At 66.6% G+C, this 453,902-nt stretch carries 420 protein-coding genes, 20 tRNA genes, 1 other RNA gene and 3 pseudogenes (2 of these 444 running past the window's edge); 205 read left to right on the top strand and 239 right to left on the bottom strand.

Annotation, left to right across the window (positions count from 1 at the left end; all coding sequences use genetic code 11):
• Positions 1-42, bottom strand: the 5' portion of a protein-coding gene (cyoB, locus tag ACUZUJ_RS06005) for a cytochrome o ubiquinol oxidase subunit I (RefSeq protein ID WP_014036395.1). Its footprint begins 1,956 nt before the window's first position; only the first 42 of its 1,998 coding nucleotides appear in the window; the start codon lies at positions 40-42; its stop codon lies beyond the left edge, outside the window.
• A gap of 2 nt (positions 43-44) precedes the next feature.
• Entirely contained in the window at positions 45-1,085 is a 1,041-nt protein-coding gene (gene cyoA / locus ACUZUJ_RS06000; protein ID WP_049446433.1) for a ubiquinol oxidase subunit II, read from the bottom strand.
• 352 nt (positions 1,086-1,437) lie between these two features.
• On the opposite strand from cyoA, the gene ACUZUJ_RS05995 reads away from it, so the two are divergent.
• Both ACUZUJ_RS05995 and ACUZUJ_RS05990 read left to right on the top strand, forming a co-directional pair.
• Complete coding sequence (locus ACUZUJ_RS05995) at positions 1,438-2,073, top strand: GyrI-like domain-containing protein (RefSeq protein WP_101765132.1); 636 nt, start codon at positions 1,438-1,440, stop codon at positions 2,071-2,073.
• A gap of 13 nt (positions 2,074-2,086) precedes the next feature.
• Positions 2,087-2,422: a hypothetical protein gene (locus ACUZUJ_RS05990; RefSeq protein ID WP_049446437.1), complete on the top strand. Its 336-nt coding sequence runs from the start codon at positions 2,087-2,089 to the stop codon at positions 2,420-2,422.
• A gap of 118 nt (positions 2,423-2,540) precedes the next feature.
• Here the strand turns inward: ACUZUJ_RS05990 and ACUZUJ_RS05985 are convergent, their stop codons facing one another.
• From ACUZUJ_RS05985 to ACUZUJ_RS05970, 4 genes are all read right to left on the bottom strand, one after another.
• On the bottom strand, positions 2,541-3,068 hold the full coding sequence (locus tag ACUZUJ_RS05985) for a hypothetical protein (RefSeq protein WP_458220116.1): 528 nt from the start codon (positions 3,066-3,068) through the stop codon (positions 2,541-2,543).
• A 101-nt stretch (positions 3,069-3,169) separates the two neighbouring features.
• Positions 3,170-3,245, bottom strand: a tRNA-Thr gene (locus ACUZUJ_RS05980).
• A gap of 50 nt (positions 3,246-3,295) precedes the next feature.
• On the bottom strand, positions 3,296-4,300 hold the full coding sequence (locus tag ACUZUJ_RS05975) for a 2-hydroxyacid dehydrogenase (RefSeq protein ID WP_458220117.1): 1,005 nt from the start codon (positions 4,298-4,300) through the stop codon (positions 3,296-3,298).
• A gap of 97 nt (positions 4,301-4,397) precedes the next feature.
• The gene (locus tag ACUZUJ_RS05970) at positions 4,398-7,271 is read right to left on the bottom strand and encodes an autotransporter domain-containing protein (protein ID WP_458220118.1); all 2,874 of its coding nucleotides are present in this window, start codon (positions 7,269-7,271) and stop codon (positions 4,398-4,400) included.
• Between the two features lie 232 nt (positions 7,272-7,503).
• Between ACUZUJ_RS05970 and ACUZUJ_RS05965 the strand changes: the two genes are divergently transcribed.
• From ACUZUJ_RS05965 to ACUZUJ_RS05945, 5 genes are read left to right on the top strand one after another with little or no spacing between them, the layout of a single operon-like run.
• Positions 7,504-8,037 (top strand): RNA polymerase sigma factor, encoded by a 534-nt coding sequence (locus tag ACUZUJ_RS05965; protein WP_014036388.1) that lies wholly within the window; start codon positions 7,504-7,506, stop codon positions 8,035-8,037.
• On the top strand, positions 8,034-9,002 hold the full coding sequence (locus ACUZUJ_RS05960; protein WP_101765126.1) for a FecR family protein: 969 nt from the start codon (positions 8,034-8,036) through the stop codon (positions 9,000-9,002). Before ACUZUJ_RS05965 ends, ACUZUJ_RS05960 begins: the two co-directional genes overlap by 4 nt.
• 14 nt (positions 9,003-9,016) lie before the next feature.
• Complete coding sequence (locus tag ACUZUJ_RS05955; protein ID WP_458220124.1) at positions 9,017-11,812, top strand: TonB-dependent receptor plug domain-containing protein; 2,796 nt, start codon at positions 9,017-9,019, stop codon at positions 11,810-11,812.
• Positions 11,813-11,857: 45 nt separating this feature from the next.
• Positions 11,858-12,814 carry a hypothetical protein gene (locus tag ACUZUJ_RS05950; RefSeq protein ID WP_458220119.1) on the top strand — a complete coding sequence of 319 codons (957 nt, stop codon included), beginning with the start codon at positions 11,858-11,860 and terminating at the stop codon, positions 12,812-12,814.
• Positions 12,811-13,530 carry a hypothetical protein gene (locus ACUZUJ_RS05945; protein ID WP_458220120.1) on the top strand — a complete coding sequence of 240 codons (720 nt, stop codon included), beginning with the start codon at positions 12,811-12,813 and terminating at the stop codon, positions 13,528-13,530. Before ACUZUJ_RS05950 ends, ACUZUJ_RS05945 begins: the two co-directional genes overlap by 4 nt.
• Positions 13,531-13,614: 84 nt before the next feature.
• On the opposite strand, the gene ACUZUJ_RS05940 is transcribed toward ACUZUJ_RS05945, so the two are convergent.
• From ACUZUJ_RS05940 to murJ, 7 genes are all read right to left on the bottom strand, one after another.
• A complete protein-coding gene (locus ACUZUJ_RS05940) occupies positions 13,615-14,280 on the bottom strand; it encodes a lysoplasmalogenase (RefSeq protein WP_101765122.1) in 666 nt (221 codons plus the stop codon).
• Entirely contained in the window at positions 14,277-16,160 is a 1,884-nt protein-coding gene (locus tag ACUZUJ_RS05935; protein WP_458220121.1) for a M61 family metallopeptidase, read from the bottom strand. Before ACUZUJ_RS05935 ends, ACUZUJ_RS05940 begins: the two co-directional genes overlap by 4 nt.
• Positions 16,161-16,404: 244 nt before the next feature.
• The gene (gene ispH / locus ACUZUJ_RS05930; protein ID WP_101765120.1) at positions 16,405-17,355 is read right to left on the bottom strand and encodes a 4-hydroxy-3-methylbut-2-enyl diphosphate reductase; all 951 of its coding nucleotides are present in this window, start codon (positions 17,353-17,355) and stop codon (positions 16,405-16,407) included.
• 27 nt (positions 17,356-17,382) lie between these two features.
• Positions 17,383-17,907, bottom strand: a complete 525-nt coding sequence (lspA, locus tag ACUZUJ_RS05925; RefSeq protein ID WP_101765119.1) for a signal peptidase II — start codon at positions 17,905-17,907, stop codon at positions 17,383-17,385.
• On the bottom strand, positions 17,907-20,738 hold the full coding sequence (ileS, locus tag ACUZUJ_RS05920; protein ID WP_458220122.1) for an isoleucine--tRNA ligase: 2,832 nt from the start codon (positions 20,736-20,738) through the stop codon (positions 17,907-17,909). Before ileS ends, lspA begins: the two co-directional genes overlap by 1 nt.
• Positions 20,735-21,682, bottom strand: coding sequence for a bifunctional riboflavin kinase/FAD synthetase (locus tag ACUZUJ_RS05915; RefSeq protein ID WP_119007143.1), 948 nt, complete (start codon positions 21,680-21,682; stop codon positions 20,735-20,737). Before ACUZUJ_RS05915 ends, ileS begins: the two co-directional genes overlap by 4 nt.
• Positions 21,683-21,757: 75 nt before the next feature.
• A complete protein-coding gene (gene murJ, locus ACUZUJ_RS05910; protein WP_197587172.1) occupies positions 21,758-23,362 on the bottom strand; it encodes a murein biosynthesis integral membrane protein MurJ in 1,605 nt (534 codons plus the stop codon).
• Positions 23,363-23,479: 117 nt separating this feature from the next.
• Between murJ and rpsT the strand changes: the two genes are divergently transcribed.
• Positions 23,480-23,749, top strand: coding sequence for a 30S ribosomal protein S20 (gene rpsT / locus ACUZUJ_RS05905; protein ID WP_005408560.1), 270 nt, complete (start codon positions 23,480-23,482; stop codon positions 23,747-23,749).
• Positions 23,750-23,944: 195 nt separating this feature from the next.
• Here the strand turns inward: rpsT and cgtA are convergent, their stop codons facing one another.
• From cgtA to rplU, 3 genes are all read right to left on the bottom strand, one after another.
• On the bottom strand, positions 23,945-24,997 hold the full coding sequence (gene cgtA / locus ACUZUJ_RS05900; protein WP_006424789.1) for an Obg family GTPase CgtA: 1,053 nt from the start codon (positions 24,995-24,997) through the stop codon (positions 23,945-23,947).
• Positions 24,998-25,174: 177 nt separating this feature from the next.
• Positions 25,175-25,438, bottom strand: coding sequence for a 50S ribosomal protein L27 (rpmA, locus tag ACUZUJ_RS05895; RefSeq protein ID WP_005415704.1), 264 nt, complete (start codon positions 25,436-25,438; stop codon positions 25,175-25,177).
• Positions 25,439-25,456: 18 nt separating this feature from the next.
• A complete protein-coding gene (gene rplU, locus ACUZUJ_RS05890; protein WP_005408557.1) occupies positions 25,457-25,765 on the bottom strand; it encodes a 50S ribosomal protein L21 in 309 nt (102 codons plus the stop codon).
• A gap of 328 nt (positions 25,766-26,093) precedes the next feature.
• Between rplU and uvrA the strand changes: the two genes are divergently transcribed.
• The 3 genes from uvrA (at position 26,094) to ACUZUJ_RS05875 (ending at position 30,317) form a co-directional block, all read left to right on the top strand.
• Positions 26,094-29,087, top strand: coding sequence for an excinuclease ABC subunit UvrA (gene uvrA, locus ACUZUJ_RS05885; RefSeq protein WP_135966108.1), 2,994 nt, complete (start codon positions 26,094-26,096; stop codon positions 29,085-29,087).
• Positions 29,087-29,494 (top strand): acyl-CoA thioesterase, encoded by a 408-nt coding sequence (locus ACUZUJ_RS05880; protein WP_100439276.1) that lies wholly within the window; start codon positions 29,087-29,089, stop codon positions 29,492-29,494. Before uvrA ends, ACUZUJ_RS05880 begins: the two co-directional genes overlap by 1 nt.
• A gap of 97 nt (positions 29,495-29,591) precedes the next feature.
• The gene (locus ACUZUJ_RS05875) at positions 29,592-30,317 is read left to right on the top strand and encodes an enolase (RefSeq protein WP_458220915.1); all 726 of its coding nucleotides are present in this window, start codon (positions 29,592-29,594) and stop codon (positions 30,315-30,317) included.
• A gap of 72 nt (positions 30,318-30,389) precedes the next feature.
• Here ACUZUJ_RS05875 and ACUZUJ_RS05870 read toward each other — a convergent pair whose 3' ends face one another.
• Positions 30,390-30,836, bottom strand: a complete 447-nt coding sequence (locus ACUZUJ_RS05870) for a copper chaperone PCu(A)C (RefSeq protein WP_088025122.1) — start codon at positions 30,834-30,836, stop codon at positions 30,390-30,392.
• Between the two features lie 34 nt (positions 30,837-30,870).
• Between ACUZUJ_RS05870 and ACUZUJ_RS05865 the strand changes: the two genes are divergently transcribed.
• From ACUZUJ_RS05865 to ACUZUJ_RS05850, 4 genes are all read left to right on the top strand, one after another.
• On the top strand, positions 30,871-31,647 hold the full coding sequence (locus ACUZUJ_RS05865) for an enoyl-CoA hydratase/isomerase family protein (RefSeq protein ID WP_087921878.1): 777 nt from the start codon (positions 30,871-30,873) through the stop codon (positions 31,645-31,647).
• An 86-nt stretch (positions 31,648-31,733) separates the two neighbouring features.
• On the top strand, positions 31,734-32,654 hold the full coding sequence (gene tesB / locus ACUZUJ_RS05860; RefSeq protein WP_004148214.1) for an acyl-CoA thioesterase II: 921 nt from the start codon (positions 31,734-31,736) through the stop codon (positions 32,652-32,654).
• A 4-nt stretch (positions 32,655-32,658) separates the two neighbouring features.
• Positions 32,659-33,168 carry a pathogenicity-like protein gene (locus ACUZUJ_RS05855; RefSeq protein ID WP_458220914.1) on the top strand — a complete coding sequence of 170 codons (510 nt, stop codon included), beginning with the start codon at positions 32,659-32,661 and terminating at the stop codon, positions 33,166-33,168.
• A 138-nt stretch (positions 33,169-33,306) separates the two neighbouring features.
• The gene (locus tag ACUZUJ_RS05850; protein WP_119007148.1) at positions 33,307-34,524 is read left to right on the top strand and encodes an RNA polymerase sigma factor; all 1,218 of its coding nucleotides are present in this window, start codon (positions 33,307-33,309) and stop codon (positions 34,522-34,524) included.
• A 51-nt stretch (positions 34,525-34,575) separates the two neighbouring features.
• Here the strand turns inward: ACUZUJ_RS05850 and ACUZUJ_RS05845 are convergent, their stop codons facing one another.
• The gene (locus ACUZUJ_RS05845) at positions 34,576-35,136 is read right to left on the bottom strand and encodes an EF-hand domain-containing protein (protein WP_101765111.1); all 561 of its coding nucleotides are present in this window, start codon (positions 35,134-35,136) and stop codon (positions 34,576-34,578) included.
• 156 nt (positions 35,137-35,292) lie between these two features.
• On the opposite strand from ACUZUJ_RS05845, the gene ACUZUJ_RS05840 reads away from it, so the two are divergent.
• Positions 35,293-36,048, top strand: coding sequence for an arginyltransferase (locus ACUZUJ_RS05840; RefSeq protein WP_014036368.1), 756 nt, complete (start codon positions 35,293-35,295; stop codon positions 36,046-36,048).
• A gap of 38 nt (positions 36,049-36,086) precedes the next feature.
• The gene (locus tag ACUZUJ_RS05835) at positions 36,087-37,295 is read left to right on the top strand and encodes an endonuclease/exonuclease/phosphatase family protein (RefSeq protein WP_014036367.1); all 1,209 of its coding nucleotides are present in this window, start codon (positions 36,087-36,089) and stop codon (positions 37,293-37,295) included.
• 77 nt (positions 37,296-37,372) lie between these two features.
• Here ACUZUJ_RS05835 and purT read toward each other — a convergent pair whose 3' ends face one another.
• The gene (purT, locus tag ACUZUJ_RS05830; RefSeq protein WP_101765109.1) at positions 37,373-38,560 is read right to left on the bottom strand and encodes a formate-dependent phosphoribosylglycinamide formyltransferase; all 1,188 of its coding nucleotides are present in this window, start codon (positions 38,558-38,560) and stop codon (positions 37,373-37,375) included.
• 137 nt (positions 38,561-38,697) lie between these two features.
• Between purT and ACUZUJ_RS05825 the strand changes: the two genes are divergently transcribed.
• From ACUZUJ_RS05825 to ACUZUJ_RS05805, 5 genes are read left to right on the top strand one after another with little or no spacing between them, the layout of a single operon-like run.
• Complete coding sequence (locus ACUZUJ_RS05825; protein WP_049443739.1) at positions 38,698-39,579, top strand: SPFH domain-containing protein; 882 nt, start codon at positions 38,698-38,700, stop codon at positions 39,577-39,579.
• 45 nt (positions 39,580-39,624) lie between these two features.
• Positions 39,625-39,804, top strand: coding sequence for a type II toxin-antitoxin system antitoxin (locus ACUZUJ_RS05820; protein WP_005415691.1), 180 nt, complete (start codon positions 39,625-39,627; stop codon positions 39,802-39,804).
• The gene (locus ACUZUJ_RS05815; RefSeq protein ID WP_005415690.1) at positions 39,801-39,980 is read left to right on the top strand and encodes a DUF4177 domain-containing protein; all 180 of its coding nucleotides are present in this window, start codon (positions 39,801-39,803) and stop codon (positions 39,978-39,980) included. The genes ACUZUJ_RS05820 and ACUZUJ_RS05815 overlap by 4 nt, the downstream gene beginning before the upstream one ends.
• A gap of 3 nt (positions 39,981-39,983) precedes the next feature.
• The gene (locus ACUZUJ_RS05810) at positions 39,984-40,577 is read left to right on the top strand and encodes a PH domain-containing protein (protein ID WP_049443740.1); all 594 of its coding nucleotides are present in this window, start codon (positions 39,984-39,986) and stop codon (positions 40,575-40,577) included.
• A 9-nt stretch (positions 40,578-40,586) separates the two neighbouring features.
• A complete protein-coding gene (locus ACUZUJ_RS05805) occupies positions 40,587-41,396 on the top strand; it encodes a M15 family metallopeptidase (RefSeq protein WP_101765108.1) in 810 nt (269 codons plus the stop codon).
• Positions 41,397-41,907: 511 nt separating this feature from the next.
• On the opposite strand, the gene ACUZUJ_RS05800 is transcribed toward ACUZUJ_RS05805, so the two are convergent.
• The 4 genes from ACUZUJ_RS05800 to ACUZUJ_RS05785 all read right to left on the bottom strand — a co-directional run bounded on the left by ACUZUJ_RS05800 (position 41,908) and on the right by ACUZUJ_RS05785 (position 45,529).
• Entirely contained in the window at positions 41,908-42,279 is a 372-nt protein-coding gene (locus tag ACUZUJ_RS05800; protein WP_049443743.1) for a DUF423 domain-containing protein, read from the bottom strand.
• 104 nt (positions 42,280-42,383) lie between these two features.
• Positions 42,384-43,457: a polyketide cyclase gene (locus ACUZUJ_RS05795; RefSeq protein ID WP_014036359.1), complete on the bottom strand. Its 1,074-nt coding sequence runs from the start codon at positions 43,455-43,457 to the stop codon at positions 42,384-42,386.
• A 234-nt stretch (positions 43,458-43,691) separates the two neighbouring features.
• Entirely contained in the window at positions 43,692-44,333 is a 642-nt protein-coding gene (locus ACUZUJ_RS05790) for a response regulator (protein ID WP_006424175.1), read from the bottom strand.
• Positions 44,333-45,529, bottom strand: coding sequence for a sensor histidine kinase (locus ACUZUJ_RS05785; RefSeq protein ID WP_075675059.1), 1,197 nt, complete (start codon positions 45,527-45,529; stop codon positions 44,333-44,335). The genes ACUZUJ_RS05790 and ACUZUJ_RS05785 overlap by 1 nt, the downstream gene beginning before the upstream one ends.
• 150 nt (positions 45,530-45,679) lie before the next feature.
• Between ACUZUJ_RS05785 and ACUZUJ_RS05780 the strand changes: the two genes are divergently transcribed.
• The 5 genes from ACUZUJ_RS05780 to ACUZUJ_RS05760 are packed head-to-tail and all read left to right on the top strand — an operon-like array spanning position 45,680 to position 48,703.
• Complete coding sequence (locus tag ACUZUJ_RS05780) at positions 45,680-46,276, top strand: GNAT family N-acetyltransferase (RefSeq protein WP_014036357.1); 597 nt, start codon at positions 45,680-45,682, stop codon at positions 46,274-46,276.
• Positions 46,222-47,067, top strand: coding sequence for a septum site-determining protein MinC (minC, locus tag ACUZUJ_RS05775; protein ID WP_014036356.1), 846 nt, complete (start codon positions 46,222-46,224; stop codon positions 47,065-47,067). Before ACUZUJ_RS05780 ends, minC begins: the two co-directional genes overlap by 55 nt.
• Before the next feature lie 37 nt (positions 47,068-47,104).
• Positions 47,105-47,914, top strand: coding sequence for a septum site-determining protein MinD (gene minD, locus ACUZUJ_RS05770; protein WP_005415682.1), 810 nt, complete (start codon positions 47,105-47,107; stop codon positions 47,912-47,914).
• 2 nt (positions 47,915-47,916) lie between these two features.
• The gene (gene minE / locus ACUZUJ_RS05765) at positions 47,917-48,177 is read left to right on the top strand and encodes a cell division topological specificity factor MinE (protein ID WP_005408532.1); all 261 of its coding nucleotides are present in this window, start codon (positions 47,917-47,919) and stop codon (positions 48,175-48,177) included.
• 46 nt (positions 48,178-48,223) lie between these two features.
• Positions 48,224-48,703, top strand: coding sequence for a hypothetical protein (locus ACUZUJ_RS05760; protein ID WP_458220913.1), 480 nt, complete (start codon positions 48,224-48,226; stop codon positions 48,701-48,703).
• 87 nt (positions 48,704-48,790) lie between these two features.
• Here ACUZUJ_RS05760 and ACUZUJ_RS05755 read toward each other — a convergent pair whose 3' ends face one another.
• The 3 genes from ACUZUJ_RS05755 to ACUZUJ_RS05745 all read right to left on the bottom strand — a co-directional run bounded on the left by ACUZUJ_RS05755 (position 48,791) and on the right by ACUZUJ_RS05745 (position 54,457).
• Positions 48,791-50,035 (bottom strand): DUF819 family protein, encoded by a 1,245-nt coding sequence (locus tag ACUZUJ_RS05755; RefSeq protein WP_014036354.1) that lies wholly within the window; start codon positions 50,033-50,035, stop codon positions 48,791-48,793.
• Positions 50,036-50,166: 131 nt separating this feature from the next.
• Positions 50,167-52,245 carry a S9 family peptidase gene (locus ACUZUJ_RS05750; RefSeq protein WP_458220912.1) on the bottom strand — a complete coding sequence of 693 codons (2,079 nt, stop codon included), beginning with the start codon at positions 52,243-52,245 and terminating at the stop codon, positions 50,167-50,169.
• A gap of 247 nt (positions 52,246-52,492) precedes the next feature.
• On the bottom strand, positions 52,493-54,457 hold the full coding sequence (locus tag ACUZUJ_RS05745) for an OPT family oligopeptide transporter (protein ID WP_458220390.1): 1,965 nt from the start codon (positions 54,455-54,457) through the stop codon (positions 52,493-52,495).
• 200 nt (positions 54,458-54,657) lie between these two features.
• Between ACUZUJ_RS05745 and ACUZUJ_RS05740 the strand changes: the two genes are divergently transcribed.
• Together ACUZUJ_RS05740 and ACUZUJ_RS05735 are read left to right on the top strand one after the other, a co-directional pair.
• Entirely contained in the window at positions 54,658-55,806 is a 1,149-nt protein-coding gene (locus ACUZUJ_RS05740; protein WP_430345132.1) for an acetyltransferase domain-containing protein, read from the top strand.
• Between the two features lie 180 nt (positions 55,807-55,986).
• The gene (locus ACUZUJ_RS05735; RefSeq protein ID WP_458220389.1) at positions 55,987-57,741 is read left to right on the top strand and encodes a peptide MFS transporter; all 1,755 of its coding nucleotides are present in this window, start codon (positions 55,987-55,989) and stop codon (positions 57,739-57,741) included.
• Positions 57,742-57,797: 56 nt separating this feature from the next.
• On the opposite strand, the gene ACUZUJ_RS05730 is transcribed toward ACUZUJ_RS05735, so the two are convergent.
• A complete protein-coding gene (locus ACUZUJ_RS05730) occupies positions 57,798-59,786 on the bottom strand; it encodes an alpha/beta hydrolase family protein (RefSeq protein WP_510468071.1) in 1,989 nt (662 codons plus the stop codon).
• 163 nt (positions 59,787-59,949) lie between these two features.
• Positions 59,950-60,585, bottom strand: a complete 636-nt coding sequence (locus tag ACUZUJ_RS05725) for a LysE/ArgO family amino acid transporter (RefSeq protein WP_005415673.1) — start codon at positions 60,583-60,585, stop codon at positions 59,950-59,952.
• Between the two features lie 137 nt (positions 60,586-60,722).
• Here ACUZUJ_RS05725 and ACUZUJ_RS05720 point away from each other — a divergent pair, with 137 nt between their 5' ends.
• The 13 genes from ACUZUJ_RS05720 to ACUZUJ_RS05660 all read left to right on the top strand — a co-directional run bounded on the left by ACUZUJ_RS05720 (position 60,723) and on the right by ACUZUJ_RS05660 (position 75,158).
• Positions 60,723-61,628: a LysR family transcriptional regulator ArgP gene (locus tag ACUZUJ_RS05720; RefSeq protein ID WP_014036348.1), complete on the top strand. Its 906-nt coding sequence runs from the start codon at positions 60,723-60,725 to the stop codon at positions 61,626-61,628.
• Positions 61,629-61,814: 186 nt separating this feature from the next.
• A complete protein-coding gene (locus ACUZUJ_RS05715) occupies positions 61,815-62,261 on the top strand; it encodes a GNAT family N-acetyltransferase (RefSeq protein ID WP_458220387.1) in 447 nt (148 codons plus the stop codon).
• A gap of 182 nt (positions 62,262-62,443) precedes the next feature.
• Entirely contained in the window at positions 62,444-64,132 is a 1,689-nt protein-coding gene (gene mqo / locus ACUZUJ_RS05710) for a malate dehydrogenase (quinone) (RefSeq protein WP_458220386.1), read from the top strand.
• A 355-nt stretch (positions 64,133-64,487) separates the two neighbouring features.
• The gene (locus ACUZUJ_RS05705) at positions 64,488-66,680 is read left to right on the top strand and encodes a TonB-dependent siderophore receptor (protein ID WP_458220385.1); all 2,193 of its coding nucleotides are present in this window, start codon (positions 64,488-64,490) and stop codon (positions 66,678-66,680) included.
• A 189-nt stretch (positions 66,681-66,869) separates the two neighbouring features.
• On the top strand, positions 66,870-68,513 hold the full coding sequence (gene mdcA / locus ACUZUJ_RS05700; protein ID WP_458220384.1) for a malonate decarboxylase subunit alpha: 1,644 nt from the start codon (positions 66,870-66,872) through the stop codon (positions 68,511-68,513).
• Between the two features lie 10 nt (positions 68,514-68,523).
• A complete protein-coding gene (mdcC, locus tag ACUZUJ_RS05695) occupies positions 68,524-68,844 on the top strand; it encodes a malonate decarboxylase acyl carrier protein (RefSeq protein WP_458220383.1) in 321 nt (106 codons plus the stop codon).
• Entirely contained in the window at positions 68,841-69,749 is a 909-nt protein-coding gene (locus tag ACUZUJ_RS05690; RefSeq protein WP_458220382.1) for a biotin-independent malonate decarboxylase subunit beta, read from the top strand. The genes mdcC and ACUZUJ_RS05690 overlap by 4 nt, the downstream gene beginning before the upstream one ends.
• Positions 69,746-70,456, top strand: coding sequence for a biotin-independent malonate decarboxylase subunit gamma (gene mdcE, locus ACUZUJ_RS05685; RefSeq protein ID WP_458220381.1), 711 nt, complete (start codon positions 69,746-69,748; stop codon positions 70,454-70,456). Before ACUZUJ_RS05690 ends, mdcE begins: the two co-directional genes overlap by 4 nt.
• On the top strand, positions 70,449-71,090 hold the full coding sequence (gene mdcG, locus ACUZUJ_RS05680) for a malonate decarboxylase holo-[acyl-carrier-protein] synthase (RefSeq protein WP_458220380.1): 642 nt from the start codon (positions 70,449-70,451) through the stop codon (positions 71,088-71,090). Before mdcE ends, mdcG begins: the two co-directional genes overlap by 8 nt.
• The gene (gene mdcB / locus ACUZUJ_RS05675; RefSeq protein ID WP_458220379.1) at positions 71,087-71,944 is read left to right on the top strand and encodes a triphosphoribosyl-dephospho-CoA synthase MdcB; all 858 of its coding nucleotides are present in this window, start codon (positions 71,087-71,089) and stop codon (positions 71,942-71,944) included. Before mdcG ends, mdcB begins: the two co-directional genes overlap by 4 nt.
• Positions 71,941-72,861, top strand: coding sequence for a malonate decarboxylase subunit epsilon (gene mdcH, locus ACUZUJ_RS05670; RefSeq protein WP_458220378.1), 921 nt, complete (start codon positions 71,941-71,943; stop codon positions 72,859-72,861). Before mdcB ends, mdcH begins: the two co-directional genes overlap by 4 nt.
• A gap of 104 nt (positions 72,862-72,965) precedes the next feature.
• Positions 72,966-74,333, top strand: coding sequence for an SLC13 family permease (locus tag ACUZUJ_RS05665; RefSeq protein WP_135966079.1), 1,368 nt, complete (start codon positions 72,966-72,968; stop codon positions 74,331-74,333).
• Positions 74,334-74,438: 105 nt separating this feature from the next.
• Positions 74,439-75,158 (top strand): GntR family transcriptional regulator, encoded by a 720-nt coding sequence (locus ACUZUJ_RS05660; RefSeq protein WP_012510388.1) that lies wholly within the window; start codon positions 74,439-74,441, stop codon positions 75,156-75,158.
• Between the two features lie 110 nt (positions 75,159-75,268).
• Here ACUZUJ_RS05660 and ACUZUJ_RS05655 read toward each other — a convergent pair whose 3' ends face one another.
• Complete coding sequence (locus tag ACUZUJ_RS05655; RefSeq protein WP_458220377.1) at positions 75,269-75,586, bottom strand: hypothetical protein; 318 nt, start codon at positions 75,584-75,586, stop codon at positions 75,269-75,271.
• 150 nt (positions 75,587-75,736) lie between these two features.
• Here ACUZUJ_RS05655 and ACUZUJ_RS05650 point away from each other — a divergent pair, with 150 nt between their 5' ends.
• A complete protein-coding gene (locus ACUZUJ_RS05650) occupies positions 75,737-76,684 on the top strand; it encodes a nucleoside hydrolase (protein WP_458220376.1) in 948 nt (315 codons plus the stop codon).
• A 4-nt stretch (positions 76,685-76,688) separates the two neighbouring features.
• Here the strand turns inward: ACUZUJ_RS05650 and ACUZUJ_RS05645 are convergent, their stop codons facing one another.
• The 6 genes from ACUZUJ_RS05645 to ACUZUJ_RS05620 form a co-directional block, all read right to left on the bottom strand.
• On the bottom strand, positions 76,689-77,948 hold the full coding sequence (locus tag ACUZUJ_RS05645) for an MFS transporter (protein ID WP_458220375.1): 1,260 nt from the start codon (positions 77,946-77,948) through the stop codon (positions 76,689-76,691).
• 78 nt (positions 77,949-78,026) lie between these two features.
• Positions 78,027-79,040, bottom strand: coding sequence for a hypothetical protein (locus tag ACUZUJ_RS05640; RefSeq protein WP_458220374.1), 1,014 nt, complete (start codon positions 79,038-79,040; stop codon positions 78,027-78,029).
• Positions 79,041-79,148: 108 nt separating this feature from the next.
• Positions 79,149-80,462 carry a sensor histidine kinase gene (locus ACUZUJ_RS05635; protein WP_458220373.1) on the bottom strand — a complete coding sequence of 438 codons (1,314 nt, stop codon included), beginning with the start codon at positions 80,460-80,462 and terminating at the stop codon, positions 79,149-79,151.
• Complete coding sequence (locus tag ACUZUJ_RS05630; protein WP_049443785.1) at positions 80,459-81,199, bottom strand: response regulator; 741 nt, start codon at positions 81,197-81,199, stop codon at positions 80,459-80,461. Before ACUZUJ_RS05630 ends, ACUZUJ_RS05635 begins: the two co-directional genes overlap by 4 nt.
• A 58-nt stretch (positions 81,200-81,257) precedes the next feature.
• Positions 81,258-81,803, bottom strand: coding sequence for a redoxin family protein (locus ACUZUJ_RS05625; RefSeq protein WP_458220372.1), 546 nt, complete (start codon positions 81,801-81,803; stop codon positions 81,258-81,260).
• Between the two features lie 3 nt (positions 81,804-81,806).
• A complete protein-coding gene (locus tag ACUZUJ_RS05620) occupies positions 81,807-82,601 on the bottom strand; it encodes an alpha/beta fold hydrolase (RefSeq protein ID WP_458220371.1) in 795 nt (264 codons plus the stop codon).
• 342 nt (positions 82,602-82,943) lie between these two features.
• Here ACUZUJ_RS05620 and ACUZUJ_RS05615 point away from each other — a divergent pair, with 342 nt between their 5' ends.
• From ACUZUJ_RS05615 to ACUZUJ_RS05595, 5 genes are all read left to right on the top strand, one after another.
• A complete protein-coding gene (locus ACUZUJ_RS05615; RefSeq protein ID WP_101765096.1) occupies positions 82,944-83,588 on the top strand; it encodes an HvfX family Cu-binding RiPP maturation protein in 645 nt (214 codons plus the stop codon).
• Between the two features lie 100 nt (positions 83,589-83,688).
• On the top strand, positions 83,689-84,165 hold the full coding sequence (locus ACUZUJ_RS05610; protein ID WP_049443792.1) for an HvfA family oxazolone/thioamide-modified RiPP metallophore: 477 nt from the start codon (positions 83,689-83,691) through the stop codon (positions 84,163-84,165).
• Between the two features lie 56 nt (positions 84,166-84,221).
• Positions 84,222-85,067 carry an HvfB family MNIO-type RiPP peptide maturase gene (locus ACUZUJ_RS05605; RefSeq protein ID WP_101765095.1) on the top strand — a complete coding sequence of 282 codons (846 nt, stop codon included), beginning with the start codon at positions 84,222-84,224 and terminating at the stop codon, positions 85,065-85,067.
• A complete protein-coding gene (locus ACUZUJ_RS05600; RefSeq protein WP_049443797.1) occupies positions 85,060-85,845 on the top strand; it encodes an HvfC family RiPP maturation protein in 786 nt (261 codons plus the stop codon). Before ACUZUJ_RS05605 ends, ACUZUJ_RS05600 begins: the two co-directional genes overlap by 8 nt.
• A gap of 2 nt (positions 85,846-85,847) precedes the next feature.
• Positions 85,848-86,486 carry a hypothetical protein gene (locus ACUZUJ_RS05595; RefSeq protein ID WP_458220370.1) on the top strand — a complete coding sequence of 213 codons (639 nt, stop codon included), beginning with the start codon at positions 85,848-85,850 and terminating at the stop codon, positions 86,484-86,486.
• Positions 86,487-86,548: 62 nt separating this feature from the next.
• On the opposite strand, the gene ACUZUJ_RS05590 is transcribed toward ACUZUJ_RS05595, so the two are convergent.
• The 6 genes from ACUZUJ_RS05590 to ACUZUJ_RS05565 all read right to left on the bottom strand — a co-directional run bounded on the left by ACUZUJ_RS05590 (position 86,549) and on the right by ACUZUJ_RS05565 (position 91,374).
• Entirely contained in the window at positions 86,549-86,953 is a 405-nt protein-coding gene (locus ACUZUJ_RS05590; protein WP_101765093.1) for a hypothetical protein, read from the bottom strand.
• Between the two features lie 73 nt (positions 86,954-87,026).
• Entirely contained in the window at positions 87,027-88,163 is a 1,137-nt protein-coding gene (locus tag ACUZUJ_RS05585) for a metallophosphoesterase (protein WP_197622025.1), read from the bottom strand.
• Positions 88,164-88,297: 134 nt separating this feature from the next.
• The gene (locus ACUZUJ_RS05580) at positions 88,298-89,836 is read right to left on the bottom strand and encodes a TerC family protein (protein WP_458220369.1); all 1,539 of its coding nucleotides are present in this window, start codon (positions 89,834-89,836) and stop codon (positions 88,298-88,300) included.
• A 43-nt stretch (positions 89,837-89,879) separates the two neighbouring features.
• The gene (locus tag ACUZUJ_RS05575; protein ID WP_101765090.1) at positions 89,880-90,104 is read right to left on the bottom strand and encodes a helix-turn-helix domain-containing protein; all 225 of its coding nucleotides are present in this window, start codon (positions 90,102-90,104) and stop codon (positions 89,880-89,882) included.
• Between the two features lie 13 nt (positions 90,105-90,117).
• Positions 90,118-90,585: a DUF2975 domain-containing protein gene (locus tag ACUZUJ_RS05570; RefSeq protein ID WP_458220392.1), complete on the bottom strand. Its 468-nt coding sequence runs from the start codon at positions 90,583-90,585 to the stop codon at positions 90,118-90,120.
• Positions 90,586-90,792: 207 nt separating this feature from the next.
• On the bottom strand, positions 90,793-91,374 hold the full coding sequence (locus ACUZUJ_RS05565; protein WP_049443807.1) for an NMCC_0638 family (lipo)protein: 582 nt from the start codon (positions 91,372-91,374) through the stop codon (positions 90,793-90,795).
• 141 nt (positions 91,375-91,515) lie between these two features.
• Between ACUZUJ_RS05565 and ACUZUJ_RS05560 the strand changes: the two genes are divergently transcribed.
• Positions 91,516-91,827 (top strand): metalloregulator ArsR/SmtB family transcription factor, encoded by a 312-nt coding sequence (locus ACUZUJ_RS05560; RefSeq protein WP_006423919.1) that lies wholly within the window; start codon positions 91,516-91,518, stop codon positions 91,825-91,827.
• Between the two features lie 24 nt (positions 91,828-91,851).
• Positions 91,852-93,246, top strand: a complete 1,395-nt coding sequence (locus tag ACUZUJ_RS05555) for a DUF2867 domain-containing protein (RefSeq protein WP_049443810.1) — start codon at positions 91,852-91,854, stop codon at positions 93,244-93,246.
• Between the two features lie 36 nt (positions 93,247-93,282).
• Here the strand turns inward: ACUZUJ_RS05555 and ACUZUJ_RS05550 are convergent, their stop codons facing one another.
• On the bottom strand, positions 93,283-94,206 hold the full coding sequence (locus tag ACUZUJ_RS05550) for an alpha/beta hydrolase (protein WP_032127632.1): 924 nt from the start codon (positions 94,204-94,206) through the stop codon (positions 93,283-93,285).
• Positions 94,207-94,379: 173 nt separating this feature from the next.
• On the opposite strand from ACUZUJ_RS05550, the gene ACUZUJ_RS05545 reads away from it, so the two are divergent.
• The gene (locus ACUZUJ_RS05545; RefSeq protein ID WP_458220368.1) at positions 94,380-95,354 is read left to right on the top strand and encodes a LysR family transcriptional regulator; all 975 of its coding nucleotides are present in this window, start codon (positions 94,380-94,382) and stop codon (positions 95,352-95,354) included.
• A 3-nt stretch (positions 95,355-95,357) separates the two neighbouring features.
• Here ACUZUJ_RS05545 and ACUZUJ_RS05540 read toward each other — a convergent pair whose 3' ends face one another.
• The 6 genes from ACUZUJ_RS05540 to ACUZUJ_RS05515 all read right to left on the bottom strand — a co-directional run bounded on the left by ACUZUJ_RS05540 (position 95,358) and on the right by ACUZUJ_RS05515 (position 101,603).
• Positions 95,358-95,858: a GNAT family N-acetyltransferase gene (locus ACUZUJ_RS05540; RefSeq protein WP_101765088.1), complete on the bottom strand. Its 501-nt coding sequence runs from the start codon at positions 95,856-95,858 to the stop codon at positions 95,358-95,360.
• Positions 95,859-95,871: 13 nt separating this feature from the next.
• Positions 95,872-96,309 (bottom strand): hypothetical protein, encoded by a 438-nt coding sequence (locus tag ACUZUJ_RS05535; RefSeq protein WP_049443817.1) that lies wholly within the window; start codon positions 96,307-96,309, stop codon positions 95,872-95,874.
• 70 nt (positions 96,310-96,379) lie between these two features.
• Positions 96,380-98,122 (bottom strand): GGDEF domain-containing protein, encoded by a 1,743-nt coding sequence (locus ACUZUJ_RS05530; protein ID WP_049443818.1) that lies wholly within the window; start codon positions 98,120-98,122, stop codon positions 96,380-96,382.
• 162 nt (positions 98,123-98,284) lie between these two features.
• Positions 98,285-99,310, bottom strand: coding sequence for an AI-2E family transporter (locus ACUZUJ_RS05525; RefSeq protein WP_458220367.1), 1,026 nt, complete (start codon positions 99,308-99,310; stop codon positions 98,285-98,287).
• A 116-nt stretch (positions 99,311-99,426) separates the two neighbouring features.
• Positions 99,427-100,479 (bottom strand): sensor domain-containing diguanylate cyclase, encoded by a 1,053-nt coding sequence (locus tag ACUZUJ_RS05520; RefSeq protein ID WP_458220366.1) that lies wholly within the window; start codon positions 100,477-100,479, stop codon positions 99,427-99,429.
• A gap of 116 nt (positions 100,480-100,595) precedes the next feature.
• Entirely contained in the window at positions 100,596-101,603 is a 1,008-nt protein-coding gene (locus ACUZUJ_RS05515) for a LacI family DNA-binding transcriptional regulator (protein WP_430345106.1), read from the bottom strand.
• Between the two features lie 95 nt (positions 101,604-101,698).
• On the opposite strand from ACUZUJ_RS05515, the gene ACUZUJ_RS05510 reads away from it, so the two are divergent.
• From ACUZUJ_RS05510 to ACUZUJ_RS05490, 5 genes are read left to right on the top strand one after another with little or no spacing between them, the layout of a single operon-like run.
• A complete protein-coding gene (locus ACUZUJ_RS05510; protein WP_458220365.1) occupies positions 101,699-102,751 on the top strand; it encodes a sugar phosphate isomerase/epimerase family protein in 1,053 nt (350 codons plus the stop codon).
• 27 nt (positions 102,752-102,778) lie between these two features.
• Positions 102,779-103,996, top strand: coding sequence for a nucleoside permease (locus ACUZUJ_RS05505; protein ID WP_458220364.1), 1,218 nt, complete (start codon positions 102,779-102,781; stop codon positions 103,994-103,996).
• A 12-nt stretch (positions 103,997-104,008) separates the two neighbouring features.
• Positions 104,009-105,133: a Gfo/Idh/MocA family protein gene (locus tag ACUZUJ_RS05500; protein ID WP_101765081.1), complete on the top strand. Its 1,125-nt coding sequence runs from the start codon at positions 104,009-104,011 to the stop codon at positions 105,131-105,133.
• Between the two features lie 19 nt (positions 105,134-105,152).
• Complete coding sequence (locus tag ACUZUJ_RS05495) at positions 105,153-106,016, top strand: sugar phosphate isomerase/epimerase family protein (protein ID WP_049443832.1); 864 nt, start codon at positions 105,153-105,155, stop codon at positions 106,014-106,016.
• Positions 106,017-106,034: 18 nt separating this feature from the next.
• On the top strand, positions 106,035-106,331 hold the full coding sequence (locus tag ACUZUJ_RS05490) for a c-type cytochrome (protein ID WP_049398853.1): 297 nt from the start codon (positions 106,035-106,037) through the stop codon (positions 106,329-106,331).
• A 30-nt stretch (positions 106,332-106,361) separates the two neighbouring features.
• Here ACUZUJ_RS05490 and ACUZUJ_RS05485 read toward each other — a convergent pair whose 3' ends face one another.
• The 8 genes from ACUZUJ_RS05485 to ACUZUJ_RS05450 all read right to left on the bottom strand — a co-directional run bounded on the left by ACUZUJ_RS05485 (position 106,362) and on the right by ACUZUJ_RS05450 (position 118,011).
• Positions 106,362-107,105, bottom strand: coding sequence for a 3-keto-disaccharide hydrolase (locus tag ACUZUJ_RS05485; RefSeq protein WP_458220391.1), 744 nt, complete (start codon positions 107,103-107,105; stop codon positions 106,362-106,364).
• Between the two features lie 14 nt (positions 107,106-107,119).
• Positions 107,120-107,701 (bottom strand): gluconate 2-dehydrogenase subunit 3 family protein, encoded by a 582-nt coding sequence (locus tag ACUZUJ_RS05480; RefSeq protein WP_049443837.1) that lies wholly within the window; start codon positions 107,699-107,701, stop codon positions 107,120-107,122.
• The gene (locus ACUZUJ_RS05475) at positions 107,701-109,386 is read right to left on the bottom strand and encodes a GMC oxidoreductase (RefSeq protein WP_049443838.1); all 1,686 of its coding nucleotides are present in this window, start codon (positions 109,384-109,386) and stop codon (positions 107,701-107,703) included. Before ACUZUJ_RS05475 ends, ACUZUJ_RS05480 begins: the two co-directional genes overlap by 1 nt.
• Positions 109,387-109,413: 27 nt before the next feature.
• Positions 109,414-110,310: a hydroxypyruvate isomerase family protein gene (locus ACUZUJ_RS05470; protein ID WP_458220363.1), complete on the bottom strand. Its 897-nt coding sequence runs from the start codon at positions 110,308-110,310 to the stop codon at positions 109,414-109,416.
• Between the two features lie 433 nt (positions 110,311-110,743).
• The gene (locus ACUZUJ_RS05465) at positions 110,744-111,289 is read right to left on the bottom strand and encodes an Imm57 family immunity protein (RefSeq protein WP_119007169.1); all 546 of its coding nucleotides are present in this window, start codon (positions 111,287-111,289) and stop codon (positions 110,744-110,746) included.
• Between the two features lie 834 nt (positions 111,290-112,123).
• Entirely contained in the window at positions 112,124-112,378 is a 255-nt protein-coding gene (locus ACUZUJ_RS05460; protein ID WP_135966044.1) for a hypothetical protein, read from the bottom strand.
• 15 nt (positions 112,379-112,393) lie between these two features.
• The gene (locus tag ACUZUJ_RS05455) at positions 112,394-116,941 is read right to left on the bottom strand and encodes an RHS repeat-associated core domain-containing protein (RefSeq protein WP_458220362.1); all 4,548 of its coding nucleotides are present in this window, start codon (positions 116,939-116,941) and stop codon (positions 112,394-112,396) included.
• A 491-nt stretch (positions 116,942-117,432) separates the two neighbouring features.
• Positions 117,433-118,011 carry a single-stranded DNA-binding protein gene (locus ACUZUJ_RS05450; RefSeq protein ID WP_049430409.1) on the bottom strand — a complete coding sequence of 193 codons (579 nt, stop codon included), beginning with the start codon at positions 118,009-118,011 and terminating at the stop codon, positions 117,433-117,435.
• Positions 118,012-118,304: 293 nt separating this feature from the next.
• Here ACUZUJ_RS05450 and ACUZUJ_RS05445 point away from each other — a divergent pair, with 293 nt between their 5' ends.
• From ACUZUJ_RS05445 to ACUZUJ_RS05435, 3 genes are all read left to right on the top strand, one after another.
• Entirely contained in the window at positions 118,305-119,336 is a 1,032-nt protein-coding gene (locus tag ACUZUJ_RS05445; RefSeq protein WP_049404959.1) for a LacI family DNA-binding transcriptional regulator, read from the top strand.
• Between the two features lie 130 nt (positions 119,337-119,466).
• Positions 119,467-120,369 carry an ABC transporter ATP-binding protein gene (locus tag ACUZUJ_RS05440; protein WP_049443853.1) on the top strand — a complete coding sequence of 301 codons (903 nt, stop codon included), beginning with the start codon at positions 119,467-119,469 and terminating at the stop codon, positions 120,367-120,369.
• A gap of 12 nt (positions 120,370-120,381) precedes the next feature.
• Positions 120,382-123,966, top strand: coding sequence for an ABC transporter permease/M1 family aminopeptidase (locus ACUZUJ_RS05435; protein WP_049443855.1), 3,585 nt, complete (start codon positions 120,382-120,384; stop codon positions 123,964-123,966).
• A 115-nt stretch (positions 123,967-124,081) separates the two neighbouring features.
• Here ACUZUJ_RS05435 and ACUZUJ_RS05430 read toward each other — a convergent pair whose 3' ends face one another.
• The 7 genes from ACUZUJ_RS05430 to ACUZUJ_RS05400 form a co-directional block, all read right to left on the bottom strand.
• Complete coding sequence (locus ACUZUJ_RS05430) at positions 124,082-124,375, bottom strand: hypothetical protein (RefSeq protein WP_458220361.1); 294 nt, start codon at positions 124,373-124,375, stop codon at positions 124,082-124,084.
• Positions 124,372-124,839, bottom strand: a complete 468-nt coding sequence (locus tag ACUZUJ_RS05425) for a GNAT family N-acetyltransferase (RefSeq protein ID WP_458220360.1) — start codon at positions 124,837-124,839, stop codon at positions 124,372-124,374. Before ACUZUJ_RS05425 ends, ACUZUJ_RS05430 begins: the two co-directional genes overlap by 4 nt.
• 77 nt (positions 124,840-124,916) lie before the next feature.
• The gene (locus tag ACUZUJ_RS05420) at positions 124,917-126,428 is read right to left on the bottom strand and encodes an amidohydrolase family protein (RefSeq protein WP_458220359.1); all 1,512 of its coding nucleotides are present in this window, start codon (positions 126,426-126,428) and stop codon (positions 124,917-124,919) included.
• Positions 126,429-126,523: 95 nt separating this feature from the next.
• Positions 126,524-126,910, bottom strand: a complete 387-nt coding sequence (locus ACUZUJ_RS05415; RefSeq protein WP_458220358.1) for an SseB family protein — start codon at positions 126,908-126,910, stop codon at positions 126,524-126,526.
• Between the two features lie 122 nt (positions 126,911-127,032).
• Positions 127,033-128,748, bottom strand: coding sequence for an alpha-amylase family glycosyl hydrolase (locus tag ACUZUJ_RS05410; protein WP_458220357.1), 1,716 nt, complete (start codon positions 128,746-128,748; stop codon positions 127,033-127,035).
• Complete coding sequence (locus tag ACUZUJ_RS05405) at positions 128,748-130,235, bottom strand: MFS transporter (protein ID WP_432591194.1); 1,488 nt, start codon at positions 130,233-130,235, stop codon at positions 128,748-128,750. Before ACUZUJ_RS05405 ends, ACUZUJ_RS05410 begins: the two co-directional genes overlap by 1 nt.
• Positions 130,232-132,424, bottom strand: a complete 2,193-nt coding sequence (locus ACUZUJ_RS05400; protein ID WP_458220356.1) for a glucosidase family protein — start codon at positions 132,422-132,424, stop codon at positions 130,232-130,234. The genes ACUZUJ_RS05405 and ACUZUJ_RS05400 overlap by 4 nt, the downstream gene beginning before the upstream one ends.
• A 237-nt stretch (positions 132,425-132,661) precedes the next feature.
• On the opposite strand from ACUZUJ_RS05400, the gene ACUZUJ_RS05395 reads away from it, so the two are divergent.
• Positions 132,662-134,713, top strand: a complete 2,052-nt coding sequence (locus ACUZUJ_RS05395) for a glycoside hydrolase family 97 protein (protein ID WP_458220355.1) — start codon at positions 132,662-132,664, stop codon at positions 134,711-134,713.
• A gap of 251 nt (positions 134,714-134,964) precedes the next feature.
• Positions 134,965-137,721 carry a TonB-dependent receptor gene (locus ACUZUJ_RS05390; protein WP_458220354.1) on the top strand — a complete coding sequence of 919 codons (2,757 nt, stop codon included), beginning with the start codon at positions 134,965-134,967 and terminating at the stop codon, positions 137,719-137,721.
• 304 nt (positions 137,722-138,025) lie between these two features.
• Here ACUZUJ_RS05390 and ACUZUJ_RS05385 read toward each other — a convergent pair whose 3' ends face one another.
• Positions 138,026-139,639 carry an alpha-glucosidase family protein gene (locus tag ACUZUJ_RS05385; RefSeq protein WP_458220353.1) on the bottom strand — a complete coding sequence of 538 codons (1,614 nt, stop codon included), beginning with the start codon at positions 139,637-139,639 and terminating at the stop codon, positions 138,026-138,028.
• A 214-nt stretch (positions 139,640-139,853) separates the two neighbouring features.
• Between ACUZUJ_RS05385 and ACUZUJ_RS05380 the strand changes: the two genes are divergently transcribed.
• Positions 139,854-140,852, top strand: a complete 999-nt coding sequence (locus ACUZUJ_RS05380; protein ID WP_049443874.1) for a polyprenyl synthetase family protein — start codon at positions 139,854-139,856, stop codon at positions 140,850-140,852.
• Positions 140,853-140,948: 96 nt separating this feature from the next.
• On the opposite strand, the gene ACUZUJ_RS05375 is transcribed toward ACUZUJ_RS05380, so the two are convergent.
• Entirely contained in the window at positions 140,949-141,740 is a 792-nt protein-coding gene (locus ACUZUJ_RS05375) for a dienelactone hydrolase family protein (RefSeq protein WP_458220352.1), read from the bottom strand.
• Positions 141,741-141,871: 131 nt separating this feature from the next.
• On the opposite strand from ACUZUJ_RS05375, the gene ACUZUJ_RS05370 reads away from it, so the two are divergent.
• Complete coding sequence (locus ACUZUJ_RS05370) at positions 141,872-142,459, top strand: SMI1/KNR4 family protein (RefSeq protein WP_049443878.1); 588 nt, start codon at positions 141,872-141,874, stop codon at positions 142,457-142,459.
• A 60-nt stretch (positions 142,460-142,519) separates the two neighbouring features.
• Here ACUZUJ_RS05370 and murD read toward each other — a convergent pair whose 3' ends face one another.
• From murD to ACUZUJ_RS05355, 3 genes are all read right to left on the bottom strand, one after another.
• A complete protein-coding gene (gene murD / locus ACUZUJ_RS05365; RefSeq protein ID WP_119007182.1) occupies positions 142,520-143,929 on the bottom strand; it encodes a UDP-N-acetylmuramoyl-L-alanine--D-glutamate ligase in 1,410 nt (469 codons plus the stop codon).
• Positions 143,910-145,262 carry a UDP-N-acetyl-alpha-D-muramoyl-L-alanyl-L-glutamate epimerase gene (gene murL / locus ACUZUJ_RS05360; protein ID WP_049447216.1) on the bottom strand — a complete coding sequence of 451 codons (1,353 nt, stop codon included), beginning with the start codon at positions 145,260-145,262 and terminating at the stop codon, positions 143,910-143,912. The genes murD and murL overlap by 20 nt, the downstream gene beginning before the upstream one ends.
• Before the next feature lie 76 nt (positions 145,263-145,338).
• Positions 145,339-147,933, bottom strand: coding sequence for a bifunctional aspartate kinase/diaminopimelate decarboxylase (locus ACUZUJ_RS05355; RefSeq protein WP_049447218.1), 2,595 nt, complete (start codon positions 147,931-147,933; stop codon positions 145,339-145,341).
• Between the two features lie 75 nt (positions 147,934-148,008).
• Here ACUZUJ_RS05355 and ACUZUJ_RS05350 point away from each other — a divergent pair, with 75 nt between their 5' ends.
• A complete protein-coding gene (locus ACUZUJ_RS05350; RefSeq protein ID WP_049447220.1) occupies positions 148,009-148,881 on the top strand; it encodes a PhzF family protein in 873 nt (290 codons plus the stop codon).
• Between the two features lie 131 nt (positions 148,882-149,012).
• Positions 149,013-149,891: a PhzF family protein gene (locus ACUZUJ_RS05345; RefSeq protein WP_458220351.1), complete on the top strand. Its 879-nt coding sequence runs from the start codon at positions 149,013-149,015 to the stop codon at positions 149,889-149,891.
• Between the two features lie 182 nt (positions 149,892-150,073).
• Here the strand turns inward: ACUZUJ_RS05345 and ACUZUJ_RS05340 are convergent, their stop codons facing one another.
• Positions 150,074-150,505: an OsmC family protein gene (locus ACUZUJ_RS05340; protein ID WP_014646276.1), complete on the bottom strand. Its 432-nt coding sequence runs from the start codon at positions 150,503-150,505 to the stop codon at positions 150,074-150,076.
• 371 nt (positions 150,506-150,876) lie between these two features.
• On the opposite strand from ACUZUJ_RS05340, the gene ACUZUJ_RS05335 reads away from it, so the two are divergent.
• The 4 genes from ACUZUJ_RS05335 to ACUZUJ_RS05320 all read left to right on the top strand — a co-directional run bounded on the left by ACUZUJ_RS05335 (position 150,877) and on the right by ACUZUJ_RS05320 (position 153,113).
• Positions 150,877-151,275: an HU family DNA-binding protein gene (locus ACUZUJ_RS05335; RefSeq protein WP_010483539.1), complete on the top strand. Its 399-nt coding sequence runs from the start codon at positions 150,877-150,879 to the stop codon at positions 151,273-151,275.
• A 254-nt stretch (positions 151,276-151,529) separates the two neighbouring features.
• Complete coding sequence (locus tag ACUZUJ_RS05330; RefSeq protein ID WP_049447224.1) at positions 151,530-151,838, top strand: DUF3861 family protein; 309 nt, start codon at positions 151,530-151,532, stop codon at positions 151,836-151,838.
• Between the two features lie 56 nt (positions 151,839-151,894).
• Positions 151,895-152,434: a hypothetical protein gene (locus ACUZUJ_RS05325; RefSeq protein WP_049447226.1), complete on the top strand. Its 540-nt coding sequence runs from the start codon at positions 151,895-151,897 to the stop codon at positions 152,432-152,434.
• A gap of 82 nt (positions 152,435-152,516) precedes the next feature.
• Positions 152,517-153,113 (top strand): YceB family lipoprotein, encoded by a 597-nt coding sequence (locus ACUZUJ_RS05320; RefSeq protein WP_014036282.1) that lies wholly within the window; start codon positions 152,517-152,519, stop codon positions 153,111-153,113.
• Between the two features lie 38 nt (positions 153,114-153,151).
• Here the strand turns inward: ACUZUJ_RS05320 and ACUZUJ_RS05315 are convergent, their stop codons facing one another.
• Both ACUZUJ_RS05315 and ACUZUJ_RS05310 read right to left on the bottom strand, forming a co-directional pair.
• On the bottom strand, positions 153,152-153,694 hold the full coding sequence (locus ACUZUJ_RS05315) for a type 1 glutamine amidotransferase domain-containing protein (protein ID WP_014036281.1): 543 nt from the start codon (positions 153,692-153,694) through the stop codon (positions 153,152-153,154).
• Between the two features lie 130 nt (positions 153,695-153,824).
• The gene (locus ACUZUJ_RS05310; protein ID WP_049447248.1) at positions 153,825-154,292 is read right to left on the bottom strand and encodes an SET domain-containing protein; all 468 of its coding nucleotides are present in this window, start codon (positions 154,290-154,292) and stop codon (positions 153,825-153,827) included.
• A 209-nt stretch (positions 154,293-154,501) separates the two neighbouring features.
• Here ACUZUJ_RS05310 and ACUZUJ_RS05305 point away from each other — a divergent pair, with 209 nt between their 5' ends.
• From ACUZUJ_RS05305 to ACUZUJ_RS05285, 5 genes are all read left to right on the top strand, one after another.
• A complete protein-coding gene (locus ACUZUJ_RS05305; protein WP_005408436.1) occupies positions 154,502-154,957 on the top strand; it encodes an SUF system Fe-S cluster assembly regulator in 456 nt (151 codons plus the stop codon).
• Positions 154,958-154,974: 17 nt separating this feature from the next.
• Positions 154,975-156,450: a Fe-S cluster assembly protein SufB gene (gene sufB, locus ACUZUJ_RS05300; protein ID WP_049447231.1), complete on the top strand. Its 1,476-nt coding sequence runs from the start codon at positions 154,975-154,977 to the stop codon at positions 156,448-156,450.
• A gap of 74 nt (positions 156,451-156,524) precedes the next feature.
• Complete coding sequence (gene sufC, locus ACUZUJ_RS05295; RefSeq protein ID WP_032957818.1) at positions 156,525-157,289, top strand: Fe-S cluster assembly ATPase SufC; 765 nt, start codon at positions 156,525-156,527, stop codon at positions 157,287-157,289.
• Positions 157,289-158,551, top strand: coding sequence for a Fe-S cluster assembly protein SufD (gene sufD, locus ACUZUJ_RS05290; protein WP_458220350.1), 1,263 nt, complete (start codon positions 157,289-157,291; stop codon positions 158,549-158,551). Before sufC ends, sufD begins: the two co-directional genes overlap by 1 nt.
• The gene (locus ACUZUJ_RS05285; RefSeq protein ID WP_049447235.1) at positions 158,548-159,804 is read left to right on the top strand and encodes a cysteine desulfurase; all 1,257 of its coding nucleotides are present in this window, start codon (positions 158,548-158,550) and stop codon (positions 159,802-159,804) included. Before sufD ends, ACUZUJ_RS05285 begins: the two co-directional genes overlap by 4 nt.
• 54 nt (positions 159,805-159,858) lie before the next feature.
• Here ACUZUJ_RS05285 and ACUZUJ_RS05280 read toward each other — a convergent pair whose 3' ends face one another.
• A complete protein-coding gene (locus ACUZUJ_RS05280; RefSeq protein WP_049447236.1) occupies positions 159,859-160,311 on the bottom strand; it encodes a hypothetical protein in 453 nt (150 codons plus the stop codon).
• 107 nt (positions 160,312-160,418) lie between these two features.
• Between ACUZUJ_RS05280 and ACUZUJ_RS05275 the strand changes: the two genes are divergently transcribed.
• From ACUZUJ_RS05275 to ACUZUJ_RS05215, 13 genes are all read left to right on the top strand, one after another.
• Positions 160,419-160,958, top strand: a complete 540-nt coding sequence (locus ACUZUJ_RS05275; RefSeq protein WP_510468070.1) for a GNAT family N-acetyltransferase — start codon at positions 160,419-160,421, stop codon at positions 160,956-160,958.
• Positions 160,955-161,287: a non-heme iron oxygenase ferredoxin subunit gene (locus ACUZUJ_RS05270; protein ID WP_014036275.1), complete on the top strand. Its 333-nt coding sequence runs from the start codon at positions 160,955-160,957 to the stop codon at positions 161,285-161,287. The genes ACUZUJ_RS05275 and ACUZUJ_RS05270 overlap by 4 nt, the downstream gene beginning before the upstream one ends.
• Positions 161,288-161,493: 206 nt before the next feature.
• The gene (locus ACUZUJ_RS05265; RefSeq protein WP_119007185.1) at positions 161,494-161,898 is read left to right on the top strand and encodes a hypothetical protein; all 405 of its coding nucleotides are present in this window, start codon (positions 161,494-161,496) and stop codon (positions 161,896-161,898) included.
• A gap of 151 nt (positions 161,899-162,049) precedes the next feature.
• Positions 162,050-164,338: a TonB-dependent receptor gene (locus tag ACUZUJ_RS05260; protein ID WP_458220349.1), complete on the top strand. Its 2,289-nt coding sequence runs from the start codon at positions 162,050-162,052 to the stop codon at positions 164,336-164,338.
• Between the two features lie 68 nt (positions 164,339-164,406).
• Positions 164,407-165,126 (top strand): tetratricopeptide repeat protein, encoded by a 720-nt coding sequence (locus tag ACUZUJ_RS05255; RefSeq protein ID WP_049442940.1) that lies wholly within the window; start codon positions 164,407-164,409, stop codon positions 165,124-165,126.
• A gap of 10 nt (positions 165,127-165,136) precedes the next feature.
• Positions 165,137-165,814: a Fe2+-dependent dioxygenase gene (locus ACUZUJ_RS05250; RefSeq protein WP_049442941.1), complete on the top strand. Its 678-nt coding sequence runs from the start codon at positions 165,137-165,139 to the stop codon at positions 165,812-165,814.
• A gap of 163 nt (positions 165,815-165,977) precedes the next feature.
• Entirely contained in the window at positions 165,978-166,379 is a 402-nt protein-coding gene (locus ACUZUJ_RS05245) for a hypothetical protein (protein WP_014036270.1), read from the top strand.
• Positions 166,380-166,533: 154 nt separating this feature from the next.
• Entirely contained in the window at positions 166,534-168,954 is a 2,421-nt protein-coding gene (locus ACUZUJ_RS05240) for a TonB-dependent receptor domain-containing protein (RefSeq protein ID WP_510468069.1), read from the top strand.
• Between the two features lie 210 nt (positions 168,955-169,164).
• Complete coding sequence (locus tag ACUZUJ_RS05235) at positions 169,165-169,803, top strand: PepSY-associated TM helix domain-containing protein (protein ID WP_101765062.1); 639 nt, start codon at positions 169,165-169,167, stop codon at positions 169,801-169,803.
• A gap of 40 nt (positions 169,804-169,843) precedes the next feature.
• The gene (locus ACUZUJ_RS05230) at positions 169,844-170,362 is read left to right on the top strand and encodes a DUF2271 domain-containing protein (RefSeq protein WP_004147429.1); all 519 of its coding nucleotides are present in this window, start codon (positions 169,844-169,846) and stop codon (positions 170,360-170,362) included.
• A gap of 122 nt (positions 170,363-170,484) precedes the next feature.
• Positions 170,485-171,288, top strand: a complete 804-nt coding sequence (locus ACUZUJ_RS05225) for a DUF4198 domain-containing protein (RefSeq protein ID WP_014036267.1) — start codon at positions 170,485-170,487, stop codon at positions 171,286-171,288.
• Between the two features lie 52 nt (positions 171,289-171,340).
• On the top strand, positions 171,341-172,312 hold the full coding sequence (locus ACUZUJ_RS05220; protein ID WP_458220347.1) for an FAD:protein FMN transferase: 972 nt from the start codon (positions 171,341-171,343) through the stop codon (positions 172,310-172,312).
• Entirely contained in the window at positions 172,309-173,913 is a 1,605-nt protein-coding gene (locus tag ACUZUJ_RS05215) for a sulfite reductase subunit alpha (RefSeq protein ID WP_101765061.1), read from the top strand. Before ACUZUJ_RS05220 ends, ACUZUJ_RS05215 begins: the two co-directional genes overlap by 4 nt.
• A gap of 156 nt (positions 173,914-174,069) precedes the next feature.
• On the opposite strand, the gene ACUZUJ_RS05210 is transcribed toward ACUZUJ_RS05215, so the two are convergent.
• From ACUZUJ_RS05210 to ACUZUJ_RS05195, 4 genes are all read right to left on the bottom strand, one after another.
• Positions 174,070-174,675 (bottom strand): HutD/Ves family protein, encoded by a 606-nt coding sequence (locus ACUZUJ_RS05210; RefSeq protein ID WP_049442947.1) that lies wholly within the window; start codon positions 174,673-174,675, stop codon positions 174,070-174,072.
• Between the two features lie 34 nt (positions 174,676-174,709).
• Entirely contained in the window at positions 174,710-175,435 is a 726-nt protein-coding gene (locus tag ACUZUJ_RS05205) for a murein L,D-transpeptidase catalytic domain family protein (protein WP_049442948.1), read from the bottom strand.
• A gap of 17 nt (positions 175,436-175,452) precedes the next feature.
• Positions 175,453-176,538: a L,D-transpeptidase gene (locus ACUZUJ_RS05200; RefSeq protein ID WP_049442949.1), complete on the bottom strand. Its 1,086-nt coding sequence runs from the start codon at positions 176,536-176,538 to the stop codon at positions 175,453-175,455.
• Positions 176,539-176,889: 351 nt separating this feature from the next.
• On the bottom strand, positions 176,890-177,216 hold the full coding sequence (locus tag ACUZUJ_RS05195) for a ComEA family DNA-binding protein (RefSeq protein ID WP_014036262.1): 327 nt from the start codon (positions 177,214-177,216) through the stop codon (positions 176,890-176,892).
• 199 nt (positions 177,217-177,415) lie between these two features.
• Here ACUZUJ_RS05195 and ACUZUJ_RS05190 point away from each other — a divergent pair, with 199 nt between their 5' ends.
• From ACUZUJ_RS05190 to murU, 4 genes are all read left to right on the top strand, one after another.
• On the top strand, positions 177,416-178,909 hold the full coding sequence (locus ACUZUJ_RS05190; protein WP_101765060.1) for a M20 family metallopeptidase: 1,494 nt from the start codon (positions 177,416-177,418) through the stop codon (positions 178,907-178,909).
• Positions 178,910-178,978: 69 nt separating this feature from the next.
• On the top strand, positions 178,979-179,248 hold the full coding sequence (locus ACUZUJ_RS05185; protein WP_005415577.1) for a GlsB/YeaQ/YmgE family stress response membrane protein: 270 nt from the start codon (positions 178,979-178,981) through the stop codon (positions 179,246-179,248).
• Positions 179,249-179,312: 64 nt separating this feature from the next.
• Positions 179,313-180,338 carry an aminoglycoside phosphotransferase family protein gene (locus ACUZUJ_RS05180; protein ID WP_458220346.1) on the top strand — a complete coding sequence of 342 codons (1,026 nt, stop codon included), beginning with the start codon at positions 179,313-179,315 and terminating at the stop codon, positions 180,336-180,338.
• Positions 180,335-181,045, top strand: a complete 711-nt coding sequence (gene murU, locus ACUZUJ_RS05175; RefSeq protein ID WP_101765058.1) for an N-acetylmuramate alpha-1-phosphate uridylyltransferase MurU — start codon at positions 180,335-180,337, stop codon at positions 181,043-181,045. The genes ACUZUJ_RS05180 and murU overlap by 4 nt, the downstream gene beginning before the upstream one ends.
• A 506-nt stretch (positions 181,046-181,551) precedes the next feature.
• Here murU and hda read toward each other — a convergent pair.
• From hda to ACUZUJ_RS05160, 3 genes are read right to left on the bottom strand one after another with little or no spacing between them, the layout of a single operon-like run.
• A complete protein-coding gene (hda, locus tag ACUZUJ_RS05170; RefSeq protein WP_014036258.1) occupies positions 181,552-182,259 on the bottom strand; it encodes a DnaA regulatory inactivator Hda in 708 nt (235 codons plus the stop codon).
• Complete coding sequence (locus tag ACUZUJ_RS05165; RefSeq protein ID WP_101765057.1) at positions 182,259-183,428, bottom strand: AI-2E family transporter; 1,170 nt, start codon at positions 183,426-183,428, stop codon at positions 182,259-182,261. Before ACUZUJ_RS05165 ends, hda begins: the two co-directional genes overlap by 1 nt.
• Entirely contained in the window at positions 183,425-184,564 is a 1,140-nt protein-coding gene (locus ACUZUJ_RS05160) for a DUF2066 domain-containing protein (protein WP_101765056.1), read from the bottom strand. The genes ACUZUJ_RS05165 and ACUZUJ_RS05160 overlap by 4 nt, the downstream gene beginning before the upstream one ends.
• Positions 184,565-184,663: 99 nt before the next feature.
• On the opposite strand from ACUZUJ_RS05160, the gene purM reads away from it, so the two are divergent.
• The 7 genes from purM (at position 184,664) to ACUZUJ_RS05125 (ending at position 189,586) form a co-directional block, all read left to right on the top strand.
• Positions 184,664-185,722 (top strand): phosphoribosylformylglycinamidine cyclo-ligase, encoded by a 1,059-nt coding sequence (gene purM, locus ACUZUJ_RS05155; protein WP_049442955.1) that lies wholly within the window; start codon positions 184,664-184,666, stop codon positions 185,720-185,722.
• Between the two features lie 21 nt (positions 185,723-185,743).
• Positions 185,744-186,232 (top strand): hypothetical protein, encoded by a 489-nt coding sequence (locus tag ACUZUJ_RS05150; RefSeq protein WP_049442956.1) that lies wholly within the window; start codon positions 185,744-185,746, stop codon positions 186,230-186,232.
• A complete protein-coding gene (locus ACUZUJ_RS05145) occupies positions 186,229-186,651 on the top strand; it encodes a hypothetical protein (protein ID WP_101765055.1) in 423 nt (140 codons plus the stop codon). The genes ACUZUJ_RS05150 and ACUZUJ_RS05145 overlap by 4 nt, the downstream gene beginning before the upstream one ends.
• A gap of 41 nt (positions 186,652-186,692) precedes the next feature.
• The gene (locus tag ACUZUJ_RS05140; RefSeq protein WP_458220161.1) at positions 186,693-187,355 is read left to right on the top strand and encodes a DUF2238 domain-containing protein; all 663 of its coding nucleotides are present in this window, start codon (positions 186,693-186,695) and stop codon (positions 187,353-187,355) included.
• On the top strand, positions 187,352-188,011 hold the full coding sequence (gene purN, locus ACUZUJ_RS05135) for a phosphoribosylglycinamide formyltransferase (RefSeq protein ID WP_101765053.1): 660 nt from the start codon (positions 187,352-187,354) through the stop codon (positions 188,009-188,011). Before ACUZUJ_RS05140 ends, purN begins: the two co-directional genes overlap by 4 nt.
• Positions 188,012-188,078: 67 nt before the next feature.
• Positions 188,079-188,900 (top strand): DUF3108 domain-containing protein, encoded by an 822-nt coding sequence (locus ACUZUJ_RS05130; protein ID WP_049442960.1) that lies wholly within the window; start codon positions 188,079-188,081, stop codon positions 188,898-188,900.
• A gap of 2 nt (positions 188,901-188,902) precedes the next feature.
• On the top strand, positions 188,903-189,586 hold the full coding sequence (locus tag ACUZUJ_RS05125) for a DUF3108 domain-containing protein (RefSeq protein WP_014036249.1): 684 nt from the start codon (positions 188,903-188,905) through the stop codon (positions 189,584-189,586).
• Between the two features lie 115 nt (positions 189,587-189,701).
• Here ACUZUJ_RS05125 and ACUZUJ_RS05120 read toward each other — a convergent pair whose 3' ends face one another.
• Genes ACUZUJ_RS05120 through ACUZUJ_RS05110 form a run of 3 tightly spaced genes read right to left on the bottom strand, consistent with a single transcriptional unit; the run spans position 189,702 to position 191,551 of the window.
• Positions 189,702-190,031, bottom strand: coding sequence for a hypothetical protein (locus ACUZUJ_RS05120; RefSeq protein WP_014036248.1), 330 nt, complete (start codon positions 190,029-190,031; stop codon positions 189,702-189,704).
• Positions 190,028-191,299: a UDP-N-acetylglucosamine 1-carboxyvinyltransferase gene (murA, locus tag ACUZUJ_RS05115; RefSeq protein WP_014036247.1), complete on the bottom strand. Its 1,272-nt coding sequence runs from the start codon at positions 191,297-191,299 to the stop codon at positions 190,028-190,030. Before murA ends, ACUZUJ_RS05120 begins: the two co-directional genes overlap by 4 nt.
• A 21-nt stretch (positions 191,300-191,320) precedes the next feature.
• Complete coding sequence (locus tag ACUZUJ_RS05110; RefSeq protein WP_005408396.1) at positions 191,321-191,551, bottom strand: BolA family protein; 231 nt, start codon at positions 191,549-191,551, stop codon at positions 191,321-191,323.
• A gap of 54 nt (positions 191,552-191,605) precedes the next feature.
• Between ACUZUJ_RS05110 and ACUZUJ_RS05105 the strand changes: the two genes are divergently transcribed.
• The 16 genes from ACUZUJ_RS05105 to ACUZUJ_RS05030 all read left to right on the top strand — a co-directional run bounded on the left by ACUZUJ_RS05105 (position 191,606) and on the right by ACUZUJ_RS05030 (position 204,847).
• The gene (locus tag ACUZUJ_RS05105; protein WP_049442962.1) at positions 191,606-192,607 is read left to right on the top strand and encodes a KpsF/GutQ family sugar-phosphate isomerase; all 1,002 of its coding nucleotides are present in this window, start codon (positions 191,606-191,608) and stop codon (positions 192,605-192,607) included.
• A 66-nt stretch (positions 192,608-192,673) separates the two neighbouring features.
• Positions 192,674-193,222, top strand: coding sequence for a KdsC family phosphatase (locus ACUZUJ_RS05100; RefSeq protein ID WP_014036245.1), 549 nt, complete (start codon positions 192,674-192,676; stop codon positions 193,220-193,222).
• Positions 193,219-193,794: an LPS export ABC transporter periplasmic protein LptC gene (gene lptC, locus ACUZUJ_RS05095; protein WP_049442963.1), complete on the top strand. Its 576-nt coding sequence runs from the start codon at positions 193,219-193,221 to the stop codon at positions 193,792-193,794. The genes ACUZUJ_RS05100 and lptC overlap by 4 nt, the downstream gene beginning before the upstream one ends.
• Before the next feature lie 101 nt (positions 193,795-193,895).
• Positions 193,896-194,462 (top strand): lipopolysaccharide transport periplasmic protein LptA, encoded by a 567-nt coding sequence (gene lptA / locus ACUZUJ_RS05090; protein WP_075675157.1) that lies wholly within the window; start codon positions 193,896-193,898, stop codon positions 194,460-194,462.
• Entirely contained in the window at positions 194,462-195,181 is a 720-nt protein-coding gene (lptB, locus tag ACUZUJ_RS05085) for an LPS export ABC transporter ATP-binding protein (RefSeq protein WP_005415558.1), read from the top strand. Before lptA ends, lptB begins: the two co-directional genes overlap by 1 nt.
• Positions 195,182-195,221: 40 nt before the next feature.
• Positions 195,222-196,643 (top strand): RNA polymerase factor sigma-54, encoded by a 1,422-nt coding sequence (locus ACUZUJ_RS05080; protein ID WP_049443427.1) that lies wholly within the window; start codon positions 195,222-195,224, stop codon positions 196,641-196,643.
• Positions 196,644-196,701: 58 nt separating this feature from the next.
• Positions 196,702-197,019: a ribosome hibernation-promoting factor, HPF/YfiA family gene (hpf, locus tag ACUZUJ_RS05075; protein WP_005415556.1), complete on the top strand. Its 318-nt coding sequence runs from the start codon at positions 196,702-196,704 to the stop codon at positions 197,017-197,019.
• A gap of 21 nt (positions 197,020-197,040) precedes the next feature.
• Positions 197,041-197,493, top strand: a complete 453-nt coding sequence (locus ACUZUJ_RS05070; protein WP_032130191.1) for a PTS sugar transporter subunit IIA — start codon at positions 197,041-197,043, stop codon at positions 197,491-197,493.
• On the top strand, positions 197,490-198,440 hold the full coding sequence (gene hprK / locus ACUZUJ_RS05065; protein WP_005408388.1) for an HPr(Ser) kinase/phosphatase: 951 nt from the start codon (positions 197,490-197,492) through the stop codon (positions 198,438-198,440). The genes ACUZUJ_RS05070 and hprK overlap by 4 nt, the downstream gene beginning before the upstream one ends.
• Before the next feature lie 27 nt (positions 198,441-198,467).
• Positions 198,468-199,352 carry an RNase adapter RapZ gene (gene rapZ, locus ACUZUJ_RS05060; RefSeq protein WP_049443426.1) on the top strand — a complete coding sequence of 295 codons (885 nt, stop codon included), beginning with the start codon at positions 198,468-198,470 and terminating at the stop codon, positions 199,350-199,352.
• Between the two features lie 303 nt (positions 199,353-199,655).
• The gene (locus ACUZUJ_RS05055; protein ID WP_014036239.1) at positions 199,656-200,048 is read left to right on the top strand and encodes a PTS sugar transporter subunit IIA; all 393 of its coding nucleotides are present in this window, start codon (positions 199,656-199,658) and stop codon (positions 200,046-200,048) included.
• Positions 200,041-200,310, top strand: coding sequence for an HPr family phosphocarrier protein (locus ACUZUJ_RS05050; protein WP_014036238.1), 270 nt, complete (start codon positions 200,041-200,043; stop codon positions 200,308-200,310). The genes ACUZUJ_RS05055 and ACUZUJ_RS05050 overlap by 8 nt, the downstream gene beginning before the upstream one ends.
• 2 nt (positions 200,311-200,312) lie before the next feature.
• On the top strand, positions 200,313-202,082 hold the full coding sequence (gene ptsP / locus ACUZUJ_RS05045) for a phosphoenolpyruvate--protein phosphotransferase (protein ID WP_458220162.1): 1,770 nt from the start codon (positions 200,313-200,315) through the stop codon (positions 202,080-202,082).
• Between the two features lie 189 nt (positions 202,083-202,271).
• Positions 202,272-203,633: a magnesium transporter gene (gene mgtE, locus ACUZUJ_RS05040; RefSeq protein WP_008266103.1), complete on the top strand. Its 1,362-nt coding sequence runs from the start codon at positions 202,272-202,274 to the stop codon at positions 203,631-203,633.
• 60 nt (positions 203,634-203,693) lie between these two features.
• The gene (locus tag ACUZUJ_RS05035; protein WP_014036236.1) at positions 203,694-203,960 is read left to right on the top strand and encodes a hypothetical protein; all 267 of its coding nucleotides are present in this window, start codon (positions 203,694-203,696) and stop codon (positions 203,958-203,960) included.
• 71 nt (positions 203,961-204,031) lie between these two features.
• The gene (locus tag ACUZUJ_RS05030; RefSeq protein ID WP_049443424.1) at positions 204,032-204,847 is read left to right on the top strand and encodes a carboxylesterase family protein; all 816 of its coding nucleotides are present in this window, start codon (positions 204,032-204,034) and stop codon (positions 204,845-204,847) included.
• A 105-nt stretch (positions 204,848-204,952) separates the two neighbouring features.
• Here the strand turns inward: ACUZUJ_RS05030 and ACUZUJ_RS05025 are convergent, their stop codons facing one another.
• From ACUZUJ_RS05025 to ACUZUJ_RS05010, 4 genes are all read right to left on the bottom strand, one after another.
• Positions 204,953-205,444 carry an REP-associated tyrosine transposase gene (locus ACUZUJ_RS05025; protein ID WP_075675162.1) on the bottom strand — a complete coding sequence of 164 codons (492 nt, stop codon included), beginning with the start codon at positions 205,442-205,444 and terminating at the stop codon, positions 204,953-204,955.
• 315 nt (positions 205,445-205,759) lie between these two features.
• Positions 205,760-206,710, bottom strand: a complete 951-nt coding sequence (locus tag ACUZUJ_RS05020; RefSeq protein WP_119007197.1) for an aspartate carbamoyltransferase catalytic subunit — start codon at positions 206,708-206,710, stop codon at positions 205,760-205,762.
• A gap of 15 nt (positions 206,711-206,725) precedes the next feature.
• Positions 206,726-207,220, bottom strand: coding sequence for a Holliday junction resolvase RuvX (gene ruvX / locus ACUZUJ_RS05015; protein WP_049443421.1), 495 nt, complete (start codon positions 207,218-207,220; stop codon positions 206,726-206,728).
• The gene (locus ACUZUJ_RS05010; protein ID WP_014036231.1) at positions 207,213-207,779 is read right to left on the bottom strand and encodes a YqgE/AlgH family protein; all 567 of its coding nucleotides are present in this window, start codon (positions 207,777-207,779) and stop codon (positions 207,213-207,215) included. Before ACUZUJ_RS05010 ends, ruvX begins: the two co-directional genes overlap by 8 nt.
• Positions 207,780-207,870: 91 nt before the next feature.
• Between ACUZUJ_RS05010 and ACUZUJ_RS05005 the strand changes: the two genes are divergently transcribed.
• Together ACUZUJ_RS05005 and ACUZUJ_RS05000 are read left to right on the top strand one after the other, a co-directional pair.
• Positions 207,871-209,658 (top strand): DUF4153 domain-containing protein, encoded by a 1,788-nt coding sequence (locus ACUZUJ_RS05005; RefSeq protein ID WP_049443420.1) that lies wholly within the window; start codon positions 207,871-207,873, stop codon positions 209,656-209,658.
• Positions 209,655-210,200, top strand: a complete 546-nt coding sequence (locus ACUZUJ_RS05000) for a DNA-3-methyladenine glycosylase I (protein ID WP_049443419.1) — start codon at positions 209,655-209,657, stop codon at positions 210,198-210,200. The genes ACUZUJ_RS05005 and ACUZUJ_RS05000 overlap by 4 nt, the downstream gene beginning before the upstream one ends.
• 86 nt (positions 210,201-210,286) lie before the next feature.
• On the opposite strand, the gene ACUZUJ_RS04995 is transcribed toward ACUZUJ_RS05000, so the two are convergent.
• From ACUZUJ_RS04995 to ACUZUJ_RS04985, 3 genes are all read right to left on the bottom strand, one after another.
• Positions 210,287-210,994, bottom strand: a complete 708-nt coding sequence (locus ACUZUJ_RS04995) for a YitT family protein (protein WP_049443418.1) — start codon at positions 210,992-210,994, stop codon at positions 210,287-210,289.
• 93 nt (positions 210,995-211,087) lie between these two features.
• Complete coding sequence (locus ACUZUJ_RS04990) at positions 211,088-211,537, bottom strand: GNAT family N-acetyltransferase (protein WP_049443417.1); 450 nt, start codon at positions 211,535-211,537, stop codon at positions 211,088-211,090.
• A 96-nt stretch (positions 211,538-211,633) separates the two neighbouring features.
• A complete protein-coding gene (locus tag ACUZUJ_RS04985; RefSeq protein ID WP_049443416.1) occupies positions 211,634-211,846 on the bottom strand; it encodes a DUF4287 domain-containing protein in 213 nt (70 codons plus the stop codon).
• Positions 211,847-211,939: 93 nt separating this feature from the next.
• Here ACUZUJ_RS04985 and ACUZUJ_RS04980 point away from each other — a divergent pair, with 93 nt between their 5' ends.
• Positions 211,940-212,839, top strand: a complete 900-nt coding sequence (locus tag ACUZUJ_RS04980; RefSeq protein ID WP_101765046.1) for a LysR family transcriptional regulator — start codon at positions 211,940-211,942, stop codon at positions 212,837-212,839.
• Between the two features lie 44 nt (positions 212,840-212,883).
• On the opposite strand, the gene ACUZUJ_RS04975 is transcribed toward ACUZUJ_RS04980, so the two are convergent.
• From ACUZUJ_RS04975 to ACUZUJ_RS04960, 4 genes are all read right to left on the bottom strand, one after another.
• Complete coding sequence (locus ACUZUJ_RS04975) at positions 212,884-213,867, bottom strand: aldo/keto reductase (RefSeq protein WP_458220163.1); 984 nt, start codon at positions 213,865-213,867, stop codon at positions 212,884-212,886.
• Between the two features lie 110 nt (positions 213,868-213,977).
• Positions 213,978-214,655: a hypothetical protein gene (locus ACUZUJ_RS04970; protein ID WP_158297986.1), complete on the bottom strand. Its 678-nt coding sequence runs from the start codon at positions 214,653-214,655 to the stop codon at positions 213,978-213,980.
• A gap of 86 nt (positions 214,656-214,741) precedes the next feature.
• Complete coding sequence (locus tag ACUZUJ_RS04965) at positions 214,742-215,905, bottom strand: PilT/PilU family type 4a pilus ATPase (RefSeq protein ID WP_049400675.1); 1,164 nt, start codon at positions 215,903-215,905, stop codon at positions 214,742-214,744.
• A gap of 79 nt (positions 215,906-215,984) precedes the next feature.
• A complete protein-coding gene (locus ACUZUJ_RS04960) occupies positions 215,985-217,022 on the bottom strand; it encodes a type IV pilus twitching motility protein PilT (RefSeq protein WP_004147099.1) in 1,038 nt (345 codons plus the stop codon).
• Positions 217,023-217,109: 87 nt separating this feature from the next.
• On the opposite strand from ACUZUJ_RS04960, the gene ACUZUJ_RS04955 reads away from it, so the two are divergent.
• Both ACUZUJ_RS04955 and proC read left to right on the top strand, forming a co-directional pair.
• Positions 217,110-217,787, top strand: coding sequence for a YggS family pyridoxal phosphate-dependent enzyme (locus tag ACUZUJ_RS04955; protein ID WP_458220164.1), 678 nt, complete (start codon positions 217,110-217,112; stop codon positions 217,785-217,787).
• Between the two features lie 18 nt (positions 217,788-217,805).
• Positions 217,806-218,627, top strand: a complete 822-nt coding sequence (gene proC / locus ACUZUJ_RS04950; protein ID WP_049443411.1) for a pyrroline-5-carboxylate reductase — start codon at positions 217,806-217,808, stop codon at positions 218,625-218,627.
• 57 nt (positions 218,628-218,684) lie between these two features.
• On the opposite strand, the gene ACUZUJ_RS04945 is transcribed toward proC, so the two are convergent.
• Positions 218,685-219,560: a LysR family transcriptional regulator gene (locus ACUZUJ_RS04945; protein ID WP_049443410.1), complete on the bottom strand. Its 876-nt coding sequence runs from the start codon at positions 219,558-219,560 to the stop codon at positions 218,685-218,687.
• Between the two features lie 100 nt (positions 219,561-219,660).
• Between ACUZUJ_RS04945 and ACUZUJ_RS04940 the strand changes: the two genes are divergently transcribed.
• Positions 219,661-220,263 carry a short chain dehydrogenase gene (locus ACUZUJ_RS04940; RefSeq protein ID WP_049443409.1) on the top strand — a complete coding sequence of 201 codons (603 nt, stop codon included), beginning with the start codon at positions 219,661-219,663 and terminating at the stop codon, positions 220,261-220,263.
• Between the two features lie 66 nt (positions 220,264-220,329).
• Here the strand turns inward: ACUZUJ_RS04940 and soxR are convergent, their stop codons facing one another.
• Entirely contained in the window at positions 220,330-220,764 is a 435-nt protein-coding gene (gene soxR, locus ACUZUJ_RS04935) for a redox-sensitive transcriptional activator SoxR (protein WP_458220165.1), read from the bottom strand.
• Positions 220,765-220,793: 29 nt separating this feature from the next.
• Here soxR and ACUZUJ_RS04930 point away from each other — a divergent pair, with 29 nt between their 5' ends.
• Complete coding sequence (locus ACUZUJ_RS04930; protein ID WP_458220166.1) at positions 220,794-222,215, top strand: MFS transporter; 1,422 nt, start codon at positions 220,794-220,796, stop codon at positions 222,213-222,215.
• 86 nt (positions 222,216-222,301) lie between these two features.
• Here the strand turns inward: ACUZUJ_RS04930 and ACUZUJ_RS04925 are convergent, their stop codons facing one another.
• A complete protein-coding gene (locus tag ACUZUJ_RS04925) occupies positions 222,302-224,323 on the bottom strand; it encodes an esterase/lipase family protein (protein ID WP_101765044.1) in 2,022 nt (673 codons plus the stop codon).
• On the bottom strand, positions 224,323-225,297 hold the full coding sequence (locus tag ACUZUJ_RS04920; protein WP_430344822.1) for an Lnb N-terminal periplasmic domain-containing protein: 975 nt from the start codon (positions 225,295-225,297) through the stop codon (positions 224,323-224,325). The genes ACUZUJ_RS04925 and ACUZUJ_RS04920 overlap by 1 nt, the downstream gene beginning before the upstream one ends.
• 171 nt (positions 225,298-225,468) lie before the next feature.
• On the opposite strand from ACUZUJ_RS04920, the gene ACUZUJ_RS04915 reads away from it, so the two are divergent.
• Both ACUZUJ_RS04915 and ACUZUJ_RS04910 read left to right on the top strand, forming a co-directional pair.
• Positions 225,469-225,873: a GFA family protein gene (locus ACUZUJ_RS04915; protein WP_049443405.1), complete on the top strand. Its 405-nt coding sequence runs from the start codon at positions 225,469-225,471 to the stop codon at positions 225,871-225,873.
• A gap of 331 nt (positions 225,874-226,204) precedes the next feature.
• Entirely contained in the window at positions 226,205-228,292 is a 2,088-nt protein-coding gene (locus tag ACUZUJ_RS04910) for a TonB-dependent siderophore receptor (RefSeq protein WP_458220167.1), read from the top strand.
• Here ACUZUJ_RS04910 and ACUZUJ_RS04905 read toward each other — a convergent pair.
• A complete protein-coding gene (locus tag ACUZUJ_RS04905) occupies positions 228,276-229,793 on the bottom strand; it encodes an MFS transporter (protein ID WP_458220168.1) in 1,518 nt (505 codons plus the stop codon). The genes ACUZUJ_RS04910 and ACUZUJ_RS04905 overlap by 17 nt on opposite strands.
• 107 nt (positions 229,794-229,900) lie before the next feature.
• On the opposite strand from ACUZUJ_RS04905, the gene ACUZUJ_RS04900 reads away from it, so the two are divergent.
• On the top strand, positions 229,901-230,800 hold the full coding sequence (locus ACUZUJ_RS04900; protein WP_119007267.1) for a LysR family transcriptional regulator: 900 nt from the start codon (positions 229,901-229,903) through the stop codon (positions 230,798-230,800).
• A 13-nt stretch (positions 230,801-230,813) separates the two neighbouring features.
• On the opposite strand, the gene ACUZUJ_RS04895 is transcribed toward ACUZUJ_RS04900, so the two are convergent.
• The 3 genes from ACUZUJ_RS04895 to ACUZUJ_RS04885 all read right to left on the bottom strand — a co-directional run bounded on the left by ACUZUJ_RS04895 (position 230,814) and on the right by ACUZUJ_RS04885 (position 233,635).
• A complete protein-coding gene (locus ACUZUJ_RS04895; RefSeq protein ID WP_049443402.1) occupies positions 230,814-231,692 on the bottom strand; it encodes a LysR family transcriptional regulator in 879 nt (292 codons plus the stop codon).
• A 38-nt stretch (positions 231,693-231,730) separates the two neighbouring features.
• Positions 231,731-232,612, bottom strand: a complete 882-nt coding sequence (locus ACUZUJ_RS04890; protein WP_049443430.1) for an SDR family NAD(P)-dependent oxidoreductase — start codon at positions 232,610-232,612, stop codon at positions 231,731-231,733.
• A gap of 159 nt (positions 232,613-232,771) precedes the next feature.
• Positions 232,772-233,635: a DMT family transporter gene (locus ACUZUJ_RS04885; RefSeq protein WP_049443401.1), complete on the bottom strand. Its 864-nt coding sequence runs from the start codon at positions 233,633-233,635 to the stop codon at positions 232,772-232,774.
• Between the two features lie 132 nt (positions 233,636-233,767).
• Between ACUZUJ_RS04885 and ACUZUJ_RS04880 the strand changes: the two genes are divergently transcribed.
• Complete coding sequence (locus ACUZUJ_RS04880) at positions 233,768-235,147, top strand: aminotransferase-like domain-containing protein (protein WP_458220169.1); 1,380 nt, start codon at positions 233,768-233,770, stop codon at positions 235,145-235,147.
• A 98-nt stretch (positions 235,148-235,245) separates the two neighbouring features.
• Positions 235,246-235,920 carry a class I SAM-dependent methyltransferase gene (locus ACUZUJ_RS04875; RefSeq protein ID WP_049443399.1) on the top strand — a complete coding sequence of 225 codons (675 nt, stop codon included), beginning with the start codon at positions 235,246-235,248 and terminating at the stop codon, positions 235,918-235,920.
• A gap of 3 nt (positions 235,921-235,923) precedes the next feature.
• On the opposite strand, the pseudogene ACUZUJ_RS04870 reads toward ACUZUJ_RS04875, so the two are convergent.
• Positions 235,924-236,253: pseudogene (locus ACUZUJ_RS04870) on the bottom strand (pentapeptide repeat-containing protein); the annotation flags it as partial.
• Between the two features lie 174 nt (positions 236,254-236,427).
• On the opposite strand from ACUZUJ_RS04870, the gene ACUZUJ_RS04865 reads away from it, so the two are divergent.
• The gene (locus ACUZUJ_RS04865; RefSeq protein WP_049443398.1) at positions 236,428-237,204 is read left to right on the top strand and encodes a DeoR/GlpR family DNA-binding transcription regulator; all 777 of its coding nucleotides are present in this window, start codon (positions 236,428-236,430) and stop codon (positions 237,202-237,204) included.
• An 11-nt stretch (positions 237,205-237,215) separates the two neighbouring features.
• Entirely contained in the window at positions 237,216-238,349 is a 1,134-nt protein-coding gene (locus tag ACUZUJ_RS04860) for an MFS transporter (RefSeq protein WP_458220170.1), read from the top strand.
• Between the two features lie 9 nt (positions 238,350-238,358).
• Here ACUZUJ_RS04860 and ACUZUJ_RS04855 read toward each other — a convergent pair whose 3' ends face one another.
• The 3 genes from ACUZUJ_RS04855 to ACUZUJ_RS04845 all read right to left on the bottom strand — a co-directional run bounded on the left by ACUZUJ_RS04855 (position 238,359) and on the right by ACUZUJ_RS04845 (position 242,539).
• Positions 238,359-239,864 (bottom strand): PepSY domain-containing protein, encoded by a 1,506-nt coding sequence (locus ACUZUJ_RS04855; RefSeq protein WP_458220171.1) that lies wholly within the window; start codon positions 239,862-239,864, stop codon positions 238,359-238,361.
• 11 nt (positions 239,865-239,875) lie between these two features.
• Positions 239,876-242,014: a TonB-dependent receptor gene (locus ACUZUJ_RS04850; protein WP_458220172.1), complete on the bottom strand. Its 2,139-nt coding sequence runs from the start codon at positions 242,012-242,014 to the stop codon at positions 239,876-239,878.
• A 129-nt stretch (positions 242,015-242,143) separates the two neighbouring features.
• Complete coding sequence (locus tag ACUZUJ_RS04845; RefSeq protein WP_049443394.1) at positions 242,144-242,539, bottom strand: DUF2946 family protein; 396 nt, start codon at positions 242,537-242,539, stop codon at positions 242,144-242,146.
• Between the two features lie 241 nt (positions 242,540-242,780).
• On the opposite strand from ACUZUJ_RS04845, the gene ACUZUJ_RS04840 reads away from it, so the two are divergent.
• Positions 242,781-243,356 (top strand): hypothetical protein, encoded by a 576-nt coding sequence (locus ACUZUJ_RS04840; RefSeq protein ID WP_101765033.1) that lies wholly within the window; start codon positions 242,781-242,783, stop codon positions 243,354-243,356.
• Between the two features lie 46 nt (positions 243,357-243,402).
• On the opposite strand, the gene ACUZUJ_RS04835 is transcribed toward ACUZUJ_RS04840, so the two are convergent.
• On the bottom strand, positions 243,403-243,783 hold the full coding sequence (locus ACUZUJ_RS04835) for a tautomerase family protein (protein WP_101765032.1): 381 nt from the start codon (positions 243,781-243,783) through the stop codon (positions 243,403-243,405).
• A gap of 566 nt (positions 243,784-244,349) precedes the next feature.
• On the opposite strand from ACUZUJ_RS04835, the gene ACUZUJ_RS04830 reads away from it, so the two are divergent.
• The 3 genes from ACUZUJ_RS04830 to ACUZUJ_RS04820 all read left to right on the top strand — a co-directional run bounded on the left by ACUZUJ_RS04830 (position 244,350) and on the right by ACUZUJ_RS04820 (position 247,970).
• Complete coding sequence (locus ACUZUJ_RS04830) at positions 244,350-244,778, top strand: hypothetical protein (protein ID WP_458220173.1); 429 nt, start codon at positions 244,350-244,352, stop codon at positions 244,776-244,778.
• A gap of 199 nt (positions 244,779-244,977) precedes the next feature.
• Positions 244,978-246,024, top strand: a complete 1,047-nt coding sequence (locus ACUZUJ_RS04825; protein WP_458220174.1) for an RHS repeat-associated core domain-containing protein — start codon at positions 244,978-244,980, stop codon at positions 246,022-246,024.
• A 761-nt stretch (positions 246,025-246,785) separates the two neighbouring features.
• Positions 246,786-247,970, top strand: coding sequence for a site-specific integrase (locus tag ACUZUJ_RS04820; RefSeq protein WP_458220175.1), 1,185 nt, complete (start codon positions 246,786-246,788; stop codon positions 247,968-247,970).
• Positions 247,971-248,000: 30 nt separating this feature from the next.
• On the opposite strand, the gene ACUZUJ_RS04815 is transcribed toward ACUZUJ_RS04820, so the two are convergent.
• Positions 248,001-248,327: a hypothetical protein gene (locus tag ACUZUJ_RS04815; protein ID WP_510468090.1), complete on the bottom strand. Its 327-nt coding sequence runs from the start codon at positions 248,325-248,327 to the stop codon at positions 248,001-248,003.
• A gap of 9 nt (positions 248,328-248,336) precedes the next feature.
• Positions 248,337-248,420 (bottom strand): annotated as a pseudogene (locus ACUZUJ_RS04810) (hypothetical protein); the annotation flags it as partial.
• 113 nt (positions 248,421-248,533) lie between these two features.
• On the opposite strand from ACUZUJ_RS04810, the gene ACUZUJ_RS04805 reads away from it, so the two are divergent.
• The 9 genes from ACUZUJ_RS04805 (at position 248,534) to ACUZUJ_RS04765 (ending at position 255,887) form a co-directional block, all read left to right on the top strand.
• A complete protein-coding gene (locus ACUZUJ_RS04805; protein ID WP_262093197.1) occupies positions 248,534-248,743 on the top strand; it encodes a helix-turn-helix domain-containing protein in 210 nt (69 codons plus the stop codon).
• 103 nt (positions 248,744-248,846) lie between these two features.
• A complete protein-coding gene (locus ACUZUJ_RS04800) occupies positions 248,847-249,206 on the top strand; it encodes a S24 family peptidase (protein ID WP_458220177.1) in 360 nt (119 codons plus the stop codon).
• A 145-nt stretch (positions 249,207-249,351) separates the two neighbouring features.
• Complete coding sequence (locus ACUZUJ_RS04795) at positions 249,352-249,642, top strand: hypothetical protein (protein ID WP_197641265.1); 291 nt, start codon at positions 249,352-249,354, stop codon at positions 249,640-249,642.
• Positions 249,639-249,830, top strand: a complete 192-nt coding sequence (locus ACUZUJ_RS04790) for a hypothetical protein (protein WP_458220178.1) — start codon at positions 249,639-249,641, stop codon at positions 249,828-249,830. The genes ACUZUJ_RS04795 and ACUZUJ_RS04790 overlap by 4 nt, the downstream gene beginning before the upstream one ends.
• Before the next feature lie 4 nt (positions 249,831-249,834).
• Positions 249,835-250,146: a hypothetical protein gene (locus ACUZUJ_RS04785; RefSeq protein WP_458220179.1), complete on the top strand. Its 312-nt coding sequence runs from the start codon at positions 249,835-249,837 to the stop codon at positions 250,144-250,146.
• On the top strand, positions 250,139-250,642 hold the full coding sequence (locus ACUZUJ_RS04780; protein WP_458220180.1) for a hypothetical protein: 504 nt from the start codon (positions 250,139-250,141) through the stop codon (positions 250,640-250,642). Before ACUZUJ_RS04785 ends, ACUZUJ_RS04780 begins: the two co-directional genes overlap by 8 nt.
• 483 nt (positions 250,643-251,125) lie before the next feature.
• The gene (locus tag ACUZUJ_RS04775; protein WP_458220181.1) at positions 251,126-251,428 is read left to right on the top strand and encodes a hypothetical protein; all 303 of its coding nucleotides are present in this window, start codon (positions 251,126-251,128) and stop codon (positions 251,426-251,428) included.
• Positions 251,429-251,519: 91 nt separating this feature from the next.
• Positions 251,520-252,785 carry a phage major capsid protein gene (locus ACUZUJ_RS04770; protein WP_458220182.1) on the top strand — a complete coding sequence of 422 codons (1,266 nt, stop codon included), beginning with the start codon at positions 251,520-251,522 and terminating at the stop codon, positions 252,783-252,785.
• 318 nt (positions 252,786-253,103) lie between these two features.
• A complete protein-coding gene (locus ACUZUJ_RS04765) occupies positions 253,104-255,887 on the top strand; it encodes a phage tail tape measure protein (protein ID WP_458220183.1) in 2,784 nt (927 codons plus the stop codon).
• Positions 255,888-255,983: 96 nt separating this feature from the next.
• On the opposite strand, the gene ACUZUJ_RS04760 is transcribed toward ACUZUJ_RS04765, so the two are convergent.
• From ACUZUJ_RS04760 to ACUZUJ_RS04695, 14 genes are all read right to left on the bottom strand, one after another.
• Positions 255,984-256,058 (bottom strand) — tRNA-Val (locus ACUZUJ_RS04760).
• A 135-nt stretch (positions 256,059-256,193) separates the two neighbouring features.
• On the bottom strand, positions 256,194-256,547 hold the full coding sequence (locus ACUZUJ_RS04755; protein ID WP_005412452.1) for a PilZ domain-containing protein: 354 nt from the start codon (positions 256,545-256,547) through the stop codon (positions 256,194-256,196).
• Positions 256,544-257,500, bottom strand: a complete 957-nt coding sequence (locus ACUZUJ_RS04750) for a DNA polymerase III subunit delta' (protein WP_049443390.1) — start codon at positions 257,498-257,500, stop codon at positions 256,544-256,546. Before ACUZUJ_RS04750 ends, ACUZUJ_RS04755 begins: the two co-directional genes overlap by 4 nt.
• Positions 257,497-258,162: a dTMP kinase gene (gene tmk / locus ACUZUJ_RS04745; RefSeq protein WP_049443389.1), complete on the bottom strand. Its 666-nt coding sequence runs from the start codon at positions 258,160-258,162 to the stop codon at positions 257,497-257,499. Before tmk ends, ACUZUJ_RS04750 begins: the two co-directional genes overlap by 4 nt.
• On the bottom strand, positions 258,159-259,220 hold the full coding sequence (gene mltG / locus ACUZUJ_RS04740; RefSeq protein ID WP_049443388.1) for an endolytic transglycosylase MltG: 1,062 nt from the start codon (positions 259,218-259,220) through the stop codon (positions 258,159-258,161). Before mltG ends, tmk begins: the two co-directional genes overlap by 4 nt.
• A gap of 221 nt (positions 259,221-259,441) precedes the next feature.
• The gene (locus tag ACUZUJ_RS04735; RefSeq protein WP_458220184.1) at positions 259,442-260,806 is read right to left on the bottom strand and encodes an aminodeoxychorismate synthase component I; all 1,365 of its coding nucleotides are present in this window, start codon (positions 260,804-260,806) and stop codon (positions 259,442-259,444) included.
• 134 nt (positions 260,807-260,940) lie between these two features.
• On the bottom strand, positions 260,941-262,203 hold the full coding sequence (gene fabF / locus ACUZUJ_RS04730; RefSeq protein WP_458220185.1) for a beta-ketoacyl-ACP synthase II: 1,263 nt from the start codon (positions 262,201-262,203) through the stop codon (positions 260,941-260,943).
• Positions 262,204-262,346: 143 nt separating this feature from the next.
• Positions 262,347-262,586: an acyl carrier protein gene (gene acpP / locus ACUZUJ_RS04725; RefSeq protein WP_005415509.1), complete on the bottom strand. Its 240-nt coding sequence runs from the start codon at positions 262,584-262,586 to the stop codon at positions 262,347-262,349.
• A 152-nt stretch (positions 262,587-262,738) separates the two neighbouring features.
• On the bottom strand, positions 262,739-263,482 hold the full coding sequence (fabG, locus tag ACUZUJ_RS04720) for a 3-oxoacyl-ACP reductase FabG (RefSeq protein WP_049421577.1): 744 nt from the start codon (positions 263,480-263,482) through the stop codon (positions 262,739-262,741).
• An 81-nt stretch (positions 263,483-263,563) separates the two neighbouring features.
• On the bottom strand, positions 263,564-264,508 hold the full coding sequence (gene fabD / locus ACUZUJ_RS04715) for an ACP S-malonyltransferase (RefSeq protein ID WP_049443386.1): 945 nt from the start codon (positions 264,506-264,508) through the stop codon (positions 263,564-263,566).
• 160 nt (positions 264,509-264,668) lie between these two features.
• Positions 264,669-265,451 (bottom strand): BUD32 family EKC/KEOPS complex subunit, encoded by a 783-nt coding sequence (locus tag ACUZUJ_RS04710; protein WP_458220186.1) that lies wholly within the window; start codon positions 265,449-265,451, stop codon positions 264,669-264,671.
• Positions 265,452-265,528: 77 nt separating this feature from the next.
• Complete coding sequence (locus tag ACUZUJ_RS04705; protein WP_049443384.1) at positions 265,529-266,506, bottom strand: beta-ketoacyl-ACP synthase III; 978 nt, start codon at positions 266,504-266,506, stop codon at positions 265,529-265,531.
• 91 nt (positions 266,507-266,597) lie between these two features.
• Positions 266,598-266,792, bottom strand: a complete 195-nt coding sequence (gene rpmF, locus ACUZUJ_RS04700; RefSeq protein ID WP_004154640.1) for a 50S ribosomal protein L32 — start codon at positions 266,790-266,792, stop codon at positions 266,598-266,600.
• Positions 266,793-266,899: 107 nt separating this feature from the next.
• Positions 266,900-267,409, bottom strand: coding sequence for a YceD family protein (locus ACUZUJ_RS04695; protein ID WP_049404889.1), 510 nt, complete (start codon positions 267,407-267,409; stop codon positions 266,900-266,902).
• Positions 267,410-267,522: 113 nt separating this feature from the next.
• On the opposite strand from ACUZUJ_RS04695, the gene ACUZUJ_RS04690 reads away from it, so the two are divergent.
• Complete coding sequence (locus tag ACUZUJ_RS04690; RefSeq protein WP_049443383.1) at positions 267,523-268,092, top strand: Maf family protein; 570 nt, start codon at positions 267,523-267,525, stop codon at positions 268,090-268,092.
• A gap of 76 nt (positions 268,093-268,168) precedes the next feature.
• On the opposite strand, the gene ACUZUJ_RS04685 is transcribed toward ACUZUJ_RS04690, so the two are convergent.
• Complete coding sequence (locus ACUZUJ_RS04685) at positions 268,169-270,004, bottom strand: glycosyltransferase family 39 protein (protein ID WP_049443382.1); 1,836 nt, start codon at positions 270,002-270,004, stop codon at positions 268,169-268,171.
• Between the two features lie 42 nt (positions 270,005-270,046).
• On the opposite strand from ACUZUJ_RS04685, the gene ACUZUJ_RS04680 reads away from it, so the two are divergent.
• From ACUZUJ_RS04680 to ACUZUJ_RS04665, 4 genes are read left to right on the top strand one after another with little or no spacing between them, the layout of a single operon-like run.
• Positions 270,047-271,000 (top strand): AAA family ATPase, encoded by a 954-nt coding sequence (locus ACUZUJ_RS04680; protein ID WP_014036185.1) that lies wholly within the window; start codon positions 270,047-270,049, stop codon positions 270,998-271,000.
• A 23-nt stretch (positions 271,001-271,023) separates the two neighbouring features.
• Positions 271,024-271,947, top strand: coding sequence for a DUF58 domain-containing protein (locus ACUZUJ_RS04675; RefSeq protein WP_049443428.1), 924 nt, complete (start codon positions 271,024-271,026; stop codon positions 271,945-271,947).
• On the top strand, positions 271,940-273,889 hold the full coding sequence (locus ACUZUJ_RS04670; protein WP_101765027.1) for a transglutaminase TgpA family protein: 1,950 nt from the start codon (positions 271,940-271,942) through the stop codon (positions 273,887-273,889). The genes ACUZUJ_RS04675 and ACUZUJ_RS04670 overlap by 8 nt, the downstream gene beginning before the upstream one ends.
• On the top strand, positions 273,886-274,413 hold the full coding sequence (locus tag ACUZUJ_RS04665) for a Slp family lipoprotein (RefSeq protein ID WP_014036182.1): 528 nt from the start codon (positions 273,886-273,888) through the stop codon (positions 274,411-274,413). Before ACUZUJ_RS04670 ends, ACUZUJ_RS04665 begins: the two co-directional genes overlap by 4 nt.
• Before the next feature lie 102 nt (positions 274,414-274,515).
• On the opposite strand, the gene ACUZUJ_RS04660 is transcribed toward ACUZUJ_RS04665, so the two are convergent.
• The 4 genes from ACUZUJ_RS04660 to dnaX form a co-directional block, all read right to left on the bottom strand.
• Positions 274,516-274,875, bottom strand: a complete 360-nt coding sequence (locus tag ACUZUJ_RS04660; protein WP_014036181.1) for a histidine triad nucleotide-binding protein — start codon at positions 274,873-274,875, stop codon at positions 274,516-274,518.
• A 66-nt stretch (positions 274,876-274,941) separates the two neighbouring features.
• Entirely contained in the window at positions 274,942-275,541 is a 600-nt protein-coding gene (gene recR, locus ACUZUJ_RS04655) for a recombination mediator RecR (RefSeq protein WP_049443379.1), read from the bottom strand.
• Positions 275,542-275,652: 111 nt separating this feature from the next.
• Positions 275,653-275,973, bottom strand: coding sequence for a YbaB/EbfC family nucleoid-associated protein (locus ACUZUJ_RS04650; protein ID WP_004154630.1), 321 nt, complete (start codon positions 275,971-275,973; stop codon positions 275,653-275,655).
• Between the two features lie 6 nt (positions 275,974-275,979).
• Entirely contained in the window at positions 275,980-278,046 is a 2,067-nt protein-coding gene (dnaX, locus tag ACUZUJ_RS04645; protein WP_458220187.1) for a DNA polymerase III subunit gamma/tau, read from the bottom strand.
• 143 nt (positions 278,047-278,189) lie between these two features.
• On the opposite strand from dnaX, the gene ACUZUJ_RS04640 reads away from it, so the two are divergent.
• From ACUZUJ_RS04640 to ACUZUJ_RS04555, 18 genes and pseudogenes are all read left to right on the top strand, one after another.
• Positions 278,190-278,282: transfer RNA gene (locus ACUZUJ_RS04640), tRNA-Ser, on the top strand.
• A gap of 639 nt (positions 278,283-278,921) precedes the next feature.
• Positions 278,922-279,263: a hypothetical protein gene (locus ACUZUJ_RS04635; RefSeq protein ID WP_158297980.1), complete on the top strand. Its 342-nt coding sequence runs from the start codon at positions 278,922-278,924 to the stop codon at positions 279,261-279,263.
• A gap of 44 nt (positions 279,264-279,307) precedes the next feature.
• Positions 279,308-280,312 carry an OmpA family protein gene (locus tag ACUZUJ_RS04630; protein WP_510468068.1) on the top strand — a complete coding sequence of 335 codons (1,005 nt, stop codon included), beginning with the start codon at positions 279,308-279,310 and terminating at the stop codon, positions 280,310-280,312.
• Between the two features lie 537 nt (positions 280,313-280,849).
• Complete coding sequence (locus tag ACUZUJ_RS04625; RefSeq protein ID WP_014036176.1) at positions 280,850-281,122, top strand: hypothetical protein; 273 nt, start codon at positions 280,850-280,852, stop codon at positions 281,120-281,122.
• A 112-nt stretch (positions 281,123-281,234) separates the two neighbouring features.
• A pseudogene (locus tag ACUZUJ_RS04620) lies at positions 281,235-281,381 on the top strand (hypothetical protein); the annotation flags it as partial.
• A gap of 3 nt (positions 281,382-281,384) precedes the next feature.
• Positions 281,385-282,764, top strand: a complete 1,380-nt coding sequence (locus tag ACUZUJ_RS04615) for a hypothetical protein (RefSeq protein ID WP_233490837.1) — start codon at positions 281,385-281,387, stop codon at positions 282,762-282,764.
• Positions 282,761-283,546, top strand: coding sequence for a hypothetical protein (locus ACUZUJ_RS04610; protein WP_119007226.1), 786 nt, complete (start codon positions 282,761-282,763; stop codon positions 283,544-283,546). The genes ACUZUJ_RS04615 and ACUZUJ_RS04610 overlap by 4 nt, the downstream gene beginning before the upstream one ends.
• A gap of 15 nt (positions 283,547-283,561) precedes the next feature.
• The gene (locus tag ACUZUJ_RS04605) at positions 283,562-284,377 is read left to right on the top strand and encodes a TadE/TadG family type IV pilus assembly protein (protein ID WP_014036173.1); all 816 of its coding nucleotides are present in this window, start codon (positions 283,562-283,564) and stop codon (positions 284,375-284,377) included.
• Entirely contained in the window at positions 284,361-285,029 is a 669-nt protein-coding gene (locus tag ACUZUJ_RS04600) for a hypothetical protein (RefSeq protein WP_119007227.1), read from the top strand. The genes ACUZUJ_RS04605 and ACUZUJ_RS04600 overlap by 17 nt, the downstream gene beginning before the upstream one ends.
• A gap of 10 nt (positions 285,030-285,039) precedes the next feature.
• Complete coding sequence (locus ACUZUJ_RS04595; RefSeq protein WP_014646171.1) at positions 285,040-285,225, top strand: hypothetical protein; 186 nt, start codon at positions 285,040-285,042, stop codon at positions 285,223-285,225.
• Positions 285,222-286,016: a Flp pilus assembly protein CpaB gene (gene cpaB / locus ACUZUJ_RS04590; RefSeq protein ID WP_014036170.1), complete on the top strand. Its 795-nt coding sequence runs from the start codon at positions 285,222-285,224 to the stop codon at positions 286,014-286,016. Before ACUZUJ_RS04595 ends, cpaB begins: the two co-directional genes overlap by 4 nt.
• Complete coding sequence (locus ACUZUJ_RS04585) at positions 286,003-287,499, top strand: type II and III secretion system protein family protein (protein ID WP_049446648.1); 1,497 nt, start codon at positions 286,003-286,005, stop codon at positions 287,497-287,499. Before cpaB ends, ACUZUJ_RS04585 begins: the two co-directional genes overlap by 14 nt.
• Positions 287,500-287,512: 13 nt before the next feature.
• A complete protein-coding gene (locus tag ACUZUJ_RS04580) occupies positions 287,513-289,237 on the top strand; it encodes a TadA family conjugal transfer-associated ATPase (protein ID WP_458220188.1) in 1,725 nt (574 codons plus the stop codon).
• Complete coding sequence (locus ACUZUJ_RS04575) at positions 289,230-290,084, top strand: type II secretion system F family protein (protein ID WP_119007230.1); 855 nt, start codon at positions 289,230-289,232, stop codon at positions 290,082-290,084. Before ACUZUJ_RS04580 ends, ACUZUJ_RS04575 begins: the two co-directional genes overlap by 8 nt.
• Positions 290,081-290,971: a type II secretion system F family protein gene (locus tag ACUZUJ_RS04570; RefSeq protein ID WP_049446650.1), complete on the top strand. Its 891-nt coding sequence runs from the start codon at positions 290,081-290,083 to the stop codon at positions 290,969-290,971. Before ACUZUJ_RS04575 ends, ACUZUJ_RS04570 begins: the two co-directional genes overlap by 4 nt.
• Positions 290,972-290,981: 10 nt before the next feature.
• Positions 290,982-291,365 carry a DUF192 domain-containing protein gene (locus tag ACUZUJ_RS04565; RefSeq protein WP_458220189.1) on the top strand — a complete coding sequence of 128 codons (384 nt, stop codon included), beginning with the start codon at positions 290,982-290,984 and terminating at the stop codon, positions 291,363-291,365.
• The gene (locus tag ACUZUJ_RS04560) at positions 291,362-292,048 is read left to right on the top strand and encodes a TadE/TadG family type IV pilus assembly protein (RefSeq protein WP_458220190.1); all 687 of its coding nucleotides are present in this window, start codon (positions 291,362-291,364) and stop codon (positions 292,046-292,048) included. Before ACUZUJ_RS04565 ends, ACUZUJ_RS04560 begins: the two co-directional genes overlap by 4 nt.
• A 1-nt stretch (position 292,049) precedes the next feature.
• Positions 292,050-292,676, top strand: a complete 627-nt coding sequence (locus ACUZUJ_RS04555) for a hypothetical protein (protein ID WP_458220191.1) — start codon at positions 292,050-292,052, stop codon at positions 292,674-292,676.
• Positions 292,677-292,773: 97 nt separating this feature from the next.
• Here the strand turns inward: ACUZUJ_RS04555 and ACUZUJ_RS04550 are convergent, their stop codons facing one another.
• Together ACUZUJ_RS04550 and ACUZUJ_RS04545 are read right to left on the bottom strand one after the other, a co-directional pair.
• Entirely contained in the window at positions 292,774-303,654 is a 10,881-nt protein-coding gene (locus ACUZUJ_RS04550; protein ID WP_458220192.1) for an autotransporter-associated beta strand repeat-containing protein, read from the bottom strand.
• A 358-nt stretch (positions 303,655-304,012) separates the two neighbouring features.
• The gene (locus ACUZUJ_RS04545; protein WP_010483859.1) at positions 304,013-304,330 is read right to left on the bottom strand and encodes a DMT family transporter; all 318 of its coding nucleotides are present in this window, start codon (positions 304,328-304,330) and stop codon (positions 304,013-304,015) included.
• 300 nt (positions 304,331-304,630) lie between these two features.
• On the opposite strand from ACUZUJ_RS04545, the gene ffs reads away from it, so the two are divergent.
• An RNA gene (ffs, locus tag ACUZUJ_RS04540) (signal recognition particle sRNA small type) lies at positions 304,631-304,727 on the top strand.
• An 87-nt stretch (positions 304,728-304,814) separates the two neighbouring features.
• Here ffs and ACUZUJ_RS04535 read toward each other — a convergent pair.
• The 3 genes from ACUZUJ_RS04535 to ACUZUJ_RS04525 are packed head-to-tail and all read right to left on the bottom strand — an operon-like array spanning position 304,815 to position 306,717.
• A complete protein-coding gene (locus tag ACUZUJ_RS04535) occupies positions 304,815-305,204 on the bottom strand; it encodes a nuclear transport factor 2 family protein (RefSeq protein ID WP_049446659.1) in 390 nt (129 codons plus the stop codon).
• On the bottom strand, positions 305,201-305,968 hold the full coding sequence (locus ACUZUJ_RS04530) for an MBL fold metallo-hydrolase (RefSeq protein WP_049446661.1): 768 nt from the start codon (positions 305,966-305,968) through the stop codon (positions 305,201-305,203). Before ACUZUJ_RS04530 ends, ACUZUJ_RS04535 begins: the two co-directional genes overlap by 4 nt.
• Positions 305,968-306,717 carry a 3-deoxy-D-manno-octulosonic acid kinase gene (locus ACUZUJ_RS04525; RefSeq protein ID WP_049446664.1) on the bottom strand — a complete coding sequence of 250 codons (750 nt, stop codon included), beginning with the start codon at positions 306,715-306,717 and terminating at the stop codon, positions 305,968-305,970. Before ACUZUJ_RS04525 ends, ACUZUJ_RS04530 begins: the two co-directional genes overlap by 1 nt.
• A gap of 20 nt (positions 306,718-306,737) precedes the next feature.
• On the opposite strand from ACUZUJ_RS04525, the gene ACUZUJ_RS04520 reads away from it, so the two are divergent.
• On the top strand, positions 306,738-307,784 hold the full coding sequence (locus ACUZUJ_RS04520) for a glycosyltransferase family 9 protein (protein ID WP_049446665.1): 1,047 nt from the start codon (positions 306,738-306,740) through the stop codon (positions 307,782-307,784).
• A gap of 54 nt (positions 307,785-307,838) precedes the next feature.
• Here ACUZUJ_RS04520 and ACUZUJ_RS04515 read toward each other — a convergent pair whose 3' ends face one another.
• Together ACUZUJ_RS04515 and ACUZUJ_RS04510 are read right to left on the bottom strand one after the other, a co-directional pair.
• Positions 307,839-308,243: a DUF6165 family protein gene (locus ACUZUJ_RS04515; RefSeq protein WP_049446667.1), complete on the bottom strand. Its 405-nt coding sequence runs from the start codon at positions 308,241-308,243 to the stop codon at positions 307,839-307,841.
• A gap of 277 nt (positions 308,244-308,520) precedes the next feature.
• Positions 308,521-308,611 (bottom strand) — tRNA-Ser (locus ACUZUJ_RS04510).
• A 165-nt stretch (positions 308,612-308,776) separates the two neighbouring features.
• Here ACUZUJ_RS04510 and ACUZUJ_RS04505 point away from each other — a divergent pair.
• Entirely contained in the window at positions 308,777-309,481 is a 705-nt protein-coding gene (locus ACUZUJ_RS04505) for a PP2C family protein-serine/threonine phosphatase (protein WP_049446668.1), read from the top strand.
• Positions 309,482-309,591: 110 nt separating this feature from the next.
• Here ACUZUJ_RS04505 and dnaQ read toward each other — a convergent pair whose 3' ends face one another.
• Genes dnaQ through ACUZUJ_RS04490 form a run of 3 tightly spaced genes read right to left on the bottom strand, consistent with a single transcriptional unit; the run spans position 309,592 to position 311,437 of the window.
• Positions 309,592-310,323 (bottom strand): DNA polymerase III subunit epsilon, encoded by a 732-nt coding sequence (dnaQ, locus tag ACUZUJ_RS04500; protein WP_049446670.1) that lies wholly within the window; start codon positions 310,321-310,323, stop codon positions 309,592-309,594.
• A gap of 4 nt (positions 310,324-310,327) precedes the next feature.
• Positions 310,328-310,780, bottom strand: a complete 453-nt coding sequence (gene rnhA / locus ACUZUJ_RS04495; protein ID WP_014036151.1) for a ribonuclease HI — start codon at positions 310,778-310,780, stop codon at positions 310,328-310,330.
• Positions 310,781-310,792: 12 nt separating this feature from the next.
• Positions 310,793-311,437: a methyltransferase domain-containing protein gene (locus ACUZUJ_RS04490; protein WP_049446672.1), complete on the bottom strand. Its 645-nt coding sequence runs from the start codon at positions 311,435-311,437 to the stop codon at positions 310,793-310,795.
• A gap of 11 nt (positions 311,438-311,448) precedes the next feature.
• Here ACUZUJ_RS04490 and gloB point away from each other — a divergent pair, with 11 nt between their 5' ends.
• On the top strand, positions 311,449-312,213 hold the full coding sequence (gloB, locus tag ACUZUJ_RS04485) for a hydroxyacylglutathione hydrolase (protein ID WP_049446674.1): 765 nt from the start codon (positions 311,449-311,451) through the stop codon (positions 312,211-312,213).
• Positions 312,210-313,412, top strand: coding sequence for a lytic transglycosylase domain-containing protein (locus ACUZUJ_RS04480; RefSeq protein WP_101765001.1), 1,203 nt, complete (start codon positions 312,210-312,212; stop codon positions 313,410-313,412). The genes gloB and ACUZUJ_RS04480 overlap by 4 nt, the downstream gene beginning before the upstream one ends.
• Before the next feature lie 174 nt (positions 313,413-313,586).
• On the opposite strand, the gene ACUZUJ_RS04475 is transcribed toward ACUZUJ_RS04480, so the two are convergent.
• The 18 genes from ACUZUJ_RS04475 to ACUZUJ_RS04390 all read right to left on the bottom strand — a co-directional run bounded on the left by ACUZUJ_RS04475 (position 313,587) and on the right by ACUZUJ_RS04390 (position 324,987).
• Positions 313,587-315,542, bottom strand: a complete 1,956-nt coding sequence (locus tag ACUZUJ_RS04475) for a peptidyl-prolyl cis-trans isomerase (RefSeq protein WP_049446681.1) — start codon at positions 315,540-315,542, stop codon at positions 313,587-313,589.
• 183 nt (positions 315,543-315,725) lie between these two features.
• Positions 315,726-315,802, bottom strand: a tRNA-Asp gene (locus tag ACUZUJ_RS04470).
• Positions 315,803-315,908: 106 nt separating this feature from the next.
• Positions 315,909-315,985: transfer RNA gene (locus tag ACUZUJ_RS04465), tRNA-Asp, on the bottom strand.
• Positions 315,986-316,072: 87 nt separating this feature from the next.
• Positions 316,073-316,149: transfer RNA gene (locus ACUZUJ_RS04460), tRNA-Asp, on the bottom strand.
• Positions 316,150-316,232: 83 nt separating this feature from the next.
• Positions 316,233-316,309 (bottom strand) — tRNA-Asp (locus tag ACUZUJ_RS04455).
• Between the two features lie 26 nt (positions 316,310-316,335).
• Positions 316,336-316,410: transfer RNA gene (locus ACUZUJ_RS04450), tRNA-Val, on the bottom strand.
• An 11-nt stretch (positions 316,411-316,421) separates the two neighbouring features.
• Positions 316,422-316,694, bottom strand: coding sequence for a non-specific DNA-binding protein Hbs (gene hbs / locus ACUZUJ_RS04445; protein WP_004146343.1), 273 nt, complete (start codon positions 316,692-316,694; stop codon positions 316,422-316,424).
• A 219-nt stretch (positions 316,695-316,913) separates the two neighbouring features.
• Complete coding sequence (lon, locus tag ACUZUJ_RS04440) at positions 316,914-319,364, bottom strand: endopeptidase La (RefSeq protein ID WP_458220193.1); 2,451 nt, start codon at positions 319,362-319,364, stop codon at positions 316,914-316,916.
• A 142-nt stretch (positions 319,365-319,506) separates the two neighbouring features.
• Positions 319,507-320,796, bottom strand: a complete 1,290-nt coding sequence (clpX, locus tag ACUZUJ_RS04435; RefSeq protein ID WP_004154600.1) for an ATP-dependent Clp protease ATP-binding subunit ClpX — start codon at positions 320,794-320,796, stop codon at positions 319,507-319,509.
• Positions 320,797-320,922: 126 nt separating this feature from the next.
• Positions 320,923-321,549: an ATP-dependent Clp endopeptidase proteolytic subunit ClpP gene (clpP, locus tag ACUZUJ_RS04430; protein WP_004146318.1), complete on the bottom strand. Its 627-nt coding sequence runs from the start codon at positions 321,547-321,549 to the stop codon at positions 320,923-320,925.
• Between the two features lie 76 nt (positions 321,550-321,625).
• Positions 321,626-322,921 carry a trigger factor gene (gene tig, locus ACUZUJ_RS04425; RefSeq protein WP_014036145.1) on the bottom strand — a complete coding sequence of 432 codons (1,296 nt, stop codon included), beginning with the start codon at positions 322,919-322,921 and terminating at the stop codon, positions 321,626-321,628.
• Positions 322,922-323,110: 189 nt separating this feature from the next.
• Positions 323,111-323,195 (bottom strand) — tRNA-Leu (locus tag ACUZUJ_RS04420).
• A gap of 138 nt (positions 323,196-323,333) precedes the next feature.
• Positions 323,334-323,702 (bottom strand): hypothetical protein, encoded by a 369-nt coding sequence (locus ACUZUJ_RS04415; protein WP_458220194.1) that lies wholly within the window; start codon positions 323,700-323,702, stop codon positions 323,334-323,336.
• A 416-nt stretch (positions 323,703-324,118) separates the two neighbouring features.
• Positions 324,119-324,194: transfer RNA gene (locus ACUZUJ_RS04410), tRNA-Lys, on the bottom strand.
• A gap of 195 nt (positions 324,195-324,389) precedes the next feature.
• A tRNA-Lys gene (locus ACUZUJ_RS04405) sits at positions 324,390-324,465 on the bottom strand.
• Positions 324,466-324,544: 79 nt separating this feature from the next.
• Positions 324,545-324,621: transfer RNA gene (locus ACUZUJ_RS04400), tRNA-His, on the bottom strand.
• A gap of 173 nt (positions 324,622-324,794) precedes the next feature.
• Positions 324,795-324,871, bottom strand: a tRNA-Arg gene (locus tag ACUZUJ_RS04395).
• Between the two features lie 39 nt (positions 324,872-324,910).
• Positions 324,911-324,987: transfer RNA gene (locus tag ACUZUJ_RS04390), tRNA-Pro, on the bottom strand.
• A gap of 180 nt (positions 324,988-325,167) precedes the next feature.
• Here ACUZUJ_RS04390 and ACUZUJ_RS04385 point away from each other — a divergent pair.
• Both ACUZUJ_RS04385 and ACUZUJ_RS04380 read left to right on the top strand, forming a co-directional pair.
• Positions 325,168-325,926 carry a Bax inhibitor-1/YccA family protein gene (locus ACUZUJ_RS04385; protein WP_049446684.1) on the top strand — a complete coding sequence of 253 codons (759 nt, stop codon included), beginning with the start codon at positions 325,168-325,170 and terminating at the stop codon, positions 325,924-325,926.
• Positions 325,927-326,051: 125 nt separating this feature from the next.
• Entirely contained in the window at positions 326,052-326,672 is a 621-nt protein-coding gene (locus ACUZUJ_RS04380) for a flavin reductase family protein (protein ID WP_049446686.1), read from the top strand.
• Between the two features lie 11 nt (positions 326,673-326,683).
• Here the strand turns inward: ACUZUJ_RS04380 and ACUZUJ_RS04375 are convergent, their stop codons facing one another.
• From ACUZUJ_RS04375 to grxC, 6 genes are all read right to left on the bottom strand, one after another.
• Positions 326,684-327,436, bottom strand: a complete 753-nt coding sequence (locus ACUZUJ_RS04375) for a sulfite exporter TauE/SafE family protein (RefSeq protein ID WP_101764999.1) — start codon at positions 327,434-327,436, stop codon at positions 326,684-326,686.
• A 25-nt stretch (positions 327,437-327,461) separates the two neighbouring features.
• A complete protein-coding gene (locus ACUZUJ_RS04370; protein WP_049446690.1) occupies positions 327,462-328,370 on the bottom strand; it encodes a LysR family transcriptional regulator in 909 nt (302 codons plus the stop codon).
• Between the two features lie 53 nt (positions 328,371-328,423).
• The gene (locus ACUZUJ_RS04365; RefSeq protein ID WP_458220195.1) at positions 328,424-329,167 is read right to left on the bottom strand and encodes a cysteine hydrolase family protein; all 744 of its coding nucleotides are present in this window, start codon (positions 329,165-329,167) and stop codon (positions 328,424-328,426) included.
• Positions 329,168-329,412: 245 nt separating this feature from the next.
• Positions 329,413-330,417, bottom strand: coding sequence for an isocitrate dehydrogenase (locus ACUZUJ_RS04360; RefSeq protein WP_014036138.1), 1,005 nt, complete (start codon positions 330,415-330,417; stop codon positions 329,413-329,415).
• Positions 330,418-330,834: 417 nt separating this feature from the next.
• On the bottom strand, positions 330,835-331,227 hold the full coding sequence (locus ACUZUJ_RS04355; protein WP_032129080.1) for a carboxymuconolactone decarboxylase family protein: 393 nt from the start codon (positions 331,225-331,227) through the stop codon (positions 330,835-330,837).
• A complete protein-coding gene (gene grxC / locus ACUZUJ_RS04350; RefSeq protein ID WP_004154541.1) occupies positions 331,224-331,514 on the bottom strand; it encodes a glutaredoxin 3 in 291 nt (96 codons plus the stop codon). Before grxC ends, ACUZUJ_RS04355 begins: the two co-directional genes overlap by 4 nt.
• A gap of 142 nt (positions 331,515-331,656) precedes the next feature.
• Between grxC and ACUZUJ_RS04345 the strand changes: the two genes are divergently transcribed.
• From ACUZUJ_RS04345 to lpxH, 9 genes are all read left to right on the top strand, one after another.
• Positions 331,657-333,303 (top strand): M48 family metalloprotease, encoded by a 1,647-nt coding sequence (locus ACUZUJ_RS04345; protein WP_101764998.1) that lies wholly within the window; start codon positions 331,657-331,659, stop codon positions 333,301-333,303.
• A gap of 116 nt (positions 333,304-333,419) precedes the next feature.
• Positions 333,420-334,109: a phosphate regulon transcriptional regulator PhoB gene (gene phoB / locus ACUZUJ_RS04340; protein WP_005408258.1), complete on the top strand. Its 690-nt coding sequence runs from the start codon at positions 333,420-333,422 to the stop codon at positions 334,107-334,109.
• Positions 334,110-334,215: 106 nt separating this feature from the next.
• Positions 334,216-335,547, top strand: a complete 1,332-nt coding sequence (gene phoR / locus ACUZUJ_RS04335) for a phosphate regulon sensor histidine kinase PhoR (RefSeq protein WP_005415460.1) — start codon at positions 334,216-334,218, stop codon at positions 335,545-335,547.
• 4 nt (positions 335,548-335,551) lie between these two features.
• Positions 335,552-337,639 (top strand): polyphosphate kinase 1, encoded by a 2,088-nt coding sequence (gene ppk1 / locus ACUZUJ_RS04330; protein ID WP_049446701.1) that lies wholly within the window; start codon positions 335,552-335,554, stop codon positions 337,637-337,639.
• A gap of 323 nt (positions 337,640-337,962) precedes the next feature.
• Positions 337,963-339,489 carry an exopolyphosphatase gene (ppx, locus tag ACUZUJ_RS04325; RefSeq protein ID WP_049446703.1) on the top strand — a complete coding sequence of 509 codons (1,527 nt, stop codon included), beginning with the start codon at positions 337,963-337,965 and terminating at the stop codon, positions 339,487-339,489.
• Between the two features lie 317 nt (positions 339,490-339,806).
• A complete protein-coding gene (locus ACUZUJ_RS04320; protein ID WP_075675255.1) occupies positions 339,807-342,749 on the top strand; it encodes a TonB-dependent receptor domain-containing protein in 2,943 nt (980 codons plus the stop codon).
• 171 nt (positions 342,750-342,920) lie between these two features.
• Positions 342,921-344,066 carry a glycosyltransferase family 4 protein gene (locus tag ACUZUJ_RS04315; protein WP_458220815.1) on the top strand — a complete coding sequence of 382 codons (1,146 nt, stop codon included), beginning with the start codon at positions 342,921-342,923 and terminating at the stop codon, positions 344,064-344,066.
• On the top strand, positions 344,047-344,586 hold the full coding sequence (locus ACUZUJ_RS04310; RefSeq protein ID WP_087921662.1) for a phosphatase PAP2 family protein: 540 nt from the start codon (positions 344,047-344,049) through the stop codon (positions 344,584-344,586). The genes ACUZUJ_RS04315 and ACUZUJ_RS04310 overlap by 20 nt, the downstream gene beginning before the upstream one ends.
• Before the next feature lie 93 nt (positions 344,587-344,679).
• The gene (lpxH, locus tag ACUZUJ_RS04305; RefSeq protein ID WP_101764995.1) at positions 344,680-345,426 is read left to right on the top strand and encodes a UDP-2,3-diacylglucosamine diphosphatase; all 747 of its coding nucleotides are present in this window, start codon (positions 344,680-344,682) and stop codon (positions 345,424-345,426) included.
• Between the two features lie 87 nt (positions 345,427-345,513).
• On the opposite strand, the gene ACUZUJ_RS04300 is transcribed toward lpxH, so the two are convergent.
• Positions 345,514-346,767, bottom strand: a complete 1,254-nt coding sequence (locus ACUZUJ_RS04300) for a zinc-dependent metalloprotease (protein ID WP_458220814.1) — start codon at positions 346,765-346,767, stop codon at positions 345,514-345,516.
• Between the two features lie 225 nt (positions 346,768-346,992).
• Between ACUZUJ_RS04300 and ACUZUJ_RS04295 the strand changes: the two genes are divergently transcribed.
• Entirely contained in the window at positions 346,993-348,450 is a 1,458-nt protein-coding gene (locus ACUZUJ_RS04295; RefSeq protein WP_458220813.1) for a DUF2235 domain-containing protein, read from the top strand.
• A 67-nt stretch (positions 348,451-348,517) separates the two neighbouring features.
• Here ACUZUJ_RS04295 and ACUZUJ_RS04290 read toward each other — a convergent pair whose 3' ends face one another.
• From ACUZUJ_RS04290 to ACUZUJ_RS04260, 7 genes are all read right to left on the bottom strand, one after another.
• The gene (locus ACUZUJ_RS04290) at positions 348,518-349,342 is read right to left on the bottom strand and encodes a ferritin-like domain-containing protein (RefSeq protein ID WP_458220812.1); all 825 of its coding nucleotides are present in this window, start codon (positions 349,340-349,342) and stop codon (positions 348,518-348,520) included.
• A gap of 9 nt (positions 349,343-349,351) precedes the next feature.
• Positions 349,352-350,818, bottom strand: a complete 1,467-nt coding sequence (gene purF, locus ACUZUJ_RS04285; protein WP_005408246.1) for an amidophosphoribosyltransferase — start codon at positions 350,816-350,818, stop codon at positions 349,352-349,354.
• A gap of 30 nt (positions 350,819-350,848) precedes the next feature.
• Positions 350,849-351,628, bottom strand: coding sequence for a CvpA family protein (locus tag ACUZUJ_RS04280; protein ID WP_458220811.1), 780 nt, complete (start codon positions 351,626-351,628; stop codon positions 350,849-350,851).
• Between the two features lie 46 nt (positions 351,629-351,674).
• Positions 351,675-352,709, bottom strand: a complete 1,035-nt coding sequence (locus tag ACUZUJ_RS04275; RefSeq protein ID WP_197587013.1) for an SPOR domain-containing protein — start codon at positions 352,707-352,709, stop codon at positions 351,675-351,677.
• A gap of 80 nt (positions 352,710-352,789) precedes the next feature.
• On the bottom strand, positions 352,790-354,061 hold the full coding sequence (gene folC / locus ACUZUJ_RS04270; protein WP_458220810.1) for a bifunctional tetrahydrofolate synthase/dihydrofolate synthase: 1,272 nt from the start codon (positions 354,059-354,061) through the stop codon (positions 352,790-352,792).
• A 41-nt stretch (positions 354,062-354,102) separates the two neighbouring features.
• Positions 354,103-354,747, bottom strand: coding sequence for a histidine phosphatase family protein (locus ACUZUJ_RS04265; RefSeq protein ID WP_010483945.1), 645 nt, complete (start codon positions 354,745-354,747; stop codon positions 354,103-354,105).
• A 200-nt stretch (positions 354,748-354,947) separates the two neighbouring features.
• On the bottom strand, positions 354,948-357,110 hold the full coding sequence (locus tag ACUZUJ_RS04260; protein ID WP_101764989.1) for a S46 family peptidase: 2,163 nt from the start codon (positions 357,108-357,110) through the stop codon (positions 354,948-354,950).
• 432 nt (positions 357,111-357,542) lie between these two features.
• Between ACUZUJ_RS04260 and tdh the strand changes: the two genes are divergently transcribed.
• Positions 357,543-358,565: an L-threonine 3-dehydrogenase gene (gene tdh / locus ACUZUJ_RS04255; protein ID WP_032955954.1), complete on the top strand. Its 1,023-nt coding sequence runs from the start codon at positions 357,543-357,545 to the stop codon at positions 358,563-358,565.
• Between the two features lie 126 nt (positions 358,566-358,691).
• On the opposite strand, the gene ACUZUJ_RS04250 is transcribed toward tdh, so the two are convergent.
• Positions 358,692-359,387 (bottom strand): TorF family putative porin, encoded by a 696-nt coding sequence (locus ACUZUJ_RS04250; protein ID WP_458220809.1) that lies wholly within the window; start codon positions 359,385-359,387, stop codon positions 358,692-358,694.
• A gap of 201 nt (positions 359,388-359,588) precedes the next feature.
• Between ACUZUJ_RS04250 and kbl the strand changes: the two genes are divergently transcribed.
• Entirely contained in the window at positions 359,589-360,797 is a 1,209-nt protein-coding gene (gene kbl, locus ACUZUJ_RS04245; RefSeq protein ID WP_458220808.1) for a glycine C-acetyltransferase, read from the top strand.
• Between the two features lie 122 nt (positions 360,798-360,919).
• Here the strand turns inward: kbl and ACUZUJ_RS04240 are convergent, their stop codons facing one another.
• The 4 genes from ACUZUJ_RS04240 to ACUZUJ_RS04225 form a co-directional block, all read right to left on the bottom strand.
• Entirely contained in the window at positions 360,920-361,255 is a 336-nt protein-coding gene (locus tag ACUZUJ_RS04240) for a hypothetical protein (RefSeq protein ID WP_049446728.1), read from the bottom strand.
• A gap of 84 nt (positions 361,256-361,339) precedes the next feature.
• Positions 361,340-362,146: a pseudouridine synthase gene (locus tag ACUZUJ_RS04235; RefSeq protein ID WP_014036119.1), complete on the bottom strand. Its 807-nt coding sequence runs from the start codon at positions 362,144-362,146 to the stop codon at positions 361,340-361,342.
• Between the two features lie 20 nt (positions 362,147-362,166).
• Entirely contained in the window at positions 362,167-362,673 is a 507-nt protein-coding gene (locus tag ACUZUJ_RS04230; protein ID WP_458220807.1) for a hypothetical protein, read from the bottom strand.
• A gap of 218 nt (positions 362,674-362,891) precedes the next feature.
• Entirely contained in the window at positions 362,892-363,983 is a 1,092-nt protein-coding gene (locus tag ACUZUJ_RS04225; RefSeq protein ID WP_014036117.1) for an OmpA family protein, read from the bottom strand.
• A 357-nt stretch (positions 363,984-364,340) separates the two neighbouring features.
• Here ACUZUJ_RS04225 and ACUZUJ_RS04220 point away from each other — a divergent pair, with 357 nt between their 5' ends.
• From ACUZUJ_RS04220 to ACUZUJ_RS04200, 5 genes are all read left to right on the top strand, one after another.
• Complete coding sequence (locus ACUZUJ_RS04220; protein ID WP_049446735.1) at positions 364,341-365,360, top strand: zinc-binding alcohol dehydrogenase family protein; 1,020 nt, start codon at positions 364,341-364,343, stop codon at positions 365,358-365,360.
• A gap of 128 nt (positions 365,361-365,488) precedes the next feature.
• Entirely contained in the window at positions 365,489-366,118 is a 630-nt protein-coding gene (gene yczE, locus ACUZUJ_RS04215) for a membrane protein YczE (RefSeq protein WP_049446737.1), read from the top strand.
• A gap of 242 nt (positions 366,119-366,360) precedes the next feature.
• Positions 366,361-368,391 carry an FAD-dependent oxidoreductase gene (locus tag ACUZUJ_RS04210; protein WP_458220806.1) on the top strand — a complete coding sequence of 677 codons (2,031 nt, stop codon included), beginning with the start codon at positions 366,361-366,363 and terminating at the stop codon, positions 368,389-368,391.
• Positions 368,392-368,688: 297 nt separating this feature from the next.
• Positions 368,689-369,147 (top strand): cell wall hydrolase, encoded by a 459-nt coding sequence (locus ACUZUJ_RS04205; protein WP_004154513.1) that lies wholly within the window; start codon positions 368,689-368,691, stop codon positions 369,145-369,147.
• 85 nt (positions 369,148-369,232) lie between these two features.
• Entirely contained in the window at positions 369,233-369,844 is a 612-nt protein-coding gene (locus ACUZUJ_RS04200; protein WP_101764983.1) for a glutathione S-transferase N-terminal domain-containing protein, read from the top strand.
• 76 nt (positions 369,845-369,920) lie between these two features.
• Here ACUZUJ_RS04200 and ACUZUJ_RS04195 read toward each other — a convergent pair whose 3' ends face one another.
• From ACUZUJ_RS04195 to ACUZUJ_RS04170, 6 genes are all read right to left on the bottom strand, one after another.
• Positions 369,921-370,976, bottom strand: coding sequence for a suppressor of fused domain protein (locus ACUZUJ_RS04195; RefSeq protein ID WP_458220805.1), 1,056 nt, complete (start codon positions 370,974-370,976; stop codon positions 369,921-369,923).
• A gap of 46 nt (positions 370,977-371,022) precedes the next feature.
• Positions 371,023-371,526 carry a hypothetical protein gene (locus ACUZUJ_RS04190; protein ID WP_049446744.1) on the bottom strand — a complete coding sequence of 168 codons (504 nt, stop codon included), beginning with the start codon at positions 371,524-371,526 and terminating at the stop codon, positions 371,023-371,025.
• Between the two features lie 215 nt (positions 371,527-371,741).
• Positions 371,742-373,622: a propionate--CoA ligase gene (prpE, locus tag ACUZUJ_RS04185; protein ID WP_049446747.1), complete on the bottom strand. Its 1,881-nt coding sequence runs from the start codon at positions 373,620-373,622 to the stop codon at positions 371,742-371,744.
• Between the two features lie 810 nt (positions 373,623-374,432).
• The gene (locus tag ACUZUJ_RS04180) at positions 374,433-375,047 is read right to left on the bottom strand and encodes an RluA family pseudouridine synthase (protein WP_458220804.1); all 615 of its coding nucleotides are present in this window, start codon (positions 375,045-375,047) and stop codon (positions 374,433-374,435) included.
• A 123-nt stretch (positions 375,048-375,170) separates the two neighbouring features.
• Positions 375,171-376,157: a malate dehydrogenase gene (locus tag ACUZUJ_RS04175; RefSeq protein ID WP_004153634.1), complete on the bottom strand. Its 987-nt coding sequence runs from the start codon at positions 376,155-376,157 to the stop codon at positions 375,171-375,173.
• Between the two features lie 117 nt (positions 376,158-376,274).
• The gene (locus ACUZUJ_RS04170) at positions 376,275-376,766 is read right to left on the bottom strand and encodes a peptidylprolyl isomerase (RefSeq protein ID WP_004153629.1); all 492 of its coding nucleotides are present in this window, start codon (positions 376,764-376,766) and stop codon (positions 376,275-376,277) included.
• A 272-nt stretch (positions 376,767-377,038) separates the two neighbouring features.
• Here ACUZUJ_RS04170 and typA point away from each other — a divergent pair, with 272 nt between their 5' ends.
• Genes typA through ACUZUJ_RS04155 form a run of 3 tightly spaced genes read left to right on the top strand, consistent with a single transcriptional unit; the run spans position 377,039 to position 381,029 of the window.
• Positions 377,039-378,886, top strand: a complete 1,848-nt coding sequence (typA, locus tag ACUZUJ_RS04165; RefSeq protein ID WP_042358544.1) for a translational GTPase TypA — start codon at positions 377,039-377,041, stop codon at positions 378,884-378,886.
• A gap of 11 nt (positions 378,887-378,897) precedes the next feature.
• A complete protein-coding gene (locus ACUZUJ_RS04160; protein WP_005415426.1) occupies positions 378,898-379,365 on the top strand; it encodes a DUF2127 domain-containing protein in 468 nt (155 codons plus the stop codon).
• Positions 379,366-379,406: 41 nt separating this feature from the next.
• Positions 379,407-381,029: an amidase gene (locus ACUZUJ_RS04155; protein WP_101764980.1), complete on the top strand. Its 1,623-nt coding sequence runs from the start codon at positions 379,407-379,409 to the stop codon at positions 381,027-381,029.
• Between the two features lie 56 nt (positions 381,030-381,085).
• On the opposite strand, the gene ACUZUJ_RS04150 is transcribed toward ACUZUJ_RS04155, so the two are convergent.
• Together ACUZUJ_RS04150 and ACUZUJ_RS04145 are read right to left on the bottom strand one after the other, a co-directional pair.
• Positions 381,086-382,273: a mechanosensitive ion channel family protein gene (locus ACUZUJ_RS04150; RefSeq protein WP_233490836.1), complete on the bottom strand. Its 1,188-nt coding sequence runs from the start codon at positions 382,271-382,273 to the stop codon at positions 381,086-381,088.
• Between the two features lie 573 nt (positions 382,274-382,846).
• On the bottom strand, positions 382,847-384,238 hold the full coding sequence (locus tag ACUZUJ_RS04145) for a class II 3-deoxy-7-phosphoheptulonate synthase (protein ID WP_088024554.1): 1,392 nt from the start codon (positions 384,236-384,238) through the stop codon (positions 382,847-382,849).
• Between the two features lie 217 nt (positions 384,239-384,455).
• Here ACUZUJ_RS04145 and ACUZUJ_RS04140 point away from each other — a divergent pair, with 217 nt between their 5' ends.
• Positions 384,456-386,576: a TonB-dependent receptor gene (locus tag ACUZUJ_RS04140; protein WP_458220738.1), complete on the top strand. Its 2,121-nt coding sequence runs from the start codon at positions 384,456-384,458 to the stop codon at positions 386,574-386,576.
• 96 nt (positions 386,577-386,672) lie between these two features.
• Here ACUZUJ_RS04140 and ACUZUJ_RS04135 read toward each other — a convergent pair whose 3' ends face one another.
• The 47 genes from ACUZUJ_RS04135 to ACUZUJ_RS03905 all read right to left on the bottom strand — a co-directional run bounded on the left by ACUZUJ_RS04135 (position 386,673) and on the right by ACUZUJ_RS03905 (position 423,214).
• Positions 386,673-387,179 (bottom strand): disulfide bond formation protein B, encoded by a 507-nt coding sequence (locus ACUZUJ_RS04135; RefSeq protein ID WP_005415421.1) that lies wholly within the window; start codon positions 387,177-387,179, stop codon positions 386,673-386,675.
• A 186-nt stretch (positions 387,180-387,365) separates the two neighbouring features.
• Complete coding sequence (rplQ, locus tag ACUZUJ_RS04130) at positions 387,366-387,749, bottom strand: 50S ribosomal protein L17 (protein WP_005408217.1); 384 nt, start codon at positions 387,747-387,749, stop codon at positions 387,366-387,368.
• A gap of 191 nt (positions 387,750-387,940) precedes the next feature.
• The gene (locus ACUZUJ_RS04125; protein WP_005408216.1) at positions 387,941-388,939 is read right to left on the bottom strand and encodes a DNA-directed RNA polymerase subunit alpha; all 999 of its coding nucleotides are present in this window, start codon (positions 388,937-388,939) and stop codon (positions 387,941-387,943) included.
• A 56-nt stretch (positions 388,940-388,995) separates the two neighbouring features.
• Positions 388,996-389,625, bottom strand: a complete 630-nt coding sequence (gene rpsD, locus ACUZUJ_RS04120; protein WP_004145446.1) for a 30S ribosomal protein S4 — start codon at positions 389,623-389,625, stop codon at positions 388,996-388,998.
• 15 nt (positions 389,626-389,640) lie between these two features.
• Positions 389,641-390,030 (bottom strand): 30S ribosomal protein S11, encoded by a 390-nt coding sequence (gene rpsK / locus ACUZUJ_RS04115; protein ID WP_004145443.1) that lies wholly within the window; start codon positions 390,028-390,030, stop codon positions 389,641-389,643.
• Between the two features lie 11 nt (positions 390,031-390,041).
• A complete protein-coding gene (gene rpsM / locus ACUZUJ_RS04110) occupies positions 390,042-390,398 on the bottom strand; it encodes a 30S ribosomal protein S13 (protein ID WP_004154500.1) in 357 nt (118 codons plus the stop codon).
• 347 nt (positions 390,399-390,745) lie between these two features.
• A complete protein-coding gene (gene secY, locus ACUZUJ_RS04105) occupies positions 390,746-392,113 on the bottom strand; it encodes a preprotein translocase subunit SecY (protein ID WP_101764976.1) in 1,368 nt (455 codons plus the stop codon).
• 7 nt (positions 392,114-392,120) lie between these two features.
• Positions 392,121-392,564 carry a 50S ribosomal protein L15 gene (gene rplO, locus ACUZUJ_RS04100; protein ID WP_004154498.1) on the bottom strand — a complete coding sequence of 148 codons (444 nt, stop codon included), beginning with the start codon at positions 392,562-392,564 and terminating at the stop codon, positions 392,121-392,123.
• A 6-nt stretch (positions 392,565-392,570) separates the two neighbouring features.
• Entirely contained in the window at positions 392,571-392,762 is a 192-nt protein-coding gene (gene rpmD, locus ACUZUJ_RS04095; protein WP_005408214.1) for a 50S ribosomal protein L30, read from the bottom strand.
• Complete coding sequence (rpsE, locus tag ACUZUJ_RS04090) at positions 392,755-393,297, bottom strand: 30S ribosomal protein S5 (protein ID WP_005408213.1); 543 nt, start codon at positions 393,295-393,297, stop codon at positions 392,755-392,757. The genes rpmD and rpsE overlap by 8 nt, the downstream gene beginning before the upstream one ends.
• 161 nt (positions 393,298-393,458) lie before the next feature.
• Positions 393,459-393,812 carry a 50S ribosomal protein L18 gene (gene rplR, locus ACUZUJ_RS04085; RefSeq protein WP_005408212.1) on the bottom strand — a complete coding sequence of 118 codons (354 nt, stop codon included), beginning with the start codon at positions 393,810-393,812 and terminating at the stop codon, positions 393,459-393,461.
• A gap of 31 nt (positions 393,813-393,843) precedes the next feature.
• Positions 393,844-394,368: a 50S ribosomal protein L6 gene (rplF, locus tag ACUZUJ_RS04080; protein WP_049446764.1), complete on the bottom strand. Its 525-nt coding sequence runs from the start codon at positions 394,366-394,368 to the stop codon at positions 393,844-393,846.
• A gap of 18 nt (positions 394,369-394,386) precedes the next feature.
• A complete protein-coding gene (gene rpsH, locus ACUZUJ_RS04075) occupies positions 394,387-394,785 on the bottom strand; it encodes a 30S ribosomal protein S8 (RefSeq protein ID WP_005408210.1) in 399 nt (132 codons plus the stop codon).
• A gap of 259 nt (positions 394,786-395,044) precedes the next feature.
• Complete coding sequence (rpsN, locus tag ACUZUJ_RS04070) at positions 395,045-395,350, bottom strand: 30S ribosomal protein S14 (protein WP_005408209.1); 306 nt, start codon at positions 395,348-395,350, stop codon at positions 395,045-395,047.
• An 18-nt stretch (positions 395,351-395,368) separates the two neighbouring features.
• Entirely contained in the window at positions 395,369-395,911 is a 543-nt protein-coding gene (gene rplE / locus ACUZUJ_RS04065) for a 50S ribosomal protein L5 (protein WP_005415416.1), read from the bottom strand.
• An 11-nt stretch (positions 395,912-395,922) separates the two neighbouring features.
• Positions 395,923-396,240, bottom strand: a complete 318-nt coding sequence (gene rplX, locus ACUZUJ_RS04060; RefSeq protein ID WP_004154490.1) for a 50S ribosomal protein L24 — start codon at positions 396,238-396,240, stop codon at positions 395,923-395,925.
• 16 nt (positions 396,241-396,256) lie between these two features.
• A complete protein-coding gene (rplN, locus tag ACUZUJ_RS04055; RefSeq protein ID WP_010483978.1) occupies positions 396,257-396,625 on the bottom strand; it encodes a 50S ribosomal protein L14 in 369 nt (122 codons plus the stop codon).
• Positions 396,626-396,637: 12 nt separating this feature from the next.
• Positions 396,638-396,907, bottom strand: coding sequence for a 30S ribosomal protein S17 (gene rpsQ / locus ACUZUJ_RS04050; RefSeq protein WP_004154489.1), 270 nt, complete (start codon positions 396,905-396,907; stop codon positions 396,638-396,640).
• 11 nt (positions 396,908-396,918) lie between these two features.
• Entirely contained in the window at positions 396,919-397,104 is a 186-nt protein-coding gene (gene rpmC, locus ACUZUJ_RS04045) for a 50S ribosomal protein L29 (protein ID WP_004154487.1), read from the bottom strand.
• The gene (rplP, locus tag ACUZUJ_RS04040) at positions 397,104-397,517 is read right to left on the bottom strand and encodes a 50S ribosomal protein L16 (RefSeq protein ID WP_004154486.1); all 414 of its coding nucleotides are present in this window, start codon (positions 397,515-397,517) and stop codon (positions 397,104-397,106) included. The genes rpmC and rplP overlap by 1 nt, the downstream gene beginning before the upstream one ends.
• Positions 397,518-397,522: 5 nt before the next feature.
• The gene (rpsC, locus tag ACUZUJ_RS04035; RefSeq protein WP_004145350.1) at positions 397,523-398,257 is read right to left on the bottom strand and encodes a 30S ribosomal protein S3; all 735 of its coding nucleotides are present in this window, start codon (positions 398,255-398,257) and stop codon (positions 397,523-397,525) included.
• A gap of 18 nt (positions 398,258-398,275) precedes the next feature.
• Positions 398,276-398,611 carry a 50S ribosomal protein L22 gene (gene rplV / locus ACUZUJ_RS04030; protein ID WP_004145348.1) on the bottom strand — a complete coding sequence of 112 codons (336 nt, stop codon included), beginning with the start codon at positions 398,609-398,611 and terminating at the stop codon, positions 398,276-398,278.
• A 12-nt stretch (positions 398,612-398,623) separates the two neighbouring features.
• Positions 398,624-398,893, bottom strand: a complete 270-nt coding sequence (gene rpsS, locus ACUZUJ_RS04025; protein ID WP_005415413.1) for a 30S ribosomal protein S19 — start codon at positions 398,891-398,893, stop codon at positions 398,624-398,626.
• A 6-nt stretch (positions 398,894-398,899) separates the two neighbouring features.
• Positions 398,900-399,727 carry a 50S ribosomal protein L2 gene (rplB, locus tag ACUZUJ_RS04020; protein ID WP_004145339.1) on the bottom strand — a complete coding sequence of 276 codons (828 nt, stop codon included), beginning with the start codon at positions 399,725-399,727 and terminating at the stop codon, positions 398,900-398,902.
• Between the two features lie 10 nt (positions 399,728-399,737).
• Positions 399,738-400,037 carry a 50S ribosomal protein L23 gene (gene rplW / locus ACUZUJ_RS04015; protein ID WP_004145338.1) on the bottom strand — a complete coding sequence of 100 codons (300 nt, stop codon included), beginning with the start codon at positions 400,035-400,037 and terminating at the stop codon, positions 399,738-399,740.
• A complete protein-coding gene (gene rplD, locus ACUZUJ_RS04010) occupies positions 400,034-400,639 on the bottom strand; it encodes a 50S ribosomal protein L4 (protein WP_004145337.1) in 606 nt (201 codons plus the stop codon). Before rplD ends, rplW begins: the two co-directional genes overlap by 4 nt.
• Before the next feature lie 12 nt (positions 400,640-400,651).
• A complete protein-coding gene (gene rplC, locus ACUZUJ_RS04005; protein WP_004145336.1) occupies positions 400,652-401,302 on the bottom strand; it encodes a 50S ribosomal protein L3 in 651 nt (216 codons plus the stop codon).
• Positions 401,303-401,313: 11 nt separating this feature from the next.
• Positions 401,314-401,625, bottom strand: a complete 312-nt coding sequence (gene rpsJ / locus ACUZUJ_RS04000) for a 30S ribosomal protein S10 (RefSeq protein ID WP_005408208.1) — start codon at positions 401,623-401,625, stop codon at positions 401,314-401,316.
• Positions 401,626-401,957: 332 nt separating this feature from the next.
• Complete coding sequence (gene tuf, locus ACUZUJ_RS03995) at positions 401,958-403,148, bottom strand: elongation factor Tu (protein WP_014036096.1); 1,191 nt, start codon at positions 403,146-403,148, stop codon at positions 401,958-401,960.
• A 52-nt stretch (positions 403,149-403,200) separates the two neighbouring features.
• Positions 403,201-405,342, bottom strand: a complete 2,142-nt coding sequence (gene fusA / locus ACUZUJ_RS03990) for an elongation factor G (RefSeq protein ID WP_014036102.1) — start codon at positions 405,340-405,342, stop codon at positions 403,201-403,203.
• 141 nt (positions 405,343-405,483) lie between these two features.
• The gene (gene rpsG, locus ACUZUJ_RS03985) at positions 405,484-405,957 is read right to left on the bottom strand and encodes a 30S ribosomal protein S7 (protein WP_014036101.1); all 474 of its coding nucleotides are present in this window, start codon (positions 405,955-405,957) and stop codon (positions 405,484-405,486) included.
• A gap of 12 nt (positions 405,958-405,969) precedes the next feature.
• Positions 405,970-406,344, bottom strand: coding sequence for a 30S ribosomal protein S12 (gene rpsL / locus ACUZUJ_RS03980; protein WP_004145320.1), 375 nt, complete (start codon positions 406,342-406,344; stop codon positions 405,970-405,972).
• Positions 406,345-406,628: 284 nt separating this feature from the next.
• Positions 406,629-410,852, bottom strand: coding sequence for a DNA-directed RNA polymerase subunit beta' (gene rpoC, locus ACUZUJ_RS03975; RefSeq protein ID WP_049446767.1), 4,224 nt, complete (start codon positions 410,850-410,852; stop codon positions 406,629-406,631).
• An 89-nt stretch (positions 410,853-410,941) separates the two neighbouring features.
• Positions 410,942-415,096: a DNA-directed RNA polymerase subunit beta gene (gene rpoB, locus ACUZUJ_RS03970; RefSeq protein WP_049446770.1), complete on the bottom strand. Its 4,155-nt coding sequence runs from the start codon at positions 415,094-415,096 to the stop codon at positions 410,942-410,944.
• A gap of 329 nt (positions 415,097-415,425) precedes the next feature.
• Complete coding sequence (gene rplL / locus ACUZUJ_RS03965) at positions 415,426-415,794, bottom strand: 50S ribosomal protein L7/L12 (protein ID WP_014036098.1); 369 nt, start codon at positions 415,792-415,794, stop codon at positions 415,426-415,428.
• Between the two features lie 63 nt (positions 415,795-415,857).
• Positions 415,858-416,394, bottom strand: coding sequence for a 50S ribosomal protein L10 (gene rplJ, locus ACUZUJ_RS03960; RefSeq protein ID WP_005408203.1), 537 nt, complete (start codon positions 416,392-416,394; stop codon positions 415,858-415,860).
• Between the two features lie 386 nt (positions 416,395-416,780).
• Entirely contained in the window at positions 416,781-417,479 is a 699-nt protein-coding gene (gene rplA / locus ACUZUJ_RS03955) for a 50S ribosomal protein L1 (protein WP_004154350.1), read from the bottom strand.
• 4 nt (positions 417,480-417,483) lie between these two features.
• Positions 417,484-417,912, bottom strand: a complete 429-nt coding sequence (gene rplK / locus ACUZUJ_RS03950) for a 50S ribosomal protein L11 (protein WP_004145248.1) — start codon at positions 417,910-417,912, stop codon at positions 417,484-417,486.
• Positions 417,913-418,170: 258 nt separating this feature from the next.
• Complete coding sequence (gene nusG / locus ACUZUJ_RS03945) at positions 418,171-418,731, bottom strand: transcription termination/antitermination protein NusG (RefSeq protein WP_004154362.1); 561 nt, start codon at positions 418,729-418,731, stop codon at positions 418,171-418,173.
• Positions 418,732-418,741: 10 nt separating this feature from the next.
• On the bottom strand, positions 418,742-419,155 hold the full coding sequence (gene secE / locus ACUZUJ_RS03940) for a preprotein translocase subunit SecE (protein WP_458220737.1): 414 nt from the start codon (positions 419,153-419,155) through the stop codon (positions 418,742-418,744).
• 49 nt (positions 419,156-419,204) lie between these two features.
• Positions 419,205-419,280: transfer RNA gene (locus ACUZUJ_RS03935), tRNA-Trp, on the bottom strand.
• Between the two features lie 102 nt (positions 419,281-419,382).
• Complete coding sequence (gene tuf, locus ACUZUJ_RS03930; protein WP_014036096.1) at positions 419,383-420,573, bottom strand: elongation factor Tu; 1,191 nt, start codon at positions 420,571-420,573, stop codon at positions 419,383-419,385.
• 41 nt (positions 420,574-420,614) lie between these two features.
• Positions 420,615-420,690, bottom strand: a tRNA-Thr gene (locus ACUZUJ_RS03925).
• Between the two features lie 49 nt (positions 420,691-420,739).
• Positions 420,740-420,813: transfer RNA gene (locus ACUZUJ_RS03920), tRNA-Gly, on the bottom strand.
• A 24-nt stretch (positions 420,814-420,837) separates the two neighbouring features.
• Positions 420,838-420,923, bottom strand: a tRNA-Tyr gene (locus ACUZUJ_RS03915).
• 137 nt (positions 420,924-421,060) lie between these two features.
• Positions 421,061-422,077, bottom strand: a complete 1,017-nt coding sequence (locus tag ACUZUJ_RS03910; protein WP_101766377.1) for an isoaspartyl peptidase/L-asparaginase family protein — start codon at positions 422,075-422,077, stop codon at positions 421,061-421,063.
• A 117-nt stretch (positions 422,078-422,194) separates the two neighbouring features.
• Positions 422,195-423,214: a cyanophycinase gene (locus ACUZUJ_RS03905; RefSeq protein ID WP_014036094.1), complete on the bottom strand. Its 1,020-nt coding sequence runs from the start codon at positions 423,212-423,214 to the stop codon at positions 422,195-422,197.
• Between the two features lie 170 nt (positions 423,215-423,384).
• Between ACUZUJ_RS03905 and ACUZUJ_RS03900 the strand changes: the two genes are divergently transcribed.
• From ACUZUJ_RS03900 to ACUZUJ_RS03875, 6 genes are all read left to right on the top strand, one after another.
• Positions 423,385-426,123 carry a TonB-dependent receptor plug domain-containing protein gene (locus ACUZUJ_RS03900; RefSeq protein WP_458220736.1) on the top strand — a complete coding sequence of 913 codons (2,739 nt, stop codon included), beginning with the start codon at positions 423,385-423,387 and terminating at the stop codon, positions 426,121-426,123.
• Between the two features lie 163 nt (positions 426,124-426,286).
• The gene (locus ACUZUJ_RS03895) at positions 426,287-429,058 is read left to right on the top strand and encodes a response regulator (RefSeq protein WP_458220735.1); all 2,772 of its coding nucleotides are present in this window, start codon (positions 426,287-426,289) and stop codon (positions 429,056-429,058) included.
• Positions 429,055-430,275, top strand: a complete 1,221-nt coding sequence (locus ACUZUJ_RS03890; protein ID WP_101764971.1) for an EAL domain-containing response regulator — start codon at positions 429,055-429,057, stop codon at positions 430,273-430,275. Before ACUZUJ_RS03895 ends, ACUZUJ_RS03890 begins: the two co-directional genes overlap by 4 nt.
• Positions 430,276-430,399: 124 nt before the next feature.
• A complete protein-coding gene (locus ACUZUJ_RS03885) occupies positions 430,400-433,627 on the top strand; it encodes a hybrid sensor histidine kinase/response regulator (RefSeq protein ID WP_101764970.1) in 3,228 nt (1,075 codons plus the stop codon).
• Positions 433,624-434,265: a response regulator gene (locus ACUZUJ_RS03880; RefSeq protein WP_014036089.1), complete on the top strand. Its 642-nt coding sequence runs from the start codon at positions 433,624-433,626 to the stop codon at positions 434,263-434,265. The genes ACUZUJ_RS03885 and ACUZUJ_RS03880 overlap by 4 nt, the downstream gene beginning before the upstream one ends.
• A gap of 263 nt (positions 434,266-434,528) precedes the next feature.
• Positions 434,529-437,777 carry an autotransporter family protein gene (locus ACUZUJ_RS03875; RefSeq protein WP_458220734.1) on the top strand — a complete coding sequence of 1,083 codons (3,249 nt, stop codon included), beginning with the start codon at positions 434,529-434,531 and terminating at the stop codon, positions 437,775-437,777.
• A 481-nt stretch (positions 437,778-438,258) separates the two neighbouring features.
• Here the strand turns inward: ACUZUJ_RS03875 and ychF are convergent, their stop codons facing one another.
• The 8 genes from ychF to ACUZUJ_RS03835 form a co-directional block, all read right to left on the bottom strand.
• A complete protein-coding gene (gene ychF / locus ACUZUJ_RS03870; protein WP_014036087.1) occupies positions 438,259-439,350 on the bottom strand; it encodes a redox-regulated ATPase YchF in 1,092 nt (363 codons plus the stop codon).
• 117 nt (positions 439,351-439,467) lie between these two features.
• Positions 439,468-440,046 carry an aminoacyl-tRNA hydrolase gene (gene pth / locus ACUZUJ_RS03865; RefSeq protein ID WP_101764968.1) on the bottom strand — a complete coding sequence of 193 codons (579 nt, stop codon included), beginning with the start codon at positions 440,044-440,046 and terminating at the stop codon, positions 439,468-439,470.
• Between the two features lie 48 nt (positions 440,047-440,094).
• The gene (locus ACUZUJ_RS03860; RefSeq protein WP_014036085.1) at positions 440,095-440,712 is read right to left on the bottom strand and encodes a 50S ribosomal protein L25/general stress protein Ctc; all 618 of its coding nucleotides are present in this window, start codon (positions 440,710-440,712) and stop codon (positions 440,095-440,097) included.
• Positions 440,713-440,822: 110 nt separating this feature from the next.
• Positions 440,823-441,782 (bottom strand): ribose-phosphate diphosphokinase, encoded by a 960-nt coding sequence (locus tag ACUZUJ_RS03855; RefSeq protein WP_005415400.1) that lies wholly within the window; start codon positions 441,780-441,782, stop codon positions 440,823-440,825.
• Between the two features lie 139 nt (positions 441,783-441,921).
• Positions 441,922-441,998: transfer RNA gene (locus tag ACUZUJ_RS03850), tRNA-Gln, on the bottom strand.
• A 12-nt stretch (positions 441,999-442,010) separates the two neighbouring features.
• Positions 442,011-442,880 carry a 4-(cytidine 5'-diphospho)-2-C-methyl-D-erythritol kinase gene (gene ispE / locus ACUZUJ_RS03845; protein ID WP_101764967.1) on the bottom strand — a complete coding sequence of 290 codons (870 nt, stop codon included), beginning with the start codon at positions 442,878-442,880 and terminating at the stop codon, positions 442,011-442,013.
• Positions 442,877-443,536 (bottom strand): lipoprotein insertase outer membrane protein LolB, encoded by a 660-nt coding sequence (gene lolB, locus ACUZUJ_RS03840; protein WP_101764966.1) that lies wholly within the window; start codon positions 443,534-443,536, stop codon positions 442,877-442,879. The genes ispE and lolB overlap by 4 nt, the downstream gene beginning before the upstream one ends.
• Positions 443,533-445,218, bottom strand: a complete 1,686-nt coding sequence (locus tag ACUZUJ_RS03835) for a tetratricopeptide repeat protein (protein WP_182474427.1) — start codon at positions 445,216-445,218, stop codon at positions 443,533-443,535. The genes lolB and ACUZUJ_RS03835 overlap by 4 nt, the downstream gene beginning before the upstream one ends.
• Positions 445,219-445,281: 63 nt before the next feature.
• On the opposite strand from ACUZUJ_RS03835, the gene hemA reads away from it, so the two are divergent.
• The 4 genes from hemA to ppk2 are packed head-to-tail and all read left to right on the top strand — an operon-like array spanning position 445,282 to position 450,166.
• Positions 445,282-446,565, top strand: coding sequence for a glutamyl-tRNA reductase (gene hemA / locus ACUZUJ_RS03830; RefSeq protein ID WP_032130429.1), 1,284 nt, complete (start codon positions 445,282-445,284; stop codon positions 446,563-446,565).
• Positions 446,543-447,625, top strand: a complete 1,083-nt coding sequence (gene prfA / locus ACUZUJ_RS03825) for a peptide chain release factor 1 (RefSeq protein WP_510468067.1) — start codon at positions 446,543-446,545, stop codon at positions 447,623-447,625. The genes hemA and prfA overlap by 23 nt, the downstream gene beginning before the upstream one ends.
• Before the next feature lie 5 nt (positions 447,626-447,630).
• The gene (locus ACUZUJ_RS03820; RefSeq protein ID WP_458220733.1) at positions 447,631-449,337 is read left to right on the top strand and encodes an O-linked N-acetylglucosamine transferase, SPINDLY family protein; all 1,707 of its coding nucleotides are present in this window, start codon (positions 447,631-447,633) and stop codon (positions 449,335-449,337) included.
• Positions 449,338-449,383: 46 nt separating this feature from the next.
• Entirely contained in the window at positions 449,384-450,166 is a 783-nt protein-coding gene (gene ppk2, locus ACUZUJ_RS03815; protein WP_049445984.1) for a polyphosphate kinase 2, read from the top strand.
• Between the two features lie 527 nt (positions 450,167-450,693).
• Here ppk2 and ACUZUJ_RS03810 read toward each other — a convergent pair.
• Together ACUZUJ_RS03810 and ACUZUJ_RS03805 are read right to left on the bottom strand one after the other, a co-directional pair.
• The gene (locus ACUZUJ_RS03810) at positions 450,694-451,269 is read right to left on the bottom strand and encodes a TlpA family protein disulfide reductase (protein ID WP_458220905.1); all 576 of its coding nucleotides are present in this window, start codon (positions 451,267-451,269) and stop codon (positions 450,694-450,696) included.
• Positions 451,266-452,540: a YihY family inner membrane protein gene (locus ACUZUJ_RS03805; RefSeq protein WP_119007250.1), complete on the bottom strand. Its 1,275-nt coding sequence runs from the start codon at positions 452,538-452,540 to the stop codon at positions 451,266-451,268. The genes ACUZUJ_RS03810 and ACUZUJ_RS03805 overlap by 4 nt, the downstream gene beginning before the upstream one ends.
• A 77-nt stretch (positions 452,541-452,617) precedes the next feature.
• On the opposite strand from ACUZUJ_RS03805, the gene wrbA reads away from it, so the two are divergent.
• From wrbA to ACUZUJ_RS03790, 3 genes are all read left to right on the top strand, one after another.
• On the top strand, positions 452,618-453,211 hold the full coding sequence (gene wrbA, locus ACUZUJ_RS03800; RefSeq protein WP_012510135.1) for an NAD(P)H:quinone oxidoreductase: 594 nt from the start codon (positions 452,618-452,620) through the stop codon (positions 453,209-453,211).
• Positions 453,208-453,543 carry a DUF2069 domain-containing protein gene (locus ACUZUJ_RS03795; protein WP_458220906.1) on the top strand — a complete coding sequence of 112 codons (336 nt, stop codon included), beginning with the start codon at positions 453,208-453,210 and terminating at the stop codon, positions 453,541-453,543. Before wrbA ends, ACUZUJ_RS03795 begins: the two co-directional genes overlap by 4 nt.
• A gap of 79 nt (positions 453,544-453,622) precedes the next feature.
• Positions 453,623-453,902, top strand: partial view of an asparaginase domain-containing protein gene (locus ACUZUJ_RS03790; protein WP_010481766.1) — the 5' portion only. Its footprint extends 206 nt past the window's final position; 280 of the gene's 486 nt are visible here — the first part of the coding sequence; it begins with the start codon at positions 453,623-453,625; the stop codon falls past the right edge of the window.

Below are 453,902 nucleotides of genomic sequence, written 5' to 3'. Positions count from 1 at the left end.
CGGATCGTGGGGGATCGACTCAAGAGAGAGTTTTCCCAACATGTTCATTCTCCCGAACCCGCGTGGCCGGCATGGCCTGCGTGTTCGTGTTCGTTGGCATCCAGGTTTTCACCCGATTCCTTGGAATCATGCGCGTCACTGGGGGCATGGCCCTCGTGCGCTTCATGGCTGGCGGCATCGGCAGCGGCGGCACCAGCGTGCGAGTGCTTCATGCCGTAATGCTTGTTGTCGCCCATGTGCTTGGCGATGACCCAGTCGAACAGGCCTTCTTCGGTCTTGCCGAAGTAGGTGACCGGGTACCACTCGGCGTTGCGTGCTTCACCCAGCGCCTTGAACGAGGCCTTGTCCAGGGTCTGCTCGCCGGCGCGGACCTGGTCCAGCCACTGGCGGTATTCGGCATCGGTGACCGAGTAGGCGGTGAAGTGCATCTTGGCGAAGCCCGCGCCGCTGTAGTGCGAGGACATGCCCGGGAATTCACCGGTCTCGTTGGCGATCAGGTGGAGCTTGGTCTCCATCGCAGCCATCGAGTAGATCATGCTGCCCAGGTGCGGGATGAAGAAGGCATTCATCACCGAATCGGACGTGATCTTGAAGTTCAGCGGCGTGTTGACCGGGAACTTGATTTCGTTGACGACCGCCACCTTCTCTTCCGGATAGATGAACAGCCACTTCCAGTCCAGCGAGATCGCCTCGATGGTGACCGGCTTGACGTCCGAATCCAGCGGACGATACGGGTCCAGTGCGTGCGACGAGCGCCAGGTCAGGACCGCCAGAACCAGCACGATCATGCAGGGAATGGACCACACCACCACCTCGATCGCCGTCGAGTGGGACCACTTCGGCTCGTAGCGGGCCTTGGTGTTGGAGGCGCGATACTTCCACGCGAAGGTCAGGGTCATGATGATGACCGGGATGACGACCAGCAGCATGAGCACGGTGGCCGTGATCAGCAGGGTCTTCTCATCCTGGCCGATCTGGCCCTTCGGACTGAGGATGGCCACCGCATCGCAACCGGTGAGCATCACCAGCAACGACAGCAGCAGGCCCGGGCGCAACCAGCGCCCAAGGGTTTTCAACGGAATCATCGGTCGATCCAATTGCGAGGGAATGCCGTTCCCCGTCCTGCCTGTTCCGGCCAAAGCCGGTCCCACCGGTCCGGAAGACAGGCAGGGAGGTGGGGTCGAGTCAGCCTTTCAATTTTAGGCCGTCACCCACCATTTAAGAAAGGCATTGACAATGATCGAGCGCAGGAAAGGCCCGATTCTGGCTGCGACACGTTGTCGCACCGCGCAGGCGCGGCGGGCAGGACGCCCGGGGGCGGCATCCTAGCATCAGCTGCTGGCCGGCGGTCCGCCCTCGTTCGGCAAAGTCATCTGAACATGTTCAGGCGTGCGGGCGGGTGCCCGGCATGGGATGCTCGGCGCAGGAGGAAGACCCGTGGACAAGATCGACTTCAGGAAGCGCGACCGGGCGCTCTATCAACCGCCCGCCGGCAGGTTCGTACGGGTCGATGTACCGCCCCTGCCCTACGTGATGGTCGACGGCCACGGTGATCCGAACACGGCCCCCGCCTACCTGCAGGCCGTGCAGTGGCTGTACTCGGTGAGCTATGCACTGAAGTTCGCACTGAAGGCCATGGGCCAGGACTACGTGGTGCCACCGCTGGAAGCACTGTGGAGCGCCGAGGATCCGGCCAGCTTCGTCGCGCGGCGGAAGGATGAGTGGGCCTGGACCGTAATGATCCGCACACCCGAGGGCATCGCCCCTGCACAGTGGCAGGCCGCGATCAGCAAGGCGCGCACCAAGCTGGGAGAGGCTCCGCCCAGCCTTCGCCATGAAATCCTTGCCGAGGGGCCCAGCCTGCAGACCTTGCACGTGGGCGCCTACGACGACGAAGGCCCCACCCTGGCGCATCTGCATGACGAATTGATGCCCGCACTGGGATACACCTTTGCCGGCCCCCATCATGAGATCTACCTGAGCGACCCGCGCAGGACCGACGCCGCGCGGCTGAAAACCGTGCTGCGGCAGCCGGTGCGCCCGATTGAGCCTGATGAGGACTCCTGCACGTGACACAAGGAACGCCATGCGCCTGATCAGCCGACTGCTGCACTGGACCACCCTGCCCGCCGGGCGCCGCCTGATGGCCGTGCTGGGTGCTGCGCTGGTGATCGTGCTGGCCTGCAATCCGGCGCTGTCGCCGTTGCTGCCGGTGGTGGACGCGCTCGGGCTGGACGTGCTGGTGCTGTTGCTGGGTGCGCAGATGGTGGCGGTACTGCCTTGGATGCGGGAGCGGGCCGCGCGCGGGACCAGAGTGCTTGCACGCCTGCTGATCGGCGCATCGGCGGGAGCAGCAGGTGGGTATCTCCGGCAGCTCGGGGGGTGGCTAGCTCGGGGTGCAGTGATCGTTGGACGTGAATGAAGCTGTGTTTGCATCGGTGACGTTGCCGACCGACCTTTCCCTTCGGGCACAAACAGAAAGCCCCGGCAACGGCCAGGGCTTCCTGTTGATGTAACTGCTCGTCTTGCGTGGAGTGCGCCTAGAACGCGGTCGGACCGATTTGAATCACACCATCATGGGTCAATGCGAGACGGATCCTGGTTCTGCCACCCGCAGTGACCACGTGGGAAATTTCGCGCCTGTGCGCCGATTCATCCCCCCACGAACAGAGCCCTTTACCCGCGAAACTTGCGCTGACAATGCGATTCCCGGCAGGCACAGACAGCGAGACAGACTCGCCCCGCTGCAGATGGGCTGTCAGGGTGCCGTCGATATACAGTGCAAGTGGACACGCCCCACCAACCGCGCCGACGTCGCGCGTGACGATTACCTGCCCGGAAGCACTGTCCCCCATCCCATTGAAGGCGAAAATCCGCTCGGCAGGCACCGGCTGCGCCTGTTCGGAGCTGATCTGACGGGTCGCACAGCCGGCGAGAACGACGCACGCCATCAGGCTCACCACGATCTTCTTCATGACATCCCCTGTTGATTGAAACTGACTTGCCCCGTCCAGCGCCGCAAGCAATCCACATCGGCAATGGTAATGACCTCGACCGAGCAGGTACATGCCCGCAGTTCCATCAGACGTTTCCGCCGGCCTTGGGCCCGCGCCCGGCAGCACAATCCAAACAAAAAGCCCCGACCAAGGCCGGGGCTTTTCATTACAACTGGTGCCGGAAACAGGAGTCGAACCTGCGACCTACGCATTACGAATGCGCCGCTCTACCAACTGAGCTATTCCGGCGGAGCCCGCGATTTTACGGGCTGGGCGCCCCGGCGGTCAATCCACCCGGCTCAGCCCGCCTCCACCCGGTTCGCACACACCCGCCCCTCGGCGAAGTCCTGCAGGTTCCCCAGCGTGATCGACGAGATCTCCTGCAGCGCCTCCACGGTGAAGAAGCCCTGGTGGCCGGTCACCAGCACATTGGGGAAGGTCATCAGGCGCTGGAAGGCCTCGTCGTCGATGATCTCGCCCGAGAGGTCCTGGAAGAACAGTGCGCTTTCCTGCTCGTAGACATCGATGGCCAGATGGCCGAGCCGCCGCGACTTCAGCGCGCGGATCACCGCATGGGTATCCACCAGTGCGCCGCGCGAGGTGTTGACCAGCATCGCGCCGGTCTTCATCCGCGCCAGCGAGGCGTCGTTGATCAGGTGCTGGGTATCGGGCGTCAGCGGGCAATGCAGCGAGACGATGTCGGCGCGCGCCAGCAGTTCATCCAGGCCCACCCTGTCGCCCACGCCGGCGAAGGCTGGCGACAGATACGGGTCATGCCCCAGCACGGTGCAGCCCATGCCGTTGAAGATGCGCGCGGTGGCCAGCCCGATCTTGCCGGTGCCGACGATGCCGACCGTGCGCCCATGCAGGGTGCGTCCGAGCAGGCCATCGAGCATGAAGTTGCCCTCGCGCACGCGGTTGTAGGCGCGATGGGTCTGCCGGTTGAGCGTCATCACCAGCGCCAGCGCATGCTCGGCCACGGCTTCGGGGGAATAGGCCGGTACCCGTGCGACGAACAGGTCCAGCGCTTTCGCGGCTGCCAGGTCCACATTGTTGAAGCCGGCGCAGCGCAGCAGAACGGCGCGCACGCCCAACGCATGCAGGGCATGCAGAACCGGCGCGTCGAGACGGTCGTTGACGAACACGCAGACGGCGGCGCAGTCCTGCGCAAGCGCGGCGGTATGCACGTCCAGCGCGGCATCGAAGTACACGAACGCGAAGCCCTGCCCGGCCGCATCGCGCTGGTTGGCCTCGTCCAGGAAGCGACGATCGTAGGGGCGGGCACTGAAAACGGCGATCTGCATGGACGGGCCTGGCTGGAGTTCCCTGCCGACCATACCGCAGCACCTGCCCTGATGGGATGGCCCCGGCGATACGGATATCGCCGGGGCCGAGTACCACTTAGAACCGATAGCCCAGGCCCAGCATCACGCCGTTCTGGATCTGCCCGTCGCGGCGCTCACCCACGTAGTCGGCCATGATCGACAGGCGCTCGCTGGCGCGACTGGTCACGCCCACGTTCCAGGCCAGCACCTGCTCGCCCACGGCCTGGCTGCTGGCACCAAACACCAGGTCCGGGGCCGCAGCGAAACCAGTGCTGTAGCGCGCCTGTGAATCGCCCAGCTCCTTCTGCCAGACCACGCGGGCACGCGGGGTGATGCGCTCGCCGTTGTTGCCCTCGAAGGTCTTGAACAACTGCAGGCCGGCACCAACGCGGATGCTCTCCAGGCTGCCGCCACGCCCCACCAGCGCACCGGCGCCCTGCCCTTCGTTGAAACGGGTGGCCGAGGTCCGCGCGTAATCCACCACCGGCAACAGCGGCTGGATCACCAGTCCCTTGCCGGTGGTGAAGGAGAACGCATGTTCGACCCGCGCCGAGACCGCATCGTTGCTGTATCGGGCACGCAGCGGCTGCTGCAGGCCCTCGATGGCGGAGAGGTTGCGGCGGGTGTCATGGCGCAGATCGGTGTAGCGCACGGCCGCCGACAGGTAGCCACGCGAATAGGTCGCATCCATGTACCCGCCCACGTCCAGCGCGCGCACGTCACCACTGAAGCCGGAGCCGTCGCTGGCCTTGGTCGACATGTCGGCCGCGGCCACGCTGACACCCAGGGTGACGCGGTCATCGGCCAGACGGGTATCGGCACCGACCACGATGCCACCGATGTTGTGGCTCATGCCGGCCACGCCACCGTCGGCGTCGATGCGGCCATGGCTGGCGAAACCGCGCGCCCACAGGCCATGGCTGCGTCCCGTCGCACCGCCACCGCCAGTCACTTCGCCGGCCGGTTCGACCAGATGCATGGCCAGCTGGTTGAACAGGCTGCCATGGCGCATGCCCGGCTGCGTCGAGACCGACTGCGCCGCTTGGGAGGCCAGGCCATCGGCATCGCCGCCACTGCGCATCGCCGCCTGGTGCTGCTGCACCACGTTGCCGATGCTGCCCAGCAGTGCGTTGTCGGCCAGGCGCAGGCTGGCATGGGCATCACCGCGCAGGGCGCCGGCCTGCTGTGCGATCACATCGCGGTCGGTGAACTGCAGCGCGCCGAGCAGCGACTTCAGGCCGCTGTCCTGGCGATCCGATGCGGCTGCCAGCGCGCGCCCCAGTCCATCGCCGGAGGTGCCGTTGGCAAACAGCCCCAGCTGGTCGAAGCCCGGGTTGGCGGTCAGCCACAGGCCGTCGGCCGTCTGGTTGACGTTGAAGCTGAGCAGCGAATTGTGGCGCGGGCGGAACACTTCACCGCCGGTGATGCTGGCGCTGTAGCCGGTATCCCCCAGCCGCACGACATCCTGGAAGCCGCCCTGGTAGATCGGCCCTTCCACCAGGTCGCGGCGGTAGGCACTGGCATAGAAGCCCTGGGCCACGTTCAACGCCAGGTGTGCACCCTGCGCGATCACCAGCGCGCCCTCTTCGGCGCCGTCATCGTAGAAAGTGCCGACGCGCAGGCGGCCACTGCCGGTGCCACCGGCCTCGGTAACGTCGAACAGCAGCTGGCCGCCGGGCATGATGTTGACGTAGCCGTGGGTCACCAGATCACCGCCGCGCGGCATCAGCGTGCCGAACACGCGCAGGCGGTTGAAGCCGTCCTCGCGCCAGGAGGGGCCGCTGCCATCCAGCAGTGCATCGGTGTCGATGCCCACCGATGCGATATCACCATGACCGACCACGACGCTGCCCGGCATCACCCGCAGCTCAGGGGTGCGCAGCGCACCGCCCTCCAATGCGATGGTGCCGTTGTCGACCAGCATGAAATCGGCGCCGGTGGTTTCGGCGGTGCGCCAGGTGGCGCCATTGCTGACGCGGATCACGCCAGCGGAGTTGGCCAGGGTCGAGACATCCAGATCGGCCAGCCGCAGCTGGCCGCGCAGTTCGTCCTGGAGGTCGGGGTCGGCAAGCAGCTGCTGCAACGACTGCGCGCCGATGCCGTTCGCCCCGCGCGTGGAGAAGTTGTACAGGCTTACCGCGTAGTTGATGTAGGTGCTGGCCCAGTCGGTGTTCCAGCGCGCGAAATCGTCGTCGACGAAGGCCTGCAGCTGGCGCGCGGTGCGCAGGTAGCCCGGATTGATGTCGCCACTGACGTTGCTGGTGACGGCCAGGGTGTCGCCCGGATCGCGGTAGCCTGCCGTATTGATGATGTTGTTGCTGCGGATGTCCTGGCCCGGGAATGACTCCAGCTTGCTGCCGCTGCCATCCGGATCGAACGTGACCGACGTACCCGTCGTACGCGCCGGGTCGCGGAACACCAGCAGGCCGTTGGGCGCCACCACTTCGTACATGGCCTTGTGCAACAGGCCGGCATCCATGCCGCCGCCATAGTTGCCGGTGTAGATCTGGGTCATGCGCGGCGACGGTGCGTAGGTGATCCTGCCACCACTGCTGGCAGCATGGATCTGCACCGAATCGACCACCGGCAGGTCGCCGCCGAGATAACGGTTGACGCCGCCGGACTGCATGATCGAGCAGGACGAAATGCAGTGGCCGGACACGATGGTATCCAGGCCCTGGGTGCGGATCATCGCCTGCAGCCACTCACCGGCGATCAGCGCGCCACCGTTGGACGTGCGCAGCACGACTTCGCGGATCGGACGGCCTTCGGCCTGCGCCTTGGCCAGCAGTGCGGGCAGCGCCACCACATCGGCAACGGTTACGCCGCCGCTGAGGAAGACGCGATCGTCCTGCACGTGATAATTCATTGCCATGACGTCATCAACCGCCGCCATGGCGGTGATGCCCAGCAGCCCTGCCAGGGCCAGGCTCAACTTCGAATGCTTCATGTGTTCTCTCTCTCCACCCGCAACGCACGGGTCGAAAGTTCAACGTCCGGACGGTGCGCTCTCCCCCAGTGCAGCGGCGCCCGAAACATGAACGCATTCACAATGGAATCATGGGTCACGCACACTCTTCCCCATCCGGTCATCGTCGCGTAAAACTCGGAGACGTACCCGCCACCGACGTCCGAGGCCAGCCCTGTCCGCCCCCTCTCCTCTGATCCATCGCGCGCCGGACCTGTCCGCGCCGGCGGACGCGTTCATTGCGTTCGTGCGGGAGGAACGCGCGCCGTTGTGTGCGTTCCTGCGCACGCGCGGCGTTGGGCCGGAAGATGCAGAGGACATCGCGCAGGACTGCATGGAGCGGCTGATCCGCTATCGCGCGCACAGTGCCGACGAGCTGCGGCTGCTGCTGTATCGTATCGCCCGCAACCGCCTGGCAGACCGCGGCCGATCGTCGCAGTCGCGGCCGCATCTGTCCCTGGCCGAGCATGATGGCGGCAACGAGCCTTCCAGCACGTCGCCCGATCCATTGCGCCAGGCCGAGTCCGGGCAGATGCTGTCCCTGCTGCGGCAGGCCCTGTTCAAGCTGCCCGAGCGCGCGCGCGAGGTGTACCTGCTCAACCGGATCACCGGCATGAGCTATACGCAGATCGCGCGGCACTGTGGAATTACTGCCAAGACCGTGGAAAAACATATCGCCCGCGCCCTGCAGGGCCTGCGCCAGGAACTCGGATCGGATCCGCTGCACAACGACAGGGACAACGGATGAGTCACGCCAGGCCCAGGGAAGACACCCAGCTGTTCGAACGTGCCAGCACCTGGGTGGCGCGACTGGAAGCTGCGGACTGTACGCCGGCCGAGCGCGAGACGTTCGAGGACTGGCTGGCCGAAGACCCGGCGCATGTCTCGGCCTGGATCCAGGCCGAGACGCTGTTCCAGCAGGGCGAGGAACTGGCCGCCGACCCGTGGCTTCGCACTGCCGCGGCACGCGTGGCGCGGCCGGTGCGGCGCCGCTGGCTGCCGGCGCTGGCCGCTGCCGCAGGCGTCTGCCTGGCCGTCGGGATCGGCTGGATGGTGGCGGTCGACGGCAACCCTGCGCCGCTGCGTTATGCCAACGATTCCCACCAGCCCCGGCAACAGACGCTGGCCGATGGCAGCGTAGCGACGCTGGATGCCGGCACCACCCTGCACGCCCGTTTCGGTTGGCGCCACCGCAACCTGGTACTGGAGCGCGGGCGCGTGCAGCTGCAGGTTGCGCCGTCGGGCAAGGCGCTGCAGCTGCGCGCCGGCGACAGCACCATCCGCGACATCGGCACCACCTTCCAGGTGGAACGCCTGCACGACGGCCTGGTCGAAGTCGCGCTGCTGGAGGGCGCGGTCGAGGTCAGCAATGGCGGGACCCAGCACACCCTGGCACCCGGCCAGCAACTGCAGGTGCTGCCGTCGGGCCGCATCCAGCCCGGCCCGGCGCTGTCGTCCAATACCGCCGCTGAAGGCTGGCTGCAGGGACAGCTGGTGTTCGATGCCACGCCGCTGTCGATCGTGGTCGAACGCATGAACCGCTACGGCCGCACGCCGCTGGTGATCGCCGATCCGGAGATCGCCAACCTGGCGGTGAGTGGCACCTTCCGTGCCGGCGACGCGCAGGAACTGCTGTCGGCACTGGAACTGGGTTGGTCGGTGGCTGGCCAGACGCGACCGGATGGCGCGCTGGAACTGCGCCGCACGTACTGAGGAGGCCTGCGGTGATGGCAGTACCGGGCGCGCTGCAGGGGGGGCTGCTCCGCACCCTGTTCTGCCTCGCGCTGAGCATCCCCGCGCTGCCGTCTGCGGGTGCCGCCGAGCAGGCGGGCACCCTGGAGGTCGATGTTGGTTCGGGCCCGCTGGCACCGGCCCTGCAGCAATGGGCGCGACAGAGCGGCATTGCCCTGCTGTTCGATGCGCGTGAGCTGGATGGCCTGCGCACGGCCGGCACCCATGGCCACCGCGATGCGGCCGCGGCCCTGAAGGAACTGGTTGCCGGCATGCCGGTGAGCATCCTGCGTACGCCTGCTGGCGGATTCGTCGTCCGCCGCACCCACCCCGCGCCACCATCGCCGCCGTCGGGCGCGGCACGCGCCACGCCTGCAGCACCTGCGCCACACAAGACCGCAGACGCTCCACCGCAGGTGGAACTGGCGCCGATCCATGTTACCGGCAGCCGGCTGCCACGCACCTCCGTGCAGACCACGCTGCCGGTCACCATCATCGACCGCGATGACATCCTGCGCAGCGGCTACGGCAGCCTGTTCGACCTGCTGCGGCACTTGCCGGGCATGAACGGCCACCCGGCGATGAGTACCTCGCGCAGTGGCGATTCGCAGTACCTGCCGGTGGGTGCGGCCACCACCACCAGCCTGGACGGCATGGGCCCGCGTGCGACCTTGTTCCTGGTCAATGGCCGACGCCTGCCACGCTATCCCATGGTGTCGCTGGAACAGGGTGGGCTCACCGATCTTGGGGGCATCCCGCTCAGCTTCGTCGAACGCATCGAACTGGTGCGTGGCGGCGCATCGGCCATCTATGGTGCCGACGCGATGTCCGGCGTGGTCAACATCATCCTGCGCGACCAGGCCGACGGACCCGAAGCCATGCTGCAGACCGGCCTGAGCGGGCGCGGCGACGCAGGACAGTATCGCGTGCAGGCGGCCACCGGTGGCGTGCGCGAGGGAGGGGACCGCTGGTTCGCCGGCATCGACCTGCACCGCATCGACCACGTGGCCGGTGATCGCCGCCAATGGCATGCGGAAACCTCGCAGTACCTTATCGGCGCGTTCCGCGATGGACGCTACTGGCCGGCAAAGCGCTGCGAAGGGCCCCTGAAACGGCGCGATGGTGCCTGCTGGTTCGACAGCGCACGCCCGCGTTCGCTGCAACCGGCTTCGGACACCGCCTCGGCCTACCTGCGCTACCGGCATGAGCGCGGCGAAGGTCGCTATGCCTACGCCGAAGCGCGGGCCAGCCACAACCGGCAGCGCTTCGACCTTGGCCCGACCGCCGTTGCCATCGGCCTGTATGGGTTCACCTTCAACAGCGTGCTGCGCGAAGCCGGCAACGTGCGTCCGCATGTACGTGCCACCGACGCCGACGTCACCTTCGGCATCGGCCGTGACCAGGGCCGGCGCAGCTGGGATGCCGGCATCAGTGCACAACGCAGCGATGTCACCCTGTCCACGTCGGGCACCGTGCGCGCCGAACCACTGCTGCGTGCGGCGGAGACGCTGGACTTCCTGCCCGGCTTCACGTCGCTGCCGGCAGGCGCGGCCGAGCAGCTGTTCCCGTCGATCCGCAACCGTGGCCGCACTGAACAATGGCAGGGCTGGTGGGGCATGCAGCGCGAGTTGATGCCGTTGGCCGGCGGCCACGCACAGCTGGCCACCGGCATCGACCTGCGCCAGGAACGCTGGACCTCGCATCCCGACGCACTGCTGAGCCAGGGTGACCTGGCGCTGGGCCTGCCGCAGGAGCAGCGCCACCTGGCGCGCCGCAGTGGCGGCGCCTACGCCGAACTCGGCCTGCCCCTGGCGCACACGCTGCGCATGGACCTGGCAGCACGCTGGGACCGCGATGGCGACTACCAGGCCTTCTCACCCCGTGTGGGCCTGCGCTGGAGCCCCACGCCGCAGTGGTCATTCCTGCTTGCCAGCGGCCGCGGCTACCGTGCGCCCAGCCTGTTCGAGCAGCGGCGACCACCGGGCTACTTCGGCGCGATCGAACTGCCCGCCTCCAGCGCACTGCCCGACTGCGCGCAGAGCACCGGCAACGGACGCTGCAGCGTTACCGTGGACGTGGTGGAGAACGATGCGTTGAAGGCCGAGCGGTCGCTCAGTCATTCCCTGGCCGCCACCTGGACGCCGACCGACACGTTCTCGCTGTCACTCACCCACAACATCGTCGAACTGCGCAACGAGATCCTGGCCCTGCAACCGACCGACGCGGTGTGGAACCGCGGCACCTGGGAGCTGGACGAGGACGGCCACCTGAGCAGCCTGCGCCTGTCCTTCGACAACATCGGCCGCACCACCTCGCGCAACTGGGTACTGCGCGGGGAGTACCACATCGACACCGGCAGCACCGGCCAGTGGCTGTTCTCGCTCGATGCGCTGAAACAGCAGGAACTGCGCCGCGAACGTGGCCATGATGCAACGGTGGACCTGCGCGGCCATGTCACGCCGACGATGGCTGCCGTGCTCAACGTGCAGTGGCAGAACAGCAACTGGGACATCGCCCTGCGCGGCAACCAGGTGGGGCGCACGCGTGCCTGGCTGCCCGGTGCGGAATGCCCGGAGGAGCAGCGCGGGCAGAACCATTGCATGAACCCCCGGCAGCTGCGCTGGAACCTGCATCTCGCGCGACGCCTGGGGCCGCGCGTGGTCGCTGCGCTGGACGTGCACAACGTGCTCGACACGCAACCGGTGAACTATCTGCTCGGCAATGGCGGGCAGATGCCGGGGCTGGACGACCCACTCGGCCGCTACTTCCTGCTGACCCTGCAGATCCGCTGAGCGTAGTACCCTACGCGCCCTGTTCGATCGGTCCCCCACCACCCCATGAAGGCCTATCTCTGGTTCTGGGGCGCGTTCCTGCTGTTCTTCGCGTTGCCCTTCCCGTGCATTCTCTACTTCGGCACGTCGTGGCCGGTGCAGCTGGCCGACCGCAGCGCACCCTGGCTGGCACTGCTGTTGCTCGCCCTGTCGCTGGCCCTGTGGCTGGCGTTGCTGCTCGCCTTCCTGCACTACCTGCTGCTGGGCCCACCGCGCGCCCTGCATCGGGTGCGCTCGATCCTGGCCGACGGTGAGCTGCGTGATGCCCTGATCGAACAGGCCGGGCAGACCAGCGCGCATGTGCGTGGCTTCGCACAGTGGAAGCTGCAGTTGCGCTTCCAGAACCTGTCCGGCACACCGATCAGCGAACAGATGCTGGTGGTCGACAGCAAGCCACAGCTGCAACGCTTCATTGCCGGCAAGCGCATCGAGGCACGCGTGAGCCGTGCGCCGGGCGAGTTCCCCAACGTGGTGCTGGAGGGCGCCGAGCCCGAACTGGATGTCGGCAGCCTCTGGCGTCGCGGCATCGGCGCGGCCATCTGCATCGTCGCGGTTGCCAGTGCCTACGTGTTCGCCTACCGCCTGCAGAGCGAAGGCCTGGGCTGGACCTTCCTGTCGTTCGGCCATCCGCTGCTGGTGTGTCCGCTGGTGTTGTGCGGCTATGCGCTGGGCCTGCGCCTGCTGGGTCGCCTGCTGCAGGCCGATGCCCGCGGTGACGCGCTGAAGTATCGCGGCATCGGCGTGGAGGCGAAGGTGCTGAAGCTGCGCCAGACCGGCACCTACCTCAACGAACAGCCGCAGGTGGAGTTCCAGCTGGAGTACATCGACCGCGAAGGCAGCGTGCAACAGGTGAGCGTGCGCCGTTTCATCCCACTGATCGAGCTGGCCAACCTTCCGCGCGAGCAGGTCACGCTGCTGTACGACCCGGAAGATCGCGGCAACGTGCGCCTGGAGGGGATATGAAGCAGCCACCCTCGACCCGGCTGGTGTTCTCCGTGGTACTGCTGGTGCTGGCCGGCGTTGCGATCTCAGGGGGGGCGCTGCAGACGCTGGGCGAAACGCTGGGCCATTCGGTGCAGGCCGATCGGTTGCCGCCATTCGTTTCGTCGCAGGCGCTGCGCGAACAGCCCGCATCGCTTGCGCCCGGCGTTACCGTGGCTGCCGGACCGCAGCCTGCGCCGATTCCCGCGCGCAGCAATCGCCTGTTCGATGCCGACCATCTGCTGGCGGCTCGCCAGGCACTCGAAGAACTGCCGGCACTGGCCGGGCATCGATTGACGGTGTTCCACAGCATCCACTTCTACGATGACGGCCGCATCAACCTGGACCTGGTCGATCCGCAGCACCCCTCGCGCGTGGACAGCTACCACTTCGAACGCGGGCAGTGGCGCAGGGGCGACCCGGTCGATCCGCAACGCTTCGCCCCCACCATCACCCTGCGCCGCAGCAGCACAGCGCTGGCCAACATCGATTTCGAGGCGGTGCCACGGGTCGCCCAGGCGCTGCAGGCACAGCGCAACGCGTTGATGGGCACACCGGGTGAAGTCGGCCACGTCTATGTGATCGTGCGCAAGGGCGGCACTCTGGTCTGGCTGCCGGACGAAGTCGCCGGTGATCGCCAGTCCGCACGCCTCTCCTTCGACGCACAGGGTGCCCTGCGCAGCACAAGCCACCGATAGTCGACGCAAAAAGGGGACGGAGGGGATTAAGTCGTTTGTGCCTTGGTGCCGTCTGCGACTTAATCCCCTCCGTCCCCTTTTTTGCTATTTCACCGAGCGGGCGATGGCGTACTGCGCGCCGTAGTAGGTGGACAACACCAGCAGGCTGGCCAGCGGCAGGCCTCCTGCGAATCGATCCCAGGCCAGCAGTGAATCGCTGGCGACGAACAGCAGCGCACCGGCGGCAGCCCAGCGCGCGCTGCTGGCTTCAACGGTAGCGGGCTGTGGCCGGCGCCACTGGCGTGCCAGTGCCAGCACCGCCATCGAGGCCAGCACCACCACGTACGCCAGCACCGGAATACGCATCGGTGCAGGCAGGTGCGGCCACAGGCCAAGTACATTGAGTACAGCGAATGCGCCGAGCAGGACGCTGGCGGCGAGCAGGCCGCGCCCGGCACGCAGGCCATCGCGGAAGGCGACGATGTAGCAGAGGTGCGCCAGCAGGAACGCCACCAGCCCCGGTACGAACGCGTCCATCGGCAGCATCAGCGCGATGTCACCCACACACGACAGCAGCATGCCGGCCAGCACCGCGCGACGGTAGAACGGCTGCGCGGGATCACGCACCCGCCAGGCGATGGCGGCGATCAGCAGCGTGGTGGTCGGCTTGGCCAGCCAATGCAGCCAGCGCCCGTCACCGTGCAGGAACGCGCCGATGATGGCCAGGATCGCCATCAGCAGGATCAGACCATCGCGGGCGCGCGGCTTCATCGTGCCTTCCACAGATCCGCAAGGCGGTCAGGTTTGCCGGCGATGCGCTCCAGCACCGGATACTGCAGGCCACCGTGGTAGGCGATGCTCATCGTTTCGATGCGGTCGAACTGCTTCACCAGCAACACGATCGGTGCCTTGTCCTTTGCTGCGGCCGCCACTGCATCCTTCAGGCGCTGGCTGCTGTACTCGCGTCCGCCAACGGCAATCACCTTCATGCCCGGCGCCAGGCCGGCATTGAACGCCGGGCTGTCCCAGATCACATCGCCTACCACACCACTGTCGAGCACGGTCGCGCCCAGCGAATAGGCGAGCAGCACCGCCTTCGCGCGCTTTTCCTGCGCCTTGTAGGCGTCGTTCGGAGTATCGCGGTAGACCAGCTTCCAGCCGGCCAGTTCCAGGCCACCGATCAACGAACCATGGCCATCCAGGCGACCGCGCAGGAACGTCGCCCAGTCGTACGGCGCGATGCCGTTCAAGGTCGCGACCACGTCGTCGAAGGTGTAGGGATTGACGTCCCAGTCGCCGTTGCCGCCCCCGAAGAAGGCGCGCGCGAAATCATCCAGGCTGCGCCGGTTACCACTCAGTTCGCGCAGCTTGCCCTCCACTTCCAGCCACAGCATCTGGCCGCCGGAGTAGTAGTCCTCGCTCATCTGGTAGTTGCGGTAAGGCAGCGTGCGGCGCTGCGCGATGGTCGGGTCGTTGGTGGTGTCCTGCAGCGGGCGCCAGGCCAGTCCGGGGCGGCCACGATCATAGGTCGCGGCCACATTGGCCAGCATGTCGCGCGCCTGCGCGGTCGACCACAGGCCCGAACGCGCCGCCAGCACCTGTCCCCAGAACTGGGTCTGGCCTTCGTATACCCACAGCAGGCTGTCGCCCATCGGCGTGTTGAAGTTGGCGGTGGCGAGATCCGCGCCGCGACGGTACTTGCCGTTCCAGGAATGGGTGTACTCATGCGGCAGCAGGTCGCGCATCCACGCATTGCTGTCCCACTCGGTGAAGTACCCCGGGTCGGCGCTGTTCTCGCTGGAACGATGATGCTCCAGGCCGATGCCGCCGAGGCGGTCGGTCAACGCCAGCAGGAATTCATAGTGGTTGTAGTGACGCGCACCGTAGAGCTTGTCGGCCTGCTGCACCAGCGCACGATGCATGGAGATCTGTGCCTCGCTCGGCTTCAGCGACTTGGCCTCGTCGGCGAACACATTGAGGTGTACCGGCACCTTCGCGCCCGGATCGAGATCGATGCGCTGGTAGTGTTCGCCGGCAAACAACGGCGAATCGACCAGGTGGTCATAGGAGATCGGCTTGAACACCACGGTATCGCCATCGCGGCGCGCGGTCTCCAGCGCAGTGGCGAACGACCAGCCCTTGGGCAGGGTCACGCTGGCCTGCGCCTGCAGGTTGCGTGCATCCACCCCGGCCGGGTACAGCGAGTTGGCGTTCCACTGCAGGTTGAGCATCTCCGGGGTCATCACCACCCGGCCCTGGCTGCCGCCCTGCGAGGACAGGAAGTCGAAGTGCGCCACGATCTCGCTCACGCCCTCGGGCACGTCCACCTTGAACGCATAGACGTTGTACTGGTCACGCTGCCAGGCCAGCGGCTTGCCGTTGGCGGTCACGCGCAGGCCGGCCAGCTTGTCGATCGGGCCGGTGGGCGAATGGTTGCCGGGAATCCACTGCGGGTACAGCAGGGTCATCGGCCCGGGCTTGGCCGGTACGGTGGCAGTCACCTTGAAGATGCGCCGGGCCAGATCGCGCGCATCCACATCGATGCGCAGCAGGCCGGGAGCCGCCGCGGTCGCCGGTGGCGAGGTCTGCGCCAGTGCGGGCGTGACCGCCAGCGCGAACAGCAATGACATCGCCAGGGCTCGGGTCTTCATCGGGCAACTTCCAACAACGGAGAATCCTCCGATGCTAGGCCTGTGCGCTGCCCTGCCCCATGGCCAAAGGTCATGGGCGAGCGCCCATCCACCCATGCCCAAAAGCGTGCGAACCAAGGTTCGCACCCACCTTGTGCAGGTTCGCATCCACCAGAGCGGTTTCAGTAGATCCACGCCATGCGTGGATGGAATGCACCGAGAAGCAGTGCGGACCAAGGTCCGCACCCACCAGAGTCAGGCCCGGTCAGTCGACCAGGCGCAGACGCAGTTCCTTCGGCAGCGCGAACACCATCGATTCCGGTTCGCCGTCCAGCTCGCCGACGCCGGTCGCGCCCAGCTCGGCCAGACGCGCCAGCACGCCATCGACCAGCACCTGCGGTGCCGATGCACCGGCGGTCACGCCGATGTGCTGTTTGCCCTGCACCCACTGCGGGTCAATCTCGTGCGCGCCGTCAATCAGGTACGACTCCACGCCCTCACGACGGGCCAGCTCGCTCAAGCGGTTGGAGTTGGAGCTGTTCGGCGAGCCGACCACCAGCACCAGGTCACAGCGCTTGGCCAGGTCGCGCACGGCGTCCTGGCGGTTCTGCGTGGCGTAGCAGATGTCGTCGTTCTTCGGGCCCTGCATCGCCGGGAAACGCTCGCGCAGCGCATCGATGATGCCGCGCGTGTCGTCCACCGACAGCGTGGTCTGGGTGGTGTAGGCGAAGTTTTCCGGCTGGTTGATGTGCAGCGTGGCGACCTGCTCCACATCTTCGACCAGGTAGATCTGGCCGGTGCCGGCTTCGCGGTTCCACTGGCCCATGGTGCCTTCCACTTCCGGGTGGCCGGCATGGCCGATCAGCACCACGTCACGGCCGGCACGGCAGTGGCGGGCAACCTCGAAGTGGACCTTGGTCACCAGCGGACAGGTGGCGTCGAACACCTTCAGGCCACGGCGCTCGGCTTCCTGGCGCACGGCCTGGGACACGCCATGGGCGCTGAAGATGACCGTGTTGTTGTCCGGCACTTCGTCGAGTTCCTCGACGAAGATCGCACCGCGCTGCTTCAGGTCGTCGACCACGAAGCGGTTGTGCACCACTTCATGGCGGACGTAGATGGGCGCGCCCAGCGTTTCGATCGCGCGCTTGACGATCTCGATCGCACGATCGACACCGGCACAGAAACCACGCGGGTTGGCGAGCAGCACATCCATCAGTTCAATCTCCCGGCAGCGGCCGGCTTACGGTTTCGGGTTGGCATTATCCGCCTTTTTGGCGGACTTGCCGTCGAACAGGCCAAACAGGGCGATGCCGATGGCACCCGCCACGATGGCCGAGTCGGCGATGTTGAACGAGGGCCAGGTGTAGCTGCCCACGTACCACTGGATGAAATCGACCACGTGGCCGTGCACCTGGCGGTCGATCACGTTGCCGATCGCGCCGCCGATGATCAGTGCATACGGCACCGCGGCCTTCCAGTTGCCGCGGGCGGTACCGCGCAGCCACCAGGCCATCAGGCCGCTGATGGCGATCGCCAGCGCGGTGAAGAAGTACTTCTGCCAGCCACCGGCGTCGCTCAGGAAACTGAACGCCGCACCGGTGTTGTAGGTGCGGTACCAGTTCCAGAAGCCGTCGATGACCACCACCGGCTGGAATTCAGGCAGGCTCGACAGCACCCAGGCCTTGGACCACTGATCCAGGCCGATGATGGCGGCCGACAGCAGCAGCCAGACCAGGGCGTTCGGATGCGGACGTGCGGCGCTCATCAGAACCAGCTCCGCAGTTCGCCGGCGCCGGTGACGTTGCTCACGCAGCGGCCGCACAGTTCCGGATGGTCGGCGTTGCTGCCGACATCGGCGCGGTGGTGCCAGCAGCGCACGCACTTGGCCTTGGTGGTCGGCTGGGCGCTGACGAACACCTCGTCGGTGGTCGCCGGGCGCACCTGCACGTCGCCACTGATGAACAGGAAGCGCAGTTCATCGGCCAGCGGCTGCCAGCGCGCGGCCTGCTCTTCGCTGGCGGCGATGGTGATTTCCGCTTCCAGCGCGGCACCAATGGCGCCGTTGGCACGCATCGGCTCGAGCACCTTGGCGACCTGCTCGCGCACGGCCAGCAGCTGGTCGAAGTCGGCGGCGTTGAGCTGGGCATCGGCCGGCAGCGGCGCCAGGCCGTCGTACCAGGTGGTGAACAGCACGTGGCCGGCATGCTCGCCCGGCAGGTAACCCCACAGCTCGTCGGCGGTGAAGGTCAGGATCGGCGCCACCCAGCGGGTGAACGCTTCGGCGATGTGGTACATCGCGCTCTGTGCCGAACGGCGACCGTGCGAATCGGTCGGCATCGTGTACAGGCGGTCCTTGGTCACGTCCAGGTACAGCGAGCCCAGGTCCACGCTGCAGAAGTTCAGCAGCAGCTGCACGATCTCGGCCATGTTGTAGCCGTCGTAGGCCGCCTTGATCTTCTCCTGCAGCTCCCACGCGCGATGCACGATCCAGCGGTCCAGCGCGACCATCTGCTCGAGCGGTTGCAGGTGCTGGGCCGGATCGAAGCCGTCCAGGTTGCCGAGCAGGAAGCGCGCGGTGTTGCGCAGGCGACGGTAGGCGTCGGCGTTTCGCTTGAGGATCTCCTGCGACAGCGACATCTCGTTGCTGTAGTCGGCCGAGGCGATCCACAGGCGCAGGATGTCCGCGCCCAGCTTGTTCATGATGTCCTGCGGCTCGATGCCGTTGCCCAGCGACTTGGACATCTTGCGGCCGTGCTCGTCCACGGTGAAGCCGTGGGTCAGGCACTGCTTGTATGGCGCGCGCTTGTCGATCGCCACGCCGGTCAGCAGCGAGGACTGGAACCAGCCGCGGTGCTGGTCGGAACCTTCCAGGTACAGGTCGGCCGGCTTGCCGAAGCCTCGCGCGGCGAGCACGCCTTCATGGGTCACGCCCGAATCGAACCAGACGTCGAGGATGTCGGTGACCTTCTCGTAGTCGGCCGCTTCGGCGCCCAGCAGTTCGGCGGCATCCAGCGAGTACCACACGTCGATGCCCTCGGCTTCGACGCGGTCGGCGACCTGCTGCATCAGCTCCACCGAGCGCGGGTGGATCTCGCCGGTCTGGCGGTGGGTGAACAGTGCGATCGGTACGCCCCAGGTGCGCTGGCGCGAGATCGTCCAGTCCGGGCGACCGTCGACCATGCTCTGGATGCGCGCCTTGCCCCAGGTCGGGAACCAGCCGACGGTGTCGATGGCGGCCAGCGCATCGTTGCGCAGGTTGGCCTTGTCCATCGAGATGAACCACTGCGGGGTGGCGCGGAACACCACCGGCGTCTTGTGGCGCCAGCAGTGCGGGTAGCTGTGGCGGATCGGGTGGAAGGCCAGCAGCGAACCGTTGTCGCGCAGCACGCCGACGATGGCCTCCTGCGCCTTCCACAGGTGCTGGCCGGCCAGCACCACGTCACCGGCCGGCGGGGTCGATTCCAGGTACACGCCGCGCCCGTCGATCGGAGTCACCTGGCCGGCGTTGTACTTGTCCAGCAGGCCGTACTTCTGGCTGACCACGAAGTCTTCCTGGCCGTGGCCGGGCGCGGTGTGCACCGCACCGGTACCGTCCTCGTCGGACACATGGTCGCCATTGAGGACCAGGATCTCGCGCTCCGGGTAGAACGGGTGCGCCAGCAGCTGGTTCTCCAGCGCCGCGCCGGTGGTTTCACCGTGCAGCACCACTTCGTCCACGCCGTAGCGCTGCAGTGCGCGCTCGGCCAGGGCCGCGGCCAGCACCAGCCAGCGGCGCTTGCCGTTGTGCGCCGGGCCCTCGGCCAGTACGTAATTGATCTCTGCGCCCAGCGACACCGCCAGCGAGGCCGGCAGCGTCCACGGGGTGGTGGTCCAGATCGGCACGGCCACTTCAACGTCGGCCGGCACGCTCACGCCGAACGCCTGGCCGATGGCCTGCGCATCGCGCGCGGCGTAGGCCACGTCGATCGCCGGCGATTCCTTTTCCTGGTATTCGATCTCGGCCTCGGCCAGCGCCGAGCCACAGTCGAAGCACCAGTACACCGGCTTGGCGCCGCGGACCAGGTGGCCGTTGGCCACGACCTTGGCCAGCGCGCGGATCTCGTTGGCTTCGAAGTCGAAGCTCAGGGTCTTGTACGGGTTGTCCCAGTCACCGGTCACGCCCAGGCGCTTGAAGTCCATGCGCTGGATGTTGATCTGCTCTTCGGCGAACTCGCGGCACTTCTGGCGGAATTCGACGGCGTCGAGCTTGGTGCCGACCTTGCCCCACTTCTTCTCGACCGCGATCTCGATCGGCAGGCCATGGCAGTCCCAGCCCGGCACGTAGGGCGCATCGAAGCCGGCCAGGTAGCGCGACTTGACGATGATGTCCTTCAGGATCTTGTTGACCGCGTGGCCCAGGTGGATGCGGCCGTTGGCGTACGGCGGGCCGTCATGCAGCACGAACAGCGGGCGGCCGGCGGCGTTGTCGCGCAGCTGCTGGTAGAGCCCCTGCTCTTCCCACCGCGCCAGAATGCCCGGCTCGCGCTTGGGCAGATCGCCGCGCATCGGGAATTCGGTGGCTGGCAGGTTCAGGGTGGTCTTGTAGTCCTGGCTCACGCAGTGGCTCGCAATCTATGTTCGGAAAGGATGGCGCGCGCCTGTTCGGCGTCGCGGTGCATCTGGTCGGTCAGCGCCGCCAGATCATTGAATTTTTCTTCGTCGCGCAGCTTGGCGACGAACTCCACGTCGATGTGGCGCCCGTACAGGTCGCCCTGGAAATCGAACAGGTGGGCTTCCAGCAGCGGCTCCACGCCCTCCACCGTCGGCCGCGTACCGAAGCTGGACACCGAGGGCCACGGCTGGTCGAACACGCCGTGCACCCAGGTCGCGTAGATGCCCGACAGCGCCGGGGTCTTCGGGAAGCGCAGGTTGGCGGTGGGGAAGCCCAGCGTGCGGCCGAGCTGGCGCCCGCGCACCACCCGTCCGCTGATCGCGTACGGACGGCCGAGCAGGTCGCCGGCACGGGCGAAATCGCCCTCCTGCAGCAACTGGCGGATGCGGGTGCTGGAGATGCGCTCGCCATGCAGGTCCACCGCTTCGATCTCGCCCGCGGTGAAGCCGAGTTCGGCGCCCATCTTCTGCAGCAGGGACAGATCGCCGCGGCGGCGGTTGCCGAAGCAGAACTCCGGCCCGATCCACACTTCGCGGGCGCCCAGCCGGTGCACCAGCAACTGGCGCACGAAGGTCTCGGCCGGCATCGCCGCCATCGCCGCGTCGAAACGCAGCAGGCCGATCGCATCGACGCCCAGCTCGCGCAGGATCTCGACCTTGCTGCGCGCCAGGGTCAGCCGCGGCGGCGGCGTGCCCTGGGCGAAGAATTCACGCGGCAGCGGCTCGAATGCCACGGCCACTGCGGCCACGCCCAAGGCGCGCGCGCGGGCAACCGCGTGGCGGACCAGCGCACGATGGCCCAGGTGGAGGCCGTCGAATGCACCGATACAGACCACGCTTCCGTTGGGGAACAGCTCCCCGCCCTCGACGCTTCTGAACAGCCTGCTCATCAACTCTCGTTCCGGCCCGACCGGGGCCGCCGCTTCAATGGTGTAACCCTGAAGTATAGCCGCCACGGGCCGCGATCAATGCCCGCGCAGGTCGCGCGGGCGGAAGCCCATCGCCAGCATGGCCACCGCATAGGTCGCGCCACCGCCGCCGACCAGCAGCGCCAGGGCACCGATCCGCTCCCACACACTCATCGCCGAGAAGCCCGGCAGCCAGTGCAGCAGGGCCAGCAGCACGCCAACCATGGCCGCGCAGGCCAGCAGCAGGCGCACCAGATAGCCGCCCCAGCCCGGCCGGCGCTGGTAGACATCGGTCTTGCCCAGCCAGTACCAGAGCAGGCCCAGGTTCAGGTAACTGGACAGCGCACTGGCGATGCCCAGTGCCAGATGCAGGCCCGGCTGCTTGCCGATGGCCGCCATCACGCCCTGAGCCTTCAGCGCATCCGGCACCATCACCTGGTACAGCACGGCCAGCAGGATGAAGTTGAACACCATGTTGGCCACCAGCGCAGCCACACCGGCGCGCACCGGGGTCTTGGTGTCCTGGCGGGCATAGAAGGCCGGCAGCACCACTTTGAGCAGTGCGAACGCCGGCAGTCCGAAGCTGAGACCGTACACCGACAGCGCGGTCATGCGGGTATCAAAGGCGCTGAACTGGCCGTGCTGGAAGATGGTCGCGATCAGCGGCTCGGCCAGCAGCAGCAGGCCCAGCATGGCCGGCACCGAGATCAACAGGGTCATGCGCAGGCCCCAGTCCAGCGAGCGCGAGAAGCCCTCGCGGTCGGTACTGACGTGGTGGCGGGCCAGGGCCGGCAGGATCACCGTGCCCAGCGCCACGCCGAACACACCCAGCGGCAGCTCCAGGAAGCGGTCGGCCAGCGACAGCCACGACTGCGAGCCGTCGGTCAGCTTGGCCGCGATCACCGTATCCAGCAGCAGGTTGATCTGCGCCACCGACGAACCGAACAGGGTCGGCACCATCAGCGTCATCACCTTGCGCACGCCCGGATGGCTCCAGCCCCAGCGCGGCAGGGTCAGCAGGTTGATGCCCTTCAGCGAGGGCAGCTGGAACAGCAGCTGCAGGAGGCCGGCGGCGAGTACCGCCCAGCCCAGCGCCAGGATCTGCTTCTCTGGAGTGCCGCCCAGCCGCGGCGCCAGCCACAGCGCGCCGGCGATCATGCACAGGTTGAGGATGACCGGGGTCAGCGCCGGCATGGCAAAGCGCTGGAAGCTGTTGAGCGCGCCGCCGGCCAGTGCGGTCAGCGAGACGAACAGCAGGAACGGGAAGGTCAGGCGGAACAGGTCGACCAGCAGGCCCTGCTTGACCGGATCGGTATCAACACCGCTTGAGAAAACCGAGGCCAGCTGCGGCGCGAAGATCAGCGCCAACGCGGTGACCAGCATCAGCACCCCACCCAGGGTGCCGGCAGTGCGGGCCATCAGTTCGCGCAGCTCGGCGTGGCTGCGGGTTTCCTTCACTTCCGTGAACACCGGCACGAAAGCGGTGGCAAAAGACCCTTCGGCGAACAACCGGCGCAGGAAATTGGGTACCCTGAAGGCGACCCAGAAAGCATCAGTGATGGCGTTGGTGCCGAACGTGGTGGTCACCACGAAGTCCCGGACAAGTCCGAGAACGCGCGAGACCATGGTCATGCTGCTGAACGACAGCAGGCCCCGCAACAACTTGGGTGAACTCACTCAGCGTCCCTCTTGACAATCGACTTGACGTGCATTTCTTACGCCATCATACTAGCTAGCTTGCTGTTCCCATAACACCGATTTTTTCAGGAAACCACCACCGTGGCCAATATCAAGTCCGCCAAGAAGCGCGCCAAGCAGACCGTCGTGCGCAACGCGCGCAACGTGGCTCAGCGCTCGATGCTGCGCACCGCTGTCAAGAAAGTGATCAAGGCGCTGGACGCCAACGATGCCGCCGGCGCCGAAGCCGCCTTCGCCGTTGCCCAGCCGATCCTGGATCGCTTCAGCGCGCGTGGCCTGATCCACAAGAACAAGGCTGCTCGCCACAAGAGCCGCCTGAACGACCGCATCAAGGCCCTCAAGGCCGCCTGATCCGGCGTTGCCGCCCTGCCCTTCGGGGTTGGGCTGCAGACAAAAGCCCGGCCCCGGCCGGGTTTTTTGTTGCCTGCGATCCGGTAGTGCCGGCCGCTGGCCGGCAACCCCGAGGAATGCCGGCCAGCGGCCGGCACTACCGGAAAACAAAAAACCCGGCCGAAGCCGGGCTTTTCGCATGGAACCACAACAGCATCACTGCGCGTTGCGGGCTTCCAGCTCATCTTCCTTCTGGCGATCGAAGAAGGCCATGATCCGGCTCATGATCGGGAAGGTACCTTCGCGACCCAGCGCCGACACCAGGAACCACGGCTCCTTCCAGCCCAGCTCGGCGACGATCTGCTCGGCCGCCGCCTTGGCCTCGTCTTCGAACATCAGGTCGGCCTTGTTCAGCACCAGCCAGCGCGGCTTGTTCAGCAGCTCCGGATCGTGCTTTTCCAGCTCGCGCTCGATCGCACGCACCTGCTCGACTGGCGAAATGCCTTCCACGCCACCTTCCATCGGCGAGATGTCCACCAGGTGCAGCAGCAGGCGGGTGCGCTGCAGGTGGCGCAGGAACTGCGCACCAAGGCCGGCGCCGTCCGCCGCGCCTTCGATCAGGCCCGGAATGTCGGCGATCACGAAGCTGCGGTAGTTCTCCACCTTCACCACACCCAGGTTCGGGTACAGCGTGGTGAACGGGTAATCGGCCACCTTCGGCGTTGCCGCCGAAACGGCACGGATCAGGGTGCTCTTGCCGGCATTGGGGAAGCCCAGCAGGCCGACATCGGCCAGCAGCTTCAGCTCCAGCTTCAGCGTGCGCTCTTCGCCCGGCTCGCCCGGCAGCGCCTGGCGCGGCGAGCGGTTGGTCGAGCTCTTGAAGTGCATGTTGCCCAGGCCGCCACGGCCCCCCTTGGCCACCAGCAGACGGTCGTTGTGCTGGGTCAGGTCGCCGATGACTTCATCGGTGGCGACGTTGATGACCACGGTGCCGACCGGCACGGTGATGGTCAGGTCTTCACCACCCTTGCCATAGGCCTGGCGGCCCATGCCGTTCTCGCCGCGCTGCGCCTTGAAGATGCGGTCATGGCGGAAGTCGACCAGGGTGTTCAGGTTTTCGTCGGCGCGGATGTACACGCTGCCGCCCGCACCGCCGTCGCCGCCGTCCGGGCCGCCGAGCGGAATGAACTTCTCGCGACGGAAGCCAATGCAGCCGTTGCCGCCGTTGCCGGCGAACACTTCGATTTCTGCTTCGTCTACCAGTTTCATTGTTTCGATGCCTGCGATGGGCGTGGCCTGCCGGCCGCCGCCTTGAATGTTATGCCTGCCGATGGCCGGCAGCCCGGCCTGGCCGGTCTTGCGCCCACTCTAACGAAAAGCCCCGCCGAAGCGGGGCTCTTCATGCAGCACTCCCATGCCGGGGCACGGGTGCCGGCGATGCCTGGATCAGGCGTCGGCCGAGACGATGCTGACGGTGCGACGCTTCTTGGCGCCCTTGACCGAGAACTCCACCTTGCCGTCCACGAGGGCGAACAGGGTGTGGTCACGGCCCAGGCCAACGCCCGAACCCGGGTGGAACTGGGTGCCGCGCTGACGCACGATGATGTTGCCGGCTTCGATGGCCTGGCCGCCGAAGATCTTGACGCCCAGGTACTTCGGGTTGGAGTCGCGACCGTTGCGCGAGGAGCCTACGCCCTTTTTATGTGCCATGACTGCTTCTCCTGATGCTTAGCCGGCGATGCCGGTGATCTCGATTTCGGTGTAGTACTGACGGTGACCCTGACGCTTCATGTGGTGCTTGCGGCGACGGAACTTGATGATCCGGACCTTGTCAGCACGACCCTGGGACAGGACCTTGGCGGTGACGGCAGCGCCCTTCAGCGCATCGCCCAGCTTCACGCCGTCGCTGTCACCCAGCATCAGGATGTTGTCAAACTTGATCTCGCTGCCGACTTCGACTTCGAGCTTTTCAATGCGGAGCTTTTCGCCCTGCGCCACGCGGTATTGCTTACCGCCGGTGACCAGTACTGCGTACATGACCAGGCCTTCCTCTGTAGTTATTGTGGTCTGAGCTGCCGCCATCGAGGGCGGACAGGAGCGGGATTGTACGCAAATCAACCGGCGCGGGTCAAGTCAACCCCTGAACGGCCGGGGGGCCCCGCAAAGGGGGGCGCCGGGACGGGGCCAGATCCCATTCCACCCCGTGAAAAGGGATCTGACCCCTGCCTGACGGCCCGTCTCACAAGGTGAGACACGGGGCTGGCATTGTCGCCCATTGCCCCCATCTGGTCACCTCGGTAGGCTGACCGATTGCCGTTCCCTGCTGGCCCGGCACCCAGCCAACGCCCCCACAACCGGATCCCCCATGGCGATGGATTTCATCCGCATCCGCGGCGCGCGGACGCACAACCTGAAGAACCTCGACCTCGACCTGCCCCGCGACAAGCTGATCGTGATCACCGGCCTGTCCGGCTCGGGCAAGTCCTCGCTGGCGTTCGACACCATCTATGCAGAAGGCCAGCGCCGCTATGTCGAGTCGCTGTCGGCCTATGCGCGCCAGTTCCTGAGCGTGATGGAAAAGCCGGACCTGGACCACATCGAGGGCCTGTCCCCGGCGATCTCGATCGAGCAGAAATCGACCTCACACAACCCGCGCTCGACCGTCGGCACGATCACCGAGATCTACGACTACCTGCGCCTGCTGTACGCCCGCGTCGGCACCCCGCGCTGCCCGGACCACGGCTATCCGCTGGAAGCGCAGACGGTCAGCCAGATGGTCGACCAGGTACTGACCCTGGACCCGGAACAGCGCTACATGCTGCTGGCCCCGGTCATCCGCGACCGCAAGGGCGAGCACGCCCAGGTGTTCGACCAGCTGCGCGCGCAGGGTTTCGTGCGCGTGCGCGTGGACGGCGAGCTGCATGAAATCGACGCGGTGCCGCCGCTGGCACTGCGCCAGAAGCACACCATCGAAGCGGTGATCGACCGCTTCCGCCCGCGCGAGGACATCAAGCAGCGCTTGGCCGAGAGCTTCGAGACCGCGCTGAAACTCGGCGACGGCATGGCCTCGGTGCAGAGCCTGGACAAGGCCGAGACCGCGCCGACCCTGTTCTCCTCCAAGTACTCCTGCCCGGTCTGCGATTACTCGCTGCCGGAGCTGGAACCGCGCCTGTTCTCGTTCAACGCACCGATGGGCGCCTGCCCCGGCTGCGATGGCCTGGGCATGGCCGAATTCTTCGATCCGTCGCGCGTGGTGGTGCACCCCGAGCTGTCGCTGGCCGCCGGTGCGGTGCGCGGCTGGGATCGCCGCAATGCCTACTACTTCCAGCTGATCGCGTCGCTGGCCAAGCACTACAAGTTCGATGTCGACGCGACGTGGAACTCGCTGCCGCAGAACGTGCAGCAGGCCGTGCTGTACGGCAGTGGCGATGAAGCGATCACCTTCACCTACTTCACCGAAGCCGGTGGCCGCACCCAGCGCAAGCACCGCTTCGAAGGCATCATTCCCAACCTCGAGCGCCGCTACAAGGAAACCGAATCGCCGGCGGTGCGCGAAGAACTGTCCAAGTACATCAGCGAACAGCCGTGCCCGGAATGCCATGGCGCGCGCCTGAACAAGGCGGCACGCAACGTGTTCGTGGCCGACCGCCCGCTGCCGGACCTGGTGGTGCTGCCGATCGACGAGGCGCTGAAGTTCTTCAGCGAACTGAGCCTGCCGGGCTGGCGTGGCGAGATCGCCTCGAAGATCGTCAAGGAGATCGGTGAGCGCCTCGGCTTCCTGGTCGATGTGGGCCTGGATTACCTGACCCTGGAGCGCAAGGCCGACACCCTGTCCGGTGGCGAGGCACAGCGCATCCGCCTGGCCAGCCAGATCGGTGCCGGCCTGGTCGGCGTGATGTACGTGCTCGACGAGCCGTCGATCGGCCTGCACCAGCGCGACAACGAACGCCTGCTCGGCACCCTCACCCGCCTGCGCGACCTCGGCAACACGGTGATCGTGGTCGAGCATGACGAGGATGCGATCCGCCTGGCCGACTACGTGCTGGACATCGGCCCGGGCGCGGGCGTGCATGGCGGCGAGATCGTCGGCCAGGGCACCCTGCAGGACATCCTGGAGGCACCGCGTTCGCTGACCGGCCAGTACCTGTCGGGCAAGCGTGCGATCGAGATCCCCGCGCGCCGGCACAAGCCGAACCCGAAGATGACCCTGCACCTGCGCGGGGCCAGCGGCAACAACCTGAAGGGCGTGGACCTGGCGATTCCGTCGGGCCTGCTGACCTGCGTGACCGGTGTGTCCGGCTCCGGCAAGTCGACCCTGATCAACGACACCCTGTTCTCGCTGGCCGCCAACGAGATCAACGGTTCCTCGCACCCGATCGCCCCATACAAGGAGATCGATGGCCTGGACCTGTTCGACAAGGTGGTGGACATCGACCAGTCGCCGATCGGCCGCACTCCACGTTCGAACCCGGCCACCTACACCGGCCTGTTCACTCCCCTGCGCGAACTGTTCGCACAGGTGCCCGAAGCGCGTGCGCGCGGCTATTCGCCGGGCCGTTTCAGCTTCAACGTGCGCGGTGGCCGCTGCGAAGCCTGCCAGGGCGACGGCCTGATCAAGGTCGAGATGCACTTCCTGCCGGACGTGTACGTGCCGTGCGATGTCTGCCATGGCAAGCGCTACAACCGTGAAACGCTGGAGATCCTGTACAAGGGCTTCAACATCAACGACGTGCTGGAAATGACCGTCGAGGATGCACTGAAGCTGTTCGAGCCGGTGCCGTCGATCGCACGCAAGCTGGAAACGCTGGTCGACGTCGGCCTGAGCTACATCAAGCTGGGCCAGAGCGCGACCACGCTGTCCGGTGGTGAAGCACAGCGCGTGAAGCTGTCCAAGGAACTGTCGCGCCGCGATACCGGCCGTACCCTGTACATCCTCGACGAGCCGACCACCGGCCTGCACTTCCACGACATCGAAGCGCTGCTGGGCGTGCTGCACAAGCTGCGCGACGAAGGCAACACGGTGGTGGTGATCGAGCACAACCTGGACGTGATCAAGACCGCCGACTGGATCGTCGACCTGGGTCCGGAAGGCGGCCACCGCGGTGGCACCATCCTGGTCACCGGCACGCCGGAAGACGTGGCGGCCTGCCCGCAGTCGTACACCGGCCAGTTCCTGGCCCGCATGCTGCCGTCCACCAGCGCGCGCCCCGAGCAGCCGGCCGCCGTGGCCAACAAGCCCGATGCGCGTCCGCCGCGCAAGGTGAAGCCTGAAAAGCCTGCCAAGGTGGCGAAGAAGGCCGTGGCCGCCAAGAGCACCGGCAAGGCCAGCAAGAGCACGTCGAAGAAGAAGGACGCCTGATGAGCAGCGAACACAAGATCCTGGCCCGCATCCCGATCAGCGTGCGCTGGCGTGACATGGACAGCATGGGCCACGTCAACAACGCCAAGTACATTTCCTACCTGGAAGAAGCGCGCGTGCGCTGGATGCTGGGCGTGGACGGCGTGTCGATGACCGACCGCATCGCCCCGGTGGTGGCCGCGACCAACGTCAACTATCGGCTGCCGATCGTGTGGCCCAACGACATCCTGGTCGAGCTGTTCGTCGAGCGCCTGGGCAACAGCAGCGTGACCATCGGCCACCGCATCGTCGACCAGCAGGACGAGTCGAAGCTGTACTCGGATGGCAACGTAGTGGTGGTGTGGATGGATACGCAGACCGGCAAGAGCGCACCGCTGCCGGACGCGATCCGCAACGCCTCTACCTGACGCGCTCTGGTAGGTGCCGACCTTGGTCGGCACGCTTCGGCGGCAATGAGGCTGCCGGCCAGCCGCCGGCACTACCGATCCAATTCAAAGGACTGACATGATCCACCAGACTGAACTGAGCGACCTGCTGCCCGGCATGGTCCCCTTCCCCACCGACGTCTTTCCCGCCGACCAGGCTTGGCTCGGCCAGCACCTGCTGCCGCTGCTGAAGATCGACCTGGGTGTACTGCGCCCGGAACTGGCCGGCCAGGTGGCGACGATGCTGTGCCCGATCGAGCCCTACGACGGCTGCATCGGCGAGACCACCGGAGAACACCACAACGATTTCACCGGCACCAACTGGATCGCCTTCGAACTGACCGCCGGCAACGAGATGCGCTTCCTCGGCAACGAGGGCTATTTCATCGGCGACGCGGTGCAGGACAAGGACGCGCAGGAACACATCGCGCAGATGCGCGACAGCTACGCCAGGGCACGCGACTACCACGCCACGCATGGCCGCCTCGCCTGCTACTCGCGCTACGGCAAGGGTGAAGCCAGCGAGCGCGATTACCTGGATACGCTGGGTGGCCCGATCGGTTTCGGCAACTGGACCGAAACCGCAGAAATTCCCGCGGCCTTCGAACTGGGCTTTACCGAGGCTGCCGATGACCCCAATGCTGCGGACGATGCCGAAACGGTGATCATCACCCGCAATGGCAACAAGTTCTTCGCCGTGGCCGACGTAGCCGGCTACAACTGGTGCGCCACCGGCGCCGATGCGATCGTGATGCTGTACGAGCCGGAAAGCCGCACGGTGCTGTTCTCGTACGACTGGACGTAAGACCCCGTGGTCGTGCCGGCCGCTGGCCGGCATTTCCTGTGTTGCCAGCCAGCGGCCGGCACTACCCGATCGTCATTTCGCAGCCTTGCGCACGGTCAACGTCGCACTCGCTTCGCCGCCGCCTTCCAGCTGCAGCCGTAGCGGCACCACCTGCCCTTCCTTCAGCGCACCCTTGCCCTGCATCAACATCAGGTGCAGGCCGCCGGGCTTGAGCTCGGCACGTGCGCCCGGCGCCAGCGGCAGTCGCTCGATCGCGCGCATCCGGCTGACCCCATCCGTGATCGTGGTCTCGTGCAGCGACACATCGTCGAAGCTGCTGCTGGTCGCGCCGGTGATCGCCACTGCCTTGCTGCAGCCGTTGTGGATCACGCCGTAGCCGGCGGTCATCGGCATCGCCGGATTCGGCGGCAGCCGCGCCCAGCCCTGCTCCACCGTGACGCAGGCCGGTTCCGCCGCCGAGGCCGATGCTGCAGCCGCACACAGAACCCACAGTACGCCAACGAATGGTTTGGTTATCATCGCCCAGGTTCCTTCTTCGCAACGAGACCGCAGCATGACGACGCTCATCGAGGTGATCAACCATGGCCCCATCCGCGAACTGCGCCTGGCGCGGCCGCCGGTCAACGCACTGGACACCGAACTGTGCCGGCAGTTGATCCATGCCATCGAGCTGGCCATGGCCGAAGACGCGCACGGCATCGTGCTGTCGGGCAGCGAGCGCATCTTCACCGGCGGCATGGACGTGCCGCACCTGCTCTCGCATGGCGATGACAAGCACAAGCTGCTGGACACCTGGAACGCCTTCTTTGGCGCCGTGCGCACACTGGCCGAGAGCCGCATCCCGGTGGTCGCGGCGATCACCGGCCACGCCCCGGCCGGCGGCTGCGTGCTGGCGCTGTGCTGCGACTACCGGGTGATGGCGCGCAGCGCCGATCCGTCGCGGCCGTATGCCATCGGCCTGAACGAAGTCCAGGTGGGCCTGATCGCGCCGGAGGGCATCCAGCGCCTGCTGCGCCGTGCCGTGGGCGTGCACCGCGCCGGCGTCCTGCTGACCACCGGTTCGCTGGTGCCGGCCGAACAGGCGGTGCAGATCGGCCTGGTCGATGAACTGGCCGAGGGTGACCTGGTGGTCGCGCGTGCCGTGGCCTGGCTGCAAAACCTGCTCAAGCAGCCGCGGCAGCCGATGCTGCTGACCCGCGCGATTGCCCGTGCAGACCTGCACGTGGCGCTGCAGCCGGACCTGATCCAGCTCGACCGTTTCGTCGAGGCCTGGTTCGCCCCGGATGCGCAGAACGCCCTGCAGGCGCTGGTGGCGCGCCTCGGCAAATAGCGGCTCCCCCGCCCGGGGGCAGATCCCTTTCGCCAGGCGAAAGGGATCTGACCCCTGACCGGTATAATCGGGGCCTTCTCACTGCTGTGGCCGCCCCCTTGAACGACACGCCCGAACCCGTCGTCTCCGAGCTGATCGACCTGCTCACGCTGGAGCGGCTGGAGGACAACCTGTTCCGCGGGCAGAGCCGCGACATCGGCACCAAGTACGTGTTCGGCGGGCAGGTGCTGGGCCAGGCGCTGGCTGCGGCACAGGCCACGGTCGACAACGGCCGCCACGTGCACTCGCTGCACGCCTACTTCCTGCGCGCCGGCAACATCGACCACCCGATCGTCTACGACGTGGACCGCACCCGCGACGGCGGCAGCTTCTCGGTGCGCCGGGTCACCGCGATCCAGCACGGCAAGGTGATCTTCTTCTGCGCGGCCTCGTTCCAGCAGGCCGAAACCGGTGCCGAGCACCAGCACAAGATGCCCGAAGTGCCGCAGCCGGAAGACATCGAACCGAACCGGCCGCTGCCGGCCGAAGTCCTGGAACGCCTGCCTATCAAGGTGCAGCGCTGGCTGTCGCGCGGCGGCCCGTTCGAGTTCCGCCACGTCTACCCGCGCGACGAACTGAACCCGCCCAAGCGCCCGCCGTACCACCAGGTGTGGCTGCGTCTGAGCGAACCGGTCGGCGATGCGCCGGAGCTGCACCAGGCGCTGCTGGCCTACGCCTCCGACTTCCACCTGCTGGGCACGGCCACGTTCCCGCACGGCATCAGCTACTACCACCCGCACGTGCAGATGGCCTCGCTCGACCACGCGATCTGGTTCCACCGCCCGTTCCGTGCCGACGACTGGCTGCTGTACTCGCTGGACAGCCCCAGCGCGCAGGATTCGCGCGGCCTGGCCCGCGGCCAGTTCTTCACCCGCAATGGCGTGCTGGTGGCCAGCACCGCGCAGGAAGGCCTGATCCGCGTGGTTCCCGACCAGGCAGCGGCCGCCGCCGTACCGGCCAAGGATTGATCCCATGCGCCAGATCTTCAGCAGCCAGCGCGTGGAAACCGTCGAAGGCGTGGCCGAGCTCCTGCGCGGGCATGGCATCGACGTCAAGGTGACCAATGGGCGCTCGTACAAGACCCGTCGCCGCGGCCAGTTCAGCTATACCGACCTGGGCAACGCCAACGCCTACCCGGCGGTGTGGATCGTGCGCGCCGACGACCAGCCGCGCGCGCGCGAAATCCTGCGTGAGGCGCGCCTGCTCGACACCACCCGCCGCGACCATCCGACCGCCGAATTCGCCTTCCGCGACGCACCGGAACAGGGCAGCGGTGGCCGCAGCTGGGCCTGGCGCATTCGCATCGCCCTGCTGGTGGTGATCGCCGGCGTGGCGCTGGTGATCGGCCTGCGCCATCGCGGCGCACCGGCTCCGGCAGCTCCGGTCCCTGCCCCGCAGGCGCAACCGCAGCAGACGCAACCGGCTCCGCAGGCCGCACCGGAAGAGGAAGAAGTCCGGGTCCGCATCCAGCCCTCGAAATAATTCGCGGGTGAAAAAGGGGACGGAGGGAATTAAGTCGTTTGTGCCACAAACGACTTAATTCCCTCCGTCCCCTTTTTTCGGTCACAAACGGCGCGCGGCTCCGTCATGGGACACAATCCCAGCAGGAGAGCCGCCGCCATGACGACGTTCGCCGCATCGATCGACCAGACCCTGGAACGCGAACTGCCCGCCGCCGCCAGCGGTTGCCAGCATGCCTACGGCCGCATCGTGCTGGCCTGCCAGAACACGGTCACCGCCATCGCCCTGGCCATCACCCGCGACCGCCAGGCCAGCGAGGACATCGCCCAGGAGGCCTTCGTGAAGGGCTGGCAGCAGCTGCACCAGCTGCGCAGCTCGACCAGCTTCCTGCCCTGGCTGCGGCAGATCACCCGCAACCTGGCCCGCGACTGGCTGCGTGCACAACGTGGCCGGCCGCTGACCGGCGAAGCGGCCGAAGTGGCGATGGGCATGGCGGCCGACCCGGCCCCGGGCGCGGCCGACCGCCTGCAACGGGTGGAAGAAGAGATCGCCGCCGAGGACATCATTTCCGCACTCCCCGCCGACAGCCGCGAAGTGCTGTTGCTGTACTACCGCGAAGGCCAACGCTCGCAGCAGGTGGCCGACCTGCTCGGGCTCAGTGACGCCGCCGTGCGCAAGCGCCTGTCGCGTGCCCGCGCCCTGGTGCGCGACGGCCTGCTGCAGCGCTTCGGCGAATTCGCGCGCAGCAGCGCGCCGAGCGCCGCATTCGCCACCGCTGTGGTGTCGATGGTGCTGGTGGCCGCGCCCGGCACCGCCAGTGCCGCGATCCTGCTCGGCACCGGCGTCGGCATCGGCGGCAGCAAGCTTGGCCTCGGCGGTGCCAGCGCTGCCGGAGGCACTGCGATGGGCTCGCTGACTGCCACGCTGGGCCAGCTGCACGTGCTGCCGGCCGAAAGCTGGGGGGCGGTGATCGGTGGCGTGGTCGGTGGTGCGATCGGCAGCTATCTGGGCGGACGCTTCCTGATGTCGTACACCGAAACGGCGTCCGAGCGCGCCGATGTTCGCCGGTTCCTCTACCTCAACATCCTCACCGGCATGTTCTGGTGCCTGGCGATCCTGCTGGCTGTGATGCTGCAGGCGCCGGTCTGGGCACAGCTGGCGGTGCTGGCGGTCGGCCTGGGCGTGGTCAACTACCAGTGTCTGGTGCCGCTGCAGCGGGTAATGGCGCCGATGATCGCGCGTGATTCGGCGCGGCGCGGCCGCAGCGGGACCAACTGGAAATACGAGTCCATGTATGGCCGCACCGGCATCATCGCCATGAACCTGATGGTCATCGCGCTGGTGGTGTACTCACTGATGCGCAGCGGCCGCCTGTAACGGGCAACGCCGGCAGTGCGCCGGCGTTGTCATCAATCACTGCATTGAAACTCAGCGCTGCGGCTTCGGCGCGGCGCCATCGCGCGGACCGCCGTGGCGCGGGCCACCGTGCATCGGGCCCTTGGCCGCATCGAACTCGGCCTTGCTCAGCTGGCCATCCTTGTTGGTGTCGGCGGCAGCGAACCAGGCGTCACGGCGCTGCTTCATGCGCAGCTCGCGGTCGGCCTTGTCCAGGTAGCCGTCCTTGTTGAGATCGAGCGGGTCGAAGCGTGCGGCCAGGCGCGGGTCGGCCTTGGCTTCCTCGCGGCTGATGCGGCCATCCTTGTTGACGTCCAGCTTGGCCCAGCGCTCACCGCCGTGGCCACGGCGGCCATGCTGCCAGCGCGGCAGCTCATCGCGCGAGAGCTTGCCATCCTTGTTCTTGTCCAGCTCGTCGAACTTCGCGGCCAGGCGCGGGTTGGCAGCGGCCTCGCTGCGGTCGATCACGCCGTCGCCGTTGGTGTCCAGCTTGGCCGGGCGCTGCGCCGGCGTGGTCGGGGTGTCGGCCGCCAGCGCGATACCGGAAGCAGAGGTGCCGAGCAGCAGGGCCAGCAGCAGGGGGGTACGGATCATGAGGTCACTCCTGGGGATGGGAACAGCGTCGGGGTGATCACTTCACCCTCGGGGAACAACAACGCCCGGGCGCGACATCGGTTGACGCCACTGCCGGTTCCATTCATCCGGCGGACAGTCGCCGCCACTGCGACAGGCTGGGGCTATGCTGTGCCCATGGCGATACATGGCGACAGAGACGACGAACTGCGACTTTTCCAGACCGGCGAGCACCCCTGCGGGTACTGGTCGGACCGGGTGGCGCGCGACCTGGTGCTGGACCCGCACGATCGCCGCCTTGGCGGCCTGTACCCGCTGGCACTGAGCTGGGGCTTCCGCCGCAGCGGCGACCTGGTCTACCGGCCGCATTGCGCGCACTGCCAGGCCTGCGTGGCGGTGCGCATCCCGGTGGCGCGCTTCGCCCCGGACCGCAGCCAGCGCCGTTGTGCCGCCCGCAATGACGACCTGGAGGTGCGGATCACCGCCGCCACCGCCCGCGACGACCTGTTCGCGCTGTACCACCGCTATCTCACCCACCGCCACGCCAATGGCGGCATGGACGACCACGGCCCGCACGAGTTCGAGCAGTTCCTGATCGGCAGCTGGTCGCATACCCGTTTCATGGAGATGCGCCTGCCCGGCCACGACGGCCAGCCCAGCCAGCTGCTGGGGGTGGCGGTGACCGACGTCACCGAGCATGGCCTGTCGGCGGTCTACACCTTCTTCGACCCGGACCACGCCGCACGCGGGCTGGGCACCTTCGCGATCCTGCAGCAGATCGAATGGGCCCGCCGCGAGGGCCTGCCGCACGTGTATCTGGGCTACTGGATCCGCGGCCACCAGAAGATGGACTACAAGCGCCGCTTCCATCCGCTGGAGGCCTACGATGGCCGCCGCTGGCACGATTTCGACAAGGATCTGGACGGGCGCTGACAAACCGCTGACACCGGGCCGGGTGCACAATACGGCCCATGAACGCCAAACCCCTGATCCTCGCCCTGGCCCTGCTCTGCGGCGCCACCGCCCCCGCCTTCGCCACGTCCCCTGCGATGACCGAAAAGCCGTCCGGCGCGCTGCGCCTGGCCACCTACAACACCTCGCTGTACTCCGATGACGCCGGTGGCCTGATCAAGGAACTGGAAGGCGACAGCGAGCACGCACGCAAGATCGCCGCGGTGCTGCAGCAGGTGCGCCCGGACCTGGTGCTGCTGAATGAATTCGACTTCGACGATGCGCATCGCGCCGCCGACCTGTTCCAGAAGCGCTACCTGGACGTCGCCCAGCCCGGTGGCGGCAAGCCGCTGCACTTCGCCTACCGCTACCTGGCGCCGGTCAATACCGGCGTGCCCAGCGGCCTGGACCTGGACAACAACGGCGTGGTCGGCGGCGAAGGCCGCAGCCGCGGCAACGACGCCTGGGGCTACGGCCTGCACCCGGGCCAGTACGGCATGCTGGTGCTGTCGCGCTACCCGATCGATGAAGCCAAGGTGCGCAGCTTCCAGCTGCTGAAGTGGAGCGCGATGCCGGGGGCGATCCGTCCGGTCGACCCGCGCACCGGCAAGAGCTTCTACAACGACCACGTGTGGTCGCAGCTGCGGCTGTCGTCGAAGTCGCATTGGGACGTGCCGGTGAAGACCCCGGCCGGTGTGGTGCACGCGCTGGTCTCGCACCCGACCCCGCCGGTGTTCGACGGCCCGGAAAAGCGCAACGCGGCGCGCAACCACGACGAACTGCGCCTGTGGCAGGAATACCTGTCCAAGGGTGACAAGCCGTGGCTGTGCGACGACAAGGGCCAGTGCGGCGGCCTGGCGCAGGACGCGCGCTTCGTGATCCTCGGCGACCTCAACAACGACCCGGTCGACGGCGATGGCCGCCATGAGGCGATCGTCGAACTGATCGAGAACGCCCGCGTGCTGCGCTACCCCACCCCACGCAGCGTCGGTGGCGAGCAGACCAGCCTGGCCTATGCGGCCAAGGGCATCGAGCGCAAGGGCGCACCGTTCCACGCCACCGGCGATTTCGGCCCGAAGTCCGGCACCATGCGCCTGGACTACGTGCTGCCCTCGACCGGTTTCGAATACGTGGGCAGCGGCATCTTCTGGCCGGCCAATGAAAGCCCGGAAGCGAAGATCGCCGACGGCAGCGACCACCACCTGGTGTGGGTGGATGTGAAGCCGTAGCCCCACACAAAAAGGGGACGGAGGGGATTAAGTCGTTTGTGGAAAAGCGACTTAATCCCCTCCGTCCCCTTTTTGCTTTACGGGCGCAGTTCGACGCCGATGGCGTCGGCGGCGTCACGTGCGATCGAACGCGCTTCGTCGATGGTTTCCGCGCGCGCCAGGGTCACGCCGACGCGGCGGTGGCCATGCACGCTCGGCTTGCCGAACAGGCGCACGGCGGTGTCCGGCACCTGCAGGGCGGCGGCGACGCTATTGAAGTACGGCACGCCCTCACCGTGTGCCAGCAGCGCACACGAGGCAGACGGCCCGCTCTGGCGGATCACCGGGATCGGCAGGCCGAGGATGGCGCGCGCGTGCAGCGCGAACTCGCTCAGTTCCTGCGAGACCAGCGTCACCAGGCCGGTGTCGTGCGGGCGCGGTGACACTTCGCTGAACCACACCTCGTCGCCCTTCACGAACAGCTCGACGCCAAACAGGCCCCAGCCACCGAGGTCATCGGTGATCGCGCGCGAGATCTCTTCGGCACGCGCAAGTGCCGCGCTCGACATCGGCTGCGGCTGCCAGCTTTCGCGGTAATCGCCGTCCTTCTGCAGATGGCCGATCGGCGCGCAGAACGAGGTGCCACCGGCATGGCGCACGGTGAGCAGGGTGATCTCGTAATCGAAATCAATGAAGCCTTCGACGATGCAGCGACCGGCTCCGGCGCGGCCACCGGTCTGCGCGTACTCCCAGGCCGGGGCGATGTCCGCCTCGCTGCGCAGCGTGCTCTGGCCCTTGCCCGAGGACGACATCACCGGCTTGACCACGCACGGCAGGCCGATGGCGGCCACGGCGGCGCGGTACTCGGCTTCGGTATCGACGAAGCGATACGGCGAGGTCGGCAGGCCGAGGGTTTCGGCGGCCAGGCGGCGGATGCCCTCGCGGTCCATGGTCAGGCGGGCGGCGCGCGCGGTCGGGATCACCCGCAGGCCCTGCTCCTGCTCCAGCTGGACCAGGGTCTCGGTATGGATGGCCTCGATCTCCGGCACCACCAGGTGCGGCTGCTCCTGGGCGATCAGGGCACGCAGGGCCATCGCATCGAGCATGTCGATCACGTGCGAGCGGTGCGCGACCTGCATGGCCGGGGCATCGGCATAGCGGTCGGCGGCGATCACTTCCACACCCAGCCGCTGCAGCTCGATGGCCACCTCCTTGCCGAGTTCGCCCGAGCCCAGCAGCAGCACGCGGGTGGCGGAGGGGGACAACGGAGTTCCAAGCTTGGCCATGGCGGTTCCAGCAGCGATGTGAAGGCGGGTGGGCATTCTAGCTGGCCGACCGTCCCGGCCATGGCATCCGACGAACGGTAGTCGACAAGTGATATCACTTTGATATCTTCTCTCCGAACCCTCAAGGACGTACCGCCATGAAAGAGAAGTCGCTGTCTTCCCTCAACGGCCTCGGCACGCTGGCCGGCGCCCTGCTCGTCGCCCTCGCCGGCGCAGCCCTGTTCGTACTGGGCGTGGCAGCCAAGGCCAGCACCGGCTCGCCCAACCTGCTGCTGATGCTGCTGGGCGCCCTGCTGGTGGCGCTGGGCGTGTTCATCCTGGCCGGCCTGTACACCATCCAGCCCAACCAGGCGGCGGTACTGAGCCTGTTCGGCAAGTACGTGGGTACCGTGAAGGACAACGGCCTGCGCTGGAACAACCCCTTCTTTGCCAAGCGGCGGGTCAGCCAGCGCGTGCGCAACTTCGAGAGCGGCAAGCTGAAGGTCAACGAGCTGGACGGCAGCCCGATCGAGATCGCCGCGGTGATCGTCTGGCAGGTGGTCGATGCCTCCGAAGCGGTCTACAACGTGGACGACTACGAGAGCTTCGTGCACATCCAGTCCGAATCGGCGTTGCGCGCGATGGCCACCAGCTATCCGTACGACCAGCATGAGGATGGCCAGCTGGCCCTGCGCAGCCATGCCAGCGAGATCTCCCAGCACCTGAAGAACGAACTGGCCGAGCGCCTGGCCGATGCCGGCGTGCAGGTGATCGACGCGCGCATCAGCCACCTCGCCTACGCCGCCGAAATCGCCCAGGCGATGCTGCAGCGTCAGCAGGCCAACGCGGTGATCGCCGCACGCACGCGCATCGTGGCCGGTGCGGTCGGCATGGTCGAAATGGCCCTGGCCGAACTGCAGAAGAACGGCGTGGTGCAGCTGGACGAGGAACGCAAGGCGCACATGGTCAGCAACCTGTTGACCGTGCTGTGCTCGGACCGCGGCACCCAGCCGATCGTCAACGCCGGTTCGCTGTACTGAACCACCCTCGCAACGGGGCGCCCCACCGCCCCGCCAGGAGCTTGCATGAGTGAGAAGAAAGCCTACCCGCTGCGCATCAACGCCGACGTCCTGGCCGCCGCGCAGCGCTGGGCTGACGACGAGCTGCGCAGCCTCAACGCACAGATCGAATACGTGCTGCGCGACGCCCTGCGCAAGGCAGGACGCCTGCCGAAACCCACGCCATCTTCGGAGGACAAGGAATGAGCAAGCGCTGGAGCTACCAGACCATCGAGGTCAAGACGTCCATGATGGGCCTGCTCAAGGCCGAGGACATCCAGAGCGAACTGAGCCGCCAGGGCCAGCTGGGCTGGGAGCTGGTCAACATCATCATCCCCGCACCGATGCGCCCGGCGATGCTGGTATTCAAGAAGGAGGCCTGAGCCATGGGCGCCAGCGATCCGAAACAATACGAGGTGGCCGAGAGCTCGCCGTTGCGCGTGCTGTGGATCGTGCTGCCCCTGCTCGCCGCGTTCGTGGCCTGCCTGTATGCGCAGTTGTACAAGGCACCGGCGACGGCGCCCTGGATCGAAGTAACGCTGTCGCCGCCCTGGTTCCGGATGGGCGGCAGCGCCGCCTGGAGCCTGCTGGTGATTGCAGCGCTCGGCATCGGGCTGGGCGCGGCCTTCTTCCGCCGCCGGGTGGAGTTGGCCGACGACGTACTGGATGTGCGCTCGACGATGTACCGCCGCCGCGTTCCGGTGGCACAGCTGCGGCTGGACCAGACCGAGGTGGTCGACCTGCAGCGTGACCCCCGCTATGGCATCCGCTTCAAGACCAACGGCTATGCGATGCCGGGTTTCTATTCCGGCCACTTCCGCCTGCAGGGCGGCGGCAAGGGGTTTGCGCTGGTCACCGACCGAACGCGCGTTCTCGCCTTGCCGGTCAGCGATGGCAGCACGCTGCTGCTCAGCCTGGACCGGCCGCAGGTGCTGCTGGACGCACTGCGCAAGGTGGCCGCGCCGGCGCCACGGCAGTAAGCTGCGGCGATGCAACGACGCCCGCCCCTGCTGATCAATACCGAGGCCATCGAGCTGTGGCCGGCCCACCTGCTGCGTGCACGCAGCAACCTGGATGCACGCCTGCTGTCGCAGGCGCGTTGGGTACTGCGACGCAAGCGCGATGGCCGCTATCTGGCGGCCGTACTGCCGCACGGCGTGCATTCGATGGTGCCGCGCCTGCCGCGCGAGCCCGGGGTCGAGGACGCACTGGCGCTGCTCGACGCCACCGCTGCCCGCCCCTTCGGCGCTGCGCTGGAAGAACACTGGCTTCCGTTGGCCGGGCTGCAGCAGCGGCTACAGCAGCTTGGCCTGGATGTGCAGCGCTATGCCGATGACAGCGGCCTGCCCCTGGAACCGGAACCGTGCCTGCTGCACTTCGCTGGCCGCGACCGCTTCGCCCGCCCGCTATGGCTGCGCCGTGGTGCCGCACAGGGCTGGCGACGGATGCGCCTGCACGCCGCGCGGGATGGCATCGCACTGGATGCAATCTCCGGTTTCCGCAGCCATGCCTACCAGTTGGGCATCTTCGAACGGAAGCTTGCACGCGGGCTGAGCGTGACGGAGATCCTGAAGGTCAATGCCGCGCCGGGTTTCAGCGAACACCACAGCGGCCATGCACTGGACATCGGCACACCGGGCGATGCCCCGGCCGAAGAATCGTTCGAAGCCACAGACGCCTTCGCGTGGCTGCAGACCCATGCCAGCACGCACGGCTTCCATCTGAGCTACCCACGCGACAACCCGCACGGCATCGTCTACGAACCCTGGCACTGGTGCTGGAGACCGGCCAACGGCTGAGCCCCTCGTGGCGGCTGCACGGCGAAATTCATGGAGCTGTCCGGGCGGGTAGGCTGGGCAGGGGACGCCGTGAATCCGCCCCTGGAGGCTTAGCCGCGCCATCCATGGCGCGGATACCCCAGCCCAGCCCACCCGCCCGGCCTCTGACAGTTTCCGTGTGCGTCCGCCACGGAATGGAACAAGAGAGCAAAGACAAAAGCGGGTCGCTTCGCTCGAAGCCTCTATAACGGGTCAGCGCGCGGCTGTTGGGTCCGCCTTCAAGCGAGCCGAGCACCGCAGGTCCGGCGAGGGCGAAGAGGTGCTTGCGATTCTGTAGAGCCGAGCCATGCTCGGCTGCTCTCCGCACCGTCCCTCGACGGGCCGAGGAGCACAGGGTACCGATGCGCAGCATCGGCTCGCGGCCGGCGGCGCGTTTCTTTTGGTTACTTTTCTTTTCGCGCGAAAAGAAAAGTAACGCCCATGAACCATCACGATCGCATCGGTATGGATCGGAGCGACAGCCCTGCGACCCTCACCGCCTCAGCGCATTGATCGCCAGCAGCACCCAGCCGGCCATCATGCTGGTGCCACCGATCGGTGCCATCCGCGTCGGCCACTGCCACAGCGCCCCGCCCACCAGGCTGCCGGAAAACAGCAGCACGCCCAGCAGCAGCACGTACAGCGCCAGGTGCGCGATCGCCCCGTGCGCGCGCGGACCAAGCGCCACCAGTACCGCACCATGCGCGAACGCGTACAGCGCCGCCATGTTCAGATGCTGCTGCGCCAGCGGATCGGCCACGCCATGCGATGCATAGGCAGACAGGCCGATCGAGGCAGCGGCCAGCAGCGCGCCCAGGCAGGCCAACAGGGACGGCTTACGTGCACGACGTTCGAGATTGAACATGAGGGCTCCTTGCGCAGCGCCCCTTGCCGGGCGCCAGATCAAAAAAAACGCGCCGCAATGAGCGGCGCGTTTTCGTGTCCAACACTACATGGGTCAGCCGAGGCTTACTTGACGGCCCAGTAGATGTCGTAGGTCGCTTCCGGAGTGAACGACTTGTCGATGCCGTCCTTCCAGGTTTCGTACGGGCGGTCGATGACTTCGTTGCCCGAGGTCACGGCCCAGGCACGCAGGCCGTTGCGGGCCACGTCCAGACCCGCCATGTGGCCGGTGTAGGCCGCATGCGCCGAACGGTGCGGAGCAACGTGCACGTACTTGACCGGAGCGCCGCCGTCGATCTTGACGGTCAGCTCGTCGGCAGCAGCACCTTCAGCACCCTTCTTCTTCACCGGCTGGGCGATATCGAAGGCGTACTTCTCCTGACCGAAGTCGGTGGTGATGATGCGGAACGGACCGGCGGCTTCAAGGCCATTGGCCTCCATCACGCGCTTGATCCACTCCTGGTTGTCCTTGATGGACTTGGTGATGGTGTCCTGACCGCGATCGACGTTGCCGGCGTTGACGACCAGCAGGTTCTCGGCCGGCACTTCAACAATGGCAAGGTCGGTCAGCGGGGCTTCCGGCGTGCGGTAGTCGACGTTCGGAACGCTGGCGAGCATGTTGGCCATGCGCGACAGACCCATCTTGATGTCGTCGCCGATCTGGCGGCTGACATACAGGCCTGCGTAACGGCCGAACAGGTCGAAGCCGTACTTCACCGAGTAGTCCTGGGTGATCTTGACGTTGCGACCGCCCTTGCCGGTCGGCTCCAGGCTGAAGGTGGTGACCTTGTCGTGACCCTTGGTGGCGTCTTCGATGGCGATCACAACACGCTTGTTCTCTTCGGCTTCGGTGATCTTCCAGGAACCGGTGCCCAGGTCCTTGGAGGTGAAGTCGAGGGTGGCACCGGTACCGGAGGCCGGGCCGGACAGCTTCAGTTCAACGGCGGGATCGCGCAGTACCAGCGGGTTCCAGTCCTTGAAGCGGCGCAGGCTGCTGACCGTGTCGTACACGATCGTCATCTTGCGGTTGGTCTCGATGCTTTCGGTGATGTGACGCTCGCCCGGCAGACATACGCCAATGATGACGAACAGGCCAGCCACGATCCCCAAGGCGATCAGGAACTCGATAATACGGGTCATTCAGAGAGTCTCCGGGGCCGATCCCACGGCCGGGTTGATTGAAGCGAAGCGCCAATCCTAGCAGGCTTCGCGGGCATTGTTTATCGGGATTGGCGCACCGGTTTCCCTGCCGGCTGCGTATTTGTATGGACAAAGAATTCGAAGGGTAACGCATACCGCTACCCGGCAAGTAGGGGGCAACCTTGGCGGAAACCCCCGACCACCATCCAAGTTGTTGTACTTGAACGATTTTCCTCAGACCAGCTGGAGTTCGAACGCCTTCAGTACGGCGCGCGTACGGTCGCGCACGCCCAGCTTGGAAAGGATGTTGGACACATGGTTCTTGATGGTGCCTTCGGCCACGCCCAGCGAATTGGCGATCTCCTTGTTGGAGAAGCCACTGGCCATCAGCCGCAGGATCTCGGTCTCGCGGTCGGTCAGCGGGTCCGGGCGGTCCAGGCTGACGAACTCGTTGCGCATGTGCTCCAGGCCGGACAGCAGGCGCTGGGTCACCGCCGGCTGCACCAGCGAACCGCCGTCGGCCACGGTGCGGATGGCACCGACCAGCTGCGCCAGGGTGACATCCTTGAGCAGGTAGCCCTTGGCACCGGCCTTGAGCCCGGCCAACACCAGCTGGTCATCGTCGAAAGTGGTGAGGATGATGGTCGGCGGCAGCTGTTCCTGCCGCGACAGCACCTGCAGTGCCTCCAGACCGGACATCACCGGCATGCGCATGTCCATCAGCACCACGTCGGGGCGCACCTGCGGTATCAGCTCGACCGCCTGCCGGCCGTCGCCGGCCTCGGCCACCACCTCGATGCCGTCGTCGAGCGCCAGCAGGGAGCGGATTCCCTGCCGCACCAGGGTTTGGTCGTCGACCAGGCAGACGCGAATCATCAACGCACTCCTTCAGGAACCTTGGTAAGGGCCGCCACCAGCACCGTTGCCGGCACCGTCGCCCGCAGCCGGAAGCCTTCACCGGGACGGGTTTCGATCTGCAGCTGGCCACCACATTGTTGCAGGCGCTCGCGCATGCCGCGCAAGCCATTGCCCACATTGACCATATCCGCGCCGACGCCGTCGTCGCGGGCCTCCACCACCACCCGGTCGGGGGCTTCACGGTACACCTTGATCCACAGGTGGCGGGCGCCGGCGTGGCGCACCGCGTTGGTGATGATCTCCTGGGTACAGCGCAGCAGCACGTGGGCCCGCTGCGGGTCCTCCACGTTCAGCGGGTCCTCGATCTCCAGCTGGATGTCCAGCGAGGGCACGTTCTCCGTCAGCGGGCGCAGCGCCGCGGCCAGATCGATGGCACCGGTCTCGCGCAGCTGGCTGACCACCTCGCGCACATTGCCCAGCAGCAGCTTGGCCAACGCGTGCGAGCGCTTCACGTGATCCAGCGCCTGGCCCTCGGCCAGGTGGCCGGCGACCTCCAGGTTCAGGGTCAGCGCGGTCAGCTGGTGGCCCAGCAGGTCATGCAGCTCGCGCGAAATGCGGGTGCGCTCGTTGACCCGCGCGCTCTCGGCCAGCAGGGCACGGGTGGCCCGCAGTTCCGAATTGAGCCGGCGCTGCTCGTCGCGGGCCTCGGTCTGCTGCCGCGCGACCAGGCTGGTCACGAAGATGAACATGGAAAAGCCGCCGTACAGCAGCGACTGCATCACCGCTTCGAACAGCGGGAAGCGCAGCAGCATGTAGTAGACCGGCGCCACCGCCAGCTGGCTGACCAGCAGCCACAGCACCCCCAGCCGTACCGACAGCATCCACGGGATGACCCCGGCCGCCACCATCATCAGGATGCTGCCCAGGCCCGAGCCGCTGAGGAAGCTGACCCCCAGCGCCGACACCGTCAGCAACAGCAGCAGGCCGCGGTCCAGCCAGCTGGTGTGGCTGTCGCTGCGCAGGATGCGGGTCAACCAGTAGTAGGCGGTGCCGAAGGACAGATAGGCGACGAACAGCAGGATCGCCCAGCCGCCCATGTCACCGCGGCTGTGCAGGTTCTCGAACTGCGAGTACGCCAGGGGCAGGCCGACCATGACCCAGGTGAACAGGCCGGCCAGGCGGAGGACGCGGGTATGGCTGAGGACTCCCAACATGCCAGCACTCTACGGGCCGCGCCTGCGCACCGCACCCCACGGAAGTCATGCCTGCCCGGTCGCCTGTTCATGCCGCAGCCCACCCCGGGCATGCAATAATCGTGCGCAGGGTCCCTTGATGGACCAACCGCGTTACCCCACGGAGTCACAATGTCGATTGTCATCCGCGACGTGCGCGAGCACGAGCTCGATTCCGTCCTGGCTTTGAACAACAACGCTGGCCTGGCCATCCTTCCCCTGGATGCGGCCCGCCTGCGCCTGTTCTATGAAACCGCTGAGTATTTCCGCGTCGCCGAGCGCGACGGCAACCTGGCCGGCTTCCTGATCGGCTTCGGCAGCGACAGCCAGCACGACAGCAGCAATTTCGCCTGGTTCAAGCAGCAGCTGGACACCCCGTTCTTCTATATCGACCGCATCGTGGTCGCCAGCCGCCGTCGTGGCGGTGGCGTCGGCCGTGCGTTCTATGCCGACGCGCAGAGCTTCGCCGAGCTGCGCTACCCGCAGATGACCTGCGAAGTCTTCCTCGACCATGGCGCCGATGCCGCCCTGCTCTTCCACGGCAGCTTCGGCTTCCGCGAGCTGGGCCAGAACACCATGCCGCAGGTCGATGTGCGCGCCAGCATGCTGGCCAAGGAACTGTGCAGCTACCCCTGGGTCCAGGAGACCTACGGCGACAAGCTGCCGGATGTGGCATGGACACGCGCCCGGCAGCTGCCGGCGCAGGCACAGCGGCCGACGGGGACCTGAGCGTGGCGGTGAATTTCGATTACGAACAGGCCGGTGAACTGAAGATCGGCCAGGTGGGCATCGCCAACCTGCGCATCCGTACCCTTGATGTCGAGCGCCTCGTGCAGGAAATGCGCGAGCGCGTGACCCGCGCACCAAAGCTGTTCGGCCGCGCCGCGGTGATCCTCGACTTCGGCGGCCTGAGCCAGGTGCCGGACGTGGCCACCGCGCAGGCGCTGGTCGACGGCCTGCGCAGCGCGGGCGTGCTGCCGGTGGCACTGGCCTACGGCACCAGCGCGATCGACCTGCTCTCGCAGCAGCTTGGCCTGCCGCTGCTGGCCAAGTTCCGCGCGCAGTACGAACGTGCCGAGGCCGAGCCTGCCCCGCCGCCGCCCGCACCGGAGCCGCGCCGCGCGGCCCGTGCCGAACCGAAGCCGGCCCCGGCAACGCCGGTGGCCAAGGTGGCCGACGCCGCCGCACCGCAGCCGGGCCGCATGCAGCTGGGCAACGTGCGTTCGGGCCAGCAGCTGTACGCGGAAAACTGTGACCTGACCGTGATGGCCACCGTCGGCGCCGGCGCCGAAGTCATCGCCGATGGCAGCATCCATATCTACGGCACCCTGCGCGGCCGCGCGCTGGCAGGGGCCCAGGGCAACACCGCGGCACGCATCTTCTGCCGTGATTTCCATGCGGAACTGGTGGCCATTGCCGGCCACTACAAGGTACTGGACGATGTTCCGGACAACCTGCGCGGCAAGGCCGTCCAGGTGTGGCTGGAACAGGACCAGATCAAGATCGCTGCGCTGGACTGACGCAGCACCAAACTCATGCAGAACCAGGAGAAGTCCTTTGGCTGAAATCATCGTAGTCACCTCCGGCAAGGGCGGCGTCGGCAAGACCACTTCCAGCGCGAGCCTGGCCTGCGGCCTGGCGCGGCGCGGCAAGAAGGTGGCGGTGATCGACTTCGACGTCGGCCTGCGCAACCTCGACCTGATCATGGGCTGCGAACGCCGCGTGGTGTACGACTTCGTCAACGTCGTGCACGGCGAAGCGACCCTCAAGCAGGCCCTGATCAAGGACAAGCGTTTCGACAACCTGTACGTGCTGGCTGCATCGCAGACCCGCGACAAGGACGCGCTGACCCAGGAAGGCGTGGGCAAGGTCCTGAAGGACCTGGCTGCCGACGGCTTCGACTACATCATCTGCGACTCCCCGGCCGGCATCGAGAAGGGCGCCTTCCTGGCAATGTACTTCGCCGACCGCGCGGTGGTGGTGGTGAACCCGGAAGTGTCGTCGGTGCGCGACTCCGACCGCATCATCGGCCTGCTCGACTCGAAGACCCACAAGGCCGAGTCCGGCCAGGACGTGCCGGCCTTCCTGCTGCTGACCCGCTACACCCCGCTGCGCGTGGAAAGCGGCGAGATGCTGAGCATCGCCGACGTCGAGGAAGTGCTCGGCCTGAAGGCCATCGGCGTGATTCCGGAATCGGGCGACGTGCTCAACGCCTCCAACAAGGGCGAGCCGGTCATCCTGGATGTCGAATCCGCTGCCGGCCAGGCCTATGAAGACGCCGTCGCGCGCATCCTCGGCGAAGAACGCCCGATGCGCTTCACCAACGTCGAGAAGAAGGGCTTCTTCAGCAAGCTGTTCGGAGGGTAAGCATGGGCCTGTTTGATTTCCTCAAAGCGAAGAAGACCACCGCCGAAACCGCCAAGAACCGCCTGCAGATCATCATCGCGCAGGAACGCAGCCACCGCGGTGGCCCGGACTACCTGCCGCTGCTGCAGCGCGAGCTGCTGGAAGTGATCAAGAAGTACGTGAACATCGACGTCGATGCGGTGAAGGTCGACCTGGTGAAGGATGGCCAGCACGACGTGCTGGACATCTCCGTGGCGCTGCCTGAAGGCCCGGACAAACCCTGATCCCCTGCCCCGCCCGTGCCTGCATGGGCGGAGCTGCCTGACCCGCATGACCGATACGACAACCGCCGTGGACATCACCTGCGTGGGCGACATCGCCTTCGCCGATGCGCAGTGCCTGCTCGCCGCGCACGGCCTTCGGCTGCACCACGTGGCGGCCGGCGAACCGATTCCCGGCAGCTACTGGGGCGAGCCCGAGGCGGGCATCATCGCCAGCAACGTGTACGTGCGCGATGACACCCCGGTGCACTCGATGCTGCACGAAGCCTGCCACCTGATCGTGCTGCCGCCGGAGCGGCGTGCGCAGGTGCATACCGATGCCACCGACTCGGTGGCCGAGGAAGACGCGACCTGCTACCTGCAGATCGTGCTGGCCGGGCAGCTGCCCGGTGTCGGCAGCCAGCGGCTGATGGCCGACATGGATGCCTGGGGATATACGTATCGGCTGGGATCTACGAAGGCGTGGTTTGAAGAGGACGCCGAAGACGCGAAAGCGTGGCTGATCGAACGCGGGTTGCCGGTGGCGTAACGCATCGGTAGTGCCGGCCGCTGGCCGGCAACCTCCTGAACCTGTGAAGCATCGCCTGGTTGCCGGCCAGCGGCCGGCACTACCCGCTCATCCCTGCCCGGCCAGTGCGCGCAGGGTGATGCCGACGATGTAGGCCAGGTAGGTGCCGGTCGCATAGCCCATCGTGCCCAGCAGCACGCCCACCGGCGCCAGCGCCGGATGGAACGCGGCCGCCACCACCGGCGCCGAGGCCGGTCCACCGATGTTCGACTGCGAACCGATGGCGAAGTAGAAGAACGGCACCTTCAGCAGCTTGCCCAGGCACCACAGCAGCACGATGTGCACGGCAATCCAGATCAGGCCGAGCAGGAACAGCCACGGGCGGTCCAGCAGCGCCAGCAGATCCATCTGCATGCCGATGCAGGCGATCAGGAAGTACAGCAGCAGCGAGCCCAGCCGCGACGCGCCCGCGCCTTCCAGATTACGTGCGCGGGTGAAGCTCAGGCTCAGGCCCAGCGTGGTCGACAGCACCACCACCCACACGAACGGCGCGTCCAGGCTGAACTGCGACGCCCAGCTGACGTTGGCCTTGAACCAGGCCGCCAGCGGTGCGCCGATCGCGTGCGACAGGCCGACGCCACCGAAAGCCACCGCCACGATCAGCATCAGGTCGGTGAGGCTGGGAATGCGCTCATGTTCGGCCTGGAAGCGCGCGATGCGCTCCTTCAGCTCATCGATGGCCGACGTGTCGGCACCGCTGCGCGCGTCGATCTTCGCTGCGCGCCCGGCCAGGAAGATCAGCGCGGCCATCCACACGTAACCGACACCGACATCGACCACTGCGAACTGGCCGAAGGTGGTCGCGTTGACGTCGAACACTTCGCGCATCGCCAGCATGTTGGCACCGCCACCGATCCAGCTGCCCGCCAGCGCGGCCATGCCGGCCCAGGTATCACCGGCCACGGTGTCGGGATGGATCGCGCGCATCACCAGGAACGCCACTACCGCACCGAGCATGATGCTGGCCGAAGCGCCCAGGTACATCAGCACCAGCTTCGGGCCGAGCCGCAGGATGCCCTTGATGTCCACTGCCAGGGTCAGCAGGATCAGCGCCGCCGGCAGCAGGATATCGCGCGCGATCGGGTTGTAGAGCCTGGTGTTCTGGCCGTCGATCAGGCCGACGGTGTTGTAGATGCCGGGAATCAGGTAGCACAGCAACAGTGCGGGCACGAAGGTATAGAAGCGCTTCCATAGCCCCTGCTCGCGCGAGGCGGTCCAGAACACGGCGCCGAGCGTGGCGGCGATCAAACCGAAGACGACGATGTCGTTCTGGATCAGGGCGGTCGAGGGCATGCAGGCGCTCTGGGTGCGGGGTCGGATCCCTTTCGCCACGCGAAAGGGCTCTGACCCCGGGGGCGGTCAATGACGGGGTCGGAGCCCTTCCGCGTGGCGAAAGGGATCCGCCCCCTGGGCGCTGAACCGGCTTATTCGCCGATGTGCTGCTTCAGCCAGGCGTTGACGGTGTCATGCCACAGGATGCTGTTGTTCGGCTTCAGCACCCAGTGGTTTTCATCCGGGAAGTACAGGAACTTCGACTCGATGCCCTGGCGCTGGGCGGCGGTGAACGCGGCCAAGCCCTGCTCGACCGGAATGCGGAAGTCCTGCTGACCGTGGATGACCAGGATCGGCTTCTTCCAGTCCGCCACGTGGTTGACCGGGTTGAACTTCTCGTAGTTCGCGGCCTTCTGGTACGGCGTACCGCCCTGCTCCCACTCGGTGAACCACAGCTCTTCGGTGGCGTAGCCCATCATGCGCTGGTCGAACACGCCGTCATGGTTGACCAGGCACTTGAACGGGCTGTTCCAGTTGCCGGCAATCCAGTTGACCATGAAGCCGCCGTAGCTGGCACCCAGCGCACAGGCCTTGTCACCGTTGAGGAAGGAATACTTCTTCAGCGCCGCGTCCCAGCCCTTCTGCAGGTCTTCCAGCGGGCGGTCGCCCCAGTGCTGGCTGATCGCATCGGTGAAGGCCTGGCCATAGCCGGTGGAACCGTGGAAGTCGATCATCACCACGGCGTAGCCCTGGCCCGCATAGGTCTGCGGGTTCCAGCGGTAGCTCCAGCCATTGCCGAAGCTGCCCTGCGGGCCGCCATGGATCAGGAACGCGACCGGGTACGACTTGCCTTCCTGGTAGTTGTGCGGCTTGACCACGTAGCCGTGCACGGTGTCGTTGTTCCAGCCCTTGAACTCGAACTGTTCGTAGTCGCCGAAGCTGACATCCTTGAGCACCTCGCCGGCAGCCGGGGTCAGCGCGCGCAGTTCGCCGATGGCTTCGCCCGCGGCCGGCAGCAGGCCGACCAGCACCTGGTCGTTGCTCTTCAGGCTGTTGCGGGTGATCGCCACGCTGTTGCCAGCCACGTCGACCGAGGTCACGCTGCCGTCGCCGATCAGCTTGGTGGCCTTGCCGCTGGCCACGTCGATCTGGAACAGCGGGTGCTCGCCGAGGTCATCGGCGGTGGTGTAGATGCTGGCGCCATCCGCGGACAGGGTGATGCCGCCGGCCGAACGATCCCACTGCGGGGCGATCTCGCGGGTCTTGCCGCTGGCCAGGTCCATCGCCATCAGGCCGAAGCGGTCGGCCTCGAAGCCCGGGCGCTTCATCGCACGGTAGAACAGGGTCTTGCCGTCGGCGCTGAACACCGGGCCGGCATCCCAGGCCGGGTTGGCAGCGGTCAGGTTGACCGGCGCCTGCTTGCCGGCGGCGTCGAAGCGGTAGAGGTCGAAGTTGGTCGACCACGGCTCCTGCTTGCCGGCCACGCGGATGCTGGCCACCACGCTGGCGCCATCCGGCGACCACGCGAAATCATCATTGCCGCCGAACGGCTTGGACGGCGCATCACCATCGATGGTCGCGCTCAGCGCCGACGCGCCCTTGACCGCGCCGGCCTTGGCCGCCGGCAGCGGCGCCACGAACAGGGTGTTGCGGCGGCCATCGTTCCAGGTATCCCAGTGGCGCACGAACAGCGAATCGAAGACCTTGCCGCTGGCCTTGGCGCCGGCGACGTCCTTGAGCTTCTTCTCGGTGCAGGCCAGGTCCGAGGCGCAGGCCTGGAACACGCCGGCGCTGAACAGCACGCGGTCGTCCTGCGGTGACACGTGGTAGCTGTCCACGTCCACCGGGAAGTCGGTCAGCTGGCGCGGGGTGCCGCCGTTGATCGGCTGCGCGTACAGCTGCTGGCTGCCGTTCTTGGCACTGAGGAAATACACGGTCTGGCCATCGGCTGACAGCGACGCGGAATTGACGCTCCAGCCAGCCGGGGTGATCTGCTTCGGCGGGGCCGCATCACGCGTGCGCAGGTTGCGCGCGAACAGTGCGGTGGAGGCCTTCAGGTTGGCGTCCACGCTGCGCTTGGCGAACACCACGGTGCCGCCATCGGCGGTCAGTACCGGCGCGGAGACGCGGTCCATGGCCACCATGTCGCGGACTTCCAGGCCACGGGCAGCGGCGACGCTGGGCAGGGCGGCCAGCAGGCTCAGTGGCAGCAGGGCATGACGCAGTTTCATCGGGGTCTCCGCAGGACGGCAAAAAACCGATGGTAGGCCCGGGTGGCCGGGACTGCCAAGGCCATCGGTCATGGCCGGGGACGGGTCGATGCCTTCGCCAGAAAAGGCAAACCGCGCCGTAGCGCGGTTTGCGGTAGTGCCGGCCGCTGGCCGGCAATCTGTCTGGTTGCCGGCCAGCGGCCGGCACTACCCATCAAACCTGGGGTCAGAGCCCTTCCCTGCGGGAAGGGATCCGACCCCGCGGGTGTCACGCCACGGCGCGCTTGCCGGTGCGGTAGATCAGCCAGCCGACCACGAACAGCACGGCCAGGCCGATCCACTGTGCGCCCGGCAGGTGGAACGGCACGGCCAGCACGTCGGCGCGGCTGCTGACCACGATCGGAATCGCGATGGCGATGCCCATCAGTGCCTCGCCGGTGATCAGGCCGGCAGCAAACAGCACACCCGGCTTGTGCACGCGGTCGCGGCCTTCTTCGTCATCGGCGCGCACCTTGTGGAAGCGCTCGACGAGGTAGGCGATCAGGCCGCCGAGGAAGATCGGCACCATCAGTTCCAGCGGCAGGTAGATGCCGATGGCGGCGGCCAGCACCGGCACGCGGAAGCGGGCGTTGCGCGACTTCAGCCAGCTGTCGAACGCGATGATGGCGGCGCCGACCACGGCACCGATGCCGATGAAGGTCCACGGCAGCTCGCCACCGAACAGGCCCTTGGCCACCGAGGCCATCAGGTTGGCCTGCGGCGCGGCCAGCGCGTTCGGGTGCAGCTCGGACTTCACGCCGATGCCGTAGGCGGTGGCCAGCAGGTTCAGCACCGGCGCCATGATCAGTGCGCACGAGAACGCACCGATGCCCAGCATCAGCTGCTGCTTCCACGGGGTGGCACCGACGATGTAACCGGCCTTGAGGTCCTGCAGGTTGTCACCGCCGACCGCTGCGGCACAGCACACCACCGCGCCGATCATGATCGCGGCCACCGCGCCCAGCGGCGCGCCGAAGGCGCCGACCGGCTGCAGGCCATCCTTGCCCAGCAGCACGACCAGCACGGCCGAGGCGAACAGGATGGTGGAGATGGTGATGCCCGAAACCGGGTTGTTGGACGAGCCGATCAGGCCGGCCAGGTAGGCCGAGACCGAAACGAACAGGAAGCCGGCGACGATCATGATGAGGGTCATCGGGATCGACACGTGCCACTGGCCGACGATGGCCTGGTACAGGGCCAGCAGCGGCAGCACGAACACCACCAGGGCGACCAGCATCCACTTCATCGGCAGGTCGCGCTCGGTGTGCGCCAGCACCGGGCCGCCGCTCTTGCGGGCGGCGGCGAAGCCGCTCTTGACGCCGTTGAGCAGCGACTTGCGCAGCGAGATCAGGGTCCAGATGCCACCGATCAGCATTGCGCCGACACCCAGGTAGCGCATCTTCGCGCCCCAGATGGCGAACGCGGCCTCGGTGGAGGAAGCCGTGGCAACCGATGCGGCCAATGCCGGATCGGTGTTCATGAAGAACGCCTGGTAGATTGGAATGGCGATGTGCCAGGTCAGGATCGAGCCGGATACCACCACGATGCCGACGTTGAGGCCGACGATGTAGCCCACGCCGAGCAGTGCCGGCGACAGGTTGGTGCCGATGAAGGCGGTGACCTTGGAGCTGCCGACATAGGCCGAGGTGGCCCAGGCATCGGGAATCAGGCGCATGCCGCTTTCCGCAGCCAGCTTCACGAACGCACCGATCACCGCCGACAGGCCGAGGATCTTCAGGCCCGGGCCCGGATTCTCACCGGCCTTGAGCACTTCCGCCGCTGCCTTGCCTTCCGGGAACGGCAGCGGGTCTTCGACGATCATCGAACGGCGCAGCGGCACCGAGAACAGCACGCCCAGCAGGCCGCCGAGACCGGCGATGCCCAGCACCCACCAGTACTTGAAGTCCGGCCAGTAGCCCATGATCACCAGCGCGGGGATGGTGAAGATCACACCGGCGGCGATCGACGAACCGGCCGAGGCGCCGGTCTGCACGATGTTGTTTTCAAGGATGGAGCCACCGCCCAGCAGGCGCAGCACGCCCATGGAAATCACCGCGGCGGGAATGGCGGTGGCGATGGTCAGGCCTGCGAACAGACCGAGGTAGGCGTTTGCGGCCGACAGCACCACCGCCAGCACGATGGCCAGGGCCACTGCGCGGAAAGTGAGCTGCTTGGGCGCAGCGTCGTGGTTCATGGAAGCCCCTGCTGGCAAAAAATCCCTGCCACGCTAGCTGTCGGGGCAGATCAAGTCCAGCGTGCCAAAGGATGGGGGCACGTGCTGCAGTGCGATGGCGCCGCACGTGCGACCGCAGCAGGCTGATACGGCAAAGCCGGGTTGGGCATCGCGCAAATGATATGTTATATCCTTCTATCGACCCGTCGCAGTTGCAGTGCATGCCCCCTTCCCCCTCCCCCCGCCTGGCCTCCATCGACCAGCTGCGCGGCACCGTCATGCTGCTGATGCTGCTGGACCACGTGCGTGAGACCTTCTTCCTGCAGTACCAGGTGAGCGATCCGATGGATGCGTCCACGGTCTCTCCGGCGCTGTTCGCTTGCCGCCTGCTGGCGCATCTCTGCGCCCCGGTGTTTGTGCTGCTCACAGGCCTGTCGGCGTGGCTGTACGGCCAGCGCCAGGCAGACCCGCGCCGGGCCACCGCCGCCTTCCTGCTCAAGCGCGGCTTGTTCCTGGTGGTGCTGGAACTGACCCTGGTGAACTTCGCCTGGACCTTCCAGTTCCCGCCGGACACGATCTATCTGCAGGTGATCTGGGCTATCGGTCTCAGCATGATCGCGCTGGCCGGCCTGCTGTGGCTGCCGCGCCCGACCTTGCTGGTACTGGCAGTTGCGCTGGTGGCCGGCCACAACCTGCTCGATACCGTGCGGGTCGAGGGCAATGGCGCGCTGGCGGTACTGTGGAAGGTGCTGCACCAGCGCGACTGGATCGAAGCCGGGGCACTGCGATTGCGCACCTCCTACCCGGTGCTGCCGTGGATCGGGGTGATCGCACTGGGTTATCTGATGGGGCCGTGGTTCGCCCGCGAGCGCGCGCCGGAGCAGCGGCAGCGCTGGCTGTTGTGGGGAGGCGCCGGCGCGCTGGCCCTGTTCGCGCTGCTGCGGTTCGCCAACCAGTATGGGGATGCTCCCTGGACGTACCAGACCACTACGCTGCGCACGTGGTTGAGCATCTTCAACGTCACCAAGTATCCGCCGTCATTGCAGTTCCTGCTGTTGACCCTGGGCGTGGGACTGTTGCTGCTGCGCCTGTACGAGTGGCCGCCAGTGGCGCGTGCGCTGCGGCCGTTGGCCGACATTGGTGCAGCACCGATGTTCTTCTACCTGCTGCATCTGTATGTGCTGAAGGGGCTGTATCTGGGCGCGCTGGCGGTCTGGGGGCCGACCCACGGCGAGCTGTATGCGCTGGATTCGGTCAGCGGCCTGCTGCTGGTGGCCTGTGCACTGGCGGTGATGATGTACCCGCCGACGCGGGCGTTCGCGCGGTTCAAGGCGCGACGGCGTGATCTGGCGTGGTTGCGGTACCTGTAACCGACAACACCGGGACGGCCATCCACGCATGGCGTGGATCTACTACAAGTGCCTCTGGCATAGATCAGCGTTGCGTGGCATCCCGCAAAGCCTGTTCGCCGGTCATGGCCCGGCGCTCCCGGGCTGCCCGCCCCGGGCCAGGGGCCTATAATCGCGCCCTTTCCGCTGTCCCCGCCGTCGATGACCGTTGCCGCTACCGCTTCCGACGACTTCCTGGGCCACCCCAAGGGCGTCTATGTCTGCTTCTTCACCGAAATGTGGGAGCGCTTCTCCTTCTACGGCATGAAGGCGCTGCTGCTGCTGTACCTGACCAAGTACCACCTGTTCGGCGACAAGGCCGGCCTGGACCTGCTTGGCGCCTACGGCGGCCTGGTGTACTGCATCCCGGTGTTCGGCGGCATGCTGGCCGACCGCTGGCTGGGCATGCGGCGGGCGGTGCTGTTCGGCGGCATCCTGCTGGTGCTCGGGCACCTTGGCATGGCCTTCGAAGGTCACGCGGCGTACCGGGTGAACGGCGAAGTGGTGCGCGACACCTCGGCGCTGGCGGTGACCTACCTGTCGCTGGCCCTGATCATCATGGGCGTGGGCTTCCTGAAGCCGAACATCTCCACCATCGTCGGCAAGCTGTACGCCAAGGACGATCCGCGCCGCGATTCGGGCTTCTCGCTGTTCTACGCCGGCATCAACCTCGGCGCGCTGTTCTCGTCGCTGGTGTGTGGCTTCCTCGGCGAGGCGTATGGCTGGAAATACGGTTTCGGCGCGGCCGGCATCGGCATGCTGGCCGGCCTGGCAATGTTCCTGTGGGGCCAGAAGTACCTGCAGGGCCACGCCGAGCCGCCGCAACCGGCGGCGCTGAAGCAGAAGGTGCTGGGCCTGCCGCGCGAATGGCTCATCTATCTGTGCGCGGTGCTCGGCGTGTTGCCGGTGGCGTGGCTGATGTGGGCCGCCGGCAACGGCGCATTCGCGCTGGGCGGTGAAATCAGCCCGGCGCTGATGCTGATGCTGGTGGTGCTGGGCGGCGTGCTGGTCTGGTTCGCCTGGTTCACCGGCAGCAAGTGCACGCCGGTGCAGCGCCAGCAGATGATCGCGCTGATGGTGCTGATCTTCATGGCGCTGGTGTTCTTCACGATGTACGAGCAGTCGTACGGCTCGTGGGTGACCTTCACCGACCGCCTGCTGACCAAGGACATCGTGCCTGCGCTGGTGATCACCGGCGGTACCCCGCTGCCGTGGTCGATCATCTCGCTGCTGCTGGCACCGCTGGGCTTCGTGGTCAGCGCGCGCCTGTCCGAACGGCGCCCGGGTTCGGCCGCGCCGCGCACGTTCTTCGCCGCCATCGTCGTGCTGATGCTGGTGCTGCTGGTGCGCGACTGCCTGGTGATTCCGCAGACCGCCGGTTCGCTGACCTACCTCGGCGGCCTGTTCCTGGTGCTGCTGGCGCCGGCCTTCGCCGCACTCTGGACCTGGATGGACCGCCGCGGCTGGGAACCGGGCAAGCCTGTGAAGTCGGCCTGGGGCCTGGTGATCGGCGCGCTGTCGTTCGTGCCGCTGGCGCTGGCGGCGCAGCAGGTCGGCGCCACCGGCGAGATGGCCAGCGTGTGGTGGCTGGTGCTGGCCTACTTCCTGCTGGCCAGCGGCGAGATGTGCCTGTCGCCGGTCGGCCTGTCGGCGGTGACGCAGCTGGCCGTGCCGCGGGTGATGAGCCTGATGATGGGCACTTGGTTCCTGGCCACCGCATTCTCGGAAACGCTGGCCGCGCTGTTCGGCAAACTGGCTGCGATCGAGGTGCCGGAAGGCGAATCGCTGGACATGGTGGCCGCGGCCGGCGCCTATGCGCACCTGTTCTGGCTGCTGATGTGGATCGGCCTGGGCTGCGCGCTGGCTGCGTTCATCGCCGCGCCGCTGCTGAAGAAGATGATGCACGGGGTGAAGTAAACCCCGCGCATGCGGAATACCAGGGCGGCGGAAGGATCATCCGCCGCCCTGCCAGTTCAGGGCGCCTTGTCCTTGCCGGCCGCAGGTGCGGTCGTGGCGGTCTTGCCACCCAGGCTGCGCGCCAGGAACGCCAGCAGCTTGTCGTAGTACTCGCTGCGATGGGCCTCGGTATAGAAACCGTGGCCTTCGGTCTTGTAGTACAGGCTCTCCACCGGCGTGCCGGCACGCTTGAGCGCCGCTTCCATGCGCTCGGTGTGCTGGATCGGCGCGCGCTTGTCTTCGCCACCGGCCGCGAGGAACACCGGCACCTTGATCCGCTCGGCCAGGTTCACCGGCGACACCGCGCCCAGCTTGGCCGGATCCCCCAGCCATTCGCGCAGGTAGGTCACGCCTGAACCGCGGTCCTGGATGTCGCCACGGGTGTACATCATCGGCAGGTTGTAGACGCCGACATAGCCGGCCGCGCACTGGTACAACCCGGGCTCGCGGGCGGCCCCCATCATCGCCGAGTAGGCTCCGTAGCTGGCGCCATAGATGCAGATGCGACGGCCGTCGGCGATGCCTTCGCTGATCGCCCAGCGGGTGGCATCGGTGACGTCGTCCTGCATCGCCGCGCCCCACTGCTGCGCGCCGGCCTGGGTGTGGGCCCGGCCGTAGTTGCCCGAACCGCGGAAGTTGACCTGCAGCACGGCATAACCGGCGGCAGCCAGCATCTGCGTTTCGCGGTCGTACTGGCCGGAATCGAAGATGTCGAACGGGCCACCATGCGGCATTACCACCATCGGCAGGTTACGCCCGTCGCTGCCGGCCGGCAGGGTCAGGAAGCCATGCAGCGGCAGCCCGTCGCGGGCCTTCAGTGCAATCGGCTTCACGCTGGCGCTGCGGTCCACGTCGATCCAGTCGCTGCGGCTGATCAGGTGGTCAGCCTTGCGCGCCACCGTGTCGTACACGTAGAAATCGCCGGGATTGGTGCCCGACCAGGTTTCCACCAGCACGACACGGCCATCGCGGGTGCTGGAGGTGATGTAGACCGCGCCGCCGAAGGCCGCCTCCAGGCTGCGGTACAGCCGCGCATCGGCCGAACCTTCTTCGAAGAAGCGGGTGCGTGGCTTATCGCCTAGATACAGCGCGCCGACCGGCACATGGGTACCGGGCCGATGGATGATGCGGTACGGGTTGACCACCTCGTCGCGCAGCAGCGTGGCACGTTCGCCGGTCTGCGGATTCCAGCTGACGATCGCATCCGGCCCCTGGGTCTGCTCGACGTTGAGATAGGCCAGGTTGTCGTCGGCCGAGAAGCCGAGGGCGGTTTCGATGCGCTTGCTGACCGCCTCGTCGTTGATCAGCTTCCAGCTGTCACCGCTGCGGTCGCGGAAGTACAGCTTGTTGACGTTGTCGCTGCCCGAGCCGTGCACGAAGCGGACCTCGCCCGCGCCGTCGGTGGTGAACTCGCCGCGCCGTACCGGTGAGGACGCCACGCGCGAGCGACGACCACTGGTCACATCCATGCGATCGACGCGGGTGAACGGATCCTCGGCCAGCGGCCACACAGTGACCAGCACGTTGCGCTCGTCGCCCGGCAGGTCGTCGGCCAGGAAGGCGGCGACCGCCTCGACCTTCTTCGGCTGGATGCGGGTTCCCGGGCCGTTGCTCTCCACGCGGTAGCCCACCAGCAGTTCGCCACGGTTGCCGTTGGCGTCGATGGCATAGAGTTCGCCGGTGGGATTGGGCTGGTCGAGCGAACCCCACTTCTGGGCCAGGCCAATCAGCAGGCGCTCATTGCTGACCCAGTCGAATTCCTGCGCGTGGTTGCGGCTGGGTGGCCGGAAACTGCCGACCATCTGCTTGTCCTTCAACCGCAGCACGGCGATCGCGGTGGTGTCCTCCATCGGCACCGTTGCCGCCACGTATTCGCCCCCCGGCGAAATCTTGATGTCGGTGAAGGTCTCGCGACGCAGGTACTGCGTCAGGTCCACCGCCCCCACGCTGCCTGCGGCAACGCCCCCGATGACGGCCAGTGCGGCCGCCAGAATCGTCTTGTGCATCCTTCCCCTGCTCCTGTGGACACCTTGTCCTGGTGGCCGATTCTAGGCAGGGCCGTGCGTTTCCCGCCAGAGCCGGAAAAGACGACGGCACCGTTGCCGGTGCCGTCGTTGCCACTACCTTGGAGAGAGAGTCAGGACGTGGGTTCGGGGGGCGTGCGCCGGGTCAGTGGACCCCGCGCACCGCCAACATGAGGGCCAGGATGCTGAGGATCACGGCGATGGTGCCGTCGAGCACGCGCCAGGTGCTGGGCTTGGTGAACAGCGGCGCCAGCAGGCGCGCGCCGAGGCCCTGCGCCGTCAGCCACAGGCAGCTGGCAGTGACCACGCCAGCGGCGAAGGCCATGCGGGCGTTGCCGAAGTTCTCGGCGATGGAGCCGATCACCATCATGTCCAGCCAGAAGTGCGGATTGATCAGCGAGAAGCCGACCGCGGCCATCAGCACCGCGCGGCGGCTGCCGTCATCGCTGTCGGCCTCGCCCATGCCACCGCCACCGGCGATCGCACGGCGTGCCGACTTCATCGCATACCAGGCCAGGAACGCGACGCCGGTCCACAGCACGGCGGTGGTCAGCCACGGCAGCGCCGAAGTGAGCGTGCGCAGGCCGGCCACGCTGGCAAAGATGAAGATGGCATCGATGGCCGCACAGGTGGCGACCACCGGCACGATGTGCTTGCGCAGGATGCCCTGGCGCAGAATGAAGGCGCTCTGGGCCCCGACCACGGCGAACAGGCCGATGCCGGTGGCTGCACCAGAGAACCAGGCACCGAGGCCGGTGCTGGCGGAGATGACCGAGAACATGGGATTCACTGCCTTGTATTGCTGGGGGGACGGTGCCTCGCGAAGGCGGACAGCACCGGAACGAGCGCCATTGTCGCGCCGCAACATGAAAAAGACGAGCTAAACTTCCTAAACCAACATTAGCGGAACTTAATTCGATGCGTATCGACCATGCCCAGCTGCGCGCCCTGGCCGCAGTGATCCGCGAAGGCAGCTTCGACCGCGCCGCACACTCACTGAATGTCACGCCCTCGGCCATCTCGCAGCGGGTCAAGGCGCTGGAGGACCGGATCGGGCGCCTGCTGGTCAAGCGCGGCACCCCGGCCACCGCCACCGCCGAGGGCCAGCTGCTGGTGCAGCTGGCCGAGCAGACCGCCCTGCTCGAACACGATGCGCTGCACCGGATGGGCCTGGCCGACGAAGACCTGCCCCAGGCCAGCATCCCGGTGGCGGTGAACCACGACAGCCTGGAAACCTGGTTCCCGCAGGCCGCCGCGCAGTTCGCGCAGGGCACAGGCACCACGCTGGACCTGCGCGTGGAAGACCAGGACCACACCGTCGAACTGCTGCGCCAGGGCACGGTGCTGGGTGCGGTGACCACGCTGGACGAGCCGGTGCAGGGCTGCCAGATCCACGCGCTGGGCAGCATCCGTTACGCGGCGACCTGTACCCCCGAGTTCCGCGAGCGCCACTTCGCCAAGGGCGTGACCGCACAGGCGCTGGCGCAGGCACCGGTGCTGGTGTTCAACCGCAAGGACGAAATGCAGTCTCGCTTTGCCCGGCGCATGGCCGGCGACGACCTGCCCAGCACCGCGCCGACCTGGTGGATTCCCTCCACCCGCGCGTTCGTGCAGGCCAACCTGGGCGGCATGGGCTGGACCATGAATCCCCTGCCGCTGGTCAAGCGGCACCTGGACGCGGGCCGCCTGGTCTACGTACGCCAGCGCGCGTGGGAAGACGTGCCGCTGTACTGGCAGCACTGGAAGGGCGACGTGCAGACCATGGCCCTGCTGACCCGCGCGGTGCTGGATGCTTCCTCGGCACTGATCCGGCGCAAGCGCTGACGCATGGCGCAAAAAAGGGGACGGAGGGGATTAAGTCGTTCAAGGCCAATACGACATCCAAGGCAAATACGGCTTAATCCCCTCCGTCCCCTTTTTCGGGGTTCCATCGGATCTCCATCGAGCCTACACACCGGGTCCATGCGCGATGCGGATACTGGCGGGCCGACCATTACAAGGATGTCCGGCATGCCCGTGTACCTGCGCGATGCCCGCCCCGACGATGCCGCCGCCTGCATCGACCTGCGCGGGCGCACCCGCGAGAATGCCTTCAGTGCGGCGCAGCTGGCGGAACTGGGCATCACCGTGGACAGCTGGGCGGCCGGCATCGCCCATGGCGATTCGATCGGCCGCGTCGCCTGGGAGGGCGAGCGCATGGTCGGCTACTGCTTCGCCGACCGCGACAGCGGCGAGGTGCTGGTGCTGGCGCTGCTGCCGGAGTACGAGGGCCGCGGCATCGGCCGCCAGCTGCTGCAGGAAGTGGTCAGCCTGACCCGCGATGCTGGCCACCGGCGCCTGTTCCTGGCCTGCTCGGCCGACCCGCGTTCGCGCTCGCACGGCTTCTACCGCCGCCTGGGCTGGCGTCCGACCGGCGAGATCGATGAGGCCGGTGACGAGATCCTCGAGCTGGTCTGAGCCGGGCGTGGCCCGGCGCTTCGCGTGACCGTGCCGCGAAACGTCGGATGCTGCGTTGCATCAAAAACGGACCGGATCCGGTTAGAATCGCGGATGGATGCTGCAAGGCGTTGTTTCTTCACGCCCTTTCCCTGCCCCATGCGCATCCTGAACTCCTCCCCTCCGCCAACGATCCCGCCCCCATGAAGAAATTTGGCAAGGCCCTGCTCGCCCTGCTCGTGCTGCTGTTGCTGGCCGCCGCGCTGTTCCTGTACTGGCCGCTGACCCAGCGTTCGGTGCCCGCCGCCAGCAACGACAAGCCCGTCGATGTTGTGCTGGTCGGCGCCGGCATCATGAGCATCACCCTGGCCACCTACCTGCAGGAACTGCAGCCGGACTGGAACATCCAGGTCTACGAACGCCTCGACGGCGTCGCCGGCGAAAGCTCCGACGGCTGGAACAACGCCGGCACCGGCCATTCGGCGTTCGCCGAACTGAACTACACCCCGGAACTGCCCGACGGCAGTATCGAGACCAAGCGCGCGGTCGGCATCGCCGAATCGTTCGAGGTCTCGCGCCAGTTCTGGTCGCACCAGGTGAAGGAAGGCCGGCTGAGCCAGCCCAGCGACTTCATCAACCCGACCCCGCACATGAGCTTCGTCTGGGGCGATGACAACATCGCCTACCTGCACAAGCGCCAGCAGGCCCTGGTGAAGAACCCGCTGTTCTACGGCATGCAGTACTCCGAGGATCCGGCACAGATCAAGCAGTGGGCACCGCTGCTGATGGAAGGCCGTGACCCGAAGCAGAAGGTCGCCGCGACCTGGATGCCGCTCGGCACCGACGTCAACTTCGGTGTGATCACCCGCCAGCTGACCACCGGCCTGCAGCGCAGCCCGAACTTCAGCCTGCACCTCAACCATGAGGTGAGCGCGCTGCGGCAGAACGCCGACAAGAGCTGGAACGTGACGGTGAAGGACCTCAAGGCCGGCACCGAGACGACCACCCACACCCGCTTCGTGTTCATCGGTGCCGGTGGCGCCGCGCTGAAACTGCTGCAGATGTCGGGCATTCCGGAATCGAAGGACTACGCCGGTTTCCCGGTGGGCGGCCAGTTCCTCGCCTTCCAGGGCCAGGACGTGACCTCGCGCCATGGCGTGAAGGCCTACGGCATGGCCGAGACCGGCTCGCCGCCGATGTCGGTGCCGCACCTGGATGCGCGCAAGCTGGACGGCAAGCCGGTGGTCCTGTTCGGGCCGTTCGCGCTGTACAGCACCAAGTTCCTCAAGCACGGCTCGTGGTGGGACCTGTACTCCTCGGTCACCCACAACAACGTCGGCCCGATGCTGGAAGTGGGCAAGGACAACCTGGACCTGGTGCAGTACCTGATGGGCCAGGCACGCTTGAACGATGCCGACCGCCAGGCCGAACTGGTCAAGTACTTCCCCAATGCCAAGCCGGGCGACTGGAAGCTGGTCACCGCCGGCCAGCGCGTGCAGATCATCAAGCGTGATCCGCTGAAGGGCCCGGTGCTGCAGTTCGGTACCGAGATCGTGACCGACAAGGACCACACCATCGCCGCCCTGCTCGGCGCCTCGCCGGGTGCGTCGACCTCGCCGCCGATCATGCTGGACCTGATGGCCAAGGCCTTCCCGGACCAGATGAAGGCCGGCTGGGAAACCCGCCTGCGCGAGATCGTGCCGTCGTACGGGCGCAAGCTCAACGACAGCGCCGCGCTGGTGAACGAGATCCGCACGCTGACCAGCCAGACCCTGCACCTGCCGTACCTGGAGGTGCCGGTGGACGCCGATGCGGCGGCTCCTGCCCCGGCGGTAGTGCCGGCGCCGGCCAAGGAAAAGCGCAACGCCAACGAGGAACTGCAGGCGCTGTAAGCCCGCGCGTTCCCTTCGATGCAGACGGACGGCCACCTTCGGGTGGCCGTTCGTTTTTGTGCGCGGCGGGTCGGATCCCTCCCGCACGGGAGGGCTCTGACCTGCGCCTGGGCGCCGATGATGGGGTCAGAGCCCATTGCCTGCGGCAACGGGATCCGACCCCGGCCCGCCACCGCTCTGCGCCGGGAAGCCCCTGTACAATGACGCGAATTGTAATGTTGTTAAGAATTATTTACATTTGCATCCTGCGCAGTGACCGCGCCTCTCCCAGATGGACCTGACCGTACCCGAAGCCGCCGCCCCGGGTTCTGGACGACTGTCGCCGCCCTCCCCGCCTCCACGTTTCGAGCCCACCATGTCCCTGACCTTCCATACCCGCCTGCCCCGCCGCGCGCTGCTGCCGGCTGCCCTGCTTTCGTCGCTGGCGCTGCTGGCCACGCCCAGCGCGTTCGCTGCCGCCGATGGCGCGGCCGACGCCAAGACCCTGGACCGGGTGAGCGTGCGTGCCGAGCAGTCGGCGCCGCCGGCCAGTACCACGCGCCTGCCGATCACCCTGCAGGAAACCCCGCAGTCGGCCACCGCGATCAGCCTGCAGCGCCTGCAGGACGAATCACTGTTCAGCATCAACGATGTGATGCGCAACGTCACCGGCGTCAGCGTGTCCTTCTATGACACGCAGCGCCCGCTGTACTACGCGCGTGGCTTTGCCATCACCGACTTCCAGGTCGATGGCATTCCCACCTACAGCGGCTCCACCAACCAGGAGTACGACACCGCCTTCTACGACCGCATCGAAGTGATCCGAGGTGCCAACGGCCTGCTCAGCGGCGCCGGCGTGCCGTCGGCCACGGTCAACCTGCTGCGCAAGCGCCCGGGCAAGGAATTCGACGCGTCGTTCGCGGTCAGCGCCGGCAGCTGGGACTACCGCCGCATGGAGGCCGATGTAACCGCGCCACTGACCGATGACGGCCGCTTCCGCAGCCGCGTGGTCGCCGCCTACACCGACCGCGGGCTGTATTACGACCGCTACAAGGAAAACAAGATGGCCGGCATGGCGGTGCTGGAAGGCGATGTCACCGACAGCACCACGGTCACCGTCGGCTACCAGACCCAGGACAACAACCCGACCGGTTCGACCTGGGGCACCGTGGCGTTCTTCGACAACCAGGGCAACTTCGCCCATCTGGCGCGCTCGACCAACCTGTCGCCGAAGTGGAGCTACTGGAAGCGCGAGAGCAGCACCGCCTTCGCCAACCTGGAACAGCGTTTCGGCGACAACTGGCTGCTGAAGATCAACACCGCCTACACCCGCGGCAACGTGCAGAACGTGCGCCTGTACGGCACCGGCAACCCGGACCCGGTGACCGGCTCGGGCATCTACCTGCGTGCCGCCGCCGGTGATTCGAAGGACACCCGCCGCAATGTCGATGCCTACCTGACCGGCAGCTTCCCGCTGTTCGGCCGCGACCATGACCTCACCGTCGGCGCGCAATGGTCGGACCTGGAAGGCACCACCAACACCCTGGCACTGAACTTCCCGGGCGACTGGGCAACCTGCGGGCGTGAGCGCTGCTACTACATCCCCAACGTGTTCAACTGGAACGGCGACATCTCCGAGGTGACCTACACCCGCACCGGTGCGCGCCGCGTGGCCAGGACCACGCAGAGCGGCGTCTACCTGGCCACCCGCCTGCGCCTGGCAGATCCGCTGTCGCTGATTGCCGGTGCACGCCTGAGCCGCTGGGAAACGCTCAGCCGCTCGTACAACGCCGCAGGCGTCTACACCGGCACCAGCGGTGCCTACAAGGTGAGCGATGAAGTCACCCCGTACGTGGGCCTGGTCTACGAGATCACGCCGAACGTGTCGGCCTATGCCAGCTACACCGAGATCTTCAATCCGCAGAACTACAAGGACCGCAACGAGAACCTGCTGGCGCCGGTACAGGGCTCGAACCTGGAAGCGGGCATCAAGACGCAGTGGTTCAATGGCCGCCTGACGGCCAATGCGGCGGTGTTCGAAGCCAAGCAGGACAACTACGCGGTGCGCGACATGAGCGTGCCGGAAGGCACGCTGAGTGATGGCAGCTCGGCCTACATCGGCATCAACGGCACCAAGGCGCGCGGCTGGGAGATGGACGTCAACGGCGAGATCCTGCCGGGCTGGACGGTCAATGCCGGCTACACCCACGTCAAGGTGACCCGCGCCGCCACCGACCTGCTGTACGCCAATCCGCCCGAGGACCTGCTGCAACTCAACACCCAGCTGCAGCTGCGCGGCGCACTCAAGCGCCTGAGCATCGGCGGTGGCGTGCAGTGGCAGAGCAAGGTGCAGGGCTACAACATCGCCTACCCGCTGGGAGGCACGGTGACGGTGAACCAGCCGGCCTACTCACTGGTGCAGTTCAACGCCAACTACCGCATCAGCGACAACTGGACCGCGACCCTGAGCGTGCGCAACGCGCTGGACAAGACCTACTGGGCCAACCTGGACTACAACAACTTCGGCGAGCCGCGCTTCGTGTCGGCCAGCCTGCGCTGGAAGTTCTGAGCGACCCGCGACCCGGTGGGTGCCTGGTGGGTGCCGACCGTTGGTCGGCACGCCCTCCGCCACGACCCACGGTCGTGGCCTATCTGAATGGGCCCGCCTCCGCGCGGGCCCTTTCATTTGCTGCAGCGCGGGTTGCACAGCCATCATAATTATGCCGTAATTATTTCAACGCCAATCGGAAGCTGGTCGATGAACCCGAGCTGGGATACGTTGGAACGCAGCCGCCAGGCCCGCCTGCAGCGGGCCGCGCCGTGGGCCCGGGGCCGCGAGGTTGCTGCCAGCGACGTCGGCGAACTGCTGCATGCGCTGCTGGAACCCGGCGACAAGGTCTGCCTGGAGGGCAACAACCAGAAGCAGGCCGATTTCCTCGCCCAGGCCCTGGCCGCCCTCGACCCGGCGCGGGTGCATGACCTGCACATGGTGCAGTCGGTACTGTCGCTGCCCTCGCACCTGGACGTGTTCGAGCGCGGCATCGCCTCGAAACTGGACTTCTCGTTCTCCGGCCCGCAATCGGTGCGTCTGGCCAACCTGGTGGCCGAGGGCCGCATCCAGATCGGCGCCATCCACACCTACCTGGAGTTGTTCGGCCGCTATTTCATCGACCTGACCCCGCGCGTGGCCCTGGTCGCAGCACAGGCCGCAGATCGGCACGGCAACCTGTACACCGGGCCGAATACCGAAGACACCCCGGTGATCGTCGAGGCCACGGCGTTTGGTGGCGGCATCGTCATCGCCCAGGTCAACGAGATCGTCGACACTCTCCCCCGCGTCGATATTCCTGCGGACTGGGTCAACTTCGTGGTGCAGGCGCCGAAGCCGAACCACATCGAACCGCTGTTCACCCGCGACCCGGCGCAGATCTCCGAGATCCAGGTGCTGATGGCGATGATGGCGATCAAGGGCATCTACGCCGAGTACGGCGTGAACCGCCTCAATCATGGCATCGGCTTCGACACGGCCGCCATCGAACTGCTGCTGCCAACCTACGCCGAATCGCTCGGGCTGAAGGGAAAGATCTGCCAGCACTGGGCGCTCAATCCACACCCGGCACTGATTCCGGCGATCGAATCGGGCTTCGTCAAGTCGGTGCATTCGTTCGGTTCCGAACTGGGCATGGAGAAGTACATCGCCGCGCGCAGCGATGTGTTCTTCACCGGTGCCGATGGCTCGATGCGCTCCAACCGCGCGTTCTCGCAAACCGCCGGCCTGTATGCATGTGACATGTTCATCGGCTCCACCCTGCAGATCGACCTGCAGGGCAACAGTTCCACTGCCACCCGCGACCGCATCGCCGGCTTCGGCGGCGCACCGAACATGGGCTCGGATGCTCGCGGCCGCCGCCACGCCAGCGACGCCTGGATCAAGGCCGGCCAGCAGGCCGCGCGCCCCGGTGAGATGCCGCGTGGCCGCAAGCTGGTGGTGCAGATGGTGGAAACCTTCCGCGAGCACATGGCACCGGCCTTCGTCGAACGCCTGGATGCCTGGGAACTGGCCGAACGCGCGGACATGCCGCTGCCGCCGGTGATGATCTACGGCGACGACGTCAGCCATGTGCTGACCGAGGAAGGCATCGCCAACCTGCTGTTGTGCCGCAGCCCGGAAGAACGCGAACAGGCGATCCGCGGCGTGTCCGGCTATACCGCCGTGGGCCTGGGACGCGACCGCGCGATGGTGGAGAACCTGCGCGACCGCGGCGTCATCCGCCGCCCGGATGACCTGGGCATCTCCGTTCGCGATGCCAGCCGCGACCTGCTGGCGGCACGTTCGGTGAAGGACCTGGTGCGCTGGTCCGGCGGCCTGTACGACCCGCCCAAGCGCTTCCGCAACTGGTAAGGGGCTGAGCATGGAAACCCTCGACTATCGATTCGAAGGACGGACCCCGGTGCAGTTCCCGCGCGATGCGGTACTGGTCGGCGTACTGGCCTCGGGCAACCTGGAAATCCTGCTGGAACCGGCCGCACTGGACGGCGCGATGACGGTGCGCATCATCACCGCCGCGCGGGGCTTTGGCCGCGTCTGGGAAGCGGTGATCGGCGATTTCGCACAGCGCCATCCGCTGCGCGATGTACGCATCTCGATCAACGACGCCGGCGCCACCCCGGCGGTGGTCAGCCTACGCCTGGACCAGGCGGTGGAAACGCTGCTCGCGGGAGATGCACGATGAACCCGAAGCAGCGCCACAGCTACTACGAAGCCGATGCACGCGAGCGCATCGCCGGCCTGGCCGACGCCGGCTCGTTCCGTGAATTCCTCGGCCCGGCGCGGCGGATGATGAGCCCGCACCTGGCACAGCTCGACCAGCCCGCGGCGTTCGACGACGGTATCGTTGTCGGCGAAGCCACACTGCGCGGCCGACGCGTGCTGCTGGCCGCACAGCAGGGTGAATTCATGGGCGGCGGCGTGGGCGAGGTGCACGGCGCCAAGTTGACCGGGCTGCTGCACCGTGCAGCGGAAACCCGACCTGACGGTGTGCTGCTGCTGCTCGATACCGGCGGCGTGCGCCTGCACGAAGCCAACGCGGGATTGATTGCCATTTCCGAGATAATGCGCGCCACGCTGGACGCGCGCGCTGCAGGCGTGCCGGTGGTGGCGCTGATCGGCAGCGGCAACGGCGCATTCGGTGGCATGGGCATCGTCGCCCGCTGCTGCAGCACGGTGGTCATGTCCGAGGAAGGCCGGCTGTCACTGTCCGGGCCGGAAGTAATCGAGACCGTGCGTGGTGTGGAAGAGTTCGATTCCCGCGATCGCGCGCTGGTCTGGCGCGTAACGGGAGGCAAGCACCGCTACCTGATCGACCAGGCACAGGTGCTGGTGCCCGATGCCATCGAGGCCTTTGCACAAGCGGCATCCGATGCCCTGCAGCCGGACACCGCCAGCAGCGATGCCGATGTGGCATTGAGTGCCCTGCAGGCTCGCCATGCCGCACTGAAGGCGCGCGTGCAGGCGTGGGGCGGGTGCCGCGATGGTCTTGAGATCTGGTCGCTGCAGGGCATCACCGAACCCGAGCGCCTGCCGCTGCTGGACACCGACGATTTCCTCGCCGCCACCGCCGATCGGAGCCTGCCATGAGCCTTCCGCTGCACGCGCTGCTCGATGCCCTGTTCCCGCGTGGTCACGCCGTTGCCGTGGAGGACTCGGCACTGACCGGAACCGCCACCACCGACGACGGCGAGGTGACCGTGATCGGCACCGCCGACAAACTCGAGGTGGGCGTGGACCACGCACTGGCACTGGCCGACACCGTGCTGGCCAGCACCGCCGCGCATCCACAGCGTCCGATCGTGATGCTGGTCGACACCGCCGGCCAACGCCTGGCACGCCGTGATGAACTGCTCGGCATCAACGGTTACTTCGCGCACCTGGCGCAGACGCTGGATCTGGCACGCCGACGGGGTGCACGGCTGGTGACCCTGGTCTATGGCGAGTCGGTCAGCGGCGGCTTCCTGTCGTTCGGCTTGATGGCCGACCACATCCACGCCCTGCCCGACGCGCAGGTGCGGGTGATGGACCTGCGCGCGATGGCCCGGGTGACCAAGCAGCCGCTGGAGAAACTGCAGGCGCTGAGCCAGACCTCGCCGGTGTTCGCACCGGGCGTGGAGAACTACGTGGCGATGGGTGCGGTGGAATCGCTATGGGATGGCGATCTGGCCACGCACCTGCTTCAGGCGCTGCGCACGCCCGCCGAAGACGACCGCCGCGCCGCGCGGGGTGCTGAACGCGGTGGGCGCACACTATCCGCAAACGTGGCTGCAGCCGTGAGCCAGGGCGATGCCTGAGCGGCTGCCCCGCCACATGCTGGTCTGGCTGTCAGCGCACGCCGGCTGGCAGGCGGACACCTCTGCGCACGAGCCGCGCCTGGTCGACTGGTTTGCGCAGGGTCTGCCGGCCATCGTCGCCCGGCGCGCCGCCGACGATGCCGATCCGCGCCTGCGCCTCGGCGTACCGCTGCCGCCCACCGAGGGCAAACTGCGCCTGGCCCTGCGCGTGCCGGCACGCGATGTGCTGCGCACCGCGCCGCCACCGACACTTCAGACGGTGCTGGAAAGCGACCTTGTGCAGGATTGGCAGCGCCCCCTGCAGGCACTGCAGGACATCGCAGCGGCACGCGTATTCGGAGCGTTTGCCTGGCAGTACCTCACTGGACTGCACTATGTGCACGCGCGCTCGGACATCGATCTGCTGTGGCGGATCGACACCACCGCGCAGGCCGATGCCCTGGCTGCAGAGCTGCAGGCATGGGAAGCCGGATACGGTCGCCGGGTCGATGGCGAGCTGTGCCTGGCCGACGGCGCCGCCGTGAACTGGCGGGAGTACGCGGGACGCGGCCGCGAGATACTGGTCAAGCGCCCGGAAGGCGCCGCACTGGAACTGCGCGAGTCCGTGTTCGCCCCCGCCGGGGTGAGCGCATGAACGCCGTCGCGCAACCGATTGTCCGGCCGGCAGCGGCCGTGGACTGCGCGCGCCTGGGGCGCCTCGCCGTTGCCAGCCTGCATGCAGAACTGGCCCTGGCACCCAAACCGGGACTGGTCACACCGTTCGACCGCGGCAGCCATCACGACATGGATGCGGGCACGTTCCTGCGCAGCCTGTTCGCGCTGCGCCACTATTTCATCGCCGTGGCCCACCTCGGTGCAGCCGGGGCGGACTTCGATGCGCTGCGCCGGTGTGGCATCGCCGCCGAAGCGGCGATGCTGCGCGCGACCGCGGGCATCAACACCCATCGTGGCGCGGTCTTCAGCCTCGGCCTGCTGGTGGCGGCCGCCGCGGCCTGCCGCTCCCGCCTGGGCCATGCCGCCACCGGTGAGCAGGTCTGCCTGGAGGTACGTCGTTGGGCTGCGGATTTCGCACGGGCACCGCTGGATGCAGGCAGCCCGGGCCAGCGTGCGCGCGCTCTGCACAACGTGCCAGGCGTGCGCGAACAGGCCGCCGCCGGTTATCCGCTGTTGCGCGAGGTGGCGCTGCCCAGCCTGCGCCACGCGCTGGCCAGTGGCCTGCCACGCGAAGCCGCGATGTGCCACACGTTGATGCAGCTGGTCGCACACACCGACGACCTCAACCTGCTGCATCGCGGTGGTGCGGAAGGCCTGCGCTGGGCGCGGCAGCAGGCCCACCGCTTCCTGGCCGAAGGTGGTGCCTTCGCACACGATTGGCAGCCACGCCTGCAGCACATTGCCGATGCCTTCGTTGCGCGTCACCTGAGCCCCGGTGGCAGCGCCGACCTGCTTGCCTGCAGCCTGTTCCTGTTGCAGCAGGAGGGCACATGAGCCTTGCCCTGCTCTGCCCCGGACAGGGCGCGCAACATGCGGCGATGTTCGATCGCGTGCGCGACCTTGCCAGCGCGCGGCCGCTGCTCGATGCCACGGGCGAACTACTGGGCCGCGATGTATTCGCCGCCGCGGCGGCCGGCGACCGTTTCGACAATGTGCAGGCCCAGCCCTTGCTGTGCGCGGCCAGCCTGGCGCATTGGCAGGGCCTGCGCGACATCTTGCCAACACCGACGGTGATCGCGGGCTACAGCATCGGCGAGCTCGCCGCGCATGCCATCGCCGGCAGCTTCGATGCCACCACCTGCCTGGCCCTGTCCGCGCAGCGCGCGCGCCTGATGGATGCCGCAACCCCGGAAGATGCCGGGCTCCAGGCAGTCCTGGGACTGGACCGCACTGCCGCGCAGCGCTTGTGCGATGCGCATGGTGCCTTCATCGCGATCGCCAATGGCCACGACCACTTCATCGTAGGCGGCGCACGGCCGTCGCTGCACGCGTTGGCGCTAGACGCGCAGGCGTGCGGCGCGGAAATCCGTCCCTTGCCGGTCCATGTGCCCGCGCACACGCCGCTGCTGGCCAGCGCAGTGGCACCGTTTGCCGCCGCACTGGACGCTGCGCAGGTGCAGGCGCCGCGGCTGCCCCTGCTGGCCGGCGTCGATGCCCGCCCAGTGCGGGATCGCGCTGCAGTGGTGCACACGCTGTCGGCGCAGCTGGCACAGACCATCGAATGGGCGCAGGTGATGCGCCAGGCCTTCGAGCGTGGCGCGCGGGTGTTCCTGCAGCTGGGCCCGGGCAACGCCTTGGCGCGCATGGTCGCGCCGGCCTATCCGTGCTGCGAAGTACGCGCGGTGGAAGAGTTCCAGAGCCTTGAAGGCGCCGCGACCTGGGTCCGCAGTGCGCTGGATCGGCTGCAGTAACGGGTTCGAGCAGTACGTATCACGCAACACGCCGTACGTCGCCTTACCCCGGGATGGCGGGTCTCCATCCGCGCTGTACGTGAGTCACGTGTCTGGGAGGGCGCATGAGTCCACAAATCGCAACGATCATCGGTCTGGTGATCATGTTCATCGTCGCCACCGCCATGCCGATCAACATGGGAGCCGTCGCCTTCGCGCTGGCCTTCATCATCGGCGGGCTGTGGGTCGACATGGGGGGCAAGGAGGTCCTGGCCGGCTTTCCCGGCGATCTGTTCCTGACCCTGGTCGGCATCACCTATCTGTTCGCCATCGCGCAGAAGAACGGCACCATCGACCTGCTGGTGCACTGGGCGGTGAAAGCGGTGCGCGGCCATATCGTGGCCATTCCGTGGGTGATGTTCGTGATCACCGCGGTCCTCACCGCGTTCGGTGCGCTGGGCCCGGCGGCGGTTGCGATCATCGGCCCGGTCGCCCTGCGCTTTGCCAAGCAGTACAACATCAACCCGCTGATGATGGGATTGCTGGTCATCCATGGCGCGCAGGCGGGTGGCTTCTCGCCGATCAGCGTGTACGGCAGCATCACCAACGGCGTGGTGCAGAAGGCCGGGCTGGAAGTCACCGAGATGGCGGTGTTCCTGACCAGCCTGGGCTTCAACTTCATGATGGCGACGATCTGCTTCTTCGCCTTTGGTGGCATCGCGCTGCTGCGCCGCGGCTCGATCACCGCAGCAGGAACGCTCGGCACTGCCGAACTGGCGATGGCCGGTGGCCCGCAGGCGTCGTCGCGGCAATTCGCGATCGAAGGCCATGGCGCGCTGGTCGCAGCAGGCGGCGGCACGCTCAGCAATGATCCGGCGGCACTGGATGCGGTGAGCCTGACCCGCGAGCGGTTGTTCACCCTGATCGGCCTGCTGGGCCTGGGCGTGGCGGCGTTGATCTACAACCTCAACGTTGGCCTGGTCTCGATCACCGTGGCGGTAGCACTGGCGTTGTTGTCCCCGCAGAGCCAGAAGGGTGCGGTCGATGGCATCAGCTGGTCCACCGTGCTGCTGATCTGCGGCGTGGTGACCTACATCGGCGTGCTGGAACATGCCGGCGCGGTGGACTTCATCGGCAACGGTGTCTCCGACATCGGCATCCCGCTGCTCGGAGCGCTGCTGGTCTGCTACGTCGGCGGCATCGTTTCCGCATTCGCCTCATCGGCAGCGGTGCTGGGCGCGACGATTCCACTGGCGGTGCCGTTCCTGATGCAGGGCCACCTCAGCGCCGCCGGCGTGATCTGCGCGCTGGCGGTGTCATCCACCATCGTCGATGTCAGCCCGTTCTCGACCAATGGCGCACTGGTGGTGGCCTCGGCAGCGAAGGAAGAGCGCGAGACCCTGTTCCGCCGCTTCCTGGTCTACAGCGGCCTGGTGGTGGCGCTCGGACCGCTGCTGGCCTGGCTGGTGTTCGTGGTGCCAGGCTGGATGTAACCACCCGACGGTAGTGCCGGCCGCTGGCCGGCAATCTCATGACGCCATCCAGCGATCATGGGTTGCCGGCCAGCGGGCGGCACTACCTGGCGGTACACTTCCACCATGGCCATTGCCCCTGCCCCGCGGTCACCGAAGAAGCGCGCGCCCCTGTATGAAGAGGTGGCCGAACACGTGCGCGAGCGCATCTACGATTACCGGCTGCCGCCGGGCGAGTGGATCGACGAGCCCGCGCTGTGCGAAGAACTGGGCATCAGCCGCACACCGCTGCGCGAGGCGCTGAAGCTGCTGGCCGCCGAAGGCCTGGTGCAGATCGATGCCGGTCGTGGCAGCCGGGTCACCCGGTTGACGCTGGAAGACCTCAACCAGCTGTTCCCGGTGATGGCGATGCTGGAAGGCCGTTGCGCGCATGAGGCGGTGAAGCACATCGACGACGCTGGCGTGCAGCAGCTGGAAGACCTGCATGCAGCGATGGAAGCGGCGGCGGCCGAAGGCAACATCGCCGAGTACTACCGCAACAACTACCTGATCCACGAAACCGTGCAGCACTACGCGGGCAACCCGTGGCTGATCCGCATCACCCACGACCTGCACCGCATCCTGAAGATGCATCGTGGCCGCCAGCTGTTGACGCCGGGCCGCACCGCGCAGTCGCTGGCCGAACACCGCGAGCTGATGGAATGCTTCCGCCGCCGCGACGCGCAGGCTGCCGAACGCACCATGGAACGCCATCTGCTCAGCCAGGGCCAGGCACTGGCCGCCTATGTGGCGGCGGGCGGGCTGCTGAACGTACCAGCGCCGTTGCCGACCGAAGGCGGCGGCTGAGCGGGCTGTCGTCGCCTTTGTAGAGTCGAGCCATGCTCGACTGCTTTTCGATCAGGCATCGCGGCGTTGGAACGAAGGGCAGTCGAGCATGGCTCGACTCTACAGAGGCCTCAATCGCCGCAGCTGCCGCCGTCACCGCCACCACCATCACTGCTGCAGTCGGCGCTGTGGCTGTGATGGCTGTGGTTGTCACCGGAATAGCCACCTGAGCTGTCGTAGCTTGCGCCGCCCTCCCCACGGCTGCCGGAGCCATCGGCCGTGGCCACCACCATGCACAGGATCGCGCCGACCAGCGGCAGCAGCCAGACCAGCAGCAGCTGCACCACCCGGCCGCCCGCCGACAGACCGTCGCGCTGCGCGATCACCACGGTGGCCACCACGTTCAGGCCCAGCACCAGCAGGACCAGCACTACCGCGAGGATCAGCATAGGGAGGCTCCGTGCCTGGACGGGGGCATTATGGCCCGCCGCCCCGGCAATGGCCCTGCCTGTCATGAAGATGGGACAATGTAGGGCGCGCCGGCCTGCCCCGTGGCCGCCGGCGCCCCCCGCACCACACGGAAGAAGAAGAACAACAACATGCTGAAAGTCATTTTCGATACCGACCCGGGCGTCGACGACGCCCTGGCCCTGCTGTACCTGCACAAGCACGCCCAGATCGACCTGATCGGCGTCACCACCACCTTCGGCAATGCCTCGGTGGAGTCGACCACCCACAACGCGCTGTACCTGAAGCAGGCCTGGGGCTTTGCCGCCCCGGTCGCGCGCGGCGCCGAAGGCCCGCTGCAGCCGGAAGCCACCCCGGAAGCCTGGCCGGTGCACATCCACGGCCACAACGGGCTGGGCAACCACCCGGTGCCGGCCAGCCTGGACGTGGCTGCCGATGTGCGCCCGGCCCATCAGCTGATCATCGACCTGGTCCGCGCCCATCCGGGCGAAGTGACCCTGGTCGCGGTCGGCCGCATGACCAACCTGGCCCTGGCCCTGCAGCAGGCCCCGGACATCGCCGGCCTGGTGCGCGGCGTGGTGATCATGGGTGGCGCCTTCCACGTCAACGGCAACATCACCCCGGCCGCCGAGGCCAACATCTGGGGCGATGCAGAAGCGGCCGACGTGGTGTTCACCGCCACCTGGCCGGTCACCGCGATCGGCCTGGACGTGACCACCCGCGTGGAAATGGACCGTGACGGCCTGGACACGCTGGCTGCGATCGGCGGTGCCGATGCCGAGCTGGTGCGTGCGCTGTCGCAGGATTACGTGGACTTCTACCTGCAGGCCGGCCACAAGGGCATGGTCGTGCACGACTGCTGCGCCTGCATCGCGTTGACCCGCCCGGAACTGTTCCAGTTCGAGCGCGCCAGCGTGCGCGTGGCCACCGACGGCGTCGCCCGCGGCATGACCATTCCCAAGCCGGAAGGCCTGGCGTTCGGCCCCAGCGTGTGGGACGGCCACGTGGTGCAGTCGATTGCCATCGGCGTGGATGCGGCCGCAGTACTGGCCGACATCGAGCAGACCCTGAAGGTCTGACCCGTCAGCGCTTGGCCCTGCCCGGGACCGTCTCGGGCAGGGTCCACAGCACCGGCAGCACCAGCACCGCCACCAGCGCGATCATCGCGCCCGGCGCCGCCGCCCAGCCGCTGCGCTCCACCCACCATTGCGCCAGCCATGGCGTTGCCCCGCCGAAGAAGGCGGTGGCCATGGTCACCCCCAGTGCCAGCCCGCTGACCCGGCCCTCGCCCGGGAATTGTTCGGCCGTGGCCGGCGCAGCAACGGCACTTACCCCACCGGCCACGCAGGCCAGCAGTACCGCAGCCAGCGCGATGCCCAGCGGCGCCGCCTGTGCCATCCAGGCGAACAGGGACAGCGGCAACAGCGCTGCCAGCACCGTCAAGCCCAGCAGCATCGGCCGCCGCCCGACGCGGTCGGACAAGGCACCACACAGCGGCGTGATCGCGATGACCGCCACCGCCGCAATCGTCGACAGCCACAGTGCGTCACCCTCGTCATGACCCTGCGCATGCAGGAATGCCGGCACATAGGTGATGCCGACGTAATAAGTGATCGAGCCCAGCGCCGAGATCGCAAAGGTGCGTGCCACCGCCAGCGGGTGGTTACGCAGTACGTGGCGAAGCGGTGTAGCCGGAATGCTGCCTTCGCGGCGCTGCCGCTCGAACTCCGGCGATTCGTGCATGCCAGAGCGCGCGACTAGAATCACCAGTGCCAGTGCCGCACCGACGAAGAACGGAATACGCCAGCCCCAGCTGTCCAGCTGCGCGGTGGGCAGCAGCGCAACCGTAAGCGCCGAGATCGCCACCGCCAGCAGCGCGCCTACTTCACTGGCGGCCGAGGCCAGCGAGGTCACCAGGCCGCGTCGCCGCACCGGCGCGCTTTCCAGCAGGTACGCCACCACCCCGGTGTACTCGCCGCCCACCGAAAAGGCCATCACGCAGCGCAGTACCAGCAGCAGCACGCCCGCCGTAGTACCTGCCGTGGCCGCAGTCGGTAGCAGCGCAGTGGCCAGCATCGCCGCCGCCATCAAGGCCATCGATGCCAGCAGCATCCAGCGCCGGCCCAAGCGGTCGCCCAGGTGGCCGAAGCACAGCGCGCCCAGCGGGCGCATCAGGTAGGACACCGCGAAGCCGGCCAGGGTGACCAGCATCGCCTCTTTGCCGCCGCCGAAGAACACCCGCGACAACACCGTGGCGAAGTACAGGTACAGGGTGAAGTCGTACCATTCCACCACCGTGGACAGGCCCGCCACCCACATCGAGCGCTGCCGCGCTGCGGTCATTGCGTATTCGCCTTCAACAGCCTCGATCCCGGTTGCGCAGGTTCCGCGCAGCGTGGCATGGACGGGGTGAAATACCGGTCATCGGCTGTCCGCTGCCTGCATGTACTGGGTTTCATGGCCGGTGAAACGTTCGCCGTCAAAGCCGAAGCAGAAGCGCCCCTCCTCGAACACGCGGTAGACCAGCAATGCGCCATCGAGGCAGAACTGCGGCTGGTCCACGCTCGTTTCCAATGTCCCGTAGCCGGTGGTATCTCCGCCTTTCCCTGCTGACCCGGTGAAGGCATCGAACGGCAATGGCGTCGCCCTGCCCGTGCGGGTATCGACCAGCACCAGCGTGCGCTGGAAGTACTCGGGACGATCATCGACCTGCACCAGCAGATAGTGCTGGTTGAAATTGGGTTTCTGCTGCTGGAGGGCATCTTCGATGGCGGCGCGGTGCTGCGCATCGCAGAAATCGACCGGGCTGTAGCGGTAGCTGCAACCGTCGTGGTCGTAGGGCAGGTCCATGCCGGAATAGCGGATGCTTCCCTCGCTGTCCACGTCGTGGCCCAGTTCCGGGGTGCTGCACAGCAGCCACGAACGCTGCGTATCCTCCGGGTCGGCCAGCAGCTTCGGCTCGCGGCCCGCTTCGTAAGCCGCGCCCCCCGGGAAGTCCTGCCCCAGGTGCTGGCGGGCGATTGAACGCGCCTTCTCCAACGGCAAAGCAATCCTGGCCCCACGGAACGAGACGAACGTCATCGTCGGCAGGATCACCTCCTCCACCGGCAGCCCCTTCCACAGCCCCTGCACGCAGAACGTGGCGATCTCGTTCTCCTCGTCCTCCTTGCAGGGCTTTGGCGCGTTCGCAGCCAACCAGGGGTGGGCCGGATGCCCGGTCTGCTGATCGATGTACCAGCCATCCAGCGCGCAGGTCGGCAAGGCATCCAGCAGCGGGGAAAGATCGGTGGCGGCCGTTGGCGCGACAACCGGCGTGTCTGCATTGGGTGCCTCGGGCGGAAGCTCAGGCGTGCGCTGGCAGGCCGCCAGCAGCAGCGCGGCGATCAGCAGTGCAGCGTGGCGTGGGCGCCGGATTGAATGATGCGTTCCCTGCATTGCGTGGTGCTCCCTGGTTTCAACACTCGCTGCAGATGATCGCCGATCCCGGGGCGGTGCTGGAATGCCGTAGATCCACGCCATGCGTGGATGCTCTGACCGCGCCCGTTACCCCGGCAGCTGCAGCTCCGCCCGCAAGCCGCCGCCCTCGCGGTTGTGCAGCCGCAGTGAGCCGCCCAGCGACTGCGCAAGCTGCACCGCGATGGCCAGGCCCAGGCCGGTGCCGCCGGTATCGCGGTTGCGCGAGCTTTCCAGCCGATGGAACGGCGCCAGCACCGCCTGCAGCTGGTGCTCGGGAATGCCCGGGCCACGGTCGGAAATGCTGATCCATACCCTGCCGGCCTCATCGCGGCCCGCCCCGATCTCGGCGGCGCCGGCGTAGCGCACTGCGTTGTCGACCAGATTGCCGACCACCCGTCGCAGCGGCTGCGGCCAGGTCTGCACGATCAGTCCAGCGGGCGCAGCACCACTGACCGGCTTGCCCATGTCCTCGTAGTCGCCGACCACGCTGGCCAGGAACGCACCCAGGTCCATCGCCACTGGCGCGCCACTGGCGACGTGGCTGCTGCGCGCATAGGCCACGCCTTCACGCACCAGTTGCCCAAGGTGGTCGAGGTCGGCCAGCAGTCGCTGCTGGGTGCTGTCTTCAGGCAGGGTCTCCACCCGAAGCTTCATGCGCGTGATGGGGGTCTGCAGATCGTGCGAGATCGCTGCGAGGATCTGCAGGCGCTCGCTGACATGGCCACGAATGCGTGCCTGCAGCGCGTTGAGTGCAGCCGCCGCACCGCCTACTTCCGCAGGGCCATCTTCAGGCAGTGCCGGCCCGTCCTTGCCCGGCTGCAGCTGTTCCACCGCATGCGACAGCTGCTGCAGCGGGCGCATGGCCAGGCGCACCGCCAGCCATGCGCACACCAGCAACAGCGCCAGCTGCACCAGCAGCACGGCGGGCAGCCAGCGCGCCAGCGGCAGGCCCGACGGAGTGACTTCAATGGTCAACGGTGTGCCGTCATGCAGGCGCAGTTCCACCTCGAACCGCTCCGGCAGGCGAGCCACCTGGCGCGCCTGCAACGGATAGCGGTGCTGCAGGCTGTCGTCGATGATCGCCGTAACCTGGCGTGCACGATCGGTCTGCAGTCCCGGCCCGGCCGCAGCCGGGCGCAGCAGGTAACGGTAGGTGCGCCGCTCCAGCCGCGGCACCCAGGCATCGCGCTGGTCCGCGGGCAGGTGTTCCAGCAGCGCGACACTCACGGCCACGTCTTCATCGAGGTTGCGCAGCATCATGCTGCGGGTGGACTGGTAGCGTTCGAAGAACAGCAGACCGAAGGACAGGGCGTGGGCCAGCGCCAGTCCGCCCAGCAACAGCAGCAGCAGCCGCGCCGACAGCGTGCGCGGCCAACGTGGACGGCGTGCGGTGGTGTTCATTCGTCCGGCCCCAGCAACTGCACCGGCACGCTGAACACATAGCCTTCGCTGCGCACGGTCTTGATGTAGGTCGGCTCGCGTGCGTCGTCACCCAGGCGCTGCCGCACGCGGCTGACCAGCAGATCGATCGAGCGGTCGAACAGTTCGGCATCGCGGCCCTGGGTCAGGCTGAGCAGCTGGTCACGGCTGAGCACCCGATTGGCGTGATCGAGGAACACGCGCAACAGGCGGAACTCGGCACCACTGAGCGGATACGCGGTGTCCTGTGCATCCAGCAGATGGCGCGCGGTGGTATCCAGGCGCCAGGCACCGAAGGCCAGTTGGCGACCGGCTTCGCTCACCTGCAGGTTCGGCGGCAGCATCCGGGTGCGACGGATCACCGCATTGATGCGTGCCAGCAGTTCGCGGGAAGAGAACGGCTTGGTCACGTAGTCGTCGGCGCCCATTTCCAGGCCGATGATGCGGTCGGTCTCGTCGTCGCGTGCGGTCAGCAGCACCACCGGCACCGCACGATGCTTGCCGGCACGCAGGTTGCGGCACAGGCTCAGGCCGTCTTCGCCCGGCATCATCACGTCCAGCACCACCAGGTCCACCGCGTGGGTATCCATCAGTGCGCGCATGGCCCGGCCACCGTCGGCCTGGCTCACGCGCAGGCCGTTGCGTTGCAGGTAGTCGGCCAGCATCTGGCGGATCTCACTGTCATCGTCGACGACAAGGATGTGCGGTACAGGGTTCATTGCGTTCTCGATGAAGGCAGGGGGACAGCGCCGCGCGGCGCGGCCATGGTAGCGCGGCTCAGGGGGTGGCCAGCAGGCGCTGGATCTCGCTTTCGGTACGTGCGTAGTCGCCCTCACCGTAATGGCGGTAGACCACCCGCCCCTGCCGGTCGAGCAGGTACAGCGCGGGCCAGAAGCGGTTGCCCCAGGCGTTCCAGATCCGGTACTGGTTGTCCTGCACCACTGGCCAGGTGATATCCAACCGTGCGATGGCCCTGCGCACGTTGCCGGGCAGCCCTTCATAGGCGAACTCCGGCGTATGCACGCCGATCACCTTCAGGCCTTGCGATGCGTACCGTGCATGCCACTGGTGGACATACGGCGCCACGTTGAGGCAGTTGCTGCAGGTGTAGGTCCAGAACTCGACCAGCACCACCTGCCCCCGCAACTGCTTCAGTGTGAGCGGGGGGCTGTTGTGCCAGGGCCCGCCACCGTCGAACCCCGCCATCGGTGCTGCGTCGAGCGGCTGCGCGCCGGCATCCGCGCCGGGCCATGCCAGCGACAACGCCGCTCCACCCAACAGGCCCAGCAACAGCGGCAGTGCATACCCTCGCAGGGTGGCCATCGCTCAGCCCCCCTGCTCGGCCAGCGGCAGTTCGGCGGGCTTCACGCCTGCCGCTTCCAGGATGCTGTCGGCCACCTGCGCAGGATGCGAAAGCAGCGACACATGGCTGCTGCCGATCGATTGCAGCTGCGCGCCAATGCGCTTTGCGGTGGCGGCCTGCAGCTGCGGCGACAGCATGCGATCGTCACGGCTGAGCACGTACCAGCTCGGCTTGCTGCGCCACGCCGCAACGTTCACCACCTCGCCCAGCGCGCTGGCCTTCAGCGGGACCTGGGTGCTGTACAGCAGCGCAGCCGACTTCTTCATCACGTCCGGCGCGAAGTCCTGGGCGATCGCATCGGCCGGCAATGTCAGGTAGCCATCCCTCTCCTGCAGGCGGGCCAGGCCCGGACCGACCGGGAAACCTTCGCCTTGTTGCGCCGAAGACTGCCCTGCATCCGGTGCGAAGGCCGCCACGTACACCAGCGCCTGCACCTTCGGGTCATTGCCCGCCTCGGTGATGACCGTACCGCCCCAGCTGTGGCCGACCAGCACCACCTTGCCGGGTGCAGCGGCAATCGCACGACGGGTGGCGGCAACATCGTCGGCCAGTGAGGTGAGCGGATTCTGCACGGCCACCGCCGGCAGCTTCCAGTCATGCAGGGTACTGATGACCTTGCTCCAGCTGGAGCCATCGGCGAACGCGCCGTGCACCAGGATGACGGTGGGCGGTGCAGCGGTATCGGCCTGGCTGGCGAAGGCGGGGGCCGCGGCGCCGGCAAGGGCGAGAGTAGCGGCAAGCAACGAGGTACGGATCATGGGTGGCACTCCGGTGTTGGGAGTGGCCATTTCCGCCTGCCGGTGTATCACCGCTGTTTCTCCGCGGCCCAGAGTTGTACCGGACTGTAGGGCGCAGGCGGGTTTCTACAGTGGGATACATTCGGCCGCCGGGCCCGGCCGGGCGCTACCGGGTGGATATCGCTGCCCGCACGCGGGCGCGCAACGCCCCGATGTGCCTCGACACATCGTCTTTGTATCTGACTGTACGAAACCCCGGCCTCGGCCACAGTCGCTGACAAAACCCCGGGCAACGGCACACGTTGCCGATACCTGCGCCGCCTGAAATGGCCTCCATCGACCACTGGCCCGCAGGACACCACCATGATCAGCACCGCCTCTTCCGTGTATACCCCCCGCCTGGACGCCGTCGGCCGCTGGCTCTCGCCATTGGCGCTGCGCACCCTGCTGGCCTGGGAGTTCTTTGAATCCGGCCGCGAGAAGCTGGGCGGCCAGAACTGGTTCGCCGACCTGGAAGGCCGCTTCCCGTTCCCGTTCTCCACCCTGCCCGCGTCGTTGAACTGGCAGCTTGCCACCTGGCTGGAACTGGTGGGTGCGGTGATGCTGCTGCTCGGCCTGGCCACGCGCTCAGTGGCCTACGTCTTCTGGGTGTTGACCTTGGTCGCCATCGCCGCCGTGCACTGGCCCGACCAATGGAACGGCCTGGGCGAACTCTGGCAGGGCTATGCGATCACCGACCAGGGCTACGGCAACTTCAAGCTGCCGCTGCTGTTCCTGGCCATGCTGCTGCCACTGATCCTCAACGGCGGTGGCGCACTCAGCGTCGACCGTCTGCTGGCCGGCTCGCAGCACGCCCCCGTTGGCAATGACGGCTTGGGTTGGGGCGTCAGCCTGATCGCCCTGCTGCTGCCGGTTGCCTCGCTGCTGCCCGGCATCGGCTTCGGCGGCGCCCTGCTCGGCGGTGTGCTGCTGGTGGGTTACGTACTGCGCCGTCGCCGCAACGCCTGATCCGCTTCGCCCCTTCACCGCGCTTCTACCCTTCGTTTCCGTCGCTTTCAAGCGGCGTCCATCCCGCACGCCCCGCGTGCTTTCCCAAGGAGTCACCACCATGTCCGTCTCGACCAAGAACACCCCTTCCTCCCGCCTGCCGCGCATCGGTGCCATCGGCATCGCCCTGGCCGGTGGCCTGCTGCTGGCCGGCCAGGCCGCAGCGATCCAGCCACTGGCGATCAGTGCCGTGGCCATGAGCGCTGCCGCCGAAGGCAAGTGCGGTGAAGGCAAGTGCGGGGCCAACAAGACCGCCACCGGCAAGCCCGCCGGCAAGGCCAAGGTGGCCGAGGGCCAGTGTGGCGAAGGCAAGTGCGGCGACGCCTCGTTTGCCCGCACCGACCGCGACCACGATGGCCGGGTCTCGCGTGCCGAGTTCAACGCCGTGGCCGCCAAGCGTGCCGCCGAGTTCGACCGCATCGACACCGACCACGACGGCTACATCAGCGAGCAGGAAGCACACGACTACCTGCGCAGCGTCTACACCGCCAACGGCAAGCCGATGCCGAAGGGCCTGTTCTCCCGCGTCGCCGATTGATCGACGTTCAAGCGGCGCCGCCTCCGAGGCGGCGCCCTCTCCCTGGAGCATCCGTCATGACCCTGCCCCTGCCTTCCAATGCCGCCGGTCTTGGCCTGCGCCGTGGCCTGATCGACGAACTGCTGGCCATGCCGGCCGGTGCCATCGACTTCCTCGAAGTTTCGCCCGACAACTGGATCGGCGTCGGCGGTGCACACGGTGCAGCGCTGCGCAGGTTGAGCGAACGCCACCCCCTGACCTGCCATGGCCTGTCCCTGTCGCTGGGCGGTCCTGATCCACTGGACCGCACCCTGCTGGCCCAGACGCGCGCCTTCCTCGACCTGCACCAGGTGCAGCTGTACAGCGAACACCTGAGCTACTGCGCTGCCGGTGGCCACGTCTACGACCTGCTGCCGCTGCCGTTCACCGCCGAGGCCGTGCATCACGTCGCCGGCCGCATCGCCCAGGTGCAGGACATGCTGGGCCGACGCATCGCCGTGGAGAACATTTCCTACTACGCCGTTGCCGGTGCCGAAATGAGCGAGATCGATTTCATCAATGCCGTGCTCGCCGAGGCGGACTGCGACCTGCTGCTGGATGTCAACAACGTCTTCGTCAATGCCTGCAACAACGGCTACGACGCGTTCGAATTCCTGGCCCGCGTGCCGGCCCAGCGGGTCGCCTCGCTGCATGTGGCGGGCCACTTCGATGAAGACGATGGCTTCAAGATCGACACCCACGGTGCGCCGGTGAAAGGCGTGGTCTGGGCACTGTTGCGCGAGGCCTATGCGCGGGTGGGCGTGCGTCCCACCCTGCTCGAACGCGACTTCAACTTCCCGCCACTGGCCGAGTTGCTGGCCGAGGTCGCGCAGATCCGCCAGGCACAGGCCGAGGCACATTGGCCCGAGGTGGCCCATGGCTGAGTCGCTGGCCACCCTGCAACGGCGTTGGGCCGACCATGTGCGCGACCCATCAATGGCCGCGCCCGATGGCGTCGAGGCGCGCCGACTGGCGGTGTACCGCCGCCTGTGCATCGACAGCCTGGACACCTTGCTGGCTGGCACCCTGCCACGCCTGCAACACCAGTTGGGCACGCCGCGCTGGCGCGACACCGTGGAGCACTACTACGCCAGCCATACCTGCCGCACCCCGTTGTTCCCACAGATCGCTGGCGAATTCGCGGCCTGGCTGGCGATGCAGGACGCGCTGGCACTGCCGGCCTGGGCAGCGGAACTGGCGCACTACGAGAGCACGCAGCAGTCGCTGCACATTGAAGCGCGCGCCGCCGGGCGTTCGCTGCACCGCGTTCCGGTGGACAGTGATGTGCTGGCGGTCTCGCCGCTGGTGCGGGTGCTTGGCTACCAGTGGCCGGTCCATGTGGACGAGGTGCTGGAGCCGGTGCTGGATGCAGCTCCTGTGCTGCTGATGATGCGCCGCATGCCTGAATTCAGCCTGCAGGTCGAGGAACTGTCACCGCTGGCCTACGCGCTGCTTTCGGTCTTCGGTGACGACGGCGCGCCTGTGGATGAGGCACTGCAGGCGCTGTCCGAAACACATGACGTGGCACCGGACGCATTGCGTGCGGCCTGCATTCCCGTGCTGCGCGAACTCTGCACGGCCGGCGTTCTGGTTGCGTCGACCGATCCCGGAGAATGCCGGCCAGCGGCCGGCACTACCCCTTCTCCATTCTTCGAGGCCTGACCATGACTGTTTCCAACACGTCCTTCCTGAGCGGCTGGCGCCTGTTCGTAGCCATCGGCGTGGTCCTGATCGCGTTCGCGCTGGGCGCGTTCGCCCTGCATGCCGATGTGGCCGAGGGCAGCCGAGCTGCGATCCGGGTCACTGCACGCACATCGTTCCTGCTGTTCCTGGCGGCATTCACGGCATCCTCCTTCGCCACCCTGCTGCCCGGTCCGTTCACTCGTTTCCTCCTGCGCGAACGGCGCATCATCGGCCTGTCCTTCGCGTTCTCGCACCTGCTGCACGCAGTCGCCATCACCAGTTTCGGCATCCTCAACCCGGCGTTCTGGCCAGCACGCTCAGCGCTGGCCAACCTCCCGGGCACGGTGGGCTACCTCGCCATCCTGGCGCTGTCCATCACCTCGCACCGGGGGCTAGCCCGGCGCATGGGACCCATCGCCTGGCGTCGCCTGCACGTGACCGGCATGTGGATCATCGCAGCGGTGTTCACCTACTCGTACTTCAAGCGTGTGCCAGGCAACTTCTGGTATGCGGTGCCGTCGGCGCTGCTGTTCACCGCCTTCGTGGTGCGCTGGATCGCCAAGCAGGCGCAAGCGCTGCGTCGAGGTGCGCATGCGCGGCCTCCGCTGCGGGCGGCCTGACGGGCCGGGGTCAGATCCCTTTGCCAAAGGCGAAGGGATCTGACCTCATCATGCCGTCCCCATCAGCCGTCACGTGTGGCGCGATAGGCAGCGTAGGCGTCGAGGATCTTCTGCAGCCGCGCGCGCTGTTTGATCCCCATGGGGACCCGTTGCACGCGCTTCAGCAGCGTCTTCCACATGTATCCGGATCGGAAGAAATACGGCCGCACTTCGAGAAAGGTCAGCGCGACATCCAGCGTATCTGGATCGTGTTCGGCCAGCCGTTTCAACGCGTTGGCATAGCCTCCCGGAAACGCCAGCCGCTCGTAGTGCTGGTGGAACTCGGCACAGGCCGCAGCGTGCCGTTCCCGCTCCTCCGGCCCACGCCAGCGCGCACTGGCACTCTCGTGGATGGCCTGCTGCAGCCGGTTGATCTCGTCAGCATTGGCACGGATCAGGCGCTCCATCGGGGCGCGGGGATGGGCCATGGTTCCTTCCATGTGGTTTGTCGGGTGCCAGATCCCTTTCCCCCAGGGGAAAGGGATCTGACCCCGCCTAAGGTCACGGCGCGCGGCGCAATGTTACCAAGGTGATCTCCGACGGCACGCCGATGCGCGCCGGGAAACCGGCCCAGAGGCCCGCACCGTTGCCCACGTACAGCGTCATCCCATCCACGTCGTAGCGCCCGGACACAAAACCGCCATTGGCTCGCTTCACCAGCTGGTCCATGCCGATGATCTGCCCGCCGTGGGTATGCCCGGACAGCTGCAGCTTCACCCCACGCGCCGCCGCCTCCCGTGCATTGCGCGGGCGATGATCGAGCAGGATCACCGGCGCGGACGGATCGGTACCGGCCAGTGCAGCATCCAGATCCGGCAGCGGCAGGCCGTAGCGTGCGGCCACCGGATCGGTGACACCGGCGATGGTCAGCGCCGCATCGCCGCGCCGCACCTGCATGTGGCTGTTCTCCAGCACCTGCATGTGCAGCGCGCGGAACGCCTGCATCCACGCCTGGTACTGCGCGTAGTACTCGTGGTTGCCGGTGATGGCGACGACGCCGTCCGGCGCCCGCAGGTCCGCGAGTGGACGCGCGTCGTCACGGCGGGCCTCGACACTGCCGTCGATCAGGTCGCCGGTGATCACGATCAGGTCCGGCGTCAGTGCGTTGCTCTCATCCACCACCTTGCGCACCCAGTCGCCGGTGAGCAGGCGACTGGCATGGATGTCGGTCAGCTGCAGCACGCGATAGCCGTCGAACGCGGCCGGCAATCCGGCGATGCTCACCTCGATCTGCCGGGGCTTGGGCACCGCCATGCCCTGGCTGACACCATAGCCACTGACCAGCAGTGCCAGCACGCCGGCCACCGGTCGCAGACGGCGCGTGCGCATTGCGGCTACCGCGCGTGGCCAGCGCAACAGGCGCGACAGCAGCAGGCCGGCGTCCAGCACCAGCATCACCAGCGCCAGCAGCAACACCGCGGTGGAGCCGGTGGCCAGCGTGGCGATGGCCAGCTTGGGGATCTCGGGCGACGCCGTCGTACCCCAGAAGGTGGCGACGATGCGCAACTGCACGGCAACGGCCACCAGCAGCAGCGACAGCACGACCTTCAATGCGGCGGGCATGCGCAGCGGCCAGAACAGGCGCCAGGCCACATACAGGCCCATCAACAAACCGATCGTACTCAGCACTGCAACCATCCTGGAAAGAAAACGGGCCGGCCATGGTGACGGTTGCCGGCCGTGTTGTGTAGAGCCGGGCACGTGCCCGGCTGCTCAGGAAGCAGTCGAGCATGGCTCGACTCTACAGAACCCCAATCGCGCGGGGCTCGACTCTACAGATGGCCCAGGCGTTCCACCCGCAGGCGGGCAATGCGGCGCTTCTCCATCGCCAATACGGTGATGCGCACGCCGGCCACCTCCACCGCATCGCCAATGTCCGGCAGCCGACCCAGCTGCTCCAGCACCAGGCCGGAGATGGTCATGTAGTCGGCACTGCGCGGCAGCGATATGCCGGCCAGCCGCTGCAGGTCGTCCAGGGTCAGCGCACCGTCGGCCTCCCACTGCTCCTCACCCTGCGCGACCACGCCATAGCGCTCGTCCTGGGTATCGACCAGGTCGCCGGCAATCGCCGCCAGCAGGTCGTTGGCGGTCACCAGGCCTTCCACGCTGCCGTACTCGTCCACGGCCACCGCCAGCGGCACCGGATGCTGGCGGATCAGCTCCAGCGCCTGCAGCGCACTGGCACTGGACAGCACGTACTGCGGCTCACGCAGGTTGCCTTCCAGCTGTAGTGGCTTGCCCTGCAGCAGGTCGGCCAGCAGGTCGCGGCTCTGCACCACGCCACGCAGGCTGTCCAGGTCACCGTCGCCCACCAGCAGGCGGGTGTGCGGCGACGCCACCAGGCGGGCCACCACATCCTCCTGGCCCCGCGCCAGGTCGATCCACTGCACATCGGCACGCACGGTCATCACGCTCGACACCGGCCGATCGGCCAGGCCCAGCACGCTGCGGATCATCTCGTGCTCGGCCGGCTGCAGGCGTTCTTCGGCGTCCACCGGCTCGTCCACGCCTTCGTCGGCGTGGCCGTTGGCCGGGCGCGCGCCCAGCATGCGCAGCACGGCATCGGCGGTACGCTGGCGGAATGGCTGGCGGCGCTCGTTGCGCTCGCGATTGAAGCGCACCCACTGGTTGAACGCCTCGACCAGGATCGAGAAGGCGATCGCCGCGTACAGGTAGCCCTTCGGGATCTTGTAGCCCAGGCCTTCGGCCACCAGGCTGAAACCGATCATCAGCAGGAAGCCCAGGCACAGCACCACCACCGTGGGATGCTTGTTGACGAAGCGGGTCAGCGGCTTGCTGGCCACCAGCATCAGCGCCATCGCGATGGTCACCGCGGCGTACATCACGCCCAGGTTGTCGACCATGCCGACCGCGGTGATCACCGAGTCAAGCGAGAACACCGCGTCGAGCACCACGATCTGTGCCACCACCATCGCGAAGCTGGCATAGACCTTCTTGCCATCCTCGTGATGCTCGCGGCCTTCCAGCCGTTCGTGCAGCTCCATGGTGCCCTTGAACAGCAGGAACAGGCCGCCGCCCAGCAGGATCAGGTCACGCCCGGAGAAGCTGTGGCCGAACAAGGTGACCAGCGGCTCGGTCAGTTTCATGATCCAGGCCAGCGCCGCCAGCAGCACCAGCCGCATCAGCAGCGCCAGCGCCAGGCCGATCACCCGAGCGCGGTCGCGCTGGTGCGGCGGCAGCTTGTCGGCAAGGATCGCGATGAACACCAGGTTGTCGATGCCGAGAACGATCTCCAGCACGACCAGGGTTGCAAGGCCCATCCATATCGAGGGGTCAGCCAACCATTCCATTTCAGGTCCGTTTCGTCAGTAGGTAAGGGAAAAGAGCAATCATTCAGTCTGCGTCCTGCAGCTGCGCCGGGTCATGCCCGAGCAGGTCGCCGGGCGTGCACTGCAGCTCGCGGCAGATCGCATCCAGCGTGGAAAAGCGGATGGCGCGCGCCTTGCCGGTCTTCAGGATCGACAGGTTCGCCAGGGTGATGTCGATGCGCCCGGCCAGCTCGGACAGGGTCATGCCCCGTTCCTGCAGCATGCGGTCGAGGGTGATGACGATCGCCATCAGCGCGTGCCCATCAGATCAGACCATCCAGGTCATCGCGCATCGCTGCGCCCACGGCGAACACGCGTGCCAGCACGAACAGCATCAGCACTGCCACCAGCCCGGTGATCGACATGCCGCCGCCGACCTCCATCCAGGTGAAGTCCGGGCCCATCCATGCCGCATAGGCACCGATCAGGATCGACAGCAGCTCCATCGCCAGCATCAGCCACGCCATGCGTTGCAGGCGTTGTGCATTGGCGTGGGTGAACGGCCGCTCGCGCGCCGCCGACTTCAGCAGCCGCAGCAGATGGCGCAGGAACAGCAGGCACAGCATCAGCAGCGCGACGATCGCGCCCAGGCCCAGGCAGAAGTGCAGGAACAGGTCGTTGCCGTGCGCGGCGGCGGCATCGGCGTCGTGGACGCTGTCGAGCAGCCAGCGGCGGTCGTGAGCGACCAGTGGCACGGCCAGCAGTGCGGCCAGGATGCCCAGCCAGCACATCGCCCGGACGGCCTGTACGGCGGCCTGGGCCAGGGTGAACAAGCCTCGCGCGGGTCTGGCGCGGGCGGGACGAGCGGTCAAGCGGCCTCCGGCATTGGGGTGGCCTCGCCGCCCCGGGTGGATTTATCGATAAACGATATACCACATCCTGCGTGAAAGGCTGAATCGCGGGCATGGGTCACCGGCTGGGCTCCGGGCCCACAGGCGTTACCGGGTGGGTGCCGCAGGTTCCAGCATCGCTTCACCCGGCGTCACCGAAGCCATCGCCTGTACGCCGGCCTCGGCCGCCTGCCGCGTGACCAGCCGGAAGCGCGCCTGCAGCCTGGCCTGGCCGGGCGTGGCCCAGCCGTACTGGATCGCCACCTGGTCGGCCGACAACGGCCCACGGCCCGGCAGCGAGCGCGCCTGCAACGGCTTCGGCGCCGCCTGCACCAGCCGTGCGAAGCCCTTCTGCACCACCGCTGCATCGGCCTTCTCCGCATACACCGTGCAGGTTCCATCGTCGGCCCAGCTGACCGCATAGCGGCCGCTGGCCAACGGCACCATCCAGGCCACGCCTGCCTGCCCCTGCAGCAACGTTGCCGCCTCGGCCGGCTGCAGCGGTGCCAGCCCGTTGGTTTCCATCAACGACTGCAGGCGCGCCGGCGCACCGATGTGCTGCATGCAGGCGGTATCGAACAGCTCGCTGAAGGGATCCTGCGCCGGGGCCTTGGCCTTGGGAGTACGCGCGGGTTGCGCCACCGCCAGGGTGGGCAGCAGGGCCAGGATCAGCCAGAAGGCAGGGCGCATTGGAACTCCACGGTACGGAAAACAGCAGGGAGGATGGCAAAGCCCGGGCGCGGCGCGCAACGGGCGGCGCAACGGGCCATGGCTTGACAGCTGGCGCGGGGCGGAGGAGTATCAATTAACGAATTAGTTAATTAGCTAGCCATGGACCGTATCTTCGAAGCCCTCGCCTCCACCGCCCGCCGGCAGATCCTGGCCTATCTCAGCGCCGGCGAGCTCAGCGCGGGAGAGCTGGCCGGGCGCTTCGATTTCAGCAAGCCGGCGCTGTCCAGCCACCTGCGCATCCTTGAGGAAGCCGGCCTGATCGAACGCGAGAAGCGCGGCCAGTTCGTGTACTTCCGGCAGGTGCCCGACCGCCTGGCCAACACGTTGTTTTCCTGGGCGGCCGAAGTCTGTCCGGTCGGCGGCCCGCTGAAGCGCGAAGCACGCGCCCGCCGCAAGTCCCCTGCCCGCTGAACCACCCCGCCAAGGAGCATGACCATGCCTGGTTCGACCCGCGACCGCCGTTCGTTTCCAGGGGTGCAGCTTCCAGCGCTGGAGGGCGGCAGCCCCACCGAAGTCACCTTGATCGCGCAGCTCGGCATCGGTGCCGGTGATGCGCTGGTGACCGACGCCAGCCAGCGCCAGCGCCACCACCCGGCCTTCATCGATGCACTGGACGAGCCTTCCGCGCGCCTTGGCGGCATGCACCTGCAGCAGGGCGACGCCTCCTCGCTGTACAGCTTCACCGTCGGCGCCGGCGGCCATCCCTTCCATCGGCATGCCGGGCCGCGCATGTTCACCGCCATCGCCGGCAGCGCCGGCGCCGAACTGCGCTTTGCCACCGCGTCCGACGCGCAGCTGGCGCGCGATCCCGCTGCCTTCGCACGCACGCTGCGGCGCATCCGCATTCCACCAGACTGCCTGTTCACCGTGCGCTTCGGCGGCGGCACCTGGCACCAGTTCGCATCGAACCATCGCGCACATCCTGCGCTGTTCGCGTTGTCCTGCCACAGCAATGAGCTGGCCGGGGCGATGGATGAGCAGGCCCGTGCACAGGTTCAACGCAATGCCGCCGATATCCCCAGCCTGACCGAGGTATTGCCGGAAGCGCACTGGCCTTCGGCCGCAAGCCTCGCCGCCTCCCCCCTGCTGCAGTTGTCGCTGCAGGCCGCACCTCCCAGCCTGTGCGCCCACCTGTGCGCGCATACCCGCGCTCTGTTGGGCCCGCTGCGGAGGATTTCATTGCGGCGCTTGCGCGGCTTCGTCGAACGCGCCACGCCGGCCTATCCCGTCCACTCGCAGGCCGCCGCCAGCGATGGGCTGCTGCCCGCTGCACTGCCACACAGCCACTACCAGGACCAGACCACCCTGCGCCTGGACAGCACGCAGGTCACCCATCACGCCGCGTCGGCGCTGCTGGCCGATGTGCTGGAAGGCTTCCTGCGCAATCCACCTGCCGGCGTGGGCCACCTGATGGCGCTGCGCAACCGCCTGGTGGCGCCGTTGCGGTTGCGCACGTCGCCACTCGGCTGCCCGGTATCGTCGCTGCTGTCGACCGACCGCAGCCGCTTGTTCGCCGGCCGCTACCCGGTGCTGGACGCGCACATCGATGACGGGGACACCTGCGCCGAAGTGCTGCTCGGCGCCGATGATCGCCACCTGCGCTTCCGCAGCAGCGTGCGCGTGCAACGCTGTGCCGATGGCCACATCGAGATCAGCCTCGGCACACGCGTGCAGACCCGCAATGCGTTCGGCCGCCTGTACATGGCGCTGATCGATGCCGCGCACCGGCACTACGTCGCGCCGGCACTGCTGCGCCGCGCGGTCGAACATGCGCTGGCGCCGGAACTGGGCGATCTCGATGACTGGGCGGAATACTCCGCGTACAGATGATGCCGGCCCGTGGCCGGCACCACCTGCCAGGTCAGCTCACAGGTGCTGCTTGAAGAAGGGAACGACCGCTGACAGGGCCTCGCGCACCGGCTCCGGCTTGTCGTACAGGTCGTAATGCGACCAGCCTTCCACCACCTTCAACTGCTTGTGCTTCGACGCCGCACGACCATGGATCTCCAGGCCATCGCGGTAGGCGCCAAAGCCACCCGGCTTGTCACCGATCACCACCAGCAACGGTTGGGTCAGCAGGACTTCAGCCAGGTGGAAGGCATCCCAGCCCACCGCTGCACCGCGATGCGAGAACAACGCACTGACCACGCCGTTGGGCTGCGGCTCGCGCGTGCGGTAATAGTCCGTGGCCTCCAGCACGTCGATATCGGTGATGCCGGCGGCGCGCCCCTGTTCCACCGAAGGCGGCAGGAACAGGTCCACTCGGGCCTCGCCGCCGCGCATCTCGGCGGTGCGCTGGGCAGCGATGGCCTCCAGCGTGCCGATCGGATCGAAACCGCCAAAGCCCTCACGACTGAGCCGGCCGAAGTTGACACCGGTGATGCTGGTGACCGCCTTGATGCGTCGCTCGGTCATGGTGGCGTTGATCGCGTAGCCACCACCGCCACAGATGCCCAGTACGCCGATGCGTTCGGCGTCCACGTATGGCAGGGTGACCAGATGGTCGACCACGCGGCGTACATCCTCCACGCGCTGGGTCGGGTCTTCGACCCGCCGCGGCTCGCCGCCGCTGGCGCCCTGGAAGCTGGCGTCATAGGCGATCACCACGTAGCCCTCGCGAGCCAGGGCCTCACCGTAGATGTTGCCGGCGGTCTGCTCCTTGCAGCTGCCGATCGGATGCATGCTGATGATCGCGGGATAGACCCGGTTGCGGTCGAAGTCCGGCGGGAAATGCAGGTCGGCGGCGATCGGCCAGGCCATGTCCGGATTCTGGATGTTGATGGTTTCCATGCTGCGGCTCCTCGGTAGCGGCGGGAGGCGACGGGTGTCGCCGTTGCATGCACGATAGACCCGGGATTGGGACCGAAAAAGCGGCCAATCACAACCAAAGTAGTAAGCTGCAATTACCAAAGAGCGACAGCCTGTGCCGCCATCTTCTCCCGCCCTCCTGCCGACCGAGCCCCATGAGCGCCCCCAGCCCGATCAACCCGGCCCTGCTGCCCCAGCTGGCCTGGTTTGCCCACATCGCCCACCACCGCAGCTTCACCAAAGCGGCCGTTGAGATGGGGGTCTCGCGCCCGGCGTTGTCGCAGAGCCTGAAGACCCTGGAGAAACAGCTGGGGTTACGCCTGCTGCACCGGACCACCCGTGACATGTCGCTCACCGAGGAAGGCCAGCGCCTGTTCGACGCACTGCGGCCATCGCTGAGCACCATCGAAACCGCAGTACGCGACCTGCGCGCCAGCCATGACGCTCCGTCCGGCCTGCTGCGCATCAACACCGCGCGCCTGACTGCCAGGACGCTGATCGAACCGCATCTACCGGAGTTCTTCGCGCGCTACCCCGAGCTGCGCATCGAGCTGGTGATGGACGACGGCCTGTCCAGCATCGTTGCCGACGGCTGTGACGCCGGCATCCGCCTTGGCGAGCGGTTGGCCGAAGGCATGATCGCCGTGCCGGTCACGCCGATGCTGGAAATGGTGGTGGTCGCCTCGCCGGCCTACCTGGCCCGCCATGGCACGCCCACCACGCCCGCCGACCTGGCCGCCCACGAGTGCCTGGGCTACCGGCAGACCGGCAGCGGCGGGGTCTATGCCTGGGAATTCAGCACGCCGGGCCAGCCCGGTCACGACTTTGAAGTGGAACCGCGCGGACGCTATGTCACCAACGACGATGAGGGCATGATCCGCGCCGCGCTGCAGGGATTGGGCGTGATGCAGCATATCGATCTGTCACTGCAGCCGATGCTGGCCGATGGGCGCCTGGTCCGCCTGATGCCGGCGTGGTCGTCACCGTTCCCCGGCTTCTACCTGTACGTGCCTTCGCGCGAGCAGATGCCACCGCGCGTGCGCGCCCTGATGGAGTTCCTGATCGAGAAGCGCGAAGGCGTCGCCAAGGCGCTCGGCCGCACGGTACAGGCCCCGGCCACGGGCAGCTAGGCGTCAGCGCGGGTAGCGATACACCAGATCATCGGCATCACTGCGCACGGCGTGATCGTCCAGCACGCCGCCCAGCCGCTGTGCAACGGCCTGCGACGCCTGGTTGTCCGGTGCCATGTAGCTGACCAGGGTCGGCAGCTGCGCCACCACGAAGGCCCAGTCGCGCAGCGCGCCGGCCGCTTCGGTAGCGAAGCCCTTCCCTTCGTGGCCGTCATACAGCAGCCAGCCCAGTTCCTTTTCCGGGAACAGCGGGCCGTGGTTGATCCCGACCTGGCCGATGCAGGCACCGGTATCGGCACGCTCGATCATCAATGCACCATGACCGAACAGATGCCAGCTGGCCAGGTCGTGGCAGAACTGGCCCCACGCCGCCACCTCACCGAACGGCCCCCCCATGCCACGCGCGCGCGGCGACGCCAGGAACGCGGCATAGACGTTGAAGTCGTCCAGCTGCTGCGGGCGCAGCCGCAGGCGCGCGGTATGCAGGGTGGGAATCTCGAGCATGCCGGGCAGCGACTCAGTACACGGCCAGGTGACCGCAGCCACGACGCTGCGGCTGCCCTTCCATCGTCACCTGCACGCTGGCCAGGGTGTCCACACCTTCGGCATTGCGGCACGACTCGCGCTTGATCTCGACGATGGCCGGCTGCCTGCCAAGCTCGCCGTTGAGCACGATCAGCGAGCTGGGTGCGTCGGCCGGTTGGCCGGGATAGCGCAGCGTGCCCTTGTGGGTACGACCTTCGGCACTGAGGCTGGCATCGTGATTGCCCTGTCCAGTGGACGTGATCTCGATGCGCCACCCGGCGCCGCCACCGGTGAAGGCAGGCACCGGGCTCACGCCGGCAGCGATGGAGGGATGACGCGGTTCATCGGCAACGGTCTTCGGTGCAGGAGTCGCACAGCCGGCCAGCAGGCCAGTGAGCAGCACGGCGACGGCAATGGGTCGCATGGTCATGATGGGCTCCAGCAGCGGGCGGGCGTCCAGTCTAGGGGCCCCCACGTGCGCCGGTGATGAACGTCGTGCGTCAGCGCGCGATGCGACCACCGCCGGCCACGCGCACGCGATCGCGGCCCTGCGCCTTGGCCTGGTACATGGCCGCATCCGCAGCGCGCAGCAACGTGCGCCAGCCCAGCGCGTCGGTGCCGCCCTCGGCCACACCGAAGCTGGCGGTGACCCGCAGCACCTTGCCACCGACCAGGGCGATGTCCAGCCGCTGCAGCGCCACCCGCAGCGACTCGGCCAGCTGGCGGCCACCGGCCAGATCACCGTCGGCCAGCAACACGAGAAACTCCTCGCCACCATAGCGGGCAATGCTGTCGCTGCGGCGCAGGTGGCGCTGCAGCAGCTGCGCCACCTGCACCAGCACCTCGTCGCCGGCATCATGCCCGTGGCCATCGTTGATCGCCTTGAAGCGGTCCACGTCCAGCAGGATCACCACCGCGCTGTTGCCGCCGTCGGCATGACGTTGCTGCACCATCTCGTCCAGCGCGCGCCGGTTCAACAGCCCGGTCAGCTCATCGGTGCCGGCCAGCTGGCGCAGCTCGCTGGTCAACGCCGAGCGCTCGCGCGACTTCTCGCGCAGCACTTCGATGGCATCGAACAGGCGCTGCATCTCGGCCAGCGGATGGGTCACATGCTGCTCCGGGCCCGGCGCTTCCGAGGCGATCTGGATGACCTGCTTCTGCGCCTGCAGCAGCGGCCGCAGGATCTGAAGATGTGCGATGCGCAGCGCCACGCCCAGCACCACCAGCGTGCCCAGCACCGTCGCCACCAGCACCACCAGGCGCGTCGCTTCGCGGTTGCGGGTGCGCTCGAAACGGGCGATGGACACGCTCAGGTAGCCATCGCGCAGCGCTTCCAGCGACTGCAGGGTCGGCACGTAGCGCGTGGTGAACTCGGCGGCGGTCCACGGCGGTGGCACGCCGCGCCGGCCATCTTCGATCAACTGTTCGATCATCGGCAGCGATTCGCCGAAGAACTGCCGGCGTGCCATGTCCCAATGCCAGGACAGCGCCGGATCACTGCGGAACACCGCTTCATGGCTGCCCGCCAGCCGCCACAGCTCCAGCAGGCGGCCTTCGGTCTGCAATGCCGCCCGCACCTGTTCGTCGCGCCATGCCCCCGGTACCGCCACCGGTGCCATCACGTTCGAGGCCAGGCGGCCGCCATGCTCGCGCAGGTCGATCAGCACCTGGCCCTGCATCGCCGGAATCGCCGCTTCGCGGTCGGCGCTGACCAGCACGTTGATCTGCGCCGAGGTCAGCACGTGCAGGCGATCGACCACGGCGAACATGCTGCTGATCGCGCGCTCCACGTCCTCCACCCGGCGCGCGCCATGCGGCTGCGCCGCCACCCGGTCCACGGCGGCCCGCGCCGATTGCAGGCGGCGTTGCGCATCGGCCAGCAGCCCATGTTCGTCGACCACGCCCGGGTCGGCGTTGAACACGGTGTCCAGGCGTTGCAGGGCGGTATCGACCCGCTGGCGCGCGACCGCCAGCTGCGCTGCCAACCGGGCCTGTTCGGCCGCATCGGCGGTGTTGGACCCGAGCAGGCTGTTGGCGGGGCCGCGCTCGGCCGACACCAGGTTGGCCAGGTCGAAGGTCTGCCGCAGCTGGCGCAGGCTGACCAGGTTGTCCTCGGCGGCAGTGAAGCGCAGCGTGCCCTGCACCAGCGCGATGGCCATCAACGGCAGCGTACAGACTACGAACAGCCCGGCCAGGATCCAGACCCAGGTCCGCAATCCGATGGGCGACGCCTTGCGGGCCATGCACATTTCCCCTGTCGTGCAGAACACTGTAGCGGCCGCCTACACAGGCGCCAAGCCGCCACCGGACCAACCGTTGCCGTGGGTATACCGCGCCCGCCGCGAACGCACCGACAAGGCCGCGCGGACCGTGCAAACGGGGCGAATGCGTCATGCCCTGCCGCGTCAGATCCAGCGCTGGTCGACCAGTTCGCGCTTCACGTAGGCATAGAACACCGGCGCGGCGACCAGGCCCGGCAGGCCGAAGGCTGCCTCCATCACCAGCATGGCCAGCAGCAGCTCCCAGGCACGCGCCTGGATCTCGCCACCGACGATGCGCGCGTTGAGGAAGTACTCCAGCTTGTGGATCACGATCAGGTACAGCAGCGCCGCCACCGCCACGTAGAACGAGACCGACAGCGCAACGATGGTGATGATCGTGTTGGAGATGATGTTGCCCACCACCGGCAGCAGGCCGGCAAGGAAGGTGATCAGCACCAGGGTCTTGGACAGCGGCAGGTGCACGCCGAACAGCGGCAGCACGCCCAGCAGGAAAATCGCGGTGAACACCGTGTTGAGCAGCGAGATCTTCACCTGCGCGAACACCACCTGGCGGAACGCGGTGGCCAGGCGGCTGGTGCGCCCGATCAGCTCCTGCGCCAGCGGCCCCATCTTCGGCAGCGGCAGTTCGTCATACAGCGCGATCATCGCGCCCAGCACCATACCGATCAGTACGCGCACACCGACCTGCACCACCGAGGTACCGGCCACGCCCAGCTGGCGCTGATGCTCGGCGGCCCAGTCGTTCAGCGCCGTGCGCAGCGCCGGCATGTCTTCGGGAATATAGGGTTGCAGCAGCGCCGGCACCTGGTGGCGCGAGGTGTTGAGGATCTCCATCAGGCGCGCCAGCAGTGCATCCGGGCCGCCGGTCTCGTTGCGGAAGAACGAGGCCACGCCGATGCCGGCCAGTACCAGCCCGCTGATGATGATCGCCGACAGCACAATCACCGCGATCGCCCGCGCCCGTCCCGGCGGCAGCCTGCCCTCCACGGTGGCGGCCAGCACGTGCGTCAGCTGGAACACCAGCAGGCCGGACAGCAGGGTCACCACCAGGCCCAGCTTCAGCGCCAGCCACATGCCCAGCAACATCATCAGCCACGCCGCGATCCTTGGGATGGGGGGCTTGGGCTGGGCAACAAGGGCGTCTTGCATGGGAGCGCGTCCGGGCGGGGTGGCCCATGGTAGAGGATTGACCCGCCGATTCGGCGTGCAGGCTGAACGGGCGTTACGCTCTCATGCCGTGGCGGCCCTGCCGCCGCCCCATCGACTCACTCTCCGTAGCTGGCCGTGTTCTTGCCCTGCCGCTTGGCGTGGTACAGCGCGCGGTCGGCCAGTGCCAGCCAGTCCTCGACACTGCCCCCCCGCGGCGTCGCGGCAATGCCGATGCTGACGCTGAACTCCACGGCCGGCGTGATCTGGCGCGCGGCCTCGAGCAGATGCAGGCGCACCCGCTCGGCCACGTGCATCGCATCAACGGGCGCACAGTCCTGCAGCAGCACCACGAACTCATCGCCACCCAGCCGCGCCGGGGTATCACCGGGCCGCGCAAACGTGCGCAATGTTGCAGCGATATGCCGCAGTACCTCGTCGCCCGCGCGGTGGCCAAGCGAATCATTGATGCGTTTGAAGTCATCCACGTCGAGCATCAGCAGGCAGGCAAAACCGCCCTGCCCCTGCGCCCGGTCCAGTGCCTGCTGCGCACGCAGGATCAGGAAGCCGCGGTTGGCCAGCTCGACCAGCGGGTCCATCCGGCTCAGCCGTTGCAGCTGACGGTTCTGCGATTTGACCCGGCGCGCCAGCTGCCAGCTGAGAATGCTGAGACCGATGCCATACACGAACAGGAACGGCACGCTGAGCACGATCGTGCGCTGCGAGGAAACGGGTTGGTAAGGGAAGCCGAGCGCCCACCAGGTGATCGCGAAACCCAGCACCAGCGCCAGCGTGGCCCGCATCGCCAGGCGCACGCCACCGGCGGCGATCTTGTCGGCGACCAGCAGCGCGGCGAACAACGCGCTGGGGACCGCGCTCAGCGCCATGAAGGCGATCCAGCCGCCGCCGAAGAAGGAATCGGCGACCATGCAGCGGAACTGCACCTGTGCAGGCTGGCGGGCGCGCTGGGTCAGCACCAGCGCGAGTGCCGGCCACGCCAACGCATTGAGCAGCAGCAACACCCAGGCCCACAGGCCGTCCTGGCGTTCAAGAATGATCGAGGCGATGGGAATCGCGCCCAGGCCATTGCCGACGAAGCGCATCCAGCCGATGCGACGTGCCGCGCCGATGCCTTCGACCGCGACTTCCGTCGAGTCAGTCAAGAACGGCATTGCCGACCCCCTTGCGCGATCGCACGTTCCACCCCGGCCCCTGCCGAGCTGTCCATGCCGAGTCTGACAGCTCGGCGTCAATTCGGGATCAAGGACTCACGGCGGCGGCGCCGCCCTCACCCACGCCGGGGCGCAGCCGTCGAACCCCGCAGCATGAAGCTGAACTCCAGCGTCTGCTGCAGCGGCACGTCGACGTGTTCGATGATGGCGAGCAGCAGGTTGACCGCACGCTCGCCAATCTCCCGCATGGGCTGCCGGATGGTCGTCAATGGCGGCGTGAGGTAGCGGGAAGACGCCAGGTCATCAAAGCCGACGATGGACAGTTCGTCCGGCACGCGGATGCCCCGGTCCCGGCAGGCGGCCAGGGCACCCAACGCCATCTGGTCACTGAAGCAGAACACCGCGGTCGGTGCCGGCGTGCCATCCAACAGCGCCATGGCAGCCGCATGGCCGGATTCCACGGAAAAATCCCCCGGCACGATGCTCAGCTGGCGCAGGCGGCCACGCGCCTTGCCGGCTGCCCGCACCCCTTCCAGCCGTTGCTGGTGCAGGGGGTTGTCAGGCGGCCCGCCGACCACGGCGATCCGTTCGTGTCCCAGCCCGTACAGATGCTCCATCACCGCGCGTGCGGCGGCCGCGTTGTCGATGTGGACGCTGGGAATGCCCAGTGCAGGGTCGAACTCGCACCCGTTGACCACCGGCGCGGCGGCGCCGCGCTGCTCGACGATCTCGCGCGCCGTGGGTGGCAGGCGATGGCCGAGCACGATCATGCCGTCGGCCTCGTTGCGCCGGAGCATCTGCGCGTAGCGCTCCTCGCGGTCGGGTTGATGCTGGGTATCGCCCAGCAGGACCGCGTAGCCGACCGCCTGCGCGGCCTCCTCCGCGCCCTGCAGGATCTGCGCGAAGAACGGATTGGCGATGTCCGGGACGGTGACCAGGATCTTGCCGCTGCGCTGGGTCTTGAGCGTGCGGGCCACCGTGTTGGGCACGTAGCCGAGGGCGGCGGCGGCCTGCTCGATGCGTGCGCGGGTGGCGGGCAGGACCTTGTCCGGCCGGGAAAGCGCACGCGACACCGTGCCTGCGGAGACGCCGACGTGCTTTGCGATGTCGTAGATGGTGGCCATGGCGTTAGTTCTCCTGTCCGCTGTGCAGTGCACAACAGGTCCTGCGTGCGCCCCTGCTAGGATAATGCAATCGATTGCATCGAGGGCGAATCACGTTGAAGACGCTCAAGGGTCCAGCGCTGTTCCTGGCGCAGTTCATCGGCGACACAGCTCCTTTTGATCGGCTGGACACGCTGGCCGGATGGGCCGCGGGTCTGGGTTATTCTGGCGTACAAGTCCCCACCAGCGCGCCCCACCTGTTCGATCTGGCCGAGGCGGCGCGCAGCCAGGCGTACTGCGACGACATTGCCGGCATGCTGGCCAGGCACGGCCTGCAGATCACCGAACTGTCGACCCACCTGCAGGGGCAGCTGGTTGCCGTCCATCCCGCCTACGACAGCCTGTTCGACGGATTCGCGCCGCCGGACAAGCGCGGCGATCCGGCTGCCCGCCAGGCCTGGGCGGTGGAGCAGCTTCTGCTGGCCGCCAAAGCCAGCCAGCGCCTGGGGCTGACCGCGCATGCCACGTTCTCCGGCGCATTGGCCTGGCCCTACTTCTATCCCTGGCCGCAGCGCCCACCGGGACTGGTGGAGGAAGCCTTCGCCGAACTCGGCCGTCGCTGGCGTCCGATCCTCGATGCCTTCGACGCCTGCGGCGTCGACCTGTGCTTCGAGATCCACCCCGGCGAGGACCTGCACGATGGTGCGACCTTCGAGCGCTTCCTCGATGTGGTGGATCATCACCCCCGCGCCAAGATCCTGTACGACCCCAGCCACCTGCTGCTGCAGCAGATGGACTACCTGGGTTTCATCGACCGCTACCACGCGCGCATCGGCATCTTCCACGTCAAGGACGCGGAGTATCGCTCCAGCGCGAGCAGCGGCGTGTATGGCGGCTACCAGGACTGGATTGATCGTCCGGGCCGGTTCCGTTCGCTCGGTGATGGCCAGATCGACTTCAAGGCGATCTTCTCGAAGTTCGCGCAGTACGACTTCCCCGGCTGGGCGGTGCTGGAATGGGAGTGCTGCCTGAAGCACCCCGAGGACGGTGCGCGCGAAGGTGCTGCCTTCATCCGCGACCACCTCATCCGCGTGACCGAACGCGCCTTCGATGACTTCGCCGACAGCGGCACGGACGCCGCATCACTGCACCGCATGCTGGGAATCTGAGCCACGACCGCCCCGGGAGGGCAAGCCATGACGCACGCCATGTCGCGCCTGGGCGCGATGATGTTTCTGCAGTTCTTCATCTGGGGGGCATGGTTCGTGACCCTCGGAACCTACCTGGTGCAGGGCCCGCTGCAGGCCAGCGCGAGCCAGGTGGCGACGGCGTTCCTCAGCCAGTCCATCGGCGCCATCGTGGCGCCGTTCCTGGTCGGCCTGATCGCCGATCGCTACTTCGCCGCGCAACGAATCCTCGCGGTGCTGCACCTGGCCGGCGCGGTGCTGATGTGGCTGGCGTCCACCGCCACCAGCTTCAGCGTGTTCTCGGCCTGCGTGATGGGCTACATGCTGCTGTTCATGCCGACGCTGGCGCTGGCCAACAGCGTAGCCATGCGCCACATGCAGTCGCCCGAGAAACAGTTCCCGCTGGTACGCGTGGCCGGCAGCATCGGCTGGATCGTTGCAGGTGTGCTGATCGGCTGGCTGGGCTGGGAGCAGGCGCATCGGCTTGAACTGACCTTCCGCATGGCCGCGCTGGCATCGCTGGTGCTGGGCCTGTATGCGTTCACGCTGCCGCACACGCCGCCACTGGCCCGGCAGCGCGATGCCGGGCTGGGGCAGATCCTCGGGCTGGATTCGTTGCGGCTGCTGAAGTCGCGTGCCTACCTGGTGTTCTTCCTGGCGTCCATCGCCATCTGCATCCCGCTGTCGTTCTACTACAACTTCACCAATCCGTATCTCAACGACCTGGGCGTGCGCGGCGCCGCGGGCCTGCAGTCGCTGGGCCAGGTCTCCGAAGTGCTGCTGATGCTGGCCATGCCGTTCCTGTTCGTGCGGCTGGGGGTGAAGACGATGCTGGCGGTGGGCATGGCGGCCTGGGTCGTGCGCTATGTCCTGTTCGCCTTCGGCGATGCGGGCGGCGGCTTCTCGCTGCTGGTGATCGGCATCGTGCTGCACGGCATCTGCTACGACTTCTTCTTCGTCACCGGCCAGATCTACACCGATGCCCATGCCGGCCCCGCCGTGCGCAGCAGCGCGCAGGGCTTCATCACCCTGGCCACGTACGGCGTGGGCATGCTGATCGGCACCTTCCTGTCCGGCGCGGTGGTGGAGCACTTCACCACGGCCGCCGGACGCGACTGGCAGCAGATCTGGCTGTTCCCGGCCGCTGTCGCGCTGGTCGTGCTGATCGCCTTCCTGCTGCTGTTCCGCGACCGGCCCGCCGTGGCCGCCGCATCTTCCACACCCTGAGGATTCGAGCCGATGCCAACGCTTGGAATCGCCATCGTCGGCACCGGCATGATCGGCGCCGTGCACCGCCGCGCGGCCTTGCTCGCCGGTGCCGAGGTACGCGGCGTGGCCGCTTCGTCAGCGCAGCGCGCGCGTGAGATGGCGCAGTTGTGGAATGTTCCGCGCGCCTACCGGGACATCGAAGAGGTGATCGCCGATCCGCAGGTGCAGGTGGTGCACGTGTGCACGCCCAACCATCTGCACCGCGCGATGGCACAGGCCGCACTGGAAGCCGGCAAGCACGTCATCTGCGAGAAACCGCTGGCGACCACGCTGGACGATGCGCAGGCGCTGGCGGCGTTGGCCGCCTCGACCGGCTTGGTTGCCACGGTCCCCTTCGTCTATCGCTACCACCCGGTGGTGCGCGAGGCGCGCGCACGCATCGCCCAGGGCGATCTCGGGCCGCTGCACCTGATCCACGGCAGCTACCTGCAGGATTGGCTGCTGGACCCGGCCAGCAACAACTGGCGCGTGGACCCGGCGCTGGGCGGCACATCGCGCGTGTTCGCCGACATCGGCTCGCACTGGTGCGACCTGGTGGAATGGGTCAGCGGCGAGCGCTTCACCGAGGTCAGTGCGGCCTTCTCTACCGTGATCGCTGAGCGCAGCGCCGTCAGCGGGCAGAGCTTCAGCACGCCGGCGGCAGGCGGCGCAACGCAGGCGGTAACGAGCGAGGACGTGGCGGCGGCGATGTTCAGGACCGGCGCCGGCACATTGGCGTCGTTGACGGTCAGCCAGGTCTCGGCCGGACGCCACAACCGCCTCTGGTTCGAGATCGATGGTGCCAAGGCCAGCGTGGCCTTCAACCAGGAGGACGCCGAGCGCCTGTGGATCGGCCTGCCCGACCAGCGCGAGGAGATCTTCGTGCGCGGGCCGGGCGCCGGCAGTGCCGAACAACGCCGGCTGTCGGCGCTGCCAGCCGGCCACGCGCAGGGCTACGCCCAGTGCTTCGAAGCATTCGTCGCCGACACCTATCGCGCCATCGAGGGCGAGCGGCCGCAGGGGCTGCCCACCTTCGAGGACGGCGTGCGCTCGGCGCGGATCGTCGATCGTGTCATTGCATCGGCCAGGTCGCGCGCCTGGACTGCCATCGGTTGAAACCCGGGAGGATCTGTTGATGAAAGCCCTTGTCCATGGAACTGCAAGCCTCGTCCTGCTGCTCGCTGCCCTGCCCGCTTTCGCAGTCGAAGCCGCCAGCACACAGAAGCCGATCGCGGTGCAGATGTACAGCCTGCGCGATGCCGGCTCGCTCGAGCAGCAGTTGAAGATCGTCCACGACGCAGGCGTCCATGCGGTGGAGACGGTCGGCACGCAGAACACCAGCGCGGCCGAACTCAAGCAGCTGCTGGACCGGTATTCGATCAAGGCGATTTCATCGCACGTGCCGCTGGCCGAGCTGCGCAGCAACCTGGATGGCGTGGTGACCTTCAACCGGTCGATCGGCAACACGACGCTGGTGGTGCCGTACCTGGACAAGAAGGATCGCCCGAGCGATGCCGCCGGCTGGACCGCCCTGGGCCAGGAACTGGGCCGCATCGCGAAACAGGTGCGCGGCAAGGGCATGCGCCTGGCCTACCACAACCACGACTTCGAACTGGCCGACGTCGACGGCAGGACCGGACTGGAACTGCTGTTCGCCGCCGCCGGTCCCGACCTGCAGACCGAGCTGGACCTGGCCTGGGTCGCGCGCGCAGGCCTGGACCCGGCGGTGATGCTGGGAAAATTCCGCGGCCACGTATTCGCGGTGCACGCAAAGGACAACGCGCCCAAGGGCCAGGCCGAAGACGAAGGCGGATTCGCTGCGGTGGGCCAGGGCGTGCTGGACTGGAACGCGATCCTGCCTGCTGCGGCAGCCGCCGGCGTGCATTGGTACATCATCGAGCACGACCAGCCACGCGATCCGGCCAAGGTCATCCAGACCGGTGCGGACTATCTGCGTGAACACCTGACCACCAACGTGCCCGCCCGTGCGCGGCGCTGACGCATCAAGGAGCCCCACATGAAAATGATCCTGGCAATGGCGGTGGCGCTGGGCGGCATGAGCGTTGCGACAGCCGCCTGGTGCAAGGACGACCCGGCCGCAGGTGCGAAGCTCTACACCGCGAACTGCGTGGCCTGCCACGGCGCCGATCGTGCGGGCATGCCGGGCGCATTCCCGGCGCTCACCGATATCGGCAAACGCATGGCACCCGCGCAGATCAAGGAAAAGATCAGCAAGGGCGGCGGATTGATGCCGCCCTTCTCCCAACTGTCACAGCAGGAGATCGATGACATCGCCAGCTACCTGGCGAAGTAAGCGGCCGGCGATCACGCCGGCCGCATGCCCCTACAGTTCGCGCACCCAGATGTTGCGGTAGCTGACCCTGGCGTCATGTTCCTGCAGATAGAGCGGCGCGCACCCATGCGGCGAGTACGACGGCGCGCCGATGTACTCGGTCTTGCCCGCCAGCACCGTGTCGTCCTGCACCAGCACGCCGTTGTGCAGCACCGTGATGCGCGCGGGCGACACAAGCCCGCCGCCCTGCGAGAAACGTGGCGCCTTCCAGAGGATGTCGTAGGCCTGCCACTGTCCCGGTGCGCGCGAGGCGTTCACCAACGGCATGGCCTGCTTGTAGATCGAGCCCGCCTGGCCATTGGCATAGGTCGGGTTGTTGTAGCTGTCGAGCACCTGCAGCTCGTACAGCTCCTGCAGGAAGATGCCGCTGTTGCCGCGGTTCTGTCCGTCGAAGCCCTTCGTGCCGGTGGGCGTGCGCCACTCGACATGCAGCTGGACGTCGCAGAAGCGTTGCCTGGTGCGAATACCCTTGCTGCCGGGCACGACGGTCATGGCGCCATCGGCAACCTTCCAGGGCACGCGTCCGCCCTGCTCCGACTCCCACGCGGAGACATCCTTGCCATCGAACAGCACGATTGCATCGGACGGGGCCTTGCCCTGCGGCGTAGCCACGGTCGCGGGCACCGGCGTCCACACCTCGGTCTTCTTCGGATCGCGCGCGGCGTCGGCACCGTTCTGCGCGAACACGGGTGCAGCGGCCAGCACGGTGGCCGCGATCAGCACCGGCTTGATCATTCTGTTGCGCTCCATCAGCTGGTCCCCCACGCCGGCGTGCCGGGAACATAGGCGAGGTCGCCGTCGTAGCGCCCCGGCACGGCGACGTACTGCAGCACCCCGGTCGCGCCGACCTTCGAGGTGAAGAAGCCAAAGATGGCCAACTGCTTGAGCATCGTGAAGTAGTGCGGCATCGCCTCGCCCTCTTCAGGCGTACCGGTCTCGGTGACCTCGGCCGTGTGTGATTTTGCTTTTGCTTCCGCATCCAGCGTGCGCAGCAATTCGGTTCGGGCTTCCGGCGTGAGCGACACGAAGCGGCCGCCGGCGCGTCTGTCGATGTCGGCCAGCCCTGCGCGGAACGTCGACTGCTGCCGTGCGGTATAGCAGTCGCTGACGAAGGTCGCCATGAACAGGCCGGCGCCGGCATCCTTCGCCCCTGGCGTCCGGGTCCGCGGCAGGATGGTCTCGGCGATCTCGTCCAGCGTGCCGATATCGGCATCGGAAAACAGGGTCTTCACCGGTGCCGCAGCGGCGTTTCCCTGCGCGAGCGCAGGCAGGCCGACCATGGCCGCGCCGGTAGCGGCGACGATCATCTTCAGCAGTTCGCGGCGATCCATCAGAGGTTCCCCGCTTTCAGTTCGCGTACCGCGTGGTCGGCCGCGCGCGCGGTCAGCGCCATGTAGGTCAGCGAGGGATTCACGCAGGCGCTGGAGGTCATGCAGGCACCGTCGGTCACATAGACATTGGGGGCATCCCAGACCTGATTGTGCTGGTTCAGCACCGAGCTCTTCCGATCACGTCCCATGCGCGCGGTCCCCATTTCGTGGATGCCCTTGCCCGGGGCGTAATCGTTGTCGTGCATCTTCACGTCCTTGACGCCGGCCGCCTCCAGCATCTCGGCGGCATCGGCGGCCATGTCCTTGCGCATCGCCAGTTCGTTGGCGCGCATGGCAACGTCCATCGCCAGCACCGGCAGCCCCCACTTGTCCTTGCGGTCGCGGTCCAGGCGGATCGTGTTGTCGTGGTGCGGCAGCATTTCACCGAACCCGGTCATGCCGATGCGCCAGTCACCGGGCACGGTCAGCGCCTCCTTCAGATCGGCACCGATGTTCAGCTCGGCGATCTCGCGCGACCAGCCCGTGCGGCTGGCACCGCCCTGGTAGCCGAACCCGCGCAGGTAGCCGCGCCTGTCGGCCGCGACGTTGCGGAAACGCGGAATGTAGAAGCCGCAGGGACGACGACCGAAGTAGTACTTGTCTTCGTAGCCCTCGACCCGGCCGGAGGCGCCCGCTCCGAAATGATGGTCCATCACGTTGTGCCCGAGTTCGCCCGACGATGAGCCCAGCCCGCCCTCCCACACATCGGTGGCCGAGTTCATCAGTAGCCAGGTCGAGTTGAACGACGATGCGTTGAGGAAGATGACCTTGGCGGTGTACTGGTAGGTCTGCCCGGTCTCCGCGTCGATGACCTCCACCCCGCGCGCACGCTTGCGGTCCTTGTCGTAGAGCACTTCCTTGACGATCGAGAACGGCCGCAAGGTCAGGTTGCCGGTCCTCATCGCCGCTGGCAGCGTCGCCGCCTGGGTCGAGAAGTAGGCACCAAAAGGACAGCCCAGGATGCACTTGTTGCGATACTGGCAGTTGACGCGGCCCTGCTCGGGCATCGGCTTGGTGATGTTGGCGGTGCGCGAGTGGATCATGTGCCGGGTGCCGCCAAAGGCCTTCTTTATCCGCGCGGCCACATCCTTCTCGACAATGTTCAACGGGATCGGCGGCAGGAACTCACCATCCGGCAACACGTCCAGTCCTTCGCGCGTGCCGGCGATGCCGGCGAACCTTTCCACATGGTCGTACCACGGCGCGATGTCGGCGTAGCGGATCGGCCAGTCGGTGGCGATGCCATCCTTGAGGTTGGCCTCGAAGTCCAGGTCGGAGAAGCGATAGCTCTGCCGGCCCCACAACAATGAGCGACCACCGACGTGGTAGCCGCGGAACCAGTCGAAGCGCTTGGTCTCGATGTAGGGCGAGTCCTGTTCGTTGGCCCACATTCCTTCCAGGTTCTCGGCCAGGCCGTAGTCACGCATCAGCACCGGAAAGTCGGCCTTCATCGCCTGCGTTGGCCGGTTGCGGTGCGGGAAGTCCCACGCTTCCTTCATCGCATTGACGTAGTCCTTGACGTGCTCGATGTTGCGCCCGCGTTCCAGCATCAGGACCTTCAGGCCCTTTTCGGTCAGCTCCTTCGCCGCCCAACCGCCACTGATTCCCGAGCCAACAACAATGGCGTCGTAGTGATTATCTGCCATGGGTTTCTCACCTGGGTGGATATCGTTTCAGACGTCGCAGAGGCGGATCGCCTCGCGCAATGAGGCAACGGGATCGGGCGCTGCAGGCGTGAACTCCTGCGCCAGATACCCCTTGAAACCGGTATCGCGGATCGCGCGACAGATGGCCGGATAGTGGAGCTCCTGCTGGTCTCCGATCTCGTTCCGGCCGGGCACGCCTGCGGTGTGGTAATGCTTGAAGCAGGCGTGGTGTTTCCCAATGGTGGCGATGATGTCGCCCTCCATGATCTGCATGTGGTAGATGTCGTAGAGCAGGCCGAAGTTGTCCGAGCCGAGCCGCTGGCACAGCTCCACGCCCCAGGCCGAGTGGTCGCACAGGTAGTCGCGATGGTCGACCCTGGAGTTGAGCAGCTCCATCACCAGCACGACGCCGCGCTTCTCGGCATGCCCGAGGATGCGCTTGAGGCCCGCCTCGGCATTGGCCATGCCGTCATGGGGATCCATGCCGTTGCGGTTGCCGGAGAAGCAGATCAGGTTGCGGTAGCCGGCGTCAGCCACCAGGTCGATGTGCCGCGTGTAGCGCTCCACCAGCTGGTCGTGGAATTCGCGGCCGGCAAAGCCCTTGGTCAGGCCCAGCTCTGCGCCGTTGCACATCGAGCTGTACACGCCATTGGCCTTCAGCGTCGGCCAGTCTTCCGGGCCGACCAGATCGATGGCGGCAAAACCGATGCCCTTCACCGCCGCGCAGAGCTGGGCGACCGACAGCTGCGGGAAGGTCCAGCGGGCGACGGAATGCTTCAGGTTGCCCTTGAGCGGCGCATCGGCGGCGAATGCGGGGAGCACGCCTGCCGCCCCCAGGCCAATGCCGCCAGCAACCGCAAGGCGCAACGCATCGCGCCGCGTGAGCCCTATCGCCGGGACCGGTCTGATCGAATGGATGGACATCCACCTGCCGGCCTCCCAACCGGTATCAAACGCAACGATTCACAGCAATGCAATCGATTGCACCATAGGGGAGGAAATTGCCTGTTTGCAAGTCGCGGTGCACGAAAACTGATGCTGCGAAGCACAATGCCAACGACATCGCGCAGAAAGAAAAGCCCCGCATCGGCGGGGCTTCCTTTTCTAACCAAATCAGTGGCCTGAGATGAGATCTACAGGCTTTTTGCTCAAGCGAGCGAGCAAAGTCAGTAGAACTTCGATGCCCCGAGCCAAGGCATTGGCCCTATGCATCCGGGCGCACCCTGCCGCCAGGGCCCAGCACCGCCTCGGAGCCGGCGGATTGAAGAGCTGTATAGCTCGTGACGTCGAGCGACAGTAGTCAACCAAGCCAAGGCTTCGCGAATCACCTACGCATCAGCTCTTTCCGACGACCGACTCAGAAGCCGTCACATTCACCGCCTGCATTGGCTAGTCGGACAGCTTCACGCAGGGATCGCTGGATGTCCGCCACTGAGTTGCAGATATTCTCGGGCGCCACGTCGAACTTCGCGGCGCCGGCCCGACGTTTGAAAGCAGCAAATTCGGACATGCATTGCCCTGCCAGCTTCTTGGCATCCAGCTTCGGCGCAGCCTGAGCCACTGAATTTCCATGCGCGGCGAGGTAGCACTTGTAGTCCTCGGAAAGCGCTCCATCCATACGGAATCGCGACAGCTCAACCAAGTGCCGAGGAGCGGCAGCACTCCTGCTGCCCCCTATCAAGGCGAGACCAAGCTCAGCACCGTCTGCTCCTGCACAAGCATATGGCGTCTGAGAGCACAGCGACTTGCTCTCGGAACTTTTGTGCACCACCAGCGAGGCAAGAATAGAGTGTTCGGCCATCTCGATGTCCGCCGCGAGTCTTTCTGACAGCGGACGGGCGGACACGGAAGACCCAAGCAGGACGCAAAGGACGAGGCACGAAATTTGCGCAGTGGTATTCATCGGCTCACCAGAAACGTGGGGGAAGACGTGTAAACTGATCCATTACCTGCAGAGTACTCCCTGGCTCATCGTCGATTAGCTCATTGAGCCTTTTCAGATCGGCAGCGGTGCCAGTCACGCACCCCTCGGAACAGAAGTGCGGCCCAAGGGACGGACCAAAGGCGTTTGCACAGCTGTGTGACCTTATCAGGGATCTGCCAAATGTATTGGTTCCTGGAGCGGGCTCCAAGGCTCGGCCATTGGGCTTGCTTTGGTGAAGAACGGCGCAATTGGGCATAGGCCCGCAGAGACCGTGTCCGCAGGATCTGCGACAGCCCCGCGCCAGCTCGCTAGGCCTATACCCGTCCTTCGCACGCCGTCATCAAGACCCGCCGAGACCATGCACAGATCGATAGTCGAAACGGGCCGATGCTGATGATTGCTTCCGCGGCCAGCGATGGACTCGAGCAGACGTCTTCCCGTGTCGTTCTCCGTTCTCAAATCTGATTCGCTCAGGTGTGTCGCCAGTCATCTATCAACATCTCGCTGTAGGAGAAGGATGGATCACGGCGGGATTCTGCCAGAAACTGATGTTGCTAACGAAAAAGGCCCCCATCCATAAAGATGAGGGCCTCTATCAACACCAAAACCGTCGAGTAGGAATCAGAACGGTTGTGACTACCAAATGTGTAAACAAATCCTCGCTGGTCAGGCAAGGAAGGCGTTCTGTTCGATTGAGCTTGTTCGAACGTAAACATCTGCACTCGTCAGGTGCCCCCGTCAGTCAAGAGCATCGACACGGCCCGGCAGGCGCACGCGCCAAGGTTATCCCCGCGTTCATGCCATTCCTTTACTTCATCCAGGCCCAAGAACTTCGCCATCCTCATCATCCAAACCAAGGCAACGCCTGCCCTGAGGAGAATCAAAAACAATGTTCTCGCCTAAAAGCTTGAAGAAATCATCGAAGACAGCGTTGCCAGCCACACACGGCCCGGAGGGCAATTCCACCGAGGTATATAACTCTCGACGCCGGGGGAAAATCCTGTAAATCGATAGAACCCTGGTATCTTCATCTATCTCAACAAGGTGGGAATAAACTTCAGAATTCATGGACTTCCACCTAAATTAATTGTTCCACACATCAAATACGGGAACGTGCTCTCCTCGCAAGCAAGCCGCATATCGCTGTGCGGCGGAAGCGTAGCACCTTGCGGCTGCTTTTGAACTTCGGCGCTTCTTTATCGCTCTACACACTGCCGTCTCTTCTGCATACCTCTTGTCGCAGTGGTCATCTTCGTCGCTCTCCTCCGTAGAGCAAGCTTGCTTAAGCACAGCCAATGACATCTGCGACGTAGCGCTATTGGGGTTAAGCCAACCGTTGGGACCGAGCCCCATCATTTCTTGGAGCATCAAGACCTTCTTGATGGAGTCCAAGTTGATTTTCGGTCCAAAATCCCAATTGCCGTTCGGATTGCTGAGGTCGGCCCCATTGTACGCCCCAACGGCACCCGGGGCGCCCGTGACCACCGGGGGCGGGGGCAGTAAAGGAATTGCCAGCATCCCATCGGGGTCAACTGATGCGAGTGGGTTGCCCTTCACGTAGCCGTAGGTGCTGATTCCCCCCTGCAATCCGAGCGGGTCTGACGTCACGAAGCGGCCACTGGCGGGATCGTAGTCACGCTGAACGTTGTAGTGAAGGCCGCTCTCAGCGTCGTATCTCTGCCCAGGGAAGCGCATCGCGAACTCAAAAAGCGTGCCGTCCTGGTCCGGATCCTCGTTTGGTGCCGTCGCACCGAACGCTTCCCCCTTCAGATCCCAAGTCCAAACTGCGACGTCACGGGCTGGGTCAACGACAACGCGAGGGGTGCCCAGATGATCCGGCTGAACGTAGTAGAGCGCGCTACCCTTCAGCAATCCGACAGGCAGGTTGTCCAACCAGATCACCTGCTGACGCGCAATACCCGCCTGGTCGTATTCCCCCAGCCATTGCCCGCGCTCATCGTAGAGACTCAGTGCTGAGGCACCTCCGGCCTTACGGGCTATCTGCTGGCCAAGATCGTTGTAATGGTATTCCGCAGCAACCGTGCCGTTTCGCTTCACCGCACTCAAGCGCCCCATTGCGTTGTAAGCAAACTCGCGATCCACGCCCTGGATCGAAAGCGTGTTGCCGGCCGCATCGTAGGCACGCGACACGCCCGCAACGCTTTGCAGGCGATGACTGTCGGACGGATAGGCATAGGCCTGCTCAGCTCCATTGACCTTCGCAGACGTGCGATTGCCCGTGACGTCGTAGGAGTAACTGTCGATGATCGAGCCAGTGGCCGCATCCTTGAAGGCAGTCAATCGGCTCAAGGCGTCGTAGGTCAGCGATACGGACGTTGCCCCAGTCCCTCCGGAGGTGAGGCCGGTCAACTCGCCCACGGCACTGAACGAGAAGGCTGCATTCAGTGCTCCCGAGCCACTGCCGATCAACGCCGACGGACGGTAATCCTGGTCGACGTCTCGCGCCAACGTACGCCCGTTGCCGTAGGCCCAGCCCGCAGAGGGGCCGAAGGGATGGCGCTTTGCACTGGAAAGCAACACGACACGAGCAGCACCCGGTCGAGTCACACCGATCTCGGTGACCGTGCCGGCCGCATCTCGCTTGTAGTCCGCCACCGTTCCGTCAGGATAGGTGACAGAACGAAGTCGGCCAGCATTGGTGTAGGCATAGCTGACGCCCACGCTCTGCCCCGATGACGTCTGCACCTTGCGCGTCACATTGCCGGAGCGATCGTAGCAATACTGGGTTTTAGCGCCGTCATCCTGCATGGATGAGAGCCGCCCGGTTGCAAACGACTCATCAGGTGAGCAGATGGTCTCGACTTGGTCATACACGTATGACGCAACAATCGCTTCGTTCCCATAAACCTTGCGCACCACGCGCCCCAGGGCATCGTATGTGTAGCTGCTAGCCGTGCCATTGGCGTCAACCTGCTTCGCCGGCTGCCCTGCACTGTTGTAACTGGCAGTGGTTGCGCCCGTGTCAGGACTCTGGCGGTTCAACAGGTCGCCCAGCCCTGAATAGCCGTAAATGGTCGCCAGGCCTTTGGGATCGACCACCTTGGTGGTCCGGCCTTCGACGTCATACTCGTATCGCGTCTCGACCGCCATTCCGGAAACGTCCTGAAGCACCCTGCTGGGCCTTCCATAGGGATCGTAGTCAAACTGCGTCTTGCGCTTCAGGGCATCGGTGATGAGCTGGACGTTGTTCGCCAGGTCATAAGTAAAGTCGGTTGAATTCCCCGCTGCCGTCTTCTGGGAGACCAGTTGCCCCAGCTTGTTGTAAACGCGAGAGAGCGAACGCTTCAGTCCACCACCTGCGTCGAACACCTCCTCTTTGGTGCGATTGCCTGCCACATCGAGGGTGTAGCGAATGTTGTTCCCGGCCCCGTCATTGATCTGGACGAGACGGTGCGCATCATCGTAGGTGTAACTGAGGGATACTCCATCGGGGTCAACAATCGAGGCGACATTACCTGTCGCATCATAGGAAAGGGAGGTCACGCGATCGTTGGTAGACGCAGCTCCGTCCACGCTGTTCCGCTCGGTTATCGCAGTGAGCTTGCCTCGAGTGGAATAGCCGAAATCATGGATCGTGCCCGTCGCGTCCCGAAGACGCCTGACACGTCCATTTCGGTCGTAGGCCAGCCGTGTCGTCACTTGACCGAGAGCATTGGTCTCGGACTGAAGGTCACCAGCGCGGTGGCAGGAGCCCCCGAAAACGCCGCAACCCGACTCATCCGCGGTCAGGTAGTAGCTGTACCTGGTAACGTCCTGAACATCGGACCGCGGCCCGTCTTCGGAAAGGACAAGACCGACTTGCGGGCATTGGGTGGCATCCACCGCCGAGCAGTAGGCGGTGGTCCATTGACGAACCCCAGCGGGTGCATTGGTTGCAGTTCCGCACGCATACCCGACCACAGCCGAATTGGCAGGATCCACCTCGCACCGCGCGACCTCCAGGCCCAACGCGTTGTACTTCCATGAACTGCTGGAAACGGCCACGCCCGCAGAGTTCTTTACCACCCGGCTCAGGGGCAAACGCAGTGCGCTATCCCACGTGGTCGTGGTGGTGCGCTGCTGCGGGGTGTCGACGGCGTCAACCTGTTCGGCCAGCAGCCCGTCAGCCGTGTAAGTGGTCCTTGTAGTGATTCCCTTGAAGTCCGTGACCGACGCCGGGTAGCCGTTCACGTCATAGGTCATGGCCTTGTAGGGTTGGTTGCATTGGTCACCACAGGCGGCCGAACCACCCGCGGGCATCAGACGCCCCTTTCCTGTATCCACGAAGCCCAACTTGGAAGTGGCTCCGAGTGGTCCCTTGACGGTGACCGGCAGCGTTCCCTTCCAGGTGGAAGCGGCGTAGTCCAGGGTTGTGGTATCGACTCCGCCAGCGAATTCAGCGTGATAAGCGCGATGGGTGTAGTCGAATTTTATGGTCTCGTAACGGACGCCTTTCTCATCCACAATTCCTGTGAGGAAGGACGCCCCTGCGACAGTGGGACTGTTTGCTGTTTCGTTGTAGATGTAGCCCTTGCTTGTGGCGTCCGGATAGGTCACCGTTGCAAGCTGCCCGGCGGGGTTGTAGCCAAACGCTTGCGATACACCGTCCGGCAACATCATCGTGGTCAATCGCGATGAGGCATCATACTTAAAGCTCAGCGTGCGCCCGCTGGCGTCGCCAACGGTCAACAGGAGTCCAGCGACTGGCGCCACATCTGCCGGCGTGGTTTCGTCCGAATACTGCAAGGACAGAAGCTTCTTGCCAGCAGCGTCGTAGACTTCCTTCAGCAAGCCTGTCGCATCGTAGATTTCGGTTTGGCGATTCGCCGCCAACTGCAATGCATAGCCGGTGCCCGCCTCTCGATCGACGAGCACGTCTGCGACATCGGCGTCGACAGTCCAGCCGCTTGAGGTTCGAGTGAACCGCTCTGAACTGCCATCCGGCCGAATAGCACGGATGAACGTGTATTCTCCGGCGGCTCCAGTATTGGAAGCTAGCACCTCAAGTCGCCGATCAAACAGGTGGCGCCACTGAGGCCCCAAGGAAGAACCCGGAGCACGGGGAGAACTGTTGTAGAACCGCCGGAACATCAGGCCTGACGGAGATTGGAAGTCGGTTTCCTGCCGGTAAAAGTTGCCGGTAGACGTATTGATCGGATCGCCCTCAAACGGGCTCCCTGGGTCACGGGCATTGGCCTTTGAAGCACTGTCAGCAGCACCACGAGCCCCGGTTCCATCGGTTGCAGAGCCAAGCCCGGCTGAACAGCGTTTCTGACACCCTCCGAAATTCTTCTGGGGCTGTCCAATCAATATCTCGGAAGCAAAAACATTGTCACTTGCACTCCCGTTGACGTAGATCGTCGCCGCCCAGCCATCGTTGCCGTATCGCACGGTAACAACGGGCGGCTTGGTGCACTTAGGGTCCTGTTGGCAAGGGGCTTGGATCTTCCCGACCAGGAAGTTGACCGCAGCGCCGACGCTCTCAAACGAGCCAACCCCGCGGAACGACTGGACCTTGTAGGGAGGGCCGTAGTAGGTGGCTGCACTTGCAGTCGATGTACCGCCTAATGCTAGGCAGAAGGAGAGAATTGCGGCAGCCTTGTGGCTGCGCAGGGGCATTGCAAATGCCATTGGTACACACTCCATGTGAAAGACAACTGGCAAGTCCGGCCAAAGGATTCCATCCGACATCAGTCCTTAATGCACGGAACGAACATGTTCTCCCCCCAACCTTGCTGGGGATGGGCAAATCCTAGAGCAAGCTAATGACAGATTTTGTGCGACAAGACAAGCTTTGGAGAAGCACACCGCAATTGAGCATAGGCCCGCGGTAACCGTGTCCACAGGGTGTGCGACAGCCCCGCGCCAGCTCGTTAGGTTTATGCCTGTCCTTCGCACGCCGTATCAAGACCCGCCGAAGCCATACACCAGCGATGGGCTCGAGCAGACGGCTTTCCGGTGCCGCTCTCCATTCTGATTCGCTATGGTGTGTCACCAGTCATCCATCAACACCCTGCCGCAAGTAGAAGGTTAGATCACGGCTGGATTCTGCCTAACGAAAAAAAAGGCCCCCATCCATAAAGATGAGGGCCTCTATCAACACCAAAACCGTCGAGTAGGAATCAGAATGGAATATCGTCGTCAGCGAAGTCGTCCATCGGCGGAGCCTGCTGCGGCTGCGGACGCTGGTTGCCACCCTGGTTGCCGTAACCGCCGCCCTGGTTGCCGCCCTGATTGCCATAGCCGCCGCCCTGGCCACCGCGCTGGCCGCCGCCACCGCCGCCGTACTCCTGGCGCGGCGCCTGCTGGCGCTGCGGACGATCGCCGCCGTAGTTGCCACCACCGCCGCCACCGCCGCCGCCTTCACCGCGGCCGCCCAGCATCTGCATTTCATCGGCGATGATGTCGGTGGAGTACTTCTCCACGCCGTCCTGGCCGGTGTACTTGTCGTAGCGCAGGCTGCCTTCGACGTAGACCGAGCTGCCCTTGCGCAGGTACTCGCCGGCGATCTCGCCGAGCTTGCCGAAGAACACCACGCGGTGCCATTCGGTGCGCTCCTGCTGGTTGCCATCCTTGTCCTTGCGGACGCTGGTGGTGGCCAGGCTGATGCGGGTGATCGCCATGCCGCCCTGGGTGTACTTCACGTCCGGGTCGTTGCCGAGATTGCCGACCAGGATGACTTTGTTGATGCCGCGCGCCATAGGTACCTTCGTCCGTTGTCCAGGGGCAGACCGCCAGTGATAGCACAGCCCCGGCCGGGGGTGCAGTACGCTGGGCCGCCCCTGTTGAAATTTGGGGGAGTGCGAGAACGATGCATCTTAGCATTGCCGCCGCCATCCGCCCGGCCGGAAGACCCCGGCGGCACCGGAGGTTTGGGCTGATTTCCTTGTCCGGCAATGACTTACCCTCGCCTCGGCGGACATCGGGAAGGGCATCCGCGTCGACCCATGGCATCATGCCCGGGCACCTTCCACCCTGCCCCTTCCGCGTGCCCATGACCATCAAAGGCAAAGCCACCTCCCTGGACATCGCCCACCTGGCCGGGGTTTCCCAGCCGACCGTGTCGCGCGCCCTGCGTGGCAGCCCGATGGTCAACGCCGAGACCCGCGAGCGCATCCTGCGCATCGCCCGCGAGCTGAACTACAAGGTCGACAAGAACGCCTCCAGCCTGCGCCTGCGCAATGCCGGCACGCTGGCCCTGCTGTTCTTCGAGGACCCGACCAACGACGACTCGCTGATCAACCCGTTCTTCCATTCGATGCTGGGCTCGATCACCCGCGCCTGCGCCCTGCACGGGCAGGACCTGCTGGTCTCGTTCCAGCAGCTGTCCACCGACTGGCAGGCCGATTATGAGGACAGCAACAAGGCCGACGGCATCATCCTGCTCGGCTACGGTGACTACCACGAATCGCGCGACCGCCTGCAGCGGCTGGTCGAACAGGGCACACATTTCGTGCGCTGGGGCGCCGCCCTGCCCGGCCAGCCCGGCGTGTCGATCGGCAGCGACAACTTCCAGGGCGGGCACGACATCACCACCCACCTGCTGCAGCAGGGCTGCCGCCGCATCGCCTTCCTCGGCCATGCGTCCAGCCACTACCCCGAATTCCAGGAACGCTACCGCGGCCATGTGGCGGCCCTGCAGGAACACGGCCTGGCGGCGGAGCCGGCGCTGCAGCACGATGCGATCACCACTGAAGCCTCCGGCCAGGAGGCCTGCCAGGCGCTGCTGGCGCGCGGCGAACCGATCGATGCGATCTGCGCGGCCAGCGACCTGATTGCCATCGGCGCGATGCGCGCCCTGCGCGAGGCCGGCCGACGAGTGCCGCAGGACGTGGCAGTAACCGGCTTCGACGACATCCCGCTGGCGGCTTCGGTGTCCCCGGCGCTGACCACCGTGCAGCAGGACACCAAGCAGGCCGGCCAGCTGCTGGTGGAGCGCCTGCTGGCACTGATCGGGCGGCAGCCGGTGGACAGCCAGAGCATCCCGGTGAAGCTGGTGGTACGGGAATCGTCGCTGCGCGGGTAGGCACCCGCAGGGCCGGTGCGCCGGCCAACGCACGACGGCCGGATTCTCCCCCCATGACCAACGGCGGATGCGCACGGACGCCGATGCGCGGATAACGCGCAGACATCGCCCAGGGAAAGGTGTACGTCGCATGCTGAAGATCGATTCGCTGTCCAAGACGTACGCCAACGGCGTGCATGCCCTCAACAACGTCACCCTGGACATCCCGCGCGGCATGTTCGGCCTGCTCGGCCCGAACGGCGCCGGCAAGTCCTCGCTGATGCGCACGCTGTCGACCCTGCAGGAGGCCGACAGTGGCACGGCCACCCTCAGCATTCCGGGTGAGGCGTCGATCGACGTGCTGCGCGACAAGGACGCGGTGCGCCGTCGGCTGGGCTACCTGCCGCAGGACTTCGGCGTCTACCCGAAGGTCAGCGCGCTGGACCTGCTGGAGCATTTCGCGGTGCTGAAGGGCCTGACCCAGCGTGCGCAGCGCCGCGAGGTGGTCGATGGGCTGCTGCAGCAGGTGAACCTGTGGGACGCGCGCAAGCGCAAGCTCGGCACCTACTCCGGCGGCATGCGCCAGCGCTTCGGCATTGCCCAGGCACTGCTGGGTGACCCGCGGCTGGTGATCGTCGATGAACCCACCGCCGGCCTCGACCCGGAGGAACGCAACCGCTTCCTCAACCTGCTGGCGGCGATCGGCGAGAACGTGGCGGTGATCCTGTCGACCCACATCGTCGAGGACGTGACCGACCTGTGCCCGACGATGGCGATCATGAACAAGGGCCAGGTACTGCTCACCGGCCGTCCTGCCGAGGCCATCGACGCCCTGCAGCACCAGGTCTGGCGCAAGCAGGTCGATCCTTCGGAACTGGCCGACCATGAAGCACGCTACGTGGTGCTGTCGACCCGCCTGGTCGGTGGCCGCCCGGTGATCCACGTGCACAGCGCCAATGATCCCGGCGACGGCTTCGTGGCCGTGGCGCCCGACCTCGAGGACGTGTACTTCCAGCGCCTGCGTCTGCAGGCCCGTGCCCGCGCGGCAGCCTGAGCGGAGCACGCCATGATCCTCGACTTCTTCCGATTCGAGCTGCGCGAGCAGCTGCGTTCTCCACTGCTGTGGCTGCTGGCCGGGCTGTTCGCCCTGCTCGCCTTCGCCGCCGCCTCCAGCGACGCCGTGCAGATCGGTGGCGGCAGCGGCAACGTGCACGGCAACGCGCCCACCGTGATCGCGCAGATGCTGGGCATCTTCACCCTGCTCGGCATGCTGGTCACTGCGCTGTTCGTCAGCAATGCGCTGCTGCGTGACTTCGAACTCGGCACTGCCGAACTGATCTTCGCCAGCCCGGTGAAGCGCCGCGACTACCTGGCCGGGCGCATCGCCGCTGCCCTCGCCGCCGGCCTGCTGGTCTACGTTGTGATTGCGTTCGGCCTGTGGCTGGCGCCGTTCATGCCGTGGGTCGATCCCGAACGCATGGGGCCGATCAGCTGGCGAGGCTATGCATGGACGTTCGCGGTCATCATCATTCCCAACCTGTTGTTCACTACGGCATTGCTGTCACTGCTGGCGGCGCTGACCCGTTCGATCCTGTGGGTCTACATCGGCCTGGTGGCCTACCTCGTGCTGTATGGCGTAAGTGCAGCCCTGCTGCGCGACATCGACAACACGTGGATCGCCGTGCTGAGCGAGCCGCTGGGCATGCGTGCACTGAGCCGCACCATCCGCTACTGGTCCACCGCCGAGCGCAACAGTGGGATTCCCGCACTGACCGGCTATCTGCTGGCCAACCGCGTCCTCTGGCTGGGCGTGGCCGCCGCGTTGTTCGCCGCCACCTTCGCGCTGTTCCGTACCGAGCGCAGCGGCAGCGGCCGCCGTCGCTGGGGCCGCAGGCAGTCGCAGCCGGTTGCCGACGCCAGCGCCGCCCGCCCGACCCGCGCAACGCTGCCGCGCGTGGTACCGGCGTTCACCGCCACCACCGCGTGGCAGCAGTTCCTGCGCCAGGTGCGCTTCGATACGCGCGGTGTCCTGCGCAGCGTGCCGTTCATCGTGCTGCTGGTACTGGGCCTGACCAACTTCCTGCCCAGCGCACTGTTCCGGCAGACGCTGTACGGCACCCCGATCTGGCCGGTCACCTCGCAGATGATCATGGGCCTGCAGGGCGCCTTCAGCTGGCTGCTGGTGATCATCGTGCTGTTCTTCGCCGGCGAGCTGGTCTGGAAGGAACGCAGCGCGCGCATCAACGAAGTGACCGATGCGATGCCGGTGCCGAACTGGGTACCGCTGCTGGCCAAGTTCACCGCGCTGCTGGCGGTGATCATCTGCTTCCAGGCCGCCGGTGCACTGGCGGCGATGGGCGTGCAGCTGGCCAAGGGTTACACGCATCTTGAGCCGCTGCTGTACCTGCGCAGCCTGGCGCTGGATTCGGTGGTCTACATCCTGATGGGGGGCCTGGCGCTGGTGCTGCAGGTGCTCACCAACAACAAGTTCGTCGGCTACGCGCTGCTGATCGTGGTGATGATCGGCCAGGGCGTGCTCGGCCTGCTCGACTACACGCAGCACCTGTACAACTTCGGCAGCTGGCCCAACGCGCCCTATTCGGACATGAACGGCTACGGCCACTTCCTGCCGGGGCAGCTGGCGTTCCAGGGCTACTGGGCGCTGTTCCTGCTGGCGCTGATGTGCCTGGCCTCCGCATTCTGGGTACGCGGTGTCAGCCAGGGGCTGCGCCAGCGCCTGGCACTGGCCGGCCGTCGCCTGCGCGGCCCCACCGGTGCCTTCGCCGGGCTGGCGGCACTGGCCTTCATCGGCGTGGGTGGCTGGCTGTACTGGAGCACCAACATCCGCAACGAGTTCATCGCGCCCGACCGGCAGCTGGACCTGCAGGCCCGCTACGAACGCGAACTATCGAAGTACCGCGCCCTGCCGCAGCCGCGCGTCGTGGCGGTGGACAACCGCGTGGACCTGTTCCCGGAATCGCAGTCGATGGTGATCGACGCGAACTGGACGGTGCGCAACACGCATGCCGTGCCGATCCAGGACGTGCATCTCTCGATGGGCGACGACAAGCAGCTGGTCGCGGTTGACCTGGGTGGGCAAACCCTGTCGATGCATGACGCCGACCTTGGCTACCGTATCTACCGTCTGGCCACGCCACTGCAGCCGGGTGAAACCCGCAGCGTGCATTTCCGGGTGGTACAAAAGCCCAACGGCCTCACCGCCGGCCAGGCACCGAGCAACATCGTCGACAACGGCACCTTCTTCAACAGCCGCGTGCTGCCGTCCTTCGGCTACAACGAAGGTGCGGAGATCAGCGACCGCAACGAGCGTCGCAAGCGCGGCCTCGGCGAACCGCGGCGCATGCCCAAGCTGGAAGACGAAGCTGCACGTGCCAACACCTACATCTCCAACGATGCCGACTGGCTCGACTTCCGCACCACGGTCTGCACCGCGCCGGACCAGGTGGCGTTGGCGCCGGGCTACCTGCAGAAGGAGACCACGGTGAATGGCCGCCGCTGCTTCAGCTATGCCATGGACCGGCCGATGCTGAACTTCTATGCCTATCTGTCGGCACGCTGGGAGGTGCGCAGGGCGAAGTACAGGGACATCCCGATCGAGGTCTACTTCGACCCGGCGCACGGCTACAACGTGGACCGGATGATCGAAGCGGTGCAGAAGTCGCTGGCCTACTACGAGGCGAACTTCACCCCGTACCAGCACCGCCAGGTGCGCATCATCGAGTTTCCGGGCTATGCCCGCTTCGCGCAGTCGTTCGCCAACACCATTCCCTATTCCGAGGCCATCGGCTTCATCGCCGACCTGCGTGACCCGGACAAGGTGGACTACGTGTTCTACGTGACCGCGCACGAAATCGCGCACCAGTGGTGGGCGCACCAGGTGATCGGTGCCAACGTACAGGGCGCGACCATGCTGTCCGAGTCGCTGTCACAGTACTCGGCACTGATGGTCATGGAGCAGGAGTACGGTCGCCAGCACATGCGCCAGTTCCTCAAGCGCGAGCTGGACGGCTACCTCTCCGGCCGCGGTGGCGAAGCCATCGAGGAACAGCCGCTGGAACGCGTGGAGAACCAGCAGTACATCCACTACCAGAAGGGTTCGCTGGTGTTCTACCGGCTGCGCGAGGAAATCGGCGAGCAGGCGCTGAACCGTGCCTTGAAGCGCTTCCTGCAGGACAAGGGCTACCAGCAGCCGCCATACACCACCTCACGCGAGCTGCTGGGCTACATCCGTGCCGAGACCCCGGCTGACCGCCAGCAGCTGGTCACCGACCTGTTCGAGAAGATCAGCTTCTACGACAACCGGGTGATGGCCGCCAGCGCCCGCAAGCGCGATGACGGCCGCTACGACGTGACCCTGGACCTGCACGCCGCCAAGCAGTACGCCGATGGCAAGGGCAAGGAGAGCGACGCGAAGATGGATGACTGGGTCGAGGTCGGCGTGTTCGCCAACGGGCCGTCGGGCAAGGAGCGCGACCAGAAGGTGCTGTACCTGCAGCGCCATCACATCACCAGCGCCACGCCGAAGATCACGGTGACGGTGGATGAAAAGCCTGATGAAGCAGGCTTCGACCCGTACAACAAGCTGATCGACCGGGTGAGCGATGACAACCGGCGCAAGGTGACGATGTGAGGCAACGGGGCGCCGGCTGATGCGCCGGCGCTCCTTGCAACACGTGCGGGCTTGGCTCGGCCTTGCTGTAGTGCCGAGCCATGCTCGGCACATTGTCCACGACAGCCGCGAAGGTTCAGCGCACCGGGGACTTGGGCCCCAGCAACGCCAACAGCACATAGACCACGATCGAGGCGACGGTACCGAGCGCGGCCGGTAATCCGTAGGCCCACGCCGAACGGCCCTGCTGGCGCGCCCACTGGCCCAGATGCCAGGCTGCGCCCAGGTTGATCAGCCAGGCAATGGCGAACACCGGCCACAGCACCATGCCTACCGCACGCAGCACGGGCATGGACACCAGCGCGACGACGATGGCCGCGATCAGGAAGATCAGCGCGGAGCGGGAATGGCGGGGTGCGAGCGTGTTCATGCGGAAATCCTGCGCACCATCACCAGTACGCGATCGCTGCGGTTGTCAGCTTCCTGCAGCGGCGTCCAGCCCAGCCGGGCGTAAAGGCCACCATCCAGCGCTTCGGTCTGCAGGTACAGGTCGGAAACCCCCATCCGCGCCGCCTGCGCTGCCGCCTGTTCCACCAGCGTGCCAGCCAGCCCACGCCCGCGATGACTATCGGCCACGAACACGCTGCCCAGCCAATGTTCGTACTGTGGGAACGCCTGCATTTCCCGGCGCTTGAGCTGGACTGCGCCGACCACCTGCCCGCCGTCGAAGGCAGCGATGAGGTGCGGGAAACCCTCGGCATCCTGCGCCCGGTTGAGTCGTTGCAGCTCCTGTTCCAGCGACAGGCCGGCGTCCTGGCCCCATTCCGCGTGGTACCACTGCGCCAGTTGCAGGCGTTCCGGTGCGTCCACTGTCAGCTCACTGAATTCCACCATTGCCCGCTGTTCCACTCCGCTGCCACTCCCATCCACATGCGTTACGGCCCTGTCCGGATCAGCCCCACCAACCACCGTCATCGTGGCAGCCGCATGTACGCATGGGCGTTCTGCCAGAAGAAGCGCTCCCGGTGCTCCCGCCACTCCTCCTTTTCAAACAGCTTCAGGAACAGATCAAGGTAGCTACGGGCCGAGTTGACCATTGCCTGCATGTGCCAGTCGGAACCATAAGCGACCTTGCTCATGAACCCGTAATCCATCTGCGTATCCCGGGCGCGTCTCAGGTTCCGCTCGAAGTCCGACATGTCCCCGCCAAGCAGGCCTTCCAGATGCCCTATCTCGCAGTACACGTTGGGGTATCGGACACACAGGTCAACCACCTGCCACGCATAGTTGCCCTTCTTCCACTCGACCTCTTCGGCATCCCAGCCAGCCGAAACCGGCCTTTCCCTGGGAGCGCGCTGCCCGCCGGCGTGTCCCAGGCACAATCGCAGTTCTTTGCGGCTGCTCAGCACATCGGCCCAGTATTCCGGGTTCGCGAACGCTCCCTCCTTGCGCGGGGTCTGAAATCCCACCGGTGTGCAATGCGCGAAGATCGGCGTGTCATGCTCCAGGCAGAAGTCGTAGAACTCGTTGATCCGCCGGGCATGGACCGCGTCCCCATGGGGCTTGTAACCCATCGCCGGATAGAACTTGAAACCAATGAATCCATCCTTGAGTGCGGATTCAAGCAACCCTTTCCAGCCGCGCGGATTCGGATCATCGCGGCGCGGATCGAATGCGAAAAAGCCATGCAGCTCCGGGAACTTCTTCTGCAGTTTCACCATGTTCCCGGTGCGCTTGGACAGGTGATAGTTGGCCATTGGCCCGCCCGGGTACGCCAGCTCCATGTCCATCATCAGATGGGCGTACTCCATGGAGGGCAGGGACTCACCGTACGCCACCTGCAAGCGCTGGAAAATCGTTTCCTCTGAACCCAGCAGAGTGAAGAAGAACTCGGCGTAGTTGCCGATCGTACTCGTCGGATCACGCACCACCAGTGCCATGAAACGTTCCAGCGCGCGCTTTACGGTGCTGCGCGCCCAGTCGACCAGACCTGCCGGCGCCATCAATTCCTGCACGAGAGAATCGGTGGACGGCGCGGCGGCGGTGTCGGGCCCACCCGTTGCAGAAATGGCCTGCTCCAGCTCACGGAGAATCGCCATCAGGTCGGAGCCCCGCATGGCGTCTGCTTGCGGTGAGTCGGCGGTCAGCGCGGCCAGACCATCGGCATCCGGCAGCCCCGCCGCAATACCCACCTGGAACTCATGGCTGGCGACGTTGCAGATCGACGCAATGTAGTCGATCTGTTCGTGCCCGCCATGGTCATGAAGACTATGCAGGTGCAACTGCTGTAGCCGAGAGAACTCCGCCTGCTCGCCCGTTGTTTCCGTCAGCAGGTACAACAGCTTCGCCAGAGGTCGGGCCAAGGGACTTGACCACGCACCCATCGCGCCGGCGATGATGCTTTCCAGCGGCAGATGCCGCGCATTGAACAGATGGGTGTGCAGATCGACGACACGTACGGGCTTATCCTGCGCTGCTGCCATGGCGCTGCTCCTTGCGTCCTGTCGGTCCGCGGACTCTAGCAAACGCCCCGACCCCCGCAAGTGCATGCATCGGACACATTCGTCCGAAAGGACATTCAGCCCTGCGCGAAGTCCTTCAGGATCTCGCCAATGCCGCTGGGCGAGATCTCGAAGCCCAGCGTGGTGCCCGGGTTGATCACCACGCCATAGCCACCCGGCACGCGGCGCAGTACGTCCAGCATCAACCAGCGGATCTGGTGTTCGGCCTGCTGGCTGTAGATGCCCACCCGCGACGGATCGGTGAACACGGCCACGTGCAGGGTGCCCTGCTTGTCGAACAGCAGCGGGTCGAAGCCACTGCCATCGGGGGTCACCAGGCTGCCGGTCAGCAGCACCACGTCGGAGGCGACGAAGGCCTCCATGAAGGCGCGGATCGGCACCGCCCCGTCCATCGCCGCCTTCAGCAGGGTTTCAATCGGGGTCTGCGGGGCGAGGTCGGTCATGGCGGTACGGCAGGGCGTGAGGGGTGCCTATTGTGCCGGATGCGGCCGAACCCGGTAGTGCCGGCCGCTGGCCGGCATCTGCAGGTGCCGTGGATTCAAGGGGTGCCGGCCAGCGGCCGGCACTACCGTCCCAACCGCTGGTCCCGCGCCTTCTGGTCGGCCATCGCCTTGTCCAGCTCGACCTGCAGCGCCGGCTGCTGCACGGCGGCATCCAGCACGTAGACCCTCACTCCGTGCGCCGGCACTTCGGCCTTCAGCGAGCCGTCCACCCGCAACGAACCTCCCTCCAGCGCGTCGCGCCAGCGGCCGTTCTGAACGTAACGCGCCACGGTGAAGGTCCTCGCCTGCTCGCCCTTGTTCAGCAGCACCAGCGCGGTCTGCGCCACGTCACCCTGCTGCAGCACGCGGAAGAACACTGCCTCATCACCCTGCAGGCGCTCGTTCACCTGCAGGCCGCGCTGCAGCGCCGGGGTGGCTGCGCGCAGCCTAGCAATGCGCTGCAGCGGCGCGAAGATCGGGCTCTGCGGCGCAGCATCCACACGCGGCTGGCCGAAGTAGGCACGATTGCCGGCATGCTCGGCGCGACCACGCATGAAGCCGGTTTCCGAGCCGTAGTAGACCACCGGAATGCCGCGCGCAGTGAACAGCCAGTTGTGTGCATCGATGAAGCCACTGTCGCTGGCCTGCAGTCGTGGCATGTCGTGGTTGTCGTAGAAGCTCATCAGCTCATACGGGTTGGCATACGGCCCACCGCTCAGATGCAGCGGCTCGGCGAGGGTTTCAAAACCCTTGCCGGCGGTGCCGAAGGTCTGTTCCAGCGCGCCACGCAACGGGAAGTCGAGCACGCTGACGTTGGCGTTGGCCGGCCAGGTGTGCTCGGCGATGCGCGCGGCATCGTAGTCAAAGGCTTCGCCGAACATGAACATGCCCGGATGCTCGGCGCGGATGCGCTTGACGAAGGCATGCCACCACGGGTGCGGCAGCCAGCCGATGGTGTCGATGCGCAGCGCGTCCACGCCCTGCGCGGTCCACTGCAGATAGGCACCCACCAGGTAGTCCATCACCGCCGGATTGTCCTGGTTGAAGTCGGACAGCTCAGCCAGGTTGCCATCGAAGATCGAGCCGTCCTTGCTGTCGACCGGGCCGATGTTGTTGTAGAACGCGTGCAGCGGGTTGTGCTTCGGATCCAGTTGCTGCGGCGGCAGGTTCTGGTGGTCGGCAATCAGCGTTCCGTCCTTGTCGAATATCTGCCCGAACTGCGGCTGCCGCGTCGGCATGGTCCAGGCCGGCGAACCGTGGTTGCCGACGATGTCCAGCACCACCTTCAAGCCAGCACCGTGCAGGCCCTTGGTCAGCCCGGCGAAGTCCAGGTCCTTGCTGGGCAGGTGCTCATCAAGTTTGTAGAAGTTGATGCCCCAGTAGCCGTGGTAGCCGGTCTTGCCGCGATCGGTCAGCGTGCTGGTGCAGCTGATCGGCTTGCTGCCGGTGAACGCCTCGTCCGGGTTGTCGACGATGGGGGTAATCCACACCGCACCGAAGCCGAGGTTGCGGATGTACTGCGCATTGTCGAGCACACCGCGGAAGTCACCACCGAGATAGCCGATGTTGCCGTCCACCTTGTCCGGGCACGGCACCGGAATATCGAAGGTGCGATGCGTGCCGCCCTGGTCGCGATGGTCGTTGGACGGATCGCCGTTGACGAAGCGGTCGGTGACCACGAAGTACACCGCATCACTGGCAAACGGCTCGGTGGTGCCCACATAGTCCGGGCGCGGCGCGGCCGCCGCATGGCCGGCCAGCAGTACCAGGGAAACAGCAACAGACAGCGCACCACGCATCACACCACCTCCGGACGGGACGGAACCCACAGCACGCACAGGCCGGCGATGAACAGGCTGCAGCCGCCCAGCACCAGTACATGCATCGGCTGGCCACCCAGCAACGTACGCAGGGCGAAGCCGAGCGCACTGGCGGCGACCAGCTGCGGGATCACGATGAAGAAATTGAAGATGCCCATGTACACGCCCATCTTCGATGCCGGTACGCTGTCGGACAGCAGTGCATAGGGCAGCGAGAGAATGGACGCCCAGGCGAAGCCGACGCCGACCATCGACAGCAGCAGCCAGTGCGGGTCGCGGATGAACATCAGCGAGACCAGCCCGGCACCGCCCAGCCACAGGTTGACCAGGTGGCTCCAGCGCAGGCCGATCATGCGCACCATCAGTGGAATCAGCACCGCCGCCAACGCCGCGAAACCGTTGTAGGCGCCGAACAGCACGCCCACCCAGTTGGCACCCTCGTTGTAGGCCGCCGACTCCGGTTCGGTCGAACCGAAGTGGGCGCCGGCCACTGCGGCGGTGGTGTAGATCCACATCGCAAACAGCGCGAACCACGAGAAGAACTGCACCCACGCCAGGCGACGCATGGTGACCGGCATCGCGCGCAGGTCGCCGACGATGGCGGCCAGCATGTGCGTGGCCGGCAGCGTGCGTGCGAGCGCCAGCAGCAGGCCATAGCCGGCACACAGGCCGGCCAGCACGTACAGCATCCGGTCGCCCTGCCGCCAGGCGATCAGCAGCGCCAGCAGCACGCCCAGCCCCAGCCATACGGCGACCTGGGTCCAGGGTGCCGGACCGCTGATCGGCGCTGCTGCATGATGTGCCGATGGCTCGGCATCATCGAACCCGGCCAGCTCTGCCGGTGAATACTCGCGGGTGCTGACCACCGTCCAGGTGATCGCCGCCAGCAGCACCACCGCGCCGAAGTAGAACGCATAGCGCACGGTGTCCGGCACCTCACCGGCGGCGGCCGTATTGGCGACCCCGAAGTGGGCCAGGATGAACGGCAGGAAGCTGGCGACGATGGCGCCCACGCCGATGAAGAAGCTCTGCATCGCGTAGCCGGCTGGGCGCTGGCGCGGCGCCAGCTGGTCGCCGACGAAGGCGCGGAACGGCTCCATCGATACGTTGATCGAGGCGTCCAGCACCCACAGCGTGCCGGCGGCGATCCACAGCGTCGGCGAGTTCGGCATCACCAGCAGCGCCAGCGTGGTCAACACCGCTCCGATCATGAAGAACGGACGGCGGCGCCCCCAGCGCGTCCAGGTGCGGTCGGACAGGTAGCCGATCACCGGCTGCACCAGCAGGCCTGTCAGCGGCGCTGCAATCCACAGCCCGGGCACCGCATCGATGTCCGCGCCCAGCGTCTCGAAGATGCGGCTGGCATTGGCGTTCTGCAGGGCGAAGCCGAACTGGATGCCGAGGAAGCCGAAACACATGTTCCAGATCTGCCAGAACGACAGCTGCGGCTTGGCCGTGCGATTCATCGTGCGCCCTCTGCCGCAGCCACCGGCGCCACCGTCAGCGCCTGCACCTGGGCCTGGTTGAGCACGCCGTCGCGGCCGCCCTTGCCCCCGGTGTAGTGCGCGAAGTGTTGCAGCGCGCTCATGTTGAAGCCTTCCTCAAGCGCGACCGAACACCGGCCCTTGGCCACGGTGAACGTCGCCGAGGTCGAGTCCTGCACGGCCACGCTGTGCGGCAGCGTGACCGTCCGCCGCTGCTGGGGAATGCCCGGGCACTGCAGCACCAGCTGCTTCACCGCGGCGGTGACGCCCGTGTTGATCGGCCCGTTCGGATTGCGGTACTGCAGGCGCAGGCGCACCTGCCCGGCCCTGGCCGAGCTGAACTGCCAGCGCTGCGCGCCCTTCAGTGCCTGCTGCGGACCGACGCAGACCGTCGGGCTGTGCAGCGATTCCAATGCGCTGTCGCGCCGGGTAAGGCTGAGGCAATGCTGCAGGCCGTCGTCGCTGATGCGTGCCTCGCCATTGCGGGCGGTGAGCGCCCGACCGTCCTGCCACAGCACCTGGTCGGCAGCGACCGCGACGCTCCAGCCCCTGCCCTTGCGTCGCGCCTGCGGTGCGGCCGGCGTGGCCGGTGCGCGTGCATTGGCGTCAGCCGTCGTCGCTGCGCTGCGCGGCGCCGCGGCGGCGGGGACCAGCTGCACGGTGGTGGTGGCACCGCGCGTCTTCACCTTGCCCGCTACCAGCAATCCATCACCCAGCTGCTTCGGGCGCTCCAGCACGTAGCGCCTGCCCGCAGCGTCGAGGCGGATGCTGCGCTGGCTGCCGAACAGCTCCGGTACCAGCACCGCCGGCAACTTGGGCTGCACGCGGCCATCGTCCTGCACGCCGAACACGCCCTCGACCACCATCGACAGATAGCCGGCCACCGACCACAGCTGGCGTTCGGAGTTGACCACCGGGCCGCTCAGCGCGCCCTCGTCAACATGCACGGCCTGGCTGACCAGCTCGTAGTTTTCCATGTTGGAACCGGCCAGCGCGGCGCCCTGCATCAGCGAGCGGATCTCGGCGGCGATGCGCGGCGCATCGTCCAGCTGCCGCGCCGCACGCAGCGAGTAGGCGCTGACGAACGGCCAGATCGCACGGTTGTGGTAGATCGGCTGCTGCGCCTCCTGCGGCCAGACCACCGGGCTGCCGGCCGGCCCCATCGGGTAGGCAGCCAGTGCGCGGCGCGCGCGCTCGGGTGGCAGCACGTCGGCCAGAATTCCCAGCGACAGGCCAAGCAGATCGACCTTGGCGTACGGCACCGGGTGCGCGGCTTCGCCGATGTAGCTCATGTACTGGCCGATATCCTCGCGCCAGAAGCGTGCATCGATCTGCTTCGCCAACGCATCGGCCCACGCCTTGTAGTCGGCCGCACGGGCGTCGTCGTGCTGGCCGGCCAGCCGCTCGGCCAGGCGCAGTGCCTGGTAGTGCAGCACGTTGGTGGACAGTGCGTAGGAGTCACCGATGAAGCGCACGTCCTCGCGGGTCCAGTCCGGGTAGGTCTGCTCGCGCCAGTCCAGGAACGAGGTCTCGCCACGGTAAAGGCCCATCTGCGCGTCGAACACCATCGCGCGGTCCTGCGCCAATGTACCCTGCAGCGCCTGCCAGACCTGGTCGGCGAACGCGCGGTCATCCAGCAGGTGGCGTGCGGCGAGGAACCACACCACGCGGTCGCTGCTGATCGGCCAGCTGCCGCCGGAACCGGTGTCCTGAGCGACGAACAGGCCGGGCGTATGGCCATCGCGGGCCGCCGACAGCTTGAACTGCAGCGACTGCCGGGTGCGCTGCGGATCCAGCCGCGCCAGCGCCAGGTCGGCGGCGAAGCTGACATCGCGGGTCCACACGTAGGGCCAGCGCGCGCCGGTCTGGAAGCACTCGCACGGCACCGGCCGGCCTCCGTCGAACGCAGGATCGCGGATCGCATCCACGCGGTCCTGGTCCATCTCCTGCTGGGCCAGCGCGAACAGCGCATCGAACATCACGCTGCCGGTCTGGCTGCGCATCGGTGCGGCTGCGATCTGCACTGCGCCCTTCGGCGCATGCAGCACGAAGCTGCCCTTGGCAGCGGCTTCGGCGCGCGCATGACGGCCGTCGAATTGCAGGTCGGCCGCCTGCGCGGTCGATCCCAGCGCTGCCCCCAGGGCAGCGGTCAGGCAAATGATCTTCAGCATCGAAGCGGCGGACCGGCTTGCGCCCGTCGGCCTCCCTCCCTCTCTGCACGCGTTGTAGGTCCGCACCGTCGTTGCCGGCGGGCGGGCGCGGCCCCTCCCTCAAGGTGCCTTGGCCCCATGGTAGACGCGGGGCTGTCGGCTGCGTCCAGCTGCATACGTATTCATGGCGTTGCGCGGTAGCGCGCCTGCCGCGCTGGCTTATGGTCCGGGTCTGCCAACGGCGCCTTGGGAGGGGAAATGCCGATGTCATCCACTGCTGTACGCGCGGTGTTCGCGCATGTGCTCGGACTGGTCCTGCTGGGCCTGGCCACGCTGGCACAGGCCGCGCCACAGGTGGCCAGCGTCGAATCACCGGGCAAGGTGCTCACGGTCCGCCTGGTGCTGGACGGCGGCACTGCCCGCTATCGCGTCGAACGCTTCGGCGAAACCGTGGTGGAGGACTCGAAGCTCGGCTTCGCCCTGCGCGATGGCCGCCTGGACCGCGATTTCGCCCTGCTTGGGCAGCAGCGGCGCAGCGTCGATGACCGCTGGGAGCAGCCGTGGGGCGAACGCCGGCTCACCCGCAACCACTTCAACGAGCTGACCGTGCAGTTGGCCGAAACCACCGGCAGCAAGCGGCGGCTGGATGTGGTGTTCCGCGTCTACGACGATGGCGTTGGCTTCCGCTATGTGTTCCCCGAGCAGCGGAACCTGCACGAGGCGATCATCGATGACGAGCTGACCGAGTTCGCCATCGCACAGGATTCCACCGCCTGGTGGATTCCCGCCGGCGAACCGATCCACTACGAATACCTGTACCAGCGCACGCCACTGCGCGAAGTGCCGCTGGTGCATACGCCGATGACCCTGCGCAGCCGCGATGGCCTGCACGTGGCGATCCACGAGGCCGCGCTGGTGGACTATGCCGGCATGTGGCTGCGGCGAACCGAGGGCCAGCGCCTGCGCGCGCAGCTGTCGCCCTCCGCCGAAGGCTGGAAGGTGCGCCGTGCCCTGCCCTTTGCCACGCCCTGGCGCACGCTGCAGATCGCCGACCGCGCCGGAGGCCTGGTCGAATCGGACCTGATCCTCAACCTCAACGAGCCCAATGCGCTGGGCGATGTGAGCTGGGTGAAGCCGGCCAAGTACCTGGGCGTGTGGTGGTCGATGCACCTGGACAATGAGAGCTGGGCGACCGGCCCGAAGCACGCGGCCACCACTGCCAGGACGAAGAAGGTGATCGACTTCGCCGCCGCACACGGCTTCCGTGGCGTACTGGTGGAAGGCTGGAACCCGGGCTGGGATGGCAACTGGGTCGGCAACGGCTACGACTTCGACTTCACGCGCGCCACGCCGGACTTCGATATCGAAGCGCTGTCAGCGTATGGCCTGAAGAAGGGCGTGCATCTGATCGGCCACCACGAGACCGGCTGTGCCATCGAGCATTACGAGGACCAGCTGGGTGCCGCACTGGACCTGTATGCGCGGCTGGGCGTGGACCAGTTCAAGACCGGCTACGTCTGCGACGACGGCCAGGTCGACCGCCGCAATCCGGCCGGTGGCCCGCTGTGGCGCGAGTGGCACGACGGGCAATTCATGGCCCGCCACCACCTGAAGGTGGTGCAGGAGGCCGCGCGCCGGCACCTGTCGGTGAACCCGCATGAGCCGATCAAGGACACCGGCCTGCGCCGCACCTACCCCAACTGGATCTCGCGCGAAGGCGCGCGCGGCATGGAGTACAACGCCTGGGGCCAGCCGCCCAACCCACCGGAGCACGAGGTCAACCTGGTGTTCACCCGCATGCTGGCCGGGCCGATGGATTACACCCCCGGCATCCTCAGCCTCAAAGGCCGCCACGGCCAGGCCATTCCCAGCACGCTGGCACGGCAGCTGGCGCTGTACGTGGTGCTGTACAGCCCGATCCAGATGGCCGCCGACCTGCCCGAGCACTACCTGCAGCATCGCGAGGCGTTCCGCTTCATCGAGGACGTCGCGGTGGACTGGGAGCAGAGCCGCGTGCTTGATGGCGAAGTGGGTGACTACGTGACGATCGTGCGCCGCGACCGCAACAGCCGCGACTGGTTCCTCGGCAGCATCACCGACGAGCATGGCCGCGTGTTGCCGGTATCGCTGGGTTTCCTGGAACCGGGCGTGCGCTACCGCGCCGACATCTACCGCGATGGCGAGGGCGCGGATTTCCGTAGCAATCCGTTCGCGTTCATGCGCGAAACCCGCGAGGTGACCAGCGCCGATGCACTGACGCTGGTGCTGGCACCAGGCGGTGGGCAAGCCATTCGTTTCACACCACTTTGAATGCACCGGTAGTGCCGGCCGCTGGCCGGCAACCCGGTGATCGTGATTGCCGGCCGGCGGCCGGCACTACCGCACGAGGTACTTGAAAGCGATTACAACCCTGCAGACGCCATTGAATACGTATGCAGGGTGATTCCCGCGAAGAACGCGCTGCCTACCATAGCGGCGACGACAGCGGCCACCGCGTCGCACGTCCACGGTCACGCCGGGACGTTCACGAATCGATCTGCAACATTGCCTGGGAGGGGAAAATGTTGAACCACAAGCGCAGCGCGCTGAGCATCGCGCTGGCCGTTGTCCTGGCGCCGACGCTGGCGTCGGCACAGTCCACGCAGAACACCACCGCGCCGGCCGGCACCGCCACCACCAACCTGGATGCGGTGCAGGTCACCGGCATCCGCCGCGGCATCGAGAGCGCGATCGCGGTCAAGCAGGACGCCACCTCGGTGGTCGAAGCGATTTCTGCCGAAGACATCGGCAAGCTGCCAGACGTCAGCATTGCCGAATCCATCTCGCGCCTGCCCGGCCTGGCCGCCCAGCGCGTGGCGGGCCGTGCGCAGGTGATCAGCGTGCGCGGCCTGTCACCGGACTTCGCCACCACCCTGCTCAATGGCCGGGAAGTGGTCAGCACCGGCGACAACCGCGGCGTCGAGTTCGACCAGTACCCGTCCGAGCTGGTCAACGGCGTGACCGTGTACAAGACCCCGGACGCGGCGCTGGTCGGCCAGGGCCTGTCGGGCACCATCGACATGCAGACCTCACGCCCGCTCAGCTTCGGCGAGCGCGTGATCGCGGTCAGTGGCCGCTACCAGAAGAGTTCGCTGGGCCGCGCCGCCAACGTCGATCCGTACGGCAACCGCTTCAGCGCCAGCTACATCGACCAGTTCCTGGACAAGACCCTGGGCATCGCCATCGGCTACGCGCACAGCGACATGCCGATCCAGGAGAACCAGGTCGGCCTGTACGAGCCGTGGACCACCGAGCACACCGACAAGGGCAACCGTCCTGGCGTTGCCGCCGGCACCTACTTCTCCGATGGCATCAAGGCGCTGCGCCGCACCGGCAACAACAAGCGCGACGGCGTGATGGCCACCATCCAGTTCCGCCCGAACAACAGCTGGACCAGCACCTTCGATGCGTTCCACACCGAAGCCGAGCAGATCGACACCGCCAACCAGTTCGAGCTGAACCTCAGCAACTACAACGGCAACTACACCCCGGGCCTGCTGGTCAGCAACCCGCAGATCAACGCCAACGGCTCGTTCACCGGCGGTACCGCCAGCGGCGTGTATCCGCTGGTGCGCGGCATGTACAACAAGCGCAAGGACAAGATCGATGCGTTCGGCTGGAACAACGAGTTCAACTTCGGCGGCGTCAAGCTGGTCGCCGACCTGAACTACTCCAAGGCCACGCGCGATGAGCTGAACCTGGAAAACAACCTGCAGCTGACCCCGATGCCGCAGCTGGATACGATCGGCGTGACGATCCGCCAGGATGGGTTCTCGCAGATCAGCCCGGGGCTGAACTATTCCAACCCCGACGCCCTGTTCCTGACCAACACCATCTACGGTTCCGGCTACGGCAAGGTGCCGAAGGTGGAAGATCGCCTGAAGGGTGGCAAGCTGGCCGCCACCATCGCCCTGCCCGATGCCATCGCCTCGTGGGCGCCGGATATCGACATCGGTGTGAACTACGCCGACCGCCGCAAGGTAAAGACCCAGTCCGAAGGCAACATCCTGCTCGGCGCACAGGGCGACGCCAACATCGCCTCGGACCTGCAGTACCGCCCGGTCGACCTGGGCTTTGCCGGCCTGGGCACCATCCCGGCCTGGAACGTACCGGCCGCAGTGGGCCGCTACATGACCTTCAATCCGGTCGACAACCTGGACTACCTGATCCCCAAGTCGTGGACGGTCGAAGAGAAGATCACCACCGCCTGGGCGCGCCTGAACATCAACACCGACATCGGTGAAGTGGGCGTGCGCGGCAACATCGGCGTGCAGATGCAGCACACCGACCAGAGTTCGGATTCGCGCTACTGGGACAGCTCGCAGTCGGCCGGCAACAACGTGCAGCCGTATTCGAACGGCCGTACCTACAACGACTGGCTGCCGAGCTTGAACCTGGCCTTCATGTTCCCGCACCAGCAGACGCTGCGCTTCGCCGCCGCCAAGCAGGTCGCGCGCCCGCGCGTGGACCAGATGCGCGCCGGCCTGGAGTTCGGCGTGGACACCGGTACCGGCCGGCCGGGCGGCAGTGGCGGCAATCCGCTGCTGGACCCGTGGCGTGCCACCGCGCTGGACCTGTCCTATGAGAAGTACTTCGGCGAGAAGGCCTACGTGGCCGCCGCGATCTTCTACAAGGACCTGAAGAGCTACGTCTACACCCAGTCGGTCGACAACTACGACTTCACTTCACTGCTGGGCAGCTACGTGCCGCCGCCGGGCATGACGGCGCCGGTGCTGACCACCGGCACCTTCTCCGCGCCGCAAAACGGCAAGGGCGGCACGTTGAAGGGCCTGGAACTGACCGCATCGTTCCCGCTGGAGATGCTGACCGACAGCCTGCGTGGCTTCGGCGTGCAGGCCAGCGCGACCTTCAACAAGAGCGACATCACCATCCTGGATCCGGAGAGTGCCTCAAGCGTGGGTAGTGACCCGATCAGCCTGCCGGGCCTGTCCAAGCGCGTGTACAACTTCACCGCCTATTACGAGCGCAGTGGCTTCGAGGCACGCGTGAGCCAGCGCCGCCGTTCGGACTTCATCGGTGAGATCGGCAACTTCAACGGCAACCGCAGCCTGCGCTACGTCGTCGGCGAGAACGTGACCGATGCGCAGGTCAGCTACACCTTCAGCGACAGCAGCACCCTGCGTGGCCTGACCCTGCTGCTGCAGGGCAGCAACCTGACCAACGAGCCGTACCGCACCTACGCCGGCAGCAAGGACCGCCCGCTGGAGTACATCGAATGGGGCCGCACCTACATGCTGGGCGTGAACTACAAGTTCTGAGGTAGTGCCGGGCCCTGCCCGGCAACGCGGCCCCGGTAACGCCGGCCGCTGGCCGGCAACACGGACTCGGTAGTGCCGGCCGCTGGCCGGCAACACAAGGGGAGCAGGACCGGAAACCCGCTGCGCAGGCAGCGGGTTTTCTTTTGCACGAATGCCCATCCACGCATGGCGTGGATCTACCCTGCGCCGCCCCAACCCGTAGATCCACGCCATGCGTGGATGCCTTTCGCCGGAAGCCCACCCACAAAAAAGGGACGGGGCGCTTCGGCCCCGTCCCCGCAAGTACCGCCACCGGAGAAAACGGTCAGCTGCGTCGGGCGCAATACACCGCGCGCGGCGGCAGCTGGAGTTCATTGCCCTGCACCGTGCCCGCTTCCGGTCCCGGCACCGCCACCTGCTGCCAGTTGCCCGGCGGCAGCGGATGGCTCACCGCCTCGGCCGACAGGTTGAAGGCCAGCAGGAGGGTTTCATCTGCAAGCATACGCTCGAACAGCAGCACTGGCTCGGCGCTTTCGATGAATCTGATGCTGCCATGCAATAGGGCCGGCTGGGTACGCCGCCAGGCCAGGAAGGCCCGGAAAGCCGCCAGGACCGAAAGTGGATCGCGCTCCTGAACGGCCACGGCCGCAGCCCGGTGCTCGGCCGGGATCGGCAGCCACGGCTGGCCGGTGGTGAAGCCGGCCAGCGGCGCATCGGTCCACGGCAGCGGGGTACGGCAGCCGTCACGGCCCTTGAAGTTCGGCCAGAAGGTGATGCCATACGGGTCCTGCAGGGCCTCGAACGGTACCTCGGCCTCGGCCAGGCCCAGCTCTTCACCCTGGTACAGGCAGACCGAGCCGCGCAGCGAGCACAGCATCGCCACCAGCATCCGCGCCAGCCGCGGATCGGCCGGATGGCCGCCCCAGCGGCTGACCGCCCGCTCCACGTCGTGATTCGAAACTGCCCAGCACGGCCAGCCTTCGGTCATCGCCGCTTCCAGCCGCGAGACCGTATCGCGGATGTAGGCCGCGCTGTAGTCGTCCACCAGCAGCTCGAAGCTGTAGCCCATGTGCAGGCGGCCATCGCGGGTGTACTCGGCCGTGGTGGCCAGCGAGTCCTCCGAAGAGATCTCGCCCAGGCTGACCGCCCCCGGGTACTCGTCCAGCAGCGCGCGCAGGCGCTCCAGGAACGGCAGGTTCTCCGGCTGGGTGTTGTTGTAGTAGTGGTACTGGTAGGCGTACGGGTTGTCCGGGCTGAAGCCGCGCCCCACCCGCTTGTCGGCGGGCTTGGCCGGGTTGTCACGCAGCTGTGCGTCGTGGAAGCAGAAGTTGATCGCATCCAGGCGGAAGCCATCCACGCCGCGGTCCAGCCAGAAGCGCACGTTGTCCAGGGTCGCCTGCTGCACCTCCGGGTGATGGAAGTTCAGGTCCGGCTGGTCGACCAGGAAGTTGTGCAGGTAGTACTGCTCGCGGCGCGGCTCCCACTGCCAGGCGCAGCCGCCGAACAGCGACAACCAGTTGTTGGGCGGGGTGCCGTCCTCACGCGGGTCGGCCCAGACGTACCAGTCCGCCTTCGGGTTGCTGCGGTCCTGGCGGCTCTCGCGGAACCAGGCATGCTCGATCGAGGTATGGCTCAACACCTGGTCGATCATCACCTTCAGGCCCAGGCCGTGGGCCTTGGCCAGCAGGCGGTCGAAGTCGTCCAGGCTGCCGAACAGCGGGTCGACATCGCGGTAGTCCGCGATGTCATAGCCGAAGTCGGCCATCGGCGACTTGAAGAACGGCGAGATCCAGATCGCATCCACGCCCAGCGCGGCGATGTGGTCCAGCCGCTCGATGATGCCAGGCAGGTCACCCACTCCGTCGCCGTTGGCGTCGAGGTAGCTGCGCGGGTAGATCTGGTAGATGACGGCTCCGCGCCACCATGGATAGTGCGACATCGACAGCCCCCCTCCGGGCATGCGGGACCCGCCGGCAGCGGGCCGAAATCCTGATCCGGCAAGCTTAGCGGTGGCCTCCCGGGCATGGCGCAACCTGCATACGTATTCACGCAGGCGGCCGCGCCGGCCAGGGTGGAAATGCCGCTCGGCCCGGTTTGCGCCCGAATTCACGGCCAGCGCCTATAATCGGCGGTGAGCCTGAAAGCCTGATCGCATGACCATCACCGAAGACACCCGTCCCGCCCTGGGCCTGCCCCAGATCCAGTCGCTTGCCGCGGCCGACATGGCCGCCGTCGACGCCCTGATCCGGCGCCGGCTGTCCTCGGACGTCGTGCTGATCAACCAGATCGCCGACCACATCATTTCCGCCGGCGGCAAACGCCTGCGCCCGATGCTGGTGATGCTGGCCGGCCATGCGGTCGGCCAGGCCGGCCCGGACCACCACCAGCTGGCGGCGATCATCGAGTTCATCCACACCTCCACCCTGCTGCACGACGACGTGGTGGACGAATCCAGCCTGCGCCGTGGCCGCAGCACCGCCAACGCGCTGTGGGGTAACGCGCCCAGCGTGCTGGTGGGTGACTTCCTGTACTCGCGCAGCTTCCAGCTGATGGTCGAGCTGGAGCGCATGTCGGTGATGCAGATCCTGGCCGATGCCACCAACCGCATCGCCGAGGGTGAAGTGCTGCAGCTGCTGCACGTGCACAACCCGGATACCGACGAAGCCGCCTACCTGCGCGTGATCGAGCGCAAAACCGCGGTGCTGTTCGCTGCCGGTACCCGCCTGGGCGCGCTGGCAAGCGGCGTGGATGAAGCCACCCAGCAGGCCCTGTTCGACTACGGCATGCACCTGGGCTACGCGTTCCAGATCGCCGACGACGTGCTGGACTACTCGGCCAACGCCGAGGAACTGGGCAAGAACCTGGGCGACGACCTCGCCGAGGGCAAGGCCACGCTGCCGCTGATCCACGCGATGGCCCACTCCGACGACGCCACCCGCGAGCGCCTGCGCACCATCGTGCAGGACGGCGATGCCTCGGCGATGCCGGAAGTACTGGCCGCGATCCGCGCCACCGGCGGCCTGGAGTACAGCCGCGCGCGTGCCGAGGAATATGCCGAAGCCGCCGAGCGCGCGCTCGATGGCCTGGCCGACAACGACGCCGTGGCCGCCCTGCGCGGCCTGGCCCGCTACGCGGTGCAGCGCTCGCATTGACCGCATCCGGTAGTGCCGGCCGCTGGCCGGCATTCCCGATGACATCCGCAGCATCATGAGGTTGCCGGCCAGCGGCCGACACTACCGCTGCACGGATCAACGTTTCTCGAAACGCTCCTCGAAGAACTCATCCAGCGCCTTCCACGCGCGCTTGGCCGCGCGCTCGTTGTACTGGCAGCCGGGCGGGCTGTTGGCATCGTGCTCGGCGAAGCAGTGCACCGCGCCGCTGTAGTTGGTGAATTCCCAATCAACCTTGGCCGCGTTCATTTCCTTCTGGAAACCGGCGATGTCCTCGGCGGTCACGCTCTTGTCGTCGGCGCCGTTGAGCACCAGCACCGACGGGTGCGTGCCACCGGCCTGTGCCGGCAGCGGCGAACCCAGCCCGCCGTGCAGGCTGACCACACCGGCCAGCGGCGCACCGGCACGAGCCAGCTCCAGCACCGTGGTGCCGCCGAAGCAGAAGCCCACCGCACCGATCCGGCTGGCATCAAGCGGCGCCTTGCCGGCCTGCGCCTTGAGCACATTCACCGCTTCCAGCGCGCGGGCACGCAGCAGCGGCCGATCGTTGCGCAGCTTGCTGGCCACCAGCCCGGCCTCGGCATCGGTCTTCGGCCGCACGCCCTTGCCGTAGACATCGGCCACCAGCACCACATAGTCATCGCCGGCCAGCTGCTTGGCCTTCTCGACTGCCGATTCGTTCACGCCCTTCCAGTTCGGCACCATCACCAGGCCCGGGCGCTTGTCATGCCCGCCGTCGTCATAGACCAGCACACCACTGAAGGTCGTGCCCTGGTGCTTCCATTCCACCGGCTGCGTCTTCATCGCCGCCCACGCCGGCATTGCCGCCAGCCCCAGCATCACCACCACACCGCATCGCCAACGATTCATGCGTCTGCTCCGCAAAAAAGGGGACGGAGGGGATTAAGCCGTATTCGCCCCTCCCGCGTCGCATTCTGCATTGGCGACGTGACGCAGGTGTGGTTGGATACGACTTAATCCCCTCCGTCCCCTTTTTTTGCATGAATCTTGTTGATCGCTTCCTGTCTGGCCTTGTTCCGCGTCTGCCTGCCGATGATGCCGCCCAGTGGGCCTGGATCCAGGGCGCCAGCGCCGAAGACCTGCAGCGCCTGCGTGCGCAGTGGCCGCAGGTGCCGGACAGCCTGATGGAATTGTTGTCGCGCGTGGATGGCACCCATTTCCGCGAGTATCCCGGCGGTGAGGTCTGCGTGCTGATGCTGGGTTCAGATGTGGGCGATTACCCGTACTACCTGCGCTCGGTCGCGCAGATCTTCGAGGACCAGCAGCAGTGGGACGACAGCATTCGTTCCATCTACGAAGAGTGGCTGGATGACGAGCCGGACATTCTCGGCGCCGGCATCGACGCCGATCTGCCGATGAACCGCCGACTGTGTTTCTCGCACTGCATGAACAACGGCGGCACGTCGATGCTGTACCTGGATTTCGACCCGGCACCGGGCGGCACGGTCGGCCAGGTGGTGCGCTACCTGCACGATCCAGACAGCTACGTAGTCATCGCGCCCAGCTTCGATGCGTACCTGCAGCAGCTGATTGACGGCGACTACGCGTTCATCGACGAGGAACAGTAGATCCACGCCATGCGTGGATGAATTTCTCCGGAGGTTGCCGGCCAGCGGCCGGCACTACCTTCAAACGATACCCAGCCCGGGAATCGCGCTGATGCTGTCCGGGTCAAACCCGGCCAGCTCGGCGAAATGACGGCCACGCGCCACGTAGTCACGGTAAGCGCCGAAGCTCGGCGCACCCGGCGACAGCAGCACCACCCCGCCCTGCGCGCCCAACGCGGCACGTCCCAGCGCCATCGCTTCGGGCAGGTCAGCGGCTGCATGCAGGCCGAAGCGGCCGGCATCAGCCAGCGGCTGCAGCATCGCGTGGATGCGCGGGCCGTTGCTGCCCATGGTCACGATCTCCACCGGCGGCACATCGTGCGCCATGTGCTGCATGAAATCGGTCCAGTCCAGGCCACGGTCATGCCCCCCCACCAGCAGCGCGATGCGCTGGCCGGCGAAGCACTCCAGCGCGGCCAGGCTGGCATGCGGCGTGGTGCTGATCGAATCGTTGACGTAGGTCAGGCCATCGGCCACGCCGATGCGCTGCAGGCGGTTGGGCAGCGGACGGAAGTCCTGCACCGCCGGCGCAAGCGCCGCGGCATCCAGCCCCAGCGCTTCCAGCGCGGCCAGCACCGCGCACAGGTTGCCACGGTTGTGGCGGCCCGGCAGCGGCGTGTTGCGGGTATCAAACACGGCCTGCTCACCGCGATGCACGATGTCGCCGCGCATGTGCCAGCCCTGCGGCTGGTTGAACCAGACCACTTCGCTGTCGGGCAGCGACAGCGCGGCCAGGTGCGGATCGGCGGCGTTGAGCACGGCGATGCGCGGTGCGGCTTCAGTCACCAGCCGCAGCTTGTCCTCGATATAACGCTGCTCGCTGCCGTGCCAGTCCAGGTGCTCCGGGAACAGGTTCAGCACCACCGCCACCTGCGGATGGGCGCCACTGCGCGCCACTTCGCCAGTCTGGTAGCTGGACAGTTCCACCGCCCAGTACTCGGGCGCGGGCTGCGGATCCAGTACTTCCAGCAACGGCAGGCCGATGTTGCCGACCAGGCCGGTGCGGTGGCCGGCCGCACGCAGCAGGTGCGCGACCAGCGCGGTGGTGGTGCTCTTGCCCTTGGTGCCGGTCACGCACACGGTGTCGTGCACGATGCCATCGGCACCCGCATGCTCGGCAAACCACAGTGCGGTGCCACCGATGAAGGTGGTGCCCTGCCCCGCCGCCGCCAGCGCGACCGGCTGGTAGGGGCTGATGCCGGGCGATTTGATCACGACGTCGAACGCGGCCAGCGCTTCAGCGGAAGGCTCGCCACGCACGTCCAGCACGCCCTGTGTTTCCGCACGCGCGGCCTCCACTTCGGCCGCCGGGCAGAACAGGCTCAGCGGCAGCGTGGGCAGGCGCTCGCGCAGCACCGCAAACGCGGCGCGGCCCTCACGGCCCCAGCCCCACAGCGCGACGCGCTTTCCTTCAAGCTTCGAAATCTTCACGCACCCGTTCCCACAGCGCAGCCGGAACGCGGTGCTCGCCCTGCAGCTGCAGCAGCGGTGCCAGTTCCAGTTCGGCGGCATCCAGCTGCGGCTGGATCTCATTGCAGAAGCGCTTCACCAGCACGTCTTCCTTCCACTCCGGGCGCTGCGCCAGGGTCGCCATCGCCGCGCGCGATTCACGGCCTTCGCCCACGCACTCGAACGGCTTGTGGTCCTGGAACTCCAGCAGCGCGTCGAAGCCGCCGGCCTGCTCGGCATCGTCCAGCAGGTTGCGGCCGAAGATGCGCACCAGGCGCGTCTTGGGCATGAACGGGGCCAGCGCCAGGAACACGAAATGGCACTTCGGGCAGACGCCGCACCAGCGGTTCACAGGACGCTCGCCGAGGATGTGGAAGTTGCGGTTGCAGCTGGAGAAGTGCGCGTCGTAGAAATCGGTCTTGGCGAACTGGCGGGCCACCGCCAGCTCGGACATCGGGCGCAGCAGCGAGTAGTACTGCAGGTCCGCCGCCACGTGCGTCTGCACATGGCTGCCGAACGCCTGCTCGAACGCCCAGCCCTTGGACCACTGGTGGTTCACTTCGCCGGTGCCCGGAATCTGGCTGCCGTAACTGGCCGAACGCTCATTGGAGAACACCACCTGGTCCACGCCCTGCAGCAGCGCGGCCAGCACCATGATCGCCGAGTTCACCGCGGTGACCGGGATATGGCCGTTCCAGGCGCCCTGGCGGTTGAGCTCGAACAGTTCCGGCGCCAGCGCGCGACCCAGGTTCAGCGTCGGCAGGCCGGTACGCTCGGCACAGGCGCGGATCAGCTGTGAGCCACCGATCCAGGTCACCGTCTCGTCCACGCCGGCACGGCGCAGCGCTTCGATGCTGACCAGCGAATCCTTGCCGCCACCGATGGCCACCAGCGCGTGCGGCTGCAGGCCCAGCACCGGCGCCTGCACCGCGTCGCCCTGCACCGGCAGGCGGAAGCGCCCGCGCAGGTTCAGGCCGTTGCGGTACGCAAACTCACCCAGGCCGTTGAGGTAGACCGTCTCCACCAGCGCAGCGGTATCGGCATCGATGGCATAGCTGTCGATGCTGACCGTCTCCGGCACGCCCGCCTTGTAGTAGCTGACACCGGCGATCAGGTGCAGCAGCTGCAGCGCGCGCTGCACGGCGGCGCTACGCGCTTCGTCGAGCACGAACGGGGCGCCCGGCACGGTGATGGTTTCCACCATCTCCGGGCCGTCATCAAAGGCGTAAACCAGCCTGGCCACGCCGGTATCCGCGGCGAATTCGCAGCGGACGAAGCGGAAGCGGGAAACCTGGTGTTTGTCGAAAGCAGTCATGGTGTATCCGGTCAGGCACGGGCCCGCGCGATGGCGCGGGGCGTGTCGGTGGGCGGGTGCAGGGCGCGCGCGGTGGTCATTCGATCACGTCTTCGCGCGGCAGCATCCGCTGGTTGTAGGTATTGGCCATCGAATAGCCGTAGGCGCCGGCGTCGGCGATCAGCATCACATCGTCCGGCGCGGTCGACACCGGCAGCTTGCGGCGCTTGCCGAACACATCGCTGGATTCGCAGATCGGGCCGACCACGTCGAACGCGGCTTCGGCATAGCCGCCCTGGCGGCTGAGATTCTCGATGTCGTGCCAGGCGTCGTACAGGGCCGGCCGCATCAGTGCGTTCATGCCAGCATCCAGGCCAACACGGCGCACGCCATCCTTCTCCACCACTTGGGTGACATGGGTCAGCAGCACGCCGGACTCGGCCACCAGGTAGCGGCCCGGCTCGATCGCCAGCCGGAACGCCGGATGCAGCGCCTTGACCTCGGCCAGGCCCTCGGCCCAGGCGTCCAGGTCGAACGGCTCGTCTTCGTCGCTGTACGGAATCGGCAGGCCACCGCCAATATCGATGGTGTGCACGCTGCCGATGCGGCGGGCGAAGCCGGCCAGCTCATCGCACATCAGGCGCCAGTGCTGCGCGGTTTCCACGCCGCTGCCCAGGTGCGCATGCAGGCCGACCACGCGGCTGCCCAGATCGGTGGCCGCGCGCACGAACTCATCGACGCGGGCGATCGGCAGGCCGAACTTGGAGTCCTTGCCGCCGGTACGGACCTTGGCATGGTGGCCTTCGCCACGGCCCAGATCCACGCGCAGCCACAGCTCGCGGTTGCGGAACAGGTCCGGCCAACGCTGCAGTGCTTCGACATTGTCGACGGTAACGGTCACGCCCAGCGCGAACGCGGCTTCGTACTCGCTGCGCGGGCAGAAGCTGGGGGTGAACAGCACGCGCTTGGGCGACAGTTCCGGCAGGTGCTGGAACACATGCTTCAGCTCGCCGTGCGAGACGCACTCCAGGCCGAAGCCCTCGGCTTCCAGCAGCTGCAGGATGGCCGGGTGGCTGTTGGCCTTGATCGCGTAGTAACGCTGATCGATCGGCTTGATCGCTGCCAGCGCGCGGGCACGGGCGCGCACGGTCGGCAGGTGGTAGACGTAGCGCGGCGTACCGGCGTCGGCCAGCTGCAGCAGGTGCGCACGCTGGCCCCGCCACCACGGCGTGCCACGCGGGCGCACGGTGCCGGCGATCTCGCGCCAGCGCGGGCCGAACACTTCGGTTTCTTCCACCGGCATCGCACCGCTGTCGATCAGCTCGGCGTGCAGGATCGGCAGCAGGCCATCGGCATCGGCTTCGTCGATGACGAAGGTCAGGTTCAGGTCGTTGGACGACTGCGAGATCATGTGCACGCGCTCGCGGCCGAAGGTGGCCCACACGTCCGACAGCTTGTGCAGCAGCGAACGCATGCCACGGCCAACCAGGGTGATCGCCGCGCACGGCACGATCACCTTCACCTTGCAGATCTGCGACAGGTCGGCCGACAGCGCGGCCAGCACATCGGTGTTGACCAGGTTCTCGGACGGATCCAGCGACACGGTGACGTTGGTTTCGGCCGAACCGATCAGGTCGACCGACAGGCCATGCTTCTTGAACAGGTTGAACACATCGGCCAGGAAGCCGACCTGCTGCCACATGCCGATGCCTTCCATCGACACCAGCACGATGCCGTTGCGGCGGCTGATCGCCTTTACGCCCGGTACCGGTGCAGCACTGCCGTCGATGCTGGTGCCCGGCAGTTCCGGGCGCTCGGTATCGAGGATGGCCATCGGCACGCCGGCATCGCGGCACGGCTTGATCGAGCGCGGGTGCAGCACCTTGGCGCCGGTGGTGGCGATTTCCTGCGCCTCGTAATAGTCCAGGCGGGTCAGCAGGCGCGCGTCCGGCACATCCTTCGGGTTGGCACTGAACATGCCCGGCACGTCGGTCCAGATCTCCACGCGGCTGGCGCCGAGCAGCGCGCCGAAGTACGCCGCCGAGGTATCCGAGCCACCACGGCCGAGGATGGCGGTACCGCCATCGGCATGCCGCGAGATGAAACCCTGGGTGATCAGCAGGCGGGTCGGCTGCGCGCGGAAGCGCTGCATCCACTCCGCATCGGCACGCCACTGGCAGTTCACCGACAGGCGCTGCGACCAGTCGCTCTGGTTCGGCTGCGGCGGCATCGCGTCCAGCCACTGGCGGGCATCCATCCAGCCCATGTCCAGGCCCGAAGCGTGCAGATAGGCCGCGCCCAGCGTGGACGACAACAGCTCGCCCTGGCCCAGCACTTCGGCCTGCCACTGCAGCGGACGGGTGGCCGCACGCGGGTCGTCGAGCAGGCCCTGCAGCGCCGCCAGGCGCTCGGCCAGTACTTCGCGGCCCAGGCCCAGTTCGACCAGGAAGCCTTCATGGCGTTCGACCAGCGCGGCCACGCGATCACGGCTGTCCGGCGCGCCATCGGCGATCGCGGTCAGTTCGTTGGTGACCCCGGACAGCGCCGACACCACCACCAGCACGCGCGAGCCGGTCTCTTCCGCGCGTTTTTTCGCCAGCTTCCCGATCGTGTCCCAGCGGTGACGACGCGACACCGAAGTGCCGCCGAACTTCAGTACGATCCAACGATCGACAAGGGGGGAAGCTGACATGGATTGGCTATGTAGAATGTGGGGAAGCCGCCCCTGGGGGCGGAACCTTTGATTCTAAGCGCAATATCCCCGTAGATGGCCGTCCTTCGTTACCTGCAGCTCGATGTCTTCGCCCCCCGCCCCGGCACCGGCAATCCGCTGGGCGCCCTCTTGGATGCCGACGACCTCTCCGGCGAGCAGATGCAGGCCCTGGCCGCCTGGCTGAACCTGTCCGAGACGGTGTTCTTCCTGCGCTCCAGCGCGCCCGGCGCCGATTACCACATCCGCATTTTCACCCCGACCCGCGAGCTGGCCTTCGCCGGCCACCCCAGTGTCGGCGCGGCCTGGGCGGCGGTGAGCTGCGGCCTGGCCCAGCCTCGCGACGGCGCCCTGCTGCAGCAGTGCGCGGCGGGGTTGCTGCCGGTGCGGGTGAGCGGCCCAGCCGAGGCGCTGGAGATCCAGCTGGCCAGCCCAGCGGCGCGGCAACTGGACACAGCCGCGGACGGAGCGCCCGAAGCGCTGCTGGCCCTCGCCGCCAACGGGCACGTGCCCGAACTCTGGGACAACGGCGCACGCTGGTGGCTGCTGCCGATGCGCGACGCCGCCGCCGTGCGCAACCTGGCGCCGGACATGGCCGCGCTGGCCGACTGGAGCCTTGCCACCGATGCCACCGGCGTGGCCGTATTCGCCGACGAGGCCGGCAGCGACCACACGCGTGTGGTGCGCGCCTTCTGCCCCGCCGATGCGGCCAGCGTGCCGGAAGATCCGGTCACCGGCAGCGCCAATGCCCTGATCGGTGCCTGGCTGCGGCAGCGCAACGCCCTGCCCGGCCGCGAGGGCCACTACGTGGCCAGCCAGGGCCGCGAAGTCGGCCGCGATGGCCGCGTGCAGGTGCAGGTCGACGCGCAGGGCACGGTCTGGATCGGCGGCCAGGTGCAGCCGGTCATCGACGGCCACATCCGCTGGTAGCGCACGAAACAAAGGGGACGGAGGGAATTAAGTCGCTTATGGCACATGGGGCACAAGCGACCTAGTTCCCTCCGTCCCCTTTTTTGTGCCCCGCGCTACGCTATGCCGCCTGTTTACTGGAGTCCTGCCTGATGTCCACCCGCCGTTTCCTGCAGCTGGATGTGTTCTCCCCGCGCGCCGGCGCTGGCAATCCGCTGGCCGTGGTGCTTGATGCCGAAGGCCTGGACGATGCCAGCATGCAGGCCATTGCGCGCTGGACGCGCCTGCCCGAGACCACCTTCGTGTTCCCGCCGCAGGTCGCAGGCGCCAGCTACCGGCTGCGCATGTTCAGTCCGCAGAAGGAAGTTCCGTTCGCCGGCCATCCCAGCGTCGGTACCGCACATGCGGTGCTGCAGGCGGGCCTGGCCGCGCCGGTCGATGGCGTGCTGGTGCAGGATGGCATTGCAGGTGCGCTGCCGCTGCGCGTCAGCGGTGAGGGCGCGCAGCGGCGTATCGCCATCCGCACCCCGCGCGCGCAGCTGGCCGAGACCGTCGAGGCCACCGATCCTCGCCTGCAGGCCGTACTGAAGGGCTGGCCGCTGGGCTCGCTGCCGCCGTCACGCATGCAGGGCGGGCGCAGCTGGTGGGTGGTGCAGGTGGCCGATGAAGCGGCACTGCGCGCCCTGCACCCGGACTGGGACGCGGTCGCGGCTCTGGCCGAATCCACCGACAGCATGGGCGTGTTTGCCTACGCCTTCAGCGATGGCAGCGAGGGCTTCGATCTGGCGGTGCGCGCCTTTGTCGGCAATGGCCGCCGCTTCGAGGACGCCGCCTCCGGTGCTGCCAATGCGGTGCTGGCCGCATGGCTGGACCTGCGCGACGCCCTGCCCCGAGGCCGTGCACCGTTCGAAGTCAGCCAGGGCCGCGAAGTCGGCCACGACGCGCGCCTGACCCTGCGGGTCGATGAAGACGGCGAGGTCTGGTCGGGCGGCCAGGTGCAGACGGTGATCAGCGGCACCATCGATTGGTGATTGCTGCTGGAGGGTAGAGCCGAAGGCAGCGGCAGGAGCCGCTGCCAACGTCGCGCGCGACGGCCGAGGGGGGGCGGTCAGGAAGGCCGCGATAACGCTGGCTGGCTGCCACCTGGACACTGGCATCATGCGGTTGCCGGCCAGCGGCCGGCACTACCGTGACCATCCCGGCCCGCGATTTCTCAGCCCAGTTCGGCTTCCAGGCTGATCGGCACCGCGCTCAGCGCCTTGGAGACCGGGCAGTTCTGCTTGGCGTCATCGGCAATGGCACGGAACTGTGCGGCGTCGATGCCCGGCACCACGGCCTTCACCTTCAGCCGGATCTGCGACAGCTGCGGGCCGCCCTCCAGGGACAGATCGACCTTGGCCTCGGTATCCAGCGAGGTCGGGGTGAAGCCGGCCTCACCAAGCTTGGCCGACAGCGCCATGGTGAAACAGCCGGCGTGCGCGGCAGCGATCAGCTCCTCCGGATTGGTGCCTTTCTCGTCGCCGAAGCGGCTGTTGAATCCGTAGCGGGTCTTGTCCAGCAGCCCGCTCTGCGGCGTGCTCAACTGTCCCTTGCCCGACTTCAGATCGCCTTCCCAGTGCGCGGTGGCGTGTCGCGAGATTCCCATGTGCTGCTCCTGCGTGGCGGTGATGAAGGGTCACCCTCGCACGGGACGCGTTAGCCCTGCGTCGCTCCGCCGCATGCCGCGCGTCCGCCGGAAACCGGACAACTGGTCACTTCTTCGCCAGGCCGGCACGCATTTTCCCCTTGTTTTCAGTGGTTTCGCGCATTCCACCGATGGGCCGGCGCCGGCCATCGCGTGCGCTGCCACACCCCCTTTCCCCACTACCGGCCATGTACTGAATCGGCCTGGATATGAAAAAACATGCACTTTCCGCGCTTCGGGCTATTGGCGGCGCCCGAGAGTTGCCCTACATTGCGCTTGCCGACGGGGTTCGGCGCCGACCAAACAACCAACCGTTCACGGAACAGGAAACCATGGCAAAGACCGCTAAGAAGGCTGCCCCGAAGAAGGCAGTGAAGAAAGTCGCGACGAAGGCAGCCGCCAAGCCGGCCGCTCCGAAGCCGATCAAGGAAGTGCTGACCAAGTCCGGCCTGGTTGCACACATCGCTGAAGCCTCCGGCGTCATCGCCAAGGACGTCCGCGCTGTGCTGGCCTCGCTGGAAAGCGCCGTCGCCTCCTCGGTGCACAAGAAGGGCGCTGGCTCGTTCACCCTGCCGGGCCTGCTGAAGATCACCACCGTCAATGTGCCGGCCAAGCCGAAGCGCAAGGGCATCAACCCGTTCACCAAGGAAGAGCAGTGGTTCGCTGCCAAGCCGGCCACCACCAAGCTGAAGGTGCGTCCGCTGAAGAAGCTGAAGGACGCCGCGCTGTAAGCGCGCGCCCCAACGCGGATTCCGACGGGACGGCTCTGGCCGTCCCGTTTTTTTGTACGGACCACACCCCCGCAACACAGCGTTGCCGCAGCTCCGGATATCCCCGTACAGGCCCGCCGCCATTGGCTGCCGGCGCTCCGCAAAGGGCGCGGAACGTACCGGGTGGAACACTGCGTGCAGCGCCGGCCGTCGCCGCAGGCCGTGGCCTTGCCTATGGTGGGCACATCCTCCACAGCTACGGCGAGCACACCCTCATGGCCAGCCCCTCCACCCGCTACCGGATCTCGGTGACCCCGATTGAAAAGGACGGGCTGCAGTGCACCGGGCGCTGCACCATCGAACTGGAACACCGCGCCAGCCGCGACCTGATGCGCCTGCTGGAGGCGGCCCCGCGTACCGCCGGCATCAGTGGCGACGAGCGGGCGACCCTGGTGATCGCCGCCCAGCTGCTGCGCGACATCGTGCAGCGCCACGCCGAGACCGACGGCCACGCACTGGCCGCCATCGCCGTCCAGGTGCTGCCTGCACTGGACGCGCTGGAGCAGCTGCCCTCCTCCCGCTGACACCGGCGCAACCGCTACACTGCCGCCCTCCAGATTGCCTCGGGGAGGAGGCAGGCATGCGCAGGATCCTGTTCCTGATCGCACCACTGGTGCTGCTGGGCTGTTCGCGTCCGGCGGCACAGACGACTGAGGGTATCGCGGCAGCGTCCGCTCCCGTCGCCGCCACCGCAGCAGCGGACACCGGCACCGGCCCCGATCCCGCAGCACTGCAGGCGAGCGACGTGCCGCTGCTGTCCGCCGTCGCCGACGATGCCGAGCCACCCTCGACGATGCTCAACCGCTACGTGGCGGCACTGCTCAACCACGACCGCGCCGCCAGCGACGCCGCCTGGGCGATCCCGCCCGGCGACCCACGGCATGCCGACGACGCCGCGCTGCGGCAGCTGCAGGACCTGCGCACCCTGCGCCTGCACAGCGATACCCCGATCGCCCGCGACGAGCGGCAGCCACCGCAGCTGCTTGAGGTGCCGGTGCAGATCCGCGCAGTCACCGCCAACGGCACGTTCCGCTTCGGCGGCTGGTACCGCGTGCAGCCCAGCAGCAATGGCAGCGCCTGGCAGATCCAGTCGGCACAACTGCGTCCAACGCTGGACTGAACCGTTGCAGCGGCATGCACGCGCGATTCAGCCTGCGCGGCTACTCTTTGATCCATCCATTTGCTTCCCACCGGTCACCGCCATGCGCCTGCGTTCCCTGATGACCCGCCTCGCGGCCTCCACCGTGCTGATCGCCGCTGCGATCGGTGCACAGGCGGCTCCCTCCATCTCCGGCCGCGAACTGTCGGTGGGGGCCAGCGACGTGCAGCAGTACCTCGATGGCAGCTTCCCGCGCACCCAGGACGCCCTTGGCGGCCTGATCGCCCTGACCATGAGCCATCCGCAGCTGAGCCTTCCGGCCGGCGAACGCTTGAACCTGGGCATGGACGTCGCGCTGGCCACCGCCGGCGGCAACCCGGCCAGACTGGGCACGGTGAAGCTCAGCAGCGGCCTCCGCTACGACGCGCAGACCCAGGGCTTCCACCTGCAGCAGCCGAGCGTGGATGACTTCACCCCGGCCAACCAGGGCGGCCGCCTCGACTCACGCACCCGTGGCCTGCTCAACGCATGGCTGAGCGACTACGCCCAGCGCGAACCGATCTACAAGCTGGACCCGGCCGTGGCCGGGGTGCTCGGCGCCCTGCAGGTGCAGTCGGCACAGGTGAAGAACGGCAAGCTGGTGGTCACCTTCAACCAGAACCTGGGCAACCTGGTGCCGGCAGGCGTGCTGGGCAAATAAGGTAGTGCCGGCCGCTGGCCGGCACTATCGGCAGAACATCACGCGGCCAGTGCTTTGACCACCGCCTCACTGAAGGCTGGGATGTCGTCCGGCTTGCGGCTGGTAATCAGGTTGCCATCGACCACGACCTCGGTGTCGCGCCATTTGCCACCTGCGTTGGACAGATCCTGCTGCAGGGACGGCCAGGACGTGACCTCGCGTCCCTCAGCCAGGCCGCTGTTGATCAGCAGCCACGGGCCATGACAGATCGCCGCCACAGGCTTGCCGGCTTCATCCACTGAACGGATGAAGGCCAGTACGGCATCATCGGTGCGCAGCGTGTCCGGATTGATGACCCCTCCGGGTAGAACCACGGCATCGAAGCGTGCAGGATCCGCCTCATCCAACGGAATATCCACCGCGACGGCGTCGCCCCAGTTCTTCTCCTTCCAACCCTTGATCGTCGCTTCCTTTGCGGGCGAGACCACGCTGACGCGCGCCCCCTCCGCTTCCAGCAAACGCTTGGGCTCGGTCAGCTCGGACTGTTCGAAGCCGTGGGTGGCAAGGATGGCAATCTGCTTGCCCTTCAATCGCTCTGCCATGGATGCACTCCGGTTTGGGGGAGCCCACAGAATGGAAGCCCCCCCCTTGCGCGGCGGTGACCCTGTCGTGCACGGCAGGTGGAGAGCCTCCACGTAGTGCCGGCCAGCGGCCGGCACTACCCGCTGCGGGTCAGCGCTTGGGCTGCAGCATCGTGCCGGTGCACTTGGGCGAGCCGCAACGGCACTCCCAGATCTTCTTCAGCTTGGCCGTGTGGCGCTCGGCCAGGGTGATGCCGTAGTTGTAGGTCAGCTCCTCGCCGGCCTTGATATCGCGCAGTGCCTCGATGAACACCTTGTCGCCCCGGCTGTCGCCGTCCTCGTCTTCCTCGATCACCGCCTCGCAGTTCGGGTCGCAGCTGTGGTTGATCCAGCGCGCGTCGTTGCCCTTGTAGTTGGCATCGATCACCCAGTCATCGTTGAGGGTGAACAGGAAGGTATGGCCGCTTTCGACGTCGCCGCTGTCATCGGCATCGACATCGCCGTGGCTGCGCAGCAGGCCCTTGTACTGGATCACGCGCTCGCCCTGCTCGATCGGGGCCACGGCGAACACGCCGTTGCCATGGATGGCGGACTTGCGGGCTTGGATCTTCTTCGGCATCGGCACGGGCTGTTTGCAGCGGATGGAACGGGGATTCTCGCCCATTCCGGGTGATTGCGAAAATCATCCCGTTGGCGCAGCATTGCGCCCTGGCAACGGCCCCGGTGTGTCGTCCCGGCCCGGCCCCAGCGCCGGCTGAATGCCCGGGTTGGATGGCGGCGAATAAAAGCGTACAATTTCAGTCCGCTTTAAGAACCACTCGCATCCCCATGTTGCGCGTCACCAAACTCACCGATTACGCCACCGTCGTGCTGACCGTGCTCGCCGCCCGTCCGGGCGAAGTGCTGAGCGCGACAGAGCTGGCCGAATTCACCGGTCTGGAGCCGCCCACCGTCAGCAAGGTGCTCAAGCCGCTGGCCCAGGCCGGCCTGGTCGAAGGCCTGCGCGGCGTCCGTGGCGGCTACCGGCTGACCCGCCCGGCCATCGAGATCTCGCTGTTCGAAGTGGTCGAAGCGATGGAAGGGCCACTGGCCCTGACCGAATGCAGCCACGACCACCATCAGTGCGGCATGGCGCCCAAGTGCGGCGCGCGCAGCAGCTGGCGGCTGATCAACGACGTGGTCTCCGAGGCCCTGCGCGATGTCACCCTCGCCCAGATCCTGCCCCCTCTCCCCCTTGCCGATGACGAACAGCGCCGCACCATCGCTGTCGACGTCGTCTCCTGATCCGTAGGCAGCCCCCCATGGCCACCGAAACCATCGAAAACGTCGCCCACGACGACACCCCCAACCGCGAGATCCACGAGCAGCTCGGCCGCAAGTATTCGGCCGGCTTCATCACCGAGATCGAATCGGACTCCCTGCCGCCGGGCCTGGACGAGGACACCATCCGTGCCCTGTCGGCCAAGAAGGAAGAGCCGGAGTGGATGACGCAGTGGCGCCTGGATGCCTACCGCCACTTCCTGACCATGCCGATGCCCGACTGGGCCAAGCTGGAGATCGCCCCGATCGACCTGCAGGCGCTCAGCTACTACTCCGCGCCGAAGGGCCCGAAGTACGCCTCGCTGGATGACGTGCCGAAGGAACTGCTCGACACCTACGACAAGCTGGGCGTGCCGCTGCACGAGCGCGCCAAGCTGGCCGGCGTGGCGGTGGATGCGGTGTTCGACTCGGTGTCCGTGGGCACCACCTTCCGCAAGGAACTGGCCGAGAAGGGCGTGATCTTCTGCTCGATGTCCGAGGCCATCAAGGAACACCCGGAGCTGGTCCGCCAGTACCTGGGCACCGTGGTGCCGGTCGGCGACAACTACTTCGCCGCGCTCAACTCGGCGGTGTTCTCCGATGGCAGCTTCGTGTTCATTCCCAAGGGCGTGCGCTGCCCGATGGAACTGAGCACCTATTTCCGCATCAACGCCGGCCACACCGGCCAGTTCGAGCGCACCCTGATCGTGTGCGAGGACAAGGCCTACGTCTCCTACCTGGAAGGCTGCACCGCGCCGATGCGCGATGAGAACCAGCTGCACGCCGCGGTGGTCGAGCTGGTCGCGCTGGAAGATGCGGAGATCAAGTACTCCACGGTGCAGAACTGGTATCCGGGCGACGAGAACGGCGTCGGCGGCATCTACAACTTCGTCACCAAGCGTGCCGAATGCCGTGGCGCGCGCAGCAAGGTCACCTGGACCCAGGTCGAGACCGGCTCGGCGATCACCTGGAAGTACCCCTCCTGCGTGCTGCTGGGCGACGACTCGGTGGGTGAATTCCACTCCGTCGCGCTGACCCATCACCGCCAGCAGGCCGACACCGGCACCAAGATGATCCACGTCGGCAAGCGCACCAAGAGCAAGATCGTCAGCAAGGGCATCAGCGCCGGCCGCGGCCAGAACACCTACCGCGGCCTAGTCAAGGTCGACCGCAACGCCGACGGCGCGCGCAACTACACCCAGTGCGATTCGCTGCTGATCGGCAAGCAGTGCGGCGCGCACACCTTCCCCTACATCGAGGTGAAGAACCCGGGCGCCACCGTCGAGCACGAGGCAACCACCTCCAAGATCTCCGATGACCAGCTGTTCTACTGCCGCGCCCGTGGCATCAGCCAGGAAGACGCGGTGTCGCTGATCGTCGACGGCTTCTGCAAGCAGGTGTTCCGCGAACTGCCGATGGAGTTCGCGGTGGAAGCCAAGAAGCTGCTGGAAGTCTCGCTGGAAGGTTCGGTGGGCTGACCGCCCGCCCCTGCCCCTCGCAAACGCATTCTCTTTACCGGCGGGCCCCGGCCCGCCCCACGGAAACCCCCACCATGCTGAAGATCGAAAACCTCCACGCCCGCATCGGCGACAAGGAAATCCTCAAGGGCCTGTCGCTGGATGTGAAGCCCGGCCAGGTGCACGCCATCATGGGCCCGAACGGCGCCGGCAAGTCCACCCTGGGCAATGTCCTGGCCGGCCGCGACGGCTACGAAGTGACCGAAGGCAGCGTGCAGTTCGACGGCGTCGACCTGCTGGAGCAGGACCCGGAAGCGCGTGCCGCCGCCGGCCTGTTCCTGGCGTTCCAGTACCCGGTGGAGATCCCGGGCGTGAACAACACCTACTTCCTGCGCGCCGCGCTGAACGCCCAGCGCAAGGCACGCGGTGAGGAGGAACTCGATTCCATGCAGTTCCTCAAGCTGGTGCGCCAGAAGCTGGCCGTGCTGCACCTGAAGGACGAACTGCTGCACCGTGGCGTCAACGAAGGCTTCTCCGGTGGCGAGAAGAAGCGCAACGAGATCTTCCAGCTGGCCGTGCTGGAACCGAAGCTGGCGATCCTGGACGAGACCGACTCGGGCCTGGACATCGACGCACTGAAGAGCGTGGCCGACGGCGTCAACGCACTGCGCGGCGCCGACCGCTCGTTCCTGGTCATCACCCACTACCAGCGCCTGCTGGACTACATCAAGCCGGACGTGGTGCACGTGCTGGCCGATGGCCGCATCGTCAAGAGCGGCGGCCCGGAACTGGCGCTGGAGCTGGAAGCACACGGCTACGATTTCCTGAAGGACCGGGTCGTGCCCGAGGCGGCGGTCTGATGAGCGCCCTGCTTGATTCGATGGCCCAGGCCTTCTGCGGCAGCGATGCGCGCCGCGAAGTGCTGGATGCGGCCCTGCGCGACGGCCTGCCGGCCGCCCGCAACGAAGCCTGGAAGTACACCTCGCTGCGCCAGCTGGAACGCCGTTCGTTCGCCGCGGCACCGTTGCAGGGCCCGGCGCTGGACGCCGCGCTGCTGGAAGACATCCCGGCCCCGCGCCTGGTGTTCGTCAACGGCCGCCTGGATGCCGCGCTGAGCGACGTGCAGGCGCTGCCGGCCGGCGTGCAGCTGCAGCCGTTGTCGGCCGCACTGGCCGCCGGTGAAGACGCCGTGCGTTTCCTCGGCCGCCGCTACGAGCGCAGTGAAGAGGTCTTCGCCCGCCTCAACGCCGCACTGGCCGACGAAGGCGTGGTGCTGCGCGTGGACGAAGGCGTGCAGGTCGAAGCACCGCTGCAGCTGGTGTTCGCCAGCGTCGCCGGCGAGACCGACCTGGCCTGGCACCACCGCCACCTGATCGAACTGCGTGCCGGCGCCAGCCTCGGCGTGGTCGAGCACCGCTTCAGCGTGGGTGACTCCGCCCACCTGGACAACACCGTGCTGCATGCCCACGTCGCCCGTGATGCCATGCTCAAGCACGCCCGCGTGCAGGCCGGCAGCGCGCGCCAGACCAGCTTCCTGCGCACCGACGCGGTGCTGGCCCGCGACGCGCAGTACCACCGCGTCGACCTGGAACTGGGCGCCGCGCTCAGCCGCCATGAACTGAACGTGCGCCTGGAAGGCGACAACGCCCAGCTGACCGCCAACGGCGTGCTGCTCGGCAATGGCCGCCGCCACGTCGAAACCCGCCTGGGCATCGACCACATCGCACGCGATACGAGTTGCGAACTGCTGTGGCGCGGCGTTGCGGCCAACCGCAGCCGCGTGGTGTTCCATGGTGGCATCCAGATCCGCGAAGGCGCCGACGGCACCGACGCGAACCTGTCCAACAAGAACCTGCTGCTGTCGGCCGATGCCGAGATCGACACCCAGCCGACGCTGGTGATCGACGCCGATGAAGTGAAGGCCGCGCACGGTGCGACCGTCGGCCAGCTCGATGCCAATGCGCTGTTCTACCTGCGCTCGCGCGGCCTGCCGCAGGCCCAGGCGCAGGCACTGCTGAGCGCTGCGTTCTGCCATGAACCGCTGAAGATCCTGCCCGATGCGCTGCGTGCGCAACTGGCTCGCCGCCTGGACAAGGCCCTGGCCGAGGCGGGTGTGGCATGAACCTGTCCACGCCGCGCCCGATCGAAGAACGCACCGGCGCCCCCGACTGGGATCGCGTCCGCCTCGACTTCCCGCTGCTGATGCGTGAAGTGCACGGCAAGCCGCTGGTCTATTTCGACAACGCCAACACCGGCCAGAAGCCGGTGCAGGTGATCGGCGCGGTGGACGAGTTCTATCGTCGCTACAACGCCAACGTCAGCCGCGCGGTGCATGCACTGGGCAGCGAAGCCACCGATGCCTACGAAGGTGCGCGCAACAAGCTGGCGCACTTCCTCAACGTGCGCCCCGGCGACCTGGTGCTGTGCAGCGGTACCACCTTCGCCATCAACCTGGTGGCGTACTCATGGGCGCTGCCGCGACTGAAGGCCGGTGACGTGATCCTGATCACGCGCATGGAGCACCACGCCAACATCGTGCCGTGGCAGCTGGTCGCGCAGCGTACCGGCGCCACCATCCGCGTGGCCGAGATCACCCCCGATGGTGCGCTGGACCTGGATGCGCTGCGCGCGGCGATGACCCCGGAGGTCAAGCTGCTGGCGGTCACCCATGTCTCCAACGTGCTGGGCACGGTCAATCCGGTGCGCGAGATCTGCCGCGAAGCGCGCAAGCGCGGCATCATCACCGTGGTCGATGGCTCGCAGGCGGTACCGCACCGCAAGGTCGACGTGGCCGCGATCGGCTGCGATTTCTACGCCATCACCGGCCACAAGATGTGCGGGCCAACCGGTACCGGCGCACTGTGGGCCCGTCGCGAGCACCTGGACGCGATGCCGCCGTTCCTTGGTGGCGGCGAGATGATCAAGGAAGTCAGCTTCGACGGCACCGTGTTCAACGATGCCCCGCACAAGTTCGAAGCCGGCACCCCGAACATCGCCGGTTTCATCGGCCTGGGCGTGGCTGCCGACTACCTGCAGCAGCTTGGCCAGGAGAACGTGGAAGCGCGCGAAGCCGAACTGCTGGCGCACTTCACCGAAGAGCTGCGCCGCGTCGACGGCCTGCGCATCATCGGCGAAGCGCCGGAGAAGGCCGCCGTGGTCTCGTTCCTGATCGATGGCGCGCATGCCCATGACCTGGCGACCCTGCTCGACCTGGAAGGCGTGGCCGTGCGCTCGGGCCAGCACTGCGCGCACCCGCTGCTGCAGTACTTCGGCGTCGCCGCCACCTGCCGTGCCTCGCTGGCGTTCTACAACACGCACGCCGAGATCGAGCGCTTCATGACCGCGCTGGCCAAGGTACGCAAGCTGCTGGGGTAAGACTCCCAGCGCAGCCGGAAGCAACGGAAACGCCGCGGGAAACCGCGGCGTTTTTCATGGCGTCGGCAAGGGCTGGATCGAAGACACGCAGAGCGCCGCAGGCCATTGCCCAAGGTGCCCCTTGCCATAAGGGAAAGCGGGCCGGCCCGCCTCTACGATTCCGGTGAGTTCAACCGCCTGCTCCGACGGCAGCGCCATGATGGGAACTCCATTCACCCACACGCCCTCGGCCGCCCATGGATCCTGCACCGGCGGCCCCGGGTGCAGCGCGGACATTTCAAAGCTCTCAACGTAGGCCCCACGTACGCGCACGAGCCTCCCGTGATAGCGCCTCGGATCGGCCCGCAGCGCCTCCAGCGTGACCGGCAACGCACGGGACGCACTGAAACCCGGGCACCCCAGGCCGTTGGGCGCGATGCCGCCACCCTCCTCGCGCGCCGGCAGGCAAGCCAGAAGAGCCACAAGCAGGGCAGTTGCTGCCAGCGCGATTCCCTTCGATATGCCCACCCCTGCACTCCGCCTGGCATTTGATCAAGCGCGAGCATAGCGGTTGCTAGGACCGCCGAGGGCCCTCCCCCATTTGCGCCCGCCCCCGCCCCACCTAGAATGGGGCCATGACCACCCTTACCTTCCGCGCCGCCACGCCGGCCGACATCCCCGCCCTGATCGCCCTCGTCACCTCGGCCTACCGTGGCGACGCCAGCCGCGTCGGCTGGACCACCGAAGCCGACCTGCTGGATGGCGCCCGCATCGACGCCGAAGGCATCCAGGCCGACCTCGACCGCCCGCGCTCCACCATCCTGCTGGCCGAGCGCGAGGGCCAGCTGGTGGCCTGCGCCCACGTCGCCGATGTCGAGGGCAAGGGCTACTTCGGCATGTTCTCGGTCGACCCGGCCCAGCAGGGCGGCGGCGTCGGCAAGCAGATGATGGACGCCGCCGAAGCGCACGCCGCGCACGAATGGAAGGTGCCGGTGATGCAGATGACGGTGATCGACGTGCGCGACGAACTGATCGCCTTCTACGAGCGTCGTGGCTACCAGCGCACCGGCATCAAGAAGCCGTTCCCGTATGGCGACGAGCGCTTCGGCATTCCCAAGCGCGACAACCTGCGCTTCGAGGTCCTGGAAAAGCCATTGGCCGGAGCCGCCGCGTGAGCGAGGCCTGGACCTTTGTCTGTGCCGGCGCCGAACTGCTGCCCGGTGAAATGAAGAGCGTGTTCGACGAAGTGACCGGCACGCCGATCGTGGTGTTCAACCTCGACGGCGAGCTGTACGCGCTGGAAGACCAGTGCACACATGAGGAGTTCGAGCTGTCCTCGGGTGAGTTCAACACCGCCGAAGGCAGCGTGGAGTGCGTGCTGCACGGCGCGCGCTTCGACGTACGCGATGGCCGCGCCCTGTGCGCACCGGCCTATACCCCGGTGCCCAAGTTCCCGGTGAAGCGCGAGCACGACGCCGTCTGGACCCGCGACGACCGCGATTGAGGTCGCGCACGGCTTGCAGGAATCGCCCCAGGGCATCCCTGCCGAGGCGCATCTCGACCCATGGGGTGGATCTACCAGAGCGTCCTGAGCGGCGCCCCAGGGCCCTTCCGGGCCCTCCAGTTGGCCCGCCTGATTGCGCATATGCGAATCATTATCGTTGATGTTATCCTACGTAACATCTTCGTAACGATCCGGCCCCCTGCGCCATGGCTTCGCCCGCGCCCACCGCCACGTTGTGCCAGCTCGCCCGCCAGGGGTGGCCGCTGGCTGTGGCCGTGCTGCTGACGCTGCTGCTGGGCTGGTCGGCCCTGCACGAAGGACGCGGCCACGGGCCTGCCACCCACGGCTGGCAGGCACACGCCGAAGATCTTCACCAGGCGATGCCGTTGCCTGTCCCGCCGGCGGACGAATGCCCGCAGCACGCCGTACCGGCACCGGAGCCCCCGCTTGATGGCGAGGGCTCCTCGCCCTGCACCGGCATGGCCCCCGCGCGCGTCACCCTGGTCGCGCATATCCCGCTGTGGCGCTCCGACGCGCTGCGCTGGCAGCTGCGCGATCCCGCACTGCGGTTGAACCCCGGCCACGCACCGCCCGCACCGCACGCCAGCTGAGGCGCCCTGCGGCCGTTGCCGTGCGCCTGAAGTCGTCCGCCGCGTAGCCGAGCATCGGCTCGGCTCTACAGAAGAAGCCCCCTATGTGCCGTCGCGCTGCCTGCGCTTCGGCCCTCGCCCTTTCCCGATCCCAGCCACTACCACCCAAGCCATGACCCACATCACGTCCCGCAAGCGCGCCCCGCGCGTTTCCCTGCTCGCCACCGCCACACTGGCCGCCGGCTTCGCGCCGCTGGCCGCGCAGGCCGCCGACAGCGCCGCCTCCGGCAATAACAAGGCCACCGACCTGGACAAGGTGCAGGTGCGCGGCAGCTGGTTCAATCCGTCCTCGCCGAAGTTCACCGCTGAACTGCTGGACACCCCGAAGTCGGTGTCGATCGTCTCGGAGAAGCTGATCGCCGAAACCGGTGCGACCAACCTGCAGGATGCGCTGCGCATGGTGCCGGGCATCACCTTCGGTGCCGGCGAAGGCGGCAACCCAACCGGCGACCGCCCCTTCATCCGTGGCTTCGATTCGCAGAGCAACATCTTCGTCGACGGCCTGCGTGACGTCGGCTCGCAGACCCGCGAAATCTTCGACCTGGAGCAGGTGGAAGTGGTCAAGGGCCCGAGCTCGGCCTACGGTGGCCGTGATTCCGGTGGTGGCAGCCTGAACCTGGTGAGCAAGACGCCGAAGCTGAAGAACGAGACCAGCGCCAGCATGGGCATCGGCACCGACAGCTACGCGCGCGGCACCGTGGATGCCAACTACGTGCTGGGCGATGGCATCGCCGCCCGTCTGAACCTGATGAAGCACGAGTCGGACATCCCTGGCCGTGACGCTACCAATGTCAGCCGCTGGGGCATCGCACCGTCGATCGCGTTCGGCCTGAACGGCCCGGCGCAGCTGATCGCCAGCCACTACCACATGCAGAGCGATGACCTGCCGGACGCGGGTGGCTTCCCGTATGGCAACCCGAACGGTGCACCGGCCTCGAAGTGGGTCGACGGCCGCCCGATGGTGCCGGACCGCAACAACTACTACGGCCTGGTCGATCGTGACTTCCAGCGCACCCGTGCCGACATCAGCACCCTGGATGCCAGCTTCGACTTCGGCGGCCACAAGCTGCGGAACATCGCGCGCCTGGGCAACACCAGCAATGATTACCTGTGGACCCAGCCGGACGACAGCCAGGGCAACCCGAATAACTACGGCACCTTGTGGCGCCGTACCAACAGCCGCGCCGTCGACGTCAAGAGCTTCGCCGACCAGCTCGGCCTGACCGGTGCCTTCCAGACCGGCGCGCTCAAGCACAGCTACAGCGCTGGCGTGGAATACAGCGACGAGAAGATGACCCGCGGCAGCTACCTGATCGCCCCGGGCACCAGCAACCCGCTGACCGGCAACAGCAAGTGCCCGACCACGGGCGCGGCCACCGGCTACAACTGCACCGACTTCGCCAACCCGAACCCGCGTGATCCGTGGGCGGCCACTCATTCGGAGTACCGCAGCGACAAGGCACTGGACGTCGAGCAGCGCACCAAGACCAAGTCCGCCTATCTGTTCGACACCATCGAGCTCAATGCACAGTGGAGCTTCAACGTCGGCCTGCGCTACGACGACTACAGCACCACCCTGACCACTCCGGTGGCTGGCAAGGCACCGACCCGCGTGCGCAATGACAACGACTTCCTGAACTACCAGGCTGGCGTCGTCTTCAAGCCGCTGGAGAACGGCAGCATCTACCTGTCGTGGGGCACCTCCTCGACCCCGCCGGGCATGGACGGTGGCGACGGTTCGGACGGCCTGAGCGCCGCCGTGGCTGACCTCAAGCCGCAGGACACCAAGAACCTCGAACTGGGCACCAAGTGGGATCTGTTCGACAAGCGCCTGAACCTGACCGCCGCGATCTTCCACACGGTGATGAACAACGCACGCGTGACCGTCGACAACGGCACCAGCCAGAACGCCGGCAAGAAGGAAATCAACGGCTTCGAGCTGGGCTTCACCGGCCAGCTGACCGACGCCTGGAGCCTGTATGGCGGCTACACCTACCTGGACTCGGAACTGAAGGACAACGGCTTTGTGTGCGCCGTGTCCGGCCGCACCTGCCCGTCCAACGTCTACGTGCCGTCGCCGTACAACGGCAACGTGTTCCCGAACACCGCCAAGCACAGCGCCAACCTGTGGACCACCTACCGCTTCCCGATCGGCCTGACCATCGGCGCCGGTGCGTTCTACTCGGACAAGCAGTACGGTGATGTCGCCAACACCAAGTGGATCCCGAGCTACACCCGCTTCGACGCGATGGCCAGCTACGCGATCCAGGACAACATCAGCCTGCAGCTCAACGTGCAGAACCTGACCGACAAGACCTACTTCACCAAGGCCTATGCCTCGCACTACGCGAGCATCGCCCCGGGTCGCTCGGCCACCCTGGCACTGAACGTGAAGTTCTGATGTAACTTCGCTCCACCACGGCGGCAGGCTCTCCTGCCGCCGTTTTTGTTTCCGGCGATACTCACCCCATGGTTACCCGCACCCCCATCGACAGCGACGCCCTGGCCGAGCTGCTGCAGCACGATCCGCAGGCCGCGTTCGCACGCGTGCGCGACGCCGCGCAGGCTGGACAGGTCGATGCACAACTGCTGCTCGCGCAGATGCACATGGAAGGCAAAGGCACCGCGCAGGACGCCTCGGCCGCGCTGCTCTGGTACGAAACCGCCGCCAACAACGGCGCGCCGATGGCGATGAACATGCTCGGCCGCTGCCATGAGCTGGGCCACGGCACCGCGGCCAACCCGACGCTGGCGGCAGTGTGGTACCGGCGCGCCGCCGACACCGGGCTGGACTGGGGCCTGTACAACCTGGCCAACCTGCTGGCCACCGGCCGTGGCGTTCCGCAGGACCGCGCGCAGGCACTGGCCCTGTACACCCGCGCCGCGCACCTGGGCCACGCCAAATCGATGAACCTGCTGGCCCGCCACCTCGAAGACGGGCTGGATACCGCACCCGATCCGCAGGCGGCGCTCGCCTGGTACCAGCGCGCGGCCGAAGCCGGTGATTTCCGCGGCCAGGCCAACTACGCCTCGATCCTGCTGCAGGCCGGCCAGGTCGAGCAGGCCGTGCACTGGCTGCGGCTCGCACTGGCGCACGGCAGCCCGGCGTTCATGGCGCACATCGTGCCGGAACTGGCCGCGTCGCCGCATCCGCAGGTGCGCGCCCTGGTCGCACCGCCGTCCCTCTGAGGAGTTCCGCATGCTGCTGCACATCCCCGACATTCTCAGCGCCGACCAGGTGGCCGATTTCCGGCGCCGCCTCGACGCCGCCGACTGGACCGATGGCCGCGAAACCGTGGGCCATCTGGGCGCACAGGCCAAGCACAACCAGCAGCTGCCCGAGGCCTCGCCGCTGCGCCGCGAACTGGGCGAGATCATCCTCGTCGCGCTGGCCCGGCACCCGCTGTTCTTCAGCGCAGCGCTGCCGCTGAAGTACCTGCCGCCGCGCTTCAACCGCTACAGCGGGGGCGGCACCTATGGCTTCCACGTCGATGGTGCGGTGATGAACCTGGCCAACGGTGAGCAGCTGCGCTCGGACATCTCCTGCACCCTGTTCCTGTCCGCGCCCGAGGAGTACGAGGGCGGCGAGCTGGTCATCAGCGATACCTACGGCGAGCACGAGGTGAAGCTGCCGGCCGGCGACCTGATCGTGTATCCGTCCAGCAGCCTGCATCAGGTGCGGCCGGTCACCCGCGGTGCGCGCGTGGCCTCGTTCTTCTGGGTGCAGAGCATGATCCGCGACGACGTGCAGCGGCGCCTGCTGTGGGAAATGGATGGCTCGATCGAGCGCCTGCGGCAGACCGGCGGCGACGCCGAGGCGGTGCTGCAGCTGACCGGCGTGTACCACAACCTGCTGCGGCGCTGGAGCGAAGTCTGAGCCCCACCTGGCCGGCCTGCGATATTTTGGCAATCATTCTCATTTGCAACGGCTAACAGCTCTCATTACAATCACGCCCCGTTGATGCCGGCCGCTGCCGGCAGACCCTTGGGGACACCGATTGCTGCGCCCGCTTCGCCCTCGCCCACTCATCCATCGCAAGATGGGCACCGCCATGCGCGGCCAGCGTCCCGCGCTGGCCAGCCTGCTGGCGTGGGTGGCGATGCTGGCCTTGCTGCTGGGCACCCTGCCGCTGCTGCCACAGGCCCACGCCGGAATGGCCGTGCAGATGCCGCTGGAAGAGCGCGGTGGCGAAGCGCCGCTGCAGGAAGAGGCGCCAGCCAAGCTGCGCCGCTGCGCGTCCGCTCCGGTGAAGTCGGCCGAGAAGGCACGTCCGCCACTGCTGCTGGCCAGCCAATGGCTGCGCACTGAACTCGAACTCGTACCCGCCACGCCGGCCATGCCCGGCGTGCGCCCGGACTGGCCGCTGGCCGCTCCGGACACGCCCTGGGCCGATGCGCCCGGGCGTCGCCAGCAACGCGGCCAGGCGCCGCCGCTCGCCTGATCCACGGCCCGACGTGACCGCCTGCGCGGTCGCGCCCGCACGCCGCTGCCTGCTCCATCCCTGCCGCCCCTGACCGGGCCTTCCGGGCCTTCCGTGCCTGCCGCGCCCTTCGCGCACGGCGTCGCACCACCCTGCATCCTTCGAGGTAACTGCCATGGCCCAGCGCCATCGTGTCCGTTCGTCCCTGTCCCGCTCCCTGCTGACCAGCGCCGTGCTGGCGGCCATGACCGCCCCTGCCTTCGCCCACGGTGACGCTTCCGGCGCGCCACAGACGCTGGACAAGGTGGTGGTCACCGCCTCCGGCTTCGAACAGAAGGTGATCGACGCTCCGGCCAGCATCAGCGTGGTCAGCCGCGAGGAACTGAGCAAGCGCCCGTACACCAGCCTGGTCGACGCGCTGCGCGACGTCGAAGGCATCGATGTCGGCCTGGAAGCGACCGACAAGAACGGCCGCGCCACCGTCTCGATGCGCGGCCTGCCGTCCGAGTACACCCTGGTGCTGATCGACGGCCGCCGCCAGAGCAATGTCGGCCAGATCTATCCGAACAACTTCGGTGGCGGCCAGTTCGCCTACCTGCCGCCGCTGGATGCGATCGAACGCATCGAAGTGGTACGCGGGCCGATGTCCACGCTGTACGGCTCGGACGCGATGGGCGGCGTCATCAACATCATCACACGCCGCAACCAGGACAGCTGGCACGGCGCGCTGACCCAGGGCTTCACCGTGCAGCAGGACGACCAGTTCGGCGATGCACGCACCACCGACCTGTACCTCGGCGGTCCGTTGCTGAAGGATCGCCTCAGCCTGGCGGTACGCGGCAGCTACTACGACGCCAAGGCCTCCAATCCCGAATGGGATGCGCTGCCGCTGCCGGATGGCACCCTGTGGGAGCGCAGCATCGGCTTCGGTGGCGGCGGCAAGTCGGTCGCCAACACCAACTGGAACAGCGGCGTGCGGCTGGACTTCCGCATCAATGACGACCACGAACTGTGGCTGGACTACGACGTGTCGCGGCAGAAGTTCGACAACAGCGAAGGCCAGACCGGCACCCTCGACAGCCTGGCCAGCCTGTGGCGCGTCGGCAACGCCGTCATTCCCAACCCGAACGGCAACGGCACGCTCACCCGCCGCGTGGTGCAGCCGCGCGTGGGTTACACCGCCTACCAGCGCTACGAGCGCGACCAGTTGTCGCTGACCCATCAGGGCCGCTACAGCTTCGGCACCTGGCAGACCTCGCTGACCCACAGCAAGAGCAGCAACCTCGGCCGCTCGCTGCCGCTGACCCTGGACGAGCGCGCCAACCTGCAGACGCTGTGGAATGACGTCTGCCGCCGCACCGGTGCCGCCAACAACTGCGCGGCCGGCCGTGGCAATGCGCTTGCAGCCCTCAACCCGAGCGAGATGGCGCGCCTGCAGGCATTCCTGCCGCGTCCGCTGCGCACCATGGAGCTGGAAGGCTACGTGCTCGACACCATGCTCGACCTGGACTTCGGCGCGCACAAGCTGACCGTGGGTGGCCAGTACAACGACACTGACATGGTCGACGGTGTGTTCGGCATGGACGGCGCCGGCTACCGCAGCAACGTCAAGCAGAAGCACCGCATGTGGGCGCTGTTCGCCGAGGACAACTGGGCGCTGACCGACACCCTCACCGCCACCTTCGGCCTGCGCTACGACGACCACAACGTGTTCGGCAGCCATGTCAGCCCGCGCGGCTACCTGGTGTGGAACGCCAGCGACGCATGGACCTTCAAGGGTGGCGTCAGCACCGGCTACAAGACCCCGCGTCCGGACCAGCTGTTCCCGGGCATCACCGGCTTCGGTGGCCAGGGCGTGCTGCCGCTGGTGGGCTCGCCCAACCTGAAGCCGGAAACCAGCACCAACTACGAGCTGGCCGCCTACTACGAGGGTCAGCGCTGGGGCTTCAACGTCACCGGTTTCTTCAACAAGTTCGAGGACAAGATCGCCAGCGGCGGCACCTTCCCGAACTGCGAAGTGGCCCGCGCCGGCAGCGGCTACTGCGTGGACATCGGCCCGGGCTGGGCGGCACTGGGCTACAGCACCTTCACCCAGAGCGTGAACATCGACAAGGCCGAGACCCGTGGCGCCGAACTGGCCGCGCATGTCGACCTGCTCGACAGCCTGCAGCTGCGCGGCAACTACACCTGGACCAAGAGCGAGCAGACCAGCGGCGCGCAGAAGGGCCTGCCGATCAGCGGCACGATGCCGGCCAGGCACATGGCCAACGCCAGCCTCAACTGGCAGGTCAACGAAGCGGTCAGCCTGTCGCTGATCGGCGAAGGCCGCTACAACCGCTACCGCGACACGCTGCTGGACGCCAACGGCGCCAGCCACACCCGCTATTACGAGGACTACACCATCTTCCATCTCGGCGGCAGCTGGAAGGCCACGCCATGGCTGACGGTGAACGCGCGGGTCAACAACCTGTTCGACAAGGACTTCGTCTCGCAGTCGTGCCTGCTGATCAGCCAGAGCGAGTTCAACTGCGTGGACGACTATGCGACCAAGGACCAGCGCCGCAGCTACTGGATTTCGCTCAACGCGAAGTTCTGACCTCTGCGCACCGGCATTGCCCTGCCCCGGTGGGTGCCGACCTTGGTCGGCACCGCTTCATCCACGCATGGCGTGGATCTACTGATCAGTGATGGTGCCGGCAGCTGACCGCCGCCGGCACTCCCCTCCAGGGATACAGAACGATACGCAATTGCGAGCTATTCTCATCAATGATGTAATGGGCAGTCCCCGTCCGCCCCGAACCGTGCCGTGAGCCGTCCTGCCTCCTCCACCGTGCAGCAGCAACAGAACCGTGGCTTCTGGCTGCGGACGCTGCACCAGTGGCACTGGATCAGCTCGGCGGTGTGCCTGATCGGCATGCTGCTGTTCGCGGTGACCGGTCTGACCCTCAACCATGCGGCGAAGATCGAAGCCAAACCCCAGGTGCAGAACCAGCAGCTGGAACTGCCGGCCGAACTTCTCGGCCAGCTCGGCACGCGCGAAGACGGCAACGCACCGATCCCGCGCCCGGCCCGGCAATGGCTGGACACGCAGCTGGGCATCGCCATCGGTGGACGCCCGGCCGAGTGGTCGGCCGAAGAGATCTACCTGTCGCTGCCGCGCCCCGGCGGCGACGCCTGGCTGAGCATCGATCGCGAGACCGGCGCGGTGGAATACGAATCGACCTCGCGCGGCGTCGTGTCCTACCTCAATGACCTGCACAAGGGCCGCAATGCCGGCCCGGCGTGGGGCTGGTTCCTGGACCTGTTCGCCGTGGCCTGCCTGGTGTTCTGCATCACCGGCCTGTTCCTGCTGCACCTGCATGCGCGGCAGCGGCGCATGACCTGGCCGCTGGTCGGCCTCGGCCTGATGATTCCGCTGCTGATCGCCCTGCTGCTGATCCACTGACGTCCCCCATGAATTCCATCCGTTTCCCCGGAGCCGCCCCATGCGCGTCACCCTGACCATCGCCCTCAGCGGCCTGCTGGCCACCTCGCCGGCCTATGCCACCACCCTCGACATCAACGTCGAAGTGCCCAAGCTCAACGTGGCCGAGTACCACCGCCCGTACGTGGCAGTGTGGCTGGAAGGCGCCGACCAGAAGGTCGCGGCCAACCTGTCGGTCTGGTATCAGCAGACCAGCAACAGCGAAGGCCACGGCACCAAGTGGCTGCCCGACCTGCGCCAGTGGTGGCGCAAGAGCGGCCGCACCCTGCAGGTACCGGTGGACGGCGTGACCGGCCCGACCCGCCCGGCCGGCAAGCACGCGCTGTCGTTCAACGACAAGCAGCCGGCACTGAAGCAGCTGGCCCCGGGCAACTACACCCTGGTGGTCGAAGCGGTGCGCGAAGTCGGTGGCCGTGAACTGCTGAAGATCCCCTTCACCTGGCCGGCCACCGCCGCGCAGAACGGCAAGGCGCAGGGCGCCACCGAACTCGGCCAGGTCACCCTCGCCGTCAAACCGTAACTGCCTGAGCCGGGGTCGGATCCCTTCCGCAGGAAGGGCTCTGACCCCATCGCCCTATCCTTCGGGGTCAGAGCCCTTTCCGTTGGAAAGGGATCCGACCCCTTCCAACTGGAGTCTTCCGCATGAAGCGCACGCTCGTCCTCGCCGCCGCCCTGGCCGCTGCCCTTCCCTTCTCCGCCCTGGCCCACAAGGCCTGGCTGCTGCCCTCGCAGACCGTGATCGCCGGCAACGCGCCGTGGATCACCGTCGACGGTGCGGTCTCCAACGACCTGTTCTACTTCAACCACGTGCCGCTGCGCCTGGAGTCGGTGGTGATCACCGCCCCGGATGGCAGCACCGTACAGCCGCAGAACGCCGCCACCGGCAAGTACCGCAGCGTGTTCGACGTTGAGCTGAAGCAGCCCGGCACCTACCGCATTGCCTCGGTCAATGACGGGCTGTTCGCCACCTACGAGCAGAACGGCGAGCGCAAGCGCTGGCGCGGCAGCGTGGCTACCTTCGGTGAACTGCCGAAGGACGCGAAGAAGCTGGAAGTGAGCCAGTCGGTCGGCCGCGTGGAGACCTTCGTCACCAACGGCGCGCCGAACGATACCGCGCTGAAGCCGACCAACCGTGGCATCGAACTGGTCGCCGTCGGCCACCCGAATGACCTGTTCGCCGGCGAGGAAGCCACCTTCCGCGTGCTGGTCGATGGCAAGCCGACCGCCGGCCTGGAGTTCGAGATCGTGCGTGGCGCCACCCGCTACCGCAACGCGCAGGACGAGCTGAAGCTGACCAGCGACGCCAAGGGCGAGATCAAGGTGACCTGGCCGGAAGCCGGCATGTACTGGCTGGAAACCGGCACCGAGGACAACAAGACGTCGGTGAAGCAGGCCGCCAAGCGCCGCCTGAGCTACGTCGCCACGCTGGAAGTGCTGCCGCAGTAATGTGGACCGCGATGCCGGGCAATCCCCGGCATCGCCGCCGCAACGCATCACCATGACCGATTCCCTGCTCGACATCGCCCGCCTCGGTGGCACCACCATGGGCACCACCTGGAGTGTGTCGCTGGTCGCGTCGCGCCAGCGCGACCTACACCCGCTGCACGCTGGCATCCAGGCGCGGCTGGATGAGGTGGTCGCGCAGATGAGCACCTGGGAGCGCGGTTCGGATCTGAGCCGCTACAACCGCGCCGACGCCGGCCAATGGTGCGTGCTGCCCGCCGAAACGCGCCACGTCCTGGCCTGCGCACAGTCCATCGCTGCCGCCAGTGACGGCGCCTTCGATCCCACCGTCGGCCCGCTTGTGGCGCTATGGGGGTTCGGTGCACACGCAGGCGATCGCCACCTGCCCGATGCCAACACCCTGCAGGCCACCCGCGACCGATGCGGTTGGCAGCGCCTGCAGTGGCAGGACGATGCGCTGCTGCAACCGGGCGGGTTGGAACTGGATCTCTCTGCGATCGCCAAGGGCTTCGGCGTCGATCATGTCGCCGCTTGGCTGCGCGCGCAGGGCATCGCCGCGGCGCTGATCGAAGTTGGCGGCGAGCTGGCCGGCTACGGCCGCAAACCGGACGGCCAGCCGTGGCGCGTGCTGGTGGAATCCGCACCGGAAGAGGATGCGCACACCGATGCCCCGCCACGGGTGCTGGCGCTGGACGGCAAGGCGGTGGCCACTTCCGGCGATCGCTGGCACCAGTACCAGGCCGATGGCGAGGCCTACAGTCACAGCCTCGACCCGCGTAAAGGCAGACCGGTGCGGCAGGTCGCCGCGGCAGTAACCGTGGTAGCCGACGACGCCATGCACGCCGATGCCTGGGCCACCGCACTGACCGTGCTGGGTCGCGAACAGGGCATGGCGCTGGCCGAACGCGAAGGACTGGCCGCACGCTACCTGCAACGCGCAGCGGATGGCCCCCGCGAATTCCTCAGCAGCGCCTTCCAGCGCCTGCTCGACGGGCAGGACGCATGAGCACTCGGCCATCGCGCGCACTGCTCGGCAACGCACTTGTACTGATCGTACTGGCGCTGATCGCCTGGGCGCTGCTGCGACTTCACCTCGGCGAAGCCTGGTGGCAGGGCGCACCGCCGGCACGGCAATCGCAGATCGCCATCATCACCACCGCGCTGTACGCGCTGGCCTGCGCAGCACTGTGGTGGCGCAGTCGTCCGCGCGACGATGCCACAACCGGTGACACGCCCCCGATCCTGCTGGTCTGGTCCAGCCAGACCGGCTTTGCCCGCGAACTGGCCGAACGCAGTGCCGAGGCCCTGCGCGGTGCCGGCGTGCCGGTGCGTGTGCGCGGACTGCATGAGGTCGATGCCGCGTTGCTGGCCGACAGCCAGCGCGCGCTGTTCATTGCCAGCACCACCGGCGAAGGCGATCCGCCCGACCACGCCCTGCCGTTCCTGCGCGGGGTGATGGCCACGCCGCCTCCGCTGCAGCATCTGCAGTACGGCGTGCTCGCGCTGGGCGACCGCAGCTATGGCCACTTCTGCGGATTCGGCCACCAGCTGGACCAGTGGTTGCGCCAGCACGGTGCACATCCGCTGTTCGATGCGATCGAGGTCGACAATGCCGATCCGGCGGCGCTGCGACATTGGCAGCAGTTGCTGGGACAACTTGGCGGCGGCGCCACTGAACTGCCCGACTGGAGCCCGGCCGAGTATCAGCCGTGGACGCTGCTGCAACGCGAGCATCTGAATCCGGGCAGCCCCGGCGGCCCGGTGTACTGGTTGCGCCTGCAGCCACCGCCTGGCGTCGATGTGCAATGGCAGGCCGGCGACATCGCCGAGATCGGCCCGCAGCACCCACGCCACAGCGCGCGCGCCTGGCTCGATGCACAGGGCTTCGATGCAGACACCGTGCTGGATGACGGGCAGGCGCTGCTGGCCCGTATCGAGCGCTCGCATCTGCCCTCGCTGGTCCCTCCGGGTGATCTGCCCGCGTTGTTGGCAACCCTGCAACCGCTGCCCCATCGCGAGTATTCCATCGCATCGGTGATGGCCGACGGCGCGGTGGAATTGCTGCTGCGTCGCCAGCTGCGCACCGATGGCACACCCGGCATCGGCAGCGGTTGGCTGTGCGACCACGCCGCACTCGGCGAACCGGTGCAGCTGCGACTTCGCCGCAACGACAATTTCCATGGCGCGCCCGCCGATGTACCGCTGCTGCTGATCGGCAACGGCACCGGCATCGCCGGCCTGCGCGCGCACCTGCACGAACGTGCCCAGCGTGGCGCGCGTCGTACCTGGCTGCTGTTCGGCGAGCGCACCGCCGCGCACGACTTCCATTTCGGCGAAGAATTGCAGGCGATGCTGGCCAACGGCGCGCTGACGCGGCTGGATGCAGTGTTCAGCCGCGACGGCGGTACGCATCGCTATGTGCAGGACAGGCTGCTGGCCGAAGCGGCAACGCTGCGGCAGTGGGTCGATGAAGGCGCGGCGATCCTGGTCTGCGGCAGCCTGCAGGGCATGGCCCCGGCCGTGGATGCAGTGATCGAGCAGGTGCTGGGTACCGCAGGCAAGGAAGCGCTGCTGCTGGCCGGACGTTACCGGCGCGATGTGTATTGAACGAACCATCGGGGTCGGATCCCTTTCCGCAGGAAAGGGCTCTGACCCCAACCACAGCCGCACCATGACGGCGTGTCCAGGCATGATGGCAACCGCACAGCAGTAGATCCACGCCATGCGTGGATGGCGCCCCATGACGCCGGGCGTGGCCCGGCGCTACCCGGCGCTCGTTACCCGTATCGCCAGCAATTCGCCACCGCCCTGCAACGCATGACGCTGCCTCTCGCCCGCCGCCAACCACGCGGTGTCTCCCGCCTGCAGCGCCGGCAGGCCGCTGTCGGCACCGAACTCCGCCTGTCCGGCCAGCAGGTGCAGCGCCCACGCAACGCCCGGTTCGCAGAAGAAGAACATCGTGCCCACCAGCGGCCGGTGCAGCAGTTCGGCTTGCAGCAGGTCGCGCTTCCACATCAGGTTGAAGTCGTGGGTGGTGCCATCGACCAGTTCGCCGTGCAGCGCTTCCTCACCGGCAAAGCGCACCCGACCGTGCGGCGGCAGCACCTCGGCCACTCGGCCATCCTCGAAACGCAGGCGCACGCCATTGCCCTGCAGCAGCACCAGTTCGCGCTCCACGCCGGGGAAGGCGGAAAACGCAGCGTCCTGCTCGATCTCGGCCACCGACAGGCGCAGCGCCCAGTCATCACCCTGTGCAGGCAGGCGCAGGATCTCGCGGGTCCAGCCAAGTCCATTCCGCCAGCGTTCGCGGCGATAGTCCAGGCGGGAGATCACCTGGCTCGGAGTGTGCAGCAGGGAGTTGATGTTCATCGGCGCATTGCATCACGCCGCGCGCCGTCGTGCATCACCGCGTGGCGAGCGTGCCCTGGCTACCGCACTCGCCGCCCAGCAACTGCGAGTGCTTCAGCCAATCCTGATCGGGGTAGTAGGCAAACACCATCGTGCCGCCACGCAACGCATCGATCAGCGGCTTGGCCACCGACAGCCGCACCGCCGGGCAACCCAGGCTGCGGCCCAGCCGCCCCTGCAGCTGCGCGGTAGCCGGGTTCACGTACGGCGCACCGTGGATGACGATCGCGCGTTCGCGCGCGCGGTCGTTGAAGCCCGGCTCCAGGCCGGCCAGGCGCAGCGAATAGCCGTTGCCGCCCATGTAGGTCTCCTGCGCAGTGAACGCGCCGAGGCTGGACATGAAACTGCCATCGCGGTTGGAGAAGTGCTCGGTGCGGTTCTCGCCGCTGTTGCGGCCATGCGCCACCCATTCCTCGAACAGCAGACGCTGGTGGGCCAGGTCGAACACCCACAGGCGCGGCTCGGTGGACGGCCGCGAATAGTCGATCACGCTCAGGCGATCACCATTGATGCCCAGCTCCGGCCGCTGCAGCGCACAGCGCATGGCATGCGCCGCCAGCTGCAACACGTGGCGATCGGCCTTGGGCGCACTGCGCGACAACAAGGCAGCCAGATCATCGGCACTGGTGGCGAGGGCGGGCGTCTGTGCCAGCGCCGGGGCGCTGGCGGAGGTCGCCAGCAGGCCGAACGCGGCCAGCCGGCACAGGCGGGATGCAGTCATGGGCACAACGAGGGGACTCAGTTGCCCTTGAGGGTGGACCCTGGCGGCTCGGATTCCAAGACAGGCTGCATTCCGGATTCAGCCGGGCTTGGGCGGACCGCCGGCAGCGAGGTGACCAGCAGGGTCGTGCCCGGCACCAGCACCTGGTACAGCTGGCGGGCGAAATCGGCCGGCAGTGCCATCGGCAACGAGGGCGTGGCCAGCAGGTCCGGGGTGGCCTGGGCACGGTCCTGGCCCAGCAGCGGATAGGCCGTCCACTGGTGCAGGCGCTGGTTCACGTCCAACGGGCTGGGCGTATCGCTGTAGCCCTGCCCCATCACGAACAGCGTGGTGCCCTGGAATGCCGGCAGGGCGTCGGCCTTCAGCGGAGACTCGCCGATCATCACGCCATCGCGCAGCACATACAGGCGCTGGTCATGCAGGCTGACCAGGATGCCGACCTGCCCGGCCGGGGCTGCGCTGTCGTCCCACCAGGCCTGCGCCGGCGCCCCGCCCTCGGTCTCCGGCAGGGCCTGGCCACGTGCGTTGACCGGTGCCAGCACCGACGGATAGGCCAGGGTCATCGGCGAGCTCTTGGCATCGGCCACCACCACCGTATCGCCGCGCTGGGTTTCGCTGAACAGCTTCTGCGCGAACGCCTGCGGCAGGCGCACGCAGCCATGCGAGGCCGGGTGCCCGGGCAGGCTGCCGCCATGCAGGGCGATGCCGTCCCAGGTCAGCCGCTGCATGTAGGGCATCGGCGCGCTGTTGTAGAGATTGGACTTGTGGTCCTTGTCCTTCTGCAGGATGGTGAACACACCGGTCGGTGTCTCGTGCCCGGCCTTGCCCGAGCTGATCGTGGTCAGGCCGATGGCAATGCCGTTGCGGTAGACGTAGGCGCGCTGTTCATCGAGGCTGACCACCAGCACGATCGGTCCGGTCGGCGAGATTTCCGGATGCCACAGGTACTCGCCCGGCTTCAGGTCGGTCGGCCCGCGTACCTCCGCGGTGTTGCCAGCAGCGGCCGTCGGCTTGGCAGCCGCAGCCGGTGCAGCGGCGTGGGCCAGCAGCGGCAGGGCCAGCGCCAGGGCGAGCATCAGGGTCGTGGGGCGATGCGGAAGCATCCAGCGGTGTCCTTTCCATGCAGAGCGGCCACCGTACACCATCGGCCCGTAGTGGCCGCGGCAAAACCAGGCGCCGGAAATGAAACTGCCCGGCGACACAGCCATGTGTCGTACCGGGCAATCGTTACGTCCTTGTCGGCCTGCTGCCGCCCCCTCGCATCCTGCGCTGTGGGGGTAGCGTTGCATCCTGCACGCGGCCGCGTCTGTCCTGTTTGTATCTCAGCCCCTTCCACAGGTCTGTGATGCCACCATCCTGGTGATTGGTGCCGCGTCCTGCGGCGGTCGGTGGTCACGGCCTTCCTGTCCGTGTCCGGTGAACCAGCCTCCTGCCGGTTCCGACGATTCCTGCTGTCAGCGCCTGGGTACGGTCCGCACCGGTACCGATCCGGGTACCGGATCCGCCGGCAACAACCTGTTGCCTACGGTGATCCGCTGTCGATTCCGTTCGACGATCGCTTTCCCTATCCCCTTCACCTGCGTCAGGTCCTCGACGCGATGAAACGGGCCGTGTCTGCGCCGGTGCTCGACGATCGCCTCGGCCTTGGCGGCTCCGACCATCGTCAATCCCTGCTGCAGCGCCTGGGCATCGGCGCGGTTGATGTCGATCGGTTCGGCGGCATGCGCCCCAGCGATCCCCACTACCAGCACCAGTGCCCTCAACACGACAAACCAAGGCACGACGTGTATCTCCCTGTGATTCTGGCCGTCCCGACCGGCAATCCCGTCGGTAGGAACAGTGTCCGTCACCACATGTGCACAGCCTATCGGTTTCCCGGATTTCCGTAAGCCAGCCAAATACCCGACGTGATGTAGGAAAAACCCTACCCTCAGCACAGGCGTAGAATGCGCGGATCAGCCCATGCAACCGGAGTTTCAGATGGACAGCGCCAAGCTCGGCCAATTCGTCAATGACAAGTGGGACAGCGAAATCGTCCCGCAGTTGGTCGACTACATCCGCATTCCCAACAAGTCGCCGATGTTCGACGCCAATTGGGTGCAGAACGGCTACATGGAACAGGCGGTCACCCTGATGGAGAACTGGGCCAAGGCTCAGCAGCTGCCCGGCCTGAAGGTTGAAGTGGTGCGCCTGGAAGGCCGTACCCCGCTGATCTTCCTGGAAATTCCGGCCACCGGCGCCGAAACCGGCGACGACACCATCCTGCTCTATGGCCACCTCGACAAGCAGCCGGAAATGACCGGCTGGGACGACGATCTCGGCCCGTGGACCCCGGTTCTGCGCGGCGACAAGCTGTATGGCCGCGGCGGTGCGGACGACGGCTACGCCATCTTCGGCTCGCTGGCCGCGGTGCTGGCACTGCAGGCCCAGGGCCTGCCGCACGCCCGCTGCGTGGTGCTGATCGAAGCCTGTGAAGAGTCCGGCAGCTATGACCTGCCGGCCTACGTCGACCACCTGGCCGACCGCATCGGCAAGCCGTCGCTGGTGGTCTGCCTGGATTCGGGCTGCGCCAACTACGACCAGCTGTGGTGCACCACCTCGCTGCGCGGCCTGACCGGCGGCAACTTCACCGTGAAGGTGCTCAACGAAGGCGTGCACTCCGGCGATGCCTCCGGCGTGGTGCCGTCCAGCTTCCGCCTGCTGCGCCAGCTGCTGTCGCGCATCGAGGACCAGGACACCGGCCGCATCCTGATCGACGGCATGAACGTGGAGATCCCGGCCGAGCGCCAGGCGCAGGCCAAGCGTGCCGCCGAAGTGGTCGATACCGAGATCTTCGAGAAGTTCCCGATGGTCGACGGCCTGCGTCCGATGAACGAGGACCTGACCGAGCTGGTGCTCAACCGCACCTGGCGCCCGGCGCTGTCGGTTACCGGCGTGGGTGGCATGCCGGCGCTGGAATCGGCCGGCAACGTGCTGCGCCCGCAGACCTCGGTGAAGCTGTCGCTGCGCCTGCCGCCGACCGCCGATGGCAAGACCTGTGGCGAGCTGCTGAAGGAAGCGCTGCTGCGCGATCCGCCGAACGGCGCCCACGTCACCCTGGACCTGGAAAAGGCCTCCACCGGCTGGAACGCCCCGGCAATGGCGCCGTGGCTGACCCAGGCCATCGACGACGCCAGCCAGGCCTTCTTCGGCAAGCCGGCGATGTACATGGGCGAAGGTGGCTCGATCCCGTTCATGGGCATGCTGGGTGAGAAGTTTCCGGGCGCCCAGTTCATGATCACCGGCGTGCTCGGCCCGCATTCCAACGCGCACGGCCCGAACGAGTTCCTGCACATCCCGATGGGCAAGAAGGTCACCGCCTGCGTGTCCAAGGTGATCAGCGAGCACTACGCCGCCAGCCTGCGCGGCGAGACCAGCGGTTCGCCGGTGGCTGCCGACAGCGGCACCCGCCACGGCGACCACGGCTGCTGCTGATCCGGCACCCGTGACGGACGCAGCCTGGCCTTGCTAGGCTGCGTCCACACTCAAGCGGAATCCGCGCGCATGAATGGTCTGTTCGGCAGCAGCAGCTGGCTGTACATCCTGCTGGTTGGCTTCTTCGTCGGCCTGCTCGGGCGGTTCTTCATGCCCGGCAACAACCGCATGGGCTGCCTGCTGACCATCGTGCTGGGCATTCTCGGTGCCCTGCTGGCCGGCTGGTTCGGCCAGTACATGGGCTGGTACGCCCCTGGCGAACCGGCTGGTTTCCTCGGTGCAGTGGTGGGCGCGGTGGCCGTTCTTGCCGTCCTGCGCCTGTTCAGCGGCCGCCGCTGACGCCGCTCCCCCTTCCCTTCCTGTTGCCGACGTTGGCGCGCCCGGCGCGCCCGGATATGCCTGCATGACCGAACCCGCCTCTGATCCCCAGCGCAGCGCGCAGCGCCTGCAGTGGGCCCGTACCCAGCTCGACGATGCCGACGCGGTGGTCGAACGCGCCTCGGTCGATGCCGGCATGCGCAGCTACTGGCGCACCACCAGCACGCGTGGCAGCCACATCGTGATGGACGCTCCTCCGGGACTGGAAGATCCGCGGCCGTGGCTGCGCATGCGCCGCCTGCTGCACGACCACGGCCTGCGCGTGCCCACGCTGCTCGCCCAGGACCTGGAGGCCGGCTTCCTGCTGCTGGAAGATCTCGGCGGCCCGACCCTGGCGAAGATCCTCGACGAGCGCAACGCCGATGACTGGTTCGGCCGTTCGATCGAACAGCTGCTGCGCCTGCAGGCGATCCCGGTGCCGGCCGACTTCGGCCAGTTCGGCGAAGCGCTGCTGCAGCGTGATGCCGGCCTGTTCGACGAATGGTTCCTGCAGCGCCACCTGAACCTGGAGCTGGACTGTGGCGAGATTGAAGGCCTGCAGCTGGTGCACCGCCGGCTGATGGACAATGCGCTGGGCCAGGCCCAGCTGATGACCCACCGCGATTACATGCCGCGCAACCTGATGCCGGTCGACGACGGCCCCGCGGTGCTGGACTTCCAGGACCTGGTGCGTGGCCCGATCGCCTACGACGCGGTGAGCCTGTTCAAGGACGCCTTCCTGAGCTGGCCGCTGCAGCGCGTGGACGAGTGGCTGGCGCAGTACCACGAGCGCGCACGCAGCGCCGGCCTGCCGGTGCCCGACCGTGCCACCTTCCTGCGCGATGCCGACTGGATGGGCATCCAGCGCCACGTGAAGATTCTCGGCCTGTTCTGCCGCCTGCGCTACCGCGACAACAAGGGCCACTACCTGGACGACGCACCGCGCTTCATCACCTACCTGGATGAAGTGCTGCCGCGCTACCGCGAACTGGCGCCGTTGCAGCAGCTGCTGGACGACCGCATCAAGCCGGCGCTGGCCGAACTGTCCGCACCGATGCGCGTGGCCCGATGAAGGCGCTGGTCTTTGCCGCTGGCCTCGGCGAGCGCATGCGCCCGCTGACCCTGCACACGCCCAAGCCGCTGCTGGAAGTGGCCGGCAAGCCACTGATCGTCTGGCACCTGGAACGCCTCGCGGCGCTCGGCGTGCGCGAGGTCGTGGTCAACACCGCGTGGCTGGCCGAACAGTTTCCGGCGACGCTGGGCGATGGCAGCCGGTGGGGCCTGCATCTGCATTTCCTGTACGAAGGGCAAACCCCGCTGGAAACCGGTGGCGGCATCCTCAATGCACTGCCGGTGCTGGGCGACGCCCCGTTCCTGGTGGTGAACGGCGACATCTGGACCGATTTCGATTTCGCCACACTGCCGCGCGAGCCGCAGGGCCAGGCGCATCTGGTGCTGGTCGACAATCCCGCGCAGCACCCTGACGGTGACTACCGGCTGGACGCACAGGGCCTGCTGCACCACGACCGCACGGGGCCGTGCCTGACCTATGCCGGCATCGGCATGTATCGCCCTTCGATCGTGGCCGACTGGCGCGCGGTGATCGGTGATGCGCCGGGCAGCGAGCTGCTGCCGCCGAAGTTCTCGGTGGTGCCGCTGCAGAAGCATTTCATGGCGCAGGGGTTGATGACCGGGCAGCACCATCGTGGGCGTTGGACCGACGTCGGGACGGTGGATCGCCTGCGCGCGCTGGATGCGGAGTTGGCAGCGAACGGCTGAGCCCCTCGTGGCTGGTCGTTTTCAGAGCAGATGCCGTGCTTGGCCGGGCGGGGTGGGTTCGCGGGGGACGCCGTGAACCCATCCATGGGGGCTTGGCCGCGGCATCCATGCCGCGGACACCCCCGCGAACCCACCCCGCCCGGCCTCTGACAGTTTCCGTGGGCGTCCAGCCACGGAAAAGAAAAAAGAAAAGCAAAAGCGCGTCGCGTCGCGTCGCTGCGCTCGCTCTGGTGACGACCAACGGTCGTCACCCACCAAGCAAGACACGTGTCGACCAAGGTCGACACCCACCAACAGCCGCGGGAACCTGTCGAAGGCGGGGTGGCTCAGGTTGCGGGGCGTGAGCGCCATGGATGGCGCGACCGAGGCTACATGGACGTACTTGCGCCGTCCCCCGCAACCTGAGCCACCCCGCCATCCCACGGATAGCCCGCTTTTGACGTTGACGTTGCTTCGGCTTCGGCTTCGGCGGGTGCAGGGCGCAGCCCTGCAAACAAACCCCACCCTCAGTAACGCGGCCGGCCTTCTTCCAGCACCTGGCGCAGGAACGGCACGGTGATCCGCCGCTTCGCCGCCAGCGATTCGCGGTCCAGCCAGTCCAACAGGGTGATCAATCCACCCAGTTCGCGGCCGGTGTGCGACAGCAGCCACTCGATGGCCGCCTCGTCGATGGCGAGGCCGCGTCGCAGTGCACGCTCACGCAGCACCGCGGCCCGCCCTTCCTCATCCAGCGGCTGCAGCAGCACGCGCACGCACTGGCCCAGCCGCGAGCGCAGGTCCGGCAGCACCAGGCCCAGCTCGCCCGGTGCCTTCTGCGCGGTGTACAGCACGGTCACGCCCGCAGCGCGCGCACGGTTGTGGAAATCGAACAGCGCGATCTCGTCCTCGCGGTTGCCGGCAACCTCGTCCAGGCCGTCCAGCGCCACCAGTTCGCGCACTTCCAGCCCATCGAGCGCCGCGCGGACACGGCCGGCGGCGCTGGCCAGCGGCACGTAGGTCGGCAGGCGTCCGGCCTGCTCGGCGCTGGAGCACATCGCCAGCGCCTGGTGGGTCTTGCCGGTTCCCGCCGCACCTTCCAGGTAGACCCAGTCGTGGCTGGCGCCGACCGCGATCGCGCGCAGCTGCGCCAGCGCGCCATCCGGCGCGCCGATGAAGGTCTCCAGGCGCTGGTCCCGCGGGTAATGCAGGGCCAGCGGCAGTTGCGGCACACCCATCACTTCAGGTCGGAGCCCTTGTCGTCCGGAACGATGATATGGGGGGCGTCGACCACGCCATCAAGCACGATCGCCGGCTTCTCGCCCACGTACAGCTCGCTCTGGCGGTAGCGCTGGTGGGCATAGCGCAGCAGCACGTTGGTCACCGCCGCCACCGGCAGCGCCAGCAGCATGCCGAGGAAGCCGAACAGCTGGCCGCCGGCCATCACCGCGAAGATCACCGCCACCGGGTGCAGGCCAATCTTGTCGCCGACGATGCGCGGGGTCAGCACGTAGCTTTCCAGCAGCTGGCCCACGGTGAACACCACGCCGACCAGCAGCAGCAGCTTCAGGTCAAAGCCCTGCGCCTGCACCAGTGCGGCCACGATGGCCATCAGGATGCCGGTGGTCGCGCCCAGGTACGGGATGAAGCTGATCAGGCCGGCAATCAGGCCGATCAGCAGGCCCAGCTTGAGGCCGACCAGCGACAGGCCGCCGGCATAGATCACGCCCAGCGCCAGCATCACCAGGAACTGGCCGCGGATGAACGCCCCCAGCACTTCGTTGGACTCGCGTGCCAGCGCACTGATGGTGCCGATCTGGTTGCGCGGGATCACCGAGGCCACCCGCTCGACCAGCTTGTCCCAGTCACGCAGGAAGTAGAACGCCAGGATCGGCAGCAGCAGGATGTTGACCACCCAGGTCACCATCGCAAAGCCCGAACGCGAGACGTAGCCCATGAACGTGGTGGCGAAGCCGCCGGCCTGCTGCCAATGGCTGCGCACCCATTCGATCAGGCGGTCCGGATCCAGCCACTGCATCACTTCCAGGCCGGTCTTGTGCTCGAACCAGGGAATGCCGGTCTGCATAAGCCATGCCTGCGCCTGCGGCGCGACCGCGATCAGCGTGGTGATCTGGCGCTCGATCATCGGCACCAGCACCAGCAGCAGTGCCACGAGCACCAGCACCATCGCGGCGAACACCAGCACCACGCCGGTCATGCGCGAACGGCCGGTGGCCTCGATGCGGTCCACCAGCGGGTCACCCAGCCAGGCCAGCGCCAGTGCCAGCACGAACGGGGTCAGGATCGGCGCCAGCAGCCACACCACCCAGCCGATCAGGCCGGCGAACAGGATGTACTTCAGCCGGCGCAGGAACTGCGCGATTTCAGCTTCCGGGGTCAGGGTCATCGCAGGCGATACTCGTTGCTGACCGGCGCGGCCACCGGGGCACCGGTGCTGTCATCGATCGGGGTCGGCAGGGCCGGCAGCGGCGCGCTTGGCACCAGCACGCCGCTGTCGCCGAGCATGCGGTTGAAGCCGGCCAGGCCGGTGGTCATCTCCACGCTCAACTCCAGCTGGCCGGCCGAGGCGTGCAGCGGAGTGACATTGCGCACCACCGGCACCTCGCGCAGGCCGGCGGCCAGGCGCAGGTAGTCATCGGCGCTGTTGATGCCGATCACCACCAGGCGGTAGGTGCCGGCCTGGCCGGTGGCCACGCCGGCCTTGGCATAGCGCTTGACCAGCGCATCGGCGGCGCCATCGGCACCGGCGGCCATCGCGCGCATGGCGTTGGCGTCCTTGCTGGTCCACTTGTTCAGTTCGCGGCCGTTGTCGACGAACACCCAGTCCGCCTGCCAGCCACCATTGGCGCGGTACAGCTTGCCGATCAGCTGCATCGGCGGCGAGTAGCGCGAGGAAGCACGGGCCACGGCGGCACTGTCCTGGCGCCAGATGGCACCAGCCAGGGCCTGTTCGGCAGCACCGCCGCTGGGCAGGCCCAGCTTGTAACCCCGCTCGATGGCGCGGTTCAGCAGCGGGCGGGCGGCATTGGCCTGCTGCACGCTGACCAGGCGCGGGCCACTGCCGTCGTCGACGGCCAGCCACAGCACCGGCTTCGGTCGCGGCTGCGGCCACAACGGCAGGCCCAGCGCCGAGACCAGCGAATCGACGTCATCCTCGCGGAAGCGGGCCACCAGCAGGGTCCGGAAGCTCGGTGCGCCACTGGCGCCCACGCTCTGGTCCTGCTTGTAGTCGTAGCTGGCCACGTAGTCCTTGGCATTGCGCAGCGCCTGCACCACGCCGGGGCGTGACATCACGTTGCGGTCGCCGGACAGCTTGCCCAGCACCACGCTCAGGGCACGGGCCAAGGCGCCGTTGCGATCGGCTTCGGCCTGGCTGTTGACGGGCACTTCGGCCTCGTAGGCACCGGAGGCGGTGGCGACATCTCCCTCGGTGCGCAGGCCGCTCTGGGCCATCGTGGCCACCGGCAGGCTCAGTGCAAGGAGCAGGGTCAGAATCAGGCTGCGGCGCATCAGGACATCCATTGGCTCGACGAATCCGGGGGAATTGTTGCCCGAATACGGCCTTTGCGCCAATGCGGCCTGTTAAAATCGCTCGTTCAACCCCTGCCAGCGCCGACGCCCGTGACCAACACCCCGTCTTCCGCCCCCTCCCCCCTCACCTACCGTGACGCGGGTGTCGACATCGACGCCGGCAACGAGCTGGTCGAGCGGATCAAGCCCCTGGTCAAGCGCAGCTTCCGCCCGGAAGTGATGGGCGGCCTGGGCGGCTTCGGCGCCCTGTTCGACCTGTCCAACAAGTACCGCGAGCCGGTGCTGGTGTCGGGTACCGACGGCGTAGGCACCAAGCTGAAGCTGGCCCACCAGCTGAACCGCCACGATACGATCGGCATCGACCTGGTCGCGATGTGCGTGAACGACGTGCTGGTGCAGGGTGCCGAGCCGCTGTTCTTCCTGGACTACTTCGCCACCGGCAAGCTGGACATCGACACCGCCGCGGCGGTCGTGGGCGGCATCGCCAATGGCTGCACCGAGGCCGGTTGCGCGCTGATCGGCGGCGAAACCGCTGAAATGCCCGACATGTATGCCCCGGGCGAGTACGACCTGGCCGGCTTCACAGTCGCTGCGGTCGAGAAGAGCGAGCTGAAGGACGGCGCCAGCGTGGCCGCCGGCGACGTGCTGATCGGCATCGCCTCATCCGGCCCGCATTCCAATGGCTACTCGCTGGTGCGCCGCATCTACGACCGTGCCGGCCGCCCGGCCGACCTGGAGCTGGAAGGCGGCGTGAAGCTGGTCGACGCGCTGATGGCGCCGACCCGCCTGTACGTGAAGCCGATCCTGTCGCTGCTGAAGTCGCACGGCGAGGCCATCCACGGCATGGCCCACATCACCGGTGGCGGCCTGACCGAGAACATCATCCGCGTGGTGCCCGACGGCCTCGGCCTGGACATCCAGGCCTCGGCCTGGACCCTGCCGCCGGTGTTCCAGTGGCTGCAGAAGGAAGGCGCCGTGGCCGACAGCGAGATGTGGCGCACCTTCAACTGCGGCATCGGCTTCGTGCTGATCGTGGCGGCCGACCAGGTCGCCGCCGTGTCCGAGGCGGTCAAGGCACAGGGCCTGGAACACTGGACCATCGGCCAGGTGGTCACTGCTGAAGGCGCCGAACGCGTCCACATCGGCTGAACCCGGCCCCGAGGAGCCCGCATGGACGCAACGCCCCCCCTGCCCCCCGCCCCCGTGCCGCCGCCAACTGCGGCGGTACCGGCGTTCAGCAGCCAGGATGCTGACCATCTGCGCATGCTGTCGATTGCGCACTACGTGGTCGGTGGCCTGATCGCGCTGTTCTCGCTGATCTTCATCGTCCACATCGTGCTGGGCATCACCGCCCTCACCGGCAATCTGCCGATGAACTCCGGCGACCAGCCCTCGTCGCCGGCCGAACAGCGCCTGTTCGGCTGGATGTTCACCCTCATCGGCTGCGTCATCGTGTTCGGTGGCGTGACCCTGGGCGCGTTCGTCGCCTATGCCGGCCGCTGCCTGGCCCGCCGCCGCCGTTACCTGCTGTGCCTGATCATGGCCGGCCTGGCCTGCCTGTTCACGCCGATCGGTACCGTGCTGGGCGTGTTCAGCCTGATCACGCTGCTGCGCCCGCAGGTCAAGGCCGCGTTCGACACCGCTGGCACGGCGGCATGACGAGCCCGGGCGCACCTCCGCCGCTGCCGCAGCAGTCCCTGGCGCACCTGCAGCTGGCCAGCCACCTGCAGACGCTGAAGGTGCTGTTCTACGCGCTGGCGGTTTTCCACTGGGTGGCTGCGCTGGCCTTCCTCGGCTTCATCGGTCTGGTCGCCAGCTCGCGCGGGCTGGACGATGGCGCGGTACTTGCCACCGTGTACGGCGCCGTTTCAGTGCTGGCTGCCGTGCTGGGCTTCGTGCAGCTGCACACCGCGCGCCTGCTGTCGCGTCGCACCGGGCTGGCCTGGTGCCAGCGCGCGGCCTGGCTGGCGGTGCTGGCCGGCCCGCTGGGCATGGCCCTGACCGCCTACGCCTGGGTATTCCTGTCCAAGCCTGACATGGCCGCACTGTTCGACCGCGGCGACCATCTCAGCGTCTGAGCTTGCCGGCAGACGCCCCGCCCTTTCCTGATCGACTCCCCATGTCCGCGCCTGCCCTCCCCACGACCGCTTCGCCCACCGCCTTCCGTTTCTCGGGCCCCAAGAAGCTGGCCTTCGCCGCCGTACTGACGGTGTTCGCGATCAGCTGGGTCCACCCGCTGTGGCCCACCGAGCAGGCGCTGCACAGCACCCTGACCGTGATCGGGCTGGCTGCCCTGCTGTGGGTCGACCGCCGGGGTGGCTGGCTGGGCAACGGTGCCTTCATCGCGATCTGCGGCTTCATCGCCCTGCACTGCGTGGCCGCCCGCTGGTTGTACTCCAACGTGCCCTACGACGCATGGGCGCAGGCGCTGACCGGCTGGTCGCCGAATGCGGCGTTCGGCTGGCAGCGCAATCATTTCGACCGCCTCATCCACTTCCTGTTCGGCGTCTGCTTCACTCCGGCGCTGCTGCAACTGGCACACCACGCGTGGCCGGCGCTGCGCCGCGGCCAGGCCTTCAGCCTGGCGGTGATGACGGTGATGTGCGCCAGCCTGGTCTACGAGTGGTTCGAATGGGCCATCGCGCTCGCCCTGTCACCGGATGCCGCCGAAGCCTACAACGGGCAGCAGGGCGACATGTGGGACGCGCATGCCGACATGCTGATGGCCACCATGGGCAGCCTGCTGACCTGGCCGCGGATCCGCCGGAGTACCCAGCAATGACCGCGCCTACCCGCATTGCCGTGCTTGCCTCCGGCCGCGGCAGCAACCTGCAGGCCATCCTCGATGCCATCGCCGCGGGCCGCCTGCCCGCCGAGGTCGTCGGCGTGTTTTCCGACCGCCCGACCGCCGCCGCGCTGCAGCGGGTCTCCGCTGGCCTGCGCTGGGCACACGCACCGAAGGAATTCGTCGACCGCGCGGCCTACGAGCAGGCGCTGGGCGACGCACTGGCCGCGGTCGCACCGGACTGGATCATCTGCGCCGGTTACATGCGCATCCTCGGCGCAGACTTCGTGCAGCGCTTCGATGGCCGCCTGGTCAACATCCACCCGTCGCTGCTGCCGCTGCACAAAGGGCTGGACACGCACGCGCGGGCGCTGGACGCCGGCGATGCCGAGCACGGTGCCAGCGTGCACCTGGTCGTGCCCGAGCTGGACGCCGGCGCCGTGCTGGCCCAGGTGCGGGTGCCGGTGCTGCCCGGCGATGACGCGGACAGCCTGGCTGCACGCGTACTGGCGGTGGAGCACCCCCTGCTGATCGCCACCCTGCAGCTGTTGTGCACCGGCCGCCTGGCTGAACGGGAGGGCCAGCCGCAACTGGACGGTCACCCCCTGTTTAGCCCGCTGGCCCTAGATTCCGCCGGGAACCTGAACCGGTAACTCCCATGCACACGCCCCGCTGACTGCGGGGCTGGCATCCTGCCCCCTCCTGCGGTCCCTGTCCTCCATGAAGACCACGACCCTGCTGTCCACTTCACTGCTGTTGTCGCTGGCCGTGCTCCCCGGCGTGGGCTGGGGCCAGGTGCAAGCGCCTGCGGCCCCTGCGCAGCCGGCACCCGTTGTACAGCCGCCCGCGGAACCGGCCGTGCCGATGCCTCCGGCGCTGGCCTGGGAGCCGCCGCCGCTGCAGCCGTTCACCGCTACCTACCAGGCCTTCTACAAAAGCAAGGAGGCCGGCGATGCCAGCATGCAGGTCACCCACACCGGCGGCAGCCAGTGGCGGGTGGACATGCAGGTGGTCGGCCGCCGCGGCTTTGCCAGCGTGCTGGGCCTGAACATCGAACAGAGCACGGTGTTCGAGGAGCGCAACGGCGTCTATGCACCGCTCAGCCAGAGCACGGTGCGCAAGGGCCTGTTCCTCGGCAAGAAGGCGGTTGGCACCTACAACTGGCAGGCCGGCACCGCGCAGTGGACCGGCGACGTCAAGAAGGACCGTGCACAGCCGATTCCGCTGCAGCCGGGCGACCAGAGCGCCCTGCTGATCAATCTGGCGATCATGCGGGATGCCCGTCCGGGTGCCACCATGCACTACCGCTACGTGGACATGGGCAAGGTCCGCCAGCATGACTACCAGGCCGCGCCGCAGACCGAGAACGTCGAGGTCGGCGACCTGTCCTACAACGCGCTGCGGGTCTACCGGACCAACGGCGGCAACAACGAAACCATCCTCTGGATCGCCAACGGTGTCCCCACCCCGGTGCGCATCCTGCAACGCGAAGACGGCGAAGACCGCGTCGATCTGCGCCTGATCGAATACCAAGGAGTCTGAGCATGAGCACCCTGACCCGTCCCCTCACCTGGATCGCTGCAGCCGCGCTGTCGGTGGCCAGCCTGCCGGCCATGGCCCTGCAGCCGTTCAAGGCCGATTACCTGGCCAGCTACATGGGCATGCAGGCCAATGGCAGCATGACGCTGAGCAGCGAGGGAGCCAACAAGTGGCGCTACACGCTGCAGGTGAAGAACCAGCTGGCCGACCTGAGCCAGAGCACCGTGTTCGAAGAGGTGCGCGGCCAGCTGCGCCCGCTCAGCAGCCAGGACCGTTCGGCGCTGCTGGTGAAGAAGCGCAACGTGCAGGCCAACTACAACTGGACCAGCAACCAGGCCACCTGGACCGGCGACATCAAGCCGGACCGCGCCGGCCCGATCGCACTGAAGTCCGGTGACATGGATGCACTGCTGATCAACCTGGCGATCGCCCGCGACCTGGCCGCCGGCAAGCCGCTGACCTATCGCATGGTCGACGAAGGCCGCATCAAGAACATGACCTACCGCGTGATCGGCAAGGAATCGATCACCGTGGGCGGCAAGAGCTACGAAGCGACCAAGGTGTCGCGTGCCGACGGCAACAAGGAACTGATCGCCTGGATCGTGCCGGAATTCCCGGTGCCGGCGCGCATGCTGCAGCGGGAGAACGACCGCGATGCGCTGGACCTGACCATCAAGGCGATGAACTGACCGGAGATCCACGTCATACACGCATGGCGTGGATCTACTGGAAACCTGAAGTAGATCCACGCCATGCGTGGATGGGTGTACCCCAAAGAAAACGCCCGCTTCCGCGGGCGTTTTCTTATTTCTTCGCTTCAGCCGGCTTCTGTTCCTCGGCCGCCTTGAACTCGGTGCGGCAGTCCACGCGGATCTGCTCGCCGGTGCTGCGCCAGACGAAGGTGCGGCAATGGCGGTTGCCGTCCTGGCTGTCATTCACCGCAACGGCATAGAACGACTCGATGATCTCGTCACGCGAGACCGTGCCATCGCCGTTCCAGTCCATGTCCTTCTGCTCGATGCCCTGAGTGATGGCGATATTGGCGTACCAGGCATAGCCCAGCCACGCCAGCACGATCAGCACCAGCGCCAGCAGCGCCTTGCGACGCGGGCTGAACTTGCCGCGCAGGATCATGGCACGCGCCGGATGGTGGCGCCGAGCGAAGACAGCTTCTCTTCGATGTTCTCGTAGCCACGATCAAGGTGGTAGATGCGGTCGATGGTGGTCTCGCCGCTGGCCATCAGGCCGGCCAGGATCAGCGAGGCCGAGGCACGCAGGTCGGTGGCCATTACCGGCGCACCGCTCAGGTGTTCGCTGCCACGCACGATGGCCGTGTGGCCTTCGACCTGGATGTCCGCGCCCAGGCGCAGCAGTTCGTTGACGTGCATGAAACGGTTCTCGAAGATCGTTTCGTTGATCACGCCCACACCGTCGGCCACGCAGTTGAGCGCCATGAACTGCGCCTGCATGTCGGTCGGGAACGCCGGGTACGGCGCGGTGGTCAGGTTGACCGCCTTCGGCCGCTTGCCCTGCATGTCCAGGGTGATGGTGTCGTCGGTGGTCTCGATCTTCGCACCGGCTTCGACCAGCTTGGACAGCACCGCGTCCATGGTGTTCGGCCGCGCACGGTTGACCGTGACCTTGCCGCCGGTCATCGCCGCAGCCACCAGGAAGGTGCCGGTCTCGATGCGGTCGGGCAGCACTTCGTGGCGGCCACCGGACAGGCGCTCGACGCCTTCGATGACCAGGCGGGCAGTGCCCAGGCCTTCGATCTTCGCGCCCAGCGCGATCAGGCAATGCGCCAGATCGGTCACTTCCGGTTCCATCGCACAGTTGTCGAGGATGGTGGTGCCTTCAGCCAGCACCGCGCCCATCAGCACGTTCTCGGTGCCGGTGACGCTGACCATGTCGAAGGTGAAATGGCCGCCCTTCAGGCGCTTGGCGGTGGCCTTGATGAAGCCGTTCTCGACCACGATCTCGGCACCGAGCGCCTGCAGGCCCTTGATGTGCTGGTCGACCGGACGCGAACCGATCGCGCAGCCGCCGGGCAGCGACACTTCCGCCGCGCCGAAGCGGGCCAGCAGCGGGCCCAGCACCAGGATCGAGGCGCGCATGGTCTTGACCAGCTCGTATGGCGCCACGTGCTGGTTCACCGAACGCGGGTCGACCACGATCGCGCTGCCGCGCGACAGCGTGCCCTGGTCGATGGTGACCTTGGCGCCCAGCTCGCCCAGCAGCTTCACCGTGGTGACCACGTCGTGCAGGTGCGGCACGTTGGTGATCTCCACCGGCGCATCGGCCAGCAGGGTCGCGCAGAGAATGGGGAGAACGGCGTTCTTGGCGCCGGAGATGCTCACTTCACCGTGCAGCGCAGCGCCGCCGGTCACAACGATCTTGGCCATGTATTCGGGATCTTCTGCGGTTCAGCCGGCTTCGGCCGGGGTCACGGTTTTCAGCGCCAGCGCGTGGATCGCGCCGCCCATCAGGTCGCCCAGGGTGGCATAGACCATCCGGTGGCGGGCCAGCGGCATCTTGCCGGCAAAGGCCTCGCAGACCACGGTCGCTTCGAAATGCACGCCATCGTCGCCCTGCACGTCGGCGCGGGCGCCGGGCAGGCCGGTTTCGATCAGGTTGCGGATGGTGTCGGCGTCCAACGGGCTTTCCTAATAAAATGTGCCTCCATTCTACTTCCGCTGCGTGGCGTCCGCATGGCCGAATCCCTGTTGCCCCCCCGTTCCGTCGACCCTGCCAGCCTGGTCGCCAGTGGCCGCCGCGTCTTCGAGATCGAGCAGCAGGCCCTGGATGCCGTGGCCGACCGCCTTGGCGAGGCCTTCCAGCAGGCCTGCCAGGCGATCCTGGCCAGCCGCGGCCGGGTGGTCGCCACCGGCATGGGCAAGTCCGGGCATATCGCCCGCAAGATCGCCGCCACCCTGGCCTCGACCGGCACTCCGGCGTTCTACGTGCACCCGGGCGAAGCCGGCCATGGCGACCTGGGCATGATCACCGAGGACGACGTGGTGCTGGCCCTGTCCTATTCGGGCGAGTCGGACGAAGTGCTGATGCTGCTGCCGGTGCTCAAGCGCCAGGGCAACGTGCTGATTTCCATGACCGGCCGCCCGCAGTCCAGCCTGGCCACCGCCGCCGACATCCACCTGGACGTCAGCGTTCCGGCCGAGGCCTGCCCGCTGGCGCTGGCACCGACCTCCAGCACCACCGCCTCGCTGGCGATGGGCGATGCGCTGGCCGTGGCCCTGCTCGACGCACGCGGCTTCACCGCCGACGACTTCGCCCGTTCACACCCGGCCGGCAGCCTCGGCCGTCGCCTGCTGCTGCACATCACCGACGTCATGCACACCGGCGAGGACCTGCCCAGCGTGGGTGCCGACGCCAGCCTCAGCGAAGCGCTGATGGAGATGAGCCGCAAACGGCTGGGCATGACCGCCGTGGTGGATGCCGATGGCGTGCTGATCGGCCTGTTCACCGACGGCGACCTGCGCCGCGCGCTGGACAGTGCACTGGACGTGCGCACCGCGAAGATCGCCGATGTGATGACCCGCAACCCACGCACCATCGGTGCCGACCAGCTGGCGGTGGAGGCTGCCCGGCTGATGGAGACCCACAAGATCACCGGCCTGATCGTGATCGACGGCCAGGGCCGCGCGGTCGGCGCCCTGAACATTCATGACCTGTTGCGGGCCCGGGTGGTTTAACCGACAGTCCGTAGACCCCATTCAGTCTGTACTGCCCCACCCGAACCTACCGAGCCCGCCGCCCTGATGCCCTGGTCCCCCCTGCCCGCCTTCCCCGCCCACCTGCATGCCGCCGCGGCCCGCGTCCGCCTGGCCTGCTTCGACGTGGACGGCACCCTCACCGACGGTCGGCTGTACTACGACAAGGACGGCAACGAGAGCAAGGCGTACTTCGTGCAGGATGGCCTGGGCCTGAAACTGCTGCAGCAGCACGGCATCCACCCCGTGCTGATCACCGCGCGCAACAGCCAGTCCGCGCTCAGGCGCGGCGCCGACCTCGGCATCGACACCCAGATCGCCGTGGGCGACAAGCTGGCCAGCGTGCAGGCGCTGTGTGCGCAGCACGGCATCGGCCTGGAGCAGGTGGCCTTCATGGGCGACGACCTGCCGGACCTGGCGCCGCTGGGCGCGGTCGGCCTGGCGGTGGCGCCGGCCAACGCCCACCCGTGGATCGCCGAGCGCGTGCACTGGCAGACCCGCGCCGATGGCGGACGTGGCGCTGCCCGTGAGCTGTGCGACATCCTGCTGGCCGCCCAGGGCCACGTGGACGCGGTCCTGGCGAGGTTCGGCGCATGAGCCTGCCGACCGTGAACTGGCGCACCCTGCTCGGCATCGGACTGCTGCTGGCGGCCCTGCTCAGCAGCTGGGCGGCCCTGCGCAACCGCGACAAGGGTCCGGCCAGTGCCGGCCAGGAAGTCGGCGTGGACTACATCCTGCACGACTTCCAGATCGTCGCCCTGGATGAGCACGGCAAGGAATCGACCACCCTGCGCGCACCGTTGCTGGAGCGCCAGCGTGGCGACCAGACCATCAACATCGCCACGCCGCTGTTCGAGATGCCGGACAAGGATGGCAAGCACTGGACCCTGCGTGCCGAGACCGGCTGGCTCAGCGCCAAGGGCGACGAGATGAAGCTGCGCGGCAATGTCGCCGGCGACAGCCCGGCCGACCCGGGCGTGGTGCCGACCACCTTCCGCACCGACCACCTGGACGTGTTCCCCAAGGAGAACCGTGCCCGTACCGATGCACTGGTCACCATGACCCGCCCCGGCATGGAACAGTCCGGTGTTGGCTTCGAGGTGGATTCGAAGAACAACACGTATCATTTCCTCAGCCAGTCCAAGGGCCGTTACACGCCCCGTCGCTGATTCCGCCGCCCTCCTGCGACGTCCCCGGACAGGCGCAAGGCAGGCAGCCCACCCACCCGCCCCCGGTTTCCCGGGCGGCCCCACCGGTAGAACGGACCCCGATGAAGATTCCCTTTGCAGCCGTACTCGCGCTCGGCCTGCTTGTTCCCAGCGCCGCCTTTGCCAAGTCCACCGACCGCAACGAGAACATGAACATCGACTCCGGTGCCCAGTCGGGCGTGCTCACCGGCGATGGCAAGACCGTGCTGTCGCAGGGCGTGACCGTCACCCAGGGCTCGCTGGACATCCGCTCGTCCGAAGCCGAGATCTACCTGAAGGACGGCGAGGCGGTGCGTGCGGTGTTCACCGGCAAGCAGGCCACGATGAAGCAGCAGCTCGACGATGGCACCTGGATGGACGCGGTGGCTGATCGCATCGACTACGACATCAAGACCGAGATCATCACCCTGACCGGCAACTACAAGGTCACCAGCGCGCGCGGCACCAATGCCGGCCAGCGCATGGTCTACAACACCCGCAGCGGCGAGATGAACTCCGGTGGCGATGGCAGCCGCGTGCGCACCGTCATTCCGCCGAAGAACAAGAACCCGGCGGCACAACCGGCTGCCACGCCCAAGGCGGCGGCGCCGGCCAGCACGCCGGCCAAGCCGGCCGGGAGCAAGAAGTAATGCTCGTCGCCAAGGGCCTGCGCAAGCGCTACAAGCAGCGCGAAGTCGTCAAGGACTTCGGGCTGACCCTCGACGCCGGCGAAGTGGTCGGCCTGCTCGGCCCCAACGGCGCCGGCAAGACCACCTGCTTCTACATGATCGTCGGCCTGGTCGCCGCCGATGCCGGCAGCATCGTGCTCGACGGCAAGGACATCACCAGCGATCCGATGTACACCCGTGCCAAGCAGGGCGTGGGCTACCTGCCGCAGGAACCGTCGGTGTTCCGCAAGCTGACCGTGGCCGACAACCTCCGCCTGGTGCTGGAACTGCGCGAAGACCTGGATTCGGCTGGCCGCGAACGCGAATTGAACAGCCTGCTCGACGAACTGCAGCTGGGCCATGTTGCCGACCAGCTCGGCGCCAGCCTGTCCGGTGGCGAACGTCGTCGCTGCGAGATCGCCCGCGCACTGGCCGCACAGCCGCGCCTGATCCTGCTCGACGAACCGTTTGCCGGTGTCGACCCGATCTCGGTGGGTGAAATCCAGCGCATCGTCACCCATCTCAAGCAGCGTGGCATCGGCGTGTTGATCACCGACCACAACGTGCGCGAGACCTTGGGAATCTGCGACCGCGCGTATATCCTCGCCGAGGGCACCGTGCTGGCCCAGGGCTCGCCGGAGGCGATCCTGGACAACGCCGACGTACGTCGCGTCTACCTTGGGGATTCCTTCAAGCTGTGACCGCAGGCGCCGGGTCCCTTTCCTTCCGTTCGGCACAGGCATGAAGACTCGGCTGCAGACATCGTTGGGACAGCAGCTGGTGCTTACGCCCCAGCTGCAGCAGGCGATCAAGCTGCTGCAGATGTCCACGACCGAGCTGGAGCTTGAAATCGCCCAGGCCGTGGAGAGCAATCCGCTGCTGGACTGGGCCGACAGCAACGACAGCAGTGCCGCCAATGAGGGCAGCGACAGCACGGATGCCGACGCCCCCGCCGAACGCACCGACAACGGTGACGACTGGGGACCGGCCGAACTCGACTGGAGTGCCGCCGGCAGTGGCGGCAGCTTCGACGATGACGATGACACCGGCAGTGCCGCCGAGCGCGTGGCCGAAACCGAAACGCTGGCCGACCACCTGCTGTGGCAGCTGCACCTGTCGCATCTTTCCACGCATGACCGCAGCATCGGCGCGGCACTGATCGATGCCTTGGACGACGACGGCTACCTGCGCGAACCGCTGGCCACCATCGCCGAAACCCTGCTGCCGGCGGTCCATGCCGATGAGGATGAAATCCTCGCGGTGCTGCATCGCATCCAGCGTTTCGACCCGGTCGGCGTTGCCGCGCGCACGCTCGGCGAATGCCTGCAGCTGCAGCTGGACGTGCTGCCTGGCGACACGCCGGGGCTGGCGCTGGCGCGACAGATTGCCGCAGGCCCGCTGGAACGGCTGCCGCGCAGCGGCGTCGCCGGGCTGGCCCATGAACTGAAACAGCCCCTGGACGAGGTCGAGACGGCGGTCGCGCTGCTGCGCTCGCTGGACCCGCGTCCGGGCACGCAGATCGCGCCGCTTTCGCAGGACACCTACGTGGTGCCCGACGTCGTGGTGTGGCGACAGAACGGCATCTGGCGCGCGGCACTGGCCGGCCATGCCGGGCCGAAGGTGGTGATCCACCGCGGCTACGAACAGTTGATCCGCCGCTGTGGCGAGGCCGACGCCGGCTACCTGCGCGCCCAGCTGCAGGAGGCGCGCTGGCTGCTGAAGGGCCTGCAGCAGCGCGGCGAAACCCTGCTGCGGGTGGTGCGCAGCCTGATCCTGCAACAGGCCGGCTTCCTCGAATTCGGCGAGCAAGCGCTGCGCCCGCTGACCCTGCGCGAGATCGCCGCCGAGCTGGGCCTGCACGAATCCACGGTGTCGCGTGCGATCGCCCGCAAGCACGTGCGCACGCCGCGCGGCACCCTGCCGCTGCGCGCCTTCTTCGCCTCGGGCATCGATACCGAGGGCGGTGGCGAGGCATCCAGCACGGCCATCCAGGCGATGATCCGGCGCCTGATCGACGATGAGAACCCGCGCAAGCCGCTTTCTGACGCCAAGCTGGCTGACCTGCTCAAATCGTCGGGAATTCCAGTGGCGCGACGCACCGTGGCGAAGTATCGTGAAGCCATGAACATCTCCGCCTCGCACGAAAGGGTCAGAATCGCTTGACGCGCCGCCGCGCCCGGCGGAGAGGTTCATTGGCACATCCGAACACAGGAGAAACCCGATGCGCATCGAAACGTTTGGCAAAGACGTCGAAGTCACCCCGGCCCTGCAGTCCTATGTAGAGGAGAAGCTGGCCCGGATCGGAAAACACTTCGACCAGCACTGCGAAGCGCGGGTGACCCTCAAGCTGCAGAAGACCGAACACCACGTCGACGCCAGCCTCAACATTCCGGGGCAGACCCTGCACGCCGAGGCCGGCGGCCAGACCATGTATGCCGCGATCGACCTGCTTGCGGACAAGCTTGACCGCCTGGTCATCAAGCACAAGGAGAAAAAACAGCAGCACGCACCGCTGCCGGTGGGCGACAATGGTGGCTGATCGCCACCGTTCCCCGCAGACATGCCCCTGACTGACCTCCTGGCGGCCGTGCAGACCCAGCTCTGCACGGCCACCGACCGTGACAGCGTCCTGCAGGCCGCCGCCGGGTTGCTGGCCTGCCGCCAGGCCAACGCCGAACAGATCTATCTGAACCTGTGCCAGCGCGAAGCCCTGGGCAGCACCGCGATCGGCCACGGCATCGCCATCCCCCACGGCCGCGCGCCGACCCTGGACCGCCCCCGTGGCGCGCTGCTGCGTCTGGCGACCCCGGTCGACTTCGGCGGCGATGAGCCGGTGGACCTGGTGTTCGCGATGGCCGTCCCCGCCCACTACACCCACCAGCACCTGATGCTGCTGTCCGAGCTGGCAGAGCTGTTTTCCGCACCGGACATCCGCCAGGCCCTGCGCGAAGCCGGCGATGCCCGGGCGCTGCGCGAAGCGCTGGACATGACCCCACCTGCGAGTGCCGCATGAATACCAGCATCACCGCCCGTGAACTGTTCGAACAGCAGCGCGAGCGGCTGGGGCTGCGCTGGGCCGCCGGCAAATCCGGTGAGAAACGCGAGCTGGAGGCCGGCAACACGGTCTCGCGGCGTCCCTCGCTGGCCGGCTACCTCAATGCCATCTATCCCAACAAGGTGCAGATCCTGGGCACCGAGGAACTGTCCTGGCTGGATGCGCTGGAACCGCGCCAGCGTTGGGAAACCATCGAAAAGATCATGCAGTCGCACCCGCTGGCGCTGGTGCTGACCCGCAACCAGGCGTGCCCGGAAGACCTGCGCGCGGCCGCCGATGAATCCGGTACACCGCTGTGGCTGTCGCCCAAGCGCGGCCACGAACTGCTCAACCACCTGTCCTACCACCTGGCGCGTACGCTGGCGCCGCGGGTGATCCTGCATGGCGTGTTCATGGAGATCTACTCCATCGGCGTGCTGATCACCGGCGAGGCCGGATCGGGCAAGAGCGAGCTGGCGCTGGAACTGCTCAGCCGCGGCCATCGACTGGTGGCCGACGATGCCCCCGAATTCACCCAGATCGCGCCTGATGTACTCGACGGCACCTGCCCCGAACTGCTGCAGGACCTGCTGGAAGTGCGCGGCCTGGGCGTGCTGAACGTGCGCGAGATGTTCGGCGACACGGCTGTAAAGAAGAACAAGTACCTTCGGCTGATCGTCCACCTGACCAAGCCGATGACCGAACCCACCCCGCATGGCTACGAGCGCCTGACCGGCGACTCGGGCACGCGCCATGTGCTGGACCTGGACGTTCCGCTGATCACCCTGCCGGTGATGCCCGGCCGCAACCTGGCCGTGCTGACCGAGGCCGCGACCCGCCTGCACATCCTGCGCACCAAGGGGATCGACCCGGCGGCGATGTTCATCGCCCGCCACAGCAATCTGCTGGAACGGCGAACACCCTGATTCCCCTGCCCCTCGAAGAGCCTGTCCATGAGCACCGCAACCCCCACCGCCCCGACCCTGATCATCGTCAGCGGCCTGTCCGGCTCGGGTAAATCCGTCGCCCTCAAGACCTTCGAGGACCAGGACTACTACTGCTCGGACAACCTGCCGATCCACCTGTTGCCGGACTTCGTGCGCAGCCTGCTGGCCAACCACGACGGCAGCGCACCGCGCCGGCTGGCGGTAGGCATCGACGTGCGTGGCCAGTCCGACCTGAGCCAGCTGGGCAACTGGCGGCAGCTGGCCACCGATGCCGGCGTGGAAGTGAAGGTGCTGTTCTTCGAGGCCAGCGACGAAACGGTGCTCAAGCGCTACGCCGACACCCGTCGTCGCCATCCACTGAGCCAGCTGGGCCTGTCGTTGCCCGAAGCGATCGCCCGCGAGCGCGAGCTGACCGCGCCGCTGCGCCGTGAGGCCGACGCGGTGATCGATACCAGCAACCTCAACGTGCATCAGCTGCGGCGGCGGATCATCACCGAGTTCGCGATGGACCATGCCACCGGCCTGTCGCTGCTGTTCGAATCCTTCGCCTACAAGCGTGGTGTGCCCGCCGAGGCGGACTTCGTGTTCGACGCCCGCGTGCTGCCCAATCCGCACTGGGACCCGGACCTGCGCGCGCTCAGCGGCCGCGAGCCGGGCGTGCGCGACTACCTGGAAGCGCAGCCGGACGTGCAGCGCTACCTGACCCAGCTGATGGATTTCCTCGATACCTGGCTGCCGAAACTGGGCGATGGCACCCGCAGCTACGTGACCGTGGCATTCGGCTGCACCGGCGGCAAGCACCGTTCGGTGTTCCTGGCCGAGCGCATGGCCCGGCATGCCCGCGAGATGGGCTGGGAAGACGTGGCCACGTACCACCGCGAACAGGATTGAGGGGGTCTAGCCGGGCTGCGCCCGGCACCCGCCGGTAGTGCCGGCCGCTGGCCGGCAACAGCAACAGCAAAAGCGGCTTCCGTGGGATGGTGGTGCGGTGTGCTGTTGGTGGGTGTCGACCTTGGTCGACACAGTAGATCCACGCCATGCATGGATGAATCCCGGTCAGGCATCGAAAAACGCATGGGGTCGGATCCCTTTTCCAGGGGAAAAGGGCTCTGACCCCGGTAACGCTGAATACGGGACACAGTGCCCCTCATCTGCTGCTATCGCCGATTCACCTTGACCTGTTAACGTGCAGTAATGACCTGTGGCATTCTCCTCGTAACACATCCCGGGGTCGGGACCGCCCTGCTTGACGTGGCGACCCGGCTCCTGCGGCAATTGCCGCTGAAAACCGAAGCTTTCGAAGTACCGTTCGACGCAGACCTGGACGCCCTGCTCCCGCTCGCCTCGGCCGCCCTGCGGCGGGTCGACAGCGGTGAAGGCGTGCTGATCCTGACCGACCTGTACGGCGCCAGCCCCGCCAACCTTGCCGGGCAGCTGGCCCGGCTGGGGACCCCGGTTCGCCGGGTGTCGGCGCTGAGCCTGCCGATGTTGCTGCGGGTGATGAATTATCCGGAACAGGGACTGGATCAACTGCCCGCCACAGCCGCGGCGGGTACCCGTAATGGAGCGATAGTCGACGATGCTTGAACGAGAACTCACCGTCAGCAACCGCCTGGGCCTGCACGCCCGGGCCACCGCCAAGCTGGTGCAGACCCTGGCGCCGTTCCGCTGCAACGTGACCATGGCCGCCAAGGGCCGTGAGATCAACGCCAAGAGCATCATGGGCGTGATGCTGCTGGCCGCCGGCCAGGGCACCCCGGTCACCGTGCGCATCAACGGCGAAGATGAAGCCGCCGCGATGGACGCGGTGGTCGGCCTGTTCGAACGCCGCTTCGACGAGGACAGCTGAGCGTGCCACGCGCACGCGCCGGCCAGGTCCCTTCCGGCCAGCGGCCGGTACAACTGCTGGCCGGGCACGGCGCTGCCCGCGGCACGGCAATGGGCCGGGCCCGCGTACGCTTGCCGCATGCGCTGGAAGTCGCTGAACAACGTGTCGCAACCAGCCAGGTCGAGGCCGAACTGGCTCGCCTGCACCGGGCGGTGGATGCCGCACGCGTGGAAATGCACGAACTGCGGCAGCGCCTGCAGGGTGCATTGAACCAGGAGGTAGGCGAGTTCCTCGACCTGCATGCCCTGCTGCTGGATGACCCCGAGCTGCTGTTCGGGCTGGATGAGCTGATCCGCAGCGGCCCGTACAGCGCCGGCTATGCGCTGCGCCTGCAGCGTGACCGCCTGGCCAAGGTCTTCGATGGCATGGACGATGCCTACCTGAAGAGCCGCATGGACGACCTCGACCATGTGATCGGCCGTATCCACGCCTTCCTGCAACCCGAACGCACTCCGGTGATGAAGGGCCTGGCCGGCGAGATCCTGGTCTGCGACAACATCGCCCCGTCCGAACTGGCGCAGCTGCAGGCGCAGGGCGTGGTCGGCATCGTCACTGCCGCTGGCAGCGCGCTGTCGCACAGCGCGATCCTGGCCCGCAGCCTGCACCTGCCCCTGATCGTCAACGTGCCGCAGCTGCTCAGCCGCATCGCCGACGGCGACGTGCTGATCATCGACGGTGCCGACGGCAGCATCACCGCCAACCCACTGGCCGACAACCTGCGTGACTACCGCGCGCGCCTGAAGGAACACGCGCGCGAGCAGCGCGAGCTTGGCCGCCTGCGCAGCAAGCCCAGCCGTACCCGCGACCAGGTCGATATCGCCCTGCTGGCCAATGCCGAATCGCTGGAGGACGTCACCCAGGCGCATGCGCTGGGTGCGCAGGGGCTGGGCCTGTACCGCACCGAGTTCCTGTTCCTGCAGCGCAACGAACTGCCGGACGAAGAAGAACAGTTCCAGACCTACCGTGATGCCGCGTTGGGCATGAGCGGTCGGCCGGTGACCATCCGCACGCTCGACCTGGGTGCGGACAAGGCCGATCGCACCGGCCTGACCCTGAGCAACGAAGAGAACCCGGCACTGGGCCTGCGCGGCGTGCGCCTGTCGCTGGCACGGCCCAAGGTGGCCGACACCCAGCTGCGCGCGATCCTGCGCGCCTCGGCCTACGGCAAGCTGCGCGTGCTGGTGCCGATGGTCAGCACCCGCGAGGAACTGCTGGCGGTGCGCCGGCGCATGCTCAAGCTGAGCGAACAGCTGCGCAGCGAAGGCCACATGGTGTCCGAGCACGTGCCGCTGGGCGCGATGATCGAAGTCCCGGCGGCTGCACTGGCGCTGGAGAGTTTCATCGACCTGGTCGATTTCCTGTCGATCGGCACCAATGACCTGGTGCAGTACCTGCTGGCCGCCGACCGCAACAACGAGGCGCTGGGTGAGTTGTACTCACCGTTGCACCCGGCGGTGCTGCGGCTGTTGCAGATGGTGATCGAGACCGGCGCGCGCCACCGCATCCCGGTGGCGGTCTGCGGCGAGATGGCCGGTGATGCGCGGATGACCCCGCTGCTGCTGGCGCTGGGCCTGAGCGAGTTCAGCCTGCATCCCGGTACGTTGCTGGAGGTGCGCCGCGCAATCCGCGAAGCCGATCTGGGTGCGCTGCGCGCCCGTGCCCCGAAGTTGCTGGCCGCGCGCGACCGCCGCGCCATCGAACGCTGGCTGGCGCTGGTGGCGGATACGCCCTGACCCCACCCTGCTGATTCGCCGGGTATGCACGCGCGGGGTCAGATCCCTTTTCCTGTGGAAAATGGATCTGACCCCAGCCTCCCGTCGGGGTATGCGTTGCAACATCCCCTTGCGATAATGACGCGCTGAACACCCCTGTTGCCGCATCCTTGCCGGGATCGCGGCTTTTCTTATCCCGCGGGAGCTGCGATGGCTGAAGCTGTACGCCACGACAAGACTGCGCGCCAACTGCGGATGTTGTCCGATGCACTGGACAGCGGCCGGCTGGGCCCGGTACGTCGGCTGGTCAACACCCTGGCCCCGGCCGAGATCGGCAACCTGCTGGAATCGCTGCCGCCAGGCAAGCGCGAGGTGGTGTGGGGCCTGGTCGACCCGGAAGATGACGGCGAGGTGCTGGTCCACGTCGGCGAAGACGTGCGCGAGAGCCTGCTCGCGGACATGGACCCGGACGAGATCATCGCCGCGGTCGAAGACCTGGACATCGACGACCTGGCCGACCTGGTCGAAGACCTGCCGGATACGGTCATCGACGAGGTCCTCAAGTCGATGGACCGCGAGAACCGCGAGCGCCTGGAGCAGGTGCTGTCCTATCCCGAGGACAGCGCCGGCCGCCTGATGAACCCGGACGTGGTGACCGTGCGCGCCGACGTCAACGTCGACGTGGTGCTGCGTTACCTGCGCCTGCGCGGCGAACTGCCGGACCACACCGACCATCTGTTCGTGGTCAGCCGGCGCCACCAGTACCTCGGCCGGGTGTCGCTGGCGGCACTGGTGACCCACGAGGACACCACCCCGATCAACCGCCTGATCGACGACGAGCAGCCGGCCATCGATGTCGGCGAGAGCGACCAGGAGGTGGCCCGCCAGTTCTCCGACCATGACTGGATCTCCGCGCCAGTGGTGGACGACAACAACATCCTGATCGGCCGCATCACCATCGATGACGTGGTCGACATCATCCGTGGCCAGGCCGAACACCAGGCGCTGGGCGCCGCCGGTCTGGACGAGGACGAGGATCTGTTCAGCCCGGTCTGGCGCGCCATGCGCCGGCGCCTGATGTGGCTGTCGGTGAACCTGTGCACCGCCTTCCTGGCCTCCAGCGTGGTCGGCCACTTCGAAGGCACCATCGACAAGCTGGTGGCGCTGGCCGTGCTGATGCCGATCGTGGCAGGCCTGGGCGGCAATGCCGGCACCCAGGTGCTGGCGCTGATGGTGCGCGGCCTGGCACTGGGCCAGGTGGGCGCGTCCAACGCGCGCACGCTGCTGTGGAAGGAGGTGCGGGTCGCCTTGTTGAACGGCGTGATGCTCGGTTCGGTGCTGGGGCTGATCGTGCTGGCCTGGTTCCACTCGCCCGGGCTGTCGGCGGTGATCGCCATCGCGCTGACCTGCAACCTGCTGTTCGCCGCACTGGCCGGCGTGCTGGTGCCACTGACCCTGAAACGCTTCGGCTTCGACCCGGCGCTGGCCAGCGGCATCTTCCTGACCGCGGTGACCGACTCGATGGGCTTCTTCACCTTCCTCGGCCTGGCCACGCTGGTGCTGCTGCACTGAACCCTGCAGGGTCGGATCCCCGCCACGCGGGGCTCTGACCCGATCCCAACTGGAACACCCATGGCAACAACGATCGAAAACTACTTCCAGCCCGGCTGGCGCGACCAGCAGCACACCTGCCCGGCCTGCGAATGGAAGGGCAGCTCGCGCGCCATGGAGATGGAGCTGGACGAAGACGCCACCGAGTACGACTGCCCGGTATGCGAGAACCCGCTGCTGGTGGTGCTGCACCCGGACATCGCGCAGGTGCAGGCCGCCGCCGCCGACGGCAATGCCGAGGCGCAGGAGCAGCTGGACATCATCGCCAGCTTCCCACGACCGGAGTGACGCGGCGCATGATGCCGCGTTGACCTGCGGCGGACTAGGATGCAGCTGACCTCGCTGCCCCGGGAAACGCCATGCTCCGTTCGATTCCGCGCTGGCTGCCCTTGCTGGCGGTCCTGATGATGACCGGCTGTGCCTCGATGCCGGACAGCGCGCGCGGCCGCTTCGAGGGCCGCGCAGTGAAGGTGGACGGCGAGACCGCCTACTACCAGGTCTTCATTCCGGCGGGGGTGCGGGCGGGACAGCCGGCAGGCGCCGGCAACGGCAGCGGCGTCCCGGTGGTCCTGTTCCTGCATGGCTCGGGCGAACGCGGCGGCGACGGCATCAAGCAGACGTACTCGGGACTGGGGCCCTACCTGCGCGAGCATCCCGACTTCCCGGCGCTGGTGGTGTTCCCGCAGGCACCGCGCCATTCGGAATGGAGCGGCCGCAACAACCGCATGGCCGTGGCCGCACTGGACGCGACCATTGCCGAGTTCGGCGCCGACCCGGCGCGGCAGTACCTGACCGGCATGTCGATGGGCGGCTACGGCAGCTGGAACATTGCGCTGGATGACCCGCACCGCTTTGCCGCGATCGTGCCGGTATGCGGTGCCGTGTTCGCGCCGCGCGCCAAGCGGCCGACCCTGTTCGTCGAACAGGTGGCCCAGGAATCCGATCCGTACGCCGTGATCGCCAGGCGACTACGGCACACGCCGATCTGGATCTTCCACGGTGCCCTGGACGACGTGGTGCCGCCGGATGACGACCGCAGGCTGCACAGCGCATTCCAGGGCACCCACGCACGCGACGTGCGCTACACCGAGTACCCGGAAGGCAACCACAACGCCTGGGACGCCACCTACGCCGACCCGGCGATGTGGGCGTGGCTGTTCGCGCAGAAGCGCTGACCAAAGCTCCTGTCGGGAAACATCTGTTGGTGGGCATGGGAGCTGGTGGGTGCCGACCGTTGGTCGGCATGGGAGTTGGTGGTGGGTGCCGACCGTTGGTCGGCACTATCTCTCCGATCCAGGCTGTTCCTCTGCATTGAACTGCCCATCAATCTCCCATCGGCACCACGCATGCGGGTACTCCCCAAGACAGCTCGCCAAGTTCGCCCGGATCGGGTTGGCGACGATGTACATCGCGTGCCGGAACAGCGATTCATCGGAACGAATGGCGTGATCGTGATAGCTCGATTGCCAGAATCGCCCTGATCTACCCAGCATGCGGTTGGTCCGCAATGCACTGCTCGATTTGAAGCGTTGCATGACGTAGTCCAGCGAGAACGCGCGGAGCTCCACAAGCCAATGGACATGATCCGGCATGACCACATAGGCAAGCGAGTGCGTCAGACCGTCAGCATCAAGACGACGGATCACCTCCATCACCACCTGCGCCGCAGTGGCGTCGTCGAAGTAGTGTCGACGGCCCTGGGTGACGGTGGTCAGGATGTAGGATTGCCCGATCCGGGAATGGCGGCCAAGGCGTAGGCGTGCGCGATTCATCGGCACAAGCGTGTGCTTGCCAGCAGTCACCTTCTATCGGGCAACCACTCCGATGCAGGTAGGCCTGTAGCCAATCAATGGCTACGCTCGCCACTTCACTGGACTGATGGCTCTGTGCCGACCAACGGTCGGCACCTACCCAGGCAGTTCAAGGCGAATTCCCATTGTGCCGACCAACAGTCGGCGCCTACCCAGGCAGTTCAAGGCGAATTCCCATTGTGCCGACCAACGGTCGGCACCTACCCAGGCAGTTCAAGGCGAATTCCCATTGTGCCGACCAACGGTCGGCACCCACCCATGCCGTCAAGATTGCGATCAGCCCAGCAGGGTTTCCAGCACGGCCATGCGCACGGCGACGCCGTTGGCGACCTGGCGCAGCACCCACGACTGCGGGCCGTCGGCCACGTCGTCCGTCACTTCCACGCCACGGTTGATCGGACCCGGGTGCAGCACCGCGGCATCCTTGCCGGCGCGGGCCAGGCGTTCGTTGGTCAGTCCGTACTGCGCGTGGTACTGCTCCAGCGACGGCACCAGGCCTTCTTCCATGCGCTCGCGCTGCAGGCGCAGCATCATCAGCGCGTCGACGCCTTCCAGCATCGCGTCGAAATCATCGCCGACCACGCAGCCCTTCAGGGTCTCGTCGTCCGGCAGCAACGACTGCGGGCCGCACACGCGGATCTCGCCCACACCCAGCGTGCGCAGCGCATGCAGGTCGGTGCGGGCCACGCGCGAGTGCTTCACGTCGCCGACGATCACCACCTTCAGCTTCGAGAAATCCGGGCCCTTGGCCTGGCGCAGGGTCAGCATGTCCAGCAGGCCCTGGGTCGGGTGCGAGCTGCGGCCGTCGCCGGCGTTGATCAGTGCGGTGCCCTCACCCGCGGCGTCGGCCAGCGCGGCCACGGCGCCATCATCCGGGTGGCGCACCACGAAGCCGCGCACGCCCATTGCTTCCAGGTTGCGCAGCGTGTCGCAGGCGGTTTCGCCCTTGCGCGTGGACGAGGTCGAGGCATCGAAGTTCAGCACGTCGGCGCCCAGGCGCTGCGCGGCCAACTGGAACGAACTGCGGGTGCGCGTGGACGGTTCGAAGAACAGCGTGCACACCGCCGAACCGGCCAGCACCTGGCGCTTGTTGCCGACGCGACCGACCGCGGCATCGCGGATCTGCCCCGCCCGATCAAGCAGCTGCAGCAGGGTTTCGCGCGGCAGGCCCTCCAGGGTCAGCAGGTGGCGCAGGCGTCCGGAGGCATCGATTTGCTGGGCGGTCATGGCGGTGTCGGGCAGTCAGGGAATGGGGGTGGCGTCGTCCGGCGACGACAGCCAGCGGTCGATGATCACCGCCGCGGCCACGGCATCGAGGGCGGCCGCATCACGGCGGCGCTTGCGCCCTTCGGCGCGCTCGACAGCGAAGCGGCGTGCGGCCTCGACCGAGCTGGAACGCTCGTCGATCATCACCACTGGCAGTTTGAAACGTTCCCGCAGCTGGCGGGCGAAGCCCTGCGCGCGCTTGCGGTTGGGCTGGTCCTGGCCGTCCAGGGTCAGCGGGTCGCCGACCACCAGGCCATCGGGTTTCCATTCCTTGAGCAGGCGTTCGATCGCGGTCCAGTCCGGGCCGTTGCCGTGCACATCGACCACGGCCACCGCGCGCGCATGCGCAGCGAAGGCACTGCCGATGGCCACGCCGATACGCCGCGAGCCGACATCGAAACCCAGAACGGTGCCGTCACGGCGGATGGCCGGGGCAGCAGGATCCGGCGCGGGCATGATGGGCTCAGACATGGCCGCTGTAGTCGGTCAGCCGGAACAGGTCCACGCCGATGCGCGAGGCCGCACCCTGCCAGCGCTGCTCCAGCGGCAGCTGGAACACCAGTTCGGCATCGGCCGGCACAGTCAGCCAGCTGTTCTCGGACAGCTCGCTTTCCAGCTGCCCTGCACCCCAACCGGCACAGCCGAGGGTGACCACGGCATTGGCCGGGCCTTCGCCGCGCGCCATCGCTTCGAGGATGTCGCGCGAGGTGGTCAGGTACAGGCCTTCTCCCACGGTCAGGCTGGAATCCCACGCCCGCGCGTCGTCATGGATGACGAAGCCGCGCTCGGGATGCACCGGGCCGCCATTGAGCACCATGCGCGCCTGCAGGTCGCCATCACCGGTGGTGATGTCCATCTGTGCAAGCACTTCACCCAGCGTGTATTCGGAAGGCTGGTTGACCAGCACGCCCATTGCCCCGTTCTCGTCGTGCTGGCAGATCAGCGCGACGCTGCGGGCAAAGGTCGCGTCGAGCAGCGACGGCAGCGCGACGAGCAGGTGATCGGCAAGGGAGGTCGGCGTTACAGGCATGCCCCCATTCTACCTGCTGGGGGCGGGATGGTCGCGCGATGGCGCGGAACAGCGATGGGCTAGGATGGTGCTTTGCCATCGAAGGTCTTCGATGCAGTCTTCATCGCCCCTGACCCTGCCGGCACGCAGCGCCATCGTCCTGCTTGCCCTGCTGCAGGGCCTGATGCTGTATGCCGCACAGGAACTGTCCGATGCGTGGCCGTTCCGCGATATCGGCTGGCGCTACTGCTGGTACGCCTGGGTGCTGGCCATTCCGAGCGCGGCGGCGCTGAGCCTGGTCGAGCTGGGCCAGCGCCGACTGTGGCTGCAGGCCGTGCTCGGCTCAGCGGTGGTGCTGGCGCTGGCCGCCTGGACCGGCTGGAACCTCACTGGCGAGACCGCACTGGAGTCGGGCGCGTTGCAGGTCCCGTTGACCCTGGGCATTGCCGTGGCGGTATTCGTGGCCTTGCCCTGGTGGCAGTTCCAGCTGCAGCATGGGCATTGGCGCGCCAGCTATCCGGAGCTGTTCGAGCGTGCCTGGCAGAACGGCCTGACCCTGGCCCTGGCTGCGCTGTTCACCGGGCTGACCTGGCTGCTGCTGTGGCTGTGGGCGGCGCTGTTCCAGTTGCTCGACGTGACCGTCTTCCGCGACCTGTTCCGCCAGGACGCGTTCATCGCGCTGGCCACCGGCAGCCTGGCCGGGTTCGGCGTGCTGATCGGGCGCACCCAGCACCGCGCGATCCAGATCACCCGCCAGGTGCTGTTCGCGATCTGCCGCGGGCTGCTGCCGCTGCTCTCGTTCATCGCCGTGCTGTTCGTGCTGAGCCTGCCGCTGACCGGGCTGGAACCGCTGTGGAAGACCCGTTCCGCCGCCAGCCTGCTGGTGGTGGTGTCGCTGCTGCTGGTGACGTTCACCAATGCGGTCTACCAGCAGGGGGAAGACAGTGCACCCTACCCTCTGGTACTGCGAAGGCTGGTCGAGGCCAGCCTGCTGACACTGCCGGTGTACGCCGCGCTGGCGCTGTATGCATTGGGCCTGCGCGTGACGCAGTACGGCTGGACCGTGGACCGGTTCTGGGCGGTACTCGTCGCATTGGCCGTGGCCGGCTATGCCGTGGGCTATGCGCTGGCGGTGCTGCGCCGGCAGAGCCGCTGGTTGCAGATGCTGGAGCCGGTCAACCGCTGGATGTGCTGGGCGGTGCTGGCACTGGCATTGCTGGGCAACTCGCCGCTGCTGGATCCGGTGCGGCTGACCCTGTCCAGCCAGCTGGCGCGCCTGCGTGCGGATCCGCCGGCGATCACCAGTAGCGACGTCAACGTGCTGCGCTTCGATCTTGGGCGCCGTGGCGTGCAGGCGCTGCGCGAGTTGCAGCGTGATCCAGCCATCACCACCGATGCCAACGCGCCACAGGTGATCGCTGCAGCACTGGCACGTACCTCACGCTGGGACGACGGCCACCGCCTCGACAAGGGTCCGCAGGACGTCGCCGCCCTGCAGCGCGCGCTGAAGCTGGCCAAGGGATCCAGCTCGCCGCCGGACGATTGGTGGCAGGCGCTGGCCACGCGTTCGATCAATGGCGAATCCTGCGCCCAGAGCGAGCGCGACTGCCTGATCGTGCATCGCGACCTGGACGGCGATGGCACCGGCGAAGTGCTGCTGTGCGAGCTGTACACCCACCGTGGGCCGGACTGCGTGCTGTATGCACGTGGCAGGGATGCCCACTGGCGCCGGGCCGGTTCGCTGTTCGGCACTGTCAGCGGCCAGGCCGAAGCCATCAACCAGGCCCTGCGTGATGGCGAGCTCACTCTCGAACCGCCGCGCTGGCCGATGCTGTCCATCGGCGGGCGCCCTGCGCTGGCCATCGATCCCGAACCCGAATCCAACGAGTCCTCCCCATGAGCGGTTACTGCCTCATCGCCCCGGGCCATCCGGTGCACGACTACTACCACGCCAACGAGTACGGCTTCCCGCAGCGTGACGAGCGCGAGCTGTTCGAGCGGCTGGTGCTGGAGATCAACCAGGCCGGGCTGAGCTGGGAAACGATCCTGAAGAAGCGCGAGGGCTTCCGCACGGCCTATGACGGTTTCGATGTCGACCGCGTGGCGGCCTATGCCGAGCAGGACATCGAACGCCTGCTGTCGGACGCAGGCATCATCCGCAACCGGCTGAAGGTGTTGGCGGCGATCCACAACGCGCAGGTGATCCAGCAGCTGCGGGCCAGCCATGGCAGCTTCGCGGCATGGCTGGATGCGCATCACCCGCGCAGCAAGGCCGACTGGGTCAAGCTGTTCAAGAAGACGTTCCGCTTCACCGGCGGCGAGATCACCGGCGAATTCCTGATGAGCCTGGGCTACCTGCCCGGTGCGCACGCCGCGGACTGCCCGGTGCATGCACGGCTGCTGACGCTGTCGCCGCCGTGGTTGAAGGCCTCCGGCGCTTGATCGGCGTCCGCGCCAGCCACGCATGGCGTGGCTCTACTGCATGCTGCGGGTGATCTACACGTTCACGGCGAACGCGGAAAGCGCGATCACACGCCCATGTAGCGGCCGGGGCGGTGGTTGAACATCAGCACCAGGCTGAGCACCACCGCGCCGATGGCCGAGTACAGCACCTTCGACGGTGACAGCACGAAGAACGCGGCCACCATCAGGCAGGCGTCGTAGGACATCTGCACCTTGCCGGCGCTCCAGCCACGGGTGCGCTGCAGGTACACCGCCAGGATGCCGATGCCGCCGAGGCTGGCGCGGTGACGGATGAAGAACAGGATGCCCAGGCCGGACAGCGCGCCGCCCACGATCGCCGAGTACAGCGGGTTGATATGCGAGAAGTCGATCCAGCGCGGCAGCAGGTCGGTCAGCACGCCACAGGCGGTGACCGCGGCGAAGGTCTTCAGGGTGAATTCCCAGCCCATGCGCCGCAGCGCCACCCAGTAGAACGGCAGGTTGACCAGCACGAACACCAGGCCGAAGTTCCAGCCCATCGCGTAGTGCAGCAGGAACGCCATGCCGGCCATGCCGCCGATCATCAGCCCCCCCTTGGCGAAGATGGCCAGGCCCAGCGAGGCCACCATCGTGGCCAGCACCATGCCCTGCACGTCCTCGGCGATCGAGTGTCGCAGCGCTTTTTCGTCGGCGGTGGTGCCGGCACTGTCGGGCGGTGGGGTCAGCGGACCGGCGGTGACCAGGTGGCCGTCAGCGTCGTCGCACGGCGCGGGGCCATGGGAAGGAGGGGACATGCGGGTGGGGGAACAGCGGGTGGGGAGCGGTATTAGACACGATCTGCATGACAGTTGCAGATGAAATCGTTCAGCCACCCTCGCCCATTCAGATTATTCCAGACCCGCAACAGGCAACACGGCCAGCATGTCCTCGCCATCGTCATCCATGCCGGTCTCGACGAACCCGAAGCTGCCGTAGAAGGCGCCGGCCACCGGATTGCGCGGGTTGTAGCAGATCTCGATCTCGGCCAGCCCGGGCGTGGCCCGGATCTGCGCCAGCGCCAGTTCCAGCGCGCGGCGCCCGATGCCTCGCCCCTGCCAGCGCTGGTCGACCATGAAGCGCCAGATCGAGATGCGCTGCGGCGTCTCCGGCACCCACATGAAGAACCCGACCAGCTCGCCATCGGCCTGGATGGCACGGGTCTGGTAGCCGGGATGGAATGCGGCCTGCACCAGCGACCAGGTGTTGCCGGCGACGAAATCCTGCTGCGCCTCACTGACCTCGAGGTCGCACACGGCTTCGTAGTTGTCGACGGTGATCGCGTCCAACGTGACCTGCATATGGGCGTCCTGCCTCGGGATGAACGCCCAGTCTGCCTGACCCTGGATGCCGTGTGGCCAGGCCCCACACGACCGTTCAGCGCAGCGTTGCCTGCCTCATCCCTTCTCGGCCAGATGGTGCGCCACCAGCGCGTTGGCGTGGCCATGGCCCAGCCCATGCTCGCTTTTAAGGAAGCTGACCAGTTCCATGTGCCTCAGCCCAGGCTGCTTCGCCAGCAGGCCGAACCAGTGCGCCACCGGCTGACCGTAGGCCTTCTCGATGGAGGGGAAATACGAGGCCGGGCCTTTCGGCTTGGTGTCAGTGCTCATGCGGAAGCTCCTTGCGTTGGATGTACCGGTACGACGAACCGGGGCGCCGGAAATCGACAGGCCCGTTCAATCCGGGAGCCTTATCATCCCGTCATGCCCCGTGAAAACCTCAACGACCTGCAGGCCTTCGTGCACGTTGCCCGCGAAGGCAGCTTCACCAGGGCCGCCGCCCAGCTCGGCGTGTCCCAGTCAGCGCTCAGCCATGCCATGCGCGGCCTGGAACAGCGCCTCGGCGTGCGCCTGCTGACCCGTACCACCCGCAGCGTGTCCACCACCGAAGCTGGCGCCCGCCTGCTCGAAACCCTCGCCCCACGCCTGGCCGAGATCGAGGACGAACTGGCCGCGCTGGCCGAGTACCGCGAGCGCCCGGCCGGCACCATCCGCATCAACGCCACCGGCCATGCTGCCGAGTACCTGGCCTGGCCGCGGCTGGCGCCGCTGCTGCAGCGCTATCCGGACCTGAAGGTGGAACTGACCACCGACTACGGCCTGGCCGACATCGTCGCCGAACGCTACGACATCGGCATCCGCCTCGGCGAGCGGCTGGCCCGCGACATGGTCGCGGTGCCGATCAGCCCGCCGCTGCGCATGCGCGTGGTCGGCGCGCCCAGCTACTTCCGCCAGCACGTGGTGCCGCAGCATCCGGACGACCTGGCCGGGCACAACTGCGTGACCCTGCGCCTGCCCACGCATGGTGGACTGATGCCGTGGGATTTCGGCCAGGACGGCAACGAACTGAGCGTGCGCGTGACCGGCCAGTGGACCTTCAACACCATGGGTATGACCCGCGCCGCGGCGCTGGCCGGCAGCGGCCTGGCCTGGCTGCCGGAAGACCAGGTGCAGCCGATGCTGGACGATGGTCGCCTGCAGTCGGTGCTGGACGACTGGTGCCCGCACTTTGATGGCTACTACGCGTATTACCCATCGCGCCGCCACGTCACCGTGGCGATGCGCACGGTGCTTGAAGCGCTGCGCGGGCCGATGGGAAGTTGAGGAGTGCGAACCAACGGTCCGCACCCACCGCACCCACCTGGTGATCAGCCCTTGGCCTGCGCCGCACGCTGCGCGTTGTAGCGCTCGCCGACGATCGACACTTCGTCCAGTGCCTGCGCGATGCGCTGCAGATCCTCCGGTGCCAACTGCAGGTCGGTCGCGCCCAGGTTCTCTTCCAGGCGATGGACCTTGGTCGTGCCCGGAATCGGCACGATCCACGGCGCCTGCGCCAGCAGCCAGGCCAGCGCCACCTGTGCCGGGGTCGCGCCACGCGCCGCAGCAATCGTGCCGATGCGATCAACCAGCGCCTGGTTGGCGCGGCGTGCTTCCACCTGGAAACGCGGCACGCTGTTGCGGAAGTCGTTAGCGTCGAAGGTGGTGTCGGCGTTGATCGCGCCGGTCAGGAAGCCGCGGCCAAGCGGGCTGAACGGCACGAAGCCGATGCCCAGTTCCTGCAGGGTCGGCAGCAGCTCGCGCTCCGGCTCGCGCCACCACAGCGAGTACTCGCTCTGCACGGCGGCGACCGGCTGCACCGCATGCGCACGGCGCACGGTGGCGGCGCTGGCCTCGGACAGGCCGAAGTGGCCGACCTTGCCTTCGGCGATCAGGTCGCGCACGGTGCCGGCCACATCTTCGATCGGCACGTTCGGGTCCACGCGGTGCTGGTAGAACAGGTCGATATGGTCGGTGCGCAGGCGCTTGAGGCTGGCTTCGGCCACCGCACGGATGTTCTCCGGGCGGCTGTCCAGGCCGGTATCGACGCGCGCGTCCTTGAAGCCGAACTTGGTGGCGATCACCAGCTTGTCGCGATACGGCGCCAACGCTTCGCCGAGCAGGTCTTCGTTGGTGTACGGGCCATACACCTCGGCGGTGTCGAAGAAGGTCACGCCACGCTCGACGGCGGCCTGCAGCAGGGCGATGCCCTGGCTGCGCTCCACCGGCTGGCCGTAGGCGTGGGTCAGGCCCATGCAGCCCAGGCCCAGGGCGGAAACCTTCAGGCCACTGCGGCCGAGTTCACGTGTCTGCATCGTCGTGCTCCAGAGGGGGAGCGCTGACGATACGCCTGCATTGGCGGTGGATTGAACCGGCTGGATGGCAGTCGGTCATGACTGGAATTCATCAATCGGCGGCGCGCGGGTCATTCCATGCCCGGCACGGTGTCAGTGCACCCCGCCAGTTCCACCATCATCCTGCCAGTGTTGCGGAACGCCGGATCCCGCGGCACCCATCGCGCGAACCAACGCTGCTCGCCGTCCACCACGGACTCGAACATCCACGTTGAGCCATCAAGGCCAGCGCTCGAGTCTTCGCCCTGCAAAAGCGCAAACGCGGCGGCGATGGCCTTCCATTCCTGCGTACTCAGCGCGCGCGGTGGCGCGCACGTGCCGCCCTTGATGACGGTGGATGGACGCCCGGGCGACGATCCGGGAATCTCGAAATCGCGTGCACTGCGCCCGACGATCCACGCCTGGCCGGCTGCGTTGCGCTGCGCGCGTACTACCACGCCCGGGAAGAATGGGGTATGCCAGACGAAGCGATACGCCTGGACCGGTACGCTGCCACAGCGGAACGACGGCTCCGGCAAGCCATCGAGATCCCGCAACGCGTCTCTGTAGGATGCCCTCGCAAACCCGGTGAAATCGAGGAAGGGAAGCGGGCCCCTGCTACGCCTCTGTGCAGGCGGTGGCAGCAGATACCAGGCATGCGCCTCCGGATCGTCGCAGCCCTCGGCCGGGGCAGCCGGTTCGGGGGTACGAGCACAACCGCCCTGCAGCAGCACGGCGATGGCCAGTATCACGCTCGCAGTCACACGCATGCACGCCTCCCTGGCAGGTGCACGCCGGCGTGCATCCGGCGCTGCGGTCATCCCGGAGCAGAGGGCGCCCGCAGGCGCCCGTCCAGTCACCGGATCTCGGAAATCTCCACGCCGTCCAGCCCCTGCGACAGGGTGCGCGCGTCGCCGCCCTGGCTGAGCTTGATGCGCAGGCGCACCTCGTTCTGCGAATCGGCGTAGCGCAGCGCGTCCTCGTAGCTGATCTCGCCGGCCTGGTACAGCTCGAACAGGCTCTGGTCGAAGGTCTTCATGCCCAGCTGGACCGAGTCCTTCATCACTTCCTTCAGCTTGTGGATCTCGCCGTCGCGGATGTAGTCCTGCACCAGCGGCGTGCCCAGCAGGATCTCCATCGCCACCTTGCGCGAGCGGCCATCCGGCGACGGCACCAGCTGCTGCGCGACCACGCCCTTGAGGTTCAGCGACAGGTCCATCAGCAGCTGGTTGCGGCGGTCTTCCGGGAAGAAGTTGACGATGCGGTCCATCGCCTGGTTGGCGTTGTTGGCATGCAGGGTGCACAGCACCAGGTGGCCGGTTTCGGCGAACGCGATGGCATGGTCCATGCCTTCGCGGGTACGCACCTCGCCGATCATGATCACGTCCGGCGCCTGGCGCAGGGTGTTCTTCAGCGCCGCTTCCCAGCTGTCGGTATCGATGCCGACCTCGCGCTGGGTGATGATGCAGCCCTCGTGCTTGTGCACGAATTCGATCGGGTCTTCGATGGTGATGATGTGGCCGGTCGAGTTCTGGTTGCGGTAACCGATCATCGCCGCCAGCGAGGTCGACTTACCGGTACCGGTGGCGCCGACGAACAGGATGATGCCGCGCTTGGTCATCGCCAGCGTCTTGATGATCGGCGGCAGGCTCAGTTCTTCCACGGTCGGAATGCGCGTCTCGATGCGACGCAGCACCATGCCGACCTGGTTGCGCTGGTAGAAGCAGCTGACGCGGAAGCGGCCGACACCGGACAGGCCGATGGCGAAGTTGCATTCGTGGGTCTTCTCGAATTCCTCGCGCTGCGCCGGGGTCATCACGTTGAGGACCAGGTCGCGGCTCTGCTGCGGCGTGAGCGGGGTCTGCGTGATCGGCGAGATCTTGCCGTTAACCTTCATCGCCGGCGGCATGCCGGCGGTGATGAACAGGTCCGAGGCGCGCTGGTGCGCCATCAGCTTGAGGAACGAAGTGAAATCGATGGTGGTCGCGGTGGTGTTCACGGCGGGCTCCCAATGGGGCATGTACCAGGAAACGGTCGGTGGAGGAAACGGCGCGGGTACGGCGGCGCACTGGCGCACGCCGCCCCGCTGCTGCCCCGCCTTACTCGAACAGGCGCTTGTCCTTGGCGTACTCGCGGGCCTGGTTGCGGGTGATCAGGCTGCGCTTGACCAGGTCCTGCAGGTGCTGGTCCAGGGTCATCATGCCGTACTGCTGGCCGGTCTGGATGGCCGAGTACATCTGCGCCACCTTGTCCTCGCGGATCAGGTTGCGGATGGCCGGGGTGCCGACCATGATTTCCCACGCAGCGGTACGACCGCCGCCGACCTTCTTCAGCAGTGCCTGCGAGATCACCGCACGCAGCGACTCGGACAGCATCGAACGCACCATCGGCTTTTCGCCGGCCGGGAACACGTCGATGATACGGTCGATGGTCTTGGCCGCCGAACTGGTGTGCAGGGTGCCGAACACCAGGTGGCCGGTTTCCGCGGCGGTCAGCGCCAGGCGGATGGTTTCCAGGTCGCGAAGTTCGCCGACCAGGATGATGTCCGGGTCCTCACGCAGTGCCGAGCGCAGGGCTTCGTTGAAGCCATGCGTGTCGCGGTGTACTTCGCGCTGGTTGATCAGGCACTTCTGCGAGGTGTGCACGAATTCGATCGGATCCTCGACGGTGAGGATGTGGCCGTATTCGTTCTTGTTGATGTAGTCGATCATCGCCGCCAGCGTGGTCGACTTGCCCGAGCCGGTCGGGCCGGTCACCAGGATCAGGCCCTGCGGCTGCTGGATCACTTCGCGGAACAGCGGCGGGCAGGCCAGGTCCTCAAGGGTGAGCACCTCGGACGGAATGGTACGGAACACCGCACCGGCGCCGCGGTTCTGGTTGAACGCGTTCACACGGAAGCGCGCCAGCGACGGGATCTCGAAGGAGAAGTCCACTTCGAGGAATTCCTCGTAATCGCGGCGCTGCTTGTCGGACATGATGTCGTACACCAGCGCGTGGACCTGCTTGTGGTCCAGGGCTGGGATGTTGATCCGGCGAACATCGCCGTCCACGCGGATCATCGGCGGCAGGCCTGCGGACAGGTGCAGGTCGGACGCTTTGTTCTTTACGGAAAACGCCAGCAGTTCGGCGATATCCATGAGCGGCTACTCCCCAATAACGGCTTCGACTGGAAGGATCTTTCCCCGGGCGGCAGTATAGCCTCCTGATTCAACGGAACGCGTTACGTGGCCACTCCCCTGCCCCAGATCCTGAGCAACCTGCATGCTGCCGCCGAGGCGGCCGGCCGCCCCGATCCGCGCCTGCTGGCCGTTTCCAAGACCCAACCGGCCGAGGCCGTGGCCGCGCTGGCCGCACAGGGCCAGCAGGCCTTCGGCGAGAACTATGTGCAGGAAGCGCTGGCCAAGATGCAGGCGCTGCAGCATCTGGCGCTGGAGTGGCACCTGATCGGCCACCTGCAGTCGAACAAGGCCGAGGCCGTGGCCACCCATTTCGACTGGGTGCAGAGCGTGGACCGGCCCAAGCTGGTGACGGCGCTGGCGCGCCATCGCCCGGCCACGCGCGGCCCGCTGAACGTGCTGATCCAGGTCAACATCGACGATGAGTCCAGCAAGCACGGCTGTGCGCCGGAGGCCGTGGACGCATTGGCCGCCGCGATCGCCGCCGAGCCCCAGCTGCGCCTGCGCGGCCTGATGGCGATTCCGGCCCCGTGGCCGGAGGCCGAGCGTCGTCGGGATGCATTCGTGCGCATGCGCACCCTTTTCCAGTCACTGGCCGCCCAGTACGTTCAAGTTGACACGCTGTCGATGGGCATGAGCAGCGACTACGCCGAAGCCATCGCCGAGGGCGCCACCCTGGTGCGCATCGGCACCGCCCTGTTCGGCGCGCGTCCGCGCCCGGCCTGATTTTCCAAGGAGACTTCCATGGCAGCTGATTCCATCACCTTCATCGGCGGCGGCAACATGGCGCGCAGCCTGATCGCCGGCCTGATCCGCCAGGGCGTGCCCGCCGCGCACATCCACGTGGCCGAACCGGTTGCCGCACTGCGCGAGTCGCTGGCCACCGATTTCGGCGTACAGGTACACGACAACGCCGCCGATGCCGCCGCACAGGGCCGCACCTGGCTGCTGGCGGTAAAGCCGCAGGTGCTGCGCGAGGTCTGCCAGTCGCTGCAGGCACTGGCGCAGGCGAACCGACCGCTGGTGGTGTCCATTGCCGCCGGCATCACCAGCGCGCAGCTGGAACGCTGGCTGGGCGGCAACCTGCCGGTGGTGCGTGCAATGCCCAACACGCCGGCCCTGCTCGGCGCCGGCGTGACCGGTCTGTATGCCACGCCGTCGGTGGATGCACAGCAGCACGCGCAGGCCGAACAGGTATTGGCCAGTGCCGGCCGTACCGTGTGGATCGAGCACGAGGCGCTGATGGATTCGGTCACTGCCGTGTCCGGCAGCGGGCCGGCCTACGTGTTCCTGCTGGCCGAAGCGATGGAAGCGGCGGGCATTGCCCAGGGCCTGCCGGCCGAGGCCGCGCGCACGCTGGTGGTGCAGACCCTGCTGGGTGCCTCGCGCATGCTGGATGAGGCCGGTGAAAGCCCCGCCGAACTGCGCCGCCGCGTGACCTCGCCGAACGGCACCACCCAGGCCGCGATCGAGCGCTTCCAGGCCGGTGGTTTCGAAGCACTGGTGGACACCGCGCTGCGCGCCGCGCAGGTGCGTGGGCAGGAACTGTCTGCGGCGAATGATTGAAACAGGCGTGCCGACCAACGGTCGGCACCTACCATCATCCACGCAAGGCGTAGATGCTCATTGCCCCAATGTGGCCATGACGAAATCGACGAAACACTGCAACCGCGGGCGCGGCCGTCGATCCGGCAGGTAGATCAGATGCATCGGCCGCGGTTCGGGCAGGTAGTCGCGCAGCAGCGGCTTCAACCGCCCGGCCGCGATCTCGCCGGCCAGCAGTGCGGTCGGCTGCAGCACCAGCCCTGCCCCGGCCACGGCGGCCTCGCGCAGCGCAACACCGTCGTTGCAGGTCAGCCGCGCCTCCCAGTCCACCTGTTCGCCGTTGGCCAGCTGCCAGCCATGGCCACCACGCCAGGCGAGATGGCTCAGGCAGTCATGCCCCTGCAGATCCGCTGGCGTGCGCGGCGTGCCGCGCCGGCGCAGGTATGAAGGCGCCGCGCACAGGCTCATTGCATAGGGCGGCAACGGCCGCGCCACCACCTCCTGCGATGGCAGCGGTCCGACCCGGATCGCCACGTCGAAGCCGTCCTCGATCAGATCCACGCGGCGGTTGCTCAGGTCCAGCTCGATGTTCAACTGCGGCTGCGCGCGCAGCAGGCCGGCCAGCTGCGGCGCCAGCACACAGCTGCCCCAGGTGGTCGGCGCACTGACCCGCAGCAGGCCACGCGGCTGTACCTGCAGGCCGGCCACGTCGGCCTCGGCCTGCTGCACCTGCTCCAGCACTTGCCGGCAGCCGGCCAGATAGGCGCTGCCGGCTTCGGTCAGGCGCTGGCGGCGGGTGTTCCGTTGCAGCAGCGCTGTCCCCAGGTGCGCCTCCAGCTGCTGGATGTACTTGCCCACCATCACCGCCGAGACCTGCAGCTGTTCGGCGGCGCCGGCGAAACTGCCACGCTCGGCCACGGCAACGAAGGCCTGCATGCATCGGAGGGTGTCCATTACTAACCCTGAGTTAGGAATCTGCGAAGCATACGCTTCTTACCTAACCCCACTGTGACGGCGCAGACTGCGCCCATTCCCACTCCCGCAAGGAACCGCCATGAAGATCCTCCTCGTGGGTGCCAGCGGCACCCTCGGCCAGGCAGTCGCCCGCCAGCTTGGCCAGCAGCATCAGATCCTCGCGGCCGGCCGCCACAGCGGTGAGCTGCGCGTCGACCTGACCGACGACGCCAGCGTTGCCGAACTGTTCGCGCGTACCGGCCCGGTCGATGCGGTGATCTCCACCGCTGGCAAGCTGTACTTCGGCCCGCTGCAGGAGATGACGCCCGAGCAGTTCAACATCGGCCTGCAGGACAAACTGCTGGGCCAGGTGCGGCTGGCACTGGCCGCGCAGCACCACCTCAACGCCGGCGGTTCGATCACCCTGACCAGCGGCATCGTCAGCGCACAGCCGATCCGCGATGGCGTCAACGCCACCTCGGTGAATGCCGCACTGGAAGGCTTCGTGCGTGCCGCCGCACTCGAGCTGCTGCCGCGCGGCCTGCGCATCAACGTGGTCAGCCCGAACGTGCTGATCGAATCGATGGCCGCCTACGGCCCCTACTTCCCGGGCTTCGAGGCGGTGAGCGCGCAGCGCGCGGCACTGGCCTTCCAGCGCGCGGTGGAAGGCATCCAGAGCGGCGAGACGATCACGGTCTGGTGAGAAAAAGGGGACGGAGGGGATTAAGTCGTTTGTGCACTTGCGACCTAATCCCCTCCGTCCCCTTTTTCACTCCCAGCGCATCGGGCCGTCGCCGCGTTCGCCGAGGACGTCGCCCGGGTTGGCCAGGCGGCAATGCTGCAGCGACAGGCAGCCACAGCCGATGCAGCCGGTCAGTTCATCGCGCAGCAGCTGCAGCATGTGGATGCGCTCTTCCAGCTCGGTGCGCCAGCGCGCCGACAGCTTGGCCCAGTCGGCCTTGGTCGGCGCGCGGCCTTCAGGCAGGCTCTCGAAGGCACGGCCGACCGCTTCCAGCGGCATGCCCACCCGCTGCGCCACGCGGATCACGGCCAGCCGGCGCAGTACATCGCGGCTGTAACGGCGCTGGTTGCCCGAGGTGCGCAGGCTGCTGATCAGCCCCTTGCGCTCGTAGAAATGCAGTGCGGAAATGGCCACGCCACTGCGCTGGGAGACATCGCCAACGCTGAGTTCCTGGGATGCCATTGCTTGACCTCAACTACAGTTGAGGTGTCATGCTGCTATCTTCGCCGCCCGTTGACAAGCGCGGCCTGCACCTGACCCGTATGACCCCGACCCTCTCTCCCGCCGACGCCCACCTGCCGGCTGACACCTCGATCCTGTCCGCGCGCTACCGCGCCACCACCATCGGCATGGTCGCGCTGGTCGCGCTGCATGCCTTCGAGGCATTGGCCGTCGCCGCCGCCATGCCCACCGTGGCCGAAGCGCTCGATGGCCTGCGCCTGTACGCGCTGGCCTTTGGCGGCACCCTGGCCACCAGCGTCATCGGTATGACCCTGGCCGGGCGCTGGGCGGATCGCCACGGCCCCGCGCGCCCGCTCTGGTACGGCCTGGCCTGCTTCGTGCTGGGCCTGCTGCTGGCCGGCTTTGCGACGCGCATGGGCATGCTGGTGGCCGGGCGCCTGATGCAGGGCCTGGGCGCGGGCGCGATTTCGGTCTCGCTGTACGTGATGGTTGGCCGCAGCTACCCCGAACACCTGCGGCCGAAGGTGTTCGCCGCGTTCTCCGCAGGCTGGGTGGTGCCGTCGATGGTCGGCCCGGCGCTGAGTGGCCTGATCGTGCAGCATCTGGGCTGGCGCTGGGTATTCCTGGCAGTGCCACTGCTGGCGATACCGGCCGCACTGCTGCTGCGCCCGGCATTGGCGCGCATGCAGTCTCCCGTTGCGCCCGGCAACGATGGCGAACGCGGCAACGTGGTGCGCTGGGCCAGTGGCGCCTCACTGGCCGCACTGCTGCTCTACGTCGGCGGCCAGCAACAGGGCATGGCCGCCCAGCTCTGCATCGGCGTGGCGATGCTGGCGCTGCTGTTCTGCGTGCACCGGCTGTTGCCGGCCGGAACGCTGATTCTGCGCCGCGGCCTGCCCAGCGTGATCGCGCTGCGCGGCATCGCTGCGGCGGCGTTCTTCGCCTGCGAAGCCTACCTGCCCCTGCTGCTGCAGCGCGAACGCGGGCTTTCGCCCAGCTGGGCCGGCGCGGTGCTCAGCCTCGGTGCGCTGGGCTGGTTCGCCGGCTCCTGGCTGCAGGGTCACCAGCAGCGCGGCTGGTCACGCCAGCAGCTGCTGCGCGTTGGCACGGTGATGATGACGGTCGGCATCGCCGCCACGCTGGCGGTGCTGTTCAAGCAGATGCCGCTGCCGGTCGCGCTGGTCGGCTGGGCCGTGACCGGTTTCGGCATGGGCATGATCTACGCCAGCCTGTCGGTGCTGACCCTGTCGCTGTCAGCGCCGCATGAGCAGGGTGCCAATACCTCGGCGCTGCAGTTGAGCGAGGCGCTGTCGGTGACCACCGCGCTGGCGGTCTCCGGTGCGCTGTTCGCCCTCTTCGTGGAAAGCGCGCCGCACACCGGCTACCTGCTGTGCCTGGCGATCACTTTCGGCCTGGCGGTGCTGGCCGCAGTGATCGCGCGGCGGGTGTAGGCCGCCGCATTACGGTGGTGCCGGCCGCTGGCCGGCAACCTCCACGCACGCAGGAATGCCGTGATGATGCCGGCCAGCGGCCGGCACTACCTGGCAGCGGCGCCCATGTCATCGATGTCCCGATGCAGGATGCGGCGCACTTCCAGCACGGCCTGCGGGGTTTCCTGCACGCTGTGGCCGGAAATGATCACCTTCTCCGACAGTGCCCCCGGCAGGTGCGCGCTCCAGTATGGCACCAGCCCGTCATCGGACTTTTCCACCGGCAGCTCCGGCTTGCGCTGGGCGATGATCGAGTGGTACTTCAGGCCCGCTTCGATCGGCAGCTGTGCGGCGGCCTTCACGAACGGATCGCTGGCCTTGAGGTTGTCGATGCTGTTGGGGATCTTCGGCTTGGCGGTGCCATCGACCTGCTGTTCGGCCTGCGCCAGCGCCATGAACACATCCTCGAACTTGCCGAGGATGGTCAGCGGCAGGCGCACCAGGCGACCGATCAGGCGCCCGACCTTGTTGCCGGCGATATCCGTGCCCTGGTGCGGCGCGGCGATGAAGATCGCGCGCTCCACGTTCGGCTGCGCCTTGAAATGCAGCAAAGGCCCCAGCTTGGTCTGCACCCGCTTCAGCCGCTCGCCCTTCAGGTCGTAGTTGGCCAGCAGGTCATCCCACAGCACATCACCGGAATCGCTCACCAGCAGGCGCGCGAGCACGCCGCCCATGCTGTGGCCGATGTAGACCATGTCCTTCGACGCACGCGTGCTGCCGTTGGGATCGAAATGCTTGAGCGTGTCGTTGAACGCGTTGGCGATCTCATAGCGGTTCAGCGCGATCGGTGCGTTGGTCGGGTAGTAGACCTGCCACACCTGGAACTGCTGGCGCAGCTCGGGATCGCCCATGATCTCGTTGGCCAGGTTCACCCAGGCTTCCGGGCTGCTGGCCAGGCCGTGCAGCATGAAGATGATGCGGCGGTTCGGGTCCCACGGCTGCATCAGGTAGATGTGCGGTTCGCCGATGCCCTCGCTCATGCCGAACAGGGTGCGCAGTGACTGCCGGGCGAAGCCGCTCTGCGCCAGCCACAGGCCGTAGGCGGCGGTGAAATTGCCGGCCAGCGGTACCTGTTCGCCGTGCAGGGTGATGCGTTCGGTGGCTTCCGGCGAATAGGCATCGAGCTCGACCCGGCGCGTGCGCATCACATCGTCCAGGCTGCTGCCCTCGAACCGCAGCAACGCAGTGACGTTGATCGAGGACATCTCGCTGAACTCGGGCACCGAATCGTCATGGCGATGGCGGCGGCCACGACGCGCGTCGTCCTCATCCTCCGGCGGCGTATCGGCCTTCGGGCCATCCGGCGCGATCACCGGCGCGACCAGCTTCGGCGGGTCCATCACCATCACCAGCTCGGCGCCGAAACCATCGCGGCGATAGGTGCTGCGCAGGCCGACGAAGCTGACCGTGCCGGCCGGTACCAGCTGCGCAGGAATGCTCTTCAGGTTCAACTGCTGGTAGTTGGAGGCCAGCGACCAGCTGCCGACCGTGAGCGGTTTCGTATAGTCCTCGCCTGCCAGCGCAGCGGCGCGTGCGCGCACGAACAACACCACTGCCGCCTTCTCGGCCGCGTAGTTGTAGTAGTCGCGCACCTGCGTCTGCCGGTCCTCGAAGGCACGGTCGGACGGTGAGCGGCCGCTGTAGAACAGGTAGGCATAGGCATAGCGTGCGGCTTCCAGCCAGGCGTCCAGCGCCGCATCGCTCATCGGCGGATCGCCGGCGGCGGTCTTCTTCGGCGTCAGCGCCAGCGCGGCCTTCACCCACAGTTCGGACAGCGCCGACAACCGCTGCTCGACATTGAGGTCATCGGTCATCAACAACGTGCTGCGGCAGACCAGGAAGTCCTTCTCGCACTGCGACTCGTCCAGGCCTGCCGCGCTGAGCGTCTCGCGCGCGGCCGGGCTGAGCTTGCCGGTGTTGAGCACGTCGGCACGCTTGTTCACCAGCGAATCGCTGGATTTGACCTGCTTGACGGTCACCATCGCGCAGCCGCTGCTGCCCAGCAGCAGGAAGGCGGCGAACAACGCCGGCAGCAGGCGCTGCCAGCGGATCAGGAAGAGTCGGGTCATTACTGCGGGTCCTGCTCGGTGCCGGGCACGCCCTGGCGGATCACGGTGGAGAAGTGGTCGCCGCTGCCCAGGTCCAGCGCACGCTGGGTGATGCGGCCCTTGTCATGCAGTTCGGCGTACGGCACACCCGGCGTGAGCGCACCCACCTCCTGCGCGTACTCGGCCAGATACCCGGACAGCAGCAGGCGATAGTCCAGCGGCAGGCGGGGCGCGATGTGCCGGGCCAGGTCGAAGACGATGGTGGTGCAGTTGCTGGTGAGCGTGTTGTAGAAGCCCGGCTTCGCATCCAGCTCGCGCGCCTGCGCGATGTACGCGGCAAACAGCTCCTTCAGCTGCGCACGGTCCATGCCGTGCAGGCGGTACAGGTAGACATCCTCGCCGCGCGCGTTGGTGCGGGTGCGGATGATGTCGGTCTCCTCCGAGGCCACCAGGGTCATCTCGAACTTGCGGAAGAAGCCGCCCAGCGCCGAGAACGATTCACCACGTTCCTTGCGGATCTCCAGCGAGAACACCACGTGGCGCCCATCCTCGAAACCGAACGAGATGAGGGTGTGGGCGATCGCCGGGCCCATCCAGTACGACAGCACCAGGTCGGCCGAGCGCAGCTGGTCCAGGTCGTATTCGCGGCGTACCCAGCGCGCGTCGTAGTCGGTTTCGCTGCGCCAGGTGAAATCACGCACGTTGTCGAACACCACGTGACGCCCGTCGAAGGACACCACATGCAGGCGCTGGGCCACGTCATCGGCCCACACGCGGTCCTGGCGCGGGGTCAGCAGCAGCCACCACAGGCCGGCCAGCGCCAGCGAGGCGCCGAACGCCATGCCCAGGCGACGATGGCCACGGCCACGCGCGACCCGCCACGACGCCCACAGCGCAAGCAGCAGCCACAGCACCGCAATGCCGTTCGCCAGCCAGCCCGGCCCCGGCATCTGATAGGCCAGCAGCCCGGTCACCCACAACGCTGCCAGCGCCATGGCACTTCCTGTCATCCAACGTCCTGCGGCTCTCACTGGCATCCTGTCGCGGTCCCGAAGCCGCATAGTTAGCCACAAGCGGGTTCACCGTGGCATCTACGGCCCGTTCAGGCACGCCGGCGCACCGTCTGCGGCGGTCCATGCGGCCAGGTTCATCTCACAGGAGCAACGATGGGCATCACTTCCGTGGCCGGCGTTCCGGTCCAACCCCAGCACCGCGCCACCTGCCATTGCGGCACGGTTGAACTGCTGCTGGACCTGCCGGACGGCATCGTCGACCCGCGCCGTTGCGACTGCTCGATGTGCCGGCGCCGGGGTGCCATTGCGGCCAGCGTTACCCGCGCGGGCCTGCAGGTGGTGCGCGGGCAGAACCACCTGCAGCTGTACCAGTTCAACACCCATGTGGCCGAGCACTACTTCTGCGGCGTGTGCGGCATCTACACCCATCACCGGCGCCGCTCCAACCCGGAACAGTACGGTTACAACGTGGCGTGCCTGGAGGGCATCGACCCGTTCGCGCTGGGTGTGATCCCGGTCAACGACGGGGTCAACCACCCCGCCGACCGCACCGGCTAGTGGCGCGCGCGCCGCGGCGGCGTGGCGACCTTCTGCCAGGGCGCCATGCCGCTGCGCCCGGCCCGCGCCGGACGTTTCAGCCAGGGGCGGCGTGGCGGCGCCTGCGGCGCGTCCGCGACCGGGGGAGGAAGTGGTCTACGGCCGGGCCAGAGATGGTCGAGCAGCCACATGGCGGGTCTCCGTGGGGGACGGGGACGATCAAGGCTAGGCGCGGGCCGGCATAGGGAGCGTGATGCGAAGGCGACCGCCGGATGACGCGATATTGATAATCATTTGCATCAATTCAAGGCAATCCCGATAATCCGCGGCGATCTTCCATGGACCGACCGCCATGCCTGCCCGCCACACCCTGCTCTCCCTTGCCCTGGCGCTGCCCGGTGCCCTCACCGCACCACTGGCTGTGGCTGCGGAAACACCGGACGCCCGGACCCTGGACCGCGTCAGCGTCGTTGCCGACCGCGCCAGTACCGCGACCAAGACCGATACCGCGCTGACCGCGACGCCACAGGCGATCAGCGTGGTCACCCAACAGCTGTTCACCGATCGCGGCGCGCACAACCTGCAGGAAGTGCTGCGCTACAGCGCGGGCGTCACCGCCGATGCCTGGGGCCTGGATACGCGCAACGACGCTACTTCGGTACGCGGCCTGGACCCGGTGCAGTACGTGGATGGCCTGCGCCGCAGCTACGGCTTCAGCCCGCTGGCGCGACCGGAGATCTACGGCCTGGAGCGGGTGGAAGTGCTGCGCGGACCGTCTTCGGTGCTGTACGGCGCCGGCGCCACCGGCGGCATCATCAACGCCATCAGCAAGCGCCCCACCTTCGGTGCGGCACGCGGCGAGCTCGCCGTGCAGCTGGGCAGCTTCGATCGCAGGCAGCTGCAGGGTGACGTCGGCGGTGCATTGAACGCGGACGGCTCCGTGGCCGGTCGCCTGGTCGGGCTGGTACGCGCCTCCAACATGCAGACCGACACGCTCAAGGATGATCGCGTCTACCTGGCACCGTCGATCAGCTGGCGCGGCGAACGCAGCACCTTGACCCTGCTGGCCAGCTACCAGCATGACAAGACCGGCTCCAGCCAGCAGTTCCTGCCGCTGGCCGCGACCCTGCTGGCGCCACCCGGGCGCCGCCTGGATCCCTCCACCTTCATCGGCGACCCGGGCTTCGACCGCATCGACTCTCGCGTCTACAGCCTGACCGCGCTGTTCGACCACAGCTTCAACGACGTGCTGAGCCTGCGCTCGGCCGTGCGCTACATCGATGGTAAAACGACGCTGCAGCAGATGTACGTGGACAGCTACAGCAACCCGGCCGATCCGTTCATCGACGCCGCACGTCGCGTGGTCAACCGCACGGCCTATGGCACCCGCCCGGACGTGCAGATCCTCAGCGCCGACAACGCGCTGCAGTTCGACTTCGCCACCGGCGCCTTCCAGCACCTGCTGCTGGCCGGCGTGGATTACAGCCAATACAAGGAACAGCTGCAGCGCCTGGATGCCACCGGCACGCCGATCGACATCTACGCCCCGGTATCTGTGGCGCCGACGCTGCGTGGCTGGGACCGCCAACCCGACCAGACCTCCACGCAGCTGGGTCTGTACGTGCAGGATCAGATCCGCTGGGCCGACCGCGTGTCGCTGGTACTGGGTGCGCGCCGCGACCATGCGCGCTCGAAGACGGAAGGCCAGCCCAGCCAGACCGACAACGCCACCACCTATCGCGCCGGCCTGATCGGCGAACTGGGTGCCGGGGTGTCGCCCTACCTGAGTTACAGCGAATCGTTCCTGCCGGTCACTGGCCAGGACCTGTTCGGCCAGGCCTTCAAGCCGATGCGTGGCCGCCAGAGCGAGGCCGGCATCAAGTGGCAACCCGCGCGCAACCTGCTGCTGACGATGGCGGCGTACCGCATCACCGAAACCAACCGGCAGACCAACGACCCGGACAACGTACTGAACGTAGTGCAGACCGGGCAGATCCGCTCCAGGGGCATCGAGCTGGAAGGCCAGTTCCAGTTCGTCAACGACCTCACCGTCACCGCCGCCGTTGCGCGCAACGAGGCCGAGGTCAGCCGCAGCAACTTCGCATTGGAAGTGGGCCAGCGCCTGAACGACACCCCGCAGGACCTGGCCTCGGCATGGATTTCGAAGGGCTTCCAGCTGGACGATGCCGCACGCCTGCGCCTGGGCCTGGGCGTGCGCCATGTCGGCAACACGGTCTCGCTGGGCAACGGCGGGCGCATCATCACCCCCAGCTACACGCTGGCAGACGCCTTGGTGGAAGTACAGGTGACTGACTGGACGATGGCGTTGAACATCACCAACCTCACCGACAAGCGCTACTACGCGCCGTGCCGTACCTTCGGCGACTGCTTCGCCGGCTACCCGCGCGTAGTGACCGGCACCATCAGCTACCGGTTCTGATCACAGTCAACGCTGGCCGCCGCAGCAGCAGGTGCAACAGCACAGCGCATGCGGCGGTCAGCAGCGCCAGGACACGCAGCAGTATCGCCAGCGCCTCGGCACTGGCCTGCTGCAGCTGTGCGCCGCTCATCGCCGGAAGCAGTGCCTGCGCCTGTGCATGCGCCCCCGTCGCCAGATAGGCACCGGCACGCGCCAGCGATGCCGGCGATGCTCCCTGCAGCTGGTGGCCGATCAGCAGCGCAAGCAAGGCCGTGACTGCGGCCAATGCGATGCCCTCACCGGCCACCCGCACCGTTCCGAAGATGCCGGCGGCCATGCCTGCGCGCTGCACCGGCACCACGCTCACCGACAGCCCATCCATCAAGCCCCACGGCAAGGCCGTGCCCGCACCGATCAGCATCAGCAACGGCACCCACTGCGAGGGCGACGGGTGCGATGCGTAGCGCGACAACAGGTACAGGCCAGAGGCACAGACCAGCAGGCCCAGTGCGCACAGCCGCGCACTTCCAACGCGCTCGGCCCAGCGTGCGGCCAGCATCGGCAGCACCAGCATCGGCGCGGACAGGGCCAGCATCTGCAGCCCCACCAGGGTCGCGCTCTGGCCGTGCACGCCCAGCAGCTGCAGGGGCAGCACCACCAGCAGCACCACGTAGCCGAAGCAGGTTGCGACCGGCAGCAGCTGGACACCCAGGAACGCCGGTTGCGAGAACAGCGAGAGGTCCAGCAACGGTGAGCGCTGCAGCCGTTCGGTGCAGGCGAACACCGCGCCCAGCAGCACCGTCGCCAGCAGCGCCAGCTGCACGCGCACGGCATGCAGGCCGAATTCCCCCAGCCACAGCAGGGCCAGGGTCAACGCCGCCAGCATCAGGCTGAAGCCCAGCATGCCGCCGACATCCAGCCGCCCGCGCTCGCCCTGGCTTTCGGGCAACACGCGTGCGCCCAGCGCGAAGGCCGCCAACGTCAGTACACCGCCCGCCGCAAACACGCTGCGCCATCCCAGTACCTGCAGCAGCAGTCCGGCGAGCAGCGGCCCCAGCGCCAACCCAGCACCGAACGTGGTGCCCAGCAGGGCGAACACACGGGCACGCACCGGCCCCTGCCACGCATGCGCCAGCGCCGCCGTACCGGATGCCAATGCCGCTGCAGCGGCAACACCCTGCAACCCGCGCGCCAGATCCAGCCACAACAGCGTCGGCGCAAGGCAGACAACGGCCGTGGCGATGGTGAAACCCGCTGTGCCCAGCAGGAACAACCGCCGTCGGCCATAGCGGTCGGCCAGGCCACCGGCAGCGAGCAGCAGGCTGCCGAAGGTCAGCATGAAGGCGTTGGTCACCCACGCCAGCGCAGTCGGCGACGCCGCCACGGAATGGGCCAGTGCGGGCACCACGACCGCCCCGGCCGAGAAGGACAACGGCAGCGCCAGCGCGGCCAGGCAGACCGCGAGCAGCGTCCAGCGCTGATGTGTGCGGGAACGTACGGGGAGCATCGAAACCGGGGCCATGCGGGCCTCCATCCATCAGGGGCATTGATGATGGACAGGCCGCTATTGCTGAAAAACAGGCTCGATGGACGTTGATTGCGGCCGATTGTTCCGCAATCATGCCCTTCATGGACTCCATCTCTGCCCTGCTCGCCTTCGTCCGCACCGCGGAGGCGGGCAGCATCATCGGTGCCGCCCGCGTACTCGGCCTGTCCGCATCGGCGGTCGGCAAGCGCATCGCCCGCCTTGAACAGGAACTCGGCACGCGCCTGTTCCAGCGCACCACCCGCCGCGTGCACCTCACCGATGAAGGCGAACTGCTGCTGCAGCGCTGCCGGCGTGCGTTGGATGAACTTTCCGAAGCGCAGGCAGACCTGGCGCAGCGACAGCACGCCCCCAGCGGGCTGCTGCGCATCGGCCTGCCCACCATCGGCTACCGCTTCCTGCTGCCGGTGCTGCCCGGCTTCCAGCAACGCTACCCGCAGGTGCAGCTGGAACTGGACTTCAACGACCGCATCGTCGATGTGGTCAGCGAAGGCCTCGATGCGGTGATACGCAGCGGTGAACTTGCCGATTCCAGCCTGACCGCACGACGGCTGGGTGGCTTTCGTTTCATCCTCTGTGCGGCGCCGGGCTATCTGCAGGCGCACGGTACGCCCGGTGATGTGAGCGAGCTGCGCATGCATACCGCGCTGCGCTTCCGTTACCCCACCACCGGAAAGCTGCATCCGTGGCAGCTGCCGGGCATCGAAGGCGATGCCGGGGCACGCCTTCCCACGGCGATGACCTGCAACAACATGGAAGCCGTGCTGGCCGCTGCGATCGGTTGCATGGGCCTGGCCTGGATGCCTGACTTCCTCGCCGCTGACGCGCTGGCCGATGGCCGCCTGCAACGGGTGCTGCCTGCGCTGCCCACGCACCAGGGGCAGTTCTCGTTGCTGTGGCCCGGTGGGCGCCATCCCAGTGCACGCCTGCGGGTGTTCATCGACTATGCCGTTGCCAACCTGTTCCGCGGCGACGAGGCGTAGCGGGTCCACAGAATCAGTTGGTGCCCGCCGTCTGCAGGAAATTGCGCAGCACCGGCGACGGTGATTCCGGCCGCATGCAGAACGGCAGGTCAAAGCGCGCTGCTTCGCTCTCCAGCACGCGATAGACGATCTCCTGCGGGCGGAAGCTGACCATGCTGGCCGGAACGATCGCCACGCCCGCCTCCACCGCCACCAGCGACAGCACCGCATGCATGCCCTGCGCTTCCTGCACCACGCGCGGGGTGAAGCCCGCAGCGGTGCACAGGCCCAGCACCTGCGCATGGAAGCCGATGCCCTCGCCTGCCGGCCATGAAACGAACGGTTCGTCAGCCATCATCGCCACACTGACCTCCGGCGCGTCGGCCAGCGCATGTGCACGCGGCAGCGCAATCGCCAGGCGGTCGTGGTCGAAGGCGTGCAGCAGCAGCTCGGCGGCGGGAATCGGTGGAATCAACACGCCGACATCAATGCGCTGCTCACGCAGCCACAACTGCTGCTGGCGCGACGTCGCTTCCTGCAGGTGCAGCTGTACCTGCGGGTATTGCTGGCGGAAGCGGCGAATCAAACCTGGCAGGCGTCCATACAGCGCACTGCCCACATAGCCCACGCGCAGGCTGCCGGACTGCCCCGCTGCAGCCTCGCGGGTGCGTTGCAGCGCCTGCTCGGCCTGCTGCAGCGTTGCCCGCGCCTCCACCAGCAGCGTCTGCCCCGCCACGGTCAGGCCCAGGGTACGGTTGCCGCGCACGATCAGTTCACTTCCGAGCGCGTCTTCCAGCCGTCGTATCGCCGCCGTCAGCGGCGGCTGTGACATGTGCAGGCGGGCGGCGGCGCGGTGGAAATGCAGCTCTTCGGCCACGGCCACGAACTGGCGAAGCAGGCGCAGGTCGATCATCACGGTGCAGGCAGTGGGAACCCGCCTAGGGTACGCCCTCAGCTGCGCACGTCCACGCTCGCGCGGGCGATGGCCGGCCACTGCAGTGCGACCGATTCGATGCTTTCAGCAGCCACCGCGCGCAGATCCCGCGGGTACGCCACATGCTCGGCTTCCTGCAGGCGCAGTGCATGGAACTGCCCGTTGCTGGCACGCAGTGCCCACCCACCCTCCTGGCAACGCGTGGATGCCAGATAGGCCACGCCTTGCGCAACAGCTTCCGGATGCAGTTCGTCGGGCTCGCCTTCGATGCCCCACATGCGCGTCTTTGCCACCGGCGAAACCGCGTTGACCACGATGCCATGCTCGGCACCTTCCAGCGCCAGCACATTGACCAGGCCCAGCGCCGCCAGCTTGCCCATCGCATAGGCGGACAGCCCGCGCTGCGCGTACTGTGGATACAGCGCGCGATCGGACGTGGTGATGACGATGCGGCCACCGCCCGCTGCGCGCATGGCCGGCCACGCCGCCTGCGCCAGCCACAGCGGCGTCTTCGCCGCCAGGCACAGCATCCGCTCCAGCGCGTCGTCCTCGATCGCTTCCAGCGCCTGGTACTCGACCCAGCCCGCGTTGTGGATCAGGAAGTCGATGCGGCCGTGCGCCTGCAGCAGTTCCTGCACCAGCGCGTGGCAACCGGCGCGATGGTCGATGGGGTTGCTCCCCGCTTGCACCGAAAGCCCCTGCGCCTGCAGCACTTCGACGCTGCGCACGATCCGCTGCGGATCAACGCCTTGGCCATCGGTACCGGCACCGACGTCATGCATCAGCACCTGCGCCCCGCGCTCGGCCAGCAGGCGGCTGTAGGCCAGGCCCAGTCCACCGGCGGCACCCGTCACCAGGCCAACCTGGCCTTCAAAGGAAATTCGGGAAATTGGCTGCATCGGCACAGCTTCGGCCAAGCGCACCGCGTCCGGCCAATACCGTTGACCACAGCCCACGATACGCCCGCGCTATCACTGAGAAAGGGGACGGAGGGGATTAAGTCGTTTCAGGCACAGCAGGACCGATTACGACTTAATCCCCTCCGTCCCCTTTTTCGCTCAGCGGCTGAAGCGGCGGGCGCCTGCCACGCAGATCACGGCGACCACGGTCACCAGCACCATGCTGAGGCTGACCGATTCGTGCAGCAGCAGCGCGGCCAGGGCCAGGCCGAAGAACGGCTGCAGCAACTGCAGTTGGCCAACAGCGGCGATGCCGCCCTGCGCCAGCCCGCGGTACCAGAACAGGAAGCCGATCAGCATGCTGAACACCGCCACGTAGCCCAGCGCCCACCACGCCGACGCACCGACCGCAGTGAACGAGGCCGGGCGCATCAGCACTGTCAGCGGCAGCATCACCGGCAACGCCAGCAGCAGCGCCCAGCTGATCACCTGCCAGCCGCCCAGATGGCGGGCGAGTCGACCGCCCTCGGCATAGCCCAGCCCGCACACCACGATCGCCGCCAGCATCAGCAGGTCGGCCTGCAGCGAGGCCTCGATGCCGTTGCGCACCGCATAGCCGACCACGCAGGCACTGCCCAGCAACGAGAACAGCCAGAAGGCAGGACGCGGCCGCTCGCCGCCGCGCAGCACGCCGAATACCGCAGTGCTCAGTGGCAGCAGACCGACAAACACGATGGTGTGCGCGGATGAGGCGTGACGCAGAGCGAGCGCGGTCAGCAACGGAAAGCCGACCACCACGCCGAGGCTGACCACCACCAGGCCTGGCAGGTCACTGCGGCGCGGCCACGGCTGGCGCAGCAGCAGCAACAGACCCAGGCCGAGCACAGCGGCGATGGTGGCGCGTGCGGCGGTGACGAACCCGGCATCCAGTTCAAGCACCGCCAGGCGGGTAGCCGGCAACGAGCCCGCGAAAATCACTACACCGATGAAGCCATTGATCCAACCACTCGCCGACCGTTCCACGCCTGTGATCCTGAAGTGCCGGGCGACGCCTGGCGGAGCGTGTATGGAAGCATCCAGCGCGGAACCGCCCCAGCTACAATCCAGTACAGTCGCAAATAACTGTACTGCCCACACTTCCACTACAGTGCTGTCATGTCACGTCCGCTTACCCGCATCGAATCGGTCATCCAGGCCGTCCGCCACCGCATCACCGCCCGCGTGGATGGTCCCGGCTCCCGCCTGCCTTCGGTGCGCGCGCAGGCCGCAGCGATGGCAGTCTCAGTCTCCACCGTGGTCGAAGCCTACGAGCGCCTCGCGGCTGAAGGCCTGATCACGGCGCGCGCAGGATCCGGCTTCTATGTCAGTGGGCCCGCCGCACCGCTGGCACTGGCCGAGATGGAGCCCCGGCTGGACCGCGCCGTGGACCCGTTGTGGGTATCGCGGCAGTCGCTGGAAACCCCGCCGGGCCACCTCAAGCCAGGGTGCGGCTGGATGCCCAGCGACTGGCTGTATCACGATGGCGTGCGCCGCGGCCTGCGCCGGTTGGCGCGTGCCGATGCCATGCATCTGGCCGACTACGCCGGCCCGCTCGGCCTGCCCGCGTTGCGCCAGCTGCTGCAACGGCGAAGCGCCACGCTGGGCATCGATGCATCGATGGAGCAGATCCTGCTGACCGAATCCGGGACGCACGCGGTCGACCTGATCTGCCGCTTCCTGCTCAAGCCCGGTGACTGCGTGCTGGTCGATGACCCCAGCTACTTCAACTACCACGCACTGCTGAAGGCGCACCAGGTACAAGCCGTGGGTGTGCCGTACACGCCCACCGGCCCGGACCTTGAAGCGTTCGAACGCGCATTGCAGGCGCATTCGCCGCGGCTGTACATCACCAACTCCGGCCTGCACAACCCGACCGGCGCGGTGCTTTCGGCCAGCACCGCGCACCGCCTGCTGGGCCTGGCCGAACGCAGCGAGCTGATCATCGTCGAGGACGATATCTTCGCCGACTTCGAATTGCAGCCGGCGCCGCGGCTGGCCGCGCTCGACGGGCTGTCACGTGTGATCCACGTCGGCAGTTTCTCCAAGACGCTGTCGGCGGCCTCGCGCTGCGGCTACATCGCTGCACGCCATGACTGGATCGAAGCATTAACCGACCTGAAGCTGGCGACCAGCTTCGGCGGTGGCCACCTGGCCGCGCAGCTGATGCACATCGCGCTGACCGACAGTGGCTATCGCCGCCACATGCAATCGGTGCGTTCGCGCCTGGCCGACGCGCGCCGGCACACGCTGCGCAAGCTGCACACGCTTGGCATCACGCCGTGGCTGCAGCCGGAAGCCGGACTGTTCCTGTGGTGCCAACTGCCGGATGGCCGCGATTCCGCCGTGCTGGCGCGGCAGTGCCTGCGAGAAGGCATCGTGCTGGCGCCGGGCAACGCGTTCAGCCAGTCGCAGCGCGCGGCCGACTATCTGCGCTTCAACGTTTCGCAGTGCCAGGACGCGAGGATCTGGCAGGTGCTTGCGCGGGAGTTGCGCTGAGCGGGATGCAAGCCGGTGAGCGCAGGCGGGAGTGTCCCGCGGCAAAGGCACTTGCATGCCACGGTACAGTGGTATGTCCCTGTTGCAGGAATGCACGCATGTCTTCGTTTTCCGATCCGCAGGCCGTTGCCCGCTATGCCGAGGGGCCGCTGCGCCAGGTGCCGGGCTTCCTCGCGTTGCAGCAGATGAGCCGCCTGCTGCTGGCCGAACGCGTTCCCGCACAGGGCCGCGTGCTGGTGCTGGGTGCCGGGGGCGGGCTGGAGCTGAAAGCCTTCGCCGAGGCGCAGCCGGGCTGGCAGTTGCTGGGCGTGGACCCGGCCGCGCCGATGCTGGCCCTGGCCGAGCAGACACTGGGCCCGTTGAACGCACGCGTTGAGCTGCTGGAAGGCTACATCGACGATGCCCCGGACGTGCGCTTCGATGGTGCCAGCTGCCTGCTGACCCTGCACTTCCTCGACGCTACGCAACGCCTGCATACGCTGCGCGAACTGCACAAGCGACTGCGCCAGGGCGCCCCTCTGATCGTCGCCCACCACAGCGTGCCGCAGGATCCGGCCGGCAAGCTGCGCTGGTTGCAGCGCTACGCAGCGTTCGCCGAAACCTCGGGCGTTGCCCACGCCGATGCACAGCGCGCAATCGACGCCATTGCCGAGCGGCTGCCGTTGCTGTCGCCCGAACAGGAGGTCGCGCTGCTGCAGGAGGCCGGCTTCGACGGCGTGGAGCTGTTCTACGCAGGCTTCAGCTTCAAGGGCTGGGTGGCGTACGCCGGGTGATGCCTACGGAACCACGGTGATGCCGATGCGCTGCATCAGCAGTGCCACCTGCTGCACATCCAGCGTGGCACCGCGCAGGTTGGTGCTGCGCAGGTCCAGCTCACCCAGCTCTGAGTGGGTCAGGTCGCAGTCGGTGAAGTTGGCGCTGTTCCAGTCGATGCCCTCGAACTGGCCACCGGACAGATCCGAGCCTGCGAAGCTGGCGCCGCTCACATTCGCGCCATCCCAGCGGTTTTCCCACAGTTCGCATTTCTCCAGCGTCACCCGCGAGAAATTGGCATAGCGCAGGTTCGACTTCTTGATGAAGGCGCTGCAGAACCAGCTGCGCGTGGAACGATGGGGGACATCAGGGATTCCATGCCAAGTGCCCCGCCATCATGCCGGGCCGCGAGGGCGATCCATAGACGTGGGCGCGGGCGAATTCACCAGCAGTCCAGCCGCCGTGTGTCCCCCCAACACCGAATGCACGTTGTTGCACGTTAATGCACGAACGTGCAGACTTGCGGCATGAGCTCCGATCCCAGCCCCCTCCCCGCCCAGCGCACCCGGCAGATCCTCGACGAACTGCGCCAGCAGGGCCGCGTGGTCGCCGCCGAACTGGCGCGCCGCTATGCCGTCTCCGAAGATTCGATCCGCCGTGACCTGCGCGAACTGGCCGCGCAAGGGCTATGCCAACGCGTCTACGGGGGCGCCGTGCTACCGCCCCCCAAGGAACGCCCGCTGCGCGAGCGCCTGACCCGCGATCGCGGCGACAAGGCCGAACTGGCCGCCCGCGTCTGCGCGCTGCTGCAACCCGGCCAGGTCGTGCTGCTCGATGCCGGTTCAACCAACCTGGCGATCGCCCAGCAGCTGCCGGCCGCCCTCGGCTTGACGGTGATCACCAACGCGCCACAGATCGCCACGGCCGCCAGCCTGCTTGAAGGCACCTCAGTGCAGTTGATCGGCGGGCGCCTGGCCCGTGGCGGTGGTGCGGTCGGCGCAGAAGCACTGGCCCAGGTGCAGCGCCTGCGTGCCGACGTGTACCTGCCCGGCCCCTGCGCGGTGGACGGCGACACCGGCGTGTGGGCAATGGATGCGGAAGAAGCCACGCTGAAACGCGCGATGGTGGCCTGCAGTAGCCGCGTCATCGTCGCCGCCACTACTGAAAAGCTGGGTGCCCGCGGCAACTGGCAGATCGCCAGCCTGGACGAGATCGACGACCTGGTGCTGACCACCACCGCCCCCCCCGCATTGGCGGCACGCTTCCGCGCCGCAGGCATCGCGGTACACCCCACTCCCCCCTGACCGTACCGCTCATGTCCCTTGCCAACCGCGCGCGTGCCGAACAGCACGCGACCCGCGCTGCGTTCTTCATTCCCGGCTTCGCCACCGCGCTGTGGGCCACCCTGGTGCCGTTCGCAAAGGCAAGCACCGAGATCAACGACGCCACGCTGGGGCTGGTGCTGCTCTGCCTCGGTGCCGGTTCGCTGCTGGCAATGCCGTTGTCCGGCGTGCTGGCCGCGCGCCTCGGTTGCCGGCGGGTGATGGTGGCCAGCAGCCTGCTGATCTGCCTGACCGTGCCCGGCCTGGCCCTGGCTGGTTCGGCCCGGATTCTAGGGCTGGTCCTGTTCGTGTTCGGCGCCGCCGTAGGCGCGATGGACTGCACGATGAACGTGCAGGCCGTCATCGTCGAGCGCGAAGCACGGCGCGTGATGATGTCCGGCTTCCACGCCTTCTTCAGCATCGGTGGTTTCCTCGGCGCGGCCACCATGACCGTGCTGCTGTCCGCACAGCTGCCTCCCTTGGCATCCGTGCTGATCGGCGTCGGCGCCATGCTGCTGGTGATGCTGTTGTCGGCATCGCACTGGCACAGCGAACGCATGCCACACGACACACCGATGCTGGCCCTGCCGCATGGCATCGTGCTGTTCATCGGCGTGCTGGCGTTCGTCGCCTTCCTCGGCGAAGGCGCGATGCTGGATTGGAGCGCGGTCTTCCTCAGCGATGTACGTCGCGTCGATGCCAGCCTCGCCGGTATCGGCTATGTAGTCTTCACCCTGACCATGACCGTCGCGCGCCTGTTCGGTGACGCACTGGTGGCACGCGTAGGCCGTGAGCGCGCGATCGTGTTCGGCGCGCTGCTCGCCGCCGCGGGCGTACTGGTACTGACCCTGGTCACGCCGTGGCAGGCGTCACTGCTCGGCTATGTGCTGGTTGGCCTCGGCTGCGCCAACATCGCGCCGGCGCTGTTCTCGCTGGCCGGCCACCAGACCCGCATGCCCGGCGCGCTGGCAATCACCGCCGTTTCCACACTGGGCTTTGCCGGCATCCTTGCCGGACCGGCGCTGATCGGCTTCGCTGCCAACCACTTCGGCCTGATCGCCGCCTTCATCGGCGTGGCCACGGCCTTGTTGCTGGTGGCAATGTCCACGCGTTGGCTGCGGGTGTAGCCCGCGGCATCAGCGCCGCCTGCGCCGCAGCTTCATCCGCAATCGCCGATAGCCGATCACCGTCGCCGTGGCACACAACGCGGTGCCGGCAGCGCTCAGCAGCAGCAACACCGCCAGCCGGGCACCTTCCTGGCGCAGCATCGCCGGAAGATCCCAGCTGTGTAGGAAGTAGAACAGCCAGCGCCCCACCCTCTCGCGATGCCCCATCGTCAGCAACGGATCGCCAGTAGCCAGATCGATATAGACGCGCGTCGCCTCGGCATCGCCGAAGTCCACCACCGCCACCGGAAAGCGGCGTACCGCCGCACCATTCATGGCCTCGGGCGCACGCGGATAGAAGTAGGCGTCTGCTGCACGCTGCACCACGAAACCCTGCATCGGCGCATCGGACAGTGCACGCACCTTCTGCTGCAGCCACGTCGCCGGCAGCAGGCGCGCCACCTGCAGATGCCCATCGCTGCCAGACACGATGCGGGTATCGCCTTTCCCATCCAGCAGCACCGCGAACAGCTCACCACCGATCCGTCGCCACTGGATCTCCACCGGCAGAAAGTGCTCGGCATCGGCTACCGCCAGAAGTGTCGCCGGCTCGCCAAGCGCGCCATCCACCGCCACCGCGTCACCGCGATAGCGCCCGCTGTCGATCGCCTCGCGCGTGCTGCTGAAGACGCCCAATGGATTCATCGACATCAGCCCACTGAAGATCCAGGTGAACACGAAGGCCGCAGCCACCAGCCCGATCAGATGGTGCCAGCGCATCCATGGTTCGACATAGGGCGTCTTCGCGCCGGAGCGGTAGCGCCCGCGGAAGCGCCAGCGCCACACCCCCACCACGATGCCGCTGACCGCCGCCAACGTGCACAGTGCGGACAGCACGATCACCACCCACGTCCACACCGGATCCACCGACTGCATGCGCAGGAAGTACAGCCAGTGCAGCCAGGCGCCCACATAGTTCCAGCGCTGCTGCACATGCGGTGCGTCCAGCACCACTTCACCGGTACGCGAGGACACATACAGGTCGCCCGGCTGTGTACCGCCCACCTCGACGCGATACAGCGGCCGATGCACATCCAGCGCGCGCGAATGCGTCCAGCGGTCCTCGTCCACGCGCATCGCACCCACGAACGCCTCGCCGCCGGCGAACTGTGCAGCGGATGCTTCGGCGCGCTGTGCCGACACCGGCAGCAGCGCCTGGCCGGTGTACGCCGACCAGGCGCCTACGTTGCTGCCATTGCGCACCACATACGCCGGCTCGCCACGCAGCGTGGTCAACGCCACGGCCTCCGGCTCGGCCTGCACCGCCGCAGGCAGTACCGACAGCCCCTGCAGATCGCGGGCCTCCGGCAGCACCGGCAATGCCGCCAGCCGCTCACCCGGCGTCAGCTTCGGGTAGCCGATGAACAGCATCACCATGCCGCTGACAAACCACAGCAACATCAACAGGCATCCGCCGATGCCCAGCCAGCGGTGCACCAGGTAGGTCCAGCGCTTGGCAGTGGATCGCAGCGACATGGTGCGCGTCCTCAGAAGCGATGGTCGACGGTGAACTCAACGCGACGGTCCGCACCCAGCAGCCACTGCGTGCTGGTGTAGTACGCAGTGGCGTAGTACGCCTTGTCGAACACGTTGAACAGGCGTGCGGACAATCGCGTGCGCGGTGCTGCCTGCCACGTCAGCGCCAGGTCGGTGGTGCTGTAACCGGGCAACTCCAGCGTGTTGGCGTTGTCTGCGTAGCGCTTGCCGACATAGCGAACGCCACCCGCCGCGCTCCAGTCCGGCGCGAACTGCCAGCTCAACCACACACTGGCCAGGCGCTCGGCCACGTTCGGCGGCACGTTGCCATCACGCGACACCAGCATCGGCGGCGAACCCGTGGTTTCAAGGAAGTCCTCGAACTCGGCCTTCAGCACCGTCGCGTTGGCATCCAACGACCAGTGCGGCGCGAAGTTCCAATTCAAGGACGCTTCAATACCGCGCGAGGTCTGCGCACCCACCTGCACGCGGCGGTCCGGCACCAGCGGATCGCGGCTGAGCAGCCCGGTCTTGCGGATGCGATACGCCGCCAGCGTCCACTCGCCGCCATCGAAGGCCTGCTTCAGGCCCACCTCGATCTGCCGGCCCTTGGCCAGGTCGAAGGCGCCGTTGGCCGGGCTGATCATCAACAGGCCACTGACCGGGTCCGCCGCCTGCGAGTACTGCGCATACAGGCTCAACGTCGGCTGCAGCGCGAATACCGTGCCTGCACGCCAGCCGATGCTGCTGTAGGTCTTCGAGAACGCGTTCTGGCCGCTGATCAGATCGGTACGGTCGATGCGCGCACGATCGTGGCGCAGCCCACCCAGCACCGACCAGCGCTCGCTCAGCGCCAACCGGTCTTCCACGAACAGCGCGTACTGCTCGGCACGGTTGCGGTAGCGCGGCAGGTTCGGTGCGTCGCTGGCGAACTGCCCCGGCACCGGATCGAACGGATCAACCGGGCCCGAGCTGCCGGCATAGGTGTTGTTGGTGTGCTTGAAGTGCGCGCGGTTGGCGTCCAGGCCCACCGCGAAGCTGTTCTGCAGGCCACCTGCGGTTCCCTGCACGCGCAGCGTCGAGGTCAGTCCGGTCTGGTCCTGGTTGTGGGTGATCTCGGTATTGCCAGATCGATCGATCAAGCCGGTAGCGCGGTTGTAGACATAGGCCTCGGCATTGCGCCAATCGCGCTGGCTGCCGATCTGGTAGAGGCGCGTGCGCCATTCGACATTCGCGGTCGGCGTCCACAGCGCATCGAGCTGGGTCCAGCGGTCGCGATAGCGGATCTCGCTGTCGTCCACGTTGTAGTTGCGGTGGCGCAGCGCCGCCAGCTGGCGGCCCTCGACCAGCGGCGTACCGAAGTAGCGCATCGGCTGCTGGTAGCCCTGCGCATGGGTGAGGGTCAGCTGCAGGTCCGCGCGCGGCTGCCACAGCAATGCACCGGAGATTGTCGCGTCACTGTTGCGCCCGCGGTCGACCCAGCCACCGCTGTAGTTGCCACTCACATCCAGCCGGTAGGCCAGCTCGGGCGTCAGCGCGCCACCACTGCCGAAGCCCAGCCGCGCGGTGTCCTCGCTGCCGACTGTTACGCTGATCTCGTTCTCGATGGCGCCGCGCGTGGGCTTCTTCTGCACGATGTTGATCACGCCGCCGATCGCACCGTCGCCATGGATCACCGAGGCCGGGCCGCGCAGTACTTCGATGCGCTCGATCGACCAGGTATCGAACGGGAACGTGATGCCCACGCCACCGTACTGGCGCAGCCCGTCGTACAGCCGCATCACCGAAGCACCGTCGGTGAAGCCGCGGCTGGACAGCGCACTCAGGCCATTGCCCGGGTGCGGCATCGCACTGATCGCACCCGCCCGGCTGATCGCATCGTTGAGGTTGCTGTCGCCGCGCTGCTCCAGTTGTTCGCGCGAAATCACCGTCAGGCTGGCCGGTGTCTGCAGCACGCTCAGGCCCAGCGCGGAACCGGCGTTGGCGGAGGACGACAGCTCACCGCTGCGGGTATCGACCACCCGCACGGTATCCAGCGTGGTCGGGGGTGCCGCGTCGGCGGCAAGCAGGGGCGCGGCATGCAGGAGCAACGCGCACAGGACAGGCAGCGTCGCCCGGCGCAGGCGCGCGGAGTTGGGGTTCGTTTTCATTTATTCACGGCATGCAAGGCCACCCCGCAATGGCAGGGCAGCAATCAGAAAGGGACAAACACGCGCGTGCGGGCACCGGCCGTGGCCGGCAACCTCATGGAAAAATGTTCAATGCAACGCGCGTGCGGCTCAGGCGGCCATCATGGCTGGCGGCCCACGCGCTCCCAATGTGCCGCTGATCCGTTGCGGCAACGTCTGCACCGCACCGCGCAGTGCGCGGCACACCGGTGCCATCGGCGCCAACAGCAGCACTGCCGCCACCAGCAGGGTGATCAACCGCGCTGCGATCAGGCAGTAATCGCAATCCACGCCCATCTCATGATCGGCGTGTGGATCGACGGCCGGCTTCTTTGCGGCCTCGCCGTGCGGCATCGCCATCGCGTGATGGTCGTGGTGCCCTTCCATCGCGTGCTGCGCATGCTCTGCGTGCATCGCGTGGTCCACGGCTGCCACCGGTACAGCGGCAGCCACGTGACCGTGCGCCAGCCAGCGGCTCACCAGCGGGGCGAGCAGCACCAGCAGCATGGCAAGCCATGCCAGGGCCTGGAACCGGCGGTGGAGAGCAGAACGGCGCACGCCGCCATTCTACGGGGCCATAGCCAACCTTGGACCCCGTTCAGGGTTTACCCCCTGCGACACGGTGACGCAGGGGCTCGCCTCGCGCGGCGACATGTGAATGCACCGCACCGCGGTCCCGGCGCTTGCAGGCTCCGCCTCGCCAACGTTAGGGTTCAAATGGCCACGGCAAGGAGCCAGAGGGATCCGCATGACCACCCGCATCACACACCCGCTGCGCATCAGCCTGCTCGGCCTGACCGCGCTGCTTGCCGCCTGCGCCGACAAGGGGCCGCCCCCACCGCCAGAGCCGCTGGAACTCTCACAGCCCATCGCCGTGGACGCGCCCGGCCAGCAGGTGCAGTTCGAGTTCGAAACCACGGCGCGCAATTTTGCCAGCTACCACACATATGCGGTGGAGCTGGATCTGCAGCACGTTTCCTCATCGCCAGATGCTGCTTCTCCGCGCGACCTGCACATTCCTTTACGCGTAGGACTTCAGCAATGGTCAGGCGGCACTTGGCAGCCGCTGGCAAGCCCCGACGCCTACCAGATCGCACAGTCGCAATCTGGCCAGCCTCTGCCAGACTGGCACCGCGGTAAGGGTCTGAACTACGCCCAGACCCAACGAGGCAGCGATGGGGCCTATCGACTCCATGTCGCGCTACTGCCGTTGCAGGCGCAAAGTCGCTACCGCGTACAGATCAGCACCGTTGAAGACATCGCACCACTTCGTGGCGCAAGCGCCAGGATACTGATTCACGAATCGCGTCCGCTCGCCAAGTAGCGCAGCGCCTTGGCACGTCCTAATGAGACAGCGTAGCGCACCTGCATCAACTCACGTACTGCGCCACGCCATTACCAAACGACCAGTTCTCCTTCTTCACTTCCACCAGATTGATGAACACATCCTCGCGGCGGACACCCACCGCCGCGTGCAGTCCATCGGCGATGCCGGCGTACAACGCCTTCTTCTGCTCCAGCGTGCGCCCCTCATTCCAGGTGATCTGGATGCAGATGAAGTCGTCGGTACGGTCCACGCCCAGGTAGCCGGGGTCGTAGATCAGCGTGCCAGGCGCGTGTTCCTGGAAGATCTGGAAGCGGTCGTTTTCCGGCACCCCCACCGCGCGCATGGCCTGGTAGATGGTTTCGCCGACGCGTTGCAGGTAGTCGGCGGATTTACCTTTGCGAAGATCGATACGGGCGAGCGGCATGGTGGCACTCCAGAGTGGATGGGCACGGCAACGGGCTGAGACTACGCCTGCCTGGGGCGGCGGGACAGCGCAGGGATGGAACCCTCTGGCCCCATGCGTGGCATGGTCCCGCCTCCGCCGCGCGGGGTGACGCGATTGCCGTGGCAGTGGCCCTCCGGAGTCGTCATATGCACGGTCGGTAGGGGCGGCGATGTGCGCCATCAGTGATGGGCGGCACTACTCGCGGGTGTCGGACGACACACAACGGGAAACGCCTGGCCTGCCTAGGGACAGTTGAGAACTTTCCTTACAGACCGATGTGATTACCCGGCCTGAAGATCGCCGCGCCGAGGCAAGAAGCCTTGGCCGGGATTGGCGTCTCGAATAAACGAACAGGCTTCAAGGACTGCGAGAGAAATCGCAGTTGAGAGAATGCATCGACTGCCCTCAATGGCGGGCGGTGCGTGGGGATCGCAAGATCCGCCAGGCGTTCTTCTCCCTTGAAGCTTGTTTGCCTTGGCACGCCAACCCGCACCGTCCGCCACCTTCACTTTGGAAGGTGGCCCTACGCCAGTGAGGGTTTCGCCATGACCAACCAAACCGCCATCCATCCCCGCCTGCACGCGCTTATCGGCGACGTCGCCGCCGACGTGCCCGAGGACCTTGCGCGTGAGATCGAATGCGCACTGGCGGAGCGACTGCTGCCACCTTCGCGCCCAACGTTCCTTTCATGCCTCGATGCCATCCGCGCCGGTGATGACCAGGCCGGGCGCGCGTGTACCCCGCAGACACTCAGCGCCACAGGTTTCGGATCGCTCGACCGTTCGCTGGTCGCATTGAATGCCGTACTGGATCTCCTGCATGCCGCCGAACGTGCACGCCTGGCTGGCGATCCACAGGATCAACTCGGCGACTTCCACCGGGACGGCTTGATCGTTGCCGCACGCCAGATCGCGCGGGCTGCACAGGATGGACTAGGCGGTGCCATGGGATTCGCGGCAGGAAGACCCGGCTGATGCACGCGCAACAAAGATGCCCCATCGCTGGAGGCCCTTTTTGTTCTGCAACATGGCAGGTGGCACAGGGATGGACGCGGCTCTTCTACCCAGCGAAGGCGGCCATTGCGGTATATGATCCACTCGGATCGGTGCACGAACTCCACGGTCATACTGCCTAGTCAAGTCATCTTGGACGGCTCTTTGGGGGAAGGAAAGGATGCATACATTTAAAGGCAACGCGGGCGATGAATCCGCCTGCGCATCAAGGGTTGGAGTTCGTCTCCGAATACTGGTTGCAGCAAGTACTTGGCTACACATTGCGCTGCCAATTGGGCTTGGCCTGCCTCCATCCGCGAACGCTGCAGGTTCGGAGACGGTCACCTACATTCATACGGACGCCCTTGGCTCCCTTGTTGCTGAGAGCGACGCCAACGGCAACGTGATAAAGCGTCATGACTACGAGCCCTATGGGACCGTGGTAGGAGGACAGGTCACCGACGGACCTGGATACACAGGGCATGTGAGCGACTCGACTACGGGCCTGAGCTACATGCAACAGCGATACATGGATCCGGAGCTGGGAGTCTTCCTCTCAGTGGACCCGGTCTCAGCGTATGACCAGCCTGTAGGCCAGTTCAATCGCTATCGGTACGCCAACGGGAATCCGTACAAATTCACTGATCCAGATGGGCGAAATCCAGCCCTGCCATTCATCTATGGCGCGATAGCGGGAGGCCTGTCCAATATTGCCATCCAGAAGCTGATGAATCCGGATAAACCAATCGATCAGACGCAGGCATTGATAGCAGCAGGGGTGGGCTCGGTCTCAGGCGGCGTGGGCGGTATCGCTGTCGCAGCCGTGGAGTCTGGAGTGATTTCTGTCGGCCGAGCCGTTGCCATTCAAGCAGCGGCGAACTTCGTCACTGGCGGCGCCGGTGCCGCCGCAGAGAGCGCCCTCAAGGGAGAGCCGATTTCCACTGGTGGAGTGCTCACGGCAGCGACCGGAGGCGCTGTTGGTGGTCTGGCAGGTTCCGGCGTTGCAGCTGCAGCAGGCGACTTCGCGGGACCAGCCGCCAAAGGCGCTCTGAATAGGCTGAGCAGCTCCGCATCTCCCGGCGCCCCGAACATCGCCTCCACCACCGCATCAACAGGAGTCGCAATCCCCCGTCAGTCGATCACACAAGCGGGAGCATCACAGCTAGGGCAGAGCACCGCCGGAGCCACCGTAGATGCGGCACAAAAGACGATGGAGAAGAAGAAGTGAATCCAGTACTACGTGGCTTTCTCGCATACCAAGCCGGGGGCATTCTCGTTCTTGGCGCCCTCTACTTCATTGCGATTCAATCAGGAAATCCGCATCCCTTTCGCGCATCATTCAGATTGTGGGCGGCGTATGCAGTTTTCTTTGCTGCCATATCTGCATTTGAGCTAGTAAAGCGACGACGGTATCGCAATCGGCGATGATCAGCCTCTGAAGTCGGGCTGCGCTCAACAATCGAATGAGAATCGAAAAGCGCTGAACCTAAAATCGGTCATCCACATGTCCTCGAACTTCGACCATCGACTTGCAAGGACACCGATAGTGGAGTTCACGAAAGGTTTCGCGTACGAAAGCGTACAGGTGATGGTGGAGCGGGTAATCGAACGCAGAGATCTGCTTGACCATGTACGCACAAGCCTTTTCGCTAGGGAAGAAGTCAAAGCGGGCCAGGGTAAGCTTGTAGAGTCCCGTATCCATCTGACGGCGAGTCACCGGTTACTTGGAGCCCACACGACCTCCATGCACTTACTCTGCGCATACGAAAAAGCCGGCTCAAGGCCGGCTTCTTCATATCACCTGAAAAATCAGGGATTTAATTGGTGGGCGGTACAGGGATCGAACCTGTGACCCTTGCCGTGTGAAGGATGGAATAGGCCCTTGCGGCACAACGATCTTGCCTGAAAACCCTTGATTTACCGTGTCATTGCGTCCAGATGAATTTGGCCGCACACTGCTTTTTGCAGGAGACTTGCAGGAGCAGGGTGATGCCGAAGGTAACGAGAGAGGCGCTGACACGGAAAACCGTAGACGCAGCGAAGGCCACAGGCAGAGCCTATCGCCTGCGCGATGCGACGGTTCCCGGCCTGGTGCTGCGTGTGTCCGCCACTGGAGCAAAGTCGTGGGCGATGGTGTGGGGGCGAGGCCAGGAGAAGGCCTTCGCCAACTACCCCGCTACGACGCTGGAGGGCGCCCGTGAGGCCGCCCGCCGCCTCTCCGCAGAGATCGACAAGCACGGCGCCCCGAAGGCCGTGGTAACGCCCAAGAGCGAACTCACGGTGGCCGATGCCTGCCGCGACTACGTGACCGCGCTGGAGAAGGATGGACGCAAGACCGCATCGGATGACGCCAAACGCCGATTTGAGCGCTGCCTCTACGCCGACAAGCTGGGTAAGGTGCGCCTCAAGGATCTCCACCAGGATCACATTGAGGCATGGCGCGACCGCGTGGAGAAAGGCGACCTCCCGCCGCTGCCGGTGAAGCGCGGCCGTCCACCGGTGCCGAAGCCCTTGGCGCGGTCCAGCATCAACCGCATTCGCACGACGCTGGTAGCCGCGCTGAACCACGCCGTGGCCCGCCGCAAGGTGTCCCCTGATCTTGCATTCGAGTGGAACGCCGTGAAGCCACTCAAGGACGCCGGGCAGCGCCGGGGGCTGTACCTGGAGCGGGAGCAGCGCCGCGCGCTGCTGGAGGCAGCTGAGGGGCCGGTGCGCGATGTGATCGAGTGCGTGGCCCTGACGGGCTGCAGGCCGGGGGACCCGTCGCTGTGCCTGCGCTCTGACTATGACGGCCGCACTGCCAGCGTGAGGTTCCGCAGCAAGGACCACGACCGTAAGATTCCGCTCTCCCCCGCTGCCACTGCGCTGTTCGACCGCTTGGCCAAGGGGAAGCTGCCCAAGGCGCACCTGTTCACCCAGGACGGGAAAAAAGTGTGGACGCCCACCGACTGGAGCGAGCTTGTTCGGGATGCCGCAGCGCGCGCTGGGCTACCTGCTGGCGTGACGCTCTACACGCTGCGCCACTGCTGGATCACCGACGCCATCGTGGGCGGCATGGACCTGCTGACGGTGGCCAAGCTCGCCGGCACGTCGCTGGCGATGATCGAGAAGCACTACGGCCACCTGGTGCAGGGCGCAGCGCGCGACAAGCTGGCACAGGTCCAGTTCCTGTAGCAGAACTCAAATTTGAGTTTTGCTACGAAATCAGGGTTTTGCGGGCTCGTCGTCGTCAATCGAGTTCATCTTGTCCACGACTTCCGCAAGGATGCCGGGAAGCCTCTTGAAGGCCATGTCGCGCGCCATTGACGCAATCTCGTCACCGCCGTCGGCCAGGGCATGGACGCGTGCTTTGACCGCAGCGTCGTCAAAGAGCCGGGTAATCATGCCGCTCACTATGTCCAGAGCGTTCGGGTTGTACCGAGTCAGCTCCGCAGCGAGCTGAAAAATGACCAGATTGCTCTTCAGGAGAGCGTCTGAGTCCATCGCCTCAGCAAAGCTGCCCTCGAGCCTGTGCACGATTTCGGCGTTCATTGACCGTCCCGTCTCAGCCGTCGCCTCCACCAGTCTTTGGTGAAGGGAGGCTGGGATGCGGAGCTGGCTCTTAATGGGGTCGGGCTGAGTCATGCGGAAATTATGCCACTGAAACAGAGTCAAAGGGGTTGACACTGAAATAGTGGCACTGGCAGGATGCACCTACCGTAGTGGCACTCCGCGACTACACGTAGGAAAACCCCGCGATGACCCATCAGACGACACAACCCGCCGCCGAGCGCCTCAGCTACACGGTGGACGAGGCCTGCGCGGTAACGGGCCTGAATCGAAACGCCATCTATCGCGCCATTACCCTCGGCCAGATCAGCACGTTCAAGGTCGGCCGGCGGCGCATGGTTTCGACCCGCGCGCTGCGGGATTTCATCGAAGCCCGCGAGAAAGAAGCCGCCGCCTAAGGGGCAAGCCATGACCAGATGCCCAGAAAGAGAAACGGCCCACCCGGTTGCAGCCGGAGTGAGCCGTGAAAGCCATCGAACCCTTGCGAGGAACGACTTGACCATGAGCCACATCCTACACCAACCATCCCTGCCCGCAATCGGGCAAACACCCGCCGCGCATTCAGACTTTTCCGACACCGCGCGCTGGGCCACCGTCGCGCTGACCGACAGCCAGAACGCACCCAATTACCTCCCCGGCGACGTGCTGGTGATCGACCTGGAAGTGACGGAATACCGTTACGACGCCATGTATGCCGTGGAGATCGACGGCGAGGCGCTGATTCGCTTCGTGCAGCACCGCCCGGGCGGCCTGTACGTCTACGCGCTGTCGGGCATCTACGAGGGGCGCACGATCCCGCGCGCTGCGCTGCGGGTGCTGGGCCTTGTCACCTACGCCAACAAGCTGCGGAGGGTCGGGTGAACGCAATCATCATCCCCTTCCCTGCACACCGCATCGTGCGGACTCCGCCGCTTTCCGCACTGTCTGAGGCTCGCCTACAGGCACTCGCCGAGCGCCTGGCAGCTGCCATCGATCGCGCCCCACCCCGCCAGCAGGAGCGCGCGCCATGAGTCGCCGATTCGAAGTGATCCCCATTGCCTGCGACTGCTGTGGCAAGCCGCTGCTGCCGGTGTTCGGCACGTTCCATCGTGTGGAGCGGGAGTTCGGGTGGGCCTCCCTGCCCTACGTGCTGTGCGGTGACTGCGCCCTACAGCACCGGGGCAACCCGACTGAGGCCCGGGTGCATGAGTGGATCCAGCGCCGTGCAGATCGTGCCGGCGCGGATTGGGGTCGCAGTGTCGGCCAGCTGTTGCAGAGTGCCGCGCGCGTCGTGGCTGCACGGGAGCGCATGCGATGAATCGTGACCTGTTCGATTCCAATCCCGCTGAGGTCCGGCCCCAGCCTGCCGGCGACCTGGCGCAGCGCTACCGGGATGCCGTGGCCGTGGACGTGATCCATCGCTCCCAGGTTGGCGCCTGCATTCCGTTCACTCCCCTTCCCAAGCACTACGACGGGAAGCGGGTCCGAATCGTGGTCGAGGAGTAAGCCGATGATGAAGTTCACTGCGAGGATTCCCGTCGTCATCTTCCTTGACGAGATCGAGCATCCAGGCTACCGCGCCCTTGATCCGGTGTCCCGCGCGCTGCTGACCGAGCTGCGCGCGCTGGATAGGCCGTTCGCGGGCCGTCCCGTGACCCTGAGCATACGAGATGCAAGGCGGCGTCTGAACGTCACTCAGAGGCCTGTAGAGCGGGCCTTCATGCAGCTACGCGAGCATGGCTGGATTGAGCAGGTACAGCACGGTAGCGATCAGCGGCGCTACTACCTGCTCAAGAGCCCCATCAGGGTGCCGCATGGCTAGGCGCAAGAAGGAGAACCGCTGGGAGGATATCGACGGGGGGATGGCCTTCGTCATCCCCTACACGCTGCTGCGGCATCCGAACTACACGCGGCTCAGTCCCTACGCGCACAAGCTGGTGCAGGACCTCGCACGACAGTACACCGGCTTCAACAACGGACACCTGTGCGCATCTTGGGCGCTGATGAAGGATGCGCATTGGAACTCCGAGAACACTGTCAGGAAGGCCGCGGCGGAGCTTGAGCACTATCGGATCATCGAGCGCACCAAACAGGGCGGCCGGAACGCGGCCACGCTCTACGCGTTCACCTGGCGCCGCATCGACTGGAAAAAGGACAGACCGCTCGACGTGTCGGCCACCGCAAAGCCTTCCGATAGCTGGAAGCACGAGCGCCCTGACTACGTGCGCAGCGCGGGCAAACGCAAGGGGGCGCGCGCTGCAAAAACGGAATTAGTACAGCGCCCCGTGCTGCAACGTGAAGGAGCTGAGGCAGCATGAAAAACGAAAACAGTACAGCGCCCGGTGCTGCACCCTACAGCGCCCCGTGCTGTAGTCGTGAACCACGTACAGCGCCCCGTGCGGTAAGAATCCCTGACTACAGCGCCCCGTGCTGTAATCAGGCCTGTTTTAAGTCTGTTCGTACAGCGCCCCGTGCTGTCCTTATAAGTATTACCAGGCGGAGCCCGTTTTCTTTTGTTCCGCTTCACCGCTTTGGAGCTGTTGCTCCTGGCTGTGGCTGCACGTCTTTTCAGGGCCTACGGCCCGAACGGCGCGAGCTGCACGGGGCGCACCCCATGCGCCCACTGCACCCGATGCAGCACGTTCACCAGTGCACCAGGTTCACCACCACCGTACGCGACCACGCCGGGACCGCATGGAACGGAGGGGCGGTCGAAAGTCTGAGGCGTCTCGGACCTAGACCGACCGCTCCCCTTTCTTCGCGCATCCACAGTTGGCCGGACGACCCCAAAGGAGGGGCCATTGAAGCCGCATAACCTACGGGCACAAGGCCTGGACGCACTCATCGCCACAATGGATGGGCGCGCAGATTCGACCGCAACGCTACTGCGCCAGCAGGCAGAGCATCACGGAATGTGGATCAGCGCTGATGGGCGCATTGGCGAGGCAGACTTGGCAACGCTGATCGGCATCGCACCTGGCACGCTGGCGAACAAACGCAGGGAAGGCACAGCACCGGAAAGCTACTCACTCGGCGGCGGCAAGCACAAGATCACCTATCGCCTGATCGATGCCGCGCGCTGGCTTGAGGCGCACAGGAAGTAAATCGGGCAACGCAACTCCACGCAACCCCACGATAACTGATGGTTGCGGCTGAGCCTGAAACGGACACTGCACTCCTACACAGGAGCCCAGCATGACCAAGCCAACCAAGATCGCACGCGGCATTCAGGCCGTACGCGCAGAGGCCGAGCCGAACGACGTGGCCGGCCTCATTACCAAGCTCAATGCAGCATTCGATCAGTTCAAGGCCAAGCACACCGCCGAGGTGGACGCCGTGCGCCAGCAGGTGGACGAGAACACCACCGCACTGGCAGCGTGGCAGATGAACGGCGGCGGCCCGACTGATGCGCCCTCGGCTGACCTGGACGGCGGCGGCATCAAGGTGCTGCGCACGCCGGCAGAGTTCCGGGCGTACTACGCCAGTCGCCGCGACGACGCTGACAAGCCGCGCGCTGCCGAAACCACGTTGACCGACTTCATGCGCGGCGTTGCCGGTATGAGCAGCACCGAGGCCGTGATGGCTTCGCTCGCCGTCGGCACCGACAGCGCTGGCGGCTACGCAGTGCCGGACGTGGTGATGCCGGGCATCCTGTCCGCGCTGGTCCCGGCGTCCTCGCTGCTGCAGGCGGGCGCGGGCATCGTGCCGATGGACTACGGCGCCAAGTCGGTTTCCACCGCAGCGATCGACACCCTGCCCACCGCCTCCTGGCGCAATGAGCTGGGCAACATCGGCGAGAGCCAGCCAACCCTGCGTTCGGTGCAGTCCACCCCGCGCAGCTTGGCTTGCATTGTGCGCGTGTCGCGTGAGCTGCTGGCCGATGGTTCGGACGTGGATCGCGCGCTGCGCCTGGTGATCGCACAGGCGTTCGCCAAGGAGCTAGACCGCGTTGGCCTACTCGGTTCGGGCACGGCGCCAGAGCCGCGTGGCCTGCGCAACACCACTGGCATCAACACCGTATCGCTGGGCGCCAATGGCGCAGCCTTGGACAGCTACCGCCCGCTGCTCAAGGCGTACGGCTCGATCATCGACGTGAACGCACCGGCCCCGACCGCCGCGATCATGGCCACCCGCACGCTGATGGACTTCGAGGGCCTGACCGACACCACCGGCCAGCCGCTGCAGCGCCCGCGCCTGATCGATGACATGTCGTTCGTGCCGACCAGCCAGATCCCGGTTGACGGCGACGTGGGCACGTCCACCGACGCTAGCGAGATCTTCGTTGGCAACTTCAGCGGCCTGTACTTCCTGATGCGCGAGGCGCTGTCCATCCAGCTGCTGCGCGAGGCGTATGCCAAGACGGGCGAGATCGGCTTCCTGTGCCACGTCCGCGCTGATGTGGTCATCAACTACCCGCAGCAGTTCACCGTGATCAGCGGCGTGCGGCCGGCTGCGGACTGAGCGAGGGATGGCCTGTTTGGTCACAGGCCTGGACCAGCCGGCGGTGTCCGCAACAACACCGGCAGGACGCGGTGGAACTCTTAGCCCACTGAGCGTCCCGAGCAGGCCCGGCAACGGGCCTTCTTCGTTCACGGCATCGCGTACGGAGGGGGAGTCGAAAGTATGGATCGGATCGGAACCTAGACCGGCTGTCCCCGCACGCGCGGAAAAAATCCCTCTCAGAAACGCAATTCAGCAAATGGCGTAATCAGCAAATGGCCGGAATCCGTTGCGGCGCAAGGCTCTCGGCCACGCCACCAATCACGTAGGACGTGACCCATGACAGATCAGAACCTCGGCTCGGCCCGCATCGACCTGGTGGTGGATACCGCCCAGTTCGACAACGCGATCACCGCAGCGAAGCGCGGCATGACCGACATGTCCACCAGCGCGCAGCAGCAGTACCAGCAGCTCTCCGCTGCCGACAAGCGCCGCATCGATTCATTGGTGCGCCAGGCCGACACCCTGGGCATGACCCGATCCCAGCAGCTGGCCTACAACGCCGCCTTGCGCACCAGCGGCCCGGTGCTGGATGAGATCGTGCAGAAGTTGGGCCGGGCTGAGGCAGCGGCCAAGCGGTCGGGCAAGGAACTGAACGCCTACGGCGTCAGCGCCGCGCAGCAGGCCGCTGCCATGCGCGGTGTGCCGGCGCAGATCACGGACATTGCGGTCAGCCTGCAGGGCGGCCAGAACCCGCTGACCGTGTTTTTGCAGCAGGGCGGCCAGCTCAAGGACATGTTCGGCGGCATCCGGCCAGCGGCGGCGGCGCTGGCTTCGCAGCTGCTCACGCTCATCAATCCGCTCACGGCAGCAGCCGCGGCGACGGCTGCGCTCGGCGTGGCCTGGCACCAAGTTGGCGAAGCACAGCGGCAGGCTGAGCTTGCGCTCATCACCACCGGGAACTACGCCGGCACCAGCGCGGAGCAGATCGCCGTCCTCGCCCGCCAGATGGACAACCTTGGCGGCGTCACGCGCGGCAAGGCACTGGCGGCGCTGTCGCAGGTGGCCGCATCAGGTCGATTCACCGGCGAACAGTTCCAGCTGGTGGCGAAATCTGCCGCCGAGATGGAGGGTGCGACCGGCCAGAGCATCGACACCACCATTGCCAAGTTCCAGGAGATCGCCAAGGACCCGGTAGAGGCATTGCTCAAGCTCAATGAAGCCGAGCACTTCCTCAAGCGGGCGCAGCTGGACCGCATTGTGGCCCTGCAGGACGAAGGGAAAGAGCAGGAAGCCGTGTCTGCCGCCGTCCGCCTCTACCACGACAACCTGGACGACGTGGCCGCGAAGGCGCGCGAGGCGCTCTCGGCAACGACCCTATGGTGGCAAGAGGTCAAGAAGGGAACGAGCGAAGCATTCAACGAACTCGGGCGCTACATCGATCTGACGGACCGCCTCGCCACCCGCTATGTGGGTACGGATAAGGGCACGGTGGCCAAGGGCGCAGCCGTGTTCACGCCTGTGACTGGTCAGTTCAAGATGGCCGGCGAGCTGCTGGGAGCGGTGAACAACTGGGCTGAACGCTATTGGGACCTGGCGCCCAAGCCCACCGTCAAGATGGATGGAATCTACGGCAACGGCGAAGAGGCGGCGATCAACAGCGCCGGGGAGCGCAAGCGCCTGGAGCAGCGGAAGAAGGATCAGCAGGAATGGGAGCGCCTGTCCGGCCAGAACCTGAGCAAGCGGGAGAAGCAGCTCGCGGAAGAAGCCCGCATCGTTGCCCTCGGCAAGAAGCTCGGCAAGGACCAGGCGGATATCGACCGCGAGGTGGCCGCTTCGCGCAAGCAGTTCGCTGAGGCCGAGGCCAAGCGCGGCGGCACCAGCACCAACCCGGCCACGGCCATCATCGCTCGCATCCAGCAGCAGACGGCACTGAACCGCGAGCAGGCCGGCACCGAGGACAAGCTCACAGCCAGCCAGCGCTTGCGCGTGCAGGTCTTGGATGAGCTGGATCGGATGGGTAGCAGAATCCCCGCTGCCGACCGCAAGCGTGTGCAGGCGATGCTGGCCGAGCTGCAAGCCACCGGGGAGCTGGTGGAGGCCAAGGACAAGCAGAAGAAGGCCCTAGAGGCGCTCACGCGGCAACAGGCCATCTTCGACCAGCAAACCGAGTCGCGCCGACGTGGCAACGAACTGGACCTGATGGCATACGGGCGCGGCCAGGACACCGTGGCGCAGCTGCGCCGGCAGATGGACGTGCAGCGGGAGTACGAGGACGAGCTCAAGCGCCTGGGCGACCGCCAGGTGGCCACCGACCGGGAGCAGTGGGACCAGCTCGCCGCGAACGCGGCCAAGCACCGGGACGAACAGCTGCAACTGGAGCAGGACTACCAGGCCCGCCGGCTGGCCGCGCTGGGCGACTGGCGCAACGGCACGCGCGCTGCCTTCGAGGATTACGTCACCGAGGCCAACAACGCAGCCGGCCAAGCCGGCGCAGCGCTGACGAACGCGTTCCAGGGCGCCGAAGACGCCTTCGTGAACTTCGCCAAGACGGGCAAGATCGAGTTCAAGGACCTGGCCGACGCGATCATTGCGGATCTGGCCCGCATCGCCGCCAAGCAGGCCATCGTCGGCATCGCCAACATGATCGCCGGGGCCTGGGGCGGTGGCGCGTCTGCTGGTGCCGCGTCCGGCACGATGCAGGGCTTTGGGAACAACACCAGTTGGCTGACCGCGAACGCCGACGGGGGCGTGTATTCCTCCCCTAGCCTGTCGGCCTACTCTGGCGGCGTCTACAGCTCGCCGCAGCTCTTCGCCTTCGCCAAGGGTGCCGGCGTGTTCGGCGAGGCCGGGCCGGAGGCCATCATGCCCCTACAGCGTGGGCCAGACGGCAGGCTTGGTGTGGCGGCGCACGGTTCTGGAAGGGGCGACGACCGAGGCGGTGACGTGATCGTGTCGATCAGCATCACGGACGATGGCGGCGCCAACGTGCAGTCGGAACAGCCGATCATGCAGCAGTTCGGCCAAGAGATTGGTCGGTTCGTGGAGTCGAAGTATCGCGAGCTGCAGCTCCGCGACATGAGGCCAGACGGCATCCTCGGCAGCAGGCTTGGCCGGGGATAAATCACCGGGAAGTCGGCGAATTGCGCTTTGCAGGAGCGTTGCAGGAGAACAAAAAACCGGCTTTCGCCGGTTTTTTTGTAACACACTGATTTTAAATGGTGGGCGGTACAGGGATCGAACCTGTGACCCTTGCCGTGTGAAGGCAATGCTCTACCGCTGAGCTAACCGCCCGGTGTGTTGCTGAGCCGCTCATTATAGGGGCTTTTCAGAGGCCGTCAACAGTTTTTCACATTCGTGTTCACGGGCATTTCGAGGGGCGCCGCCGGGCATGGCCCGGCGCTACCGAGGGCGGCAATCCGCGCGCCGTTACATCGTGTGCGTCGGCTTGTCCGAGCCGGTCAGGCCGGCCAGCAGGGTCTCGATCTTGTGGCGCACGCCCTCGCCTTCGGCGCCGTCGGCCAGCTGCACGCCGATGCCGGCGGTGCGGTTGCCCTGCGCGCCGGCCGGGGTCACCCAGATCACCTTGCCGGCCACCGGCAGGCGCTCGCTGGAATCGGGCAGGGTCAGCAGCAGGAACACCTCGTCGCCCAGGAAGTAGCGCTTGGGCGTGGGCACGAAGATGCCGCCATTCTTCACGAACGGCATGTACGCGCTGTACAGCGCGGCTTTGTCCTTCACAGCCAGGGACAGGATGCCCTGGCGGGCGTTGCTGGCACTCATCGATTTCCCCTTGCGGCAGGCCGCTCGTTCACCTTGTTCCAGGCCAGCAGCAACTCGACCACCGCAAGGTCTGCACGCACCGTGGTGCGCAGCAGGTCGCGGGTGCGGTTGGCAGCGTCGAACCAGGCTGCAAGCTTGTGCAATCGCTCCGGCGTGGTCAAGGCATCGGTGCTGGCCTGGGCCAGCGCCAGGTCGGCAGCGAAGCGCAGGCGCAGCGCCGCGTTGTCATCGGCGCACCACTTCTGCGCCAGCTCCACCGCGCCGGTCTTGCCGGCGGCCAGCTGTTCCAGCTCGCGGCCCACGTCGCGGCGCAGGCTCAGGCCATCTTCGCGCAGCCAGTTGTCGGCTTGGCCGGGATGGCCGCGCGCCGCGTCCAGCGCTTCGCGCGCCGATGCTTCGCTGTGGCCCTGCTGCTGCAGCCAGGCCAGTGCTTCGTGCTGCGGCGGCAGCTTGAACTCCAGGCGCTGGCAACGGCTGCGGATGGTCTGCGGCAGGCGTGCCGGGTCGCTGCTGATCAACCACAGGTAGCGGCCGGGCTGCGGCTCTTCCAGCGTCTTCAGCAGCGCGTTGGCCGCCGAGCGGTTGATCGCATCGGCCGGGTCGACGATCACCACCTGCGCCACGCCGTATTGCGGGGTCAGCGCCAGTTTGTTGGTGATCTCGCGCACCTGCTCGATCACGATCTCGGTGCGCAGCTTGTCGCCACTCTTGTTCGGAATGAAGCTGACCAGCTGCAGGTCCGGATGGGTGCCGGCGGCGATCAGCTGGCGCGTGCGCGTGGCATGCGCGGCATCGCCGCGCGCCAGCACGTGGTCGGCCAGGGCCAATGCCACGTCGCGCTTGCCCAGCCCGGCCGGGCCGCAGATCAGCAGGCCATGGCCGAGCCGATCGGCATCCAGCGCCGCCACGGTCTGGTCGAACGCGCGCTGCTGCCAGGGCGAGAATGTGCTCATGCGCCCTCCCCGTCCTGCAGCCAGCGCTCGACGCACGCGACCACATCGGCCGCCACGCGTTCCTGCACCTGCCCGGCGTCGATCAGCGCGAAGCGCTGCGGGTCCTGCTGCGCGCGGCTGCGGAACACTTCGCGTACGCGCTGGAAGAAATCATCCTGCTCACTTTCGATGCGATCCGGCCACAGATCGCGCCCGTTGGCGCGTGCGCGGCCGACGGCCACATCCACGTCCAGCAGCAGGGTCAGGCCCGGCAGCAGGCCGACGGCGCGGCGCTCCAGGTCGGCAATCCACTGCGGATCGAGGCCGCGGCCACCGCCCTGGTAGGCGTAACTGGAATCGGTGAAGCGATCGCTCAGTACATAGGCGCCGCGCTGCAGTGCCGGCTGGATCACCTGGCGCACATGCTGCGCACGTGCGGCGAACACCAGCAGCAGCTCGGCTTCGGCGCTGAGCGGTTCGGCAGCAATCTCGGCATCGGGCTTCAGCACCAGGCCGCGGATGCGCTCGGCCAGCGGCGTACCGCCCGGCTCGCGGGTCAGCACCACCTCATGACCGTGGCTGCGCAGGCAGTCACGGATGGCATTGATGGCGGTGGTCTTGCCTGCGCCCTCGCCGCCTTCCAGGCTGACGAAACGCGGGTGGCGAAGCAGCGCGGGACTCATTGCGCCGGGGTCTCCTTGGTACGTTGCTGGCGCAGCTGCTGCAGGTAGCGGGCTACGGCGGCGTTGTGCTGGTCCAGGCTGGGCGAGAACACGTGCGCGCCGCTGCCGTCGCCCACGGCGACGAAATACAGCGCATCACCGGCGGCCGGCTGCGCGGCTGCCATCAGCGCATCGCGGCTGGGCATGGCGATCGGGGTCGGGGTCAGGCCGGCACGGGTATAGGTGTTGTAGGGCGTATCGGTGGTCAGGTCGCGGCGGCGGATGTTGCCGTCATACGCAGCACCGATGCCGTAGATCACGGTCGGGTCGGTCTGCAGGCGCATGCCGATCTTCAGGCGGCGCATGAACACGCCGGCAATCTGCGGGCGCTCGCTGGCCAGCGCGGTTTCCTTCTCGATGATCGAGGCCATCGTCAGCAGTTCGTAAGGCGTGTTGATCGGCAGGTCCGGCGCGCGGCTTTCCCAGGCTTCGTCCAGCGCCTTTTCCATCGCGGCGTGGGCGCGCTTGAGCACATCCAGATCGCTGTCACCGCGCTGGTAGACGTAGGTCTCCGGCAGGAAGCGGCCTTCCGGATGCTGGCCACCGAAACCGAGACGCTGCATCAGCGCCGCGTCATCAAGATTATCGGTGGTATGCAGCAGCGGCTCGGCGCGCTTGAGCGCGGCACGCAGCTGGCGGATGTTCCAGCCCTCGATGATCGTGACGCGGTGCTGCAGCACCTTGCCGGCGCGCATGCGCAGCAGCAGCTCGCGCGGGGTCAGGTCGGCGCTGAGCGCGTACTCGCCCACCTTCAGTTTGCCGGCGGCATCGAGCTGGCGCGCCAGCAACTGCCACTGCGCGTCCTGGCCTTCATCCACACCGGCATCGCGCAGCTTGCGCAGCACGCTGTTCATGCCATCGCCACTGGCGATGACCATGCTCTCGGCGGACGGGGTGATGGGGGCGTCGGCGAACCGGGTCTGCTGGTAGAAGAACCACGCGCCCGCGCCGGCTACGATGGCGGCCAGCACCACCACCAGCGTTACCACGAACAGACACCCGCGCTTGGCTCCCGCCATGGACTACCTCTGAACTCGATTCCGTCGTGCAGGATACCGTGCCGGTGGATTGGGGTCATGACCGGGGTGGCGCCTGCGTGCCGACCAACGGTCGGCACCCACCACAATCCATGCCTGGCGCGGCGATCAGTAGATTCACGCCATGCGTGGATGAACGGCCATGGAGGCCTCGGTGCCGACCAACGGTCGGCACCCACCAACATTCCTGCCCGGCCGGTCGATCACCCCTGCTGGCCCAGCGCGCGCAGCAGGCCGCGGGCCTTGGCACGGGTCTCGTCCAGTTCCTTGTCCGGGTCCGAATCAACCACGATGCCGGCGCCGGTGCGGAAGCTCACCTCGTAGCCATCCACTTCGGCGGTACGGATCAGGATGTTCAGGTCCAGGTCGCCATCGCGGTTCAGCCAGCCGAAGGCGCCGGTGTAGGCTCCGCGCGGCACCTGCTCCAGCTCGCTGATGATCTGCATGCAGCGCACCTTGGGGCAGCCGGTGATGGTGCCCCCCGGGAACGTGGCGGCGATCACCTCGCCGGGGGTGATTTCCGGGCGCAGGTGGCCGCTGACATTACTGACGATGTGGTGCACATGGGCGTAGCTCTCCACCGTCATCAGCTCATCGACCACCACGGTGCCGGGCAGGCAGATGCGGCCCAGGTCGTTGCGTTCCAGATCGATCAGCATCACGTGCTCGGCACGCTCCTTCGGGTGGCCGACCAGCTCCTGGATGCGCGCGGCATCATCGTCGCCCTCGAAGCGCGGACGCGTCCCAGCAATCGGGCGGGTCTGCGCGTGGCCGGCATGCACCGACACCAGCCGCTCCGGCGAGGAACTGACCACATGGCGGCCGTGTGCGCTGAACAGGCCAGCGAACGGCGCCGGGTTGGCACGGCGCAGCTGCCCGTACAGCGCCTGCGGACTGACCGGCGCGGCGAACTGCGCGCTCCAGCGCCGCGACAGGTTCACCTGGAACACATCGCCGGCACGCAGGTACTCGATCACCCGGCGTACGCCGTCGGTGAAGCGCTGCGGCGCATCCTCGCCCACCGACTGCGGCGGCTGCCAGCCCTGCCCGGCTTCGGGCAGCGCGGCCGAGGCCAGTGCCACCAGCGCATCCAGCAACGCCTGCTCGCCGGCTTCGGCGATGACGAAGCTGGCATCGTTGTGGTGGTCGTGCAGCACCGCGGCCGGGCAGCGCAGTGCCAGCGCGGTCGGGCGGCCGTCCTCGCGCGCGCGCGACGGCAGCACCGGCTCGATCTGGCTGGCCACTTCGTAATCCAGCATCAACGCCCAGCCGCCGCGGAACGGCAGGCTGTGGCTGCCGTCGTGCGGCAGGCGTTCGCGCTGCCAGGCGCGGTCCAGCACCTGCAGGAAGCTGCCGGCGTGTACCGCGTCGTGCTGGTCGCGCACCTGGCCATCGGCATCCAGCCGCAGGCTATCGCCCTGCGCGGCCAGCAGCAGGCTCCAGCGGCCCTGGGCGGTGCCCGAGGCGGTGGATTCCATCAGCAGCGGGAAGCGCGCCGGGTCGTGCTGCTGCAGGACCAGCAGATCGATCGGGTGCGGCAGCGGGTGGATCAGCGGTGCGTGGGTCATGGCGGCCAGTTCGGGGATTCAGATGCACGGAAGCCGCCTTGCGGCGGCCTCCTCGTGCGTAACGCACGTTCAGTCGAGCATGGCTCGACTCTACACAACGGCGGAGTCGAGCATGGTTCGCCGCTACAGCTCGGTCAGACGCGCTTGAAGATCAGCGTGCCGTTGGTGCCGCCGAAGCCGAAGCCATTCGACATCACCACGTCGACCTTGGCCTGGCGTGCTTCGTTGGGCACGTAGTCCAGGTCGCAGCCTTCGCCCGGCTGCTGCAGGTTGATGGTCGGCGGGATGACGTTGTCCTGCAGCGCCATCACCGAGAAGATCGCTTCCACGCCGCCGGCAGCGCCCAGCAGGTGGCCGGTCATCGACTTGGTGGAGCTGACCATCATCTTGTAGGCGTGGTCGCCGAAGGCGGTCTTCATCGCCATGGTCTCGCCCAGGTCGCCCAGCGGCGTGGAGGTGCCGTGCGCGTTGAGGTAACCGACCTGTTCCGGGGTCACGCCAGCGTCCTTCATGGCCATGGCCATGCAGCGGGCGGCGCCTTCGCCGTTCTCGCTCGGTGCGGTCATGTGGTACGCGTCGGAGCTGGCACCGAAGCCGGCCAGTTCACAATAGATCTTCGCGCCACGTGCCTTGGCGTGCTCGTACTCTTCCAGGATCAGGATGCCCGCGCCGTCGCCCAGCACGAAGCCGTCGCGGTCCTTGTCCCACGGGCGCGAAGCCTGTTCCGGGGCGTCGTTGCGGGTGCTCATGGCCTTCATCGCGCAGAAGCCGCCCAGTGCGGTCGGCGACGAGCCACGCTCGGCACCACCGACCACCATCACGTCGGCATCGCCGTACTGGATCATGCGCATCGCGGTACCGATCGAATGGTTCGAGGTCGCGCATGCCGACACCGCCGAGAACGACGGGCCCTTCAGGCCGGTGATGATGCTCAGCTGGCCCGGCAGCATGTTGATGATGGTCTTGGGCACGTAGAAGGGCGAGATCTTCTTGCCCTCGTGGAACTCGATGGTCTGCTCTTCGATGCCGAGCAGGCCGCCGATGCCGGCGCCGACGATGGCGCCGATGCGCTCGGCATTGGCGTCGGTGATGTCCAGGCCCGAGTCATGCAGGGCCATGAACGAGGCACCGAGGCCGTAATGGATGAACGGGTCCATCTTCTTGGCATCCTTGCCGCTGACCCGGAATTTGCCGAACAGTTCATTGTCGGCGGTGATGTCGAATCCCTTGACCTCACCTGCAATCTTGGTGGTGAACCGATCCAGGTAGGCATCCGCAACGTTGGTCAGCGGACCGATGCCCGAACGACCCTGGGTGATGCCTTCCCAGCTGCTGGCCAGATCATTGCCCAACGGCGAGACGATACCCAGGCCGGTTACGACGACGCGACGCTTCATTGCTGATTCTCCTGACCCGGCTGATTTCAACGGGCAACTCGGTTTGCTTCGGTGTGATGCTCAAACACACGGGGCCGCAACTGCGGCCCCATGGGGTGCGGTGCGCGGCGAGCACGGGCCCGCGCGCGCACTGCCGTCTGACATCAGGCCTTGACGTGGGCCTTGATGTAGTCGATGGCGGCCTGCACGGTGCTGATCTTCTCGGCTTCTTCGTCCGGGATCTCGCACTCGAATTCTTCTTCCAGGGCCATCACCAGCTCAACGGTGTCCAGCGAGTCAGCGCCCAGGTCATCGACGAACGATGCGCTGTTGGTGACTTCTTCTTCCTTGACGCCAAGCTGTTCGACGACGATTTTCTTGACGCGTTCTTCGATGGTGCTCATGGGATCTCGCTCCAGATGGAGTTGTGGTTCAAAAGTGGTCGCCATCAAAGGCGATGGCCGTGGGATAGTGTAGTGGAAACCGGCGCGGCCTTGCATTGCAGCAAAAACCTTCGCAGATCAACCACTTGCGGCGCAATCCCTGCGCCCCTTGCTTACGGCATGTACATGCCGCCGTTCACATGGAGGGTTTCGCCGGTGATGTAACCGGCAGCCGGGCCGGCCAGGAAGGCCACCGCATGGGCGATGTCTTCCGGCGAACCCAGGCGTTCGAGGGCGATGTCGTTGATCAGCGCGGTACGCGCTTCTTCCGGCAACGCCTTGGTCATGTCGGTGTCGATGAAGCCAGGTGCGACAACATTGACGGTGACACCGCGCGAACCGATTTCCTTGGCCAGCGACTTGCTGAAGCCGATGATGCCGGCCTTGGCCGCGGCGTAGTTGGCCTGGCCGGCATTGCCGGTCACGCCCACCACCGATGCGATGTTGATGATGCGCCCCTTGCGCGCCTTCATCATGCCGCGCATCACCGCCTTGCTGGTGCGGAACACGCTGGTCAGGTTGGTGTCGATGATCGACGCCCAGTCCTCGTCCTTCATGCGCATCAGCAGGTTGTCGCGGGTGATGCCAGCGTTGTTGACCAGGATCGAGATCGGGCCGAATTCCTTGGCGATGTCCGCCAGCACGGCATCCAACGCGGCAGCGTCGGTGACGTTCAGCGCGCGGCCGTGACCGCCGTGGGCGGCCAGGCGCTCACCGATCGCGGCAGCGCCGGATTCAGTGGTGGCGGTGCCGATGACGGTGGCGCCCTGGGCGGCCAGCAGATCGGCGATGGCGGCACCAATGCCACGGCTGGCGCCGGTGACCAGTGCGATTTCACCCTGCAGGGGCTTGCTCATGATGTTTTCCTCAGGCTGGGACGGCCGCCGCACCCGTGCCGCTTGCAGCGGCCACCGGTACAGTCGGCAGGAACAGGGAAATCAGGCCGACCATGCCTCACGGGCGGCTTCGAAGTCGCCCGGCGTGGCCAGCGAACGGCCATCGATGGCCTTGTCGATGCGCTTGACCAGGCCGGTCAGCACCTTGCCCGGGCCGCACTCGGCGATCTGGGTGATGCCACGGGCGGCCAGCGCCTGCACGCACCCGGTCCACTGCACCGGCTGGTACAGCTGCTGGACCAGCGCGGTACGGATCGCGTCAATGCCGTCATGAACCTGGGCGTCGACGTTCTGCACCACCGGCAGCTGCGGCGCCTGCCAGGACAGGCCGGCCATCACTTCGGCCAGGCGGTTGGCGGCTTCGCGCATGAGCGGGGTGTGCGAGGGCACGCTGACGGCCAGCTTCACGGCCTTGCGCACGCCCTTTTCGGCCAGCAGCGCCAGCGCACGGTCAACCGCATCGGCGTCGCCACCGATCACGATCTGGCCCGGCGAATTGAAGTTGGCCGGCACCACCACCTGGCTGCCTGCGGCTTCGGCGCAGACGTCCAGCACCAGCTGGTCTTCGGCGCCGAGCACGGCGGCCATGGCGCCGACACCGGCCGGTGCGGCTTCCTGCATCAGCTGGCCGCGCAGGCGCACCAAGTGCGCACCGTCATGCAGGCTCAGCGCGCCCGCCGCGACCAGGGCGGTGTACTCGCCCAGGCTGTGGCCCGCCAGCACCGACGGGCGCGGACCGCCCACGGCGTTCCAGGCGCGCCACACGCCGATGCTTGCGGCCAGCAGGGCCGGCTGGGTGTATTCGGTACGGTTGAGCATTTCCTCCGGGCCGCCCTGGGACAGCGCCCACAGGTCGACGCCGGCACCATCGGATGCCTCGGTGAAGGCTTCACGCACCTGCGGGTGCAGTTCGGCCAGCTCGGCCACCATGCCCACAGACTGCGAGCCCTGGCCGGGGAAGACAAAAGCGAGGGTGGATACGGTCACGCGGTCATCCGCTTGTTGCAATCGAAGCGGGCCATGATAAGGGGGAACATGCCGTGTCGTCTGTACGTGCGCGTATGCACGCGTATGGTGGGCGGCCGGGCAAGCGCAACGGGGTCATATCCCTTTTCCGCAGGAAAAGGGATATGACCCCTATCAGCCATCAGCAGAACAGCTGCAGGACGTCCAGATCGCCGTCGGCGAGGAAATCCACGCACAGGCCCACCAGCATCAGCACGCCGGCAGTGCTGGCGCCGTGGGCAATGAAAATCGAATGGGCCAGCGCGCGCGCTGAACGGCCCAGCTTCATGCACACCCGGGCCAGGCTGCGCAGGCGGCCACTGACCGCATGCACGTGCTCGCGCACCGGCGCCTGGGCCTCGCCCATCGCTTCGGCCATCATCGCCTGCAGGTGCTCGGGGCGGTCGGCGTAGTACTTGGCCACGCCGTAACCGAACATCAGCCAGTCGCGGGCCTGCGCTTCGGACAGATCCATCACTTCCAGCGGATCTTCCTCGAAGTCGATGAAGCCGACGTTCTCGCCATCCCAGGTGAGGTTGCGCGGCAACGGCTGGCCGAAATAGGCACCACGGGCATGCGCTTCGGCAATGGCCTGCATCGCCGCCATCACCAGCCGATCGCGACCAGTCTCGTCGGCTTCGCGCAGACAGGTATTGAACGAGCTGCCGTTGTCACCGATCACCAGGGCGGCATGGCCGGTGCCCAGGACGTCAGGCACGTTCACACCCTGCGCCTGCAGTTCCGCGAGGCGGCGGGCTTCGGTTTCGCGTGCGGCGTCGCCACCGCGGTGCGGTGGCGGGCGCAGGGCATCGAGATGGAAACGGCGGGCAACAAAATTGAGCAGGCCCAGGGCCATTGCTCGGCTTCCCTTGCCGTACTGCTTCAGCCAGGCACGTTGCCCTTCGATGACGATGGGCTCAACCATGACAGGTCCTCCTTAAACGCGTTACGGCCCCAGAGGGGCCGCAACGACAAAGCTTCACATTGTCGTAACTTGCACTATCAATAGCGCAACAGGGCCGAACCCCAGGTGAAGCCGCCGCCAAAGGCTTCCAGCAGGAGCAGCTGGCCGCGCTCGACCTTGCCCGAACGCACGGCGGCGTCCAGCGCCAGCGGCACCGAGCCGGACGAGGTGTTGCCGTGCTTGTCGACGGTCACCACGACCTGGTCCATCGACATGTCCAGGCGCTTGGCGGTGGCTTCGATGATGCGCAGGTTGGCCTGGTGCGGGATCAGCCAATCCAGGTCGGACTTGTCCAGGCCGTTGGCGGCTAGGGTCTCGTCCACGACCGAGTCCAGCGCCTTGACGGCGTACTTGAACACGTCGTTGCCCTTCATGTTGATGGTGCCGCCACCGTTGGCGCCGTCCTTGAAGCCGGTCGAAACGCCAACCGGGTTCCACAGCAGCTCCTTCTTGCTGCCATCGGCATGCAGGTGGGTGCTGAGGATGCCGGTGTCTTCGTCGGCCTTGAGCACGACAGCGCCGGCGCCATCGCCGAACAGAACGCAGGTGGTGCGATCGTTCCAGTCGACCATGCGGGTCAGCGTTTCGGTGCCGATCACCAGCACGTGCTTGCAGTCGCCGGAACGGATGAACTTGTCGGCCACGCCCAGCGCGAACACGAAGCCCGAACAGGCGGCGTTGACGTCGAAGGCGGGGCACCCGGCCACACCGAGCTTGGCCTGGATCAGGCACGCGGTGGACGGGAAAATGAGATCAGGCGTGGTCGTGCCGACCACGATCATGTCGAGCTGCGAGGCATCGATGCCTGCGGCTTCAAGCGCGCGCAGGGCGGCGTTGTAGCCAAGGTCGCTGGTTGTTTCGCCTTCGGCCGCGATGTGCCGTTCACGAATTCCGGTGCGCGACTGGATCCACTCATCCGAGGTTTCGACCATTTTTTCCAGGTCGGCGTTGGTCAGGACTTTTTCCGGCAAATAGCTACCGGTGCCCGCGATCCTCGAATAGATCCGCTTGCTCATCATGTTTCCTGTTGCGCGGGCCGCCGATCACCGGCACGCCCGGGAAAGAAGGCAAAGGCCGCTGCCCGGAGGCAGCGGCCTTCCCGGCACATCAATCTTCTTCGACGGCCGAGGTCTTGGTCTGGATGACCTTCTTGCCGCGGTAGAAACCGTCGGCAGTGATGTGGTGACGCAGGTGCACTTCGCCGGTGGTCGGGTCGGTCGACAGCTGCTTGGCGCTCAGGGCGTCGTGGGCACGACGCATGCCGCGGCGGGACGGGGTGACACGGGATTTCTGCACAGCCATGGGATTGCTCCAAACTCGGTTCGATTTGCTTCGTCGTATCGTCGCGCAGGACGCCAGCGCCCAGCACACTTTCGCTTTCGCCGCAGCCGCCGACGACAATCCGGCTGCTATTGTTTCTTCAGTGCTGCCAACGCCGCAAACGGGTTGGCCTTCTTCGTTTCTTCTTCGCTCGGTGCCCAGTCCTTGTCGACTGCCTCACCGTCGGGCGACAGCGGCACAACCGGCACTGCCAGCACCAACTCGTCCTCGACCAGGTCCAACGGACGCAGCTGGCCGTCTTCCGGCACCAGCAACGCCTCGTATTCCTCCGGCAGGGACGATTCCTCGTCCTCGTCGCGGATCAGGCCAAGCCTCTGGGTCACCTTCACCGGCAACAGGAATCGCTGCATGCTGCGCTGACAGGTCAGCGGCAACGCGGTGTCGATGGTCAGTTCCACATAGGATACCCGCAAGACGTCGTCGCGACCGAATTCAAGCGAGTAGACACACTCGCCGTCGGTATCTGCGACCAACCCCTGCAGGCGGGTCAATTCAGCCAGGGAGACCTGACCGTCGAAGCGCCTTCGCGCTACAACCATCCGCCAGGCATCCAGCGTTTCGGGCACGTTCGCGGACATAAGCCGCTGAATACTAAGGATCGCGCCGCCCGCTGTCAAATGCCCGCCCTACAGGACTTGCCGCTGCCGCCGTGGAGGGGCCAGACTGCCGCGCCCTGCCCCGGTATTGTCACATGTCACTGGTCCTGGCCTCCACCTCCCGCTACCGTCGTGAACTGCTGGAACGGCTGGGCCTGCCCTTCGACTGCGCACGCCCGGACGTGGATGAGACTCCCCTGAATGGGGAAGCTCCGCTGGCCCTGGCCACGCGCCTGGCCGCCGCCAAGTCCGCCGAGGTGGCCGCCCGCTACCCCGGCGCCTGGGTGATCGGCTCGGACCAGGTGGCCGATCTGAACGGCCAGCCGCTGGGCAAGCCGGGCACGTTCGAGGCGGCCTGTGCGCAGCTGGCGGCGATGTCCGGGCAGACGGTGCGCTTTCACACGGCGATCAGTCTCAGGCGGGATGGAGAATCCCTCGCCGCCCTGGATCTGACCGAAGTGCGCTTCCGCGTGCTGGACCCGCAGGAAATCGCCCGCTACGTCGCCGCCGAGCGGCCCCTGGACTGCGCCGGCAGCTTCAAGTGCGAGGGCCTGGGCATCAGCCTGTTCGAGGCAATCGACAACCGCGACCCGACCGCGCTGGTCGGCCTGCCACTGATCGCGCTGTGCGGCCTGCTGCGCCAGGCGGGGTTCGAGGTGCCCTGAACTGTAGCGTCGAGCCATGCTCGACTGCTTCTCCAAAGACAGTCGAGCATGGCTCGACGCTACGAAAGCAGAAGCCTCAACGAACCTCGAACGGCTGCTCCTGCCACGCCTCCACACTGCCGTCGCGCCCGTGCAGGCGCAGGCCAAGCCAATGCCGCCCAGGCGCCAGCGTGGTGGTATCCAGCGATGCGTCGAAGCCCACCGCCGGATGCTGCGGATCGGTGCTGTCCGGCCAGGCTTGGCGGATGTCGAACACGCGCCCGTAGCGCGCATCACCGATCGAACGGCCATCGACCAGCACTTCGATGCGCGCCAATCCGACGCCATCCTTGAACGCCCAGCCCTTGATGGCGAGCGTTCCGGAGACCTTCTCACCGTTGGACGGCGCATCCAGCCAGGCCATCGCCGGCGTCACGCAGGGCCCCTGCGCGTGCTGCACCGGCAGCCGGAACAGCAGGAAGCGCTGGAAACCATGATCGCTGTTGACCACGCGTGGCGCCGGCAGCGGCCCCACCTGCTCGCAGATGGCGTGATAGCGCGCCAGCAGATCGCGGTAGCGCTGGTCGCTGGGTGACAGCACCAGCAGCATCGGCGTACTGCGCGGGCCTTCGTGCAGCAGGTCCCACTGCGCCAGCTGTGCGGTCCGCCCATGCTTGTCGTTGAGCGGATGTGGCAACACCTCGATATCACCGTTGCCCAGCTGGAAGCCCAGTTCGGCACCGACCTTGAAGTTGCCCGCCAGCACACGCGTGCCCGGCGGCATCTGCCGCAGTTCGTCACGCACCGCCACGGCCAGCGGCTGCCAGCCGGCAAAGTTGCGCGGGTAGTACTTGCTGCCGGCCATCTGCTCGCGCAGCGCCGGCGTGGACGCCATCAGGTAGTAGCCGAAGGCCAGCACGGTGCCTGCAGCCGCCAGCCACCAGCCGGTACGGCGCAGCCAGCGCGGCCAGCCATTGAGGACCACCGGCACGGCCACCAGCAGCGCCAGGTAGCCCGGCAATGGCCAGTGGAAACTGATCCGCTCGACATCGGTGAAGAAGCCCAGCAGGAAGATGCCCAGCGTCGACACGCCGCCCACCAGGCCGAAATAGCGCCACTGCACCCGCGCACCACCACCGCTGCGGGTACCCGCCAGGGCGACCTTCCACATCGCGATGCACAGGATCGGCGTCACCAGCATCGGCTGGATCACCAGGAACCACAGTCCGTCCCATTCGAACGTCCACGGGTGGCGCTCGACCACCTGGAACTTCAGGCCGGCATCATGGTTGTCCGCATTCCAGGCCAGCAACGGCAGCCAGGCCAGTACACCCACCGCCAGCGCCACCCACACGCGCGGGTCGGCCAGCATGCGGCGGCCCTGCGGCAGCGCCAGCAGCGCAATGAAGCCGACACCGATGACACCGATGAAACGGTAGTGGCTGAGCGCACCGATCAGCAGGCCCAGCGCCAGCTTCATCGCCGACGACGCATCTACGTTGTGCAGCAGGCGCGCACCTGCATGCAGGCAGATCACTGCGGCCAGTGCCATCGGCACATCCGGCACGGCCAGCAGGCCCAGCGTAGCCGACAGCGGCATCAGCAGGGTCAGGCTGCCCGCCTGCCACCCTGCGACGTTGCCAAACCAGCGTGTGGCGATGCGCACTACCAGCAATGGCAGCAGCGCACCGATGGCCAGGAACGGCAGGCGCAATGCCAGCACATGATGGCCACCGATCTCCACGCCCAGGCGTGCAAGCCACGCCGTCAGCCCTGGCAGGTCGGAATAGGCAGCGGCCAGGTGCTGGCCTTCCTGCCAATAGAACGCCTCATCGACGAACAGCGGCAGGCGCGCAGCCACCACCAGCTTGGCCGCTGTGATCAGCGTCCATAACCAGAGAAATATTGTCCGCGCGCGCTGTTCGCCTTGCATTGCTCTATGGATAATCGAATGGATTCCAGACCTGAGACGATCATGCCAGCCTCGTCCCCCAATCCCAGCATGCTAACCGATCAACTGCGCCAGGCCCTGCGGGAGGCACAGGATCAGGTGAACGCACTGGTGCTGGGCAAGGTGCCGGAAGTCAGGCTGGCCTTTGTCGCCCTGCTTTCCGGCGGCCACCTGCTCATCGAGGATCTGCCCGGCCTGGGCAAGACCACGCTGGCGCATGCACTGGCCAGCAGCCTCGGCCTCAGCTTCCAGCGCGTGCAGTTCACCTCCGACCTGTTGCCGGCCGATGTGCTCGGCGTGTCGGTGTACGAGGCCGGCAGCCGCCAGTTCCAGTTCCACCCCGGCCCGGTGTTCACCCATGTGCTGCTGGCCGATGAGATCAACCGCGCGCCACCGCGCACGCAGAGCGCGTTGCTGGAAGCGATGGCCGAGCAGCAGGTCACCCTGGATGGACAGACGCATCCGCTGCCCGACCCGTTCTTCGTGATCGCCACGCAGAACCCGGTCGATCTGTCCGGCACCTTCCCGTTGCCGGATTCGCAGCTGGATCGTTTCCTGCTGCGGCTGGCGATGGGCTACCCGAGCGCGCAGGCCGAGCGCGAGCTGCTGCGTGGCAGTGATCGCCGCGACCTGATCGCGCGCGCGGTGCCGAAGCTGGACGACACCCAGGTGCGTGCGCTGCGTGAAGCGGTTGGCCAGGTGCATGCCAGCGACGCGCTGATCGACTACGTGCAGGCACTGTTGACCCGCAGCCGCCAGCATGCCGGCGTACGCGTGGGCCTGTCGCCGCGTGCCGGGCTGGCCCTGCTGCGCGCGGCCAAGGCGCATGCGCTGCTGCTCGGCCGCGGGCATGTGGTCCCCGAAGACGTGCAGACCCTGTTCGTGGCGGTGGCCGGCCATCGCCTGGTGGCGGAGGCCGAATCCAGCTCCGGGCCTGCACTGGCGCGGGCGATCCTGCAGACCGTCGCGGTGGACTGAAGGTGGCCACACGCTGGGCACGCATGCAGCTGCTGGCACGCCCACGCAGGCCCGAAGCCTTGCCGCAGCGGCTGGACCGCCATCGCATCTATGTACTGCCGACCCGCTTCGGCCTGTTCGTCGCCACCCTGCTGTCGGCGATGCTGCTGGGCGCATTGAACTACAACAACAACCCGGCGCTGCTGCTGGCCCTGTTGCTGGCCGCAGCGGCGATCGCCAGCGCCATCGCTGCGCACCTGCAGCTGTCCGGCATACAGATCGATGCAATCTCCGCCGAACCGGTTCCAGCGGGGCATCCCCTGCGCCTGCGCGTGGACCTGTCGCTGCGCGACCCGCGCGCGCGCCATGGGCTGCACCTGCAGCTGGGCGCAAGCGAGGCCTGGGTCGCACTGCCTGCACACGGCCGCGGCGAAGTGGAGCTGGATGTCCCCAGCGAGCGCCGCGGCTGGCTGGAACTGCCCCGCATCCGCCTGTCGAGCACGCAGCCGCTGGGGCTGGTGCGGGCATGGTCGTGGGTGTGGCCGGAGCAGCCGCTGCTGGTCTATCCACTGGCCGAGGCACTGGCACCGCCGCTTCCGGAAAGTGGCAGCGATCCACTGCACACCCGCGCCCACGCCAGTGGCGAGGAGCTGCACCAGCTGCGCCCCTATCGTGCCGGCGACGCCCCGCGCAGCATTGCCTGGAAACACTCGGCACGCCGCGACAGCCTGCTGGTACGCGAGTACGAAAAACCGATCGGCATCGAAGTGGTGCTGGACTGGCGCGCGCTGGCACCGCTGGGCCATGAAGCGCGCATCGCGCGGCTGGCACGCTGGGTCGACATGGCCGAGCGCGAAGGCCGACGCTACACACTGCAGCTTCCGGCCCATCCACCGTTCGGGCCCGGCCAGGGCGCCAGCCACCACCACCTGTGCCTGCGCGCACTGGCGCTGATGCCCCATGACTGAGCCTGCCGTCCTGCTCGATCGCAACGCACGCAGCTGGACCCTGGCCAGCGCAGCGCTGGCGCTGCTGCCACTCCTGCTGCAGCTGCCGCCGGTGCTGGCCATCGTGATCGCGATCGCCGCCGTGCTGACCGCTGCGCTTTCCCGGCGGCGCGTGCTGCCGATGCCGGTGCGCCTGCTGCTGGTGCTGGCCATGCTCGCCACCATCGTCTGGCAGATGGGCATGGTGCGGCCGGGCCGTGATACCGGTTGTGCGCTGCTGGCGGCGATGCTGGCAATCAAATCCAGCGAACTGCGCAACCTGCGCGACGCGCGCAGCCTGCTGGGATTCGCGCTGTTCTCGCCGTTCGCGGCCTTCCTGCTCGACCAGGGACCACTGACCACCGGACTGGCGGCGCTGGCCGCGGTTGCCGCACTGCTGGCGCTGCAACGCCTGGCCCAGGACGAGGGCCACAGCCCTCGCCTGCCGCTGCGCGGGCAACTGCGTGGTGTCGGCCGACTGCTGGGCATCGGCCTGCCGCTGGCTCTGGCCTGCTTCTGGCTGTTCCCGCGCTTGTCCGCGCCGCTGTGGGGCGTACCCGAACGAGCGGTGGGTACACCCGGCCTGGCTGACAGCATGGCGCCTGACCAATGGCTGGACCTGATGGCCGACGACACCCCGGCGCTGCGCGTGCAGTTCTTCGGCGCGGTGCCCGAGCCCGCACAGCGCTACTGGCGCGGTCCGGTGCTGACGTCCTTCGATGGCCACCGCTGGAGCCGCGATCGCGCGACGGCCCGGCGCCCGGCCCCCGTGGTCGAAGCCGCCGCACAGGGATGGGACTACCAGATCGACTACGAGCCCACCGACCGTCGCCTGCTGGTGGCCCTGGACCTGCCCAGCCGCGCACCGGAGGGCAGCAGCTTCGATGCGGACATGAGCCTGCGCAGCGACCGCACGCTGTCCGCGCTCAGCCGCTGGCGGTTGCATTCGGCGCCTCCGCAACGGTTCGACACCGATCTGTCGCCCTACCTGCGCCGCGCCGCGTTGCAGCTTCCGCCCGGCTTCAATCCGCGCACCGCCCAACTGGCACAGCAATGGCGGCAGGAGGCCGGCAATGATGACGAGGCCATCGTCCGCCGTGCGCTGCAATGGATCACCCGCGACTTCTCCTACACGCTGGAAACGCCGGTGGCCGGGCGCGATCCAGTCGACGATTTCCTGTTCAACTACAAGGCAGGCTTCTGCCAGCACTTCAGCTCGGCCTTCGTTGTGCTGATGCGCAACGCCGGCATTCCGGCCCGGGTGGTGACCGGCTTCGCGGGCGGCACCCGCAACCGCATCGGCGACTACTGGGTGGTGCGGCGCATGGATGCCCACGCCTGGGCCGAAGTCTGGCTGCCGCAGCGCGGCTGGGTCCGGGTCGACCCGACTGCGGCCGTGGCGCCGGAACGCATCCTGGACACGCTGGACGACCGCCTGCAGGCCGGCACGGAGACCCCGCTGCAACAGCGCTGGCTGCAGCTGGGGCAGATGGGTGACTGGCTGCGCCGCGGCTGGAACGACCTGGTGCTGTCCTTCGACGCACGCCGCCAGCAGCAGCTGCTGAAGCCGTTCGGGCTGGATGATCTCGGGCCGGCACAGCTGGTGGCCGGCTTCGTGGTCGCGGCGCTGCTGGCACTGGCGTGGATGGCCTGGCTGCTGGCCCGCGGCGAGCGCGAGCGCGACCCGCTGCTGCGCGCCTGGCACCGGCTGGGGCAGCGCTATGCACGCCTTGGCCTGGCCCGCGAACCCAACGAGACAGCATGCGACTGGTCACGGCGGGTACACGCCCAGCGCCCCGACCCCGCCCTGCTGGCACTCAGCCAGCGTTTCGCCGACGCGCGTTACGCTGGAACTTGCACCGACCTCGCTTCATTATTGCGGGACCTGCGCAGGCATCGCCCGACTTCCGGAGCCTCCCCATGAACACCAAGTTCCTCCTCACCGCTGTGGCCACGCTGGCCCTGTCGGCCTGCGCCACGGCCCCCAAGCCGCTGCAGGGACAGTTCAGCCTGGTTTCCCCGCGCGACTCGGTCGCCACCCAGCAGGTCGGCACGCCGGTCCGTTGGGGCGGTCGCATCATCGAAACCAAGCCCGGCCAGGGCGAGACCTGCTTCCAGATGATCTCGCGCCCGCTCAACGCCAGTGGCCGCCCGAACACCACCTCGTCCGACGCCAGCGACGGCCGCTTCATTGCCTGCCGCGCCGGTTTCTACGACCCGGCCGTGTTTGAAGCCGGCCGCGACGTGACCTTCATCGGCAAGATCGACGGCTACCAGAACACCCGCATCGGCGAGTACGACTATCGCCTGCCGAAGCTGTCGGCCGATGTGATCTACCTGTGGCCGGAACAGCGCCAGGTCGATGTGGTGCCCTACCCCTATGGCCCGTGGGGCCCGGGCCCGTATGGCCCGTACTGGGGTGGTTACGGCCGTTGGGGCTGGTGGTGATCGCCACCCGCCATGCGTGATCGGAAAAGGCCGCCTTCGGGCGGCCTTTTTTCATCCACGCATCGCGTGGATCCACTGCGGGCAATGATGGATGCCGGGCGCTCAGCGCCCCGGCGTACCGAAATGCCCCAGCGGCGCACCCGCCAGCAGGTGCATGTGGATGTGGAACACGGTCTGCCCGGCATGCTCGCGGCAGTTCATCACGATGCGGTAGCCATCCTGCGCGAAGCCTTCGCGGCGCGCATACTCGGCGGCGGCCAGGGCCAGCTTGCCGATCAGGTGCGCCTGCGATGGCTGCAGGTCGTCCAGGGTCGGGATGATCTCGTTCTTCGGAATGAACAGTACGTGCACCGGCGCCTGCGGTGCGATGTCCTTGAAGCCCAGCACCTCGTCGTCCTCGTAGACGATGGTGGCCGGGATCTCGCGACGGATGATCTTGCTGAAGAGGGTTTCGTTGCTCATGGTCGGCCTCGGCGGGATGTCTTCCGCATTGTAGGCCGGACACGCCGGGCGCTGCCCGGACAGCGCTCAGTCGCGGAATTCGCTGCGTGTGCCGAACGCGTGCGACAGCGTGCCGCGGTCAACGTATTCAAGCTCGCCGCCGAGCGGCAGGCCCTGCGCCAGCCGGCTGGGCTGCACCTTGCGCGCGCGTGCCAGCTGCGCGAGGTAATGCGCGGTGGCTTCGCCTTCGACGGTGGCACTGGTGGCGATGATCAGCTCCTGCACCTCACCTTCGGCCAGCCGTTGTTCCAGCTGCTCCAGGCCCAGCTCGCGCGGGCCGATGCCATCGAGCGGCGACAGCCGGCCCTGCAGCACGAAGTAGACACCGCGGAAGCCGGTGGCGTTCTCGATGGCCAGGCGGTCGGCCGGCGATTCGACCACGCACAGCTGGCTGCGCTCGCGGCTGCTGTTGGCACAGGTCGGGCACAGCTCGGTTTCGCTGAAGTCGCGGCATTGCGCACAGTGGCCGATGCGCTCCACCGCCAACGCCAGGGCTTCGGACAGTCGCTGGCCACCTTCGCGCTCGCGCTCGAGCAGGTGGTAGGCCATGCGCTGTGCGGTCTTCTGGCCGACGCCAGGCAGCACCCGCAGTGCGTCGATCAATTGTTCAAGCAGGGGTGCGGACACGGCTTCATGCTTTCATGGCGTCGAGCAGGCTCGACAGCTACGTGTAGAGCCGAGCCATGCTCGACTGAGGGTTGCAGCGGGCACCTGCAGCGACAGGCGCCCCGCCACGAATCAGAACGGCAGTTTCATGCCCGGCGGCAGCTGCATGCCGGCGGTGGCCGAACCCATCTTCGACTTCGACTCGGCATCGATCTTGTTCGAGGCATCGTTGAAGGCGGCCGCGATCAGGTCTTCCAGCATTTCCGGGTCACTGGCCAGCGACGGGTCGATACGCACCTTGCGGCATTCCTTGGCGCCGGTCAGGGTCACGCTGACCATGCCGCCACCGGCACTGCCGGTCACTTCGATCTTGGCGATTTCTTCCTGGGCCTTCTGCAGGTTTTCCTGCATCTTCTGGGCCTGCTGCATCAGTTGGGCGATATTGCCGCGCATAGTGTCTTACTCGTCAAAAGAACGGATGGAATCGGAAACAACCCGTGCGCCGTGCTGTTGGATCAGCACCTGCACTTCCGGGTCGTCCATGAAAACAGCCTCTGCCACCTGCTGCCGCTCGCCACGCTGGCGGTCGGCCCGCTGATGCAGGGTCTCGGCCGGAACGTGCTCGGTTTCCACGGTCTCGACCACGATCTTCGGCGCCTGGCCGAGGGCCTTCTGCAGCATCTCGCCCAGGGCAGCCAGCGCGCGCTCCGAGCGCAGGTATTCAAATCCGGGCGAAAGGCCCAGTTTCAAGGTCCCGTGCTGGCAGCTGATGAACGCGGCATTGGCGGCCAGTTGCCGCGAGGGGCCGCTCAGGCCGCTGTTGGCGACCAGATCCAGCCAGTCTTCGGCAGTGGCCAGCTCGCTGACACCTTCCTGCGGCGCGGCAGCACGCGCCGGGGCCAGTTCAGCATGTTCGGCCGGCGCAATGGCAATGCCTTCGGCGCGGAACGGGCGCTCGGGCGGCGCAGGCTCGCTGGGAGCCGCGACGGGAGCCGGCGGTTCGTGCCAGGGCGCGACCATGGCGGCGTCCGGGCCGGACATCTCGGCCGCCAACGCCTCGTCACGCGCCTCGGCTTCGTCAGTGGCCCACGGCGGCAGGTCGTCGCTTGCCTCTGCAGTGACGGCAGGCGCCGGCGTCTCTGCCGCGGCCTTCACTGGCGGCGGCGACACGGGCTCTTCCACCGGAACCGGCTTGGGCTCAGGCGTCGGATCCGGTTCCGGTTGCGGGGCCGGCTCGGGTTCGGGTTCAGGTTCTCGCGGCGCAGCCTGCACCGGCGCGGCGACCTGCGCCGCCACGGCCGGGCTGGCCGAAGCGGCGGCAGCGGCCGGCGTCGTGTCGTGGCTACCGGTACCGGCGCCACCACCGCCAGCGTTGCCGCCCGGCGCGCCGCCCACCGCACCGTCGACGGCCTTCGGCACCGGCGGTACCGCTGCGGCCGGACGGAACGCCAGCATGCGCAGCACCGCCATTTCAAAGCCGGCGCGCGGGCTCGGTGCCAGCGGCAGGTCGCGGCGGCCATTCAGGGCCATCTGGTACCAGAGCTGCACCACTTCCGGGCGCAGGCGCTCGGCGAATGCCGCGACATCCAGGCCTTCCGCGGCGGCGGCGCCCGGCACCAGTTGCTGCACCTGGATGCGGTGCAGCCCTTCGGCCAGCGCTTCCAGCACACTACTCCAGTCCGGCGAGAACTCAGCCAGCGCGGCCACCACCTGCAGCAGGCGCGGGCCATCGCCCTCGGCCAGCGCATCCAGCATCGCCGCCACCTGGGTGCGGTCCACGGTACCCAGCATGGTGCGCACCACGTCCTCGCGCAGCGCGCCGCCGGCATAGGCGATCGCCTGGTCCAGCAGCGACAGGCCATCGCGCAGGCTGCCATCGGCGGCCTTGGCCAGCTGCACGATGGCGCTGCCGTCGGCCTCGATCTCTTCCGCCGCCAGGATGCGGGTCATCTGGCCCTGGATCTGGTCTTCATCCAGGCGCTTGAGGTTGAACTGCAGGCAGCGGCTGAGCACGGTGACCGGCAGCTTCTGCGGATCGGTGGTGGCCAGCAGGAACTTCACATGTTCCGGCGGTTCTTCCAGCGTCTTCAGCAGCGCGTTGAACGCCGCCTTGGACAGCATGTGCACTTCGTCGATCAGGTAGACCTTGTACTTGCCGCGCGAGGGCATGTACTGCGCGTTCTCGATCACCTCGCGCACGTCATCCACGCCGGTGTTGGACGCGGCGTCGATTTCCAGCAGGTCGATGTAGCGGCCGGCGTCGATGTCCAGGCAGGCCGCGCACTGGCCGCACGGATCGGCGCTGGTGCCCTGCTCGCAGTTCAGCGACTTGGCGAAGATGCGCGCGATGGTGGTCTTGCCCACGCCGCGGGTGCCGGTGAACAGGAACGCGTGGTGGACCCGGCCGCTGTCCAGCGCATTGCTGAGCGCACGGACCACGTGTTCCTGGCCCACCAGCTCGGCGAAACGCTTCGGACGCCACTTGCGGGCAAGGACGAGATAGGACATCAGGCCACCGTTTTCCATCGGATGTTCCATTGTGCCATGCCTGTCCAGCCCCCTCGCCAACAATGCCCCTGGATGCGACCCGGAACTGGGTGCTTGTGTCCGGCCGCGCCGCCCGCTAGAATCTGCGCCCCTGCTGAGGCGTTTGCCGATGGCAGGGATCCGGAGAGGTGTCCGAGTGGTTGAAGGAGCACGCCTGGAAAGTGTGTAAGCGTCTAAACCGCGCTTCGGGGGTTCGAATCCCCCTCTCTCCGCCAGACAAATGAAGAAGCCGCCCTCTGGGCGGCTTTTTTATTTGGCTGGCGGAGAGCATCGGGCGAGAGAAGCCCTGCCGGGGTTCGACGGTTCTGCAGGAGCAGAACCGGACCGCCGAAGGCGGGTCCCGGGGCGCAGCGCGCACCGGGATCGGGTGCATGGATGCACCCGACAATCCCCCTCTCTCCGCCGGATAACTGAAAAAGGCTGCCTTCGGGCAGCCTTTTTCAGTTATCCGGCTGGGGACGCGAAGTGCGCTGTGTGCGCTTCGCCCCAAACGTTGCTGCGCAACGTTTGGGCCCCTCCCCTTGCCGGCCTCTCTCCGCCCCTGTCGGGGCAGCCCCTCAACAGAGGGGCTTGCTGCTCCAGATCCATCGATGGATCTCCGCCATGCAGGGACGTCAGACCCATCAGTAGATCCACGCCATGCGTGGATTCCCGGCCGACCGCCCCGCTTCCACGTTCGACGGCCATCCAACACAGGATCTGCCCTACGTCGCGACACCCCGCCCTTCCTGTCCACGCCCTGACCACTGGCCGTGCCATGGCGATGCAACGACACGCTGGCACTCACTGCCTGTTGCTATGCTCGGGCCACAGGGGATTGATGCCCGCCAACGGGCCGGATGAGGAACATCAACATGCGGTATTTCATGACGAAGCTAGTGATCACCTCCGCCTTGCTGATCGGCAGCGGCACCGCAGTCGCACAAGGCGGCGGCGCGGCGCAGTTCGGCGCATTGGGCGGCACGCATGCAGGCAACGCCCTGGCGTGTGGTGCAACCCCGGAACAGGCGGCCAAGCTGCGCGCGAGCCACAAGGCGCAGGCAAAAACCGTATTCGGCTCAGAAGCGGGCTTCGACCAGGCCTATGACGCGGCCGAAGCGCAGACGCAGAAGAAGATCACCGATGCCTGGAAGAAGGGCCAATACAAGCCCACCAACGAAGTCTGCAACGAATTGATGAAGCAGGTGCGTTCATGATGCAGAAGCACGGATCGACGATGTCCGCAGTTCGCGCGAGCCTGTTGGCCGCCAGCCTGGTGCTGGCACTGGGCGCCTGCAAGCGCGCTGGCGAAGCGCCCGCAGAGGGTGGCGCTTCCCCGGCCGCACCTTCCGGCGCCGCAGTCGAACCACCGCAGGCTGCCTCGGCCGGGGGTGGAAGCCAGAAGGCCGCAGCCTTCAATGTTGCCGAGCTGCCCGTATCGCAGGCAACGATCGGCAGCTTCCCCTATCTCGGTCTGCCGCAGGGCTACACCAGCCAGGACGTCGTGGACAGCGAATTCGATCGCGTACCGTTCTGGACCGGTGATCGCGTGGAATGGATTGAAGGCAAGGTTCATTCGTCTGTACTGCAGAGCAGCAGCGATCACCCTTACTCGCAACTTGAGCTCAGCCGCAATGTGCAGAGCCTGGTCGAGGCCCTGGGTGGCAAGCGTATTTTCTCCGGCACCATTCCCGCCGATGCATCGCGTGACATCGGCAACAGCAAGGCCGCCACCACCTATGTCGGCGGCATCGGCGACATCTACAACGAACCCGCAGAAACCTATGTCATCCATCGCGAAGATCGCGATATCTGGATTCACCTGGGCTCGGGTGGAAGCTCCGGCGGCCTGCTCGTCGCAGAGACAAAACCGGTGCAGATCACGGCCAAGGTCATTGAAGCGGACACCCTGAAACAGGCACTGGACAGCAGCGGAAAGGTGTCCATCCAGGTGAACTTCGCAACCGACGCCGCCGAGATCCTGCCCGATTCGGAACCACAGATCGCACAGGTCACCCAGCTGTTGAAGGCCGACCCGCAGCTTCGTCTTTCCGTGGAAGGACACACCGACAACAGCGGCAGCCAATCGCACAACCAGACGCTCTCGCAGGCGCGTGCGGAGTCGGTACGCACACGTCTTGTCGGCAGCGGAGTCGCCGCTGATCGCTTGACGGCCAAAGGCTACGGCCAGAGCCAACCGGTCGCCGACAATTCAACCGAAGAAGGGCGTCGTGCCAATCGTCGCGTGGAGCTGGTCAAGCGCTGATATCACGACGACATTACTGCGCTGAAGCGATACGAAAAAAGCACATGCCCTGCATGTGCTTTTTTCTTTTTCGCGCTGCACGACCATCCGTTTCATCGCGAATCCAGCAAAGTAAATGCATTCGAATCCATCGTTCGATTTGACTACGAACAAGGCTCTCCACAAGTCACCGGGCGCGCCAGAATTCCGACATGTCCAGCCACCTGCGTGACATAAATGTGTCAGTTGAATGTTAATTTCTTTGACGAAAATGGGCGCATCTAGCTCAAAATTGACGCGTTTATGTGCAGACAATTGTTAATTTGCAATACGCATCACATTTTCAAATATTTCATTGCATATCGGAAAAACCTGACTTGTATCGTCAATTTTCTGTCGATAGGCTTGGCCCCGTTCTCGAACGAGCGACAAATTTTCGACGAACCAGGGTGTGAGCTTCCTGTCTTTACCTCGCCCTGCCATTAATCAGGATCCCCCAGCGGACACGCCGAATATCCCGCACATCCGGGAGGATTCCTGCCATCAAGGAGGAAATACATGGAACGCAGCCGTCGTCACATCCGTTTTTCCCGTAAGCAGGCCGGTCAGGGCATGACCGAGTACATCATCATCACCGCGCTGATCGCCATCGCCGCGATCGGAGCCGTCACCTTCTTCGGAGGCACGGTTCGCAGCCAGGTGGCAGGCATGTCGAAAGAACTGTCCGGCCAGAGCGCAACGCAGTCGATCAACCGCGCCAAGAACCAGGCAAACAGCGCCCAGCAGGAAGCTGACAAGACCAAGGGCATGGACGCGTACAAGAACAAGTAATACCCCAGCCCTGGCGGCATGAAGCCGCCAGGGCCCTCCCAGCATAATCTCCCTGCGCGCACCGCACGCGGCGCGCGACGGGCAGCCATGGCCTCCGGCCCAGGAATTCGTTATGCGCAGCGCATTGGCTTTGGCACGAAGCCGTGCGGCCCGGGGCGTTTCCAGCCACCGAACGGTCGCCGGCCAAGCAATGGTTCTCGGGCTGGCACTCATTCTGGTTCTGTGCATCGGGATTGTCCTGCTGTTCAACACGGGGCAGGTGGTGAACAAGAAGGTGGAGCTGGTCAACGCGGCGGACGCAGCCGCCTACAGCGTTGCGATCCAGCAGGCACGCGCACTGAACTACGCGGCCTACATGAACCGTGCCCGGGTTGCCAACGAAGTGGCCGTGGCACAGACGATCAGCCTCTATTCGTGGCTGAACCAGATGCACACCACGTCGATCGTCATCCGCACCACGCTGGATGTGCTCTCCGCCATTCCCTACATCGGCGTGGTGTTCAAGGCACTGGCAACCGCCTTCAAGGTCGCCGAACGCATCCTCAAGGCCACCCGCCAGGCGTTCCAGCCTGTCGCGCAGGCGGCCATCATCGCCATCGACAAGCTCAACATGATGTTCGCTGCCTCGGTGCAGCTCGTCATCGAAGGCGTATCACGGCTGGACAGCTACACCATCGCCAAGGATGTGCTGCAGCGGAACTCACCGCAGGCACAGCTGGGCACCATTGGAACCGCGGTGCTCGGCACGCAACTGGCCACGGCCGAGAACCGGCTGCTGCAGCGCTACAGCATTCCCCGCACCGCCAACGGTGGCTCGGCCACGCAGCGCCAGGGTGCCGACCGCTTCCGCAATGTGGTGATGCAGTCGCGTGATGGCTTCAGCAAGAGCCGCAGCGATGATTTCCTCGGCTTCCTGGTGCAGTCCGGCGGCACCGACATGGTCGACTACAACCGATGGGCGGCGCTGGACACCATGGCCGTCGAGCTTCCGCTGCCCTGGCCGCTTTCCGATATCGATATTCCGGTCGGCTGGGGCGGCGCGCAGGCCGTGGAAAGCTATCGCAACCAGCGATTCCTCAATGGCTTCGGCAACGGCAACGGCTGGTACTCGGACTGGGACCGTCGCCGCTACCGCCCGTATGGCGAAGCGGTGCGCCGCAATCGTGGCGCGGCGTGGATTGTCGACCGCAGCCAGGATGCCAACGTGCGCTTCGCCAACGGCCAGCATCGCAAGGCCTTCTTCACCGGCTACAACGGCCTGCGCGACTATCACGATGTCAAGGCCGGGCAGGCACTGCAGCCCTACGCAGACAATGATCGTGACCGCGACAAGGTCGGCCCGGTCTTCACCATCTATGCCGAGACCGCCGGCGCCAGTGCGCGCACCACCTCCGGCGCCGGCATCGGCGCTCCGGCCGGCTCGCAGATGGAACTGCCGGACAAGATGGCCAACAACAAGATCGCCGCACTTTCCTCCGCGCAGGTGTTCTTCGACCGTCCGGTGCAGCTGCGCATGTTCAGCCGCGATGACCGCAAGCGTGAAACCGGAAACCTGTTCAGTCCTTACTGGCAGGCACGACTGGTCAAGACCGATGCCACCACCAAGGCTGCACTGGCGGCAGCCGGAGCCCTGATGCCATGACGTTTGCTGTATTCAATCGCCTGCACCTGTCGATCGCCACACTGCTGATCAGCGGCTGTGGCAGCGCGGCGGACAACGGCGAGCCGGCCGCTGCCAGGAACATGCCCGGCATCCATCTTGACCAGATCGCCGAGACCCTGGTGGATGGCCGCAATGCGGCACGCACCAGCTACCAGCAGGCACTGAGCGACTGCCAGGCGGCCGGGCTGCCGACCCGCGCACTGGATGACGCCGATGTCGCCCGCCTGGGGACCGTCCGTTACGAAGCCTGGCTTTCCAGCAAAGAAGAAGTGTTCCGTACCCGCGAGTGGCGCCTGCTCAACGATGGCCCGGCGACCAGTTGCCAGTTCCGCCTGGAGACCACCGGCCTGCAGGAGACCCAGAGCGCCTCCGGCGTGGAGCAGGTCGACCTGGCAACCGGAGAGCGCAGCCAGACACCTGCCGACAGCGACGGGCTCACCCGCTTTGCCGCCGAAGCCGACGAAGGCAGCGCCTCGCCGGGCTTCCAGCGCGCGGGCAACCGCAGAGTCGCTGGCCAGCCGTGCAACGCGTGGAAGGACGAGAACGGACGGTTCAGCCAGTGCGTGTGGTCGGCCGGTGCCAGCTGGGGCTTCACTCCCGGTGCGCTGAACGACTACCGGCCAAGCCGCTACGCCATTGTCCTGGAACAGGAACCCCTGGACGGCAATGGCACCCGCCTGACCACGCAGCGCATGACGGTGGGCCAACCCTTTGAACGCGGCGACCTTGAGGTACCGCGCGAACCGTCCTCCCAACGATGACCTGCTGAGGTAGCCATGGACAGGGAACGCCCATTCCGCGGCGCGCGTCGCCAGCGCGGCCAGAGTCTCACCGAAGTCGCCGTGCTCTGCGCCGTGCTGGTGCCGATCTTCCTGCTGATCCCGATCCTCGCCAAGTACATCCACGCCCGCCAGGCCACCCAGCAGGCCGCGCGCGCGATCGCCTGGGAAGCCACCGTATCACCGGACTACAAACTGCCGGCCAGCGGCCGCCAGCGCGATCTCGCCGTCGACCGCTACTTCGGGCGCGCCAACGACCCCATCGTCAGCCAGGCGCAGACCGGCGCACGCGATGCAGCCGTCGGCGATGTTCTGATGAACACCTTCTCCAACCAGCCGCTGGTACGGCGCGGTGACCTCGCCCTGGTCTCCTACACCAGCACGTCGGCAGGCGGCATGATGAAGAAGATCGGTGACGTGACCTCGATGTTCGGTTCGTTCCCGCCCAACCGCAACGGCCTGACCCAGGCCCAGCTGCGGTTGGATGTGCAGGATCTGAAAAGTGCCAATGGCAGTGCTGCGGCCTACCTGGAACCCTTCGATTCGCTGGGCCTGAAGCTGCAGGCCACCCATGTGGTGCTGGCCGACCCCTGGAATGCCGCCGGTTCCGGGCTCAAGGTCAACTCGTCACGCTCGGTGATCGCGCAGGTCAAGCCGTTGGTGCCGTCCCAGCACATGGCGGGCATCGCCAAGGCGTTTGACGGCCTCTCCGGCATCCCGATGATCGGGACGCTGAGCAGGCTTGATCCCGGTTACATCGCACCCGACGTGGTGCCTGTCGACAAGTTGCCTGCCTATGCGCCGTCGCGTTGACCTCCTGGCGGCACTGGCCGCGCTGCTGTTCGCCTGGCCTGCGCTGGCCGCGTCCTGGCCCGACATTCCCGAGCCCGAGGGTGCGCAGAGCGAGTGGGTGGCCAAGGACATGCTCTACAACGGCCTGCCCATGCGCATCTCGCGCTTCACGTCCACATTGCCGGTGTCGTCCATCGTCAGCTACTACAACCGCGAATGGCCTGGGCAGACCGTGATCAACGAGGTCGGCGGCAAGACCGTGATCGGCCATGCACACGGCGAGTACTACGTGACCATCGAGGTATCGGCCAAGGGCAGTGGCAGCCAGTCACAGATCGGCATTACACGCCTGCTCAAGCGCAAGCCCGATGCGGCGGCCGGCGCCGATTTCCCGAAACCGTCCGGCACCCAGGTGATCAATGACATCTCCTACCTGGATACGCCCGGGCGCAGCCTGTCCATGGAAAGCACGCTGTCTCCCTTCCAGACCGATGCCTTCTACGCCAGCCGCCTTCCCGCGGATGGCTGGAGCCGCAGTTCCGGCCCTGCCGGGTGTTCGATGATCGCGCTGCAGTGCGTTGTCCGCTACAGCAAGGGCAACCAGGAAATGACCATGACCTTCAACCGGCACGAGCAGGGAACCTCGATTGTCGTCAACCAGTCGCAGCACTGAGACCACCGCCATGAGAAAACGCATTCCACCGTCCCTACGCCGCCAGCGCGGGGCCGCATTGATCGAGTACGCCGTGGTCGCTTCCGTCGGTGTCCTGGTCCTGGTCGCCGAGCCGAACATCGTGCTCGAGCTGATCGATTCACTGCGCAAGGCGTACCAGGGGTTCACCTACATGCTGTCGATGGGAGTCGTATGAAGGCGCTCCCGCTGAAAGCCAACCGCAACGTCGTCTTCATCATCATCGCCCTCGCCCTTGGCCTGTTCGCGGCCCTGGTCGCCGTGCGCTACGTGCAGAAGGCGGTGAACGAACGTGCCGCACCGCCGGTGGAAATGGTGCCGGTGGCCGTGCCCAAGACCGACATGGAACCGGGCAGCATCGTCACCGTTGCCGACCTTGCAGTGCGCGAAGTCCCCGCCGACCTGCCGCCTGCCGATGCGATCACGCCGGACAATGTGTCCGAGTACAGCGGCCGCATGCTGCGCGCGCCGATCCGCGAAGGTGCACCGCTGGGTGCCAGTGCACTGGTACCGCTGTACGACCAGTTCTCACGCGTGATCGCCAAGGGCAACGTGGGCTATACCCTTCAGGTGGACGAGACGAACTCGATCTCCGGCATGATCGCCCCCGGGGATCACGTCGACATCCTGCTGACCGTCGAGCAGGAACAAACCGGTGCCCGGGTGCTGCCGCTGCTTGAGGACATCAACGTACTGGCAACCGGCAACCGCGTCGGTGAAACGCCGGCCTCGGAAGACCAGCAGGGCTATTCGAACATCACTCTGGAACTGACACCGGCGCAGGCGCAGCGACTCACGGTCGCTGCCAAGGCGGGTTCGATGCGGGTGATGCTTCGCCAGGTGGAGGATCGTGGTGCGTTCGGCCTCAGTGGCATGACGCAGAGGGAACTGCTCGGCAACGGCACGCAGGGTCGTGCTGGCGTGCAATTCATCATTGGGGGCAAAGGGTCGACGAATGCGCAGCAATAATGGAATCCGCAGCCTCATCGCCGCCACCGCGGCCATCGCTGTTGCCACCGCACCACTGCTGGCCGTGGCACAGACCACTGGCACCCAGCTGACCCCGGTGCCGATTACGGTCGCACCGCGCCCCGCCGTCCAGGCACAGCCGCAGGCAAGCACCAACCATGCACCGGTACCGGGCGGGCAGAGCGCCTTCCCGGCGCCGGTTGCCGATCCCGCCTATCGCACCAGCGCATCGGCCATGCCTGCGGTGCCGCTGCCCACCCGCGCCCGGATCTATGCCGGCCAGGCTGCGGTCTACACGCTGCCCAGCGGGCTCAAGCGCGTGGCCGTCGGTAGTGGCGAGATGCTCGAAGTCACCAACGTCGGCCCACGCGACCTGATCATGATGGGCATGAAGGCCGGCTCCACCACGGTTCACCTGTGGCTGCAGAACGGCAAGCAGTTGCAGGTGCAGGTGGACATCTCCGAGAACGATGCGGTCAGCCTGGCCGAAACCATCCGCACCCTGCTGGCCGATGTGGAAAAGATAAACGTGCATGCCGTCGCCGACCGCGTGGTCATCACCGGCCAGGACATCAATCCGGGGATCGGCAGCCGCATCGATGCGATCCAGAAGATCTACCCGACGGTGTTGAACTTCACTACCGCCGACCCGGTGGGCATGCGCCCGATGGTGCAGATGGACGTGAAGATCATGGAGTTCGACACCAATGCGCTGGAAGAACTCGGCATCCAGTGGGACAACGTGATCCGCGGCCCGGTGGCCGGCATCGTCAAGGATTTCACCAACAACAACTACTACCGCATCAACCCCGAACAGAGCCCGGCCAACGGCGTGCTGTTGCCGAACAAGCTGCAGGGAACCCAGGCCTTCTTTGGCATCGCCACGCAGATCGGCTCGGCGATCAACCTGATGATGAACAAGGGCAAGGCGTTCCTGCTGGCCTCGCCTCAACTCAGTGCGCGCAGTGGCGGGCAGGCGAAGTTCCTGGCTGGCGGCGAAGTGCCGATCCCGGTTCCGCAGGGCTTTGGCCAGGTCACCGTCGACTACAAGGAATACGGCATCAAGCTCGACATCGAGCCACTGGTCAACTTCAACGAGGACATCTCCACCCGCATCCTGGCCGAGGTCAGCCGTGTCGATCCGACGGTGACCGTGCAGGGCGTTCCGGGCTTCACCACCCGCCGCACCGAGTCGGAAATCAACGTCCACGCCGGGGAAACCATCGTCATTTCCGGACTGATCGACTCCAGCGCGCAGCAGGATGCCAAGCGCCTGCCGCTGCTGGGCGATATCCCGATCCTGGGAAAGCTGTTCCGCTCCGATGGCTTCCGTGGCAACCGTACCGAGCTGGTGATGTTCGTTACTCCGCGCGTGGTGACGCCGGGCTCGCAGGAAAACCTCGATGGCCTGGAGCGTGCGCGACAGATCCAGGAGCGCGGCCAGCAGGCCATGCCTCGCCGGAACAAAGATTTCGTGCAGTAACCGGAGCCGTCGCATGTTCAACATCCTCATCGACACACCCAATCGCGACCAGCGACGTGTCCGCTGCCTGCACCGTGAATGCGGGATCGGCCGTGGCGATGGCAACCTGGTGGTGCTGCAGGGTTGGAGCATCGCCCAACGCCATGCGGCGCTGAAGCGCGAGGACCAGGGCATCTTCATCGAGAGCCTGGGAGGCCGCTCGCCGGTACTGGTGAATGGCGAACAGGTCAAAGGCAGCCGTGGCCCACTCACCAGCCGTGACCGCGTGCAGATCGGCGACTACCTGCTGCAGGTGGTGGACGACGACGCTCCAGCCGAACCCACCGCCGATGCCGGCAGCTTCAATGCGGGCGCGGCCAACGATGCGCCGGTGGACTCCACGCCTGCACCGACGCCCGCGCCGGCGCAGCCATCCAGCGAACGCCAGTTGGCACGACCGGAGCAGCTGCCGCCGGACATGGCCGTCTATCGTGCAAAGCTGCATGCCTCGCTGGTCAAGCAGATGGACCTGCGCCGGCTCGATGTGCGCAGCATGGATGATGAGTCACTGCGCAACGCCACCATCAAGCTGATCGATGAAGTGATGCAACGGGAGTTCTCCGAGCTGCCCAAGACGATCAACCCGCGCAGGCTGGCCAAGGAAGTGCTCGATGAGGCCATCGGCCTGGGCCCGCTGGAAGACCTGATCGACGATGCGACGGTGACGGAAATCATGGTCAACGCGCACGACCAGATCTTCATTGAACGTGCCGGCCGGATCGAACGGTCCCCCATTGTCTTCACCAGTGACCGCGCGGTGCTGTCGGCCATCGAACGCATCGTGACGCCCCTCGGTCGTCGCATCGACGAAAGCTCGCCGATGGTCGACGCGCGGCTGAAGGATGGCTCCCGCGTCAACGCCATCATTCCGCCGGTGGCGCTGCGCGGCCCGAGCATCAGCATCCGAAAGTTCGCCAAGCGCAAGCTGGAAGGAAAGGACCTGCTCACGTTCGGTTCGCTCAGCCAGCCGATGCTGGAATTCCTGATCGTTGCGGTGCGCGAACGGCGCAACATCGTCGTTACCGGCGGCACCGGCTCCGGCAAGACCACCCTGCTCAACATCCTTTCCAACTTCATTCCCGATACCGATCGCATCGTCACCATCGAGGACGCGGCCGAACTGAAGCTCGTCCAGCCCAACCTGGTCGCCCTGGAAGCGCGTCCTCCCAACATGGAAGGCAAAGGCCACATTTCCATCCGCGACCTGGTGCGCAACGCGCTGCGCATGCGCCCGGACCGCATCGTGGTCGGCGAGTGCCGCGGCGGCGAAGCACTGGACATGCTGCAGGCCATGAACACCGGCCACGAAGGATCGCTGACCACCGCCCATGCCAACAATCCACGCGAGGCGCTGTCGCGCCTGGAAGTGATGGTCATGATGTCCGGCATGGAGCTGCCGATGACGGTGGTGCGCGAACAGATCTCGTCGGCGGTGGACCTGATCGTGCACCAGAAGCGCTTCCCCTGCGGTTCGCGCAAGGTCAGCCACATCACCGAACTGACCGGCATGGAAAGCGGAACCATCCAGCTGCAGGATGTGTTCCTGTTCAAGGCACGTTCCAGTGCCGGACGCGATGGCAAGGTGGTGGGTGAGTTCGTCGCGACCGGCGCAGTACCGGAGTTCTACGAGGAGCTTGCCGAGCGCGGCGTCTCGGTTGACCTGGACATCTTCCGCAGCGGGGGACGGCGGAATGAGTGACATCCTGCTGATCGCCCTGCTGTGTTTTGCCTGCGTGACAGGCTCGGTACTGCTGCTGGCGCGTGCCAGCTCCGGCTTCATGGACCGCTACCGCGCCAACTTCATGGACCAGGCGCGGGTCAATCTGGCCGACATGTTCCTGTTCGTCGATCCGCGCGTGCTGTTCAGGACCAATGTCCTGATGCTGTTGGCGATTCCCGTGCTGCTGTGGATCATCACCGGCGGCAACCTGCTGCTGCCGATCCTGGCCCTGATCCTGCTGGCCGTAGCGCCCCGCAAGATCTACCTGTGGCTGAAGCAACGCCGCCTCGACCAGATCCAGCAGCAGTTGCCCGACGGGCTGCTGATGCTGGCCGGCAGCCTCAAGGCCGGCGTCGGCTTCAATCCTGCGCTGGAAGCACTGGCCCATGATGGCCTGCCTCCGCTGGCCCAGGAGCTGGCACTGGTGCTGCGCGAGCAGCACATGGGCGTGCGCACGGAGGAGGCGCTGGACAACTTCGCCGCCCGCGTACCCATCGCCGACGTGAAGCTGTTCGTGGCCGCCGTCAGCATTTCGCGCGAGGTCGGTGGCAATCTCGCCGAGAGCCTCTCCACGCTCGCCGAAACGCTGCGGCGCAAGCTCATCATGGAAGGCAAGGTCAAGGCACTCACCGCGCAGGGGCGCCTGCAGGGCATCGTCATGGCAATGCTCCCGGCCGGTCTTGTCGGCTTCCTCGTGCTGTTCTATCCGGAAACGATGAACCCCATGTTCCATACCTTCATCGGCTGGTGCGTCATGGGCCTGATCGGGGTACTGGAATACCTCGGCTACCGCATGTGCCGCAAAATCATGACGATCGACATATGAACGCCCTGCTCATCCTGGTCGCATTGCTTGCCGCTGCCGCTGTTGGGCTGCTTGCATTCGCGCTGCGCGGGCTGGTGCAGTCGGTCGAGGTGGACCAGCGCAACTACCAGGATCCGCTACCGCTGCTGCTGCGCATCCTGTGGCCATTGATCACGGTCGCTACGCGCCTGGCCGGGCCGCGCCTGTCCTCGGCGCAGCTGGAGCGCGCGCACCGCAGCCTGCAATCGGCCGGCCAGGACTTCGTGCTGTCGCCGGAAGAGCTGTATGGCGCGCGCATCGTTTCCGCCGCCGTGGCCAGTACCTTCCTGCTGCTCACCATCATCCTGCTGGGCCGGTTCGGATTCGGCTCCGTGCTGATGGCCCTGGCATTCGGCGCACCGTTCGGCTGGATGTATCCCACGCTGTGGCTGGGCGAACGGCGGAAAGCGCGCTCCAAGCACGTGATCCGCGACCTGCCCATCTTCCTCGACTTCATCACCATGGCCGTCGAGGCGGGCCTGAACATCACCGGTGCGATCGAGCAGTCCGTCGACAAGGGGCCGCCCGGACCGCTGTCACAGGAGTTCTCGCGCATGCTGCGTGACCTGCGCGCGGGCCTTCCGCGCGCCGAAGCGCTGCGACGCATGTCCGATCGCGCCGACATCTCCCAGTTGACCAGCTTCACCAGCGCCTTGATCCAGGCGGACCGGGTGGGTGCAAGCCTGAGTGACACGCTGCGCTCGCAGGCCATGCAGCGCCGCGAAGAGCGCTTTCTCCGCGCCGAGAAGCTCGCCCTGGAAGCACCGGTGAAGATGATGCTCCCGCTGGTGCTGTTCTTCTTCCCGCTGATCTTCGTCGTCCTGGCCTACTTCATCTTCCTGCAGATGAAGCAGCAGGGAATCCTGTGAGTCCCCGCGCATGAGAACCGGCGCCCTGATCCGCGACCACCAGCAGTTGCTCAGCTGCGTGTGGCATGCCGATCGCTGGCACCAGCGGCTGCGCGGCCTGCTGTTGCGCGCGCCACTCCAGCCCGGGCAGGGCCTTTTGATAACTCCCTGCTCGAGCGTGCACACGCTGGCGATGGGGTATCCGCTCGACCTGTTGTTCCTGGACCGCGATCAGCGCGCCGTTGGCTGGCGCGAGGCCGTGCGCCCCTGGCGCGGCGCCTGGTGTCGCGGCGCCTACTCCACGCTGGAAATGCCGGTGGACAGCCTCAGGCATATCGCTCCGGAGCTGGGCGAAACGTTCCAATGGTGCCCTTCTCCGCCTGCGGCACCGCCATCCACGAGGGCGTTGCAATGAAGCACATCCGCACATCCATCGGCCGTCAGCGTGGCCAGTCGCTGCTTGAGTTCTGCATCGTGGTTCCGGCCTTCATCTTCCTCATCCTGGTCATCTTCCAGTTCGTCCTGATCTATCGTGCCAAGTCGCTGCTGGATTTCGCCACGCTGCAGGCCGCACGTGCCGGCGCTGTCAGTGGTGTCAGTCATTCGGAGATGCGCAGCGCGCTGGAAATGGCAATGGCTCCGTTGTACGCCACCTCGCCGGACGCCGCCGGTGCCGTCGCCGCCCGCGCCAAGGTCGCCCTGCTGTGGAAGAACCCGTTGCTGTCGCCGAAGATCGAGGTCATCTCACCCAGCCGCGCGGCGTACAACGAATTCCGCGAGCGCCAGTTCGATTGGCGCTATGCATTGCCGAACGACAACCTTGCCTTCCGCGATGCGCGCGTCGGCAGCAGCCGTGTCAGCGTGCAGGACGCCAACATCCTCAAGATCAAGGTCACCTATCCGATGCCCCTGATCGTTCCCTTTGCCGACCGGGTGATCGCCGGGCTTTCAGATCTGGTCAGCGGAGGCGACAGTTTCCGCCCGGCCTCGATGCTGATCGAGGATCCGATCACCGGCCATCGCCGCATGCCGATCGAGTCCTATGCGATCGTCCGCATGCAGAGCCCCGTGCATGACAGCAACAACCTGGCGCGCTGACATGCGGGTGCTGCTGGCCAGCCTGTTGATGGCAGCAACCTGGGCCGTCGCCGCGCAATCCACGGACGCTGCCGAAAGCGAACCTCCACAGGCGCGATTGCTGGCGCGCGCCTACGGACTCGGCCCGCTCGGCCCCAGCGCACCTGGCGGTGAGGTCGAGGTCGAGATCCGTTTGCGCGGGCCTGCAATCCGTATTGATTTCCGCGGCAACAATGCACCCGATGCATGGCTGACCACCCAGGGCCAGCGCGGCCGGGCATGGCTGGTGAGTGAAAGCGGCAACTACACGCTGCCGGTCGCCGACGCCAGTGGTCCCTACTGGTACGATCCCGCCGCCCCATGCCAGACGATCGGCGGGCGCTGCTCACCCGCACCCGGCGAGTTCATCCTGGGCCGCCTCGCTGCCGGCTGGCGCTATGACAACGCGCACGGCCCTGATGGCACCACCTCCGGCACGTTGTGGATCGATACCCGCACCGGCCTGCTGCTGGGTTACCGTGGCCGCACCGGCAACCAGCGTACCGAGCGCGGCCTGCGGGTTACCGAGGTCGCTTTCGATGAAGTGCCCTCGAGCCTGTTCGACCCGCCCGCCGGGTTGCGTCGACGCACGCAGGATGCGGCGAACTGAGCGACGAGGTCGCAGTGCCGACACTATGGAGCGGTAGGTCTCCCCGCCGCACCGGTAGATCCACGCAGCGCGTGGATCTACCGCTGGCCCGCTCCCCTTAGAAGCCTACCCGCAGGTTGATCTGCCCACCCACATCGCGGCGGCCATCACCATGCTGGCCCTGCACGAACATCGACAGCTGGCTGCTGCGACCGAGGCCGACCGCCACACCCACCTGGCTGACCAGTGCGTTGCGTGCCATCACCGCGCTGTAGACATCGAAGGCATCGCCACCGACCGCGAAGCGGTTGCGGCTGGCCACATCGGTGTCACCCGATGCATGCTGCCAGCCCAGGCCGACGGTCAGCTGCGCCGGGAAGCGCTCGCCGCTGCCCACGTCCCAGCGGCCGCGCACGCCCACCGTGCTGACGTTGAGCGTGTCCTTGCCCCCTTCCAGCACCAGTGCGGCACTGCCGCCCTGCTCCACCGCACGATCACTGTCGACCCAGTGCTTGGTGAACTGCACGTACGGCTGCAGCTGGGTCCTGCCGTGGGTCCAGGTCCAGCTACCTTCGACCTGGGCAATGGTCACATCCGAATCCTGGCGGCTGTACAGGGTCTGGCCCAGCAGCGGCACTTCACGCGTGGTGCGCGTGCGGTAGTCACCGCGCGACACGCTGCCACCGACCGCAAAACCGTTGTTCCACTGTCCCTGTGCATACAGGCCGAACGTGTTGCCACGCAGGCGGGCGCGCGAACTGCGATCGTACAGGCGCGTATCCAGCCGTTCGTTGCCGGCCGCCGCACCCAGCACCACGTGTTCGCCCAGCTGCCAGTCCACACCCGCCATCAGCGCATTGCGGTTGGAACGGATCTCATCACCGTTGCCATCGCCATCCTGCTTGAACACCTTGCCACTGCCGGCCAGCCAGGCCGAGGCGCGCTCGCCCCGCACGGTCGGCAGCTCACTGCCCAGGCGCTGGCGGATGCCCTCTTCCAGGTAGTTGTCGTACAGCAGCACCCCGCGGCTGGCCGCGTGCACTTCACCGGAGAGCTGGTCGAACGCGCTGCGCGCAGTGCCGGCGTCATACATCAGCACCGTGTTGTACAGGCCCAGCGCCGCACCACTCTGCGGCAGGCTGTCCAGCGCCGCGGCGGTGTTGTACTGGTTGCGCGTGTTGGCCACGGTGGTGAACGCCGCCGTCTGCGCCACGTCGATCTGCAGGTTGGCCGTGTTGGCGGTGTAGACCGGGGTGATGGTCAGGAAGGCCGACGGCGAGGTCGCCGAGGCGAACTGCCCACTCACGCCACCGCCTGCATTGACCACCGTGTACTGCTGGCCCTGCTGGTAGCTGGTGCTCGGCGAAATGGTGTTCACCTGCACCGTGCTGCCGCCCACGTTGGCGCTGCCGCCCACCTGCACCATGTCGCTGCCACTGGCACCCAGATCGATACCCAGCGTGCTGCCCGGCGACAGGGTCAGGTTGCCACCCACGGTGATCGTGCCGGTGCCATTGCCTGCGCCACTGCCGTTGCCCGGGCCATTGCCCGGCGACAGCACGCCGCCGCTGGACACCGTCACGCCACCGCCGGTACCACCGATGGTGCCGGTGCCGGACAGGGTCGTGCCGCTGCCAATGGTCCACTGGCCGCCGATCGTGCCGGTGACATTCAAGCCACCGCCGGTGACCTGGCCGGTGCCGTTGAAGCCACCACTGTTGCCACCCAGGTTCAGCGTGCCCGGGCCGGCCTGCACGATGCTGCCGCCGCCGCTGATGCTGCCGCCCAGTGTGGTGGTGCCGCCGGTGTTGATCACCAGGCCACCGTTGTTGGTGATGTTGCCGGTGATCGAGCCGCTGGCCCCGCCGTTGCCGACCTGCACGGTGCCACCGGCATTGATGGTGGTGCCGCCGGTGTAGGTGTTGTTGCCGGTCAGGGTCACGGTGCCGGTGCCGGCCTGGGTCAGGCCGCCGCTGCCGCTGATGGTGCCGCCCACCGTGGTGTTGCCACCCACGTTGAACACCAGGCTGCCGTTGTTGCTGACGTTGCCGGTGATCGCACCGCTCGCGCTACCATTGCCGACCTGCAGCGTGCCACCGGCGTTGATGGTGGTACCGCCGGTATAGGTGTTGTTGCCGGTCAGGGTCACGGTACCGGCGCCGGCCTGGGTCAGGCCGCCGCTGCCGCTGATGGCGCCACCGACGGTGGTGTTGCCCCCCACGTTGAACACCAGGCTGCCGTTGTTGGTCACACTGCCGCCGATCGCACCGCTGGCGCCGCCATTGCCGACCTGCAGGGTGCCACCGGCGTTGATGGTGGTCGGGCCGGTATAGGTGTTGTTGCCGGTCAGGGTCAGCGTACCGCTGCCGGCCTGGGTCAGGCCGCCACTGCCGCTGATGGTGCCGCCCAGCGTGGTGTTGCCGGCCACGTCGGACAGCAGCGTGCCATTGTTGGTCACATCGCCGACGATCGAGCCCGTCGCACCGCCATTGCCCAGCTGCAGCGTGCCGCCGGCATTGATGGTGGTACCGCCGGTGTAGGTGTTGTTGCCGCTCAGCAGCAGCGTACCGCTGCCGGCCTGGGTCAGGCCGCCACTGCCGCTGATGGTGCCGCCCAGCGCGGTGTTGCCGGCCACGTTGGAAATCAACGCACCATTGTTGGTGATGTCGCCGGCGATGGCGCCGGTCGCCCCGCCATTGCCCACCTGCAGCGTGCCGCCGGCATTGATGGTGGTACCGCCGGTGTAAGTGTTGTTGCCGACCAGGGTCAGCACGCCGCTGCCGGCCTGGGTCAGGCCACCACTGCCACTGACCGCGCCGCCGACGGTGGTGTTGCCGGCGACGTCGAAGACCAGGCTGCCGTTGTTGGCGACATTGCCGGTGATCGCACCGGTCGCACCGCCATTGCCCACCTGCAGCGTGCCACCGGCATTGATGGTGGTACCACCGGTATAGGTGTTGTTGCCGGTCAGGGTCAGCGTGCCACTGCCGGCCTGGGTCAGGCCACCACCGCCGCTGATGGTGCCGTCCAGCGTGGTGTTGCCGGCAACGTTGGACACCAGCGCGCCGTTGTTGGTGATGTCACCGATGATCGCGCCGGTCGCACCGCCATTGCCGATCTGCAATGTGCCGCCGGCATTGATGGTGGTGCCGCCGGCGTAGGTGTTGTTGCCGGTCAGCACCAGCGTGCCGCTGCCGGCCTGGGTCAGGCCGCCGCTGCCACTGACCACCGCGCCCACGGTTGCCGTCGTGCCCAGGTTGTAGACCAGGCTGCCATTGTTGGTGATGTCGCCCAGCACCGAACCGGTGCTGCCGCCGTTGCCGATCTGCAGCGTACTGCCACCGTTGATGGTGGTGCCGCCGGTATAGGTGTTGGCGCCGCTCAGGGTCAGCGTGCCGGTACCGCTCTGCACCAGGCCGCCGGTGCCACTGAGCACGCCGCCGAAGACGGTGTTGCCATTGTTGGCGCCGGTGGTCAGGGTTGCACCGCCCAGCACCACGCTGGATCCGGTCACACCGGCCAGGCCGCCGATGCTCTGGCTGCCACCTGCGCTGATATCCAGCGTACCGGCACCGGTCAGGTTGACCGTGCTGGCACCGGACAGGCTGCCACCGGCCGCCACCGCCAATGTGCCGCTGTTGATGGTGGTGGTGCCGGTGTAGGTGCTGGCACCGCCGAGGGTGACCGTTGCCGCGCCATCCTTGAGCAGGCCGCCGGCACCGCTGATTGCACCATTCAACGTCAGCGGATTGCTGCCCGCCAGAGTCAGCGTGCCGCTGCTCAACTGCACGGTGTTGGCCAGCGTCAGCGCGCTGGTGGCGTCCAGGCTGGCGTCGCCGCCCACGGTCAGCGTGCCGGTGCCCAGTGCAGCATTGTCGCCCAGGGCAAGGCCACCGGCGTTAAGTGCCACGCCGCCGCTGAAGGTATTGCTGCCACTCAGGGTCTGCACACCTGCGCCGTTCTTCACCAGTCCACCCGTGCCACCAATGGTGCCGGCGAACGTCGTATTGCCGACGCCGCCGAGGGTCAGCGTGCTGGTGCCCAGTGCCACGGCCGAGCCAGCCACGCCGGCCAGTGAACCGATCGTCTGCGCGCCCCCTGCGCTGATGTCGAAGGCGGTACCGGCATTGGCCAGGTTCACCGCGCCGGTTGCCGCCAGGCTGCCGCCTGCACCGATCGCCAGCGTGCCGGCGTTGATGGTGGTACCCCCGGTGAAGGTGTTGGTGCCGGTCAGCGTCTGGGTCCCCGAACCTTCCTTGATCAGGCCGCCGGAGCCGGCCACCGAACCACTGAATGTGCCGTTGCTGGCATCACCGATCGTCAGCGTGTTGGCGCCCAGGTTCACCGTACCGTTGCCGATCAGGGTGCCGAACTGCTGCGTGCCGCTGCCCGCCGACAGGTCGAAGGTCGCCCCCGAAGCCAGGTTGACGACGCCGCTGGCGTGCAGGCTCGCGCCCGCGCCCAATGCCAACGTACCGGCGTTGATGTTGGTGCCACCGGTGTAGGTGTTGATGCCGTTCAAGGTCAGCGTTGCGGCACCCTCCTTGGTCAGGCTGCCGGTGCCACTCAGGCTGCCGTTGAGGGTGAGGTTGTTGCTGCCGAGTACAGTCAACCCGTTGTTGAGGATGAAGTTGTTGGCCAGCGTCACTGCGGTGTTCGAATCGAGTGTGGCATTGCCACCCACCGTGACCGCACCGGTGCCCAGCGCAGCATTGTTGCCGACCACCAGGCCACCGGCATTGAGCGTTACCCCACCACTGAAGGTGCTCGCGCCATTGAGCGTCTGCACGCCGGCGCCGTTCTTGATCAGGCCACCGTTGCCGCTGATCGCACCGTTGAAGCTGCTGTCCACCGTGCCGCCCAGGCTCAGCGTGCTGCCACCGAGTGCCACCGTGCTGCCGGCCACGCCGGCCAGCGAACCGATGGTCTGGTTGCCCGCAGAGATATCGAGGGTACCGGCACCTGCCAGGTTCACCGCACCGGTCGACGCCAGGCTGCCGCCGGCGCTGATCGCCAGCGTGCCGTTGTTGATGGTGGTACCACCGGTGTAGGTGTTGGCACCGCTCAGCGTGACGGTGGCCGCACCGTCCTTGATCAGGCCGCCGGTACCGGAAATCACACCGCCCAGTGTCAGCGCCTGGCTGCCGAGCAGGTCGAGGTTGGCGCCCGCTGCAAGCCCGATGTTGTTGGCCAGATTGACGCCTGTCGATGCATCCAGCGTCGCGTTGCCGCCCACCGTCAGCGTACCGGTGCCGAGCGCAGCGTTGTTGCCGACCACCAGGCCACCGCCGTTGAGTGCAACGCCACCACTGAACAGATTGGCGCCACCCAGCGTGAGGATGCCGGCGCCATTCTTGACCAGGCCACCGATGCCGGAAATCGCACCGTCGAACACGCTGTTGGTGATGCCGCCGAGAATCAGCGACTGCGCGCCCAGGCTGACCGTGGAGCCGCTCACGCCGGCCAGCGAACCAATCGTCTGGCTGGCGCCGGACGACGAGATGTCGAAGCCGGTTCCCGCCGCAGTGAGCGTCACCGCCCCGTCCGCAGCCAGGCTGCCACCCGGGCCAATCGCCAGCGTGCCGGCGTTGATGAAGGTGCCGCCGGTATAGGTATTGGTACCGGTCAGCGTTTCGATGCCCGAACCGACCTTGGTCAGGCCACCGGTGCCTGCGATCGAGCCACTGAACGTGCCATTGGTGGCACCGCCGACTTCGATCGAGTTGGCACCGAGGTTCACCGTACCGTTGCCGACCAGGGTGCCGAACACCTGCGTGCCGCTGCCGGCAGACAGATCCAGCGTGGCGCCGGTGGCGAGGTTCACGGTACCGCTTGCCGCCAGGCTCGCACCGGCACCCAGCGCCAGCGTGCCGGCGTTGATGTTGGTGCCACCGGTGTAGGTATTGATCCCGTTCAAGGTCAGCGTCGCGACGCCATTCTTGGTCAGGCTGCCAGCCCCGGAAAGGACGCCGTTGAGTGTCAGCGCATTGCTGCCGAGCACGGTCAGCCCGGCATTGAGGGCGATGTTGTTGGCCAGCGTTGCCTGGCCGGTGGTGTCCAGCGTGGCGGCACCGCCGACGGTCAACGCACCCGTACCCAGCGCCGCGTCATTGCCGAGCACCAGCCCGCCTGCGTTGAGCGTCACGCCGCCGCCAAACGTGTTGGCACCTGACAACGTCTGCACGCCTGCGCCCACTTTCACCAGGCCGCCGCCACCACTGATCACGCCATCGAACGCGGCGTTGCTGGCGGTTCCGAACGTCAATGAATTTCCGCCCAGCGCCAGCGTGCTTCCGCCCACGCCATTGAGTGCACCGATGGTCTGGCTGCCGCTGGCACCGGAGATATCGAAGCCAGCGCCTGCGCCCAGCGTGACATCACCCGCCGCGGCCAGGCTGCCGCCCGTGCCCAGCGCCAGCGTGCCGGCATTGATGGTGGTACCGCCGGTGTAGGTGTTGGCACCGGACAACGTCAGCGTGGTAGCGCCGTTCTTGATCAGGCTGCCGTTGCCACCGATCACACCCGACAACGTCAGCGCATTGCTGCCCGGCAATGTCAGTGCGACACCCGAGCCCAACGTGACCGCATTGCCGAGCGTCGCTGCAGCACTCGCGTCCAGCGTGGTGCTGGCCGTCACCGCCAGCGTGCCGGAACCCAGCGCTCCGTCGGCGCCGACCACCAGGCCACCACCGTTCAAGGTCAGGCCGCCACCGAAGGTATTGGTGTTGTTGAGCGTCAGCAGGCCCGTACCGTTCTTGATCAGGCTGCCGCTGCCGGCCACCACGCCTGCAAGGGTGAGATCGTTGCTGCCGCCCAGCGTCAGCTGCGTACCCCCGCCGAAGTTCACGGCGTTGGCCAGAGTCAGTGCCGTCGTTCCGTCCAGGCTGACGTTGCCGCCGATGCCCAGCGTGCCCGTGCCCAGCGCCCCCGAATTCCCGAGGATCAGGCCACCGGCATCAAGCGCGACACCGCCACTGAAGGTATTGGCACCGGACAGCGTCTGCACGCCAGTACCGACCTTGATCAGCCCACCGCTGCCATCGATGACACCGGCAAAGCTGCCATTGCTGGCGCCAACGAAAGTGAGGGTCTGCGTGCCCAGTGCCACATGGCTGCCGGCGATGCCGTTCAACGCGCCGATCGTCTGCCCGGCCCCGGCCGCGGAGATGTCCAGCGTCGCTCCGGCACCGGCGAGGTCCACCGCACCGGTTGCGGCCAGGCTGCCACCGGCGCCAAGCGCGAGCGTGCCGGCATTGACCGTGGCACCGCCCAGGAAGGTATTCGCACCGGACAGCGTCAGCGTCGAGGCGCCGTTCTTGATCAGGCCACCGGCTCCTCCCACCACGCCGGTCAGAGTGAGGTTGTTGCTGCCCGGCAGGGTCAGCGTGTTGGCGCCCAGGTTCACCGCATTGGCCAGCGAAACCGCGGCTCCCGCATCCAGCGAAACATTGCCGCCGATGTTCAGCGCCCCCGTGCCGAGCGCACCGTTGGCGCCGACCGACACGCTGCCCGCGTTCAACGCAAGGCCACCACTGAAGGTATTGCTGTTGTTCAATGACAGAATGCCGCTACCGGTCTTGATCAGGCCACCGGTGCCGGTGACCAGTCCGCCCAGCGCGACGTTCTGGTTGCTCACCAGGCTCAGCTGCGCACCGGTGTCGAGATCGATGGCGTTGCCCAGGTTCAACGCCACCGAACTGTCGAGGGTGGCGTTTGCACCGACTGCAAGCAGTCCGGTTCCCAGCGCGCCGGCATTGCCCAGCGTCAGGCCGCCGCCATTGAGCACCAGGCCGCCGGTGAATGCATTGGCACCGTTGAGCGTGAGCGTGCTGGCACCGTTCTTGACTAGGCCGCCCGCACCGGAAACCACCCCGCCGAGCGTGATCGCCTGCGAACCCGGCAGCGACAACACGGCCCCACTACCCAGGGTCACATTGTTGGCCAGGCTCAGCGCCGCGCTGCCATCAAGCGACGCACTGCCGCTCACGTTCAGGGCACCCGTGCCAAGCGCGCCGCCATTGCCAAGCAGCAACCCGCCCGCGTTGAGATTCACTCCCCCGCTGAAGGTGTTGGTGCCACTCAAGGTCAGCAGCGAGGCACCGTTCTTGGTCAGGCTGCCAGTGCCGGTGATGTTGCCGCCCAAGGTGAGGTTCTGGCTGCCCGGCAAGGTCAACGCCGCGCCCAGATTGATGGCATTGGCCAGGTTCAATGCCGCGCTGCCATCGAGCGAACTGTTGCCGCTGACCGTCAACGCCCCGCTGCCGATCGCACTGTTGTTGCCCAGCAGCAGGCCGCCCGCCGTCAGATTCACGCCCCCACTGAAGGTGTTGGCCCCGCTCAGGGTCTGGATGCCCGTCCCCTGCTTGACCAGGCCGCCGGTACCACCGATCACGCCCGCGAACGTCTGGTTGGTGGCATCACCGAAGGTGAGCGTGCTGCTGCCCAGCGTCACCGTGCTGCCGGCGATACCGGACAGCGCGCCGATGGTCTGGTTGCCGCCGAGCGAGATGTCCAGGTCCGCGCCAACGCCGGCCAGGCTGACCGCCCCCCCGGCCGCCAGGCTTCCGCCGCTGCCCACCGCAACCTTGCCGGCATTGATCGCCAGGCCGCCGGTGAAGGTATTCGCCCCCCCCAGCGTCAGCGTGGCGGCACCGTTCTTGACCAGGCTGCCGGTGCCACCGATGGCGCCGCCCAGCGTCAGCGCATTGCTGCCCAGTACATTCAGCAGGCCACCTGCACCGAGGTTGATGCCATTGCCCACGCTCAGCGCCGCGCTGGCATCGAGCGTTGTCGCACCGCCGACATTCAGCGCGCCGGTTCCGAGCGCGCCGGCATTGCCCAGGACCAGGCCACCGGCATTGAGCGCCAGCCCACCACCAAAGGTATTTGCACCGTTGAGTGTCAGCGTGCTCGCCCCACTCTTCACCAGGCTGCCGGTGCCACCGATCACGCCGTTGAACGTCAGCGCCTGGTTACCGAGCAGATTCAGGCTGGCACCCGAACCGAGGTTGACTGCATTGGTCAGCGTCAGCGCCGTAGTGCCGTCGAGTGTAGTGTTGCCGCCAACCGAGAGCGCACCGCTGCCCAGCGCGGCAGCATTGCCCAGCAGCAGGCCACCGGCGTTGAGTGCTACGCCGCCACTGAGGTTGTTCACGCCCGACAAGGTCTGCACGCCGGTGCCCAGCTTGACCAGGCCACCCGTGCCTGCGGCGAACGTGCCGCTGTAGCTGGTATTGCCCAGCCCGGCGAGGGTGAGCGTGTGGCTGCCCAGGTTGACCGAACCGCCGAGGCCCGCCAGCGAACCGATGGTCTGGTTGGCGGCTGCCGACAGGTCCAGGGTGGTGCCGACGCCGACCGTGATCGCACCGGTGGGCGACAGGCTGCCGCCCGCGCCCAGCGCCAACGCGCCCCCGGCCAGGTTGAAGTTGCCGGTCAGCGAATTGGCGCCGTTCAAGGTCAGCGTGCCGGCACCGTTCTTGGTCAGGTTGCCGGCACCGGAGATCGAACCGTTCAATGACAACGCATTGCTGCCCAGCAGGTTCAACGAGCCCCCGCCATTGATCACCAGATTGTTGCCCAGGCTGAAGCCCGCCGTCGTATCCAGCGAAGCGCTGCCACCGACGGTCAGGTTGCCGCTACCCAGTGCACCGGCATTGCCCAGTACCAGCCCGCCGGCGTTGAGGTTGACGCCGCCGGAGAACAGGTTTGCGCCGCCGAGAGTAACGATGCCGGTGTTGTTGACCGTCAGCCCGCCAGCGCCTGAAAGCACTCCGCCCAGACCGAATGCATTGGTTCCGGACAGAGACAGATTGCCACCGAGGCTGAAAGCGTTGGCCAGGTTCAGACCGGCCGTGGAAGATGCGATGGCACCGCCGTTGGCGGTGAACAGCCCTGTGCCGAAGGAAGCGGCATTGTTGAAGTTGACCAGGCCATCGTTGAGCGTCGTCGGCCCGGTTCCGCCCCATGCGCCCTGCAGGTTCCACGTGCCGCTGTTGACGGTCAGCCTCTGGAAATTGAGGTACTGGTTCCAGCCCAGCGTGGTCACTGCACCGCCGGTACCGGCCCCCGGACCGCTGACGACGTTCTGCAGCACCAGCGTGTTGCTGGCGGCGCCGGCGCCCACGCCGGCATTGACCGTGCCTGCGGCGGCGAGCGAAACCGAAATACCACCCAGTACATCAATTCCCGCCGAGGCCCCGGCCCCGTTCGCCACACTGGACCCGGACACGGCGGTAAAGGTATTCCCCTGCGCTGAATCACCGAGGTAGACACTGCCGGTGATCGTGCCACTGTTGTTGACCGAGTTGCCCAGCGTCGAGCCGGCCAATCCGACCCGCCCGGTAATCCCGCCGCTGTTGCTCAGGACCGTCTGTGCGCCACCGTAGCTGACGATGGCCGGCGCGTCGGCCGTGCCGAGCCCGCCCAGCAGGAAATTCATGTTGACGGTGCCGGCATTGTTGATCGTGGTGACACCGCCTGCGCCATTCTGCACGGACAGCGCGCGGCCATTCGCGCCCAGCAGGGAGCCAATATCAATGAAGCCCTGAAGCGTGCCGGTCGCGCTGTTGGTAACGCTGATCGCCTGGCCACTGGCATTGCCCAGCACCGCGCCGGAGGCAGCAAAGAGGCCGACATTGGTGCCGATCGTGCCGTTGTTGGTGAGCTGGATGCCATTGCCGCTCAACGTCATCGAATTCCCCAGGCCAGCGGTACTTCCTACGTTCGCGCCAGCTGCCACGGTCACCTGGACACCATTGGTGGCGTCGACGAAATTGTTGGTGGTTCCGGTGCAAGTGATGGTCGGGCCCGGTGTCGTGCACGCCGCGAATGCCGATCCACTGGCCAGCGTGGCCGCCAGTGCCACCGCCAGCTGATGCGCCCGCAGTCGCGGTGGCCGCTTCGCGGTAGCCGCACTTCCGCCAGGATTCTGGGCGACCTCCGAAGCAACCTGCATTACGCCGAGGGCGCGATTGAAAACCAGACGGTAAATGCGGTTCATCGGTAAATCTCCCTGAAAAGACCGGATGGCACTGCGGGCAGTTTTTTTGAAGACGATGCGGCCCATCCCGGCTCCCGATACGGAAACAAGGCCTGGCGGCATTAACTCCTGAAAATCTTCACACCTTCACGCGACGCCCCTTGGAAAGGGTGCGCCGGCGTGTCCGTCAGGGCGAAAACTCCCCGGTTTCGCCTGACGAATGGCGGCACTGTGCGACCGATGGCGCCAGCGGCATGTGAATCACGCTCGTTATTTTTATGACGTACGTCAAATAAAACCGGCGGACAAAATGGTTTTGCCGAAAATGCATATACCTGCAGCAAGCGGAGATTCCTTTCCCCGCCACAAGTAAATGCATTCAGCTGCTGGAGAGTTTCATCAGCACCAGGCCGGAAACGATCAATACCGCTGCACCGATCCGCATCGGGCTGACCTGCTCGCCGAGGAACACGATGCCGACCACGAACGCGCCGACCGCGCCGATGCCGGTCCAGATCGTATAGGCGGTGCCCAGCGGCAGACTGCGCATGGCCACCGCCAGCAACCAGAAGCTGGCGATCATGCCGATGATGGTGACCACGGTGGGAGTGAGCTTGGTGAAGCCTTCGGACTGCTTCATGGACACGGCCCAGACGATTTCCAGCAGGCCGGCGAACAACAGATAGATCCAGGCCATGACGGCCCTCCTCTTGGTAGGGCCAGGCCGTCCTGGTCTTTGATTCCCGATGTGGGGGAGGTCGTTCCTCCTGGCCGGCATTCTAGCAACGGGGGCAGCCCCCGGCCGCCGCCGCCGGCAACGGGTTACAGCCGATTCAGTGCGCGAAGCTGGCGTCGATGGGCCTGCCTGCGCTAGAATGCGCGTCTGCCATCGGCCAGCCGATGTGCAGTCCGGCTGTGGTCTCCGGCGCGACGCGCGCTGCTTCCCCTGATCCGTGAACTGGCCGCCCAATGGGCGGCCGACGTCTCTATGGTGGCCCCGTCGGCCCCTCGCGACGCTAGGTCGAAAACCCCGCCAGGGCCGGAAGGCAGCAACGGTATCGATCGACGCGGGCGCCGAGGTCAGCCGGCGGGGCCACCGCCTTTTCTGCACTGGGGTCAGATCCCTTTGCCCGGCAAAGGGCTCTGACCCTTAAGCCGTTCGTACCAGGCAACACCCGCCGCTACCCTGCCTCTGGCGTGCCCTGGTGGAACACCATGCGCCATCCCTCCCCGTGCCGGCGCCACAGCGAACTGCGCAGCACCCAGCGTTGCGCCTGGCCATCGAGGTGATAGCGACTGCGATAGCGCACCTGGGCCAGGTCCTGCGACAGCAGCCAGATCGCGTACTGCTCCGATTCGATCTGCACCTGCGCACGCTCCAGCGGAATCTCCTCCAGCGCGGCCGCGCGGTCATAGCACCGGCCGGAGCTGCCGATCTCGCTGAATTCCTCATCCAGCAATGCCGCCAGTTGCTCGCGGCCGGCCCGCACGGTTGGCGCATGCAGTGCACGCTCCAGCGCCTCCAGTTCGGCAGCCAGCGCCGCGTCTGCGGGCTGGCCGGTACCACTCACGGCGGATCCTGGGCCAGCACGTGCGGCGCGGTCGGGCTCGCCAGCGGCACGCACTGCCCCGGCTGCGCCACGCGGTGCCCACGCGCGGCCAATGCCAGGCCATCGGCCGCGCTGGCGTAGTGGTACAGCATCATTCGCGCCTGCAGTTCGGCGCTGTACTCACGCTCCAGGTCGTCCACGCCGGTATGCGACGGATTGCCGTGCAGGCCGCAGTCGTGGGCGATCAGTTCGTTGTCGTTGGCGAAGCGGGCCAGCATCTCCGGAATCGGCCGGGTATCGCCGCTCCAGGTCAACGCGCCCTGCAGGCGCAGGCCATAGGCCGTCTCCGGCCAGTGATGGCGCACCGGAAACACTTCCAGGCGCACGCCCTCGTGCCAGAACGCCTCACCGACCACGATCAACTGGAAGGCATCCCAGAAGTTCGCACCGCCCTCGGCCAGCACGTTCGGGTAATCCCCGATGCGCTTGTGCAGCAGCGGCACCACCGTGGCAGGCACGTACAGGCGCACCTTGCCGCGCCGGTGCGCATTGAAGAAGGTATCCACGAACAGGCGCTCGAAGCCGGCCACGTGGTCCAGGTGCACATGGGTGACGAACAGCGCCTGCGGCATGTGCCCGTAGTGCGCCTTGAACGCGGTCAGGCCTTCACCACCACAATCGATGGTCAGCCACGGGCGCCCCTCCCGCTCGATCACCGACATCGGCGACCCCAGCTCGACCGCCGACGCATTGCCGACGCCGAGGAAACGCAACGACCAGTCCATCAGGTGCCCCGGTTCCAGGCCATGTCATAGGCGCGGCGCAGCCGCGCGTAGTCCTTCTGCACGTCTTCCACGCTGCGCTCGCCGCGCAGCTTGATCAGCGAGCGCAGCAGGCGCTTGAGGTTGCGCTCGCGCCAGGCGGTGGCCGGGATGCGGATCACGCCGCGATCGAAATCGATCAGCCAGCCATGGCCGCTGCCATCGAACAGGATGTTGTGCGCGTTGAGGTCGGCATGGTCCAGCCCGGCACGGTGGAAGCGGGCGATCAGGCGCCCGGTCTCCTCCCAGGGAGCACCCCGGCCGGCCACCAGTGCGCGGTCGGCCAGCGAGCGCACGCCCTCGATCCGCTCCATCAGGATCGCCGCCCGGTAGCGCAGGCCCTCGCGCATGTAGAAGGCCGCCAATGGTCGGGGCACCGGCAGCTTCTTCTCGCGCAGCGCGCGCATCAGCCGGAATTCGGCGAAGCTGCGGGTCCGGTCCGCACCGCGCCAGAGGTACTGGTCATGGCTGATACGGGCCGCCATGCCGCCGCGCAGGTAGTGGCGCAGCACGCTGGCACCGAACGGCGCATCGACGAACCAGGCACTGCCACGGCCGCCCTCGCCCACCGGCCGGGCCCTGCTGCCCCAGTGCTGGGGCGAGAACAGGCCGATCTCGGCTTGCCGCAGCCGCTCGCGGTCGAACAGAATGGCCCCGATGCCGCGACCCTCGCGGCATGGCGTCAGCGCTTCATTGGCGTCGAATGCGACCATTTCATTGAGTCTAACAACACATGGCATCAGCGTCCTCCTCCTTGTGCCTCCTGCGCCTGTCCGCACTTGGCGATGTCACCCACGTGGTGCCCCTGGTGCGTACCCTGCAGGCCGCGCGCCCGGACACGCCGATCCACTGGATCATCGACAAGGTCGGCCACAAGCTGCTCGACGGCCTGCCCGGCGTCACCTTCCATGCCTACGACAAGAAGAGCGGCATGGCCGGGGTCAAGGAACTGCGCAGGCAGCTGCCGCCGGGGCGCTTCGAAGCGCTGCTGCAGATGCAGGTCGCGTTCCGCGCCAACCTGCTGTCGGCCTTCATTCCGGCCGAGCGCCGCATCGGCTACGACCGCAGCCGCTCGAAGGACCTGCATGGGCTTTTCATCAACGAACGCATTCCCGACCGTCCCGGCATCCACGTGCTCGATGCCATCGGCAGCTTCTGCGAACCGCTGGGCCTGCGCCAGGCCGAGGTCAGCTGGGACCTGGCCGTGCCGCAGTCCGCATATGAGTGGGCCGCCGCGCAGTGGCAGGACGATGGTCGCCCGGTGCTGATGATCTCGCCCTGCTCCAGCCACGTGCGCCGTAACTGGTATGCCGACCGCTACGCCGCAGTGGCCAACCACGCGGTCACGCGCGGCTGGCAGGTGGTGCTGTGCGGTGGCCGCAGCGAACTGGAACGCAGCATGGCCGACGCCATCCAGGCACAGCTGCACACACCGGCACTGGACCTGGTCGGCAAGGACACGCTCAAGCAGCTGCCTGCCCTGCTGGCCCGCGCCAACCTGGTGATGACACCGGACTCGGGCCCGATGCACATCGCCAACGCGATGGGCGCCAAGGTGCTGGGCCTGCATGCGGCCAGCAATCCGAACCGCAGCGGTCCCTACTCGGACCGTCGCTACTGCGTGGACCGCTACGACGATGCTGCACGCAAGTACCTCGCCAAGCAGGCCACCGATCTGAAGTGGGGCACCAAGATCGAGTTCGACGATGTGATGGAACTGATCACCGTTGAAGACGGTATCGCTGCCTTCGAACGCTACGTCGCCGACCATCTGGGGTGAGCAGCGGGCTCCATCCACGCATGGCGTGGATCTACTGCATCGGCATCCCCGGGATTACGCGCGCTGCGCGTAATCCTGATACGACTTCTCTTCCACGTACGCCGAACCCAGCGCCAGGTTGATCGCCTTCTTGATGCGCGCGCGTTCGTCATTGCGCAGGTAGACGCTGCGCGCCAGGTCGATGAAGCCCTGGTCGAACGCCTGCGCCTTCTCCTTCAGTCGGATGTCGTCCTCGATATCCCACAGCTGCTCGTTGACCGCCTTCAGCTCGGCACGCAGCTTGGCGATGTCCTTCACCGCCGCCGGGTGCGCCATCCAGGTCTGCTCCAGCGCCGACAGCTCCCTGCGCACGTTGGCCAACTTGCCCTCGTCGCTGATGCGCTCGGACTTGATCTGCAGGATCGAGATCTTGTCCAGCAGCTCGCCGAAAGAAACGGGGACGAGGATTTCAGCGGTCATGGGGAAAGCTCCAGCAGGTGATGCAGGCAGTTTAACCCGCAGCTCGCGATGGAATGGGTAGATCCACGCCATGCGTGGATGGTTCAGCTCGGCAGGAACAGCATCCACGCATGGCGTGGATCTACTGATGCACCTGCCCCGACAGGGGCGGGGAGAGGCCGGCAAAGGGAGGGGCCCACGCGTTGCGCAGCAACGTGTGGGGCGACGCGCAAAGCGCGGCGCGTCCCGCGCCAGATAAAGAAAAAGGGCTGCCTTTCGGCAGCCCTTTTTCTTTATCTGGCGGAGAGGGGGGGATTCGAACCCCCGAGGCGCTATAAACGCCTGCCTGATTTCGAGTCAGGTACATTCAACCACTCTGCCACCTCTCCGGGTGGTCCCCGGCGGACCGGGGACGCGCATCATACGAGGAAGTGAGGCCGACGACAAGTCATTCCGGTCAACGAAGTGAAAATTTCCTGAGTGCATGCCTTGCCGGATGCCTGCAGCCCCCCGATGATGCCTGTCTCCCCAGCAATACCCCGCCCCCGCACACCATGATCGAATTCGGACACCTCACCCACCCCGGCCTGCGCCGCGAGCTCAACGAAGACACCTATTACGGTGACAGCGAGCTGGCCCTGTGGCTGGTGGCCGATGGCATGGGCGGCCACGCCTGCGGCGAGGTGGCCAGCGCGCTGGCCCGCGAAACCATCGTGCGCGAGATCCGCCGTGGCGCGCCGCTGGCCCACGCCATCCGTACCGCCGACGAAGAGATCATCCGCGCCTCGCGGCGGCGCAACGACACCCTGCCGATGGGCACCACCGTGGTCGCCGCACGCGTGCAGGGCAATCGCTATGAAGTGGCATGGGTCGGCGACAGCCGTGCCTATCTGTGGCGTGACGGCCAGCTGGCCCAGCTCAGCCAGGACCACAGCGTGGTGCAGGAGCTGGTCGCGCAGGGCAACCTGACTGCCGAGCAGGCACGCGCGCATCCGCATCGCAACGTGGTCACCCAGGCGCTGGGCGTGACCGATCCGGCACACCTGAACGTGGCCACCACCAGCGGTGAACTGCGCCCCGGCATGCAGCTGCTGCTGTGCAGTGACGGCCTGACCGAGGAAGTGGACGACCGCGGCATCGCCCGCACCCTGGCGTTCGAGGATGCAAGCGCGCAGGAATGCGTGGACACCCTTGTCGCCGCCGCGCTCGACGGCGGTGGCCGCGACAACATCAGCGTGATCCTGGTGCGCTGCCATTAACCCGTAGATCCACGCCATGCGTGGATGCGGCAGTGCCGGCCGCTGGCCGGCTCACCGGGAACCCGCGTATCACGCAGATGCCGGCCAGCGGCCGGCACTACCCCGGTGTATTACGCGCTGGCGGCTTCTTCCGCCTTCGGGCCATCCCACAATGCGTGGCCGGCCTTCTTGCGCAGCCGCTCCAGCCGCGCGGTATGCGCTTCCAGCTCCGACGGCGTCGCCACCACGCGCGGGCGCGGCAGCAGCTTGCTGGTATCGAAGGCCTGCAGCGCCGCACCGGCGCCACCGCCATCGTCATCGCCCAGACCGAAGCCGATTTCCTCCTGGCCCGAGGTCAGCGCGATATAGACGTCGCCCAGGATCTGCGCATCAAGCAGGCCGCCATGCAGTGCACGGTGCGAGTTGTCCACACCCAGCCGCTTGCACAGCGCATCCAGCGAATTGCGCTGGCCCGGGAAGCGCTCGCGCGCCATCACCAGGGTATCGATCACCGTGCAGCGGTCAGTGATCTTCCCGTACTGCGGGCCCAGCAGCGACAGCTCGTTGTCGAGGAAGCCGAGGTCGAATGCCGCGTTGTGGATGATCAGCTCGGCGCCATCGATGAACGCCAGGAACTCATCGGCGATCTGCGCGAAGTCCGGCTTGTCAGCCAGGAACTCCAGGGTCAGGCCGGTGACTTCCTGCGCGCCCTGTTCGAACTCGCAGTCCGGCTTGATGTACTGGTGGTAGTTGTTGCCGGTCGGGCGGCGCTTGAACAGCTCCACGCAGCCGATTTCAACGATGCGGTTGCCCTTCTTCCATTCCAGGCCGGTGGTTTCGGTATCGAGGATGATCTGACGCATGGGCTCAGTTTACCGGGCTCGAGTCGCGGATCTGGATGGCTGCGTTGCGCGCCAGGGTATCCACCCGCTCGTTGTCCGGGTCACCGGAGTGGCCCTTCACCCAGCGCCAGTCGATCTGGTGCCGCAGCGTCGCGGCATGCAGGCGCTCCCACAGTTCGCGGTTCTTCACCGGGTCGCCGCCGGCGGTCTTCCAGTTCTTGCGGATCCAGCCGGGCATCCACTGCGTCAGGCCCTGCCGCACATACTGCGAATCGGTATAGAGCACGATGTTGCACGGCTCGGTGAGCGTCTCCAGCCCGGAAATGGCCGCCATCAGCTCCATCCGGTTGTTGGTGGTGTGCGCTTCGCCGCCGCTCAGTTCACGTTCGTGGCCCTTGTAGCGCAGCAGCGCAGCCCAGCCGCCGGGGCCGGGATTGCCAAGGCAGGAACCGTCGGTGTGGATTTCGATGGTTTTCAATACAACTCCAGATCAGGTAGCAACGGTGCCGTGCCAACGCACCGGCAACGGTTTCGGCCCGGGCAGGGCCAGCGTGCGCTTTTCAGCATGGAACAGGCAGGCCGCACGCAGCGGCGCCCAACCGCCCGGGCGGCGGCTGCCGGCGCCGCGCCAGAGCGGGCCGAGGTAACGCATATCGTCGCACTCCAGCCCGTGGCGGCCGAGCAGCAGGCGGATCCGCTGTGGCGTGCGCACCACCAGTCCGTGCTGGCGCCAGTGCGTGCGGTAAGGGCTGAACGGGTTGAGGCTGCTCAGCCACAGGTGGCCACCCGGCATCAGTACGCGTTCGCACTCGTCCAGCAGCTGGTCGGCATCACCCGTGGTGACATGCTGCAGCACGACCGCGTTGACGCTCTCGTTCGCCAGCGGCAGCGGCAGCGCACAGCGGGTGTCACCGGCATAGCCCTGCCCCTGCCGGAACAGGCGAAGGCCACGCCCGCCCAGCTGCGCATCGTCCAGCCAGGCAGCACTCGGCGCGATCCACAGCCAGGGCTGCGTCGGCAGCACCGACAGCTGCGGCAGCAGCAACTGCCGCTCCAGCACGCGCAAGGACTCCGCCGGTTCACTGTCGAACCACGGGGTCTGGCTCGCTTGACGGGTGCTCTGCAGCGCGGGCATGGTCCAATTCTATGCGACTGACTGCCCTGCCCGCATTTGCGGACAACTACATCTGGACGTTGATCGACGACGCTGGCGCCGCCGTGGTCGTCGATCCCGGCGATGCCGCGCCGGTGCTTGCGCTGGCCGATCAGGGCCTGCGCGTGGACACGATCCTGCTCACCCACCACCACGATGACCACATCGGTGGCGTGCCCGCGCTGCAGGCACGTTTTCCCGGTGTACGGGTCATCGCGCCGGTCGAAGAGCGCATCCCCACGGCAACCGAGCGGGTCGGCGAAGGTGAACGCGTTCAGGCACTGGGCCGGACGTTCCACGTACTATCCGTGCCCGGGCATACCCGCAGCCACATCGCGTTTCACACTGCTGAACATCTTTTCAGCGGAGATTCGTTGTTCAGCCTGGGCTGTGGACGCCTGTTCGAAGGTACGCCGTCCCAGCTTCTGGCATCGATGCGCAAGCTGGGTACCTTGCCCGCGCAACTGCTGCTTTGTTGCGCCCATGAGTACACCGTGTCAAATGCCGTCTTCGCGCGGCATGTCGACCCCGCCAACGCTGCCTTGTGGCAGCGCCAAGAGGAGGCTTTGGCCATGCGCCGCGATGACCGTTCCACCCTGCCGGTAACCCTGGCCAACGAATTCGACTGCAATCCGTTCCTGCGTGTGCACACTGCGCCGATCCGCGCGGCAGTGTCGGCGCACCTGGGCCGCGACGTCGTTGACGACGTCGACGTCATGGCCGGCCTCCGGCACTGGAAAGACGGCTTCCGCGCATGATGCGCCGAAGTCTGCCGCTGGCCCTGGGCCTGGTCCTGGGGCTGGCCGGAACCGCCGGTGCCCAGTCGCTGGGCGCCGGCATCAGCCAGAACCTGACCGCCGCCGCGGCCCTGCCGCTGGATCCGGCCGCGTTGCCGGCCGCGTCGGTCCGCAATGGCCAGGAGATCTTCTCCAGCTTCCGCGACGGCCTGGCCGAGCCTACCTGCAACGCCGACGCCACCAGCCCGCGCTGGCAGAAGCAGTTCGCCCACGCCCCGTCGCGCCTGGCCAACCAGGATGACGATGCGCTGGTGCTGTTCGGCTACGTGGTCGAAGAGCTGCGCAAGGCCAACCTGCCTACCGAATTCGCACTGATTCCGTTCGTGGAAAGCGGCTATCGGCCCAACGCCCGCAACGGCAGCGGCCCGACCGGCCTGTGGCAGTTCATCGCCACCACCGCGCGCAACCACCGCGTGCCCATGGCCAACGGCTACGACGGCCGCCTGTCGGCGGTCGATTCGACCCAGGCTGCAGTGCGCTACCTGAAGACCCTGCACGGGATGTTCGGCGGCGACTGGCGCCTAGCCACCATGGCCTACAACGCTGGTGAGTACCGCGTGCTGCAGTCGCTGCGCAAGGCCGGCATGAATGCGCAGAACGCCAAGCCGTCGGCGCTGCCCGGCCTGTCGCCGGTCACCTACGCCTACGTCGAGAAGCTGCATGCCCTGGCCTGCGTGCTGGAAGACGTGGAAGACCAGCCGGGCGTGATGGCCTCGCTGGACCGCACCGTGCCGGTGCTGAAGGACCACACCCTGCCGGCTGGCACCAGCGTCCAGCAGTGGGCCGCACAGCGCGCCCTGGACCCGGCCAGGATCGCCCGCCTGAACCCTGCCCTGGCTGGGGGGGGGCGCGCCTCGTCGGGCACCACCCGCGTGCTGGCACCGGTCTCGGCCGCCAATGCGACTGTCGCGGAAGCAGCCACTGCGCTGGTCGCCAGCGCCGCACCGGCTGCCGCCGCCACGCCAACGCCGCAGGTCGCCAAGACCGTCGCCGCGATTGCTGATCGTCCGCGCAGCCGCCGCCACACCGTGCGTGATGGCGAGTCGGCCTGGACCATTGCCCGCCGCTACGGCATGCCGGTCAAGGCCCTGCTGTCGCTGAACGGCCTGAGCGGCAGCAGCGTGCTGAAGCCGGGCGCCGTGCTGCGCGTCGAAGACTGAGTCAGGCGCGGCACCACCGCGCCCTGCCCTGTTTTCTGTAGAGCCGAGCCCATGCTCGGCTTTTTCATGCCTGCGCCCAGCAGATGCAGTCGAGCACGACTCGACGCTGCGCATCGACAAGCGCAAAAAAGGCCCGGCATTGCCGGGCCTTTTCGTACCTGCTGCCGGTGAGGCTTACAGGTTCGCTTCGGTGGTCTGGACCACGAACTTCTTGCGCATCGCCTCGATGTAGGCCTTGGCCGCGGCCATGCCGTCGATCTGGCTCAGCTGTTCCTTCAGCTGCTTCTGCTGCTCTGCAGTCACTTCCTTGATGTCGCCCGGATTGACCTTGTTCACCGCGAACAGCAGCGCGTGGCCATTGACGTCGACCTTGCCATAGCTCGGCTTGCCTTCGGCCGGCACTGGCGCACTGAAGATCGCGCGGTTGATTTCCGGGGTCGGCACCGGCTGGCTGCGCGGCAGGCCCGGCATCGGGCTCAGCTGCAGCTTCTCGCTGGCAGCCAGCGACTGCAGGGTGGCGCCCGCCTTCAGCTTGGCCAGAATGGCATCGGCGGCCTTGTCGCTGGCCTGGCGCTGGCGGTCAGCACGGATCGCGGCGATCACCTGCTCACGGGCCTTGTCCAGCGGCAGCGCCTGTTCCGGAGTGTGCGCAGCCACGCGGATGACCACGCTGTGGTTGGTCGCGCCACCCAGGGCGATCGGGTCGCTGGCGGTACCGTCCTGCACCAGCACGTCGGAGAACGCTGCACGCAGCACCGCCGGGTCAGCGGCAATGCCACTGGCGGTCGCGCGGGTGATCGGGCCCAGCGTCTGCAGCGGCAGGTTCACTTCCTTGGCCGCAGCGGCCAGGTCGCTCGGGCTCTTGTTGATGGCATCGACCAGGTGACCGGCCAGCTCGTTGAAGCCACGCTCACCGTCCGCCTTCAGCTGCTCGGCGGCCAGCGTGTCACGCACTTCCTCGAACGACTTGCCCTGGCCACCGCGCACAGCGGCCACCTTGATGATGTGGTAGCCGAACTCGGTTTTCACCGGGCCGATCACGTCACCGGCCTTGGCCGCAAACAGTGCGTCCTCGAACGGCTTCACCATCGCACCGCGCTCGACCCAGCCCAGGTCACCGCCCTGGTCCTTGGAGCCCGGATCTTCCGAATTGGCCTTGGCCAGCGCGCCGAAATCGGCACCGGCGGCCTTGGCTTCGGCAGCGATCTTGTTCGCCTTGGCTTCGGCGCCGTCACCGGTGATCAGGATGTGCGAGGCCTGGCGCTGCTCCGGCGAGGTGAACTTCGCCTTCTCGTCTTCATAGCGCTTGCGCAGGGTCGCTTCATCGGCCGCGGTCGGTGCCGGCAGGTTCGCGCCGTTGATCTCGACGTATTCCAACGACACGCTCTCGGCCTGGCGGAAGTCCTTGCCGTGGCTGTCGTACCACTTCTTGATCTGCTCATCGGTGACCGGCGCGGTATCGGCCGGTACGGGCGGCAACGCGGCCAGCTCGACGTCGCGGGTTTCGCCCAGCAGCTTCAACAGGCGCTCGGTCTCGGCCTGGGTGACGAAGCCGGAGCTCTGCAGGCCCGACGGGATCACCGACTGCTGCAGGCTCTCACGCACCAGTTCCTGGAACTGGGTCGGCGTACGCGGCGGGTTGCTGCCGGCCAGGGCCAGGCGATAGTTGTTCTCGTTGAACTTGCCGTTCGAATCGAGGAACGCCGGCATGGTCGCGATGTACTCACGCACCGCGCCGTCGCCGATCACCACGCCCGCCTGTTCACCAACCAGGCGCACGACCTGCTCGTCGATCAGCTGGTCGAGCACGGCCATCTTGTTCTCGGTGCTCTCGAATGCGCGCGGGTCGAAGTTGTCGCCCTGCTGCTGGCGCTCACGCATGCGCTCCTGCTCGAAACGCGTGCGGAAATCCTGCGAGCTGATCTCGTGGTGCTGCCACAGCATGCGCACCGGCCACCACGACGGCGCCGAACGCCACCAGGTCGGCGGCGCGGAAACCTTGGCCACGTTCTGTGCGCCAACGCCACCGAGGTAGCTGTTGTCGATCACGAACAGGAACGGAATCATCAGCAGCCCCAGGATCACGGTGACGATCCAGCCTGAGGTCTTGTCGCGGAGTTTCTGCAGCATGGTGAGGAATCACAAGGCCTGATTGGCGAGCCCGGCAGTGTAACCCGCTTCGCCGCAGGGACCAAAAGCAGCACCGGCGCGGCCTGCACCCACCTCCGCCATCGATGTGCCAGCCACGGCATCGGCAACGTTCGGCGCGCCACAAAGAAAAAGCCCCCGGCTTACGCCGAGGGCTTTTGAAGTTGGCGGAGCGGACGGGACTCGAACCCGCGACCTCCGGCGTGACAGGCCAGCATTCTAACCAGCTGAACTACCGCTCCGCGCTTGAACTTTGCAGGTGCCCAGTATATCCGAAGACTCTCTGGAAACCCAGCCCGATGAACACTTTTTTCAAAGTTTTTTCACAGGGACTTAAGAATTCTGCAATGGCGGAGCGGACGGGACTCGAACCCGCGACCTCCGGCGTGACAGGCCAGCATTCTAACCAGCTGAACTACCGCTCCGTTCTTGCAAAAACCTTTTCGTCTTCCTCCCGAACCTGTCGGTGAGAAGACAAGGCCCCCAGCTTTAGGCCGGGGGCCTCGATGTAATGGCGGAGCGGACGGGACTCGAACCCGCGACCTCCGGCGTGACAGGCCAGCATTCTAACCAGCTGAACTACCGCTCCGCGTTGTTGCTTTTTTTGCTTTCAGCCGGCCTGGACCGGGGAGAAAACAAAGCCTCCAGCTTTTGGCCGGAGGCCTCGTTGAATGGCGGAGCGGACGGGACTCGAACCCGCGACCTCCGGCGTGACAGGCCAGCATTCTAACCAGCTGAACTACCGCTCCACACTCAAACTTTTACCGCGGTGCTGTGGTGGGTGCTGAGGGTTTCGAACCCCCGACCCTCTCCGTGTAAAGGAGACGCTCTACCGCTGAGCTAAGCACCCCAGCGAGCCGCTTAGTTTACAGCATCCTTCAGGGCCTTACCAGCCTTGAACGACGGATTCTTCGAAGCAGCGATCTTGATGGTATCGCCGGTCTTCGGGTTGCGGCCGGTGCGGGCAGCACGGTCGCGGACCTGGAAGGTACCGAAGCCAACCAGGGTGACCGCATCGCCGTCCTTCAGCGCCTTGGTGACGGCAGCAACGACGGCATCGACAGCGCGGCTGGACTCGGCCTTGGTCAGGTCTGCAGCTTCAGCAACGGCATCGATCAATTCGGTCTTGTTCATTCTCTACAACTCCTTTGGCGGTGGGTTCCGCTTATTCGACAGGGAAGCAACCGCACGCGCTCTGCATGCGGCCGCCATGTGGAAACGGTTCGCCGAATTCAGCGATCGCCAGACTGCGATCACTCATTCGCGAGTGCTGCTTTTATACCAGCGGCCCTACCCCCACGCAAGCTGGAAAGCCAGCAACGACGCGGGTTTCGGGCCATTGGACAGCGCGCGTCAATGCTTGACGCGCGCGTTTCCACTCGGTTTGGCCTTGCTGCGCACCGTGACACGTTGCGCACTCTTGCGCGCCTTCTTCGGTGCCAACGGACGCTCCAGCGCCAGGTCCAGGACTTCTTCGATGTACTTCACCGGCACGATCTCCAGATCGCGGGTGACGTTGGCCGGGATGTCGGCCAGGTCCTTGCGGTTCTCTTCCGGGATGATGACCGTGCGGATGCCGCCACGCAGTGCAGCCAGCAGCTTCTCCTTCAGGCCACCGATGGCGGTGACGCGACCCCGCAGGGTGATCTCACCAGTCATCGCCACATCGGCGCGCACCGGCACCTTGGTCAGCATCGATACCAGCGAGGTGACCATCGCCGCACCGGCACTCGGGCCGTCCTTCGGCGTGGCGCCATCGGGCACGTGCAGGTGCACGTCGTGCTTCTGCAGGAAGTCGCTGTCGATGCCGAAGCCGACCGCGCGCGAACGCACCACCGACAGCGCCGCCGACGCCGATTCCTTCATCACGTTGCCGAGCTGGCCGGTCAGGATCAGCTGGCCCTTGCCCGGCACCAGCGTCGATTCGATCTGCAGCAGATCGCCACCGACTTCAGTCCAGGCCAGGCCGGTGACCAGGCCGATCTCGTTCTCTTCCTCGGCACGGCCGAAGTCGAAGCGACGCACGCCCAGGTACTTGTCCAGATTCTTGCTGGACACGCTCACCAGCGCCTTGGACTTCTTCGCGCCCTTCTTCGCCTTCACCGGCTGCGGCCCGGCCAGCGCGATCTCCTTCACCACCTTGCGGCAGATCTTGGCGATCTCGCGTTCCAGGTTGCGCACGCCCGATTCGCGCGTGTAGTAGCGCACGATGTCCTGGATCGCATCACTGCCGATCTCCAGCTCTTCCGGCTGCAGGCCGTTGGCCTTGATCTGCTTCGGCACCAGGTAGCGGGTGGCGATGTTGAGCTTCTCGTCCTCGGTGTAGCCGGGGATGCGGATCACTTCCATGCGGTCCAGCAGCGGGCCCGGAATGTTGAGCGAGTTCGAGGTGGCCACGAACATCACTTCGGACAGGTCCAGGTCCACTTCCAGGTAGTGATCGTTGAACGCGTTGTTCTGCTCCGGATCGAGCACTTCCAGCAGCGCCGAAGACGGATCGCCACGGAAGTCCATCGACATCTTGTCGATCTCATCGAGCACAAACAGCGGGTTCTTGCTGCCGACCTTGTTGAGGTTCTGCACGATGCGGCCCGGCATCGAACCGACGTAGGTACGACGGTGGCCACGGATCTCGGCCTCGTCGCGTACGCCGCCCAGCGACATGCGCACGAACTTGCGGTTGGTGGCCTTGGCGATGGACTGGCCGAGCGAGGTCTTGCCCACGCCCGGCGGCCCGACCAGGCACAGGATCGGGCCCTTCATCTGCTTCACGCGCGACTGCACCGCCAGGTATTCAAGGATGCGCTCCTTGACCTTCTCCAGGCCGTAGTGGTCGGCATCGAGGGTGTCCTGCGCGGCCTTCAGGTCCTTGCGCACCTTGCTGCGCTTCTTCCACGGCACGCCCAGCAACCACTCCAGGTAGTTGCGCACGACGGCCGCTTCAGCCGACATCGGCGACATCTGCTTGAGCTTGTTCAGTTCGTTGCGCGCCTTGGCTTCAACGGCCTTCGGCATGCCGGCTTCGGCGATCTTGCGGGCCAGTTCTTCCAGTTCACCCGGCGCGTCATCCAGGTCACCCAGTTCCTTCTGGATGGCCTTCATCTGTTCGTTGAGGTAGTACTCGCGCTGGCTCTTCTCCATCTGCGACTTCACGCGGCCGCGGATGCGCTTCTCCATCTGCTGCACGTCGATCTCGCCGTCGACCAGGCCGACCAGCATCTCCAGGCGGTCACCGACGGCCAGCGTTTCCAGCAGGCGCTGCTTGTCGGCCAGGCGCACGCTGATGTGCGCGGCGATGGTGTCGGCCAGGCGCGCCGGCTCATCGATGCCCGACAGCGTCTGCAGCAGTTCCGGCGGCAGCTTGCGGTTGGTCTTCACGTACTGCTCGAACAGAGACATCAGCGAGCGGGCGATCGCCTCGACCTCGCGCGCTTCGCGCTCGTCGCTGGCATCGATCTCCACGGCCTGGCCGTGCAGCGAGCCGTTGCGCTCGTCGACGTGGGTGACCTGCACGCGCGACAGGCCTTCGACCAGCACCTTGATGGTGCCGTCGGGCAGCTTCAGCAGCTGCAGCACCTGCGCCAGCGTACCGACCTGGTAGAGGTCGGCCGCATGCGGGTCGTCGGTCTCGGCCAACTTCTGCGCCAGCAGCAGGATGCGCTTGTCCGCTTCCATTGCCTGTTCGAGCGCGTGCATGGACTTGTCACGGCCGACGAACAGCGGGATGACCATGTGCGGGAACACCACTACGTCGCGCAGCGGCAGGACCGGCAGGTCGAGGGTTTCACTTGGGGAACGGGCCATGGGGGCTCCAGGGAAGGGGAAAACCGCCTCCGGGAGGGCATCTTCCGGAGACAAAAAAAGCCGATGGCCCCGTTATGGGGCCATCGGCTTTCAGATGCAAGGCATTCCTTGAAAATCCTTTCCAATCAACAACCTGGAAGGATCACTCGGCGCCTGCGGCCTTCTGTTCAGGGGCCGCCGGGGTCTGGTAGATCAGGTACGGCTCGGACTTGTGCTCGATCACCGACTCGTCCACCACCACCTTGCTGACGTTTTCCTGCGACGGCAGGTCGTACATGGTGTCCAGCAGGACCGATTCGACGATGGTGCGCAGGCCACGGGCACCGGTCTTGCGCTTGAGCGCCTTCCTGGCGATGGCCGACAACGCGTCCGGACGGAACTCCAGCTCGACGTTCTCCATCTCGAACAGCTTCTTGAACTGCTTGGTGATGGCGTTCTTCGGCTCGGTCAGGATCTTGATCAGGGCCGGCTCGTCCAGCTCCTCCAGGGTCGCCACCACCGGCAGGCGGCCGACGAACTCGGGAATCAGGCCGAACTTGATCAGGTCTTCCGGCTCGACTTCAGCCAGCACCTTGCCCACTTCCTGCTTGCGCTCGCTGCTCTTCACCTTGGCGCCGAAGCCGATGCTGCCGACGTCGGTGGAACGGGCCTGGATCACCTTGTCCAGCCCGGCGAACGCGCCGCCGCAGATGAACAGGATGTTCTTGGTGTCCACCTGCAGGAATTCCTGCTGCGGGTGCTTGCGGCCACCCTGCGGCGGAACGCTGGCCACGGTGCCTTCGATCAGCTTCAGCAGGGCCTGCTGCACGCCTTCGCCGGACACATCGCGGGTGATCGACGGGTTCTCGCTCTTGCGCGAGATCTTGTCGATTTCATCGATGTAGACGATGCCCTGCTGTGCCTTCTCGACGTCGTAGTCGCACTTCTGCAGCAGCTTCTGGATGATGTTCTCCACGTCCTCGCCCACGTAACCGGCTTCGGTCAGCGTGGTGGCGTCGGCCATGGTGAACGGCACGTTGAGCAGGCGGGCCAGGGTCTCCGCCAGCAGCGTCTTGCCCGAACCGGTCGGGCCGACCAGCAGGATGTTCGACTTCGCCAGTTCGACGTCGTCGTTCTTCTGCCGGCTCTCGATGCGCTTGTAATGGTTGTACACGGCCACGGCCAAGGTGCGCTTGGCGCGGTTCTGGCCGATCACGTACTGGTCGAGGACCTCGAGGATCTCGCGCGGCTTGGGCAGCGAACTGCGCGCCGACTGCGCCTTTTCCTCGAGTTCCTCACGGATGATGTCGTTGCACAGCTCCACGCACTCATCGCAGATGAATACGCTCGGACCCGCAATCAGCTTGCGCACTTCATGCTGGCTCTTGCCGCAGAAAGAGCAGTAGAGGATCTTGCCGGTGTCCGTGGAACGACCTTGGCGGTCTTCGCTCATGCTTCGCTTACCCAGTTACCCCACCCGCTGAACGGGGGTTCGATTCGAGAATAGCACAGGGCCGAGGGGACGCCAGTCCCGCCCGACCCTGCAGGAACGGGGCCTCCATGGCCCCGTGAAGGCCGGTCAACCGGCCTGGATCGACTCATCCGGACGACGCTCCAGGACCTGGTCGACCAGACCGTAGGCCTGCGCCTCGAAGGCGCTCTTGAAGTTGTCGCGCTCGGTGTCGCGGGCGATCGTCTCCAGCGACTGGCCGGTGTGCTTGGCCAGCACCTCGTTCAGGCGCGAACGCAGGGTCAGGATCTCGCGCGCGTGGATGTCGATGTCGGTGGCCTGGCCCTGGTAGCCACCCAGCGGCTGATGGATCATCACGCGCGAATTCGGCAGCGCATAGCGCTTGCCGGCTTCGCCCGCGGCCAGCAGCAGGGCGCCCATCGAGGCGGCCTGGCCGATGCAGGTGGTGCTCACATTCGGCTTGATGTACTGCATGGTGTCGTAGATCGCCATGCCGGCGGTGACCACGCCACCCGGCGAGTTGATGTAGATGTTGATGTCCTTTTCCGGGTTTTCCGATTCCAGGAACAGCAACTGCGCCACCACCACGTTGGCCATGTGATCGTCGATCGGGCCCACGAGGAAGATCAGGCGCTCCTTCAACAGGCGCGAATAGATGTCGTAGGCACGCTCGCCGCGGCTGGTCTGCTCGACCACCATCGGAACCAGGTTCAGGGCTTTGGTTCGGTTGTCCATTACGTGAGGTACCTATCTTGGGGGGCAACAACCCCGCGCCGGCAAAGGCGCGGGGCATCCGGTGATCCGCCCGGGCTTACTGGCGGATCGCGTCCTGGAACGACAGCTTCTCTTCGGTGTGCTGGGCACGCTCGGCGATCCAGTCGATCACCTGCTCTTCCATCACGCGGTTCTGCAGGCCAGACATCAGCTGGGGGTCGTTGCGGTACATCTCAATGACCTGTTCCGGCTCTTCGTAGGTCGAAGCGATCAGACGCATCGTTTCGTTCAGGCGCTTGGCTTCCAGGCGCAGGTCGTTGATGCGGGCCACTTCACCGACCAGCAGGCCGACCAGCACGCGCTTGGCGGCGGCATCCTTGAAGCCCTCGTGGGCATCTGCCGGGATTTCGCCGACGTTCTGGCCGTTGCGGCGGATCTGCTCGACCTGCTGGGCCAGCATGGCGCGGGCCTCGTTCTCGACCAGGCGCGGCGGCATTTCCACCGAGGCGTAGGCGGCGATCAGCTGCTCGCCCACTTCACGGCGCAGGCGGTTCATCAGCGCGCCCTTCAGCTCGCGCTCCAGGTTGGCGCGGATGTCGCTGCGGAACTGCTCGACGTCGCCGCCCTTCACGCCGAAGCTCTTGATGAAGGCTTCGTCGACCGCCGGCACGACCGGCTCGGACACTTCGGCGACCTTGACGGTGACCTGCACGGTCTTGCCGGCCAGCACCGGCACGCGCCAGTCAGCCGGGAACTCGACGTCCAGGGTCTTTTCTTCGCCCTTGGCCAGGCCGACCAGGCCCTTTTCGATGGTGTCGAACATCATGCCCTGGCCGAGCACGATCGAACCCTTCTCGGTGCCTTCGGCCGGCAGGCGCTCTTCGCCGGCCTGCGACCAGGTTTCCACCGCAACCAGGTCACCGTCCTGCGCACCACGGCTGACCGGGGCCCAGGTACGACGCTGGTTCTGCAGGTTCTCGATCATCTGGTCGATGTCGGCGTCGGTGATCTCGGCGCTGTGGCGCACGACGGTCAGCTTGCTGACGTCGATGTCGCCGAAGTCCGGCACCACTTCCACGGTGGCCACGAAGGAGAACTCACCCTCGTCGCCCTTGTCGATGCGCGGGCTGCCGACGATGCGCAGATCGTGCTCGCGCACGGCGGCATCGAAGGTCTCGCGCAGCAGGCCGTCCAGCGCCTCGCCACGGACCTGCGCGCCGAAGCGCTGCTCGATCACCTTGGCCGGCACCTTGCCCGGACGGAAACCCTTGATGCGGGTGGTGCGGGCGATTTCGCCCAGGCGGCCGACGATGTGGCTCTGCAGACGCTCTTCCGGCAGCGAGAAGCTCAGGCGGCGTTCCAGGTTGCCGGTGGATTCGATCGAAGCTTGCATGTTGACTCCTGCCACCGGTGGCCCAGGCCCCCGGCTCGATGATTGGGATGAAACGGTTGTAAGGACACGACGTCTGGGACGCGCCTGCTTGCCGCAGCCCTTTAGTTTCGCCCAATTCGGCCTGCACTGCCAGCGCGTGCCGGTCAAGGGGGCGCCGATGGCCCGATCAGGGCGGGGACAGGCCGGCACTGGTGCGAAAGGGGGGACTCGAACCCCCACGCCTTGCGGCACTGGAACCTAAATCCAGGGCGTCTACCAATTCCGCCACTTTCGCGTGGCCGGCACAGGCGTTCATTGTCGCAGGCGGCGACTGGAATCGGAAGGCCTGCACAAAGCTGAATCCACTACGCTCCGCGCCATCGCTGCATCGCAGCCGCCCGGCGGGCGCGCGACCCGCCGGGGCGGCTGCAGCTTACTGCTGCGGTACGGCGCGGGCCGGCGCCACGCCTGCACCAGGGTCGACGGCCGCATCCACCTTCCGGACCTCCACGCCCCCATCGTCGGTACGACGCAGGGCCCCCGACTCCGGCGCAGCCTTGCGCACATCCACCGAACCGTCCGCATTGCGCTGCATGTCCACCGCGTCGGGCAGGACCTCCCCTTCCGCAGGCTGGGCCGGCTGCATCTGCATGGCGTCACCGACCGGGCGCGCCGGAATGCTCTCCGCGCTCGCATCGCGCTCGACGGTCTGCGCGGGATCATTGCCCGGCGTGCAGGCCGCCAGTGCCATCAACGCGAAGGGAACCCACAGCGCGCGGTGCAATCGAGTGATCTCAGCCATCAACATCTTCCTTCGTGCATGCGCCATCGGCGCGGAAGATCCATTGGGTGCGATGCAGGACGCGATGCGGTGAGAAGCAGCGCACAGCATTGAAAACACTGATGACGCGTATGCCCCCGATTTCAGCACCGCTTCAGTAGATCCACGCCATGCGTGGATGACGCTCAACCCGGCGCGCAGACAAGAAAAAAGCCATTTGGCGAACCAAGTGGGAAGCTGCCGCGCATTCGCGCCGCAGCCCCACGCTTTGCGCGGCAAAGCGCGGGCCCCACTTCATCAGCCCCCACATCCCCGCGGCTTCGCCGCGCCCCCTTGACTCAAGGGGGCTCCACACCAGCCAGCGCACTGACATCCGCACGCTCAACCCGGCGCGCAGACAAGAAAAAAGCCACTTGGCGAACCAAGTGGCTTTCGTCTGGTGGGCTGTCAAGGATTCGAACCTTGGACCTATTGATTAAGAGTCAACTGCTCTACCAACTGAGCTAACAGCCCGAAATCGGGGCGCGAATTATGACCCGATCCGCTCGGTGGGTGCAAGCACTTTCTTCAACATCGTTGAAACCAGTACTGCGATCCCGCTGCGTTGCAGATCCACACCAGGCGGGGCCCTGCAACGTGTGACCATCGAAACGAAAGGGTCACACTTATAAGAAAAAAGCCACCTGGCGTACCAGGTGGCTTCCGTCTTGGTGGGCCGTCAAGGATTCGAACCTTGGACCTATTGATTAAGAGTCAACTGCTCTACCAACTGAGCTAACGGCCCGTGAAACTCAGACGCACATTGTAGCGTGCTTTCTGTTTATTGCAATACCGTTTCGGCTGCGCCGATGCGGTTGAATCAGTGGGGTGGCTGAGGGGATTCGAACCCCCGACCACCGGAATCACAATCCGGTACTCTAACCAACTGAGCTACAGCCACCACTGAAACTTTCGTTCCCCGCCGATGCCGCTGGCGATGGAACCTCAAACCTTTGCCTGGAGACTGTCACCGAAGTTCCGGTCCGCCGAAGCGAGTCCGATATTCTGGTGGAGTCTTTACGCTTTTGCAAGCACTTCTTCACATCCGCCGATGCGACCCCGCTGTCTCGCCGATGGCGCGCCCGACAGGAATCGAACCTGTAACCGCCGGCTTAGAAGGCCGGTGCTCTATCCAGTTGAGCTACGGGCGCCCGAACCGGAACGGTGTCCAATCCGACGTGACGTGGGATTGGTCGGGGTAGAGGGATTCGAACCCCCGACATCCTGCTCCCAAAGCAGGCGCGCTACCAGACTGCGCTATACCCCGGTCTTGCAATCCCCTCGGGCCAGGCCCGGGGAGTCGTTCATTGTCGCCAAGCACATCGCGAACTGTCAACGCGGGCGGCTACAACCTGAAGTCTGCCACAGCGCCGTGCGTGGTCATCCGCTATGCTCGCGGTCATCGGCCGGATGGCCGTCCCGACCCTCATTCGCACGGAGAACACGCATGCGCAGCGGCAACCCGGCTCTTTCCGAGTCGACCTTCCTCGACCTCGCCAGCGGTTCGGTGGTGACCAGCCCCGACCAGGTGATGACCCTCAACGGCACCGCCAACAAGACCGGCATCCTGCTGCTGTTGACCGTGCTGACCGCGGCATTCGCCTGGAGCCAGTCGGTTGACGAGTACGGCCAGATTTCCGGCAGCGCGAGCCTGTACGCCATCGGTGGCGCGATCGGCGGCCTGGTGCTGGCGCTGATCACCATCTTCAAGAAGGAATGGTCGCCGGTCACCGCGCCGATGTACGCGCTGGTCGAAGGCCTGTTCCTGGGCGCCGTGTCGGCCCTGTTCAACATGAAGTACCCGGGCATCGTGTTCCAGGCCGTGCTGCTGACCTTCGGCACCCTGGCCGCACTGCTGTTCGCATACCGCAGCGGCGTGATCAAGGCCACCGAGAACTTCAAGATGGGCGTGGTCGCTGCCACCGGCGGCATCGCCCTGCTCTACCTGGCCTCGTTCGTGCTGGGCTTCTTCAACATCAATGTGCCGGTGATCCATGACTCCAGCTGGCTGGGCATCGCCTTCAGCCTGTTCGTGGTGGTCGTGGCCGCGCTGAACCTGGTGCTGGACTTCGACTTCATTGAAACCGGCGTGGCCCAGCGCGCGCCGAAGTACATGGAGTGGTATGGCGCATTCGGCCTGATGGTGACCCTGGTCTGGCTGTACGTGGAATTCCTGCGCCTGCTGTCGAAGATCCAGCAGCGCTGAGTCCAGCCACGCCGAAAACGACAAGCCGCGATCCGCAAGGGTCGCGGCTTTTTTTGTGGGCCGCGCCTGCTCGACTGTTTCAGGCGGTAGAGTCGAGCACGCTCGACGCTACGGAACACGCCCCCATGACCGACACCTTCCACAGCTACCGCCCGGCTGAAGGCCACCGCCTGCCGCATGACCCGTTCAACGCCATCATCGGCCCGCGCCCGATCGGCTGGATTTCCAGCTGCGACGCGCAAGGCATGTTGAACCTGGCGCCCTACAGCTTCTTCAACGCCTTCAACTACACCCCGCCGATCATCGGTTTCTCCAGCCAGGGCCGCAAAGACTCGCTGCGCAACATCGAAGCCACCGGCGAGTTCGTCTGGAACCTGGCCACGTTCGACCTGGCCGTGGCCATGAACGAAAGCTGCCGCGCGGTCGCACCAGATGTCGACGAGTTCGCCCTCGCCGGCCTGACGCCGCTGGCATCCACGCAGGTCGCACCCCCACGTGTTGCACAGAGCCCGGTGAGCATGGAATGCCGCTGCACCCAGATCGTGCGCCTGCGCGATGCCGCCGGCCAGGACACCAGCGGTTGGCTGGTGCTGGGCGAAGTGGTGGCGGTGCATATCGATGCACGGCTGCTGGTCGATGGCATCTACGACACCGCGGCGGCGGCCCCGATCCTGCGCGGTGGCGGGCCCGCCGACTACTTCCGCATCGGCGCCGAACAGCGCTTCCGCATGTTCCGCCCGGCCTGAAGTTCAACTGGTTACGGTCGCGCGAGCAGCACCGGCAGCGACGACGCCAGCAGTGCGATGCCCGAGGCGGTCAACAGGCTCAGAACGATCTGCCGGAAGCGCGCCTCGCTGATGCCGATGTAGACGCGCGCACCCAGCAGGGTCGGCACCAGCATCGCCGGTGCCACGATGGCGAAGTACGACAGCATCTGCCGGCTCACCAGGCCGCTGCCGACATAGGTGGCCATGGTCACTGCCAGCATCGCCAGATTGAAGTTCTGGATGACCGCGCGCTGCTCGTCCTTGCCGAAGCCACGCAGCGTGCTCCACAGCGTCGGCACCGGTCCAGCGAAACCACCGATGCCGCTGAGCACGCCACCTGCCATGCCGGCGATCGCGTCACCGATACGACCGCCCACGCGGATCGGCGGCAATGATCGCGCCATCAGCATCACCGGGCACCACAGCGCAAGGAAGCCGCCCAGCAGCGCCTTGAACCAGTCCATGTCCAGTTGCGGCAACACCATCACGCCCAGCGGGATGCCCGCCAGCCCACCCAGCACGAACGGCAGCAGCAGGCGCAGATTGAACCCGCGGCGCACGGTGAACACTGCCACCAGCTGACCAACCAGCGCGCCGAACACCGACAGCGTAGCGGCCAGGCGCGGCTCCAGCCCCCACGCCCAGAACGACATCGCTACCATCCCGAAGGCGAAACCGGACAGGCCCTGCACGAATCCGGCGACGATCGCGCCGAGCGCGACCAGCAGATACACCGACTCCATCACCACCTCGGTTGCAACCGCGCGACTACCCTGCCGCGCTCACCTGTGCAGCGTAGTGCGCCGCGAGATGCTCGACCAGCGCACGCACCTTGGGCGCCAGCGCACGCGCATGCGGATACAGCGCGAAGTAGCACCGCTGGCCGGCATGCCAGGCCGGCAGTACGCGGATCAAACGACCGGCGCGCAGATCCTCCTGCACGGTCAGCGCGGTGAACAGGCTGATGCCCATGCCGGCCAGCGCGGCAGCGTACAGTGCGGGCGTGGCATCCACGCGCAGGCGCTGCCCGGCTTCGACGCTCGCGGTTGCGCCGCGCGGCCCCTGCAACTGCCAGGGCGGCATTGACGGCGTGGGACTGAAACCCAGCAGCGTGTGCTGTGCCAGGTCCGCTGCCTGCCGCGGCAGGCCGTGGCGCGCCAGGTAGGCCGGTGCGGCGACCAGGATGCGCGGGCAGCTGGCCAGTTCGCGCGCGACCAGCTGGCTGTCCGGCAATGAAGCCGCGATGCGCAGGGCCAGGTCGAAACCACCGCCCACTACATCGACCAGCTGATCATCTGCCGACAGGTCCAGCGTAACCTGCGGATAACGCTGCAGGAACGACGGCAGCCAGTGCGGCAGCTCCTGGCTGGCCACCACCTGCGGCACGCTGATACGTACGCTGCCACTGGGTTGCGCCTGCCCGGCACGGGCACGGTCGTCGGCTTCCTGCAGGCGGTCCAGCAGCGTCGCCGCCTCACGGTAGTAATCGCGCCCGGCCTCGGTCAACGACAGCCGACGGCTGTTGCGATCGAGCAGGCGCACCTGCAGGTGTTCTTCCAACTGCCGCAGTTGCCGCGACATCGCCGAATGGGTGGTCCCCAGGCGTTCGGCGGCCGCAGTAAAGCTGCCGGCGTCGACGATGGCGCGCAGCGCACGCAGGGCGGCGAAGTGATCCATCGGCGGGCAGCTCCAGGTGGCGGGGCCCGCGGCATGCGGGCCCCGCCAGCTTATCAAGCGCCGTCGCCAGCCTTGCGCACCGGCAGTGCCAGGATCGCGTCAGTCGTCATGACATCGCCGAAGGTGTCCTCGATCTGGGCCAGAGAAGCTTCATGCAGCGCGCGATGGCCGATGCGCTGGCCGCCGGCCAGGTCCAGGTCACGGCTGGCGCTGGCATCGGACGAGACGATCACCCGGTAGCCACGTGGCGCGGCCGCCGCATCGCGCGCAGCACCGGCCACGCAGGCATGGGTCTGCAGGCCGGTGACGATCAGGGTGTCGATGCCGGCGCTCTTCAGCACCTGGTCGAGCGCGGCGGCGGACGCGCCGGCGAACACACTGACGTTGTCCTTCTGCACCACGGTCTCGCCCTGGCGCGGCTGCAGGTCGCGATGGAAGGCAGCATTGACGCTGCCCTGCGCGAACAGGGGTGCGCCGGCCGGCAGCACGTGCTGCACATGGATCACGCGGATGCCGTGGGCGTCGGCAAATTCGACCACCCGCTTGGCCTGCCGCAGCGCGGCCACGCCATCGGGAATGACCATGCGGCCACCGGCAAAGCCCGGTGCGGCCTTGGCATCGAAGTACTCATTCTGGAAGTCGATCACCAGTACGGCGGTCTTCGCCGCATCCAGCGAGGTCGCGACCGGCGCGCCGGCCATGTGGCGGATGGTGGGATGGGCCGGCTCGGCAGCGGCAGCGGAGGTAGCGGTGGCCATGCCGATCAGGCTGGCCAGACCAAAGGCGGTGAGGTTCATGTTCAAGCTCCTGTGCGGTGGAAAGTGGGCACATGATGCGGAGCGGATGGCGCACGAACCAGCCGCCAAGCCGCACATGATCTGTGCGATATGCGCACAGACAACCCCCTGTAGAGCCAGCCCATGGGTGACTGCGTACCAACGCCGGCCATCCACGCATGGCGTGGATCCAACGAGCCAGTCCACAACGCAACGGGGCGCCCGAAGGCGCCCCGCTGTGGATCCAACCGAGGTCGGCCGGCCGCTTACAGGCGGCTGGCGATGGCCTGGGCAAAGCTCATGGTGGTGCCGGTGCCGCCCAGGTCGCCGGTCAGCGAGTCCTTGGCTTCCATGGTCGCCACGATGGCCTTGCGCAGGCGCTCGGCGTTTTCCGGCTGGCCGACATGGTCCAGCATCTGCGCGGCTGCCAGCAGCAGCGCGCACGGATTGGCCTTGCCCTGGCCGGCGATGTCCGGCGCGGTGCCGTGCACGGCTTCGAAGATCGCCGCGTCCTTGCCGATGTTGGCACCCGGGGCCAGGCCCAGGCCGCCGACCAGACCCGCGCACAGGTCGGAGATGATGTCACCGAACAGGTTGGTGGTGACGATCACATCGAACTGCTCCGGACGCATCACCAGCTGCATGCAGCAGTTGTCGACGATCATTTCCTGGAACTCGATCTCCGGGTACTGTGCGGCGACTTCACGGGCGACGTTCAGGAACAGGCCCGAGGTCGACTTGATGATGTTGGCCTTGTGCACGGCGGTGACCTTCTTGCGACCGGTGCTCTTGGCCAGCTCGAAGGCGTAGCGCACGATGCGCTCGGAGCCCTTGCGGGTGATGCGGGTGCCGGAGAAGGCGGTCTCGCCGTCGGCCGACACTTCCTGGCCTTCGGCCAGGTAGGCACCTTCGGTGTTCTCACGAACGGTGATCAGGTCGACGTTGTCGAAACGCGACTTGGTGTTCGGGAAGGTGTGGGCCGGACGCACGTTGGCGTACAGGTCGAAGTGACGGCGCAGGCTGACGTTGATCGAGGTGAAGCCACCACCGACCGGGGTGGTCAGCGGGCTCTTCAGCGCGACCTTGTTGCGCGCGATCGATTCCAGGGTCACCGCCGGCATCAGGTCGCCGTGCTTTTCCAGGGCCACCAGGCCGGCGTCGGCGTCTTCGTACTCCAGGCCAGTCTTGAGCTGGTCGAGCACGAACAGGGTGGCGTCCATGATTTCCGGGCCAATGCCGTCGCCGCGGATGACCGTAATTTTCTGCGTCATTGATCGATGTTCCGAACAGGGGGAAAAACGCCGTCCGGACGTGCCCGGAAACGCCGGCGCAAAGGAAGTTTCACCGGCAATTATGCCTGAGCCGGGGCCGAGGTCCCAAATAGACCATGGTCCCAGTACCCGGCCCAGGCAGAATTGCCCGCGCATCCCACCTTATCCCCGCGCCTGTCGGCGCGCCCCCTTGAACAACAAGGGGGCTCCTGGGTTGATGGATGGATCCCGGGGAAAGCCACGGCACTACCCGAAGGGCCGCGCGGGCCCGCTTCCCGGCCCCGGCAGACAACAAGGGGGCTCCTGGGCTGTTGGATTGCGGGGAAAGCCCCTCGCGGGCGCGGTAGTGCCGGCCGCTGGCCGGCAACCTCGGCCATGTCGGGTTCAGGGGATGCCGGCCAGCGGCCGGCACTACCCTCAATGCGCGTGCGCTTCCGGGGCGGCGGCGCCGCCTTCAAGCTGGTCGAGGAAGTCGACCGCGCGGCGCAGGTGCGGGATCACGATGGAACCGCCCACCACCAGGCCAACCGAGAAGGTCTCGAAGAACTCCTCGCGGGTCACGCCGGCGTCCTTGCACTGGGCCACGTGGTAGCTGATGCAGTCGTCGCAGCGCAGCACCATCGAGGCCACCAGGCCCAGCAGTTCCTTGGTCTTCACGTCCAGCGCGCCGGCCTGGTAGGTCTGCGTGTCCAGCGCGAAGAAGCGGCGCACCACCTGGTTCGGCTCACCCAGGATCCGCTCGTTCATGCGCTTGCGGAACTCGGTGAACTCGGCGATGCGGTCCTTGCTGCCGTCGTCGGCCGCGCTCATGCCTGGCCCTGCCCGGCCAGCAGCGGCTCGAGCTTGCCTTCACGGTGCAGGGCCATCATGTCGTCGTAGCCGCCGACATGGACGTCGCCGACGAAGATCTGCGGCACGCTGGTGCGGCGGGTCAGCGCCATCATCTTCTCGCGCTCGGCCGGGTCCAGGTCGATGCGGACCTCGGTCCACTGCTGGCCCTTGCTCTTCAGGAAGTTCTTGGCGGCCACGCAGTACGGGCAGACGGCGGTGGAATAGATGGTGATGGCGGGGGCACCGCCGGCGGTCTGGGCTGTCACGGGAAACTCCACGATGGATCGACGGTCTACATATGGTACCGGTGCGCTGGAATTTCCACGCCACGGCCGCAACACTGTGGATTAACGAATGGTTGCCCCCTGCCCTGCCACGCTTGGCGCGCCCCGCCCGAGGACCTTCTGCTTGCGAGCCCTGCTGCTGACTACCGCCGTCACCCTGGCCCTGGCCATGCCGCTGGCCCAGGCCCAGGAGAAGCTGCCCGACATCGGCTCCTCGGCCGGCGAGCTGCTGACCCCGGCCCGCCAGGCCGAGTACGGCGCGATGATGCTGCGTGAGCTGCGCAACTACGGCTACCTGCTGGAGGATCCGCTGGTCAACGACTGGCTGCAGACCATGGGCACCCGGCTCGGCTCCAACAGTGACCAGCCGCGGCAGCCATACACCTTCTTCGTGATGAACGACCGCCAGATCAACGCCTTCGCCACGCTGGGCGGCTACATCGGGGTCAACGCCGGCCTGGTGCTGACCGCCGAGCGCGAGGACGAGGTCGCTGCGGTGCTGTCCCACGAAATCGCCCACGTCACCCAGCAGCATGTGCTGCGCGGTGTCGAACGCGCACAGCGCGACCAGATCCCGATCCTGCTGGGCATGCTGGCGGCGGTGGTGGCCGCCCAGGCCAGCAACAGCACGTCGTCCGGCAACGCGACGATGGCCGCGATCAGCTCGGGCATGGGCCTGATGCAGCAACGGCAGATCAACTACACCCGGTCCAACGAGTCCGAGGCCGATCGCCTTGGCATCCGCACCCTGTCGCGCAGCGGCTACGACGTGGATGCCATGGCCGGCTTCTTCGAACGGATGTCGGCGGCCATGCGTGGCAACGAGGGGGGCTACAGCGTGCCCGAATTCCTGCGCACCCACCCGGTCAACATCACCCGCATCAGCGAAGCCAAGGCCCGCGCCGAGCAGATGAAGAAGGATACGGTGCTGCTGACCACCAGCACCCCCACCGGCGAGCGCAAGGAGCGGGTGGACCCGGCCGATCCCAGCCTCGGCGAGCCGCTGCTGCGCGGCAACAACCCGCTGCTGCCCAGTAGTGTGCTGCGCCTGCCGATCGGCCAGCTCAACCGTGGCGCCAGCGGCGACTTCGACTGGGCGCGTGAGCGCCTGCGCGTGCTCAGCGCGGATTCCACCCCCGAGCTGGAACGCGAGTATGCCGACCTGGCCAAGCGGCAGAAGGACGGCCTCAACGATGCGCAGCGTTATGGCCAGGCGCTGGCCGTCATGCGCGGTGGCCGCGCGGGCGCCGGCCAGGCCCGGCAGACCCTGGCCGGCCTGCTGCAGACCCATCCCGGCAACCTGTGGGTGGCGCTGGGCCTGGGCGAAGCGGAGTCGCGGGCAGGCCAGGCCGCCCAGGCCAACAGCCGCTTCGAGCAGCTGCTGCGCGAACACCCCAACAGCCGCCCGGTGGCACTGACCTATGCCGAGATCCTGAACGAACAGGGCAACCGCGAGGCCGGCCAGCGCGCGCAGGCGATGCTGCGCCCCCTGTTGTCGCAAAGCGGTAACGATCCGGTCTTCCAGCAGCGCTTTGCCCGCGCCAGCGAGCTGGCCGGCGACAGCGTGCGTGCCAGCGAGGCCTACGCCGAGGCGGCCTTCCTCAGCGGGCGGCCGGAACAGGCGCTGATGCAGCTGCAGGCGCTCAAGCGCAATCCGGCGCTGGATTACATTGGCCGCGCGCGGGTCGACGCCCGCATCGAATCGATCACCCCGACCGTGCTGGAGCTGCGCCGCCAGGGCGTGCAGGACCCGGACCTGGACCGCCGCTGAGCGCTGCATGACCGGCCGATGGCAATCCAGGCCGGTTCCGGCCGGGTAGTCACAAACATGTCATCAAACCGTAGTCTACTGGCACCACTCCAGTAACCGAGCCCTACGGTGTCCTCGTGCAGAAACGCATCCTGATCGTCGATGACGAGCCCGCGATCCGTGAAATGGTCGCCTTCGCCCTTCGCAAGGGCGATTACGAACCGGTCCACGCCGGCGATGCCCGGGAGGCCCAGACCGCGATCGCCGACCGCGTTCCGGACCTGATCCTGCTGGACTGGATGCTGCCCGGCACCAGCGGCCTGGACCTGGCCCGCCGCTGGCGCAAGGAAACGCTGACCCGCGAAGTGCCGATCATCATGCTGACCGCCCGCGGCGAAGAGAACGATCGCGTCGGTGGCCTCGAAGCCGGTGTCGATGACTATGTGGTCAAGCCGTTCTCGGCGCGCGAACTGCTGGCCCGCATCCGTGCGGTCATGCGCCGTGCCCGCGAAGACGACGAGGACGGCAGCGTGGCCGTTGGCCCGATCCGCATCGACGGCGCCGCCCATCGCGTGTTCGCCAACGACCAGCCGGTGCCGATCGGCCCGACCGAATACCGCCTGCTGCACTTCTTCATGACCCACCCGGAGCGCGTCTATACCCGTGCCCAGCTGCTGGACCATGTGTGGGGCGGCAGCGTGTACGTGGAGGAGCGCACCATCGACGTGCATATCCGCCGCCTGCGCAAGACGCTGGAGCCGTTCAACGCCGAGAACATGGTGCAGACCGTGCGCGGCGCCGGCTACCGCTTCTCCACTGCCACCTGAGTCTCGTCGTGCCGGCACCGCGCACCTGCGGGTGCCGGTGCCGGCAACTCTGCTATAACCCTCGGTTCACCCCAGTGAACCGCCGCACCTCAACGACGAGATCGCAATGCCCCGCCACATCCGCTCTGCCTGGTTGAAGACCCTGGCCACCGTTGCCGCGGTACTGCTGTTCGCCGGACTGGTGGGGTGGTTCACGGGCCACCTGTGGTTGTGCATCGCACTGGGCGCGCTGGCCACCCTGGCCTGGCATTACTGGCGACTGCGCAGCGTGCTGCGCCGGCTGACCGCGCGCCAGCGCTGGGACACCGCCGAAGAAGGCACCGGCGTCTGGAACGAACTGGATCGCCTGCTGTACCGCAACCAGGTGGAAATGCGCGTGCGCAAGCGCCGCCTGCTGGACATGCTGCGCAGCTACCGCGCTGCGGCGGCCGCGCTGCCCGACGCGGTGGTGGTGCTGGACCGCAACAGCCAGCGCGTGCAGTGGTTCAACGAAGCGGCCACCGCCCTGCTCGGCCTGCACCATCCCGGCGACCTCGGCGAAGCCCTGGTCGAACGCCTGCAGCCGATGCCGCTGGCCCACTGGCTGGCCGGGGGCCGCAACGCCGAACCGATCCTGGACGTGCCTTCGCCGGTCGACCCGGCGATCCGCCTGAACCTGCGCCTGATTCCCTATTCGTCGGATTACTGGCTGCTGATCGCCCGCGACGTCAGCAAACTGCTGCGCCTGGAACAGGTGCGCCGCGACTTCGTCGCCAACGTTTCACACGAACTGCGCACGCCGCTCACCGTGGTGCACGGTTACCTGGACATGATGGACCCGGAGGATTTCCCGGGAACCGGACCGATGCTGGAAGAAATGCGCAAGCAGAGCCAGCGCATGGCCCAGCTGGTGGAAGACCTGCTGACGCTGTCGCGCCTCGAATCGCAGGAACACAGCGAGGAAGAGACCGTGGCCATGCAGCCGATGCTGGCGACGCTGCGCCGCGAGGCCGAGGCGCACAGCCAGGGCCGCCACCAGATCAGCATCGACGACCTCGCCGGTGTCGACCTGCAGGGTTCGACCAAGGAACTGCACAGCGCCTTCTCCAACCTGGTCACCAATGCGGTGCGCTACACCCCGGCCGGCGGCCGCATCGCGGTGGAGTTCCGCCGCGAAGGCGACGGCGCGGTGCTGGCGGTGCGCGATTCCGGCTATGGCATCCCGGCCACCCACCTGCCGCGCCTGACCGAACGTTTCTACCGTGTGTCCAGCAGCCGCTCACGCGAGAGCGGCGGCACCGGGCTGGGCCTGTCCATCGTCAAGCACATCCTCGGCCTGCACCACGCACGGCTGGAGATTGAAAGCGAAGTCGGCAAGGGCTCGGTGTTCTCCTGCCATTTCGATGCCGACCACGTGCGCCCGCGCGAGTCTGCCCCCCTGACCTCCATCGAAGAATGACGCCATGAGCAGCCTCGGATCCCTCCCCCTCCCCGTGAGCCCGGACAACGATCCGTTGCGCGACCCGGCGCTGTACATCAACCGCGAGCTGTCGCAGCTGGATTTCAACTTCCGCGTGCTGGCGCAGGCGATGGACCCGCAGGTGCCGCTGCTGGAACGCCTGCGCTTCATGTGCATCTCCTGCACCAACCTCGACGAGTTCTTCGAGATCCGCGCCGCCGCCGTGCGCCACGCGCAGGAATTCGGCCTGCCGCCGGCCCCGGACGGAATGAGCCCGCAGACCATCCTCAACGCCATCCATGACCGCGCTGCGGAACTGGTGGACCAGCAGTACCGCTGCTGGAACGAGACGCTGCGCCCGGCGCTGATGGACGCCGGCATCGGCGTGCTCGGCCGCCATTCCTGGACCGACCGCCAGAAGCGCTGGCTGCGTGCGTACTTCCGCAACGAGATCATGCCGGTGCTGTCGCCGCTGGGCCTGGACCCGGTGCACCCGTTCCCGAAGATCCTCAACAAGTCGCTGAACATCGTGGTGGTGCTGAAGGGCACCGACGCGTTCGGCCGCGCCGGCCATCTGGCCATCGTGCGTGCACCGCGATCGCTGCCGCGCATCATCCAGCTGCCGGAAAAGCTCGGCGGGCCGCAGAACTTCGTGTTCCTGTCCTCGGTGCTGTCGACCTTCGTCGATGAGCTGTTCCCGGGCATGGAAGTCCAGGGCGCCTACCAGTTCCGCGTCACACGCAACTCCGAACTGGTGGTGGATGAGGAGGAAGTGGAGAACCTGGCGCTGGCACTGCGTGACGAGCTGGTCGATCGCGGCTACCGGCCGGCGGTGCGGCTGGAGATCGCCCACGACATGCCGCGCGAGATCGTGCGCACCCTGCTGCAGAATTTCGGCCTGACCGAGAACGCGGTATACCGCATCGACGGCCCGGTCAACCTCAACCGCATCATCCAGCTGTACGACCTGATCGCGCAGCCGGACCTGAAGTACCCACCGATGACCCCGCGCACGCTGCGCGACAGTGACGGCATCTTCGAGACCACGGCGCGCCAGGACCTGCTGCTGCACCACCCGTTCGATGCCTTCACCGCGGTGCTGGACCTGATCCGGCAGGCGGCGATCGACCCCAACGTATTGGCGATCAAGCAGACCCTGTACCGCACCGGCAAGGATTCGCTGATCGTCGACGCACTGATCCAGGCCGCGCGCAACGGCAAGGACGTGACCGTGGTCGTCGAACTGCGCGCGCGCTTCGACGAAGAAGCCAACCTCGGCCTGGCCGATCGCCTGCAGGAGGCCGGCGTGCAGGTGGTGTACGGCGTGGTCGGCTACAAGACCCACGCCAAGATGCTGCTGATCGTGCGCCGCGAGGGCCGCAAGCTGCGCCGCTACGTGCACCTGGGCACCGGCAACTACCACAGCGGCACCGCCCGCGCGTACACCGACATCAGCCTGATCACCGCCGATGCGGACATCGGCAACGACGTGCACCTGCTGTTCCAGCAGCTGTCCGGGCTGGCCTCGAAGATGAAGCTCAAGCGCCTGCTGCAGTCGCCCTTCACCCTGCACACCGGCATCCTCGGCCGCATCGAGCGCGAGACGCGCATCGCCGCCGCCGGACGCCCGGCGCGGATCATCGCCAAGATGAACGCGTTGAACGAACCGCAGGTGGTGCGCGCGCTGTACGCCGCCTCGCAGGCCGGCGTGCAGATCGACCTGATCATCCGTGGCGCCTGCACCCTGCGCCCGGGCGTGCCGGGCGTGTCGGACAACATCCGCGTGCGCTCGATCGTCGGCCGCTTCCTGGAACACAGCCGCGTCTACTGGTTCGGCAACGACGGCGCACCGGAAATGTACTGCGCCAGTGCAGACTGGCTGGAACGCAACCTGCTGCGCCGGGTCGAGACCTGCTTCCCGATCCTCGACCCGGAACTGGCCAAGCGTGTGTACCGCGAGGTCCTGCAGAACTACCTGGACGACAACCTCAACGCCTGGGAACTGGACGCCGACGGCGTCTACCACAAGCGTGCGCCGGCGCACGACGAGGCACCGCATTCGGCACAGATGGCGTTGATGCAGGGTCTGTAACCCGGTGTGTCGACCAAGGTCGACACCTACCAGGAGCGGTAGGCACCCACCATCAGATCGCAAAGAACTGTCGAAGGCGGGGCGGGTCCGGTTGCGGGGGCGTGAGCGCCATGGATGGCGCGACCGAGGCTACATGGACGTACTTGCGCCGTCCCCCGCAACCGGACCCACCCCGCCATCCCACGGATAGCCCGCTGTTGCTGTTGCCGTTGCCGTTGCTCTGGCCTCTGCGGGTGCAGGGCGCAGCCCTGCCGCACTCCCTCCTACAAAATGTGAAGGCCGCGCGGTGACGAGCACACCGCCCCTTCGGCTAACATTCGTCCATGCCGCATACCACCACGACTCCGCCCGCATTGCAGGATGGCGACCTGCTGGCCGCCATCGACCTTGGCTCCAACAGTTTCCACATGGTCATCGCGCGCTACACGCTAGGCCAGCTGCGGGTGATCGACCGCCTGCGCGAGACCGTGCGCATGGCCGATGGGCTGGATGGCAAGGGTGGACTCTCCGCCGCAGCCCGCCAGCGCGCACTGGAATGCCTGGCCCGCTTCGGCCAGCGCATCCGCAATGTGCCGCCGCACCGGGTGCGCGCCCTGGCCACCAACACCGTGCGCCAGTTGCGCTCGCCGCAGTCGTTCCTGGTCCCGGCCGAAACCGCACTGGGGCATGCCATCGAAGTGGTCAGCGGCCGCGAAGAAGCGCGCCTGATCTACCTGGGCGTGGCCCACGCGCAACCACCCAAGCCCGGCCAGCGCCGCCTGGTGATCGACATCGGTGGCGGCTCCACTGAATTCATCATCGGCATGGGCATGCAGACGCTGGAGCGCGAAAGCCTGCAGGCCGGTTGCATCGCCAGCACCCGGCGCTTCTTCCCCGGCGGCAAGCTGAGCAAGAAGCGCTGGAAGGACGCGCTGGCCGAGATCGGCCGCGAGTTCCAGCCCTTCGCCAGCAAGTACCGCGCGCTGGGCTGGCAGGAAGCGCTGGGGTCTTCGGGCACGCACAAGGCGATCAGCGAGATCTGCGCGACGATGAAGCTGAGCAAGGGCGCGATCACCGCCGAGGCCCTGCCGCAGCTGCGCGATGAACTGCTGAAGGCCAAGAAGATCGACGACATCCAGTTGCCGGGCCTGTCCAGCGACCGCCGCCCGATCATCGCCGGCGGCATCCTGGTGCTGGAAGCGGCGTTCCAGGCGCTGGGCCTGCAGAAGCTGCTGGTCAGCAAGGCGGCGATGCGCGAAGGCATCCTGTATGACATCGTCGGCCGCGCCGGCGAGAACGACCTGCGTGATGAATCGGTGGCTGCGCTCAGCCAGCGCTATGGCATCGATACGGTGCAGGCCGACCGCGTGCAGGACACCGCCCTGTCACTGCTGGAGCAGGTGCAGGAACGCTGGAGGCTCGATGCCGACGATGCGCGCATGCTCGGCTGGGCCGCGCGCCTGCACGAGCTGGGCCTGATGATCGCGCACAGCGGCTACCACGTGCATGGCAGCTATGTGCTGGAACACTCCGATATCGCCGGCTTCTCGCGCCAGGAGCAGCAGATGCTGGCGGCACTGGTGCGCAGCCACCGCCGCAGCGTGACCAAGACCGCTTTCGACGCCCTGCCCGAACGCCTGCTGCTGACCGCACGCCGGCTGGCGGCCCTGCTGCGCCTGGCGGTGCTGCTCAACCGCGCGCATGAGGACGACCCGCTGCCCGCGCTGGAACTGACCGCCGACGACAACCGGCTGTCGCTGATCGTGCCGCAGGCCTTCATCGATGCCCGTCCGCTGCTGCGCGCCGACCTGATCGGCGAGACCGACGGGATCGCCGGGCTGGGCATCCAGTTCCGACCGTTTGTGGCCTGAATACGCTGTCCCCTGTTGTCCACAGGACAGCAGGGGTGACGCACTTCGCACCCCTGCTTTGCGCAGTCTGGCGGTTTTTTGTGCTGCTTCGCAACACAACGGCGCGGTACGGGGAGTCGCGACCATCACGTAAGCGCCTGCTTTTGTTCACGTTTCGTGAAGGTTCGCGCCGACCCACGACATAAATTGATACGAACCCTTTACAGAGCATTAACTAACGAGACTACTATCGGGTCACCGGCTCGGTCATCGACCCTGCTGGCTCCTTCGACGCCCACTTTGGCGTCCTTTGCACGACCTGAGAGAGAGAGCTCGCCATGACTTCACGCACCACCGCACTGGGGCAGGCCATCCGCTACGCCCTGGCTACCACCGCAGCGCTGGCCGCCCTGCCCGCGTTTGCCCAGGACGGCAGCAGCGCCACTCCCACCAACCTCGATCGCATCGAGATCACCGGCTCGCGCATCCGCCAGGTGGACGTGGAAACCGCCCAGCCGGTGTTCGCGATCACCCGTACGGCCATCGAGCAGCAGGGCTTCAGCTCGGTCGCCGACATCCTGCAGAACGTCACCGCGATGGGCAGCCCGGCGATCAGCCGCGCCAACGCGCTGACCGCCGGTGAGAACGCGGGTGGTTCGTACATCGACATGCGCAACCTGGGCACCCAGCGCACCCTGGTGCTGATCAACGGCAAGCGCCTGGGCATCAGCACCTCCGGTTACCAGGACATCTCCACGATTCCGGTCTCGGCGGTGGAGCGCATCGAAGTGCTGAAGGACGGCGCGTCGGCCATCTACGGTTCCGATGCCATGTCCGGCGTGGTGAACATCATCACCCGTTCGAATGTCACCGGTGTGACCGCCAACGTCTACCACGGCCAGTTCAGCCAGGGCGATGGCGCGCGTGACCGCTTCGACGTGGTGGCGGGCTGGAGCAATGACCGCATCTCGCTGACCGTCGCGGCCGAACATGCCGAAGAAAAGGCGGTGTGGGCCAAGGACCGCGGCTTCAGCGCCTACGGCCTGACCGACCGCCATGCCGATAACCTGACCAACTGGACCACCATCAGCCAGTACGGCCAGTTCACCGGCCTGAAGGGTCGCCCGGGCTGCACCAACGCGAAGGACGGCTGCAACTACTCGCTCAACCGTGGTGCCGACCCGACCAATCCGGCCAACTACCACATCACCGATCCGTCGGCGTTCACTGGCGATGTCAGCAACGCCAACGACCAGATGCACCTGAACTTCCCGCTCAAGCGTGATTCGGTGTACTTCGACGGCCGCTTCAAGATCACCGACAACGTCAACTTCCGCACCGAGCTGGGCTACAACAAGCGCAAGGCCGTGCGCCAGATCGCCGGCTACCCGCTGCAGTCGAGCACCGCGGGCGTGGGTTCGATGTCGATCGACAGCTACTTCAATCCGTTCGGCCGCCAGCACGGCTACGCCACCCCGACCGCCGTGGCCTGGAACCGCCGTACCTGGGAAGTGCCGCGCGTGACCACCAGCGAGCTGAAGACCTACCGCGCGGTGGCTTCGTTCGACGGTTCGTTCGAGATCGGCAGCCGCTTCTTCGACTGGGAAGCGGGCTACCAGTACAACCGCAACGAGCTGGAAACCATCGCCACCGGCAACCTGCACAAGGCGCGCGTCGCTGGCGGCGTCGGCCCGTCGTTCTACAATGCGGCCACCGGCAAGGTCCAGTGCGGCACCGCTGCCGCGCCGATCTCCTATGACGTGTGCAAGCCGTGGAACCCGCTGGTGCCGTACGGCACGATCGATCCGAACGGCATCGATGGCAACGCCGACCTGCAGGCCTGGCTGTTCCCGCCGGAAGTCACCACCGGCAAGACCACCAGCAAGAACTTCTTCGCCAACATCGCCGGTTCCATCGTGACCCTGCCGGCCGGCGACCTGGGCTTCGCGTTCGGTGTGGAAAGCCGCAAGGAAACCGGTGAGTACCGTCCGGATCCGCTGGCGCAGGCCGGCGCCACCACCAACCTGGCCGCAGGCCCGACCGGTGGCGGCTACAAGGTCAACGAGGCGTACCTGGAAATCAACGTGCCGGTGCTGGCGGACCTGCCGGGCGCGAAGGAACTGACCTTCAACGGTGCCACCCGCTTCTCCGACTACGACACCTTCGGCAACACGCTCAACAGCAAGTTCGGCTTCAAGTGGAAGCCGTTCGACCAGCTGCTGGTCCGTGGTACCTGGGCCGAAGGCTTCCGCGCCCCGACCATCAGCGATCTGTACGGTGGTGGCTCGCAGACCTTCGCCCAGTTCAGCGACCCGTGCGATACCGTGTTCGGCTCCTCGCGCACCAGCGCCGAAGTCCGCGCCCGCTGCGCCCGTGACATCGCCAACGCTGCAACCTTCCGCCAGCTGCGCCAGGGCAACCAGCCGGTCGCCACCTCCGTCGATGCGACGCCGGTGCCGTTCGTGTCGGGCTCCAACCCGACCCTGACCCCGGAAACCTCGACCAGCAAGACGCTGGGCCTGGTCTGGAGCCCGAGCTTCATCAAGAACTTCAACGCCTCGCTGGACTGGTGGAAGATCCGCATCGACAACACCATCGTTGCCGACAGCCCGACCCAGATCCTGATCGACTGCTACGAGCAGGGCATCGACGCACGTTGCCAGCGCTTCACCCGTGACAAGTCGACCGGCCCGACCGCCGGCATCGTCGATACCCTGCAGTTCGGCAGCCGCAATGCCGGCTTCATGGAAACCGAGGGCTACGACCTGGACCTGAACTACCGCCTGGACACCAGCGTCGGCAAGTTCAACGCCGGCTGGGCCACCACCTATGTCAGCAAGAGCGAGTTCCGCTCGACCAACGACAGCACGGTGGTGCCGACCGTCTCCAACGGCATCGGCAGCAACTTCCGCGTCCGTTCGAACCTGGTGCTGGGCTGGGACCTGGGCAACTTCGGCGTCAGCTGGACCGCGCGCTACTACTCCGGCGTGAAGGAACAGTGCGTGGACATCCGTGCCTATCCGGACGAGTGCTCCGATCCGGGCGTGTATGCCCCGTGGTACAAGGGCGCACGCAACTACAACGAGCGTGGTTCGGTCACCTTCCACGACGTGCAGTTCCGCTACTCGCTGCCGTGGGATGCCACCGTCTCGGTCGGTGCCAACAACGTGTTCGAGAAGACCGGCCCGATCATGTACACCAAGCCGAACTCGGCTTTCTCGTACTACGGTGGCTACGACATCGGCCGCTTCGTCTACATGAAGTACCAGCAGCGCTTCTGATCCATCGCGCTGTGACGTGAAGCACGATGACCACGGCCCTTCGGGGCCGTGGTTTTTTTGTGGGCGCCGGCCTCCATACGGTGACTGGCGCCGCCGTCATCTGATGGTCGCAAAGCGGTCATGTCGGCTACATCGCCAGGCCCGAGCATGCCGGAAACCCGGAGGCCCGCCATGCGCTATGCCATCGTCACCGAGACCTATCCGCCGGAAGTGAACGGCGTCGCGCTCACCGTGCAGGGGCTGGAACAAGGTCTGCGCGCAGCCGGGCACGAGATCGACCTGGTCCGCCCCCGCCAGTCCAGCGAAGCGCTGGATTCGGCGCCCGGCACCCTGCTGGTTCCCGGCGCCGCCCTGCCCCGCTACCCCGGCCTGCGTTTCGGCCTGCCGGCGCCGATCCGGCTGGGCCGCCACTGGCAGAAGCAGCGCCCGGATGCGGTCTACATCGCCACCGAAGGTCCGCTCGGCTGGTCCGCTCTGCGCACCGCACGCCGCCTCGGCATCCCCGTCGCCAGCGGCTTCCACACCCGCTTCGACGAGTACCTGCCCGACTATGGCGTGGCGTGGCTGCAGGCCGCCGCCATGCGCTGGATGCGCCGTTTCCACAACCAGGCGGACGCCACCCTGGTGCCGACCCGCGAACTGCAGCAGTTCCTCGGCGAACAGGGCTTCGAGCGTGTGCGCCTGCTGGCCCGCGCGGTGGACAGCCAGCAGTTCGATCCGGGCCGGCGCGATCCTGCGCTGCGCGAGGAATGGGGCGTGGATGGCAATGGCCTGGTGGCGATCTATGTCGGCCGCATTGCCGCTGAAAAGAATCTCGGCCTGGCAGTGAAGGCGTTCCGCCGGTTGCAGCAGATCCGGCCCAAGGCACGCTTCGTGTGGGTGGGTGATGGCCCGGCCCGCGAGAAACTGGCACATGAAAATCCCGACTTCATCTTCTGCGGCATCCAGCGCGGCGATGCGCTGGCCCGGCACTTCGCCAGCGGCGATCTGTTCCTGTTCCCCAGCCGCAGCGAGACCTTCGGCAACGTGACTCTGGAAAGCATGGCCAGCGGTGTAGCCACCGTGGCGTACGACTATGGTGCTGCACGCGAGTACCTGCGCAATGGCGAGAACGGCGCGGCGGTGGACAGCGACGAGCAGTTCATCGAGGCCGCGGTGCAGCTGGCTGCCGATGACGCGCAACGCCGCGAACTGGGCGGCAACGCCGCGCGCGCGATGAAGCGCCTGCATCCACAACAGGTGGTGGCCGAGTTCGATGCCCTGCTCGCCGAACTGGCGCAGTCGCGGAGGAGCGGCCATGCGCACCACGCGGCTTGAGCTGCTGGCCGATCGCGAAGCACGCCTGTGCCGACGGGCCAACCACTACTGCCGGCGCCGTCGCGTGCGCCGCCTGTTCTCGGCCATCAGCCGGCTCGGCGATGGCGTGTTCTGGTATGTGCTGATGGGCGCGCTGGTGGTGCTGGACGGCTTCGATGGCCTGCGCGCCTCGGTGCACATGGCCGCCACCGGCCTGGCCGCGCTGCTGCTCTACAAGGGCCTCAAGCGCTGGACCCGGCGCCCGCGGCCCTATGCGGCCGACCTGCGCATCCGCGCCTGGGTGGCACCTCTGGACGAATTCAGCTTCCCGTCCGGGCACACCCTGCATGCGGTGTCGTTCACCATCGTCGCACTGGCCTACTACCCTTGGCTGGCGCCGCTGCTGGTGCCGTTCACCGCCGGCGTCGCGCTGTCGCGGGTGGTCCTGGGCCTGCACTACCCCAGCGACGTATTGGCCGCGACGGGCATAGCGGTGCTGCTGGCGTCGGCCAGCCTGGCCTGGCTGCCGTTGCCGGTGTAGCCCGGGGTCAGATCCCTTTTCCTTCGGAAAAGGGATCTGACCCCCACGATGCCGGCGGCGCTACCGTCATCGTTGATGGCCTAGAATGCGGGCATGACCACGCTGTTCATTTCCGACCTGCACCTGGACCCCAGCCGTCCGGAGATCACCGACCTGTTCCTGCGCTTCCTGCGCGAGCAGGCGCCCGGCGCCGATGCGCTGTACATCCTCGGCGACCTGTTCGAGGCCTGGATCGGCGACGACACGCCCTCGCCCGCCGCCGATGCGGTGGCCGATGCGTTGAAGGTGCTGTCCGACAGCGGCGTGCCGGTGTACTTCATCCGCGGCAACCGCGACTTCCTGCTCGGTGAGGACTACGCGCGCCGTGCCGGCCTGCGCATCCTGCCCGACCCGTGCATGATCGAACTGTACGGCCGCCCGGTGCTGCTGCAGCACGGTGACCTGCTGTGCACCGATGACATTCCTTACCAGCAGTTCCGTGCACAGACGCGCGACCCGGTGTTCCAGGCGCAGTTCCTGTCGCAGCCGCTGGCCGCACGCATCGCCTTCGCGCAGAAGGCGCGCGAAGCCAGCCAGGCGCGCCAGACCGAGATGAAACAGGACGATCGCGCGCAGTTCGAGTCGGTGACCGACGTGGCCCCTGCCGAAGTCGATGCCACCTTCGTGCGCCATGGCGTGGACACCATGATCCATGGCCATACCCATCGGCCGGCGATCCACACGCTGCAGGCCGGTGGACGCGAGCGCACCCGCATCGTGCTGGGTGACTGGTACGAACAGGGTTCGGTGCTGCGCGTGGATGCCAGCGGCTGGACGCTGGATACCCTGGCGCGCGAATAACGGATCGCAAGGTGCCAACCAAGGTTGGCATCTACCAGAGCAGGTGCATGCGCCCGGGTAGACGCCGACCTTGGTCGGCGCTTGGACTCAGCGGAAGGCCGCGATGGTGGCCTTGGTGTTGACCAGCACGCGCTGGTTGTCGGCGGTGCTGGCATTGCCCATCGGGATGCCGTTGTAGCTGATGTTAGGGTTGGACCAGTAGTTCAGGCGCGGGCAGCTGCGGGTGCAGTTGTAGGCCATGATCGTGCGCCAGCCGGTGCCGGTGGCCGGCTCGTAGCGATAGCCGTGGCCATAGGCATACGGCGAGGTGCTCGAGTCGGTGGCGATGTCATGCCGCGCACTCTGCAGATGGCCGATCTCGTGCGCGAACGAGTAGTAGCCGGTCGCGCAATCCCAGTACACCGCCGCGAACGCGGTCGAGGCCGTCGAGCCGATACCCGATGCCAGGCCGCAATACGCCGTGTTGTTGATCAGCAGCACGCCAACGTCCGCCGCGTAGGTGTTCCGGCTGGTGTGGATGCTGTCCATGTAGCCGTCGCTGGTACCACGGAAGCGCGCCAGGTCGGTATCGAAGCTGCCCGATTCGGTGTAGCTGGTGGTCTCGTAGCGGGCCAGTTCCATGGTGATGCCGACGTTGCTGTTGACATAGCCCTGATTGGACTCGGCCACTGCAAGCTGCACCAGCGACTGCATGTTGCCGCCATAGGCGGTGACGGCGGCATTGGTCGCCACCACCAGCACGCGGATGGTGGCCGGCGTACCGGACGAAGCCTGCGCGATACCGAGGCGATCGTTGTCGCCCATCGGGATCTTCGGCAGCTGGTTGTAGTCGGCCGGATGATCGGCCGGCATCCGCGATTCATCCACTTCCACCAGCACGTGGCGGTTGCCCAGCGGGCGCAGGCGGTACAGCTTTCCATCCTTGCGGATCGAGCCGGTGATGGTGTTGCCCGAGCGCACGAGGATCAGCGAATTTCCCGGGTCGTCCTGGCCGTTGGAGGTGGCCGCGGTCAGCTTGTCCGAGGGCGAACGGAACTGGCCGTACCAGATGCTGCCGCCATCGGGCAGCGCCTCGACCTTGCTGCGTACCGCCTGCACGCGCTGGCCGAGCAGTTCGAATTCCAGCTGCGGCTGTGCGGTGGCAGCTGCATCGACACGCACTTCCTGTACCGTCGCCGTGGACGGGGTGGCCAGCAGCTTGCCCAGCGCGGGCTCACTGTTTGCCGATGCGCGGCTGATGACCGTCACCGGCTCGAACAACGGTGCCGCATGCGCGGCCGCCGCCACCGACAAACCCAACACAAGGCCACCTGCCGCTTTGCCAATCGATCTGGACAACATTGCGTCGCTCCTTGAATGATGTGAACAGCGTTGATGCAGCACGACCCGGTTTGCCGGGTTTGGCCATATGGCCTGCGCGGGTCGTGTGAATTCAATAGGCGAGAGGAATGAAAGTCAGGATTTGTGATCGACCGCATCTGCGTTAAGTAAGGTCAAAAGCGTCGCTACACTTCGCCAATACACCGCTTTCGCGCTACCGTGACGCAGCCACGACGGGGAATGCACATGGCACCATCGCAGGACACGGACGAAGATGTCGGCTTGCTGCGGATCGGCCTGTTCTTCGATGGCACCCGCAACAACGCACACAACCTGGCGCGTGGTCGACCACAGCTGCCGCAGCCGCGCCCGGCGCAGTTGCGTGCCGATGACGATTCGACCTACCAGAGCCGGCTGACCAGCAGCTACGACAACGGCCCGACCAATATCGCCCGCCTTCAGCAGCTGTACCCGGACAGCCGCCGCGATGCGATGGCCACGCCTTCGCTGTCGATCTATGTGGAAGGCGTGGGCACCCGCGATGATGCCGATGATGATCTGATCGGCCTGGCCTTCGGCATCGGTGCCAGCGGCATCCGCGCAAAGGTGAAGCGCGCGCTGCAGGTGCTGCTTCCGGCTGCGCTTACAGAACTGTCCGCGCGTTGGCGGCAACCGCTGCGTCGCGTGCAGCTGGATCTGTTCGGGTTCTCTCGAGGCGCTGCCGCGGCACGTGATATCGCCAACCAGCTGCAGGGCTGGGATACCGCTCGTTGGCGGCAACTGCTGCAGTCGTCCGGCCTGGCCTGCGCGGCGGACTTCGCCCCTGCCCTGCCGGTGCTGCGTTTCATCGGCCTGTTCGATACCGTGGTTGCGGTCAGCGGTGGCCGCGCCGACGAACAACCGCAGCTTGCCCTACGCAGGGGCATCGCTGCACGCGTGGTGCAGCTGACCGCGCGCGACGAACATCGCCAGCACTATCCGCTGACCACGGTGGCACCGCCGTTCACCGAGATCGCCCTGCCCGGTGTACATGCCAACATCGGCGGCGGCTACAACCAGCTGGAGGAAGGCCCCAAGCTGCTCAGCCGCCCACGCCGGCAGCAGCTGCGCCGCCCCGCCGTTGCCGACTACCAGATTCCCCCGCTGGCGATGCTGCAGGCCACCACCGCGTACGCTGAAACGCAGGCCGATGCCGAACGCTGGCGGCAGCAGCTGGGCGTCGACGAAAAGGAAGTCTGGGTGGATGTCTGGCACCAGTGGCAGCAGCAGCGCCGTGCCGGCAGCCGCAGCGTGCTGCTGTCGCCGGTGCTGTACGTCACCGCCGCCGTGGTGCTGCGCCGGCGCATCGATTGGCGCTACCAGTTGATTGCGCTGCAGGTGATGCAGCAGCACGCACTCGATGCCGGCGTGCAATGGCGCGCCAGCGCCGCCGGGGTTCCCGGCTGGGAGCTGCCCGCCGCCCTGCAGCCGATCGCACGGCGACTGGTAGCCGGACAGGCGCTGACCCAGACCCAGGAGGCATTGCTGCGCCGACGCTACCTGATGCAGTCGGCGCACTGGAATTTCGATGCACTGGGCGATACCGCACTGACCTACGCCGCCGATGCCGGCGTCAGCGAACTGCCCTACCGGCCTGGTCCCGGCCTGTTCTACATCAACCGGCCCACCGTGGATGGCAAACGCGTGGTGTTGCCGAACGCATGAAAAAAGGGACGGAGGGGATTAAGTCGTTTATGCATAAACGACTTAATCCCCTCCGTCCCCTTTTCTATCAGCCGGCCTGTTCGACCAGGTTGGCGAGCTCGTCGGCATCGAAGCCGGCCAGCAGGCGCGCTTCCATGTTGAACGGCCCATGCAGGTAGCCGCCGGCGTATTCGACCAGCAGCGCCTTGAAGCGCGCACGCGGCTCGACGCCGACGCGATCGCAGTACCAGCGGTACCAGCGCGAACCGGCAGCGACGTGCGCCACTTCCTCGCGCAGGATCACTTCCAGTACGTCGGCGGTTTCACCATCGCCGACATTGCGCAGCTTCTCGATCATGCCCGGTGTCACGTCCAGGCCGCGCGCCTCCAGCACGCGTGGCACCAGCGCCATGCGTGCCAGGCCATCATGCGCGGTCTTTTCGCACATCTCCCACAAGCCGTTGTGCGCGGGGAAATCGGCGTAGTCGTGACCGTGCGCCTGCAGGCGCTCGCGCAGCAGCATGAAGTGCCGCGATTCGTCATCGGCGCAGCTGACCCAGTCGGCATGGAACGCCGGCGGCAGGCCGCGGAAGCGGTATACCGCATCCCAGGCCAGGTCGATCGCGTTGAGTTCGATGTGGGCGATGGCGTGGATGAAGGCGGCACGTCCTTCCACGCCGCCCAGGCCGCGCCGGGGCACTTCGCGCGGATGCACCAGCACCAGCCGAGCCGGCCGGCCCGGCATGCGGATCGGTTCTGGCGGCAGCGCATCGGCAACTACCTTCAGGCGACCGGCACGGAACGCGGCCGCATACGCCTGGGTCAGCGCGACCTTGCGCAGCGGGTCGGCTTCGGCCAGGCACTGCTGCGCCGCGCGCAGCAGGTCACCGCCAACGTCGGGCACCGCAACCACGCCTGGACCTCAGGCGCGGCGCTTGTGCTTGGCGTCGTCCGAGCGCAGCTGCTGGATGCGCTCGAAGTAGCCCGGCTCGATACCGGTCGGGTAGTGGCCGTTGAAGCAGGACGAATCGAAGTTGCGCAGCGCCGGGTTGCCCTCGCTCACCGCCGCTTCCATGTCTTCCAGATCCTGGTAGATCAGCCAGTCGCAGCCCAGGTGGGCCTCGATCTCTTCCACGGTACGGTTGTGCGCGACCAGCTCTTCGGCCGCCGGCATGTCGATGCCGTAGATGTTCGGGTAGCGCACCGGCGGTGCCGCGCTGGCCAGGTAGACCTTGCGCGCGCCCGCATCACGGGCCATCTGCACGATCTGCTGGCTGGTGGTGCCACGCACGATCGAGTCGTCCACCAGCAGCACCACGCGGTTGCGGAACTCCAGGTGGATCGGGTTGAGCTTGCGGCGCACCGACTTCACGCGTTCGCCCTGGCCCGGCATGATGAAGGTGCGGCCGATGTAGCGGTTCTTGATGAAGCCTTCGCGGTACTTCACCCCAAGCACGTTGGAGATCTCCAGCGCGGCATCGCGCGAGGTGTCCGGGATCGGGATGATGGTGTCGATATCGTGGTCCGGGCGCAGGCGCAGGATCTTCTCGCCCAGCTTGATGCCCATGCGCATGCGCGCCTTGTGCACCGAGACGTTGTCGATCATCGAATCCGGACGCGCGAAGTACACGTATTCGAAGATGCACGGGGTGTGCTCGGCCGGCTCGGCGCAGATTTCCGAGAACAGCTCGCCGCGCGCGGTGATCACCAGCGCTTCGCCCGGCTGCACGTCGCGCACTCGCTGGAAGCCCAGCACGTCCAGCGCGGCCGATTCAGAGGCCACGATGTACTCGTCGCCCTCGGCATGGCTGCGCTTGCCCAGCACCAGCGGACGGATGCCATGCGGATCGCGGAAAGCGACCAGGCCCAGGCCCAGCACCACGCTGACCACCGCATAGCCGCCCTTGCAGCGGCGGTGCACGCCGGCCACTGCGCGGATCGCGGCTTCCGGGCTCAGCTGGCGCTGCTGCTCCAGCTCATAGGCGAACACGTTCAGCAGTACTTCGCTGTCCGAATCGGTGTTGACGTTGCGGCGGTCCTGCTCGAACACCTGCTGGCGCAGCGCCTCGGTGTTGATCAGGTTGCCGTTGTGGGCCAGCGCGATGCCGTACGGCGAGTTCACGTAGAACGGCTGCGCCTCGTCCATGCCTTCCGAGCCGGCGGTCGGGTAGCGCACATGGGCGATGCCGACGCTGCCTTCCAGGGTGGACATGGTGCGTGCATCGAACACATCGCGGACCAGGCCGGTGGCCTTCTGCACCCGCAGGCGGCTGCCATTGGCCGTGGCGATGCCCGCCGCATCCTGGCCGCGATGCTGGAGAACGGTCAAGCCGTCATACAACTGCCCGGCGACGTTCTGGTTGCCGACGATTCCGACGATGCCACACATGGTGCGAGGTCTCCGCTGGGCTGTGCCCAGTTACAAGGAAGGTGGCCGTACCTGGCCGCGGTGGTCGCCGCGCTTGCGGTCGACATTGGCCGGATCGCCCGGCTCGATACTGTCTGGCAGTGCTGGGGCGTCCGGGCGCACTTCGGCCGGATCGTATGCGTCGCCCTGTTCCGCTTTCGCGGGCCGCAGCCATCCGCCGCCCGCCACTACCTGGTTGAGGATGCCATTATCGCCTGCCGCGCCCGGCTTTCCCAAATCGGCGCCGGCGCTCTTTCCCAGCTCCATCAATGCAGATGGGGACAGCATGTCGGTCGGCAAGGTCTTGGGCAGCAGATCGGCGCCGGGCACCTGCCAGTGCGGCAGCTTCCCGTTCATCCAGGCCACGGCCGGGTTCAGCACCGGGCGGACCGCCGAGCGCTTCCAGGAGGGTTCGGCGGTCAGCGGGGTGAAGCCGGCCAGCAGCACCAGGATCGCCGCGATCAGGCCGCCACGCACGGCTCCCAGCACGCCGCCCAGCAACCGGTCCAGGCTGGTCAGCATGCTGCGGTGGATCATCGCCTTGATGACCATGCCGATCACCGCGACCACGATCATCACGCCAATGCCGACGCCCAGGTAGCCACCGACGAAGTGCTCGCCGCCGGGCGCGGCCGGGGCCGCCCACCAGCGTGCCGCATCGTTGCCGAAGGCGAAGGCCGCCCACGCGGCCAGCAGCCAAGACAGCGTGCCGATGACGATTCCAACAAAGCCACGCAGCATCCCGAGCAGGGTCGAGGCGGCGATCACGATCAGCAGCACCACGTCGATCATGGCGCCCCGCTCCTTCGGCGGCGCTGGCAACGGGCCTGCGCGTGGGTCATGGGTGCGGTCGGACCATGCCGGCCACGCCGACCTTTGCGGCGACCTGCGCCTTCAGCTGCTCGGCGTCAGCGCGGTTGGCCACCGGTCCGACGCGGACGCGATGCAGGGTGCCCTTTTCCGTGCGTACCTGCTCGACGAAAGCACTGAAGCCGGCGGCACGGACCTTGTCGCGCAGCGCATCGGCATCGTTGGCCTGGCCGAACGCGCCCAACTGCACGGCGAAGCCGACGCCACTGGCCGCCGGTGCGGCCGGCGTGGCCGGGGCCGTCGCCGGCTTGCTGGCAGTAGCCTCCGGCTTCGGCTCGGGCTTGGCCTCCGGCTTCGGGGTCTCGGGCTTCGGCGCCGGCTTGGGCGGTTCGGGCCTGGTGGTCGCCGTCGGCGTGCTTGGCGGCAGGCTTTCGCTGCGCACCGGGTTGCTGGTAGCCGACGGCGTGGTGGCCGCGGCCGGGGTGCTGGTGGTCGGCGCCGGCGTGGCGGCGACCGCCGCACTGCTGCCCGCCGCCGCATCCAGGGTAATGACTTCGGCCTTCACATCGGCGCGGATCTTCACCGCCTGCAGCCGGGCAGCCTCGGCCTGGGCACGGTCGGCATACGGCCCGACGCGCACACGCCACGCCTGGCGCCCGCTGATGGTGGTGGTTTCGGCGAAGCCCGGCATCTGCGAGCGCTTCAGGTAGGCGATCACCGCGTCGGCGTCGGCCTTGCTGCCGTACGCGCCGAACGTGACGGCGTAGTTGCCGGCGGCAACCGCCGGAGACGTGTCCACGGTCGGCGGCGTGGCCGGCGCGGCGGCCTCCTGCAGTGGCTTGGCCTGCCCGGTCTGCAGGCCGGTGGCACCACCGGCCGGAGCAACCAGCGGCAGCTCACGGGTTTCGAACTGGCCATCGGCGGGGGCATCCGGCGCGGCGATCGGCACCGAGGCCACACCGCTGTCCGGCGCTGGTCCCTTGACCAGCATCGGCAGGAAAATCACGGCCAGCGCCACCAGCACGATGGCACCAATCAGACGCTGTTTCAGAGGCGTATCCACGTGAGGCGGCAACTGTCCGGAGGTTGCGGTCGATTATACGGGTGCCGGACCGGGCGGCGTCGGCATTGGCTGAACGCGGATCAGGCGGCGCCCTGCAACCATTGCAGCGCGGCAGCAGCGGTATGGAAGGAGCCGAACACCAGTACGCGGTCACCGCGCCCAGCCTGGGCCAGTACCTGTGCCAGCGCCTGTTCGACGGTATCAGCCCGCTGGGCCTTGGCCGCCGCCGTGCCGGCCAGGCGCGCCTGCAACTGGGCAGCACTCTGCCCGCGCGGGCCGTCCAGGCCAGCCAGGGTCCACTCGCCGACCACGTCCTGCAGCGCCTGCACCACGCCCACCGCGTCCTTGTCCTGCAGTGCGGCGTACACTGCCAGGGTGCGCCCGGCCGACGCTTCGGACTTCAGCGCGCGCGCCAGCTGGCCCGCCGCCTGCGGGTTGTGGCCTACGTCCACGCGGACCTGCACACCGTCACGCTCGAACGCCTGCAGGCGGCCAGAGATGCGCGCCGCCGCGATACCGGCAGCCCACGCCGCACGCGGCACCGGCTTGTCCAGCGCGCGCAGCGCAGCAATGGCGGCACCCGCGTTGGCCAGCTGGATCGGGCCGGCCAGCGCCGGTGTCGGCAGTTCCATGCGCAGGCCGACGTCGCGCCAGCGCCAGCGCTGGGCATCGATCGGCTCGTAGAAATAATCGCTGCCGCCGCGGATCGCGTTGGCACCCACCAGATAGGCACGCGCCAGCACGCTGGACGGCGGATCGGTCTCGCCCAGGATCACCGGCTTCCAGCCACGGATGATGCCGGCCTTCTCGGTGCCGATCGCTTCGCGGTCTTCGCCCAGCCATTCGGCATGGTCGATGTCCACGGTGGTGATCACTGCCACATCGGCATCGATGATGTTGACCGCATCCAGTCGACCGCCCAGGCCCACTTCCAGTACCGCCAGGTCCAGCCCGGCGTCGGCGAACAACTGCAGCGCGGCCAGCGTGCCGTACTCGAAATAGGTCAGCGTGATGTCGCCACGCGCGGCTTCGACCGCATTGAACGCAGCGACCAGCGCGGCATCGTCCACGTCCTGGCCGTCGATGCGCACGCGCTCGTTGTAGCGCAGCAGGTGCGGCGAGGTGTAGGCGCCGACCTTCCAGCCCGCCGCGCGTGCAATGGCTTCGATGAAGGCCACGGTGGAGCCCTTGCCGTTGGTGCCACCGACCACGATGGTGCGCTGGGCCGGCGTACCCAGGCCCATCGCTGCAGCCACGGCGCGCACGCGCTCCAGGCCCATGTCGATGGTCGCCGGGTGCTGGCGTTCAATGTAGTCCAGCCAGTCGGCCAGGGTGGTCGGGGTGTTCGTCACGGCAGCAGTTCCAGCAGAAGCAGTTGATGCGAGGGGATGGATCAGAGAGCGCGGTGCTTGGCTTCGCCGAAGAACGGCGTGTGGTGGGCGCAGTCGTTCAGGCGCACCACTTCCAGGCTGTCCAGGTCGGCGCCTTCAAGCAGGTTGAGCGTGGTCGGTGCCTGGCGGAAGGTCCACAGGCGCGAGATCGGCAGGCCCAGCACCTTGCACAGGATCACGCGGTTGACCGCGTCATGGGCGACCACCAGCAGGGTGTCGTGCTCGCCAAGGCCTTCGGTGGCGCGGGCCAGGCCGCGCCAGCTGCGCTCCAGCACCAGGCGCAGCGATTCGCCGCCGGGCATCAGCACGGTATCCGGCTCCTCGCGCCAGGCCTGCAGGCGCGACGGATCCTTTTCATTGATTTCGCTGGCCAGCAGGCCTTCCCACTCACCGTGGGCGATTTCCTGCAGCTCCGGCTCGGTCAGCAGCATGTCGGCACGGGCGGCGCCAAGCGCCAGCTGCGCGGTGCGCTGCGCGCGCGACAGCGGCGAGGCGACGGCACGGGTGATGTCCACCGAGGCCAGGCGGGCACCCAGTGCCTGGGCCTGGGCCTCACCGATCGGCGAAAGCGGAATATCGATCTGGCCCTGGTAGCGGCCTTCGGCGTTCCACGGCGTTTCGCCGTGGCGGGCAAGCAAGATGCGCATGCGTGCAAGGGGTCCTGGGGGGAGGAGGTTTCCGCGTTTCGTTCACATCCTGTGAAGTACGCGGAACAGGGATGATACCTGTTCGGCGCACCGGGCCGGGCCGGGCATGAAAAAACCCCGCGACCTGCGTCGCGGGGTTTCGGAGTTTCCAGCCATCGGGTCGAGGTTGCCGGCCAGCGGCCGGTACTACCGCAACCGAGTTACTTGGCCAGGTTCAGTTCCTTCAACAGCTGCGGCGCCGGCGCCACTTCCTGCATGATCCACTGCATGTAGCGGCTGTCGACGGCGATCATGCGGGTCATCACCGGGTCGAACACCCAGTTGGAGCTGACCGATTCCCAGTTGCCATCGAAGGCCAGGCCGACCAGCTTGCCGTTGGCATCCAGCACCGGCGAACCCGAATTGCCGCCGGTGATGTCCAGGTTGGACAGGAAGTTCACCGGCACCGAGCCAATGCGCTTGTCTTCCAGGCCACCGTAACGCTTGGCCTTGACCGCATCGAGCAGCGCCTTCGGCGAATCGAACGGATCTTCGCCGGTTTCCTTCGCCGCCACGCCTTCCAGGGTGGTGAACGGGGTGTACTTCACGCCGTCCTTGCCATAGCCCATGACGTTGCCGAAGGTGATGCGCAGCGACAGGTTGGCGTCGGGGTAGACGAACTCGCCCTGGCTCTTCTTGTAGTCAGCCACGGCCTGCAGGTACAGCGGACGTGCGGTCAGCGATTCGCCTTCGCGGATCTTCTTCTGCTCTTCCTGCTTCAGCAGTGCCGGCATGACGGCCACGGCGTACTGGATGGCCGGATCGCTGCTGGCTTCGAACGCGGCACGGTCGGCCTTGAACCACTTCAGGCGGGTGTCCAGGCTGCCCAGCTCGGTGCCGCTCAGCTTGTTCACCAGCGACTTGACCGCAGCGGCATCGCTGCCGGCCAGCCACTTGTTCAGCACTTCGTTGTCGCGCTGCGCGGCCGGCAGGGCCACGTACTGGTCCAGCCAGTAGGTCTGCAGCTGCTGGTCCATCTTCGCCACGTAGCGGCGGTCCATCTGCTTCAGGCCACCTTCGATGGTGGTCAGGTCGCGTTCCTGGTAACCGGCTTCGCGTTCGGCATCCGGCTTGCTGCGCTCGATCGACAGGCGGTACAGGGTGATCGCTGCGCCAACGGCCGAGGTGTTGTTGAACTGGCCGACGAACAGGTCGCGTTCGCGGGTCGACTTGCTGGTATCCAGATGCTTGAGCAGCTGCGCGTGTGCAGCCAGGGCCGGCTTGCCGGCAGCGCCCTGCTTCTTCAGCCACGCCAGCACGGCGGCTTCTTCAGCCTGCTTCTGGCCAGCGGCGTCGATGCGCTTGAAGCCTTCCAGCTGGCCCAGGTAGTTCTTGGCCACGTTGTTCATGCTGGCGGCGGTGGCGGCGTACTTCACCTTGACGTCGGCGTCGGCCTTGCCGGCGTCGGCGATCATCTTCAGCACCGCGTTGTAGTGCTTGGCGATGGTCGGGTAGGTGAAGCTGGCGGTTTCGTTGAACTCACCGGCCAGTGCGTAGCGGTTGGTGCGGCCTGGGTAGCCAGCCACCATCACGAAGTCGTCGGCGCCCAGCGGCTGGTCGGCGAACTTCAGGAAGTGCTTGGGCTGGTACGGCACGTTGTCGGCGGCGAAGGCAGCCGGCTTGCCGTCCTTGCCCACATAGGCGCGGTAGAACGAGAAATCGCCGGTGTGGCGCGGCCACATCCAGTTGTCGACGTCACCGCCGAACTTGCCGACGCTGCCCGGGGGTGCGTAGACCAGGCGCACGTCCTTGATTTCCATGTTGCGGAACAGGCGGTAGGTGTTGCCGCCAGAGAAGCTGTACAGGCGGCAGCGGAAGCCGGCGTCGGCTTCACAGGCGGCCACCTGGGCCTTGTCGAAGGCGTCCAGCGCGCGGCTGCGGGCCAGCGGGTCGTTGCCGGCGGCAGCGATGGCGGCCTTGGCCTGGGTGGTGACGTCGGTGATCTGGTCGAGCACGAACACGCGGGCGTTCGGTCCGGCGCTCAGTTCGTCCTTCAGGGTCGGCGCGTTGAAGCCGTCCTTGATCAGGTTCTTCTGCGCGGTCGAATTCAGCTGGATGGCGCCATACGCGCAGTGGTGGTTGGTGACCACCAGGCCCTGCGGCGACACGAAGCTGGCGGTGCAACCGCCGAGGGCGACGACCGCGCCCATCGGGTCGCCGGTGAGGTTGGACAGCTGCTCCGGGGACAGCTTCAGGCCAGCCTTCTGCAGCGGACCGGCGATTTCCGGCAGCTGCTGCGGCACCCACATGCCTTCAGCGGCATGGGCGACCTGGGCCAGCCCGAGGCTGGCGACGATGGAGAATGCAAGCAGGTTCGAGCGCATGGAGCGGCCCCTGGTAGTGGAACCCTCGATTGTAGCCCGCCGCCCTGCCCCGGCCCGAACCCCGGAAGTCATGCAATCAGGTGCTTCCACCGTTCAGCCTCTCCATTGCGATCGGTCAGAGGCGAGAGGCCAGGCCGATGCAGGACACGCCGTAAACCCATCCATGGGGGCTCGGTCGCGCCATCCATGGCGCTCACGGTCCTGCATCGGCCTGGCCTCTCGCCTCCCCACAGTCCCCTGGCCTCGGACGGTAGCGCCGAGCCATGCCCGGCGAGCGAAGCGACGCCGCTGTTCGCAGTACGTTCGAAACGCCCGCCGGCGCACGCCTTTCGTTCCGCCATTGCACCCGCAGCGCAACATGGGAAATCCGCGCGGCACCCTATAATCCGCGCTTTCCCCCTGACGAGTTCCACCCCGATGGCGCAGCAAACGATGAAGGCCCTGGTCAAGCGCGAAGCGGCCAAGGGCATCTGGCTGGAAGAAGTTCCGGTTCCGACCCCGGGCCCGAACGAGGTCCTGATCAAGCTGGAGAAGACCGCGATCTGCGGCACCGACCTGCACATCTACCTGTGGGACGAGTGGAGCCAGCGCACCATCAAGCCGGGCCTGACCATCGGCCATGAGTTCGTCGGCCGCATCGCCGCGCTCGGCTCGGCGGTGACCGGCTATGAGATCGGCCAGCGCGTCTCGGCCGAAGGCCATATCGTCTGCGGCCACTGCCGCAACTGCCGTGGCGGCCGCCCCCACCTGTGCCCGAACACCGTCGGCATCGGCGTCAACGTCAACGGCGCCTTCGCCGAATACATGGTGATGCCGGCCAGCAACCTGTGGCCGATCCCGGACCAGATCCCGTCGGAACTGGCCGCGTTCTTCGACCCGTACGGCAACGCCGCACACTGCGCGCTGGAATTCGACGTGATCGGCGAAGACGTGCTGATCACCGGCGCCGGTCCGATCGGCATCATCGCCGCCGGCATCTGCAAGCACATCGGTGCGCGCAACGTGGTGGTGACCGACGTCAACGACTTCCGCCTGAAGCTGGCCGCCGACATGGGCGCGACGCGCGTGGTCAACGTCGCCAACCAGTCGCTGAAGGACGTGATGAAGGAACTGCACATGGAGGGCTTCGACGTGGGCCTGGAAATGAGCGGCAACCCGCGCGCGTTCAACGACATGCTCGACTGCATGTACCACGGCGGCAAGATCGCCATGCTCGGCATCATGCCCAAGGGCGCCGGCTGCGACTGGGACAAGATCATCTTCAAGGGCCTGACCGTGCAGGGCATCTACGGCCGCAAGATGTACGAGACCTGGTACAAGATGACCCAGCTGGTGCTGTCCGGCTTCCCGCTCGGCAAGGTGATGACCCACCAGCTGCCGATCGACGAGTTCCAGAAGGGCTTCGACCTGATGGAAGAAGGCAAGGCCGGCAAGGTGGTACTGAGCTGGAATTGACCCTTCGCCGAGCGCGATGGGTGGGTGCCGAGCTTGCTCCGCACACCTTGAAACTGAAAAAGGCGCCCGATGGGCGCCTTTTTCGTAAAGCGTGCCAGGCAAGCCTGGCACCTACCGAAGCAAGGGTTATTTGCCGATGGCCACGGTCAGCAGCACGCGGCTGTGTGCCAGCTTGCCCGAGTTCTCGCGGCCATTGCCGTCGGTACCGTAGTAACCCAGGCCGACGTTGAACAGGCCGAACTGGCGGCTGACGCCGACGTTCCAGTCGGTGTAGTCCTTGGCCAGGCCCTTCTCGAAGCTGCTGCGGCCGACGTTGGCGTTCAGCGTGAAGTCCTGCGGCAGGCCCCACTGGCCGCCGACGCCGTAGTACCAGCCATCGGTGCCGCTGCTCCACTGGTCGTTGGTGTAGGCCACGGTCAGCTTGTAGGTGTCGTCGAGCGTGGTGGTGGTCACCAGCTCGTTGTAGTTCTGGTGGCTGGCACCGATGTAGGTGTAGCGGTTCAGCAGCACGTCGAAGTTGACGCGCGAAGTGACGTCCACGCCGTAGCCGATCTGGTAGTCGATCTCGGTGTTCGGGTCACCCGGACCGAAGTCCACGCCCGAACCCCACACACCGGCATACAGGCCCACCGGCGAGGTGTAGGTGAAGCCCGCCTGCAGGGTCGGCTTCTCGTCGGTCTGCGACACGCCACGGAACAGGTAGTCGGAAACGGCGGTGACATTCCAGCTGTACGGCGATTCGTCCTCCTGCGCGCTGGCGGCGAACGGGGCGGCCAGGGTCAGGGCAGCGGCAATGGCGAGGCAGGCACGGGCGTGCTTCATGAGCGTCTCCGGTGGGGGCGGTGGCGTGGCGTGGAAGGCGGGAGCGGCCGGAACGCGACAGCTCCGGTTCACGAATTCTTAACCACTTTGCTATTGCGATGCAACATGTGCCGGCCGTGGCGATGCCCCATCCGGCCCGGTTGGTGACCGACGATGCCCGGTAGAATCAGCGGTTTCCCCGTTCAGAGCCGTGCCCACGCCATGACCGACGCCTCCTCCGCCCTGACCCGCCACTACGCCGAGGAACTGGACGCCATCCGCGCCCAGGGCCTGTTCAAGTCCGAGCGGATCATCACCAGCCCGCAGTCGGCCGAGATCACCCTCGACGACGGCCGCAAGGTGCTGAACTTCTGCGCCAACAACTACCTGGGCCTGGCCGACCATCCGGACCTGATCCAGGCCGCCAAGGACGCACTGGATACCCACGGCTTCGGCATGGCCTCGGTGCGCTTCATCTGCGGCACCCAGGACCTGCACAAGCAGCTGGAGAAGCAGATCGCCGATTTCTTCGGCAAGCAGGACACCATCCTGTATGCAGCCTGCTTCGATGCCAACGGTGGCCTGTTCGAGCCGCTGCTCGGCGAGAACGACGCGATCATTTCCGACGCGCTGAACCATGCTTCGATCATCGACGGCGTGCGCCTGTGCAAGGCCAAGCGCTTCCGCTACGCCAACTGCGACATGGCCGATCTGGAAGCCCAGCTGCAGGCCGCCGATGCCGCCGGCTGCAAGACCAAGCTGATCACCACCGACGGCGTGTTCTCGATGGACGGCTCCATCGCGCCGCTGGACGAGATCACCGCGCTGGCGAAGAAGTACAACGCACTGGTGCACATCGACGAATGCCACGCCACCGGCTTCCTTGGCGCCACCGGCCGTGGTTCGGCCGAGGTCAAGGGCGTGCTGGAGAAGATCGACATCATCACCGGCACCCTGGGCAAGGCCATGGGCGGCGCACTGGGCGGCTTCACCTGCGCCAGCGCCGAAGTGATCGAACTGCTGCGCCAGCGCTCGCGCCCGTACCTGTTCTCCAACTCGCTGCCGCCGCATGTGGTGGCCGCCGGCATCAAGGCGTTCGAAATGCTGGCTGCCGCCGACGACCTGCGCAGCACCCTGGCCGAGAACACCGCCTACTTCCGCGAGAAGATGACCGCCGCCGGTTTCGACGTGAAGCCGGGCGTGCATCCGATCAGCCCGGTGATGCTGTATGACGCACCGTTGGCGCAGAAGTTCGCCGAGCGCCTGCTGGAAGAAGGCATCTACGCGATCGGCTTCTTCTTCCCGGTGGTGCCCAAGGGCCAGGCCCGCATCCGTACCCAGATCAGCGCCGCGCACAGCCGCGAGCACCTGGACCGCGCGATCGATGCCTTTACCCGCATCGGTGTCGAGCTGGGCGTGGTCAAGGGCTGATCATGGCCGGGGTCGGAGCCCTTTCCTGCGGAAAGGGGTCCGACCCTATCAAAGCGTGCCGACCAAGGTCGGCACCCACCGGAGCTTGAGGGCGTGCCGACCAGGGTCGGCACCCACGGGCATTACTTCTTTTTCTTCTTGCCCTTCGGCTCTTCCTTGCTGGCCACCACCACCGGCTTGGCGGCAGCGTCCTGGCCGTTGCCCTTGGCAACGCGGATGCCGTTTGCCTTCATCCAGGCATCGAACTCATCGGCAGTCATTTTCTTGTCGCCGTCGCTCATCAGGAAGCGGTAGCTGCCGCGACCATCCAGCTCCGGGGTCTTCACTTCCACCACCGGGGTCTCGGCAGGCGTTTCCGCCTTGGCCACCTTCTTGTGGCCGCCACAGGCGGTCAGCAGCACCATCGGCAGCAGCAGGCCTGCACAGCGCAGGGTTTGGTTGAGGGTCGGGTGGTACATGGCAGGCTCCGTTCGGGAAATTCAACAACCAGGCGCCCCCTACGCCTGGAACGGTGGCCGGCAACTGCCGGCCGCGGGCGATGATCAGCCCGGTGCAGCGGCCCCCAGCCGCTGCTGGTCACTGACCTCCAGCACCCGCCATTGCCCCTTGCCGAGATCGCCGAGCAGCAGCCCACCGATCGCGACCCGGACCAGGCGCAGCACCTGCAGGTCGAAGGCCGCCAACAGGCGGCGGATATGACGGTTGCGGCCCTCGTCGAGGACCACCTCCAGCCATGCGGTCTTGTCGCCACTGCGCAGCACGCGCACGGCCTGGGCGACGAGGAACTCGCCCTCGTCCTCGACACCGGCGCGCAGCGCGGCCAGGGTGTCCTCGTCGGGCAGACGATCCACCTGCACGTGATAGGTCTTCTGCGGGCCGGTCTCTGGATCGGTCAGGCGCGCCGCCCACTGCGGATCATTGCTGAACAACAGCAACCCTTCGCTGGCCTTGTCCAGGCGCCCGACCGGCGCGATCCACGGCAGGCCGGCACCATCAAAGCAGCGATACACGGTGTCGCGACCACGCTCGTCCTGCGCCGTGGTCACCACGCCGCGCGGCTTGTTGAGCATCAGGTACAGGCGCTGCGGCGCATCCATCGGCTGGCCATCGACTTCGATCGGTGGCGCAGGCTGTCCAATCGGGAATTCGGGATCACGGACGATGCGGCCGGACACGCGTACGCGGCCCTCGGCGATCCAGCGCGCGGCCTCGCTGCGCGAGCACACGCCGGCCTTGGACAGCACGCGCGCCAGCCCATGGCGCACGCCACTGGAGACATTCGGAACCGCACGCCCACGCGGTGCGTGGGAGCGGGCGGCGGGGGCGGCAGGTGGGCGGCGCGTGCGCAAGCCTCTGCTCCCCGCAGCGCTTACTTCTTGTCGACCGGCTTGGTCTCAGCCGGTGCTTCGGCCGCAGCCGGAGTAGCGGCCGGAACCGGACGCGCCTTGACCACGCGCACACCGCGCGCCTTCATCCAGGCGTCGAATTCTTCAGCGGTCATGCGCTTGCCGTTCTGGCTCATGTCGAAGCGCCACGGCGTGTTGTCGAACTCGGTCTGCGGCTTGTAGGCCGCCGGATCGTTCGGCTTCACTGCCGGCGCGCTCGGGATGGCCTTGGCGATGTTCTGGCAGCCATCGATGCGCAGGCGCTGCAGCACCTGGTCCAGCGACTGCGACGGATCGTAGTTGCTGCTCAACACGCCAGCCGGCATGCCCAGCTGGTTGCCACGGATGTACAGCTCGTCGGCCACCGGTGCGATGGTCGTGGCGGGCAACGGCAGCGGCGACGCGCTGGTGTTGACCGAGCAATCGACCGCAGCGTGGGCGGCGGGAACCAGGGCCAGCGCCAGGACGGCGGCCGATGCAGAGCGCAGCATGAGGGACATCCACGGAAGGAAGTGACGCGGCGAGTTTAGCAATGCCGCGTCAGCTTTCAAGCGCCACTTTCAATGAATACGGCAACTCATTGGTTTTACGAGTAAAGTTCCGACGAACGGTTGCTCTCGCGCACGAAACGCCGGCTTCCGGGCCGCAGAAACAACAAGACCCGGCCGAAGCCGGGTCCTGCTGTGTCCTACTGGCAGAGCGTCAGAACTTAGTTCTGGACGTTCAGCTCGGTACGACGGTTCTTGGCGCGACCTTCCGGGTTGTCCGAACCATCCGGGTTGGTGTTCGGAGCAATCGGACGGCTCTCGCCGTAGCCGATCGGGCCGACCAGACGACCGGCGTCAACGCCGTTCTTGGTCAGGTAGTTGTACACGGCGGTAGCGCGACGCTCCGACAGCTTCTGGTTGTAAGCGTCGGTACCCTTCGAGTCGGTGTGACCGGCAACTTCAACGCGCAGATCCGGGTAACGCTTCAGGATCTCGGTGGCTTCGCTCAGGATCGCCACGGCGTCCGGACGCAGGTTCGACTTGTCGAAGTCGAAGTTGACGCCCTTCAGGTCGATGGAGACCGGAACCGGGCAACCGTCCGGACCGATGGTCTGACCCGGCTGCGAGTTCGGGCACTTGTCGTCGCAGTTGTTGACGCCGTCACCGTCGTCGTCCAGGTCGGCGCAGCTCGGGGCAACCGGAGCCGGAGCCGGAGCAGCCGCGACCGGAGCCGGGCCCAGCGGGATCACGACGCCGACCGAAGCCAGCACATCGCCGAACCAGCTTTCGTCCTTGGCGGCGATGCTCTGGTCGTCGAAGTCAGCGCGGTAGGCCACTTCGGCGCGGACAGCAACACGCTTCTCGAAGGTGGTCTGCAGGCCGACGCCCAGCTTGGCGGCAACGTTGCCGTCCTTACGCTTGCGCGGACCGTTGTTGTCCAGGGCAGCGTACTGCTCTTCCGACTTCTGGTAGCCCAGGCCACCGACGATGTACGGGTTCCAGCCGCGGCCTTCCTTGATGAAGTGGCGACGCAGGTCCAGCGAGACGCCGTACTGCGACCAGTTCAGGTCCTGGTTGCTGTCGAAGTTCGGGTTCTGGTAGTTCAGCTCACCGTCCAGCGACCAGTTCGGGCTGATGAACTTACCCAGGCCCAGGGTCACGAACGGAGCGTCATTGGTCAGACGGTCGCTGTCCTGGAAGTTGAAGCCGGCCGAACCGGTCAGGTACCAGCGGTCATCGAACTCCTGCGCCGAAGCTGCCTGGGCAAAAGCCAGGCCGCCCAGCAGCGCGGCAGTAAGGATCTTCTTGTTCATTGAGTACAGCTCCTATTTCGGGGGTATGAAACCGGTAGAGGCATGGGCCAGCACTAGTGCGTCGATGTACGACAGCCGATTCAGCACGCCACCGCCGCGAACATTATGCTCAGGCGGGTGAAGGCCATGTTAACAGTCCCGTAACATGTGAAGTGTTGCGCCCGACCGTCCACCGGTCCGACGTTGAAACCCTATACAGGATGATGAAAATCCGCAAGACCCCCACGCTGCAAGGGTTTGACGGGGTTTAAGCGGCAAAAACGACATATTGCGCAACACACTGCATCACACGGTTCAGCAGGTTTGCGGAAACGTGAGGAACCTTATGATGGGATCACGAACCCAGCCGGAGCCGTGATGAAAGCCGTCGCCCTGAGTCGTGAATACGCACCTTCCCTGCGTGATGTCCTGCTGCCACCGCCGCTGCCGCCACGCGGCCGCGACCTGCTGGTCCGGATCGAAGCGGTATCGGTCAACCCCGTCGACGGCAAGCAACGGGCCGCCACCGATCCGGCCACCCTCGAGGTTCCCCGGGTGCTGGGCTGGGACGCCGCCGGTGTGGTCGAAGCCATCGGTGACGAGGCCAGCCTGTTCGCCTCCGGTGACGAGGTCTACTTCGCCGGCGACGTTACCCGGCCGGGCTGCAACGCCCAGTACCAGTGGGTGGACGAGCGCCTGGTCGCCCGCAAGCCGACCACGCTCGATTTCGCGGAAGCCGCCGCGCTGCCCCTGACCACGCTGACCGCCTGGGAGCTGCTGTTCCAGCGCATGCCGCTGCACCTGGATGATCGCCGCCATGGCGGCCAGCACCTGCTGGTGATCGGCGGCGCGGGCGGCGTGGGCTCGATGGCGATCCAGCTGGCCCGCCATGCCGGCTTCGAGGTGATCGTCACCGCCTCGCGCGCGGCCTCGATCGACTGGTGCCGGCAGATGGGGGCCACGCATGTGATCGACCATCGGCAGCCGCTGCAGCCCCAGTTGCAGGCACTGGGCATCGATGCGGTGCAGGTGGCGCTCAATCTGGCCGACACCGATCACTACTGGGACGAACTGGGCCAGCTGCTGGCACCGCAGGGCCATGTCGGCCTGATCGTGGAGCCGCGTGGCGCACTGCGCATCGGCGATCCGTACAAGGCCAAATGCATCGGCATCCACTGGGAATTCATGTTCGCGCGCTCGCGCTTCGCCACTGCCGACCGCATCGAGCAGCACCGCATCCTCAGCCGCGCCGCCAGCATGATCGATGCCGGCCAGCTGCGTGGCACGCTCAGTGAAACGCTGGGCTCGATCAATGCAGCCAACCTGGATATCGCGCATGAACGCTTGGCCAGCGGGCGCACGGTGGGCAAGCTGGCGCTGGTGGGCTGGGACGACTGACGCTTCATATAGCGCCCCACGTGCAGGATCGGTGCTGCCTGTACCGGCGGATTCACCGGCATCTGTATCTATGGAAGCAGCAGGAACGGGGATACGGTGGGAACAGATTCCCTTCCCCTGTGCCCGCCATGCCTACCGCCCTGCCCCTGCGCCTGCTGCAACTGATCACCGGCCTGTTCCTGTATGGCTTCGGTGCCTCGCTGATGATCCGTGCCGCTATCGGTGTTGCGCCCTGGGACGTGTTGTCGCAGGGCATCGCTGCACAGACGCCACTGTCCTTCGGCCTGGCGACCAATGTCATCGGTGCGCTGGTGCTGCTGCTGTGGTGGCCACTGCGCCAGAAGCCGGGCGTCGGCACCGTGCTCAACGTGATGCTGATCGGTCCCTCCGCACAGTTCGGGCTGTGGCTGCTGCCGCCGGCCGTCGGCCTTGGCTGGCAGCTGGCGATGTTCTGTGCCGGCATGCTGCTGGTCGCGCTGGCCACCGGCCTGTACATCGGCGCCCGCCTCGGCCCGGGACCACGCGATGGCCTGATGACCGGCCTGCATGCCCGCACCGGCTGGCCGATCTGGAAGGTGCGCAGCCTGATCGAAGGCAGCGTATTGCTGCTGGGCTGGTGGCTGGGCGGCAATGTCGGCCTCGGCACCCTCGCCTTCGCCCTGCTGATCGGCCCGCTGTGCGGGGTCACGCTGGGCTGGTTCGGCATCGGCCGCACCCCGGTAGAGCCGGCCGCTGGCCGGCAGCCGCAATCACCCTGAGCTGGCCGGAATGCCGGCCAGCGGCCGGCACTACCGCCCCCGGAGTTCGGGGGCAGCGCCGCAGGCGCGGGGGCGTGGAGGCCGGTAAGTGGGGCCCGCGGTTCGCGCAGCGAATTGCGGGAGCGACAGCACGCATGTGCCGAGCGTACCCGGCCAGCCGCCGACACTGCCCACCAGGCGGCCCTTGCCCCGGCCGCCGTTTCGCGGCACGCTTCGCGCTTCCGTACGCAAGCGTATCGACCATGTCGCCAGCCAACGAAAGCGCCTATCCCCATCTGTTCGCCCCGCTGGACCTGGGCTTCACCCAGCTGCGCAACCGCGTATTGATGGGCTCGATGCACACCGGCCTGGAAGATCGCGCCCGCGACTTCCCGCGGCTGGCGGCCTACTTCGCCGAGCGCGCCGAGGGCGGAGTCGGCCTGATCGTCACCGGCGGCTTCGCGCCGAACGTGGTCGGCTGGCTGAAGCCGTTCGGCGGCAAGCTGTCCTGGCCGTGGGAAGTGCGGCCGCACCGCCAGCTCACCGCCGCTGCGCACCAGCACGGCGCGAAGATCTGCCTGCAGCTGCTGCACGCTGGCCGTTACGCCTACCACCCGCTGTCGGTGGCGCCGTCGAAGCTGAAGGCACCGATCAACCCGTTCACCCCCCGTGCGTTGTCGGCCAGCGGCATCGAGCGCCATATCGCCGACTACGCACGCAGCGCGAAGCTGGCCCGCGAGGCCGGCTACGACGGCGTCGAGGTGATGGGCTCGGAGGGCTACCTCATCAACGAGTTCATCGCCCCGCGCACCAACAAGCGCACCGACCGTTGGGGCGGTGACGCCAGCCAGCGCATGCGCTTCGCGGTCGAGATCGTGCGCCGCATCCGCGAGGCCTGCGGCCCGGACTTCATCATCATCTATCGCCTGTCGCTGGTGGATCTGGTCGACGACGGCAGCAACTGGGAAGAGATCGTGCAGCAGGCGCAGGCAATCGAGGCGGCCGGCGCGACGATCATCAATTCCGGTATCGGCTGGCATGAAGCGCGCATCCCGACCATCGCCACCTCGGTGCCGCGTGCTGCCTTCGCCGGGGTCACCGCCAAGCTCAAGCCGCATGTGAAGGTGCCGCTGGTGGCGACCAACCGCATCAACATGCCCGAGGTGGCCGAGCGCATCCTCGCCGATGGCGGCGCCGACATGGTGTCGCTGGCGCGCCCGCTGCTGGCCGACCCGCAATGGCCGAACAAGGCCCGTGCCGGCCGCGCCGAGGCGATCAACACCTGCATCGCCTGCAACCAGGCCTGCCTGGACCACGTGTTCGAGAACAAGCTGGCCAGCTGCCTGGTCAACCCGCGCGCCGCGCATGAGACCGAGCTGGTCTATCGCCCCACCGCCACGCCGAAGAAGGTTGCCGTGGTCGGTGCCGGCCCCGCCGGCCTGGCCTGTGCCACCGTCGCTGCCCAGCGTGGTCACCAGGTCACCCTGTTCGATGCCAACGAGGAGATCGGCGGCCAGTTCAACGTGGCCAAGCGCATCCCGGGCAAGGAAGAGTTCCACGAGACCCTGCGCTACTTCCGTCACAAACTGGCCGAAACCGGCGTGCAGCTGCGCCTCGGCACCCGCGCCGACGCCGCCACCCTGGCCGGGTTCGACGAGGTGGTGCTGGCCACCGGCATCACCCCGCGCAAGGTCGACTTCCCCGGTGCCGACCACGCCAAGGTGGTCAGCTATCTGGACGTACTGCTGGGCCGGGTCGAAGTGGGCGCCAATGCGGCGATCATCGGCGCCGGCGGCATCGGCTTCGATGTCGGCGAATTCCTCAGCCACGCCGGTGAGTCCCCCTCCCTTGACCCGCAGCGCTGGATGGCCGAGTGGGGCGTGGACAGCAGCTTCGAGGCCCGTGGCTCGCTGGCCAGGCCCGAGGTCGAGGCGTCACCACGGCGGCTGTGGCTGCTGCAGCGCAGCCCGGGCAAGCCGGGCGCGCGGCTGGGCAAGACCACCGGCTGGATCCATCGCGCCACGCTGAAGGCCAAGGGCGTGCGCATGCTCGGTGGTGTCGAGTACCTCGGTGTGGACGACGAAGGCCTGCGCATCCGCGTGGACGGCAGCGAACAGCTGCTGCCGGTCGACCATGTGGTGATCTGCGCCGGGCAGGAACCGAACCGCATGCTGCAGGCAGAATTGCAGGCGGCCGGCATCAACGCGCAGCTGATCGGCGGTGCCGATGTGGCCGCAGAACTCGATGCAAAACGCGCCATCGACCAGGGCAGCCGGGTCGCTGCCGCGCTCTGATGAGCGCCTGAATGGGGGACGGAATGTGATTTCCGTCACCCCCGTTGAACCTGAATGTCAAGCCGAGCGGTTCACGATGCGTTCGGCTATGCCCCCCTACCTTGCGCCATCTTTCCGCTCACCAGCCAGTTTCCGGTGAGCCGGCGCAGCCCCCACGATCGGTACTGATCGTTTCTTTTGGGGCTGCCCACGGGGCGGCCCCGATGGCCGCCTCCCCATGACGCCAAGTCGTCCCCCGCCTCCTGTCGCCCCGCGGCCGGAACCGGAGGGTGCGGCCCATACGGAGCAAGGAGTTATATGAAACTGGCCTGGATTCTCTGGCTGTCGCAGTTGTTGCCGCAGCCGGCCGCTGATTCACTGTGTCTGAGCACCACCGTTTACCTGGAAGCCCGCGACCAGACCCTGCGCGGCCAGCAGGCCGTCGCCGAGGTCGCACTGCGCCGTCTCGACAGTGGCCTGTGGGGCGACTCGATGTGCCAGGTGGTCACCGCACGCAAGCAGTTCGCGCCGACCATCGTCTCCCCCGGCACCCAGCTGGGCAACGATGCGGCGTGGAGCGAGGCGATGAACGTGGCCTTCGACGCCGAGCGCAACTGGGCGCTACCGGCCGGCGAGCGCCGCGAAATCGTGCCCGGTGCCAGCCACTTTGCTGCGCTGTCCATCGCCAGCCCGAACTGGCGCAATGCCTACCAGGTGGCCACCATCGGCGATCACACCTTCTATAAGGTGCAGAACCTCAAGCCGCGGCAGTCGTAACGATCCGTGCTGGCGGCAGCGTTGCCGCCCGCCGCCAGGCTCTGGGATAGTGGGGGCCTTCCCGCCCGCATCACCTGGAGTTCCCATGAAGCTGTACAGCAAGCCCGGTGCCTGTTCCACCGCCGACCACATCGCCCTGCAGTGGACCGGCCAGCCGTTCGAGGTTGAACTGCTGAACAAGGACACCCTGAAGGGTCCGGAATTCCTCAAGATCAATCCGGCCGGCGCCGTTCCCGCGCTGGTCGACGGCGACTTCGTTCTGCTGCAGAACGCCGCGATCATGGGCTACATCGCCGACAGCTTCCCGCAGGCCGGCCTCGGCGGCGATGGCAGCCCGCGCCAGCGCGCCGAAGCCACCCGCTGGTTGGCCTTCGTCAATTCCGACGTGCATCCGGCCTTCTCGCCGCTGTTCTCGCCAGGCAAGTTCATTGCCGACGAAGGCCAGTACGACGCGATCCGCGCCGCCGCACACAAGCGCCTGCGTGGCCTGTTCGAGACCGCCGACAAGCAGCTGGCCGACAAGCCCTGGCTGGCCGGCTTCCGCAGCTTCGCCGACCCGTACTTCTACATCACCCTGCGCTGGGCCGCCGGCACCAAGGTCGACCTGTCCGGCCTGGACAACCTAGCCGCGTACAAGGCGCGCATGGATGCCGATGCCGGCGTGCAGGCAGCACTGAAGGCTGAAGGCCTGGCCTGACGCCACCGGCTACCAAGCGGGGTCGGATCCGTCTGCGCAGCAGGCGGCTCTGACCCCCTCGGCTCCAACGGGGTGATCAACCGATCTGGCGGATCACTTCACCCTTGGCATCGCGCAGGTAGGTCGGCACCACTTCGATGCGCAGCGCCCCGGCCACCGGATAGATCCCGCGCTCGGCACGCACGCCTGCCAGGGCCTGCAGGCCCATCTCGTCCAATGCCCAGCGCGCGCTGTCGGCCGATACCTCGCCGGTTTCACCGCGCGCGGCCGGAATGAACTCCCACTGCCGCTCGCGGCTGACCAGTTCCAGCGATTTGCCGTGGCGCAGGCGCAGCGGCAACAGTTCGCACACGCTGGCGACCTGGCCGGCGCCGAGCACCAGCGTGGTGACGCCCGCCTCCTGGCGCCAGTCCAGGGTCTCGATGAACAGCATGCCGGTGCTGGAGCCCTCGCGCTCGCTGCCGGCCTGCACCTGTGCGGCCAGTGCCGGATCGTCCAGCAGATTGCCGCGATGCAGATCGCTGATCCACAGCGCCATCGCCGGCAGCAGCGCCTGCAGCACACCACGCGTCGACCAGCGCTTGACCGCCTCCATCTCCTCATCGGTCAAGCCGACCAGCTGCAGGAACTGCAGATGGCCGTTGGCCGTGTCCCGCTCCGGCAACTGCGGGTCGGCAATGAAGGCCAGATGGCACAGCCGCGTGCCGGTCTCCAGCGCGATCGGGCCGTTGGCGTTGAGGTGGTGGCCATCCTCGAACACATTGCCGCTGCCGAACACATAGCGCGCCAGGTTCTGCAGCAGGTTCATCGGCCACACGGGGGGCGTGCTGCCGGCGTTCTCACCGGCGTCGGCAGCGAGGCGGAAGGTCAGCTCGAAACCATAACCGCTGGCATCCGCATCACGGCTCTCCTTGGCGTACAGCTCGGAGAAGCCGTAGGTGATGTAATGCCAGTGCGGGACCGGCGTATCCGCCCAGTACACGCTGATGCCATCCAGCGGATCCTGGCCCCCAAGCGTATAGGGAAGCGCGGTGCCGAAGTGGCGCGGCTCCTGGCCGGCATACAGCGGCGCCAGCGCCGCATTGATCGCGTCCCAGCCTGGGGTGTCGGTGTCGTCGTGGTGGTCCTGCACGCGGGACTCCTTGTGGGGAAGTGAACCGATCACTTTACGCGGTGGCTCAGGCCTGCACGACCTCACTGCCAGCGTTCACCACGGCCGCCTGGGTTTCCTGCCACCAGCGCTGCGCCAATGCAGGGCTGCGCGCCTTGCCCACCGCCGCCAGCAGTTCCGGGCACAGGCGCTCCAGCGCCAGCGCATCGGTGCAGCGTTCGATCTTCAACTGCATGAAGTAGCCCTTCAGGCCCAGGTGACGGCGCACCGCCTCGCTCATCGCGTCGTACAACTGCTGGTACAGCGCCGGATCCTGTTCGCGGCCGGTGCTGATGCCACGCGCCGGTGCCACCTCTGCGCTTCCGCCGATCACTTCGATCAGGCCCTGTGCTGACAATTGCTCCAGTGCGTCCGGTGGTGCGCGCAGGCCTTCGAACAGGCCGCGCAGTTCGGCGTCGTCGCGATGGCCGTCGACCATCAGCAGGATTGAACGCAGTGCCGCCGGCAGGCGCCGGCTACGGTCTTCGATTTCCTGACGGCCAGCAGCCGTCTTGGCGTGCAGCAATGCCATTGCCTCCCCCTCCCTTGATGCGCAATGCCGGCGCACCCTCGCGGGCACGCCCCCCTGGGTGCCATCCCCGTGCGGCACGCGCGTTCCCCGGCGCGCGCCGCGTGTTGCAGGTCGATGACAGGCCGAGCTTAGCGCAAGTGCGCAGGGGAGTGCCGGCCGCTGGCCGGCAATCTGGGGATTGATGGGGGTGCCGGCCAGCGGCCGGCATTAACGGGTCAGCGGCCCAGCGCCCGGCGGATCTCCTCCAGCGCGCTGGGGTCGTCCAGCGTCGACAGGTCACCCGGGTCGCGCTGCTCCGCCAGCGCCTGCAACGATCGCCGCAGCAGCTTGCCCGAACGGGTCTTGGGCAGTGCATTGACCACGTGCACGTGCGCCGGGCGCGCCACCGCGCCGAGCGAGGTGGTCACCGTGGCCATCATCTCGGCCACCACCGGCGCCGGATCCTCGCCATCCAGACCCTGCTTGAGGGTGACGAACACCAGCGGCACCTGCCCCTTCAGCTCATCCTTGACCCCGATCACGGCGGCCTCGGCCACGCGCGGGTGACTGGAAATGGCCTCCTCGATCTCGCGCGTGCCCAGGCGGTGCCCGGCCACGTTGATCACATCATCGGTGCGGCCGAGGATGAAGGTGTAGCCATCATCATCGCGGATCGCCCAGTCCAGCGAGCTGTACAGCAGTTCCTTGAAGTGGCTGAAGTAACTCTGCAGGAAACGGCTGTCGTCGTTCCACACCGTGCTCATGCAGCCCGGCGGCAACGGCGGCGACACCACCAGCACGCCCTTCTGCCCCGGGGCGACTTCCTCGCCGGTGTTCTCATCGATCACCTTCATCCGGTAGCCGAGGTTGGGGAAGCCCGGCGAACCGAAGCGCACCGGCTTCATCTCCAGGCCCGGCAGCAGGGTCAGTGCCGGCCAACCGGTTTCGGTCTGCCAGTAGTTGTCGATGATCGGCTTGCCGAGCGCTTCGCTGATCCAGTGCGCGGTGGGTTCGTCCAGCGGCTCGCCGGCCAGGAACAGATATTTCAGCGCGCGCAGGTCGTGGCGATGGATGAAATCGGCGTCGTGCTTCTTCAACACGCGGATGGCCGTGGGCGACGAGAACATCGTGCGCACGTTGTACTGCTCGCACAGCGCCCACCAGATGCCCGGGTCCGGGTTGGTCGGCAGCCCCTCGTACAGCAGCGAGGTACAGCCGCCGATCAGCGGGCCGTACACATTGTAGGAATGGCCTACCGCCCAGCCGACATCGGACGTGGAGAACATCACCTGTCCCGGCCTGCAGTCGAACACGGTCTCCATCGACTGTGCCATCGCCACGGCATAACCACCGACATCGCGCTGCACGCCCTTCGGCTTGCCGGTGGTGCCGGAGGTATACAACAGGTAGCTCGGCTCGCTGGCTTCCAGCCACTGCACCGGCACATCGACTTCACCGATCTGCGCACGCAGCTCGGCGTATTCCACATCGCGGCCCGACACGCGAGGCTCGGCTGCATCCAGTCCGCGCGACACGATCAACACATGCGGTGGTGGCGAAGCCGCTTCGGCGCAGGCCGCGTCGACCATCGGCTTGTACGGAATCAACTTGCCACCGCGCATGCCGGCATCTGCCGCGATCAGCAGCTTGGGCTTGGCGTCGTCGATGCGCAGCGCCAGGTTGTGCGCGGCGAAGCCACCGAACACCACCGAGTGCACCGCACCGATGCGCGCGCAGGCCAGCATCGCGAACACGGCTTCGGCCATGTTCGGCATGTAGATCACCACGCGGTCGCCGTGGCCAACGCCGAGATGCTTGAGCACCGCGGCGAAGTCGTTCACTTCGCGATACAGCTGGCGATAGGTGATCTCGCGGGTGCTGTTGGTCTCGGTGGAAATGGCAACCAGCGCGAGCTGGTCGGCGCGCTCGGCGAGGTGGCGATCGACGGCGTTGTAGCAGAGATTGGTTTCACCACCGACGAACCAGCGCCGGAACGGCGGGTTGCTGTAGTCGAGCACCTGCTGCGGCGGTTTGTGCCAATGGATGCGCTTGGCTTCCTCGCCCCAGAAGGCCTCCGGCTCGTCGATCGAGCGACGGTAGGTTTCCTCGTAGTTCATGACGCAGCCCTCCCAGACAAAGTCATGGGTTCGAGGATAGTCCGGCGCTGCCGCGCGGGCCGTCCTACCTTGGTAGGGGGTGGGGTTTTGTTCTGCAGGGCTTGCAGCCCTGCACCTGCAGAGGCCGAAGCCAAAGCCAAAGCCAAAGCCAAAGCAACAGCAGACTATCCGTGGGAGGGCGGGATGGGCCCGGTTGCGGGAGACGCCGTAAACCCCGCTCCGCGGTCCGGCCCAGCCGCTGGCGACTGTGCGTTCGGGCGCTTGCGAAGCAGTGCTTCGCAAGCAAAGCACCCTCACCCATGGGGGCTTGGCCGCGGCATCCATGCCGCGGACACTCCCGCAACCGGACCCACCCCGCCTTCGACAGATTCCGCGATCTGTCGGAACGGCGTATTGCCCTGGTGGGTGTCGACCTTGGTCGACACGGTAGATCCACGCCATGCGTGGATGATTCATTCGATATCTGACAGAAAAATCGTGTCGACCAAGGTCGACACCTACCAACAGCGGCGCAGAACGACGGCCGCAGTTATCAACAGCCGCAGGAACCTGTCGAAGGTGGGGCGGTGTCGGAGTGCGGGGTGTCAGCCGCATGGGCCCGAGGCATGCCTCGGGCGGGTTGGGTAGGACGCCCAACCCCGGTCTTGCCGTGTGCGCAGGACAGCGCACACGAGCAAGCGGCTGCCAAGCCTACACGGACGTACTTGCGGCGTCCCCGCACTCCGACACCGTCCCGCCAACCCACGGATAGCCCGCTTTTGACGTTGACGTTGATTCTGCGGGTGCAGGGCTGCAAGCCCTGCCGAATCCCTAGAACGGCGCCGCGGACTCGAACGCGAGTGCTTCGCCTGTCACCGGATGGGTGAACCGCAGGCTGCGCGCATGCAGATGCACGCGCGGCGCAGGCGCGGCGTCATACAGCACATCGCCAACGATGGGATGGCCGAGACTGGCCATGTGCAGGCGCAGCTGATGGCTGCGGCCGGTGACCGGCTCCAGCGCCACGCGGGTACGCTGCCCTTCAACATCACGCGCCATTACGCGCCAGCGCGTCAGTGCCGGCTTGCCGCGTTCATGATCGATCATCTGCTTCGGCCGGTTCGGCCAGTCCACGATCAGTGGCAGGTCCACTTCGCCGGCATCGCCTTCAAGCAGCCCCTCCACGATCGCTTCATAACGCTTGCCAACCTGGCGCTGCTCGAACTGCATCGACAGCGCCACCTGCATGTCCTTGCCACGCGCATGCAGCAGCAGGCCGGAGGTCACCTGGTCCAGGCGATGCACGGTCAGCGCATCCGGGTACAGCGCCTGAAGGCGCGCGACCACGCAGTCCTGGTTCTCGGCGCTGCGGCCAGGCACGGACAGCAGGCCGGCCGGCTTCTCGGCCACCAGCAGCGCGTCGTCGATGTAATGCAGGTGGATCATGCGGCTCCGTATCCGTCCAAACAGAAACGGGGAAGCCGAAGCTTCCCCGTCTTCTGCGTACCGGCCAACGGCCGGTACCTACCTCGATGGAAGACGTACCGGCCAGGGCCGGTACCGCCTGCATCAGCCCAGCAGGTGGGCGACGCCGGCGCGCTCTTCTTCCAGCTCGGCCAGGGTCTTGTCGATGTACTTCTGGCTGAAGTCGTCGATCGGCAGATCCTTGACCAGGGTGTACTTGCCGTTTTCGGTGGTCACCGCGAAACCGAAGATCACGCCTTCAGGAATGCCGTAGGAACCGTCGGACGGCACGCCCATGGTGACCCACTTGCCGTTGCTGCCCAGCACCCAGTCACGCACGTGATCGATCGCTGCGTTGGCGGCCGAAGCAGCCGAGGACGAGCCGCGGGCTTCGATGATCGCCGCGCCGCGCTTGCCGACGGTCGGGATGAAGGTGTTGGCGTTCCACTCCTGGTCGTTGATCGCATCGGCGATCGACGCACCATCGGCGGTGGCGAAACGGTAGTCCGGGTACATGGTCGGGCTGTGGTTGCCCCACACGACCAGCTTCTCCATGCCACCGACCGGCTTGCCGAGCTTGGTCGACAGCTGGCTCAGCGCGCGGTTGTGGTCCAGGCGCAGCATGGCGGTGAAGTTTTCCGGCTTCAGGTCCGGGGCCGACTTCATGGCGATGTAGGCGTTGGTGTTGGCGGGGTTGCCGACCACCAGCACCTTCACGTCACGGCTGGCGACCTTGTTCAGCGCCGCGCCCTGGGCGGTGAAGATCTTGGCGTTTTCCAGCAGCAGGTCCTTGCGCTCCATGCCCGGGCCACGCGGACGTGCGCCAACCAGCAGGGCGATGTCGGCGTCCTTGAACGCGACTTCGGCATCATCGGTGCCGACCATGCCGGCCAGCAGCGGGAAGGCGCAGTCTTCCAGCTCCATCATCACGCCCTTCAGGGCGGCCTGGGCCTTGTCGACCGGCAGTTCCAGCAGCTGCAGGATGACCGGCTGGTCCTTGCCCAGCATTTCGCCGGAGGCGATGCGGAACAGCAGGGCATAACCGATCTGGCCGGCGGCGCCGGTCACGGCAACACGAACGGGTGCTTTCATGGGGGTTTCCTCTTGCTTGCAAGCGTTTGATGGGACGCCGCGGGCATGGCCACGCAGGCCGGGCGGGCGGCGGGGAACAGGGAAACGGCCACCCGTGGGTGGCCGTCTCGAAGGGGGTCAGGCGGCGAGGTGCTTGTTCCACTCCGCGACGCGCTCGGCCTGGGCGGCCAGCACGGCGTCGACGTCGCCTTCCAGGGTGATCGAATGGATCACGTCACCCTGCTTGACCGAATCGACGATGGCCTGGCCTTCCAGGACCTTGCCGAAGACGGTGTGGCGGCCGTCCAGCCAATCGGTCTTGATGTGGGTGATGAAGAACTGGCTGCCGTTGGTGTTCGGGCCGGCGTTGGCCATCGACAGCGAGCCGACCTCGTGCTTCACGCCATTCTTCTCGTCTTCGAACTTGTAGCCCGGGCCGCCGGTGCCACGACCCTGCGGGCAGCCGCCCTGGATCATGAAGTCGGCGATCACGCGGTGGAAGATCAGGCCGTCATAGAAGCCGTGCTTGACCAGGTTCACGAAGTTGGCCACGGTCAGCGGCGCCTTGTCGGCGAACAGCTCGACCTTGATCGGGCCCTGGGTGGTGTCGAAAGTGGCGATGAGGGACATGAAGATCCTTGATGCAAAGGGGAATGCGTCTAGCCACCTAGTTTACACCTGCCTCGTGGCAGCGGCGGCTTCGACCATCGGCGCAGAGCCCGGCTTCAGCCGCCGGAAGGGAGCCCCGCCGACCGGCGCTGGCGACCTCGGCCGGCGCGGCGGACAGCCAGCTGAATGGGCCCCGTGACCGGCGTGAAATCGACCTTTTCGCGAATCGTCAAGTTCGACGTATAATGTTGGACTTCTTTTTCCAAATCCGGCGCCGACTGGCCCCCTTTCGTATGTCCATCGAAAATCTTCGCAACATCGCCATCGTCGCCCACGTCGACCATGGCAAGACCACCCTGGTCGACCAGCTGCTGAAGCAGTCCGGCACCCTGTCCGAGCGCACCGTCCTCGCCGAGCGCGTGATGGACAGCAACGACCAGGAAAAGGAACGCGGCATCACCATCCTGGCCAAGAACACCGCCATCACCTGGGAAGACAAGAAGACCGGCATCAAGAACCGGATCAACATCGTCGACACCCCCGGCCACGCCGACTTCGGCGGTGAGGTCGAGCGCGTGCTGTCGATGGTCGACACCGTGCTGATCCTGGTCGATGCGATGGACGGCCCGATGCCGCAGACCCGCTTCGTGACCCAGAAGGCCTTCGCGATGGGCTTCAAGCCGATCGTCGTGGTCAACAAGGTCGACCGCCCGGGTTCGCGCCCGGAGTGGGTGATCGACCAGGTCTTCGACCTGTTCGACAAGCTCGGCGCCACCAATGAGCAGCTGGACTTCCCGATCGTCTACGCCTCGGCCCTGAACGGCTACGCCGGCCTGGAAGACACCGTGCGCGACGGCGACATGACCCCGCTGTACGAAGCGATCATGCAGCACGCCCCGCGTCCGGAAGTGGACCCGGAAGGCCCGTTCCAGATGCGCATCAGCCAGCTGGACTACAACAACTTCGTGGGCGTGATCGGCATCGGCCGCATCCAGCGCGGCACCCTGAAGAAGAACATGCAGGTCGCCGTCATCGACCGTGAAGGCAAGAAGCGCAACGGCAAGGTCGCCCAGGTGCTGGGCTTCCTGGGCCTGGAGCGCATCGAGCAGGACACGGCCGAGGCCGGTGACATCGTGGCCATCTCCGGCATTCCGGAGCTGACCATCTCCGACACCCTGTGCCACCCGGAAAATCCGGAAGCCCTGCCGGCACTGACCGTCGACGAGCCGACCATCTCGATGACCTTCCAGGTCAACAACTCGCCGTTCGCCGGCAACAAGGACCTGTCCGGTGGCAAGTTCCTGACCAGCCGCCAGATCAAGGACCGCCTGGACCGCGAACAGGTCCACAACGTGGCCCTGAAGGTCGAACAGCTGGAAGACGCCGACAAGTTCCTGGTCTCCGGCCGTGGCGAACTGCACCTGTCGGTGCTGATCGAGAACATGCGTCGCGAGGGCTACGAGCTGGCCGTGTCGCGCCCGGAAGTGATCATCAAGGAAATCGACGGCCAGATGATGGAGCCGATCGAGCAGCTGGTGGTGGACATCGAAGAAGTCCACCAGGGCGGCGTGATGGAAAAGTTGGGCACCCGCAAGGGCCAGCTGAAGAACATGGAACCGGACGGCAAGGGCCGTGTGCGCCTGGAGTACCAGATCCCGGCCCGTGGCCTGATCGGTTTCCAGAACGAGTTCAAGACCCTGACCCAGGGTTCGGGCCTGCTGTTCCACGTGTTCGACCATTACGGCCCGAAGGAACAGGGCGCCATCGCCAAGCGCATCAACGGCGTGATGATCGCGAACGCCCCGGGCACCACCCCGGCTTACTCGCTGGGCCCGCTGCAGGAGCGCGGCAAGCTCTTCGCTGCTGAAGGCGACAACGTGTATGAAGGTCAGCTGGTCGGCATCCACTCCAAGGACAACGACCTGACCGTCAACGCGATCAAGACCAAGCCGCTGACCAACATGCGCGCTTCGGGCAAGGACGATGCGATCCAGCTGACCCCGGCGATCAAGTACTCGCTGGAACAGGCCCTGGACTTCATCGAAGACGACGAGCTGGTCGAGATCACCCCGAAGGAGATCCGTCTGCGCAAGAAGTTCCTGACCGAAAGCGACCGCAAGAAGGCTTCGCGCGGCGGCTGAGCCAGCACCTCGTGAACCAGAGCGGCTACAACCCGGATCCGCACCGGCATCCGGGTCTCCACGTCATCGCCCTGCTCGAAGCGAGCAAGGCGATGCTGGCGCTGTTGGCCGCCACCGGGCTGGAAGTGCTCGGACCGCAGCCGCTGCGGCACGGCATCATGGTCCTGATCCGGCGTTTCAGCCTGGATCCGGACCATGGCACCCTGCCCTCGCTGCTGCACATGATCAGCCCCGACGCGGTGCACCTGGCCGCGGCGGGGATGATCGGCTACGGCCTGCTGCACCTGGTCGAAGCCTGGGGCCTGTGGCGGGCCAAGGCCTGGGCCTCCTGGCTGGGCTGCCTGACTGCCTCGCTGTACCTGCCCTTCGACATCTTCGCGATCATCCGCCACCCCGGCTGGCCGTCGTGGACGATCCTGGCGATCAACCTGATCGTGGTCTACGTCCTCGCCCGCGACCTGCGCAAGCGCCACCGCTGAGCACCGGCTACACTGGGGATTGGAGCCGACCAAGCCGCCCCATGCGCCCGTCCTTGCCGCCTCTGCTGACCTGCCTGCTTGCCGCGCTGCCTGCGCTGCTTTCGGCTGGCTGCAGCCCGGCCACGTCCAGCGCGCATGCGGCCGAACCCGCGAGCCGCAACGTGCCGTTCCCGTACGCCGAAACCGATGTCGCCGACCTGCAGGCGCGGATGACCGCCGGCGAGCTGGACAGCACCACCCTGACCCAGGCCTACCTGCAGCGCATCGCCACCCTGGACCGCACCGGGCCGCGCCTGCGCGCGGTGATCGAGCTCAACCCGGATGCACTGAAGGAAGCCGCTGCGCGCGACCGCGAGCGCCGTGATGGACGCCTGCGCGGCCCGCTGCACGGCATTCCGGTATTGCTGAAGGACAACATCAACGCCGCGCCGATGGCCACCAGCGCCGGCTCGCTGGCCCTGCAGGGGTTCCGCCCGGACGACGCCTACCTGGTGCGCCGGCTGCGCGACGCCGGTGCGGTGGTGCTGGGCAAGACCAATCTCAGCGAGTGGGCCAATTTCCGCGGCAACGATTCGGTGTCCGGCTGGAGCGCGCGCGGTGGCCAGACCCGCAATCCCTATCGCCTCAGCCACTCGCCCTGCGGCTCCAGCAGCGGCAGCGCGGTGGCGGTCGCCGCCAACCTGGCCAGCGTAGCGATCGGCACCGAAACCGACGGCAGCATCGTCTGCCCTGCAGCAATCAATGGCATCGTCGGTCTCAAGCCGACCGTCGGCCTAGTCAGCCGCGAGGGCATCATCCCGATTTCCTTCAGCCAGGACACCGCGGGGCCGATGACACGCAGCGTCGCCGATGCTGCAGCCGTACTGACTGCGATCGCCGGCCGCGACGATGCCGACCCGGCCACGGCCACCATGCCCGGCCGCGCGGTGTACGACTACACCGCGCGCCTGGACCCGCAGGGCCTGCGTGGCAAGCGCATCGGCCTGCTGCAGACACCGCTGCTGAAGTACCGCGGCATGCCGCCGCTGATCGAACAGGCGGCCACTGAGCTGCGTCGGGCCGGTGCCATCGTGGTGCCAGTGGAGCTGCCCAACCAGGGCGCGTGGGCCGAGGCCGAACGCACGGTGCTGCTGTACGAATTCAAGGCCGGGCTGGAGCGTTACTTCAGCACCCATCGCGCGCCACTGCGCAGCCTGGCCGAGCTGATCGCCTTCAACCAGGCGCACAGCAAGCAGGAACTGGGCCTGTTCGGCCAGGAGCTACTGGTGGAGGCCGACGCTACCGCTGGCCTGGCCGACCCCGCCTATATCCGCGCACGCAGCGATGCACGGCGGCTGGCCGGCCCGGAAGGCATCGATGCTGCCCTCGCCGCCCACCAGCTCGATGCCCTGGTGGCGCCGACCACCGGTGTGGCGTGGCCGATCCGCAGCGAAGGCGACGACTTCCCCGGCGAGAGCTACGGCGCCGCCGCCGTGGCCGGCTATCCCAGCCTCAGCGTGCCGATGGGCCAGATCGATGGCCTGCCGGTCGGCCTGCTGTTCATGGGCACCGCGTGGAGCGAACCGAAGCTGATCGAAATGGCCTACGCCTATGAACAGCGCACCCGCGCGCGGCGCCCACCGCACTTCGACACCGACATCCTGATCGACGCGGGCGAGCCGTGAACCGATAGTGCCGGCCGCCGGCCGGCCGATCCGGGGTTCCCGGCCAGCGGCCGGCGCTACCGTTCGGGTTCCGGCTCCACCGGCAGGATTGCCGCCTCACCATCTTCCGCCCCTGGCGAACGCACATCTGCAGTGCGTGCACGTGGACCGCGCGGCATGTCCAGTTCGTCTGCATGCTGCAGCCGCGCACGGACCTGCGGCAGCGACTGCGGATGCTCGCGCGCGAGGAAATCGAGCATGCGTTCGCGCACCAGGCAGCGCAGATCGAAGGCATCGCCAGAGCTGCGCGCACTGACCAGCAGGCGCACCTGGATCGCACGCTCGCTGGTCTCGGTCACCTGGGTCACGCAGACCCGGCCGTCCCACAGCGCTTCGCCACGGCAGATGCGCTCCAGCTCAGCGCGGATCGCCGCGATCGGGGCACGATAGTCCAGCCAAAGAAATGCCGTGCCGAGAAGATCGGCGCTGCGCCGCGTCCAGTTCTGGAACGGGTTTTCGATGAACCAGGTCAGCGGCACCACCATGCGCCGCTCATCCCAGATACGCACCACCACGTAGCTGCTGCCGATCTCCTCGATGCGCCCCCACTCGCCCTCGACGATCACCACGTCATCCAGCCGGATCGGCTGCGTCACCGCGATCTGCAGGCCAGCGATCAGGTTGCCGAACACCGGCTTGGCGGCGATACCCGCCACCAGGCCGATCAGGCCCGCCGAGGCCAGCAGCGCGGTGCCGATCTTCTGCACCATCGGGAACGTCAGCAGTACCAGCGACGCGCCCAGCACGATGATGGCGCCCATCAGAACGCGGCTGAGCACCCGGGTCTGGGTCTGGATGCGGCGTGCCTCCAGATTGTCGGAGACATCGATGGGATGACTGCGCAGGATCGCGCGCTCACCCGCCGCCACCGCGCGCACCAGCAACCAGATGAAGCATGCGGTCAGCGCGATGTGCAGCATGTGCTGCAGATTGCCCAGCAGCGGATCCTGCAGCGGCGTGGCCTGCAATGCGGGGATCAACAGCAGCAGCGGCCATGCGGTCGCCATCGGCAGCCCGAGCACACGGCCGATGCGCGCGCGCCGGCGATCACGCCCTTTCAATCGATGGTAGATCCACAGGATCAGCCACGCGCCGATGCCGCCCACCACTACGGCCAATCCCAACGGCCATGCGTATGCCTGTGCGCTTTGCCAGTGCACCGTTGCCACCTCCACTCGAACAGCCAAGCGGACAGCCTCGCGCATGGCGCATGAGCGTCACGTCAGTCGTTCGTAAGGAGGGTGTTGCTCGGCAGGGCTTGCAGCCCTGCACCTGCTACGAGCTGGAGCAACAGCAACAGCCGAAGCAGAAGCGGGTTTCCTGTGGGATGGCGGGGTGGGTCCGATTGCGGGGGGCGCTGCAAGTACGTCCATGTAAGCTCGGTCGCCGCATCCATGCGGCTCACGCCCCCGCAACCGGACCCACCCCGCCTTTGACAGATCTGCGCGATCTGCAGTAGATCCACGCCATGCGTGGATGAATCTCCATCGGAATCGACTATTTCGAATGGGAATCGAAAAGCATCCACGCATGGCGTGGATCTACCGTGTCGACCAAGGTCGACACCTACCAACAGCCGCCGGAATCTGTCAGAGGTGGGGCGGTGTCGGAGTGCGGGGTGTCAGCCGCATGGATGCGGCTGCCAAGCCTACATGGACGTACTTGCGGCGTCCCCGCACTCCGACACCGCCCCGCCAACCCACGGAATGCCCGCTGTTGACGTTGACGTTGACGTTGACTGCAGCAGGTGCAGGGCTGCAAGCCCTGCCGAAAAACCCTTACCGCACTTGTTCCTGCTTGCGCACGATCGCCATCGCGATCTCCAGCGACTGCTCGTAGTTCAACCGTGGGTCCACCGTCGAACGATACGCGCGCTCCAGGTCACGCTCGGTCAGTTCGCGCGCACCACCGGTGCATTCGGTGACATCCTCGCCCGTAAGTTCCAGGTGCACACCGCCCAGTCGCGTGCCTGCGGCCGCATGCAGATCGAACGACATCTCCACTTCGCCACGCACGTTGTCGAAGCGGCGCGTCTTGAAGCCATTGGCGGTGCTTTCGGTATTGCCATGCATCGCGTCGCACACCCACAGCACGCGACGGCCATCGCGCTTGACCGCGTCCAGCAGCGGCGGCAGCTTCTCGGCAATCTGCGCTGCACCCATGCGGTGGATGAAGCTCAATCGGCCCGGCTCGTCATGCGGGTTGAGCACATCGATCAGGCGCAGCAGCTGGTCCGGCGTCACCGACGGGCCCACCTTGATCGCAATCGGGTTGCGCACGCCACGCAGGTATTCCACGTGCGCGCCATCGAGCGCAGCCGTGCGCATGCCGATCCACGGGTAGTGCGTGCTCAGGTTCAACCAGCCCTGCTGGCGCGGCACCTGCCGGGTCAGCGCCTGCTCGTAGGGCAGCAGCAGCGCTTCATGCGAGGTGTAGAAGTCGATGCGGTTGAGGTTGTGCACGCGGGCCCCGGCCAGGGTTTCCATGAAGTGCACCGCATCACCGATCGACGCCACCATCTTCTGGTACTCGGCGGCCAGCGGCGAATGCCGCACCCACTCCAGGTTCCAGTACTCCGGATGGTGCAGGTCGGCGAAGCCGCCATCGATCAGCGCACGCACGAAGTTCATGGTCATCGCCGAATGTGCATGCGCCTGCAGCATCCGCTTCGGGTCGGGCAGGCGCGCCGCCTCGGTGAACGCCGGCGCATTGATCACATCGCCGCGGTAGCTGGGCAGGGTCACGCCGTCGCGGGTCTCGGTATCGGCCGAACGCGGCTTGGCGTACTGGCCGGCAAAGCGCCCAACGCGGATCACTGGCTGGCGCAGGCCGTGCACCAGCACCAGGCTCATCTGCAGCAGCACTTTCAACCGGTTGGAAATGGTGCCCGATTCGCAGTCGCTGAAGTTCTCGGCGCAATCGCCGCCCTGCAGCAGGAAGCGCTTGCCTTCCTGGGCCTCGGCCAGCTGCTGCTTCAGCGCCAGGATTTCCCACGACGTGACCAGCGGCGGCAGCCGCTTCAGCTCGTGCAGGGCGGCGTCCAGCGCCACCGGGTCCGGGTAGGTCGGCATCTGCAGCGCGGTCTTGCCACGCCAGCTCTCCGGCGACCAGGCAGCGCCAGCGGCGGTCGCGGCAGGATCGGGGACAGGCGAAACGGCGGACAGGCTCATTGCAGACTTCCGGGGGTGGGGGACGATCATGGTCGCAGAGCCGACCGCTGCCGCAAAGGGCCGGGCGCCGTCTGCACATGACTGAACGCCGGGGAAAGCGCATCGCGATCGGCCACAAACCGCATGGCCACGGCCGCCCGGACAGGCGCATGATGCGCCACGCACTGTTACGAAGTAACACTCCATCCCCACCGGCCCCTTCCACAGCCCATCCGCCATGAAGCCTTCCCTGCTCGCTACCGGCATCACCTTCGCCCTGACCCTTGCCAGCCTGCCCTCCCCCGCCGCGGCTGCCGATGCCGCCCCGGTGAAGGACCTCGACACGGTCACCGTCAGCGCCCAGCTCGACCAGGCCCGCAACGCGCTGTCGCCGGACATCGGCAGCAGCCAGTACCAGATCACCGCCGAGGACATCCAGAAGCAGCCGCTGGGTGCCTCTGCGCCGCTCAGCCAGGTACTGCTGCAGGCACCCGGCGTGGTCCAGGATTCCTATGGCGGCGTGCACGTGCGCGGCGACCACGCCAATCTGCAGTACCGCATCAACGGCGTGTTGCTGCCCGAATCGATCTCCGGCTTCGGCCAGACCCTGGACGCCCGCACCATCAAGAGCATCCGCCTGATGGATGGCGCACTGCCGGCGCAGTTCGGCGAGCGCACCGCGGCGGTGGTCGACATCACCACGCGCAGTGGTGCCGAGCTCGGCAATGGCGGCAGCGCCGGGCTGACCGCAGGCTCGTTCGGCAAGATCAATCCGAATGCCTCGTGGTGGGGCAACCAGGGACGCTGGAGCTGGTTCCTGACCGGCAACTACGACCAGAACGAGGTCGGCCTGGAGAATCCGACCAGTTCGCGCAAGCCGCTGCACGACGACACCCACCAGGGCAAGGCCTTCGCCGACCTGACCTACCTGGTCAACGAGAACACCCGCCTGAGCGTGTTCGCCGGCTTCGCCAACAACCGCTTCCAGATCCCGGTCAACCCCGGGCAGACCCCGCAGTTCGGTTACCTGGACACCACCACCTTCGACTCCAGCCAGCTGGATGAAACCCAGCGCGAAACCACCCGCTTCGGCATGCTGGTGCTGCAGGGTACGCTGGGCAGCACCGCCTACCAGCTGTCCGCCGGGCAGCGCTACAGCGACGTAGCGTTCAACCCGGATGTCATCGGCGATCTGGTGTTCAGTGGCGTCGCCTCGCAGGTCCAGCGCAGCAACCGCGCCAACACCCTGCAGGCCGACTTCTCCACCCCACTGGGCAACGACCACACATTGCGCTACGGCCTGTACGGCAACTACGAGAACGCGCGGGCCAGCAACAGCAGCTGGGTGTTCCCGGTCGATGACACCGGCCAGCAGTCCAGCACCACGCCGCTGCTGATTCCCGACCGCAGCGCCTTCCATGCCAGCACGCTGGCGTTGTACGTGCAGGATGAATGGAAGATCGGCGACGACTGGACCGTGAACTACGGCCTGCGTGGTGATCGCTACAAGGCCTTCGGCCACACCGAGGGCCAGCTCAGCCCGCGCGTGGGCGTGGTCTGGAATGCGAGCGACAGCACCACCGTTCACGCCGGCTATTCGCGTTACTTCACGCCACCGGCCAGTGAGCTGATCGCCAGCAGCGATATCGCCCTGTATGACGGCACCACCAACCAGCAGCCCAGCGGCGGCAACAACGTACCGCTGGCCGAACGCAGCGACTACTACGACATTGGTGTCTCGCAGCAGCTGGGTGAACACCTGACCCTGGGCCTGGACGCGTACGACCGCCGCGTCGCGCGCCTGCAGGACGAAGGCCAGTTCGGCGCCGCCTACATCTACTCGACGTTCAACTACCGCCGCGGCCATATCCGTGGCCTGGAGTTCAGTGCCGACTACAGCAACGGTCCGTTCAGCGCCTACTTCAACGCGGCGTACAACAAGGCCATCGGCACCCAGGTCATCACCGGCCAGTACAACCTCGATCCGGACGCGCTGGCCTATGTGGCCGACCACTGGATCCACCTGGACCACGACCAGAAGCTGACGTCGTCGGGAGGCTTCAGCTACGCCTTCGCCGGGCACAACCGGATCGGCGCCAACTACGTGTTCGGCAGCGGCCTGCGTTCGGATATCGAGGGCGTGCCCAACGGCGGTGAGCTGCCGTCCTACCTGCAGGTGAACCTCAGCGCCGGGCACGACTTCAACGCCGACAGCGGACATCCGCTGCACGTGCAGCTGGCGGTGATCAACGCGCTGGACCGCAGCTACCAGCTGCGTGACGGTGGCGGTGTTGGCGTGTTCGCGCCGCAGTGGGGGCCGCGCCGTGGCGCCTATCTGAGCCTGCAGCAGGATTTCTGAGGACGGACCGTGGTAGTGCCGGCCGCTGGCCGGCATCTACAGGAACGCTGCCATCGTTCATGGGGTTGCCGGCCAGCGGCCGGCACTACCGCTGCTTCAGCGCTTGACCTTGCGCAGCGACACCACCAGCGCCCACAGCGCAAGCAGCACGAACCACACGCCCGACCACATCGGCATGGTCAGGCCCAGGAACGTCCAATCGATGTTGCCGCAGTTGCCGGTACCGGTCAGCACCGTGCGGAACACTTCCAGTGGCCCCATGGTCTCGCGCAGGAAGCTCAGCGGCGGGCCGCAGGTCGCGCCCATCTCCGGCGGCAGCATCTGCACGTAGACGTGGCGCGCCGCAATGCCAACGCCCACTGCGGCGGCAATGAAGGCCAGCACGCCGTAGGTCGCGCGGCCGGGGCGGTTGGACGGCCCATGCAACGCACCGATCAGGAACAGCAGGCCCAGCGCAGCGAATGCCAGGCGCTGGAAGATGCACAGCGGGCACGGCTCCAGGCCCATCTTCAGCTGCAGGAAGATCGCGTAGCCGAGCAGGCCCGCGCAGATCAGGAAGCCCAGGAAGAACTGGGCGCGGAAGGGCCAGCGCAGTGGATTCATCGTCAACGCTCGAATGGATCAAGGCGCCAAGCGTAACCGAGAGTGCGTGCCATTCGAACCGCCACAGGTGACGCCTGTCGGAACGGTGCGGGTCAGAGCCCTGTCCTGCGGAAAGGGATCCGACCCCGAAAACGCAAAAGCCCGGCAGAGGCCGGGCTTTCGCTGTGTCGCGTTGGAGCGGTCCGATTACTCGGCCACTTCCTCGGCCACGACCGGACGGTCAACCAGCTCGACGTAGGCCATCGGCGCGTTGTCGCCGGCGCGGAAGCCGCACTTCAGCAGGCGCAGGTAGCCGCCCGGACGGTTCGCGTAGCGCGGGCCCAGGATGGTGAACAGGTTGCCCACGGCTTCGTTGTCGCGCAGGCGGGCGAAGGCCAGACGGCGGTTGGCGACGGAGTCGACCTTGGCCAGGGTGATCAGCGGCTCGGCAACGCGGCGCAGTTCCTTGGCCTTCGGCAGGGTGGTCTTGATCAGCTCGTGCTTGAACAGCGAGGCGGCCATGTTCTTGAACATCGCTTCGCGGTGGGCGCTGGTACGGCTGAACTTACGGCCAGACTTCTGGTGACGCATGGTGATATTCCTTGGTTAATGATGAGGCTGTGCGGATCGTTGTCGCCATCCTGGCGTTGCTGCGCGGACTGCGGATGGTCCTGGCCGTCCGTCCTGGACGACCTGCCCCGCGAACCTGCGGTTCGTCGTGGCATGGTGTGGTGCGTTGAAGGCCCCACCGCGAACGGTGGAGCCTTCAGGCATTACCGATATCAGCCCAGCATGCCGTGGCTGGCGACGCCGGCCGGCGGCCAGTTCTCCAGCTTCATGCCGAGCGACAGGCCGCGCTGAGCCAGCACTTCCTTGATCTCGGTGAGCGACTTCTTGCCCAGGTTCGGGGTCTTCAGCAGCTCCACTTCGGTCTTCTGGATCAGATCGCCGATGTAGTAGATGCTTTCAGCCTTCAGGCAGTTGGCCGAACGCACGGTCAGCTCCAGATCGTCGATCGGGCGCAGCAGCACCGGATCCACGCCGTTGTTGGCCGGCTTGGCCGCACCGCGGTCACGGTGGGTGAAGTCACCGAACACCGACAGCTGGTCGCTGAGGATGTCGGCGGCGGTGCGCACGGCTTCCTCGGCGTCGATGGTGCCGTTGGTCTCGATATCGATGACCAGCTTGTCCAGGTCGGTACGCTGTTCGACGCGGGCCGCTTCCACGGCATAGGCGACGCGGCGGACCGGCGAGAACGAGGCATCCAGGACCAGGCGGCCGATGGCACGGGTTTCTTCGTCCGGACGACGACGCGCGGCAGCCGGCTGGTAGCCGAAACCACGTTCGATCTTCAGACGCATGTTGATCGCCGTATCCTTGGTCAGGTGGCAGATCACATGGTCGCCGTTCAGGATCTCCACATTGTGGTCGACCTTGATGTCGGCAGCGGTGACAACGCCCGGGCCCTGCTTGGACAGGGACAGGGTGGCGCTGTCGCCGGAGTGCATACGGATTGCCACGTCCTTCAGGTTCAGCAGGACTTCGAGCACGTCCTCCTGCAGACCTTCGACCGTGGTGTACTCATGCAACACGCCGTCGATTTCGACTTCCGTGATGGCGAAGCCCGGGATGGACGACAGCAGCACGCGACGCAGGGCATTACCCAGCGTATGCCCGTAACCCCGCTCCAAAGGTTCGATAACGACCTTTGCACGGGTGTCGGTAAGGCGTTCGATCTGCGGACCGCGAGGACGCAGAACCTGGTTGGCGGTAACCGTCATGTTGCGGGTTCTCCTAGTGAACCCCCGGCCGTCGCCGGGGGCTCTCCAATGATGAATTACTTCGAATACAGCTCGACGATCAGCGCTTCGTTGATGTCCGCAGGCAGATCCGAACGATCCGGAACAGCCTTGAAGATGCCGGTGAACTTGCCGGAATCCACTTCAACCCACGACGGGCTCAGGTCATGCTGGGCGGCGACGGTCAGGGCTTCCTGGACGCGCAGCTGCTTGGCAGCCTTTTCGGACAGGGCGATGGCGTCGCCAGCCTTGACCTGGTACGAAGCCAGGTTGACCGACTTGCCATTCACGGTGACGCCGCGGTGCGACACCAGCTGACGGGCAGCCGGACGGGTCACGGCGAAGCCCATGCGGTAGACGACGTTGTCCAGGCGGGTTTCCAGCAGCTGCAGCAGGTTCTCGCCGGTGTTGCCCTTCTTGGTCGAGGCCTTCTTGTAGTAGTTGCGGAACTGACGCTCCAGCAGGCCGTAGATACGCTTGACCTTCTGCTTTTCACGCAGCTGGGTGGCGTAGTCGGACAGCTTGCCCTTGCGGGCAGTGGCGCCGTGCTGGCCGGGCTTCTGCTCCAGCTTGCACTTCGAGTCCAGCGCACGCGCCGGGCTCTTCAGGGACAGGTCGGCGCCTTCGCGACGGGCGAGCTTACAGGTAGGACCGATATAACGAGCCATTTCTTATCGCTCCCTTTAGACGCGACGCTTCTTCGGCGGACGGCACCCGTTGTGCGGGATAGGCGTCACGTCGATGATGTTGGTGATCTTGTAGCCGACGTTGTTCAACGAACGCACGGCCGACTCACGGCCCGGACCCGGGCCCTTGATGCGGACTTCCAGCGACTTCACGCCGTAGTCCAGCGCAGCACGACCGGCCTTTTCAGCAGCCACCTGGGCAGCGAACGGGGTCGACTTGCGCGAACCGCGGAAGCCAGCGCCACCGGAGGTCGCCCACGACAGAGCGTTGCCCTGGCGGTCGGTGATGGTGACGATGGTGTTGTTGAACGAAGCGTGGACGTGGGCAACGCCGTCGGTGACGACGCGCTTGATCTTCTTCTTGGTCTTAGCAGCGGGCTTAGCCATTTCTCAGTCCCTTACTTCTTGATCGCCTTGCGCGGACCCTTGCGGGTGCGGGCGTTGGTACGGGTGCGCTGGCCACGCAGCGGGAGGCCACGACGGTGACGCAGGCCGCGGTAGCAGCCCAGGTCCATCAGGCGCTTGATCGCGATACCGATTTCACGGCGCAGATCGCCTTCCACGATGTACTTGCCGACTTCGGCGCGCAGGCGCTCGATTTCCGGCTCCGACAGATCGCGGATCTTGGTGGTCGAAGCAACGCCTGCGACTTCGCAGACCTTCTTCGAACGGGTACGGCCGATGCCGTAAATGCTTTGCAACCCGACCCAGACGTGCTTCTGGGCTGGCAGGTTGACGCCTGCAATACGCGCCATGACGCGGTTCTCCAGCTGAGTGATGGCCGACAGCGCGCCTCGGGCACGCCAATCCGGCAGGATGGATCAAAAAAGTGAACTAGCGATACTAACAAGGTTCCGGTTTACATGGAAGCCCGTGAAACCATTGGTTTCATGAACCCGGCCTGGGGAGTGTGCCCAGGCTCCGGCGCCGGATGGGGTTGGACCTGGAGTTTCCCCCGGGGCCGCCCGCGCTACTCCAGCGCGGGACCACCTCATCACACCCCCACCCGGAACCGCTGCGGGGGCCGCCCTTCGTTTGTGTGGCCGGAGTCCGCGAAGCGGAGGGACCATCACGTCAGGAAGACGAAAGTATAACAGGCCTATCAGCCGCGGGCAAAACCGCCGCGGTTGCCACCCTTCAGGTTGGCCTTCTTCAGCAGGCTCTCGTACTGGTGGGACATCAGGTGCGCTTGCACCTGGGCGATGAAGTCCATCACCACCACCACCACGATCAGCAGCGACGTACCACCGAAGTAGAACGAGGCGTTCAGCTGCGTGCGCATCAGTTCCGGCAGCAGGCAGACGATCACCAGGTACGCCGAGCCAGCCGCGGTCAGGCGGGTCAGCACGCCGTCGATGTAGTCGGCGGTGGCCTTGCCCGGACGGATGCCTGGAATCAGCGCGCCGGACTTCTTCAGGTTGTCGGCGGTTTCCTGCGAGTTGAACACCAGCGCGGTATAGAAGAACGCGAAACCGGTGATCAGCGCAGCGAACACGATCATGTGCAGCGGCTCGCCCGGGCCCAGGGCGTTGGCGACCTTCTGCAGGACCTGGCCGAAGCTGCTCTGGTTGGCGGCCTGGCCGGACCACATGGCCAGGGTGGCCGGGAAGGCCAGCAGGCTCGAGGCAAAGATCGCCGGGATGACGCCGGCCATGTTGAGCTTCAGCGGCAGGAACGAGGTCTGGTTCATGTACGCGTTGCGACCGCCCTGGCGGCGCGCGTAATTCACCGTGATCCGGCGCTGGCCACGCTCGACGAACACCACGAAGAAGGTGAAGGCGAGCACGACGATGGCGATCAGCAGCAGCTGGATGAACTGGATGTTGCCGTCGCGGTAGGCGTCGAAGGTGTGGATGACCGCACCCGGCAGGCCCGCAACGATACCGGCGAAGATGATCAGCGACACGCCGTTGCCGATGCCGCGCTCGGTGACCTGCTCACCGACCCACATCAGGAACATGGTGCCGGCGGTCAGTGCGACCACGGCGGTGAGCACGAAGCCCATGCCCGGCGCATACACGACCGGAGCGCCCGACGGCGAGACCTGGCCCTGCAGGGCCAGTGCGATCGAGCCGCCCTGCACCACCGCCAGCAGCACGGCGCCGATGCGCGAATACTGGGTGATCTTGCGGCGACCGGACTCACCTTCCTTCTGCATCGCCTTCAGGGCGGGGAAGATGTGCACGGCCAGCTGCATCACGATCGATGCCGAGATGTACGGCATCACGTTCAGCGCGAAGATGCTGAAACGGTGCAGGGCGCCGCCCGAGAACATGTTGAACATGTCCACGATGCCGCCGCCCTGCGTTTGCATCATGGCAAGCATGGCATCGGGATTGACGCCCGGCACCGGCACGTAGCAGCCGATGCGATAGACGATCAAAGCCCCGACGACGAACAGCAAACGTTGGCGAAGTTCAGTGAACTTGCCCATTCCGCCCGCGAGGTTACCGATGCCAGCTTGCGCCATGATTTTCTTACTCCGTTACGCTGCCGCCGGCAGCTTCGATCGCGGCCTTGGCACCAGCCGTGGCAGCAATACCCTTCAGGGTGAACGCCTTGGTCACTTCGCCCTTGACGACGACCTTGGCCTTCTTTGCGGTGCTCGGGACCAGCTTGGCAGCACGCAGGGCGGCGAAGTCGATCTCACCGGCCGGCAGCTTGTCCAGCGCGTACAGCAGCACTTCAGCGGTATCCTTGGCGATCGGCGAACGGAAGCCGATCTTCGGCAGACGACGCTGCATGGGGGTCTGGCCGCCTTCGAAGCCAGCCTTGATCTTGCCGCCACCCTTACGGGCGAACGAACCCTTGTGGCCGCGGCCGGCAGTCTTGCCCAGGCCCGAGCCGATACCGCGACCGACGCGGGTGCGCTCGGTGCGGGCGCCCGGTGCCGGGCTCAGTTCATTGAGACGCAGAGTCATGGTCGATTACTCCTCAACCTGGACGAGGTACTGAACCTTGTTGATCAGGCCGCGTACCTGCGGGCTGTCCTTCAGTTCACGCACATCGTTGAGCTTGTTCAGGCCCAGGGCACGCACCGACAGGCGGTGACGCGACTGGGTACCACGCAGGCCACGCACCAGGCGGACCTTCACAGTCTTGTTGGACTCATTAGCCATGGTTGAGTTCCTCCACCTTCTTGCCGCGCTTGGCCGCGATGCGAGCCGGCGACTGCGCAGCAGACAGGCCCTTCACGGTGGCACGCACCAGGTTGATCGGGTTGCGCGAACCGGTGGCCTTGGCCAGCACGTTCTTCACGCCAACGGCTTCCAGCACGGCGCGCATGGCACCGCCGGCGATCACGCCGGTACCTTCCGAAGCCGGCTGCATGAACACGCGGGCTGCGCCGTGACCATCCTTGATGGTGTGCCACAGGGTGCCGTTGTTCAGGTCAACGCTGACCAGGTTCTTGCGGGCCTGCTCCATCGACTTCTGGATGGCAACCGGCACTTCGCGGGCCTTGCCATAACCGAAACCGACCTTGCCTTCGCCGTCGCCGACAACGGTCAGGGCGGTGAAGGTGAACTGGCGGCCACCCTTGACGGTCTTGCTGACGCGATTGACCGCGACCAGCTTTTCGATCATGCCGTCGTCGATCTTCTCTTCGCGGTTACGGTCGCGATCGCGACCCCGCTGCTGACGCTCTTCTGCCATGTTGATTCCTTGGTTGTTTGGGTATGTACGGCTCGGGGCCGCTTATGGTTGTGGAGTGACGCGTCGTTCCGGTGGACCGCTGCAGAAGAGCGGCGCCGTCCAGCCTCACTCAGGCTGGCGAGCAGGCGGGCAGGAGGCCATCAGCCCCCTGCCCTTATCCCTTAGAACTGCAGGCCGGCTTCGCGGGCGGCTTCTGCCAGGGCCTTGATGCGGCCGTGGTAGCGGTAACCCGAACGATCGAAGGCAACCTTCTCGACGCCGGCGGCCTTGGCGCGCTCAGCGACGATGCGGCCAACCTTGGCAGCGGCATCGGCGTTCTTGCCGTTCTTCAGGCCTTCCATGACGTCGGTCTGGGTGGTGTTGGCAGCAGCCAGCACCTTGGAACCGTCGGCGGTGAAGACCTGGGCGTACAGGTGCTGGCCGGTGCGCAGCACCGACAGGCGGGCGACGCCGAGCTCACGGATGTGGGCGCGGGTCGACTTGGCGCGACGCAGGCGGGCGATGTTCTTGTTCATGATGTTTTTCCCTTGAAAGCGGAAGCGCCTATTAGGCCTTCTTGGCTTCCTTACGGATGATGACTTCGTCGGAGTACTTCACGCCCTTGCCCTTGTACGGCTCCGGCTTGCGGAACGCACGGATCTTGGCGGCAACTTCACCGACGACCTGCTTGTCAGCGCCCTGGACCAGGATCTCGGTCTGGGTCGGGGTGGTGATGGTGATGCCTTCCGGCGCCACGAACACGACCGGGTGCGAGAAACCGAGCGACAGGCTCAGGTCCTTGCCCTGCATGGCAGCACGGTAACCCACGCCGACCAGTTCCAGCTTGCGCTCGAAGCCTTCGGACACGCCCTTGACCATGTTGGCCAGGATCGCACGCACGGTACCGGTCAGCGCGACCAGGTCGGCGCTCTCGGTGCTCAGGGTGGCAACGCCGCTGTCGACGTTGATGGCAATACCGGCCGGCTTGACCAGCGACAGGGTGCCCTTCGGGCCCTTGACGGTGATGCTTTCCGACTGGACGTTCAGTTCGACCTTACCCAGGGTGATGGGCTTCTTGGCTACGCGGGACATAGTTCTACTCCTTTCGCCTTAGGCCACGAAGCACAGGACTTCGCCGCCGACGCCCAGCTGGCGCGCCTGCGCATCAGTCATGATGCCCTTGGAGGTGGAAATGATGGAGATACCCAGGCCATTCATGACCTTCGGCAGCTCGCTCTTGCCGCGGTACTGGCGCAGGCCCGAACGCGAGAAGCGCTTCAGGGTCGCGATGACCGGCTTGCCTTCGAAATACTTCAGCACGATTTCCAGCTCGGACTTGTTGTTTTCCAGCTGGGTCACGCGCAGGTCGGTGATGTAACCCTCGTCCTTCAGGACCTGGGCGATCGCAACCTTGATCTTGGACGACGGGGCTTTCACCGTCTGCTTGCCAACCGCGGCCGCATTCTTGATGCGGACCAGCAGGTCGGCGATGGGATCAGTCATGCTCATATGAGTACCTTTGAGTGCACCGATATCCGCTTTCGCGAAAATCTGTTGTCTCCTGGAAACGGGCCAGGTCCCTTGATGCAGCGGGCCAGAAGCCCACTCCCACAACCCCGTCTGCACAGGGCAAGACGCGGGAGTATACGCCAAAAGAGCCCGACTTGCGTCGGGCTCTTCGGGTTTTTTCACAGAAAGGAAGCTGAACGCCTCCCCTCCCCGGTTCAGCGGCCCCCGCAGGGGCTGCTGATCGCAGGGCCGACTGGGATTACCAGCTGGCCTTGCGCAGACCCGGGACGTCGCCACGCATGGTGGCTTCGCGCAGCTTGTTACGGCCCAGGCCGAACTTGCTGTAGACGCCACGCGGACGACCCGACAGCTCGCAACGGTTGCGCTGGCGGCTCGGCGACGAATCGCGCGGCAGCTTGGCCAGCTTGGTTGCGGCGTCGATCTTCTCTTCGTAGGTCGCATCCACGGAGGACACGATCTTCTTCAGAGCCGCACGCTTCTCAGCGTACTTCTTGGCCAGCTTTTCCCGCTTGATGTCGCGGTTGACCATGGAGGTCTTTGCCATTTCGGTTTCCTCGACAGATCAGTTACGGAACGGGAACTTGAACGCTGCCAGCAGCGCCTTCGCTTCCGCGTCGGTCTTCGCAGTGGTGGTGATGGCGATATCCATACCGCGGATCGCGTCGACGGCGTCGAAGTCGATTTCCGGGAAGATGATCTGTTCCTTCACACCCATGTTGAAGTTGCCGCGGCCGTCGAAGGAACGACCGGAAACACCACGGAAGTCGCGCACGCGCGGCAGCGAGATGTTGATCAGACGATCCAGGAACTCGTACATCTTGTGGCGACGCAGCGTGGTCTTGCAGCCGATCGGCCAACCATCACGGATCTTGAACGACGCAACCGAGATACGCGACTTGGTGACAACCGGCTTCTGGCCGGAAATCTTGGTCATGTCCGCGACGGCGTTTTCCAGGATCTTCTTGTTGGTGGCAGCCTCGCCGACACCCATGTTCAGGGTGACCTTGACGAGCTTCGGTACTTCCATCGGATTGGTGTAGCCGAACTGCTTCATCAGCGCCGGCACCACTTCTTCCTTGTAGATCTTTTCGAGACGGGAAGTCATCTTCACATTCCTCAGGCGTCGAGCGCCTCACCGCTGGAGCGGAACACACGCAGTTTGCGTCCATCCTCCAGCACCTTGAAGCCAACGCGTTCGCCCTTGCCCGAAGCCGGGTTCAGCACGTTCACGTTGGAGATATGGATCGAAGCTTCGCGCTCGACCACGCCGCCGGCAACACCTGCCTGCGGGTTCGGCTTGGTGTGGCGCTTGACGATGTTCACGTTGGCGACGACCACACGGTCGCCGTCGACGCGGACGACTTCGCCCTGCTTGCCCTTGTCCTTGCCAGCGTTGACGACAACCTGGTCGCCCTTCTTGATACGGTTAGCCATGATTATCTCCTGTCGCTCACAGCACTTCGGGAGCGAGCGAGACGATCTTCATGAACTTCTCCGAACGAAGTTCACGGGTCACCGGCCCGAAGATACGGGTACCGATCGGCTCCTGCTTGTTGTTCAGCAGGACGGCAGCGTTGCCGTCGAAGCGGATCAGCGAACCGTCGGCGCGACGCACACCCTTGCGGGTACGCACCACGACGGCGTCATACACTTCACCCTTCTTGACCTTGCCGCGCGGAATCGCATCCTTCACGGTGACCTTGATGATGTCGCCGATGCCGGCGTAACGGCGCTTGGAACCACCCAGCACCTTGAAGCACATCACCTGCTTGGCACCCGAATTGTCCGCGACGTCAAGGTAGCTCTGCATCTGGATCATGATTCAGACTCCTTATTCAGCCGCACGCGTGATGACTTCCACCACGCGCCAGTTCTTGGTCTTGGACATCGGAGCAATCTCGGTCACGCGGACGACATCGCCTTCCTTGCAGGCGTTGTCGGCATCGTGGGCGTGCAGCTTCGTCGAGCGCTTGATGTACTTGCCGTACAGCGCGTGCTTGACCTGACGCTCAACCAGGACGGTAACCGTCTTGTCCATCTTGTTGCTGACGACACGGCCTTCGACCGTGCGCAGCGTCTTCTTTTCAGTATTGTCGCTCATAGCGGCCATCCTTACTTCGTGCTGCCGAGCAGGGTCTTGACGCGAGCAATCTCGCGACGGACCCGGCGAATGTCGTGGGTCTTCGGCAGCTGGCCGGTGACCTGCTGCATACGGACAGAGAACTGTTCCTTACGCAGGTCGATCAGGTGGGCCTTGAGTTCGTCAGCCGACTTTTCACGGAGAGTTTTGATATCCATCAGCGCACCGTACGGGTCACGAAAGTGGTGGTGACCGAGAGCTTGGCGGCGGCCAGGCGGAACGCCTCGCGAGCCACTTCCTCGGAAACACCCTCGATTTCATAGATCATGCGGCCGGGCTGGATCTGGGCCACCCAGTATTCCACGTTACCCTTACCAGAACCCATTCGGACTTCGATGGGCTTCTTGGTGATGGGCTTGTCGGGGAACACGCGGATCCACATCTTGCCGCCGCGCTTGACGTAGCGGCTGATCGAGCGGCGGGCCGCTTCGATCTGACGCGCGGTCAGCTGACCGTGTGCGGTTGCCTTCAGGCCGTATTCGCCGAAGCTGACAGCGTTGGCGCTCCAGCTCAGGCCATCGTTACGGCCCTTGTGTACCTTGCGGTACTTGGTTCGCTTGGGTTGCAACATTGTCGTTACCTCGCTTCACGGGCCGGGCGCTGACGGTCACCACGGTCGCCGCGATCGTGACGATCGTTGCGCGACGGGGTGTCGTCCTGCTTTTCCTGGCCAACCTGGGAGAAATCGAAGACCTCGCCCTTGTAGATCCAGACCTTGATGCCGATGATGCCGTAGGTCGTCTTGGCTTCAGCGAAGCCATAGTCGATGTCGGCACGCAGGGTGTGCAGCGGCACGCGGCCTTCGCGGTACCACTCCGAACGGGCGATTTCTGCACCGTTGAGGCGGCCACCGACGTTGACCTTGATACCCAGGGCACCCAGGCGCATCGCGTTGCCGACCGAGCGCTTCATTGCACGGCGGAACATGATGCGACGCTCCAGCTGCTGGGCGATCGACTCGGCAACGAGCTGCGCGTCCAGTTCCGGCTTGCGCACTTCGGTGACGTTGATGTGCGCCGGGACGCCCATCATCTCGCTCACTTCCTTGCGCAGCTTCTCGATGTCCTCACCGCGCTTGCCGATCACCACGCCCGGACGGGCGGTGTGGATCGTCACGCGAGCGGTCTTGGCCGGACGCTCGATCAGGATCTTGCTGATGCCGGCCTGGGCCAGCTTCTTGCGCAGCATTTCGCGCACTTTCAGGTCGGCTGCCAGGTAACCGGCGAACTCGGCCTTGTTGGCGTACCACTTGGAGTTCCAGTCCTTGGAAATGCCGAGGCGGATACCAATCGGATGAACTTTATGACCCATGGTCTTTTCCTTATCCGCTTACTTGGCGGCGCCCACAACCACAGTGATGTGGCTGGTGCGCTTGAGGATGCGGGTACCGCGGCCTTTCGCCCGCGCCATGAAACGCTTCAGGGTCGGACCTTCATCAACCATGATGGTCTGAACCTTCAGCTCGTCGACGTCGGCGCCCTGGTTGTTCTCGGCGTTGGCAATTGCCGACTCCACCACCTTCTTGATCAGGTGGGCAGCCTTCTTGTCCGAGAACTTCAGCAGGTTGACCGCACGTTCGGCCGGCAGACCGCGCACCTGGTCAGCGACCAGACGAGCCTTCTGCGGGGAGATGCGCGCAGTGCGCAGGATGGCTTTCGCTTCCATTGTCATCTCTCCTTACTTGCCCGACTTCTTGTCACCACCGTGACCCTTGAAGGTCCGGGTGATGGCAAATTCGCCGAGCTTGTGGCCGACCATGTTCTCGTTGACGAGAACCGGGATGTGGTTCTTGCCGTTATGCACGGCAATGGTGATGCCTACCATGTCAGGCAGGATCATCGAACGGCGCGACCAGGTCTTGATCGGCTTCTTGCTGCCCGCAGCGGCCTCCACCTTCTTGACGAGGTGGTGATCGACGAACGGGCCCTTCTTGAGTGAACGTGCCATGGTCGATTAGCCCCTACGATCGCGGACGATGAACTGCTGAGTGCGCTTGTTATGGCGCGTCTTGTAACCCTTGGTCGGAACACCCCACGGGGTGACCGGATGCGGGTTACCCTGGCCGGCCTTGGCCTCACCACCACCGTGCGGGTGGTCAACCGGGTTCATGGCAGCACCACGAACGGTCGGGCGGACGCCGCGCCAACGCTTGGCACCGGCCTTGCCCAGCTTTTCCAGGCTGTGCTCGTCGTTGCCGACTTCGCCGATGGTGGCGCAGCACTCGACCGGAACCTTACGCATTTCACCCGAGCGCAGGCGCAGGGTGGCGTAGATGCCTTCGCGAGCCACCAGCTGCACGGCCGCACCGGCGGCGCGAGCGATCTGAGCGCCCTTGCCCGGCTTCAGTTCGATGCAGTGGATGGTGGTGCCGACCGGGATGTTGCGCAGCGGCAGGGTGTTGCCGGCCTTGATCGGGGCGTCCGAACCAGCGATCACCTGATCACCGGCCTTCAGACCCTTCGGGGCGATGATGTAGCGACGCTCACCGTCGACGTAGCACAGCAGGGCGATGTGGGCGGTGCGGTTCGGATCGTATTCGATGCGTTCCACGCGCGCCGGAATGCCCAGCTTGTTGCGCTTGAAGTCGATGATGCGGTAGTGCTGCTTGGCACCACCACCGACGTGACGCACGGTGATGCGGCCATGGTGGTTACGACCACCCGAGCGGCTCTGCGACTCGACCAGTGCGGCGTGCGGAGCACCCTTGTGCAGGTCGGGGGTGACCACGCGCACGGCCGAACGGCGGCCGGGGGAGGTGGGCTTGAATTTCATCAATGGCATGGGATGTACCTCAGGCCTTGGCCGTTACATCGATCGACTGGCCGTCGGCCAGGCGAACGTACGCCTTGCGCCAATCGCCGCGGCGGCCAGCACGGTTACGGAAGGACTTGTTCTTGCCCTTGACGTTGACCACGTTGACGGCTTCGACCTTGACGTCGAACAGCTGCTCAACCGCGGCCTTTACATCGGCCTTGGTGGCTTCGTTCGAAACTTCGAAGACATACTGATTGGAGAGTTCCTGCAGGCGCGCGGTCTTTTCGGAGACACGCGGGGCACGCAGCACGCTGAAGATTTTTTCGTTGCTGTTCATGCCAGCCACTCCTCGACCTTCTTGACCGCGTCAGCGGTGATGACGACCGTGTCGGCACCAACCAGCGAGACCGGATCCAGACCCTGGACGTCACGCACCTGCACGTACGGCAGATTGCGGGCGGACAGGTACAGGTGCTCGGACGCTTCTTCGGTGACGATCAGCGGGCGCTTGCCCACTTCCAGGCCGGCCAGCTTGGCGATCAGACCCTTCGTGTTGGTCACTTCGACATCGAAGGACTCCACGATGGTCAGACGGCCCTGACGGTTCAGCTCGGACAGGATCGCGCACATGGCGGCACGGTACTGCTTACGATTGACCTTCTGCTCGAAGCTGCGCGGCTTGGCCGCGAAGGTGACACCGCCGCCGACGAAGATCGGAGCCGTCAGTGCGCCATGACGCGCGCCGCCGCCCTTCTGCTTCTTCGACTTCTTGGTGGTACCAGCCACTTCGGAGCGAGTCTTCTGTGCCTTGGTGCCGGCGCGACCGGCGTTGCGGTAGGCAACGACGACCTGGTGGACCAGATCTTCGCTGAAATCGCGACCGAACACGGCGTCGGAGACCGAGACCTTGTTGTTGCTACCCGTGATAACGAGTTCCATCGTCATCTCTCCTTATGCCTTGCTCGCCGGACGGACGATCACGTCGCCACCCGCCGCGCCCGGAACGGCGCCGCGAACGGCGATCAGACCGCGCTCGACGTCGACCTTGACCACTTCCAGGTTCTGGGTGCTCTGCTGCACCGCGCCCATGTGGCCCGACATCTTCTTGCCCGGGAAAACGCGACCCGGGGTCTGGCGCTGACCCAGCGAACCCGGCGCGCGATGCGACAGCGAGTTACCGTGGGTTGCATCGCCCATACGGAAGTTGTGGCGCTTGATGGTGCCCTGGAAGCCCTTACCCTTGGTGACACCCTGGACGTCGACGATCTGGCCGACTTCGAAGATGTCCGCCTTGACTTCGCCGCCAACGGCGAAATCGCCGAGCTGCGCGTCTTCAACGCGGAATTCCCACAGGCCACGACCCGCTTCCACCTTCGCCTTGGCGAAGTGGCCGGCTTCCGGCTTGTTGACCAGGGCAGCGCGACGCGCGCCGACGGTCACCTGCACGGCGCTGTAGCCGTCGGTTTCGACGGTCTTGATCTGCGCGATGCGGTTCGGGGTTGCTTCGATCAGGGTCACCGGGATGGAGCGGCCATCTTCAGTGAACACGCGGCTCATGCCAGCCTTGCGGCCCACGAAGCCCAACGAATACTTCTTCGTCATGGTCGTAGTCCTCAGGTCAGCTTGATCTGAACGTCGACGCCGGCAGCCAGTTCGAGCTTCATCAGCGCGTCCACGGTCTTGTCATTCGGGTCAACGATATCGAGCACGCGCTTGTGCGTGCGGGTCTCGTACTGGTCACGCGCGTCCTTGTCGACGTGCGGGGAGACGAGAACGGTGTAACGCTCGATCTTGGTCGGCAGCGGGATCGGGCCACGCACTTGCGCGCCGGTCCGCTTTGCCGTTTCAACGATCTCGCTGGCCGAACGGTCGATCAGACGATGATCGAACGCTTTCAGCCGGATCCGGATCTTTTGGTCCGCCATGGCGGTAGGTTCCTTCGTTAAAAGAGCGACAGACAAAGCCTCTGGGTTGCTTTGCCCCATGAAATTCCTGAATACGGACGGCCCGCACTCCTGCAGGCCGACAAGGTCACTCCATAGACCTCAAAAACGTAGGCAGACCAGTTTCCCGGCCTGCCCAGACGTAGAAGCATAATGGCACGCAAGGCAGCTGTCAACAGTCGCCTGTTGACGCCGCCTGAATGGCATTGACCCTTCCTGGTCCGGGGAACACAAGGCACGTCCTGTGCCTGCTTTCCCATTTGATACGCCCCGATGCCCTACCCAGGCAACATCGGGGCGCAGATACTACCAGATTACTCGATGATCTTCGAGACCACGCCGGCGCCGACGGTACGGCCGCCTTCGCGGATGGCGAAGCGCAGGCCTTCGTCCATGGCCACCGGGTTGATCAGGGTGACGACCATCTTGACGTTGTCACCCGGCATCACCATTTCGACGCCTTCCGGCAGTGCAGCGGCGCCGGTGATGTCGGTGGTGCGGAAGTAGAACTGCGGACGGTAGCCGTTGAAGAACGGGGTGTGACGGCCGCCCTCGTCCTTCGACAGGACGTAGACTTCGCCTTCGAACTTGGTGTGCGGCTTGATCGTGCCCGGCTTGGCCAGCACCTGGCCACGCTCGACGTCGTCACGCTTGGTGCCGCGCAGCAGCAGGCCAGCGTTGTCGCCTGCCTGACCCTGGTCCAGCAGCTTGCGGAACATTTCAACGCCGGTGACGGTGGTCTTCTGCACCGGACGGATGCCGACGATTTCGATTTCGTCGCCAACCTTGATCACGCCGCGCTCGATACGACCGGTCACCACGGTGCCGCGGCCCGAGATCGAGAACACGTCTTCCACCGGCATCAGGAACGGCTTGTCGATCGCACGCTCCGGCTCCGGAATCCAGCTGTCCAGCGCGTCGACCAGCTTCAGGATGGCCGGCACGCCGATGTCGCTCTGGTCGCCTTCCAGCGCCAGGCGGGCCGAACCGGCGATGATCGGGGTGTCGTCGCCCGGGAACTCGTACTTGCTCAGCAGTTCGCGCACTTCCATCTCGACCAGCTCGAGCAGCTCGGCGTCGTCGACCATGTCAGCCTTGTTCAGGAACACGACGATGTACGGCACGCCGACCTGGCGCGACAGCAGGATGTGTTCACGGGTCTGCGGCATCGGGCCGTCAGCGGCCGAGCACACCAGGATCGCGCCGTCCATCTGGGCGGCACCGGTGATCATGTTCTTGACGTAGTCAGCGTGGCCCGGGCAATCGACGTGGGCGTAGTGACGGATCGGGGATTCGTATTCGACGTGCGCGGTCGAGATCGTGATACCACGCGCCTTTTCTTCCGGCGCGGCGTCGATCGAGGAGTAATCCTTGAACTCGCCACCGAAGCGCTCGGCACCGATCTTGGTCAGTGCGGCGGTCAGCGTGGTCTTGCCGTGGTCGACGTGACCGATGGTGCCGACGTTGACGTGCGGCTTGGTGCGCTCGAACTTACCCTTTGCCATTGTTCTATACCTTGATTGTTCGTAAGTGGTTTCAAGAGAGGCTGAGCGAGGCTCAGCCCTTCTTCATGACGGCTTCGGCGATGTTGGTCGGAGCCGGCTCGTAGTGATCGAATTCCATGGTGAAGGTGGCGCGGCCCTGGGTCTGCGAACGCAGCGCAGTGGCGTAGCCGAACATTTCACCCAGCGGGATCATCGCGTTGATGATGCTGGCCGAACCGTCACCGGTGGTGTCGGAACCCTGCAGCACGCCGCGACGACGGCTGACGTCGCCCATCACGTCACCCTGGTAATCCTCCGGGGTCACGATCTCGACCTTCATGATCGGCTCCAGCAGCACCGGCTTGGCCTTGGCGAAGCCCTGCTTGAAGGCCATCGACGAAGCCAGCTTGAACGCCATTTCCGAGGAGTCGACGTCGTGGTACGAACCGAACACCAGCTTCACCTTGACGTCCACGACCGGGAAGCCAGCCAGCGGACCGCTGGTGATGGTTTCGCGCAGGCCCTTTTCAACCGACGGAATAAATTCCTTCGGGATCACGCCGCCGGTGATGTCGTTGATGAACAGGAAGTCGTCCTTGATGGCCGGAGCCAGCTTCGGATCGGCACGGTCGGCAGCGGTGATCGGCGACAGCTCGATCACGACGTGACCGTACTGACCCTTACCACCGGACTGCTTGGCGTGCTTGTAGTCCGACTTGACGTCAGCCAGGGTGATGGTTTCGCGGTAGGCCACCTGCGGCGCGCCGACGTTGGCTTCAACGTTGAACTCGCGCTTCAGGCGGTCGACGATGATGTCCAGGTGCAGCTCGCCCATGCCCGAGATGATGGTCTGGCCGGATTCTTCGTCGGTCTTGACGCGGAACGACGGATCTTCCTGCGCCAGGCGACCCAGGGCCAGACCCATCTTTTCCTGGTCCGACTTGGTCTTCGGCTCGACGGCCATCGAGATCACCGGCTCCGGGAACGTCATGCGCTCCAGGATGATCGGGGCGTCCACGGCGCACAGGGTGTCACCGGTGGTGGTGTCCTTCAGGCCCACCGCCGCGGCGATGTCACCGGCCAGAACTTCCTTGATTTCCTCGCGGTTGTTCGAGTGCATCTGCAGGATGCGGCCGATGCGCTCCTTCTTGCCCTTCACCGAGTTCAGCACGGTGTCGCCACCGTTCAGGGTGCCCGAGTAGACACGGAAGAAGGTCAGCGCGCCGACGAACGGGTCGGTGATGATCTTGAAGGCCAGCGACGAGAACGGAGCCTTGTCGTCCGACTTGCGGGTCATTTCGACGGTGTCGTCGTCAACGTCCACGCCCTTCACGTCCGGCACGTCGACCGGCGACGGCAGCAGCTGGATCACGCCATCCAGCATGGCCTGCACGCCCTTGTTCTTGAAGGCCGAGCCGCAGTACATCGGCACGATCTCGGTGGCCAGGGTGCGGGTACGCAGCGCGCTGATGATTTCGGCCTCGGCCAGCTCTTCGCCGCCCAGGTACTTTTCCATCAGTTCTTCGCTGGCTTCAGCAGCGGTCTCGACCATGAACTGGCGAGCCTCTTCGGCAGCCGCCTGCAGTTCGGCCGGGATGTCGCTGTACTCGAACTTCATGCCCTGCGAAGCCTCATCCCAATGGATGGCCTTCATCTTCAGCAGGTCGACAACGCCCTTGAAGTTGTCTTCAGCGCCGATCGGCAGCTGCATCGGCACGGCAACGGCGCCCAGCTTGGCCTTCAGCTGGCCGACGACCTTCTGGAAGTTGGCACCGGTGCGGTCCATCTTGTTGACGAACGCGATGCGCGGCACGTGGTACTTGTTGGCCTGGCGCCACACGGTTTCCGACTGCGGCTGCACGCCACCGACGGCGCACAGGACGAAGACGGCACCGTCGAGCACGCGCAGCGAGCGCTCCACTTCGATGGTGAAGTCGACGTGCCCGGGGGTGTCGATGATGTTGAAGCGGTGCTCCGGCAGGGACTTGTCCATGCCCTTCCAGAACGCGGTGGTGGCAGCGGACTGGATCGTGATGCCACGCTCCTGCTCCTGCTCCATCCAGTCCATGGTGGCGGCGCCGTCGTGCACTTCACCGATCTTGTGGCTCTTGCCGGTGTAGAACAGGATGCGCTCGGACGTGGTGGTCTTGCCGGCATCGATGTGAGCCATGATGCCGAAGTTGCGGTAACGCTCGATGGGAGTGGAACGGGCCACGGGAGCCTCTCAGATTTCTTGGATTTCGGATGGCCGAACGCCGCCTTTCGGCGGCCTTCGGATTGGCGCAGTCCTTCTGGGACCGCGAGGCAGCACGCACCTAAGTGGAGCTGCCCTGCCTGTTTTACAAGGCCGTCAAACTCACCAGCGGTAGTGGGCGAAGGCCTTGTTGGCTTCGGCCATGCGGTGGGTTTCTTCGCGCTTCTTGATGGCGCCGCCACGGTTTTCCGAGGCGTCGATCAGCTCAGCAGCCAGCTTCTTCGGCATGGTGTTCTCGCCACGCTTGCGCGCGGAGTCGATCAGCCAGCGCATGGCCAGGGCCATCTTGCGCGACGAACGCACTTCGACCGGCACCTGGTAGGTGGCACCACCGACGCGGCGCGACTTGACTTCGACCGCCGGAGCGACGTTGTCCAGAGCCTTCTGCACCAGGTCAATGGCGTTGGCGCTGCTGTTCTTCTCGGTGATCACGTCCATGGCGCCGTACACGATCTTTTCGGCGACGGACTTCTTGCCGCTCTGCATGACCATGTTGATGAAGCGGGCGATGGTTTCGCTTCCGTGCTTCGGATCGGGCAGGACGGAACGCTGCGGAGTATTACCCTTACGCGACATAGTGCTCTCTCCTTATGCCTTCGGACGCTTGGCGCCGTACTTGGAACGGGCCTGGCGACGCTTGGCAACGCCGGCGGCGTCGAGCGAGCCACGAACGGTGTGGTAACGCACACCCGGCAGGTCCTTGACGCGACCGCCGCGGATCAGGACCACGGAGTGCTCCTGCAGGTTGTGGCCTTCACCACCGATGTAGGAAATCACTTCTTCCTGGTTGGTCAGGCGGACCTTGGCAACCTTGCGCAGAGCCGAGTTCGGCTTCTTCGGAGTGGTGGTGTAGACACGGGTGCAGACGCCACGGCGCTGCGGGCACTTGTCGAGCGCCGGCGAGGCACTCTTGTAGGTGGTCGCTTGCCGCGGCTTGCGGACCAGCTGGTTGATCGTCGCCATCAGTAGGTTCTTCTGATTGGTGGCCGGAAAATCCGACCAGAGATGCGGAAATGTTAAAGCAGGCCAAAATTCTGGCCTGCTGAGACAGACGATTGTAGCAACCTGCCAGGAAAGCAGTCAAACGCCTCCTGTCAAGCCCGTCCCTGATCCCGGGACGTTACTGGGGGGCCTCCATGTACCCCGTTCAGGTTGACAGGGTCGACCGCGGACGATCTCCCCTGCCCTTTCCCAATCCCATCGATGGACCGATGGGGTGGTCCGGCCTTGCGGCCGGACCGGATACCTCATTCTTCGCCCGATGCCTGTTCAGCTTCGGCTTCAACCACCGGCGCCTCGACCGCAGCCGGGGTGCCGGCCAGGGTCTGCATTTCCGACTCGGTGAGACCGGAAGCGCCGCGGCGGCGGTTGCTGTGGTACGCCAGGCCGGTACCGGCCGGAATCAGGCGACCCACGATGACGTTTTCCTTCAGGCCACGCAGGTTGTCCGAGGTGCCGCGGACGGCCGCTTCGGTCAGCACGCGGGTGGTTTCCTGGAACGAAGCGGCCGAGATGAACGATTCGGTCGCCAGCGATGCCTTGGTGATACCCAGCAGGACCGGATCGAAGTGCGCCGGCAGCTCGTTGCGGGTCGACAGACGCGCATTTTCCTCGATAACGCGCTGACGCTCCACCTGTTCGCCGTTCAGGAACTTGCTGCTGCCCTGATCGGTGATCTCGACCTTGCGCAGCATCTGGCGGGTGATCACCTCGATGTGCTTGTCGTTGATCTTCACGCCCTGCAGGCGGTACACGTCCTGGATTTCCTTCACCAGGTAGGCCGCCAGCGGCTCGACACCCAGCAGGCGCAGGATGTCCTGCGGGCTCGGCTCGCCGTCCACGATGGTTTCACCCTTGGTGACATGCTCGCCTTCGAACACGATGACCTGGCGGTACTTCGGGATCAGCTCTTCGTGCTCCGAACCATCGGTGTCCTTGATGATCAGGCGCTGCTTGCCCTTGGTGTCCTTGCCGAAGCTGATGATGCCCGAACGCTCGGCCAGCACCGCCGGATCCTTCGGCTTGCGCGCTTCGAACAGGTCGGCCACGCGCGGCAGACCACCGGTGATGTCGCGGGTCTTCGACGCTTCCTGCGGGATCTTGGCAACGACGTCACCCACGCCCACCGGGGCGCCATCCTGCAGGTTGACGATCGAACGCGGCGGCAGCAGGTACTGCGCCGGCAGGTCGGTGCCCGGGATCGACAGGTCGTTGCCCTTGGCATCAACGATGCGCACGATCGGGCGCAGGTCCTTGGCCTGGGTACCACGACGCTTCGGATCGGTGATTTCGCGCGAAGCGAGGCCGGTCAGCTCGTCGGTCTTCTCGATGACGGTGATGCCGTCGACGAAGTCGATGAAGCGGATGAAGCCGGCCACTTCCGACACGATCGGGTGGTTATGCGGATCCCAGTTGGCCACGGTCTGGCCAGCCTTGATCGCATCACCGTCCTTGGACGTGATGGTCGCACCGTACGGCAGCTTGTAACGCTCACGCTCACGGCCGTGGGCATCGAGCACCGAGATTTCGCCCGAGCGCGACACTGCCACCAGCGAGCCATTGGCGTGCTCGACCGACTTGAGGTTGCTGAACTTGACCGAGCCGGTGGTCTTGACGGTGATGTTGTCGACCGCAGCAGCTCGCGACGCCGCACCACCGATGTGGAACGTACGCATGGTCAGCTGGGTACCCGGCTCACCGATGGACTGCGCGGCGATGACGCCGACCGCTTCACCGATGTTGACCAGGTGGCCACGGGCCAGATCGCGGCCGTAGCAGCGCGAGCAGACACCGAAGGCCGATTCGCAGGAGATGGTCGAGCGGACCTTGATGGTCTGCACGCCGGCATCTTCCAGCTTGGCGACCCAGGCCTCGTCGAGCAGGGTGTTGCGGGTGACGATCGGATCTTCGTCGTTGCCCGGCAGGAACACGTCCTCGGCAACCACGCGACCCAGCACGCGATCCTTCAGCGGCTCGACCACGTCGCCGCCTTCCACGATCGGGGTCATGATCAGGCCTTCGGTGGTACCGCAATCCACCTCGGTGATCACCACGTCCTGCGCGACGTCGACCAGACGACGGGTCAGGTAACCCGAGTTCGCGGTCTTCAGCGCGGTATCGGCCAGACCCTTACGGGCACCGTGGGTGGAGTTGAAGTACTCCTGCACGTTCAGGCCTTCGCGGAAGTTCGCCTTGATGGGCGTCTCGATGATCGAGCCGTCCGGGCGGGCCATCAGGCCACGCATGCCGGCCAGCTGACGGATCTGCGCCTGCGAACCACGCGCACCGGAGTCGGCCATGATGTACAGCGAGTTCATCGACTTCTGGTCGATGGTCTCACCCTTGGCATTGACGACCTTCTCGGTACCGATGGTGTCCATCATCGCCTTGGCGATGCGCTCGTTGGTGCGCGACCAGATGTCGACCACCTTGTTGTAGCGCTCGCCGGCGGTGACCAGGCCCGACTGGTACTGCTCCTGGATTTCCAGCACTTCGGCTTCGGCCTCGGTGAGGATGCCCTTCTTCTCGTCCGGGATCAGCATGTCATCGATGCCGATCGAAACGCCGGCGCGGGTCGCGTAGGCGAAGCCGGTGTACATCAGCTTGTCGGCGAACACGACCGTGTCCTTCAGGCCCAGCTGGCGGTAGCTGGAGTTGATCAGGCGGCTGATGTTCTTCTTGGTCAGCTCGGTGTTGGCCAGCGCGAACGGCAGGCCTTCCGGCAGGATTTCAGCCAGCAGGGCGCGGCCGATCGTGGTGTCCACGATCGAGGTCTTGTTCTGCTTGACGCCGTCTTCGTCGGTCACCACCTCGGTGATGCGGACCTTGACGCGCGCGTGCAGTTCCACCACGCGGTTGTCGTAGGCACGCTTCACTTCGGCGATGTTGGCGAAGGCCATGCCCTCGCCCTTCTTGTTTTCCAGCGAGCGGGTCATGTAGTACAGACCCAGCACGACGTCCTGCGACGGCACGATGATCGGCTCGCCGTTGGCCGGCGACAGGATGTTGTTGGTCGACATCATCAGCGCACGCGCTTCCAGCTGGGCTTCCAGCGAGAGCGGCACGTGGACGGCCATCTGGTCACCGTCGAAGTCGGCGTTGAACGCGGTGCAGACCAGCGGGTGCAGCTGGATGGCCTTGCCTTCGATCAGCACCGGCTCGAACGCCTGGATGCCCAGACGGTGCAGGGTCGGCGCACGGTTCAGCATCACCGGGTGCTCGCGGATGACCTCTTCCAGGATGTCCCAGACTTCGGCTTCTTCGCGCTCGACCAGCTTCTTGGCGGCCTTGATGGTGGTGGCCAGGCCACGACGCTGCAGCTTGGCGAAGACGAACGGCTTGAACAGCTCCAGCGCCATCTTCTTCGGCAGGCCGCACTGGTGCAGACGCAGGTACGGGCCGACCACGATGACCGAACGGCCCGAGTAGTCGACGCGCTTGCCGAGCAGGTTCTGGCGGAAGCGACCCTGCTTGCCCTTGATCATGTCGGCCAGCGACTTCAGCGGGCGCTTGTTGGTGCCGGTGATGGCACGGCCACGACGGCCGTTGTCCAGCAGCGCATCGACCGATTCCTGCAACATGCGCTTTTCATTGCGCACGATGATGTCCGGCGCGCTCAGTTCGAGCAGGCGGCGCAGGCGGTTGTTGCGGTTGATGACGCGGCGGTACAGGTCGTTCAGGTCGGAGGTCGCGAAGCGGCCGCCATCCAGCGGGACCAGCGGGCGCAGGTCCGGCGGCAGCACCGGCAGCACGGTCATGACCATCCATTCCGGACGGTTGCCCGATTCCAGGAAGGCTTCGATCAGCTTGATGCGCTTGGTGAGGCGCTTGAGCTTGGTTTCCGAACCCGTAGCGGCGATTTCCTCGCGCAGGCGGGTCATTTCCGACTGCAGGTCGATCGTGCGCAGCAGTTCGTACACGGCCTCGGCGCCCATGGCGGCGTCGAAGTCGTCACCGTGCTCCTGGCGGGCCTGCAGGTACTGTTCTTCGGTCAGCAGCTGGCGGCGTTCCAGGGCGGTCAGGCCCGGCTCGGTCACCACGTACGCTTCGAAGTACAGCACGCGCTCGATGTCACGCAGGGTCATGTCCAGCATCAGGCCGATGCGCGACGGCAGCGACTTCAGGAACCAGATGTGCGCGACCGGCGACGCCAGGTCGATGTGGCCCATGCGCTCACGACGCACCTTGGCCAGGGTCACTTCGGTGCCGCACTTTTCGCAGACAACGCCGCGGTGCTTCATGCGCTTGTACTTGCCGCACAGGCACTCGTAGTCCTTCACCGGGCCGAAGATGGCGGCGCAGAACAGGCCGTCGCGTTCCGGCTTGAAGGTACGGTAGTTGATGGTTTCCGGCTTCTTCACTTCGCCGAAGGACCACGAACGGATCAGGTCCGGCGAGGCCAGCGCGATCTTGATCGCGTCGAAGTCCAGCGTCTGGCGCTGCTGGTTGAAGAGGTTGAGCAGGTCTTTCATGGTGTTCTCCAGAAGGAGGAATGCTGTGTCGATGGGCTTTCAGTTGACTGCCAGCGGCGCGGCGGCGGAGGCCGCCGCGCCGGCATGGATCAGTTGTCTTCCAGTTCCATGTTGATGGCCAGCGAGCGGATTTCCTTCACGAGCACGTTGAAGGATTCCGGCATGCCCGCGACCATCTCGTGCTCACCGTCGACGATGTTCTTGTACATCTGGTTGCGGCCCTGCACGTCATCGGACTTCACCGTCAGCATTTCCTGCAGGGTGTAGGCCGCGCCGTAGGCTTCCAGCGCCCAGACTTCCATTTCACCGAAGCGCTGGCCGCCGAACTGCGCCTTGCCGCCCAGCGGCTGCTGGGTGACGAGCGAGTACGGGCCGGTCGAACGGGCGTGCATCTTGTCGTCGACCAGGTGGTTCAGCTTCAGGTAGTGCATGTAGCCAACGGTGGTGTGGCGATCGAAGGCTTCACCGGTGCGGCCGTCGTACAGCTGGGTCTGGCCACTGCTCGGCAGGTCGGCCAGTTCCAGCATGCGCTTGATTTCCGCTTCGGTGGCGCCGTCGAAGACCGGGGTGGCCATCGGCACGCCGTCGGTCAGGTTGCGGGCCAGGCGCAGCAGTTCCTCGTCGCTGAACTGCGACAGGTCGACACGGTTGGCCACGTTGGTGTCGTCGTGGTTGTAGATGTCGTCCAGGAACTTGCGCAGGTCGGCAACCGCCGCCTGGGCTTCCATCATCGCCTGGATCTTGCGACCCAGACCCTTGGCGGCCCAGCCCAGGTGCACTTCCAGGATCTGGCCGATGTTCATACGCGACGGCACGCCCAGTGGGTTCAGCACGATGTCCACGGTTTCGCCCGAGGCCATGTACGGCATGTCCTCGACCGGCACCACGTTGGAGACCACACCCTTGTTGCCGTGGCGGCCTGCCATCTTGTCGCCCGGCTGGATGCGGCGCTTCACGGCCAGGAACACCTTGACCATCTTCAGCACGCCCGGGGCGAGGTCGTCGCCGGCGGTGATCTTGCCGCGCTTGTCGGCGAAGCGACGCTCGAATTCCTTCTCGTGCGCCTGGATCTGCTTCTGGGCGCGCTCGATGGCTTCCGAAGCGTCCTCGTCCTTCATGCGCAGGGCGAACCAGTCAGCCTTCTTCAGGCCGTCCAGGAAGGCGTCGGTGATCACGTCACCCTTCTTCAGGCCAGCACCACCGTTGACCACCTTGCCCACGATCTGCGAACGCAGACGCATGTAGATGGCGGCTTCCAGGATGCGGAACTGGTCGTCGAAGTCCTTCTTGACGCGCTTGATTTCAGACTCTTCGATCTGGCGGGCGCGCTTGTCCTTCTCGATGCCGTCGCGGGTGAAGACCTGCACGTCGATGACGGTGCCGTCCATGCCCGGCGGAACGCGCAGCGAGCTGTCCTTAACGTCCGAAGCCTTCTCGCCGAAGATCGCGCGCAGCAGCTTCTCTTCCGGGGTCAGCTGGCTTTCGCCCTTCGGGGTGACCTTGCCGACCATGATGTCGCCGGCGCGGACTTCCGCACCGATGTACACCACGCCGCTCTCGTCCAGGCGGTTCAGCGCCTGCTCGGAGACGTTCGGGATGTCGGCGGAGATTTCCTCCGGCCCCAGCTTGGTGTCACGCGCGACGCAGGTCAGCTCTTCGATGTGGATCGTGGTGTAACGATCCTCTTCCACCACGCGCTCGGAGAGCAGGATGGAGTCTTCGAAGTTGTAGCCGTTCCACGGCATGAACGCGATCAGCATGTTCTGGCCCAGAGCCAGTTCGCCGATGTCGGTGGACGGACCGTCGGCCAGCACGTCGCCGCGGGCGATGACGTCACCCACCTGGACCAGCGGACGCTGGTTGATGCAGGTGTTCTGGTTCGAACGGGTGTACTTGACCAGGTTGTAGATGTCCACGCCTGCGTCGGTGGCGCCAACGATCTCTTCCTCGTTGACCTTGACCACGATGCGGGCCGCGTCGATCTGCACGATCTCGCCACCACGACGGGCGTTCACGGTCACACCGGAGTCACGCGCCACGGCGCGCTCGATGCCGGTACCGACCAGCGGCTTCTGCGCACGCAGGGTCGGCACGGCCTGACGCTGCATGTTGGCGCCCATCAGTGCGCGGTTGGCGTCATCGTGCTCCAGGAACGGAACCAGCGCGGCCGCGATCGACACGGTCTGCATCGGCGAGACGTCCATGAAGTGGACTTCCGCCGGCGGCTTCAGCAGCGATTCGCCCTGGAAGCGGCACGGAACGAACTGCTCGGTCAGCACGCTGTCGGCATTGGTCAGGGCGTTGGCCTGCGCAATGACGTACTCGTTCTCTTCGATCGCCGACAGGAACTCGACTTCGTCATAGACCTTGCCGTCCACGACCTTGCGGTACGGGGTCTCGAGGAAACCGTACTGGTTGGTGCGGGCGTACACGGCCAGCGAGTTGATCAGGCCGATGTTCGGGCCTTCCGGGGTTTCGATGGTGCAGACGCGGCCGTAATGGGTCGGGTGCACGTCGCGCACTTCGAAGCCGGCGCGCTCACGGGTCAGACCGCCCGGGCCCAGGGCCGAGACGCGACGCTTGTGCGTCACTTCCGACAGCGGGTTGTTCTGGTCCATGAACTGCGACAGCTGCGAGGAGCCGAAGAACTCCTTGATGGCAGCGGCGACCGGCTTGGCGTTGATCAGCTCCTGCGGGGTCAGGCCTTCCGACTCGGCCATCGACAGGCGCTCCTTGACCGCGCGCTCGACGCGGACCAGGCCGACGCGGAACACGTTCTCGGCCATTTCGCCGACCGAACGCACGCGACGATTGCCCAGGTGATCGATGTCATCGACCACGCCGCGACCGTTGCGGATCTCGGTCAGGACCTTGATCACGTCCAGGATGTCGGAGCTGTCGCCGTGGGCAGCGACCAGGCGCTTGGACTCTTCGTCGTTGCGCTCACCGAAGTACTTGCTGTCGTACAGCACGGCTTCGCCGGTGGTTTCCTTGCGGCCCACGCGACGGTTGAACTTCATGCGGCCGACCGCGGACAGGTCGTAGCGCTCGAAGGTGAAGAACAGGTTGTGGAACAGGTTCTGCGCGGCATCCTTGGTCGGCGGCTCGCCCGGACGCATCATGCGGTAGATCTCGACCAGGGCTTCCAGCTGGGTCTTGGTCGGGTCGATGCGCAGGGTGTTGGACAGGTACGGGCCACGATCCAGATCGTTCACCCACAGGGTGCCCACGGCATCCACACCGGCCTTGCGGAAGGCCTGCAGCTGCTCGTCGGTGATCTCGTCATTGGCCTGCGCCAGCAGTTCGCCGGTCGAGGCGTCGACCACGTCGTGCGACAGGATGCGGCCGACGATGTAGTCGTCCGGCACGGCCAGGGCAGCGATGCCCGAGGCTTCCAGCTGCTTGATGTGGCGCGCGGTGATGCGCTTGCCGGCTTCCACGATGACCTTGTCGCCGTCGGCGAGGTCGAAGCCCAGGGTTTCGCCACGCAGGCGCTCCGGCACCAGCTCCAGCTGGACGCCTTCATCCGGGTTGATGTGGAAGGTGTTGATCTCGAAGAACTCGGCCAGCATCTCTTCGTTGCTGTAGCCAAGCGCGCGCAGCAGGATCGACACCGGCAGCTTGCGGCGACGGTCGATACGGGTGAACAGCGCGTCCTTCGGGTCGAACTCGAAGTCCAGCCAGGAACCGCGGTAAGGAATGATGCGGGCGCTGTACAGCAGCTTGCCCGAGCTGTGGGTCTTGCCGCGGTCGTGGTCGAAGAACACGCCCGGCGAGCGGTGCAGCTGCGAGACGATGACGCGCTCGGTGCCGTTGACGATGAAGGTGCCGTTTTCGGTCATCAGCGGGATTTCGCCCAGATAGACCTCCTGCTCCTTCACGTACTTGATGGCCTTGGTCGACGACTCACGGTCGTAGATCACCAGGCGCACGGTCACGCGCAGCGGGGCGCCGTAGCTCATGCCGCGCTGGCGGCACTCACGCTCGTCGAAGACCGGTTCGCCCAGCTTGTAGCCGACGTATTCCAGGGCGGCATTGCCGCTGTAGCTGGCGATCGGGAAGACCGACTTCAGCGCAGCGTGCAGGCCGTGGTCCGTGCGCTTGGCCGGATCGACGTTTTCCTGCAGGAATTCACGATAGGAATCCACCTGGATGGCGAGCAGGAACGGCACTTCGAGAATCGAGCGCTGCTTGCCGAAATCCTTGCGGATACGCTTTTTTTCGGTGAACGAATAGGACGTCATGAGGTCTTCCACCTTGTTGTGCGGATCGTGCGCCCACGATCCGAAGGGAACTTGAAATTGTCAGTTGGAAGTCGCTGGTATTGCCGGCACCAGCACGCCTTCTCCCGCTACTTCCAACTGCCAACTCGTCTGCTACCACTCCCCCGCTGCCGCGCCGTGCGCTGGCCTGCCGGGGTTTGACTGCAGCCCGTGTTGGGCTTTTTCCTGCTGTTTTTCACACCCACGCAGAGCGTGGATCTACAACACCGCAACAACGACCAAAGGCCGGGGGCTTACGCCCCCAGCCTTGGCTGCATCGCCGTGAATCGGTGACGATGCAAGGTAACTGCTTACTTGACTTCGACAGTCGCGCCAGCAGCTTCCAGGTCCTTCTTCATCTTCTCGGCTTCGTCCTTCGAAGCGTTGTCCTTCAGGACGCCGCCGGCTTCGGCCAGGTCCTTCGCTTCCTTCAGGCCCAGGCCGGTGATGGCGCGGACGGCCTTGATGACTTCGACCTTCTTCTCGCCGGCAGTCTTCAGGGTGACGACGAATTCGGTCTGCTCTTCAACAGCAGCAGCCGGGCCAGCGGCAGCAGCCACGGCGACCGGAGCAGCGGCGGAGACGCCGAACTTCTCTTCGATGGCCTTGACCAGCTCCATCACTTCCATCAGGGACTTCTCGGCGATGGCGTCGACGATCTGTTCGTTGGTAAGGGACATGATTAATACCTTTGGATGATTTTCTGGGTTGAGGTTCCGTCAGGAACCACGGTAAGTCGAAACTCAGGCGGTCTCGGCGGCCGGCTCGGCAGCGTCGGCGGCGACATCGCCACCACCCTGCTTCTCGCCAACGGCCTTGATGGCGCGGGCAAACATCGTGACCGGCTCGGTCAGGACGCGGGCCAGCATGGCCAGGGCCTGGTCGCGGGTCGGCAGCGATGCCAGCACGTCGACGTGGCTCGCCGGGAACACTTCACCACCGATGGCGACGACCTTAGCCTTCAGCTTGTCGTTGCCCTTGGCGGCTTCCTTGATCAGGCGACCGGCAGCGCCGGGCTCCTCGAGCGAGAACGCGTACAGCAGCGGACCAACCATCTGGTCCTGTGCGACTGCGAACTCGGTGCCTTCAACGGCGCGCGAAGCCAGGGTGTTCTTGACAACCTTCAAGAAAACACCGGTTTCACGAGCCTGCTTGCGCATCGCGGTCATCTGGGCGACCGTGGTGCCAGCGTATTCGGCTGCGATCAAGGAGTGGGCCTTGGCGGCGACGTCTGCCAGCTCGGCGACTACTTCTTGCTTCTGGGACAGATTGAGAGCCATTGCACTCCTCCTATTGAACTCCGCTTACGGCTCCTGCCGTGTGCGGTCCTGTGCGGCATCCGTCCTGGACGCCGGGAACATCGGGATGATGTTCCGGGGGTGGGCCGTTCTAGACCTGGAGTGGGCCAACCTGGGAAACCCAGACGTGCGTGAACCAGAAAAACTCCAGAAGGGCACCATCTACGCAGGGTGATTCCGGGGAATCGATTAAGCGCTCATGACTGCTCCGGCGGCGACTCCTTGCCAGATCGAGCTTCCGTGCCCGTCGCCGGTATTGCCACGACCGCGCCTGCGGTCTTTGACGGCTACCGCGGGCGATGCACTGCCAGCGATGCCTTCAAATGTCACGGTCACGGCACCGAAGGTACCGTGACCGCTTGAAACAATTACTTCAGGGTCAGCGACGACTGGTCGACGGTGACGCCCGGGCCCATCGTCGAGCTGACCGAAACCTTCTGCAGGTAGGTGCCCTTCGAGGTGGCCGGCTTGGCCTTGATCAGGTCCAGCAGCAGCGCGGTCAGGTTCGACTTCAGCGCGTCTTCGGCGAAGTCGGCCTTGCCGATGGTGCAGTGGATGATGCCGGCCTTGTCGGTGCGGTAACGGACCTGACCCGACTTGGCGTTCTTCACGGCTTCGCCCGGGTTCGGGGAAACGGTGCCGACCTTCGGGTTCGGCATCAGGCCGCGCGGGCCCAGCACGGTGCCCAGCTTACCGACGACGCGCATGGCGTCCGGGGTCGCGATGACGACGTCGTAGTTCAGATCACCGGCCTGCATCTTCTCGGCCAGGTCATCCATACCGACGGCTTCGGCGCCAGCGGCCAGGGCTTCGTCAGCCTTGGCACCGGCCGGAGCGAACACGGCGACGCGGACCGACTTGCCGGTACCGGCCGGCAGCACGGTGGAGCCACGGACCTGCTGGTCGGACTTCTTCGCATCGACGCCCAGGCGCACGGCAACGTCGATCGACTCGACGAACTTGGCCTTGGTGGCGCTCTTCAGGATGTTGATCGCGTCCTCGAAGGCGTACGCCTTGCCCGGAACGACGGCGGCCTTGATGGCCTTCTCACGCTTGGTCTGTGCCATCTTATTAACCCTCCACCACGAGGCCCATGGAACGGGCAGAGCCAGCGATGGTACGCACGGCGGCGTCCAGGTCGGCGGCAGTCAGATCCGGTTCCTTCGCCTTGGCGATCTCTTCCAGCTGCTTACGGGTGACCTTGCCGACCTTCTCGGTGTTCGGGCGCTTGGAGCCCGACGAGATGCCAGCGGCCTTCTTCAGCAGGGTGGTAGCCGGGGTGCTCTTGGTGATGAAGGTGAACGTACGGTCCGAGTAGGCCGTGATGATCACCGGAACCGGCAGACCCGGCTCGAGCTTCTGCGTGGCAGCGTTGAACGCCTTGCAGAATTCCATGATGTTCAGACCACGCTGACCCAGCGCAGGACCGACCGGCGGCGAGGGGTTGGCCTGACCGGCCTTCACCTGCAGCTTGATGTAACCGACAACTTTCTTTGCCATGTGAGTGCTCTCCGGGTGCTAGCGCCTTTCGACAACAGGCTCCCCATCGGACCGGGAATCACGCGTCCCGGCATCGCGTTTTGAAATCATGCTGAAGGCCACCTTGCGGCGGCCTCGTCCTGCTGGCCTTCCCAGCGGGAAGCCGCGCACTATAACAGGTTTTTTCTTCACATGCCTGAAGCGGCAGGTAAACGAACGAAACCGGGCCAGGCCCGGTTTCTGGTCCGGAGTCGAGCATGGCTCGACTCTACAGACGGGTCAGACGGCCTTTTCGACCTGGCCGAACTCGAGCTCGACCGGGGTGGCACGACCGAAGATCAGCACCGAGACGCGCAGGCGGCTCTTCTCGTAGTTGACTTCTTCGACGACGCCATTGAAATCGTTGAACGGACCGTCGGTGACGCGGACCATCTGGCCCGGCTCGAACAGCACCTTCGGACGCGGCTTCTCGACGCCTTCCTGAACGCGATTCAGGATGGCCTCGGCCTCGGAATCGGCGATCGGCAACGGACGATCGGCAGTGCCGCCGATGAAACCCATCACGCGCGGGGTTTCCTTGACCAGGTGCCAGCTTTCGTTGTCGATGCGCGGGATGCCGGCTTCTTCGTGGGTCTCGATCTGGACCAGCACGTAACCCGGGAAGAACTTGCGCTCGGAGCGGCGCTTCTGGCCAGCGCGCATCTCGACCACTTCTTCGGTCGGGACCAGGACGTCGCCGAAGCGCTCTTCCATGCCGTCACGGACGATGCGATCGCGCAGAGCCTGCGCCACCGACTTCTCGAAGCCCGAATAGGCGTGAACGACGTACCAACGCTTCATGCAATTCTCCTTAGCGGCTCAGGAACCACTGAGTCAGTTTCTGGATCAGGAAGTCGAAGCCACCCAGCAGCAGGCTGAGGATGAGCACCACGACGATCACGACCCACGTCATGCGGATGGCTTCCTGGCGCGTCGGCCAGACCACCTTGCGCAGTTCGAAGCGCGACTCGGAGAGGAATTCGCGGGTGTCGCGCCCCTTGCCGGTCAGCATGAACACGCCGATACCGCCAACCAGACCGACCACGACCGCCAACGCACGCAGCTGACCTGCCCACGCACCCAGCTGGGCGGCGCGACCAGAGTCGACAGAGAACCAGAACCAGACGAACAGACCGGCCAGCACCAGCAGCGATGCGGCGACATACTTGACGATATCCCCACCGTGGGCGGAGTTGTCCTTGGAGTGTTCGATCTTGCTATTCATCCGGCTGTGTCTGCTTTAGCGGCCCAGGCCGCTGGATAAGGTGGGCAGATGGCACGCCAGGAGGGACTCGAACCCCCAACCTGCGGTTTTGGAGACCGCTGCTCTGCCAATTGAGCTACTGGCGTACGTTGAAAACTTGCCTTCCCTTAGACGGCGAAGGCGGACCGAGGTTCCCGGCCCGCCATTCGCGTAACCGGCGGCGCTATGCAACCACCGGTACTGCAGGCTTACTCGATGATCTTCGAGACCACGCCGGCGCCGACGGTACGGCCGCCTTCGCGGATGGCGAAGCGCAGGCCTTCGTCCATGGCCACCGGGTTGATCAGGGTGACGACCATCTTGACGTTGTCACCCGGCATCACCATTTCGACGCCTTCCGGCAGTGCAGCGGCGCCGGTGATGTCGGTGGTGCGGAAGTAGAACTGCGGACGGTAGCCGTTGAAGAACGGGGTGTGACGGCCGCCCTCGTCCTTCGACAGGACGTAGACTTCGCCTTCGAACTTGGTGTGCGGCTTGATCGTGCCCGGCTTGGCCAGCACCTGGCCACGCTCGACGTCGTCACGCTTGGTGCCGCGCAGCAGCAGGCCAGCGTTGTCGCCTGCCTGACCCTGGTCCAGCAGCTTGCGGAACATTTCAACGCCGGTGACGGTGGTCTTCTGCACCGGACGGATGCCGACGATTTCGATTTCGTCGCCAACCTTGATCACGCCGCGCTCGATACGACCGGTCACCACGGTGCCGCGGCCCGAGATCGAGAACACGTCTTCCACCGGCATCAGGAACGGCTTGTCGATCGCACGCTCCGGCTCCGGAATCCAGCTGTCCAGCGCGTCGACCAGCTTCAGGATGGCCGGCACGCCGATGTCGCTCTGGTCGCCTTCCAGCGCCAGGCGGGCCGAACCGGCGATGATCGGGGTGTCGTCGCCCGGGAACTCGTACTTGCTCAGCAGTTCGCGCACTTCCATCTCGACCAGCTCGAGCAGCTCGGCGTCGTCGACCATGTCGGCCTTGTTCAGGAACACGACGATGTACGGCACGCCGACCTGGCGCGACAGCAGGATGTGTTCACGGGTCTGCGGCATCGGGCCGTCAGCGGCCGAGCACACCAGGATCGCGCCGTCCATCTGGGCGGCACCGGTGATCATGTTCTTGACGTAGTCAGCGTGGCCCGGGCAATCGACGTGGGCGTAGTGACGGATCGGGGATTCGTATTCGACGTGCGCGGTCGAGATCGTGATACCACGCGCCTTTTCTTCCGGCGCGGCGTCGATCGAGGAGTAATCCTTGAACTCGCCACCGAAGCGCTCGGCACCGATCTTGGTCAGTGCGGCGGTCAGCGTGGTCTTGCCGTGGTCGACGTGACCGATGGTGCCGACATTGACGTGCGGCTTGGTGCGCTCGAACTTACCCTTGGCCATGGCTGCTTATCTCGAATTCGTCTGAGAGGTGATGCTTAAGATGGTGCTCACGAAAGGAATCGAACCTTCGACCTCTTCCTTACCAAGGAAGTGCTCTACCGACTGAGCTACGTGAGCCGAGTTTTGCATTATGACATGAACTCGATAAGATTCAAAGTTCATTCAATGGAGCGGGAGACGGGAATCGAACCCGCACCATCAGCTTGGAAGGCTGAGGTTCTACCATTGAACTACTCCCGCGCCGGGAATGTCACAACGTGAAACTGGTGGAGGGAGGTGGATTCGAACCACCGAAGGCGTAAGCCAGCAGATTTACAGTCTGCCCCCGTTGGCCGCTTGGGTATCCCTCCTTACCACCCCATTCCGTTGCCGCCGAAGCGTTGCGGTGTGTGGTGGTGAGCCGCTTATTCTGCTGATGGGACGGGGGCCTGTCAACGCTTTTTTCCATCTTTTTCACACGTTGTCGCAAACCCATTGATACGCAAGGTTATTGCCCGGGGAGCGGCAGGGTCTCGCTGGCGAAAATTGCGACATGAGGGACACCGTCGGCGCCGATCCAGCCCCGATACATGCCCTGGGTGTTGAAGGGCGTGGCCATTTTGCCGTCTGCGGCGAGCACGATCGCACCGCCGTCGCCGCCCATCTGCGGAATCGTCTCGTTGATGACGCCCTTGCCGGCCTGCTCCGGGGTCTGCCCCTGGTAGCGCATGCGCGCGCAGATCTCGTGCGCGGCCGCGGTGCGGATGTAGTACTCGCCCCAACCGGTGCCCGATACCGCACAGCGCGCATCGGCCCAGGTGCCGGCGCCGATGATCGGCGAGTCACCCACCCGGCCATAGCGCTTGTTGGTCATGCCGCCCGTGGAAGTACCGGCGGCCAGCTGCCCCTGCGCATCCAGCGCGACGGCACCGACGGTACCGAAGTGCTTTGCGGTCTCCAGGTCTGCATGCGCCTGGCCATTGGCCTCTTCCTTCAACGCACGCTGCAGCTGCTGCCAGCGCTTCTCCGTGCGGAAGTACGACGGATCAACCAGGGTAATGCCCTGCTCCACCGCGAAGGCTTCGGCGCCCTGCCCGACCATCATCACGTGGCTGGACTTCTGCATCACGGTCTGCGCCAGCAGGATCGGGTTGCGCACCCGCTGCACGCCGGCCACCGCACCTGCTGCCTGGGTGGCGCCGTCCATTACTGCGGCGTCCAGCTCGTTGTGGCCGTCATGGGTGAACACCGCGCCCTTGCCGGCGTTGAAGGTCGGATCGTCCTCCAGCACGGTGATCGCCGCAGTGACCGCTGCAAGCGCCGGGCGGCCGGCCGCCAGTTCGGCATGGCCCTTCAGCAGTGCGGCGCGCAACGCTTCGCGCGCGGCCTTTTCTTCTGCCGGCGACAGGTCCTTGCGCTCGACGCCGGCGCCGCCATGGATGACCAGCAGCGGCGACGTCGCCGGTGCGGCCTGGGCTAGCAACGGCAGGGACAGCAGCGCGGAAAGCGCCAAGCGCAGTTTCATCAGGTACGTCTCCAGCAGGACGAGGGAATGGATTGCAGGGTAGTGCCGGCCGCTGGCCGGCAAGGGGCGCATCAGGAAAGGTGAGTTGCCGGCCAGCGGCCGGCACTTTCGGGAAGATCATTGACGGACGACTTCAATCTCGCCGTCACTGACGTCGGCCACGGCCTGGTAGTCGGCCTCGGCCTGGAAGTCATCCAGGCGCATGCGGCTGCCGCTGGCGACCACGGTCACCGGAACAGCATGGAAGCGCAGTGGTTCGCCCTCGACTAGGCGGTCGGCATCGCGACCGGGGCTGACCACCCAGACCTTGCCTTCGCCATCAGCGCTGTAGACCTGGGCCCGGCCATCGGGCTCCACGCACAGGGCGGTGTCCTCATCAACGCCAATGCCGACGATGTCGGGGTCACCACTGTCCTGCGCGGCGCGTGCCACGAACACGATGAGGCGGCCAAGGCGGTCACGCTTGTCGAAATGGGTGTCGGTGACCACGCGCTGCAGGTAGGGCATCTGCAGGAAGCCACTGTCCATGGTGACTGCGCTGCCCATCGGATCGGCCAGCGCACCGGCCGAGCTGATGCTGCCGCCATCCATGGCGCCATAGGCATAGCCGCCGAGGATGGCCAGGCCGGCGCTGGTACCGGCAATCGGCTTGCCGGCGCGTACATGGGCGTTGAGCGCGCGGTTGAGTGCGGTGCCCTTCCAGAAGCGGATGTAGCGCGACTGGTCGCCGCCGGCAATGAAGATGGCATCGGCCGCAGCGACCACGCGCAGCACGGCTGGATCATCGGCGCCACGGCGGCTGTCGAAGACCAGGGTCTGTACCGCGGTGGTGCCGCCGATCTCGCGGTACAGGCGGTCCTGCAGTTCATCGCCGCCGGAGGCACGCAGGATCAGCACACGGCCATTGCCGGCCTGCTTCAACCACCACTGGAAGGCGTCCGGCACCCACTCGCCACCGCCCATCAGCATCATCGCGGGCGCACGCGGGCCGGGGCGTGGGGCCTCAAGGTCGCCGACCTCGTAATAGGCGAAGCCGGGGCCCTGCAGGTCCTGCGCGGGCGCGGCCAATGGCCAGGCCAGCACCAGCAGCGCCAACCAGGCAACGGGGGTACGCAGGGTCCGGTGAAGGCGTCGCATCTTGATCTCCCTGAACAAAATCGACTTGCAAGCGTTTTCACTCTTTGCCAGATAGGGACCCAGTAGTCAAGGACATAAAAAAGGCGTTAAATGCGCGCGCCCATTCCGGAAATCTGAATGGGGGACAGGGCCCCTCCTCTGCGGGCCAGCTTCATTTCCGAGAATTCCTCATGCGTAGAAAGGCGATGGCGTGGTCGATCCAGCTGGCGTTGATGGGTGTGGCTGCTTCCGCGGCCGCCCAGGCTCCGGCTTCCTCTTCGGTACAACAACTGGACGCGGTGCAGGTCACCGGTTCGCGCATTCCGCGCGCCCAGGTGGAAGGCCCCGCCCCGATCACGGTGATCAACGCCGAACAGATCCGCTCCAGCGGCTTCACCAGCGTGCCGGACGTGCTGCGTGCGATGACCCAGAACGGCGGTGAGACACAGAGCCAGCAGTCTTCCAGCGGCGCCGACTTCTCGCCGGGCGCCCAGCAGGTGGACCTGCGCGGCCTGGGCCCGAACCACACGCTGGTGCTGGTCAATGGCCGCCGTATCGCCGACTTCCCGATGCCGTTCAAGGGCCGCAGCAACTTCACCGATGTCTCCAACATTCCGCTGGGGATGATCGAGCGCATTGAAGTGCTGACCGGCAGCGCCTCGGCCATCTATGGTTCGGACGCGATCGCCGGCGTGGTCAACTTCATCCTGAAGAAGAAGGCCGACGGCACCACCATCGACATGCGCATGGGCACCACCACCGAAGGCGGTGGCGAGTCGTTCGACATGAGCATCGCCAGCGGTTTCAGCCGTGGCAACTTCAACGCGGTGTACAGCGTCGAACTGCAGTCGCAGACCCCGCTGTGGGCCTATGAGCGCGACATCCAGGACTCGACCCAGGACGGCCCCACCGAGGGTTCGCGCATCGCGCGCCGTGCCTACCTGCGCACCGACTACAACGATGACTACCTGGACCCGGGCGCCGCCACCTGCGAAGCGCTGGCCGGGCAGAACCAGGGCAGCACCTACCGCGCCTATCGCCCGAAGTACGGCTACTACTGCGGCAGCGACAGCTCGATCGGCTACGGCACCATCCTCAGCAAGCGCCGCGGTGCCAACGGCTACGCGTCGCTGAGCTACGACTTCGACAATGGCCAGCAGTGGTTCGCCGACGTGCAGCTGGGCTACCACACGATGTCGCTGATGCGCGACGTCACCAAGTGGGGCCGCATGGATGCCAACGGCGATGAGTCGGGCTATTTCAACAACGAAGCCACCGGCGAGATCGAGTTCTGGCAGCGCCAGTTCTCGCCCGAGGAAATGGGTGGCCTGCGCAACGCCATGGTGCGCAGCACGCAGAAGACCTTCAGCGTGACCACCGGCTTCAAGGGCAACCTGACCGGCAACTGGGACTACGAAGCGGCGCTGAGCCATTCGCAGTACCAGTCGCGGATCAGCTGGGCGCAGATCATCGCCGCCAAGGCCAATGACCTGTTCCTCGGCCCGCAGCTGGGCGTGGATGACGACGGTTTCCCGATCTACAACGCCGACCCGTCACGCCTGTACCGGCCGCTGACCCGCGCCGAGTACGATTCGATCGCCGCGCGTACCACCTACACCCCGAAGTCGCGCACGGAGACCGCCGCCTTCACCCTGACCAATTCGGCGCTGTTCGGCCTTCCGGGGGGCGACGCCGGGTTTGCCGCGACCGTGGAAGTGGGCCAGCAGGCCTACTCGCTGAACCCCGATCCGCTGGCGACCGAGTACTACTACTACAGCTGGAAGGATTCGGACGGAAAGGGTTCGCGCAACCGCTGGGCGACCGCTGCGGAGCTGCGCATGCCGCTGCACGAGACGGTCAACCTGAGCGTGGCCGGCCGCTACGACCAGTACCGCTATTCCGGCCACACCATCGGCAAGGCGACCTGGAGCGGTGGCCTGGAATGGCGCCCGATCGACACGCTGCTGGTCCGCGGTTCGTACGGCACCGCGTTCCGTGCGCCGGACCTGCACTACGTGTTCGCCGGCCCGGGCAACGATGAGACCACCGCCGAAGACCTGTACAGCTGCCGCGCGGACGGTGCCACCGACTGCGCCGACTACGAACGCAACCTGATCCGCAGCCGTACCGGCAACCGCCAGCTCGACCCGGAAACCAGCACCTCGTGGAGTGCCGGCTTCGTCTGGTCGCCGGCGATCGGCCTGGATCTGTCGGTGGACTGGTTCGACATCGACATGCGCAACCAGGTGCAGGACATGGACGTGCGCACGATCCTGGCCAACGAAGCGAACTGCCGCCTGGGCAGCGCCGACATCACCTCGCCGACCTGCGTGGATGCGCTCGCCCGCATCACCCGCAGCAACGACGGGCGCCTGTATGGCGTGCGCGTGGAGCCGATCAACGTCGCCCGCGAGTCTACCTCCGGCATCGACGTCGGCCTGCGCTACCGCCTGCAGACGGGCATCGGCGACTTCATCTTCAACGGCACCCACACCTGGGTGAAGAAGCATGATTTCCAGCGCTACCCGGGCGACCGTACCGAAGACCAGTTCGCAGTGAACAGCGGCTTCGACATCCCGCGCACCAAGACCAGCCTGAGCGTGACCTGGGAGAAGGATGCATGGTCGGCAACGGTGTACGGCTCGCGCCTGGGCAAGCTGCCGACCTCGGACAGCTACGACCAGGTGTTCGACTGGGACAGCGGCGACAGCCCGTACGTGAAGGCAACGTATCGCTACAACGCCTCGCTGCAGTACCGCTTCGACGACCACTCGCGCCTGTCGCTGTCGGTGGTCAACGTGTTCAACAAGATGCCGCCGAAGGACCGTACCTACACCGCCTACCCGTACTACGACGTGTCCTGGTTCGACAGCGTCGGCCGCACGATCAACCTGCAGTACACCCACAAGTTCGGTGGCAGCGCGCTGTAAGCGCCGGGCCAGCGCCGATACAGGAGACCCCCGCTTCGGCGGGGGTTCTTTTTTTCCACCGCCTGAACGGTTTCCAGGCAGGAGCTGCCGCCTGGCCGGTCCGCGGCGGCTTTTTAGGAAACGGCTGATTCCGCGCCATCCGCGCCGCTCCCTAGCATGTTGCATGTTCCGCTTCCCCCGTCCTTCGCTGCAGCAGGCCGTGCCACCGACCACCGCGTCGGTGCTGCTGCGCTGCCTGACCGTATGCGTCTTCATCTGCCTGGCCGCCGCAGCCGGCTTCTACCTGCTCACGGCATTCACCGAAGACATCTCGACCCATCGCCGCGAAATGAATGCAGCGGCCTACAGGGCACAGATCTATTTCGACCAGCGCGAAGCCCTGCTGCGCTACCTGGGCGATTCGGTGGTGACGGGCAACCCGGATGCACCTGCGACGGACAGCGAAGGCATGCGCCAGGTGCCGCTGGATGGTGCTGGCGGCCAACCGGGCCAGCGGCTGCTGTTGTCAGCGCGCGCCGAGCACACGCTGCAGGCGCTGCAGACGCACCTGCTGCTGGTCGACGCACGGGGCGCGCATTGGCTGGCCGGTGGCGAGGTCGATGTCGACCTGGCGCGCCTGCCATCGCTGCGTGTGCTGCAGGCGCGCAACGGTGGCGTGGAAGGGGCCGACCCGGTGTACTGGCTGCGCCCGGGTGACAGTGGCGTTGCATTGGCCCAGCCGGTTCAGGCGGGCCCCCATCCGACGCAGTGGCTGGTGCTGCTGCTCGATGGCGCGGCGGCGGCGGGCATGATCGACGGCCAGGGCATCGGCGGCTATGCGCTGCTCGACCGTGGCGGGCAGCCCGCCTTGTCGAGCCAGGCGCCGCGACTGGATGGTGCGGGCTGGAAGACCCTGCGGGAGCGCCAGGACGACAGCTTCGGCACGTTGTGGAGCGGCGGGCTTCCGCGCGGCGTAGCGCTGGTGAAGGGGGTTGGCAATGATGGCTGGCGGCTGGTCTACCACCTGCCGCCGCAGCTGCTGCTGGGCGACCTGGCGGTGCCCCTGCTGATCTGCGTGCTGTTGCTGCTGCTGGCAGGCCTCGCGCTGCGCCTGCTGCGGCATCGCGTGGACCTCCAGCTGATCCAGCCGGCCCTGCAGCAACACCGCCGGCTGCTGGAGAACCTGGATTTCAGTTCGACGGTGATCGACATGGCGCCGGTCGGCATCTGCGTCCTGCGCCGCAGCGACCGCGCGCTGCTGCTCTCCAACCAGCTGCTGCGCGACTGGCTTGGCGAAGAAGGCGAACACAGCGACTGGCAAGCGCCATGGCGCGGACATGCCGGGGAGCGCGGGCGTGGACTGGAATTCACCACCCGCGATGGTCGTCAGCTGCAGGTGCTGCACGCGGCCTGCCGCTACCAGGGCGACGACGTGCTGCTGTGCGTGTTCCATGACATTTCCCGGCACCGCCAGGCGCAGGCCGCGCTGTCGTCGGCACGCCAGGCCGCGGATGCGGCCAACCAGGCCAAGAGTGCGTTCCTGGCCACCATGAGCCATGAAATCCGGACTCCGCTCTACGGCGTGCTGGGCACGCTGGAGCTGCTCGGGCACACCTCGCTGGACGCCCGGCAGTCGCAGTACCTGCGCACGATTGAGAGTTCCTCGTCGGTCCTGCTGCAGTTGATCAGCGATGTGCTGGATGTTTCCAAGATCGAGTCCGGGCAGCTCACCCTGGAGCCGGCGGCGTTCTCGCCGCGCGAGCTGACCGAGAGCGTGCTGCGCAGCTTCGCCGCGTCGGCCACCTGCAAGGGCCTGCAGATCCTGGTCTGTACCGATCCGCGCCTGCCGACGCGGGTGCTCGGTGATGCCGACCGCATCCGCCAGGTGCTGGGCAACCTGCTCAGCAACGCGATCAAGTTCACCGAGCATGGCCGGGTGGTACTGCGCGTGCGCCAGGTGCAGCGCGAAGGCGAATCGAGCGTGCTGGCCTGGCAGGTCACCGATACCGGCGTGGGCATCGCTGCGGAGGAACAGGCGCGGTTGTTCGAACCGTTCCGCCAGGTCCGAGGCGCGGCCAGTGCGCAGGGCACCGGGCTGGGCCTGTCCATCAGCGACCGCCTGGTGCGCCTGATGAGCGGTGAGCTGCAGGTGGTGAGCGAACCCGGCCTGGGCAGCAGCTTCAGCGTGCGCCTGCCCTTGCCGGTGCTGGCCGCTGCCGAGGATGGTCCCGCGCTGCTGCCGGAGCCGCCGATCCTGGTCCGCGGCCGTGATCGCGAACTGGTCGACAGTGCCTGCGGCTGGCTGCGTCGGTGGGGCGCCAACGCGCAGCCCCTGCAGGGCGACCCTGCACTGCTGGACCACGACGGCGCGATCCTGATGGACGGCGAGGCCGGGATGCCGTTGGCCTGGGCAGGCCCCCGCGTGGTGGCATCGATCGACGGCGGTGACCAGCCCACCGTTGCCGCCGATGGCAGCCTGGTGGTGACCCTGCACGGGATGACCGCGATCGGCAATGCACTGGCCAACGTGCAGCAGCAACGTGCGGCGCTGCCGGAAACATCGCGCGCGGCAACGCCGATGCCGCTGGGCCTGCACGTGCTGGCCGTCGAAGACAACCCGATCAACCGGGTGATCCTGGCCGAGCAGCTGCGCACCCTCGGCTGCGACGTGGAGCTGGCACAGGACGGTGTGGAAGCCCTGCAGCGATGCCGCGAGCAGTCTTTCGACCTGGTGGTGACCGACATCAACATGCCGCGCATGGACGGCCACGCGCTGGCCCGCCAGCTGCGCGATGACGGCAACCCGGTGCCGGTGATCGGCGCCACCGCCAATGCCACCGCCGAGGAGCGCGAGCGCTGCCTGGCCAGTGGCATGCAGGGCTACCTGAGCAAACCCATCGACATCGCCCGCCTGCGCAAGGCGCTCAACGCCCTGCGCCAAGGAGACCCCGCATGACCCAGCGTATCCTGATCCTGGAAGACCAGCCCTTCCAACGTGGCTTCCTGGCCAACCTGTTCGGCAGCCGCGCCGGCGTGCAGGTCGATGCCTGCGAGGACGTGGATGCGGCCATCGCGCTGTGTGCGTGCCAGCCCTACGACCTGGTGGTCAGTGACCTGCTGATGCCCGGGCAGGACGGCATCCAGTTCATCCAGGCGCTGGCGGCACAGCCGCGCCCGCCCCGCCTTGCGGTGGTCAGCGCCGCGCCGCGCCGGATGATGACCTCGGCACGGCTGATGGCCGAATCGCTGGGGCTGGATGTGATCGGCCTGCTGCCCAAGCCGGTGGCGGCCGCCGATGTGGACGCCCTGTTCGAGGCCCTGGCGCAGGCCCGTCCGGCCGCCGGCGAGGCCCCCACGCGCGCGGCGGCTGCGCCCGAACCGGATGCATCGCAGCTGCGCCAGGCCATGGCCGATGGCAGCCTGACAGCCTGGTTCCAACCGAAGAAGTCACTGCAGTCAGGACGGGTCGTGGCGGCCGAGGCACTGGTGCGTTGGCGCCACCCGCAGCTGGGCACGCTGGCCGCTGGCAGCTTCCTGCCGGCAATCTGCCGCTATGGGCTGGAGGGCGATCTGCTGCGGATGATGCTCAAGGCCAGCATCAGCGCACAGGCACGCTGGCGCAAACAAGGCTTCCGGGTACCGGTATCGATCAACCTGCCCCCTCACCTGCTGGAGCAGTCGGACCTGCCCGACGAGCTGCTGGCGCTGACCCTGGCCAACGGCGGTACGCCCGGTGAATTGTGCTTCGAACTGATGGAAAACAGCACCACGCGGCACGTCAGCGACTTCTATGCCGGCGCCTGCCGCCTGCGCATGAAGGGCTTCGGCCTGGCCCAGGATGATTTCGGGCAGGGCCTGAGCTCGGTCCACAACCTGGTCAATACCCCCTTTACCGAGGTCAAGATCGACCGCGCCCTGGTCAGCGGATGCGCGCGCGACCCGGCCCTGCACCTGACCCTGTCGACGGTGATCGCGCTGGCCAACCAGCTGGGCCTGACCATCGTGGCAGAGGGCGTGGAAAGCGATGCCGACCTGGCCGCCCTGCGCCAGCTGGGGTGCAGCCAGGTGCAGGGTTTCCTGATCTCGCAGGCGCTGCCGTCGGATGAATTCACCCGCCTGCTGGACGAGGAAGCGCCCCAGGTGGACGAGTCGCCGCGGGCCGCCCTGCGCTGACACGGATTCCACGTCGGCTTCACGAAATCATCAAGTGGCATTGACGATCCTGTCTGTGCAGTGGCGGCGGACTTTGCGCTGCCGCCACCGGTGCCGCTGACCGCCCCCTGCTCCGAGACCTGCCATGCCGGCCGAGGCCGCTCCTGTACGCCGACTCGCTCGCCGCTCGCTGCGCGTCCACGCCCTGCTGATCGGCGTGGTGGTGCTGGCGACCCTGCAGGCCGGACTGCTGCTGTCGGCCGGCTCGCAGCTGGTGAACGAAGAGCGCAGCAAGATCGAATACCACTTCCGCCGCCTGGACGGCACGCTGCGCGAGCAGGAGCGCTTCCTGCGCCAGTGGCGGCTGCATGATATCGGCACGCGGGGGCAGCCGGTGGCCGATGCCAGCGTGGAGCTGCAGCGCGGGCCGTTGTTCGCCAACTTCGCGGTGATCGGGAGCGACGGGGCCAGCCTTTCGCCACCGACCGAACTGGGCGACCGCTTCCTGCGCTTCTACGGCACGTTCTGGTCGGCCTCGCGCTATCCACCGCCACAATGCCTGCTGGTCGATGGCCAAGGCACGCGCGGGCTGCTGGCACCGGTACAGATCGCCGGTACCGATGCGAGCCAGAACAGCCCGCATCACCTGCGCCCGGCGATCACCGGCATCCATCAGGTCATGGGTACGCGGCCGGCGCTGCAGCGCGGTGGCATCGTCTGGGTGGGCGTGCCATGGCGCGACCGGCAGACCTGGCTGCTGGCCATCGCCCACGCCCCGCAGGATGCGCGCCTGTGGGGTGAGGACGACAAGGATTCGCAGGCGGCGTTGGCCTGCCTGCTCGATCCCGGCCGTGTCGATGACTACCGGCAGGTGCTGGGCGTCCCGGTGTTCCAGCGGCTGTCGCTGTTCGATGCCAATGGCCAGCGCCTGCTGGGCGATGCGGCCGATGCCAGCGACGCCGGCACCTCCTGGCAGGCCGGCCTCGATGGCCTGCAGTTCCGCATGCGCAGCGAACGCGGCTGGCTGGCGGTCTACCACGTCGGCTGGCGGCAGGTGTTCCAGCACCCGCAGGGGCCCTTGCTGGGCGCGACCGTGGTCGCCCTGCTGCTGGCACTGGGTGGCACGCTGGTGCTGCGCGCGTACCGGCGTTCGGTCATCGAGCCGCTGCGCAGCAACCACGCGCGCCTGCTGGAAAGCGAAGCCTTCAGTCGCACGATCCTGGACAACGCACCGATCGGGCTGTGCCTGCTGCGCCGTACCGATGGCAATGTGCTGCTGGACAACGCCCTCGCCCGTCGCTGGCTGGGCGAGGACTACCATGCCGGTGGCTGGCATGGCCCGTGGCGGCGCAGCGTACTGGCTGCCGGCGGCACCACGCTGGGCGATGGCCTGGCCTACGCCACGCCCGAAGGCCGCCACCTGCTGGTAACCGCGACACCGGCGCGCTATCGCGGCGAGCCGGCGGTGCTGTGCCTGTTCATTGATCTGAGCAGCCAGCATGAAGCCGAGCAGGTGCTGCAGCAGGCGCGCCGCGCCGCCGACCAGGCCAACCGCGCGAAGAGCCAGTTCCTGGCCACCATGAGCCATGAGATCCGCACGCCGCTGTACGGCGTGCTCGGCACGCTTGAACTGCTGGGGCTGACGCCACTGGATGCGCGGCAGCAGGACTACCTTGCAACGATCCAGCGTTCATCCTCGACCCTGATGCAGCTGATCAGCGACATCCTGGATGTCAGCAAGGCCGAGGCCGGGCAACTGAGCCTGGAGCCCAGCCCGTTCGATCCGGTGCGGCTGACCGAAGACGCGCTCGACTCGTATGCCGCTGCGGCCGCCAACAAGGGGCTGCAGTTCTACGCCTGCATCGATGCCGACGTGCCACCCATGGTGTGTGGAGATGCCGCACGGATCCGCCAGGTGCTCAACAACCTGATCAGCAATGCGCTGAAGTTCACCGACAGCGGGCGCGTGGTGGTCCGCGTTTCGGCACGCTGGCAGGAGCAACGCTGCTGGCTGCAATGGCAGGTGGCCGATACCGGTATCGGCATTGCCAGCGAACACCAGGCGCATCTGTTCGAGCCGTTCTTCCAGGCCAACCCGGGCACCGATGCGATGCGGGGCACCGGCCTCGGCCTGGCCATCTGCGCGCACCTTGTGGCGTTGATGGAGGGGCAGCTGCGCGTGGTCAGCGAGAGCGGCCTGGGCAGCAGTTTCAGCGTCGAACTGCCGCTGCCATCGGCGCCGGCGGATCCGCAACAATCCCCCCCGCCGCAACTGCCCGCCGGCCTGCAGGTACAGGTGCGGGGCAGCGTGCGCGAACTGGTGCAATCGCTGTGCGAGCGCCTGCAGCAGCGCGGTGCACAGGCCAGCGTGTACCGGGAGGACAGCGCAGCAGGCCTGCCATCGTCCGGCGTGCTGCTCGAGCTGGTCCTGGACGACTCGCTGCCCGCATGGGCGGGTGGACCGCGCGTGGTCGCCTGCCGCGAAGGCGGCGTGCGGCCACGGCAGGTCGATGGCGCCTGGCAGGTTGGCCTGCATCGGTTCGACGCGATCGTGCTCGCCCTGGCCGCGGCCAGCGGCCAACCGCTGGCCGCCAGCGCCGAAGGGCGCTTGCCGGCGACGCGCCATTTCGGCCTGCAGGTGCTGGTCGCCGAGGACAACCCGATCAACCAGGCGATCCTGCGCGACCAGCTGGAACAGCTCGGCTGCCGCGCCGTGGTCGCCAGCGATGGCAATGAAGCGCTGGGCTACTGGCAACAAGGGGCGTTCGCGCTGGTGCTGACCGACCTGAACATGCCCGGGCTGGATGGCTACGGCCTGGCCCGCGCCTTGCGGGCACGTGGTGTCAGCGTGCCGATCCACGGCGCCACCGCCAATGCCGACCCGGCCGAACGCCAACGCTGCCAGGAATCCGGCATGCAGGGCGTGCTGGTCAAGCCAATCACGCTGGAAGCCCTGCAGCGCCTGCTGACCCGGATCACCGACGGCGATGCGCCGGCCCCTGCGATGCAGGAGCACCCTGTGTCCACCTCGTCGCACGACAAGGATCCCCCGCTGCAGGTTCCGGCGAAGATGCAGTCGCTGTTCGTACAGACCATGCAGGCCGACCTGGACAGCCTGCGCCAGGCGATCGCCGCTGCCGATCCCGCCCGCGTGGCGCAGGTTCTGCACCGCATCCGCGGCGCACTGGTGATCGTCGGTGCACCTGCGCTGGTGGACAGTGGCCTGCAGATCGAACAGCGCCTTGCCGGCGGCGATGACCTGGCCACCCAGGCGGCCGCTCTTGCCGGGTTCCGCCAACGCCTCGAACAGCTGCTGCATCCGCTGCTCGACACTGCATCCCCCTCCCTTCCTGACGACCCGACCCTGCCATGACCACACGGATCCTCATCGCCGACGACCACCCGATCGTGCTTGCCGGCATCCGCGACGTACTGGCCGGGGAGCTGGACCTGGACATCGTGGGCGAAGCGGCCGATCCGGCTACGCTGATCGAGCTGATGACCCGGACCCGGCCACAGGCGGTGATCACCGACTACAGCATGCCGGGGGGCGACCGCTTCGGGGACGGCATCAAGCTGATCTCGTTCCTGCGCCGCAGCTTCCCGGAGACGCGCCTGCTGGTGCTGACGATGGTGTCCAATCCGTCGTTGGTTGCGGCGATGTATGCCGCCGGCGCGGGCGGCGTGGTGCTCAAGAGCCATGGATTGGGCAGCCTGGTACAGGCCCTGCGCGTAGTGCTGGCCGACCGCGTCTACCGCCCCCCGGGACTGCTGCCGGTAGCCGCGAGCGAACCTGCCGATGCCGATGCGGTCCGTGCGCGCCTGTCGCCGCGCGAGCTGGAGGTGATCCGCCTGTTCACCAGCGGCATGAGCGTGGGCGACATCGCGCGCCAGCTGCAGCGCAGCGCCAAGACGGTCAGCACGCAGAAGATCAGTGCGATGCGCAAGCTCGGCGTGGACAGCGACCAGGCGCTGATCGAGTACTGCCTGCAGGCCTCGCTGTTCGGCTGAGGCCCACTCCCGGCTGAATCCTGCTGGCCCTGCAACGGGGCCTGCAATGGCTTTAGGAAACGCCTGATTCCATCGGACAAGGACGATTTCTAGGCTGGAGACATCCCGCCAAGGTGCACCTGCCGGCTGTTGCCGCATCGCCATGGGGGACGGAAGTCCGATGGCGCCTGCAGGCGCCGTCGCGTGGGACTTCCGCAGCGACGCGGCCCTGCCGCGTCAGTCCGTGCAGCCTCGCTGCGCCCTGCCACAGGAAGTCCATCAGCATGAACGCCTCCCCCACACGGCACCGCCGTGCGTACGGGCGCGCGCGCGCCACGCGTGTGCCCCTCATTCCCAGCCTGCTGGCCACTGCCCTGTGGGCAGCCCTGCCGGCGCATGCCGCAGACCTCACCGGCCCGCTGCTGGTCAACGACGGTGACAGCCTGCAGCTGGGTGCCGACGATGTCCTCAACCACAGCGCGGGCAGCTTCGCACTTACGGTCACCGGTACCGGCAGCAATGCGCTGATCGACGGCAGCCGCATCCACGTGACCGGCAATGGCAGCGGCGTGTCAGCCGCCAATGGTGGCCAGGTGCAGCTGCGCGGCGCAACGCTGTCGATCGCACCGGCGACCGGCACGGGCTTCTATGCGCTGTATGCCAATGGTGCCGGCAGCGTGATCGACACACGCGATGTCGACATCGATACCACCCGCAACGGCAGCGGCTATGCCAGCGTGCAGGCATCCAACGGTGGCGTGATCCGCTACACCGGAGGCCGCATTGCGATGACCGGCGGCGTCGGCACCCTGGCCGGCGCCTCCGGCAAGGGCAGTGAGGTGCATCTGGATACCCTGCAGATGAGCGCCGACAGTGGCGCACGCCTGCGCGCCGAAAGCGCCGGCCTGCTGACGATCCGCAACAGCCGGATCACCCTGGCGCCCGGTGGCATCCTCGCCGGCGTCGCCGTCGATGGCGCGGGCAGCCGCGCCGAGTTGTACGACACCTACCTGGACGGCGGCTGGTTCGACATCGGCAGCGGCGGCAGCGTGCTGCTCGAGAACGTGGAAGCGCACTCCGTAGGTGGCAGCATGCGCCTGCTCGGCAGCAGCATCAGCAAGACCTATTCCAGCGCGGTGATCAACGGCGGCAGCTTCTATACCGTTGGCGGCTATGGCGTGAACATCAACAACTGGGGCCAGCTGACCGCCCGCGATGCAGCGTTCGACGTGCGCGACGGCTTTTCCGGATTCTGGCTGGCCAGCGACGAGTCGCGCCTGCAGCTGACCGACAGCACCATTGATACCTGGACGGACACCTACGGCTACGGCGTGGAGATCGCCGGCGGCGTCGCCACCGTGCAGGGTGGCCGGATCACCACACACGGTGATGCGACCTACGGCGTGCGCGTGACCGGCTCCACCGGCAGCACCGCCAGCCGCATCGAAGCCAACGGCAGCGTGATCGACGTGCGCGGCAACGGCGGTGGCGGCGTGTTCATCGGCGGCTCCACCGCCACCGCGCTGCTCGACAACGTTGCGATCCGCAGCGACGGCGAGAATGTGTTCGGCATCGTGCACATGAACACCGCGCGGCTGACCCAGGCCGACCGCCTGGACATCCGCATGACCGGCAGCAACAGCGGCGGCTACCGCTCCTACCTGACCGCGTTCGGCCCGTACTGGAACCGTGCCACCCTCAACGACAGCCACATCGAGACCGCCAGTGGCGCCGCGTTCTGGCTGCAGGGCAGCAACCACGCATTGACCGTCAATGGCAGCGACGTGACCGCAGGCGACGGCAGTGGCCGCTTGCTGCGGGTCAGCGACACCGTGTTCACCGACGGCAGCAGCGTGGCGACCAGCCGCATCGACTTCAGTGCCGACGCCAGCACGCTGCGTGGTGACGTAGTGGTCGACAGCGCAACGGCCGACGTGCACATGCTGCTGGGCAACGGCACCACGTTCAGCGGTGCCCTGCGCAACGACTCCGGCTACCAGGTCGCACAGCTGGCGCTGGATGGCAGCAGCCAGTGGAACGTACGCGCCAGTTCCAGCGTCGGTACGCTCGAACACGCCGGCACCATCGCCTTCGATGCGCCGGCGGCGGACGGCTTCAAGACGGTCACTGTCAGCGGCGACTACGTGGGCAATGGTGGCCAGTGGATCTTCAACCGGGCGCTGGGCGACGACACTTCGCTGGGCGACCAGCTGGTGATCAACGGCAACAGCAGCGGCACCGCCAGCGTGAGCGTGCGCAATGCCGGCGGCGCCGGTGCACTGACCCAGGAAGGCATCCGCCTGATCACCGTGGCCGGCCAGTCGGATGCACAGTTCAGCCTGCAGGGCCGCGCGGTCGCCGGGGCCTACGACTACTTCCTGTTCAAGGGCGGTGTGTCGACCCCGGATGATGGCAACTGGTACCTGCGCTCGGAATACGTGCCGCCGGTCGATCCGCCGGAACCGCCGGATCCCCCGATCGACCCGCCGCAGCCGCCGGAACCGCCGGTCGACCCGCCGTCGCCGCCGGGACCGCCGATCGATCCGCCGTTGCCGCCGGAGCCGCCGATCGATCCGCCGCGGCCGCAGGTGGAACGCCCGGAACCAGCGGCCTACCTGGCCAACCGCAGCGCTGCGCTGGGCATGTTCCGGCACAGCCTGCACGACCGCGCCGGTGATCCCGCCGCCCAGGCCGGCACCAGAAGTGACGCCGTGGCCTGGATCCACCTTCGCAGCGCGCAGCCCGACAGCCATGACCGCAACCGCCAGGTGCACGTCGATGGCCAGATCAGCAGCGTACTGGTCGGCGCCGGACGCCGCTTCGAGGTGGGTGGCACGGGTGAACTGCAGGCCGGTGCGATGCTCGGCCATGGCCGCGCGCGCAATGACAGTCGCTCGCAGGTGACCGGCTACACCGCGCGTGGCGTGGTCACCGGCACCAGCGTGGGTGCCTATGCCACCTGGCTGCAGGATGCGCGCATGGAAGGCGGCGCCTATGTGGATGGTTGGCTGCAGTACGGCCGCTTCCGCAACAGCGTGCAGGGCGAAGGCCTGCAGAAGGAGCGCTATGACGCCCGCAACTGTAGTGCGTCGGCCGAGGCCGGCTATGTGCTGCCCCTGCGGCGCACCGCGCAGCGCGGCATCTACCTGGAACCGCAGCTGCAGGTGGTGCACAGCCGTTATGACAGCGACCGCGTGGTCGAGGCCAACGGCACGTTGGTCGAAGACCGCGGTGGCGCCGAGACCAGCACCCGCCTCGGCCTGCGCCTGTACAGCCGTGGATTGAGCGCGGCGCAGGGCCAGGTGCACCCGTACGTGGCGGTGAACTGGTGGTCCGGCGGCAATGGCGCGGGCCTGGCAATGGACGGCGAGCGGCTGCAGCGACAGCTGCCGCGCGACATCTACGAAGCCAAGGCCGGCGTGCAGGTGGATCTGTCCGGCGGCTGGCGCGGCTGGGGTGAACTGAGCCGGCAGAGCGGTGGCATGGGCTTCCGCGACGTCGGCGCCCAGCTGGGCGTGTCGTACAACTGGTGATGCGGGACGTGCCCGGCAAGGGAGTGCCGGGCACTTTTCCACATGCGGCGTGGAAAGCGATGGGGGTTTGGTGTGGACAAGTGCCTGCGAACCTCACGCAGCAAGCGTTTCAGCACGTGGCTGTTTTTTGTCCACGCCCCTTCGCGGTTTTCCACACCCGTCGTGGAGAGTGGTTGGGATTTGATGTGGACAAGTGGGTGGGAGTGTTGCCGCGCAGGCGTTTCGAAGCGTGGTGAAAATTTGTCCACACTGCACGGGCAAGCCGTGTAAGGCCATGTAAAGCCGAGCATGGGCTCGGCTCTACAGAGGCGGGCGCGGTTTTCCACATCCGCCGTGGAAAGCGATGGGAGTTTGCTGTGGACAAGTGACGGCGAACATCACACCGCAAGCGTTTCGCACTGTGGTGTTTTTTTGTCCATTACCGGAAACGCGAACGCCCCGCACAGGGCGGGGCGTCCGGGGTCGATCCAATGCCGCTGGATCAGACGTTGAAGCGGAAGTGCAGGATGTCGCCTTCCTGCACGCGGTATTCCTTGCCTTCCAGGCGCAGGCGACCGGCTTCCTTGGCACCGGCTTCGCCCTTGTACTTGATGAAGTCGTCATACGCGATGGTTTCAGCGCGGATGAAGCCCTTCTCGAAGTCGGTGTGGATGACCGCGGCAGCCTGCGGGGCGGTGGCGCCCTTGCGCACGGTCCACGCACGGACTTCCTTCACGCCGGCGGTGAAGTAGGTCTGCAGGCCGAGCAGGCTGTAGGCCGCGTTGATCACGCGGTTCAGGCCCGGCTCGCTCAGGCCCAGGTCGGCCAGGAAGGTATCGCGGTCTTCGTCGTCGAGCTGCGACAGCTCTTCTTCGATCGCGGCCGACACCGGCACCACCTGCGCGCCTTCGGCGGCAGCATGCGCGCGCACGGCTTCCAGGTGCGGGTTGTTCTCGAAACCGTCTTCCAGCACGTTGGCGATGTACATCACCGGCTTCAGGGTCAGCAGGAACAGGTCGCGCACCAGCGCCTTCTCTTCCTCATCCAGGCCCACCGAACGGCCGGACTTGCCGTCCGACAGCGCCGCCTGCAGCTTAGCCAGCACCGGCTTGCGCGCCGCGGCGTCCTTGTCACCGCCCTTGGCCGCGCGCTCGGCACGGTTCAGCGCCTTCTCGACGCTGTCCAGGTCGGCCAGCGCCAGCTCGGTATCGATGGTCTCGATGTCCGAGATCGGGTCGACCTTGTTGTTGACGTGGATGACGTCGGCGTTCTCGAAGCAACGCACCACGTGGGTGATCGCATCGACTTCGCGGATGTGCGCCAGGAACTTGTTGCCCAGGCCTTCACCGCTGGCGGCACCGGCGACCAGACCGGCGATGTCGACGAACTCGACCGCGGTCGGGATGACCTTCTGCGGGTTGATGATCGCTGCCAGCTCGTTCAGGCGCGGATCCGGCACCGGCACGATGCCGACGTTCGGCTCGATGGTGCAGAACGGGAAGTTCGCCGCGGCGATACCCGCCTTGGTCAGCGCATTGAACAGGGTCGACTTGCCGACGTTGGGCAGGCCGACGATGCCGCATTTGATACCCATGGGTGACAGCTCTCTGGGGTGAAAGTGATTGGTGAAACAGCGCGCGCGCTGCTTGGCCAATCCATCTCGGTGTCGATCATTGTGTGCCAACCAAGGTTGGCACCTACCCGAAGCAGGTTATTTCGGGGTATGAAGCCGCTTCATCGCTTCGCTGAAATCGCCCTGCACTGCCAGCGGCAGCACGTCGATGGCATCGTCGATGGCGCGCGAAATCAGTACGTCGTCATCCTTGGAAGGGCGTCCCAGAACCCAGCCCACCACGCGGTCCTTTTGGCCGGGATGGCCGATGCCCACGCGCAGGCGATGGAACTTGCCGTGGCCGAGCAACCGGATGGTGTCGCGCAGGCCGTTCTGGCCGCCGTGGCCGCCATCGAACTTCAGCCGCGCCACGCCGGGCGCCAGGTCCAGTTCGTCGTGGGCCAGCAGGGTTTCTTCCGGCTCGATCTTCCAGAACCGCTGTGCGGCGGTGACCGACTTGCCGCTGAGGTTCATGAAGGTGGCGGGCTTGAGCAGCCACACCGTCTGCCCGGCGATCTCGACCTTGGCGGTCTCACCGAACAGCTTGCTGTCCACGTTCCATCGCGCACCGGCTTTTTCCGCCAGGGCCTCAACGAAATGAAACCCGGCATTGTGCCGGGTCCGGGCGTGTTCCGATCCGGGGTTGCCCAGACCGACGATCAGTCGCAGTCCTGCCATGGTTCCTTCCAATACGGTGCCTGCCCGAAGGCAGGCACCGTAGCGGTATTACTCGGCGGCAGCCGCTTCTTCGTCAGCCGCGTCGGCCTTGCCGGCCTTGGCGGTGACGATGGCGTCGTCGTGGTCCTTGCCCAGCGCCAGGGCCGGGATTTCCACGCCCTTCGGCAGCTTGATGTTGGACAGGTACACCACGTCACCGGCCTTCAGCTCGCCCAGGTCGACTTCGATCGACTCCGGCAGGTCCTTCGGCAGGCAGGTGATGGTCACTTCCTTCAGTTCGTGGGTGACCACGACGTCGGCAGCCTTGCCGGCCGGCGAGGTGTCTTCGTTGATGAAGTGCAGCGGGACCGAAGCGGTCAGGGCTTCGTTCTCGTTCACGCGCTGGAAGTCCAGGTGCATGATCAGCTGCTTGTACGGATGGCGCTGCATGTCACGCAGCAGGACCTTCTGCACCTGGCCGTCCAGGTTCAGGTCCAGGATCGAGGCATAGAACCACTCGTTCTGCTGGGCCAGCCAGATTTCGTTGTGGTCCAGGCTGATGGCGACCGGCTCGGCGTTGCCGCCGTACACGATGGCCGGGATCACACCAGCGTGACGCAGGCGGCGGCTCGCACCCTTACGCTGCAGTTCACGCTTGGTGACCTTGATTTCATGGGTCTTCGACATTTTCGACTACTCAGGTTGTTGCCGCGCCTTGCGGCGTGGCGGTTGAAGATGCTTCCGCGACCAGAAGCATCCGGGGTATGTCCCCGCCGTTGCCGGCAGGGACGAAAAACTCAGTCGACGTACAGCGAGCTGACCGACTCGCCGAAGGCGATGCGGCGCATCGTTTCGGCCAGCATTTCCGCCACGCTCAGCTGGCGGATCTTGCTGCACACCCGCGCTGCGTCCTTCAGCGGGATGGTGTCGGTCACCACCAGCTCGTCGAGCTGGGAATTGGTGATGTTGTCCACCGCCGGGCCCGACAGCACCGCATGGGTGCAGTAGGCGGCGACCTTGAGCGCACCGCGCGCCTTCAGGGCAGCGGCAGCGGCGCACAGGGTGCCGGCGGTATCGACGATGTCATCGACCATCACGCAGGTCTTGCCTTCGACGTCACCGATGATGTTCATCACGGTGGAGACGTTGGCGCGCGGGCGGCGCTTGTCGATGATCGCCAGATCGGCGTCATCCAGGCGCTTGGCGACCGCACGGGCGCGGACCACGCCGCCCACGTCCGGCGACACAACGATCAGGTTCTCGGTGCCGTAGGCGCGCCAGATGTCGGCCAGCAGCAGCGGGGACGCATACACGTTGTCCACCGGAATATCGAAGAAGCCCTGGATCTGGTCGGCGTGCAGGTCGACGGTCAGCACGCGATCAGCGCCAGCGGTGCTGAACATCTTCGCCGCCAGCTTGGCGGTGATCGGCACGCGCGAGGAACGCATGCGGCGATCCTGGCGCGAGTAGCCGAAGTACGGCACCACGGCGGTCACGCTGGCCACCGATGCGCGCTTGAGCGCGTCGATCAGCACCAGCAGTTCCATCAGGTTTTCCGCGCTCGGCGCGCAGGTCGGCTGGATCACGAACACGTCCTGCTTGCGGACGTTCTCTTCGATTTCCACCTGCACTTCACCATCGGAGAAGTGCGAGACCAGCGCCTTGCCCGGGCGGACCCCCAGTTCCTTGCAGATGTTCTGCGCCAGACGTTTGTTGGCGTTGCCGGAAAAGACCAGCAGGTTCGGGGACTCTTGCATCATGATTGTCTCGGGCGGGGACGAGTGGCGGGGATCCGGGGTCGGCAAGGACCCGATGGACCCTTGCTGCTGACAACACCGCGGTTGTTTCCACGTCCCGCGCAGGTGATGCGCTGGAAGGCGCGGACACAGCCGCTATTGGCAGGGGCGGTAGGATTCGAACCTACGAATGCCAGGATCAAAACCTGGTGCCTTGGGCCTCTTGGCGACGCCCCTGCATTGATAAATCTAGTGTTGCTCGAGTGCATCCAGCAGTGGCGAACGCGCAACGCCCGCTGCCACCCTTGCCCGCAACTCCTTCGGCAATTTCGACCGTCCCTGCTCTGCAGCAGACTGCGACGCGAACTCGACGAAACAACCACTTCCCGAACCGGTCAGCCGCGCCGCGCCGATGTCGCTCAACGCGGCAAGCGCCGCCTCGACGGCAGGCTCACGGCGGCGCAGCACCGGTTCGAACGCGTTCCCGACCAGGGTCCCGGAAGCGAAGTCCTCTATTTTCGCCACTGGGCTGTCGCGCGTCAAATCCGGGTCTGCAAACAGGACCGGCGTAGGAACATGAACGCCCGGTTCAACCACCACATACCAGGCCGGGGCCAGCGTGATCGGCTGCAGGCGCTCGCCCACCCCCTCGGCCCAGGCATTGCGGCCACGCACGAACACCGGCACGTCGGCGCCCAGGCGCAGGCCCAGCGCCGCCAGCGCGCCTTCGTCCAGGCCCGCCTGCCAGAGCCGGTTCAGCACTACCAGCACGGTGGCCGCATCGGACGAACCACCACCGAAGCCACCACCGGCAGATACATGCTTTTCAACGATGATGTCCGCACCTTGCGCGACATTCGCTACTTCTTTAAGCAGGCGCGCGGCGCGCACCGCCAGGTCATCGGCCTCGGCCACGCCGGCCAGGCCCTCGCCCTGCCGACGCACCTGGCCGTCTTCACGCAGTCGCAGGCCGATGCGGTCCCCCCAGTCCAGCAGGCGGAACACGGTCTGCAGCTCGTGGTAGCCGTCGGCCCGGCGGCCGGTGATGTGCAGGAACAGGTTCAGCTTGGCCGGGGCCGGCCACCAGGACCAGCCCGCGTCGTCGCGCCCGGCACTCATGGCGTGCCCTGCCCCCACTGGTCCACCAGCAGGCGCACCTTGGCGTCGCCATTGCTGGCTTCGATCCGGCGCGGCAACGCCGGGCGCCCGGCCTCGGCCGGATACCAGTCCAGGTACTGCACCTGCCAGCCTATCTGCTGCATGCGGCGCGGCCGGCCTTCACCGTCGCGCTCGACCTTCTCCGGACCGGCAGCATCGCCGGCCACCAGGCCACGGATCCACTCCGGCAGCTGGTTGACCGGAATGTCCCAGCCGGTCGCCTCGAGCAGCAGCTGCTGGGCATCCTCACCGTCACGGGTGCCACCGGCCAGCCCTTCCAGGCGACCGGCTTCGGAATGGGTATCGCCAGTCAGCTTCCAGCTCTGCCGGGTCACCGGCGCGCTCAGCTCGACCACATAACGGCGCCCGTCCTGCTTCCAGTCGATGCGACCGCTGCCACCGTCCTTGCCTTTGCTGACCGCGACCCGACCCTGGAAGGCCCAGTCCGGCTGTGCCTGCAGCGCGGCCACGCGCGCTGCCTCGGCCTGCGCCGCTTCGGCCGAAACAATCTCGACCACCGCTGGCGCCGGGGTTTTCTGCGTGCCGACGCTGGTACAGGCGCTCACCGCCAGGGTCGCGGCCGCCAACAGCAGCGGCCGGATCAGGGAACCACTCATGGATTGAATTTCTCGCGGGCGCGCAGCAGCGCGCGGTTTTCAGGGTCGAGCTTGGCCGCTTCGTCGAAGAAGTGGCGGGCCTCATCATGCTTGCCCAGCACCCACAGCACTTCGCCGACGTGGGCGGCGATCTCCGGGTCCTTGGCCAGGGTCCAGGCCCGGCGCAGCTGCACCAGCGCTTCTTCCTTGCGACCCAGGCGATACAGCACCCAGCCATAGCTGTCGACGATGGCGGCGTTGTCCGGCTCGGCCACGCGGGCGCGGTCGATCAGCTCCAGCGCCTCCTGCAGGCGGCCGGTACGGTCAGCCAGGGTGTAGCCCAGCGCGTTCAGTGCCGGCACGTTTTCCGGGTCGGTCACCAGGATCTTGCGCAGGTCGGCCTCGGCGCGCGGGATGTCGTCGCGGCGCTCCCAGGTAAGCGCACGGGCGTACAGCAGGCCGTTGTCGTCCGGGTAGGCGGCCAGGCCGCGGGCCAGCGCATCCAGTTCACCGGCACTGTCGTCACCGCGTTGGCGCAGCTCGGCCTCCAGCAGGTAGGCGTCGCGGCGTACATCGTCATCGACCACCGCATCGGACTGGATCGCGTGCACTTCCTCCAGCGCCAGCGGCAGGCGCCCGGCCAGGGCCTGGGCATTGGCGGCGCGCAGGCGCGCTTCGCTCAGTTCATCGCCACCGGGCACGCTGTGGTACCACTGCACCGCCTCGGGGTAACGCTTCAGGTATTCGGCGATCTTGCCCAGCAACAGGCGCTGCGCCGGATCCGGCTTGGCCGCCTGCCGCGACAGCTCGTTGTAGAGATTGGACAGCGCTGCCTTGTCGCCCTGCTTGGCCAGCAGCGAGGCGCGCATGCCCCAGGTCTGTACGTCCTGCGGGCCGAACGCCAGTACGCGCTCGGCCGCAGCCGGCTGTCCCAGGCTGTCGTAGGCGATGGCCACCGCATTGCGCAGCTCGGGGTCCTGACGGGTCTTCGGCTCGACGTCGTGCAGCAGCGACAATGCCTTGTCGGTCTCGCCCGCCTGTTGCAGCTGGCTGGCACGCAGCAGCGCCACACGCGGCTCTTCCGGGAAGCGCTTGACCACTTCATCGATCATGCGCCGCGCCAGCTCGGGCTTGTCCATGCGCAGGGCCAGGCGACCGAATTCCTGCCAGGCCTCGATCTTGGGTGGAATGGCATTGGCATCGACCAGCTCGCCCAGCACCTGCGCCGGTACCGCCGGGTCGCGGCCACCGCCGATCAGTGCGGCCAGGGCGAACTTCCAGCCACGCTCGTCGGGGTCGGCCAGCAGCGCCTGCAGCTCGGTGCGGGCGGCCTTCACATCGCCCTGGCGCATGGCCAGCGCACCGGCGGCGCTGCGCATGGTCAGCGAGCGTGGGGCGCGTTGCTGCCACAGCGCCAGGCCCTTGGCGGCGCTGGCATCATCGTTGGCGAGCATGGAAATGCGGGTCGCGCGCTCGGCCAGGCCGGCGTCGCCGTCGGTCTGCTGGGCCGCCTGCAGGTACCAGCGCGCGGCCTCGGCCAATTTGCCGGCCTGCAGGGCGAACTCACCGGCCATCACCGGTTCCAGCGCCAGTTCCTCAGTGGCCGCGGCCCGCACGGGGGCCTTGGCCGGCACCGCCGCCAGGGCCTGGGCGCAGGCCAGGGACAGCAGCAGAACACTGGGGATGCGAATCAATGCGGGCATCGTCGGCATCGGGGCCTTAAAATGTCGTCCAATGGCCAGCAGCTTATCGCAAGCAACTGAACAATGACCCTGTGGGTGCTCGGACTGAATCACCAGACCGCACCGGTGGAGCTGCGCGAGCGCGCGGCCTTCGCCGGTGAGGCGTTGCCGCGTGCGCTGGGCTCGCTGCGCGATACCCCGCAGATCGCCGAGGCAGTGCTGCTGTCCACCTGCAACCGCACCGAGCTGTACGCCGTGGCCGAGTCGGCACAGGCGCTGGACCAGTGGCTGCACAGCCAGGCCGGCGACCTGCAGGGCTACCTGTACCAGCATGCCGATGCCGAGGCCGTGCGCCACCTGTTCCGGGTCGCCACCGGGCTGGACTCGATGGTGCTGGGCGAACCGCAGATCCTCGGCCAGGTGAAGGATGCCTGGTCGACCGCGCGTGACCATGGCCTGCTCGGCCAGCGCCTGGACCGCTTGTTCCAGCAGACCTTCTCGGTGGCCAAGCGTGCGCGCACCGATACCCAGGTCGGCGCCAACCCGGTGTCGGTGGCCTCGGCGGCGGTGCGCCTGGCGCAGAACGCGTTCGCGCGACTGGACGACTCCACCGTGCTGCTGGTCGGTGCCGGCGAGACCATCGAACTGGCTGCACGTCACCTGAGTGAAGGCAAGGTGCGGCGACTGCTGATCGCCAACCGCACCCTCGCCCACGCGCAGGAGCTGGCCAGCCGTCATGGCGGCGTGGCCCTGCCACTGACCGAACTGGACCGCCACCTGGGCGAGGCCGACGTGGTGTTCTCGGCCACCGCTGCGCGCGAGCCAGTGATCCACCGCGAGATGGTGGCCAAGGCCCTGCGTGCGCGCCGGCACAAGCCGATGCTGCTGTTCGACCTGGCCGTGCCGCGCGACATCGAGGCCGAGGTCGGCACGCTCAACGACGCCTTCCTCTACACCGTCGATGACCTGGAACGCGCGGTGGAAGACAACCGCCGTGGCCGCCGCGAGGCCGCCGCCGAGGCCGAGGCGATCATCGACCTGCAGGTGTCGCGCTTCGTCGAGACCCAGCAGGCCAGCGCCCACCAGGCACCGCTGCGGCAGCTGCGTGCGTTCGGCGAAGCCACCCGCGCCGAACTGCTGGAGCGCGCGCGCCAGCAGCTGGCCAACGGCAAGCCGGCCGACGAAGTGCTGGAACTGCTGGCCCACGGCCTGACCAATCGACTGCTGCATCCGCCGACCGCCGCACTGCGCGCCGCCGCGCTGAGTGGCGATGCTGACCTGACCCGCGCCGCCGAGCGCCTGTTCCCGGCCACGCCGGGTTACCGCCACCCACCCGTGAGACCCGATGACGCCGACCCTGCGCCGTAAGCTGGAAGCGCTGGCCGAGCGCCGCGAAGAACTGGAACGCCTGCTCGCCGAACCCGATGTGGTCGCCGACAACACCCGTTTCCGCGACCTTTCGCGCGAATTCGCCCAACTTGAACCGGTCGCCACTGCACTGGCCGATGAAGCCCGTGCCAAGGCCGACCTGGCCGCCGCCGAAGGCATGCGCGCCGACCCCGACCTGCGCGAACTGGCCGACGAGGAAATCGCCGCTGCGCAGGCGCGCCTGCAGGAACTGGAAGAAGAACTGGCCCTGCTGCTGGTACCGCGCGATCCGCGCGACGAAGGCAACCTGTTCCTGGAGGTGCGCGCCGGTACCGGCGGCGACGAAGCCGCGATCTTCGCCGGCGACCTGTTCCGCATGTACGCCCGCTATGCCGAGCGCCAGGGCTGGAAGGTCGAGATCGAATCGGACAATCCCGGCGAGCATGGCGGCTACAAGGAAGTGGTGGCGCGCGTGGTCGGCCGGGGGGCGTTCTCGCGCCTGAAGTTCGAATCGGGCACGCACCGCGTGCAGCGTGTGCCGGCGACGGAATCGCAGGGCCGCATCCACACCTCGGCGGCCACCGTGGCGATCATTCCCGAGGCCGACGAAGTCGACGACATCGTCATCAACCCGGCCGACCTGAAGGTGGATACGTTCCGCTCGTCCGGTGCCGGCGGCCAGCACGTCAACAAGACCGAGTCGGCGATCCGCATCACCCACGTGCCGACCGGCGTGGTGGTGGAGTGCCAGACCGAGCGCAGCCAGCACGCCAACCGTGACAAGGCGATGAAGCGGCTGAAAGCGCAGCTGCTCGATGCCGAGCGCCAGCGACAGGACGCGGCGCAGGCCGAATCGCGGCGCCTGCAGGTCGGCAGCGGCGACCGCAGCCAGCGCATCCGCACCTACAACTTCCCGCAGGGCCGGATCACCGACCACCGCGTGGAAGGCCTGACCCTGTACAACCTGCCCAACATCCTGGCCGGCGACCTCGACCCGCTGCTGCAGCGGCTCAGCCACGAGCACCAGGTCGACGCCCTGGCCCAGCTGTCGGCGGGCTGAGCACGATGTCGGCCTGGCAGCAGCGACAGCACCTGCAGCAGGCGATCGCACGCCAGCCCGGCGATTTCGTCGCCTGGGTGATGCTGGCCGACCTGGAACTGGAAGCCGGCGACATTGCCGCCGGCGAGCAGGCCGCACGACGTGCGCTGCAGCTGCGCCCGAACCACCCCGAAGCACTGGCACGGCTGGGTCGCGTGGCCTGGATGGCCGGCGCGCATGCCGACGCGGCCAGGCTGCTTGGCCAGGCCTCGGCACTGGCCCCGCAGCACCCGGGCATCGCGCTGTGGCTGGGCCATGCACTGGAAGATGCCGACGATGCCGAAGGCGCGGCGGCGGCCTATCGCCGCGCACATACGCTGATGCCGGACGAACCCTACATCGCCGCCCAGCGCCTGGCCTGGCAGCGGCGCCTGTGCGACTGGCAGGACGTGGACGCGCTGGCCACGCAGGTACGTGCCGCGCTCGCTTCCGGTCAGGGCGCGGTGGAGCCGTTCGCCTTCCTCAGCGAAGACGCCAGCGCTGCCGAGCAGCTGGCCTGCGCACGTGCGCGCGCCTCGCTGATCGCCGCCTCGGTTCGGCCCTTGCCGGCGGCAACGGTACGCGCGCGCGGCCCATTGCGCGTCGGTTTCCTCTCCAATGGCTTCGGCGCCCACCCCACCGGGCTGCTGACCGTGGCCCTGCTCGAACACCTGCGTCATGACCCGGCGCTGCAGCTGCACCTGTTCGCGTTGAACCGCGCCGATGGCAGCCGCATCCGCGATCGCCTGCAGGCCGCGACCCGGCTGCATGAGGTAGCCGCACTACGGCATGCCGACATCGCAGCCCGCATCCGCGCACAGGGCATCGACCTGCTGTTCGACCTGCGCGGCTGGGGCGGCGGCGGCACGCCCGAGGTGCTGGCAATGCGCCCGGCCCCGCTGCAGCTGAACTGGCTGGCCTACCCCGGCACATCAGGTGCACGCTGGCTGGATGCCGTGGTCGCCGACGAATTCGTGCTGCCCGCATCGCTGGAACCTCACTTCAGCGAACGCGTCCTGCGCCTGCCACGCGCCTTCCAGCCCTCGGACAACACCCGCGTAGTGGAACCGGCGCCGTCCCGCGCCGAATGCGGGCTGCCCGAACACGGCGTGGTGTTCTGCTGCTTCAACAACAGCTACAAGCTCAACCCACGCAGCATGGGCCGCGCCTTCGCAGTGCTGCAGGCCGTGCCCGGCAGCGTGCTGTGGCTGCTGTCCGGCCCCGGCCAGGCCGACGCCCGCCTGCGCACCGCCGCGCAGGCGGCCGGCCTGGACCCGGCCCGCCTGGTGTTCATGGCCAAGCTGCCGCATCCACAGTACCTGGCCCGCTATCAGCTGGCCGACCTGTTCCTCGACACCCATCCCTACAATGCGCACACCACCGCCTCCGATGCGCTGTGGGCCGGCTGCCCGATACTGACCTGCCCGGGCGACACCTTCGCCGCGCGCGTGGCCGGCAGCCTCAATCATCATCTGGGGCTGGCCCGGATGAATGTCGCCGACGACGCGGCGTTCATCGCCACCGCCAGCGCGCTGGGCAATGACCCTGCGGCACTGGCCGCGCTGCGTGCCGAGCTGGCGCAGGCGCGCGACCGCAGTGGACTGTTCGACATGGCCGGGTTTGCCCGCGACCTGTCGGCGCTGCTGCAGCAGCTGGCAGGTGAACAGGGCTGGCAGGGTGTCGACAATACCTGAGCGATCCCTGCGTTACGCTCGGGCTTCCTCCACGTCTGGTGTGATGATGGCCAAGCTCAAGCGCAAGGACTACGACGAACTGCTGCTGCCGCTGCAGCTGGAACTGACCGCGATGGCGCGTTGGGTGCAGCACAGCGGGCAACGCCTGCTGGTGCTGTTCGAAGGACGGGATACGGCAGGCAAGGGCGGCGCGATCCAGGCCATCAGCCAGCATCTCAACCCGCGCCAATGCAGGGTGGTGGCACTGCCCAAGCCTACCGACCGCGAAGCCACGCAGTGGTATTTCCAGCGTTACGCCTCGCATCTTCCCGCCGCCGGCGAGATCGTGCTGATGGACCGCAGCTGGTACAACCGCGCCGGCGTCGAGCGGGTGATGGGCTACTGCAGCGAGACCGAGTACCAGCAGTTCCTGCGCCAGGCGCCGGTGTTCGAACAGCTGCTGGTGGATGACGGCATCCTGCTGTTCAAGTACTGGCTGTGCGTGGACCAGGAGCAGCAGGAGAAGCGCTTCGCCGAGCGCCATCTCGATCCGCTGAAGGGCTGGAAGCTGTCCCCGGTCGACCTGAAATCGCGCAGCAAGTACAGCGCCTATACCGAAGCCCGCGAGGCGATGCTGCGCGCGACGCATCGCGAGGCGGCGCCGTGGACGCTGGTGGATTTCAACGACCAGCGGCTGGGGCGACTGACCCTGGTGCGCAACCTGCTGGACCGGTTGCCGGACACGCGGGTCGATGCGCCGTTGCCGGAGCTGCCGAAGCTGAAGGGCAAGCTGCATCGCGAGCACTACGATGTACTGAAGCCGATCGAGGAGTTCCCGGTCGAGGAATAGGGTTGTTCGGCAGGGTCGCACCCTGCACCTGCTCAACGCAACGGCAACGGCAACAGCAACAGCGGGCTATCCGCGGGATGGCGGGGCGGTGTGGGTGGGCAGGACACGCCGTAGACCCGTCCATGGGGGCTCGATGGCGCCATCCATGGCGCCAACGGTCCTGCCCACCCACACCGCCCCACCTCTGACAGATCCCTGCGGCTGTTGGTGGGTGTCGACCTTGGTCGACACATCTGTCAGATATCGAGATTCATTTGGGGTCAGATCCGTTTTCCTTCGGAAAACGGATCTGACCCCATGCCGTCCCGACAGATCGCGGAAATCTGTCGAAGGCGGGGTGGGTCCGGTTGCGGGGGCGTGAGCCGCATGGATGCGGCGACCGAGCTTACATGGACGTACTTGCAGCGGCCCCCGCAACCGGACCCAGCCCGCCATCCCTCAGGAGACCCGCCTTTGCTTCGGCTGTTGCCGTTGCCGTTGCTCTGGCCTCCACGGGTGCAGGGCCGCAGGCCCTGCCGACCAACCCATTACTTGGCAGCCGCGATCTGCTTTTCGATGTCGGCGGCGGTCACCGGGCCAAGGAAGGTGTGCGCCAGCTTGCCCTGCGGATCCAGCAGATGCGTCAACGGCAGGCCTCGCGGCGTGGAGAAGTCCGCCGGCGGATCGAACGGGTCCACGATCACGATCGGATAGGTCACCGGATGCTTGGTCAGGAACGACTGCATTTCCGGCACTTCGATGTCCTCGTAGGCCAGGCCGACCACTTCGATGTTGCTGCGCATCGCATGCAGCGCCGACAGCTCGGGCATTTCCTTGCGGCACGGGGCGCACCAGGTCGCCCAGAAGTTCACCACCACCCACTTGCCGCGATGCGCGGCCAGGTCGTAGTCGCTGCCATCCACCGCCTTCATCTTCAGCGTCGGGAACTCGGCGGTAGTGCGCTCGGCCGGGGTTTCCTCGACCGGCGCCGGAGTGGTCGGCGTCGGCGCCTGTGCCGGCGGCTGGCTGCTCGCCGGGGCTGGCTCCTGGGCCGGCTTGCAGGCCGCCAGGGCCAGCAGCAGGGTCAACGGGAGCAGCAGCGGCAACGGGGTCTTGCGGGTCATGGCATGTCTCCGGAATCGGTGTAGATGTCGCTGACCTTGCGCTTGAGGCGTTCACGCAGGGGCAGTCGCAGATCGTCCAGCGCCGCCAATGCGGCACGGCCCAGGCTGTCGTCGCGGTACGGCAGGTGCTGCTCGGCTACCGGGATGCGCAGCTGGGTGCATTCGTACAGATCGGCCAGGCTGACCTGGTCCAGGTCGCGCGCGAGCAGCCACTCGCCGCGTTCATCGCGGCGCAGCAGGCCGATCGCCTGCAGGTTGCAGGCCAGATCCTGCAGCAGCGAGTCGGTCAGCAGCGGTTCCAGGCGCAGGATTTCATCGTCAGCCAGGCCCTTGCCCTTGGCACGGGCATGGTGGAAACGACCGAGCAGGCGCAGCAGGCCGTAGAACTCGTACCCCGGCGGCAGGCGCAGTTCAACCGGCTGGTAGCGGAAGGCCGCCATCGATGAGGCCAGCGACGCGCCCAGCAGCACCGCCACCCAGCACAGGTAGATCCACAGCAGCAGGATCGGCACGAAGGCCACCGTGCCATACAGCTTCTGGTAGGACTGGAAGCTGCCCAGATAGGCGCCGATGCCCCACTTCACCAGCTCCAGGATGACCGCCGCCAGGATCGCGCCAGGCACAGCGTGCCGCCATTTCACCGTGTGATGCGGTACCACCCGGAACATCAGCGTGATGCAGACGAACTCGATCAGGATCGGTGCCAGCCGCAGCGCCAGCTCGGCCAACCAACGGCCCTCCTGGGTACCGAACAACGGCATGGCGAACACCCGCGCCGATACCGCAAGCGATGCGGCGGCGAGCATCGCGCCCAGGGTCAGTACGGTCCAATAGACCAGGAAGCGGGTCAGCTTGGGCCGGGTCGAGCCGACCCGCCAGATCTGGTTGAAGGTCTCTTCCACGCTGTTGAGCGTGATCAGCAGTGAGACCACCAGTGCAATGAAGCCGGCCGCCGTCAGCTGGCCGGCACTGGCCGAGAACTGCCGCAGGTAGCCCTCGGCCGCACGCGCTGCGGAGGGCACGAAGTTGGAGAACACGTAGTCGCTGAGCTGATCGCTCCAACGGTCGAAGACGGGGAAGGCCGACAGCACACCGAATACCACGATCGCCAGCGGCACCAGCGCGAACACCGTGGTGTACGCCAGCGCCGCCGCTGCCTGGAACAGGCGGTCGTCGAGGAAGCGATGCCACAGGAAGCGGCCGAAACTGATGGCCCGTGCGCGATCCCGCGCGCGCTCCATCCACAGGTTGAGCGTATCCAAAGGTTCCATCGGCGAAAGGGTACCCGATGCGGAATGCTCGCAGGATAGCCATACTGGTAGCCACACGACGAGGAGAAGCGGGCACGATGGGCGAGATTCTGGTGCTGTACTACAGCCGGGGCGGTTCGGTGGCACGGCTGGCGCGCCAGATCGCGCGGGGCATCGGCGAAGTGCCGGGCATGACCGCGCGCCTGCGCACGGTACCGCCGGTGGCCGCCGTGACCCAGACCGCACAGCCGCCGGTACCCGACGATGGCGCCCCCTATGTGAGCGTGCAGGACCTGGTCGAATGCCAGGGCCTGCTGCTCGGCAGCCCCACCCGCTTCGGCAACATGGCCGCGCCGGTCAAGCACTTCCTGGACGGGTTGGGCGCCGAATGGGTCAATGGCACCCTGTCCGGCAAGCCGGCCGGCGTGTTCACTTCCACCGCATCCATGCATGGCGGCCAGGAATCGACCCTGCTGTCGATGCAGGTGCCACTGCTGCACCACGGCTGCGTGATCGTCGGCATCCCGTTTACCGAACCGGCGCTGAGCCACACCACCAGTGGCGGCACGCCGTATGGCGCCAGCCACGTGGCCGGCGCCGCCGACGACCCGCAGCCGACCGACGACGAAGCCGTGCTGGCGCGCGCGCTGGGGCGCCGGGTGGCCGACATCGCGCAGCGGTTGGCCCGATGAGCCGCACGCCGCGCACGGTGCTGCTGCTGGCCCTGATGGGGCTGGCCGCGCTGTTCGCAGGCTGGTTCATCAATGACAAGCACTGGCTGGCGACCCAGCTGGTGTTCACCGCACCACCGCTGGCACTGGCCGTTGCCCTGCGCCTGGGCTGGAGCAAGGCCGGCTTCTGGGCCTCGGTGCTGGCCCTGGGCTGGTTCAGCCACGGCGTGATGAGCGCCTGGAGCCACCCGGAGACGCGCTGGCTGGCGCTGATCGAGATCGCGCTGGCGCTGCTGGTGATCTTCAGCGCCAGCCTGCCCGGCCTGCGCGCACGCTTCGGCAAGCGACGCTGACGCTGCGGCCGCAGGGCCGTATCATCTGCATTCCTGGCCCCGCGCCGCAGTACCTGTCCTGGTTTCGCGCATGCACATGATGGAAGAGCTCCTGGTCGTCACCACCGGTGGCACGATCGACAAGATCTATTTCGACGACAAGTCGGACTACCAGATCGGCGATCCGCAGATCGGCATGATCCTGCGCGAGCTGGGCGTGACGTTCCGCTTCAACGTGATTCCGATCCTGCGCAAGGATTCGCTGCACATCAACGATGAGGACCGCGAACTGATCCGCGCCACCATTGCCGCGCAGCCGACCCGGCACGTGCTGGTGACCCACGGCACCGATTCGATGGTGCAGACCGGCAAGGTGCTGG

The organism is Stenotrophomonas sp. S4 (assembly GCF_054187805.2).
This window is presented reverse-complemented; position numbering and strand designations above follow the sequence as displayed.

Coding starts and splice junctions, on each gene's coding strand:
- cyoA (WP_049446433.1), bottom strand. CDS start 1,085: ATGATTCCGTTGAAAACCCTTGGGCGCTGGTTGCGCCCGGGCCTGCTG.
- ACUZUJ_RS05990 (WP_049446437.1), top strand. CDS start 2,087: ATGCGCCTGATCAGCCGACTGCTGCACTGGACCACCCTGCCCGCCGGG.
- ACUZUJ_RS05985 (WP_458220116.1), bottom strand. CDS start 3,068: ATGTACCTGCTCGGTCGAGGTCATTACCATTGCCGATGTGGATTGCTT.
- ACUZUJ_RS05975 (WP_458220117.1), bottom strand. CDS start 4,300: ATGCAGATCGCCGTTTTCAGTGCCCGCCCCTACGATCGTCGCTTCCTG.
- ACUZUJ_RS05970 (WP_458220118.1), bottom strand. CDS start 7,271: ATGAAGCATTCGAAGTTGAGCCTGGCCCTGGCAGGGCTGCTGGGCATC.
- ACUZUJ_RS05960 (WP_101765126.1), top strand. CDS start 8,034: ATGAGTCACGCCAGGCCCAGGGAAGACACCCAGCTGTTCGAACGTGCC.
- ACUZUJ_RS05955 (WP_458220124.1), top strand. CDS start 9,017: ATGGCAGTACCGGGCGCGCTGCAGGGGGGGCTGCTCCGCACCCTGTTC.
- ACUZUJ_RS05950 (WP_458220119.1), top strand. CDS start 11,858: ATGAAGGCCTATCTCTGGTTCTGGGGCGCGTTCCTGCTGTTCTTCGCG.
- ACUZUJ_RS05945 (WP_458220120.1), top strand. CDS start 12,811: ATGAAGCAGCCACCCTCGACCCGGCTGGTGTTCTCCGTGGTACTGCTG.
- ACUZUJ_RS05940 (WP_101765122.1), bottom strand. CDS start 14,280: ATGAAGCCGCGCGCCCGCGATGGTCTGATCCTGCTGATGGCGATCCTG.
- ACUZUJ_RS05935 (WP_458220121.1), bottom strand. CDS start 16,160: ATGAAGACCCGAGCCCTGGCGATGTCATTGCTGTTCGCGCTGGCGGTC.
- ispH (WP_101765120.1), bottom strand. CDS start 17,355: ATGGATGTGCTGCTCGCCAACCCGCGTGGTTTCTGTGCCGGTGTCGAT.
- lspA (WP_101765119.1), bottom strand. CDS start 17,907: ATGAGCGCCGCACGTCCGCATCCGAACGCCCTGGTCTGGCTGCTGCTG.
- ACUZUJ_RS05915 (WP_119007143.1), bottom strand. CDS start 21,682: ATGAGCAGGCTGTTCAGAAGCGTCGAGGGCGGGGAGCTGTTCCCCAAC.
- cgtA (WP_006424789.1), bottom strand. CDS start 24,997: ATGAAACTGGTAGACGAAGCAGAAATCGAAGTGTTCGCCGGCAACGGC.
- rpmA (WP_005415704.1), bottom strand. CDS start 25,438: ATGGCACATAAAAAGGGCGTAGGCTCCTCGCGCAACGGTCGCGACTCC.
- rplU (WP_005408557.1), bottom strand. CDS start 25,765: ATGTACGCAGTACTGGTCACCGGCGGTAAGCAATACCGCGTGGCGCAG.
- uvrA (WP_135966108.1), top strand. CDS start 26,094: ATGGCGATGGATTTCATCCGCATCCGCGGCGCGCGGACGCACAACCTG.
- ACUZUJ_RS05880 (WP_100439276.1), top strand. CDS start 29,087: ATGAGCAGCGAACACAAGATCCTGGCCCGCATCCCGATCAGCGTGCGC.
- ACUZUJ_RS05875 (WP_458220915.1), top strand. CDS start 29,592: ATGATCCACCAGACTGAACTGAGCGACCTGCTGCCCGGCATGGTCCCC.
- ACUZUJ_RS05870 (WP_088025122.1), bottom strand. CDS start 30,836: ATGATAACCAAACCATTCGTTGGCGTACTGTGGGTTCTGTGTGCGGCT.
- ACUZUJ_RS05865 (WP_087921878.1), top strand. CDS start 30,871: ATGACGACGCTCATCGAGGTGATCAACCATGGCCCCATCCGCGAACTG.
- ACUZUJ_RS05855 (WP_458220914.1), top strand. CDS start 32,659: ATGCGCCAGATCTTCAGCAGCCAGCGCGTGGAAACCGTCGAAGGCGTG.
- ACUZUJ_RS05850 (WP_119007148.1), top strand. CDS start 33,307: ATGACGACGTTCGCCGCATCGATCGACCAGACCCTGGAACGCGAACTG.
- ACUZUJ_RS05845 (WP_101765111.1), bottom strand. CDS start 35,136: ATGATCCGTACCCCCCTGCTGCTGGCCCTGCTGCTCGGCACCTCTGCT.
- ACUZUJ_RS05840 (WP_014036368.1), top strand. CDS start 35,293: ATGGCGATACATGGCGACAGAGACGACGAACTGCGACTTTTCCAGACC.
- ACUZUJ_RS05835 (WP_014036367.1), top strand. CDS start 36,087: ATGAACGCCAAACCCCTGATCCTCGCCCTGGCCCTGCTCTGCGGCGCC.
- purT (WP_101765109.1), bottom strand. CDS start 38,560: ATGGCCAAGCTTGGAACTCCGTTGTCCCCCTCCGCCACCCGCGTGCTG.
- ACUZUJ_RS05825 (WP_049443739.1), top strand. CDS start 38,698: ATGAAAGAGAAGTCGCTGTCTTCCCTCAACGGCCTCGGCACGCTGGCC.
- ACUZUJ_RS05820 (WP_005415691.1), top strand. CDS start 39,625: ATGAGTGAGAAGAAAGCCTACCCGCTGCGCATCAACGCCGACGTCCTG.
- ACUZUJ_RS05815 (WP_005415690.1), top strand. CDS start 39,801: ATGAGCAAGCGCTGGAGCTACCAGACCATCGAGGTCAAGACGTCCATG.
- ACUZUJ_RS05810 (WP_049443740.1), top strand. CDS start 39,984: ATGGGCGCCAGCGATCCGAAACAATACGAGGTGGCCGAGAGCTCGCCG.
- ACUZUJ_RS05805 (WP_101765108.1), top strand. CDS start 40,587: ATGCAACGACGCCCGCCCCTGCTGATCAATACCGAGGCCATCGAGCTG.
- ACUZUJ_RS05800 (WP_049443743.1), bottom strand. CDS start 42,279: ATGTTCAATCTCGAACGTCGTGCACGTAAGCCGTCCCTGTTGGCCTGC.
- ACUZUJ_RS05795 (WP_014036359.1), bottom strand. CDS start 43,457: ATGACCCGTATTATCGAGTTCCTGATCGCCTTGGGGATCGTGGCTGGC.
- ACUZUJ_RS05790 (WP_006424175.1), bottom strand. CDS start 44,333: ATGATTCGCGTCTGCCTGGTCGACGACCAAACCCTGGTGCGGCAGGGA.
- ACUZUJ_RS05785 (WP_075675059.1), bottom strand. CDS start 45,529: ATGTTGGGAGTCCTCAGCCATACCCGCGTCCTCCGCCTGGCCGGCCTG.
- ACUZUJ_RS05780 (WP_014036357.1), top strand. CDS start 45,680: ATGTCGATTGTCATCCGCGACGTGCGCGAGCACGAGCTCGATTCCGTC.
- minC (WP_014036356.1), top strand. CDS start 46,222: ATGGACACGCGCCCGGCAGCTGCCGGCGCAGGCACAGCGGCCGACGGG.
- minE (WP_005408532.1), top strand. CDS start 47,917: ATGGGCCTGTTTGATTTCCTCAAAGCGAAGAAGACCACCGCCGAAACC.
- ACUZUJ_RS05760 (WP_458220913.1), top strand. CDS start 48,224: ATGACCGATACGACAACCGCCGTGGACATCACCTGCGTGGGCGACATC.
- ACUZUJ_RS05755 (WP_014036354.1), bottom strand. CDS start 50,035: ATGCCCTCGACCGCCCTGATCCAGAACGACATCGTCGTCTTCGGTTTG.
- ACUZUJ_RS05750 (WP_458220912.1), bottom strand. CDS start 52,245: ATGAAACTGCGTCATGCCCTGCTGCCACTGAGCCTGCTGGCCGCCCTG.
- ACUZUJ_RS05745 (WP_458220390.1), bottom strand. CDS start 54,457: ATGAACCACGACGCTGCGCCCAAGCAGCTCACTTTCCGCGCAGTGGCC.
- ACUZUJ_RS05740 (WP_430345132.1), top strand. CDS start 54,658: ATGCCCCCTTCCCCCTCCCCCCGCCTGGCCTCCATCGACCAGCTGCGC.
- ACUZUJ_RS05735 (WP_458220389.1), top strand. CDS start 55,987: ATGACCGTTGCCGCTACCGCTTCCGACGACTTCCTGGGCCACCCCAAG.
- ACUZUJ_RS05730 (WP_510468071.1), bottom strand. CDS start 59,786: ATGCACAAGACGATTCTGGCGGCCGCACTGGCCGTCATCGGGGGCGTT.
- ACUZUJ_RS05725 (WP_005415673.1), bottom strand. CDS start 60,585: ATGTTCTCGGTCATCTCCGCCAGCACCGGCCTCGGTGCCTGGTTCTCT.
- ACUZUJ_RS05720 (WP_014036348.1), top strand. CDS start 60,723: ATGCGTATCGACCATGCCCAGCTGCGCGCCCTGGCCGCAGTGATCCGC.
- ACUZUJ_RS05715 (WP_458220387.1), top strand. CDS start 61,815: ATGCCCGTGTACCTGCGCGATGCCCGCCCCGACGATGCCGCCGCCTGC.
- mqo (WP_458220386.1), top strand. CDS start 62,444: ATGAAGAAATTTGGCAAGGCCCTGCTCGCCCTGCTCGTGCTGCTGTTG.
- ACUZUJ_RS05705 (WP_458220385.1), top strand. CDS start 64,488: ATGTCCCTGACCTTCCATACCCGCCTGCCCCGCCGCGCGCTGCTGCCG.
- mdcA (WP_458220384.1), top strand. CDS start 66,870: ATGAACCCGAGCTGGGATACGTTGGAACGCAGCCGCCAGGCCCGCCTG.
- mdcC (WP_458220383.1), top strand. CDS start 68,524: ATGGAAACCCTCGACTATCGATTCGAAGGACGGACCCCGGTGCAGTTC.
- ACUZUJ_RS05690 (WP_458220382.1), top strand. CDS start 68,841: ATGAACCCGAAGCAGCGCCACAGCTACTACGAAGCCGATGCACGCGAG.
- mdcE (WP_458220381.1), top strand. CDS start 69,746: ATGAGCCTTCCGCTGCACGCGCTGCTCGATGCCCTGTTCCCGCGTGGT.
- mdcG (WP_458220380.1), top strand. CDS start 70,449: ATGCCTGAGCGGCTGCCCCGCCACATGCTGGTCTGGCTGTCAGCGCAC.
- mdcB (WP_458220379.1), top strand. CDS start 71,087: ATGAACGCCGTCGCGCAACCGATTGTCCGGCCGGCAGCGGCCGTGGAC.
- mdcH (WP_458220378.1), top strand. CDS start 71,941: ATGAGCCTTGCCCTGCTCTGCCCCGGACAGGGCGCGCAACATGCGGCG.
- ACUZUJ_RS05665 (WP_135966079.1), top strand. CDS start 72,966: ATGAGTCCACAAATCGCAACGATCATCGGTCTGGTGATCATGTTCATC.
- ACUZUJ_RS05660 (WP_012510388.1), top strand. CDS start 74,439: ATGGCCATTGCCCCTGCCCCGCGGTCACCGAAGAAGCGCGCGCCCCTG.
- ACUZUJ_RS05655 (WP_458220377.1), bottom strand. CDS start 75,586: ATGCTGATCCTCGCGGTAGTGCTGGTCCTGCTGGTGCTGGGCCTGAAC.
- ACUZUJ_RS05650 (WP_458220376.1), top strand. CDS start 75,737: ATGCTGAAAGTCATTTTCGATACCGACCCGGGCGTCGACGACGCCCTG.
- ACUZUJ_RS05645 (WP_458220375.1), bottom strand. CDS start 77,948: ATGACCGCAGCGCGGCAGCGCTCGATGTGGGTGGCGGGCCTGTCCACG.
- ACUZUJ_RS05640 (WP_458220374.1), bottom strand. CDS start 79,040: ATGCAGGGAACGCATCATTCAATCCGGCGCCCACGCCACGCTGCACTG.
- ACUZUJ_RS05635 (WP_458220373.1), bottom strand. CDS start 80,462: ATGAACACCACCGCACGCCGTCCACGTTGGCCGCGCACGCTGTCGGCG.
- ACUZUJ_RS05630 (WP_049443785.1), bottom strand. CDS start 81,199: ATGAACCCTGTACCGCACATCCTTGTCGTCGACGATGACAGTGAGATC.
- ACUZUJ_RS05625 (WP_458220372.1), bottom strand. CDS start 81,803: ATGGCCACCCTGCGAGGGTATGCACTGCCGCTGTTGCTGGGCCTGTTG.
- ACUZUJ_RS05620 (WP_458220371.1), bottom strand. CDS start 82,601: ATGATCCGTACCTCGTTGCTTGCCGCTACTCTCGCCCTTGCCGGCGCC.
- ACUZUJ_RS05615 (WP_101765096.1), top strand. CDS start 82,944: ATGATCAGCACCGCCTCTTCCGTGTATACCCCCCGCCTGGACGCCGTC.
- ACUZUJ_RS05610 (WP_049443792.1), top strand. CDS start 83,689: ATGTCCGTCTCGACCAAGAACACCCCTTCCTCCCGCCTGCCGCGCATC.
- ACUZUJ_RS05605 (WP_101765095.1), top strand. CDS start 84,222: ATGACCCTGCCCCTGCCTTCCAATGCCGCCGGTCTTGGCCTGCGCCGT.
- ACUZUJ_RS05600 (WP_049443797.1), top strand. CDS start 85,060: ATGGCTGAGTCGCTGGCCACCCTGCAACGGCGTTGGGCCGACCATGTG.
- ACUZUJ_RS05595 (WP_458220370.1), top strand. CDS start 85,848: ATGACTGTTTCCAACACGTCCTTCCTGAGCGGCTGGCGCCTGTTCGTA.
- ACUZUJ_RS05590 (WP_101765093.1), bottom strand. CDS start 86,953: ATGGCCCATCCCCGCGCCCCGATGGAGCGCCTGATCCGTGCCAATGCT.
- ACUZUJ_RS05585 (WP_197622025.1), bottom strand. CDS start 88,163: ATGGTTGCAGTGCTGAGTACGATCGGTTTGTTGATGGGCCTGTATGTG.
- ACUZUJ_RS05580 (WP_458220369.1), bottom strand. CDS start 89,836: ATGGAATGGTTGGCTGACCCCTCGATATGGATGGGCCTTGCAACCCTG.
- ACUZUJ_RS05575 (WP_101765090.1), bottom strand. CDS start 90,104: ATGGCGATCGTCATCACCCTCGACCGCATGCTGCAGGAACGGGGCATG.
- ACUZUJ_RS05570 (WP_458220392.1), bottom strand. CDS start 90,585: ATGTGCTGGCTGGGCATCCTGGCCGCACTGCTGGCCGTGCCACTGGTC.
- ACUZUJ_RS05565 (WP_049443807.1), bottom strand. CDS start 91,374: ATGCGCCCTGCCTTCTGGCTGATCCTGGCCCTGCTGCCCACCCTGGCG.
- ACUZUJ_RS05560 (WP_006423919.1), top strand. CDS start 91,516: ATGGACCGTATCTTCGAAGCCCTCGCCTCCACCGCCCGCCGGCAGATC.
- ACUZUJ_RS05555 (WP_049443810.1), top strand. CDS start 91,852: ATGCCTGGTTCGACCCGCGACCGCCGTTCGTTTCCAGGGGTGCAGCTT.
- ACUZUJ_RS05550 (WP_032127632.1), bottom strand. CDS start 94,206: ATGGAAACCATCAACATCCAGAATCCGGACATGGCCTGGCCGATCGCC.
- ACUZUJ_RS05545 (WP_458220368.1), top strand. CDS start 94,380: ATGAGCGCCCCCAGCCCGATCAACCCGGCCCTGCTGCCCCAGCTGGCC.
- ACUZUJ_RS05540 (WP_101765088.1), bottom strand. CDS start 95,858: ATGCTCGAGATTCCCACCCTGCATACCGCGCGCCTGCGGCTGCGCCCG.
- ACUZUJ_RS05535 (WP_049443817.1), bottom strand. CDS start 96,309: ATGACCATGCGACCCATTGCCGTCGCCGTGCTGCTCACTGGCCTGCTG.
- ACUZUJ_RS05530 (WP_049443818.1), bottom strand. CDS start 98,122: ATGGCCCGCAAGGCGTCGCCCATCGGATTGCGGACCTGGGTCTGGATC.
- ACUZUJ_RS05525 (WP_458220367.1), bottom strand. CDS start 99,310: ATGCAAGACGCCCTTGTTGCCCAGCCCAAGCCCCCCATCCCAAGGATC.
- ACUZUJ_RS05520 (WP_458220366.1), bottom strand. CDS start 100,479: ATGCCGTTCTTGACTGACTCGACGGAAGTCGCGGTCGAAGGCATCGGC.
- ACUZUJ_RS05515 (WP_430345106.1), bottom strand. CDS start 101,603: ATGGCCACCATCTACGACATCGCAAAGCACGTCGGCGTCTCCGCAGGC.
- ACUZUJ_RS05505 (WP_458220364.1), top strand. CDS start 102,779: ATGACGCACGCCATGTCGCGCCTGGGCGCGATGATGTTTCTGCAGTTC.
- ACUZUJ_RS05500 (WP_101765081.1), top strand. CDS start 104,009: ATGCCAACGCTTGGAATCGCCATCGTCGGCACCGGCATGATCGGCGCC.
- ACUZUJ_RS05495 (WP_049443832.1), top strand. CDS start 105,153: ATGAAAGCCCTTGTCCATGGAACTGCAAGCCTCGTCCTGCTGCTCGCT.
- ACUZUJ_RS05490 (WP_049398853.1), top strand. CDS start 106,035: ATGAAAATGATCCTGGCAATGGCGGTGGCGCTGGGCGGCATGAGCGTT.
- ACUZUJ_RS05485 (WP_458220391.1), bottom strand. CDS start 107,105: ATGATCAAGCCGGTGCTGATCGCGGCCACCGTGCTGGCCGCTGCACCC.
- ACUZUJ_RS05480 (WP_049443837.1), bottom strand. CDS start 107,701: ATGGATCGCCGCGAACTGCTGAAGATGATCGTCGCCGCTACCGGCGCG.
- ACUZUJ_RS05475 (WP_049443838.1), bottom strand. CDS start 109,386: ATGGCAGATAATCACTACGACGCCATTGTTGTTGGCTCGGGAATCAGT.
- ACUZUJ_RS05470 (WP_458220363.1), bottom strand. CDS start 110,310: ATGTCCATCCATTCGATCAGACCGGTCCCGGCGATAGGGCTCACGCGG.
- ACUZUJ_RS05465 (WP_119007169.1), bottom strand. CDS start 111,289: ATGAATACCACTGCGCAAATTTCGTGCCTCGTCCTTTGCGTCCTGCTT.
- ACUZUJ_RS05460 (WP_135966044.1), bottom strand. CDS start 112,378: ATGAATTCTGAAGTTTATTCCCACCTTGTTGAGATAGATGAAGATACC.
- ACUZUJ_RS05455 (WP_458220362.1), bottom strand. CDS start 116,941: ATGGCATTTGCAATGCCCCTGCGCAGCCACAAGGCTGCCGCAATTCTC.
- ACUZUJ_RS05450 (WP_049430409.1), bottom strand. CDS start 118,011: ATGGCGCGCGGCATCAACAAAGTCATCCTGGTCGGCAATCTCGGCAAC.
- ACUZUJ_RS05445 (WP_049404959.1), top strand. CDS start 118,305: ATGACCATCAAAGGCAAAGCCACCTCCCTGGACATCGCCCACCTGGCC.
- ACUZUJ_RS05440 (WP_049443853.1), top strand. CDS start 119,467: ATGCTGAAGATCGATTCGCTGTCCAAGACGTACGCCAACGGCGTGCAT.
- ACUZUJ_RS05435 (WP_049443855.1), top strand. CDS start 120,382: ATGATCCTCGACTTCTTCCGATTCGAGCTGCGCGAGCAGCTGCGTTCT.
- ACUZUJ_RS05430 (WP_458220361.1), bottom strand. CDS start 124,375: ATGAACACGCTCGCACCCCGCCATTCCCGCTCCGCGCTGATCTTCCTG.
- ACUZUJ_RS05425 (WP_458220360.1), bottom strand. CDS start 124,839: ATGGTGGAATTCAGTGAGCTGACAGTGGACGCACCGGAACGCCTGCAA.
- ACUZUJ_RS05420 (WP_458220359.1), bottom strand. CDS start 126,428: ATGGCAGCAGCGCAGGATAAGCCCGTACGTGTCGTCGATCTGCACACC.
- ACUZUJ_RS05415 (WP_458220358.1), bottom strand. CDS start 126,910: ATGACCGACCTCGCCCCGCAGACCCCGATTGAAACCCTGCTGAAGGCG.
- ACUZUJ_RS05410 (WP_458220357.1), bottom strand. CDS start 128,748: ATGCGTGGTGCGCTGTCTGTTGCTGTTTCCCTGGTACTGCTGGCCGGC.
- ACUZUJ_RS05405 (WP_432591194.1), bottom strand. CDS start 130,235: ATGAATCGCACGGCCAAGCCGCAGCTGTCGTTCTGGCAGATCTGGAAC.
- ACUZUJ_RS05400 (WP_458220356.1), bottom strand. CDS start 132,424: ATGCTGAAGATCATTTGCCTGACCGCTGCCCTGGGGGCAGCGCTGGGA.
- ACUZUJ_RS05395 (WP_458220355.1), top strand. CDS start 132,662: ATGCCGATGTCATCCACTGCTGTACGCGCGGTGTTCGCGCATGTGCTC.
- ACUZUJ_RS05390 (WP_458220354.1), top strand. CDS start 134,965: ATGTTGAACCACAAGCGCAGCGCGCTGAGCATCGCGCTGGCCGTTGTC.
- ACUZUJ_RS05385 (WP_458220353.1), bottom strand. CDS start 139,639: ATGTCGCACTATCCATGGTGGCGCGGAGCCGTCATCTACCAGATCTAC.
- ACUZUJ_RS05380 (WP_049443874.1), top strand. CDS start 139,854: ATGACCATCACCGAAGACACCCGTCCCGCCCTGGGCCTGCCCCAGATC.
- ACUZUJ_RS05375 (WP_458220352.1), bottom strand. CDS start 141,740: ATGAATCGTTGGCGATGCGGTGTGGTGGTGATGCTGGGGCTGGCGGCA.
- ACUZUJ_RS05370 (WP_049443878.1), top strand. CDS start 141,872: ATGAATCTTGTTGATCGCTTCCTGTCTGGCCTTGTTCCGCGTCTGCCT.
- murL (WP_049447216.1), bottom strand. CDS start 145,262: ATGACTGCTTTCGACAAACACCAGGTTTCCCGCTTCCGCTTCGTCCGC.
- ACUZUJ_RS05355 (WP_049447218.1), bottom strand. CDS start 147,933: ATGTCAGCTTCCCCCCTTGTCGATCGTTGGATCGTACTGAAGTTCGGC.
- ACUZUJ_RS05350 (WP_049447220.1), top strand. CDS start 148,009: ATGGCCGTCCTTCGTTACCTGCAGCTCGATGTCTTCGCCCCCCGCCCC.
- ACUZUJ_RS05345 (WP_458220351.1), top strand. CDS start 149,013: ATGTCCACCCGCCGTTTCCTGCAGCTGGATGTGTTCTCCCCGCGCGCC.
- ACUZUJ_RS05340 (WP_014646276.1), bottom strand. CDS start 150,505: ATGGGAATCTCGCGACACGCCACCGCGCACTGGGAAGGCGATCTGAAG.
- ACUZUJ_RS05335 (WP_010483539.1), top strand. CDS start 150,877: ATGGCAAAGACCGCTAAGAAGGCTGCCCCGAAGAAGGCAGTGAAGAAA.
- ACUZUJ_RS05330 (WP_049447224.1), top strand. CDS start 151,530: ATGGCCAGCCCCTCCACCCGCTACCGGATCTCGGTGACCCCGATTGAA.
- ACUZUJ_RS05325 (WP_049447226.1), top strand. CDS start 151,895: ATGCGCAGGATCCTGTTCCTGATCGCACCACTGGTGCTGCTGGGCTGT.
- ACUZUJ_RS05320 (WP_014036282.1), top strand. CDS start 152,517: ATGCGCCTGCGTTCCCTGATGACCCGCCTCGCGGCCTCCACCGTGCTG.
- ACUZUJ_RS05315 (WP_014036281.1), bottom strand. CDS start 153,694: ATGGCAGAGCGATTGAAGGGCAAGCAGATTGCCATCCTTGCCACCCAC.
- ACUZUJ_RS05310 (WP_049447248.1), bottom strand. CDS start 154,292: ATGCCGAAGAAGATCCAAGCCCGCAAGTCCGCCATCCATGGCAACGGC.
- ACUZUJ_RS05305 (WP_005408436.1), top strand. CDS start 154,502: ATGTTGCGCGTCACCAAACTCACCGATTACGCCACCGTCGTGCTGACC.
- sufB (WP_049447231.1), top strand. CDS start 154,975: ATGGCCACCGAAACCATCGAAAACGTCGCCCACGACGACACCCCCAAC.
- sufC (WP_032957818.1), top strand. CDS start 156,525: ATGCTGAAGATCGAAAACCTCCACGCCCGCATCGGCGACAAGGAAATC.
- sufD (WP_458220350.1), top strand. CDS start 157,289: ATGAGCGCCCTGCTTGATTCGATGGCCCAGGCCTTCTGCGGCAGCGAT.
- ACUZUJ_RS05285 (WP_049447235.1), top strand. CDS start 158,548: ATGAACCTGTCCACGCCGCGCCCGATCGAAGAACGCACCGGCGCCCCC.
- ACUZUJ_RS05275 (WP_510468070.1), top strand. CDS start 160,419: ATGACCACCCTTACCTTCCGCGCCGCCACGCCGGCCGACATCCCCGCC.
- ACUZUJ_RS05265 (WP_119007185.1), top strand. CDS start 161,494: ATGGCTTCGCCCGCGCCCACCGCCACGTTGTGCCAGCTCGCCCGCCAG.
- ACUZUJ_RS05260 (WP_458220349.1), top strand. CDS start 162,050: ATGACCCACATCACGTCCCGCAAGCGCGCCCCGCGCGTTTCCCTGCTC.
- ACUZUJ_RS05255 (WP_049442940.1), top strand. CDS start 164,407: ATGGTTACCCGCACCCCCATCGACAGCGACGCCCTGGCCGAGCTGCTG.
- ACUZUJ_RS05250 (WP_049442941.1), top strand. CDS start 165,137: ATGCTGCTGCACATCCCCGACATTCTCAGCGCCGACCAGGTGGCCGAT.
- ACUZUJ_RS05245 (WP_014036270.1), top strand. CDS start 165,978: ATGGGCACCGCCATGCGCGGCCAGCGTCCCGCGCTGGCCAGCCTGCTG.
- ACUZUJ_RS05240 (WP_510468069.1), top strand. CDS start 166,534: ATGGCCCAGCGCCATCGTGTCCGTTCGTCCCTGTCCCGCTCCCTGCTG.
- ACUZUJ_RS05230 (WP_004147429.1), top strand. CDS start 169,844: ATGCGCGTCACCCTGACCATCGCCCTCAGCGGCCTGCTGGCCACCTCG.
- ACUZUJ_RS05225 (WP_014036267.1), top strand. CDS start 170,485: ATGAAGCGCACGCTCGTCCTCGCCGCCGCCCTGGCCGCTGCCCTTCCC.
- ACUZUJ_RS05220 (WP_458220347.1), top strand. CDS start 171,341: ATGACCGATTCCCTGCTCGACATCGCCCGCCTCGGTGGCACCACCATG.
- ACUZUJ_RS05215 (WP_101765061.1), top strand. CDS start 172,309: ATGAGCACTCGGCCATCGCGCGCACTGCTCGGCAACGCACTTGTACTG.
- ACUZUJ_RS05210 (WP_049442947.1), bottom strand. CDS start 174,675: ATGAACATCAACTCCCTGCTGCACACTCCGAGCCAGGTGATCTCCCGC.
- ACUZUJ_RS05205 (WP_049442948.1), bottom strand. CDS start 175,435: ATGACTGCATCCCGCCTGTGCCGGCTGGCCGCGTTCGGCCTGCTGGCG.
- ACUZUJ_RS05200 (WP_049442949.1), bottom strand. CDS start 176,538: ATGCTTCCGCATCGCCCCACGACCCTGATGCTCGCCCTGGCGCTGGCC.
- ACUZUJ_RS05190 (WP_101765060.1), top strand. CDS start 177,416: ATGGACAGCGCCAAGCTCGGCCAATTCGTCAATGACAAGTGGGACAGC.
- ACUZUJ_RS05185 (WP_005415577.1), top strand. CDS start 178,979: ATGAATGGTCTGTTCGGCAGCAGCAGCTGGCTGTACATCCTGCTGGTT.
- ACUZUJ_RS05180 (WP_458220346.1), top strand. CDS start 179,313: ATGACCGAACCCGCCTCTGATCCCCAGCGCAGCGCGCAGCGCCTGCAG.
- murU (WP_101765058.1), top strand. CDS start 180,335: ATGAAGGCGCTGGTCTTTGCCGCTGGCCTCGGCGAGCGCATGCGCCCG.
- hda (WP_014036258.1), bottom strand. CDS start 182,259: ATGGGTGTGCCGCAACTGCCGCTGGCCCTGCATTACCCGCGGGACCAG.
- ACUZUJ_RS05165 (WP_101765057.1), bottom strand. CDS start 183,428: ATGACCCTGACCCCGGAAGCTGAAATCGCGCAGTTCCTGCGCCGGCTG.
- ACUZUJ_RS05160 (WP_101765056.1), bottom strand. CDS start 184,564: ATGGATGTCCTGATGCGCCGCAGCCTGATTCTGACCCTGCTCCTTGCA.
- ACUZUJ_RS05150 (WP_049442956.1), top strand. CDS start 185,744: ATGGACGCAACGCCCCCCCTGCCCCCCGCCCCCGTGCCGCCGCCAACT.
- ACUZUJ_RS05145 (WP_101765055.1), top strand. CDS start 186,229: ATGACGAGCCCGGGCGCACCTCCGCCGCTGCCGCAGCAGTCCCTGGCG.
- ACUZUJ_RS05140 (WP_458220161.1), top strand. CDS start 186,693: ATGTCCGCGCCTGCCCTCCCCACGACCGCTTCGCCCACCGCCTTCCGT.
- purN (WP_101765053.1), top strand. CDS start 187,352: ATGACCGCGCCTACCCGCATTGCCGTGCTTGCCTCCGGCCGCGGCAGC.
- ACUZUJ_RS05130 (WP_049442960.1), top strand. CDS start 188,079: ATGAAGACCACGACCCTGCTGTCCACTTCACTGCTGTTGTCGCTGGCC.
- ACUZUJ_RS05125 (WP_014036249.1), top strand. CDS start 188,903: ATGAGCACCCTGACCCGTCCCCTCACCTGGATCGCTGCAGCCGCGCTG.
- ACUZUJ_RS05120 (WP_014036248.1), bottom strand. CDS start 190,031: ATGATCCTGCGCGGCAAGTTCAGCCCGCGTCGCAAGGCGCTGCTGGCG.
- murA (WP_014036247.1), bottom strand. CDS start 191,299: ATGGCCAAGATCGTTGTGACCGGCGGCGCTGCGCTGCACGGTGAAGTG.
- ACUZUJ_RS05105 (WP_049442962.1), top strand. CDS start 191,606: ATGGCCGAATCCCTGTTGCCCCCCCGTTCCGTCGACCCTGCCAGCCTG.
- ACUZUJ_RS05100 (WP_014036245.1), top strand. CDS start 192,674: ATGCCCTGGTCCCCCCTGCCCGCCTTCCCCGCCCACCTGCATGCCGCC.
- lptC (WP_049442963.1), top strand. CDS start 193,219: ATGAGCCTGCCGACCGTGAACTGGCGCACCCTGCTCGGCATCGGACTG.
- lptA (WP_075675157.1), top strand. CDS start 193,896: ATGAAGATTCCCTTTGCAGCCGTACTCGCGCTCGGCCTGCTTGTTCCC.
- lptB (WP_005415558.1), top strand. CDS start 194,462: ATGCTCGTCGCCAAGGGCCTGCGCAAGCGCTACAAGCAGCGCGAAGTC.
- ACUZUJ_RS05080 (WP_049443427.1), top strand. CDS start 195,222: ATGAAGACTCGGCTGCAGACATCGTTGGGACAGCAGCTGGTGCTTACG.
- hpf (WP_005415556.1), top strand. CDS start 196,702: ATGCGCATCGAAACGTTTGGCAAAGACGTCGAAGTCACCCCGGCCCTG.
- ACUZUJ_RS05070 (WP_032130191.1), top strand. CDS start 197,041: ATGCCCCTGACTGACCTCCTGGCGGCCGTGCAGACCCAGCTCTGCACG.
- hprK (WP_005408388.1), top strand. CDS start 197,490: ATGAATACCAGCATCACCGCCCGTGAACTGTTCGAACAGCAGCGCGAG.
- rapZ (WP_049443426.1), top strand. CDS start 198,468: ATGAGCACCGCAACCCCCACCGCCCCGACCCTGATCATCGTCAGCGGC.
- ACUZUJ_RS05055 (WP_014036239.1), top strand. CDS start 199,656: ATGACCTGTGGCATTCTCCTCGTAACACATCCCGGGGTCGGGACCGCC.
- ACUZUJ_RS05050 (WP_014036238.1), top strand. CDS start 200,041: ATGCTTGAACGAGAACTCACCGTCAGCAACCGCCTGGGCCTGCACGCC.
- mgtE (WP_008266103.1), top strand. CDS start 202,272: ATGGCTGAAGCTGTACGCCACGACAAGACTGCGCGCCAACTGCGGATG.
- ACUZUJ_RS05035 (WP_014036236.1), top strand. CDS start 203,694: ATGGCAACAACGATCGAAAACTACTTCCAGCCCGGCTGGCGCGACCAG.
- ACUZUJ_RS05030 (WP_049443424.1), top strand. CDS start 204,032: ATGCTCCGTTCGATTCCGCGCTGGCTGCCCTTGCTGGCGGTCCTGATG.
- ACUZUJ_RS05025 (WP_075675162.1), bottom strand. CDS start 205,444: ATGAATCGCGCACGCCTACGCCTTGGCCGCCATTCCCGGATCGGGCAA.
- ACUZUJ_RS05020 (WP_119007197.1), bottom strand. CDS start 206,710: ATGACCGCCCAGCAAATCGATGCCTCCGGACGCCTGCGCCACCTGCTG.
- ruvX (WP_049443421.1), bottom strand. CDS start 207,220: ATGTCTGAGCCCATCATGCCCGCGCCGGATCCTGCTGCCCCGGCCATC.
- ACUZUJ_RS05010 (WP_014036231.1), bottom strand. CDS start 207,779: ATGCCTGTAACGCCGACCTCCCTTGCCGATCACCTGCTCGTCGCGCTG.
- ACUZUJ_RS05005 (WP_049443420.1), top strand. CDS start 207,871: ATGCAGTCTTCATCGCCCCTGACCCTGCCGGCACGCAGCGCCATCGTC.
- ACUZUJ_RS05000 (WP_049443419.1), top strand. CDS start 209,655: ATGAGCGGTTACTGCCTCATCGCCCCGGGCCATCCGGTGCACGACTAC.
- ACUZUJ_RS04995 (WP_049443418.1), bottom strand. CDS start 210,994: ATGTCCCCTCCTTCCCATGGCCCCGCGCCGTGCGACGACGCTGACGGC.
- ACUZUJ_RS04990 (WP_049443417.1), bottom strand. CDS start 211,537: ATGCAGGTCACGTTGGACGCGATCACCGTCGACAACTACGAAGCCGTG.
- ACUZUJ_RS04985 (WP_049443416.1), bottom strand. CDS start 211,846: ATGAGCACTGACACCAAGCCGAAAGGCCCGGCCTCGTATTTCCCCTCC.
- ACUZUJ_RS04980 (WP_101765046.1), top strand. CDS start 211,940: ATGCCCCGTGAAAACCTCAACGACCTGCAGGCCTTCGTGCACGTTGCC.
- ACUZUJ_RS04975 (WP_458220163.1), bottom strand. CDS start 213,867: ATGCAGACACGTGAACTCGGCCGCAGTGGCCTGAAGGTTTCCGCCCTG.
- ACUZUJ_RS04970 (WP_158297986.1), bottom strand. CDS start 214,655: ATGCGTGTGACTGCGAGCGTGATACTGGCCATCGCCGTGCTGCTGCAG.
- ACUZUJ_RS04965 (WP_049400675.1), bottom strand. CDS start 215,905: ATGCCCCATTGGGAGCCCGCCGTGAACACCACCGCGACCACCATCGAT.
- ACUZUJ_RS04960 (WP_004147099.1), bottom strand. CDS start 217,022: ATGGATATCGCCGAACTGCTGGCGTTTTCCGTAAAGAACAAAGCGTCC.
- proC (WP_049443411.1), top strand. CDS start 217,806: ATGGCAGCTGATTCCATCACCTTCATCGGCGGCGGCAACATGGCGCGC.
- ACUZUJ_RS04945 (WP_049443410.1), bottom strand. CDS start 219,560: ATGGACACCCTCCGATGCATGCAGGCCTTCGTTGCCGTGGCCGAGCGT.
- ACUZUJ_RS04940 (WP_049443409.1), top strand. CDS start 219,661: ATGAAGATCCTCCTCGTGGGTGCCAGCGGCACCCTCGGCCAGGCAGTC.
- soxR (WP_458220165.1), bottom strand. CDS start 220,764: ATGGCATCCCAGGAACTCAGCGTTGGCGATGTCTCCCAGCGCAGTGGC.
- ACUZUJ_RS04930 (WP_458220166.1), top strand. CDS start 220,794: ATGCTGCTATCTTCGCCGCCCGTTGACAAGCGCGGCCTGCACCTGACC.
- ACUZUJ_RS04925 (WP_101765044.1), bottom strand. CDS start 224,323: ATGACCCGACTCTTCCTGATCCGCTGGCAGCGCCTGCTGCCGGCGTTG.
- ACUZUJ_RS04920 (WP_430344822.1), bottom strand. CDS start 225,297: ATGGCGCTGGCAGCGTTGTGGGTGACCGGGCTGCTGGCCTATCAGATG.
- ACUZUJ_RS04915 (WP_049443405.1), top strand. CDS start 225,469: ATGGGCATCACTTCCGTGGCCGGCGTTCCGGTCCAACCCCAGCACCGC.
- ACUZUJ_RS04910 (WP_458220167.1), top strand. CDS start 226,205: ATGCCTGCCCGCCACACCCTGCTCTCCCTTGCCCTGGCGCTGCCCGGT.
- ACUZUJ_RS04905 (WP_458220168.1), bottom strand. CDS start 229,793: ATGGCCCCGGTTTCGATGCTCCCCGTACGTTCCCGCACACATCAGCGC.
- ACUZUJ_RS04900 (WP_119007267.1), top strand. CDS start 229,901: ATGGACTCCATCTCTGCCCTGCTCGCCTTCGTCCGCACCGCGGAGGCG.
- ACUZUJ_RS04895 (WP_049443402.1), bottom strand. CDS start 231,692: ATGATCGACCTGCGCCTGCTTCGCCAGTTCGTGGCCGTGGCCGAAGAG.
- ACUZUJ_RS04890 (WP_049443430.1), bottom strand. CDS start 232,612: ATGCAGCCAATTTCCCGAATTTCCTTTGAAGGCCAGGTTGGCCTGGTG.
- ACUZUJ_RS04880 (WP_458220169.1), top strand. CDS start 233,768: ATGTCACGTCCGCTTACCCGCATCGAATCGGTCATCCAGGCCGTCCGC.
- ACUZUJ_RS04875 (WP_049443399.1), top strand. CDS start 235,246: ATGTCTTCGTTTTCCGATCCGCAGGCCGTTGCCCGCTATGCCGAGGGG.
- ACUZUJ_RS04865 (WP_049443398.1), top strand. CDS start 236,428: ATGAGCTCCGATCCCAGCCCCCTCCCCGCCCAGCGCACCCGGCAGATC.
- ACUZUJ_RS04860 (WP_458220170.1), top strand. CDS start 237,216: ATGTCCCTTGCCAACCGCGCGCGTGCCGAACAGCACGCGACCCGCGCT.
- ACUZUJ_RS04855 (WP_458220171.1), bottom strand. CDS start 239,864: ATGTCGCTGCGATCCACTGCCAAGCGCTGGACCTACCTGGTGCACCGC.
- ACUZUJ_RS04850 (WP_458220172.1), bottom strand. CDS start 242,014: ATGAAAACGAACCCCAACTCCGCGCGCCTGCGCCGGGCGACGCTGCCT.
- ACUZUJ_RS04845 (WP_049443394.1), bottom strand. CDS start 242,539: ATGCTGCTGGTGCTGCTCGCCCCGCTGGTGAGCCGCTGGCTGGCGCAC.
- ACUZUJ_RS04840 (WP_101765033.1), top strand. CDS start 242,781: ATGACCACCCGCATCACACACCCGCTGCGCATCAGCCTGCTCGGCCTG.
- ACUZUJ_RS04835 (WP_101765032.1), bottom strand. CDS start 243,783: ATGCCGCTCGCCCGTATCGATCTTCGCAAAGGTAAATCCGCCGACTAC.
- ACUZUJ_RS04830 (WP_458220173.1), top strand. CDS start 244,350: ATGACCAACCAAACCGCCATCCATCCCCGCCTGCACGCGCTTATCGGC.
- ACUZUJ_RS04825 (WP_458220174.1), top strand. CDS start 244,978: ATGCATACATTTAAAGGCAACGCGGGCGATGAATCCGCCTGCGCATCA.
- ACUZUJ_RS04820 (WP_458220175.1), top strand. CDS start 246,786: ATGCCGAAGGTAACGAGAGAGGCGCTGACACGGAAAACCGTAGACGCA.
- ACUZUJ_RS04815 (WP_510468090.1), bottom strand. CDS start 248,327: ATGAACGCCGAAATCGTGCACAGGCTCGAGGGCAGCTTTGCTGAGGCG.
- ACUZUJ_RS04805 (WP_262093197.1), top strand. CDS start 248,534: ATGACCCATCAGACGACACAACCCGCCGCCGAGCGCCTCAGCTACACG.
- ACUZUJ_RS04800 (WP_458220177.1), top strand. CDS start 248,847: ATGAGCCACATCCTACACCAACCATCCCTGCCCGCAATCGGGCAAACA.
- ACUZUJ_RS04795 (WP_197641265.1), top strand. CDS start 249,352: ATGAGTCGCCGATTCGAAGTGATCCCCATTGCCTGCGACTGCTGTGGC.
- ACUZUJ_RS04790 (WP_458220178.1), top strand. CDS start 249,639: ATGAATCGTGACCTGTTCGATTCCAATCCCGCTGAGGTCCGGCCCCAG.
- ACUZUJ_RS04785 (WP_458220179.1), top strand. CDS start 249,835: ATGATGAAGTTCACTGCGAGGATTCCCGTCGTCATCTTCCTTGACGAG.
- ACUZUJ_RS04780 (WP_458220180.1), top strand. CDS start 250,139: ATGGCTAGGCGCAAGAAGGAGAACCGCTGGGAGGATATCGACGGGGGG.
- ACUZUJ_RS04770 (WP_458220182.1), top strand. CDS start 251,520: ATGACCAAGCCAACCAAGATCGCACGCGGCATTCAGGCCGTACGCGCA.
- ACUZUJ_RS04765 (WP_458220183.1), top strand. CDS start 253,104: ATGACAGATCAGAACCTCGGCTCGGCCCGCATCGACCTGGTGGTGGAT.
- ACUZUJ_RS04755 (WP_005412452.1), bottom strand. CDS start 256,547: ATGAGTGCCAGCAACGCCCGCCAGGGCATCCTGTCCCTGGCTGTGAAG.
- ACUZUJ_RS04750 (WP_049443390.1), bottom strand. CDS start 257,500: ATGAGCACATTCTCGCCCTGGCAGCAGCGCGCGTTCGACCAGACCGTG.
- tmk (WP_049443389.1), bottom strand. CDS start 258,162: ATGAGTCCCGCGCTGCTTCGCCACCCGCGTTTCGTCAGCCTGGAAGGC.
- mltG (WP_049443388.1), bottom strand. CDS start 259,220: ATGGCGGGAGCCAAGCGCGGGTGTCTGTTCGTGGTAACGCTGGTGGTG.
- ACUZUJ_RS04735 (WP_458220184.1), bottom strand. CDS start 260,806: ATGACCCACGCACCGCTGATCCACCCGCTGCCGCACCCGATCGATCTG.
- fabF (WP_458220185.1), bottom strand. CDS start 262,203: ATGAAGCGTCGCGTCGTCGTAACCGGCCTGGGTATCGTCTCGCCGTTG.
- acpP (WP_005415509.1), bottom strand. CDS start 262,586: ATGAGCACCATCGAAGAACGCGTCAAGAAAATCGTCGTCGAACAGCTT.
- fabG (WP_049421577.1), bottom strand. CDS start 263,482: ATGAGCAAGCCCCTGCAGGGTGAAATCGCACTGGTCACCGGCGCCAGC.
- ACUZUJ_RS04710 (WP_458220186.1), bottom strand. CDS start 265,451: ATGGTTGAGCCCATCGTCATCGAAGGGCAACGTGCCTGGCTGAAGCAG.
- ACUZUJ_RS04705 (WP_049443384.1), bottom strand. CDS start 266,506: ATGAGCAAGCGGATCTATTCGAGGATCGCGGGCACCGGTAGCTATTTG.
- rpmF (WP_004154640.1), bottom strand. CDS start 266,792: ATGGCTGTGCAGAAATCCCGTGTCACCCCGTCCCGCCGCGGCATGCGT.
- ACUZUJ_RS04695 (WP_049404889.1), bottom strand. CDS start 267,409: ATGTCCGCGAACGTGCCCGAAACGCTGGATGCCTGGCGGATGGTTGTA.
- ACUZUJ_RS04690 (WP_049443383.1), top strand. CDS start 267,523: ATGTCACTGGTCCTGGCCTCCACCTCCCGCTACCGTCGTGAACTGCTG.
- ACUZUJ_RS04685 (WP_049443382.1), bottom strand. CDS start 270,004: ATGCAAGGCGAACAGCGCGCGCGGACAATATTTCTCTGGTTATGGACG.
- ACUZUJ_RS04680 (WP_014036185.1), top strand. CDS start 270,047: ATGCCAGCCTCGTCCCCCAATCCCAGCATGCTAACCGATCAACTGCGC.
- ACUZUJ_RS04675 (WP_049443428.1), top strand. CDS start 271,024: ATGCAGCTGCTGGCACGCCCACGCAGGCCCGAAGCCTTGCCGCAGCGG.
- ACUZUJ_RS04670 (WP_101765027.1), top strand. CDS start 271,940: ATGACTGAGCCTGCCGTCCTGCTCGATCGCAACGCACGCAGCTGGACC.
- ACUZUJ_RS04665 (WP_014036182.1), top strand. CDS start 273,886: ATGAACACCAAGTTCCTCCTCACCGCTGTGGCCACGCTGGCCCTGTCG.
- ACUZUJ_RS04660 (WP_014036181.1), bottom strand. CDS start 274,875: ATGAGCAACGAAACCCTCTTCAGCAAGATCATCCGTCGCGAGATCCCG.
- ACUZUJ_RS04650 (WP_004154630.1), bottom strand. CDS start 275,973: ATGCGCGGCAATATCGCCCAACTGATGCAGCAGGCCCAGAAGATGCAG.
- dnaX (WP_458220187.1), bottom strand. CDS start 278,046: ATGGAAAACGGTGGCCTGATGTCCTATCTCGTCCTTGCCCGCAAGTGG.
- ACUZUJ_RS04635 (WP_158297980.1), top strand. CDS start 278,922: ATGCGGTATTTCATGACGAAGCTAGTGATCACCTCCGCCTTGCTGATC.
- ACUZUJ_RS04625 (WP_014036176.1), top strand. CDS start 280,850: ATGGAACGCAGCCGTCGTCACATCCGTTTTTCCCGTAAGCAGGCCGGT.
- ACUZUJ_RS04610 (WP_119007226.1), top strand. CDS start 282,761: ATGACGTTTGCTGTATTCAATCGCCTGCACCTGTCGATCGCCACACTG.
- ACUZUJ_RS04605 (WP_014036173.1), top strand. CDS start 283,562: ATGGACAGGGAACGCCCATTCCGCGGCGCGCGTCGCCAGCGCGGCCAG.
- ACUZUJ_RS04600 (WP_119007227.1), top strand. CDS start 284,361: ATGCGCCGTCGCGTTGACCTCCTGGCGGCACTGGCCGCGCTGCTGTTC.
- ACUZUJ_RS04595 (WP_014646171.1), top strand. CDS start 285,040: ATGAGAAAACGCATTCCACCGTCCCTACGCCGCCAGCGCGGGGCCGCA.
- cpaB (WP_014036170.1), top strand. CDS start 285,222: ATGAAGGCGCTCCCGCTGAAAGCCAACCGCAACGTCGTCTTCATCATC.
- ACUZUJ_RS04585 (WP_049446648.1), top strand. CDS start 286,003: ATGCGCAGCAATAATGGAATCCGCAGCCTCATCGCCGCCACCGCGGCC.
- ACUZUJ_RS04580 (WP_458220188.1), top strand. CDS start 287,513: ATGTTCAACATCCTCATCGACACACCCAATCGCGACCAGCGACGTGTC.
- ACUZUJ_RS04575 (WP_119007230.1), top strand. CDS start 289,230: ATGAGTGACATCCTGCTGATCGCCCTGCTGTGTTTTGCCTGCGTGACA.
- ACUZUJ_RS04570 (WP_049446650.1), top strand. CDS start 290,081: ATGAACGCCCTGCTCATCCTGGTCGCATTGCTTGCCGCTGCCGCTGTT.
- ACUZUJ_RS04565 (WP_458220189.1), top strand. CDS start 290,982: ATGAGAACCGGCGCCCTGATCCGCGACCACCAGCAGTTGCTCAGCTGC.
- ACUZUJ_RS04560 (WP_458220190.1), top strand. CDS start 291,362: ATGAAGCACATCCGCACATCCATCGGCCGTCAGCGTGGCCAGTCGCTG.
- ACUZUJ_RS04555 (WP_458220191.1), top strand. CDS start 292,050: ATGCGGGTGCTGCTGGCCAGCCTGTTGATGGCAGCAACCTGGGCCGTC.
- ACUZUJ_RS04550 (WP_458220192.1), bottom strand. CDS start 303,654: ATGAACCGCATTTACCGTCTGGTTTTCAATCGCGCCCTCGGCGTAATG.
- ACUZUJ_RS04545 (WP_010483859.1), bottom strand. CDS start 304,330: ATGGCCTGGATCTATCTGTTGTTCGCCGGCCTGCTGGAAATCGTCTGG.
- ACUZUJ_RS04530 (WP_049446661.1), bottom strand. CDS start 305,968: ATGGACTGGTCGTTGCGTTTCCTCGGCGTCGGCAATGCGTCGGCGGTC.
- ACUZUJ_RS04525 (WP_049446664.1), bottom strand. CDS start 306,717: ATGGTCGCATTCGACGCCAATGAAGCGCTGACGCCATGCCGCGAGGGT.
- ACUZUJ_RS04520 (WP_049446665.1), top strand. CDS start 306,738: ATGGCATCAGCGTCCTCCTCCTTGTGCCTCCTGCGCCTGTCCGCACTT.
- ACUZUJ_RS04515 (WP_049446667.1), bottom strand. CDS start 308,243: ATGACCGCTGAAATCCTCGTCCCCGTTTCTTTCGGCGAGCTGCTGGAC.
- ACUZUJ_RS04505 (WP_049446668.1), top strand. CDS start 308,777: ATGATCGAATTCGGACACCTCACCCACCCCGGCCTGCGCCGCGAGCTC.
- dnaQ (WP_049446670.1), bottom strand. CDS start 310,323: ATGCGTCAGATCATCCTCGATACCGAAACCACCGGCCTGGAATGGAAG.
- ACUZUJ_RS04490 (WP_049446672.1), bottom strand. CDS start 311,437: ATGCCCGCGCTGCAGAGCACCCGTCAAGCGAGCCAGACCCCGTGGTTC.
- gloB (WP_049446674.1), top strand. CDS start 311,449: ATGCGACTGACTGCCCTGCCCGCATTTGCGGACAACTACATCTGGACG.
- ACUZUJ_RS04480 (WP_101765001.1), top strand. CDS start 312,210: ATGATGCGCCGAAGTCTGCCGCTGGCCCTGGGCCTGGTCCTGGGGCTG.
- ACUZUJ_RS04475 (WP_049446681.1), bottom strand. CDS start 315,542: ATGCTGCAGAAACTCCGCGACAAGACCTCAGGCTGGATCGTCACCGTG.
- hbs (WP_004146343.1), bottom strand. CDS start 316,694: ATGAACAAGACCGAATTGATCGATGCCGTTGCTGAAGCTGCAGACCTG.
- lon (WP_458220193.1), bottom strand. CDS start 319,364: ATGGCCCGTTCCCCAAGTGAAACCCTCGACCTGCCGGTCCTGCCGCTG.
- clpX (WP_004154600.1), bottom strand. CDS start 320,796: ATGAGCGAAGACCGCCAAGGTCGTTCCACGGACACCGGCAAGATCCTC.
- clpP (WP_004146318.1), bottom strand. CDS start 321,549: ATGGACAACCGAACCAAAGCCCTGAACCTGGTTCCGATGGTGGTCGAG.
- tig (WP_014036145.1), bottom strand. CDS start 322,921: ATGCAAGCTTCGATCGAATCCACCGGCAACCTGGAACGCCGCCTGAGC.
- ACUZUJ_RS04415 (WP_458220194.1), bottom strand. CDS start 323,702: ATGGCTGAGATCACTCGATTGCACCGCGCGCTGTGGGTTCCCTTCGCG.
- ACUZUJ_RS04385 (WP_049446684.1), top strand. CDS start 325,168: ATGCGCAGCGGCAACCCGGCTCTTTCCGAGTCGACCTTCCTCGACCTC.
- ACUZUJ_RS04380 (WP_049446686.1), top strand. CDS start 326,052: ATGACCGACACCTTCCACAGCTACCGCCCGGCTGAAGGCCACCGCCTG.
- ACUZUJ_RS04375 (WP_101764999.1), bottom strand. CDS start 327,436: ATGGAGTCGGTGTATCTGCTGGTCGCGCTCGGCGCGATCGTCGCCGGA.
- ACUZUJ_RS04370 (WP_049446690.1), bottom strand. CDS start 328,370: ATGGATCACTTCGCCGCCCTGCGTGCGCTGCGCGCCATCGTCGACGCC.
- ACUZUJ_RS04365 (WP_458220195.1), bottom strand. CDS start 329,167: ATGAACCTCACCGCCTTTGGTCTGGCCAGCCTGATCGGCATGGCCACC.
- ACUZUJ_RS04360 (WP_014036138.1), bottom strand. CDS start 330,417: ATGACGCAGAAAATTACGGTCATCCGCGGCGACGGCATTGGCCCGGAA.
- ACUZUJ_RS04355 (WP_032129080.1), bottom strand. CDS start 331,227: ATGAGCGCGGCCGACGACGGCAGCAAGGACCGCATCGCCGAGTTCACC.
- phoR (WP_005415460.1), top strand. CDS start 334,216: ATGCCCCGCCACATCCGCTCTGCCTGGTTGAAGACCCTGGCCACCGTT.
- ppk1 (WP_049446701.1), top strand. CDS start 335,552: ATGAGCAGCCTCGGATCCCTCCCCCTCCCCGTGAGCCCGGACAACGAT.
- ppx (WP_049446703.1), top strand. CDS start 337,963: ATGCCGCATACCACCACGACTCCGCCCGCATTGCAGGATGGCGACCTG.
- ACUZUJ_RS04320 (WP_075675255.1), top strand. CDS start 339,807: ATGACTTCACGCACCACCGCACTGGGGCAGGCCATCCGCTACGCCCTG.
- ACUZUJ_RS04315 (WP_458220815.1), top strand. CDS start 342,921: ATGCGCTATGCCATCGTCACCGAGACCTATCCGCCGGAAGTGAACGGC.
- ACUZUJ_RS04310 (WP_087921662.1), top strand. CDS start 344,047: ATGCGCACCACGCGGCTTGAGCTGCTGGCCGATCGCGAAGCACGCCTG.
- lpxH (WP_101764995.1), top strand. CDS start 344,680: ATGACCACGCTGTTCATTTCCGACCTGCACCTGGACCCCAGCCGTCCG.
- ACUZUJ_RS04300 (WP_458220814.1), bottom strand. CDS start 346,767: ATGTTGTCCAGATCGATTGGCAAAGCGGCAGGTGGCCTTGTGTTGGGT.
- ACUZUJ_RS04295 (WP_458220813.1), top strand. CDS start 346,993: ATGGCACCATCGCAGGACACGGACGAAGATGTCGGCTTGCTGCGGATC.
- purF (WP_005408246.1), bottom strand. CDS start 350,818: ATGTGTGGCATCGTCGGAATCGTCGGCAACCAGAACGTCGCCGGGCAG.
- ACUZUJ_RS04280 (WP_458220811.1), bottom strand. CDS start 351,628: ATGATCGACGTGGTGCTGCTGATCGTGATCGCCGCCTCGACCCTGCTC.
- ACUZUJ_RS04265 (WP_010483945.1), bottom strand. CDS start 354,747: ATGCGCATCTTGCTTGCCCGCCACGGCGAAACGCCGTGGAACGCCGAA.
- ACUZUJ_RS04260 (WP_101764989.1), bottom strand. CDS start 357,110: ATGCGCTCGAACCTGCTTGCATTCTCCATCGTCGCCAGCCTCGGGCTG.
- tdh (WP_032955954.1), top strand. CDS start 357,543: ATGAAGGCCCTGGTCAAGCGCGAAGCGGCCAAGGGCATCTGGCTGGAA.
- ACUZUJ_RS04250 (WP_458220809.1), bottom strand. CDS start 359,387: ATGAAGCACGCCCGTGCCTGCCTCGCCATTGCCGCTGCCCTGACCCTG.
- kbl (WP_458220808.1), top strand. CDS start 359,589: ATGACCGACGCCTCCTCCGCCCTGACCCGCCACTACGCCGAGGAACTG.
- ACUZUJ_RS04240 (WP_049446728.1), bottom strand. CDS start 361,255: ATGTACCACCCGACCCTCAACCAAACCCTGCGCTGTGCAGGCCTGCTG.
- ACUZUJ_RS04230 (WP_458220807.1), bottom strand. CDS start 362,673: ATGCTGCGCTCTGCATCGGCCGCCGTCCTGGCGCTGGCCCTGGTTCCC.
- ACUZUJ_RS04225 (WP_014036117.1), bottom strand. CDS start 363,983: ATGAACAAGAAGATCCTTACTGCCGCGCTGCTGGGCGGCCTGGCTTTT.
- ACUZUJ_RS04220 (WP_049446735.1), top strand. CDS start 364,341: ATGAAAGCCGTCGCCCTGAGTCGTGAATACGCACCTTCCCTGCGTGAT.
- yczE (WP_049446737.1), top strand. CDS start 365,489: ATGCCTACCGCCCTGCCCCTGCGCCTGCTGCAACTGATCACCGGCCTG.
- ACUZUJ_RS04210 (WP_458220806.1), top strand. CDS start 366,361: ATGTCGCCAGCCAACGAAAGCGCCTATCCCCATCTGTTCGCCCCGCTG.
- ACUZUJ_RS04205 (WP_004154513.1), top strand. CDS start 368,689: ATGAAACTGGCCTGGATTCTCTGGCTGTCGCAGTTGTTGCCGCAGCCG.
- ACUZUJ_RS04200 (WP_101764983.1), top strand. CDS start 369,233: ATGAAGCTGTACAGCAAGCCCGGTGCCTGTTCCACCGCCGACCACATC.
- ACUZUJ_RS04190 (WP_049446744.1), bottom strand. CDS start 371,526: ATGGCATTGCTGCACGCCAAGACGGCTGCTGGCCGTCAGGAAATCGAA.
- prpE (WP_049446747.1), bottom strand. CDS start 373,622: ATGAACTACGAGGAAACCTACCGTCGCTCGATCGACGAGCCGGAGGCC.
- ACUZUJ_RS04180 (WP_458220804.1), bottom strand. CDS start 375,047: ATGATCCACCTGCATTACATCGACGACGCGCTGCTGGTGGCCGAGAAG.
- ACUZUJ_RS04175 (WP_004153634.1), bottom strand. CDS start 376,157: ATGAAAGCACCCGTTCGTGTTGCCGTGACCGGCGCCGCCGGCCAGATC.
- ACUZUJ_RS04170 (WP_004153629.1), bottom strand. CDS start 376,766: ATGTCCCTCATCGCCACTTTCGACACCACCCAGGGCCCGATCAAGGTC.
- typA (WP_042358544.1), top strand. CDS start 377,039: ATGTCCATCGAAAATCTTCGCAACATCGCCATCGTCGCCCACGTCGAC.
- ACUZUJ_RS04155 (WP_101764980.1), top strand. CDS start 379,407: ATGCGCCCGTCCTTGCCGCCTCTGCTGACCTGCCTGCTTGCCGCGCTG.
- ACUZUJ_RS04150 (WP_233490836.1), bottom strand. CDS start 382,273: ATGCGCGAGGCTGTCCGCTTGGCTGTTCGAGTGGAGGTGGCAACGGTG.
- ACUZUJ_RS04145 (WP_088024554.1), bottom strand. CDS start 384,238: ATGAGCCTGTCCGCCGTTTCGCCTGTCCCCGATCCTGCCGCGACCGCC.
- ACUZUJ_RS04140 (WP_458220738.1), top strand. CDS start 384,456: ATGAAGCCTTCCCTGCTCGCTACCGGCATCACCTTCGCCCTGACCCTT.
- ACUZUJ_RS04135 (WP_005415421.1), bottom strand. CDS start 387,179: ATGAATCCACTGCGCTGGCCCTTCCGCGCCCAGTTCTTCCTGGGCTTC.
- rplQ (WP_005408217.1), bottom strand. CDS start 387,749: ATGCGTCACCAGAAGTCTGGCCGTAAGTTCAGCCGTACCAGCGCCCAC.
- ACUZUJ_RS04125 (WP_005408216.1), bottom strand. CDS start 388,939: ATGACGGTTACCGCCAACCAGGTTCTGCGTCCTCGCGGTCCGCAGATC.
- rpsD (WP_004145446.1), bottom strand. CDS start 389,625: ATGGCTCGTTATATCGGTCCTACCTGTAAGCTCGCCCGTCGCGAAGGC.
- rpsK (WP_004145443.1), bottom strand. CDS start 390,030: ATGGCTAAGCCCGCTGCTAAGACCAAGAAGAAGATCAAGCGCGTCGTC.
- rpsM (WP_004154500.1), bottom strand. CDS start 390,398: ATGGCGCGTATTGCAGGCGTCAACCTGCCAGCCCAGAAGCACGTCTGG.
- secY (WP_101764976.1), bottom strand. CDS start 392,113: ATGGCGCAAGCTGGCATCGGTAACCTCGCGGGCGGAATGGGCAAGTTC.
- rplO (WP_004154498.1), bottom strand. CDS start 392,564: ATGACTCTGCGTCTCAATGAACTGAGCCCGGCACCGGGCGCCCGCACC.
- rpmD (WP_005408214.1), bottom strand. CDS start 392,762: ATGGCTAATGAGTCCAACAAGACTGTGAAGGTCCGCCTGGTGCGTGGC.
- rpsE (WP_005408213.1), bottom strand. CDS start 393,297: ATGGCAGAAGAGCGTCAGCAGCGGGGTCGCGATCGCGACCGTAACCGC.
- rplR (WP_005408212.1), bottom strand. CDS start 393,812: ATGAACAAGAACATCGCCCGCCTGCGTCGCGCCAAGTCGACCCGCGCC.
- rplF (WP_049446764.1), bottom strand. CDS start 394,368: ATGTCCCGCGTAGCCAAGAAGCCCATCACCCTGGGTAAGGTCGAACTG.
- rpsH (WP_005408210.1), bottom strand. CDS start 394,785: ATGAGCATGACTGATCCCATCGCCGACCTGCTGGTCCGCATCAAGAAT.
- rpsN (WP_005408209.1), bottom strand. CDS start 395,350: ATGGCAAAGACCTCCATGGTCAACCGCGACATCAAGCGGGAAAAGCTG.
- rplE (WP_005415416.1), bottom strand. CDS start 395,911: ATGACTTCCCGTCTCGAAAAGATCTACAAGGAAGAAGTGGTGCCGGCG.
- rplX (WP_004154490.1), bottom strand. CDS start 396,240: ATGGCTAACCGTATCAAGAAGGGCGACCAGGTTGTCGTCAACGCTGGC.
- rplN (WP_010483978.1), bottom strand. CDS start 396,625: ATGATCCAGATGCAGAGCTACCTTGACGTCGCGGACAATTCGGGTGCC.
- rpsQ (WP_004154489.1), bottom strand. CDS start 396,907: ATGAGCGACAATACTGAAAAGAAGACGCTGCGCACGGTCGAAGGCCGT.
- rpmC (WP_004154487.1), bottom strand. CDS start 397,104: ATGGATATCAAAACTCTCCGTGAAAAGTCGGCTGACGAACTCAAGGCC.
- rplP (WP_004154486.1), bottom strand. CDS start 397,517: ATGTTGCAACCCAAGCGAACCAAGTACCGCAAGGTACACAAGGGCCGT.
- rpsC (WP_004145350.1), bottom strand. CDS start 398,257: ATGGGTCATAAAGTTCATCCGATTGGTATCCGCCTCGGCATTTCCAAG.
- rplV (WP_004145348.1), bottom strand. CDS start 398,611: ATGGAAGCGAAAGCCATCCTGCGCACTGCGCGCATCTCCCCGCAGAAG.
- rpsS (WP_005415413.1), bottom strand. CDS start 398,893: ATGGCACGTTCACTCAAGAAGGGCCCGTTCGTCGATCACCACCTCGTC.
- rplB (WP_004145339.1), bottom strand. CDS start 399,727: ATGCCATTGATGAAATTCAAGCCCACCTCCCCCGGCCGCCGTTCGGCC.
- rplW (WP_004145338.1), bottom strand. CDS start 400,037: ATGAACAGCAACGAAAAAATCTTCAGCGTGCTGCGTGCCCCGCGTGTC.
- rplD (WP_004145337.1), bottom strand. CDS start 400,639: ATGGAACTCGTTATCACGGGTAGCAACAACAAGGTCTCGGTCTCCGAC.
- rplC (WP_004145336.1), bottom strand. CDS start 401,302: ATGACGAAGAAGTATTCGTTGGGCTTCGTGGGCCGCAAGGCTGGCATG.
- rpsJ (WP_005408208.1), bottom strand. CDS start 401,625: ATGGCGGACCAAAAGATCCGGATCCGGCTGAAAGCGTTCGATCATCGT.
- tuf (WP_014036096.1), bottom strand. CDS start 403,148: ATGGCAAAGGGTAAGTTCGAGCGCACCAAGCCGCACGTCAACGTCGGC.
- rpsG (WP_014036101.1), bottom strand. CDS start 405,957: ATGTCGCGTAAGGGTAATACTCCGCAGCGTTCCGTCCTGCCCGATCCG.
- rpsL (WP_004145320.1), bottom strand. CDS start 406,344: ATGGCGACGATCAACCAGCTGGTCCGCAAGCCGCGGCAAGCGACCACC.
- rpoC (WP_049446767.1), bottom strand. CDS start 410,852: ATGAAAGACCTGCTCAACCTCTTCAACCAGCAGCGCCAGACGCTGGAC.
- rpoB (WP_049446770.1), bottom strand. CDS start 415,096: ATGACGTCCTATTCGTTCACCGAAAAAAAGCGTATCCGCAAGGATTTC.
- rplL (WP_014036098.1), bottom strand. CDS start 415,794: ATGTCCCTTACCAACGAACAGATCGTCGACGCCATCGCCGAGAAGTCC.
- rplJ (WP_005408203.1), bottom strand. CDS start 416,394: ATGGCTCTCAATCTGTCCCAGAAGCAAGAAGTAGTCGCCGAGCTGGCA.
- rplA (WP_004154350.1), bottom strand. CDS start 417,479: ATGGCACAGACCAAGCGTGAGAAGGCCATCAAGGCCGCCGTCGTTCCG.
- rplK (WP_004145248.1), bottom strand. CDS start 417,912: ATGGCAAAGAAAGTTGTCGGTTACATCAAGCTGCAGGTGAAGGCCGGT.
- nusG (WP_004154362.1), bottom strand. CDS start 418,731: ATGAAGCGTTGGTACGTCGTTCACGCCTATTCGGGCTTCGAGAAGTCG.
- secE (WP_458220737.1), bottom strand. CDS start 419,155: ATGAATAGCAAGATCGAACACTCCAAGGACAACTCCGCCCACGGTGGG.
- tuf (WP_014036096.1), bottom strand. CDS start 420,573: ATGGCCAAGGGTAAGTTCGAGCGCACCAAGCCGCACGTCAATGTCGGC.
- ACUZUJ_RS03910 (WP_101766377.1), bottom strand. CDS start 422,077: ATGAAACTGCGCTTGGCGCTTTCCGCGCTGCTGTCCCTGCCGTTGCTA.
- ACUZUJ_RS03905 (WP_014036094.1), bottom strand. CDS start 423,214: ATGCGACGCCTTCACCGGACCCTGCGTACCCCCGTTGCCTGGTTGGCG.
- ACUZUJ_RS03900 (WP_458220736.1), top strand. CDS start 423,385: ATGCGTAGAAAGGCGATGGCGTGGTCGATCCAGCTGGCGTTGATGGGT.
- ACUZUJ_RS03895 (WP_458220735.1), top strand. CDS start 426,287: ATGTTCCGCTTCCCCCGTCCTTCGCTGCAGCAGGCCGTGCCACCGACC.
- ACUZUJ_RS03890 (WP_101764971.1), top strand. CDS start 429,055: ATGACCCAGCGTATCCTGATCCTGGAAGACCAGCCCTTCCAACGTGGC.
- ACUZUJ_RS03885 (WP_101764970.1), top strand. CDS start 430,400: ATGCCGGCCGAGGCCGCTCCTGTACGCCGACTCGCTCGCCGCTCGCTG.
- ACUZUJ_RS03880 (WP_014036089.1), top strand. CDS start 433,624: ATGACCACACGGATCCTCATCGCCGACGACCACCCGATCGTGCTTGCC.
- ACUZUJ_RS03875 (WP_458220734.1), top strand. CDS start 434,529: ATGAACGCCTCCCCCACACGGCACCGCCGTGCGTACGGGCGCGCGCGC.
- ychF (WP_014036087.1), bottom strand. CDS start 439,350: ATGGGTATCAAATGCGGCATCGTCGGCCTGCCCAACGTCGGCAAGTCG.
- pth (WP_101764968.1), bottom strand. CDS start 440,046: ATGGCAGGACTGCGACTGATCGTCGGTCTGGGCAACCCCGGATCGGAA.
- ACUZUJ_RS03860 (WP_014036085.1), bottom strand. CDS start 440,712: ATGTCGAAGACCCATGAAATCAAGGTCACCAAGCGTGAACTGCAGCGT.
- ACUZUJ_RS03855 (WP_005415400.1), bottom strand. CDS start 441,782: ATGCAAGAGTCCCCGAACCTGCTGGTCTTTTCCGGCAACGCCAACAAA.
- ispE (WP_101764967.1), bottom strand. CDS start 442,880: ATGAGTGCCGGGCGCGACGACGCGGGCTGGTCCTGGTGGCCGGCCCCG.
- lolB (WP_101764966.1), bottom strand. CDS start 443,536: ATGAGTGGTTCCCTGATCCGGCCGCTGCTGTTGGCGGCCGCGACCCTG.
- ACUZUJ_RS03835 (WP_182474427.1), bottom strand. CDS start 445,218: ATGCCCGCATTGATTCGCATCCCCAGTGTTCTGCTGCTGTCCCTGGCC.
- hemA (WP_032130429.1), top strand. CDS start 445,282: ATGACCCTGTGGGTGCTCGGACTGAATCACCAGACCGCACCGGTGGAG.
- prfA (WP_510468067.1), top strand. CDS start 446,543: ATGACGCCGACCCTGCGCCGTAAGCTGGAAGCGCTGGCCGAGCGCCGC.
- ACUZUJ_RS03820 (WP_458220733.1), top strand. CDS start 447,631: ATGTCGGCCTGGCAGCAGCGACAGCACCTGCAGCAGGCGATCGCACGC.
- ppk2 (WP_049445984.1), top strand. CDS start 449,384: ATGGCCAAGCTCAAGCGCAAGGACTACGACGAACTGCTGCTGCCGCTG.
- ACUZUJ_RS03810 (WP_458220905.1), bottom strand. CDS start 451,269: ATGACCCGCAAGACCCCGTTGCCGCTGCTGCTCCCGTTGACCCTGCTG.
- ACUZUJ_RS03805 (WP_119007250.1), bottom strand. CDS start 452,540: ATGGAACCTTTGGATACGCTCAACCTGTGGATGGAGCGCGCGCGGGAT.
- wrbA (WP_012510135.1), top strand. CDS start 452,618: ATGGGCGAGATTCTGGTGCTGTACTACAGCCGGGGCGGTTCGGTGGCA.
- ACUZUJ_RS03795 (WP_458220906.1), top strand. CDS start 453,208: ATGAGCCGCACGCCGCGCACGGTGCTGCTGCTGGCCCTGATGGGGCTG.